This window comes from Aureisphaera sp. (genome assembly GCF_059726885.1).
This window is the reverse complement of the sequence record NZ_AP041051.1, coordinates 2,516,034-2,977,406: the sequence shown is the minus strand read 5'-3', so window position 1 is coordinate 2,977,406 and position 461,373 is coordinate 2,516,034. Positions and strand designations below refer to the sequence as shown.

Below are 461,373 nucleotides of genomic sequence, written 5' to 3'. Positions count from 1 at the left end.
ACACGGCATCGCATGAAGTGGTCTTGAAATACTGATAATTCCGTTCCAACGTTTTGTACCCCAAATACCGAATGGAAACAGATGCCTGGGCATGCTGTACCCGAATCTTAAAATACCCTTGCGCATTGGTAATTACGGAAGCACCACCTGCCTGAATAGTAGCGCCAGGCAAAGGCTCTAATGTGTCTTTGTCAAGTATATAACCACAGAGGGAAAGAGACGTATTCTGTTTTATGGACACAAAGTTATTCTCCAGTACTTCGAAGATGAGTCCCGTTTGCTCTGCCAATGAGTTTACAGCTTGTAGTAGGGTTTGTTCGGCAGCGGGGGTTTCGACATAGATGTCCAATACCGTGCGTTCTGCATAGTTAAAGGTACATGTATAGCGATCCTCTAATTGAGACAATACCTGTACCAATGGCTTGGTCTCTTGGGCCCACCCCAAAAAACATCCTGCCCACAATAAAAAGATGAGTAAAAAGCCTGATTTACTATTCACGTTTTTCCAGCCTCACAGTATTATTCGATTCAATTGTATAGGTTAATTCTAAGGGCTGTGTAATCGATTTTAAAGCATTCTCTAAACTGTCGTGTACAAAACCACCGCTAAATTCAGGATTGAAATTAGAAGGGGAAATGATAATTGTCACGTTGTATTGTCTTTCTAACTCAGCAATTACCTTGGTGAAAGGAACTGTTTTAAAACTACTTACGTTCTTGGTCCATTGTGGCTGTAGATAGGAAGTTTTGGAAAAACTGAGGCTTCCATCCATAAGACGGAACGCATCGCCTGCCCTTAATTCCCTTACGGTCTCCCCTGCACTCACACGAACAATTCCTTCAAAGCACTTCACTTCAAAGAAACCTTGACGTTGTTTTACATTGAACTGTGTTCCCACTACGGTTACCACTCCATCTACTGTTTTTACATCGAACACCTTTCCTTTGGCCACCTTGAAATAGGCCTCACCATCTAAGGAAACTTCTCTTTTATCTTCCCAATTACCTTCGTTAAAACTAAGTGTGGAAAGTGCATTAAGAACGACTTCAGATTGGTCCGGTAAGGTAATGTTCGTTTTCTCGGAAGCCAAGGTGCTTACTGTATTGAGGCTATTGAAAAAGAATAGGAAATAAAGTCCTAATCCAATTACCAGAACAGCAGCAATGCGCATTAGAGGCGACATATACCGCACTGGTTTATTCGATTTTTTTGAAGGCAAGCCCTTTTTGAAGGTATCAAAATCTGGTACTTCAGAGAAATGGGAAGCCTTAAAATGTGCAGCATTTTCAATAATGGCTGTGTTCAGGTCATGATCATCTAGTGCCTCGAACGCCTTGCGTTCTTCGGGTGTAAGATCGTCCTTCAACCATTTTTCTATTAAGTAATCTTTATCCATACAATGCTTTTCTTACCTATATAACAACTGTCCCCTTAAAACTCCTGAATTATTTTAATTTGAATCCTTTCAACTCGCTTTTCAGCTTATTGAACGCACTATAAATTCGATATTCCACCACTTTTTGAGTCACTCCCAAAATTTCGGCTATTTCACTGTGTTTTTTTCCTTCAATCTTATTCAACGTAAAAGCTACGCGCTGTTCTTCTGTTAAATTGGCCAATGCATTTTCATATTGATTTAAAAACTCTTGTTGCCTAAGGACAAACTCAGGATCTTCATTCGTATGCTCCTTAGGTTTCAATTGCCTATGCCTTAGAACGACTTTCTGATGCTTCACTTCATTTAACATCATATTATTGGCAACAGTGAACAAAAAGGATTTGGCCGACTCCCAAGTTACTTTGGCGCAGTTCTCCCATAATTTAATGAACGCTTCCTGTGCTTTGTCGCCAGGGTTTAATTGCTCCCCATATTTATAATAGAGGAAATCATGCACGTCTTTCGAATATTTCTCGTACACTTTCGAAAAGACGCTTTCACGACAAATATCTTCGTTCAGGTTCTTGGCCAAGCTAGTTGTTTTTATAAAGTGTGAAAGTTAGTAAATAAAAAAATCAAAAAAACTTTCAGGAGTTTTTATATGCAAGTTGTTTTAGTAGTAAACCTAGCAAAAAATGTTAATCAATACTAAAGCTATGAAATCAATACTAAAAAAATCTTTACTAGCACTCTTCGTTGCAGCTGCTCTTTTTTCATGTAGAACCGAAGAAACCCAATTCGTGCAAGAAGACCCCAACCAAATACTTGGTGCCAATGCCAATGTAAAAACATTAATTCAAAACACAGTGACCAACGATGGTTCGTACGATAATATTATAGATGGTGCGAGCTGTTTCGACATTCAATTACCAGTAACGGTAGTTGCTAATGGCATTGAAGTAGTTATTACAACTGAGGACGATGTGGATCAGGTGGAAGCCATTTTTGATGAGTTTCCCGACGACACGGATACCTTAGAGATCAATTTTCCCATCACGATCATAGATGAGGGATACAATCCAACCGTAATTAATAGCCAAGGCGAACTAAACGCTGCTGCCTTACAATGTGGGCCTGACAATTCGCCCGATGACGATATAGAATGTATCGATTTCCAATACCCTATTACTGCCAATATATTTAATCAGAACAATGAACAAATTGATACCGTTGTATTTAACAGCGATGAAGAGTTGTTCGATTTTGTAGACGATATTGACGAAGACCTTATCATTGTATTCCAATTTCCTATTACAGTGATCCTTTCTGATGGAACCACACAACAAATAAATGACTTTGATGAACTGGAAGATGTTATCGAAGATGCGGCAGACGATTGCGACGAGGACGATGATAACGATCCTGACGACGATGATTGTGAAGACTGCACCATAGAAGACCTTGAAAGCCTTATCACAGATTGTTCGGAGTGGATGGTAGACAAATTGGAAAGAGATGACCAAGACCTTGAAGACCAATATGCAGGGTATGTGTTCAACTTTAACGAAGACGGAACCATATCTGTTGAAAGTGCCAGCGATAACTTCTCCGGAACCTGGGAGATCTCGGAAACTTCCGAAGGAATTGAATTAGAACTGAACATTCCAAACCTACCCGACTTCAACGACCCATGGATCTTGCATGAAATCGAAGAAGAAACGGATGGAGACGGATTTAGCTTTGACCTACGATTAGGCGATGATCGATTGGAGTTTGAAAGTGATTGTGACGATGTTGGCGACGGACCGGATGATGGCGAACTTGTAGCCGCCCTTACCACTGGCGACTGGTACATTACTTACTTCTTCGACGATGAAGATGAAACCTCAGACTTTGCCAACTATGTTTTCAATTTCAATATGGATGGTACAGGAACAGCCGATAATGGCTCCATGGTAACCGATGGTATATGGGATACTTCAGATGGCGATCAAACGGATCTCGAACTTAGCTTAAACTTTGGAGATGGAGTTCCATTAGATGAATTGGCCGATGACTGGGATGTACTCGAAGTGACCCAGGACATTATACGCTTAAAAGATGTTAGCGGAGACGGATCGGAAGACTTCCTCACTTTCGAAAGGGAACCTTCTGGAGGAGGAGGTTCCGATCTGTCGGACATCCTAGCCGACGGAACCTGGTTTGTGAGCCTGTACTCCGATGATGGGGACGATCAAACAAATGACTACGCAGGATATACGGTAGAATTCAATACAGATGGAACCGTTGTTGCCCAAAGCAGCTCGAATACGAATAATGGAACCTGGCAAGCCCAGAATTCGGATAACAACTTATTCCTGGACTTTGGAACTGCCATTCCCTTTGAAGAATTTAATGATGACTGGGATGTCGTATCCGTAAGTGATACCATGGTCGAGCTTATGGATGTAAGCGGCGGTGGCGGTGGAACCGATATCCTAATTTTTGAAAAACAATAAACCAAAATAACATGAAACTAAAATGGAGCGCCATACTAGTACTGGGAATCTTTATGGGATTGGCAACCTCATGCTCAAAAGAAGATTCTGCAGATAATAACAGTCAGAACAATAATAGTTCAAGTAGCGTAGAACAAGTTAAGAGTATTGCCCAAAGCGGTAATTGGCAAGTCACCTATTTCTGGGATACCGACTCTGATGAGACCAATGACTTCGCAGGTTATACTTTCAGATTCAACAATGATGGTAGCCTTGTGGCAACCAATGGGAGCACCACAATGAACGGAACCTGGTCTGTTGAGGACGATGACAGCAATTCTTCTGGCGACAGCGATAGCAATGATAGTACGGACGATGATGATTTCAATATCTTCTTTCCCGTACCAGACACCAACGATTTTGAAGACTTGAACGACGATTGGGACATTGTGTCCATAAGCGACAATAGAATTGAGCTAACTGATGTTAGTGGTGGGAATGGAGGTACGGACTTCCTGACCTTCGAAAAAATTTAACCTCGACTTTTCTGCCCTAATACAAGAGGTTAAGTCTGACCCGCCTTGGTTTGGTGAATACCAAGGCGGTTTTTTTATGAATGTTAAAGAAAACTAAAGCCTGATTCGCAGGTTTCAAATTTCAATATCTTTGAGACACACTAAATAGTATAACCAGTGGCTCATACAAAACTACGATCCCTTGTTTTCCTTTCCGTATTGGTATCCTTTCAACTCCTTGCACAACAGCCGGAGAAATGGAATGCCTCAGAGATTTACCATCATCTTAAAAAATTGAATTTCGTGGGTTCTGCCCTTTATGTAGCAGCACACCCCGATGACGAAAACACACGCCTTATCTCCTATTTGGCAAACGATGTAAAAGCGAGAACTGCCTATCTTTCCCTTACCAGAGGCGATGGTGGCCAGAATTTGGTAGGTCCCGAAATCCGTGAACTATTGGGTGTCATTAGAACCCAAGAGCTGCTACAGGCAAGGGCAACCGATGGGGGAAGTCAAATGTTTACAAGAGCCAACGACTTTGGCTACTCAAAACATCCAGATGAAACCTTAGAGATTTGGAACCGTGATGCCGTAACCAGTGATGTAGTGAGAGCCATCCGAAAATGGAAACCAGATATTATCATAAATAGATTTAATCATAGAAACCCGGGAACCACTCATGGTCACCATACCTCATCGGCCATGCTTAGTTTCGAAACCTTCGACATGATAGGTGATGCTACCAAATATCCCGAAACGGCCAAGGAATTTGGCGTATGGCAGCCTAAACGTTTGTTTTTTAATACCTCTTGGTGGTTCTATGGAAGCCGTGAAAAATTTGCAGAAGCCGACAAAACCAATATCCTTGAAGTAGAAACTGGAAGCTATTATCCCGAACTAGGGCTCTCCAATGGCGAGATCGCTTCCTTAAGTCGAAGCATGCATAAATCCCAAGGATTTGGTAGCACTGGAACCCGAGGTGGACAAATAGAATACCTCGAGTTTTTAAAAGGGGATTTCCCCGAAGACAAAACCAACCTATTCGATGGCATCAATACTACTTGGTCGCGTTTGGAAGGTGGAAAAGCCATTGGCGATATCCTATATGGTGTTGAAAAAGATTTCGACTTCAAAAACCCTGCTGCCAGTGTTCCTAAATTAATGGATGCTTATGAACTGATTAAGAATCTGAAAGACGCGCATTGGCGGGAAATAAAAACTGAAGAAATAAAGTCGCTTATAGAGCAATGCCTTGGACTGTACCTAGAAGCTGTTGCAGATCAGCAAAGTATCGCACCCAAAGGGAATGTAAAAGTGACCATAGAAGCCATAAATCGATCTGACGTATCTGTTAGCCTCAACAGCGTAAGTTCCCCAGTTATTTCTTTTCCCTCCCAATTGGTGGCTACGCCCCTTCAAAACAATACCAAGCAAACCATGGAAAGTGTAGAAGGAACATTTAATGTGATTGAAACCAGCGCACCTTATTGGTTGAAACAACAAGGAACTTTGGGCATGTATAGGGTAGACAATAAAGACTTAATTGGTTCTCCTGAAAGGAACGATCATTTCCCAGTTCACTTTAATCTGACTATTCAGGGAAGACAGGTTCAGATCACAAAAGACATTGTCTATAAATTCAACGATCCGGTAAAAGGTGAAGTATATAGGCCTTTTGAAGTACTCCCGCCAGTAACCTCTTCCATTCCCGAAAAGGTACTCATCTTTTCTTCCGAAGAGGCCCGTGACATTCCTGTCGAGATAAAGGCCGGTAGGGAACAAATAAATGGAACTGTTACATTACAGCATCCTCAAGGATGGAAGGTAGAACCAGCTTCCCAATCATATACTTTGGAAACCAAAGGATCTACTCAAACCCTTACCTTCAAAGTAACCCCTCCCAAAGATCGTAGTGAAGGCTATATAAAACCTTTGGTCCAAATTGGGGATACATTCCACACCAAGGAACTCATTACTATAGACTACGACCATATTCCATATCAAAGTGTATTGATACCCTCGCAGGCCAAAGTTGCTAGGATCCCAATTGAAAAGAAGGGTGAAAACATTGGGTATATTAAAGGTGCGGGAGACGCCATTCCGGAGAGTTTGGCCCAAATAGGTTATTCGGTTACTACCATTGAACCTTCAAGCATATCTGAAGAGTCCCTAAAGGGCTACGACGCAATTGTAGTGGGAATTCGTGCCTACAATACGGTTCCACAATTGCAGTTTAAGCAAGATATCCTTCACGACTATGTGGAAAATGGCGGTACATTATTATTACAGTACAATACCAGTAGACGGCTTGTTACGGACAAAATCGCGCCCTTTCATCTAAAACTGTCACGTGATCGTGTGACCGATGAATACTCTAGTGTTTCTATATTGGAGCCTAATCACCCTGCATTAAATTCCCCTAACAAGATCACCAAATTGGATTTTGAAGGTTGGGTTCAGGAACGGGGACTTTATTTTCCCAACGAATGGGGTGAGGAATTCACACCGCTTTTGGGAATGAACGACGAAGATTATCCAGAAACCAAGGGAGCCCTGCTCATTGCCAAACATGGAAAAGGCCATTATATCTATACCGGACTTAGCTTCTTCCGGGAGCTTCCCGCTGGTGTTTCCGGAGCGTATCGCTTGTTCGCAAACCTTTTATCCCTCGGTCAATAATGGAACAAGAACCTAAAGCACCTTTGAAATGGAAAAAAAGTTATACGTTGGTATTACTTTTCAACGTACTTTATTTTATCATTTTTTACCTCATTACCCAAAGCTATAATTAATATATGAGTTTCATAGATTGGATCATCTTACTGGGCACCTTACTATTCATTGTTGGGTTTGGAATCTATAAAACCCGTGGAAACAAAAGTGTTTCAGATTACCTAAAAGGAGGAAATCAAGCTAATTGGTGGACTATAGGGCTCAGTGTCATGGCCACACAAGCAAGCGCCATTACCTTCCTCTCAACCCCTGGACAGGCGTTTCATAGTGGAATGGGTTTTGTGCAGTTTTACTTTGGGCTTCCCATAGCCATGGTAGTCATCTGTTTGGTCTTTATTCCCCTGTATCATAAACTGAAGGTGTATACCGCCTATGAATATTTGGAAAGTAGATTCGATCTTAAAACCCGAACCTTAACAGCCATTTTCTTTTTAATACAAAGGGGGCTGGCAGCTGGAATTACCATTTTTGCCCCATCCATTATACTTTCTGCAGTATTGGGTTGGAATTTAATCTACCTAAACATTATAATAGGAATTTTAGTGGTCATTTATACCGTAAGTGGCGGGACCAAGGCTGTAAACATCACCCAAAAGCAACAGATGGCAGTCATTTTTGGTGGAATGCTCATTGCCTTTTTAATAATCCTAAACTTACTTCCGTTGGATGTTGGATTTGGAGATGCGGTCGAAATCGCAGGGATAAATGATAAAATGAAGGTATTGGATTTCTCATTCGACCTTGAAAACCGTTATACCGTCTGGACTGGGCTTATAGGAGGAACTTTCCTGATGCTATCATATTTCGGAACAGATCAGAGTCAGGTGCAACGTTATTTGTCCGGGAAATCGGTGCGGGAAAGCCAGATGGGTATGATCATGAATGGTTTCCTTAAGGTTCCCATGCAATTCTTCATTCTATTTATTGGGGTCATGGTATTTGTGTTTTATCAATTTAGTAGTTCTCCATTAAATTTTAATCCAGCCGCGGAAGCCGATGTACTCAATAGTGAATATGCAGCGGAGTATTTCGATCTGCAAGCAGAAAAGGAAGCCTTGGAAAAGGACAAAGAGACGCTTCATATAGCCTATATCGAAGCTTCAGATGCATCAAAGGAAGATTTAGCAGCACAAATAAAAGAACTCAATTCCCAAGAGATAGCGCTCCGTGACCAAGCCAAAGAGCTTATTGTTAGAGCGAATCCACAAGCCGAAACCAATGATAAGGATTATGTATTTATTCACTTTATTTTGAATAACCTTCCCATAGGCCTCATCGGTTTACTATTAGCCGCAATTTTAAGTGCCGCCATGTCTTCTACCGCGAGTGAATTAAATGCCTTGGGCTCCACCACAGCCATTGACCTATACAAGAGAAATGTACAAGGCAGGGATGACAAACACTACCTCAAAATGAGTAAGTGGTTTACCTTTCTTTGGGGAATCATTGCCATTTTGGTAGCCTGTGTAGCAAATCTATTTGAAAACCTTATCGAACTTGTAAATATCATTGGGTCTATCTTTTATGGAAATATCCTCGGAGTATTCATGCTCGCATTTTTTATCAAGTTCGTAAAGAGCCGTGCTACCTTTATTGCTGCCATAATAACACAAATAATCATTGTAGGTATTTGGTGGTTAGATAACATAGGAAAGATAGATCTCCCCTATTTATGGCTCAATGCCCTTGGATGTTGTTTGGTTATGGGTATTGCCATAATCCTACAAGTTGCTGCACCCAGTAAAAAAGAATAATTCCGATCGGAAGTATAGATTCATGTAGCACTACTGCCCAATTCCCTTAACTATCAGTGTTTTACGGAATGTAATATTGACCTGCCAGTCTTTTACAAACCACGACTTCAGGTAATTTTCAAGGCTTTCCCCTATTTATAAAGGGAAGGTTCCCTTCCTTTTTTATTGGGATCATCGAACATAACTTAGACCTAGAAAATGGATAACCAACCAGTTAACATTAAACTCTAAGTCATGAAAAAAATACTATTTTATTCCCTCTGTATGGCTTTTATTTCTGGTTATACACTACATGCCCAAACTTGGACCAATTATACAACCGATGATGGTCTGATAGAAGGATTTATTTCCTCCATCATTCAGGATTCGGAAGGGGATTTTTGGTTTGGCGACTGGGGTAACGACACTTCTGCTGGAATCGGCTCCTTCGATGGAACGAATTGGACTTCCTATGGTGTAGGTGATGGCGCAGTAAGCAATGCCATCTTTTCCATTTTTCAGGATTCGCTAGGTGATTATTGGTTTGGATCCAGTGATGATTCTGGAGTATCCCAATTTGATGGTTCCACATGGACCAATTATACCATGATCGATGGACTTTTCGACAATAACGTTTATCACATTCTTGAAGATAAGGATAATTATCTGTGGTTCTGTGGATCGGGTGGTGTTACCAAATATGATGGCACTCATTGGGTTTCCTTAGACCCTACCCAAGGGATGCCCGCTGGTATATACCTAACTCAGATTCAAGATGCCGACGGCAATTTCTGGTTCGGTGGTTTAGGTGAACCAGGAGCGGTTTTTTATGATACTTCTATCTTCACACAGATCACGACGGCCGATGGTCTCTCCTCTAACAATATTTATGTCATTTTTCAGGACAGTAATGATAACATTTGGTTCGGCAATTATGACAATGTAGGTCTGGACAGGTATGATGGTACCGATTTTACCACTTTTACCATTGCCGATGGACTCTCGGGCAACAATGTACGGGCCATTGCGGAAGATAGTAATGGCAATCTCTATTTTGGAACCAATTTCGGTGTGTCCGTATATGATGGCACCGAATGGTCGATCCTTTCATCGGCAGATGGCCTTATCGAAGATCATGTGAGAGCAATTATAGAAGACGAGGAGGGCAATATGTGGTTCGGTACCTGGGGAGGCGTGAGCAAATACAATCCTACTTTAGGTCTGTTTGAAACCCTAAAGAAGGGGCTCACGGTATTCCCGAACCCTACCTCCTCTATCATGTATGTACAATCTGAAGAACACATATCCCAAATTCAGCTCTATTCCCTCGAGGGGAAGGAACTCATTTCGATAAAGGGAGATCAGTTGGATAGTATAGACCTTTCGGCATTTCCTTCGGGAAGTTACTTGCTAAAAGTAACCAGTGTCGATACAACGGTTGGCTTTCAACGGGTTTTGTTGCGTTAAATTTTTACTGAGCATTTACCAACATGGACCGGCATCCTTTGGAGGTCGGTCTACCTGTTTTTGCTCATATACATTATGGGATTTCATAGTAATTATATTCTTCCTCATCCCAAGTGGTTTGGTCGTCTATAATTCGTGTTTTGGTCAATGGCAAATTTTCATCATTATATGTAAACTGGTAATCCCATTGGTAGGTATTCCCGCTAATTTGATTGGTCCTTAAAATAGAAACCACGTTATTGGGCATATTGCTTCGTAAAAAAGGTTCTAGAGGATATAAGGAATTACGGTCTTGTCTTAATTGAAAGAAACCATAAATAAGAGGATTGTAATCCTTGAAAGCGTTGTAGTAAGGATTTATTTTATCATCATAGGATATCTCAAAAACATTATGCAAAGTAGCATCACCCACATCATTGGTCCTATATTCTTTACATTGCAGCAGAAGGAACTCATCGCTGTACTCAAATTCAAAATAATGGTAGGGTTCCGTACTTTGGCCTAAATCGATATATTCGAATCTTTCTAGTAGCCCTAAACTTTTATCAATAAAAGTATAGCGAATTATTTGGGTATTATCAAAAACCCTGCGTTCGACAATTCGTCCGTTAAAAACCATTTCTCCATACACCCAACCAATACCATCGCTACTTAAAATAGAAGTGTTATCCAGATTACTTAGAAGTCCATTTTGATAGCCATACCTCCATGTTTGCGAAAAATCCCAACCCCCTTCCAAAATAACGATCTTTTTCTCGGTCATTCTGTTTTGGGCATCATAGCTAAATTCATAATTGGGTCCGGATATTGGCTTGCCATCTTCCTCAAATTCAAGTATCCATTCTACAGGATCTTCAAAGAACTGTAAAACATGCGCGCTCTCAAGTGCACTAGGCTCTAGCTCTATTGTCTCTTCTACTGAATTCTTGTCCTCACTAGAACAGCCAACGCTAAAAATAACCATGAAAAGCAGTACATATGTAACCCTTAAATTCCCCATTGCTTTATGTTTAAGCTATTAAAATAGATAAAAGAATGAGGACTTTAGTCAATTACTACTCTAGGTTTATAAAAAAAAAACGGCATAAGCCGTCCTTAATCAACAATAGCAACGTTTGAATTAGAACTTAGAACCCGTTCTAACATTGTACAAGTGTGTATTTCCATTACTGGATACAAACTTGAATTTGTAATTACCTTGCGCGGCATCCTCAAAATCGAATACCTTTCCTAAGCTAATGTCATTCCCTAATGTTTCTTCGAAAACCAAATCGCCCGTATCACTATAAATAGATAAGGTAAAGGACGTGTTTTGAGTATTTAGGATCGAGATTTGAACTGTCTTGTTTTCTTCAACAATAGTGATAGTCGCATCCTCTCCATAAATAACCTTGGTGTCGTTGGCATAGGTAGCCATAGTGCTCATGAATGCAATAGCAACAAAAATTCTTTTTAAAGTTTTCATAACGTAAGTGTTTTAATGTTACAGTGCAAAGATGCGACCAAGACTGCGTCCCTACATCCACTTCATAGGCTACTATATGTTCTATTTTAACACGTATTGGTATTAGAATACCCCTAATTGTTAAAATACCACATATTTTGGTTAATTTTGAATCAGTTAGCTATCCTATTGGGTGGTAATTTTGCATATATGAAAGCCCTAAAAAGTCCCATATTCGAATCGATCTCGGCGGAATACGGAAGTTCCATCAAGATTCATGATTATAAAGAGGAGTGCAATGATTTTGCACCAAAATGGCATTTTCACCCTGAAATGGAAATCGTATACGTGAAAGGGGGAAATGGGAAACGCCATATTGGCAACCATATCTCATATTACAATGATGGAGACCTCATTTTTATAGGATCCAACCTACCGCACTTCGGATTTACCAATAGACTTACGGGGAATGAAAGCGAGGTTGTGATTCACCTTAGGGAAGATTTTCTGGGCAAAGCCTTTATGGAAGTACCCGAAATGAGCGATATCCAACAACTATTTCAAAGAAGTCAACAAGGGATCGTATTTCATTCGCAAGTGAAGGACGTTTTAGGTGAAAAAATGGAAGCATTACTTGCATTGAATCCTTTCGACAGAATGATTGCGTTCATTCAATTGTTGAAGGAAATGGCCTTGACAGAGCATTATACGTTACTGAACATAGAAAACATAGCGATAGAATCGAAGCCCCAGGACACACAGCGACTCGATCTTATATATAATGTAGTTCGTAATGAGTTTACCAGACCTATTCCATTGGGAGAGGTCGCAGATCTTGTTAATATGAGCGAACAGGCATTTAGCCGCTACTTTAAGAACAAAACAGGAAAGACCTTTACGCAATTCGTTAACGAATACCGCTTGGTACATGCTTGTAAATTACTTTCTGAAGGGCAGTTAAGTATCACATTGATCTGTTATGAATGTGGCTTCAATAATTTTTCCCACTTTAATAAGAAATTCAAGGAATACACGGGTAAAAGCCCTTCACAATACCGAAACGAATTGAAATCCTTTCTAAAATAAAAAACGCCCTTCACAGGAAGGGCGTTTTTTGATTAAGGTAACTATACCTTATTTATCTGAAACCTTTCTTCCTTCCCAAACATCTAATGATTTGGAATTAAGGGCTACATAATCTTCGTTCCCAGCTTCTTTAGCCAATGCCAAGGATTTCTTTGCTGCTTTGATAGCGGCATTTTTATCTCCTGCCTTAGCATAAATTAACGATTGCTGTCTGTGGTACCAAAATGCTGGCTTTTCACGCATTTCGATCGCTTTCTCGATCCAGGTTTTAGCCTTGTTGATGTCTTTCCCAGCTTCAAGGTAGTAAACTGCTGCTTGGTAGTAATCCCTATCTGAAGGACCATTCATTACGCTCTCAATACTCGCAGTAACTGCCTTGTCTGTATGAAAACTAATTGGAACACCTACATAGGAGTTCTCCCACATGATACCTAAATTGGCAGTATCATTTTTTATATCATCGAAACTCATAGTAAATGTCTCGATACTCACAGGCAATTGGTATACCTGCGCTTCAACCTTTGCAGCTACCTTGGTATCGTCCCATTTTTGTGGGGTTCCCCAATTACTGGCATCACTGTAGAAAATAACTTCCCAGCTCTTTGCATTGGGTTTTGTAAATATCGCATACGTACCTGCTTTTACATCCTTACCACCAATCATTACATCATCACTAAATGTAATGGCTGTGTTCTTATTAGCTCCGGTTCTCCAAAGTTTTCCGTGAGGTACCAATCCACCAAAAATGGTTCTTCCTTTCATGGAAGGTCTAGAGTATTCCAAAGTAACATCTGTCAAACCAACTTGCTGCTCAATTTTTTGGCTAGTACTTGGTGCTGGGGTCTTAACTTGTGCCGTGGCTCCAAAGGCCAATAAGCCAGCACATACGAAAAGGACTAATTTTTTCATTGTAGTGTTATTAATGGTTATTTTGATTTTTCACGAAGGTACAATATGACATGATCTTAATAGTTAACAAAAGCATAAAATAGATTTCATAGAGAATCTTACTTTTGCAATGTGAAATCGAAAAAATATATAGCTGAAGCCATCGGCACATTTGCCCTGGTTTTCTGTGGTACCGGTGCCATTGTAATCAATGAATTTACCGGCGGAACAGTCGGCCATTTGGGTATTGCCATAACCTTTGGGCTTATCGTAATGGGTATGATCTATGCCTTTGGGGATATTAGTGGTGCCCATATAAATCCAGCAGTAACCATTGCTTTTGCGTATGCTAAAAAATTCCCTTGGAAAGAAGTTCCCGCATACTGTATTTCACAGATCCTAGGAGCCCTAGCAGCCAGTGGTTTATTGCTCTTCTTTTTCCCCGATAATGAACTTTTGGGAAGTACGGTCCCTCAAATAGATGTTCTTCGTGTTTTTCTCTTTGAAGTGCTGCTAACCTTCTTCCTAATGCTGGTCATAATTAATGTATCTACAGGCTCTAAAGAGATAGGGGTCATTGCAGGAATTGCTATTGGAGGCATCGTGCTTTTAGAAGCTCTTTTTGCCGGTCCAATAACGGGAGCTTCCATGAATCCAGCCCGATCTTTAGCCCCAGCTTTGGTAAGTGGTCACTTACAGCATGTTTGGATTTATCTTACTTCTCCGATAATCGGTGCGATTTTGGCGGTGATCAGTTGCAAATTGGTCAAAGATGATAACTGTTGTGACGATAATTGTTAAATATCTGTAAATCCAGTGTTTACAGCTTGATTTGAAGAAATTTCCTTCGTATATTTACAAAAAAAGGCAATGTTACGTTACTTAAAACATATCTTCAAATTTAGAAAGAGAAAGAAAACTGGAATCAGTGAAGAACTATACCGATTGTTCCAAATGAACAAACGCGTAACCACACTTAAAAAGTAGTTTGTTAATTTTTGTTTAACTTTCTGTATTAAATATTAAACAAATCGTATTTTTACTTCCAAATTATACGATTTGAAAATATATACGCTTCATTCTAAACAAAATCTACCCATTTCCACTAAGGAAGCATGGGATTTTCTTTCAGATCCTAAAAACCTGAAAACCATAACCCCAGATTATATGGGGTTCGAAATTCTTTCAGGTTCGGATCGTCCTATGTATGCCGGACAGATCATTCAGTACATTGTTACACCGGTTCTTGGTATTAAAACCAAATGGGTTACCGAAATTACACATGTTAATGATGGAAATTATTTTGTAGATGAGCAGCGTTTTGGCCCTTACTCCTTATGGCACCACAAGCATTTTATAAAGGAAATAGACGGAGGTGTCGAAATGGAAGATATTGTTGATTATAAAATCCCTTTCGGCTTTTTGGGAAGACTCATGCATCCGCTTTTGGTAAAACCCAAATTAAATGAAATCTTTGAGTACCGTAAAAACAAACTCGTCGAACTCTTTGGAGAGATGACCTAACCATGCAGGCAGTTAACATTTTTTGGTTCCGAAGGGATTTAAGACTAGATGATAATGTAGGCTTTCATAAGGCATTACGGGGTAAAAACCCTGTACTACCGATATTCATTTTCGATTCAGAAATTTTGGATTCCCTTCCGGAGGACGACGCAAGGGTTAGCTTCATTCACGATTCTTTGTCTCGAATGAATGAAGAATTGAAGGAACACGGGAGTAGTGTGGCCGTATATTTCGGAAAGCCCTTGGAGGTGTATCAGCAACTAGTGGAAGAATACAAGATAGCGCACGTGATTACAAATCGTGATTACGAACCCTATTCAGAAAAGAGAGATAAGGAAATTCAAGCGTTCCTGGCCGAAAAAGACATCGGATTTCATACCTATCAGGATCAGGTAATTTTTGAAAAAGACCAAATCGTCAAGGATGACGGTAATCCCTATGTGGTCTATACGCCATACATGAAAAAGTGGAAACTTAAATTTCGGAATGACTATACCCTACAGCATTACGATTGCCATTCTCATTTTAAAAACCTGCTTCAAAACCAGAACGTACCATTCTTGTCCCTCGAAGATATAGGCTTTAGGCAATCTGCCATTGCAGTCCCCAAGTATGATGCTTCCCCTTCCATCATTCAACAATATGAGGCAACGCGGAATTTCCCAGCAGTGGATGGAACGTCCCGTTTAGGTCCCCATTTGCGTTTTGGAACCGTAAGCATTCGGCATATCGTTGCCAAAGCCATTAAAGAGGAAAATGAAATCTTTTGGCAGGAATTAATCTGGCGCGAATTCTTTATGCAAATCCTATGGCATTTTCCACACACGGTACACAAGGCATTTAAACCTGCCTATGACCGTATAGACTGGAGCAATAACGAATCGGATTTTGAGAAATGGAAGCAAGGCAAAACCGGTTACCTACTTGTAGATGCAGGCATGCGGGAACTCAACACCACGGGGTATATGCATAATAGGGTGCGAATGTTAGTGGCCAGTTTCTTATGCAAACATTTACTTATAGATTGGCGCTGGGGTGAAGCCTACTTCGCTTTAAAACTTCTGGATTATGAAATGGCCAGTAATGTTGGAAATTGGCAATGGGCAGCCGGTAGTGGTGTAGACGCTGCTCCGTATTTTAGGATATTCAATCCTATAACACAGGTTGAAAAATTTGATAAAGGACACGTATACATTAAGACATGGATTGAAGAATACAACACAGCTTCTTACCCATCCCGCATAGTGGATCATAAATTGGCCCGGGAACGCTGTCTTTCAACCTATAAGGCAGCACTTAATTAATTTGTAAGATTATTCCTTAAATATGCATTTTATCGATTATTTATATATATTTATCGATGTTTTCACGATAAATATTTAATAGCCCCTAATCTTTTATCACCATGAGCAGCGAAGAAAACACCTTTAGCAACCGTGAAATAAAGGTAACCTACGAACCGAAAAAATGCATCCATGCTGGCACTTGTTGTGCAGGTCTTGCCGAAGTTTTTAGAACCTCTGTGATACCATGGATTGACCTGGAAGGTGCGCCTTCTGAAAAAATTATTCAACAGATTCACAAATGTCCTTCGGGAGCACTGAGTTATCAGCGTATTGGTGAATTGGAAACCGTTAAGTAACATTTAACAGAAGTTACTTTAATGGCGCACAATTTTTCTCCCTTTTTGTGGTTACTTTTGTCATAACAAACCACCCTTACACTATGAAAATCTATACCCTAATTTTTAGTATTGCATTGTGCTGCTGTTTGATTCCGGCCGTTGCGCAAGAAGCCCAAAACACCCTCGAGGACCAATTTACTGATGTAATCGACAAATCCAATCGTTACGAAGATTATAAGGTCGTTAAAATATTCAAGCTAAATAACCTTAGAAAAAGTGTTCAGGACAGTATAGCCCTTGTCGAGAAAAATCTTGAAGAGGCAAAGACTACCATTACGCAACAAGAAGGTGAAATTAATACCCTTACCCAAAACCTAGCCAACTTACAGAGCGAGTTGACCACTTCTAAAAGCAAGGAAGATGGTATTCAACTATTTGGTTCCCTTATTAAAAAATCTACCTATAAAACCACCATGTGGTCCATTATCGGTGTTTTGGTGCTAATAGCCCTACTCCTTTTCTACCGATTCAGAAATAGTAATGCCATTACCAAGGAGGCAAATGTTAGACTTTCGGAAATTGAGTCTGAGTTTGAAGGCCACCGCCAAAGGGCATTGGAACGCGAACAACAATTGCGGAGAAAGCTGCAGGACGAAATCAATAAAAACAAAAAGGCGCAATAAGCGCCTTTTTTATTTCCTATTTTCTTTACTAGTTAGTCTATTCTCGTAATCTTGGCTCCAATTGCGCGCAAACGTTCATCGATATTTTCATAACCACGATCAATCTGCTCAATATTATGAATAGTACTGGTTCCCTTGGCAGAAAGTGCAGCAATAAGAAGTGAAATACCAGCACGTATATCTGGTGATACCATGGTGGTTGCCTTTAGTTGGGATTCGAAATTGTGTCCCATTACAGTTGCCCTGTGCGGATCGCATAAAATAATACGGGCGCCCATATCTATCAATTTGTCCACGAAGAACAAACGGCTTTCGAACATCTTTTGATGAATGAGTACATTCCCTTTGGCTTGGGTGCAGACTACCAAAACAATGCTTAAAAGGTCGGGGGTAAATCCAGGCCAAGGCGCATCTGCCACTGTTAATGTAGATCCATCTATATAACCTTGTATTTCATAGCTTTTCTGGGCAGGAATATAGATATCATCCCCTTTCTTTTCTAGCTTAATCCCTAGCTTTCTAAAGGTATCTGGAATGAGCCCAAGATTTTCCCAGCTAACATTTTTTATGGTGATTTCACTTTGGGTCATGGCAGCCAATCCTATCCAACTTCCAATTTCTATCATATCAGGCAATACACGATGGTGACAACCACCAAGGCCATCAACCCCTTCAATGATAAGCATATTAGAACCAACACCGGAAATCTTGGCTCCCATAGAATTCAACATCTTACATAATTGCTGAAGGTAAGGTTCACAAGCCGCATTATATATGGTAGTAGTACCTTTCGCCAAAACGGCCGCCATTACTATGTTTGCAGTTCCCGTAACCGAGGCCTGATCCAACAGCATATAGGTTCCCGTTAATCCGTTAGGTGCATCCACACCATAGAAACGTTCTTCTTTATTATATCTAAATGTAGCTCCTAAATTTATGAATCCCTCGAAGTGTGTATCCAGCCTTCTACGGCCAATCTTATCGCCTCCAGGCCTTGGGATGTATCCTTTACCGAAACGAGCCAAAAGTGGCCCAACAATCATGATAGAGCCCCGTAAGGAACTCCCTTCTTGTTTAAACAGTTCAGATTCGAGGTACTTTAAGTTGATATCATCACTCTTAAAGGCGTATTTCCCTTTTCCTAATTTTTGGATTTTCACACCTAGGTTCCCTAGGATCGTAATTAGTTTGTTTACATCCCGAATATCGGGTATGTTTTCAATAACAACCTCTTCGGGTGTTAATAGGACAGCACAGAGAATTTGAAGGGCTTCGTTCTTTGCCCCCTGTGGATGGATTTCACCTTTAAGCGAATGCCCACCTTCGATTTGAAAAGTTCCCATATATTATGTAGCGCAGATTAGGATTAGTAGCGTTTACGGCCTCTATTCTTGTTTTTCCCTTTGTTGTTATTGTTGCTTTGTTTGTTGAAGCGTTTTTTATTCTTTAACAGTTGCAACGAATCGGAAAGATCCTCATTGCTATTTCGCAGATCAATTTTGCCATCGGACAGTTCCAACAAATGCTGAAAAATAACCCCATCATCAACCGTGTCCTTATTCCAGTTTAGAAAGCATTTTTTCATATGATTGGCAATGGTTAATACCAATGCATCCTTTAACTCTCCAGCTTCCCAGCTATTGGCCACATCTATCATCCTCTTAATATTATTACCGTAAAAACGGTATTTCGGATGGTTCTGAGGGTAGTCCAAAGGTTCCGGGCGTTCTGCCAACTCCTCACGGGAAGGCTTTGGGTATGGTGAATCCACATCCAATTTAAAATCGGATATAATGAATAATTGATCCCAAAGTTTATGCTGAAAATCGGGCACATCGCGTAAGTGAGGATTCAGGTTACCCATTACGGAAATAATGCTTTTTACACATTTGTTTCGGGCTTCTTTATCCTCTAGGGCAATGGCATGGTCTACCATTTTCTGAATGTGACGACCGTATTCTGGAATAATTAAATGCGGACGTTCCGTATTGTATTCTATATTATCAATCAAAATGAAATATGTTTATGGAAGTAACTCTCGTTGAAGTATAACGATTGCAAAATACTAAAATTATAAGGAAATGACACCTTCTACCCTAGAAACTTCCAAATATTTTTCTATCACCGCATCTGGCGATTCCATGGTCACTTTTATGGATACACTGGTATAGGTTCCCTTTGAGGAATCCCTAGTGGTAATGTCTGCATCCGTTCCGTCGAAAACGGCTTCGATCTCAGCAATCTTCTCATTGAGCGCCTGAACAATGAACTTAAACATATATGGAGAAGGCCATTCGGTATCCCCCTGAAGCTGTTCGCGCAAACGATCGTAAAACTCTGCTGATTTTTCGTTACTTTTCATAGTCAATAGGCGTAAAAAACGAATGCAAAGATACGCTTTTAAGTATCAATAAATTGTTACGATATTTGCAGCTTATAGACATATGTTACGATTGAAAACAAAAAGAATTGTAATTACCGGCGGGCCAGCAACTGGTAAAACAGCACTGATTGAAAGTTTGGAGGCATTGGGTTACGAATGTTATCCCGAAATAATTCGCGAATTCACGAAAGAGGAAGTGGAAAATAAATCGGGACAGGATCTGCAATCCAACCCCATTGTGTTTGCAGACGATGCGCTCGCTTTCAACAAAAGATTGTTACGTGGCAGACAGCAACAATACGAATCTTCCCTTAGCTCAGAGAACGAACTTGTCTTTTTTGATCGAGGTGTTGGAGATGTACTGGCCTATATGGATTTCTTTGATCAAGAATACGATGATCATTTTACCAGCACTTGCGAGAACATTCCGTATGACACCATATTCATATTACCACCTTGGAAAGAAATTTTCGGCGTAGATGAAGGCCGTTTCGAAGACTTTGAAGAGGCCATTAAGCTCTACGATCACCTTAAGGAATGTTACACATCTTTTGGCCATACTCCTATAATTGTACCAAAGGATACGGTAGAAAATAGGATTGCTTTCATCCTTTCTGAACTTTCAGACTAACTTTGAACGAACCCATAGACATATTACGCAAGTATTGGCGATACGAATCCTTTCGCCCGCTGCAAGCACCCATTATCGAAAGTATTTTGAACGGGCAGGATACCGTGGCTTTGTTGCCTACCAGTGGAGGCAAATCGCTCTGTTTCCAGGTTCCTTCCCTTATGATGGAAGGGATATGCATTGTGATTTCACCTTTGGTTGCCCTAATGGCCGATCAAGTACGTAGCTTAAATGAAAAAGGAATAAAAGCACTTCAAATCCCTGGAGGCATTCCTTTTTCCGAACTCAACACCTTATTGGACAATGCCTGCTACGGGAATTATAAATTTCTTTATCTCTCCCCGGAGCGTTTGCAACAAGAGGTTGTTCAAAATGCCATTCAGAGAATGCCGGTTAATTCGGTTGCAGTAGATGAAGCACATTGTATTTCGCAATGGGGAAACGATTTCAGACCATCTTATCATAATGTAAAAGTTATTCGGGGCCTTCACCCAAATGTACCCTATGTAGCACTAACGGCCACCGCTACCAAAAACGTACTAGAGGACACCATTCAACAATTAGAACTAAAGACCCCTAGGATTTTTAGAAGTTCCTTTGTACGCAAAAACTTAACCTATAACGTATCTCTTGAGCCGGATAAAGAATACCGTTTACAGCAACTATTGCAAGGGTTGGATACGTCTGCCATAGTCTACGTAAGAAGTAGGTCTTTGTGCGAAAAGATGGCAATTAGATTGCAGCATTTGGGAATTTCCAGCACCTTTTTCCATGGCGGTCTTTCTACGGAGGATAAATCCAAACGCCTCGATTCTTGGAAAAAAGGCAATGTCTCCACCATGGTAGCCACAAATGCCTTTGGCATGGGCATAGATCACGGTAGCGTTCGCTATGTAATTCATGTGCAATTGCCCGAAAGCTTAGAAAGTTACTTCCAGGAAGCCGGAAGGGCCGGAAGGGATGGCAACCCTGCTGAAGCTATTTTATTATATACCAATGATGACAAAGAATTGGCAAAACGACAGTTCGTTGATTCCCAACCCACCTTCAATGACATTAAGTCCTTATACCGTAAGTTGAATAATTATTTCCAGATTCCTTACGGTGAAGGTAGTTTTACTACCCATGAATTTAATTTTGGATCATTCTGTCAAACGTACCAGCTACATGCAACCACTGTATACAATGGCATGAATCTACTGGATAGATTGGGCGTTTTGAGGTTGCAAAAAGAATTTGGTCGAAAGTCCATTCTTAAGTTCTTGGTATCATCGGAACAATTGCTCAAGGAATTCGAAAGCAATGTATCCTTCTCTATTGTGGGGAAAACCATATTGCGAATGTATGGAGGGGTGTTCAACACCCCTACTCCATTGCGTATAAATCAAGTAGCCGCAAAGCTTTCCATGCCCAAGCAAAAGGTGATTTCTGTTTTAAAGGAAATGGCCAATAAGGAGCTGTTAGAACTCGAGTTATTTGAAACCGATGCCTCCATTACCTTTTTGGCACCCAGGGAAGACGATAAAACCTTGAATCCCCTAAAAAGGGAAATAGAAGCACAGAAAGGCCGAAAGGCAGCTCAATTGGCTTCGGTATTACAGTATATAGAAAACGATTCGAAGTGCCGTCAATTGCAAATGACAGCGTATTTTGGGGAAAGTTTAAATGAACCTTGTGGTACCTGTTCGGTCTGTAAAAGTACCCATGCATCATCGGGAGGCGGATTGGAAAGTATATCCAAGAGTATTTTGGAATTGCTAAAAGAAAACCCCCACGATTCCCGGAGCCTTATTAAAAACCTTAATTTTGCAGAAAATGACATATTGGAGGCTCTTCATGCCCTATTGGATGCTAAAAAGGTGCATTTGAATGCCGTAAACCAATATTTCACAAAGTAAGAAGAATTTAAACCCGTCGTATTTGAAAACACTCCGAATAGTATTCATGGGCACCCCAGATTTTGCCGTGGGTGTTTTACAAAGGATTATTGAAAGCGATTATAAGGTAGTCGGTGTTATTACTGCGCCAGACAGGCCCGCCGGAAGGGGACGTAAATTAAGGCAATCTGCTGTTAAGGAATATGCAATTGCCCAAAACCTAACTGTCTTACAGCCGACCAACTTAAAAGCACCGGAGTTTTTGGAGGAACTAAAAAGCCTAAATGCCAATCTTCAAGTCGTTGTTGCCTTCAGAATGCTCCCAAAATTGGTGTGGGCCATGCCCGAGCTCGGTACTTTCAATCTACATGCCTCCCTCCTACCTGAATACAGGGGTGCTGCACCTATAAACTGGGCTGTCATAAATGGAGAAAGTAAAACCGGTGTTACCACTTTCTTTATTGATGAGAAAATAGATACGGGTGCGATCATTGCTTCAGACGAAGTTCCCATTGCTTCCAGGGAAACCGCGGGAAGTTTACACGATAAGTTAATGGTGGCTGGAAGCTCTTTGGTGGTTAGTACATTAGAAATGATTACCAAAGACCAAGTTACCCCCCTGCCACAAAACAAGAATTTGGAATACAAGGAGGCTCCAAAGCTTACCACCGAAAACACACAGATAGACTGGCGACTTCCAATAGAGAAAATAGATTCCTTTATTAGGGGCCTTTCCCCTTATCCTTCTGCGTGGACCGTACTTATAAATGGAGACGCAGAATTGAAGGTTAAGATTTACTCCTGTGATATGGAAATTGCATCCCATTCCCATAAATTGGGGGAAATCATTTCGGAAAAAAGAAATATGAAAGTGGCGACTCAAGGTGGTTACCTTCATATCTTGGAAATGCAAATTCCGGGAAAACGCAAAATGGCCATTGGTGACCTATTAAATGGATTTCAAATAGAAGAGGATGCATATTTCTCGTGAAGCCCTGTTATTACTGATTTCATGAAAATATAACCAAAAACACCCATCTTTATTAACAAAGCTTTCAAGTTATCAACAAAAACGGCGATTTAGCCCGTCATTACTTGCGTGGATGGATAATCCGATTAAATTTGTAAGGCAATTATTAAAAAGTTTAACCAACAATTAATTTTTAAAAAGTAAACTATGAACAAATCAGATTTAATCGACGGAATGGCAGAAGAAGCCGGAATCACTAAAGCAGCTGCAAAAAAAGCGTTGGAGTCTTTCTTAGGAAATGTTGAAGGATCGCTTAAAAAAGGAAACAGAGTATCTTTAGTTGGATTCGGATCTTGGTCAGTGTCTAAAAGAGCTGCTAGAGAAGGAAGAAACCCACAAACTGGAAAAACTATTAAAATCGCTGCTAAGAACGTTGTAAAATTTAAAGCAGGTGCAGATTTATCGAGTAGTGTAAACTAATCAAATTATAGTTTATATAATTCCAAGCCCCACCAATACGGTGGGGTTTTTTAATACCCAAAAATGAAGAAAGAACAAAACAATTGGATATTACTAAATTATTACTTAGCTTTAATTGACCAAACCTTATAAAATGATTGGCCTTAAACCAACCAAGGGAGTTTTACTCGTGGCCGAACCCTCCATCATCGGTGATGTGTCTTTTAATAGATCCGTGGTTCTGCTTGCTGAGCACAATGAGAATGGTTCCGTCGGATTCATCCTCAACAAACCCTTGGAGTATTGTTTAAGGGACTTCTTACCCGAAATAGACTCAGGATTAAAGGTTTACAATGGCGGCCCTGTAGAACAGGACAATCTATATTTCATTCATCGTGTTCCCGAATTGATCCCAAATAGTATTGAAATTGCCAATGGTATTTATTGGGGAGGTGATTTTAACACCATCCTTGGTATGCTTCAAAATGATGAATTAAAAGAAGATCAGATTCAGTTTTTCTTGGGATATTCTGGTTGGTCCAGCGAGCAATTAGAAGAGGAATTAGAGGTTAATAGCTGGGTTGTCACCCCAAACAAGGCCAAAAATGACATTATTGGTGGTTGTTGTGAGAACTTCTGGAAAGAAAAAATGATCGAATTTGGGGGTGATTATTTAATATGGTCCAATGCCCCGGAAAATCCCAACCTCAACTAACCCAAACGGGCTTTCGTATTTAATTTTCCTAACAAATCCTTTGCAACCGAATTACCATATTCCTTTTTCCTGTATTTGGTGATGGATTGTATTCCAACAATGGTATTGGTAATAAACATTTCATCGGCTTTTTGAAGTTCGAAAGGCGAAATGGAGGTTTCTTCCAATATATAATCAGGTAACTGACCAAGGATGGTTATGAGTTGTTTTCGCAATATGCCATTTAAACAACCATCCGAAAGGGGTGGTGTCTTTATTTTGTAGCCTTTCACCAAAAACAAATTACCGTTCATTGCTTCAACCACTTGTTTTTTATCATTTAACAACAAACAGTTTTCATATCCGTTTTCCTGAGCAAATATACTACCCAAGGTATTTACCGCACGATTGTTCGTCTTAAGTGTGGATAACAATCCTGCATTTACATAATGATCCTTGAACAATTCTACTTCATAAGCGGTATCCGAAAGCATATAGAAAGGATGTTCCAAGGGCTCCATCCCAATAAGGTAATCTACTTCTTTAGAGGAAGGCGTATATTTTCCTCCCCAACCACGCCACACAATAAGCTTCACACGATAGGCATTATGTGTTTCGGGAACTTTGGCTATTGTATTCAGAATTTCCCCTTCCAAAAACTCTAAGGTAAAATTCATGGGGATTTCCATTCGCATGATCCTCATGGAGGCCATGAGGCGGAAATAATGATCTTCCCAAAACAAAACTTTCCCTGCAGACACTTTTATGGTTTCAAAAACCGCATCCCCATAATGGAGCCCTCTGTTGGCATAGGGCATGATCAACGAATCTTCTGAAGTAATGGTACCGTTAAAATTGAGCATAAAAAAACCGTCTTTAAGGTAAGACGGCGCAAAGATAATTCATTCTGAGGTTCCATTAGGTAGAACCCAGTATATGTTTTAGGTTAGAAACCATATTGTCCCAAAGCATTTTGCCTTCTTCAATCTCATCTTCCTCTGCAAAATCCGTAACCATTAAAGAGACATCCTTTGTAATATCATCAACCTGAATCCTTAATTCGAAATAATAATCGGTATCATTGTCATCTTCCCAACGAAATTTAATCCGTTCTCCACTTTTCTTTCCCAAAAGCTTGGCGCGCTCTTCGCTACCTTCCCAAATGAAGGTAAAGAATTCACCGCGTGAGTTCACATTATCCGCATACCATTCGCTCATTCCTGAAGGGGTTGAAATATATTGATATAGAAGGGATGGAGAGACTTGAATTGGAAACTCCATTTCGTACTTTACTTTTTCGTCCATGTGGTATTAATCAGTTAGCTTTAGCCCAATATAGATATTAATTTGAAACTTAAAAAGAAAGGTGTTGAAATTTTTTCGATTGTCCGTTAAAGAACAAAAATCACCTCCCTATTGCAATTATTCATTTATACATTAGACTCCCTACCATTGTAGAATGTTACTTCCAAAAGGAAACTTTTTCAATTCAATCTTTATATCCTTCAAATACTCGTTTTCGTACTAAATCATAGATGCTATGGCCGATCATCACCAACCGACATATGCAAAATGATAACCCGAAAAACCGTATATTGTTGTAAACCTGACACTCGTCATTGTTGATCTATTGTTTGAGATTTAGATTTGACCAAAACCAATATACCATGAAAAGAGTTTTGCTTCCCACGGACTTTTCCGACAATTCTAAAAATGCTATCGAATATACCCTGCAATTCTTTGAAGGACAACCGTGCCATTTCATTTTCCTAAATGTTCAAAAGCCTTCAGAATTCATCATGGACGACTTCTACTCTGCTCCGGCAACGGCAAGTGTAAATGAAACCATTTTAAGCGATAACAAAAAAGCCCTTCAACTATTAGTGGATGAATGCGAGCAGAAGTATAAAAAAAGTGATTATACCTATAGTTTGATCGTAGACTATGACAATTTGATCGACTCCATAAACCAAGTATTGAAGTCTGAAGACATCGATCTTATTGTAATGGGATCTAATGGGGCCACAAGTGCCAATGAGGTTTTATTCGGGAGCAACACCCTAAAGGTAATCCGAAAAATAAACTGCCCAGTCCTTGTCATACCAGAAGGTTATTCCTATTCCCCCCTGAACACTCTTTTGTTCTCCACACATAACCAAGAATATTTCACCAAGGGAATGCAAACCCTAAAGGATATTATCAACTTAAAGAAACCCACTATTTCAATTTTAGATTTAGAAGATGTGCCCAACGCTTATATTGCTGAAGCCAATAGAATAGATTTGGAAACTTTTTTTGAACAGAAAATTAAAGAATATTATACCTTAGAAGGGATTCCCATAGCCATTGGGATAGATACTTTCACACAGCTTCACCCTTGTGAACTTCATGCCTTGTTTGTAGAGCGTAAGTCTTTTTTAAGTCGTTTTATGTTCGGTTCTGAAAACGCTGAAATAAACTATAGAACAAGGGTTCCATTGCTCGTGCTACACGCATAATAACTTACCGTCTTCGCCTGGACCACACAAAAAGAAATACGACGGCGATAACTACCATGGCCACTAAAGCAGCACCGAGAAAGTAATCCTCTCGAAGCGATTCGTCTTGAAACAAACTGATGGATAATTGTAAAAAAGTGTTCATTTTTGAGATAGATTTATGTGTTAACCAATTCGCAGGCGGCAACTTTGCCCTCATCCCACGAAGTGAAACTATTAATGGTCCTTTCGGCAATGTTTTTTAATGCTTCCCTAGTGGCAAATGCTTGGTGAGGTGTAAGCAATATATTAGGGTGATTTATGAGCTTTAACAAGGTGGCATCTTCTATAAATGGACCATCACTATGGTCGTAAAAGAACACTCCACTTTCTTTTTCGTATACATCTGTCGCATAGCCAGAAATCCAGCCTTCGTCCAGCGCCTGTAGCAGGTCCTTTGTTTTAACAATTGCACCCCTAGCGATATTTACAATAATGGGGCGTTGCGCTAAATTCTGCAGGAAGGATTCATTCAGTAAGTGATAGGTTTGTGAAGTCAAAGGAAGACAGACAAAAAGAATATCTACCCTTTTGCACAAAGCCTCTTTCGAAACATATTTCACTGCATAATCTTCTTGCAAAGACTCATTGACAATCGTATCATTTGCATAAAGGGTACATCCAAACCCATGCATAATTCTTGCCAGTACGCTGCCAATCCTCCCAGTACCCATAATGCCCACTTTCTTGTTGTGAATATCCATTCCCACTAAGTGATCTAAGGAAAAGTTGTTCTTTCTTATTTGCATCTGGGAAGCAACAATCCTTCTATTAAACGCTTGAAGTAACGCGACAGCATGTTCTGCAATAGCATTAGGGGAATAATCTGGTGCATTGGCCACCTTAAACCCAAGCTTTCGGGCCATGGGAATATTTATATTATCATGGCCTGCGGACCGCAATGCAATATATTTCACCCCGAAATCCTTCAACTTCTCCAGTACAATGGGCGAGGCATCATCGGCCGAGAAAATAGAGATCGCCTTGTGCCCTAAAGCTTTCATCGCAGTATCCGAAGTAAGGCGCTCGGGCACAAAGGTTAGCTGATGCACTCCATTATTGGCCCGTTCCAAAAAAGGTCGCTCAAATTGCTTGGTACTGAAAACAAGCACTTTCATAAGTTCACTATTAAGAGTTGACGATCTTCCAACGACCTTACCAAGGTTCTCACATAGTCCTTAATGCTCCTACCCCTGTTGTTACCTTCAACGATATCTATATCGCCGCTCCATAACAATTCGCGTTCCTTCTCCGGACAAATGCAGTATAGGCTCGTTTGTGCGTGAAATAGCGTGTACGCTTCAAATTCGTTGTGAAAGTTACTTGCGTCCTGAGCCTGGTAATAATCTTCTCGAAATGAATTGAAGGAGTTGTCGAAATTCCTTAGGGCCTGCATCATGGTGACCTTATCTTCTGATCCCACAATTTTTGAAAAGAGAATCGCATCAAATCCTGCTTCCAGAAGTTGTTGTTCTATCAAATTCAATTCTTCTTCCGTTTTCCGATCATCTGCAAATGAGGTTTCAAAAAAATCGATGCTCCTCACGGCAATGACGTTTTCCTTTTCCAACTGGATTGCCAATTGTTTTTCAAACTCCATACGTAGATCTTTGTCCTTGGCTAAACCAATGACCAATACTTTATTTGCTTCGAAATTGACTGCTTCTGGACTTTTCCATTCGTTGACCAGTTTACTAGATGAACAACCAAAAAATAAGAGGGATATTAAAATGGTGAATGTTAGATGTTTCATGTTATAGGATTTTAGGTTATTTGATTGATGATGTATTTTATTGAGTGATTTGTTTGCGCTTTTTCTTTTTCATGAGGCCCTGAATCAACTGAAAAATCTTGCGTTTGGTTTCTTTATAGTTCGTGAAATAGGTTATTACTTCCATTTTTAAGAAGTAATGCGCTTCCTTGAATCGTTTTTCTTCTTGAATCTGATTGACACCATCTACAAGAATTTCTAACTGATTGCTATGGGTATTTACTTTTTTCGTTAACTCATTAACTTCTCTCTCTTCACGCAGTAGTTCGCCTATTAGACCCTGTGCTTCTTTCAATATATCTTCAGATGTTAGTTCTAGGATATGATTGCCAATAAGCTGATTAAGGAATAACTGCTCCACTTTTATGAACTGCAATTCAGATTTCCAGTCCATAGTGGCTTCATGGAGTTCGGCAGGGCTGCTCCATTCTACAAATCGATAAGTTTGTTTTATTTTTTTCATAACAGAAGGGCTTAAAAAAGGCGGTAAGTTCTCCTCATGTCTTGACCGCCTTTTCTTTGAGATTAGTTTATCTCTATTACTTTTTTAGGGGGTGTTTCCTCTCCTTCGTTCTTAAGTAGATGCAACTTTAGGATTCCGTCTTTATAGGTAGCATCAACCTGTTTGTCTTGGTTTACCGAACTAGGAAGTCTCAATTTTCGGTCGAATTCTTTGTAACTGAATTCCTTACGTGTATATCCTTCTTCCCCCTCCTCGGTTTCCTCTTTCTTCGTTTCTGCACATACATGCAGTAGGTTGTCTTCCATGGTAATTTGAATGTCCTCTTTGGAAAACCCGGGCACAGCAAGCTCTACGTCGAAACTATCACTGTTTTCCTTAACATTCATTGCCGGTACGTTTTTCCCTTTGATAAAAAAATCGTCAGCAAAAAAATCATCGGTATCAAACCAAGGGGAAAGTCCTTCCGCTAACCACGGAAATCTTCTTTTGTTTAATTTAATTAATGACATGATTATAAGCGATTTAAGGTTAATAAATTACAGTGATAAATGTACGCCAGAAGGAAGGTGATCGAAATGATAATTGTCAGTTTTACAAGGATTTAAGAAAGAAAAAACCCAATCCTACTACACCATTAGTTCAACTATATCGTACATTTTTGGCATGGAAGTTCTCCAATGATGTGTGTCTTGAATTTTAACCCTGAGTGCGTCGCGAGCCGTAGATTCGCCATGAATTAAGAAAACTTCTTCAGGTATGTTCTTAATAGTGCTTATCCAATCCATAATTCCTTGTTGATCGGCATGAGATGACAAACCTTCTATATGGTGCACATCTGCATGTACAGGAATATACTTACCAAAGAGTCTAATTTCATGCGCTCCTTCCAAAAGCTGCCTTCCTCGGGTTCCTTCAGATTGGTAACCTACCAATAAGACCGTCGTGGTTACTTCATCTAAAAGCTGCTTTAAATAAGTTAGGACACGACCACCGGTTATCATACCACTCCCAGCAATAACTACTTTGGCCCTAGGATCGTCTATGGTTTGCCATGTTTCCTTGTATGAGGAAACAATCGTCATTCTTTGTTCCATATTCCGAAGATCTGATGGCGAAAGTTTGTGCCAATCGGGAAATTGCTCAAATACGTTGAATACACTGTTACCCATTGGACTATCTATAAAAACAGGAATGTTGGGTATGTTGTTTTTGCGATAAAGGGACCAAAAAAGGAACATCAATGTTTGTAAGCGCTCCACCGCAAAAGAAGGAATGATGAGTGTTCCCTTAGAATTCAGTGTACGAAGTGCCAACTCCATTAATGTTTTCGAAACATCTTCTTTTGGGTGCAGCTTGTTTCCATATGTACTTTCCAGAAATAAATAATCTGCCCATTCTGGTTTCCTTGGCGGCTCCAATAAAAAATCATCATTACGTCCAATGTCGCCAGAAAAGACAAATCGTTTACTGTAGATATCGATTTCAATAAAGGTAGAGCCTATTATATGGCCATTGCATTGAAAACGCACCTTTATTTCATTAAGAAGGGAAATCCATTCACCTGTTTGGATCGCCTTAAAAAAACGTATGGTCTTCTGGGCCTCTTCTTTGGTGTAAAATGGCAACGCCGGATTGTGCTTAGAATATCCCTCACGATTTGCCCTTTCTGCCTCTTCTTCATGAATTTTGGCACTGTCTTCTAAAATAATTTTCGCAATGGCCAATGTAGGTGCCGTTCCCAAAATTTCACCCCTAAACCCCTGTTTAATCAATCTGGGTAAATACCCCGTATGGTCTAAATGACCATGGGTTAATAACACAAAATCTATAGAAGGAACAGGAAACGGGAATGCATTCCAATTATGCTCCCGTAGCTCTTTTAATCCTTGAAATAGCCCACAATCCACAAGTATATTCCCACTTGGTGTTTCCAACAAAAATTTAGATCCGGTAACCGTACCAGAAGCACCCAAGAAATGTACCTTAGTTGTTCTCATGTTATTTTTAGTTGGCACATAACATTTTCACCTCCTGCAGGATTCGTTCTTTTCTATTGTCGGATACACCGAGGTGATCTAGATAGAAATGATCGTCTATAACTTGACGACACAACACCACATCACGACTCAATAAAAACTGCTTTTCCCTATTAGATAGTAAGGTCGATACGGTTATAGGATATAATCCCAATCTGTCTATTCGATCCTTTAACCCATTATCTTCTGGGTAATCCCAACTTAATAGCTTGAGTTCCGCGCATGTCCCGTAGGTACGCGCATCCTTTGTAAAGCGGGTGTTGGTGACTACCCAACATTCGTCTGGGGTTTTGGCAGTATCGTGCCCGTCAAAACTTTGCAGTATATCCCTGAATCGGGAATTAATGTACAATGGAACTTTTACATCGCACGTATGTCCACGATCGCCATGAAATTTACATTCTACCAATATGGTAGCTCCATTTTTCTTAGCGACCACATCAATTTCATGGGTAACACACTTACCAGGTATGTAAAGGTTTACGGATGTCTCAAATCCGGAATAATGCAAAATGGCTCCAACAAAACGCTCAAATGGAAATCCAGTTGGGCCCAATTCGTATATGGCCTTTTTCAATTTGTACTTGGAGGCATAAGTAGATTTTTTCTTTTTCAGAAGGGCAAAAGCGCGATTGTAGACCTCTTTGGTGGTTATACCTTGATAAAGTTCATCACGAACCACACCAATGATTTGATCTATAGTATGAGTATCTGCTCCACTTCTCTTAAGGGAACCTCTTAGCTTTTCCAAAGAAAATCGAACCTTCTCTCCCGATGATTTAATAATCTCTATTTGTTCCGGTTCCATGTGACTCTTTTTTTGGATGACTTATGTGTTTCTGAAATAATCACGAACCCATGCTTTCATCTGATTTTCGGTCATGCTGTCCGCCTTACTTTCATCTTTTACCTTCGCGGCCAATTCTTTATACGAGAGATTCAGTTCCTTTACAAATTTCTGTCCCGTTTGTGCTGGACCAAATACCATAATTTCGCTTGCATCGGCTATTTCTTGGCAAATGCTATCAAAATAACTTTTCATCTGATGGCGTTCCCGTTCTAAATACTTGCTATCCTGAACCACATCTTGCGGTCCTCCTTTTAATCGGGTTCCTGATCCTCCATGTGGACGAAAGCTTTCAATTTGGGATTGTATTTTCTTTACCTCCTGCTCCTGCCCTTCTCCTTTATCCCAAATCACGTACGCTTCTTTTTTATCAATCCATATTCCTACCTTTTTCATAATCCTATATTTAGTTTCTTAAATCGTGCAGGGCTAACAAGGGCACATCCGTATCCACACCTATTTTCTTTACCAATGGTTGATTAAACACCGTATTAAAAAAGGTATGTTTCTTATTGACAAAGGCAATCATTTGACTTTCCCTGCTCTGTACAAAAAGCCTTAGGGCAACGTCTATACTGGCATTTTCCAATGTATGAAAGGTGTATTCCAATCCTTCAAAACATTCTTCCAATAAGGTTTTATAGTTCTTTTGAACTTCGTCCAATTCCAATTCTTTACGTACGTGTAAAATTCGGATAGGCGCATTGGTTATACGTGCAATATCTATCAAGTATCGCAGTTCCCTTCTCTTAAAATGTGTTTTAAAACTAGTTGGAAATACAATCTCATTGGGTTCGGAAAACAAAGTGTCCGGAGGAATGACCAATACGGGGCAGTTCCTTATTTTTTCCATCGCCAAGACAGCATTGCTTCCAAAAGCTATATTGAAGCTATCCGTTTTCCCCTTGGTTCCCATGACCACTAAATCGATATCCTTTCTCTCTATAATCTCTTTCATGGCAGGAATCAATTCGCCATCATTGGAGAGATAAAAGTACCGGTGTTCTAGAGACTCATCCCTAAATGAAATTCGTTGTGAAATCTTCTTCAATTCGTTCTCTGATTTTTCCAGCAACATCTGTCGGTGATTCTGCTTAGAAAATGGTGAAGATGCCAATTCGGAAGCACTAAATTCGTCTACATCATAACAGTTAAGGACATATATATCGCACTCTTCGTTCTTAAAGAGCTCTAAAGCATAGCACATAGCTCCCCATGCATTTTTAGAAAAATCTGTAGGTATCAATATCTTTTTTTTCATAGCAAATCATTTATAGTTAGTGTCTCATTTGTTTTTCTTTCAAATCGCTTCTTATCTGTGATTACTTGGAAGCCGGTATCATTAAAAAAGGAATCCCAGGATGTCGAGCTACCTTCTTCACAATCGATTCCCTAAACAAGCTTTTTAAAAAGCCGTATTTATAATAGATCATTGCCAAAAGGTCTACGGGATTACTATACACATAATCAGATATTACATCCGTCTTGCTCTTTCCTTTTGTCAACCAATGTATTTCATATGAAATAGTCTCAAGAATTGTTTTCAATTTGGACACATGCTCCTTTCTATCCAGTTCCAATTGTTCATCTTCCCTCATATGGAGGATATGTACCGTTGCTGAATCTATAGCTGCTAATTGCAGTAATGGTTGTACTTCAGTATCGGTGTAGGGATATTCGAATCCAGTAGCAAAAGCAATGTGCTTTAATGGCGTATATTCCATATCTTCTGGAATGACCAATAATGGAGACTTTTCTATCTTTTTAATGAGCTGCACGGTAGTACTTCCCAGTAGTACCTCTTTGGCTCCTGTTTGCCCTTTGGTCCCCATAACTACCATATCGATTCCCTTTTCTTTTACTAGGTAGTTAACCATACCGGAAAGCCTTTTGGAGGATGCTATGGTTTCCAATATATGATCAGACCCCAGGTTATTTTGTGAGATGGTTTTTTTTAATTCTTCCAATTTTCGCTCCGTGCTGTCATAGAGTTCATCAATAACCTCCTCAGATTTACCAATATCTACCCTACTGGTTAAACGGGACACCTCATTTTCAAAAGAATGAAGCACATAAAACGTACTGGGTTCATTCTGGAATAGTTTTGTTGCATACACTATTGCGTTATATGCATTGTTCGAAAAATCGGTGGGTATTAATATCTTTCTCATTGTATTGTGTCTTAAGAATGTAGTCGCTTCTCTGAAGGGATTACCATAAAGGGAACTTCGGTATGATATACCAGTTGATTAATTACTGGTTTGAACAATATGTTTTCAAAAAACGAGTGTTTGTTATGTATCATGACCAAAAAGTTAATCTTGTGCTTCACCTGAAACTTTTCTACTGCTTCTATCACATCTACTCCTTCTGCTGTATGAAAAAGGTGTGCCGTGTTCTTGAAATAAGTATCTAAAAAACCTTTGTTTTCCGCTTGTTGGTCATTCAATGGATTGCCATAATAGGCGTTAAGTATATTAGTTCTTGCAATATTCTTTTCTGAAATATCCTTTAGTAAGGGTAAAAATCGATTTCCTCGGTCAAATTGAAAGTCGGTAGCAAAGAGAATCTCCTTGGGAACTTCGTAATGAAAGCCCGAAGGCACCACGATCACAGGACATTCCACCCGCTTTATGATATGCATGGTTTGGGTTCCTAGAAATACTTCCTTTGCCCCAGTGGCTCCTTTGGTTCCCATCACTACCAAATCGATATCATGGTCGTTTATCAATTCATTGATTTCGGCCGCTAACATATTGAAAGCAGAAAGCTTTATGTAAATGTGATCTGGATCTACGAATTCACTTTTTATTCGCTCCTCTACCTCATCTAGGCCTTTCCGGGAGTTCGCAGAAGCCATTTTTTCCAACTCCAGCGCCGAATAACTATTCACCATATTCACTCCCACATAATAGGAGGCTGGCGTAAATGTATTAAGAAGGTAAAATGTGCATGGTTCTCCCTTAAAAAGCGCTATGGCATATTGAATCGCATTATAGGCGTTTTCAGAAAAATCGGTAGGTAAAATGACTCTTTTCATCGTTCTGGTATTTTAAAGGTTATCGAGATAGATTCTGCATAATTAGAAACGGAATTTTTACATGAAGCCCCATGGCATCTATCGTAGAATTCTCCAACAGGCTTTCCATATAAGAATGTCGTGAATTCACCATGACCAATAGATTAATCCCATCGTTTGCTATGGCATGATTTATAGCCTCCGTAAGGTTATCACCCATTAAATGAATATGCGATGTACGTTCCTGTAAACAGCTATCCAGAAAGCGCTTATTGTCTTCCTGTCTGTGTGATAGCCCCTGCGACTTAGATAAGTGCAGGAACTGTGTATGGGCATTAAAATTATTGGAAAGCGTATGCAATAATTTTAACTCCCTTCGCTTATAGGGAACTTGATAATCTGTTGGGAACAATACATTCTCTGGTGGGTTTTTATGATAAGCCACTGGCACCATTAACACAGGACATTTCACATATTTTGCTACTTGTAAGGCCTGACTACCAAACGTAACCTCGCTGTGGTCCGTTTTTCCCTTGGTCCCCATAATAATAAGATCTAAATCCTCTTTATTAGCCATATCGTTACACATATCTACCAATGACTGAAAAGAAGCGCGGTAATCATAATTATGCCTAGGATTGGGGGAAATTTCGAGCATTTCGGCAATGACGCCCTGCAAGGACCTTTCAATTGCCTCCTTCGCCTTATCCTTATACAGATCGAAGAACTCGCGGGACATTTCCAGCGTATTCGCGTATACATCATCGGCAAAACAATTCACCACCAAAAATTCACTCTTTTGGTATTTGAGCAGTTCCATAGCATATCGAATGGCGTTAAAGGCGTTTTCCGAAAAATCTGTTGGTATAAGTACCCGTATCATCGTTTTACTTTTTATAGGTGCTACTCCAAAGGTAGGTTGCCGATCACCTATAAAAAATGATATCCATCATCTCAAGTCATGTAAAACGAATCATTTACTCGTGCAATACCAAAAAAGGAATTTTGGTATGGTAGCTAATTTTTTCTGCTGAAGTTTTAAATAGCAATCGTTGAAAGAAGTTGATGTTTTTGGCCACCATAGCTATTAACTGAATATCATTTTCTTCTACAAATTCTGCCAAACCTTCTTCAATGGGTGCATGCGGAAGAAAATGGAATGTATGGGATCGATCCGCCAAGAAGTCCATCAAGAAATTCATGTGCTCCAATTGCTCATCGCTTAACGCTTTTTCTTTGTCTGTTAAATGGACTATGTGAAGCTCTGGCTGATGTTGTTCTAAGATTTCTGCCAAGGTTAACAGGATTTTATTTTTGTAGTACGTATGGAAATCTGTCGGAAAGGCAATTTCCTTAAGCTTCGCAAATTGGGCGTTCTCTGGTACAATTAGAATGGGACACTTTACACGGGCTATTACTTCTCCTGTTCGACTTCCTACAGTTACTTCCTTGAGCCCGGAGGCCCCTTTCGTGCCCATGAGAATAAAGTCGATATTATTGGCCACTACTTCTTGTTTTATCCCCTCGATGAAAAAGGAATGCTTCAATATCGTATGAAAATGATGCTTTGTTTCAGGAAAGGTATCCCGAATCCTTTCTATGGTATCCTTCAACTTTTCTCCGCTTGAAACGGAATCTACAGGAGCCACAAAAATTCCATTGGCAACCGTATCCCTATGTTCCCTTGAGAACAAATCAATATGCACCAAATAAAAGTTTGCGGTTTCTTCTGCAAAAAACTGAATGCCATAGGCAATGGCATTCCATGAGTTCTCCGAAAAATCCGTAGGAACTAAAACATTAATCATTTCTAACAATTATAGAAACAAATGTATTTTTCCGAGCAAAAATAAAATATGACAAATATCAGTTAACCGATTCGGCGTAGTTCATCCAGTTTTAAAATTCGAATGTTTCGACCTTCAATTTCTATGAGACCTTCTTTTTTAAAACTGGAAAGGGTCCGGATAAGGCTTTCTGTGGCAATGCCGGCCACACTGGCCAAATCATTACGGGAGATCTTAATGTTTTCTGCGGGTTTTTTATGCAGCACTTCTGCAAATTGCAAGATCGTTTGGGCTGTCTTCCTTCTTACAGAGCTAAATGCCATTTGGAGTAATTGTTCCTTAACCTCGGAAATATTATGGGTTAACAAATTAATAAGTTCTAAGGATACCGCATTACTCTGAGACAGTACTTCTTTAATTTCCATTTTGGACATCTTGGCCAATTCTACTTCCTCCAGGGCGGTTGCCGACTCATGATAGGGAATATTATCCACAAAGGAAGTAAAGCCCAGGAAATCGTCTTCCTGATGCAGGGCCGTGATAAGTTCCTTTCCGTTTTTATCCATCCTATGGCTTTTTACCACTCCTTTCAAAATTAGATAGACATAATTGGAATGCGACCCTTCCTCATAAATATTCTCTCCCCTTTTATAGTTGGCAATGGTACCATTGTCATCGAAGAAGTTTTTGAGTTCGTTTAAATTCCTTAACACATCTTCCCTACGGGTAACCTGGGGAGCAGGTGTTTCTTGGTCCCTGCGTTTGGACAAAATCTCGGCCTTGGCCAATCGGCTTTCCAGGGCGCTCAACAATTCTTCCTCCTCAAATGGCTTGGTAAGGTAATCGTCTGCACCTAAATCCATTCCCTTTCTAACTTCTTTATGTTCTGTTTTTGCAGACAGAAATATAAAGGGGATATGCATGGTATCGGTATTACTGGACAACGAATTTAGTACCTCGTACCCATCTACTTCGGGCATCATAATATCGCATATCACAATATCAGGGGATTCGTTTTTGGCTTTATCAATACCTAATCTACCATTGGCCGCGGTAACAACTGAGTAACCCGAAATTTCCAATAACTCTGCTGTATTTTCACGAAGGGCAACGTCGTCTTCAATAATAAGAACCTTTTTCATTTAGGTTTGCATTAGGGGGTTGGAATGGTAACGGTAAATGTACTTCCTTTACCTTCTAGACTGCTAAAGGTAATACTCCCACCAAGATTCTGCAAATGGCTTTTTACAATATTGAGCCCAATACCCGTGCCCTGATCTGTAAGTGCATTGGCAGCACGAAAGTACCTGTCGAAAATAAACTTTTGCTCCTTTTCTGGGATACCTATTCCCTGATCGAGTATGGAAATGACCAATTCTTTTCCTTTAGCATTTGTTTTAATTTCAATTTCAGTGTTTTCAGGTGAGTACTTTATGGCATTGTTCACCAAATTGGTAAGTACCAAAACCAAAATCTTCTCATCGAACTCCAATTCTATCCCATCAATATTGTCGGGGTACATGATTCGCTGCCCTTCCTTAAGGTTCGAATTGGCGTCATAGACCACTTCATTAATCACCTTACTAAGGGGAAATCTAGATAGCTTATAATTTACCTTGCCGCTTTCCAATCGTTCTATGGAGAGAAAGTCATTTATGATGTTGTTCAGGTATTTCACCTTGTTCTGAATGGTCATAAGATGCTTCTCGCGCTTATCCTGCTGTTCTTCTTGGGTATATTTTCCTATTAAGGTTGCGGATGTAAGAATACCACTTAGTGGCGTCTTGAATTCGTGGGACACCAGCGAAAGGAATTTGGTCTTCAATTCGTTCAATTCCTTTTCCTTTTCCAGGGCTTCTGTAAGTTGACTCGTACGCTCCCGAACTATTCGCTCGAGATTTTCTGTATAGTTCTTTCGATCGGTAATATCGGTTACAATAGCCATAACATACCTCCGATCTTCAATCGTAAACGGATTGAGCCCTGCCTCTACGGGAAATTGGGTTCCATCCTTGTGCAGGCCATAAAGGTCCCTCCCTTTGCCCATACTCCGCTTATCCCTCTGTCCCATGAACTTGTCCACATGGGCATGATGGTGCTCTCTATAGTTTTTGGGAATTAAAGTATCCAGATGTTTTCCCACCAATTCGTTGTGACTATATCCGAACATTTCATTGGCCGATCCATTCACAACAGCGATGATCTGTTGGGGGTTTACCACAATAATTCCTTCGGATACCGAATCGAATATGGTCTCAAAAACTTCGGAAAATTTGTCCTGGAAGAATTTCATGGATCAAATGTAAACATTCCTTATAGATTTTCGAACCTGATAAATATCATAGAATTCAAATGGGACCCTAATTAACTTGCCCAAATAAATTTAGCAATCATGACAACCGAAGAACTTCAACTAGCATTTTATCAAGAAGTGGGACAGCTATTTTATGCGGTCGCCGCTGCGGACAAAGTAGTTCGTGAGTCGGAAACCAAGACCCTTAAGAAGCTAGTTAGGGAGGAATGGATGTCTATGGATGACTATAAAGATAACTTCGGCGCAGATGCCGCCTATCAGATAGAAATTGTATTCGATTGGTTCGATTATGAACAGATGACAGCCGATGATTGTTACCGCAGTTTTGAAGATTTCTATAACGATCATAGAAAACTCTTTACTCCAGATCGTAAGAAACTAATCCATAAAACGGCACATGCAATTGCCGGTGCATTTGCTGGAAAGAATAAATCTGAACTCATCATCCTTTCCAGACTAACCCTCTTGTTTAAAGATGATGCCATAAACGTATAAAGAAGTGACTTTTGTTTAGAAGAGGCTTTTCGAGCTTCAGAAAAGGTGTGTTTGTTGATGGACACACCTTTTTCATCTTCATGATAGATATCATTTTTTCAGGAATCAACCTTGGGTACATTTAACCCATAAATATGTATGTTATGAAACCCATTTCTATAGTATTCCTACTTCTTATCACCTTTGTAGGTTGTAAATCGGATAGTGATAAGTCAGTACCTGAAACTACGGACCTTCCTACTGAGGTTGTTGAGGAACAAATCATCGATAGTGTATCAGTTGTACGTGAAGATTTAGACTTACAGCGGCAAGAATCGATTGAGTTGAAACAACAATCCTTAATAGAACAGGAAGATGAAAAGGATGAACTACAGGAACTCATTATTGAGAAAAATTACATTAATGAACAGGACCTGTTCACCATAGATTTTCGATATCCAATTTTGAATGAAAACCTACAACCATCGTATGTCAACTTCAATGAATATATCAATGAATACTATGTCGATATCATAGGAACGGAGGCTGGTATTTTGGAAGACAAAGAGCTCCTCTGCGATACCATTCGCACCAACCGTTTTAGGGAAAAGCGTTTTATAGATTATAAGATCTACAATGTAAATGACAAGCTAGTAAGCATTCTTTTTTACAAGGAAAACTTCTATTCGGGCACACTCCACCCTACTTATTCGTTCGATTGTATGAATTTTGATTTGGGTCGTTCCGTATTTATGAATTACGATGATTTCTTTATTGAAGGATCTGAAGAAGAGTTCAGAAAAATCCTGAATGAGGTAATACAGAGCAAGATAAATGAAGGCGAAATGTACTACGACTGCTGGACCATTTCTGAAGATGACTTCTTCGAATACAAGGATAACTTCGTACTCGATGATTACTGCGTAGAATATTATTTCGACGATTGTGTAGTTTGTCCCTCCTATACGGGAAGCTATTCGGTTAGGGTTCCACTTGAAGACCTGCTTCCTGTCTTGAAACGATACGACATTAATCCATTGGTTTTTTAGTTTAAGCGATATGAGATTCATTGGTTTTTTTTACGCCCTAGCCTACCTGCTTCTCTTAGCAGTAATGTTCATCCTGCCAAAATTTTCCTTTTCAGGCTATTCCTTGATACAGAATTCAATGAGCGAATTGGGTGCTCAGAATACTCCTGGGAATTGGATCATGAACACCGTATTCTTTCTGCTTGCCTTAGCCGTAGTATTTTTGGCAACCAAGAAACTTAGGCGCTTTTGGCTTCCTCTTTATTTGTTGTATTTCTTTGCCCTTTCGTTGGCGTTAACAGGAATATTTAAACATGCCCCTTATACCGATATAGGCTTCTCCATGCCCGAACACATAGCACATTCCGTATTTTCTACGATCACGGGAACCGTATTTTGCATGTACTGCATCGCTATATTGTTTTACGTTAAAAAAAGAATGGAGAAAGCCACCTCGATTTTAATGTGCGCGCTCGCTATTGGATTGTCCTTGCTTATGTTTCAGTTTTCAGAATATAAGGGACTCTTTCAAAGAACCCTTTTCATTTTAGCATTTGGATGGTTATTGTATTCTTTGGTAACTTTTACATTCCAAAAACCGAAAAAGGCAAACTAATGAAAAGTAATTTCCAATCCTTAATAGAGTCTGACGTTCCTGTTCTTATTGACTTCCATGCTACATGGTGTGGTCCATGCAAAGTATTGGCGCCAATTCTTAAAGAAGTGAAGGATGAAATGGGTGAAAGTCTAAGGGTGTTGAAAATCGATGTAGACAAAAATGCGAATCTATCCGAGAAGTATCAAGTTCGTGGGGTGCCTACGCTGATACTGTTTCAACATGGAAAACAACTCTGGCGACAAAGTGGAGTATTACAAAGGGATGAGCTTATTTCAATCATTAATTCCAAGGTAGCATGAGAGAGCTGAACCGTTATATTGATCACACCTTATTGAAACCCTTGGCTACCACAGAGGATATTGTAGCACTTTGCGACGAAGCAAAAAAATACAACTTCCATGCAGTCTGTGTGAATAGTTGCTACGTATACCTTGCTGCCAATACCTTAAAAAAAACCGATGTTAAAGTGGCTGCTACCATTGGATTTCCCCTGGGCGCCGCATCTACCAAAGCCAAGATCGCCGAAGCCAAAAGAGCGATAAAAGATGGTGCGGATGAAATAGACATGGTCATCAATTTGGGCTGGCTGCGCTCCGGGTTGGTAAAATCGGTGAGGGAGGAAATTTCGGCGGTGAAGAAAGCCATAGGGCGAAGACCATTAAAAGTAATTATTGAAACATGCTATTTAAGTAATCTTGAAAAAAAATTGGCGTGTGAGATCATAAAGAAAGCTGGGGGCGATTTTGTTAAGACCTCTACGGGATTCGGTGAAGGCGGTGCTGAAATAAATGATATTCTACTTATTAAGGCCTGTGTTGATAATGGCACCCAGATAAAAGCATCCGGAGGCATAAAAACGGTAGAGGATGCGGAGGCATTCATTAAAGCTGGGGCCGATCGCCTGGGAACCTCATCCGGTGTGCAACTAATGCTCTCTTCAAAAGAAAAAAAACCATGAGTATTCATATAGAAGCAAAGCCTGGTGAAATTGCCGAATCGGTATTACTTCCGGGAGACCCCATGAGGGCCAAATGGATCGCAGAGACCTTTCTTGAAAATCCAGTGTGCTATAACGACGTAAGAGCCATGTTAGGATATACGGGGACCTATAAGGGAAAACGTATTTCAGTTCAGGGAACTGGGATGGGAATCCCTTCGGCACTGATTTATTGTCATGAGCTTATAAATGATTACGGAGTAAAAAACTTGATTCGTGTAGGGAGTGCTGGATCCTATCAGCCCGATATTGGCCTAAGGGACATTGTTATTGCCATGGCTGCTTCCTCTACCTCGGGGATCAATAATTCGCGGTTTATTAATGCCGATTATTCCCCAACTGCCAATTTTGAGCTGTTTATGAAAGCAACCCAATATGCCCAGCAACACCAAATACCAATAAAAGCAGGTAACGTCCTGTCTAGCGATGAATTTTACGAAGACGATCCCAATGCGTATAAAAAGTGGGCGGAATTCGGAGTGCTTTGTGTAGAAATGGAGGCGGCAGGATTGTACACCGTTGCAGCCAAATACAATGCAAGGGCATTAGCTATTCTTACCATATCCGATTCATTGGTAACCAAAGCCCAAACTTCTGCTGAAGAACGGGAGACTACCTTCTCCAAAATGATAGAGATTGCCCTTCACGCATTGTCATAAAAAAGAGGGAACCATCATAAATAATGTCCCCTCTTCACGAAATTAATCGCTCGCCATAACTATATCTTAAATGTCACCACAGGTATTTTAGCATGGTTCACCAATTCTTCCCCAAGACTACCGGCAAAGAAGTGCATTAAACCTCTTCTACCATGAGTAGGTACCGCAATAACATCAGCTCCGAAAGCATTGCTATACGTAAATATGCCATCCTCTACTGTATTATCACAATAGTATACGATGTTATTGTATAATTCCTTATCCTCATCTCCAGCAGCAAGAAGGAAATTATATGCTTTCTCTTCCAATTCACTTGTTCTGCTAAAACGTTCTGGGGTATTCACATACAGTATTTGAAACTTAGCCCCAAAAGCTTTTGCAAAGCTTCGTGCTTTCTTAAATGCCGGAACGTAGTCCTTTGAGAAATCGCACACGAAGACCATACTTTCCAAGTTCATGTTCAGGATTCTATTCTTGATCACTAATACGGGTACCGTTGCCGTGCGCACCACCTTTTCGGTATTGGAACCCACAAATATTTCCCGCATTCCACTGCTACCGTGGGATCCCATCACAATAAGGTCGGCATCATGTTCTTGGGCAACTTGATCCAATTCCTTGAATTCCTTATAGTTCTGCACTACGGTCTGCACATTGATATCCTTCAAGTAATCCTTTTCCAAAAATTCCTCAAATCGTTTTTCGGTAAGTTTCATGTAGTACATAGCCTCAAACACCTCTTGCGACTCATCTTTTGTGAGAAAAGAGGGCGCCAAGCCCATCATATGCACCATCAACAGCTGACTGTCATATTTTTGAGCTAATTGAGCAGCCACTTCTAGGGCATATTCAGAATGTTCTGAGAAATCTACGGGTACAATTATTTTTTTCATGGTTTGTTTTTTTAGATTAGGAATGAGTCGAATAAATAGATTTGCGTTTTTTAAGCTGTTTTTCTAGATCCGAAATGGTCTCTTTTACAGCCATTTCAAAGTTTTTCTCTTTAGAAGTGGCAAAAATCCTTGGACCTGGAGCGCTTAATTCAATTTCGCAAACCTTATTAACCCCGGATGTATCTTGCGCCAATTTGAAATGAACCGTGGCACTGATTAACCATTGGTATTTTTTCGCAAGTTTTTGAAGCTTTTCAATAGTGAATTCCGTCATGGTTTCACTGTTGGGCATTTTTACATATTGAATAGAAATTGTCATAGCATCTAATTTTATGATGACCCAAAACTAAGGGCCTTAAATCATAAAAAATATGACATTGATCATAGTCATGTTTTTACAAGAATACCCGAGGTATATTTGTGTAACAAAATCCGATTTATGACAACAGAGTTATACATACAAAACCTAAAATGTGGTGGTTGTGCGCAAACCATTATGAATGCGTTGCAACGTCTTTCTGGAGTAACAAAGGTGTCTGTAAGTCTTGAAAATTCCTGTGTTGGCGTACACCATGCTTCCGAAGATCAATTGCAGGAGATAGAATCGACGCTATCTAAGTTAGGGTATCCTATAGATGGTGCTAAAAACCCTTTGTCCAAAAAAGCCAAATCGTTCGTGAGCTGTGCCATAGGAAGAATGAGCAAGCCAAACAACGGGTAACGGGACATTGATAAATGTGGATTAAGTTCAATTAATTACCTTCAGAATTATTAGACAAATAATCGATTGTACACTGGGGATATTCATAATAATTTCACTCATTTTTTTATTGCTATTTACCTGATAAACAAATACCTTTAACTTAACAAAACCTAATAGTACTTTCTAGAAATCCCCGTAAGTATGCACAGCAAAAATGCCACTCTAATTTTAGCAGACGATCATCCCATGCTGCTCAAAGGGCTTTATGAAGAATTAGATGCCAACGGTTACACTATTTTGGGGCAGGCCACCAATGGAGTGCAAGCGCTGGAACTTATTCTAAAAGAGCAGCCCAACCTAGCACTTCTCGATATAGACATGCCTTTGCTCAACGGATTCGATGTCATTAAAATGGCAAAGGAAAAAGGAAGTGCAACCAAATTTATCGTACTATCATTTCACAAAGAATCAGAATATATTGTCCAGGCCAAAGCACTTGGTATTAATGGCTATTTACTAAAAGAGGATTCTTTTTTCGATATAGAGCGATGCATTGAAGCCGTGTTAATTGATGAACAATATTACAGCCGTTCCTTTAAAGCCAATGCACTAAATGCCGTCAAATCAGAACTTAAAAAACTTCAATTACTGACCCCTTCAGAGCTAATCATACTTAAAATGGTGGCGCAACAAGTGTCAACCGTGGATATTGCACAATCTCTTTATATTTCGAAGCGAACCGTCGAAAAGCATCGAAGTAACATAATCATTAAATTGGAGTTAGAAGGAGGTACAAATGCCCTTACCAACTGGGCCATTTCCAATAAAAATACCATCGCCGAGCTATAAGTAGTATCACGTATAAATTACGTGTTGATCCGTATTGTATAAAATTCAAGGATTAGTGTTATTTGACCCAGCAAATAGAGATTATGTCGCATGCAAAGAGTCAACTAATTTTGCTAGCTCACAGAAATTGGGACTACGCAAAAGAAATTGAAGCTGGACTGAAAAAGGAAGGCACAGAAATATCGGAAGTCGTTTACAACGCTTTTGAAGCATTAGGCTATATATTATTGCATCATCCCCTCATTGCGCTATTGGAGCATGACTTTTCATACCTTTCTGCTACAGATATAGCCAATACAATTAAACAAAAGCATATTCGTACCCAAATTGTACATATACTTCCGAAGCACTTTAAGGGTATTATACCGGATGGACATTATTTTTATGAAAATGATTCCATCGAAGATATTGAAGAATATATTAACCTTGTCGCTAGTAAAGTTTATAAAAATGCGATAGGAATTGAGAACCCTCCGAAATAATACTTTAACTGTTAGATTAATAGTACAATTTAGCGGCCTACCTAGATTACTACTTAGTACCGTTGCTTTTTGGGTGGTGAAACGACTGCCTCCTTTCCCTTTTAGGTATTCTAACGACCCAGTATTTCCCTAATAATCAAATATTTAACTCATCTACGTAGCAGTACGTATTATTTACGTACTGCTTCGTATTTCACCCCTATTAATTCGTGCGTAATTTGCAGTCAATGAAAAATTGGCCCATGAATGAAAGCCCATCAATAAAATGTATTGCCCTTTCTATAGTAGGTGGGATTCAAAAGAACCACACAAATTGTAATGGTAGCACTAATGTAAATGTGACCACCTCCCTGCTTCAAACAAAGGGTTTCATGGGAATGGGGAGTCCTATGAACTCATTGTCCTGCACAGATGTGTTTAATTCTACATTCTTTGTATTGGACCATATCCCAGAATATTTTATTCCGCATCCCGATGTAACACAAGGAGCAACAAATTTTGCCGATGATTACGGCGACTTCTGGGTACAGATGGCGGGAGGGGCCATCGAACCCGGAAGGGGTTATATCGTCCGTCCGCAGGATTCCTATACGGATCCTGCAAATGGACCTTACAATTTTGCATATGCCATTGAAACCTTATATAATGGTACTGTTACTAAACCTACGGTCTATGGCGCTGTTAACCCTCACAGTACTCCCAATGTGTATACCATTCCATACGCCTCAACCATATCAGATATTGTTGGGAGTCGCATAAGCGAGGCCACAGTGCATCTAACAGATAATTCTTTGAACTTAGCCACTAAGCTTTCAGAAGGGGACTGTTATTTTAGAAGTGCAGCAGGTGATTCAAAGGGTCGTTTCACCTTATCGTTTGAAGTTTCGGACATTCTCTCGAATCATGAAACTTCCTTAAACGGCATTTCCATATTCCCTAATCCAACCCATGGAATTCTAAATATAGTATCCCCAACAGCTGGAATCCAGCATGTGCACTTGTATGATTTACAAGGCCGTACGGTCTATTGTCTAGTAGGAAATGGGTTGGATAATCTGGAAGTGAACCTTGATGAGTTAGCCTCTGCGGTATATCTCATAAAGGTTACAACGGAGATTGGGTCGATTACCAAGCGAATTATTAAAGAATAAATTAATGAGAACAAAACTGACCCTATTGTTTGTGGCCCTTTGTTACTTAGTAATCGGTCTGTTGCTTTCAGGATCGAAAACTAAAAAAACAAATCGATACCAAGGGACCGCCAATGAATATTAAAAATTTATCAATGAACAAAATACAAATATGGGGGGAGGACGATTATGACTTAGAGTATGGATCTCCTATACATATTGAACGAATAGCGCATTTTGAAAGCTTTTTCAATAAAAAACATGGATTGTCACTATTAGTTAATTGAGTTTTCATGATTGGATAGAGGTTAATATGTCCAAGCCCCTTTGTCGTTTATGGCTAGGGGGCATTTTTTATCCCCACTTAAAAATTGTTTTCATGAATCTAAATATAAAAGCCCGACACTTTCGTATCGGGCTTTTGCCTGTAGCGAGAGCGAGAATTGCTCATCGCATAAAAGTGCGATTCGCTAGTCTTGATTAAGAAGCTTTACATTCCAAAACCCGAACGCTTTGCGTTTAAAGTCTTTTATATTTTCTAACTCTTCGAAGTAAACTTCTGAGTTGAAAATATAAAAGCCCGATACTATCGTATCGGGCTTTTGCCTGTAGCGAGAGCGAGACTTGAACTCGCGACCTCCGGGTTATGAATCCGACGCTCTAACCAGCTGAGCTACCTCGCCAAATTGCGGTTGCAAAGATAGCAACTATACCCTCTTTTACAACAATAATATTCAATATTTTTTATCCGTTTCGGCCCCAACTATTTGTAGCCTATCCCACAGAACGCTTACCATTACTTCCACCTACCACCAAAGCCGCCGAGATTATCATTACATTTTTAAGGATGTACTGCCCTTCCATGGTAGGAAGATACACCGCCCAGGGTTTCTGATACACCACTTCCGGTAAAAACACCAAAGGCATAAAAGTCCCTGCCATTTGAAGGAATAATAACGGGATGGCAATCCAAGTCGTTTTACGGAATACAAAACAAATTCCAATAACCACTTCCCACCAACCAATTACATGAAGCCAGACTTCCGGAGTCCCGAAGGGTAGCCAAGCTACTGTTGCTTTCAACAGAGGTTCTGCTGCGGATAATCCGAAGGGTTTCAGAATTCCAAACCAAATAAATATAATGGCAAACGAAATACGAAGCGCGGGAATGCCCACCTTTCGCATTCTACCCGATATACTTTTATCGATGTCCACTAGATCGCTCATGAACAGTTACTGTAGTTTCTCTAGAAGTTCGTTCAACCCAAAAGACTCTTGCGCTCCGCTCTCCATATTCTTCAAGGTATAGGTCCCTGCTTCTATTTCGGTCTCCCCAGCCAACACTACAAAAGGAATAGCCCTGCGATCGGCATAGGTCATCTGTTTTTTGAATTTAGCGGCATCGGGGTATAGTTCAGAAGAGACACCTTGTGTCCTGAGTGCACTAACGGCCTTCATAGCATAAGACGCTTCTTGCTCACCAAAATTCAGGAACAGGACACGTGTGGTAGCCGAAACTGCTTCTGGAAACAGATTCAATTCGTCCAACACCAAATAAATACGATCCAGCCCGAAAGAAATCCCTACACCGCTTATATCCTTCAACCCAAAAATACCCGTAAGGTCATCGTAACGGCCTCCGCCTCCAATACTGCCCATCTGCACACCTTCAGGAGCCGCTACCTCGAAGATAGCCCCTGTGTAATAGTTGAGGCCACGAGCCAAGGTTACGTCGATCTCTAAGCTTGCAGCGTCCAATCCCAGCGCATCGATGTTGCTGACAATAAATTCCATTTCGGTAATTCCCTGGGTTCCGGTTTCTGAGGAAGCCAATAAATCCTTCAATAAATTCAGCTTATCAGAGGCACTTCCGGATGCTTCAAACAAGGGTTGTACTTTTTCAATGGCAGTGTCGCTTATCCCCTTGCCTCGCATTTCCTCCTTGACCTTCTCCTCTCCTATCTTATCCAGTTTATCCAAAGCCACGGTGAAGTCGATAAGTTTATCTGAAGCACCTATCACCTCAGCAATGCCGCTCAGGATTTTACGATTGTTCATTTTTATGACCGCTCCCCTTAATCCCAATTTGCTAAAAACCGCATCATACAACTGTACCAGCTCCACCTCCTGCCATAGGGACTTACTCCCTACCACATCGGCATCGCACTGATAAAATTCACGAAAACGTCCTTTTTGGGGACGATCGGCCCGCCAAACGGGTTGCATTTGGTATCTTTTGAAGGGAAATACAATATCGTTCTGATGTTGTACCACATAACGCGCAAAAGGAACCGTTAAGTCGTAACGAAGGGCTTTTTCGGAAATCAAAGGTGTTGCAGTCTTCGAATTGAAAAATTCTTTTCGCAAATAATCCCCAAAAAAAAGTGTAAAAGCATCTAGCCTTTCTATTTCTTTTCCTGTTTCGTTTAATCCCTTGTAATTATAAAGTCTCTCTCGCAATTTTTGAAAGGTTTCTTTTACAAAATTTGTTAATTCTTGTTCTTCATTGATAAAATAACTTTCAATAATCTCATTAACAGCAGCATCAAATTCATATCCATTTTCTATTTTCATTGTCAACTTATCATAAGCTTGAATATAGTTAACTGCCAAAATAGCTGTGTTAGCTTTGCTACTTTGTAAACTTTTAAAATAATCCCCACTATTCAGGATTTTAAAAATCAACCGATCCCCTTCTTCCCCATACTTTCCCATCAAGGTTTCACTGTTCTCAAAACTCGGTGTTTCAATGGGCTGAAAACCATAGGTCGTAAAACACTCCTTTATGGTGTTCATGATGTACTGGCGTTTCACCACCTCTGCAGGTGAAAAATCGCGTGTTCCTTTGGGTATGGATGGTTTTTTTGACAAAATATCTATCGTATTCGGTGATCGAATTATTCGAGAAACGAATAGTATCGGGATCGCCTGTGTTTTTAACTCATTTTTAGACCTTGCAAATATCTTAAAATAATAGCTAAGTTGTAACTTTATCAAAATACAATAGTCTAACAAAATAAATTGTCCTCTCCATGTTCGGATTGTTTCGCGAAAACGTACGTATTGCCTTGGGATCCATAAGGAGCCAATTGCTGAAGACCATCCTGACGATTTTCATCATCAGTTTTGGGATTTTGGCCTTGGTGGGCACCCTAAGTGGTGTGGATGCTATGGAGGCAGTTTTTGGAAAGGATTTCGACACTATGGGTTCCAATACCTTTAATATACAACGGTACGAATTCAGCATACAAAGGGGTGGCGGTGAACGTGAGAAAATTAACCCTGTGATTTCCTATAACGACGTTCGCGGGTTTTTGGATAAATACGACTATCCATTTTCGCAAACATCGGTTTCTTTTCGGGGCACATCGACCGCCGAGGTGAAATACGAAAACAAAAAAACGGACCCGGAAGTTCAGGTATATGGTGTAAATGAGCATTATGTGACGAACACCGGTAGTCTGGTCGAAATGGGTCGTGGATTGAATTATTTTGATATTGAGAACAACTCTAAAGTAGCCGTCATAGGTTCCGACTTCCTAAAGAATTTGTTTGAATTTGAAAACCCCATTGGGAAAACCATTAGTATTCGTGGCGCCAAATTTAAAGTTATCGGGGTTTTGGAATCCAAGGGATCTTCCTTCGGAAACAATCAGGATTTAAAGGTCATTATCCCTATACAAGTGGCAAGGGGTATTTACACGGCACCCAATATAAACTACACCATTAGTGTACGGGTGGATGAAAACTCGATGTTGCCATTTGCACAGGAGGAGGCCGTAAAAGTATTTCGGAACGTGCGAAAGTTACAGCCGATAGAAAAGGATAATTTTGGGATTCAGCGGAGCGAGGACCTAATAAACATCATTGCAGAGGTTTCGGATGTTTTACGGGTATCTGCATGGATCATCAGCATCATTACCATCTTGGGATCTTCTATCGCACTTATGAATATCATGCTGGTTACCGTATCCCAAAGGACCCGGGAAATTGGTGTCCGTAAGGCTATTGGCGCCAAACGCTCCACCATTTCTACCCAGTTTTTTATCGAGTCTATCGTTATAGGGCAGTTTGGTTGTCTTTTGGGGGTGATTTTCGGGGTGGCCGCTGGTTATGGTATTGCTTCCCTCTTCGATGTAGCCTTCGTTATACCATGGACCGCTATGATCTGGGCGGTCATTATGAGTTTTTTGGTGGCACTTATCTCTGGTCTGTATCCAGCACAAAAAGCCGCCAGATTAGATCCGATTGCAAGCTTACGCTACGAATAAAATGTCTGTTTATAATATAAATTCTTATCATATGATTATTTCAACCACGGATAACGTGCCCAATAGGGAAATTGTAGAAACACTTGGAATAGCCCGCGGAAGTACCGTGCGTGCCAGAAATATAGGACGCGATATTTTTGCCGGCCTAAAGAATATTGTTGGGGGTGAAATTGAGGAATACACCAAACTGCAGGCACAAGCAAGGGAACAGGCCATACAGCGCCTAATGGCAGATGCCAACCGTTTGGGTGCAGATGCAGTTGTTAATGTGAGACTCACCACAAGCATGATTATGCAGGGAGCGTCTGAAATCCTAGCCTACGGAACGGCTGTAAAATTGAAGTAATGGATAAGGGAATGCTATTCTTTCAAGGCCTCATCATGGTGGCGATTTTCTTTATTTTGGTCTACCTTGTTATAAGGAGGATACGAATAAAGGAAAAAGAGGATTTTGAAGATCGGGATAATTAATTCCCAAGAAATTCTGACAAGGCATTGTAAAGGGTTCCGTTGGTAATGGTAGCCCCTTGCTGAATGAGTTTGAAAATATCCATATTACGATCTTCCCCATATGCCTTGGAGGCCGTGAATAATTCGACCCCATCCTTTTGAATGTTTGCCTGCAACCATTGCAAACCTTCCTTTGTAGTAAGATCTATATGTAAAACGGTTGTTTTAACCACAATAAGCTGCATCTCCTTAATGCCTGTATGAAAAAGGAATAATTGATTTGGCGATGCATTTTGAAGGTAGCTTGCCTTGCTAAGAACACCTTCCCATATAAGATCGCTAAAAACATCTAGCTCATCTTCAGCCACTTGGGGTTGTTCTTTTTTGATTTTTGACCATTCCTCCCCTGTGATGGATTGTGAGGCCAAAAAGTTAATGAACTCCGGATGGAGTTCCTCTAATTGTTCCTTGGTGAGTCTTGTATACTTCATAACCAAAAAAAACCGCCCAAAATTTGAGCGGTTTTCAAAAATTATAATTTCGCTATTACTTAGCTTCTGCAATTACATCGAAAGAGAAATCTGCGATCACATCCCTGTGAAAACGGATTTTAGAGTCGTAATTTCCAGTTCGCTTAATAGTTCCACCAGCGATGGTGATAAATTTCTTCTCGATAGAAACGCCTTCTTTTTCCAAAGCATCCGCTAAATCGGCATTAGTAACAGAACCAAATAATTTATCTGCTTCTCCTGCTTTTGCAGTGATCTTAATTTCAAGACCGTTCAATTTATCCGCTTGCTTCTGAGCGTCTTCTACGATTTTCTTTTCTTTGAATGCACGTTGTTTTAACGTCTCTGCCAATACTTTCTTAGCAGATGGAGTTGCCAAAACTGCATATCCTTGAGGGATCAAGAAGTTTCTTCCATATCCATTCTTTACAGTTACTAAATCGTCTGTAAAGCCAAGGTTGTCTACATCTTTCTTTAAAATGAGTTCCATAATCTCTATCTGCTTTTTATTTCATCAAATCGGTTACGTATGGCATAAGGGCCAAGTGACGTGCTCTTTTAACAGCAACGGCTACCTTACGCTGATACTTTAAAGAAGTTCCGGTAAGTCTACGAGGTAAAATCTTTCCTTGTTCGTTTACGAACTTCAATAAGAAATCTGGGTCTTTGTAGTCTATGTACTTAATACCAGACTTTTTGAAACGACAATACTTCTTAGCTTTTGTGGTTTCTATATTTAAAGGAGTAAGATATCTAATCTCTCCGTCCTTCTTTCCTTTTGCTTGTTGTTCTATAGATGCCATACCTTATGCTTTTTGTTTGTTACGGTTTCTTCTTTTTTCGGCCCAAGCAACAGCGTACTTGTCCAAAGCTACAGTAAGGTAACGCATTATGCGCTCGTCCCTTCTGAACTCAACCTCTAATTCGTTGATTCCTTCACCGGGTACGGTGTACTCAAACAAATGGTAAAAACCACTCTTTTTGTGTTGGATTGGATAGGCTAATTTTTTAAGCCCCCAATCTTCTTTAGATACCATCTTAGCACCTTTAGAAACGAGAAGATCTTCGTACTTCTTTACTGTTTCCTTTATCTGTTCTTCAGATAAAACGGGATTCAAGATGAAAACAGTTTCGTAATGTTTCATGTAAATGAATTTAATTAATTACCCTCAGCACCATGCCAAGAGCGTGCAAAAGTACTACAATAAATCCAATAATCAAACACGCTACGCAACATTTCAGCTTTTCTTACAAGCTGCGATAAAAGGCTCATTTTATTCGTTAAAAGTTAAAAAATGTTGCATTTCGTCGATTTTTTTTATTAATATTGTCCTGAGCTAAACCTTACTACCGTGGATAAACCTATACTAAAATGTGCTATAGTAGATGACTCTACCCTGCAACGGCTTTCCATTGTAAAGCTTATTGAGAACCATCCATCCTTGGATCTAGTTGCAGAATACAATAATGCTATCGAGGCCAAAATGGGGTTGGCCACTACAGAGATAGATTTAATTTTCCTGGACATTGAAATGCCTATTCTTTCAGGTTTCGACCTATTAGATGATCTTACCCACAAGCCACAGATCATTTTCGTTACCGGAAAAACGAAATATGCTTTCAAGGCGTTCGATTATGACGCTGTAGATTACCTGCGTAAACCTATTTCCAAAGAACGTTTTTTAAATGCAGTGCACAAGGCCATTGTAAACTACAAAATGCGTAATGAAGATGGTTTCGATGATGAAGATTTCATCTTCGTGAAGAGTAACCTTAAGAAAAGAAAGGTATTCTTGAACGAACTGCGCTATATTGAGGCTTTGGGAGATTATGTGAAATTGGTTACCGAGCATGATGCCTTGGTCGTTCTTTCCACCATGAAGGCTTTCGAAGCACTCCTTCCCAAAGAACGATTCCTGCGAATTCACAAATCGTATATTGTGAACTTGGATAAAGTAGAGCGCTATAACAGCAAGGTGATCGAATTGGAAAATGAGCAACTGCCATTAAGTCGTAACAGAAAGGCCGATTTGGTAGAAGCCCTTGCCGCTTCCATGCGTAACTAATAATTGTCTACATCTACAATTAATTTCACCCGGGAGAATTCCTTTTGGGAATGAAACCGTTGTTGCACCTTCTGAATAAATGTTTTTGTCTTCTGAAGGGACTGTTGCTTTGGTATTTTAACAAGGATATTGGATATAAACTCGTTTCTAATCCTTGACACAGCAGGACTTTCTGGTCCTAGCACCTGTTCATTTAACTGCAGTCGAAGTACTTCGGCAAACCAGACGGAAGCCTTTTGCATGGTTCCAAAATTCCTGTGTTTAAATGTAATACGAATGGTTCTGTAATGGGGCGGATATTTATACTGATACCGTTCTTCGGTCTGCTCGACATACATCCCATCATAATCATTGGTACTTACTTGCTGTAATATCTGATGGAGTGGATTGTAACTCTGTATAATGACTTTTCCCCTTTTTTCCGTACGACCGGCCCTACCTGACACTTGTTGCAATAATTGATAGCTTCGTTCATGGGCACGGAAATCCGGGAAATTCAGCAAATTGTCCGCATTCATTACCCCCACCAAACTTACCTTTCTAAAATCCAAGCCTTTGGCAAGCATTTGGGTGCCCACAAGGATATCGATCTCCCCATTTTCCATGCGTTCAATCAATTTTTCATAGGCATGCTTGCCTTTAGTGGTATCCTGATCCATTCTGGCAATGGTATGATCCGGAAACAACCCCATCAGTTCCTCTTCAATCTGCTCTGTTCCAAATCCCTTGGGATCTAAGGTATCGCTACCACACGCCATACAGGATACTAACATGGCCATTTGATAACCACAATAATGACAACGCAATTCATTACGATGCTGATGATAGGTTAAACTCACATCGCAATTGGGACATTGGGGTGCTACCCCGCAAGTGGTACATTCCACGACGGGGGAAAACCCCCTACGGTTCTGAAAAAGAATAATTTGTTCTTTTTCACCCAACGCCTCCTCCATGGCTTCCAGCAAGCGATCGCTGAATCGGCCACTCATACGTTTGCGTTTCAGTTTATCGCGTATATCTACCAATTCAATATCAGGCATCATTACATTCCCATAGCGTTCCTTGAGCCCTACAAGGCCGTATTTGCCTTCTTGGGCATTGTAATAGGTTTCCAAAGAAGGCGTCGCAGAACCCAATAGTACTTTTGCCTTGTGTAAACCAGCAAGCACGATAGCTGCATCCCTAGCATGGTATCTTGGAGCGGGATTGTATTGTTTGAAGGATGGTTCGTGTTCCTCATCGATAATCACAAATCCTAAATTCCGAAAAGGCAAAAACAGCGACGATCTTGCACCAATCACGATTTGGGCTTTGGATTTTTGTTCCAAGACATTCTTCCATACCTCCACCCGTTCGTTCAATGAATACTTTGAATGATACACGGCCACCTTTTCGCCAAAATAGTGTTGCAATCGACCAATGAGTTGAGCCGTAAGGGCAATCTCGGGAAGCATATACAGGATTTGTTTTCCTGTGGACAGCATAGTATCAATGAGCTTTACATAGACCTCCGTTTTGCCACTAGAGGTTACACCATGCAGTAAGGTAATACCCTTTCCTTCAAAAGCCGTTTCAATTTCAGCCAAAGCTGTTTCCTGCGCCGGACTCAATTTTTTAACATCATTGGGTGCCTCGCCCTTGTATTCCACACGGTCCTTTTGCTGGTAATACTCTTCAAGAATACCTTTATCAATAAGGGTACGCAGTACAGATGCATTGCTTTCCGATTTTTTTTGAAGTTCGGTCGATTCCACATGATCCTGTGTGGCTGAGAGCATGAACAGTGTCATTAAAACCTGTCGCTGTTTTGGTGCCCTTGTAAGGGTATCCAATAACTCGCGAAGGGATGCCTCATCAGAAAAAGGAGAGGTTATGCGGAGGTATCGCTTTAGTCGTGGTTTGTATTGTTCGTATATTTCTTCCTGTACTGTAATGAGCCCCTTTTCTAAAAGCTGTTGTATTACCCTTACTACATTGCTGCGATCCAGAAGACTTCTTATATCGTTTATATGAAGGGAAGATTGATGGGTTAAGGCTTCGTGTACGATAAACTCCTCATCGGTAAGGTCACCGTCGGTAAGAGGTTCCTTTTGGGTCCTGGTAATAATGGTTTCACTTTCCAATAAAAAGGCACTTGGCAATGCGGCCCTAATCACCTCGCCTAAGGTGCACATATAATAATTGGCAATCCATTCCCAATGTGCTAATTGCGTCTCCGTTACCAATGGGGTTTCATCCAGAATCTGATCTATGCTCTTGGTTTCATAGGTGGGCGGCTCGTTCTGGTGTACCCCATACACCAAGGCAGTGTATATTTTCGATTTTCCGAAAGGCACCGAAACGCGCATTCCTGGCTTCAGGAAATACGCTTCATCCTTATTCACGCTGTACGTGAAATGCTGCTTTAGCGGAATGGGTAAAATGACATCGATGAAATACAATAGAGGAATGTTACAATTCGCGATTAAAAATAGAAAAGGCTGCCCACAATAAGAACAGCCTTTTTACTATTTTATGAACAATACCTACTTAACGCGGTACCAATATTGTGTTCTACCCAAAAGGGAAAACCCTATATAGCCGCGAACCTTTAAGGTATCGGTATCCTCAAGGGTAATGTAACATTTGTATAACTTCCCATTTTCCGGATCAAGGATTCTACCACCATTGTACTCATCTCCATCCTTTTCCAAACCACGGATAATGGTCATTCCCATAATGGGTTGATCCTTATCCTCCCCTTTGCATTGGTCGCAAACAGCATCCTGGCGGTCTTTCTTTATTATTTCTACCACCTTACCATATACTTTACCATCTTCTTCATAAATCTCCAAAACAGATTTGGCTTCTCCGGATACATCGTCTACAGTTTTCCATTTACCAATAACACTTTGTCCGATCATGGTTACGGACAAAAGTAGCGCAGATACTAGGGCTAGTCTCTTTTTCATAGGTAGCGTTTTATTTTCCTAACATACCGTCCTTAAGGTCGTCATCGGCAGGATCTTCCCCTAGCCAGATTCCGAAAAGGGCCTTTTTAAATGCCATTCCTTGGATGATCCCTAATTCGGTACCATTTTTATAAATAACGGCTCCCCTACCTTTTTGGTACGTAATATCGAATATATTTCCCTTTACGATTTCATCATTAAAAAATCCTATGAACTTTTCAATTTCTGATGACAATGAAGATGTGTCCCCATTCATAGCGGCATCAAAACCATCATTCACAGCACTTTTCATTCGATCGCTGGAAACCAATTTTGAAGTAATCTCCATCTTAATGGCCATGGTTTCGTCTGCATTGATAATGGCATTGGCATCCCCTGTCTTGGAGTTCAAGTACAGACCTGCAGAATACAATTTGAAGAAAGCCTTCTTTCGTATTCCACCTCCATTAAGTACCAATTCTTCACCTCCAAAATTTGTAGAATTTGGTAAGGTAACACTTCCAATTTTCGTTTGTGCATTTGCCATATTCATGGTAAGTAATGCTACAAATAATAGTAATCCTTTTTTCATAATAAGTTGTTTCATCTTCATTCTTGATTTGTATTGTGTATTGATTTTTCCCTAAGCCGTCGCAATGAAATATTTAATTCAAAGCCCAGCAGTAACAGGTTCGCATTGATCCAAATATAAAACATCATGATCAATAGTGCCCCAATGGAGCCGTATAATTCGTTGTAGTTGCTAAAGTTATTTATGTAAACTCCAAAGAAATAAGTAGTTACCAAAAACAATAAAGTGGTTACCAATGCTCCTATCGAAAAGAAGCGTGTTTGCCTTCCTTCCTTAACCCCAAAATGATATAGGGTGGAAATAGCTACATACAACATAATGACAAAGACCGTATACTGCAGGAAATTAATCCATGCGAAGTCATTCTCTATAAGCGAACTAGCCTTTAGTTGATTGATGATATATTCACCATAAAGGATTGACCCCACAGTGATTAACAACAACAATGCCAAAAAGATGGAAACCATAAGGGCCATGAGGTATTGCCGGAAGAAGTTCCTATTAATGGTTACATGAACCGAATATTCGAACGCACTGAATATGGAATTTACCCCATTGGCCACCAAGAATAGGGTTAAGAAAAACGTGAACGAAATCAAACTATTTCTAGGGTTCAATGCAATATCACTTATCACCGGCATGAAGAAATCCTGTGTTTGTGGGGGCAGCACCCTCTGAATAAGGTCCAAAAACTCATTCTGAAAGTTCTGAATGCGAACCACTGGAATAAGGTTAAGCATAAAGAGAATGAAAGGAAAAATAGCAATGAAAAAGCTATACGCCACGGAACTAGCTCTCGAGGAAAAGGTTCCCTTTACAATCCCAACCGTATAAATTTCCAGAAGATCATAGAGTGACAATCCTTTGAAACCGGGCAATACGATAAGCTTCAAAAGCTTTACCAGGGTCCGAACCACAGGAATTTTCTCTAGTTTTTCTTCAATTTCGGTGCTCATTAAACCGCTTTTAGGCTCAAATCCATGTTGTAAACAGAATGGGTCAAAGCTCCACTGGATATGTAATCTACACCACATTCAGCATATTTACGAACCGTTTCCAAGGTAATTCCCCCGCTCGATTCCGTAAGACAGGTATCCCCAATCATTTCAACTGCTTTACGGGTATCTTCATAATTAAAGTTATCTATTAGGATACGATAGACACCTTCTGTCTGTAGGATCTCCTCTATTTCGGTTAGGTTCCTGGCTTCCACTATTATTTTAAGATCTATGCTTCGGCTTCGAAGGTATGCTTTGGTTTGTTCTATTGCTTGGGTAATACCCCCACAAAAATCGATATGATTGTCTTTTAACATAATCATATCGTACAGGGCAAACCGGTGGTTTTCTCCCCCACCGATCTTGACCGCCCATTTTTCCAATGCGCGAATACCCGGGGTAGTTTTTCGGGTATCCAGTATCTTGGTACCCGTACCCTTGAGTAGTTTTACGTACTCATTCGTTTTGGTGGCGATAGCACTCATTCGTTGCATGGCATTCAACACCAAACGTTCAGCCTTTAGGATAGACTGGGAATTTCCAGTGACATAAAAACAGATATCCCCATATTTCACATAGGTTCCGTCTTCAATCTGCACATCCATAGAGAGACCAGGATCTACAAACTCGAATACCCGACGGGCGAATTCCACCCCTGCAATAATCCCTTCATCCTTCACCAATAATTTAGCTTTGCCAGTGGCCTCTTCGGGAATACTTGCCAAGGAACTGTGGTCACCATCGCCAACATCTTCACGAATGGCATTGGCTATAATAATATCTATCTCTTTGTTGAATTTCTTCTGGGAAATCATGGACTGGCTATTTTTAGCTAATTTAAAAAAACCCGAGAAGCCTAGGGACATACTCGGGTTGTTTTTTAAAAGATTCCCATTTATTCAATTAGAAGTCTTTTGGTTAAAGTTCCCTCATCCGTTAGCACATTTAAAAAATATACACCACTGGGAAGGCCGTCGATAGCTATGGCTTCATCTTTGGCAACTATTTTTTCTAGTAGTAATTGTCCTGATGCTGAGTAGATTTTTATGGACGTAGGTTTGTCCAACCCTTTTATTTTGAAGGAATTCCACGCAGGGTTGGGATAAATTGCCCAATTGGGTTCGATTGAATTTGATGCTGTAGCAAGAACCAAGCTTGCATCGGTACGCGCAGCCAGTAACCTGAGATAAGCAGCTTGGTAGTAAACGGCAGGCTCGGTTATCTCCCATGAGTTATTGGGAAAACCATCGTTAAAATCTAAATAGCTTTTTTGTTGGGGTTGTCCAAACGGAGGCACCAAAGAGGATACCGAGAATTGCGCATTGGGTCCGCCGGTTACAAACCCTGGTGCTGGTCCAATGGGAGATGTTATAGCGTTGTCATATACGGTACCATCGGCAAACCATGTATGGTATATCTCGTTGGCACTTCTATCTGCACCAACTTCGTACATATTGGATAAATACACCATTCCTTGGGGATTCACCCCATGAAAATAATGTAATATCTCATCTATCTGCTGATCGAAATCCTCATTAGAGGAAGGAAAGAAATTCGACTTTTTAGCCAACAAATTAATAAGACCATAACCAGACTTCGCCTGATTTGAGCCCCAATGATATGACCAGTCGGGTATCTGAGAACGATATAGGTCGTTTTCCGAAAAGCCGAAGAAATCATTCCAATCATTATTTACTGTGGCCAACCACGATGTAATAATGGTATTAATGGTAGCGGGGTCTGCACCTGGCAGCAGTGTATAATAGATCAAGGCATCGTTAACCTCCATGAAATAGGGTCCCCAAAAATCGGTGTCAATTTGCTCCAAATTGGCAACATTAGCCATGATGTAATCATTGTAAGTGGAATCTGAAGTTAGGTCGAAAAGATGTACAGCCGCTGTAAAAAAGAAGGCCAGCTGCGTTTCAGTGGATTGGTCCGCATCTCCGGCAACGATACTTCCGTCATCGCAGTCGGTCTCCAAGGTTCCGGAGTCTACAAAAGTCTTTGCGTAGTTGTATGTTGAAGTGGCAGTTTGCTCCAATATATCCGCATAGGTTTCTAAACTTGGGAACTGACCAAAAACCCTTGCTGCATGAGCCATGACACTGGCTACTGTTATGGATGCCGAAGTACACGTGGGCCCATAAAATCGCTGATCTGTATTGGCACTAGGTGGTGAAGCACTATTTTCAGCAAAGTTTTGACTCCCCATTTTAATATGGACGCTTCCGTCGGTATTTACCATTTTAAGCAACCAATCCAACTCCCATTTTATTTCATCTATGATATCCGGAATCCCATTTCCCGATTCAGGAATATTCCAGTTATCATCAAAGGCCTGCGGATGCTCCTCATAAGCCCAAAGAAGGTTGTGTAAGGTAGAATGTGTAAAGGTTACGTACTTGTTGTAGTCGCCCGCATCGAACCATCCGCCAGACAAATCCTTTTCAAGGCTTGCGTTGGAAGGGTCATAAATATAACGGCAATTGAAATCCTGCAATGCATTATTAAAATTATCCTCATCATCCCAACCTTGTGCATACGGCTCTTCTTTTGGGGCATTGCAACGATTATAATAGAACATGCGGCCAGCGGTCTTTAGAACCTCCGTATACCGTGCTGGCGCAATATAAAAAGAACCAGAGCGCTGGTCATTGGCTGGGTCGTATATATAATAATTCCCTTCTTCGGTAATTGAAGAAAAATCGAACCACCAACCACTGTCACCAGATTGTGCATGCAAAGCTCCTCCATTCCAAGGAACTGGTGATGAACTGTAGATCACGGCATCATTAATGGCATTTCGGAGTTGTATTTCACTACCGGGTGAATAGGTATCTGAACTATTATAACCGATCTCAGGGTTAGACAAAACGGCCACTTTTATGGCTTCTAAATCATACCCAAATTGATCTATATGAATAAACGGACTTACTTCTTGGGAAAAAATAGGCAAAGCCAGAGCCAAAAAGGCCATGTTGATGATTAGCTTTTTCATGATTTGGGCGTTTTAGTACTGAAAATAAGCATTTTAGCCTGCACAACCAATTATCGCATTTTATTTAACAATTTTGTTTAATCCTTACCTAATCATAATTAATCTTCCATGATTTGATCAAAATGATTACACCCACGAATAACATTTATCATTCTGACTGCATATTTCCTACTTTTGCACCATGAAGATTACTTTGCTCGCCATTGGAAAAACCGATGATAAAAACCTTCAAGTACTCATTGAGGCTTACTGGTCTAGATTAACCCATTATGTACCTTTTAACATGGAGATCATACCAGATATAAAGAACTCTAAACATCTGTCCGAATCCCAGCAAAAAGAATTAGAAGGACAAGAAATTTTGAAGCGGGTATCATCATCGGATGCCTTGGTATTATTGGATGAAAATGGGAAGACATTTTCTTCGGTTGAGTTTTCAGTTTACCTCCAAAAAAAAATGAACAGCGGGTTGAAAAATCTTGTCTTCGTTATTGGCGGCCCTTACGGGTTTAGTGAAGCGGTGTACCAGAAAGCACAAGGTAAAGTCTCCTTATCGTCTATGACGTTTTCACATCAGATGGTTCGATTGTTCTTTGTAGAGCAACTATACAGAGGGTATACAATTCTTAGGAACGAACCTTATCATCATAAGTAGAAGTGAGAAGTGAAAGGTGAGAAGTGAAAGGTGATATGGTGAGAAAATAACATTTGGCATCTTGAGGTCTTACCCGCTAAATGCTCATCTCTAATTACGGAATACCAATAAATTACTTGTTCCTAATCTTCTTATAACTGGAGTTCTTGGCAAAAAGGTACCTGTAGCCGTTCATCCCTTTAAAATTTGGAGGAATGGTCACTTCAATAATCTGAGAACCCTTTTTGTACACCTTTATAATACTACCATTATCGATGGTAGAAGAGGTAAGTTTATACTTGAGGTTTCCCATCTGCTCGTTAAAATTCTTGTACATCTCCTTATTCTTGAAAAGTACTTCAATCCCCTTCGCTTTTACACGTTCGGAATAATGAAAGAACAACAAGTAATCGGCAGAATCCCCTAGTTTAAATCCGGGACGGTCGAACACAAATTTCGCATTACCCAATCGGTTTTGCGTTTCGCCCTTGGCTTCATAAAAGAACCAGTTATTGGCGGTAAGATATTCTTCTACTTCCCCAGGGCTCTTATCACAGATTTCTGTAAACTGAACTGGTGACAAATCCTGTGCAATACCCTGGAAGGTGCTAACACAAAAAAATAGAATGAAAAATACTCGTTTCATCATACGGGGGAAATGGAATATTGGCTTTCGCTTATTTGTTTCTATTGACAATAATACTAAAAATAAACTTAGGCTAAATGAGGATTATCCCCTATTCTACAACCAACTTATAACTATATACGCCTTCAGAATCTGTTAATGTTAGGATATATAGCCCAGAAGAAAGGCCATGAACGACTTCTATCTGTTCTGAAATCCCATCCATAGTGGTTTCATATACCCTCTGACCATTCATACTATATACACTCAATTGCAATTGGCCTGAAACCTTATTCGGCGCAATTGAAAGTCGTAACAACTCACCTACCGGATTATTTGCCAGGATATAGTTCGAACTACCCGACACTTCATTAGTACCTAGAACAGTCCCGGTAATTTCAAAGATGGCAAAGGCTGCACCTTGCTGTGTCACGGTCACGTGATCTTCGTTCTCGTCAGGGATATGTGTATTCACAAAGGGCGAAGCCGAAAGATCTGGATTAACATACCAATCATCTTCGTTTATAGCCAATGCACTCAACGTTGGAATGAAACAGTACTCATCCTGATCTAATGCATCAATAAATTGTTGAATTATGGGATTACTGCCTGCATCCCCAAGGGCCGCAGAAATATTTGCAGTTCCGCCAGGGGCACTATCTACGCCCGCACTTGTAGCGAGGGATTCTCCATCAGCACTAAAGGTTCCAATTGAAATAGGTCCTAAAAATGTTTCCCAATCGGTTATGTTGATTACTTGACTTGCCTCGGGCATAAAATGTAGGCTAACTTCCGCAGTAGTGCCCGCAATGATATCCAATGTAGTATTGATTACTTGCATCCCAGGACTCCCTGTGGTAGTGCCTATACCGCTACCGTTAATCATCGCCACATTACGTACGTTTTGCGGAAAACCTAATGCATCCAATTCTGCTTGAAAGGCATCCCTAAAGTCTGGCGCGCCTTCAGGTACTAATTTAGTTGGGTCCTGATCTGTGTCGGATCCATTGGCTAAATGGGCAGCCAAATGATCCACTAGCATTTCTTTTGCTGCAGGTGAATTAAGTACGACCGACACAATATCCTGTGCTTGTTGGTTATCGAATTCAAAGGCGAGGTAGTTTATCAAGTATTGTAAACTAATGGACACATTGGCTCCTCGATGTGGGGAATCGAAAGAAATATACAAACGTGTATCGTGAGGCAGGCTATTTTGTTCCATATAGGCCAATGCATACCTCCCAATCAAGCCACCCATACTTGGACCTAAGATCACCAACTCTTCATCCCCAACTTTTTGGGTATTGATGATGCTAATCAATTCTGCAAGCACGAAGGCATTTCGCTGAATATAATCGGCTCCACCATCAATATCCTTACCTCCTGTGTTATACTGGGGTGCATTTAAAATGACAATGTCGTATCCTTGGTCGCGCAGTATATCTGCCATGTTTTGTCCATTGAACTCCAAACTGTTGTAGAGTCCTGTAATATCCCTTGCATCTCCTGGATCGAAACCATCGAGCACTATGATTGGATTGTCCAATACAGCATCTACATTATCGATAAAAATTTCATATTCCCCTTCCCCAAAATAGGACTGTGTCTCGTCATAACCTTGGTAAGGAATCGTGGCAACCACGGTTTCTACCACACTTCGATTGGCAATGTTTTGGTTAGATGTTTTCGGCAAAAAACGGCTTTGGCCTATTGCAGATAAAGAAAATAAGGCACAAAGGGCAATGTATGCGTATTTCATAGCGATGAGGGTTTATTAAATCAATCTTTGGAGCAAGATACGGAAAAAATAAGGTCATCAAAGCCGTGAAGTATCATAACTAGCCCTCACTTAAGGAAGAATTAATGCAAATCTAATATACAGGTTAGAACAATATTCTACCCATCATTATTCTTCCACCTCCTCCAGTACCACACTTTTCACTATATGGTCATGGATGGCCTGCTTTTTTTCGGTGCCTGTAACAGTCAATAAGGAGATCCAACCCAAAAAGAATTTCACTACAAATCGAAGTACCGCCATCACAAAACCAATCTTTTTTTCGGAATCTGCCTCCCTTCTTACCGTAATCTTGCTGTAACTATGTCCCATAGTACCTCCGTAAATGGAAACCAACAAAGGTTCATACAATATGAATATAGATACCCAAGCCAGGATTCGAAGCCAAGTCGGGATTTCACCAAATAGGTTAAATAATTCGGTAATTGCATACATGGCCCCTATAAGAACCACCGCATCTATAAAGGCCGCTTTCACCCGGCTAGGTAGGTTGGCGTATGTCATTATTTAAATGCTTGTTATGTAAGTATATGTTTGCGATCCACTACATCTGCACATCATAAACCACAGGGAATTGATCTGGAATTTCCTCATCTGTTTCCCCTAGGTTCTGGCGTAAATCGATCTCGATGCCCCTGGCGATGGTCGAAATTGGGACATCATTCGCCGATCCTTCGAAGGGGTTTTCCCCGGTTCGCCCAATACGCTCCATAGTGTGGAATACCCATGCCACAATGATATAGAAGGGAATGGATAACCAAACGAAATATCTTCCTATGAATGGTGTATTATTGGATATTTCAGCTCCTATTTCTGCAAATTGTGGAACAATCGCCAATGGTAGGAGTAATATAAATACCCACATGAAATAATGATTCAGTGAGGCAAAATGACGGGGATAAGGAAAGTTCTTAATGCGTTCCGATTTGCCCTGTAATGTGAAAAGCTCTTCCAACACACCTTCCAACTCCAAAAATGAAAACTCCCAAATGATGCCTTTTTCCTTTAGACTCCTTAAATGATGGGATTGTAAATACAAAATAGCGGTTTGTTTGTTTCCCTTGCTTAAAACGTAATCCATATCCTCATCAGACAAATAGGGCTCCAAATCGCTCTCCAAACTCGAAGTTCGCTCTGGGGGTTGCATCATACTAGTCCACTCCCTATTGCTCCTTTCATTAAGTATTGTCTCCCAGTTCCTGGGTGCACGCATAGCATGTCGCAAAGCTGTCATCCAGGCAATGTGCCGATAGGTAAGTACTTTCACCTCATTTTGCAACTTGCCTTCCGACTGTTTTTCTTGGGCATGTTCATTGGTCACCATGTCCTGTACAAACATCCCGAAGGTTCTGGATGTATTTACAATCCCTCCCCATATTTTACGGGCTTCCCAAATCCTTCCATAGGCCGAATTATTCTGAAAACCGATCACAAATGCCACCGCCGTACCAATTAATGCCAATGGAGTCCATGGAATTTTGAGCCAGTTCAGTTCGAAGATTTGGTATAAGCCAACTGTTAAGGCAATAATGATGAAAAACAAAAAAGTGGAAAAACGTGTCCACCTTGCCATATCCTTCAATTTGTAAACTCTTCTTGTATACATATGTTACGATCGTATTGGATTAGAAAGGACAAATCCTTGTTGAGGTTTGCTTTCTGAAATTTAGGATAAAATGTGCAAACATGAAAATGCTTGAGCGACGGCCTTTTACAATTACTGAGAATCTTCCGGAAGCCCTTGAAACTCCTTTCGCTTTTCTTCAAACCATGCTTCCATGGCCCCTGGTTCCTGAGCCAATGCACGCATAGCCTTCATGGCGTCCAAATGAGCTTTATCCTGTTTTTGGAACATCTCCATGCCATGATTTTTGCTCATTTCTGCGATTTCCTCGAAGGTTTCGGCTTGGAACTCTAAATCGCAAGCACCGCCCAACTGATTACAAGTCATTTTTTTCATAAAGTGTGTTGTTGGATATTAATATTCAAAATAGAATTCTTTCTTTCCGTAGTATTTTTTGATCAGTTGCTCGGCTTCTGTCCTAGGAACTATTAAATGGTTAATAACCGTCGTCCCAGTTTCTTTTTTTCCTTTGCTATCCCTACCTATATTTTCGTACAATAGATATGCTTCTCCTGCATTCTGGAGCATAAACAAAGAGATTCGTCCATAACGCATTGCCTTACCTTTGCCTAAGTTTCCAATTTTTTCCGAAAGGGTATTTCCTTCCATATCAAAGAACATTTGGGCATCGGCCAAGCTCTGGTACTCGTCATGTAATTTATATTTTATGAACCACTTGTTGAAGCGCTGACTAAATGGCGAAATCTCATACCCCTTTAAAACCCTAAAAGCGGTAAATACAATAATTGCAGCCTCTACTATCCATATAACTGCCAGGGGCAACCCACTAACGGTGGTATCACCGGTCACACCCCATGAACCATAGGTATACAATTCCTGGATTCTTCTGACAACCCATCCTGGGGTAAACAATAGCCCCACATTGGGAAAATACTCCATGAGTTCCCCATATAAGTGCAATAAGTATGCGGACCAAGAAAAATACATTCCCAGCGCCAACACTCCTAAACTGGAATAAATAATGAAATTGGAATCCCTAACCTTTGCGACCTTAGAAATCACCCTGTAGAGTATCCCAAAGATGAGTCCAAAACCTATGGTAACTACAAAACCAAGATATATGACGGGATTTATGGCGCACACTATACCATGTATGAAAGCTAAAAAGAATACAATGACAGCTCCTAAAAAGAGGCAAAGGAGTTTGTTGGATAAAGGTGTTTCTGAAGAATGCGAATAATAACGAGGTTCCAAATTGAACGGATAATTTAGTTAGTTATGCACAAATTAGAACTTTTTGAGAAATTTTATGACTAGATTCATGAAAATTGCCCTATGCCTTGCGCCTATTTCTTCTTTCGCTTTTTACTGGCTTTTGCCAATGGATTAAAATCCAAGCATTTCTTAAGAAAGTAATTCATATCCTCTTCACCGTCATAACCATCGGGTGTTACAAAAACATAGCCGCGCATGGGGAGGCCTGTGAAATCCATAGGATGGCATCCTTCACGCAGAAGAGTTTCGGAAGCGGCATCCTCGCCTATTCTAGCCATGAGCAAATCGGTAGCTTTTTTCTTGTCAAAATGAATTCCGCAGAACATTTTTTCGTCCACCATAAACAACAACCCACCCATCATAGGTTTGGCGTAATAGTCTACTTTGTTCTGTTCCAGAAAATTCTTGATTCGGTCCGCTGTATATTGATCGTATGCCATTTCCGTTACTGTTATTTCGTATTATGTGAACTTAATAAGCTTATCAATTCTTGCTTCTTATTTTCTAAATAGGCTCGCTCTGCGTCATTTTGCACGGCCAATAACGCCAACTCCATGCAAGATACTGCTTTGCCTACTTCACCCTTTAATTTGTAATACTCTGCATAGGTCCCGTAATACAAATAGGCACGCTGTTCTAAATCCGCGGGTTCTATTTGTTGCAAACCATCATGAGCCTCCTCAAAATTCCCTCTTTGTATTTGTACCATGACCATATTTAGGGCAATACTGGGATAGGGTTGAAGTTTGTACAACGCCTCGTACCAATTGTAAATTGCTTCCCAATTGGTGTCCTTAAAAGATGCCGCTTTGAGATGCTCCACAGCTATTGCTGCTTCATAGTGATAATGTGAAAAAACTTCGGTCATAACAGCCTTTTCCATGGCGTGATTTCCCAGTTTTACAAGGGGGAAATGCCATTTTGATCGATCCTGATGCTTCAGGTCAATAATTTCATTGGTATCGGTCACTTTACTGTCCAATCGCGCAGCGTGAAAGCACATGAGTGCCAATAAAGCGTATCCGTTCGGTGATCTAGTGGCTTCCCTTTTCAGCATCAATTGGCACAAACGAAGTGCTTCTCCGCACAGGTCCTTTCTAACCAGCACATCCTTTCTATTGGAATGGAACCCTTCATTAAAAATAAGATATAGAACTTCTAATACGCTATGATTCCGTTTGGGTAGTTCCTTCCCTTGCGGAATAGCAAAATGAATGTCTTTTTTCTTGATAGCTTTCCGTGCCCTTTGAATCCGTTTTTTGATACTATCTTCCTTGGTTAATAGCGCAGAAGCAATTTCTTTGATGCTAAAACCTGAAACTGTTTTTAAAGCGAATGCAATGCGATCCCGGGGATCCAATTTAGGGTGACATGCCGTGAATATCATTCGTAATTGACTATCCTCAATTTCGGTGTCCAAGAACAATTCGTTAAGTGCAATGACACTTGGGCCAGACGACAATTGTGGTACATGTTTCTTTTGAGTCTTGAGCTTCCTGAAAATATCGAGCACCCTATTCTTGGCTGCTTGGGTTAGCCAAGCTTCGGGATTATCGGGCATGGTATGTGTCCAGGAAACTGTGGCCTTTTCGAAAACATCTTGTACAGCATCTTCTATGGTTTCGATATGGGCAAGACCAAAAATTCGAGTTAACACAGAGACCATCTTTCCGTAATGATGACGGAAAAGATGGTCTATGAGTTTAGATTCCATTACTGATCGAACACCATGATTTCACGAATCTCTACCGTTCCTCCCAAATCATAATCTGGGTAATCCTGGGCAATTTCCTGTACCGCATCGAAATCCTTGGCATCTACTACATAGTATCCTCCTACCAATTCCTTGATTTCGGCGGAAGGCAGGTCGGTTACTGTGCGCTCTTTCCCAGAGACCCTACGTACTTGTGCGGTCAATGCATTTCCGCTCTTCACAATGCCTTGCTGGGTCATTTTGTCGTTCCAAGCAAACCATTTGCCCATTCTTCCTTGCATTTCTTCTGGGGACAGTCCTAGGTCGCCATAATCGGGACCAATGAAAATCATCATAAATTCTTTCATAATTATTAGTTTTAAATTGTTTCTATTACTAAGACGTAATAGGTCCTTGGTCAGGGGACACTTTTTTTATTTTTTTTAAAATTTAAAAAATTGTTTGATCCACCAGAGTTTTCGATTGGTTTGAGGGTAATATTTAAGTGGTAATTCCAACCAATTGGGCTTTTCCAAAATACTTTTATAATGTGAAAACGCCCTAAATCCTGCTTCACCGTGATAACTTCCCATTCCGCTGCTTCCTACTCCTCCAAACGGCAAATGATGATTGGCGATATGCAATACATTTTCATTCACCCCACCGCCGCCAAAGGACAATTCCGTAAGGATTTTTCTTTTGGCCCTTCTACTTCTGGTAAACACATAACAGGATAAGGGCTTCGGTAATGTATTCACTAGACTAACCGCCTGGTCTAAGGATTCGTATGTTATTACCGGTAAAATAGGTCCAAAAATCTCTTCCTGCATTACAGGATCGGTGAATTTTACATTATGTAATATGGTAGGCCCAACAACTCGTTCATCCCTTCGAACTTCTCCACCATAATACACTTTATCAGGTTGAATTAGTTTACTGAGTCTTTCTAGATTCCGCTCATTAATGATTTGAACATAATTGCCATTTTCTATTTGATATTGCTCCTTTTCAATTTCGGTCTTTGCCAATTCCAAGAATCGCTGCTCGATTGATTGATGCACCATAACATAATCTGGTGACACACAGGTTTGGCCAGCATTAAGAAATTTGCCCCAAATAAGACGCTTAACCGCCATTTTCAAATTGCAATCCTTCGTAATGAATGCTGGGCTTTTGCCTCCCAGCTCTAAAGTGACTGGCGTTAAGTGTTCCGCAGCGGCTTTGTACACGATTTTTCCAACATGAGTGCTACCGGTAAAGAAGATTTTGTCGAACTTTTGTTTTAGCAGATCTGTCGTTTCCGCTATACCTCCTTCGACCACGGCGATGTATTCTTCCGAAAAGCTTTCAGAAAACACCTTTTTCAACGCTTTTGAAGTCCCTATGGGGATTTCACTAGGTTTCATGACCACAGTACAACCTGCTGCCATTGCAGCGACCATGGGTGCCAGCGTTAATAAATATGGGTAATTCCAAGCTCCGATAATAAGTGCCACACCCAATGGTTCTGGGATCACATAACTTTTGGCGGGAAAGTTTACCAAATTCGTTTTTACCTTCTGCTTTCGGGACCATCTATACAAATGCCTCAATGCATCATCTATGTCATTATATACCAAGGCCAGTTCTGTGGTATAAGTATCGAACGCAGATTTTTTGAAGTCATCGTAAATCGCATCGCATAACAATTGCTCGTTCACCTTTAGAGCACGTTTCAATTGCTTTAATTGTTGCACACGGAAAGGTATTCCCTTGGTAATATGGGTATTAAAATACAGTCTTTGGTTATGGATAAGTTCTTTCAAAACACAGGACACGTTTACTAGAGAAAGATATGAAATTTAAAGGATAAGGCGCTAGCTACCCATCCAAAAACAATCAATACTATCGGCAATAATATGAAGCACAAACCCCAACCCCAAAATTCGGGTTTTCCTGAAGAACAATAGCACGATATAAACCATTAGAGCCCAATAGGTATGCAATGGGTGAAAATTGATACTACATCGATTGGGGTCGAAAATGGGCGATGCCCATAAATGGTCCAGATCGATTAACATGGTGAGTACCATGATCAACCAAGCCTTTTTCCATTGGTTTCTAAAGAACACATAGGCCAACACACCCGGCACCCATAGATGCAGGGAATAATGCACTAGTAATTGAAACATGTGTTACCCTTTGCTTTTGTCCCGAGCCAATACCCTGTATTGCTCGTAGCAATCGCTTATAGCGTCAAGGATTTGAAGGTCGTTTGCAGTTTGTATAAAACCCTTGGAGTAATTACAATTATTCAGGATTTCATCTATATCATTCTCTTCCAATTGAAGCACCGCCATAAGTGTTTCCCTATCGAATTTGGATTGCAGTAAATTCCGAATCTGATCGTCTTCCTTCATTTTTCGGAGTTTTCGCATTTGTTTGGGTCGTTTCCCAAAGACATTATAGAGGAAATCGGCAGGATTAAAAATTGAACTCAACACTTTCGAAACGGCCCCAGGTTGCGATTGGCCTCCTTCATATCCTCCTCCCAAACCGGCAATGCGATAGCGGTAATCATCGTAAATAGGAATCAATTTGGCATCGACTTCCACATAACCCGTAAGTTCTACTGGCCTTACCACTACTTGCTCCAGAGCAATTCCCAATTCTGTCATTTTCACTTTAACCTCCCCAAACTTCATCCAGTCATTGGTCACACGAACCCGAATGGACTTAAATCCTAGGTATGAAAAATATAGCGTATCATTTACCGCTGCCCGCAAGGCGAACTTTCCGTCCTTGTCTGACGTCGTACCGATCACCTGATTAAGGTTTACAATATTTACATTTTCAAGGGGGGAATCATTAGCATCATTAAGCACCACCCCATTTATGGTTTCCCCTTCCTGTGCCAGAAGGGTTATAGGTAGCATCGTTAAAAGAAGTAGGTAAAAGGCTTTTTTCATAGCAATTAATTGGATATAAAAGTAATGATTTAGACTCTAAATCCTTGCCAAAGTTTCGTTAACCCAAAAAAAACAGCCTAAACTGGCGCAAGACTAACGTCTTCTGCGCCTACCGCCAGTTCCACTTTCGTTGGGTCTATTGCTTTTTCTTCTGCTCTTTCCCTTGAACTTTCCGCCACGGTCGTCACCACCCTTTCCTCGGAATTTTCCACCTCGATCATCTCCTCTTTTTCCTTTACCCTTAAAGCCTCCTTTTCCACGACCGTCTTTTCTTCTTCCTCGGCCACCACTGCGTCCCTTGGTTGAAATTTCAATATCTACGTTTCGATCGTTATACTGAACCCCTTTAAAGGCCTCCATCACTTTATCAATATTCGCGACATCAGTATTGAAGAATGAGAAACTGTCCATAGTGTCTACGTGGAACACATCATCCTTACCTAACTGGGTGATCTCGCGAACCAAATCCTTCAGGTCCATCCATTCCAATCCGTCCTTACGACCTAAATTAATGAAGTATCGTGCACTATCTTTAGGATCGGTTCTAGACGAAGAACCACTTCCTTCGGCTACGTTCAAATCTTTAGCTTTGCGATAGTAATTGTAGAAACGTGAAAACTCAACAGAAAAGACCTTCCGTATAAGTTCTTCTTTGGTAAATTCCTCCAATACCTCGCTAATCTTGGGAAGGTATACATCGATTTCATGATTCACATCGGTGTTCTTCACCTTGTTTGCCAAATGAAATAACTGAATTTCACAGATTTCCATACCGCTAGGAACGTCCTTCTTTACGAATTCCTTTTTGATGATCTTTTCAATCTGCTTGATCTTACGTTGTTCGCTCTTAGAAACGATCACCATAGAAATCCCCGTCTTTCCAGCACGTCCAGTACGACCACTACGATGCGTATAGGTTTCTATTTCGTCAGGTAACTGATAATTGATTACGTGTGTAATATCCTCTACATCAATTCCCCTAGCCGCTACGTCGGTAGCAACCAACATTTGGATTTGACGTGTACGGAATGACTTCATCACCAGATCACGTTGATTCTGACTTAAATCCCCATGAATTGCCGCCGCACTATACCCATCTTCAATAAGCATTTCGGCCACCTTTTGGGTATCGCGCTTGGTTCTACAGAAAACCACAGAAAAAATCTCCGGATTGATATCTGCCAAGCGTTTCAATGCCTGATAGCGATCCCGTGCATTGACCATATAGTACTCATGCGATACATTGGCAGATCCTGTATTCTTTGTTCCTACTGTAATTTCAATAGGATTATTCATAAACTTCTTGGCAATTACCGATACCTCCTTAGGCATGGTGGCACTAAAAAGCCATGTACTCTTGTCTTCTGGTGAATGCGAAAGGATCTCTGTAATATCTTCGTAAAAGCCCATATTAAGCATCTCATCGGCTTCATCGAGTACACAATACTCAATTTTTGAAATATCGATCATGCGACGGCCGATCATATCTTTCATACGGCCGGGAGTAGCTACGATAATCTGTGCTCCTTTTTTAATTTTTGAAGCCTGTTCGCTAATGCTTGCGCCACCATATACGGCGACTACATTAAGACCTTTCACATACTTTCCGTAATTCTTTAATTCGGAAGTAATCTGAAGACAAAGTTCACGGGTTGGGGACAGTATGAGACCTTGTGTGGTCCTACTCTCCGCATTGATTTTTTGAAGCATCGGAAATCCGAAAGCGGCAGTTTTACCCGTTCCGGTTTGTGCTAAGGAAACAATATCGGTTTCCTCTTGTAATAAAATAGGGATTGTTTTTTCTTGAACTTCGGATGGCGTTTCAAAACCCATATCCGAAATGGCTTGCAGAAGATTTTCTTCCAAGCCCAATTGCTGAAATGCAGACATTTATTATGTTTAATTGTTACGGTGTTGATTGGAGGTAAACGACAATTAAACCCAAATGCCTCGACTTCAACACTTCCTCACCCTGAGGAATTTGCGGCAAAGATAGGTTTTTAAAATTTAGTAATGCGTTTGGGGTGAATCGTTCGTGAACTAAGGCATGGAATTCAAAAAATCAATCAGTCGGGAAATGGCAAGTCCCCTATGGCTGATCTTTCCTTTTTCTTCCTGATCCATTTCAGCAAAGGTCTGGGCATAGCCCTCTGGCAGAAAGATGGGATCATATCCAAATCCTTGTTGGCCCTTTGCATGATGAGTAATTATTCCTTTGCAAATGCCTGGGAACAGTTCTTCGTTTCCATTCATAGCAAGGGCTATCACGGTCTTAAACTGTGCGGATCTATCATCTTTACCTTCAAGGTTTTTCAGCAACTTTGTCATATTGGCTTCTGCATTTTTCTCAGGACCGGCATACCGGGCACTGTATACCCCAGGAGCTCCATTTAAAGCCGTTACCTCTAATCCCGTATCATCGGCAAAACAAGGCAAATTGTAGTGATCACGTACATAATCGGCCTTTAATTTGGCATTTCCCTCAATGGTTTCGGCTGTCTCAGGAATATCATCGAAACATCCAATGTCGGTTAGGTTCACCAATTCAATATGCTCCGGAACCAAAGCCTTCACTTCACGGAACTTGTGTTCATTATGGGTTGCAAATACGAGTTTCACGATACTGTTTGTTGTGTTACTTACTATGGTCTATTTCCCCCATTAACCTGCCTTCTTCGTCATACACCTTCCATATTTCAGCCTTGGTTCCATTGATGGTTTTTCCTTCAGACCGAATGTACATACCTTCTATATCGTAGCCATATTTCATTTCTTTATTCCATTTGGTAAGGATTACAGGGCGATCACTCAAAAAATATTTTTTCGGATCGCTAATTGCCAAATCAATTTCGAGGGTTTTCGATTTCCACCAAGTCGTTCCATTGTTATTATAGAAAACTGCAGATAATGGGTTTCCAAGGCGGTCGTACTCTACTGAGCTTTTTAATGCCCCGTCCTTGTAATACGTTTTATACTCCCCATATTTTTTATGGTAAGTATACTCAGGCATTTTATAGGTCAAAGTCGTTCCTGCTTCCTTTACAATACCATTTTTATAGTACCTCTCTACGCTAGAAGTATCGGAAGGTGTTATACCTTTTGTACGGTCCAAAAAATATTCAGAATGTTGCGCATATGAAAAGGAACAAAGTGCTAGGAAAAAAAAGGAGAGTACATTTCTCATGGCTACAATTCGTTGATTTCTATAGGTAACGATGGTTTCCGTTTTAAATTACGATGCAAGAATGAAATAATTTAAGAATGGTGGGGGTCAATTACACCATTCCGTTGGTATGGGCCATTGTTGCCGGTACTTTTTGAATAGCATCCCAATGTTCCACAATTTTTCCATTGGCATCAAAACGTAGAAAATCCATGGTCACATACTCTTCGTTTCCTGGCCATTTTTGATGGGTATGCAAAGCCACTAAGTCGGCTTGTGCAATGCATCTTACAAACGATATTGATTTGTCCGGATACTCAGCCTGCATTCGGTCGAAATATTCAATAAATCTCTTCGGACCGTCTGCCACGTCTGGATTGTGTTGAATGTATTGATCTCCTACATACTTCGCCACGGCTTCTGCTGGCTTTCCTTCGTACGCCATTTTGTAAAAGGCTATGGCGTTGGCCTTGTTTTCTTCTAGATTCATTTAGGTATCACTTGTATTTTGTAACTGAATGAGGGTAACTTGAGCGGCAGCACATAACTTTTCCTGTCCTTCGGAAATAGCAAATACATCCGATCTACAAACCGTGAGTGTTTTTCCACTTTTAAGAACTTGGGCCTTCGCTACCAATGCTTCACCTTTTCCGGGAGCCAATAAATTAAGTTTAAATTCTACCGTGAGTACAGATGCATCGACTTCCATGAGGGAATAGCCCGCGTATCCAGCTGCATTATCTGCCATAGCCCCAATAATCCCAGCATGAAAAAAACCATGCTGTTGTGTCAATGTTTCCCGATATGGCAAACGGATTTCACAATAACCCGCATCCACTTTTATGAATTCAGCGCCAATAAAGTCCATAAACTGTTGGCGCTGAAAACTATCTTTTACTTTCTGTCGGAAATTGGGATCCCTTGGCACAAAATCCATTCCTCTTACTTTTGGGAGTGAAGCGCTACCCTATTGCCTTCGCTATCTTCAAAAACGCCCATATATCCATGTTCTTCAGATATTTGGGTTTTGGGTTGAAGTATCTTTCCACCAGCGGCTTCTATCCTATCCAATTCCTGCTGAAGATCTTCGGAATTAAAATACACCAAAGGGCCTTCATGACTTGGTATATAGCTTTCCTGTTGTATCAATGTTCCGGTGGCTCCATATACCTGACCGGCATTGGGAAACCATCCCATTTTCAAACCACCAAAATTCACCTGTTCAATTTTTATATCAAAGACCTTCTCATAAAAAGCACTGGCGCGTTCCATATCCGTTACTGGAATTTCTATCCAGCCAAATGTATTCTGCTTCATGGTTACTATTTTTCGAGCACTTGTTTTAAGTCGGCCAATCCTTCATCAAAATCCTTTCCAACCGCTTTGTCCATATTAAAGAACATCATCATAATATTCATCGGCACTTTATGTTTTCCATGAAAACCCCAGGTTACTTTTGTTCCATCTCCCTCTGCATCAGTTTTTATATAGGCATCGCTTTGCGATTTAAAAGGTTTTAGGAAACGTAATTCTGTTTCAATTTTTTCATTATTCACTATATTCTTAATTTCTTGTTCACCCCAACCCACATTCTTATGATCACTCTCCCAACGCGACAGAAAGCCAACAGTTCCATCTTCGCCTGTAAATATCTGTTTCATCCCAGGGTCCCGTTTTTTCCAAGGTGACCACTCATCCTGGTTCTTGACAATTTTTATATATGAAAATACGTCACCTACGGGACGATTTATACTCACGCTACGGTACACATGGTATTTCTTTGGTGCCAAAAGCGCTAGTAAAATGATCAGGCCAACAATACCGGCTAGGATGTATAGAAAAATCATGACTAAAATTTTTTGGTTATTAAGGTAAAAAGATAGGTATAAAAATCAATTCTTGTCGTAAAACCTGGCTACAATTTTATCTGCACTTTTGATGCATCTTAGGGTCCATTGCATTTTTAAATCAAGAATCTCTTCTTCAGTGAGTTGCCAATTCACTTGTTCCTTCCTTAGTCGGGTAACCACGTCTTGCAAAATAATCGCCGCTGAGACCGAAATATTCAAACTTTCGGTAAATCCAAACATTGGGATTTTGAGGTGCACATCTGCCTGCTCCATAACCACATCGCTCACCCCATCTTTTTCGGTTCCAAAAAAGAAAGCGCTTGGTACGGTAACATCAAACTCCTGTAGCATACAAGAATCATTATGTGGAGTGGTCGCCACTATTTGATACCCTTGTTTTTTAACCATATCGATACAATCTTCCACCCTTTCATGGCGATGCACATCCACCCATTTCTGGGCTCCCATGGCAATTTCGCGATCCATCCTCTTGCCTAAGCGTTCTTCAATTACATGTAAATCCTGAATTCCAAATACATCACAACTCCGCATTACGGCACTTGCATTATGCATTTGATAGACATCTTCCGTAACTACCGTAAAGTGCCGTGTGCGTTCCTGCAAGACCGTTTCGAATAGATTGCGTCGTCTTTCGGTAAGATAGGATTGTAGGTATGCCAACAGTTGTATATCCAAAGGAAAAGAGTAATTTTAAACGAAGATAAAAAATACGATCTACATGAAAATAGCCGTACTTACGGGAGCTGGAATTAGTGCCGAAAGTGGCCTGAAAACCTTTAGGGACAGCAATGGGCTATGGGAGGGCCATGATGTAATGGAAGTAGCCTCTCCAGAAGGTTTTGCCCGTAACCCCGAATTGGTACTAGAGTTTTACAATCAACGCCGTCGTCAATTGAAAGAAGTGCAGCCCAATGCGGCACATGAGGCATTGGCAAGACTGGAAGAAGACCATGAAGTGGTCGTTATTACCCAAAATGTGGATGATTTGCATGAAAGGGCCGGAAGCTCCCGCATTGTGCATTTACATGGGGAACTCTTGAAGGTTCGAAGTACCTTTGACGAAAATCTTATCATGGATTGGCAACATGATCTTAACGTTGGTGATTTTTGTGAGCACAACCATCAACTACGTCCGCATATCGTTTGGTTCGGAGAAGCCGTTCCCATGATAGAAGTCGCAGCCGAATTGGTTTCGGTGGCAGATTGTGTACTGATAGTTGGCACTTCTATGCAAGTATATCCGGCAGCTGGACTCATTCAATATGCTGGACCCAACGTACCGGTTCATTTTGTAGATCCAAATCCATCCATTTCCTCCTCAGACCGTATCACTGTTTACGCCGAAAAAGCCACCTCTGGCGTTCCAAAAGTGATTAAAACGATAAACGCGACCGCCTAATGGATTCCGGGTTGCTGCCACATATAAGTTACGACAAAGCGTATCGCGAAAATCGCATGAACGGGGCTTTATGGGTATTAGATCACCCTGAAACCTTTAAGGAACTCTTGGAATATGTATTTCATGAGAAGCAGGATGAGCTGTCCCATAAAGCGGCTTGGGTCATGGAGTTCGTATTCTTAAAACGGCAATCCATCCTTTATCCGCATCTGGATTACTTTTTTGAAAACATGCCAAAGGTAAAAAAGGACCAATCGGTACGACCTTTGGCCAATCTTTGCGAAAAGATGTGCCTGGATTATTATAAAAAGATGAAAACAGACATAAGGGAGACCCTAACCGAGGCGCACAAACTACAAATGACCGAGTGCTGCTTCGATTGGATGATCACTGACCAAAAGGTGGCATGCCAAGCACGTGCCATGACCTGCCTGTATTATTTGGGTACGGAGTATGATTGGATTCATCCTGAATTGGAACAAATTTTAGAACGAAACATCCCCACAGGAACCGCTGGATACAAGAATCGGGGCGGAAAGGTTTTGACCCAGATTCGACAGAACCAAAAATAAGAAGATTGGGATGGTTCCAATGATCAATCGGTGAATTATATTACTCTCCGGGCAGTACCAAAAACTCATTACTCTTCCGTATCTTTGCCCTTTCAAAATTTGCGCCTATGTCCAACCATGCATTACAAGCCATTTCTCCTATCGATGGGCGATACGCCTCCAAAACTTCAGGATTAATTCCCTTCTTTTCGGAAGAGGCCCTTATAAAGTTTAGGGTTCAGGTTGAAATTGAATACTTCATCGCATTGGTAGAAATACCTTTGCCACAATTGGCAGATTTCGATACTTCATTATTTGTGGAGTTAAGAAATTTGTATGAGGAATTTTCTACCCAGGATGCCCAACAAATCAAGGAAACCGAAAAGGTGACCAATCATGATGTAAAGGCGGTAGAATATTTCATTAAAGAGAAATTTGATGGGTTGGGACTGCAGAAATACAAGGAGTTTATCCATTTTGGATTGACCTCACAAGATATTAACAATACTGCGATTCCCCTTTCTTTGAAGGCAGCTATGAACGAGGTATATGTGCCGCAACTTTTGGAAGTAAAGGACAAGCTAAAGGCATTGGTTGAAGAATGGAAGGATGTGCCTATGTTAGCCCGTACCCATGGGCAACCAGCCTCCCCAACACGATTGGGCAAGGAAATTCAGGTCTTTGTAACACGAATTGAAGAACAATTCGATTTATTGAATGATATTAAAAGTGCCGCCAAGTTTGGAGGAGCTACAGGTAACTTTAATGCCCACAAAGTAGCCTACCCCACCATTGATTGGAAGGCTTTCGGAACACAATTCGTTCAGGAAAAGCTGTTTTTGCACCATTCATTCCCAACTACCCAGATTGAACATTACGATCATATGGCAGCCCTTTTCGACTGTTTGAAGCGTATAAATACCATTTTGATTGATTTGGACCGGGATATCTGGACCTATGTCTCCATGGATTATTTCAAACAAAAAATAAAAAAAGGGGAAATAGGAAGTAGTGCCATGCCGCATAAGGTAAATCCTATTGATTTTGAAAACAGTGAAGGAAACCTGGGGATTGCCAATGCAGTTTTCGAACATTTGTCGGCTAAATTACCCATAAGCCGATTGCAACGAGATCTTACCGATAGTACAGTATTGCGAAATATAGGTGTGCCCATTGGTCATACAATTATCGGTTTACAGTCTACCTTAAAAGGATTGAATAAGTTATTGTTGAACGAATCCAAATTCGCAGAAGACTTAGAGAATAATTGGGCCGTTGTAGCCGAAGCTATTCAAACCATTTTGCGACGTGAAGGTTATCCCAATCCGTATGAGGCCTTGAAAGGGCTTACACGTACGAATGAAGCCGTAACGCAGCAGTCCATTGCCGATTTCATTGAAACCCTTGATGTTTCTGATGGGATAAAGGCAGAGATGCGGGTAATAACGCCAGGAAATTATACAGGAATTTAAAAGAAAGGCTCCCTATTCGGGAGCCTGTTTTTTTTATTTCACCACCTATCCCTTTCTATATAGGGGTCTCTGGACCGGAAATAAAGGTTGCTCAATTTGGGGGCTAAGACAACCATATTAGGTTAAGTTCAAAATGTATACCAGCTTGCCAAACCAAATAATCTAAAAATGTAGTTTTCGGTATACAGTTTTATATATTCGTCAATCATCAATTTTTCAAAAAAAAGGCTTCGAATCCCCACCCGAAGCCTTCAACACTTCTTCAACTCGCCCTTTCAACCGAAGGGGTCTCTGAATCGGAAATGTTTTTGTCCTCTAAAACATCATCTCTCTACATTAAGCTAACAATACGAATGTAGGGATCATTTCCTACAACATAATCCTGCAAAAAATGGTTTTCGGTCAAAGACACCATCATTTCTGTGAATGACATTAAAACTCTAAAATAAAACATAAAAAAAGCCTCTAAAATAGAGGCTTTCAATTACTTACATGTTTATTTTTCTTTTACATAGCATTGAATACATCACCGAAACCGGCTAGTTTAGATACATCTATATCTCCGCTATCTATTGAATTCATAAGCTGCAATACCTGTCCGGGTTTCATGTCATCACACAACAATCGGAACACTCCGAACCCTTTTTCCTCATTACTGGCAAAGACGATTACTTCGTCTATGGCATCTTCTTCCCCTAAATACTTCAAGGTAATGTGCGTGTCCTTAGACTTCATCTTGGACAGGGTCTTATACTTCTCTTGGTCTATGATTTCACGTACCTTGCTTTTTTCAGCATTGTATTCATCTGCATTGCCATTCTTAAGCGGATACGCCACCATATTAACTTTCTTAATGGTATTCAGTATCTCCTTCTGCTCTTCAGTAAAACTAGCTTCGTCGCTTTGTAACAAGCTCGTTGCCAAATCTACTTTCAGGTATCGATCATCTTCTTGCTTGTCTACCAAATAACGTTGCAAGGATTTGTCATTGTTGCAGCTTACCAATGCTATGGCTGCTACAGTTAAGGCGGTTAGAATTTTTACGAGTTGCATGGCTTATCCTTTCTTTTTTACATTTTCCAATTCACTGCTACCAGGAACATTTAGGTCTTTGGTCAATTTGGAAATCTGCTTTAAATCTATATCTCCTGTGATACTCATAATGACAGTTCCTTCTTTTCCATCCATTTCCCCATCTAAGAACATTAATAATTCACTTACATGGTTTTCGTCCTTCCCTTGCTTGGAGTAGAACTTCACATTCTTACCATCGTCCTTAACACGCATTAACTCTTCCAATCCGTTTGAGGCTGATACATACTTGGTAACGTCGGCCTTCATCCTTGCTCCAATACCATCATTCTCAGTCATAAAAACCTTGATATTGTCTAAACTATTTACCATAGACATATATTCCTGAACTTCTGGGTCTTCGGAGTCTACTTCGATCTTCGCCAACAATTTGAACATATTCTTGGTAACCACTACAGAGGTTACTTCGCTTTCGTCCTCATAGGAATCGAAAATTCCCTGTGCGGTCGCTAACATCGGTGCCATGAATAAGGCTATTACAATTGCTATCTTTTTCATTGTATTCTATTTTAAATTTTGCGTTTTTACTTTAAGATTAAATTTTTAGATTCATTGAATTCGTTGATTACCGACATACTGGCAATCCCTTTATTAAATTCGTTTAGGTGAAGCATGGCTTCTGTTCCTGAGTTGAAGTTTTCCGAAAGCAGCATCATGGTTTCCTTGGTTTTGTTATAGGCGGCCAATGCTTCCTCTTCCTCCGGGCTAAGCCCTCCATTGTTGAAGAACATAAAACCCGTAATTCCCAACAAAACCACAAATGAAGCCGCAATGCCCAATTTCCAGTAACTCGAGGCCTTACTTATTGGAAGTACAATCTCTTTCTTGATGGTTTCTTCCTTGGCACTACTAAAGGCCAAGAACATAGGACGGTACATTTCCAAATGGTTCGGTACTTGCTGAGAAGCAAAGAACTCCTGAAGCAATTCCTCTTCTCCCAAGGTGGTTTCCCCCTTGAAATAGACTTCCAATAATTTTTCAATTTCAGCTAACTCCATAGTTGTACTGTTTTATTAGTTGTTCCCTTACGGCCTTTCTTGCTCGGGATAAGGTTACCCTTACTGCAGTTTCATTACTTTCCATCATTTCGGCGATTTCATGAAATTCAAACTGCTCTACATCCCTTAACTGAAGGACCATTCGTTGTTTATCTGGTAGGGTTTGCATTATCTTGAAAACAAGTTCCACCCCATCGTTTACCTCTACTTTTCTCTGCAGGTTCTCATCGTTCTGATAGTTGCTGTGCACAATCTTCAGATTCGAAGCCTGTTTCGATTTCAATCGGTCCAAACAATAATTCTTTGTCATGGTTACGGCAAACGCTTCCGGGTTTTTATAATTTCCAATATTCTCCCTTCCTTTCCACAATTTCAAATACACTTCTTGAACGGCATCCTCTGCTTCTTCCGCTGAAACCAACAATCGCTTTGCCAAACGGTACAGTTTGTCCTTGTAGGGTAGCACTTTGGCTAAAAACTCTCTTTGGTTCATGATGGTTAGTTTACAGACATTAATAATGCCATTCTATCTCTACGACGACCCATTATATTTTTTGTTACATTTTATTTTTAAATCACAATAATGTAAGTACTTTAGGGGTTTTATAGACCTATTATACAGCATCCCGAAAATAAAAAAATGCCATGAAAAAGCGCTTTTTGCCCCTACTACTTATTGTATTCCTCGTATGTTTTTCCTGTTTTGAAGATAATGATGATAATTTGACCCCCGCCTCTACCTCTTCCATCAATGAATTTATATGGAGAGGCCTCAATTTCTTTTACCTGTACAAAGCGGATACACCAGAGCTGGCTAACGACGCTTTTGCAACGGACGACGAATTCAATTCCTTCCTAAATAGCTTTGAAACACCAGAAACCTTTTTTGCCTACCTGAAATCGGGCCAAGATCGCTTTAGTATTCTGGTCGATGATTATATTGCCCTGGAGAATGCCCTTGGCGGAACCACAGATACCAATGGTATGGAATATGGCCTGGTATTTTATCCAGACGGAAGCGGCAATGTGTTTGGCTATGTTAGGTATGTGTTGCCCAACACCAGTGCCTCTCAAATGGGATTGCAACGCGGAATGATTTTTAATACCATAGATGGGCAACAGCTCACTGAAAATAATTTTAATGATTTATTGGCATCAGATGCCTATACCATAGGATTGGCAGATTTTGATGGTGAAGTGGTTACCCCTACGGGAGAAAGTGTGGCGCTCGTGAAAGAGCAATATACCGAAAACCCTGTACACCTAGTTCGCACTTTGGATATAAATGGACAGCGAATAGGTTACCTCATGTACAATGCATTTACCAATGACTTCGATGCACAACTTAATGCCGCATTTGCACAATTTCAGGCAGATGGGGTTACCGATTTGGTGATCGACCTTAGGTACAATGGAGGTGGATCTGTTGAAACTGCAGTGGATCTTGGTGCCATGGTAACAGGACAATTTAATGGAGATGTGTTTTATACCGAACAATGGAATGACGACAGACAAGGGGATTATGCCAGTGCTGGTCTGTTCAACACGTCTATTTCGAATGGAGACGCCATAAACAGTTTAAATTTAAACCAAGTATATTTTTTGACTACAGGTCGATCCGCATCGGCTAGTGAATTGGTGATTAATGGCCTGGATGCCCATGTTAACGTAGTACAGGTTGGAGATAATACCACTGGTAAATTTCAAGCTTCGTTTTTACTGTATGATGCTCCCGCACCCAATTTTAGCCGTAGTCAAGCAAATCCGAACCACACCTATGCCATGCTGCCATTGGTATTTAAAACCGTCAATAAAAATGGGGTGACCGATTTCATCAATGGCTTGGCACCCGATGTGTTGGTCGAAGAGGATTATAGTAACCTAGGTGTCCTTGGAGACCCCAATGAGCCACTTTTGGCAGCAGCCATTGCCGAAATTACTGGGATACCCGCTCCGAGACCGAGAGCTTCATTTAGACCACTCCAAACATTAGCCGATAGCAAATCATCATCCCCGATAAATGGGATCATGTACTTGGAAAACAACTAACATTGCGCATTAAAACGGTATATATCGCCAATATTTTGGTCGCCACTTGGATAGGCATTATATCGTTATTTTTCCCCGAAAGTGCAGCCGATTCCATATTTGGTGGTTTCTATGAATCCAACGGTGTGATCCGCATGGTGGGAGCCATATGGTTGGCCATTGGTATCGTCTCCGTTATTGGGCTATGGAAACCCTTAAAAATGTCGATCGTATTACTCATGCAATTCATGTATATGAGTGCGTGGTTACTTCTCGTAGCTGTTCCAGCTATCTTTCAGAAACAACCGTACCCTAAGGAAATAGCTTTGTTCTTTTTAATTTGGGTTGCGATTTTACCTTTTGTGATTCCATGGAAGGCTTTGGTGCGAAAAGATTAGTTTTTAATGCCACCATAGTTATGCCCGAATGCCATATGGGAATGATCTAAACTATCCATAACGGGAAGAAGTACTATCTTAGGTTTTGAGATCTTAAAACACAAATCATGAAAAGAGCCTTACTCCTATTACTCGTATTCGTTACATTCTCTGCGTACAGCCAGGAACATAATTTTCTAGAAAAACCCTACCTACAGACCACAGCTACCTATACTACGGAAGTAGTTCCAGATCAAATCTATCTCTCAATCATAATTTCCGAAAAGGATACAAAAGGGAAAATTCCCGTGGAAGAATTGGAGAACAGGATGATGATCAAACTAAAAGCATTGGGAATTAACACCCAAGAGCAATTATCCCTATCGGATTTGAGTAGCGATTTCAGGAAATATTTACTCAAGAAGAAAGATGTTCTGAAAGATAAGTCGTACCTCCTTTTGGTGAACGATGCGAATACGGCTGGTAAAGTGCTGAAAGAATTGGAAATGATCAGCATCTCGAATGTAAATCTCCAAAAGGTCGATTATTCCAAAATGGAGGAATTGAAGATTGAATTAAGGGGAAAAGCTGTAGCGAAAGCTAAAAGACAGGCAGAATCTTTGTTGAATCCATTGGGGCAGGTTGTAGGAAAGGCTGTTTTTATTTCTGATAACAACCCAGAAATAAATTCCCGTAGGGTACGATTAAGTGCCTCAAATAGTTTTTATGCTGTACCACCTATGGATTTTACTGATCCGAGTACGGATTTTGAAAGAATAAAGATTCAATCCGAGGTGACTGTTTTCTTTGAAATCCTATAGGTCATACAAACAAAAAGGTTAGCGCTGGCAAAAGATGAGATACACCAAATTGAAGCTTGTACTATTTATAGGATTTTCTTGAAGTTCATTACAAAATCTTCTTTAGGGACATAGGAATCATATTCTGGAGTACAATTCCAGATTCCATAGACACTCCAAATAGCCAAGTTGGGCTGCAAGGCTTCTGTCCTAATCGCTAATTGGGTTTCTGTCAATTTCAGTATCTCGCTTTGCCAAGAGGATTCTAATTCGAAAAATGTCAGTGCTTTATCCTTTACCCAAAAGAACTGATCTCCATTACAAGGATACAGCTCATCTTCGTCATCCCGGAATACCTTTATTTCCCCTGAAAGGGTAAATTCAAAAATTGTCCCTTCACCAATCCGGGCACAGGATGGAGGATGATAGGCATAGGATTTACTTGACGAAATCATCTCCCACTTCCCGACTAAAAGCTTACCCATCTCAGTATCCCCGGATAATTTTATTTCTTTTGAATCGCAGCTTAATAAGGCAAAAATGAAAGTGATACCAATCCATCTCATATTTCAAAAATAGACAGTAGACTTACAATTACATCACAAGAATAAGTTAATACTAAAAATAAAACCCCAACCAATATGGCCGGGGTTACTTGCAAACAATTATGAACTAAACAGCTTAGAAACTTAAATTCAATCCAAACTGGAAATTCCTACCACGGGTCTGGAATCTGTACAATTCTTCGTACTCTTCATCCAGGATATTGCTCACTCCAGCAAATACACGAACAGTTTTGGTAAACTGCCTGCTGGCTGTAAAATTGAGCAGCCCGAAACTTTCCAATACAACGGTCTCACTTAGAAAAGTATCAGGATTAAAGAAATTATCATCTCGATCACTTGTATATAGATAACTTACTCCAAGCACGGTTTTGTTATCGGGGTTATAATTAACACGGGCATTCGCCTTGTGCTCAGGGATTCGTAATGCAAAACGGTCGTCCGCCTGTGTGTTGGTATAATTGGCAGCCACTGTAAATTGTTCCCCAAATTGCTTAGACACCTCAACCTCGATTCCGCTGGTATCGAATTCATCGGAAATATTCTGGTACTGAAAAATGAACAATTCAGGATCTACGGTAACGAAATCCACAAAATTGGTTTCATTTCGTGTAAAGTAAACGGCACTTACCCTAAATTTCTTGCCGGAGGTAAACTCCAAACCACCTTCTATGGTCGTATTCTCTTCTGGTTGCAGTTCTTCATTTCCATACAACGGATCGTACAATTGAAATAAGGAAGGAGTGATATAAGCGGTACTATAAGAACCCAACACCTTAAGATTACCCTTTCCAATATCGAATCCATAAGATGGATTTACATTGTATACAATATGAGTACCATAATTACTATGGTTATTTAATCGGGCTCCCGCACTTACCTGCAGTCCAAAATCGGAAATATAGGTCGCATTCAGATACGGATCTATGATATCGAACTTTGCGGTATCCTCGCTTACATTTTGGGTAAATTCGCTAGCCCCAAAAGGAATTGTAAAGGAATTAAACCTGCTAAAATTTCCATTTACCCCTGCCAAAACTGTCAACTTACTGGTCACTTGATAGCTTGCATAGGCATCGAATGTACTGCTTTGCGCATCAAATTTACTTGGAAACGAGGACTCGAATTCACGATCTAACCAACTATGGCTGTCATTAATGACCAAACTTCCCTTATTGTATTTCCAACGGAAAGTTCCTCCTGTTCGAATTTGTTCGGAATTCCCTACATTATTGGCATCCACATAGCTGAAATCATCGAACTCCGCTTCCAATTGATCTGTCGCAAAAAAGCGTTTTAATGTGATGTTATTAGTTATTTTATAACCCAGGTCCACCTTTGTATTAAAGCTATTAAATACATCGGCTTCGAAATCAGCCTCCCCTTCGGGTGCAGCGACGGCCGAAATGCCATCTGTAAATCTATGGGCAATACTTACATTATAAAGAAACTTTCCTGCCGTTCCATTTAGGATAGCATAATTCTCAATTTTACCCCCTCTTTCTCCTTCAAAATTGGCTGGATAATCTGTAGAAACGGTAGTAGTAATATCGGCTGCGAATGCTTTTTCAGATGTTTTTTTGGTGTTAATACTAATTACCGCTGTTCCTGCACCGCTTCCATAAAGCACACTCGAAGCACCCTTAATAATCTCGATGGATTCTACTGCCGTGGCAGGCACCAATCGAAGATCATAATCGTTGGCAATCTGGGAAGGGTCATTTAACTGTACCCCGTCTACCATAATTACTACCTGTCGGTTACGGCCACCGCGAACGAAGTAACCAAGGTTTTGCCCGTCATTGCTTCGGCTACCATTCATTTCAAACCCTGAAACCTCGTTCAGGATCTGTGCAACACTTTTACCCGCGTGCTGTTTTAATTCTTCGGCCGTGATGGAAACCACCACTTTACCACTGTTTTTTCGAGCTAATGGAACTTTGGTGTCTATAACTACCGAATCCAATTGCTCTACTTTTTGTGTTTCTTGTGCCATCAAAAATGAAGGTGCACAAAGGACCAATGCCCAAAAAAAGTTTTTTTTCATTACTCAATGATTAAAAACGGAAAAAGAAAGAAGTAAATAAAGCGAAACAAGCGCTTTATTTACATTCCCAAACCTTTATCCCGAAAGTTTGACAAATGTTGAAAACTGGCAGGTCTCCTGGCTCGCCTATTGTGCATACCTTCCCATTCCTTAGAACAGTGGTTTTCGAAGTTGTACACTATCACACCTTAGCATGACGGCTCACAGTTGCGGGAACAGCTTTGGTTTTTCACCAAATTCCCTTTTAAGAAAGTTATCCAGTAATGGAAAACCTTCACCAAAATTCGATGCGAAAATAGTACTACTATACTGTAGCACCAAATAAAAACCCCTATTTTTGAGCATGCAAAAACTATCCCTATTCCTTTTACTGATCCTTTTTTCCACAAGTTGTAAGGAAAACAAGACACAGGAGAACGCACCTAGTATTGCCCAAACGGAAGTAAAATATGCAGAAGGGTTTACCATAGCATCTTTCGACACCCACAAAGTAATCACGCTTACAAATCCATGGCCAGGTGCAGATGTTAGTTATCGTTATATTTTAAAGAATGACGATTCTAAAATTGAAGGGGAATCCAATGCAGATGCTGTTCTACAGTTGCCAATAGACAATATTGTAGTTACCTCTACTACACATATACCATCTTTGGAAATGTTAGGAGAAGCACAATCACTAATCGGCTTTCCAAACTTAGATTATATCTCTTCCGAAAATACAAGGGCATTAATTGCGGCAGGTAAAGTGAAGGAATTGGGTAAAAATGAAGACCTCAATACCGAACTACTCATTGACATGAATCCGGATGTAGTGGTCACTTTTGCCGTAGAGGGGGCCAATAAGACCATTGCAAATATAAAAAAGACAGGGATCCCCGTCTTATACAATAGCGATTGGACAGAAACCCATCCGTTAGGTAAAGCCGAGTGGATTAAGTTCTTTGGGGCGCTCTTCAATAAAGAGAAAGAGGCCGATAGTATTTTTGATAACATTGAAAGGAATTACAACCAAGCCAAGGCATTGGCCGCTACAACTACCAGCCGTCCTACGGTATTAAGTGGCGCTATGTACAAAGATATATGGTACCTTCCCCAGGGCGATAGTTGGGCAGCACGATTCATTGACGATGCCCACGGTGAGTACCTCTGGAAGGATAGCAAAGGAACAGGCAGCATTTCCCTGAATTTAGAGTCAGTCCTGGAAAAAGGCCAACAGGCCAATTTTTGGATTGGACCCGGACAATTCAGTAGTTACTCTCAAATGGAAGAGGTACATACAGTATATTCCCAATTCGATGCCTTTAAAAGCAATCAGGTATATAGTTTTACCAACAAAAAGGGAGAAACAGGAGGCGTGCTGTATTACGAACTGGCACCCAACAGACCTGATATCGTATTAAAAGACATCATTAAAATACTTCATCCAGAAATTATTCCCGATCACGAACTGTATTTTTTCTCCTCGCTTGTAGAATGAAATCACCACGATCCTATAGTCGTATCTTCTTACTGCTAACAATCCTGTTGGTGATCGTATTTTTTTTGAATATAAGCTTAGGATCTGTTTCTATCCCATTTTCTGAAGTATTGAGCTCCCTAACGGGTGGTGAGGTATCTAAGTCCTCTTGGCAATACATTATACAAGAGTATCGTCTTCCAAAAGCATTGACGGCCGTACTAGTGGGAAGCGGATTGGCCATTTCTGGCTTGCTTATGCAGACCCTATTTAGAAATCCCCTTGCAGGACCTTTTGTTTTGGGACTGAGCAGCGGTGCCAGTTTAGGTGTTGCCATTCTAATTTTGGGTGCAGGCATTTTTGGTAGTACTTTGGGAGGTCTTTTAACCAATTCATGGAGCTTGGTAATCGCATCTGCGCTAGGAAGTTTTTTGGTGCTTCTAGCCGTTTTGGCGGTTACATTGCGAGTAAAGGACACCATGGCAATACTCATTATTGGACTTATGTTTGGCAGTGTAACCGCTGCCGTGGTGGCGGTCTTATCCTATTTCAGTAATGCTGAAAAATTACAGCAATACGTATTTTGGTCTTTTGGGAGTCTAGGTAATCAGTCTTGGAGCGGTATAGGTATCCTTACTTTTTGCACCTTTTTGGGCATTGTTATCGCATTCGTTTCCAGCAAGTCTCTAAATGCATTGCTGTTGGGTGAAAATTATGCTCGTAGTCTCGGCGTTCAACTTAAGCGAACTACCTTAGTCATTATCATTGTCACTAGTATTTTGGCAGGTGCCATCACTGCCTTTGCAGGGCCTATCGCATTTATTGGTTTGGCCGTTCCACATATTACCCGGCAATGGATTACTTCATCAGATCATCGGGTGTTAATTCCTGCTGTTTTGCTTTTTGGTAGTATCATTATGCTTGTCTGTGATGTTGTGGCGCAATTGCCTTTTTCTGAATATACCTTACCCATCAACGCTATTACGTCCCTTATTGGTGCTCCTGTAGTTATTTGGTTATTGGTTAGAAAACGTAAATTACTATTCTAATGGCTTCGGAAAAAGGACATATGGTACTACAAGCTGAAGGTCTCGCCATTGGCTATTCCTCAAAAAAGAATAAGAATGTCATTGCGAAGGATGTTCATTTTCAATTTCAAGAAGGCGAACTGATTGGTTTAGTAGGAGCAAATGGTGTTGGGAAATCAACCCTGCTTAGAACCTTATGCGGTATGCAACCCGCCTTGGAGGGCACTATTTATGTAGTAGGGGAATCACTCCATTCTCTCTCACCTGGAATTTTGGCTACCCAATTAAGTGTGGTGTTGACAGAGCCCCCAAGTTCAAAAAACCTTTCGGTTTTGGAATTTATTACCCTAGGGAGACAACCACACACCAATTGGCTAGGTAGATTGAGCGAAAAGGATAAGGAAATGATTCTTTGGTCTTTGGAACAAACTGACACTTTGGATCTAAAGGATAGAAAGTGTTTTGAACTGAGTGACGGACAATTACAGCGTGTCGCCATAGCTCGTGCATTAGCACAGGACACCCCAATTATTATTTTAGATGAACCCACCACTCATCTAGATTTATACCATCGGGCCTATGTGCTAAAACTTCTAAAACGATTGGCTCATGAAACAGGAAAAACTATCTTATTCTCAACGCATGAAATTGATTTGGCCATTCAATTAACGGACAAAATGATGATCATGACCCCGCAGTCCATAAAAGTTGACGAACCCTGCCATTTGATTTCCCAAGGTCATTTTACAGCATTGTTTCCGAAAGATTCCATCTTTTTCGATGAGAGTACAGGACGGTTTAGGATTAAGTAATCATGTCAACTGGCTAAAGGCAATAGCGCACGCTGTTCAATAATTTAAGCCTTCTTTTGATCTCAATGTACTTTTTTCTTTTTAACTTTAAGCTTCCAGAATAAACTCCCCACTTAGTGTTTTTTTATTAAGCGATTCTTTAATCCAAATTAATGCATAGCTATGTCTTATTTACACACTCCTAGTATTCATTTTTCTGGGGATTTCCTAGCAGATGTTTCCACGGTTAATAATGATCCAGCCCATTATAACAACAAGACCTTTAAGAGTTCTTTTCAGAAAGTTCGTGATGGGTCTTCGCCCAACGGCTGGTGGAACCCTGAAGGTGGTGCTGTTTTCAATTTTGAAAATTGCCAAGTAACTCAATTCGTAGGTCCCGACGGGCATGTTTCGAAAGATCTGGGAATGGAGGCACTTCAAGGTTGTACGATCGCAGGTGCTGAAGGAAGAACGACTGGTAAAATGGTCGATTTAGACCCTCAAGAACAAGGATCCTCAGAGCTTTGGGCCGTTCAACTTAGACTTTTGGCAAGTGATGGTAGTGTTATTTTAGAAGGCAACATTGCCCCTACTGCATTTAGGGATTTACAACTACGACAGCATGATGGCTCTAAAATTAATGGGCAACCACTTGGAGCCACTTGGACCTCTGTACTCGAAAATATAACATGGGGAGAAATCGCAATGCAGTCTCCGTTTTTTATGGAACTTAAAAATGCAACCCATGGGAACAAGCTTAGTGTAAACCTGAATAGCTTTGGGTATTACTATGCGCACAACGATGGACGATTTTCATTGGGCAGGGTTCTTGGAAGCATTGGTCCATGGTTTGATCATGAGCCCAAGACATTCGCCTCCTGCAGACGCCTTCATGGCACCTACCAAATGGGAAGTGCCAATGGACCTATGTTTTTTACCTATTCCAATTTTTTAGTGAATGAATCCGAACAATCACTGGCGCTGGATTTAGGTGGCAGTTTCCCAATTTCGGATCCTTACGGCACGATAAGTTTCGATCAGAAATTGATATTGGGAATTACAAAAAAACCCTTAAAGAATACACCGTCAAATACATCCATTTTATTTAATACTAATGACTTCATGCCCATAGGCCCCATTCAATACGAAAAAGGAATGGATTGGTTACTGGAAACCTGTGGTGTTCTTTATTTCAATGAGCTGGATCAAGAGGTTTTGGACATGCTCTCCAATCATCAAGTAGTCCTGCTTGCCGAAGTGAAGGAAGGGGAGCAATATCTATTATTGGCGAGGGAATCTGAAGAGGGGTATTATTTGAGGGCAGATAACTTTGTGCAGCGATTGGATGCCGATCAGACCAATACGGTAGAATTTTACGCACTGCAATGGGGCAAAGCATTAGAGAAAGCCAATATTTCCTTGGCACTTCAACCCCCAACACCCGTGACCCCGATAGGTCCTAAGAACCCTATATCGGAAATACCCGGGAACAATTATCCGCCAGAAGGATTAGGGTTCGATTCAACCATCCAAACCAAAGACTTTGGCAAGGCATCCCTACAGTTGGCTGGAAACAGAATTCACAATCCACGAGGCTATATCGATGGACAGATCTACTTCATGAATTATGGATTTGAAGACTTGCCCAACGACCCTACAAACAGTTCGTTGGATTCTGTATTTATTCATTTAAGGGATTATTACGAAGCCATTGCCCATCCTTCTTGGAGTGATATTGCTGCAATCATGACGCAATACGGGAATTTATACCCTATCATGAGCAAATACCTTGTTGATCTTTCTGATCCCGAATCGGTAAAAAAGAAATTAAAAATTCTGTTGTTTGCCTTTAATCAAAGTATTGAAGACTCTATGCACATGCCCGTTACCCGGGATCTTTCTGATGGAAAAAGGAAAACTATATGCAACTGGCTGCGTGCCCAATTGGAGAAAGAGGAAGCAGAAGTGTCGCCTTTTGATACCGAGTTTGAATTGGACGCTAAGGTGCTTGCCGAAAGTCCTGCTGCATTTGGAACCGAATTAACAGACAAACAAAAACAGCTCAAACTCGCTGTACAAGCCAAGAGTGGTGAATTCATTCAACATACTTCAATTAAAGAATTAAAATTCTAAGGCCATGTTAAAGTTAGATACCGAATTCGTAGGAAACATAAGAAAGGCAGATTCGTTAGATGTATTGTTCCCCTTGGTACAAAATGCCATAGAGTTGGAACATGCTACCATTCCACCTTACCTAACGGCTATGTTCTCATTAAAGCCCAGAACAGAACGCGAAATATGGGATATCATCCATTCCATCGTTATTGAAGAAATGCTGCATATGACTATTGCTAGTAATATTCTTAATGCTTTAGGAGGATCTCCCAATATTAATAAACCGGATTTTGTTCCGGAATACCCTACAGGATTGCCTATGGGTATTGGAGATGGCCTTGTGGTCAATTTGGCCAAATACTCTAAGCAACAGGTAAAAGATGTATTCATGGAAATTGAAGAGCCGGAAGACCCTTTAAATTTGGATAAAATTAAGTTCGCTCAGCAACAGGATTACAATACCATTGGCGAATTTTATATGGCATTACGGGATAAGATTGATGAACTGGCACCGGAGCATCTTCCTGGTGATCCGGCATTACAGGTAACCTCAGGTTTTTTCCCAGATGATGTACTTTTTCCCATTCTTACCAAAAGTGATGTGAACAGGGCAATTGAGATCATTGTGGAACAGGGTGAAGGAACCACCACCTCCCCTATCGATTTTGAAGGGGAAATTGCCCATTATTATAGGTTCGAAGAACTTTATAGGGGCGTACGCCTGGTAAAAGATGATAAAGCCAAATACGGCTATTCCTTTTCGGGACCTCCTATTCCATTCGATCCAAATAACGTGCAGCCTATTTTTCCGAATACCAAGGCCAATATGTTACCTGCGGGTAGCGAAGAACGCCGAAGGGTCGATGAATTTAACGCAGCGTATTATTCGCTACTTCAGGGATTACATGAAGTGTTTAATGGAAAACCAGAGCAATTGAGGGAAACCATAGGTATAATGTTCGATATAAAGCTGTTTGGGGAAAAACTATGTGGGACCAAATTCCCAGGAAAGCCAGGTTTTACTATTGGACCTACCTTTGAATTCATTTCCGAATATAATACTGCCGATGGCACCACATAGATTTCACTAATTCTGTAGTTTGAAAAAAATAATCATTCCATTCCTGTTTTTTGCCACTGCCATTATTGTAGTGTTTTTGGTCTTTGGAAATTTAGAGCAGTATTTTCAAACACTTTTGGAAGAGGCTCAAAGCAGCACGTCTTATTACAGCTTATTGAGTTTTGCCATTTTGTGTTCAGATATTATACTACCAGTGCCTTCTAGCATTGTCATGCACTTCAATGGAATGGTGCTAGGAGCACTTTACGGTGGACTTTTATCATTGGTTTCGGTAATGATATCCTCCGTACTGGGGTATTATTTGGGAAAATTTACGAGATGGGGTAAACGAAGCCAAAAAGATGCCTCGGGAGTCTCATTTCTACATAAATATGGTGTTTTTGCCATCATAATTTCAAGGGGCATTCCTATCTTATCTGAAAGCATCGTATTGTTATGCGGTTACCACAGAATTAATTTTAAGACCTTTATTATTTATAGCCTTATAGGATATATACCCGTTTGCTGGATCTATGCCTACTTTGGAAGTTTGTCGAATGATCTGTTTTTAATTGCAGTATCTGTTTCCCTTCTTATTTCGGTTATAACATGGTACATTGGAAAGCGAATGTCCCTGCACCCTAGCTCTAAAGTTTAGCAAAGAAGGTTACTCAATTCGATTTAAGCGTATTGAATTTTCACTGTCGAACCCTGTAGGTCTTGGCCCATTAAACCCAATGGCCAATGTCATACTGTCTTCATCGGTAAATTTTAGAATTCCAAGGAGGCTCCTTTGTTCTTTTGTTTCGTGTTTGGTTACTACAAAATCTACCTCTACTGGATCCACATTAGAGTTGATTTTATATTTCATGGATCCTTTTTTGCCATCCAATTCAAATTCTTCTCCACCATACCGCTGTCCAGCAACTTCAAAGTAAGCAAATCCATTTTTTTGAAAGACAATTAGACCAATCTCTCCTTGGTCTTCTCCCTCCCATTCACCAATTAGATCGTATTGTATATTGGCGGTAAATGATACTAAGGGAAGTAACAATAGGGTTAAAAACAAGTTTTTCATGTACATCGTGAGTGTTGATTCTATTTATAAATTATTCTTTGATGAGGGCAATGATTCGAAGGGGAGCTCCGCTACCCCCTTTTATTTTCATGGGCAAGGCGATTACCTCGAACCCTTTTGCGGGTAATTCTTCCAAATTCGTCAAATTCTCGAAAGCAGGTATATTTTCGGAAAGGAGAATAACATGACTTTCAAAATCTTGGGATTGTCCAAAATCGATACTTGGAGTATCCAAACCAATCGCATGTACATTTCTATTCTTCACCAACCAATCTGCTGCTTCAGGGGAAAGTCCAGGAAAATGCAACAGTTTCACGGCTTCTTCCCCTCGCTGATCCGTCCCCAAATACTTCAGTTTATCCGGATAAAACTTGGAGTACCCTGTATATAATAGGATAATACTTCCATCGGGAATGGTCATTTGTTCCTTCGTTTCCCAATCGGTAAAGTCTTCTATACCTACCTCATAATCGGGGTTGTTGGCAGCTTTGGCAGACACATCGATTTTAATGGCGCTCCCCACTAATTTTTCTAATGGGATTTCATCCACCGATTGCTTTCCTTCGGCAAAATGAATGGGTGCATCGATATGAGTTCCTCCATGCTCTGCAGTGGTAAAGTTATTGGCAGAATAATAATATCCTTTTTCGGTATGCCCTTCAAAAACCGTGTCCAATTCAAATTCCTTGGCCGTTACCCAGTATATGGTTTCCCTAGAATATTCGTGGGAGAGATCTACGATTCTGGTTTGCATTACCTCTTTAGTGGGTACTTCTTTTTGTTCAGCCTTATCTCCACATCCAAATACAAAGAACAAAATCATTAGTAGGGAACCGAAATAAGGGATTCTTAGTCTATTCATAATATAAGATCGTTTAAGTAGCAAAGTATTGCCTCGCTTTTGTGAAGTTACTAATTCCTAGGAAACCAAAGGTTCGTCAATTCCATTAAATCTTTAAGGCAAGGGGATTAGTAAACTTTTCGCTGCTCATTCATCCTGAATCTTGGTTGTATGTTCTTTAATAAGTTTGTTCAATCTGGGTTGTATGATCCAAATACCTATGAAATAAAACCACAATAAGAAAAATTCCCCGATGTAATCGCCTGAATGTGCTTTTCGTTGCAGTTCTGCCGTTTTAATGGTTCTAGCCACAAAATACAACTGATAAAACATGCAAAACATGGCAAATAGATGCAATGGAAATATAATGGCCATACCAATAGCAGGACTGAATCCGCTATCGGCCAAATTGAAGAAAGAACCGAATACAAAAAATATGAGCAGCAGTATATAGACAAAAGGAAATAGCAAAAATAATTTGAATTTTTTAGTACTAAACCTCAACTCTACTGGGATCATTTTCTGGAGTCCCACACCCATGGACCACATCCATCCAAAATAAACACTGGAAAAAATAAACATCGTAAGAGGAAAGAACAGCAGATCGGTTATTTCATAAAATGATCCTACTGGCCCTTCTGAAGAGGAAAACACCATAGACCCCATAAAAAATAACTGTAGTGTCAAGGGAATTCCTAGCATTGCTAAAAACAATTGCCAATGTTTGGCTTTTAAGAAGGTATGTATCATAGGTTTTTGGTGGATGTTTAAAGGTTATACATTATACGAGTATGCAAATACCACGTTTTTGTTACAAGCACTATCCAACAAAAGTTATTAAGCCAACAGGGCATTGATTTTATCTGCAACGCTACCGCGTTCCCCAAACCTGATGATCCTAAATATAAATCGTTCTACCCTTCCGGGACGTACAATAGAATGCCCCAATTTCGCAATTTTAATATCCCTTCGGGCAATGAGTTCATCGAGAGAGGTATCCCCGCTTCTAAAAACCAATTTATTGGCAAACAACCAAGCTCCTTCCCTAGCGATATTCATGCTAAAGTTGACTAGGAAATCGTCTACTTTCTTAGAAACCTTGAGTATCCAAAGTAGAAAGGGCCAAATTTCTGCCAGGTCATTTTGTACTTCAGCGACCAATGCTCCCAAAATATCATTGATTTTATTAAAATCCCCTTGCAAATCATGTAGGGTATTGGTGTTGGTTATTTGAGCTGCTGCTATACCCAAATCTAAATTGATATGGGCATTCATCCCAACCAAAAGATGCTGTAGTACGATGAGTTTATTGTTTGTGGAGGACTGCATGGCAACTTCCCAGGATTTTGTTGTTTCCCTACCTGCTTTGTACTCTGTGTAGGCAGCAAGGTACCTATTGGCGAATATAACGTCCAACTCCTCCATACGGGCGTCATCATCGAAATAATGCTGTCCCAGTTTCGATTTTACCTGCTTGGTTACTTTTCTATACAGTGCCGCGAAGTACCCCAAAGTACTTTCTTCCTCCTTGGATTCTTGAATGATCTGATCTAAAAAGGCAATGACTTCGTCTATGGTGGTTGCGATCATGGTGATAATTTATTTCTTGATTTTGAAAGGACCCGTTTGCAATTCAATTTACTGTTCCTTCAACATTCTTCTGATCACCATTAGGTTTATTTTCCCAATTTCACGAAAAGCACCAATATCATCCGTAGAATTAATGGTTTCCTCATACAATGGAATTGCTTTTTCGTACTCACTATTCAAGTCGTATGACCAACCCAAGAAGAACTTGGCTACAAGATTATCGGGATTAATTTCCAAGCATTGTTTAAAATCGGATTTAGCGGCTTCTATATTATCTAAAGCCAAATTATGCGCTCCCCTTTCCCATAAAAGGTTATCATCTTTTGGTGCGTTTGAAACCAACTGGCTTAATGAATCCAGTTTTTGTTCGGTAATGTCCCGACGCATGTTTTTGTGCATCAATGCACGCAATCCTTGCATGACATTGTAGTAGGAATCACAGTTATACACCAGTCCTTCCTGCATGTCATTGAATAACTTTCTGCCATATTCCATCCCCAATTCGTAGGCATTACTAGCAGTGGTATCTATCTCCTTGGCAATGGCGGCTTCTATTTCGCTCTCCAATTTTACAAATGGCTTATCGAAACATATATCCAACACATCCAGATTATTGGTTTCATTGAATCTAGGCTCTTGCTCCACAAAACACTTGCAGACTTCCGTTTCAATTTTCTCCTGTATCGTTTGTCCGATTATTATATGTGACAGGACAAGGGCCATTATGGTAAGTGCATTTCGCATAAGTGTTTTGTTTAGTTCGTATGTCATGGGCAACTAAGGTATGAATTATTCAATCGTCTCCCAATCCATTTGAATCCTTCCCCTTTTTTAGATTAGGCTTGGGTGCCAACTTCTGCAATCCCTTTTTCGACAAAAACTTGGTGTATATCCCTCCCCTAATGTTATTCACATCGAATTCAATAATAAAGGCTTTCTCGTCAATAGAATCGATCAGGTTATAGGTTCTTCTAATATCTATTCTATTGATTACCGTATGGATAATGTCCTTATCGGATTGGGTTCCTCTTTTACCAAATCCTCCGGATCCCTTATATAAGGTGGTCCCCGTTCCTACAATAGCTATCAATTCTTTATTTATAACCTCCACTTTTTCGGAAACGATCATAAGCCCTACATAATCCTCGAACCCTTCTATCATGAGATCGATCACCTTGGCCGTAACAATAAAAGTAAGTATAGAATACATGGCCACTTCTAATGATAATAACAATGCTGTTAAACTGAATAATATGGCATTGAATAGAAGGATCACTTTCCCGATGCTTATTCCCAAACGTTCGTTTACAAAAATCCCCAGGATTTCCGAACCGTCCAATACGGCACCATTTCTTATACTCAATCCAATTCCGGCACCCAAAAAAAGCCCTCCGAAAATGGCAATGAGGAGTTTGTCATCGGTAATGGCCTCAAAATTTTCAAAATGGATCATGATCGCAAGGGAGATGATGGCTATAATCGATTTTACGAAAATCCGCCTAGACAAGGTAAACCAGGCCAAAATGAAAAACGGAATACTAACCAGCAAGAGAAAATACGATATATCGAAGTTATATAACTCGCTCAATAATATGGCAATTCCAGTAGCTCCACCATCTAAAAAACCATTGGGAAGTAAAAACATTTTTAGTCCTACACTGGCCAGTAGAATACCCAAGGCTATTTGAAAAATCTCTGAAAGGGTTCGTTTCATATCCTGTTAGTTTTATTTTCCCAGCGGACTTATCAAGTTGAGAATCCAAGGTTTTAAGACTGCCAAAAGCATGGTTGTTCGTATATCCGCACGCCTTTCAAAATTATTGTTTAGGAATGCAATTTATGTTAATGTTTTTACAATTCATTCAATATTGTTTAATCTTTTATTAGATTCGTTAAACAATATAATTTTAACGCAACTGTCATGAAATCAATTTACTCTAAGCTTTTAGTGCTCACATTTGTCTTTCTTGTGTCCTTTTCCCCAAGCACACAGGAGTTTCAGGGCAAGGCTTACTACTTCTCAAAATCCAAAATGGAATTGGGAAACTGGGGAGCGCGAATGAGCGAAGCACAAAAGAAACAGGTCTACGCCAGGCTTAAGAACAGATTGGAAAAAACCTACGTATTGGATTTTAACAAGGTGGAATCTGTATTTAATGAAGAAGATCAAGTAGATGCTATTTCAGGAGCTACAGACACATGGGGAAGTAATTTCTCAAGGGGTGAGCAATACAAAAACGTAAAGGAAAATCTATTGGTTCAGAGTCAGGAATTCTACGGAAAAAAGTTCTTGGTCAAGGATAAGTTGCAAAAGATTGAATGGAAAATGGGTTCAGAGTCCAAGCAAATTGGTAATTACACCTGCTTTAAGGCCATGGCTTCTGTTCCCACCACAGAACTTACTTGGTATGACTTCTCCTGGGGAGACCTAAGGGCTAAGGAGACTTCAAACGAATCTGGAGAGCCAGAAATAGCCATGACCGAAATAGAAGCTTGGTATACGCTTCAAATACCAGTAAGTCATGGTCCAGGTGAATATTGGGGTCTTCCCGGTCTTATTTTGGAGGTAAGCGCAGGTACTACTACCATGCTCTGCTCCCGAATTGTTATGAATCCCGATGAAACCATTAAAATAAAGGCGCCGGATAAAGGAAAGGAAATTACAAAAAGTGATTATCAGACCACCATTCGTACAAAAATGAAGGAAATGAGAGACAATCGAGGCAGAAGAAGAAATTAACCTGTTCTTGATAAATATTCTACCATTCCTTGACACCATTCCATGATGAAAAAACTAGGTTGTATTGTTCTATTACTAGTTGCCTGCAGCTCATACGCTCAAATTAAATTGCAGGGCGTTGTAAAAGATAGCATCAATGCGCCACTGGAATTGGCCAATGTCGTTGCTATAAACGCTGCCACCAATGCATTGGAATCCTATGGTATTACCAATGAACAAGGAAAGTTTTCATTGGAACTAGAAGTAAATAGCACCTATAAAATGCAGGTGAGTTATGTGGGTATGAAAACGTATGAAGAAACACTCACCACCCAGGAAAACGATATTACCAAAGACTATACCCTTCTATCGGCCAATACCTTGGATGCCGTAGAACTTGTTTACGAGATGCCTGTAGTTGTAAAAGGAGATACCTTGGTATACAATGCGGATTCTTTCAATACCGGTACCGAGCGTAAACTCGGTGATGTGCTAGAAAACCTACCAGGTGTGGAAATTAATGAAGATGGGCAAGTAGAAGTTGAAGGTAAAGTCGTTAATAAACTCATGGTTAATGGAAAGGATTTTTTCGATGGTGACACCAAATTGGCGACCGAGAATATCCCCTCAAGTGCTGTTTCCAAAGTACAAATTCTTCGTAATTATTCTGAAGTAAGTCAAATGGGCAGCGTTAGGAATAATCAAGACAACGTTGCCTTGAACATTAAACTGAAAGAAGGAAAGGAAAACTTTTGGTTTGGAACAATTGCCGGTGGCGGTGGTGCTTCGCCAGATAGCGAGCTCTATCTCCTTCAGCCAAAGCTTTTTTACTACAGCCCAAAATACAGCATTAATTTTATTGGTGACCTCAACAATACAGGTGAAGTGGCATTAACTCGACGGGACATAAGGGGATTTGGGGGTGGCTTTCGCACACCCAGCCGAAGTAGTGGGACGGATATAAACCTTGGTGATAACAGTTTAAGTTTCTTGACCAATCAAGGTAATGCGTTGGAGATAGAAAATAAATTGGCAAGTGGTAATTTCAGTTACTCCCCTAATCCTGGTTTGGACTTGAGCGGTTTTCTTATTTTCAATAGCAGTAGGATACTATCCAAAGAAACCAGTTTTATACAATACACCGACCCAGAATTGGGCATTCCAGATGAAGCTACGGAACAAAGAAGCCGAGAGCGTTCCGATCAGGGCTTAGTAAAACTAAGTGCGTCCTACCAACCCAATGTGAACAATCAATTGGATTACGATGTGTTAGGGCGTATTTCGAACGATTCACAAACGCAACGTTTTTTCTCCTCTGTCATTGGAAATACTGACCAATTGGATGAGGTTACGCCTTACAGCATAAATCAGAACCTCAATTATTATTACACCCTAAACGAGGACAACATTTTTGCTTTCGAAGCACAGCATCTAATTAAAAACGAAGACCCATTTTACAATGCGGTTTTGGTCAATGATCCCGATGCAGAGGATACCTTCGATACCACAGCGGAAGCTTTGGGGCTGGACACCACATTACCCAATTATGATCTTGGGCAGAACCGACGGATTCAATCCAATCAACTAGATGCCAAACTGGATTATTACCATATCCTAAACCAACGAAGTAACCTCAATATTACGTTGGGAACCATACTGAGTCGTCAGGAATTTAACTCCAATATCTTTCAGTTTTTGGAAGATGGATCACAATTGAACCCCGTACCTTCCATTAACAACGGGAGGGCTACCAACGACACCCAGTATAATTTTAGTGATGTTTATTTAGGGGTGCATTACCGCTTTAAATCGGGTAAGTTTACCGTTACCCCAGGGTTTTCGGTACATGCTTATGGCAATAAGAATAGTCAGTTTGGAGAAACATTTAAGGACAATTTCTTTCGTGTTTTACCGGATTTCGAAACAAGAATTCAGTTTAAGAAAAGTGAGGCCCTTACCATGCGTTATGAAATGCGCAATCAGTTTACCGATGTAACACGATTGGCGCAAGGACTGGTACTGAATAATTTCAACAACATACAATTTGGTGAGCCCGATCTTCAGAATGCGTTATCCCATAATATAAGTTTGTTTTATAGAAGCTTTAATCTATTCAATTATACCAATGTTTTTGCCCGGGCTTCGTATTCCAATAACATAGACCAAATACGTAATCTAACCGATTTTGAGAGTGTTATTCGAACCAGCACTTTTTTCAACTCAAATTTTGCCGATGAGAATGTAAATGTCTTTGGCCGCGTGCAGCGTACGTTTGGTAAAATACGGGCGAGCCTAAATGCCAGCTTCAATTACAGCAAAATCAATCAGTTTATACAAGGGCAGCGTTCCCTTAATGAAGGCTATACACAGACCTACACGCCCGGAATTCGCACGAATTTCAAGATTGCCCCCAATGTAAGTTTCAGGTACCGTTATAGCGTAACCAACAACAATCAAGGAAGTCGTGAGACGAAATTTGTTACCAATGCACCATCGGTAGAGTTCGATGCCTATATCTGGAAACGGGTGACACTACGTTCCAATTACAGTTATACCAATCAGGATTTGGGCAATGGTGAATCGCAATCCTTTCAGAATTGGGATGCAACGCTATCCTACAGGAAAAACAGGGATGCCAAATGGGAGTATGAAATAAGGGCTACTAATATTCTAAACATCGATTCTCAGGTCAGGAACAGTGCGAACAATATTTCCGTATTAACATCGGAAACCTTTATTCAGCCAAGGTTTCTCACCGTTAAGCTTATTTATACTTTATAAAGCAGGAATTACTTAGTTTTCAAATTCTTCAAAACATCCTCCACGTTGGGCATGTTTTCCAAATGGCCTTTAATCTTCATATAAATATCCTCGAAAGTGGCTTCGTAGTTTAGCACTTTTAAGGAATATTCGTAGGGATATAAGGACAGTACGGCTCCATTTTTATCGTATTTCAGTGTCATGGATCGTAAGGGGAATTCAGGAGTGTGATCTTTATACATCTTGAATCCAAAATTTTGAATCATAAATTCGCTAAATGCGGTAGACAGTGTTGCCACTACCATACTGTCTTCCATCTGAAATGCCTTGCAGTACATCTGGAACCCCATACCATCTTCTACCGCCTGGTCTAAATTGGTTGGATGATTGATGGGCTCCTGAACCTTTCTTTCCATTTTATTATCTACGAAATAGCTTTCAATCATTTTTGAACTTCCATCCAACAAAGTTTTGTCCATCTGTTCTTCTGTATAGCGCTGGTCGAAATATTCCTTGGTAGCGATTTCGTTCACTTGGGCCCTTTGGCCCCCTTTATTCTTGGTGTCTTCTTTTTTGGAGGAAAACAATTTTTTGAAAAAATTCATGTACAATCTTTTTAACAACGAGTCATGGCCTTGTGCGAGAATCACACAAATTCCTTGTCAAATTAAAAAGAAATATTGGTTTGGTCTATGGAGCGATGAACTAATTCAATTTTTTAGACCGATGCTGCCTCATATTTTACGGAAGAATACGTTTTTGATTCGTCCATTTTCAACCAATAATCCATCAACACGACCTTTTTTATTTCTTCTGAATTTGATCTCGTAAGAATCCATCCTCAACACATCTTTTAAAAGCAACTCAGCAGCCAATTCCTTTCCATCCTTAGTTATCGAATAGAAAGTATCTTCCACATGTTTTATGGAAACCCGGGTGTCTGTTTCGTCGTTATAATAGGATCCATCGAAATTGCTGTCATGGGTGGTATCCCCAGTGAAATCAGGAAGTTTTGTTCCGGTGTTGGGTGGTTGGGACGAAAGATAAATGGTAAAGCTAGCATTCCCATTTTCATCTTTGGTAAAATTCATTTTCAAGTCTTCGAAAGTTTCATAATAGAATAAGCCTTCGTCCTCTTGAATAAGCCTTACCGGATCACGTTGATAGATTTCCCTATAAAGTGCTCCTTCCTTTTCTACTATTTTTATAAGGGTGTTGTCCTGGGTTAGGTAATTTCCTGTGATGCTTTCCAAACTTGCCAATTTTTGAATCTCTTCGGGTCCAGCTGGATATTCCCTCATTTCTTCGTTCAGGTTCAAGGTTATATCTGCCAATTGCTTGGCCAAACTATTCGAGGATACCTTACCGCTATTGGAAACTACCACAATGGATGTTTTCTCTTTGGGAAACCGAAGGAAAGTAGCACTATAGGCTCCTGTACTACCATCGTGATAGGAATATTCCAGCCCCTTATAAACGGCAAACATGAGGCCGTGCCCATATTCGGTTGTAGATACCCCAGGAATTCTAGCTTGGCTTGCAGAGAGGATAGTAGTCGATATGTTATCACCATCGTTGTCCTGAACGATTTTTTCCCATTGCAATTGATCACGAAGGGTTGTAAACAACCCGCCGTCCCCATGTATTTCTGTAATGTAAGGATATTCAATCCAGCCGTTCCAATTTCCATACGGTCTTGCCCTATTGGGAACTACAGCCATATTATTCGTTAGGAAAGCCGTTTCCTTCATTTGTTGGGCTTCAAAAAACCCAAGGGCATATTCACCGAAGTTTTTGCCAGATACCCTTTCAACGATCTCTGCTAACAAAATATAATTCGAATTGCTGTACAAATATTCCGTGCCCGGTTTAAAATTTAAATCGGTCTGGTTGGTTATTAGCTCAATCGCATCGTCATTACCCACAAATAGTTTCCACCATGTCTGGCCTTTTAGCGACCATAAATAGTGTACATCCCTAATGCCGCTTGTATGCGATATTAATTGAGAAATCGTAATGGTTTCGTCAATATCGTTGTACAATTCGGGAAGATATTTACGGATATCATCGCTTAATGTAAGCGAGTCATTTTCTGCCAATTGCAATATGCATAGGGCGGTATACTGTTTGGCATTGGAAGCAATATTGAAACGGGTGCTTTTATTTATTTCGGTACGGTTTTCCAGATTTGAGTACCCTCTGTATTCTTCATAAACTATATCCCCGTTCACTACGATCCCAACGGCCAATCCTGGTGATATTCCATTTACATTTTGTTCTACGGCTTGAGTGAGGCGTATTCTTTTGCCTTCATCCAACTCCTGTGAATTCACAGAAAGGGTTGTAATTAATGCGATTGCCAATACTATGCTTCTTTGTATCATGTAGATTTATTTTTGACACAAAAAAAAGATAAGGGATCCATAAAATCGTTCCAAATGACCATTTGGCACCAATTTTAGAGCACCTTTTTTGCAATGTATTGTTTAGGTGTTAACGAAGTATGTTTCTTGAATGCCCTATTGAAGGTAGTCTTGGAATTGAACCCGCAATCTAGGGCAATACCCAACAGAGTGCTTGTTTCGTGCTCTCCTTTTTCAATCTTTTGAATGACCACTTCCACGCGCTTTTGGTTGATAAAATCGTTGAAGTTCATCTGAAAGCCTGTATTTATAACATTCGAAATCACATTTCGATTCGTATTCAAATAAGAGGCCACATGTGTTAGGGTAAGATTAGGGTCCGTGTACATCTGTTCTTCTTCAATCAACGAAAGTATCTTTGTTTTCCATTCCTCCATATGCTTCTTATCATTTTCCGAACTTTCAATTGTTGACGATCCTTGGTCATGTTTAATAGGCTGGTTATTCTCATAGGATATGGCTGCCCTCATGGTGTTGGAATACCCAGCAATGGCAATAAAGAAAAAGAGTATGGAAAACCAGAGATAGTACCAATATTTGCTTCCAAATTCTCCCCACTCCGGGTTTAGAACGAAAAAGAGCACCCTAAGGACGAGGATAAAACTGAAAGCTATCATATAATGACTTATCCAATTAAACAGTATCGCATCGGCATAACTCACCTCTTCTACCACTTGCTTTCTGTAGTTTTTATAAGAATTAAGGCTTAAGACCAAATAAAACAGCATGGATATCAATCCTGCCATTTGATACCAAAAATCCAAATCTTTATCCCTTCCATCTGCATAAAAATAGAATTCATCCAAAATCCATTTGTCGGTTACAAACACAATTAGACTATATATTAAATAGATGGCCGCTGGCAGAAAGTGAACTAGGTGCTTTCTTGTAATTGAAAAGTCCTTATACAAAAGGCTCTGGGTATAAAAGAAAATAACGGGGCCAATTAAGAAGAGTTGCTGAAAAGGGACGAAGAACAAAAATTCCCGATAACTTTTTATGGAATACCACCCCGCATAACCAAGCATGAACGGACAAATATATAGGCCGCACAACAGAATAAAAAGACCCAACCATTTACTTTCGGTTCGGTTCTCACCAAATCCTTTTTTAAGCAATAAAAATGAGAATATGACCGCATTGAAGAAGAATATCAGTAAAACAGAACTTTTCTGGTTAAAGTCGAAAAATAAAATATCGTCCAATGGAGTACCGGTCTTTTTTTGGGTTTTAATTTGCGCTCATTACAAAGTTATGAATAATCGTCATCTAATGGTGCGATAATTCCCCATGGTTGACACCTATTCCTAAAAGAATAAAATGATCGTTGCGAACCATTGAGTTGAAAAAAATAGAATTCCAAAAAAGCATTCATTACATGACTTGCCCTTATTTTTGAAAAGCTAGGCAAAACTTGAATATTATCAAATTAAGATCGGAAGCACCTCTGTAATATTTATTACTTTTAACAAAAGAAATTTCATGAGTGAACCTTTTATCGTCTTTCTTATTGGAGCCCTTTCCCTTCTTTCGGGAATCTATCTAGGAAACCTCATTGCACGCCTTAAGTTGAAGTCGGAATCAGGAAAAATGGAGGAACGCCTTAGTCAGATGAAAGACCAAGAAGAGCGTTTGAACGAGCGCTTTGAAACTGCTCTTAATGAAAAGGAGGCCATCCGTAAGGAAAAGGAATTCCTAAATACCGAGTTGGTGCGTCGAAACTCGGAGAACGATCACTTAGAGCAAAAACTAAGGGAACAAAAGGAGGAACTGGAACAATTACAGGAAAAATTCACCAAGGAATTCGAAAACCTAGCCAATAAAATACTCGACAACAAATCCGAAAAATTTACCAAACAGAATAAAGAACAGATAGATACCATCTTAAAACCCCTTCAGGAAAAGATAGAGAAGTTCGAAAAGAAAGTAGACACAACTCAAAAGGAAAGCATTACCATGCATGCTGCCCTTAAGGAGCAATTGTTAGGGCTTAAAGACCTTAACCTGCAAATGACCAAGGATGCCACGAACCTTACACGTGCGCTGAAGGGTGATAGCAAAATGCAAGGTAATTGGGGTGAATTGGTGTTGGAACGTGTGCTCGAAAAATCGGGATTGGAAAAAGACCGAGAGTATTTTGTACAGCAAAGCTTTACCCAAGAAGATGGCTCTAGGGTCATGCCCGATGTGGTCATTCATTTGCCTGACAACAAAAAAATGGTAATCGACTCGAAAGTTTCCATCACCGATTACAACCGTTATGTAAATGCCGAAGAAGATGATAAGGAAACCTATCTAAAGGCTCATGTAAATTCCATTACTAAACATGTAGAACAACTTTCTGCCAAGAATTACCAAGACCTCTACGATATAGAATCTCCTGATTTTGTATTGATGTTCGTCCCAATTGAGCCCGCATTTGCCGTGGCAATCAATAACGACAACACTTTATACAACAAAGCTTTTGAAAAAAACATTGTCATTGTAACACCTTCCACTTTGCTCGCAACACTTCGTACCATAGACACCATGTGGAATAACGAAAAACAACAGCGTAATGCCATAGAAATAGCTAGACAAGCTGGTGCCTTGTACGACAAGTTTGAAGGTTTGGTTAAAGACCTAACGGGTGTGGGTAAAAAGATTGATGATGCCAAAAAGGACTATTCTGCCGCAATGAATAAATTAGTTGAAGGTCGAGGAAACCTCATTACGAGTGTAGAAAAGCTCAAGAAGATGGGGGCTAAGGCGAAAAAATCCTTACCCGAAAATATCATAAAAAGGGCTCAAGAAGACGAATAAAAAAGCCAGCCTTTTTCCTTAGACTGACTCTCAATTTAGATGGTTAGTACCTCTTTAGTTACAAAAAGCCTGTATATCCTGAATCTGAATTTCACTTTCCCCTGAATTGATTGGTGGAATGCTAATCACATTATCCGAAAAGTCCGTTACACTAGTGATCAACTTCAAGGAATTACCTGCATTATTTACATCGAAAGCCAGCGTATAAGAAGACCTAGGATCATCGAACGTTACTGCTATTTCCTTATGATTGGTTACAGGAACATTAGTCACTATGGGTGTAATACTTGGAAATCCTATCACCCTAACATTACTAATCTGATTGTGAAAAACCCGTGCTCCAATTCGCTTTACACCGCCCCTATCTGTTCCAACAATCCGAAATTCAACACTATCACCAACTATATTTGTAACGTAGCAGCAGTTGGTTTGACCCGCTTGGTTGGTTCCCGCTGGACAGGTAAATGCTTCAATGGGCACGTTGGCGCTGGAAGAAGCTATGATATGCCCTCCATCATCTTCCATTACTGAAACCGTGACTGTGGGCGCAGCAGTATCATTGTCTGGAACGGTCACCCTACAGGCATAAGCCGTTAGTAAAATCACAAAAATGGCAGTAGTAATTTTAAGAATTTTCATATGGTATATTATTTAAAATGAATAAGTTAAATCTACCCTTTCATGATTTGAACCACGAATTATTTTTCCTGTTTTTACACAGGATTTTCCCTGAACAAGAGTGTCAGTATCCGTAGACTACTTATAATTCAAACCATATAATACCATATAATACCATATAAAGTGGATAAAAAAATCCCTCACTTTTCAATGAGGGATTCTAACTTTTGAAAGTTTTATGACACTACTTCTTTAAAAACTTTTGAGTAGTAGTTTGATCACCTGCGGTTATTTCAATTAAATAGGTTCCTGTTTGCAAAGCAGACACATCAATTTCCTGTTGAGTAGATTCTATGGTACCTTGAGCGACACGTGCACCCAATAGGTTATAAATCCTATAACTATCCATGCTAATTTGTGCAGATAACTTCAGGGTATTTACGGCCGGACTCGGATACAACTGAAAGGTATTCGCCAATTGGTCCTCTACACCGCTAATGGACGCAGTAACGCTTATGTTATCTACATGCAATGTAGCATCAATGGACTGACCTATAAAACTGGGCGTATCACTATGAAGTATGCGAATTTCGGTAACCTCCTGTAGCACTTCTTCTATGGTGTTTGAACCACTTACCAAAGTAAAACTGGAAGCGTCCATGTTTAAGGTGTAGGAAGTCCAATCGCTTTGTGCAGAAACCGTCACCGAAGCGGTAGTGCATATTGCGCTATCATCACTTCCACCTTCCATAGCTACACGTACAAATAGGTCATCGTTTGTTGGTGATTTGGCATCGAAGGATAAATCCAGAATACTGGAATAATCCCCCAGCCATTCTGCATTGGTATTGAAAACAATCATTCTGCTTCCCGGGCCTGCACCGCCGCTACTAATCTCTTCCAAAAAACCATCTCCGGCACCTGTAGGGCCTCCATCGGGCACATTTGAAGGTGGATTGGGTGAACTCCCACCATTAGACCATCCTTGTGTGGTACCGTCTTCAAAATCATTGAATGTGTCTGGACTTATTTGACCAAACGTAACGCAGTAGGTAAAAACTGCCAATAAAAGGGGTATTGCTTTTTTCATATCATTTTTTATTTTGTTTAAAGTTACAAAAAAACCAACCCTTACCTAGCACGGTTTCGGGTTGGCCTCCAAACTAACTAACTTAAAAAATAAACTATTGTTTTACTACCCTTAGAGTAGTCTCAAGATCTCCAGAAGTTAATCCCACAAAGTAAATACCACTGGTTAGGCTAGACATATCCAACTGCAATACATTGCCTGCATCTTTTCCCTGCATGATTTGTTTCCCAGCCATATTATATACTGCATATCCATCTAACTTGAAAAGGGAAGTGATATTAAGTCTTTCCTGAACTGGGTTCGGGAACCAATTAATATTAATGGCGAATTTATCTTCTATGGCCAATACTGGCTCCACGGTGATCGTACCGAACATAGTTCCTGGGTGGATTTCGCAACGGTAATCGTTCACTCCAACCGTGTTGAACGTAAACTCGAAAGTTTGTCCAATACCAGTAAGGGTTCCACTATCAAAACTTTCCACACTCTGCCCAGCAATACTGGTTACGGTATGTGGTGCGCCATCGTCCCAAGTCCAACGTACTGTGTCCCCAGGTTCAATAGTTAAACTAGCGGCAGATCCATTAATACCAATCGCCCAGTCTAGATCGAATGTCGTTTGAGCTTGTACTGCAACTGATGCCAATACAGCGGCTACGATAATTGTAAATTTTTTCATAATGTTATAGTTTATAGTTGTTACTGATTAAAATACTCTGCTTAAATTAAATCCAAAGAAGAAATCCCCGTCTCCCCAATCACCTTGCCCTTGAATGATAAATCCTTCTTCGAACATAGCTTGTGCATTGGTGAAATGCATTTGGAAAACATGCCCTCCGGTTTCCAGATCGAAACCAATAGACAGCGGATTTCTAAAATTTGAATTGCTATTTCTGTTTAAATGAATTCCATAATCCATATTGACGCTCCATCGTTTGGTAAGCTTATACCTACCTCCTATTCCTAAGGCGAATTGATTATTGTCTTCATCGAAGACCAATGTTTCCCCGTTCTCTTGCAGGTCAAAACTTCTTGTGGCTAAATTCTCATGCACAAAAGTAGGTGCCAGTAATACCGAAAAGTCTTCTGAAAACTTATGCGATGCCAATAACTGAGTGGTATAGGTTAAACGATCGCTAAAATCTAAATTGGGGAAAAGATCTTCATCCAATGCTGTATTCACCGTAACCAGATTATATCCCACAAGAGTGAATGGAAACCCTTCACTTTTTTGATTCACCAATCTATATTTGGCATGAACGCCATATTTTTTTTGAAGTGAACTCCTTGCCGCTCCAAGGTTTAGCCAATCGTTCACACCATAAATGAATTTTATCTGGGTTACGGCATTGTCTAACCCAAAGAAATCGTCAATACCATTCTTAACCGTACCAAATCTATGTGAAACCACTAGATACAGCTCTTTAGCTCCTCCCAGTTTGGTCGATTCAAAATTAACTACTTTCAATCCTTTGAAGGCAGCCTTCACATCGGTATTGATATCGGTACCTTCTTCCAATTCATCCAATAGGTCATCTTGAGAAAATGCCACGAATGGTAACAGTAGAAGTACACAAATAATTAGTCTTTTCATAAGGTTAGTCTATACGTTGTGATTGGTCTATTTTTACAAGTTCGAAAAGGTCGTCATACCCGATGCATCGCCCCTTTACGGTAATTTCATCCCCATCTTCTATACCTAAAGTTCCTGGAGCGAGGTCGCACTGTACCTTACCATCCAATATAATTGCAGCCGTTTCCAATTCGGTCACGGTACCCGTAATAACAACCGTTTTATTAAGGTAAGGGTCACCATCACCCTCGGAGAACAATTGCTGAATCTCGTTGGCATTGGTTGTGAGTGCGGCGGTTTCTTCTGCTATATTACGATGGTCCTTGTAGAGATACTTATATCCAGAATAAGCACCTACTACAAGTACCAAAGCCACTATCAAAAAAACGATTTTCTTTTTCATATTCACCTTTGAGATAGTGTATACATTGCCGAAACAGTAACCTCACCGGCAATTTTGTTACTCACAATACTTGGGATCTCAATCTCGAAATCTTCGGGTTTTAGAACGAATGATGTGGTCATTTCGATAGCATCCCCATTGCTTGCAAGATTTACTTGTGTTTGCAAGGGTTGTTCTACACCGTGTATTGTGATGGTTCCATTAAAATTATATGTTGTTATATCTTCAGATAGTTCGTCCCTATTAAGACCCTCAATTTTTCCTTTCACAATGGCTTTAGGGTATTGGGACGACTCCATGTAGTTTTCATTGAAGTGTTCCTCCATCAGGGCCACTTTAAACCTGAATCCTTGAATTAGGGCCAAAGACGCAAGCTCTCCAGTTTCCGAATTTAAAATAGCACTCACTGCATTGTTCTTGGCTTTTACCTCCTCGAAAGAGGGTACTGATGCTTCAAAATCGATGGTCCCATTCTTGGTCATATACTTTTGGGCAAACCCATTAGTACATATGAGAAGCAGTAAAACGATAAGGTATTTTGTGTTTTTCATAGCCATTAATTTTCTAACATTCCATCTTCATTCCATTGCATCAAAAGATCAATAGTCTCTTGCGGCAATCGAGGACCTCCCAAAGGCATAAGCCCTGAGGCTCCTTCTTCCCTACTAATACGATCTAACAGTCCACGATCCAACACGGCATCGCGTACATCTTCATAACTAACCAAGGGCATGGGGGCACCATTTTGTGGAGGGTTTGAATGGCAGGCTTGACATACATTTTCGAATACAAATCGAACGTCTTGAAAGGTCACATCCTCATCTGCAGGAAGTGTTTCCATTGGTTCGGAAATATCATCGAATGTACTACTGGTGCAGGATGTAAGGAATATAGCTATTCCTAAAACAAAAAGGATTCTGCGATTCATAAAGGTATGCTTTGGTTAGGTAAAGCGGTAAAAAAAGTCGCTTCTATCTATATAACAACCTTAAACAAAAAATCCCCCCATATGGTCCAAAAAAAAACCCTACCAAATTGGCAGGGTATTCAACAAAAGCCGCGTAAATAAAGGGCTATCTATATTTTTTTGAACATGACTTTTTCTTGACTAAAATCATATGCGTCCTGAATCCAAGGTACCATACTGCTCCACTCGGATACTTCATATTTACGTTTTGCATATATTTTGGTCGTGGTGTACTTCAATGTTCCATCTTCGACAACAGCTTCGGCAGTAAAAGCTCCCGTTGCATTAGTGGAATTGCGCTGTAATTTATCTAGCCCTACCACTTCATAACCTTCAGGAATCGCTATGCTAACCTCATACTTATAAGTCTTTGCGTGATCTAGATACACTCCTTTGGTTCTCTCTATTTCATCAGCTTCCAATTGTACTTGGCCTCCAATGAACTTCCCAACTTCTACCAGGTAATTAGGTCCCGCTTTCTTTACGAATTCATTTTCAATTACAAATTGATCCTTAATGATTAATGCATCGTTAGAGTATCTTCCTGTTTTATCTATTTCATAATCATACTCCTTTATCTCTACGTCGAATTCACTGGAAACAATCTTCTCAATACGTTCTATTTTTCGGTCCCGATAGGTTTTCATTACCGATTTCATTTTGGACTGGGCTTCTTGGTCCGATTTATTCTGACGTTTCTTACAATTGTAAAAATGCTTGGTTTCGTAACGTTTGAATTCTTCATTCAGAAAATCCTCGAAAACCAACCTTCTTCTCAACTCGTATGGCTTAAATTGCCCTTTATAGTGCTGTTCCCTATCAATAGTAATTTTTTTGAAATTGTCCTCGAAATTCACATTCACCACTTGCTTGGCCATGTTCTCGTCTGCTGTCGTAACGGGAAGCACATCGAAAGCCACATCTTCGAACTTACGGTTCTTCTTTACACTAAGTGTGTAAACTTTGGTCCCTTCAAGGTTCTCAGGAAAATAATCGGATTGCACATGTGGGGACACCTCGAACAAATACATGGGTTTCGGAAAGTTGAACCGTAGTCCGTAAGCCACATTAGAACGTAATAACAAATTATCAATGGTTCCATTATAATCTGGCGTGGCCACAATGATATCATAGTCGATCTCCAGTTGCTTGGCAAGGCCAGCAAAATAGTTCACAAAGGTATTCTCGTCCAGAATCACATAATCGGTATCACACGGAAGTGCACTATAGCGTATGTTATTTTCCCGTGCAATGTATAGTTCCAAAAATCGGTTATAACTTTTATGACGCAGATAGTACAAGGCAGACTCCAATTGTTTGCGCTTTCCACTAATTCCCTTATCCTCCAAATAACGAAGTACATCCTTAACGCTCCCTCGTTTCTGGGCTTCAAAGTTTTTCCCATAGTATTCAATAATCTCTTCCTTGGTCACATCTGCCTTTCTTTCGGCATCTTTGTCGGCAAGAAACACAGAAGCATAGTATTGATTCTTAGATCGCAATGCAAAAGTTACCTGAAACTTGAGCGAGGGTAGTTCTGCCAAGGGATAGAACCATCTTGGAAATTCACTTTTCTCCACATCGGAAGATTCGATCACATAGCGACGGGTTGACTTTTTATCGGTTTGTTCTTCTTTAACGGCCGGGGCACCATTAAAGGATTCCATATTTAGGAAGTAGTCGTTTTCCACTTCTACTGCCACCCTAGTGAATAGTACTGGGTATTTACGACTAATCACTCTTTCTACGGGGTCATAGATGTGGGTTCCTGAAAATGTCCTCTGAAAGTCATCTTCGAAAATAAACAAGTCGACCACATCCCCAATCTCCAAGTTTGGAATAGCAATCTTCTTTTCCTTATCCTGCTCCACACTCTCAGCATCTACATCGATAATGATCTCTTCTCCGCTCGGCTTAATTACCTTGATACCCACCGTGGATTTTTCCCTGTAAAAATTCACAAATCCAAAGCTGGATCCACTATTCTTCTCGAAGCTGAATTCGGAAAAATCCTCTACAGCCGCTTTATCCAATAATTTAACGCGTTGATGGAAATGAGAAGGATTATACATCTTCTTTCCATTGTTGGTATACTTGTAATATTCGTCTATATAAAGAATAACAGCACTTTCATCCTGCCATTTTTCCGGAACGTCTACCACGGAGGCGTTTTTGTTTTTTGGATTCCAAAACTGCTCTTGCAATTCTTCTAAATCCTTGGACTGGGATAGTACCAAGGAAGAATATAGCAGGCATAGAACTAAAGTAAGCACATAGTTCTTTTTCATAAATAATATGTTATTTGGTGAGTGTTATTTGCTGATTTAGTTGCTCTTTCAATGCCTCATAGGCCTGATTCCAAAGCTCAAACTGAGACGGCTCGATAACCCGTTCCTTTAATGAAACACGATGGGCATACGTCACCATATTCCCATTTTGATCATAGGAAATAGTAACATCCAACAAATCATTAGAAATAGTTAGTCCTTCTGGAAGTTCCGCTTTTGAGTAACCTTCGGGCATAGTAAGATTTACCTCGGTAATATAGTCTTCTTTTAGGTAGTGCCGAAAAGGAGTTGCCCTATTTTCATCAATTTCGGGTATCATTTGTTTCGTTGGATCAATTTCCACGTATAAGGTTCCATCAAATTCGGTTACGCTGTTTTCTACCTGTACCGTGAAATCGATGGTCAAATCTTTTTCACGATCCTCCTCATCTGAAACATTGATATCATCTACAAAGAAATTCTGGTTTCTACCTCCCAAATAATTCGAGAGACGTTCTTCTTTTTCATCACCACCGCCATAAGAATGGTATGCATTCTGAAAAGAGACCCGGGTTTCACCACTAAATGTGCGTCGGGCTGTTCCCAATAATGATTCTCCCTGAACTTGAAAACGATATACGGCTTTATCCAAATTTGAGGTTCCAGATGATGTTGGAACTTTCAAAATCTGAAAAGAATCCCCATCCTGTACCATCGCTTCCTTGTTCTGAATACGTGAAGCGTATTCCCCAAACCTATTGTACTTTTCGGTTCCGTCTAAGAATATGGTTTCACCATCCATAACCACAGCTGCGATCATATGATTATCTACAGATAACGAAGGAATGGTATAGTCGTACGCTAATCTATCGGTCCCTATCCATACCAATCGGGCATCGAAGCCAGCTTCTTGCAGCATACTTTTGGTAAGTATGGCCATCCCCTTACAATCCCCATATCTTTTGGTAAATACATTTTGTGGACTGTCGGGTTTAAACCCTGCGATACCATCCTCGAAGGCTATATAGCGAATGTTATCCTGTACCCAATAATAAATATTCTTGATCTTTTCTTCATCAGAGCCGGCATCGCTTATAAGCTCTTTGACCTTATCGGAATACACAGATGGATCAATTTCTACGCTTTCTACCAAACCATTGTACCATTTAAAGAGGTCGTCGGTGCTGGAAAAAAGCTGTACATCTCCATCTTTCGATTTAAATCCCTTGGCAATGAACAAAACGTGAGGATACAAGTAGGATGGCCCCAAAGAGTTTTCCTTTTTGGCCTTGGCACCCAAATCGCTATAAGAATATGTTACCACCTTATTTCCATCGGTAGATTTCTCTGTTTTCTCAATGGTGTATCCCTCAAAATTAAATTCCTTAATATCCAGTTCTAACCAACTTGGAATGGATACGATCAATTTCCCTTTTACTACGGGATAATGATCGCTGAAATACAAACTTGTGAAATATTTGCTATCAGAATATTTCTTTTCAATTTCCAGTTTTCTGTTGTATCCCTGCAATGGAAAGGACAACTCCGTAAACTTAACGCGATAATCTGTATGAAATAAATCGGCGCTCTGCATGGCTTCATCCTTCACATAACCCGTAACATCACGTCCCTTATTATTTCGTTGCATGAAACGTTCTATCTTCGATTCTGAATCATAGAACACTGGATACTGAATCCTAGCACTGGAACTTATTCCGATCAAATCAAGTTTTTCGGAAACCATCGCCTCCAACTTTCCCGTTTGCCTATTCCTTTCAAAAGTAACCTGCGTGGTTTTGCTCTTAACAGCTAAATCTTCCTCTTCATATTTGGTTTTAAGCTCCTTGGCCAAACTGATATTTTCGGGTAAGGGATTCTTTTTCTTTTGGGCAAAAGAAAAAGACATGAAAAGACATAGTAAACAGCTAAGGAAAAGTTTCATATTCAAAAAATTCAAAGGAATGTTACTTACTCAAGTACATTTTTCTACGCGAATATAACTCATAGAATTCATCATCCTTTAAACTCTCGATAAATAGGATACTTTCCCCAGTACTCTTCATTTCAGGTCCCAGTTGCTTATTTACATTAGGGAATTTATTGAAACTGAAAACCGGTTGCTTAATGGCATACCCTTCCAATTCTGGATTGAAGTTGAAATCGGTTACCTTATTTTTGCCTAACATAACCTTGGTTGCGTAGTTTACGTAAGGTTCTCCGTAGGCTTTAGCAATAAACGGTACGGTACGCGATGCCCGTGGGTTTGCTTCTATAATAAACACCTTGTCATCTTTTATGGCAAATTGAATATTAATGAGTCCCACAGTATTTAAAGCCAATGCTATTTTCTTTGTATGATCCTTAATTTGCTGCATTACAAACTCCCCAAGGTTAAAAGGGGGTAGTGTTGCATTAGAGTCTCCTGAGTGTACCCCACATGGTTCTATGTGTTCCATAATACCAATGATGTACACATTTTCACCATCGCAAATAGCATCTGCTTCTGCCTCAATGGCACCATCTAAGTAGTGGTCCAGTAGCAATTTGTTATTGGGTATCTTTCTTAGAAGGTCTACCACATGCGCTTCTAGATCTTTCTTATTAATTACGATCTTCATTCCCTGTCCTCCCAATACATAGGAAGGTCTAATTAATAGTGGGAAGTCCAATTGGTCTGCCAAAGCCAAGGCTTCTTCTGGCGTCTCCGCTGTTCCAAATTTTGGGTAGGGAATGTTGTTTTCCTTAAGCAAGGTCGAAAAGCTTCCTCTATCCTCGGCTAAATCCAAAGACTGGTAGCTTGTTCCCATAATCTTAATACCATAACGCTCCAGCTTCTCTGCCAATTTTAGGGCTGTCTGTCCGCCTAACTGTACAATTACACCTTCTGGCTTTTCATGGCGAATAATATCGTAGATGTGTTCCCAGAAAACAGGTTCGAAATACAGTTTATCGGCCACATCAAAATCTGTGGAAACCGTTTCCGGATTACAGTTGATCATGATCGTTTCGTAGTCACATTCTGCAGCTGCCAGTACTCCATGTACACAACAGTAGTCGAATTCTATTCCTTGCCCGATTCGGTTTGGACCCGATCCCAGTACTATAATTTTCTTTCTGTCCGTAACGTCGCTGTCATTAGCTGCGAATTTGTTACCATCTGCTGTTTCCATTTCATTTTCGAAAGTGGAATAGTAGTAAGGGGTCTCTGCTTTAAACTCGGCCGCACAGGTATCTACCAATTTATAGACCCTTTGTATATTGAGTTCTTCCCTTTTCTTGTATACCTGGCTTTCCAGACAACCCAACATATGTGCAATCTGTCGATCTCCATATCCTTTTTGCTTGGCTTCCAATAGCAATTCGCGGGGTAAAGTATCCAACGCATAAGAAGAAATTTCTTTCTCCAGCATATACAATTCCTCGTATTGCTTAAGGAACCACATATCTATTTTAGTTATTTCATTGATCCTACTCAACGGAATACCCATTTGTATGGCATCATAAATAACAAAGACACGATCCCAACTGGCATGTTCCAGTTTCTCTAGTATTTGCTCATAATTGGTATAGCTTTTTCCATCTGCTCCGAGCCCATTTCTCTTAATTTCCAGGGATTGGGTTGCCTTGTGAAGTGCTTCCTGAAAAGACCGTCCTATCCCCATCACTTCCCCTACGGCCTTCATTTGAAGTCCTAGTGTTCTGTCGGATCCTTCGAACTTATCGAAATTCCAACGGGGTATTTTTACAATAACATAGTCTAGGGTAGGCTCGAATAAGGCTGAAGTGGATTTGGTAATTTGATTATCCAATTCATCCAAATTGTAACCAATTGCCAATTTTGAAGCAATCTTAGCAATTGGGTAACCCGTAGCTTTAGAGGCCAATGCAGAGGATCGGGATACCCGTGGGTTGATCTCAATGGCAATAATATCCTCTTTTTCGTCTGGGCTTACGGCAAACTGTACGTTACATCCCCCAGCAAAGTCGCCAATACTTCGCATCATCTTAATGGCCATATCCCTCATTCTTTGGAAGGTCTGGTCACTTAGGGTCATTGCCGGTGCCACGGTGATGGAATCCCCTGTATGGATACCCATAGGGTCCATATTCTCTATGGTACAAATGATTACCACATTGTCATTGTTATCACGTAGTAGCTCTAACTCATATTCTTTCCAGCCCATCATGGCCTTATCGATCATCACTTCATGTATTGGAGATATCTCCAACCCACGGGTGAGTAGTTCGTCAAAATCCTTTGGATCATATACAATGGATGCCCCTGCCCCTCCCAGGGTATAAGAAGCACGAATTACCAAGGGAAAGCCAAATTCCTGGGCAATTTCCTTTCCTTTTAAATAAGAATTGGCCGTTAACTGAGGTGCCATGGGTATTCCTATTTTATCCATTAAGGCTCGGAATTGCTCGCGATCCTCGGTTATATTAATGGCATCAATGTCAACACCTATTAATTCTACATCAAAATCTTTCCAAATACCTTTTTCATCTGCTTCAATACAAAGGTTTAGAGCCGTCTGTCCACCCATAGTTGGGAGTACAGCATCAATTTGTGGATGTTCTTTAAGAATCTTTACAATGGACTTGGTATTCAAGGGCAACAAATACACATGATCGGCCATGGATGGGTCTGTCATGATTGTTGCAGGGTTGGAATTAATAAGAATAGTTTCAATCCCATCCTCTCGAAGGGATCTTAAACTTTGTGATCCAGAGTAATCGAATTCACACGCTTGTCCAATAATGATAGGACCAGAACCAATAATTAAAACGGATTTTAGCTTGTCATTTTTCGGCATACAAAAAGAACTTTTTTTTGGGCATTAAAAATACGATGTATAGAGGCATAAAAAAAAGGTGTTGCTTCTAAAAACAACACCTTTTATTTATGAGTTATCAACATTATTTTTTGTGACGTGGCTCAGAGGATACAGATAGCTTCTTTCTGCCTTTCGCTCTACGGGCAGCTAACACCTTACGTCCATTTACAGATGCCATGCGCTCTCTAAATCCGTGCTTATTCCTTCTTTTTCTTTTTGATGGCTGAAATGTTCTTTTCATCGCTAACTTATATTATATCTTCTGATAATTTTTTAATCTAAAGAGACCTGTCCTAAAAGTCGGGTGCAAATATACAATCATTTTTTACTTCCACAAACCGAATTGAGAAAATATTTCGGTTTGTTTTTAGTACCTTTGTCGCCCTTATAAAACTCCTATGAAACATCTCTTATACCTATCTACTTTTCTATTGTTTTTTGCCGGGAATAGCCTGTATGCACAGAAATCCCTTCAATATGACTTCGAAGTAGGGGACGAATTTAAAATAGAACAAACAGCCCGCCAAGAAATGACCCAAGAAATTCAGGGTATGACGAATATAACGATCAACAACATTTCTGGGGCATTCCACTTTAAGGTTATTGAAGCCTCTGAAGACAAGTTCGTTCTTGAAACCACCTACCTCTCCTTAGTATTGAAGTCGGAATCCGATATGATAGGTGTGCTTATGGACATTAACACAGAAAGGGACAAAGACAAAGAGGACCTTGAAGCACAGATCTTTCAGGGCCTTTTGAATGTACCCTTCGAAATACATATGCAAAAAACCGGAAAGATCATTTCCTTGAAAAATACGGAGGCCTTGATTGATGGGATGATCTCTAAATCCAGTATGGAAGATGGCATTGCCAAGGATACTATGAAAAAAAGCTTGGACAGTGAATTTGGAGGTGACAGTTTAGCCGAAAGCATGGAGCAATTACTGTACCTATACCCCAATGAGCCTGTTAAAGTTGGTGATACTTGGACCAACAATTACACAGGAGCACTAAGTGCTGATAACACATGGAAACTGGACTCATTTGCTTCCGATGCGTTTACCATCTCGGCAAATTCCACAATTACAATGAACGAAAGTGAAGAAGGTAGTTTTGAGCTCACCTTAGCAGGTGCACAGGAGACATCGGCTACTGTTGAGACCAAAACAGGTTTTCCAAAGGAGATTGCCGTAAGTCATGTAGCCGAAGGAGTCACATCTGTTCAGGGTACCGAAATACCTACAAAGTTAACAACAACCATTACCTATAAAAGATTATAATATGTTCAACAAAAACATAAAACTTGTATTGGCAGTCTTAAGCATCGCTGCTGTAGTTTGGCAATTTTATGAAGGAAACATTGGGAACGGGATTATGTTTATCCTATTGGCCGGTGTTTTTGTATTCCTATATTTCAAAAATGAAATGATTTTGTTGGCTTTCTTACAACTGCGAAAACAGAATTTTCCGGGAGCCAAAAAATGGTTGGATCGCATTCCCAATCCTGAAGGTGCCTTGGTTACCAAGCAGCAAGGGTATTACAACTATTTGAATGGCTTAATGGTTTCACAAACCAATATGAACGAAGCGGAGAAGTACTTCAAAAAAGCAGAGAAACTAGGGCTTTCAATGAGTGCAGATATGGCTATGGTTAAACTAAACCTTGCTGGAATAGCCATGAGTAAAAACAGAAAGCGTGAGGCAGAAAGCTTACTTTCCGAAGCCAAGAAACTTGACAAACACAATATGTTGGATGATCAAATTAAGATGATGAAGCAGCAGATGAAACGTGCAGGGGCGCCACGACAGCAATACGGTGGTGGCCAAAGGGGAAGAGGCCGAAGAATGCGCTAACATTCATGAATATCGTGCTAATTTGCAGTGGTTTAGAAAACAAAAAAGAACTGTAAAAAGGCTAAATAATTCGTTTTCGGGCTCGAATTTTAACAAATCTTTTTACATTTACGCCAACCAATCGCTATTTGCCTATGGGTAAATTACTACTTGCCCTATTTATACTAATTAGCCTCCCCGCGCTCTCGCAAGAACCTGAGCCCAAGGATCTTTTTTCCCAAGCCATAGGCAAAAACATCCGTAAATATAGGAGACAAGCTAAGCTTGCTTATATTCGAAAGGATGAGCAACGTGCTCAATTCTTGTTCGATTCCTTGGTCAAAAAGGTGGTGAATGGATCCTATATCGACAACTTTAAAGTACGTAAGTTTTCAGGGAAACGAATTAATCTCTACAAATTCGAGAAGCCCATTTATCTAATTACCTACGCTTCTTGGTGTGTACCCGGTAAAGGAGAGGTACCTGCATTCAATGATATCGCAGAACGCTACCACAAGGACATCGATTTTGTCCTACTCTATTGGGGTTCCAAGAAAAAGATTCGTAAATCGAAACGAAAAATCAGTAAACACATTCATGTACTGTATGTGGATGAGAAAGAAAACCGTAGCGATTTCGCCATCAGGACCATGAAACACAGCCTTGGATTCCCTACCTCTTTCTTTATTTCGGCAGACAAACAGATATTGGATGTACGCCGAAACTTTATGCACCACTATTTAGAAGAGTATACCGATTCTTACAACTCCAACTATCAAAGTTTTACCAGTGGCGTCTCCCTTTTAGAACGAGGGGAGGTACAGAAAGAACTACAACAGGAACCAGATCCTTAACTAAATAGTTATTTCGAAAAGAACAGTTTAATTGCAGCTATGATGAGGATACAGGCAAATATCTTCTTTAGGATAACTTGATCAATTTTTACTGCAAACTTAGATCCAAGATACCCTCCAACTATAAAGAACAAGGCGATTACAAGTGCATAGCGCCAATTAATAGGGTGCCCAGAGGAATGATAGGTGTAAGCCGCAACAAAGGTAACAGGCACCGCCAAAACGGCCAAACTGGTCCCTTGGGCAGCATGTTGGTCATATCCAAGAAAAACCATCATTAGGGGAATCATAACTACTCCGCCACCTACTCCCATGAATCCACTTAATACGCCAGCCGCTAAGCCAATAATTACTAAAGATAGTATAACTGTAAAATTCATAGGTCGGTCAGTTGGTAATTAAATTTGGTGTTTAAAAATTATTGCCCTGTATTGTAATATCCTTTTTCTGGAATTTGAATGAGGTACTCCTTTCCTGAGGCATTCTTCAAATAATTATCCCTCAGCCAAGGGTTGTGCAACTTAAGAATTTTATAGTTAATATCGAACTGTTTTGCAAAAAGGGCAAAATCCGTTACCGCTGTATCTACTTTTACATTATAGGTAGGTATAGGAGTGTATAGGTCTTTCTCCCTAAAATTGAATCCATATTTCTCGGGGTTAGAAAGGATTTCCTTAAACGCCAATATCCTAAAAACATACCTGCTGGTTTCATCATTCAATAGAACATCATAATAATCGTCTACTAATTGTTTCTTCAATTGCCTATTTATTCCTGCGTTACCAGCGTTATACGCCGCTGCAGCCAGGGTCCAACTTCCAAATCTGTTCTTGGAGGCCTTTAGGTACTCTGCAGCGACCTTTGTGGCCATCTCTAAATTATAGCGCTCATCTACGTAGTCATTAATTTCCAAACCGTATTCCTTACCAGTGCTCTTTAAAAAGTGCCAGAAACCCGCGGCTCCTGCAGGAGACCTATTGTTTTGTAAAGCACTTTCGGCAATTGCCAAGTATTTGAAATCTTCAGGAATACCGTATTGTTCCAATAAAGGTTCTATAATAGGAAAATATTTATTGGCACGCTTAAAGATTAAAAGCCCATTGGATTGCCAATAGGTATTTACCAATAATTCCCTATCCATGCGTTCCCTGATGTCGGGATCTTCCAAAGGAACCCTTTCCCCTGCAAAATCCATTTCCTGAGGGAGTTCTATAGCATATACATTATAGTCGTTCAATAACTTTTCCTCCAACTTTTCATTGGCGGTTATCATTTCCTCTTTTAATTCTTTTTGGGGTTCTTGTACGGCATTTGTGCACAGCATACCTACCCCAATAAGTACAGTTGCTAAGCCGATTTTCGACAAAATACTCATAACCACAAAATTTTTATTAAATATACGTAATTAGGCCATTGCCTTAAGCCGATTCGATAATATTTTCCAACAGTTTACTAACCTTGCTGCCCTTGTTCAAAATCATAACGTGATTTCCTCCTTCTAAAAGAATGTAATTGGTGATATTCTTTATTGGAAAAACAATATCCAAATCCCCGTGAATGTGCTCAATCCCTTCTATTGGCTGGGTGCGTTCCCAACAGACCATTTGCTTAATGGCCCAATCCAAATAATTCCTGTCCCTTACCGAAAGATACTCCTGATACAACGTAAGCCTTTTTTTGCTCCTTGGACCAATCGCCAATTTGGTAAGATCTTTCACGCTAAGGGCCCATCCTGTAGGAAGAAGTTTATAAGCCCCTGTTTTACGAACCCACTTTAAACGCAATGGCAGTTCGTGTTTTGTTTTTACACTGGAAATAATTACCAGTTTTCGTAAGTCTAGGAATTCATTCATTTCCTGTACCATCACCCCACCGAAAGAGACCCCAGCCAAAACCACGTTACTATGCGTAACCTGATCTGCCATTCGCCTCGCATACTGCTGAATAGACTCCTTTTCCTGCGGAATTAACCATTCAAGAATATGGATTTCATAACGTTCGGGAGGCAGGTTTATATTGCGAAAAATCTCTTTTCCAGCTGCCAATCCCGGCACAAAATAAACATGGATTTTCTCAGTATTCATAGGCCTTTAACACGGGTATAACGAAATAGCCTTTCATTTTTTTGTAACTTTGCAACAAATATAGAATTCTCAAAAAGGTTTTTGAGTATTTATGAACAAGATTTTACACCCCGCAGCTACTCGTGGCAACGCCAATTATGGATGGTTGCAGGCTAAATATTCTTTCAGCTTTGCCAACTATTTTGATCCTAACCGTTTGCAATTTGGATCCCTGCGAGTTTTAAATGACGACGTTATAGCCCCGGGAATGGGCTTTGGAACACATCCTCATAAGAATATGGAAATTGTTACCATACCGCAAGAAGGTGCCGTGAAGCACGAAGACTCTATGGGAAACCATGGTATCGTCTCTGCTGGCGACATACAGGTAATGAGTGCCGGCAGTGGTGTAGAACACAGCGAATTCAATGCAAGCAAAACGGAATCTTTGAAATTGTTCCAGATATGGCTATTCCCTGAAAAAGATGAAGTTTCCCCTCGCTATGACCAAAAGGAAATAGCACCACTCCTCACACCCAATACCTTTAGCCCAGTAGTAAAGCCGAGATCCGAAGCTTCCGAAGATGAGCTTTGGATACACCAACAGGCCTATTTCCATATTGGGGATTTTACAGAAAAAAGAACAACCAACTATTCAATAAAGCAACCAAACAATGGTATTTATTTGATGGTCATTGAAGGCTCCGTGGTCGTAGACGACGAAACCCTTAATAGCCGTGATGCCATAGGTGTTTGGGATACGAAAGAAGTATCTTTATCTGTTACCCAAGGTAGCAGGCTATTGCTTATTGAAGTACCAATGAATTAATAGCAAAATTTACTCCCTATGATTGAAGATGTTGAAATTACCGACAATGAATTTTTACGGCAATTCGAACTTGAGATTGGAGACAATATGGCGCGCATAGAGTACGCCCTTCAGGACCGTAAGATTTTTTTGACCAAGTATGACATGCCAGAGGATCTGGAAGACCAAGGATTTCGGGATATTTTTATTAGAGCCGTTTTCGAAGAGGTAAAAGACCGAGGAATCAGTTTGGTGCCTACCAGCCCGGAAATTGCTGGTTTTATGCGACGTAATCGTCGTATTTACAAGGATTTACTACCTGTAGGAATCAGTATTTAGGAAAAGGATCTTTGATTAATGTACTTACCCACAATTATGGCAGTTAGGACAACTAGATAAAACTGTCCAACCAAGCCTATAAAAATGGCTGCTTTGCGGGCCAATGCAGTCGAAGGAATAATATCCCCATACCCAATTGTCATCAACGTAATATAGCTGTAATACAACAACCCACTACCATCCGGTCTTCCCGTCTCTGGCTCCAATCCACTAAATGACCCTGGATAATACGTTTCGATACTATAACACACAAAAAACACCACTAATCCAAGGGAAATATACCCGGAGATTAGTCCAAATATCACGTTTTTGCCCACTTTTTTAGCTTGCCAAACCTGCCGAATAAGCTCAAGTAAAAGGAAAACATAAAACAAATAGAGACTGAACAAGCGTATGGCCTTTACCACGTGCGAATTATGATTTTCGAATTGCTCCCACACCAATGCAAACAAAGCTAGGATCAATAATGCCATAATGATAATGACCTTTCTTTTACGCTGCCAAAACATAAGGATACCTGCCAGAAAATTGACCAAGAATAATGGCTGCAATAAAAACTTTTCAAACCAGTCACCAAAAAAGAAGAGTTCTCCAAATAAAATGGCCAGTTGGCTTACTAGTAATATCTCAAAACGATAGGAATGAAGCTTATCTATCATGAGTTCAAGATACCTGTTTTTTCAATCTATACTTCAGAAAATTGCTCTAAAAATTCGAAACGGACCAATCCATCTTCATCTATCTTGGAAAGTGCAACCTTGTGCAAAGTATTTACCAACCCAGGATTCCAAGGGGTTTTTACTTTTACGTAGTTTTCTGTGAACCCATGAATATACCCTTCTTTGTTCTCTCCTTCAAAAAGTACAGTTCTGGTACTCCCTAGTTGACTTTCATAAAAAGCCCTTCGTTTCTTAACCGAAAGTCCACGAAGCATTTTACTCCGTTTGTGGCGTGTCGCCTTAGGAATTACGCCATCCATTTCTATTGCTGCAGTATTATCCCTTTCGGAATAGGTGAAGACATGTAGATACGAAATGTCCAACTCATTCAAAAAATGATAGGTTTCTAAGAAACGCTCCTCGGTCTCCCCCGGAAACCCTACGATGACATCAACACCGATACAGGCATGCGGCATCACTTCCCTTATTCTGGTTACCCGGTCAGCATACAATTCGCGCATATAACGTCGGCGCATCAATTTTAAAAGATCATTGCTACCGCTTTGCAAAGGAATGTGGAAATGCGGAACGAATGTGCGTGATTTTGCAACAAAATCGATCGTTTCGTTTTTCAACAGGTTTGGTTCTATTGAAGAAATGCGCAAGCGCTCAATACCGGGAACCTTATCTAAAGCCTCACAAAGTTCAAAAAATGTATGCTCATGCTTTTTATTTCCGAATTCCCCTTTTCCATAGTCACCAATGTTCACACCCGTAAGAACAATTTCCTTTATCCCTTTAGCTGAAATTTCGGCAGCATTGGTCAACACGTTTTCCAGGGTATCACTCCTGGAAATTCCACGTGCCAATGGAATGGTGCAATACGTACATTTATAGTCACAGCCATCCTGAACCTTTAAGAAGGCACGTGTGCGGTCTCCAATAGAATAGGAGCCTACATAAAAATCGGCCTCAGAGATTTCGCAGGAATGCACCTCTCCAAAATCGTTTTTACTAAGGTCGTTTATATAATCTGTTATTTTGAACTTTTCGGTGGCTCCCAGAACCAAATCCACTCCATGCACATCGGCCAATTCCTTGGGCTTTAATTGTGCATAACAACCGATCGCCGCTACGAATGCCTCTGGATTTGCCTTTTGAGCCTGCTTCACAATGGTTTTAAATCGCTTATCGGCATTTTCGGTAACACTGCATGTATTGATAACATAGATATCGGCTTTTTCGGAAAAATCTACCCTATCGAAGCCTTCAGAAGAAAAGTTTCGGGCAATGGTAGATGTCTCACTGAAATTGAGCTTACATCCTAAGGTGTAAAATGCGACTTTTTTAGCTGCGTTCATTCTTGTACTTTAGCAAACGGCAGGCAAAAATACAAAGTATAATTGGTTCCTAAAAGTACATGATAACACTAAAAACAAACTTAATTCACTTTCTATCAATCGTTTGCATATTTATGTTGTTCATTTCTTGTGGTAATAGTGAAACCAATGAGAGAGATCATCTTGTTTTCCGATACAACGAACACAGCAATATTAGTTCGTTAGACCCTGCCTTTGCAAGGAATCCACAAAATATTTGGCCTACGAACCAACTATTCAATGGTCTAGTACAATTGGATGATTCTTTGAACATACAGCCGGATATTGCGAAAAGATGGGAAATTAACGATTCTACTTTTACCTATAGGTTTTATCTGCGTGACGATGTATTCTTTCACAAGCATGCAATTTTTGGCCAAGATAGTACGCGAATTGCCACAGCCTATGATTTTGAATATAGTTTTCGGCGCTTATTAGATCCTCTGGTAGCTTCCCCCGGGAGCTGGGTACTGAGCAACGTAGCTCATTTTGAAGCTGAAAACGATACTACCTTCACCATTCAACTAAAACAACCATTTCCAGCCTTTTTAGGGCTCCTTTCCATGCGGTATTGTTCTGTGGTACCTAAAGAGGCCGTGGAACATTTCGGAAATGAATTTCGTAGTAATCCGATAGGTACGGGGCCATTTCAATTCAAACTCTGGGAAGAAAACGTAAAGTTGGTTTTCAGAAAAAACCCCCTGTATTTTGAAAGTGACGAAAGCGGAACCCAGCTTCCATATCTCGAGGCCGTGGCCATTACCTTCTTACCCGATAAACAAAGTGAATTCTTGCAATTCGCACAGGGTAAAATTGATTTTATTTCTGGGCTGGATAATTCCTATAAAGATGAAATACTAACTACCACGGGGCAGCTTCAGGAAAAGTACATGGATCGGGTAAAACTCATCACTACACCCTATCTAAACACTGAGTACCTCGGATTCTTTCTAGGAGCGGACACACAGGAAATTCAATCCCGTTATTTGCGTCAAGCCGTGAATTATGGCTTCGATAGGCAGAAAATGATCACTTACCTTAGGAATGGAATGGGAATTCCTGCAGAACATGGTTTTATCCCAATGGGACTGCCAGGTTTCGATTATATAGATGGCTACTCATATGCGCCTGAAAAAGCACGTCAATTGGTAAAACAATATATGGCGGAAACAGGGGATATGGCACCCGAAATCATTATTGGAACCAACAGTCAATACCTTGACATTTGCGAATATGTACAGCGCGAGCTGGAGAAAATTGGAATCAAGGTTACTGTAGATGTCATGCCTCCCTCTACCCTTCGGCAAATGAAAAGCAGTGGTGAATTGGATATCTTTCGAGCGAGTTGGGTGGCCGATTATCCAGATGCAGAAAACTATCTTTCGCTATTCTACAGTCCAAACTTTACACCCAATGGGCCCAACTATACCCATTACAAGAATGAGACTATGGACAGTCTCTACAAACAAGCCCTCTACATTACCGACATTGAGCAACGAAAACTCCTATACACACAGATGGATTCCCTTTTGGTGGCAGAAGCTCCTATTGTACCGCTCTACTATGATTTGGCCATACGTTTTGTAAACAAAAAAGTTACTGGCCTTGGAATTAACCCACAAAACTTTCTATTCCTTAAAAGGGTTAAAAAAGTAAAATAGGATACTTGCACGACATCCTTGATGCCCCGAAAACAGTGTGAAGTTATAGTTTCTGTAACATTTCTTTAACATTTAGCGACTCATATATAAAACCCTTCTACTATGGGAATTCAGCAAATGAACACTGTGTTAAAATTTAATCGCCAGCAGAGAAGTGAGCGAAAGCGACTTCATGAGTTGGATCTATCGACCACCAATGGAGGGTACGGTGAGTTCGAGGATCACACACAAATGGACCTGCTGGCGTATGCTGAATTTCAGAAGGAACAGTTTGCCAAATTGAAGGTACAGCGCAAGAGAAACGTTTGGATGTGGATCGTTATTTCGGTCCTTACCTTTCTTATTCTTTGGGCATTTCTTACTTTTTGGAAAAATGCGGGCTTTGATTATTTATTCACCTCCTCTTTTTGGTAATTTAATATTGATACAAACGTATTATGGGTTTTGGTGCAGGGCATATATTAGACATGATCAATTCGCTTAAAAACAATAAGCGCAGTAGGCAAAGTATGTTCGAGAAGGATGCCTCGGGAATGGGTAAAACCTATGGAGAATTTGTTGATCACAAGAAAATGTCGGAAGAGGAATTAGAGGCCTTTCGTTCTAAATTCATACAGCAACAACAAAAGGAAAAAAGAAAGAAGTTGTTGGTTTTTGGTATTCTAATGATCTTGGTAATCGCTTTCTTTGGCTACGTGCTTTTCTATATCTAATAACGTCTCCATTGCGAAGACTCCTCAAACACATGCTCTAGAATTTTAGCGTCTATCTCTGTGAATTCAACTCCCCTACGCTCCATAACCAATTTTGCCGTTTCAAAAGCTTTATTGGTTTTGTAGGTAGTCATTCCAGCAGCGCCTCCCCAGCTAAAACTGGGTATAAAATTGCGAGGAAAACCACCTCCGTAGATATTAGCGCTAACTCCAATGAGGGTTCCGGTGTTAAACATGGTGTTAATACCACATTTACTGTGATCCCCCATAATAAGGCCGCAAAACTGTAAGCCAGTCTTAGCAAAACCTTCCGTTTCATAGTCCCAGACACGAACCTCGGTATAATTATTCTTTAAATTACTATTATTCGTGTCGGCGCCCCAATTACACCATTCGCCCAAAACACTGTTGCCCATAAATCCGTCGTGCCCTTTATTGGAATAGCCAAACAATACCGAATTGTTAATTTCGCCCCCAGCCTTGGAAAAAGGGCCAATGGTCGTTCCCGTATACATCTTAGCACCCATCTTGACCGTTGCTCCTTCACACAGTGCAAATGGGCCCCTAATGAGGCTTCCCTCCATGATCTCAGCATCCTTACCAATATAAATAGGTCCTTGTGATGCGTTTAATGAGCAATAATGCAATTGTGCCCCTTCTTCAACAAAAATCCTTTCAGGGTTCACCGTATGCACACTGTCTGGAATGGGTTGGGACACCCTGTCTTTGGTCAACCATTCATAATCCCTTTCGATTGCTGCATGGTTTTTACTGAAAATATCCCAAGTATGCTCTATTCTAATAACATCATCATAGGTATATTGAACAATATCATAGGTATCAAAAAGTACTTCTTGTCCTTCAGAAGCAAAAAAAGCGATGGGTTCGTCTTCATAAAATACCGCTTGGTTTTCGGTAAGGCCTTCCACAATTTTTGCTAAGTTTTTAGACGGAAGAAAAGAAGCATTAATAAGTATATTCTCCTCCATTTCGACCATAGGAAACTTCTCAGTCAAATAGTCTTCGGTCACTGTGGTAGTTGCATATCCCAGTACATGCTCCCATTTTTCACGTATGGTTAATATACCAACACGGATGTCGGCCACAGGACGGGTAAACGTAAAAGGCAGCAATTGGTTGCGAACGCTACCATCGAAAAGAATATAATTCATGTACGTAAATTATGTGTCAAAGCTACATAAAAAAAGCCCTCGAAAAATCGAAGGCCTTTAGATATTGCGAAAAATAAGTCTCTTTTTCGTAGCTTATTTTTTGAATTTTGAATATTTGTTCTTGAACTTGTCGATACGTCCTGCAGTATCGATCAACTTCGACTTTCCAGTATAGAAAGGGTGAGAAGTTCTTGAGATTTCCAATTTAACCAAAGGATACTCAACACCATCTACCTCTAAAGTTTCTTTTGTGTTGGCTGTAGATTTAGTAATAAATACATCATCATTAGACATATCCTTAAATGCTACCAATCTGTAATTTTCTGGGTGTATACCTTTTCTCATCGTCTTTTAAGTTTTAACTCCTCGAATTTTGAGTGTGCAAATTTAAGCAATATTTACAAACGAACAATACTTTCTTTAATTTTTTGAAGGAAAAGTGAAGCCTCGTAACAATTTCTTACTTTTGCTTACTAACCTAGCAAACCAAAAATAATCAAACTATGGACAATTCAACTGTATCTTTTAAAAAGAGTGCAACCAATTATGGCCTTATTCTGGGGGGTATTTTCGCCGTGATTGTGGCACTTTTGTATGCTCTAAGCCTTGAAACACTAACAAAATGGTGGTTGGGCATCGTCATGTTTTTTATAGCATTGGCTGTCGGAACCGTTTCTGTAGCCAAATCTAAATCCATGTTGGGTGGGTTTATTTCGTTCAAGGATGCCTTCACCTCATACTTTATAACGGTTGCCATTGGACTTTTTATAAGTGTGTTGGTAAGTATCATCATTTTTAACTTTGTAGATCCCGGAGCTGCAGAATACCTCAACGAACAAATTGTTGAGATTACTCGAAACATGATGCAGAGCTTTGGTGCTCCAGAATCGGAAATTGATAAAGCCATTGCCGAATTAGAAGGCAAAAATAATTATGCCATCGGAAATCAATTGCAAGGTTTTGTTTTCCAATTGTTATTCTATTCTGTTTTCGGCTTGCTCATTGCATTAATCATGAAAAAGAAGAATCCGAACGAGATTGCATAATCTATGGACCTATCCATCGTTATTCCCCTTCTTAACGAAGAAGAATCCTTACAAGAATTACACCATTGGATTGCAGAAGTAATGCAGTCCAATGGTTTTTTATATGAAATTCTATTTATAGACGATGGAAGCACGGATGCGTCGTGGGAGGTAATTCAACAACTTTCCAAAAAAGACACCAATGTTAGGGGTATCCGTTTTCTTAAGAACTTTGGAAAATCGCAGGCTTTACACGCAGGGTTTGCAAGAGCAAAAGGCAACGTGGTTATTACCATGGATGCCGACTTACAGGATAATCCGGAAGAAATTCCAGAATTATACAAAATGATAACCGAAGACGGTTATGAATTGGTCTCTGGTTGGAAAAAGAAACGGTACGATCCAGTATTGGGTAAAAACTTACCGTCCAAACTATTCAATTTTGCTGCCCGAAAAACCTCTAAGGTAAAACTTCACGATTTCAACTGTGGGCTAAAAGCCTATAAGAATGAGGTGGTAAAGACTATAGAGGTAACTGGGGAAATGCACCGATATATCCCTGTATTGGCCAAAAGTGCCGGTTTCGATCATATTGGTGAGAAGATCGTTCAGCATCAAGCTCGTAAATACGGAAAGACCAAATTTGGTATGGAACGTTTTGTTCGTGGCTTTTTAGATCTCATTACTATTTCCTTTCTATCCCGCTTTGGCAAAAGGCCTATGCACTTTTTTGGGGCTTGGGGAGCGATTATGCTATTTGTGGGGTTTTGCTTCGCCTTATACCTAGGTATCGATAAACTTTTCATAAACCCTACAGGGAGACTTATCACGCAGCGCCCGCAATTTTACATTTCGCTTACAGCAATGATCTTGGGTAGCCAATTCTTTGTAGCTGGATTCTTGGGCGAACTAATACTTCGAACTAAAAGAAGCGGAAGTAACTATATTATTAAAGAAGTGCTAAACGCAGAAGAATAATACCAATTATCCGTAATTTTGCCTCATCAACCCACAGGACCTAAAAACACCTATGAGATATATTGATCCTGAACTTCTGGAAAAAGCCAATAAATGGCTTACTCCAACTTTCGATTCAGATACCCAGCATACTATTAAAGAACTCATTGCTTACGATACCGAAACCCTTGAGGACAGCTTTTATAAAAGCCTCGAATTTGGTACCGGAGGAATGCGAGGCATTATGGGTGTTGGAGACAATAGAATAAATAAATACACCCTGGGAAAGAACACCCAAGGGATTTCGCAATACTTAAAAAAACAATTCCCAGGGGAAGACTTAAAAGTGGTCATTGCTTATGACTGTCGACACAATAGTGATACGTTGGCCAAAGTAGTAGCCGATGTTTTTTCGGCCAATGGAATACAGGTATACCTATTTTCCGAACTTCGTCCAACACCAGAACTTTCATTTGCCGTTCGATACCTAAATTGTCATTGTGGAATCGTGCTTACGGCATCTCATAATCCCCCGGAGTATAATGGGTACAAGGTGTACTGGCAAGATGGTGGCCAATTGGTTCCACCCCAGGATGCTGAGATTATTCAGGAAATAAATAACTTGGAGTATTCCGATATTGCATTTGAAGCTGATAATGATTTGATTCAGTTTATCGATGTGGAGGTAGATGATGTATTTGCTGCAGCTTCGATTGAAAATGGGAGTTTCGATACACCTCAAGTGGCTAAAGATGATTTAAAAATTGTATTTACGCCGTTGCATGGAACCTCTGTAACCATGATTCCAAGGGTATTGAAGGAAGCCGGATATCACAATGTGACCGTGGTAGCCGCCCAAGCTACTCCTGATGGTGATTTTCCAACGGTAGATTCTCCTAACCCAGAAGAACCTGAAGCCCTGAAAATGGCTATGGAAATTGCTGAGGAACAAAAAGCCGATATTGTTATCGGAACTGATCCAGATAGTGATCGATTGGGAATTGCGGTTCGAAATGACAAAGGAAAAATGACCATCCTAAATGGAAACCAAGCCATGGTCGTTAAATCACATTTCCTGCTTAATCAATGGAAAAAAAGTGGGAAATTGAATGGAAACACCTTTATGGCTTCCACTATTGTGTCTACCCCTATGTTACGAAAGATAGTTGAAGACTTTGATGTAAAGTACCGGGAAGGACTTACCGGGTTTAAGTGGATCGCCAAAATGGTAAAGGATTTCCCTGAAGAGCATTTTATTGGTGGTGGTGAAGAGAGCTTTGGCTTTATGGTTGGTGATTTTGTGCGTGATAAGGACGCTGTTACCTCTACCCTATTGGCCTGTGAACTTGCTGCCCAGCGTAAATCTACCGGCAGTACTATTTATGAGTACCTTCAGGAATTATATTCCACCTATGGATACTATAAAGAACATCTTGTATCGCTAGTGAAAAAAGGTAAGAAAGGAGCTGAAGAAATTGCAAATACACTGAAAAACCTTCGTGAAAATCCGCCCTCTGAAATTGGTGGGGAAAAAGTAATCTGTTTCGAGGATTATCAACGTAGCATCCGTAGGGATTTGGCTCATGGTACCCAAGAAAACATAGACATTCCCAAATCCAATGTACTTATATATTATACCGAAGGTGGAAGCAAAATTGCAGCGCGCCCCAGCGGGACCGAGCCCAAAATAAAGTTTTACATCAGTGTACAAGGGGACCATTCGGAGCAACTTCCTGGGAAAATTGAATCTATCCTAGCAGATCTAAACCTTAATTAGTGAACTATTTCAAAAAAATAATTCGGTTCGCCCTTCCCTATAAGAAGTTTGGGGTACTGAATATTATCTGTAATATATTCTATGCACTATTTAGTGCTCTTTCGTTCGTGGCATTGATTCCCATGTTGGATGTTCTTTTCCCGAAAGAAAAACAACCTATCATAGATGAACCTGTTTACAATGGCTTGTCATCCCTAAAGGATTATTTTAAGGATTATCTGGCGTGGCAAATACAACAATATGCATTGGATGACCCTTCTATTGCGCTTATTATTGTAATCTCTTTGGTAATTACCCTGTTTTTATTGAAAAACGTATTCAGGTATTTGGCCAATTTCTTTATTACCTTTTTAAAGAATGGCGTGTTAAAGGACTTGAGAAATGAACTCTACCAAAAAATTACGGATCTTCCCGTGTCCTTCTTTTCGGAGAAGCGTAAAGGGGACGTTATGGCGCGTATAGGGACCGATGTACTGGAAATTCAACATTCTTTTTTATCCATATTGGAATTAATTGTTCGGGAACCCCTGACCATTATTTTCACCATCGCCATGATGTTGTTTATTAGTGCGAAACTAACGGTGTTTGTGTTCATTTTCATCCCTATTTCAGGATTCATTATATCAAGAATCGGGAAATCACTCAAAAGAAAATCAGATAGGGTTCAGAAGGAACAAGGAACCTTTCTATCAATTCTGGAAGAAACCCTTAGCGGTTTAAAGATTATAAAAGGGTTTAATGCAGAAAATATTTTTGGCCGTAAGTTTAAAAAATCCACCTATTCCTTTTACAAATACTCCAACTCACTTTACAACCGACAGAACCTTGCCTCCCCTACCAGTGAGTTTTTGGGGATCGTAGTCATTGCCATATTGTTATGGTATGGTGGAAAAATGGTCTTGGTTGATGGTACGCTGGATGGAAGTGACTTTATTGCCTATATGGGGCTCGCCTATAACATCCTTACCCCTGCAAAGGCCATGAGCAAGGCAAGTTATGGGGTTAAGAAAGGAAATGCTGCTGCAGAAAGGGTATTGGAAATATTGGAAACCGAATCGACCATACAGGATCTACCCAATGCTGAAGTAAAAGGTGGTTTTGAAGAGAACATCGACATTCAAAATATCTCCTTTAAATATGAGGATGAATGGGTCCTAAAGGATTTTAATTTGCAGGTTCCCAAAGGTCATACTGTTGCCTTGGTCGGGCAAAGTGGAAGTGGAAAGAGTACCATTGCCAATCTCCTGACCCGATTTTATGATGTGAATGAGGGAAGCATTGCCATAGACGGAACAGATATTAAACATATGACGCAGGCCTCGTTAAGGGGACTGCTCGGCTTGGTGACCCAAGACTCTATTCTTTTTAATGATACCATAAGGGGCAATCTATTGGTTGCCAACGAAAATGCTACCGATGAGGATATCATATCATCCCTTAAAGTCGCCAATGCTTGGGAATTTGTAGAGGATTTACCTCAGGGAATAGACACTAATATAGGCGACAGTGGTAATAAATTAAGTGGCGGACAGAAACAGCGATTAAGTATCGCTCGGGCTGTATTAAAGAACCCTCCCATTATGATTTTAGACGAGGCCACCTCTGCCTTGGATACGGAAAGTGAGCGATTGGTTCAGGATGCACTTGAAAAAATGATGCAAAACAGAACCTCCGTGGTTATTGCGCACCGCTTATCTACCATACAGAATGCCGACACTATTGTAGTGCTCTCCAAGGGTAAAATTGTTGAACAGGGAAAACATCAGGAATTGTTAGCGCTTAAAGGGGTATACCATAGCCTTGTAGAAATGCAGTCATTGGCATAAACAAAAAAGAAGCGGTTGGGGCTCCGCTCCTTTTTGCCAAGCTATTACAATTGGGGCATGTAACAGCCTGATAGCTACATAAGTAGATTCCAAATATAGCCTAATTTTACTTAAATACAAATTTCAAAATGTATTTCAACTTAATAAAATGCATTTCATCGATATTTCAGATTGAATTAGAGTATTTTTCCTACATTTTACTGAAGAAACAGGGAAAAAATAGCGCATAAAAAAAAACGGGCCAGCCCCCGCTTAGGCCCGTTTAATGCTGTTCTCATTACAGTTGGGGCTATAATTAAGAACCTATACATAAGAAGTATGAGATAAAATTAGTAAATATTTTCCTACAAACAAACATTTTTTGCTTTTAATCGAAAAATTTAACCTTTCATCGATGTGTTGAATGCCAAATCAAGAATTCTTAAAAAATTCCTGTTCCAATTAAACCTTTTATATTTAAACCTGTCTTAGTATCAAAACCACCTAATGTTGATAGAAGAGCAGTCCTTGGTATCGGCCCTGCAATCCCCTTCAGAAAAAGAAGAGGCATTTCGTGTATTGGTTTCCCAATACAAGGAAAGGTTGTATTGGCACATCCGTAAAATAGTACTGAATCACGACGATACAGACGATGTCCTGCAAAATACCTTCATCAAGATATTTCGCAGTATCGATAACTTTAAGGCGGAAAGTAAGCTGTATACTTGGATGTACCGCATTGCCACCAATGAATCCATTACCTTTATAAACAAAAGGGCGAAAAGGGCGCAGGTCTCTTCAGAAGAAATAAAAATGGAAATGATTTCCAAATTGGAAAGCGATGTGTATTTTGAAGGGGACGAAGCACAGCTCACCTTGCAAAAGGCTATAGCTACATTACCACAAAAGCAACAGCTTATTTTTAATATGAAGTATTTTGAAGATCATACGTATGAAGAGCTGTCGGAGATATTGGAAACCTCGGTGGGAGGACTCAAAAGCAGTTACCATATTGCCGTGAAAAAAATCACCGCATATGTTAAGGATAACAATGGCTAACATTTAAAATGAAACCTTTATATAAAAATACGGTCTAACGAGTATAATGGAAGACAAAAAGGATACATACAAACACGGTTTTAAAGTACCGGAAGACTACTTCGAAAAGATGGAGGACCGTGTTTTCGATGCCCTAGATATAAAAGAGCTCCCCGAACAGAGTGGGTTTGGAGTTCCGGAGGGCTACTTCGATACACTGGAGGATGAAATCCTTCAAAAGGTAAAAGTCGCACCTAAGGAGACAAAGGTCATTCCGATAGGTCGCAAGCGGAGTTTTTGGTATGCTGCTTCCATAGCCGCGTGCATCGCCTTCGTTTTTGCTTTTTTCAACCCTTGGATTGGTGAAGGTAGCACCACAAATCCGGAAGAGCCTTCATTGGCAGAAATAGAAGCCTATATTGAAGAAGGTATAGGTTCCATTGACAGTTACGATTTGGCACAGGTTTTGACCGATGCTGATTTGGATGCACTGGAGTTGGAAACAGAGTACTTATCGGATGAAAGTTTAGAAGAATACTTATTGGATAACATAGACGATCCTACAATTTTTATTGAATAACACTTAAAAAATGAAAAAAATACTATTTGCTATTGCATTGTTCTGCTCTTTTGGCCTCATGGCCCAAGGTGGTGAAAGAATAAAAGCCCTTAAGACGGCTCACATTACCTCATCTTTGGACCTAACACCAGAGGAGGCTCAACAATTTTGGCCCATTTATAATGCTCACGAAGACAAAATGGAAAGTATTCGCAAGGAGGAAAGAAAGGCCTTTCGGGATTTGCGGGCCAATGGAATAGAAAACCTTACCGATGAACAAGCCAATAAGATCATTGAAAATGGATTGCGTAAGAAAACCTTGGAATTACAGTATACCAAGGAACTCATTGAGAAATTGAGAAATGTATTGCCCCCTACAAAAATCGTACGATTGCATCGAGCCGAAGAACAATTTAAAAGAATGCTGTTAGAAAAAATGAAAGAGCGAAAAAACAGAAAAGGAAACAGATAGTAATTCTTTTCCCTAGAAAAAGCACCCTTTGAGGTGCTTTTTTATTGGAACAACAATTTGGACACCTTTTTCCTTCCACTGGCAAAAGCCACACTATCGTTTACGAATTCCAATGCATAAAAACCCTCATCCGACAATTCTACCCAGGTATTCCCTTGGTCATTACTATAAGATATTCCGGGTGAGCCAACGGCAATAAGTCCCTGACCATTAGTGCCAGGTATAAAGGTCACCCTAGAACGATACCCTGGGCCTTGTCCATTGCTCATCAATTTCCAAGTTTTACCGCCGTCCTGCGTAATGGCTTTGTTTCCTTCATTAAAATCTTTTTCTTCCCAATTACCACCGAAAACCACACCTGTATTTTCGTCAAAAAAATCAATGCTGTAGATTCCTGTCATGGTCCCACCCTGCAGCATAGGTGTATCGAAAACTTCCCAAGTCTTCCCTTTATTGTACGAGTGCAAGACGCGCGCTTTTTTACCTCCGGTAGCGATCCAAACATGGTTTCCAACCAATGCGATATTACTATTGCTGGCTGCAAAAGCTGCTTCCCCATTTTCGGCCTCTGGAAGACGATCGCACGGGATCTTTTCCCAAGTATTACCACTATCGATGGTGGTAATTATGGAAATACAATCTTCGGTAGGATCTCCCATGGCGATCCCTTCCTTATCATTCCAAAAAGCCATAGCATCATAGAATACCTTTTCCCCTTTCTCCACATATACCTCTTCAATATTGGTAGCCTCTTCCCCATCAAATCCAATTTTGTACAATACCCCTGGATTGGCAATACTTAATACAAATACGGCTTCCTTAGTCTTTGCAATAGCCCTAAAACTCAATAAGGAATCTTCGTAACGTATTACAGCCAACTTAGGAGTGACACTGTCTATAAGTCCAACAATACCCTTATTGGCAGCAAACCATACTCGGTTTTCATCCAAAGGTGCAATTGCCCTAATGCTCAAACTGTCTTCGAACACACGATCGATCTGGACTTCGGTAAAAGATTTAGTGTCACTGGCACAGGAGATTAACACGGCAACTAGGAGTAAGCTTAAGAGGTATCGCATGAAAATAATTTTGACAAATGTAACAAAAGCGGTCTGGAGAATCGTACCTTTGCACCCAATTTTTAAGGTATGCGTTTACACCGTAATTTGGTATTTGCCACCATCGATTCCCTCCACCTAATTTTCAATCAAGGAAAGCAGGCGGATAAGGTATTGAAAAATACCCTGAAAAGGGACAAGCGATGGGGTTCTAGGGATCGGGCTTTTATAGCTGAAACCACTTATGACATTGTTAGGTGGAAACGTCTTTATGCTGAAATTGCAGAAGTAAAGGAGCCTTTCGATCGGACAAACTTATTTCGCCTTTTTACCGTTTGGGCCACCTTAAAAGGGATTCGCCTACCCGATTGGCCTCAGTTCGAAGGCACTCCCACACGTAAAATTAAGGGACGTTTCGATGAGCTTTCCAGTAATCGACGGTTCAGGGAATCCATTCCAGACTGGTTGGATCAACTTGGGCAAGATGAGTTGGGAAAAAGATGGGATAAGGAAATTGCTGCACTTAATGAATTGGCCAAGGTAATCCTGCGTGTAAACCCATTGAAAACAGACCTTAAAGAAGTTCAAAGTACCCTTAAGGAATCTGATATTGCCAGTCACCCCATAAAAGGCATTCCACATGCATTGCAATTGTTTGAGCGTGCCAATGTATTTACTACGGAAGCTTTCAAAAAGGGATGGTTCGAAGTTCAGGACGCCTCTTCCCAGAAAGTGGCTGCCCTACTCGATCCCCAACCGGGAATGCGTATTGCCGATGCCTGTGCCGGGGCAGGTGGAAAGGCATTGCATATTGCTTCCCTAATGGAGAACAAAGGACAGGTGATTGCTTTGGATATTTACGAGAATAAACTGGCGGAGCTCAAGAAACGGGCAAAGCGGAATGGTATCCACAACATAGAAACCCGTGTCATTGAATCTACCAAGAGTTACAAGAAATTATTGAATAAAATGGACAAGGTTCTTATTGATGCTCCTTGTTCAGGATTGGGTGTGCTTCGTCGTAATCCAGATACCAAGTGGAAGCTAAGGCCCGAATTTTTGGAGGAGATTCGGCAAAAGCAAAGTGATATCATAGATAGTTACTCCCGAATGGTTAAACCAGGAGGGCAATTGGTATATGCAACCTGCTCCATACTACCCTCCGAAAATGATCAACAAATTAAAAATTTCTTAACCCGTGAAAACGGAAAAGAGTTTATATTAGAGAAAGAAGAAACGCTATGGCCGAGCGAAACCGGATATGACGGTTTTTATATGGCACTTCTAGCGAAAAAGAGTTAATTATGAAATCTTACCCCCTCCTCCTCTGCCTATTGGGATGTACTTTCCTTTTTGCACAACAACCGTATTATGATGATGTGGATCTCTCGTTAACGGGACAAGATCTATACTTGGAATTGCAACAAAAAATCACAGTGGCAAGTAGTACATATAACTACGGTGACGTTAGGGATGATGTGAAAATTACCGATGAGGACCCTTCCAATAGCAATAATGTGTTGCTCGTCTACGGCTATAATGATAGTGATGGCAATTGCTTAACCGACAGAACACGGGATAAAGACGATTTTGGAGGTCTATCCTGTGAATATAATAGGGAGCATGTTTTTGCTCGTTCCAATGCAGATCCACCTATGGGTGATGCAGATAATGGAACCACAGGTATAGCAGCCGATCCCCATAATATTAGACCATCGGATCAGGCAATGAATGGATTAAAGGGCAATAAAAAATTTGCTTCCGGCTCTGGAAATGCAGGAGATGTAGGAAGTGGTAATTGGTATCCCGGTGATGAATGGAAAGGAGATGTAGCCCGTATGATGATGTATATGTACACCAGGTATGGTGACCGATGCCTTCCCTCTTTACAAGGCGTGGGTTCCAGCCAGGGAAGTACGGATATGTTAGTTCTGTATTTACAATGGAATGCAGATGATCCCGTAAATGAGTTTGAAGACCAACGCAATCCTCATTTGGAGAGCGTCTATGGCAATCGCAACCCGTTCATCGATAATCCGTACCTAGCTACATTGATCTGGGGCGGTCCTTTAGCAGAAGATCGCTGGGGATTGGCAGCCACGGAGGACTTCGATGCTTGGGAACTTAGCATTTATCCTAATCCTACTTCCCATGTGGTTCATATAAGTTCTGAATGGGCGCTGGATAGTTATACCATTTACAATGCGGCCGGCCAGGAACTATCATTCCATCATATGAAGGATGCAATGAGTTCCATTGATGTGAGTGTGCTTGCCAATGGCATGTACTTTATTCAATTTGAAGCACAAGGCCTGAAACAAATAGAGCGACTGGTAATAGAATAGTAGTGTCATCTGTCATGGTGGCTAAAGAACAAAAAGTCCCTATCTCATGCAAAACAGCATGGTAGGGACTTTATTAGTTATACCAGGTAAGAATTAGCATCGGTATCCCCTCTATTCGGGTTTTCGGCTACCCTCTTTAGATTATCAAGTACTACATTGTAACCACTCAATCGAAACCTATGTGCTCGAAAGCGGTACAAATATCCCATATAGCCTAGCGCGGCATAAGCCCTTATGGACCCGATTTCAAAAACACGTATATCAGCACTACATATATGATAAACGTCCTAGGGAGTGGGTAAATCTACTGGAATGACTAGGTAATTATACCTGTTTTGGACTGTAATTCACGAAATGGAAGCATGTATTGAGTACCTTCAAGAATGAAATAAAAACTTTTAAATCAACAGTCATGAAATCTAAATCAATTTATCTAATCGTTTGCATCATTCTATTGAGCTGTTTTGCTGGATGCGTTAAGGAACAACCCGAATCACCGCCACGCGGATTGACCGTAGTATGCGATACTATTCAGAGACCCAAAGGATCCTATGAAATTTGTGAATCACTTGCTATGCGCAGTATCCATAAATACAAAAACTATATCACGAAACTATCAGATACCATCCAAAAAAGAGGTATTGCGTCTACTAACAACACTAATAAAAAACTTACAAGGGGTGTCAAGATTGACATAGATGAATTATATCAAATATTGCACAGCGTCAAAGGACAAAATAATGAATTATACGGGATGTTTTCTGTGATGCCCTCTGACAGTACCGAGGTGATTTTTGCGTTAAAATCGGTGAGCAACAAATCTTTGAATGAAGATTGGGAATGGAGTTTTTTCGATTTCACGCACCCGTGCCCTACTTCCTGTCCAAATTTTCAATAGTTGATAAATTCAATGTAACTTAGTTCTAAATAGATTGAACGAATGGATATAGGGGCCACAATCAATACAATAAACAGTTATGCAGCACATTTGGCAACGGTACTAGTTGCCCTAAATAGCCTGTTATGTATTATTGCCTATCGAAGGATGAACGTTCCCCTTAAAAGATTGAGCTACTTTTTATTTTGGAATCTATTCATCGAAATACTGGCGATTACCTTTATGAAACTAGGACACAATAATCTCCCCCTATTGCATCTCTATACTTTGGGGGAGTTTCTATTATTTTCGTACTTCTATAAAAGCCTTCTTAACAAGCCCAAACCATTTCAGCTATTTTTTCCCTTGTTTGTTGCAGGCATATCGGTTCTTATTATACTCAACTCAATTTTCGTTCAGAGTATCTATGGTTTCAATACCATTGCAAAGACCTTGGTTCAGGTTCTCATTATAAGCTATTCGGTGCTGTATTTCTATAATCTGGTGGAAAATCAAAAAGCTTCCAACCATATCGCCAAGAGCCTACGTCTTATCAATTCTGCCATCATGATATACTATTCCGGAAGTTTGTTTATCTTTATGTGTAGTAAGATTTCTTTCGAAAATACGGAAACCTACATTGTTTTTTGGGCGTTTAACGCCATTCTGAATGTCATTTTTCAATTGCTTATTCTATGGGGAGTTTGGATAGCTTTTTTCAGGAAAAATCGTTCGTTACATTGATTGCGATCGGCATCCTTATCATGCTTGCATTTGCGATGGCATTTATTTTATATGCCAATCATTCGCAGAAAAAAATCATGAAGAAACAGATGCATATTCAAGAACTTGCCTATCAACATCAGGAAGATTTACTGCACAGTACCATTCTCACCCAAGAAGGCGAAAGAAAGCGTATTGCCCGTGACCTCCACGACGCAATTGGGTCTAAACTCAATGTTATCTTTCTGAATATTTGCCGCCTCAAGGAACAGGATATGAACAAACAGGAAGTAGAGGCACTTACGGCTGAGGTAGAATCGGTTATAAATACCACAATTGATTCTATAAGACTTATCTCTCATGAATTACTGCCACCAACCTTAGAAGAGTTTGGTTTAACAGAAGCCATTCATGAACTGCAATACGGATTCAATAAAATGGAAGGCGTTCATATCTATTTTGATCCAACGGCAAACAACGAAACAATTGACGACAAAATCGTTGAACTTAATCTTTTTAGGGTGCTTCAGGAGCTTGTAAACAATTCTATTCGACACGGAAAAGCCACTGAAATCAACATTCAATTGACAATTACGGATTCCTTGATTGATTTGAAATATGAAGATAATGGGAAAGGTTTTGAAATGGCACATATTGAACACCGAAAAGGCCTTGGGATGAAGAATATTGAAAGCAGGCTCCATATGATAAAAGCAGAATTCGCCCTTCACTCTTCACCGGGTCAGGGTATTTCTATGAAAATTGAAGCGAATAACAAATCAATTAGTATCGATAAAATAAAACAAGATGGATCCCATTAAAATTGCCATAGCAGATGATGAAGCCCTTTTTAGAAAAGGCATGAAGCTACTTTTGAATGGCTATGAGGGCATTAGCGTGGAGTTAGAGGCCGAAAACGGTGTGGACTTGCTACAAAAGCTGAAGTCCACAGGGCAATTGCCAGATATACTGCTGCTCGATTTAAAAATGCCAGAGATGAACGGTATTGAAGTAGCCAAGGTTATACGAACGGAGTATCCAAACATCAAGATTATCGTACTCTCCACTCATTTTAGCCGGGCCTTCATTATTAACATGATAGAGCTATCTGCTGTGGCCTACCTCCCAAAAAATTCCCAACCGCAGGAAGTAGCCGAAACCATTCAAGCCGTTTTTTCGAAAGGGTTTCATTACAACAATGAGGTCATGGCGATTATCCGGGAAAATATCATCTCGAAAAAAAAGCCTAAAGCTCACTTTTCTTTTGATTTGACACCTAGGGAAATTGAAATTCTGCAGCTTATTTGCGAGCAGTACACCGGACCCGAAATTGCTGAAAAGTTGTTCATAAGCCCAAGGACCGTAGATGGTCACCGAAATAATCTACTGTCTAAACTGAATTGTAAAAATGTAGCCGGGCTTGTTGTTTTTGCACTTCAAAATGAAATCGTTCAGATTTCGAAGATTTTCTAAGCACCCCAATAATTGAGCAGATGAACCCTTGACAAAAAGGACCCGTGCGTACCTTAAAATATCCTTTTCAAGGTCGCATTGGCATTTGGGTTTTCAACAAGAACTTGTCAACAAAAATGTGCCGCTACCCCAGTCAACATCTAGGCAATTTTCTGTACCTTTGCGTTTTCAAAATCACAACCAATGATTCACTTTTTTGGAGACGCTCAGAACAAAGTGTTCGCAGTCCAAACTTCTGGAGAAATCACTAGCGAAAACAAACAAAAACTTTCATGGTTGTTCGGCAACCAACCAAAAATAGACCAATCCGCAATTGCGGATTTTTTTATTGGTCCAAGGGCTGCCATGATCACTCCATGGAGTACCAATGCTGTTGAAATTACCCAAAACATGGGTGTAGAAGGCGTTATCCGAATCGAGGAGTTTTACAGGGCCTCTAAAGATGCCACGGACTACGATCCCATGCTGTCCCAGAAGTACAGTGAATTGAATCAGGATATTTACACCATACAAATAGAACCCGAAGCCATTCTTGATATAGATGATATCGCAGCGTACAATGCTCAGGAAGGGTTAGCACTAAGTGCTGATGAAATAGTTTATCTGGAGCAGCTTTCAGAAAAATTGGGTCGTAAATTAACCGATAGTGAAGTGTTTGGGTTTAGCCAGGTAAACAGTGAACACTGCCGTCATAAGATTTTCAACGGGACTTTTGTAATCGATGGCGAAGAAATGCCTTCTTCCTTGTTCAAACTCATCAAAAAAACTTCAAAAGAACACCCCAATACCATTGTTTCGGCCTACAAGGATAATGTAGCCTTTGTAAAAGGTCCTACGGCCACCCAATTTGCACCCAAAAGTGCCGACAAACCCGATTTCTACGAGAAGAAGGATTACGAAAGCGTGCTATCACTAAAAGCCGAGACCCATAACTTCCCTACTACAGTAGAACCTTTTAATGGTGCTGCTACGGGTAGCGGTGGTGAGATTCGGGATCGATTGGCAGGAGGAAAAGGGTCTCTTCCACTGGCAGGAACTGCAGTTTACATGACTTCCTATTCGAGATTGGAAGAAAACAGACCTTGGGAAAAAGCCATGGAGGAAAGGGAATGGTTATACCAAACCCCAATCGACATTTTGATTAAAGCTAGTAATGGGGCTTCAGATTTTGGAAACAAATTCGGGCAACCCCTTATTGCGGGATCTGTACTTACGTTTGAGCATCAGGAAGATGCCAGAAAGCTAGGCTTCGACAAAGTGATTATGTTGGCCGGTGGTGTTGGTTATGGAAAAGAAGACCAAGCATTAAAAGATACTCCCGAAACTGGTGATAAAGTAGTCATCCTAGGTGGTGAGAACTATAGGATCGGTATGGGTGGTGCTGCCGTTTCAAGTGCTGACACTGGTGAATTTTCCAGTGGAATTGAACTGAACGCCGTGCAACGTTCCAATCCAGAAATGCAGAAAAGAGCTGCCAATACAGTCCGGGCTTTAGTGGAAAGTGAAGAAAATCCAATTGTTTCCATTCACGACCACGGAGCCGGAGGTCACCTCAACTGTCTTAGCGAATTGGTAGAGGAAACAGGCGGGCATATAAATTTAGATGCTTTACCGGTTGGGGATCCAACCCTTTCCGCCAAGGAATTGATCGGAAACGAGTCACAGGAAAGAATGGGATTGGTCATCGGGCAAAAAGATATCGACTTTTTGCAGCGTGTTGCCGATAGAGAACGATCACCCATGTATCAAGTAGGTGACGTAACCGGCGACAACAGGTTTTGTTTCGAAAGTGAAACCACAGGAGCAAAACCCATGGATTTTGCTTTGGAGGACATGTTCGGAAGTTCCCCTAAAACGATTATGAACGATCGTTCTATTGAAAGGAATTACCATAATGCCAATTATAATACAGAAAGCGTTAAAACCTATCTAGATCAAGTATTGCAATTGGAGGCGGTGGCTTGCAAAGACTGGCTCACCAACAAAGTAGACCGCTGTGTAGGCGGTCTAGTAGCCAAGCAGCAATGTACCGGCCCCCTACAATTACCCTTAAATAATTGTGGCGTAATGGCTCTGGACTATGACAACCATCAAGGAATCGTCACTGCGATTGGTCATTCTCCAGTTTCTGGACTTATAGACCCTGTTGCAGGATCTCGCAACTCCATTACCGAAGCCTTAACAAATATGGTTTGGGCCCCATTGCAAGATGGAATTAAAAGTGTGTCCCTCTCCGCCAACTGGATGTGGCCTTGTAATAACCCTGGGGAAGACGCCAGACTTTATAAGGCTGTCGAAGCGATAAGTGATTTTGCCATCGGTTTGGGAATTAATGTTCCCACGGGCAAGGATTCGCTTTCCATGAAGCAGAAATATAAAAATGAAGAGGTTATCGCCCCTGGAACTGTCATTATTTCGGGAGCCGGTCACTGTAGTGATATTACAAAAGTAGTGGAGCCCGTGCTTCAAAAGAATGGGGGGAATATTTATTACATCAATATATCACAGGATTCATACAAGTTAGGTGGATCGTCCTTTGCCCAAATACATAATACTATTGGAAATGAAGCCCCTTCCGTTCACAATGCAGCATACGTGGTTAATGTATTCAACACCCTCCAGCAACTCATAGTAAATGAAAAAATTGCAGCAGGTCACGATGTTGCTTCTGGAGGCCTAATTACGACACTTCTTGAAATGTGCTATGCCGATGTGAATATTGGTGCTCAAATAGATCTCTCTTCTTTAGGGGAGTCCGATAGTGTGAAAGTGTTGTTTGCCGAAAACTGTGGAATTGTTTTTCAGGCAACCCAGGAGGTGGAGCATATCCTTTCTGATAAAAATATTGAGTTCCATAAAATTGGTTCAGTGGTTGAAGGAGATTCCGTTGTCATAATTAATCACGAAGACACTTTCCAATTTTCTGTTTCCGAAACAAGGGACACTTGGTATAAAACTTCCTATTTGTTAGACAAAAAGCAAACTGCGGGCAATCTCCCTGAGCAACGGTACCAGAATTATAAAAATCAGCCCTTGCAATATAAATTTCCTTCACATTTTGATGGAAAACTGCCTGAATCTGCCAAATGGTCTTCATCTAATAGAAAAATTAAAGCTGCCATTATTCGTGAAAAGGGAAGCAATAGTGAACGCGAAATGGCTCATGCTATGTACCTCGCCGGATTTGATGTGAAAGACGTTCACATGACCGATCTTATCTCTGGCCGTGAAACCTTGGAGGATATACAATTTATTGGTGCCGTAGGTGGTTTTTCGAATAGTGATGTTTTAGGATCTGCCAAGGGATGGGCTGGAGCCTTTCTGTACAACGAAAAAGCAAACACTGCCCTGAAGAATTTCTTCAAAAGGGAAGACACCCTTTCAGTAGGTATTTGCAACGGATGTCAGCTTTTTCTAGAATTAGACCTTATCAATCCAGATCATGCTTCCTTGGCCAAGATGCACCACAATGATTCCAAAAAACACGAGAGTGCTTTTACTAGTGTTACCATTCAGGAAAACAATAGTGTAATGTTGGGCTCTATGGTAGGAAGTACGTTAGGAATTTGGATCAGTCATGGCGAAGGTAAGTTTAGCCTTCCTATGCCAGAAAACGCCTACCAAATTGTAGCGAAGTACGGCTATGAGGGATACCCGGCAAACCCAAATGGAAGTGATTACAATACAGCCATGATCTGCGATGTTACTGGCCGTCATTTGGCAACAATGCCGCACTTTGAGCGCTCTATGTTTCAATGGAACTGGGCCAACTATCCAGAGGGAAGAAAAGATGAAGTATCTCCTTGGTTGGAAGCATTTACCAACGCTAGAAAATGGTTGGAAAACAAGTAGGTCTCTATTAGATTGGGGTCATAAAAATCTCATATCATCTTATATATTATAATATGTAAGTTATATTTACGTTGTGAGACCAAATGAAACCTAAATAATTATAGACCCCATAATGAAAAAACTTTTACTTACTACCCTACTATTTGCAACCTGTTTAGGCTTCTCCCAAGAAGCCCAAGAAACCTACCAGCGCGCAAAAATCTCTTATCAGGGAAAATCCTTGGGCCAATTGGAAGCTCTGGATATACCTGTGGATCATGGAATAAAAAAGAAAGGACATTTTATTATTTCTGAATTCTCGGTATCCGAATTGGATAGAGCTCGAGCTAATGGATTTCAGGTTGATGTCATTATTGAAGATGCCAAAGCGCATTTCCTAGCCGAAAATGCCAAGGGGATGCAAGCAAGACAGCTTAATCCTAGTTGTGATCAATCGAGTAATGACTACGAAACCCCAGCGAACTTTCATCAAGGATCTATGGGAGGGTACTATACCTATCAGGAAGTATTGAATGAACTGGACGAAATGAAAGCAGCCTATCCTAACCTGATTACCGCCAAACAAGATATTCACAATTTCGTGACCGAAGGACAACCCGATGCCTCTACTACTCCACCTATCGGAGGTAACGGTATTAAGTGGGTTAAAATTAGTGACAATCCGGATTCTAATACTGAAGGGGAATCGCAAATTCTTTACACATCCATCCACCATGCCCGCGAACCTGCGTCATTGACACAACTTATATTCTATATGTGGTACATGCTGGAAAACTACGATTCGGATCCAGAAGTACAGAATATATTGGACAATACCGAATTGTACTTCGTCCCTGTAGTGAATCCTGATGGCTACCTTTATAACGAAAAAACGGACCCCAATGGAGGTGGCTTTTGGAGGAAAAACCGCAAAAATGGAAATGGAACAGATAATAATAGAAATTACAATTTTTACATAAACGGGGACCCAAGCATGGGTGTTTGGAGCGGACCAGGTTCTTCGTCAGATCCCAATTCGGGAGTATATCATGGTACAGCTCCATTTTCGGAAGCCGAAAACCAAGCGATAAAATGGTTTGTGGAAAACCACAACTTTGTAATGGCATTTAATAATCACACCTCTGGCCAATTACTGTATTTTCCTCATGCCTATGCAGATGTTCCGACTCCAGATGAAGACTTATTTATAGCCGTTTCTGGTGAATTGGTTTCCCGAAATGGGTATAATGCCTTAAGGGATTCCCCTTTTTCCGGAGATAGTGACGACTTTATGTATGGAGGTGTGGGTACACACGATAAAATTCTAGCCTTCACACCGGAAATAGGAACCTCATTTTGGCCGCCAGCCAATCAGATAGAACCTATCGCTAAGAATATGATGTACCTTAACATCACTGCCGCGAAAATGGTAAATGATTTTGGTTCGGTGCAGGATACTTCGCCAACTTTTGTGGGAGACAATACCACAGTAGATGCCAGTTTTTCTATCAGGATGCTTGGTGTTTCCGGAAGTGGTGATTTTACAGTGAGTCTAAATCCTGTTTCGACCAATATTAGTTCCTCAGGAAGCCCTGTGAACTTTGTCGGTATGGAAACTTTGGATACGGATAGTGGAACAATTACCTACACCCTCGATGCTGGTGTGCAGATAGGTGATGACATTGTTTATGAATTGGTAGTGAATAACGGATCCTATGATAATGTAATAACTGTGAACAAGAAATTTGGTGCTTTGACTCCTATATTCCAAGATCCAGGAGATAGTACCACGGACAATTTCGACAATAATGGATGGAGTACCACCACTGCTACTTTTGTTTCGCCTTCGAGTTCTATTACAGAGTCACCTAGTGGAAACTATCAGAACGACGCTAATGAAACCATTGCATTAAGTGATCCTATTGACCTAACCAATGCTATTGGCGCTAATGTCACGTTTTATGCCAAATGGGGCATTGAAAACAATTGGGATTACGCTCAGTTTGAAGTATCTATTAATGGAGGTGCCTCATGGGAACCCCAATGTGGAAAATTTACCAATCCTGGAAGTTCTAATGGATTCCAACCGGAAGGTGAACCATTATATGATGGTTCCCAAAACGATTGGGTGTTAGAGGAAATTGATTTAAGCGATTATCTTGGTGAGACGATCTTGGTAAGGTTCGAGTTTAGATCGGATGGTGGTGTAAGGGATGACGGCTTTTATTTCGATGATCTTCAAATCAGTATTGCGGAAGACACCCTTGCTATTGAGGACAACACCTCTAATGCTTTCAGTATTTTCCCAAATCCGGTAGAAGATGTGTTAAGTATTACCACTCCCTTGCAAAACTATACCGTTGAAATATTCAACCTTCAAGGACAATTGGTAAGTAGTGAGAAGAATAACAACGGTTCAAAGGTGATCGATTATAGCAACTTCGCAAGTGGCGTGTATCTATTGAAACTTTCATCTGAAGATACCATTCAGACATTTAAAATTGTACGCCTTTAAAAGGTGCCTAAATAATTATGCTGAGAAAGGGTTCCCACTGGGAGCCCTTTTTTAATGGAATAGAATTATGATCTCAGTGGCCGCAAAACACGAAATGACCGAATAGGACTATCGCCTTAGGTCATGATCCCGAAAGTTTCCCCGACAATCCGAGCTTATCCTTTGTCATTATTCATACAATGAGTACACTTGGATTCAAATCTGGCTTTAAGGATGTTGGCATTTATAAAAGAAGAGTTTCCAAATTAGTATCCCATAGTTCCTTCCTTAGAAATACCGTAACTTAGCATAACCCATTTATTTGAAAAAGAAATGAAAAAGTTAATCCTTCTACTGGCAATTTTTGCTGGTTTCAACTGTTTCCCGCAAGAAGTTCAAGAAATCCATCAACGAGCCAAAATCCATTTTGAAAATCATGGAGATCTTCAAGAGTTGTTCCGTTTGGGCATTCCCATAGACCATGGAATCCAATTTCAAGAAAAATATGTGCTTTCAGATTTCTCACTTTCCGAGGTTCAAAGAGCCAAGGACGCTGGGTTCCGGGTAGATATTCTAATAGAAGACTCCAAAGCATACTTTCTTCAAAATAATAAAAAGGTAACCATTAATAGGGATGCAGCCGTTTGTGATGTGTTTTATGAGGTCCCGGACAACTGGAACTTTGGAAGCATGGGCGGGTACTATACGTATCAAGAATTTTTGGATGAATTGGACGATATGTTTGCTTTATATCCCAATCTAATGACTGCACCAGAAAATATTGGTACTTTTCTTACCGATGGACAACCAGATAACTCTACTACTCCACCAATAGGAGGCAATGGAATTAAATGGGTGAAGATTAGCGATAATCCCAATTCGGATGCAGAAGGGGAACCGAAAATACTGTACAATTCCATTACCCATGCTAGGGAGCCTACCTCTTTATCGCAGACCCTTTTCTATATGTGGTATTTGCTGGAAAATTATGAAACCAATCGAGAAGTAAAAGAGATTCTAGACAATACGGAGCTATACTTTGTTCCTGTGGTGAATCCCGACGGGTATCTGTACAACGAACTCACCGATCCAAATGGCGGTGGATTTTGGCGTAAAAACCGAAAAGATGGCCATGGCGTAGATAACAATCGTAACTATGACTATTATATAGACGGTGACCCATCCAATAATATTTGGGGAGGCGAAGGAACTTCTAGCGATCCCAATAGTCAGATATACCATGGAGTAGCGCCTTTTTCCGAAGTAGAGAATCTAGCCATGAAATGGTTTTGCGAACAACATGATTTCGTACTAGGCCTTAATAGCCATAGCTCTGGAAATGGAATCTTTTTCCCATATGGTTATACCGGTTCAGCATTTACACCCGAGCATGAATTGTATTTGGACTTTCTCGAGGAGATGACGTCCAGAAACGATTATTTCTTTGTAAAAACCAATGGTATAGCTGGTACCGCGAACGATTTTATGTATGGTACTGTAGGTACCCACAATAAGATATATGCATTGACTCCAGAAATTGGGAGTCAATTTTGGTTACCTATGAACCAGATTATTCCTTCATGCCTGGATATGATGTACGTTAATATCTCGGCAGCGAAAATGGCAAACAATGGGGTTAACATTTTTGATAGAAGTGGTCCCTTCACAGGAAATCAGCCCGTCGCAGATCAACAGTTCGAACTCAAAAGGTTGGGACTTACCGAAAGTCATGATTATGTTGTGAGTATTAACCCGATTTCATCCAATATTGAATCTACCGGAGTTCCGCAGACATTTTCAGGTCTGGTGCCCATGGAATCTGTAGAAGGCGTTTTACAATACACGCTTGACCCTGGTACCGCCGCTGGGGATCTTATAGCATTCGAAATTGTAGTAGACAATGGAAGTTTTGAAAGTACCCTATTAATAGAAAAGAAATTTGGATTGGAAGTACCTGTATTAACAGATACCGGTGATGATACGGATAACTTTGACACTACAGATTGGGGTACGAACAATGTATTCTTTGTGTCGGCACCTAGTTCTATAGCAGACTCACCTTTTACACAATATCCATCGAACGAAGACTCTTCCATCACCCTATCCGATCCTATCGATTTAAGCGATGCCGTAGGAGCTAGTGTTTCATTTTATGCCCGTTGGGAAGTAGAACAGAACGAAGATTATGTTCAGTTCGAGGTGTCAACCGATAATGGAGCAAATTGGATTCCTCAATGTGGTTTATTTACCGATAGCGGAGTGCCTGGTGGAGTTCAACCGCAAGGAGAGCCTATTTATGATGGATTGCAGGATGATTGGGTTTTAGAACAAATTGATTTAAGCGAATATATTGGTGAAAGTATATTGGTGAGGTTTCAATTGGTGTCAGGACCTTCAGATAACAGGGATGGGTTCTATTTCGATGACCTAACAATCAATATTGTGAATGACGACATATTGGACACATCAGATATTGCACAAACGGCATTCGGTATTTATCCAAACCCAGTTGAAGATATCTTGAGCATTACTACTTCGCTTCAAAACTATAAGGTAGAAATATTTAACCTACAAGGACAACTCATTTCGAAAGATTTAGGCAACAGTGGTTCGCAAGAAATAGATTATAGTGACCTAGCCAGCGGTGTATACTTACTAAAACTTTCTTCTGAAGGTACCGTTCAAACATTTAAGATTGTTCGTCTCTAAGTTTTTCATTATAAAACACATAGTGAAAATGGGGTTCCGTAAAGGAATCCCATTTTTTGGTCATACCTCATAACTGAATATTTTTCCCTATTTTGCATTCTTAGAAAAAAGAGATTATGACCGACGTAAAACGACTGTTTGACTTCCCCTATTACCAACTGGAAAACTACCCGCAAGAAGGAGCTCTCGTTAGCAAAGTAGATGGAGAATGGATAAAAACCTCTACCCAAGAGTACATTGATAAGGCAAATGCCATTAGCCGAGGTTTAATTAAGCTCGGAGTACAGCCCAATGATAAAGTGGCTATCATTTCCATGACCAATCGCACCGAATGGAACATATGCGATATTGGGATTTTACAAACAGGAGCTCAGGACGTACCCATATATCCTACCATTTCTAAAGAGGAATACGAATACGTTCTCAACCATAGCGAATCGAAATATTGTTTTGTTTCGTGTACAGAGGTACTTGAAAAAATTAGTAAAATAAAGGATAATGTTCCCTCCCTTAAAGGTATTTACTCCTTTGATGCTATTGGAAGCTGCGACAATTGGTCGGAAGTGCTGAAATTGGGGAATGACAATATGGACTTACAGGATGAGGTTGATAATAGAAAAGCTGCAGTCCAAGAAGATGATTTAGCTACCTTGATTTACACATCGGGAACCACAGGCAAACCAAAAGGTGTAATGTTGTCCCATAAAAATATAGCCAGCAATGCCAAACACAGTAAAGGAAGATTACCTATTGAGATGGGTGCTTCTAAAGCATTGAGTTTCCTACCTGTTTGTCATATCTATGAGCGCATGTTGTTATATATGTACCAATATTGTGGCGTAAGTATTCATTTTGCTGAAAGTTTGGAAACCATAAGTGATAACTTAAAGGAAATACACCCAGAAGTGATGACTGCAGTGCCTAGATTATTGGAAAAGGTATACGATAAGATCATCGCAAAAGGAACCGATCTAACGGGTATAAAAAAGAAGCTTTTCTTCTGGGCTGTTGGATTAGGTTTGAAATGGGAGCCTTACGGACAAAATGGAGGATGGTATGAATTTAAACTGAAAATCGCACGAAAACTCATATTCAGTAAATGGCAAGAGGCGCTGGGCGGAAACCTCAAGGCCATTGCCTCAGGGAGTGCTGCACTCCAACCAAGATTGGCAAGAGTATTTAATGCGGCTGGTTGCCCAGTAATGGAAGGGTACGGCCTCACAGAAACTTCTCCAGTAGTGTCAGTGAACGATATGCGCAATGGAGGTTTCAGGATTGGAACCGTGGGTAAGGCACTGCCAGATACTGAAGTAAAGATAGCAGATGATGGGGAAATCCTCATAAAGGGACCTCAAGTGATGCAGGGCTATTATAAAGATCCCGAAAAGAGTGCCGAGGTATTAAAAAATGGCTACTTTCATACTGGGGATATTGGTGTAATAGACAAAGATGGATTCCTTAAGATTACAGATCGTAAGAAATCCATGTTCAAAACCAGTGGAGGAAAGTATGTAGCCCCTCAGCTTATAGAAAATGCAATGAAACAATCCCGTTTTATCGAACAGATCCTTGTAGTGGGTGAAGGTGAAAAAATGCCTGCAGCCCTTATTCAACCTAATTGGGAGTTTGTGGCGGACTGGTCCGAACGAAAGGAAAAGAACATCCCGAGCGATCCCAAGGTCGCATTTCAAAATGAAGTACTTATTAAACGTATCCAAAAAGAAGTGGATAAGTTCAATGAGCGTTTCGGAAAGTGGGAAAAGATAAAAAGGTTTGAGCTTACTCCAGACATTTGGAGTATTGAAGACGGACACCTCACCCCTACCATGAAAATGAAACGTAAGGTGATCAAGGAAAAATATATAGATCTCTATAATAAGATTTACGAGAAAGAATCATAGACACACCATAAAGAGGGACAGTTTTCATACTGTCCTTTTTTTTTGATTGCTTGAACAATATTTGGTGTGATTTGTTCTTATTTTAGTAGGGCTAAGACGTTTTTAGCACTTTTTTAGTTCTTTTTTCAGTCTCTTTTCATTTGGCAATTGTCCTAGCTGAAAATAGATTTGTGTTATCAGAATTCATAAAATTGAAACTCATGAAAACATCAATCAAAATTATCGCAACAGTATTTTTATTTATTGGAAGTGTTTCCTCCCTTTATTCGCAGACCACAACCACAACCATTACCCATGGTACCAATCACAACACCAACCACAACTCCAACCACAGTTGTTCTAGTTATCAAACAAGCAAGTCCATTGACCTGGAGGACAGTTCCAAAAACGAATCAGTCAAGATTTCGGTATCCGAAGATCTAATGTGTTTAAACATTGGGGTATCTAGTAATATAAGCTCAGGTACACTCACTATGGAAATTTACAACCCAAACGGTGACAAGCAAGGCAACTATACCGTGGCCAGCGAATTCAATTCAAGCTCCTCTAATGGTGGTAAAAGTACCGAAACCGTTTGCGGTCAGATCAACAAGACCTTCAAAGAGCCAATGAAAGGAGATTGGGTGGTAAAATTAAAACCGAAAAAAGTAACGGGTAAGATTCAAATTCATTCACATCAAGCAAGCAACAACTAAACGTTTGCTTCCTTATGAAGTACGAAACTAACCGACCATACAAAGCCCTCCTCCCTATTGGGATACTCCTATTACTGTTTCAATCAGTTATAGGACAAAGCCAAGAGGACTATACACCAGGTATTCGGGGTAAACTACAACTGGATTCCATTTGGGATCCAGTGGTTTACCTTTCCCATATTCCTACATTGAACGACATGTACCATATGTCTAACGATATGATTATTTCTGAAGCTAGATTGGATAGTCTCGGGAATTTTTCCTTTGCTACCGACTATCTATCCGAAGAAGACCAGCTCTACCGAATTCATGTTTCAAAAAAGGATTCGCCTATGGCTTCACTTATCATAGGCGGAAAAGAGGAAAACCACATTTTCATTGTGGGAAATAAAAACGCCCTAATCCAAATTCAAAACATCCCAGGCAACCCGCCTTTCACCCCAATTGAAATTTTGGGCTATCCTCCTTCCCAAGAGCTGAGCGAAGTAGACAAAATCTATACGTATGTAGATAGTACCCATTTTGAAGGTTCCTCGGTTAAGGGTGAATTTGTAACCAAGGCAATTTATGAAAAATTGCGTTATGTGGCCGATACCAGCTCCCATGCGCTGGTATCCCTCTACGCATTGCAGCGAAGTAAGTTCGAATCCAACTACCCAATAAACAAAGCATTTTACGATGACTATCGGAAGAAATGGCGTGGCGAGAAGTCTGCGTATTTCAATGAATTTCGATCCCAACTCCCACAGGAGACAAAAAGCGACTATTTTATGTATATCCTTATTGGAGTCGCCTTTTTTGTTCTAGGCTTTGTACTAAATCACTTTATAAAACGCAAAAAGAAGAATAAACCAAGTTCCATCCATAAATTAAGTGTGCAAGAACGAAAGATATTGGAGGAAATAAAACAAGGACGATCGAACAAAGAGATTTCGGAAACTTTCAATATTGGACTGAGTACTGTAAAATCCCACGTGAGCAATATCTACACTAAACTCAATATTAAATCCAGAAAGGAAGCAATGGATTTTTAATGAATATCGCACGTTTTTGTAAGCCTATTCATTGAAATGAGACTTATAGTAGGTAATTGCAAAACTCTATCTATGCGTCTTTCCCTATTTGTTTTTATAGTACTTGCACTCACAGGTTTCCAGAATACCATTTCCCAAGAACGGACCCATCCTTATAATCAAGACGAGGAATTGGGAAAAGTAAGTTGGCTTCGCGATTATGATGCTTCCTTGGCATTGGCAAAGAAAAAAGGGAAGCCTGTACTCATTCTATTTCAGGAAGTGCCTGGATGTGCCACATGCCGCAATTATGGCCACAATGTACTGTCGCACCCTTTAATGACCGAAGCCATCGAAAATGAATTTATTGCCCTGGCCATATTCAATAATAAAGGTGGAAAGGATCGAGAAGTACTTACTAAATACAAAGAACCCAGCTGGAACAATCCCGTGGTTCGTATTGTTGACGAAAAAGGCGAAGACCTAATCCCAAGAGTAGCTAGCGACTATTCTGCCAAAGGATTGTACAGCGCCATGATAAAGGCCTTGAAAATTTATGGCAATCCTATACCTGAATATGTTAAGATATTAGGCAAGGAACTGACGACTACAACAGATCATAACCTACAGGAAAAGCATTTTAAAATGTTTTGCTTCTGGACGGGTGAAAAACAACTAGGCTCTCAGGAAGGGGTGCTGGCCACGCAGGCAGGCTTTATGGATAGATCGGAAGTAGTTCGGGTGATCTATGATGCCAATGAAATATCCGAGGAGGAACTCTCCTCCTATGCACAAGCCAATGAAATGGTTCCCGTGGTGAAAACAAAATTTCAATGGTCCCCAAGAGATGAGGACTACTTCATACAACACAGTCGTTTTAAGCATGTACCCTTGACCGAAGTTCAAAAAACCAAGATCAACAGTGCGCTAGGGTTAAAACAAAACCCTCAAAAATTCCTAAGTCCAAAACAATTGCAATGGTTTAAAAGGCCGAAAACCAAGGAATCCATATTCGATAAGGACTTTTTCGATTCGTGGGATAAATTGGCCCAAATGGAGTAATCCTTTCCCTCATTAAAAATTACATTTCGTAAACTTTATATAAAATCGATCTATTTGCTATGCATGCATAATATTTTTTTATATCTTTGGTAACCTAATTTCAAAGAACGTTCCCCTTGAAAGAAAAAACGATCGATTATATGCTTCGTGCCACATGGATGGCCGTACAAAAAATGTACAATGAAGAAGCTGGAAAAAAAGAAAGTACCATGGCCACTGGATTCGCCTTAATAAGTATAGATCCCGAAGAAGGAACCCCATCTACAGCCCTTGGACCCAAAATGGGAATGGAAGCCACCAGTCTTTCACGCACCCTTAAAAACATGGAAGAAAAAGGTCTTATAGAACGTAAACCGAATCCTGCAGATGGTCGAGGTGTACTAATCCATCTTACTCCGTTTGGGGTCGAAATGAGGGAGTTTTCGAAGCAAGTGGTTCTTCGGTTCGATGAAGCTGTGCGTGAGCAAGTTTCAGATCAGGACCTTAACACTTTTAAGAATGTAGCTAATACTATTTTGGATTTAATTCAATCTAAAAAAATATACACGACAAAAAAACAAACCGTATAATGTCAAAAAGAAGAATAGAAAAAGTAGCCGTGATCGGTTCTGGTATTATGGGAAGTGGCATTGCTTGTCATTTTGCCAATATTGGGGTTGAAGTACTGCTGTTAGACATTGTTCCAAGGGAACTGAATGATAAGGAGAAGAGCAAAGGCCTTTCCTTAGAAGACAAAGTAGTTCGAAATCGATTGGTAAACGATGCGCTCACTACTGCGATTAAATCGAAACCTGCACCACTCTATCACAAAGATTTCGCCGGTAGAATCACTACGGGAAATTTAGAGGACGATATTGCCAAGGTGGCCCACGTAGATTGGATAATTGAAGTGGTCGTGGAACGCTTGGACATAAAGCAACAGGTATTCGAAAATCTTGAAAAGCATAGAACCCCCGGAACACTAATTACCTCGAACACATCGGGAATCCCCATACAATTTATGAACGAAGGGAGAAGTGAGGATTTCAGGCAGCATTTCTGCGGAACCCACTTCTTTAACCCACCCCGATACTTAAAATTATTCGAAATCATTCCCGGACCAGATACCAAACAAGAGATCTTGGATTTCCTGAATGGATATGGAGAGCAATTCTTGGGAAAAACATCAGTAATTGCCAAGGATACACCCGCATTTATTGGAAACCGTATTGGAATCTTTGGAATCCAGAGCCTTTTCCACCAAGTAAAGGAAATGGGATTGACCATTGAGGAGGTAGACAAGTTAACCGGGCCTGTAATAGGTCGCCCAAAATCGGCTACATTCCGTACCGTAGATGTGGTAGGATTGGACACCTTGGTCCATGTAGCCAATGGTATTCATCAGAATTGTCCTGATGACGAAGAGCACGATCTGTTCCAATTACCTGATTTCATCGACAAAATGATGGAAAACAAATGGTTGGGAAGCAAAACAGGGCAAGGATTCTACAAAAAAATTAAAGGGGATGATGGGAAGTCAGAAATACTTTCCTTGGATTTAGAAACCTTAGAATACCGCTCCAAGAAAAGAGCTAGTTTCGCTACCCTAGAAATGACCAAGAGCATTGACAAGGTGATCGATCGTTTTAAGGTCCTAGCTTCTGGAAAAGACAAGGCAGGCGAATTCTACCGAAAGAATTTTGGAGCGATGTTCGCATACGTTTCCAAGAGAATTCCGGAAATCTCAGACGAATTGTATAAGATCGATGATGCCATGAAAGCCGGTTTCGGTTGGGAACATGGTCCTTTCGAGATATGGGATGCCATCGGAATTGAAAAAGGGATTGACCTTATAAACTCATTGGGCAAAGAGCCCGCTGCTTGGGTAACAGAAATGGTGGCAGCCGGAAATAAGAGTTTCTATACTATAAAAGATGGGGCTTCTTATTACTATGATATTCCGAAGAAAGCTCAAGAAAAAATTCCAGGTCAAGATGCCTTTATCATATTGGATAACATCCGAAAATCGAATGAAGTATTCAAAAACAGCGGTGTTGTTGTAGAAGATTTAGGCGATGGAATCCTAAACTGTGAATTCCAAAGCAAAATGAACAGTATTGGTGGTGATGTCCTTGCAGGATTGAATAAAGCCATCGATTTAGCCGAGGCTAACTATGACGGTTTGGTCATAGGAAATCAAGGTGCCAATTTCTCCGTAGGAGCCAATATTGGCATGATCTTCATGATGGCCGTAGAACAAGAATATGATGAATTGAATATGGCGGTGAAGTACTTTCAGGATACCGTGATGCGATTGCGTTATTCTTCCATTCCCACTGTAGTAGCGCCTCATGGAATGACCTTAGGCGGTGGATGTGAAATGACACTACATGCAGATCGCGTAGTCGCTGCGGCCGAAAGTTATATTGGATTGGTGGAGTTTGGTGTTGGGGTGATCCCTGGTGGTGGCGGATCTAAGGAGATGGCCATGCGAGCGAGCGATTCCTTTCAGAAGAATGACGTAGAGCTGAACAGGTTACAAGAATATTTCTTGACCATTGGTATGGCCAAAGTTTCCACTTCGGCATACGAAGCCTATGATTTGGATATCCTTAAAAAAGGAAAGGACATCGTAGTTGTGAATAAGGATCGCCAGATTGCAACAGCCAAAGCTGTAGCACGTCAGATGGCCGATATGGGCTATACCAAACCCGTTAAGAGAAAAGACGTTAAAGTACTTGGAAAACAAGCATTGGGGATGTTTTTGGTAGGAACCGACAGTATGGAAGCTAGCAATTACATTAGTGAACACGATAAGAAAATTGCCAACAAACTAGCTTATGTAATGGCAGGTGGGGATCTTTCAGAACCTACCATGGTCACCGAACAATACCTATTGGACCTGGAACGTGAAGCTTTCTTAAGTCTATGTGGAGAACGCAAGACTTTGGAACGATTACAACATATGATCCAAAAAGGAAAACCACTAAGAAACTAGAGTTGGCAGTAGTTAGTTATGAGATTTGAGTAGTGAGATTAATTGAGGGAGAATCATAACATGCATAAGATTAAAGAGTTAAAAATTTGGAATAAATCAATAGAGCTTGTAAAGCTCGTTTATGGTTTGGTTTCAGGTTTAAAAGCAGATGAAAAGTTTGGTTTAGCTGCTCAAATAAAAAGAAGTGCTGTTTCCATTCCTTCAAATATTGCTGAAGGCGCAGGAAGAAATTCCAATAAAGAATTTGAGCATTTCTTGAGTATCGCAAATGGCTCTGCCTATGAATTACAGACACAACTGATATTATTAATAGAATTAAAATTAATAGATAAAACCAAGGTACAACCCATAATCGAATTGTGTATTGAAATACAAAAGATGAACTATTCCTTTCAGAAAAAGCTCTAGCTCAATACTAAAATCTCAATACTCAACACCTATAAAAAAATGAAAACAGCATATATAGTAAAAGCATATAGAACAGCAGTAGGAAAAGCCCCAAGGGGAGTGTTCCGTTTCAAACGCGCCGACGAATTGGCAGCAGAGACCATTGAGCATATGATGAAGGAACTGCCTAACTTCGATAAAAAGCGAATTGACGATGTTATCGTGGGTAATGCCATGCCCGAAGGATCTCAAGGGTTAAACATGGCAAGGCTTATTTCCCTCATGGGATTGGACATTGTAGATGTACCAGGTGTTACGGTAAACCGTTTCTGTTCCTCTGGAGTGGAGACTATAGGTATAGCCACCGCGAAAATTCAGGCCGGAATGGCAGATTGCATCATTGCCGGAGGAGCAGAAAGTATGAGTTCTGTGCCCATGACTGGATTCAAACCAGAATTGAATTACGATCTTATTAAATCTGGCCATGAAGATTACTATTGGGGAATGGGAAATACCGCCGAAGCCGTCGCCAATCAATTTAACGTTTCTCGGGAAGATCAGGATGAATTTGCATTTAACAGTCATATGAAAGCCCTGAAAGCTCAGGCCGAGGATCGCTTTCAGGATCAGATTGTTCCTATAGAAGTAGAACAAACCTTTATTGATGATAACGGAAAAAAGGCTACCAAAAATTATACGGTAACCAAGGACGAGGGACCCAGAAAAGGAACAAATTTAGAGGCATTGGCAAAGTTGCGCCCTGTATTTGCACAAGGAGGAAGTGTTACGGCAGGTAACTCTTCGCAAATGAGCGATGGAGCAGCATTTGTGATGGTGATGAGTGAAGAAATGGTTAAAGAACTAAACCTTGAACCTATAGCGCGCATGGTAAATTATGCGGCAGCTGGAGTAGAACCACGAATTATGGGAATTGGCCCTGTGAAAGCTATTCCGAAAGCTTTAAAACAAGCAGGTTTACAACAAAATGACATTAATTTAATTGAATTAAATGAAGCCTTTGCTTCCCAAAGTTTGGCGGTGATCCGTGAATTGAACTTGAATCCGGACATAGTAAACGTAAATGGAGGAGCTATAGCACTTGGTCACCCATTGGGCTGTACGGGCGCTAAGCTATCTGTTCAATTATTTGACGAAATGCGTAAGCGAAACATGCAGGGACAATACGGAATGGTAACCATGTGTGTGGGAACCGGACAGGGAGCTGCGGGAATATTCGAATTTTTAAACTAAAACAAACCCAGGAGCCCCTGCTTTAAAGCAGATGCTCTGCCAATATATATAATCATGGAAACGATAGACAATATTAAAGAGAACATATTGAGAGGCGGCCAATTTTTGGTAAAGGAAACCCCTTGCGAAGATGTATTTACCCCAGAAGATTTTTCTGAGGAACAGAAAATGATGAAAGAATCGGTTAAGGAATTCGTAGATCGCGAAATCTGGCCTTTAAAGGAACGATTCGAAAAAAAGGACTATGCCCTTACCGAGGAAATCATGAAGAAGGCTGGGGAAATGGGATTGCTGGGAATTGCAGTACCAGAAGCCTATGGAGGTTTGGGAATGGGCTTTGTTACGACTATGTTGGTCTGTGATTATATTTCCGGGGCAACAGGATCCATTGCCACAGCATTTGGTGCACATACAGGTATTGGGACTATGCCCATCACGCTTTACGGAACCGAAGAGCAGCGTCAAAAATATGTTCCCAAATTGGCAACGGGCGAATGGTTTGGAGCCTATTGCTTAACCGAACCCGGTGCAGGTAGCGATGCCAATAGCGGTAAAACAAAAGCGGTTCTGTCCGATGATGGAACTTACTACAGTATTAGTGGACAAAAAATGTGGATTTCCAACGCAGGATTCTGTGATATATTCATCGTTTTTGCCCGCATTGAAGACGACAAAAATATTACCGGATTTATCGTAGAAAACAATCCCGAGAATGGAATTTCATTGGGTGAAGAAGAACATAAATTAGGGATTCACTCCTCCTCTACCCGCCAGGTTTTCTTTAGTGAGACCAAGGTTCCTGTAGACAATATGCTTTCAGAAAGGGGCAATGGATTTAAAATTGCCATGAACGCGCTGAACGTAGGACGAATTAAGTTGGCTGCAGCCTGTCTAGATGCACAGCGCCGTGTAATAGACGGTTCGGTAAAATATGCCAACGAACGTATTCAGTTTAAAACCCCCATCGCCAAGTTTGGAGCTATAAAAGCAAAAATCGCTGAAATGGCCACTAGTGCTTATGTTGGGGAAAGCGCCTGCTATAGAGCTGCAAAAAACATTGAAGACCGCATCCAAATTAGAACCAGCGAAGGCAACACCCATCAGGAAGCAGAGCTTAAAGGTGTCGAAGAGTATGCCATAGAATGTTCCATCTTGAAAGTAGCCGTTTCCGAGGATATACAAAATTGCTCCGATGAAGGAATACAGATTTTTGGCGGAATGGGCTTTAGTGCAGATACTCCAATGGAATCGGCATGGAGAGATGCGAGAATTTCAAGAATCTACGAAGGAACCAACGAAATTAATAGAATGCTCGCCGTTGGTATGTTGGTTAAAAAGGCTATGAAAGGCCATGTAAATTTATTGGAACCTGCCATGGCGGTAGCAAATGAACTGATGGCCATCCCCTCTTTCGATACACCAGACTATTCTGAAGTACTATCGGAAGAAAAAGCGATGTTGGCCAAATTGAAGAAAGTATTCCTTATGGTTGCTGGTAGCGCGGTTCAGAAATACGGCCCAAAATTGGAAGAACACCAACAGTTACTTATGGCGGCCAGTGATATCCTAATAGAGATATATATGGCAGAAAGTGCTATCTTGCGTACAGAGAAGAATATCAAGCGTTTTGGTAAGGAAGCTCAAGAAGCGCAATTGGCCATGACGCAATTGTATTTGTATAATGCTATAGATATTGCAACGAAAAAAGCAAAAGAAGGTATCATTTCATTTGCAGAAGGCGATGAACAGCGAATGATGCTTATGGGATTGAAACGATTTACGAAGTACCAAAACATGCCGAATGTAGTGGCTTTAAGAAATCTAATTGCAGAGAATGTAACAGCGGAAAACACCTATCCGTTTTAAGATAAAGATTCAAATATCTTCAATTTTGAATCTTGGTTAGTTAGTTGAATACCGCCTTCAGAAATGAGGGCGGTTTTTTTTATTTTCCTTCACAAATCTTTAAGGAATTGTAAGGGAATTGTCATTACCAAGACCAAACACTAGTAATTCGATAGGCTTTTAGGAATTAAAACCCTAGTATTTACTGGGGTTTACCGCTTGTTTTAAAATGCTTTTGGAACCACTTTTTTTCGTAACTTGCTAAAAAATATCCCTATGAAATTTTTTACTAGCACCCTAACAATCTGTCTATTAGCCTCTTTAGGCTTTGCACAATCACCACTTGTGCAAAATAGAACTCCAGATAGACAGACCATGGCCGCGGAACCCGGCTCCCCAATTACGGTTTCTTTTGATCAAGCCATTAACCCAGCGACAGTAACTTCAGAATCATTTATGGTATTTGGACGTTGGTCTGGTCCTATGGATGGCACCATTAGTCTTAATGGGAGCAATACTGAAATCACTTTTACCCCACAACGTAATTTCTTCTATGGAGAGTGGGTAACGGTTCGCCTTTCAAGTGGTATTGAAAGTGCCGGTGGTGATGCTTTAGATAATGGATATGCATATAACTTTTGGATAAAAACCTTACCAGGCACATTAGATCAAACCTTGGTAGATCAGTTTTCTGTTAGGGAGGCAGGCGAAACCTTTATACAATGTTATGGAGCTTATGCCGGAGATGTGAATAACGATGAATCTTCAGACTTAGTAGTTATCAATGAAAACTCCGATGACATCCGCGTTTTCCTAAACGATGGTAATGGAGGTTACGACAGCTTTACGGCTTTCGATATGCCTAATGGCGACAAACCAAGTACGAATGAAGGATCTGATTTTGACCGCGATGGAATGATCGATGTGGCCATAGGAAATATTCAGAATAATAATGTTAGTGTTTTTATGGGCAATGAAACCAATATTTTTAATTCGGAAGTTGCCTATAATGCAGATACTGGAATTAGAGGTTTAACTGTCATAGACGTTAATGGTGATGGATGGGATGATTTGGCGACAGCCAATAGAAGCTCCAGCACATACTCCATTCTTATAAATGATGGTACGGGTAACTTTAATACCCCTATAACCACAGATTCCAGCATAAATGGTGAGACATCTATCGTGGCTGTAGACTTGAATAACGATGGAATTCAGGACTTAGCCATTGGAGGGTTTAATAGCAATAATGTATTGACGCTACTCAATGATGGTCAGGGTAATTTTACAGAGACAGATATTGTTTCCATTTCAGGATCACCTTGGATGCTCGCTGCTGGAGATATGGACAACGATGGGAACGTGGATATCGTTTCAGTTAATTCCTCTTCAGGAGAAGTAAGTATTATTTTGGGAGATGGAGCTGGTAATCTTTCGTTATCTAATGAGTATGCGGTAGGTAATTTTTCTTTGGCAATTGATGTTGGTGATATAGATGGGGATCAGGATTTGGATTTTATTGCCAGTAATTTCGGTACTGCCGACTTCACATTGTATGAAAATGTAGGTAACGGAATTTTTGCAAATCCAATAAATTATGATGCCGTGCAAGCAGGATCGTGTGCGATCTTACACGACCGTAATAATGACGGTGCAATGGATATTACCTTGGTAGACGAATTGGAAGATGTTGTCATCTTATATGAAAATACACCTACCTTAGGAGTTACCGATACACAAAAAGATGATCTAATTTTCTATCCCAATCCATTTACGGATCGAATCTCCATTAAAGGATTGAGCGAGGGAACAAGTGCCAAGATTACTATATACGACATGCAAGGCCGCGTGTTATACACAACTAATTTCTTAGCTTCAGGTATAAGTACGATCGATCTTGATAACATTCCATTGGCAGATGGAAACTATATTATCGAAATTGAAGAAATCGGGCTTCGTAAGAAAAAGCGTAGGAAAATTATCCGTAAAAAGAGAAAATAAATCCCGCATACAGATCCGTTGAAATATCTTTTTTCCATTTTCTGCTGTCTTAGTGCCTTTGTTGCCATGAGTCAGGCGAATACGGAGGTGTACTTATTGGACCTTTCCTTTTCAGAAGAACATTTCGAGATTTCCAATTTTAGGAACATTTCCAACAATGAAGGATATGACAACCAACCCTCCTTTAGTCATAATGGGATACTCTTCTTTGCCAAAACAAGAAACGGACAGACGGACATTGCTTTATTCGATCCAAAATTGATTATTTCGCAATGGATGCATCCTCCAAGTCCGGGAGGGGAATATTCTCCCCAACAAATAGGAATTTCGATGGACGCGACAGCCGTTCGTTTGGATACCGATGGCAAACAACGCCTGTACCGTTATGGTTTTGAAGTAGAACCTACAGAGTACATTAAAGACCTTCGAGTGGCTTATTATGCGCACTACGATGAAAATACCTTATTAAGTTCCGTCCTTTCGGGAGACAACCTTGATTTGGTCATTAGCGATATTCCCTCTCAAAAAAGTGATACGTTGTTAGAAGGATCTGGACGTTCCATCCACAAGTTTCCAAATTCGGAAGCCATGAGTTATACATCCGTAAATGAGGAAGGCAATTGGGATGTATACCAATTGGACATAAAATCACGGGAAAGCTTTTTTGTGACCCAGCTTCCTATCGGTATACAGGATCACATTTGGTTGGATGACTCGAAATTACTGATCGGTAGTGGTAGCAAGCTCTTTTTATATGATCTCTTTGGTGATGGCCAATGGAAAGAAGTAGCGGACCTTTCAGAATACAAAATTGACAATATTACTAGAATGGCCGTTAATTCCAGTGGACAAAGATTGGCATTGGTGGCAGAAGCACCTTCATCATCCAATATTGTTGCCGAGCATATTACACTGTACAATGAAGGAAACCCAGATAGTTACATCAATACCCTTGCCCAAGATATAGTAGTTAGGAACTTTCCTGATGATACTTTATACACAGATCGGAGCTCCGTTCGCTCAAACTATGAACTATTTAGGAAGAATGATCCCAGCTTGCGCAAGGAGGCACCAAAACAAATCGTCTACAAAAATGCAGTGGTGAATGAGGAATTGGTTATAGCGAACAATAAGACCATTAGGCAAGCTACTGTGTACGAAATTGAAAATGGAACTATTGCATTCATCACCTACATAGCTCCAGAAAATGAAGGTTCAGAAAGTCCAGAAATCATTGTAGACAAGCAATTAGAAGCTTATAACAACAGGGATATTGATGCATTTATGGCAACCTATACGGATTCCGTAAAGCTCTACTCCTTCCCTAATGAATTCCTATCGGAAGGACAGGAAGCCATGAAAGGTAATTATGCTTCTTTTTTCGAAAGAACACCAGATTTAAACTGTACCGTTAAAAACAGAATCGTTATCGGCAACAAAGTAATAGATGAAGAGTTTTTGACCATTAATGGAAACAACTATGCTGCCATTGCCATTTATGAAGTAGAAAACGGGCTTATCTCCAAAGTTACATTTATACAATAATATGAAATCCTTATCTTGGTTCTTACTAGTATTATTAGGTTTTACCTTATTTGCAAGTTGCGAAGGGGATGAGGATACGGGTCCAAATTGTGCTGCTGTTTTGTGCCCTTCGAATTCCGCTTTTCTGGACTATCGGGATAGCGATGGCAATCCACTTATAAACACCGTTTTTGTGAAGGATTCCTTCAAGTTCTTTACTCCAAGCACCACACAATATATTAAACCCCTTCCCGACGGAGATAACAGATTAGCTGTATTCTTTGGAACTATCGAAACGGGAACGACCTATTTTCTTGAATTGGATACAGAGGAAATAGACACACTTAATTTCAACTTTACTACTACTTCGACATCGTGTTGCACGATCACTACACTAGATTCTCTTTTTTATAATGGAATTAGGGTTCCGGTCCCGTCTGGGGAGCAAATTGTTCTTACTAGGGATTAATAGATGCTATAATTTTCACTATTTTTAGTTCATAGGAAACACCATGAAAAAAAGTCTTTTACTCCTGCTTTTAATGCCCGTTTTTTTGGTACAAGCCCAGACCGACCCAAAAATGTACGAGATTATATCATCTATATCTGCAGATCGTATTGAAAATGACATTACCCAATTGGCAAATTTTGGTACGCGACATACCTTAAGCGATACGGTTTCCGCGACAAGGGGAATTGGAGCGGCCCGAAGATGGATCAAATCTGAGTTTGATAAAATTTCAATTGACTGCAATGGATGTTTGGATGTTTTCTATCAAAAAGACTTGGTAAAAGAAGGTACCAATGGAAGAATTACAAAAGATGTATGGGTTGTAAATGTAGCAGCTGTTCAGAGGGGTACCAAATATCCCAATCGATATATTATTATGAGTGGTGACATAGACTCACGTATAAGTGATCCTAACAACTTTACAGACGATTCACCAGGTGCTAATGACAATGCCAGTGGTATGGCGGGTGCTATTGAAGCAGCTAGGGTATTGAGTAAATATTCTTTCGAGAGTAGTATCGTATACCTCGGCCTTAGTGGAGAAGAGCAAGGTCTTTTCGGTGGAAAAGGATTTGCAAATTATGCCAAAGAAGAAGGATGGGAGATCATAGGGGTACTTAATAATGATATGATCGGTAATATTACTGGCGTAGATAGTGTAATAAGCAATAGGGATTTTAGAATATTCAGTGAGCCGGTTCCTCCCACAGAATCTGAAAACAATAGAAAGCGTAGAAGGTATACTGGTGGAGAAGTAGACGGAATTTCCCGTCAATTGGCACGATATGTCCATAAAACCACCCAAACGTACATGCCAGAAATGAACCCTATGCTTATCTATAGATTGGATCGATTTGGCCGAGGTGGACATCACCGTCCCTTCTGCGATGTGGGTTTCCCGGGAATCCGTATTATGGAAGCCCACGAAAACTATACCCAACAGCATCAAGACATTCGCAATGAAAACGGCATAGAATATGGCGACAAATTGAAATTTGTAAATTTCGATTATGCTGCCAAGCTTACAGCAGTCAATGCTATAAACATGGCAAATTTAGCCGCTGCCCCTCCTGCTCCCACTAAGGTAGAGATTGGAGGTATTGTAGAACCTTCTACCAAGCTAAAATGGGAGAAAGTAGATGGAGCCGTTAGCTATAAAATTTATTGGAGGGACACTACTTCCCCCACATGGGATTATAGTAGAAATGTAGGTAATGTGTCCTCACATACATTGGAAGGCATTGTTATTGATAATTACTTTTTTGGTGTGGCATCTATAGGAAAAGACGGCCATGAAAGTATCGTAGCCTTTCCCAAGGGCACCTTTAGGAATTAATTTGAAAAGTTATTTATGAAATTTATTACGTGCGTGTTAGCCTTTATGACCTTTACAGCAGGGGCGCAAACATTTAGTGAACAGGACCAATTAATGGGTTCCATAACTCCTGAAAGGGCTTGGTGGGATTTACAACACTATGACCTGGCGGTCGAAGTATTCCCGGATTCCAAATCCATTAAAGGCACAAATACAATTACCTATAAGGTCCTGAAAAGTAAAAAGGTGATGCAGATTGAAATGCAGGATCCCATGAAACTGGACAAGGCCATTCAAAATGGAAAAGAACTCACTATACAAAAGAAGGGTGCCGTACATTACATTAAACTAAAAAAGCAAAAAGAAGGAAAAGAAAACCAGATTACCCTGCATTTTTCAGGTACTCCGCGTGAGGCTATTCGTCCACCATGGGACGGTGGTTTTACATGGGAAAAGGACTCATCTGGTAATCATTTTATCGCTACCTCCAATCAAGGTATCGGAGCCAGTATTTGGTGGCCCAATAAAGACCATCCAGAGGATGAACCTGATAAAGGAGTGAATCTGGCCATTACCGCACCGTCTAAATTGGTGGCCGTGGGCAATGGAAGGCTTGAAAAAACTGTAGATAACGGAAGTACCAAGACTTGGCACTGGAAAGTGGTAAATCCCATTAATAATTATGGGGTAAATGTGAATATAGGTGACTATGTACATTTTTCGGATAAACACGAAGGCCTTAATGGAACACTGGATATGGATTATTGGGTGCTCAAAGAGAATCTGGAAAAGGCAAAGGTTCAATTCGAACAAGCCCCTCTAATGATGAATGCTTTCGAATATTGGTTTGGCCCCTACCCTTTTTACGAAGACAGCTTTAAACTAGTCGAAGTTCCCTATCTGGGTATGGAACACCAGAGCAGTGTAACGTATGGGAATAAGTACATGAATGGCTATTTAGGTAGTGATTTAAGTAGTAGCGGATGGGGGTTGCGTTTCGACTTCATTATCATTCACGAAGCGGGACATGAGTGGTTCGCCAATAATATCACCAACAAAGATGTAGCCGATATGTGGTTACATGAAGGGTTTACGGCTTACAGCGAGAATCTGTACTTAGATTACCATTACGGGACAGTAGCTTCCAGTGAATATGTAACTGGAACAAGAAGGCATATCCAAAATGACAGACCCATCATTGGAACCTATGGAGTTCGAAATGAAGGCAGTAGCGATATGTATTATAAGGGAGCCAACATTCTGCACACCCTGCGACAATTATTGGAGGATGATACAAAATGGCGTAACATCCTTAGGAAAATGAACCGGACCTTCTATCATAAAACCGTGTCATCAGCTGACATTGAAACTTTCTTGAGCCAGGAATCAGGAATCGACCTAACTGAATTCTGGGAGCAGTATTTACGCACTACAAAAGTTCCCAAGGTAGAATACAAAACGCAAGGCAAGACATTAATGTTCAGGTACACAAACATTATTGATAATTTCGATATGCCCGTCATTATGAACATAAATGGTAAGGAGGAATGGATATTCCCGAAGGCCGAGTGGCAGTCAAAGGAATTTGATCAAACGATACAAAAAGCAGCACTCAAGGTTGATTTCTTCGTTGATGCTGAACAAGTGAATCCATAATGGAAGAAAGACCCGAATTATATTTTCCTAGGGATGTAGAATGGCGGGATTGGCTTCAGCAAAACCATAATCAATACCCAAAAGGAGTATATCTCATCTTTTATAAGTTGGAAACAGGCATTCCTACCATGCGCTGGGAGGAAGCTGTTAAAGTCGCTCTTTGTTTTGGGTGGATAGATAGTACTGTAAGAGGTTTAGGGGGCGGGAAACGCAAGCAATACTTTTGTCCCAGAAACCCAAAAGGAACTTGGAGTAAATTGAACAAATCCTATATTGAGATTTTAGAAAAGCAAGGGCTAGTTCATGAAAGTGGTTGGAAATTGATCAATTTAGCCAAGGAAACAGGTACATGGAATGCTATGGACGATGTTGAAAATGGAGTTATTCCGCAGGATCTACAAACCGCTTTTAATTCAAACCCAATAGCCCATGAAAACTATCAGAATTTTTCCTTTGGCTACAGAAAAAGCTACCTAAGTTGGCTTCACAGTGCCAAAAGGGAAGAAACAAGAAAAAAAAGGATATTGGAGATCATTAGATTGTGTGAAGCGAACATAAAGTCATGGGTATAGTGGCATTAGGAAGGAAAGGTTAAATAATTCTATTGAATTTTTAGTTTCGAATCCTTTAAGCTATATTTGGAGTGATCAATAAACAGATTAGTTAATTAGCTATAAAGTATTGGCACCGAGATTATGGTAATGGTCATCTCCCCAGACGGAAATGTAAGGTTTGCGTCAACCAGGACCGCTTTAATTGAGGTGCCTTTTTTATTTCCCATTTCTGTAACTTTCCACAAAAATAAAACTCAATGCCGTTAGCACAGCTCAATATTGCGGAAGCCATTGCCTCTATGGATAGTCCTATCATGGCGGATTTTGTGAACAACACACAACGCTTAAATGAGCTTGCCGATGCCCACCCCGGTTTTGTTTGGCGTTTAAAAATGGAAGTTACCGATCATGCATATGATATACAGGCGTTCGAAAACGAAGCCATTGTGGTGAATATGAGTGTATGGAAAGACAAGCAAAGCCTTTTCGACTATGTGTACAAATCCGGTCACGTGGAAATCTTCAAAAGAAAAAAAGAATGGTTTTCCAAAATGCCCAAAATGCATATGGTCCTTTGGTATGTAGATGAAGGGCATATTCCCACTATCGAAGAAGGAAAGGAACGTCTTCAGCATCTTTGGGAACATGGCGAAAGCAAGCACGCCTTTACATTTAAAAGTGACTTCTAATCATGGGTTTTTACGATCTGTCCAAGGAGGAGCGAATACAAAAGGTAGCCGATATTCAATATGAAATGCAAGAGGCATTGTTATCGGGAAGTGATGACCCTATGCTAGAATACTTTAGCGATGAAGACACATACATTCGTAAGGCCGGCTATCAAGGTATCGGTCGGATTTACAATCAGCAGGCTACCATAAGACCGAAAGTACTGGAAATGCTTTCAAAATTGAAAAACCACCAAGATGAACTTATTCGTCAGACCGTAATAAATGCGGCTGGTGAAATTGGAATGTTTCAATTCGAAGAAGTGGTACATTTTTTTGATGAAGCACTTTTTGATGCACATCACCGTGTACGGAATGCAGTGATTGGCTCCTTGAAGAAAATGGGGCAGAAAAATCCAAGACCCACATTGCAATGGGCACAGCATTATTTGAAGCATCCAGACAAAGAAGTACGTCGTGAGATTTGCCATGGTATTGAATTGAGAGGGAGAACACATCCAGAAGATATCCTTCCCCTATTAGAGACCCTGCAACATGATGATACACGTAGGGTTCGTGATACACTAGTTCATGTAATTGGACAAATAAGCTACAAAAAAGGATGTCTTCCCAAAGTGGTAAATGCCCTCAAAAATTGGGAGAACAAAGATTTGGTAAAAGATGCTGTAGATGAAATTATAGATGTGCATAGTGAAAAGCGCTACGCCAAATTTTCTGCGCTATCTCAAGAGGAAGTCGTAACTTACCTATCCGAAAACTTCAAAAATCAATAGATTATGAGACAACTTGTTTCCCTTATGATCATGATGATCATATGTGCGTCCTGTAATTCCCCCCAACCTACTTCAGATACCGATACGGAAACCAAAGAACTGGATTATTGGTCCTTCGAAGGAAGGGATGATCAAGCCACCGGAGGAATTAAAATGATCCCTATAGAAACCCCCAAAGGTACTTTCAACGTATGGACCAAACGAATAGGCAACAACCCTACTATGAAAGTATTATTACTCCATGGCGGGCCTGGAATGACCCATGAGATTTATGAAAGCTTCGATGGTTTTTTCCCTCAGGAAGGTATAGAGTATTACTATTACGATCAATTGGGAAGTTACTATAGTGATCAGCCAAAGGACTTAAGCCTATGGGATACTGCACGTTTTGTGGAGGAAGTTGAACAAGTACGTAAGGCACTTGATCTGGATTCGGAAAACTTCTATCTGTTTGGCCAATCCTGGGGAGGTATTCTAGCAATGGAATATGCCCTAAAATATCAACAACATCTAAAAGGGCTTATTATTTCGAATATGGTTCCTTCTATTCCCGATTATATGAAATACAATGAAGAAGTCCTGGCGCCTCAATTACCCGAAGAAGTATTGGAGACCATAATGAAATATGAAGAAGCAGAAGACTATGGAAATGAGGAATACTTAGGTCTTATTGTGGAACATTACTACCCAAAGCACGTAATCCGGATTCCTATGGAAGACTGGCCTAATTCTATAAACCGGGGGTTTAATCATTTAAATCCAGAGGTGTATGTAACCATGCAAGGGCCTAGCGAATTTGGCATTAAAGGAGACGCAACCCTTAAAGATTGGGACGTGAAGGATCGTTTAAAGGAAATCAATGTCCCAACCCTATCCATTGGTGCGCAATATGACACCATGGATCCTAAACAAATGGAATGGGTAGCCAATGAGGTACAGAATGGGCGTTACTTGCATTGCCCAAACGGGAGTCACTTATCGCAATACGACGATCAGGAACACTTTTTCCCTGGCTTAGTTTCCTTCATTAAGGATGTAGACGAAGGAACGTTTTCTAGTGCCGATTAAACGTAAAAAGTATTCAGCATATCGAAAACTACTCTTTACAATTATTTAAAGGGGTAAAGAGGAACGCATTTTGATTGAAATTTGTAAATTTAACATACTAAATATTTAAAAATCGACAACATGGTAAAAGCAAAATATCAAAACGTTTTGGATTTAGGGGAGCAACTAAGCATCCAGGACGGCGACGTAAAGGAAGAAAATGGTGTACTTCACCTTAGCGGTACAGCAGCAAACCAATATGAAAAGAACATCCTTTGGGATGCCATTAAAGAAGCCGGTGGGGAAAACCCTGGCGATATTGTAGCGGATATAAAAGTAGCGGATACTTCTCACTATGCTCGTCATACAGTGGCAAGTGGAGAATCTTTAAGTAAAATTGCGAAGCACTACTACAAAGACCCAATGAAGTATACGGCTATCTTTGAGGCAAACAGGCACATCTTGGATAATCCAGACCTAATTCATCCAGGGCAGGAATTGACGATACCCAATCTATAATTCCAAATAAAATAGTACATTATAACTGCCTTTAGGGGCAGTTTTTTTATGGAAACTATTTTTTCAGAAATATCTCCACTTCTATTCATTGGCTTGTTCTTTCTAGGGGCCACCACTTTCACTTTGTCTACCATAAGCGGAGGTGGCGGGGCCATGATGCAAATTCCGGTGCTCAATTTTCTCATTGGCGCTTCCCAAACAGCTCCTGTAATTAATCTAGGGGCTTTTATAAGCCGTCCTACACGTATCATTATATTCTGGAAATACATTATCTGGAAGGTGTTTTGGTATTTTGTTCCGGCAGCTATGATCGGTGCCGTATTAGCTGCGTGGTTGTTTTCCGAAGTGAAAATTTATTGGATTCAATTGCTTGTTGGCCTATTTTTGGTCAGTACTATATTCCAATTCCGTTTTGGAAAAAAAGACCGTTCGTTCAAGGTTAAATATTGGTATTTTATCCCCTTAGGGCTTTTTATCTCCATAGTCGGAACATTTACGGGTGGTATGGGGCCCATACTGAACCCGTTTTTAATAAATGCAGGGATCGATAAAGAATATCTTGTTGGTACCAAAGCAGCCCAATCCTTCTTTTTGGGATTGGCACAAGTAAGTGGTTATGTGTTTTTCGGCTTAATGACCAATACGCTATGGGCCTATGGTATCGCCCTTGGACTGGGCGCTATTCTTGGAAATCTTATTGGTAAATGGTTATTGTTTAGAATGAGCAAATTGGCTTTTAGACGATGGCTCATTGCTATCATGGTCATTGCGGGCCTCTTACTTATCATTAAAGCTATTCCAGAATTATAAGCTTTCACTAGCTCCGATTTCGGTTTATCTTTTAAGGGTTCATTTCATCTATCTCGACTGGCATTATTGGTAAATCACAACTTATTCATTGAATTTAGCTTCAAAGAATCGAGTTATGAAAAAGTCATTATTAATTTTAATCGGTCTCTTCCACATCGGGATGATGGGGCAAAACCAACACATTGACCAACTATTGGAGCGTTTGCAAAATGCACCACCAAGTCTATTACCCATGAACATGTACATAGAAAATCATTTCTCGCAAGAGGAACAGGAATTGCTTTTTCAATATTTCTCGAACAATTCGGCTCAGCACACTAATGAGTTGCCATTCAGTGAATCTTTTGGTAGCACCGCATTTTATGCCCAAGAGATCTATAACTTCAACACCCAATTTGGAACGATACCCTTAACTCCTCCTTTCGATTTCAATCCAGTTGGAACACCCACAAATGGTATTTTATTTGCAGACGACTACGATGGTTCAGGCACCTTATACGGTTTGGAATTCTCCTTATCGCAGCTTGTCATCGTGGACCCTGTTACGGGTACGAAAACGAACGTGGGCGCACTTACAGGACTACTGCCTAATCATATTCCCAGTGGATTGTCTTGGGATCCCGTATCGGAAACCATGTATGCACTATCTGGTGATTGGGACAACCCCGTGTTTGCAGAAGCCCAATTATATTCTGTAAACTTGGAAACAGGGGTATTGACTCCCATTGGTAGCCCAACCACAGAACCTATTGGCTTTTGGTTGGCTATTAGCAATGAAGGTGTGGCCTATGTTGCCAGTAGTCAGAACCTTTATTCAATGGATTTAAGCACCGGCGAGCCAACGCTGATAGGTGCGATGGGCGTAAGTCTTAATTTCACTCAAGATGCGTCATTTGATCCTGATACAAATATCCTTTATGCAGCTACCTTTCAATCTGGGCAAAATGGCTCCATTAGCGAAATTAACTTAGCTACCGGGGAAGCCACCATCTTGGGAACCACAAATGGAGATGAATACGGGTCATTCTCCATATATGAAGACAAAGATTTGGGAACAGGGGACAATGCTTTGCAGGCCATCTCCTTATTCCCAAACCCAACAAAAGGAAAGGTTACTGTGCATGCGCCATTCGACATTCCGATTGATACCGTTGAACTATTTAACACCTTGGGAAGCAGACAATCCATCGAACTTAAGGATAATAGCATCGATCTATCCCATCTAAATTCGGGAGTATATTTTCTGGCCATTACTAGTAACGAGAAAAGTGTTGTAAAAAGAATTGTGAAACAATAACACCAAATAGTATAATTTAAGAAAAATGGTATTGCACAGAACTTAGGTCAACACGACTTTGATAGCTTTTATAATGCGTAACTTGCATATAAAAGCTATCATATGTCCAAAATATGTATACAGGGTATTCAATTCGATGAAAAGTCATCGTATCAACGAGGGCCTAGATTGGCTCCGCCGTTAATTAGAAAGGCACTGCATAGCGGATCTTATAATTATGTGGCCGAAAATGGCATCTCTGTAGATTCGCCGGCCATAGTAGATAAAGGTGATTTCGAAATATCCGATTACTTCGAAATTGAAACCATCACAAAAAATCATGTAGCCGCAGGGCACAAAATCCTGACACTTGGAGGTGATCATTCCATCACCTTTCCAATTATAAAGGCATATCAGTCACAGTATCCCAAGTTGGATATTCTGCAGATCGATGCGCATTCCGATTTATACCACGAATACGAAGGCGATCCTTATTCACATGCTTGTCCCTTTGCCCGAATCATGGAAAACAAATTGGCCATCCGTTTGGTACAGGTTGGGATAAGGGCATTGACCCCACACCAGCAGGAACAGGCTCACAAATACCATGTAGAAATTCATGAAATGAAGGGCTTGGATCTTTCACAAGGGTTTAGATTTGAAAACCCATTGTATGTTTCCATTGATCTTGACGGTATTGACCCAGCCTTTGCCCCGGGTGTTTCCCATCATGAACCAGGCGGCCTTAGTTCCCGACAAGTCATTAATCTACTCCATGATCTGGATGCAGAAATCGTAGGTGCAGATATTGTGGAATACAATCCGAATAAGGATTTTCAAGATATGACCGCTTTTTTAGCAGCTAAATTGATGAAGGAGTTATTGGGGTTGATGCTGAAATAACAATTCCTTACAACCCACTAATATAGCCTCCATATACATCCTTAAAACGCAACCCATTGCTCATGTAGTACTTACTGAGTTTTTTGTTTTCCGCCAATGCCCACAACACAAATTCTTTAAAAAAGGCGCGATCTTGTGGAGCCACATCTGGAACATACTTTGCCAATAGTCGCTCCAAAGGAGCAATGCTATTCAGTTTTTCCTCGTACTCAGTATCGGACAGGGAATCCAATAATTCGAACCCGCTTTGCTCAAAAAACCAAGAAACCAGTTCATCATACGGGTCTACATCACTTTCTTTCTGCAGCTTCTCAATTTTAGGGAAGTATCCAAGGAATTCGGTATTTACAGCATCTGCTATAAGACCCTGAGCCACCTCGGCTGCTCCCTCCTGCTCTCCTTCATATACCAATTCCACTTTACCGGTTATGGCAGGAACAATTCCCATGAAATCACCCAAACGCACGGTTGTTTTTTCATCGCCATTTTGAAGTGCCCTTCTCTCGGCAGTACTCAGAAGATTTTCAAAAGCTGTAATACTCAATCTGGCACTTACACCACTTTTTCCATCTATAAATTCACTCTCCCGCGCTTCAAAGCTTATCTGCTCAAGAATGTCCTTAGCCAATTCTGGTACATAAATATGTTCCTTTTCGGCGATAGCCGCTGCAGTTTCCTGTTCCGTAATGGTACGGGCTATTTCCAAACTTTCCGGATAATGCGTAAGAATCTGCGAACCAATCCTATCTTTTAACGGTGTCACGATACTTCCCCGATTGGTATAGTCTTCCGGGTTAGCCGTAAATACGAATTGAATATCCAATGGCAAACGCAATTTAAATCCACGAATCTGGATATCCCCTTCTTGCAAAATATTGAATAGCGCCACTTGAATCCTTGCTTGCAAATCGGGCAATTCGTTAATAACAAAAATGCAACGATTGGCCCTAGGGATCATTCCAAAATGGATTACCCGATCATCTGCATACGTCAATTTCAAGTTAGCAGCCTTAATAGGGTCTACATCACCAATTAAATCGGCCACGGTCACGTCTGGTGTTGCTAATTTTTCGGCAAATCGATCCTCTCGGTGCAGCCATGATATAGGTGTGTCATCCCCTTTTTCAGCCAATAGCAGAGTTGCATACCTCGAAATAGGTTGGAAAGGATCATCGTTAATCTCACTTCCAGCAACAACGGGTATGTACTCATCCAGTAACGAAACCATCTGACGTGCCAAACGTGTTTTTGCCTGGCCGCGGAGTCCCAATAAGTTGATATTGTGTTTGGAAAGAATGGCCCGCTCCAGTTCTGGGATTACAGTGTATTCATAGCCATGAATTCCTTCAAAAGTGTTCTCCTTACGCATCAATTTCTGAAGTAAATTTTGGCGTAATTCCTCTTTTACTGTTTTGGGTTCATATCCCACAGCCTTTAATTGGCCTAATGTTTTAATTTCCTCTATTTTCATATACTCTTTATAAATGACCTCTTTCATTTGTCTGAGGCACCATTTTAACGCAATTTTTTTCTTCTATTCGTTTCGTAATCTGTGAAAATCATCTCCCCTAACCCCTTCAATCCAGTGTAAAAGGCCTTTCCTTGATTGGCTTCTGTAAAGTGATCCACAAATTGTTGTAAATAGGGGTCACTAGCAATCATAAAGGTCGTAATGGGAATGTGAAGCTTTCTTGCTTGCCGTGCCATGGTGTAGCATTTGCTCACAATATGAGGATCTAACCCAGCACTGTTCTTATAATACCTCCCATCGGGCAATTGCATACAACTAGGCTTCCCATCGGTAATCATAAAAATCTGTTTGTTAGTATTCCGTTTTCTACGTAGCATATCCATAGCCAATTGTAAACCTGCCACAGTATTGGTATGATAGGGACCTACATTGAGATAGGGCAAGTCTTTAATTTTTATGGGCCAGGCATCATTACCAAACACTAAAATATCTAGCGTGTCTTTCGGGTATCGCGTGGTTATCAATTCTGAAAGGGCCATAGCCACTTTCTTTGCGGGAGTAATTCGATCTTCACCATATAATATCATAGAGTGGCTAATATCGATCATGAGCACTGTGCTCATTTGGGCCTTAAACATGGTCTCCTCTACGACCAGATCATTTTCTGTTAGGTGAAAATCGCCAATACCATGATTAATCTGTGCGTTCTTTAGGCTTTCCGTCATAGAAATTCGTTCCAAAGCATCCCCGAATTGATAATTCCGGTATTCGCCCGACTGTTCATCTCCCTGCCCTTTATACTTCGTTTTGTGGTTTCCAGATGTATTTCGCTTGAGCTTTCCGAATATTTGATCCAACGCACGCTTTCGCAAGGAGCGCTCTAACTTTTCGGACATCTTCAAACTGCCTTTTCCTTCACCATCACCATCGCCCTGTCCGTCGGGTCTAATCTCTTCCCGGATATACCCCTTTGCCTTTAGGTCTTCGATAAAATCGTCGATGGTATAGTCCTCGGTAGTCAGTTCATATTCTGTATCCAATTGTCTTAACCACTCAATAGCTTCATCGAAATCACCAGACGTATGCGTAATGAGTTCCTGAAAAATTTCGAATAGTCTTTCAAAAGGGGTTTGTTCTTTGGGGGTGTGTTTTGTAAAGACAAAGCCCGTAGGTCTCTTGGAAAAGTTTCTTTCGGGGGTTTTCTTTTTCATATATATAAAAATACTACAAAACTTAGACTCCCTGAAGGCCTTAACACCTATTTAAGAAAAGGGAGATTTCATTTTACTAAATTTATAAGTTCAAATAAAAACGCAACCAAAAACTCCGCTTGGCGGGCATATTATGAAAAAACTTATCCTGAGCATGCTCTTATGCATCGCACTTCCCCTTTCCGCTCAACAAATTTCAATGGACATCTTAAAAGACATGAAGCCCCGAAATATAGGACCGGGCGGTATGTCTGGTCGTGTTACGGCTATCGATGTGGTTCTTACCAATCCAGATGTGATGTACGTAGGTACTGCCTCTGGTGGTCTTTGGAAATCTACCAGTGGAGGCATAAAATGGTATCCTATTTTCGATGATCAACCCACTGCATCAATAGGTGCAGTAGCGGTTCAACAAAGTAATCCATCGGTGGTTTGGGTAGGAACCGGGGAAGGAAACCCAAGAAATAGCCTGAATGGTGGGTTTGGAATTTATAAATCCCTAGATGGAGGAAAGACTTGGAAATCTATGGGATTGGAAAAAACACGTCATATACATAGGGTCATTGTAGATCCTACAAATCCAGATGTGGTATATGTTGGCGCCATTGGTTCGCCTTGGGGTGTGCACGCAGAACGTGGTGTGTACAAGACTACTGATGGAGGAAAAACCTGGAAACAAATACTCTTCAACAACAACAAAACAGGAGTTGGCGATATGGTGATGGATCCTTCCAATCCTAACAAATTAATTGTGGCTATGTGGGAGCATAAACGTGATCCATGGTTCTTTAAAAGTGGTGGAGAGGGCTCAGGGCTTTATATTACACACGATGGAGGTGAAACTTGGGAGGAACGCACAGATGCCGATGGACTTCCAAAAGGGGAATTGGGACGTATTGGAATAGCTATAGCCCGTAATAAACCAAATATAGTCTACGCCTTGGTCGAAGCGAAAAAGAACGCACTTTATAAGAGTACAGATGGCGGGGCAAATTGGAAAAAAATAAATGACAAAGAGGATATAGGAAATCGTCCGTTCTACTATTCTGAAATTTATGTGGATCCGGAAAACGAAAATAGGGTCTACTCTATCTTTACCTATGTAAATGTTTCGGAAGATGGCGGAAAGAAATTCACCCAATTAATGCCAGCGTATGGAGTTGATAATGGAGTACATCCGGATCACCATGCTTGGTGGATTCATCCCGAAAATGGCGACTTTATGATTGATGGTAACGACGGTGGAATGAACATTACCAAAGATGGTGGTAAGACATGGCGCTTTATTGGTAACCTTCCGGTGGCTCAGTTTTATCATATTAATGTGGATAATGAATTTCCCTATAATGTCTACGGAGGAATGCAAGACAACGGAAGCTGGCGTGGTCCAGCCTATGTCTGGAGATCGCAAGGAATTCGTAATGCCTATTGGCAGGAAATTAGTTTTGGTGATGGATTCGATGTGGTACCAGACCCAGATAATAGTCAATATGGTTGGAGTATGAGTCAGCAGGGGTATGTAAGCCGCTATGATTGGAAAACAGGTAACAATTACACCGTCCGACCTACACATCCAGATCCAGAAGTTAAATTACGCTTCAATTGGAACAGTGCCATAAATATTGATCCTTTTGATAGTAGCACCATTTATTTTGGAAGTCAGTTTGTTCATAAAAGTACCGATAAAGGGTTAACGTGGGATATCATTTCGGACGATCTCACTACAAACGATCCAGAAAAACAGAAACAAAGTGAAAGTGGCGGCCTTACCATGGATGCCACCGGAGCCGAAAATCATACCACGATTTTGGTGATCGAACCTTCACCCCTGGAACGTAACATGCTTTGGGCTGGGACAGATGATGGTAAAGTTCATTTTACTCAAAACGGAGGCGAAAGTTGGACAGAAGTTACCAACAACATAAAGGGATTGCCCTCTGGTAGTTGGATTGTACAGATTAAGGCCAGTAATAAAAAGAAAGGCGAAGCTCTATTGGTAGCCAATGATTATCGCCGTTTCAATTACACGCCATACGCCTATAGGACTACGGACTATGGAAAAACCTGGACTCGAATTGTAGATTCCAACGACGTTATTAGTTATACCCTAAGTATCGTAGAAGATCCTGTAGAAAGGAATCTACTGTTTTTAGGTACCGATGATGGATTGTACTTTTCAACAAACGCTGGAAACAATTGGCAGAAATGGACACATGGTTTTCCAACAACTTCAGTAAAAGACTTGGTTATTCAGGAACGTGAACACGATCTAGTAATAGGTACTTTTGGAAGAGCAGCATGGGTATTGGATGATATTCGCCCGCTTCGGGCCATAGCAAAAAACAATGCCGTATTAAATTCAAATATTACGTTATTCGATCCACCAACGGCATATCAAGCTGCCTACCAACAGCCAACAGGTAGTAGATTTGGAGGAGATGCCCTATACAATGGAGAGAACAGGGAATACGGAGCGCATTTGAGTTATTATTTCAAAAAGAATGAGGAAAAGGTAGTAGATAAGAATGAAGATGCAGAAGACACAGAAGAAGATACGGATGAGGAACAACCAAAAGGACCTTCTAAAGATTCTTTGTACCTAAAGATTTATGACGGAGAACGTCTCATTAGAAGTTTGAAGAATAAAATTCCTGATAGCACCGGGATTTACAAGTGGACCTGGTATATGAATGAGGCAGGTGTTGATAGACCTTCCCGCAAGATCAGAAAGCGTAAAAATGAACCAGGTGGTGTAGAGGTGAAACCAGGCACTTACCGGGTTGAACTGAGTTATATGGAGGATACATCTACAACTACTATCAAGGTTGAAAGTGATCCGAGATTGACTGTAAGCCAAAAAGCAATCGATGATCGTTACGCATACCAAAAGAAGGTGGAAAAAATGACCCAAACAACGGCCGATGCCGTAAAGCAATTGGTGGAAAGCAAGAATGTAGCCCAGGAGTTTAAAAAGCGAATGAAGGATGAGGATGACAAGAAATACAAGGAAGAAATAAAATTAACCGGCGAAGTAGTGAAGAAAATCGATTCCTTAATAGATATTTATATAGGTAAAGAAGACAAACGACAAGGGATTACCCGAAACCCAGAGGTAAACGTAAGACAGCGAATAAGTTCTGCCAACTGGTATACAGGAAGTAGACCCAACGGAATGACCGCTACCGAAGAGCAATTAATGAAACAAGCCAAGGACGCCTTACAAGATGCCCTGTCCCAGACCAATGCTTTCTTTAACAAAGATTGGCCTGAGTATAAAGACAAAATAGAGAAAGTAAAACTATCACCATTTAAAGAAACCAAAATATTTACCATCAATGAATAAACCAATCTATCGCCTTTTTGCATTAGCCATCGTAATTCTAATTTTTAACTTTAAAAGCTTTAGCCAAGAAACTGGAGAAGATGATTTGGGTGCCTGGTACATGCTTTTTACTACGAATAAAATAAGTGAAGAATTTAGTATTCACGCAGAAGCCCAGTTTAGGTACTACGAAACATTCGGCAATTTTAATCAGTTACTACTGCGAACTGGCCTGAATTATCATATTTCTGAAAAAGCCATGGTTACTTTAGGGTATGGAAATATTACCACGGATACAAATTTTGGGGAGATTGATGGGGAAGAGAATGTTACTGAAAATAGGATCTATCAACAATTTGTGTTACGCAATTCAGTAGGCAAATTCAAATTCAGTCATCGCTATCGATTGGAACAGCGTTTTATAGACCATCCCATAACCGGAAATGACACACAGCACAGGGCAAGGTACTTCCTAAGGGTTACCTACCCTATAAACGATGACTGGTTCTTAACGGCATACGATGAAGTATTCATTAACCTACAGGAACCGATATTTGGACAAAACCGTTTATATGCTGCTCTCGGATACAATGTTTCCAGTAATTTGGCGATTCAGGCGGGTTACCTAAAAAACCATTTTACAGGCCGAAATTTCGATAGGCTTCAGTTAGGTGTTTTCTTAAAAACCGACTTAAGGAAAAAAGAAGACACAACCGATTAAAAAGTATCCTATGAAGTCCAGTAAAATCAATTTTACAAATAAGCACGGTGTAACCCTCTCCGGTCGATTGGATTTGCCCGCGGATCAACACCCACATAACTTCGCCATATTCGCCCATTGTTTTACCTGTAGCAAGGATTTCTCTGCTGTACGAAACATTAGCAAGGCGCTGGCATCTGAAGGTTTTGGTGTGCTTAGGTTCGATTTTACGGGACTGGGAGATAGTCACGGCGATTTTGCCGACACGAATTTCTCTAGTAACATATCGGATTTGCTTTGCGCTGCCGATTTTTTAGCAAAGGAATACAAAGCCCCTTCCCTATTGGTTGGGCATTCTTTGGGAGGCGCCGCAGCCATTTTTGCAGCTGCCGAAATAGATACCATTCAAGCTGTTGCCGCCATAGGCGCCCCCAGTAACCCGGTACATGTACAGAAACAATTGGGCGAAAAAATTGCGGTAATTGAGGAACAAGGGGAAGCTGTTGTGACCTTAGCCGGAAGGGATTTTACTTTCAAAAAACAATTTATAGATGATCTTGAGTCCTGCTCTTGTGTCGAGGCGGCTCGTAAACTGAGAAAGGCTCTTCTTATTATGCATTCCCCTCAAGATGCCACTGTATCTATAAAGAATGCTGAAGAGATTTATCACGCGGCGCATCATCCCAAGAGCTTTGTAACCTTGGATGGCTCCGAACATCTTTTAATGGATCGAAAAAATGCAGCCTACGTTGGAAAAGTGGTTGCAGGTTGGGCCACGCGATATATTGGCGTTCCAGAGGAAGAAGCCATTAAAACCACTCACGACGTAGTCGCTAGTTTAGACGACGAAGACGATTTTACCACCCAGTTAAAGCTGGGGAACCATTACTTTAAAGCAGATGAACCCCTTAGGGTAGGCGGACATGATTTTGGGCCTACGCCATACGAATTATTGGCAGGCAGTCTTTCGGCTTGTACGGCTATGACACTACAGATGTACGCCAGACGAAAGGGATGGCTCATTGAAAATGTAGAAGTACATGTAAGCTACTCTAAAGATCATGCGGTAGATTGTGACTCTTGCGAAGATGATCCGAATGCCAAAATAGACACCTTCCACAAAGAGATTAAATTTACAGGCGATCTCGATGAAAAACAGATAACGCGACTTCTACAGATTGCGGATAAATGCCCAGTTCATAAAACCTTGCACAATGAGGTTCAGGTAATTACGAAGATGAAGCCATAATGTTATCCTCTGAGAAATTTGAAGTACGATTAGAAGGATATCACAGCGTATATATTCCCGACAGTATTGCAGAAGTATTTCATAGTGCAGGACATAAGCGGGTATTGGTTCAGGCATCCCTTGGAGAAAATATGCACTCTTTCCATGCCGCTCTCAGAAAAATAAAAGGGCAATATCAAATTATGTTTGGAAAGAACAATCAGAAAGCTATTTATTTGAATCCCAATGAATCTTTCGAATTGCAACTATTTGAAGACACCACCAAATACGGTGTAGAAATGCCCGAAGAGTTTGGAGCAGTTCTGGAGAGTGATCCAGAAGCATTAGATGCCTTTGAAGCACTTACTGAAGGCAGGAAAAGAGGGTTGATCTATACTATATTAAGCTTCAAGAACTCGCAAACACGAATTGACAAGGCCTTAATTATAGCTGAAAATTTGAAATTGGGCATTACGGATAGACGTGAAATACTGAAGGACCGCCGCTAAAACTTGGCTCTTTTAAAGAAAGCTAGTACCTTTAATACCCATTAAACTAACCCTAATATAGATCGTCATGAAAAAAATACAATTATCCATATTAAGTTTGGTACTCATTGCATTCGTGGGATGTAAGAACGAAACCAAAAAAGCGGAAGAGGAAGAAGAGGAAAAAGTGGAAGAGGTTGTTGAGGAAGTGAAGAAAGAAGTAAAAACCCTCACCGTAACTTTGGAATCTAAAAGTGAATCTAACGTTACTGGCACTGTTCATTTTAAGGAATCTGATGGAGTGGTAAGCATGGCCGCTAAAATGACTGGCCTCACACCTGGCACTCATGCCATTCACCTTCATGAAAAGTCGGATTGTAGTTCTCCCGACGGTAAATCAACGGGAGGTCATTGGAACCCCACATTTAAAGATCATGGTGCTTGGGGAGCAGAAGCCGGTTATCATAAAGGGGATATTGGAAACTTCGAAGTTGGTGAAGATGGTGTAGGCAAGGTAGAGTTTAATACCAATGAATGGTGCATTGGCTGTGGCGATGACAAAAAGGATATTCTAGGAAAGGCCGTTATAGTACATCAAGGAACAGATGATTTCACTTCTCAACCTAGTGGTGCTGCCGGAGCACGCGTAAGCTGTGGTGGAATTATAGAATAGTCAAGAACTAAGTAACTCTTATATAAGGCGTTTGTTCCATTTTGAACAAACGCTTTTTTTGTACCCATTTAAATAATACCTCCCATGAAAACAAAACTATTGGGCATTGTACCTGTACTTCCAACCGAGGATATGAAACGTGACCTGGAATTCTACCAAAGCAAGGCAGGATTCACCATAATACACGCGGATTCATTTTATGCGGTGTTAAAACGGGATAACCTCTATATTCACCTTCAATGGCATGCCAACACCGAAGATGACCCTTTATTGGGAGGATCGGTGGTTCGGTTATTTGTAGATACCATTCAACCCATTTTCAATGAATTTGTTGAACGCGGGACGATCAAAGAGGATAGCCTTCGTTTGCAAACTTCATGGAACACCAATGAATTTGGCTTTTACGATCCGAACAACAATGCCATTTTCATTGTAGAATCCTTATCCTAAAAGAAAAAAACCTTTCCAGAAAACTGGAAAGGCCTTTTACCTCATAACAAATGTTTCTTTTTAGGGACGCATTGCGTTTACTTTATGTTTCATCTGCACAGTAGGTTGTGCTTTATAAAATGCAAAAAAAGTGCCAAAAAACATTTCAAGAAAAAGGCCTCACATTTCGTGAGGCCTCATTCATTTTAGAAATGCTTCTTATTGCTTAACAATTCTCTTTACAGTGCTAGAGTCTTCTGTGTTAATTTGTACAAAGTACAATCCAGAAGCTAACCTGTCTAGTGAAATGTTTGTGCTTGTTCCAGCATCTGAAAGATCAATCTGCTGAATAGTTCTTCCATTCACATCGGTAATGATAGCAGTCTCAAGATTTAAGTTGCTATTGTTTACCAAAGTAACCTGCCCAGAAGTTGGGTTCGGGAATAATCCTACTAGTTGATCTAAGATATTATCATTTACACCAGCAACACAAACTCCTAATGGGTCTGTTACGGTTACAACTGCATCACAAGTAGCAGTATTTCCGTCGCCATCTGTAATTGTTACTGTTACAGTAACATCACCTAAGTCTGCACAAGTAAAGTCTGACTGACTCAAAGTAATGTTCGTAGCTGACTCACAGTTTGCAGGTGCAGTTGGATCTGCATAGTACCATGCCACATAATCATTGGTAGTAGACCAAGACTGAGAGTTTCTTCCAGGTGTTGGGATACCAAACGAACCTGTAGCATCTTCCACTCCTTGAGTTGCGTTTCCATCTGCAGGAATGTTTGTACTGTGAATTTCGATACGGTTTGTTCCTTCATGTAACTGTACTTGAGTAGTTACACGACTCGCTGGAGCATTCCAGTAAGGTACGTCATCATACTCCATTACCAAGATACGGTCTGGAGCAGTTCCTACGGTTTCGTATCTAATAGTTCCATCTGCTCCTCCGTCTGGATCTAAATCTTCCCAAACTAGGGCAATATAGTTATCTACGTTTCCAGCTGTCGGGATAGGATCCCCAGAACAACATCCATCATCACTTCCAGCATCGAACGTAATAAATCCGTTAGAAGAAATATAGAAGTTGGTATAGTTTGCATCGATGAAGTAGAAATCGAATCCAATTGGCAATGCACCAGATACGGCATCATCTCCAAGAGCTACAGTTGTTCCAGTTCCAGAAATATCGATTGGTGCAAATGTACCAGATTGGTCAATTGCAAGACCACCGGGAATAAGATTGGCCACTACGTCTTGGATTTCCAAGGTAGCTTCACCGTTAGCATCTAATTCAAGGGTATGGTCTTGACAAATAATTTCTGGAATATCATCTGTTACTTCAATAGTATCGGTAGCACCACCACTGGCACAAGCCGTAGTTACATCGTACGTAATTGTGTGTACTCCGATTCCAGCTGCTGCAGGATCGAAGTCATATGTCAATCCATCACCGTTATCGGTAACACCAGGACCACTATATACACCACCAGATGGTGTTCCACCACCATAGGTTTGAACGCCTTGTCCTACACATACTTCTTCAGCAGTACTAAGTGCCGGTACTGGAGAATCGAAAGATTCGGTACCATCTGTAGTACTTCCTGAAGAACCTTGATCTGCACCAAATCCTAATCCACGCTTAGCGAAAGCATCCCAAAGTAAGCATTCATTTGCTCCACCGTAAAGTGCAACATCTGCTGCGAAAATTGCATCCCTTCCATCAACGAATCCAGGGCTACATGGTTGTAACTTCATTGCTTCAGTAACCAAAGCCAATGCTTGAATGTTACCAGCATCCTGAGTTACATCACCAGTGAAGTTATAGAAATCTGGGTCATACCCGTGCTCATCAATTAGAGCCCAAGTTACTTCCCATAACGTTGTACACCAAACAGAACCTACACCATGAGGAATGGCTAAACTACCAATATCTCCATAGGTTTGTGGGTTTACACCAAGATCTGTACTGTATGGGAACGGACGAATTCCAGGTCCACCAGCACCTTGATCAAATAAGTAAGTACCTACTCCTCTTGAGTCTGTACCAGCATCTCCTGGCTCAATAGTAAGAACCACACCATAGTAATCACTCCATCCTTCTCCCATTTGCTCACTGTTATTTAAACAGCTTACATTAGAAGGTCCACCTGTTAAACGGTTAGAAGTACCATGAGAATACTCATGAACAATTACTAAGTTATCGAAACTTCCATCTTTATCTCCACAAGTAAACATGGACATATTTGGGCTACCACCGTCAGGAGGTGTACCCATAGTTGCATTACATGTACCAGCACCATCTTGACATTCAGCGTCAACACTATCTCCACCAACTCCACCGTTGCCGTAGTTGTTCACCTGGAAGTTACCGGAAGCTTCATCAAATCCATAAATGTACTTCACATCGTGACATACATTAGTCCAATAGAACAAGTTAGTTAAAGAAGCATCTTCGTACTGGTTAGCAGCAGAAAAGTCCATATCGAACGGGAAGCCAACGAAATCTAAAGTAGCTCCACCGTCTGCTTGGTACCCGGTATTATCACCGTTCTCATAGGTATCGGTGTTATTACCTTCTGTTACTGTAAATTCTGCACCAGCAGAACCATCCGTATCATGCCATCCAAAAGGAGAGGCAGTTGGATGTGCTGGATCTGTTACTATGGTTCTAGTTCCTTGTGGTGTTGTATAGTAAGGGCTTTCAACTGGCATAGGGAATACTTCATACGTATTCGCTGCTACAGAAATAGCAGGAGCACTTTCTTCCTCTGCGCCATAGTTTGGCATATCGTATAGGTTGGTGTTGTAGTTTAGTGGGTGTTCACCATGCTCATGCTCAAGGTTACATGTTGACATCCAACTTGCCTGACTAAGGATTGCTCCAGTCTCGGCATCTACAAAAACATTCCACCACTCATGACCTGACGTCGCTTGAATAGCAATATCCCATGAAAGACGAAGTTCTTTGTTTTCGTTTAAGTGATACACCAATCTTGCCGGAATATCCCTTAAAGAAATACCTCCATCCGAAAGCACGGTCTCACGAGCCGCATTGTTCATACTTGAAACTTCAGTAAGCGCTTCCGTAACCACATAGTTAAAATGTGTAGCCGCAGATTGAACAGCCTGAGCAGGAGTAAGTGTTGGAGTAGCAGCACTAATTCCTTTTAATCGTTGAGAGTTCATAAATTTTGTATTGGCCTTAAGTACATCGCCATTAGCCATTAAATGAACACTAGATTCACTTCCAAACACTTCGATTCCGCTAATAATCTGACGGTAATACACGTGTTGAACGCCACTCGTTCTACTGGTGTGTTGGTCTTTGATTACCCACTCGGCATCCGCGGAGGAAATCTGATTCTTTTGTAAGAGTTCGTTTACTTGCTGCTGCACAGCTTGCTGCACATTCTGAGCAAATACCGTTGCAGTCATACATAGCATAAGTGCAAAGAAAACTCTACTGGTAAATTTCTTCATAGTTAGAATTTTAGATTAATATTTAATATTTAGGGATTTCAGCTTCACGCAAATCTAACATTTTAGAATTCATACAGCAAACAAATTCCGCATTTTCAACTCCTTTTTTTCTCATTATTCGCAACATTTAACCCCTTTACTGTTAGATTTTTAGAATAAAAAGGAGATTTTACTACACATATTTCAAAGTACCCTATTTAGGCTATAGGATAATTACCGTTATATAATTTGATTCAGTCCGTAAACCCTTTAGGTTTGTAATCAGGGATTTGACAGACAGAAGAATTCGAAAGAACAAGTAGTTAACTTATCTAAATAGAAATATGATTCTACCATAAATCATAAAGTACAATTTTTAACTATCTTGTACTTTCCAAAGTAACCGAATCCATGACCCAACCTGATTCTTTAATTGAAGAGATGCAACGCGGAAGTGAAAAAGCGTTCTCCTCCATCTATGAGATGTATTCGGGTGCGATTCATGGAGTGATTTATGTGATCCTTAAGGATAAAGAACTTACCGAAGAAACATTGCAGGATGTGTTTATAAAAGTTTGGAACAACTCCAAGTCCTATACTATTGGCAAAGGTCGTTTTTATACTTGGCTTTTAAACATTGCACGAAATGCTGCAATTGATAGGACAAGATCCAAGGATTTTAAGAATAGTAACAAAAACCTAAACACGGAAAATTTCGTAGATATAGTTGCAGGACATGATAACTTATCTAAAAAAATGGATGCCCTAGGATTGAGGACCTTTGTGGAATCCCTTAAACCAATTTGTATACAAATAATAGACTTGTTATACTTTAGGGGATTTACACAAGCGGAAGCTGCGAAAGAATTGGATAGTCCCCTGGGAACTGTTAAAACAAGGGCACGAAACTGTATTAATGAATTGCGCAATACCATGCTGGAATAACAATAATGAATAGAGAGGAAATCATAGCATCTGGATTATTGGAACTTTATGTAACCGGTTCCCTTCCCCAAGAGGATATCATCTTGGTCGAGAAGGCTATTGCCCGCTACCCAGATCTTATTTCTGAAATTGAATCCATTGAAAAGTCACTGATGAAGTTGTCTGAAGCGGCTGGTGGTGAACTTACCGGAAACACATGGACAAATGTCCAAGACAGGATTAGCAATGTTAGAAGCTTATCTGCACATAAACCCAAGCGAAATTGGACTCTCCTAACTGGATGGGCCGCAGCAATTCTCTGCTTCTTGGGTCTATTCTGGATGATGGTTAACAACAACGAACTCAAAGAACAATTACGCAATAGCAATACCCAAAATATTGTCCTAAAAGAAGAAATAGAGCTTAAAGGTATAGAGCTGGCAGAAACGTCTAAACTATTGGAAGTGGTCCGATCACGGGATTTTAATGCGATCGAACTTCCAGGTAACACCGCGGTTTCGCCAGAGGCTTTTGCCACTGTCTATTATAATGAAGTGGAGAATGTGGCTTACATTGATGCTCAAGGATTGCCTACACCCCCAAAAGGTAAGGTCTATCAGGTCTGGTCATTAAAAATGGAACCGTTGACTCCGAGCAGTATTGGTTTACTTTCCGATTTCGAAGGTTCGGACAGCAAATTCTTTAAGGTAGAAAATATCCCAACACCGGAAGCTTTTGGAATTACCCTAGAACCAGCAGGTGGAAGTGAAAGCCCAACTCTAGATCAGTTGTACACCCTTGGTACTGTAACACCTACTCCTTAACAATCCTAAAAGTAACGGTAGCATCTAATTGATATCCTACTTTCAGAAAGTAGATACCGGACGCAATATTATCTATGGGAATGTTAATATATTGCTCTCTGTTATCTGGTGCTCCGAAAATAATCCTCCTACCGGCAAAATCCCATAATTCGTATTGCCGTATGCGATACTTAAAGGGATTTCCCAAAGAAATGGAGTTTATAGCGGGCACTGGTGATACGGCTAAATCCCTTCCATTGAGGTTGGGGCCCTCTTCCAGCGTAAGTAAGAAGTTGCAGTAGGAAGTATTTCCTGCCAAATCTTCTACTGCCAAAGTTACCTGCACTTCACCCTCTGTTACCATTGTCCCCGCAACGGGTGATTGGCTAACATTTGCGAATTGTGTCCCTGAACATTCATCCAGCATATACACATTGAACAAGTAATTTGGTATTTCATACGCCTCTCCAGAAGGATAGGTAATGGTCTCATCCTCATGTATGCAGCTGACAATTGGAGGTTCGGTATCTTCAGAAACCTGAACTTCTATAGAAATTTGAGCAGCCTCAAAACAAGGGGTTTCTTGCATATAATAAGTAATTTCGTGATTCCCTGGCCCTGCTATAGTTGGATCGAACGAAAAATTCGTCCCATTACCAACGTCTACAACCCCTGGACCAAAGTATTCCCCTCCGCGTGGGTGTCCACCAGAGAGCATTATTAGTTTTTCGGAAGTGTTGCATAGGCCTTCAAGGGCAAGATCGAAACGAGGTTCCAATTGCGAGAAGTCATACGAAGGGGATTCGTCCCCAAGTTCAAAAGGATTGCCAGATTCTGCGAATACTCCTAGTCCCCTAGCCGTAAAAGCCTCCCATACCAAACACTGCATCTCCAGTCCATATATGGTCTCTGCTGCAATTAAAATACCATCTCTGGCTTCAACAAAACCTGTTATTGCCGTTGTATAACGCAAACCTTCAATCACGATAGCCAACGCCATTATATTACCCGCATCTTGATTTACATCTCCAGTAAAATTGGAAACTTCATTATCGAATCCATAGGTATCAATCAATTTCCAAGTTAGTTCCCATAATATGGTAGCCCAAATGTTCCCTACCATATGCGATGTCATCCCTTCTTCAAGGTATTCAAAAGTTAATGGGTTTTCATCTAAATCCATTGTATAAGGATATTCCCGAACTCCAGGCCCTGTTGGCGATTGATCCCTTAGGTAATTTGCAATGGTTCTTCGAGTGAGGGCTGTATCGCCTTCCTGCATAGTGAGCATCATGCCAAACCAATCACTCCAACCTTCAGAAGGGCTTTCCTCGTGATTCAGATTGCCGTTTCCAAAAGTCATTCTATTAGTCAACCCATGGGCATATTCATGTACAAGTACCAAATTATCGTAACTACCATCACGACTGTTGCACGTACTTATCACCAAAGTTGGACTCGATCCTTCCAAAGGTGTCACCATGAATGCATTACAAGGTCTTATATTACTCTGCACATGAGTAATAACTGGATCCTCCCCTACACCCCCATTTCCATAATTGTCGAACTGGAAATTGCCGGAGGGCTCATCGAAGCCATACCTATATAGTATGTCGTGAGTCATGTTACATGTATAAAATACATTCGTAACGGCAGCATCTTCAAATTGGTCTTCTTCAGAAAATGTCGTACTAAAAGGGAATCCACTAAAATCGAGATTGCTACCACCAGACGGCTGGTAACCATAATTATCATCTGCTTCTATTGAAAATACATTGTTTCCCCATGTAACCTGTGTCTCATCTCCCGGAATTCCATCAAGATCATGCCATCCAAATGGAGAGGCAATTGGATCATGTGGGTTTTCGGCCGCAGTTCTACTTCCATAAAAAGGGTTTTCCACCGGCAACTCGAACACTTCATAGCAATTCTCACACGAACCCACACTTTCATTGTTCTCTGTATGAATATCCGGTAATTCAAATGGATTGCTGTTTAAATTGGAGGTACCAGCGCAATGAGAAATATCACAGAAACTAATCTGATCTTCCTTTTTCAGCAGTTTCCCTTCGGTGGCATGGTACCATATTTCCCAAAAATGGGCATAATCCTTTTCAAATACATAGGCCTGCCAAATAGGAACAATATTTTCTTTCCAAGGCACGAATCGCATAAACATTTGTATATCCCTTTCAAAAATGCCTCCATGCGAGAAATGAACTTCGTTGCGATCTTCGGAGGTTTGATCCATTCTTTTGTGAGCACCCAAATTACTGAACCCTATACCCTTCAAGATTCCATTTAGGGCATCTTCAGGCTCCAAAAGACCATTCGACAATCCGGATATACGATTCTTGGCCTCCACAATAAATCGATTTTGGCTTTTCAGTACATCGCCGTTTTTCGCAACATGCAGGCTGGATTCGGTTTGTAAAACTGGAATATCAAGAATGACCTGTTGGTAATAAATATGCCTCACACCACTAACTTTACTAACCACATCCCTTGTGACCACAACTTCATTTGGGTTCACATTCAAGCCTACTTGTTGCACTTGCTGAATGACAAGGCCTTTCGCATCTTGAGCTAACGAGAATGAGGTAAATCCAATCAGGGGTAGTAGCAGTAAAGCCAGTTTTTTTGATGGTGCCATGTTGTTGTTTTACCCTAAATGTATTGGATAAATTGGCACTATACTAATAACCAAGGTCTTAATTCATAAAATAATGGTATATCATTTGGCCTAAAGTGCTCTTATTTCCTGGATAAGCGCAGGGCCCAATTCAAATTCTGCCCCCAACAATTCCTTCTTCAATTCTTTCAGCTGCTCATTCTTCCCATTAGCTTGGTATATCAAGGCGCAATGATAGGCTGCCATAGGCTCATATGTTTTACCCACCACATATTCCTCTATGGTTTGTAGGGCCTTTTCTGGTTTTCCATTCTTCAATTCAGCAAGCGCAAGAAGATGATATGCCTCTGGTGTAGGTCTATTGCCCACTTCTTCCATAGCTAGTTTTAAAGCTCTTTCGGGTTGGGAATCCACTAGCAGTTCTATGGAATATGCATTATACATACTACCATAATTACCGTTCGCAATTGAAGTCAAAAAGTTATTCTTATAAAGCTCTGAGGCGATACCATCATTATCGACGCCGTATAACTCGGATTTAAACAATTGATAATCTGGAATATTATGACCAGGTATAATTGAATCTAAAATCCTATGAGCCTCTTTAGTGTTTCCGTCATGAGCATAGGTAATCCAAGCTAGCCCTTTTTTAACATAGTCGTTATCGGGTTGAAGCTCCAATGTTTTTAAATAGTGGCTATACGCATCCTTAATCCTACCCGCATGGCCGTAGTAATCTCCCAAATTGCTATAGGTCCAAATCTTTAAGGGTTTACTGTTCCTTGATTCTGCTACATTTTTTGCTTCTTCCATAAAGGCGATGGCGTTGTCTAGATCTCCTCTATAATCATTCCATTTAGATAGTCGAATAAGATAGTTATAGTCACTTAGGTTCTTGACCGAATTAAGATATTCGTAGGCCTTCTCATAATCACCGACCTCCATGGCGGCATCAAACAACATGAGCCTTGTTTGGTGCTTGTTCGAAAGTCCTTGCAACGTTTCCTGCAAGAGTTCGTATGCCTCTTTAAAACGATGTTGGGAAATTAAATTGTGTGCCAATCCCCTTGCAAAAGCATCTTTGTCGTTTGCTGAAACATCCATACCCTTACGATACAGTTTTTCGGCAGCGTATAGATAATTCGTCTTGCCGGTAGTTTCAAATAACAGTTCATATGCCCCTGCTAGCGGAGCTAATTCTCCCACCCCACTGCTGTCCGGCCGCATTCTTTTGGACCAAAAATCCCTTTGAGCCAAGGCCTCATAATAGGTTTCATTATGAGTGGTTGATAAATATTTGTTGTAATCTTCTGGATTCGTGGAGAATGTCTCCTTATTATCGTTTTCGCATGAGAACAAGACGACAAGCCCCAATAAAAGGATAGTGTACTTTTTCATCTAACTATGTTTTGCCAGAAAGAACAATCCTGTCCTTTCTTGAAATAAGTGAAAAGAAAAGGGCAAACGTTCGCTGCCCTTTTCCCATGTTGTTTTTTTAGTCTGTAGCCAATACTGCAGTTTCCATGTAAGGGAATGCAAGGGTAAGATCCCTGTCCCCAACACCTACACCATCGCTAGTTAGTTGTGGGGTTCCATTATTACCATCAAAACGTGCTCCTGAAGTTCCCCCGAACATAAGGGTTAAGGAAATATCGATTACATCATCACCCAAATTTCTGCCCGTAAGCACATTGGTGCCATCAAAATAAGTTGTAGGTGCATTTGGTGCCACTTGCAGGGCATCAAATTGTGCCAATACTGTGGTAAAGGTAGGCGCATCCAATCCTAGAATATTTGTTTCATAATCTAAGTCTTCTACTGGAATTCCCAGTGAAATGGCATAGACGTCGTGGTATAATTCTAAAGTAGTTTCGAATGTAGCTTGAAAGCTCTCCCTTTCGGTAACCAATGAGGTATTAAAATTATTCTTCACCTCACTACTACCACTGAATACCGTATTTACTCCAGGGCGGCCCATGATGTCCACTTGTGCATAAGTTCCACTGAAGTCCACATTTCCTATACAGGGTGCACAGGCAGTTCCTCCGCAGTCTACTCCTTCTTCATCCCCATTCTGTAATCCATCATCGCAGGTTATTTGTTCTATCACATTTCCGTTATCGTCGTCGTCCGCACATTGTACAAAAAGGAAGGAGGTACAAAGTGCAAGTATTGCAAATTTTATATTGAATCGTTTCATTACTTTCATTTTATTAGGTTATTGTTTTCTTTTCGCCGACACCCATACGTTATATGCGTTGGGCAATCCATTAATTCCAACTGCGCCACCTACGTGGGCTGGAGCCGTTCCTAGCATACTATTGGGAACCTCCACCACAATGGAAAGCACGTTGAGTTCCTCGAAGAAATCCTCTGCCTGTCCTGGCGGCAAGAAACCTTCTGGAGCAACGTTTCCGGCGATCACGTCATTAAACCTATTGAAATCGAAATAAAAATAATCCCGCCTGGGGCCAGCAAAGAAATTCATGCCGTTATTTGAGGCCGTAATAGTTTCCTCTACCCCTGAGATTTGTACCTGCCCGGCCAACTGATCCGAATAGATATCGCTAGTGGCGCCAGCATCTGCCATGTCTACGGCTGCAGGGCCAAAGAAATACATAGTGTCTGCCCTTTTAATAGCCTGAATCACCAAGTCTTCGATAAAGTCTCCCGTATTGTCAATATTGAATTCAATCAATACATCCTCATCGAAAGTAGCATTCTCGGTAACGCCTCCTGGATTCAGCGGCCCTTGTAAAGTAGCCACGAAAACTGTATTGTCAGGATTGTTTCCTTCAAACGCATAAAGATCGGCTATATCCACAGTAGTGTTCGCTACCGACGGAGAGTCGATGTGATCCGCAGCAATTAAGAAGATAGAAACCCCGGCAAGGGCCAAACCACCTAGGGCTGCAAAAATTTTTGTTTTTTTCATCATTAGAATGTTATAATGGTTAATTTTACTTTCCACTATGTACGTACGAAAGTATGGCTATGGTTTTGGGAATAATGTTAATTTTTTGTTAACGAAAATTTTCTTCCTTATTCAGCAAAAGTAAAAAATGAACCCCTCATCTACAGGTTGGATCCATAAATTTATTAACGAGTTTCCCAAAACCCGTTTAATGGATAACTTTACTTCTCCTTCGGTATTTTATGGGGGCCTAAAAAATGTTGGGTTTATTTATGGGGTATCTGTAACGGCGTTGCTCGAAGAACCTGTGAGTCACCTTAAATTGACCAAGGAAGAGTATTCCAAAATCAATTTGTTTCATGCCCTATTGTTTTCTTACTTTTCGAAACATCCTGAAGACGATTACGAAACGGCGATACACTCCATAATCTCTTTTTACAGAAATATTGAAAGAGGCAAGCAAAAATGGTTGCAGCGCCTAACCTTCTCTCAGAGTCCTTCGGAAAACTTAGAGAAGATACTTTCTGCTCGGCTCCAGGAAAGCAATACCTTGCTAAAAACAGATGCCGCGACCCTTCTAACGTATGCATTGTTGTATGTTGATGTCCTAGGATATTCCCATTACCTTGAGGAACCCAAAGGGCTAAAAGTTTATCTGGAAGCCATAGAGTATACCATTTTGGAATATAGCCTATTAGCATTACAGGCCAAAGACAAAAAAAACAAATACGATCTTTTGGTTATAGAGATGGTTACTTCTTCTTCACAGTTTTTGGATGGATTGCCATCTGAGGCACCCACGACATCCAAATCGCTTCAGGAGTTGGAGAAATTGTTTCTATTGGATATATGCTGCCTAGCCGTTTGGGACGACCGAAAAATGGACTCCAGTGAATTGGCCTTTCTAAGGAAGTTGAATACAAATTTGGGGCATACTGGGAACCAATTAGATGATTGTTTAAAATCGCTATGGAGCTTCTCCGAACAAAATGCCGAGAAAATTAAGTTGTTTGAGTACACTCATCCTGTAAAACAGCTTTATAAACAGTCTACCGAAACCGTTAAACGCCTAATTTTAAGAAACAAAAACCGGTTGTTAAGGGAGCTGAACGAAAGTGGCGAGCTATTGGTTTTGCTTACCCAGTCTACACAAAGGGATCTTACCAAAGAAGAGAAAAAGAAAATGAAGGAACAATTATTGGATATATTTAAGAGCATCCCTTCCTTGGCAATATTCATGCTTCCTGGTGGCGCGATTTTACTTCCCTTGTTTGTTAAACTCATTCCTAAGCTACTACCTTCGGCATTTCACGAAAACCGGGTTAAAAAGGAATAATCGCATTAACATTTCTTAACTTAAAAATTAGGTACCTTACCCTAAGAAATTATACCATGCGAATCTTTATTACCCTACTCCTATTGCACATGGCATTTGTTAGTAATGCCCAAGAGAACCTCCCTTCTCCCGAAGCCTCGTTTTCTGCTATAATTGTCACCGACATGGAAGTTGCAGCTACATGGTACCAAGAGGTTTTGGGGTTTCAGATCCTAAATGAAACTCGAAATATGGAAAGGGGTTTTCAACAAAAAAACTTAGTACACGGTAGTGTCCATATAGAACTTATTGAAATTAAAGGAACCATAACACCCGAAGCTTTGCTGACAGATCACCCAAAAGGAAGCCGAGTTAGTGGTTTTTTTAAATTTGGGGTGAAGGTTTCTGGCTTCGATGCCTGGTTGGTTCGCTTAGAGACTAAAAAGGCCGACATTCACGGTCGGGTGGTGACCGATCCTGTTTCTGAAAAACGCATGGTGATCGTTAAGGATCCCGATGGAAATAGAATTCAATTATTCGAAAAATAAAAAGGTTTCTTCTTATAAAGATTTACTGAAAGTTGGTACCTTGCAGGTACGCTCCCCTAGATTGTTTGTACCTTAAAAACCTACGAAATTGAATAACATTCCTGCTTATAAAACGGAGCCTCTCAATACCCGGAACAAAAAAGTACAGTACTTGTTCGAGAGCAATGGCGATCGTTCCATAATTAAAGTAATAGAATACACTCCTGTGGCCCGCCGTGATGGTAGGACCATTTATAATTTGGGCTTTGGTGATTATGATGAGGATGCCGGTACATTTCTTGATGATGTTAATAGCAATAATGGAGATATGTGGAAGGTATTTAGCACGGTACTGAATACGGTACCCAAGTTCTTTCAGGAAAACAAGAATGCAGCAATTTGGATACAGGGAAGTGACAGTGCCGAAGACTTTAAAGCCTTATGCGAACCCAATTGCACCAAGAATTGTGATGTGAGCTGCCGTAACTTTAACCGAAGAATTAGGACATATAGATACTATGTAAACAAGCATTTCGTTGAATTGAGTAAGGAATACGTGTTCTTTGGGCTAAGCAACGGTGATTTTCCGGATTTTGTACAATATGTACCTGGAAATGAATATATTGGTATTTTGATATTTCAGAAAAAATAACCTAATTTTGTAGTATGAAACGTAAAAAACAGTTATTGAAGGCCAAAAAGGTGATCTCCATGTCGAATGCGACAAAGGAGCGCATCTCCGCTGTGGCCAAAGACATCAAGGGAAAAGAGCTGTTTCCAGAAAAGGTAGACCTAGCAAAAAAGTCTTTGCGTCACCTTAAGTCCCTTCCTATTTAGAACTATTTATTATAACACTATAAAAAAAACGCAGGTCTTATGGCTTGCGTTTTTTATTTAAAATAATATTATTTTTTACAGTGCATTCCAGTTTATCCAAATTCCTAAATATACTTACGATACCAATATGTGGAGTCATTTCTTTGGTAGGATTATCCGAATTTTATATTGTGGCAATAAAGCAAAAAAAATCGTCATATCCCTTTGGAGGAGAAGGCCCAGCTCCCTATTACTACAAATCTCCAGAATTGTACAGTTCTATTATGCTAACCTACGGAATATTGTTTGTGCTGCTCATGCTACTTGGAATATGGAATATTCGGAAGAAGAAAATTAACGGGTTATTAATGCTAACCCTTGCCTGTACATTAATTATTATTCAACTCATTCATGGCCTCCAATGGCCATAATCAAATTCATTACTCCAACCACAACTTAAAATCCTTTACCCGCTCCCTAGCCACAATGACTTCCTGTTCTTTATACGAATTCAGCTTTAGTTGCAACCTGCTATTGGTATAACTAATAATATCCCTTATAGCATTGATGTTTACATAAAACTTGCGGTTTATTCGGAAGAAAACCTCCGGTGATATCTCCCCTTCCAGGTTTTCCAAGGTGGTATCCAAAAGATAGTCCCTACCCTCTATGGTATGGGCATAGGTTCCTTTGTTTTCGGAATAAAAACACTCAATTTCATCTACGGGGATCATCTTAATATGCTGTCCGATCTTGGTGGTAAATCGTTTTTTGTAATCACGTTCCACAGGATTGGTGAGCAGCTTCTTAATATCATCAAAATTTAGCTGTACGTTCTGCTGTTGCGGTGCTCGGGCCTTGTACTTCTTCACGGCTGCCTCTAATTCTTCCTCATCTATAGGCTTCAACAAATAGTCTATACTATTCAATTTAAACGCCTGAAGGGCATATTCATCGAAAGCAGTAGTAAAAATAATGGCGCTACTCACTTCCACCTCATCAAAAATTTCAAAAGACAAGCCGTCACTTAATTGAATATCCAAAAAGATAAGATCTGGATGTGGGTTGTTCGCAAACCATTCTACCGACTCCCCGACACTGTGCAACATAGTATCTACATTTACATTTTGGCGATCTAACATTCGCTGCAATCTACGTGCAGAGGGCTTTTCGTCTTCTATAATAATTACATTCATGGGTATACTGTTAATTGCTCAATACGTGTGTTAGTCCCAACGGGAGGTTTTTTTATACTCTTCTTCCTCTTGTTCCATGTATTCCTTCATTTTCCGTTCTTCCCATTGTTTGAAAAAAGTAAATTTATGCTGGAACACATAGAGACCATGTGCAACTAAACCAATTCCCCAGAAAAAAGGTGTCGAGAATATGGCAAAACCAGGAAACTCAATGCCCATCCAACCTTTGGTAAATAATCCAATATTCACCAAAATTAGACCTATATTAATAACTACATACACAACTAAGTGTGTATAGAATCCCTTAATCTCTTCCATGCGCTTCTTGGCGCGTTCGTATTTATCTTTGTCGAAATATTCCATATCCTTAGGTATTATTTCCAATTTTGTGTTTCTTCTTCCTCTTCTTCAATATATTCCTTGATCTTTCGTTCTTCCCAATTTTTTAGGAATTTGAATTTATGCCGGTATGCCCAAATGCCATGAATTGCCAATCCAATTCCCCATAACAAAGGCATAAGGATCGTATTCCAATTCAACCAGTCATTAAATCCTGGGTCATCATGCACAAATCCTATTCGGGGAAAGACAAAGAACCGAACTACGTTAATGGCAATATTGATGAGGACAAAAATCCAAATATGGTTGTAAAAGCCTTTTATCTCCTTTACCCGTTTTCTGGCGCGATCGTATTTCTGGTAAGAATTAGGTTCCATGGTTTCCTGTATTAACTCCATCGGTTTGTATTTTCCTGTTCCTCTTCTTTTTCCATGAATTCCTTGATCTTCCTGTCTTCCCAATCTTTATTCATAAAAGGGGTCCATCTAAATGCCTTCGCAGCCTGAAACACCAAACCTATTCCCCAGCCCAAGGCGGCCCAGAGAAACCACATATATCTCCAATTATTGGTATAATAGTTTAGATAGGCCAAAAAGCCAATAAAGACCACGTAGAACATTAGACTGGTGTAGAACTTCTTGATCTCTGCCACCTGTTCTTTTGCACGAATGTATTTGTTCTCCCTATTATCAGATTCCATGACGAATTTGTTTTTAATTAAATCTACCATTTCAAAGAAGATTCTTCTTTGTCCATAATTTCCTTGATCTTTCTCTGCTCCCAGTTTTTACCTAGAAACGGATTAATACTGTACGTATCGATCGCATGCCCTAAAATTCCAAGTCCCCAACCTACTATGGGAAACAATGCCCAAGGAAATGAAGTAGTCCTAAAGTTTATCCAAATAAAGATAAACACAAAAATGAGGTAAATGGCAAGATGCATATAAAAGCCTTTTATTTTTTCCACCTGCTTCTTGGCCCGGAGGTATCGCTCTTGTTGACTGTTCTCTAAAAGTTTCATAATAAATAGTGTTTTAATAATACACTATAAAAGTAGTCTAGAATGGCATTTCGTAACAATGAAAAGGACTCAACTGTAGCTTATTTAGGATGAATTGTAAGCTGTGCTTACCGATCCTTATTCATGAGTTCCTTTATCTTCCGTTCTTCCCAATTCTTACCAAGAAGCGGATTGTATCCAAAGACCTCCATGGCATGTCCTCCCACTCCCGCACCCCAACCAATTATAGGGAACAAGGCCCAGGGAAAGGAAGTGCTAATGAAGTTCAAATAAATAAAAACGGGCACCATGATTAGATAAATAGCAAAGTGGATATAGAAGCCTTTAAGCTCCTCTACTTTCTTCTTGGCCCTATCATATCTTTTTGCGGAAATGAAGGTTTCCTGTGATTCTTTAACCCTTGAAACGCTGCGGGTCAATAAAGGTATTGAAACCGAAAATTCCTTGGTGTTCTGTGTAATCTCTACGGGACGATCTGTAATAAGAAAATAACGTTGACGAATATTCTGAAGGCCTACACCACTACTCTCCTTTACTACTTTCTTTGGCTGAATGTTATTGCGTACCACCAAATTTCCATTTTCTTCCACAATCGAAATATGAAGCTTTTTGGAAGAGGTAACTTGATTGTGCTTAACTGCATTTTCCAGTAACAACTGAAGCGAAAGTGGTACCACCTTCGCTTCTGGGTTACTTATTTTTTCAGGCAAGGTAAAGACAATACTGTCTTCAAAACGCATCTTGATGAGCGACATATAGATCTTGGCGAACTTCAACTCCTCGTCTACCGTAACCAATTCTTTGTTCTTTTGCTCGAGAACATATCGATACACCTTAGATAGTGAGGTCGTAAATCTAGTGGCTGCTTCGGGGTTTTCTTCAATAAGACTGGTCAATACATTAAGGCTATTGAACAAAAAATGGGGGTCCAATTGGTTCTTTAACGCATCGAATTGGGCAGAGGCCGTCTTAGCAATGATTTTCTGTTCCTTTACCTTATGTTCCTGTTTGTAGCGGTAATAGGAGACCGAATAAAAAATAATCGTAATGATCATGGAAATAACAAAGGACGAGTAATAATCGTTGAACCCTTGTTGTGCAATGAAGTCTGGAAAGGACTGCCCCTCTATTACGATTTCTATTAGAACCCTAAGAAATACGAGGGCAAGGATAGTTACCAATGCAACTCCAATGAACCCTTTCCAGAATATTTTCAGCGTAAATATTCTAGTTCCAAAGCGTTTCCACATAAACCGAAAGAAATAGACATTGGCCAGATAGAGTACTATAGAATACATCTGACTGTAGACAAAGTAAGTCAACAACCTTTCCTTATCTGTCACCACATTGCCATTCAAATATTGGATAAGTCCTATCACCAAAAAGACGAGGACACCTACCGAAAAAGCTCTGCCTAATTCTTTCAGGAATCTCATTTACTCTTTTTTACAATTTTGTTCTAACGATTGCTTGGCATAATCACCACCACCCCTTGGATGGAAATCACCCTTGGGCTCATAAGTTTCGAAGAGGGCTACGGCAGCTGTTAAATCATCACAAAACTCGCTCGTATCCTGGCCAAAGAATCGAGCCGTACCCAGGTCCCATTCTACTTTTCCAAAGGCAACCCTTGGATTTCCCGGTTCTATCTTATACGCTTCTTCGTACAATTGAGCTATTTTCGGGCTATAGGTCATACCATAACGCTGCCCATCGAATACTACCCAGGCAGTATACAATTGTGCCTGTGCCACTAAGATTTCGGCATTATCCTTAGAAATAGCTTTGGCGTCATTCAGGAAGTCCTGGGCCTTTTTCAATTGTGCCGTAAGTTTTTCCTCATCCTTTTCGTTGAAACTATACAGGATATTTATTTGAGCTACATAAAATGGAGGTAGCCAATTGTCGGCTTCAGCCTGTGCGATTCGTTCGAACATATTGGCTGCTTCCCATTGGTTGCCGTTCTTCCATAGGTCGAAGGCCTTCATCATCCCTTTTTCATATTTTCCCTGCCCAAAGGCATTTATTGATAAAAGGGCAATTGCGATTAGAAGTATTTTTTTCATCATGACAATTTAAGTTATTTAGTGTTTATATAGTAATTAAGATAAAAATAGTTGTGCCGCTACTCCAAGAAGAATTAATGCAATACTTCCGACGAACAATGGCTTAATGGATTTGTGTCTTCCCAATAATCGTAAAATAATTCCCAGCATGGTTTCAGGTATTGATTGGTTTATAGTCTAATATCAAGCTTACGCGTCTCTGCGTCACTAACCTCAAAATGAGCGTCTTGCCACTTTGGCGGGCCAAAGAACCCCCTCGCACCATTAGAGCAACCATAGGGCTCTGAAGGAATCATACCCATAAGCATGTTCAATTCACCGTTATCATCTTTATCATGATAGCATGAAATCGCATATTCCCCATCTGGAACATCTGTAAAAACCACAATGGCTTCTTTGTTTTCGATTTTGGAGGACACTGATTTATAGGTGGCATCCAACCACTTTCCCTGGTCGTTATAAAGTCCGACCCGAACCGTTCCCTTATCATTTTTGAATTCGGTTATGGTAACTTCTATGGTGTTTTGCGCCTGTGCCACCAACCCGGCGATCAATAAGGCTAGAAAAGTTAGAACTGTTTGCATTTTGATAGATGTTTGCGTTAATGATTCAAAAGTCAGCTTAAAGGGGCAGTATCTGAAAACAATCCTACCCAACTGTAGAAAATTGATACCGAACTGTCATTTTAGAGATTATCTAACTGATTATCGGTTCCATCTTCGCTAATGGTCATAAAGAATCCAACGAAGAAGAACTGATCTGCCGCAGGTAATAAAGCCCTGCGGTTAAAGTTCCCACTGGCATCTGGTGCATTGGCATACTGATATCCATTAACGTTATTGAATCCAAATACGTTATTTACCGAGACATACAGTATCTGTTGTTGTGAAATAAGGTAGGCCCAATTTAAACTGGTACTATTAAAATTTCGGGTTTGTTCTTGTAGAAATCCAGGTACATTAGGGTTTGTGTAATTACGGCCACTACCGAATTGATGACTGAACCCAACCTGACTTTTCCAATCGGTAATAAACCATTTGGCTACTACCGAAAGGTTGTGTGCATTGGCAAACGGAGGCCTGGCGCGTTCCGGATAGTTGGCAAATTTTCGCTCACTGTCCAGGTAGGAATAACTAATCCAATAATCTACATTCTTAATAGAGTTGTTGTCCCTCCAAAATATATCTATCCCTTGTGCGAAACCATCTCCTTCATTCCCAAAATTACTATCGAACATAGGATCCTGTGTATCATAGGTAATTAAACTCTTGTACTCTTTCCTGTAGGCCTCGGCCCTAAATATACGGTTGTTGGCAGAGTACTGATAGTTAAGGATATAATGCTGCGTCTTTTGCGCCTCTAAATCCTGATTAAATTTCAATATATCATTTAATGGCTGTTGATAAAAATCACCATACGCCAAGGACACCTGACTCGACTTTCCTGTTTTGTAAGCGATGGAAGCCCTTGGAGATACCGTAAAATCTTCAAATAGATGACTGTACTCTCCCCTTACGCCTAACTTCATTGCAAATTTCCTAGAAAAAATGATATCCCCCTCGGTAAATACTCCTGTAATATTGTTGTTAAATCCGTACCGTGCCTGAGCGAATGGATTATCGAAGTCTTCAGTAAAATCGGTGAAGAACTGTTCGGCTCCCATATTTAATTTAAATCGGTTGCTGAAGCGTTTCCGCAACTTCAATTTAAAGTGAGCAGAGTTTTCAGTGTTCTCAATGGTATTATCTATAATGCCTACATCGTTTCTACTATGTGTAAAACTACCTCCTCCTTGGATTTTCCAGTCGGCTCCCAATTCGCCATTATAGCTGGCATTGGTATAAAAATTCTTGTTGTTAAGGGTGAAATCCACACCTTCGGGCACATTGATATCTTCTTGGTTCAATTCGAAATTCGAACTATCAAAAGCAGCATACAGCTTAAACAATCCCTTATCGAACTTCCTCCGGAACACCGTTTCGCCAGAAAATGCCTCGAATGGTTTCTCCCAATTATTTCTATCTGGAAAGGCCGCTATATATGGAGCTAGGTTAATATAGGCACCGTTAAAGCTCAAGGAACTTTTTTCCCATTTCTGGGTATTCCCCAATCCTGCCCCTACACTCATGGCCGCTATATCGGTTTTCTCTTGATCTGGCTCGTCAATGGTATTCAATAGCAAGACAGAGGACAAGGCCTGTCCATATTCTGCCGAATAACCTCCAGTTGAAAATGTGATGCCATCGAATAAAAATGGACTATATCTACCACGTGTAGGTATATTATTTGTTGTGGGAGTATAGGGCGTAAACACTCGGATCCCATCAATAAATATTTGGGTTTCCCCTGCATCACCTCCACGAACAAACAACCGACCATCTTCCGCAACCGTAGTGGTTCCAGGCAATGTTTGCAATGCACCCACAAAGTCACCCAAAGCACTTGCGGTGGTGACTACATCTAAAGGCTTTAACACCGAGACTTTGCTATTATCGCCTGCTTCAAAAGTTCCTGCAGAAATGACCACAGTATCCAAAGAATTTACGTCTTCTTTCAATGTTACCGATACATTTTGTAGCTGACTTACATCGGCAGCCATCATGAAGGTTTCGTAAGTAACATAGGAGACGACTAGGGTTTGCACCCCTGTTTCTTCAGTAGAAAATAAAAAGTTTCCGCTAGCATCTGTAGAGGCTCCATCGTACGTACCATCAAGGTATACGTTTGCCCCAAGAACTGGGGTTCCATCTTTTTGAAGGACTGTTCCCGATATCTCAGATTGACCGGTTACTGTGAGGGTAATCATGCCAACCAATAGCATTAAAATTAAATGGAACGTTTCCTTTTTTAGGGGTTTCATTTTTGGTGGTATTTGTTTCATGGGTCAAAAATGCAATAGAAACGTTACATGAGTCCAATGAATCCTACTGAATTGTAAATTTCTATGACCGAACTGTAAAAAAACAAATTATAGTATCTTCCCTACAGAAAATAACAGCACCATGGAATACGCTAAAAGTATCGACGAATACATTTCGAAACACCCAAATTGGACCGAAGAAATTAATGAGCTTAGAGAGCTGATGGCCCAAACTGAAATGAAAGAGGAACTCAAATGGGGGGCGCCTATTTATACCGTAAATGGAAAAAACATCGTAGGTATTGGCGCTTTTAAGAACCATTTGGGTATCTGGTTTCACCAAGGGGTATTTTTAAAAGACCTTAAAAAGAAACTGGTAAACGCTCAGGAAGGTAAAACCAAGGCATTGCGACAGTGGAGACTTGATAAAGGGGATAGGATTGAAACCGATATCCTATTGGAGTATGTACAAGAAGCCATCGAGAATTGTTTGGCCGGTAAAGAGGTGAAACCCGAACGTAAAAAAGAGGTGTCGATACCACCGGAATTAAAGGATGCTTTAGAGAAAAACAAAGACTTAAAAACAGCCTTCGAAAAGTTTACCCCAGGAAAACAAAGGGAATATGCAGAATATATAGGAGCCGCTAAACGGGAGGCTACTAAATTAAGCCGACTGGAAAAAATAACCCCTATGATATTGGAGGGAATTGGATTAAATGACAAATACCGTAATTGCTAAACCCCTATGGGAATAATAAGCAACAGAAGAGTTCTTTTCTACGCCAAACGTGCATTCTGGATACTGATTGCATGGGTTATAATCGCCAACCTCATCTTTTTTTACGATGTGATCACATTATCAGTTGCAGGAGCATTGGATAGTAATTTCGATTTTAAATCTGCTTTTTCTGCCAATATGGTAGTGGCTGTCAGTGCAGGGTTTATAGGAGGTCTTCTTACCGTAAACCTAATGGAGTACTGGTTGCGAAAATACGCCTTTTGGAAAGCATTGTTGCTAATCGTCATCATATACACCATAACTTCCATACTAATTAGTCTCATAGGTGCTGCGTATATGGCCAGCATCAATTTCGATCTGCCTATTTGGGATGGCGAAGTACTGGAGGAAGCTGGTTTTATCTTCGATACCTGGCGTTTCCAAAAGTACTACATCATTTGGCTGGTTATCGTGTTGTTCACATTAATTGTACTCATGATTAATGATAAATATGGGCCAGGAGTCTTTCCAGATTACTTGAAAGGAAAGTATTTTCATCCCAAAAGGGAACGACGCATTTTTATGTTCGCCGATATAAAAAATGCCACGGGAATTGCAGAATCCTTGGGAGAAGAGAAGTATTTTCATCTGCTAAAGGATTTCTTTAAGGACATTGGTCCTGCCGTAGTCCAAACAAGAGGTGAAATCTATCAATATGTGGGTGACGAAGTCGTCATTACATGGAAAATGAAGCAAGGATTACAAAATGCAAACGCCTTGAACTGTTTTTACATGATGCAATCGCAAATTGCAAAAAAGGCCAGTAAGTATAGGGAGAGATACCAAGTGGTTCCAGAATTTAAAGTGGGATACCATTTTGGGTCGGTTATGGTGGGTGAATTAGGGCAGATTAAACGGGATATTGCTTTTTCCGGGGATGTCCTAAATACCGCTGCCCGCATACAGGCAAAATGCAACGAGTTGGGAGTTGCTATTCTATCCTCTGAAGATTTTTCAAATGTGCTACCCAAGCTCCCCGAAGGGATCGTTCGCGAACCCCTAGGTAATCAAATCCTAAAGGGCAAAGCCTCGGAAGTCGCACTAGTTACCTTTCGGAACGAAAATTGATGTCCTATTTTTATCATAACTAAACACTTCAACATGAAAACAGATCTTTACACCAAGACCTTATTGACTATTATTGCCGCTTGCCTAACTTTTAATGTGGCAAAAGACTTAGAAATTATTCCCAAGGCCTATGCTTCAGAAAATAATACAAAAGCAAATGATTTGGCTCCTGTAACTGAAACCATCGATGTAAGGATTGTAGACATTAACACTTACGACGAACTAAACGTCAACTTGAAAAGCGTAGATACTTACGACGAGGTAAAAGTGAATCTAAAGAGCATTGACACCAGTGACGAATTGGATGTAAACATCGACGAGATTGGAGGAAGTTGGGTTTCTAATGGAAGTCCCATCCCGGTTACGATTAGGCAATAAAAAAGTCCATTACTTTTTACTTTTGAACGGTCTTATGATAAGACGGGCTGCCCTATCGTAATTAATGTAATTATACGTCCAATTGAAAAAGGTTACCACGCGATTTCGGAATCCCACCAAGAACCAAAGGTGTACGAACATCCATAAAAACCAAGCGAAAGCACCGCCGAAAGACTGTTTACCTATATCGCATACGGCCTTGTTGCGCCCTATAGTGGCCATAGTTCCTTTATCGAAATAGACAAAGGGTTTCATTTTTTTCTCCTTCCACTGGGCCTTAAGGTTTTTGGCAAGCTGTTTCCCCTGTTGTATGGCAGGCTGCGCTACTTGAGGATGACCATGAGGATAGGCTTCTGTTTCCATATATGCAATATCGCCCAATGCAAATAAGTAGTCATAACCATCCACTTGATTAAAACGATTTACTTTATACCTATTGGCGCGTTGCAACAGCGAATCACCATCGACTCCATCTACAGGAGACCCCGTTACTCCAGCTGCCCATATAAACGTTTTGGTATCAAAGGATTTTCCGTCTTGTGTAAGTACGGTCTTGCCATCATAGTCCTTTACAAATGTATTTAGGTGTACTTGAACGCCTAGCTTCTCCAATGATCGCTGAGCGTTTCTAGATGCTTTAGAACTCATGGGAGATAGTACCCTGTCCGATCCTTCTACTAAGTGCACTTCCATATCTTCCTTATTCAACCATGGATAGTCGTTCTGAAGAATTCCCTTTCTAAATTCGGCGATGGCTCCGGCCAATTCAACCCCTGTGGGACCTGCTCCCGCAATAACGAAGTTCAACAGACTTTTCTTCTCTGAGTCCTTTTCGGAAATATCCGCTTTTTCAATATTCTGAAGGATCAAACTGCGTATGTCCAATGCCTGTGGAACACTCTTCATGGGCATACTATGGGCTTCAATACTTTTATTTCCGAAAAAATTGGTACGTGTCCCAGTGGCCATAACCAAATAATCAAAGGACAAGTTCCCAATGGAGGTCTGCACTTCTTTCTTTTTTAGGTCAACATACTCAACTTCTGTCATCCTAAAGTGGAAATTGGTATGTTTCCTAAAAATCTTCCTTAGTGGGTATGCAATAGAATCGGGCTCCAAACCTGCCGTAGACACTTGATATAAAAGCGGTTGAAACGTATGATAGTTATGCCTATCGAATAAAACTATCTGGGTTTTGGTATTTCGTAGATTCTTAATTAACGAAATACCAGCAAATCCTCCCCCAATTACGACAATTCGGGGTAAGGAGATATCGGGAATATTCATACAGGACTGTTGTGTTACAAAATTACAACCCAATGGTTAAAAAAGATATTTTTAATGCTATTTTTATTTTAATTTGTAACAATTAACAGCTTCCATCCACTAATTAGACAGCTAACAAAAAAACATTGACCAAAGAACTAGAACATAGTTTTGTGAGCCAGTTAGAGCAAAACCAAAACATTGTGCACAAGATATGTCGTTTGTATACACACGATAGTGAATCGCACAATGATTTGTTTCAGGAAATAACCATTCAGCTCTGGCGTGCTTTTCCAAAATTCAGGGGGGACTCTAAGTTTAGTACTTGGATGTACCGGGTGGCCCTAAACACTGCCATCACCCTCTATAGGAAGAATAAGAGAAAAGTACAGACCCAGGATTTTGAAGGTATCAGTTTTAAAATAACTTCAGAAGAGTACGACAGTACGGTCGAGGATCAGTTGAAGTTAATGTATGATGCAGTTAAAACGCTGAATGATATTGATAAAGCCCTAGTGTTCCTCTATCTGGAAAACAAAAATTACAGGGAAATAGCGTCTACTTTAGGGATTACCGAAGTAAATGCACGAGTGAAAATGAACAGAATTAAAGAAAAGTTAAGAACCATATTGAACCCTTAATACCATGGATCAATTAGAAACACTAAAAAAAGAATGGCAATCTAGGGAGCAGGTGTTTCCCAAGTTTACAGCCGAGCAGATATATCCTATGCTGTTGAAGAAGTCTTCTTCTATCGTAAAATGGATTGTGATTATAAGTCTCTGCGAAATTGCCTTTTGGACCATACTCGCTTTTTTTATTCCCGATTCCATTAATGAATTTAATAACGAAATGGGATTGAAAACTATTTATACGGCGCTCAATATTTTGAACTACACCGTAGTAGCCGTCTTTATTTATCTATTTTATAAAAATTATCAAAAAATACACGTAACAGGAACTGTCAAGGAATTAATGGGCAATATTCTTCGAACACGTAAAACGGTACGCTATTTCGTGTATTATAATATTGGGATGGCTACTTTGCTTATGATAGGGATAAATGTATTCTACTATTTCAATAAAGAGAGGCTCTACGATATTTTAAAGCAAGACGATCTCTATGCCGCCATACCCCCAGAAACGTTCTTTTCTTCCTTCTTTATCGGTCAGTTTGTGGCTGGCGTCCTAATTATTGGACTGCTAATTTTATTCTACTGGTTGCTTTATGGGCTGTTACTTCGAAGACTGAAAAGGAATTATAAGGAACTAAAAAAGATCGAAGTTTAGTAGCGCCACTGGCGGGTTTTGTTGAGCTCTTCCTCTTTCTTTAATTCATCTTGGGAAATCACCTTAAGGAACGAAGGGTGTTGCTCTATGGCAAATTCCAATTGCTCCACGATTTTTTCGACCGAATCATTTTCGTAATCGATTTCCAAAGGTTGTTTTATCTCCATGGATTGAAGAATACCGCGTTTTTTTATCCGAATTCCCTTCTTATCGAATGATCGCCTAAAACCATCAATAACAATAGGAACCACCAAAGGTTTGTTCTTTTTAATAATATGGGCAGTACCTCGACGAATGGGTTTCCAAGGTTTAGTTGTTCCCTGTGGAAAAGTGATAACCCAACCATCCTGAAGTGCTTTCGCTATGTTACTAACATCACTCAACTTTACCTGACGGTTTACTTCCTTACCTTCTGCTCTCCAAGTTCTCTCAATACTAACTGATCCTGCATACGCCAATATTTTTGGCAATAGTCCAGATTTCATGGTTTCTTTGGCAGCTACAAAATATACATTGAGTTTGGGTTTCCAGAGATACCCAATATTCTTAATGTTATCTACCCGGCCACTTAAACTCGCATTAAATACATGGAACATGGCAACCACATCGGCAAAATAGGTCTGATGGTTAGAAACGAACAACACATTATTCTCGGGTAAGTTCTTTAGAATCTCGCTACCTTCTATTTGTAATTGGTTGAAGCCCTTAAACCGTCTATGGGTCATCGCACCAAGAATTCGGATGAGCCAAAGCTTGAGGAAAAGTATATGTCCAAAAGGGTTTTTTTTGAATAGCCCCATACGATCTTTTAGTTTTTAATTCTGTCGTCTTTCTTGGATAAAAGATTACAAAATCGGTCGGTAAAGATACTAAAAAAGCTTACTTAGGTCAGTCTTTTCAGTATTTCCCGTACTTCATTGAGCATCATGGCAGTAGCTCCCCAAACGATATGTCCCTGTAAATCAAAAGCAGGCACCTCAATCTTGTGGGCGTAACTTGTGGAAAGCTCTTTGTTCACCTTAATGGCATCATCCATAAATTCTTGCAGCGGCACTTCGATCAGTGCCTCCACCTCCTCTTCCTGTGCCACAAAATTGGGTGTGGAATGGGTTATCCCCAAAAAGGGTTGCACAAAGTAATTACTTGGGGGTATATAAATTTCGGTAAGCTGTTTCAGGATGGTCACATCCTTAACGGGTACCCCAACCTCTTCTTCGGTTTCCCTTAATGCTGTTTCCTCCATAGATGAGTCTTCCTTTTCTACCTTACCCCCTGGAAAACCAACCTGGGCAGAGTGCACCCCTTTGTAGGTTTTTCGCAAAATCAGAATAAGATACGTTTCCCCTTCCTGGTTTGGATAAAATAAACACAATACAGCTGCCTTCTTTGCTGTTTTCATTTCCCTGGCTTTGCGCTTCAATTCCAACAAACGTTGTATAGGAGCCATTCTAAGGTGGCATTCCTCTCCTGGAAGCTCCATTTTTTTTACTTTTACAACCTGTGTTAGAAATTCTGAAAATTGCATTTATGAAACCTTGGTTTACCTTATTCTGCTTATTGTGTCTGCTTTTTGCAAGTTGTGAAGATAGCAAAAAGCAGTCCCAAGAAAAAACACCTGTTGTAAAAGAAATAGGGGAAGAAAAGGCAAAAGATTCAGTATCAAAGAAGAAGGAAAGTTTGATAACAGATCCATCCTATCCAAAAATCACCAATGAAAATGTAGTGGCCTTTTTTGAAGTATATGGCAAGGAGAATCCCGAAACTAAAGTACGTATATCCACCACCTATGGTGATATAGATATTGAGTTGTACAAGGATACTCCCTTACACAGGGCCAATTTTATTTATTTGATAAAACAGAATTACTTCAAGGATACGTTCTTTCACAGAATTGTTCCCAACTTCATTATACAAGGAGGAAACAGTGATCTGGTATCCACTCCTAGAAAGCGTCATGCTTTGGGCAATAAATATTTACTTCCTGCCGAGTTGGAGAACGGAAGAAAACACCGTCGCGGAACGGTTTCGGGCTCCAAGGAATATCGTGAAAACCCTGATAAGCAAACCGCTCCTTTTGAATTCTTCATCTTTTTGGGGCCTCAATCTTCTACGGGTCACCTCAACGGCAACTATACCATATTTGGACAGGTTACAAAGGGAATGAAGGTGGTAGACACCATTGCCAATTTACCTCACGATGAGGGTGATTGGCCCTTACAAAATGTGTACATCGATGTTAAGATAATCGAATGATCATTTGTCTTCCCGCTTATAAATACTTGGAAGCGAAAGATTAAAAAGTACTACTACGATCCGTATCGCAATCACAATAGATCCTGAGATAAGGACAATTACATCTTGCGGCAAAGACGTTTCCAATAATAGAAAATATACCGACCCCCCAACAATACAGGCAGTTGCATATACTTCCTTCCTAAAAATTATAGGAATTTCATTACAAAGTATATCGCGTATCACCCCTCCAAAACAGGCAGACATGGTTCCCAAGGCTATACAGATCAACGGTGGGAAATTAGCCTCAATACCCTTCTCTACTCCAATGACCGTGTACAAGGCAATACCAATAGTATCGAAAAGAAAAAGGGACCTTCTCACATAATTCAATTTTCTTCGAAAGATAATTGCAACTATGGTAGCCCCCACAATAACATACACGAACGTAAGGTCTCTCATCCACGTAATGGGCATATCGATGAGTATATCCCTTAAGGTACCCCCTCCAAGGGCGGTTACAAAAGCTATAATAAAAATACCGAATAGATCTAGCCGCTTTTTCATGGCGGTTAGTGCACCTGATACTGAAAAGGCGATAGTTCCCAATATATCTATAAGAAGGATAAGGCTCACATTGCTTGGGTATAGTAGTTATAATCTTTCAGGATCACGTCGATGAATTCGATATCACTGCTGTGCTTTCTTTCCTTAATTTCGGTCACCTCCATTATCTTATCTCTCAATTTGATCAAAGTAGGGTAATCTTTGGATGCCCTTGCGTTTATAAATGTCTCTTTGATAATTCTGGCATCGTTATCCGAAAGTTTAATTACCGTAGGATAGGTTGGCTTAAAGCCCGCTTTTAGGTTTTCCAGAATCGTATGGCTAATGTTCACCTTATCCCGTAAGGAAATTACAGAAGTGCCCGTAGCCATATCACCAATTCGCTGGGATTGTTTACTAAATGCTATGAAGAAGAATCCAAGTCCGAAGATGTAAATGTCCACAATTCGAAAAAACCAGCGAACTACGTAATCGGTGAGTGTGGCTTGGTATCCATCAATTTTCACCACCCGTATTTTCATGGCCCTTTTCCCAATGGTTTGTCCTCCAAGCATTAGTTCGAGCGTAAGGGTGTAGAACACAACAGGCAGACTTAAGATGGTGTTGATAGCAATTTGCGACCATTCATCCATATTATCGAAAGCACCAAAGACCATCCCAACCACTATTAAGTAACCCCATTTAATGGCACCATCTATAATAAAAGCCAATAGTCTTTCGCCCGCTCCCGCAGCAGTGTAATTTATTTTCACATTTTGCGTGGTGTTAATTTGTATCTCTGCCATTTTCTTTCTTAATTTAACTCGCTTATGAGGGAGGTTGCATTTATCAAGCAAAATAAAGAAAAATGGCTCAGCTTTGAAAAGGCGATTTTCAATAATGATTTCGAGGATTCGGATCAATTAGCCTCGCAGTATGTGCAGATTGTCAACGACTTATCCTATGCACAGACCTATTACCCTAAGAGTAAGGTCGTCGTCTACCTAAATCAATTAGCGGCAAAAGCCTTCCAAAACATCTATAAAACCAAACGGGAAGACACCAATCGATTTGTTAGTTTTTGGAAAACCGAAGTACCCTTATTGACTTATCAGTACCGAAAATTTATCTATATAGCTTTTATCATCTTCTCACTTTTTACTGCAATTGGAGTGATTTCGGCGGCAAATGATGGCGAATTTGTTCGTTCCATTCTAGGGGATTCCTATGTGGATATGACTTTAGAAAATATTGAGGCCGGTGATCCCGTGGCAGTCTATAAAAGTGGAAGCAACTGGGGAAGTTTTATTGGCATTACCATTAACAACCTCCGGGTTGGGCTCATTGCCTTTATCTTAGGTGTTTTTGGTGGTATTGGAACACTTTGGGTGCTGTTTAAAAACTGCATCATGTTAGGCTCCTTTCAATACTTCTTTTATGATAAAGGAGTGCTTTGGGAGAGCGTACGGGGTATTTGGATTCATGGAGCCATGGAAATATTTGCCATTGTAATTGAAGCCGCTGCAGGTCTCATCTTAGGCGCTAGTATTTTATTTCCCGGCACATTCTCCAGAATGCAATCCTTTAAAAATGGGGTGAAAGTGGGGGTGAAAATCCTTATCAGTACTTTTCCGTTTACATTTTCGGCGGGGTTTCTGGAAGGTTTCATTACTCGATACTCTAACGTTATGCCCAATTGGCTTTCGGTTGGAATTATTCTTGCAACCCTATTTCTTATTAGTTACTACTATCTCATTTATCCTTTCAAAGTGAAGCGTAAAATGGAAGGGGAACTCCTTAATTTGAATACCTTATGAAGCAAGTAAGGTCATTCTATTTATTGATTTTCATAGCTTCTTTAATTGTAGCCTCTCCCTGTATGGGACAAGACTCCGGGGATACTATTATCGAATCCGAAAGGGAATTCGATGAAGACTTTAGGGAACGGTATTCTGACGACCGATTTAATTATGAAGGCAAGGAAGTGGTTACCTATAGACGTGGCGGCAGCGGTCAATATGAGGATTACAAAAATGAGGACAATCCAAAGATTGAGGAACAAAACAACGAAGAGGAACTCGAAGTAGATAACCCCATTCAGTTTCCTATTTTAAAATGGTTGCTCATTGGAGCCTTGGTTATTGCCGTTTTATATCTAATTTTTATTCTTTTGAATGAAGGCGGCCATGGACTCTTTTCAACCAATAGGGATCGAAATATTTCCGGTGAAGAGGAACTTACTGCAGAAAATATCGGTCAAATAGATATTCAGTCCCTCATTCAGAAAGCAGAACAATCCGGTGATTACCGCCTTGCTATTAGATACTATTATATTTTAGTATTGAAAACCTTAAGCACGCGCAATTTTATTAAACTCGAAGACGACAAAACCAATGAAGAGTACTATAGGGAAATAAAGACACAACCCTTTAATAAGGGGTTTTCGTATACATCGTATTTATACAATTACATTTGGTACGGGGAGTTTCCAATTAACAAAACACAATACAATAAGGCCAAAGGCAATTTCGACAACCTAATAAAAAACGTGGCCTGATGAAAAAAACATACATCATAGTAGGTGTTATTGTGGCATTAATCATTGTGCTGGGTTCGACCATGGATATTGGGTTTACGAGAACCGTGGATTGGGAAGAGTCCTTCGACGAACGCAGTAACAAGCCTTATGGTGTGCGGATTTTGTATAAAGAACTGGATCGTTTGTTTGAAGATCGGAAAATAAGAACGCTCTACCATCAGCCCTCAAGTTATTTTTATGCCAATTCGGAATATGGGTATGGCGATCATGTGGCCAAGGGTACATACATGATTATTGGTAACAGTACCTATTTGAGTTTCGAATCGGTAGATGAGCTCCTTGATTTTGCATCTGTGGGGAACACCATATTTATTTCTGATTATTACGTTCCTACAAGCTTGGCGGACACCTTGGGATTGGATGTGGATTATATAATTAATGAGAAAGATAGTATTTCGAACCTTAGTTTTAAGAACCGCTCCCTACAATCGAAGAACACGATTATTGATAGAAATCCTGGGGATTTCTACTTTGCGACCCTAGACAGTGTGAGCCATACCATATTAGGATATACCGACAACGCAAAAAAGCAACCTAATTTTATAAAAGCACCGTTCGAAGAGGGTAACATTTTCATCCATTTACAGCCCAAGATATTCACCAATTACAACCTGCTTAAGGAAGATCGATATACATATACCGAAGGAGTACTTTCTTATCTTCCCGATGAAGATATCTATTTCGACTCTTTTATAAAATACCAAACCCCTTATGGTGGCGAAGTAGAACAGGAATCGGAATTAAGTTGGTTTCTGCAGCAGCGAGCCTTTCGTTGGGCTTGGTATTTTGCCCTATTGTTAACCCTGTTGTTCATGGTATTTAATGCCAAGCGGAGGCAAAGAATCGTGCAGGTTGTAAAACCGTTGCAAAACACAACAGTGGCGTTCGTAAAGACCATTTCTAATCTCTATTTCGAAACCAAGGATCATAAGAACCTCATTGAGAAAAAAATAGCTTATTTTCTCGAACGAATCCGAATCGATTATAACTTGGACACCGAAGCGCTGGATGATGAATTCATTGAAAAACTATCCCTTAAATCTGGGGTGAAAAAAGAACAAGTAAGTCAGGTAATTAATTACATAAGTTGGTTACGTAGAAAGCGTCAGTATTTTGAAAGCAATCTGGTAACACTTAACAAATACATAGAAGAATTTTATTCGATATAATTATGGAAGAAAACGAAGCACACAAAGAACCTACGGGACATAACGAGGCACCAAACCCATCGCAAGTACCCTCCGAAGAGTCTAAGGGTATACCTGCTGCCGAAGGAATATCGGCAGTACCAGAAGTTCCTGCCGTTCCCAATATTACGGCTCCAGAATCAGTTGGTAGCGATAATCTTGAGTTTAAAAGTCGATTGGATTTAACCGAGTTGCAGCGTAATGTTCAGAATATTCGCGATGAAATAGGTAAGGTCATTGTCGGACAGGCCGATATGATAGACATGCTTATTGCTTCCCTATTGGCCAAGGGACACTCTTTAATTGAAGGAGTTCCGGGTATTGCCAAAACGGTTTCCGCAAAGCTCTTGGCCAAAACAGCAGCCGTTGGGTTTAGCCGAATTCAGTTTACACCTGATCTCATGCCGAGTGATATTTTGGGAACTTCCGTTTTCAACCTTAAAAATTCAGAATTCGAATTCAAAAAAGGGCCTATTTTCTCAAATATGATCCTCATTGATGAAATTAACCGCGCACCCGCCAAAACACAGGCAGCATTGTTTGAGGTTATGGAAGAACGGCAAATTACGATGGATGGTGAGCGATACGAATTGGCACCACCTTTTATGGTTTTGGCCACACAAAACCCTGTAGAGCAAGAGGGTACGTATCGACTTCCAGAAGCTCAGTTGGATCGTTTTCTTTTCAAGATCAACGTATCTTACCCTAATCTCGATGAAGAAATTGAAATCCTTAACAGGGAGCACAACCTAGGTGGCGGCGCCAAGACCGAAACCATCAACTCATTTTTAACGGCATCCCAAATAGCCAACTATCAGGATTTGGTGTCTAAGGTGTATATCGAAAAACATTTGCTTTCGTATATCGCACAAATTATTGTTGCTACCCGAAACAACCAATTCCTCTACCTTGGAGCATCACCTAGGGCATCTATTGCCATATTGAAAGCAAGTAAGGCGTTTGCTGCTATGAGCGGAAGGGATTTTGTAACTCCGGAAGACATAAAGAAGGCTGCTATTCCTGTTTTGCACCATAGGGTTATTGTTACCCCAGAACGCGAAATGGAAGGGCTTACCAGCGACAATATTATTAAACAGATTATTGAAGTAACGGAGATTCCAAGATAAATGAGATGGGCATACCATTATAAGACGAATACACATTGCATTGAAGTTATTTAAACCCTTTTACATACAACCGCTTTTCTTTTATGCCAACGTAGGTGTAATAGTGCTATTTGTACTTAGCTATTTCGTGCCAATGCTGTTTGGCATTGCGCAAATGGCAATTGTTGCCATAGTCATTATTTTCCTGGCCGATATTCTTTTTCTTTTCGTTGGAAAAAAGCGCATTGAAGGAGAACGTGTCCTACCGGAGAAATTCTCAAATGGAGACTCAAATACCATTGCCATAAACTTACAGAACAACTATCCTTCAAGGATTTTCTGTGAGATTATTGATGAGGTCCCGGTTCAATTTCAGAAAAGGGATTTTAAGATAAAGACCAGTATTTCCCCGAGGGATAAAATGACCCTTCAATACAGCCTCACGCCAAATGATCGTGGTGAATATCATTTTGGTAATTTGAACGTATACGCCATATCCCGGTTGGGCTTTGTGGCAAAAAGGTTCCGTTTCAGTAGTAATGAAATGGTCAAGAACTACCCTAGTTTTAAACAATTAAAACGTTTTGAACTCATTAATGTAAACCGTAACTCCCATGAAATTGGTTTGAAAAAGGTACGTCGTGTGGGGCACAGTATGGAATTCGAGCAAATCAAGGATTATGTTATTGGGGATGACCTTAGAACCATAAACTGGAAAGCCACGGCCAAGAAAAACAGTCTAATGGTAAATATGTTCCAGGATGAGAAATCACAGCCTATTTACTGTTTAATAGATAAAGGGCGGTCCATGAAAATGCCATTTAACGGATTGAGCCTTTTAGACTATGCTATAAATTCTTCCCTGGTCATTAGTAATATTGTGTTGCGAAAACACGATAAAGCAGGAATGCTTTCCTTTTCCAAAAAGGTAGAGAATGTAGTGGTAGCAGATAGAAGGAGCCATCAGATGCAACTAATATTGGAGTCCTTGTATAATGTGAAAACCGATTTTTTCGAAACGGATTTTAGTAGGCTATATACCCACATTAAGCAGCATATTACGCATAGGAGCCTATTGCTTTTATATACCAACTTCGAGACCATGGATGGATTGGAAAGGCAACTACCCTATCTTAAAGCCTTAGCAAAAAACCACCTTTTGGTCGTAATCTTTTTCAAAAACACCGAGCTTACCAAGCTTATAGATAATCCGGCAGAAACTTTGAGGGAGGTGTATGACAAGGTAATTGCAGAGAAGTTTGCTTTTGAAAAAAGACTTATCGTAAACCAGTTAAAAAAATACGGGATTTATTCCATCTTGACCTCACCGGAGGATCTCACTGTAAACACCCTGAATAAATATTTGGAGATCAAAGCACGAGGATTGCTTTAAGCGTTACATTTTTGTTCTTGAATCGTCTTTTTTCTGATGGCTGTCCTGCATATTATAGACCGACTAAAAACCAAGAAGACCTTCGTTCTACTCTATTGGTTAACAAAAGTATCCCTAGGATTAGGGTTTATTCTCTCAGGATTACGGAAAATGCCCGGTGTCAAGTTTACTGCCATAGGAATTGATAATCCAATTGGACTCTTTTTTGAAGGCATGTACCAAACGGGATTTTATTGGAATTTTATCGGCTATTTTCAAATAGCTGTCGGAATACTTCTTGTCTCACCATGGTTAAGGAGGCTATCCCCTATTTTGGCCTTCCCCGTTACTTTCAATATATTCTTGGTATCTGCCTCACTACATATGAGAGGCACACCCATCATTACAAGTGCCATGGTATTGGGTAATATCTTCCTATTGATTTGGCATAGTAGAAGTTACCTACCCATATTTCAGAAAAACAACGCAAAATAACAGTTGGGTATTGGAATTTGACAATTGGGACATTCTTTGTTTCCAAAAATTTCAATTCTTTTCACTTTTGAAGTGTAAAAATCAAAACATACACTTTAAAACACCATATTATGAAAACTATTTTAACTACTGTCGCCCTTTTTATTTCAAGCTTACTACTAAATGCACAATCTGATGCTATAGCCACTGAACATGCTGATAGCGAAGGAACCACTATAACTGTTACCGTTCCGGTACCTGGGACTGGAGGAAAAGTGATTGCGGGTCTTTACAACGAAAGCACCTTCATGAAAGCAGCACCTTTACAAGGACTGGAAAGTGAAATCGTTGATGGAAAGGCTACCGTTACCTTTGTAAATGTAACTCCGGGCACCTACGGTATTACGCTATTCCACGATAAAAACGACAACAAACAAATGGATTTTGAACCTAATGGAATGCCCAAAGAAATGTATGGTGTTTCTAACAATGCTATGAGCTACGGCCCGCCGCAATGGAGCGATGCCAAATTTGAAGTAGCCCATGAACCTATTACACTGGAAATAAGATTATAACCACCAATTACCTCCTCGCGAAACCAACAACCTTAGCAACCCTAAGGTTGTTTTTCATTATAGAGGTATTCTAAAATTATATGATTCATTATAGATTTCATCGATACAGTTTCCTAACTTTGTAGTAAACCTATCCACCATGACCATAACACAACTCAAATATGTGCTAGCAGTTGCCGAACACAAAAATTTTACCAAAGCGGCACAAAAGACCTTCGTAACGCAGCCCACGCTGAGTATGCAAATTCAAAAGTTGGAAGAGGAATTGGACATTCTCATTTTCGATCGCAGTAAGAAGCCGATTGAATTAACGGCTGTGGGGCATAAAATTGTGACCCAGGCCAAAAGTATCGTAAACGAGGCCGAACGTATGCAGGATGTGGTAGATCAGGAAAAAGGGTTTATAGGTGGAGAGTTTAAATTAGGTATTATCCCAACCATTATGCCTACACTACTCCCAATGTTCTTGAAAACTTTCACCGTACGTTATCCCAAAGTACAATTAAAGATAGAAGAGCTAACCACAGATGAAATAATTACCAAGTTATTGGACGGACATATCGATGCTGCCATTGCAGCTACCCCACTCTATCAAGAAAAAATAAAAGAAAGACCGCTCTATTATGAGCCTTTTGTAGGATACATTCCCGAAAGTCACCGTTTGTATAGCAAAGAACAGATTGAAACCTCTGACCTGGAAATTGATGATATATTGTTATTGGAAGATGGGCACTGTTTTCGGGATGGGGTCATTAATATCTGCAAGGCATCTAAGCTGGCCAACGGTGATACATTTCAATTGGAAAGCGGAAGTTTCGAAACCCTGATTAAATTAACCCATGAAGGATTGGGCATGACCTTATTGCCCTTTTTGCATACGTTAGATGTCCCTGAAGGGCAAAGGAAGCACCTAAAGTTTTTTAAGGAGCCATCTCCAGCACGGGAAGTAAGCCTTATTTACAATAAGAGCGAGTTAAAAATGCAGATCGTAAACGCATTGTACGATGTAGTGGCCGGAATTGTAAGGGGAGCGATTCGATTTCAGGACGTAAAGATCATAAGTCCCATAAAATAAGAAAAGCCTCCGTTGGGAGGCCTTCTTTTATTCTTTTAAATAAATTAAACATTGATTTAATTGGGGGTTCTGCTGGATGAGGGAGTTAACCCAAATTTTCAACTCCTCAATTTCATGAGGAAGTAATCTTTTCATCGCTTTCTTCAACTCCTTGCAGAACAGGTTTACATCAAAGCTAACTTTCTTGAGGACGGCCTTGGTGTAATCAAACATTGCTCTAGCCATAGTTATTAATTAGAGTTAGGTTACGTAGTTATTTCTAATAAGCGTGAGATTTAAAATTTGATGTTTAAATATAGCTAAAAATTATCAAACAAATTTTACCCTTTGGAAAATTCCTACGTTAAAGTGTGTTAAAAATTATCCCCATCGAGTAGATCGCCCAATCCTCCTAAGATACTCCCTTCTCCTTTGTCTTTTCCTCCACCCCTTGGTGCCGATGCCCAAACCCGTTTTGCCAGACGGCTAAAGGGCAAAGATTGTACGTAAACGGTCCCCGGTCCCGTAAGGGTTGCGAAGAATAAGCCTTCACCACCAAACAGGGTGTTTTTAATCCCGCCCACAAACTCTATATCGTAGTCTACGGTCTGATCGAAACCAATAATGCAGCCCGTATCCACTTTCATGGTTTCACCAGCAGCCAATTCCTTAACCGCAGTAGTTCCCCCAGCGTGAACAAAGGCCATACCGTCCCCTTCTAATTTCTGCATGATAAATCCCTCTCCTCCAAAAAGCCCGCGACCCAGTTTCTTTGAAAATTCAATCCCCACGGATACACCTTTGGCAGCACATAAGAATGCATCTTTTTGACAGATGAACTTATTGCCAAACTTTGAAAGATCAATAGCAATGATCTTCCCGGGGTACGGAGAGGCAAAACTCACCTGCTTCTTTCCCATACCCGTATTGTAAAAGGCTGTCATAAACAAGCTTTCCCCGGTCAAAAGGCGCTTACCCGCGCCAAATATTTTGCCCATCACGCCTGAGGTTTTTTTAGAACCATCACCAAAGATGGTTTCCATTTGTATGCCATTGTCCATCATCATAAAACTTCCTGCTTCGGCAACTACGCCTTCGTTGGGATCGAGTTCAATTTCTACATATTGCATTTCTTCACCATAAATGGTGTAGTCTATTTCGTGTGCTGTCATGTCGTTGTGATTTTTTAGGTTTGAAAACAACTATTGGTAGCAAAGCAAAAGGTTCTGTTACAGGTGAACAGACAGATATACAATCTTTTTCTAATTACTGCAATACCCTACTAATTTGAACAATGGGTCGGATATTGGTATAGTTAGGGATGTCGCCCGTGATCTCTTCAGCATGTGGTCCAAACGAATTTTGATACTCCAAAAGCGTATCGAAATAAAGATAACCGATGGCGAGGAAGGGAATAGACTCATCTGGTGTTCGGCCTCCCAATCCTTCGTCGATAGCTATCTTTTTTAGGGAGTCACCAAATAATTCTTCGAGCATGGGCATATGTTTTTGGGAATAGTAGTCCATGTCGAAAGTTTTTCCGTCTGCATTGGGATAGAGAATCGTCACTTTTATCATGCCTTTTTCGGAAGTGGCGGTATTGTTTTGGCAGCTCGTTACAAGGGTGAAAGCCAAAAGGAAAAAGAGTGCAGTTTTTATGTTCATGGCGTTTTGAATTTTACGGTGGTTAAAGAGATTTCTAACATATTCTTCACTGAAATCATAAGCTCCAAGAAGAAACAATCATATCGGGAACGTTATGACAAGTCCATTTTCATTTTATCTAAAGTGGGTCGAATCAGTATAAGATAAAGGAGTATAGGTATTCCAAAAATAATTAAATCCTTTTGGGCCGTCAGCAAATAAAAAGCAGTGCCTTCAAGAATAGCCCATCTCACTATGGATGCAGTTTGATACGCTGTGAAATTTTCCTCTATATCCAATGAACGATCCAATTTTTTCAATTGATGCCTAAACAAAAAGTTGCTTAGTATGTAGGCCGCAAAAGGAACTAACACATACAAAATTGACGGTGAATCAATAGTTGGCAGCTTAAAATTGGTCAATGCATCCATTCCACCTAACATAATATAGGCTAAGATTGCGCCAGCACATAATGCCAGATGAATGAGCTGGATTACTCTAAGTTTTTCTTTCATTTTTTCAAAGTATTGAATTTCAATTTAATAGTATTTCATTCTGAATAAAAGAAGGTATTGCCCCATATTATCTTCCCCCAGGAGGGCAATGTTTCCTAAGGTAATTGGTGTACAAGGTCGACAAGTGTTCGAAAGTCCCCTCACCTTCACTAATCCCATGGGTACGATTGGGATACGGCATAAACTGAAATTGTTTGTTGTGCTTAATTAGCTCATTCACCAATAATTCGGCGTTCTGGTAATGCACATTGTCATCGCCTGTTCCATGAATATACAGTAGATTTCCCTCAAGGTGCTTGGCATAGGTTATTGGAGAACCGTTAATGAAATCTTCCTTGTTTTCCTGAGGAAGCCCCATATAACGCTCTTGATAAATATTATCGTAGGTTAATTGGTTGGCTACTGCAGCTACCGAGATTCCCGTTTTGTATATATCAGGATGTTTAAACAGCAAATTAAGGGTAGCAGAGCCTCCTCCACTCCAGCCCCAAACCGCTATGCGCTCCGGATCTACAAAGTCCCATTTTAATATCTCTTTGGCTGCCATTGCCTGATCTTCAATATTAATGACCCCAATGTTGCGGTATATGGACTTCCGCCATTCACGCCCCTTCGGAGCAGGCGTCCCTCTATTGTCCAATGAAATGTAGATATACCCGTCATCTGCCATATTCCCTCGATACAGGAAGTTTCTACCGGCATTGTAGGTGTCATTTACCGTGGTGGCAGCTGGTTCGGAATATACATAAAACACAACAGGATACTTTTTGGTCGGATCAAAATCAGTTGGCTTTACCATCCATCCATCCATTTCAACATTGCTAGCTGTCGTAATAGTAAAAAACTCTGTACTAGGTGCTTCTTCCTTATCTTTTAGTTGACTTGCAATACTCTCTTCCGTGTTAAGAGGGGTATGATCGGCAACGCTTATAAATTCACTCAATCTAGGGGTATGGTGATTGGTAAAGCCATGATACGCATGGGAACCATCTGGCGAAAAATGATAATCATGGGTTCCTTGCAAACTTTTGGGCGTGACCAATTCATTTTTCCCTTTTCCGTTCAGTTTGGTCCTATAAAGGTACTTTTGCGTGGGATTATCCGGGGAGGCCAAATAATATACATAACCTTTATTTAGGTTGATATGTTTTAGGTCGATCACATCAAACTCCCCTTTCGTAATAGGCGTTTCTGGTTTGCCTTCTAAGGAAATCTGGTAAAGATGTTTCCAGCCGTCTTTTTCAGAAGTCCAAAGAATGCTCTTACCGTCCTTCATGAAATTGAACCCATTGGTATAATCTATGGCATATGGATTTCCCATTCTAAAAAGGTCTACCCAAGCTTTGTCCGATTCTTCAAAAACAACCTCGGGGCTCTTTCCATTAGAAGCAGCCCGATACAACTTACTATGGTTTTGTTTGCGGTTTAACTGTTGAATAAGAAGGTCATTGGTATTCGGAACAAATTCCATTCTTACCAGGTAATGTTGGGATGGATCCCCAGGCACATCGATCCATTTGGTTTTAGCGTCGGCTACTGTTACCACTCCTACCCTACATGCAGAAGGCGTTTCACCCACTTTGGGATACTCTAAGGGAACCAATTCAGAATAAATGGCATTGGTATTATTTATCATGTGAAACTTCTTGATGTCACTGGCGTCTATCTGCCAATAGGCTATCGACTTGCTATCTGGACTCCAACGAAAACCATCACGGCAGAAGAACTCTTCCTCATAAGCCCAATCGAACGTGCCATTAATTAAAGAAACACTTCCATTGGTAGTTAATGCCGTAACTACACTGCTTGCATAATCTTCGACGTATAAATTATTCATAGACACATAAGCTATTGAATTTCCATCCGGTGAAAATTTTGCAAACATTAAAGTAGAAGGCTCCAAAGAGGTACCCAATTGTTTTAGTTGATTGGTTTTAAAGTCGTATACCCAATAGTCCCCCTTGGTATTGAGTCTCCAAACCCGTTTGGTATTGGTGAACAAAAGTACCTTTTGCCGATCTGAAGAGAATGAATAATGTGCAACTCGTAGTGGTTCCGATTGCCCTTGCGGTGTAAGTTGTTCTTTATTAATTACGGTACTCACTGCCAAATTACTGAGCTTAATACTTTGTAACTCATTATTCTTTAGGGTGTAATAGGAATCTCCCTCGTTAGTCCAGGTTATTTGGGATTGAGCAATCGTACTGATTATTAAAATACAGATCAGTAATGCTCTTTTTAAGAGTTTAAAATAGGAAACAATTACATTTTTAGAGGGTTTCATAAATAGTCGGTTTTGGTTGTACAAAGTATTATTATGTCCTGATTGCGAGGACTGCATTTAATGTCTATTCATCACATAAAGTTAGCACCCTGATTATTTGAACAGCTTTTCCTTGTTCAAATAATTACCTTTAATTGCCCTTGCGCTTTACTGTCCATTCAAACTCGAACTCCGATACTACATCCCCTGCGGCATCTTTACCCACTGCTTTCATCCAACAGGTTATACCTTCACCAGTCTCAACTGTTCTTTGAATGGCTTCCTTAATCTTGAGCCCGTCTTCGCATAAAAATGTAATTCTCCCTTTCGCCTTTTTGGTAAATGTCGCCTTATTATTGGCTACAAGCATGGACACCCTTGTATTGCTTTCCTTAATACACGACATGACCAAGGCCCCTGTACTCAATTCTGCTGCCATACCCTGTACTGCCCAAAACATGGATTTAAAAGGATTCTGATTAATCCATTTGTGCTTAACCGAAGTTACACAATGCGTTTCTGAAATCTCCTTGGCCCGCACCCCTGTAAAGTAAGCAGCGGGCAATTTAACTAGGGTGAACTTATTGATTTGAGACGGTTTTAGTGGCATAGATAAAGGCTTTGCACGAAGATATTCCATTATTCGGTAGTAATGAAACCCAAAATAGATTTGTGCAATCTTTTACTGATAAACAGATAGTTAGCATATTTAATTTGTTAACTTTTTGTTAAAATTTAGTACTATGCGTAACATAATACCTGACTTTAGACATATATTTGCATAAGAAAATAATAGACAATGGAAACTACTCCGACCGAAAATCATAAAAATGTAGCTGCTGCCATGCATCTTTCCACCTTTGCCAAGTACATATTTCCACTCGGTAATTTTTTGGCTCCATTATTATTATGGACCACCAATAAGGACAAACCATTTGTAAGGGAGCACGGAAGACAGGCGATCAACTTTCAGTTAAGTATCTTATTATATACATTGGGTATTGGGATTGTTTGCCTACCCTTCTTCGTGATTTTCGCATCGGACTTTACTGGTCTTGTAGAGGTATTAGACGACCACATTCATGAAGTTACTGTACACAATGTGCGGAACTTGTCCGGTTACCTTACCCTATTCCTGGTTATAGCCGTATTGCTTTTTGGAATTTTCGTTTTCGAACTGTACTGCGTTATCCAAGGAACATTGCATGCCAACCAAGGTAAATTATATAAGTATCCATTAAGCATTCAATTCATCAAGTTGGATGAAGAGGAACAAGAAAAAGAATCACAATCATCTATAAATCAATCAGAAAATGAGCACGTTAGTTAAATTAATCATGGCCCTAGTCCTCAATATTGTCTCGCATGGCAATATCGATACAAATATCGATACCGCGGTGCACAGCCAAACGATCGAGGGCAAGTATACTGTACAGCAACTCAACCCTCATTACATTATTACGAGAGACGAAATGTTGTCTCAGTTAAACTAATCTACAGTACGTATGAAAATCGAAAACACAAAAGCACAAATGCGAAAAGGGGTACTGGAGTACTGTATCCTTTCCATCCTAAAAGATGGGGAGGCCTACACCAGTGATATCCTGGAGACCCTTAAGGACGCAAAAATGCTAGTGGTAGAGGGAACCATATACCCTTTGCTAACCCGCTTAAAGAATGCAGGGTTGCTAAACTACCGCTGGGAAGAGTCCTCCAGTGGGCCACCGCGCAAGTATTACGAACTTACCGAAACGGGGAAATTATTTTTGAAAGAATTAAACACTACTTGGAGTGAATTACAACAAGCAGTAAATCGTGTAACCAGCTCAACCACTACAAAATGAACAAAACAGTTAATATAAACCTTGCAGGTACTTTTTTCCACATCGATGAAGATGCATTTGGAAAACTACAACGCTATCTGGAGGCCATTCGTAAATCACTGAGTGATCCACAAGGGAGCGATGAAATCATTAAAGACATCGAAGCCCGTATTGCAGAACTTTTTTCTGAGAAACTAGAAAAAAGCACGCAAGTGGTTACCCTTAAAGAACTGGACGAGGTTATTACCGTTATGGGACAACCCGAAGATTATATGGTGGATGAGGAAATTTTTGAAGATGCCCCACCTAGGGCACAAAAACGTAGATCCCACTCTTCCCACAAACAATTGTTTAGGGATGAAGACCGTAAATTTATTGGTGGTGTTTCAGCTGGATTAAGTCATTATTTAGGGCTTGATGCGGTATGGGTACGTCTTATCTGGATACTTCTTACGTTATTTTCAAGTGGTTTCTTTATTGTAGTATATATCCTTTTCTGGATCCTTGTACCCGTAGCACAAACCACGTCCGAAAAACTAAAAATGACTGGAGAGCCCATAAATATCTCCAACATCGAAAAAAAGTTTAAGGAAGGATATGAAAATGTCTCCGAAAAAGTAAAAAACGTAGACTATGACAAATACGGGAATAAAGTAAAAAGCGGTACGACTGGTTTTTTCGATACGCTCGGTAGTGTCCTTCTTACCCTATTTAACATATTTGTCAAGTTCTTTGCAGCGATTTTAGTCTTCGTGGCGATCGTTACCCTAATCAGTTTGGTTATTTCCCTATTCTTTGCCGGTTCGGTAGATATTTGGGGACATGGCGACCTTATAGAATTCTATGACCTAGGTAGTACATCTAATGCTCCATTATGGTTGGTGTCTTTACTTACACTGTTTGCAGTGGGAATTCCTTTCTTTGGATTATTGATCCTTGGATTGAAATTACTGATCAAGAACCTGAAGTCTATAGGCACACCTGCCAAGGTCATCCTCTTTGTTCTTTGGTTAGCTTCCCTTATCGGATTGGGTATATTCGGAATTCGTCAAGCTACCGAAAGAGCTTTCGATGGAGAATTTACCAGCGAATATGCGTTACCCGTAAAAGCTGGGGATACGCTGAACCTAAAAATGGTTTCCAACGAAAACTATGAATACGATGCACGCAGAAGAGGAAGGCTTACCATAGAATATGATGAGAACGACCAAAAAATACTGTATTCAACAGATGTTCGACTCATTGTAAGATCGACCTCAGATTCCGTAGGGCGTCTGGTAATCGAAAAAAGAGCCGAAGGTAGTGATTACCTTTCTGCAAAAGAGCGCGCTCAGGCCATTGATTATAATTATGACTTCGATGGCGAAACGCTTGCACTTAATGCCTACCTCACTACCGATGTAGCCAACAAACTGCGCGATCAGGAAATTGAAGTTATTGTGTACTTGCCTATAGGAACTATTCTTTATGCCGATGACAATACGTACACATTCCACAGAAATGATTCTTACTACAGGGATATCTTGGATAATGGAGATGAAGAAAAGTACTTAATCATTGAGGATGGGCAAACACGTTGCTTGGATTGTCCGGAAGAGGATGAGTTCGATTCCACAAATGGTAAGGAAAGAGAATCATGGGAAAATGACTGGGAAGAGGAAGATGGATTCTATGTTAAGGATGAAAACGGCGACTTTATTAAGGTGAACAGAAATGGAGTCAAAATATTGGATAGCGACGGTGATAAAATTATCATAGATAAAAATGGAATCGATATTGAAACCACAGACGATAACGATACATTAAAAGTTAAAATTGGAAATTAAAAATATAGAAAGCATGAAATCAATCAAAATCATAGCCCTTGCGAGTTTAGCAATAGTAGCATCTGCCTGCAATTTCGACTTCAACTTTGGTCAAACCAACGGAAATGGCAATGTACAAGTAGAGGAACGTCGCGTCGAAGGTGACTTCACAGAAGTAAGGGGAAGTGCAGGTCTCGATGTATACCTGACCGAAGGAGACGAGGAAAAAATTGTTGTTGAAGCAGATGAAAACCTACATGACCTTATTGAAACCGAAATAGTTAATGGCGAATTGAGGGTAGGCGTAGCTTCTGGACAGAATATTGGTAGAGCTAAAGCTAAGAAAGTACATGTAACCTATACTACCCTAACATCCATAAGTGCCTCAAGTGGTTCCGATGTGATAGGGAATTCAGTTATAAAGAATGAAACCCTAGAGCTAAGCAGTAGCAGTGGTGCAGATTTGGAAGTAGAAATTTTTGCCAAGGAAGTAGTAGCTGATGTAAGTAGTGGGGCCGACCTTAAAGTTTCGGGAAGGGCTACCAACTTAATTGCCGAAGCATCCAGTGGTAGTGATTTAAAAGCCAAGGATCTGGAAGTAAAGACCTGCAGGGCAAAAGCATCTAGTGGTGCCGACATTGTAGTGAACGTACGTGATGAGATTAACGGACGTGCTTCCAGTGGTGGTGATATACGCTACTACGGTAATCCAACTGCAGTTTCAGTAAAAGATGGCGCATCTGGCAGTGTGCGCAAAATGTAAAACAACCAATCAATAAAAGGAGCTAACCACCTTTTATAAAACCCCTTAGTGAAGTCCATAGCACTTTGGGGTTTTCCCTTTTTAAAAACAAAAATATGAAACCACTTACCTTACTAAGCCTAGTCCTAATAATAAGCACTGTAACCCTTCACGCTCAGCATGAAGTATCTGAAGAATTACAGCTCACATTTATGAAGAAAGATAGCATCCTTTTCGATGAAGGTTTCAACAAGTGCAATCTTACCTTACTGGAAACCCAGCTCACCACCGATCTTGAATTCTACCATGATATTGGAGGGCTGTCGGACAAACAAGGTTTTTTGGACGCCATGGCCAAGAACATTTGCGGCAATCCAACTAGAACGTACCAGCGGAAACTGGTTCCGGAAAGTGTGGAGTTATATCCACTATACAATAACGGAGAATTGTATGCCATGATACAACGTGGTAAACATGAGTTCTTTGCTAAGGAAAAAGGTACCACAGAGTTTGTTAAAACGGGTTCTGCCCTATTTTCGTCCATGTGGATTTTGGAACATGGGAAATGGCTCTTAAAGAGGGCCTATAGCTATCACCACGGTCCAGAATAAAAAAAGCCGAAGCATACGCTTCGGCCTTTATTTTATATTTAAAGCTTCTTAGGCTTCAACTGTCTCTTTACTTTCAACAGTAGCCAAATAACGCTCAGCATCTAAGGCTGCCATACAGCCTGTTCCGGCTGCGGTTACGGCTTGACGGTATTCCTTATCCTGAACATCTCCACTCGCGAATACCCCAGGCTTATTGGTTTTGGTCGATTTGCCTTCGGTAATAATATAACCCGTATCATCCATGTCTATTTGACCCTTGAATATATCTGTATTGGGTTTGTGCCCAATGGCAACAAACAATCCTGTTATGGCAATCTCCTCTTTCTCTCCAGTTACATTATTCTTCATTCTTAGGCCTTCCACTACCATATCACCCAATACCTCATCTACTTCGGTATTATATCTTAGGTCTATGTTTTTAGTAGCTGTCACCCTATGTTGCATTGCCTTGGAAGCTCGCATTTCGTCACGACGTACCAACATGGTCACTTTATTACAAATATTGGCTAGGTAGGTTGCCTCCTCGGCGGCGGTATCTCCCCCTCCAACGATAGCTACATCCTGTCCTTTGTAGAAGAACCCATCGCAAACCGCACAGGCAGATACTCCCCCTCCACGTAATCTCTGTTCACTTTCTATTCCCAAATACTTGGCGGTCGCGCCTGTTGAGATGATCACGGTTTCAGCTTCCAATTCCGTTTTACCATCTACGGTAACCTTATGAATTCCTCCTACTTCATCACTCAACTCCACAGCAGTAACCATACCAATTCGAACCTCCGTTCCAAAACGTTCGGCCTGCTGTTGTAATTGTACCATCATAGTAGGTCCATCGATCCCTTCGGGATATCCAGGGAAATTATCAACTTCGGTGGTCGTAGTTAACTGTCCACCGGGCTCCATTCCCGTATACATAATGGGTTTAAGATCTGCTCGTGCTGCATAAATAGCCGCAGTATATCCAGCGGGTCCAGACCCGATAATCAAACATTTTATTCTTTCAATTGTTTCTGACATAACACAAAATATCTTCAGTAAAGTATTAGACTGTAAAAGTAGTAACTTTAGGTAAAACCTTACATTAAAGTTATTAAGAAAAACAATGGTGTTATTAATAACCGTTATGATCTTCTCCTCGGGAAAAAACGTCCTGTCCTTTCCATATAACCTTTATATGCTACAAAACGCTCCTTGAGCAAACGTTCCTCATAATTGCTTTTGTAAAAGAGGACGATCCAAAGCACAAAAGTGACCAACAACTTAAAAATGGATAACTGATAGAGTGCATAGGATAACATAGAAAGGATGATGCCTGCATAAATCGGGTGCCTAATATATTTATAAATCCCGGTCGAAATAAGTGAGGAATTCGATTTTGGAGAGGGAAAGGGGGTTAAATTCTCGTTTAAATTTAGGATACCGAAAAAGACGATCACAATACCCATTGCAATGCATCCAATAAGAACGTAACAGGCCCATAGGGGTAAATGAGTAGTGATTAAATCCCATTCCATCCCAAAATAGGCAGCAAAAAGCAAGAATTGTGCAATAACAAAAAGGACGTCCTTTTTCAACAGTTCCAAAATTTGAAGGATCAAAAATAACCAAAATTTGTTTAACTATGAATGTAGTATTCCCTCATAAATATTGGGTGATACACCCTAGTAATCCCCTAGAATAGCATCCTAGTATTTGCCCTATAAAACATCCACTCATCGAAAACACATTTTTGTGTATAGATGATTATTCATAATCTATAGATATTCAATTTTGGAAATAGCATTACCCAAAATGTATTTTCAAAAAATGACCCAAGTCTGAACAAATATTGATCGTTTTACCTACGGAAATCACTAGTATGGTGCTAACCATTATTCTAATATGCTTACAATTTGTAACAGTAATTGCACTGATATACTGGCTTGTGGGTATTGGAAAGCAAAATGTGGCGTTTAAAAAGGACTTGAATGAAGGAGCCGACAAAAGAAAGAAAGACTTCTTTGAAGAAGAATAAATCGAAGGCGTTCCATTTCTAAGTATATTCAAATTCTAGGGATCCAAAAGGTTTCATCCATGCGAAATCCAACTTTATTGAGATTTCATTTTATTTATGACAGCTTACCTTGTTGAACTCCGTAAAATGATTATTTTTGCTGACGATTTTTTCGATGTTATTATCGAATAATTAAGGATCGGGATGTGGCGCAGTCCGGTTAGCGCATCCCGCTAAAGCGGGAGAATCGCGGATGAAAGAATGAATTATGTAGTCTATATATTGTTCAGTGACATCTTGGAAAAATACTATGTCGGTTATACCAGGGATCTGGAGGAACGAATGCAACGGCATAATGCAGGGAGAAGTAAATTTACCTCAAAAGGAGTGCCTTGGAGGCTAATAAAAACATACCCTTGCAATGATCGAGTGGAAGCAGTTCGACTTGAGAAAAAAATAAAGAAACGAGGAGCAAAAAGATTCCTCGATGAGAATTAGAGTACGGGATGTGGCGCAGTCCGGTTAGCGCACACGCCTGGGGGGCGTGGGGTCGCAGGTTCAAATCCTGTCATCCCGACAAACCACTTTCAAGTGGTATCAAAGCACTGTTAACTGAATGGTTGACAGTGCTTTTTGTTTTTTATGTTCAGCTTTATTTCCTGTCCGTCTTTCAAATCATTTCCAATTGCACGCTTTATTTATTTCAATAATCATTTTCTCCAAAAGTCAATAGGTTTGTGTCTGGATCAAGTATTGAGAATTCCTTTTGCCCCCAGGGTTTGGATTCCAATTTTCCATTTGGGTGAATACCTATATTGTTGTCCAATAATATTTGGTAGAAATTGTCTATACCAATGGTTCTAATATAAACTTGTCCGTAATTTTTTTTAGGATCAAGTTTCTTGAATTCAAAGAAATGTATTTCTATAGTATCTTTTCTGACCATTAAGTATCCTTCATAATCCCCTATTTCTTGAAACCCTAGCCTATTTATATAAAACTCCCTTGTGGCATTTTTGTCGCGCATCGGTAATTTCGGAATAATATCTGTGAGCATGAAATTTCAATTTTGAGTGAGGGAGTATGGAATAAAAGTAGGAAGATTAATTCAATTAAGCTTCTTGGCGGAGCTATGAATTATCTGCGTTATGTGTTTTCTAAAGGAACCCAAAATACCGCATGGGTTATTCGTAACTGGTCAAACGAACCATCCCCTTCAAGTTTTGTTCTATGGATTCATTCTCCATAGCGTTCAGGATGTTGGTCACATAGAACTTTCTTCGGGCAATCATATTCAAAAACCGTGCGTCTTTAAACAATTCAATGTTCTTCGGGTTGCCCTGATTCAGGAAATCACCATGTTCAATAAGATATGGTTCTATTTGACCCTTCCATAACGATCTTGAGTTATGCTCCTCTTCCTGAAAGTCTTTCAACACATCTTTCCAGGTAATGATATAATTCCGCAAGGAATCATTTTGTATAAGCTGTATCTCTCCAGTACTAATCAAGGATTCTACTACCCCATTTGAAGGGTCGAACGTAATCCCTCGGAACATTCCCGGACCAAAGGCCATAATCGAATCCAAGGAAGCCCTCTCATCTATGTTCCCGACATTCGCTAAAACCACCGAGCAGGATTTCAGGGATTCTAGGTAAGCTGTTTTGTTTCTTTCAAATTGCTTCAGGTTCTCAAGGGACTCTTTGTGAAGCTCAATCAACAAGGCTTTTTCTTTCGATCTATTTTTGCGATCCTCATTACACCCATTTATTTGTACAGCAATCAAAATCCCAATAACCACAAGGACTATTTCGCCAAAGGCATACAAAAGGTATTTACTGATTTTATGTTCTGAGAGCAGTCCTCTCCTTATTTTCCTAAAAAATGACAGCATAATTGTTATTCGTAAAGGTAATTGCAACTGCTAAAATAGGGAAAGTAAGCTTTAAGTGTTTATACTGGATTTTCTGGGTTCTCAAAGAAAATAATCGATAGCTGTAATTAATCCTTAGAGTACAAACCTTAACATCACTTTACAAAAGCTACAAGGCTTAATTTGTTATTTTAGTTCCTTAAATCTGCCAATTTATGAAACATCTAGTGTTCCTGTTTTTTATCGCGATGGTTTTCAATAGTTGTGCGCAGCAACAAAGCAATAGGAGTTTGGCGATTTCATCAGAAAACACCGAAGACTATCGTATTGAAACCGTAGTGAGCGGACTAAGTAATCCTTGGGGTATGGCATGGCTACCGGATGGAAGCATGCTTATTACCGAAAAAAGTGGATCTCTTATCCATTTCTCTAATGGCAAGAAAAGCGAGATCGAAAACATTCCGGACATCTATGTCCGAGGACAGGGCGGTTTCATGGATGTGGAATTACATCCAAATTACGGTGAAAATGGTTGGATTTATTTTACCCATGCCTCATCTGAAGGTTCTGGACAGGGTGGAAATACCAAGTTAATCCGTGCGAAATTAGAGGGTAATTCCCTCAGTACTATTGAAAGCCTGTACAAAGCCGGGCCCAATACCAGAAGAGGACAGCATTTTGGTTCCAGGATAGCATTCGACAACGACAACTATATTTATTTTTCTGTGGGTGATCGGGGCGATAGGGATGTAAACCCGCAAGATATTACCCGTGACAATGGCAAAGTCTATAGGCTACACGACGATGGTAGTATTCCGGCAGATAATCCTTTTGTGAATGAACCCAATGCAAAAAAAGCCATTTTTTCCTATGGGCACCGTAACCCCCAGGGAATGGCAGGACATCCAAAAACCGGAAAAATCTGGACCCATGAACATGGCCCTAAAGGCGGAGATGAAATTAATGTTATAACTAAAGGGGCCAATTATGGATGGCCCATTATTTCATATGGCATAAACTATAGCGGCTCCAAATTTACCGAAGAAACCGCACGCCCTGGAATGGAGCAACCCGTGTATTATTGGGTGCCTTCGATTGCCCCCTGTGGGATGGATTTTGTTACGGGAGGTAAATACCCCAGTTGGGACGGGCACCTTTTGGTAGGCTCTTTAAAATTCAACTATGTCGAATTGGTCAAACTGGATGGTGAAAAGGCCGTTGGACGTGAAAAGATTGCGGAAGGTGTTGGGCGTGTCCGTAATGTAAAAATGGGGCCGGATAAGCTTATTTATATTGCTGTAGAAGGCCAAGGTATCGTTAGGTTAGTTCCAAATTAATATTCATGAAATTTATTATTGCCACACTTTCGCTCGTCATTCTATATGCATGTAAGTTTAATACCGAAGGAGAAGTTACACCTACTTTGGTGTCGGTGACCCAACCTACCCAAAACACCAATCTAAAAGTCAGTATGGAACGGGGCGGACTGGTATATCTCGATTTTTGCATGCAATGTCATCTCGGCAATGGCGCAGGAGTTCCAGGAACGTTTCCTCCCCTGGCACAATCGGACTGGCTTATCGACAAAAGGACAGAAAGCATTCATGCGGTAAAGTACGGTCAAAAAGGGGAAATTACCGTAAATGGCAAGTCATACAATGGCCTTATGGCTCCCATGGGATTAACCAATGAAGAGGTAGCAGACGTCATGAATTACATTATGAATTCGTGGGGTAATACCCAAGCTAAAATGGTGACTCCAGAGGAAGTAGAAGCTGTTGAAAAATAAGAAAATGTGGTTTAGTCAATAGTCGCAAATCTCATTACCTTTGCACAAACAAATTGTCCATGCTCATTATTGGTATAGCCGGTGGAACGGGAAGTGGAAAAACAACCGTCGTTAAACAGATAGTTGAAGAGTTTCCAAAGAATGAAGTCTGTGTCATTTCACAGGATTCCTACTACCGTGACACTTCCCATCTATCGTATGACGAACGGGTTCGTATAAATTTTGATCACCCAAAATCCATTGATTTCGAACTTCTGGTTAAGCACTTGGAAGATTTAAAGGAAGGAAAGTCAGTAGAGCAACCTATATATTCATTTGTTGAACATAATAGAACAGGGGAAACCGTCACATTCCATCCCAAAAAGGTGATCATTGTCGAAGGTATATTAATTCTTACCCATAAAAATTTAAGGGACCTTTGCGATGTAAAGCTTTTTGTACATGCGGATAGCGACGAAAGACTCATTAGAAGGCTCAGAAGGGATATGGCAGAAAGGGGAAGGGATTTAAACGAAGTATTAAATCGTTATCAGAGCACACTAAAACCCATGCATGAACAGTTTATAGAACCAACCAAGGAGTTTGCCGATATTATTATCCCGACAAATCGCTACAACACGGTTGCAGTGCAGTTATTGCGAAACATAATTCATCAAAAACTGAACTAACAGAAGTGAAACGACCAGGAATCACAAAGAAAAAATGGTTTGTAGTGCTTAGTAGCACCTATATTCTCATTCTCATTCTTTTTATAGTGTGGATGATTTTCTTTGACACCAATTCCTATTTCATTCACAAAGAGCTAAATGATGAAATCAATGCTTTGGAAGACACCAAAGAGTTTTACCGGGAGGAAATTGATAAAGACAAGGAATTTATTGTGAAAATGCAGGACAGTAATGAAGTTGAAAAATATGCACGTGAAAAGTATTATCTAAAACGTGAAAATGAGGATATCTATATTATTGAACACGAAGACAGTTTAAAATTGCAATCGAAAAATGAGTAATCCCTTATTCCAGGAATTCGAAGGAGTTTCCTCGAAAGCGTGGAAACAAAAGATACAAGTAGACCTAAAAGGCGCCGATTACAATGAAACCTTGATCTGGCAAAGTTTGGAAGGAATACATGTAAAACCTTTCTACCATGCCGATGAGACCAAGGGAGGCTTTGACCCAATCCCAGGTCATCCCAATGATTGGGCCATTGGTCAATCCATATTTATAGATAATGAAACTGTTGCCAATAAAATCGCATTAGATGTTATTGCTCGGGGAGCGGAATCTATTTATTTTAAAGCAGATAAGGCCTTCAACATAGAAAACACCCTTAATGGCCTGGAATTATCTGAAATTACCTTACACTTTCAACTGAATTTTTTAGATAAAGAATTCTTGAGTTCGCTTATAGGCAGTGTTTCCAAAAAAGGGATAAATAGTTACTTCCATGTAGACATTCTTGGCAACTTGTGTGAAAGTGGCAATTGGTTTCACAATCTTGAAAAGGACCATGAACTATTGCAAGCTTTGTTGCAAGAATTTCCAACTCAAAATATCCTTGGGATCAATACCACCCTCTATCAAAATGCTGGGGCTAATAGCGTACAGCAATTGGGATATGGGCTGGCACATCTAAATGAATACCTAAATCATTATTTCAGTTCCCATGATTCTTCGGGCAAAGAGGTAAGAATACTATTCAAGGTAGCAGTTGGAGCCAATTATTTTTTCGAAATCGCCAAGATCAGGGCATTCCGGAAGTTAGTAGCGCTACTAGCCAGCGAATATAAGCTTACCATAAACTGCCATATTCTTGCAGAACCTTCCAAGCGTAATAAAACATTGTATGATTACAACGTAAATATGCTGCGTAGTACGACAGAATGTATGAGTGCCGTGCTTGGCGGGGCAAATACCATTTGCAATATGCCTTATGATTCGATCTACCATAAGAGCAATGAATTTGGTGAACGGATTTCTAGAAATCAGCTACTTATTTTAAAGTCCGAAAGTTATTTCGATATGGTAAGCAATGTAGCCGATGGAAGCTACTACATAGAAAGCCTTACCGATCAGCTTGGCGAAAAAGCATTGCAATTGTTCAAGGATATAGAGAAGAACGGAGGGTTTGTTAAGCAACTACAAGCCGGGGTAATTCAGAAAAAAATAAAGGAAAGCGCTGCAAAAGAAGTGCAGTTGTTCGAAGAAGGACGTCTTGTCTTGGTGGGAACCAACAAGTATGAAAATCAAAATGACAAAATGAGTCATGACCTAGAATTATACCCATTTATAAAGACGAACCCCAGAAAAACCCTTATTGAACCGATCATAGAAAGAAGAATTCCTGAAAACATTGAAAAACAACGACTGGATAATGAATAGACTATACCTTTTCTTTATAGGTGCCTTGGGTATCCTTTTTATTGGATGCGAAGAACCACTTGATTATAAATATGCCGATAAGCCGCTCACATTAAACTGCGCTACCATAGACAAAGGTTTGCTGAAGGAAGCCATATATAGCTTTCAGGATGATATCGCTACTTTTTACAAGGATCCCGATATTCTCGCTGGGTCAAAAACTGCTTATATAGAAGCCTACAAGCAATTTATTTTTACAGGATTGCACGGAGATGCTCCTTATGCCGAAATTGCTTCTCCCCATTCACTGGCAGTGTTAGAAAAATTAAAGAAAATAGATGACCTCTGGGATAGAAATCGCAAAGGAACCAATCTAAACTATACTGGGGAATTTATGTCCTGTATCTTCGGTAACATAAGGGACGAAGACCTCAAGAATCAATTTGCAACCATTCTGGAAGTAGATTACCTGACCCCACAAATAATGGCAGAGCCCATGCGACAGCAAGTAGCCAAGATATTTAACGATGAACACTTGGCCATGTACATTGCAATGGATGCCTTTTACCAACAACTTTTGAACTCAGCTACGGAAAATGAATAAAAGACAACTAATACTAATTGTATCTGGACTGATCCTACTATTGGTCTCGAGCTCTTGTCAAAACATTGATAAGGAAATAAAAGATATTTGGGAAACGGATGAAAAAGGATCCGTAATAGGCACCTATCATTATCTAGATGATAGAGGAATCAAGTTATTCTTACCTGATGCCTTCGAAAAGACCTCTGTCTCGGAATACCAGAAAATCCTAGATTCCCTTTTAGATAAAGAATCGTATAGGTACGAAACAAATCGAATCAACAAATTACAAAGCATGGACGGGGGCTTTCACCTTTTCTTTGACCAATACAGCCGTTCCACATGTACCGTAAACAGTGTCAATTTTATGCCTATGACCAAAAATGAAGCCCAAGAATTTCTTGGAATCATGCGTAGGTCTATCGAACAAAGCTTCGACCATAAAAATTATACTATCGAAAAAGTAAGTGCCAAATACAATGGAGATAGCGATGAGCATGTGTTTAAAGGTGTTTTTATGGTTTCCAATGAAAAACTGGATAGCGAATACTACAGTAGCACCTATATCATTACCTCCAATGAAAAAACCGTAATCATGCAGATTACTTCACCCTTTAAAGGAAATTTCGATCCATTTGTTACCAAAATAAATATGTAATGAGTAGAAGAGATCTGCAGCATATGGAATGGAAATTGGAAGGGGATCACTCTTCAGGTTTACCTGTAGAAACCCTTAACACCGCTGAAGATATTCCTGTAAAATCCAGCTATTCTACAAAGGATATCGAATCTTTGGAGCATCTCGACTTTGTTGCGGGAATAGCGCCAAATTTACGTGGCCCCTACTCTACCATGTATGTGCGCAGACCTTGGACCATTAGACAATATGCTGGGTTCTCTACAGCAGAAGATAGTAATGCCTTTTACAGAAGAAACTTAGCTGCAGGACAAAAAGGGTTGTCCGTGGCTTTCGATTTAGCTACGCACCGCGGGTATGACAGTGATCACCAACGAGTGGTAGGCGATGTTGGAAAAGCTGGGGTAGCCATAGATAGCGTGGAAGACATGAAGATTTTGTTCGATCAAATTCCATTGGACAAGATGAGTGTATCCATGACTATGAACGGAGCGGTACTACCTATCATGGCATTTTATATTGTAGCGGCCGAAGAGCAAGGAGTCCCTCCGGAAGCGCTGGCAGGAACCATTCAGAATGATATTTTGAAGGAATTCATGGTGCGAAATACCTACATTTACCCTCCTGCCCCTTCCATGAAAATCATTAGTGATATTTTTGAGTTTACCTCTCAAAATATGCCCAAGTTCAATTCTATTTCAATTTCTGGATACCATATGCAGGAAGCAGGTGCTACCTGTGACATTGAATTAGCCTATACCTTGGCAGATGGGTTAGAATATATTCGTACGGGAATAGCAGCAGGAATGGATATTGACAGCTTCGCCCCGCGTTTATCGTTCTTCTGGGCCATCGGAATGAATCACTTCATGGAAATTGCCAAAATGCGTGCAGGACGTATGCTATGGGCCAAGCTTGTAAAACAATTCAATCCAAAAAATACAAAGTCACTATCACTAAGAACGCATTGTCAGACCAGTGGATGGAGTCTTACCGAACAGGATCCGTTCAACAATGTAGCAAGAACCTGTATCGAGGCATCGGCAGCCGCATTTGGGGGCACACAATCACTGCATACCAATGCCCTGGATGAGGCCATCGCATTACCTACGGATTTCTCTGCCCGAATTGCGAGAAATACCCAGTTGTACCTTCAAGAAGAGACCTACATTACAAAAACGGTCGATCCATGGGCAGGAAGCTATTACGTAGAACGCTTAACTCATGAAATCGCCGAAAAAGCTTGGAACTTAATTCAGGAGGTCGAAGAATTGGGCGGAATGACCAAAGCCATAGAGGCAGGAATTCCAAAACTACGCATAGAGGAAGCTGCGGCCAGAAAGCAAGCCCGAATCGATAGTGGACAAGACATCATTGTTGGGGTAAATAAGTATCGTTTGGAAAAAGAAGATCCCCTTCAAATATTGGATGTGGACAACCAAAAGGTTCGGAATGGGCAAATGGATCGTTTGGATCGCATCAAATCTGAGCGAAACTCGGACAATGTAGCCCAATGTTTGGAACAATTGACACATTGCGCAAAAACAGGTGAAGGAAATTTATTAGCTTTAGCAGTAAATGCAGCGCGTGAACGTGCTACATTGGGCGAAATAAGCGATGCTTTGGAAACTGTTTTCGGCAGGTACAAAGCACAGATAAAATCATTTAGTGGCGTGTACAGTAAAGAAATAAAGAAAGACCCTTCCTTTGAAAAAGCCCGTGAATTGGCGAACAAATTTGCCGAGCTGGAAGGCCGTCGCCCTAGAATAATGATTGCAAAAATGGGACAGGACGGCCATGATCGCGGGGCAAAAGTAGTGGCTACAGGTTATGCCGACGTTGGATTCGATGTAGATATTGGTCCATTATTCCAAACCCCTGCTGAGGCTGCACAACAAGCAATTGAAAACGACGTACATATCCTAGGGGTTTCTTCATTGGCAGCAGGGCACAAAACCTTGGTTCCCCAAGTTATTGAAGAAATGAAAAAATTAGGAAGGAATGATATCATGGTCATTGTAGGCGGGGTTATTCCCGCACAGGATTATGAGTTTCTTTTCGAAGCAGGTGCCGTTGCCGTTTATGGCCCTGGAACCAAGATTAGCGATGCGGCAATCGAGATGCTGGAAATTCTCATAGACTCGGTAGTCTAAAAAAGAGCAACCTTTTCTTAAATCTGAATCTCCTACGAAGTAAAGGGAGCAAACCGCAATTACATGAGCAATCCGAAAATACACATTACCAAAACCGAAATATTATCCGACAATTGGTATACACTTAGAAAGTTCACCTATGACTATGAAAAGGAAAACGGATCTTTAGAAACCCATGCAAGGGAAGCCTACGACAGGGGAAATGGAGCCGTCATATTGCTTTACAACAAAGAAAAGGGCACAGTGGTGCTAACCAGGCAATTCAGATTGCCCACCTATGTCAATGGGAATAAAACGGGAATGATGATCGAAGCCTGTGCAGGATTGCTGGATGCAGACAATCCTGAAGATTGCATTAAAAAAGAAACCCAAGAAGAAACAGGTTATCAAATTACGGAAGTACGCAAAGTTTTTGAAGCCTATATGTCCCCAGGATCAGTTACTGAAATCCTGTATTTTTTTATTGCTGAATATACCGACGAAATGAAAACCAGCGAAGGTGGTGGTTTGGTAGAGGAAGAAGAAAATATAGAAGTACTGGAACTTAACTTCGACAAAGCGATCTCTATGGTGGAAACGGGTGAAATAAAAGATGCGAAGACGATTATGTTATTGCAGTATGCACAGTTGCATCGATTATTATAAGAATTAAGAATTGTTATGCTTGCATAATAATTAATAGGACAGTACCTTTACGAAAATCAAAACTATACTATGGATTTGAAGGCCAAAATGCTTCGTGACGACGCCCTAAAAGGCAAAACAATTGTAGTTACCGGTGGAGGTAGCGGATTGGGTAAATCTATGACCACCTACTTCCTTGAATTGGGAGCCCAAGTAGTCATTACTTCCCGGAATCTAGAGAAACTTCAAGCTACTGCTAAGGAATTGGAGGAACAGACTGGTGGGACAGTATTACCGGTACAATGCGATGTAAGGCACTACGATCAGGTCGAAGCCATGTTGAAAGCCTCCGTAGATGCTTTCGGAACAGTTGATGTGCTATTGAATAATGCCGCGGGAAACTTCATCTCCCCTACCGAACGCCTTTCCGCTAATGCTTTCGATACTATTATAGATATTGTTTTAAAGGGGACAAAAAACTGTACCCTTGCTTTCGGAAAACACTGGATCAATGCTAAGGAAACCAACAAAACGGTCCTGAATATTGTCACAACCTATGCTTGGACGGGTTCTGCTTATGTGGTTCCAAGTGCTACTGCCAAGGCGGGAGTATTGGCTATGACACGTTCCTTGGCAGTTGAGTGGGCAAAATATGGTATGCGTTTCAATGCCATAGCACCTGGTCCCTTTCCTACCAAGGGTGCATGGGATAGATTGTTACCTGGAGATTTGAAAGAGAAGTTCGATCTGGCTAAGAAAGTTCCCCTCAAAAGAGTGGGAGATCATCAGGAATTGGCTAATCTGGCCGCCTATTTGGTTTCCGATTTTTCGGCTTATTTAAACGGAGAGGTTATCACCATAGATGGCGGCGAATGGTTAAAAGGTGCAGGGCAGATGAACCTATTAGAAGAAGTTCCAGAGCAAATGTGGGATATGCTGGAAATGATGATCCGTTCCAAAAAGGCTAAATAATGTGTTCGCGGTTAGGTACGATAGCACCCGACACTACAAGACGAAAATGTTTTTGAGAATATTTGCAAACACATTTCATCTCCAGGAATGTTCACTTTCTGTTAACAAAATTCATTTTCTATCCACATAATTAATCGTATTTTTAGTCCACAAAATTGTAGGAAAATTAATGGGTAAAATAATTGCTATTGCCAACCAAAAAGGAGGTGTTGGTAAAACCACCACTTCTGTTAATCTTGCAGCATCCTTGGGAGTACTTGAAAAGAAAGTCCTTCTCATTGATGCCGATCCCCAAGCAAATGCAACTTCTGGTCTAGGTATAGACGTAGAAAGTGTTGAGCAGGGCACTTACCAACTGTTGGAGCATACCATAGGTGCCAAAGAATCTATTATTGAAACCAATTCGCCCAATGTTAGCATCATTCCCGCGCACATAGATCTAGTGGCTATAGAAATAGAGCTGGTTGACAAGGAACGGCGCGAATACATGCTCAAAAATGCCATCTTGGATTTAAAGGAGGATTATGACTTCATCTTAATAGATTGTGCGCCCTCTTTGGGATTACTCACCTTGAATGCCCTTACGGCGGCAGACAGTGTGATGATCCCTATACAATGTGAGTATTTCGCACTAGAAGGCCTTGGCAAGCTTTTAAATACAATTAAAAGCGTTCAAAAAATACACAATGAACATCTGGATATTGAAGGATTATTGCTTACCATGTACGATTCCCGTTTGCGACTTTCCAACCAAGTGGTTGAAGAAGTAAAAAAACACTTTGACGAGATGGTTTTTGCCACCATAATCCAACGAAATGTGCGTTTAAGTGAGGCACCAAGTTATGGTGAAAGTATTATTAGTTATGACGCGGGTAGTAAAGGAGCCAATAATTACTTAAGTTTGGCAAACGAATTAATTGAGAAAAACGCGTAGGATTTATGGCGAAAGCGACAAAAAAACAGGCCTTGGGACGAGGACTTTCAGCCTTGCTGAAAGATCCAGATAATGATATTAAATCGGTTGACGACAAAAATGCTGATAAAGTAGTCGGTAATATTGTTGAGTTGGAACTCGACACTATCGAGATGAACCCTTTCCAACCAAGAACTAGTTTCAATGAAGAAACATTACGGGAACTTGCTTCTTCCATTCGTGAACTTGGGGTTATTCAACCTATTACTGTTCGAAAGCTAGGTTTCAACTCCTACCAATTGGTAAGTGGAGAAAGACGGTATCGTGCCTCTAAATTGGTCGGGTTAAAAACAATCCCAGCCTATATTCGTATAGCCAATGATCAGGAATCATTGGAAATGGCATTGGTCGAAAATATTCAGCGCCAAGATCTGGATCCTATCGAAATCGCTTTGTCCTATCAACGACTTATTGAGGAAATTAAGGTAACTCAGGAAGAATTAAGTGACCGTGTAGGTAAGAACCGTAGTACGGTTACGAATTACCTACGCCTTTTAAAATTGGATCCCATTGTGCAAACAGGTATGAGGGACGGTTTTATTTCCATGGGACACGGTCGTGCCTTGATCAATGTAGATAGTACCAATGATCAGTTGGACATCTATGAAAAAATCGTGTCAAACTCCCTTTCAGTGCGCGATACGGAGGCCTTGGTTCGTAAATACAAAAATCCGGATGCTCCCAAGGAAACTTCAAAAAAATCGACACCTCATTTTGCCAATAAAGGAAGTAGGGAACTTTCAGACCTTCTCGACACCAAAGTATCGGTAAAAGCAAATTCCAAAGGCAAGGGACAGCTGTTGGTACCTTTTAAAGATGAAGCCGACTTTCAACGCATTTTGAACCTCATTAAAAGTGAAAAGTAAGCTTTTTCATATTTTTTTTCTTTTTAGCAGTATACTCTTTGCTCAAAAGACAGATACGCTTTCCGTTGAAAAAGAGCGTCAATTAGTGGTACAGGATACCGTTAAAGTTCCCTATGACCCTTTGGCCCCATCTAAAGCTGCATTTTACTCGGCTGTATTACCCGGTTTGGGACAGGCCTATAACAAACGGTACTGGAAAATACCTATTGTTTATGCCGGAATTGGTACAGGAGTATACTTCTATTTACAAAATACAGATGATTACAATCGTTTTCGGGATGCTTACAAGAGAAGATTGGCTGGTTTTACCGATGATGAATTTCAGGGCATATCCGATGATAGACTTATCGATGCACAACGAACAGCTAGCCGAAACAGGGATGTGAGTATCATAGTTTCTATCGTATTCTACATATTGAATATTATTGACGCTAATGTAGATGCACATTTAAGGCAATATAATGTAAGCGAGGACCTTTCCATTCAACCAAGTATTTTGAGGAACCAGAATACAGGAGTCATAAATACCCAGGGGAATTATGGCCTCTCCCTAAAATTCAACCTGAAATGAAAATAGCATTATTGGGATACGGGAAAATGGGAAAAACCATAGAGCGCTTAGCACTTGAGAAAGGACATTCCGTTGTATATACGCTCTCTAGCAAAGGAGAAACCGGAAAACTTGAGGATGCCGATTGCGCCATTGAATTTTCTGTCCCGAATACTGCTGTTGCAAATATTTCCAAGTGTTTACGGTATAATATTCCCGTGGTTAGTGGTACTACTGGATGGCTGGATTCTTATGAAGAAGTGCTAAAGTTATGTGAAACCAGTAACGGAAGTTTTATCTATGCGTCCAATTTCAGCATTGGGGTAAACCTGTTTTTTGGGGTCAATGAATACCTGGCCAAACTTATGCGGCCATGGAAGGACTATCAACCCTCCATTGAGGAAATTCATCATACGCAAAAGCTAGATGCTCCCAGTGGAACTGCCATATCTATTGCCGAAGGTATTTTGAAAAATTCGGATTTGGAACATTGGAAATTGGATGGCAATCCTGAAAAGGAACTTGCAATTGCAGCAAAAAGAATAGACGATGTAAAAGGAACCCATAGTGTACAGTATCAATCGAGTATTGATACTATTACCATTACGCATGAAGCCCATACGAGGGATGGATTTGCCATGGGGGCAATTCTAGCAGCAGAATGGCTTCTTGATAAAAAAGGGGTCTTTACAATGAAAGACGTTTTAAATTTGAAATAAACTAACACCAAAAGGCCAGACAAAGAACAGGCCTGTAAAATATAGCATCATGACTTGGACCGATTTAATACTTCTGATACTTGTTGTGCAAGTAATTCACTTTGCAGGAACCTGGAAACTATATGTTGCCGCTGGGCGTAAAGCTTGGGAAGCAGCTGTTCCTGTATATAACGCGGTGGTATTAATGAAGATCATCAATAGACCGTGGTGGTGGGTAATCCTATTATTCATCCCTATTGTCCATTTAATTATGTTTCCCGTAGTTTGGGTAGAGACCTTGAGGAGCTTTGGCAGGAATAATACCAAAGAGACTTTTCTCGTGTTATTCACTCTTGGGTTTTATCTATATTATATTAACTATACACAAACCGTAACCCATATACCAGACAGGGAATTAAAGCCACGAACTTCTGCAGGGGAATGGACGAGTTCCATTTTATTTGCCGTGGTAGCTGCAACCATTGTGCACAATTATTTCATGCAACCGTATACGATTCCTACTTCCTCCTTGGAAAAAACACTCTTGGTGGGTGATTATTTATTCGTGAGTAAATTCCATTACGGTGCTAAGGCGCCCATGACTGCCGTTTCATTACCTATGGTACATGATACACTGCCAGGTCCTAGAACCAAGTCCTATTACAAAGGAATTCAATATCCTTATTTCCGTTTGCCCGGTGTACAAAACATTAAACGTAATGATATTGTGGTCTTTGGATGGCCAGTAGATACCTTAACCAACATCCTTAACCCCAACAGTGCCGTAGACATTAAGCCTATGGATAAAAAGACGAACTATGTAAAACGATGTGTGGGTGTCCCAGGCGATTCTTTGGAAGTTAGAAATGGTTATGTTTATATAAACGGGCAGCAAAATGACCTACCTGATCGTGCCAAAATACAGTTTGGTTATACCTTTAGAACGAGTATCGGCCTTAACCCTCAGTATATGGCAGAGAAGTATGGCATCACAGATCTTTATCCTATAGGCAATAGCGGACGGGTGTACAGTGCACATATGACCAATGCCGAATACGAAAGCTTCAAGACCTTTTCATCTTTGGACACCATTGTTCCTATGATAGAAGAAAAAGGAGCATGGGATCAGAGGATTTTTCCTCAGGATTCACGGTATCCATGGAATACCGACTTCTTTGGCCCTATTTATATTCCAGAGGCAGGTGCTACGGTAGATATTACCCCGGAGAGTATTCCATTCTACAAGCGAATTATTGAAGTATACGAAGGAAGTGAGTTAGGCATTAACAACAAGATTTCACAATCTGGCACTCAGGTACTCTTAAATGGCCAACCCATTACCCAATATACTTTTAAACAGGATTATTACTGGATGATGGGAGATAATAGGGACAACTCCCAGGATGCACGTGCGTGGGGGTACGTTCCTTTTAATCATGTAGTGGGAAAACCCGTTTTTATTTGGATGAGCTTCGACAAATTCAAAAGTTTCCCATCTAATATTCGATGGGATCGAGTGTTTACCACGGTGGGTGGATCTGGAGAACCTGTATCCTATTTTAGGTACTTCCTCATTGTTTTGGTAGGTTGGATTGGCTTTAACTTTTTTAGAAAGAAACGAAAAGAGAAGAAGAAAAGCGCTTAACTTGATCGATAGGCTCGTTAGGTTCAACCAAAAAGGTCCATTGACTTAAAACAAAAATGGCTATTCTCGTACATCCCAGTTATTTTCCTTCTATAGTGCAGATGATTGCCATTATAAAGGCCGAAAGCGTGATTTTCGAGGTTTCAGACAACTATCAAAAACAGACCTACAGAAATAGGGCGCACATTGCGCACTCCAATGGAAGGCTCCTACTAAATGTTCCCATTAAACATTCTAAAAGCAAAGAGCGTCAGAAAACTGCCGAGGTTTTGGTAGAAGATAGTTTTCCGTGGCAATTGCAACATTGGAAGTCCTTACAAAGTGCTTACAGAACATCTCCATTTTTTGAATATTACGAAGACGAGATTTTACACCTTTTTGAAACTCCGGTCCGTGGTCTTATGGATCACAACATGGCCATTTTTGAGGTGATCTGCGAGCTTCTGGGAATTGAAATTTCAGTTGGAAAGACAGCCACATTTGAAAAGGAAACTTCACTTACGGACCTTCGTCATTTAATTGATTCTAAAAAGGAAAAGCCATACCCCCTTGAGCCTTACATACAAGTGCATGAAAAAAATCACGGATTCCTATCCAATCTTTCGGTACTGGATTTACTTTTTAATGAAGGCCCAAACGCCTTGAATTATCTGGAATCCCACGATTTAGAATTTTAAGGCTTACTACCCCAACCCACTTGGGCACTTACCGGCTCATGATCCGAAAAGGTATCCCCAATGGTATTAAACCGAATAAATTCCATCTCTTTGGAAGCCATGATGTAATCTATTCGCATTGGGTAGCCTTCAAATTTATAGGTACTCCCTAGGCCATTTCCCCGTTCTAAAAATCCATCCTGCATTCCCTTTTTTAGTTTACGATAGATAAACGAAAATGAGGTGTTATTAAAATCACCCATCAGTAATACAGGGTAGGGAGCATTTTTTTTATGGGCAAGGATTTCATTTACTTGGGATTCCTGTTGTACAAAGCGTTCTGAAAACCGTTCCTTTAATTGCTCTGTACCCCTGTCCTGAAGGAAACCGACCGTGGGTAATATTCCGATGGACTGTAAATGCAGGTTATATATGCGAAGGGTATCATTGCCTACAACAACATCGGCATAGATACTATTGTTATACGATTTTTCGAAATCGAATCCGCCCTTATTCATTAAAGGGTATTTAGAAAAAATGGCATGGCCCAATTTATGGTTGTCATCCTTAAAGTGAATAAACCTATACGGGTAGGCCGAAAAGTCTATATCATGTTCGGCATAATATTCTTGAATACAAAGTACATCCGGATTTTCCTTAGCCAACAACTCCTTCATCTTTCTAGACACATCGGTAGGATTATTGTTTTTTTCATAAGCATTAAAGAGACGTACATTATACGATAGCACGGACAAGGATGAGTTAAACTGGGAATTATCCCCTTCAGAAGATATTTCAAAGAAAGGATTGAAATGCACATACGCAATGATAAGCACTATAAGGGAAACCCATACCTGCTTTCTAAAACGCAGCAGCCAATAGACCGCGAACAATACGTTAATAAACAACAACGGGGAAACGGCTAGGCTTAAAATAGATAGCGTAGGGAAGGTAGAAGGAGGCAAATATGGTAATATGAAGGAAACCACCAGCAACAATGCCACAATCACATTGAGCCAATAGATAAGTTTCCCCAAAAACCTGAGCTTCTTCAAGGTAGTATGCTAAAAATTGGTTAGTTGTCTTTTCCTGCCTTAAAAAGGAAATCCTTTTCGGCTTTCGTCAAGCTTTCATAACCACTTTTACTTATCTTGTCCAAAATGGCATCGACTTGTTTCTGGTGGTCATCTTTACTTTCAGTAGGTTTAGAACGTTTAGATTGGGATTGTGTTGCCTTGTTCCTATGTACTTTTTTAAAGGGCTTTTGTTTCCTCGTTTTGAACAAATTGGCGACACTATCCATGAGCCGTTCGAACCAAACCCCTATATCTTTTCCATTCAATAATTGACGTGCATATACGTACCCAAAAATCGCGCCTCCCAAATGCACCAATAAACCTCCGGTATTTGCGTACTCTGCGGTTCCTAAACGTAACAAATCCAGTACAACAAAGAACGCAACAATATGCCATAATCGTAAGTTGAACATAAAAATGCGCACTTCTGTTGAGGGCGCATAAGTTGCCATAAAGACCATAATGGCCATGACTGCTCCGGAAGCCCCAACTACGGGCAATGCAAGAGCAGATAATGGGAATAAGTTATATGAAAGCAAGAAAAAGACGCCACCAGCTATCCCTCCCAAGAGGTAAATTGTGAGAAAGCGTTTAGGTGAAAATAGGTTGAGCACAAATCTGCCGAACCAAAAGAGCATGTACATATTTACGAGGATATGCCAAATACCTGAGTGAAAAAAACTGTAGGTAAGGATGGACCATGGCTGACTTAAAAAATCGGAAAAATCATGTGGTAAAACAAAAGGGTATTCCAATACAATCTTGTCTACTCCCGAAAAAAGCGCCACTAAGCCAAAGCCAATAAAAACTATGGCGTTGATGACAATGACCTTTACGGCCATACCGGCCATTTTAAATTGATATGCTAGATTCCCTCCTGCCATATTAATCCCATCGATGACTGTTAAAACTATTTTTCTTCCAATAATAGGCCATGATAAACCCGAATAAGGCTCCGCCTATATGTGCCCAATGCGCAATTCCTTGTCCAAATAAAGAATACCCAGTAATTCCTGAAAAGAGGTCTAGACCTATAAGAACCGGAATAAAGTATTTTGCTTTGATAGGTACAGGGAAGAATATAAGCATTAATGACACATTAGGATATAACAAACCAAAGGCCACCAGCACCCCATATACTGCTCCAGAAGCTCCTAGGGCACGAATGTCATACCCAGAAATCATTTTGTTTAAAGAATCTAAAGAGGTTCCCTCGGGTATCGACATCTTGATAAATCCATCCACACTGCTCGAAGCTTTTCTTCGAAACTCATCCATTAATTCAAAGATTTGTGATTCATTCAATCCTGCTGAAGCGAACTCACTAAATCCACTATGAAAATGATAATAATTTACCATGGTATGAATAAAGGCAGCTCCGAGTCCCGCTGAAAAATAGAAAAACAAAAATTTCTTTCTTCCCCAATACACCTCCAACGGCGAACCAAACATATATAACCCAAACATATTGAACAGGATATGTCCAAAATCCCCATGCATGAACATATGGGTTAGTGGCTGCCAAAATTGAAATTTAGGGTTCTCGAAATAATACAAAGAGAAAAGTCTATCAGCTACCTCTGGCATGGTTAGTTTACCAACGAAAAATATCACGTTGATAATAATTAAAACCTTTACTGTCTCAGTTAGTCTTCCCATTTACATAAACTTTTTATCCAAATCATTGGCATTCAACATTACAAGTACGGGTCTGTTATCTGGCGAAACACTGGGTTCCTTGCAGGCAAACAGTTGATGTATTAAATGCTCTTGTTCTTCTTTTTCCATAGCTGTACCTGTTCTAATGGCCATGCTTTTGGCCATAGATTTGGCCAGCACGTCGTTCTGACTAAATCCAGCTTCCGGAACCCGATTTTCCAGGTCGCTTAAAAGCTGTTCCAAAATACCCGCCACACTACTTTCCTTAACCCCAGCAGGTATTCCATTAATTCCTATTTCCTCCAGCTCCCAAGAGGCGAAAACGAAGCCTGTATACTCCAATTGTTCCTTAATAGACTCCAATAGTTCCAATTTCGGTTTCGAAAAAGACAATTGTACGGGGAACAAAAGCTGTTGACTTACCGCTTCCTGAACGGTCATGTTTTTCAACAGTTCTTCATAAATTATTCGTTGGTGTGCCAAGTGTTGATGCACGATCATCATTCCACTTTTTACAGCACTTACAATATATTTATTCTGAATTTGAAACGTAATTTGTCCCGCATGCACTTTTTCACCCGTAAATAGACTGCCTGTCACCTCATCACTTTCTACTTCCACTCCACTGAAGGTTTCAACTTCTTGTGGACTGCTTTCATCCTTTAATCCCACGTATAAAGATTCCCAAGCCTTTGATGATTCTTTTCGATATGCCATTTTGCTAGGCTTAGAAATGCTTCCGTCCTTGAATGGGTTGAAACTGCTATCCACTTCTATAGTGGGAGCAACAGGAGACTTCTTACTGTATTCGTAGGGTGTGTCAAAACTTGCATCCTTATTGAAATCTAAAACAGGTGCAATACTAAACTGACCAAGACTGTGCTTAACAGTGGCCCGAAGCATAGCATAAATGGCATGCTCATCGTCGAATTTAATCTCCGTCTTGGTAGGATGTATGTTTATATCGATCGATTGCGGTGGCACTTCCAAATACAGGAAATAACCCGGATGGGCCCCATCCTTAATAAGGCCTTCAAATGCAGATGATACGGCATGATTGAGGTAAGCGCTTTTTATAAACCGATCATTCACAAAGAAGAACTGTTCTCCCCTACTCTTTTTGGCGAAAGAAGGTTTAAGCACAAACCCGTTTACCTTTACTATTTCTGTTTCCTCAGATACAGGCACCAATTTTTCGTTGGACTTACTCCCAAAAATGTTCACGATTCGCTGTCTAATATTACTTTCGGGAAGGTCGAAAACATCGTTACCATTATGGATCATTTTGAAAGTAACCTGTGGATGTGCTAATGCCACCCTATGGAATTCATCAATGATATGACGTGTTTCTACTGGGTTACTTTTTAAAAAATTACGACGTGCGGGAATATTAAAGAATAGGTTTTTAACCGAAAGTGTTGTCCCTTTGGGCACGACAGCCACTTCCTGCGAAATTACCTTACTACCTTCAATGGTAATATGGGTACCTATATCGGAATCTGAAGTTTTGGTTTTAAGCTCAACATGTGCAATGGCTGCTATAGAAGCGAGCGCTTCACCCCTAAACCCTTTGGTGTGCAAATTGAATAGGTCATCGGCACTTTGTATTTTGGAAGTCGCGTGACGATCAAAGCAAAGACGTGCGTCTATATCGGACATGCCCTTTCCATTATCGATCACTTGGATTAAGGTTTTCCCTGCATCCTTTACTATTAGTTTAATAGAAGTCGCTTCTGCATCGATGGCATTTTCCAGCAATTCCTTTACTACAGAAGCCGGTCGTTGTACCACCTCTCCTGCTGCAATTTGGTTGGCAACGTGATCGGGTAATAACTTAATAATATTAGACATTCAATAAGTCTAGGTAAAAATGGTTAGGTCAAAATCTATTAACCAAAGGAAGAGCAATGCAAGTATAGCTGCAATGATGAGTACGGTATTGTTTAACTCAAAATTCCCACGGTTGCGCTTGGTCTTTCGCGCCTCGTGCCAATGCGATCCGAAATCATTCTTGTTGTAACTTTCGTTGTACGCATCCAATTTTGTGGCAAACTTACCTTCCTCTATATCTTCTTTTCCTTTATAATACCGAGGGGTATAGTTAAACCTATTATTGGTTTTAAGTTTCTTTATTATTGTGAATTTAATCGGTCCCATAAGCTTACTTTTCAAAGTTAGGTAAAATCAAAAACAATGCCGAGTGTGTCCCGTTAATTTTTTCAAAAAGGGATTTTCTTAAAAATTATTGTTTTCTAGTGATTTAGAACCGTGCCTCTTTCCTAAGTTGTGCCATTTTTATGGCCGCTATGGCAGCTTCGGTTCCTTTGTTACCGTGCTTGCCGCCACTTCGCTCCTTGGCTTGTTGCCAATTGTTATCCGTGAGCACACAAAAAATTACAGGAATGTCCCCTTGAACATTGAGATCTTTAATCCCTTGGGAAACGGCTTCGCAAACATAATCGAAGTGTTTGGTCTCACCCTGTATTACGCTTCCAATGGCAATAACGGCATCGAGCATATCGTATGCCTCGGTTATTTTTTTTGCCCCATAAATCAATTCAAAGCTTCCTGGGACGTTCCATCGTACGATATTCTCCTTTATTCCGCCACAATCTAAAATGGCGTCGAAGGCACCCTGGAACATCCCTTGGGTAATCTCTTCATTCCATTCAGAAACAACAATCCCAAATCGAAAGTCCTTCGCATTTGGGATTGTTGTTTTATCGTAAGCCGATAAGTTTGTATTTGCTGTTGCCATATCTACTGCATTGCCTCAGCCTGTCCTTTATACAGTTTTGCCTTTGTAGCTTCTTCGGAGTCTTTGTAATCCTCTACAATGATATTGAAGTACTCCAATGCTTTGGCTGCTTGACCCAATTGCATTGCAGTTATCCCTGCTTTAAGGTAAAAACGAGGAGTTGTTACATCGTTCTTCTTCATGGTAGCAGCTTCTAGGTAATACTTCAAGGCTTCTTCTGACTGACCTAATTGAACGAATGCGTCGCCAATAGCGCCTTTTGCCAATGACCCAGTCGCTTCATCACCACCTTTGTAGGAGTCTAAATAGTTAATCGCCTCCTGATACTGATTAAGGTTCAAATAAGCCATTCCAGCATAGTACTTGGCAATGTTGCCTGCGGGTGTCCCGCTGTATTTATCTGCAATATCTACCAAACCGTACTTTCCAGCAGAGCCGTTCAATGCTACGTTATACAAAGAATCCTTATCCGTTGTAGAGTTCAATGCATCCACATAATGTGATTGTGCCTGGAACATCTCGCTAGTCGCTTCTGCTTGTTTTGGTTCTTGAATAAAGTTCTGATATGCTAAGTATCCAAGGACACAGATAGCAACAAGCCCAACAAATCCTAGGATAAATTTTTGGTTCTTTTCAACCCAAGCCTCGGTTTTAGATGCCCCTTCGTCTAGGGTTTTAAATACCTCAGCCGTTGCACTTCCATCTTCTAGTTCAATTTCCTTTTCGACTTTCGTCTTAGGTTTATAACCTCTTTTCTTGTAGGTTGCCATATTGTATGGTTTTATGAAGCGCAAAAATAAAATTTTTATTACAATTTAAAAGGGAAAAATCAATATTTTGCACAGCGGAAAACACCCGCAAAAACCTTATTGTTTTTTATTTTCTGAAATTCACAAGACCCTAATTTTAATGCAGTTACAGTCTTTATCCTTACTCAATTACAAAAACTTCGAAACCCTAACGTTCGATTTTGATGCAAGGATCAACTGCTTTGTGGGTCTTAATGGCGTTGGTAAAACGAATGTGCTCGATGCAATTTATCATCTTTCGTACGGAAAAAGCTATTTTAATCCGATTACCACCCAGAACATTAAACATGGGGAAGAATTCTTTGTGATAGAAGGCACATACGAAAAGAAAGATAAGCCCGAAAAGGTAATTGTAAGTGCCAAACGCGGGCAGAAAAAAATTATAAAGCGAAATGGCAAAGCCTATGAAAAATTTAGTGAGCACATAGGGTTTTTACCACTTGTTATTATTTCGCCGAGTGATAGGGATCTTATTGTAGAAGGAAGTGATACCCGGCGTAAGTTCATGGATGGTGTTATTTCGCAAGGTGATTCGGAATACCTTAGGGCCCTTATTGCCTACAAGAAGGTATTGGAGCAACGCAATTCGCTGTTAAAGTATTTTGCCGTGAATACTACTTTTAACAAGGACACGCTAGATATATACAACCTGCAATTGGAGGAATATGGTGCTCTAATCCATGAAAGAAGGGTTTCATTTATTGAAGAATTTGCCCCTATTTTCCTGAAGCGTTATGAAGTAATTAGCAATAGCAAAGAACTGGTTGAATTGAGCTACAGGAGCCAGTTACACGATTCGAAGCTGATCGATTTGCTAGAACAGAATCTCCAGAAAGACAAAATAACCCAATACACAAATTTCGGAATTCATAAGGATGACCTTTTATTTCAGCTCGAAGGACATCCTATCAAGAAATTCGGTTCGCAGGGTCAGCAGAAATCATTTCTTATAGCATTAAAATTGGCGCAATTCGATTTTCTGAAAAAACAGAGCAAGGAATTACCCATTCTACTTTTAGATGATATTTTTGACAAGTTGGATGAAGACAGGGTCGCACAAATTATTACGTTGGTAGACAACGAAGATTTTGGTCAATTATTCATTAGCGACACCCACGCTTCAAGAACGGAAAGTGTTGTAAAGGAAGTGAGTAAGTCCTATAAAATGTTTGCATTATGAGAAGTGGAATATTAATTTCAATGCTATTCATCGTTTGCCTTTCCTGCAAACGCCAAGCACCAGAAGACCACATACCCAACTTGCAAGGGTATTGGGAGATAGAACAAGTAATCCTTAGCGATGGATCTGTAAGAAATTTTGAGATCAACACTTTAATTGACTATATTGAAGTACAAGGGGATAGCGGAGCAAGAAAAAAATTAGCCCCAAAATTGGATGGGTCATTTCGCACTACAAAAGTGTCTGAAAAGTTCTACCTAAAAACAGACGCAGATAGCTTGCGATTGCATTATAAAACGCCATTCTCCGAATGGACAGAAACCGTTTTAAAAAGTGGCGATAGCCTATTGCAGGTGCGTAACGAAGATGGAAAAATATATACGTACAAACGATTTAAACCTATAAACCTCAACTAGTATGGCAAAGCGCAGTACTGAACATAGCTCTATAGGAGATGTCTTGAAAGAGATCATTGGTTCTAGCCGGAAACTGCAAAAAGGGTTGGACAAAGTCTCTGCGCAACAGGCTTGGCATAATGTGATGGGAGAGGCCATATCAAAATACACAGACAACGTGCTATTAGATCGAGATACCTTGTTCGTGCAACTTACCTCATCTGTCTTACGTGAGGAATTGAGCTATGGAAAAGAAAAAATCCTAACGCTATTAAATGAGGAATTAGATAGCGATCTTATTAAGAAATTAGTACTCCGCTAACAAAAAAAGCCACTCCTTTTTAAGAGTGGCCTTCTTTTTATTATTTGTTTCGAATTAGAAAATCTCCCTTCCAGCAAAGTGGAATTGACTTTCAATTTCAGCGTTTTCGTCACTATCACTTCCGTGAACTGCATTTTCACCAATGGAAGCAGCATACAGCTTACGAATAGTTCCTTCGGCAGCCTCTGCTGGATTCGTGGCACCAATTAGGGTACGGAAATCCTCTACAGCATTATCCTTTTCAAGAACAGCAGCCACAATTGGACCTCGTGTCATATACTCTACCAACTCTCCGAAGAATGGACGCTCTTTGTGAATAGCGTAGAAAGCTTGGGCATCTGCTGTGGTCATTTGTGTTAATTTCATCGCAGCGATTCGAAAACCTGCTGCTGTGATTTTTTCAAGAATAGGCCCAACGTTTCCTTTTTCAACGCTATCAGGCTTTAACATGGTAAAAGTTCTATCTGTTCTCATAGATGTTTTTAATTTGGGGGCAAAAGTAAGCTTTTGAAAAGCAAAAAACAATGTTTAACCATTCCTTAATATTCAATTTCGTGACGCTCGTATAGAAAGTCATCCTCCCCGCGAATTTCAAAAACCACCTTTCGGGCATCGAAATCAAAGTGAATGACCCCAAAGTTGAGACGTTTTATCACATTACTTACCCTATGCTCGTTCCTTTCCGTTTCGCCGTCAATCCAAGTATGGGTCATTCCACTTGTGGTGAAATCGACCAAAGGATAAGAGAGCCCTTCCATTTCAGCCACTGAAATTTCGGCCATATGCCGGTCTCCACTTAAGAGAATAATATTTTTTGATTTTGCATTTGCAATAAGGGCATCCATTTTCTCCATTTCCGAAGGAAAACAGCCCCAACGTTCCCATCCGTGTCCGTTATTCAAATATTGAATACTGGTTACGATCACATTGAAATCTGCGCTTTCATCTTTCAATTCTGTTTCCAACCAATCCCATTGCTGGGCTCCCAATAGAGTTCTATGCGTATCTTCTTGAGGCCATGGCTCATAGCGCCTTCCTTTTACTTCGCTCTTTAAGAGGGAATCACGGAATGTTCGGGTATCAAGAAGAATAAATTTTAACGTATGGTCCCCTACTTTGGCCCTGTATGATGAATACACCCCTTCCATTTGATGTCGTTCATCGCCAGAGGGTATGTTCAGGAACTCTAGAAAGAGTTTCTTGGCTTCTTCCTTTTTCTCCCATTCCCTCCCGGCATCATTTTTACCGTAATCGTGATCATCCCATGTGCCAATGATTTCGGTAGACTTCATTAATTTCTGATAGGATGTATTGGCCAGCACCTTATCGTAATCCGATTTCATTTTAGCCATATCATCTGTATCTGCATAGATATTATCTCCGCCCCAAATAAATAGATCTGGATTATTTGCCAATATGGGTTCCCAAAGGGGCTGGGGCCGATCCTGATCATTACAGCTGGCAAATACAAGCGTATAATCATAATCCGTGGTGGCTTCAGAAATCTCGACTTTGGTAGTGTCCCCTTGCTTACAGGATGCAAGAAGCACACTGGTAAATACTAGGAATAGGTATTTCATGTTGTTCGTGTTAGAATCTTCAAATTTAGTTAAAGCCGCATTATCGAACTATTAAGAAATTGTATCTTCGCAGCGCTTATGAATAAAGATACGGTAGATACAGTAAAATCCTTATTGGATACTCCAAAAAACATTGTAATTATTGGGCATAAGAATCCCGATGGGGATGCTATTGGTTCTTGTTTGGCATTGTCCTTTTTCTTGAAACAGCGTGGGCATTATACCCAAGTGGTTATGCCTAACGATTATCCTCAATTCCTAAAATGGATCCCAGGTTGTTCGGATATCATTCAGTTCGATAGACAGGAAAAGAAGGTAAGAGAGGTTTTGGCCAATGCCGATGTCGTATGTACGCTTGATTTCAATGCGTTGAACCGAACGGGCGACCTAGGTGAGGTTTTGGAAGGTGTAACGGCCCCATTTGTTATGATAGATCACCATCAGCAACCGGATACTTATGCCGTTGCCACCTACAGTGATGTTACCATGAGTTCTACTGCCGAAATGGTATTTCACTTTATCCAGGCACTTCATGGTATTGATGAAATTACCCCAGAAATTGCTACACAACTGTACACTGGTATTATGACCGATACTGGGTCCTTTCGATTTCCTGCAACAACAGCAACCACCCATAGGGTTATAGCTTCCTTAATTGAAAAAGGAGCAAAGAACAGTACGATTCATCAAAATATTTACGATACCAACAGTCAGGATCGAATGAAACTTTTGGGAGTGGCCTTAAATAACCTTCAGGTACTTCCCGAATATAGGACCGCATATATTTCACTTTCCCAAAAAGAGTTGGATTCCCACGACTTTAAAAAAGGGGACACCGAAGGGTTTGTAAATTATGCGCTTTCCCTTAAAGGAGTCATTTTTGCCGTGATCTTTATTGAAAACAAACAGGAAAGTATCACCAAGATTTCTTTCAGAAGTAAAGGTTCCTTTTCGGTGAATGAATTTGCCCGCGCCCATTTTGAAGGTGGTGGCCATACCAATGCTGCTGGAGGTAGGGCCGAAAAACCTATTGAAGAAACCATACAACATTTTATTAGTATATTGCCAGCCTATAAAAATGCCCTAAACCATGATGCGTAATCTGCTACTTTTATGTGCAGTAGTGCTGTTGCTGCCTTCCTGTAAAGGACCTGAAGCAAGAAGACCCATTAAGAGTACTTCTGGGACTTTTATAAAGGAATCCGCAGAAAGAAACAAACTCCTATACGAACAAGAGGAGAAAATGATTACCAATATCATTAAAGCAGATACCGTGCGGGACTATTTGTCTTCAGATAGTGGCTTTTGGTATTATTACAATGTAAAGGATACCCTAAAAACCACATTCCCTCAATTAGGGGATGCCGTAACATTTACTTACGATGTTAAATCATTGACCGGAAAAGTGGTTCTTTCTGAAGCCGATAACGGCCTTCAGAATTATAAAATAGATCAGTCCAATCAGGAATTGATTTCTGGTATACGCGATGGCCTAAAATTGATGAAGGAAGGAGAAACCGTTACCTTTCTATTTCCTTCCTACAAAGCATATGGATACTACGGCATCGAAAATAAGTTAGGCACCAATGTCCCAATACAAAGCACTATTACATTAAAAACGATACAAACACTAGAAAATGAATAACATTATGAAAAAACTAATGCTTTTAGCGGTGTTTTTTACCGCTGTTTCTTTTACCTCTTGTAAAAGTAAATATCCCGACTTGGACAAGGGCTTATACGCCGAGTTTGTAACCAACAAAGGAATTTTCGTTGCTAAATTCTATGAAAAGGCAACCCCATTAACAGTTGCCAATTTTGTTGAATTGGCCGAAGGAACACATGAAATGGTTGACTCAGTATATAAAGGAAAGCCTTATTTCAACAACCTTACTTTTCATAGGGTCATAAAAGACTTTATGATTCAGGGTGGAGATCCAAAAGGAGATGGTAGTGGAAATCCAGGATATCGTTTTCCAGATGAGTTTGTGGACAGCTTAAAGCATGACAAAAAAGGAATTCTTTCCATGGCAAATTCGGGAGCCGCTACCAATGGTAGTCAGTTTTTCGTTACCCTAAAAGAAACGCCTTGGCTAGACGGTAAGCATACCGTTTTTGGAGAGGTTGTGCTTGGGCAGCAAGTAGTAGATTCAATTGGAAATATTGAAACCAGCAAACCTGGAGACAAACCAGTAGACCCAGTAATTATTCAGGAAGTGAATATTATAAACAAAGGAGCTAAAATTCCTTCGTTCGCTGGAGAAATGGAGAATATTGAAAATGTGAAGAAGGAAAAAGAAGAGCGCTTGGCCAAGGTAGCAGAGACCACAATTAATGAATTAAATGCACTGAAAGCAGATGCAGAAACAACAGAATCCGGGCTTCAAATTTACTGGAACAATAAAGGGGATGGAGTTAAGCCTAATGAAGGTGATAAGGTCACAATGAACTATGCAGTATACTTTGCCGACGGAAAACTTATTGATACCAGCCTTCTTGAAGTTGCCGAAAAGTATGAAGCGGTGGATCAGAGAAGATTGGCAGCAGGACAATATATTCCGATACCAAGTGTGTATAGTACCGAAGCACGATTAATTCCTGGGTTCAAAGAGGCTATGTTACGTATGTCCGTAGGTGATAAGGTAACCTTATTTGTTCCTTCTCATTTAGCGTATGGAGAACAAGGAAACAGGGGTATCCCTCCAAACACAGACCTGATTTTCCAATTGGAATTGGTAGAAGTATCCAATGTTGATTAGATAACAGCATATATTTTGCATAAAAAACCTCCGTCTATACGGAGGTTTTTTATTGCAGTGATTCGAAGTAATTAACTTTCTTCTTGCCGTTTACAATCTCATACGACCTTCCTTTCTCAAACTGATCTCCTATATACGATAATGTATCTACAGTACTTTCTAAAGGCACGTAATAGACTAGATTAAAGGAATAGTCGGGTAAAAAGCCATCTCGATAATATGAAAAGGAAATGCTATCTGCTTCCTTGGAAATCTTAGGGAACCAATTTAGGTTCGTAATAAGTTCATATTCATCTATAGTAAGATTATTGCCTTCGGTACCGTAGGGATAATCCTCACTATCGTCAATCTTGCTCTCTAGGCTTTTTCGCAAGGCAGCATTCAAGAATTCGTTCTCATATATCTTGGTGCAGTAATGATAATATAATCCCCCATGCAATGCCAATGTTATCAATACAGCAAATATGATTTTTTTAGGAATTGAATATAATTTGATCCAACGGAAAAACGATACCAAAATGCGCAAGGCGATCAAATTGGCCAGTCCCAATCCGATTACTTTGAGAGTTTCAATAAAAACAATCCATTCGCTAAAGGTCAACTCAATGAAGCCAACCCAGTACATCAGCAATAAAAAAAGAAGGCAAGTGTTCAGGAAAGCAATTGCCAAATACTTCAATGATTTCTTAAAAAGACGAATCATTATAAGGCCTTCTATTAACTCCGTGGAATATTCTTTAAGGTTTCTACTACGAAATTCCAATACTTCAATGTGGAAGAAATACTAGCTCTTTCATCGGGTGAATGTGCTCCCTTTATAGTAGGGCCAAAGGAGATCATATCCATTTCAGGATAATTCTGTCCTAATATACCACACTCCAATCCTGCATGGCAAGCGGCCACATGTGGTTTTTCACCATTCAAATCCACATATAACTGCTCCATTACTTTTAGAATCGGGCTATCCATGTTGGGTGCCCAACCGGGATACTCTCCCGAAAAGCTTACATCATAACCCGCCATTTCAAAAACTGCCTTTAGGCTATTGGCCACATCATCCTTGGAAGATTCTACCGATGAACGGGTGAGGCACTCAATTTTTACAGCACCATTAGCGACGGTGACTTTGGCTATATTATTCGAGGCTTCCACCAGGCCTTCAATGGCCGGACTCATTCGGTATACCCCATTATGTGCACCGTATACTGCATTTATCAATTGGTTTTGATCCTCTTTGGACATTACCGAAGAAGGCATTTCCACTTTTTGGGTTTCTATGGCCAATTCCGGTTCCAACAATTTGAATTCATCTATAATATGAAACTGAGCAGTTTCAACCCTCTTTACAAAATCTGATACATTTTCCATAGGAACCACAACTGTAGCCACACTTTCCCTAGGAATCGCATTACGAAGACTCCCGCCATTAATTTGAGCCACGAAAGAAATGTCACTTACGGATGCCAAGATGCGGTTCATAAGTTTGTTAGCATTCCCCAACTCTTTAATGATGTCCATGCCACTGTGGCCTCCTTGAAGTCCTGTGAGCGATATAGTATAGGCCTGGGAATTGTTGGGCGCGTCCATTTTACTATAGCTTCCTGTAGCGGTAACATCTACGCCGCCTGCACAACCTACTCCTATTTCATCGTCTTCCTCAGTGTCGAGGTTTAAAAGGATTCCTCCCTTAAGCAATCCGCCTTTCAATCCCATAGCCCCAGTCATACCCGTTTCTTCGTCTATAGTAAACAAAGCCTCCAAAGCAGGATGCTCAATGCTGTCGCTAGCAAGTACAGCCATGATTGTTGCCACTCCCAGCCCATTATCTGCTCCAAGTGTAGTGCCGTTGGCCCTTACCCAATCTCCATCTATGAACATATCTATACCCTGGGTTTCGAAATCGAAAACCGTATCATTATTTTTTTGATGCACCATATCTAAATGCGACTGCATAACGATAGGGGTTCGATCTTCCATTCCAGAAGTCGCTGGTTTACGGATAATTACATTACCCACTTCATCTACGATGGTTTCCAATCCCAAGCCATTCCCGAAGTCCTTCATGAATTGAATAACTCTTTCTTCTTTCTTGGAGGCACGCGGAACGGCATTTAAATCTGCAAAATGGTTCCAAAGTGCGTTAGGCTCAAGTGCTCTGACTGCTTCGCTCATAATTTTTAAATAATTTGTTCAAAAATACAGCTTCTACTGCTTTCGGAAAACGAATGATCGAAGAATTCTTTGTATGTTTGATTCATGCGAAAAAGAACCAAAGTAATTTTAGCCCTCTTACTCCCCGTTCAATATTTTTCGCTCCTTATTCTAAGGAACTTTCCAGAATTTATAGAAAAGTACTATAGCCAAGGAATTTATCCAGTTCTATCAAAAATTTCACGCACTATCTTCGGATGGATTCCCTTTTCCTTTGGAGACTTGCTCTATCTGCTCCTCATACTCTTTTTTCTCCGATGGATTTACAAGAACATTCGCAGGGTACGCAGGGAACCTGTCTTATTTGTAGTGGATATTATGTCATCACTTTCCGTAATTTATTTGGTGTTCAATTTAATGTGGGGGCTAAACTATCTTCGTACACCGTTGCACAAAACATTGGAATTGGATCGGGGCTATACTACCGAAGAATTAGTAGAAACCACCAAACGGATTATTGCAAAATCGAATGAATTACATCGCCAACTGGGCTTCGCCGATAGCACTAAGATCGATCTCCCCTATTCGCAAAAAGAGATTTTCGACAAATCCATAAACGGGTATAAAAATCTGGAAAAAGAATATCCCAATCTCCATTATTCGCCAAAAAGCATCAAAAAAAGCGGGTGGAGCTTAGGACTAACCTATATGGGCTATAGCGGGTATTATAATCCCTTGACTGGAGAAGCGCAAGTGAATAACCTGATAAAAACATATAAGTTTCCTGTGGTGAGTTGTCACGAACAAGCGCACCAAATTGGGTATGCAGCAGAGAACGAAGCCAATTTCATTGCCACTTTGGCAACACTACATAATGACGATCCATACATACAGTATACTGGCTATATCTTTGCCTTACGCTATTGCGTAAATGAAATCGCACGTCGGGATATGGATACCTACAAAGCAATTCTACCTACCATTAATTATGGTATTTTGGAAAGTTATCGCGAAATGCGTGAATTCTGGGAGAGTTATGAAAACCCATTCGAGGATATCTCTAAGCTATTTTGGGATCAGTTTCTAAAAGCAAACAATCAATCTAAGGGTATAATGAGCTATAGTTATATGGTTGCCCTTGTGGTGAATTACTTCGAGGATCGTCCGCTTTAAGGTTTTCTTAACAGGGTGTTAAACTCCCTTTGAGGTTCTTCGTAAACCATCTTACCTTATTATCTTTAAAACAGAAATAACCAATTACTCACGAATGAAAAAAACCTTCTTTTTTCTGCTGTGCCTCTGCATGGCAGGATTCGCTTTTGGCCAAGATTATTTTCCCAAGAACGACGGTGTCAAGGAAAAAAACAATAATTATACGGCCTTTACAAATGCAACCCTGCATATCAGTCCGGGGAATGTAATTAAAAAAGGAACTTTACTTATCCAAAATGGAAAAGTCGTCGAAGCTGGCAAAAAGGTTACCATACCTGCCAATTCGGTAACTATAGACTTGGATGGGAAACACATCTACCCTTCATTTATTGAAAGTTATTCAGGCTTTGGCCTGAAAAAACCCGAACGTGCCCAAAGCAATGGGCGTGGGCCTCAATACGATGCTTCGAGGGAAGGGTTTTATTGGAACGATCATATTATGCCCGAAACCAATGGTATCGAAAAATTTAAATATGATAAGAAAAAGGCAAAAGAGTTTCGCGAAGCAGGTTTTGGGACAGTAAATACACATCTCATGGATGGTATCGCTCGTGGGACAGGTGTTTTGGTAGCACTTAATGATAAAGGCGGGGACCAAGATCGAATCCTAGAGGATGCTTCAGGGCAATTCTTTAGCTTTTCCAAAAGTGTAGCAAGCAGACAGTCCTATCCTACATCCCTAATGGGCTCGATGGCCCTATTGCGGCAAATGTATAGTGACATGAACTGGTACTCCAAGGGTAACTCCGATACCAAGGATCGTTCACTAGAAGCCATGATAGAGAATAAGAACCTTGTTCCTTTCTTCTATGCTGGAGACAAGGCAAATAATGTAAGAGCCGATAAAATTGGCGATCAGTTTGGAGTAAACTATGTAATTGTAGGAGGTGGCGATGAATACGAATCTATTGAAAGTATAAAAGCAACCCAAGCAAAATATATCATTCCCATCGACTTTCCAGCAGCATTCGATGTTAGCGATCCATATCATGCAAAATATGTAGCCCTAGAGGATATGCGAGCATGGAACCAATCCCCTACTAATCCAAAAGTATTGGCTGATAATGGGATAACTTTTTCACTGACAACACATGACTTGGATAAAATGTCTGAGTTCAAAAAGAATCTCATGAAAGCCATTAAACATGGCCTTTCGGAAACCAAAGCCTTGGAATCCCTAACCACCGTTCCTGCGCAATTATTGGGAAAGAGCAACATCTTGGGGACTTTGGAAAAAGGAAAATATGCTAATTTCCTGATTACTTCAGGGAATGTATTCGAAAAGGAAACCACCTTATTCGAAAATTGGGTTCAAGGTCATAAACACGTTATTAACGACATGACTCAGAAGGACATTCGCGGTAAGTACAACCTTTCTGCTAATGGAACCACGTATGAAATGACCTTGAAGGGTGAGGCCACCAAACCCAAAATGGAATTGAAACAAGGCGAAAAGAAATTCAAGGCCAAGGCTGCTTATAAAAACGACTGGATTACCTTCTCTTTTACTGATGAAGACAAAACAGAAACCCACACAGCAGCGGCATTAATTCCTACCTCTGGAAGTTCTTTCTCCGGCAAACTAGTTTTACCTAACGGAACCGAAAGTTCGTTTACGGCAACTCGAACTGGAAATGCCGATAAGGAGGATGATAAGGATAAAGACAAGGATAAAAAACCGGAAATTGTACCTACTACCTATCCTAATGTAGGATATGGTTTCAGCAGCAAACCCAAGTCACAAAACATGTTGTTCCAAAACGCAACCGTTTGGACAAGTGAAGATGCAGGTGTTTTAGAAAATACGGATGTATTGGTAAAAGACGGTAAGATTGTTGCCATTGGAAAGAACCTTAGTGCTAGCGGTGCTAAAAAAATAGATGCAACGGGTAAGCATCTCACAGCTGGGGTTATTGATGAGCATTCCCATATAGCCGCCTTATCCATTAACGAAGCTGGACACAATTCTTCGGCCGAAGTAACAATAGAAGACGTCATTAACCCTGAAGACATGGATATTTATAGAAACCTAGCAGGGGGTGTGACCAGTATTCAGATTTTACATGGTTCTGCTAATCCAATCGGGGGACGTTCAGCTATTTTAAAGTTAAAATGGGGAGAAGATGCCGAAGGGTTGGTGTACGATAACAGTCCTAAATTCATAAAGTTTGCACTGGGTGAAAATGTAAAGCAATCCAATTGGAGGAGTTTTGCACGATTCCCTCAAACAAGAATGGGTGTGGAGCAGGTATATGTGAATTATTTTAATCGTGCCAAAGAATACGATGCCAAGAAGAAAAGTGGACAATCGTATCGTTACGATGAAGAAATGGAAGTACTGGCCGAAATCCTGAATGGAGAACGTTTCATTAGTTGCCATAGCTACGTACAAAGCGAAATCAACATGCTTATGAAAGTAGCCGAAAAGTTCAACTTTAAGGTGAATACTTTTACACACATTTTAGAAGGGTATAAAGTAGCCGATAAAATGGCAGCCCATGGCGCTGGTGGATCTACCTTCAGTGATTGGTGGGCCTATAAGTATGAAGTGAATGATGCCATTCCTTACAACGCAGCCATTATGGCAAAGCAAGGCGTGGTCACAGCCATAAACAGTGACGACAATGAAATGTCCCGCAGATTGAACCAAGAGGCAGCTAAAAGTGTGAAGTATGGTGGAATGAGTGAGGAAGAGGCTTGGAAAATGGTGACCATTAACCCTGCCAAGTTATTACACCTAGATGATAGAACTGGAAGTATAAAAGAAGGGAAGGATGCCGATTTGGTATTATGGTCCGATCATCCACTTTCGGTTTATGCCAAGGCGGAAAAAACCATCATTGATGGTGCGGTCTACTTCGATATTGAAGCTGATAAACAAAAACGCGAAGCCATTAAGGAAGAGCGCAATAAGCTCATGTCGATGATGCGTGCCGAAAAAGACGGTGGTGGTAAAACCAAACCACCTAGCAAGAAAGAAAAAATTCATATGCATTGTGAAACTATAAACTAATCCAACCATGAAGATTATAAAGAACATTTTATTAGCTACAGTTATTTGTGTTGGATTACATGCTTGGGCTCAGCAGACCCCTGCACCTTCACAATCAGAGACCATTAGTATTACAGGGGCCACAGCCCATTTGGGTAATGGCTCTGTTATTGAAAATAGCGTCATTGTATTCAGTGATGGAAAAATTACTGCCATAGGTGATGCGACTACTGGCACGCAAGGTAGAGTGGTAAACGCCAGTGGTAAGCACATTTACCCAGGAATTATTGCTCCTGTGAGCACCCTAGGATTGGGTGAAGTAGATGCCCTAAGACAAACCCGGGATTTTGATGAGATCGGTGATTTCATTCCCAATATCAGAAGTATTATTGCCTATAACGCAGAAAGTAAAGTAGTAGAATCCCTAAGACCAAATGGCGTATTGGTAGCACAGGTTGCGCCACAAGGAGGTCGCATTTCAGGAACTTCCTCGGTAGTGCAGTTAGATGCATGGAATTGGGAAGATGCTGCCGTAAAAACAGATGATGGTATACATTTAATATGGCCCAATAGCTTTAAACGTGGGCGATGGTGGCTTGGTGAAGACCCAGCTTGGAAACCAGACGACAAATACAATGAACGAATTGATGAAGTCCGTTCCTATTTGGCAGGTGCAAAGGCTTACGGAAAGGCCAGTGCCGCATCAAAAAATGAAGGATTTGCCGCCATGCAAGGACTGTTCAATGGAAGTCAGAAATTGTACGTCTATGCCCAAGGAGAGCGCGAGATTATTGATGGGATAACCATGGCTAAAGAATCGGGAATCTCACAGGTGGTCCTGGTTGGTGGGTATGAAGCATATAAGATCATTCCTTTCTTGAAAGAGCATAATGTACCAGTTTTGGTAAATCGCGTGCATACAACGCCAAGAGCAGATGACGATGATTATGATCTGCCCTATAAACTACCTAAATTGCTTGCCGATGGCGGGCTTTTAGTGGGGCTAAATGCCAAAGGACAGATGGAGCGTATGAACACGCGAAACCTACCTTTTTATGCCGGTCAATTAGTAGGGCAAGGTGTTGACAAGGAAACTGCCTTACAAATGATCACTTTGAATACTGCTAAGATTTTAGGAATAGATGCTACGTATGGTAGCTTAGAAGTAGGCAAAAGTGCCACGTTCTTTGTGAGCGAGGGTGATGCCTTAGATATGAGAACCAATAACCTAACACATGCCTTTATAGATGGTCGTGAGATTTCACTTGAAACGCACCAGACCAAACTATGGAAGCGGTATATGGATAAATATTCTGGAAATTAAAACATCTAAAAAGGGTCGTTCTCTGAATGACCCTTTTTTATATACTTGGAACTTTGAATACCGCGCATTCCATATATCATGATTTAGTAATTTTGGGAACACCAGAGCAGGTGTTCAATGCGATAAGTCTGCCCATGCACCTCAATAATTGGTGGACCTTGCAGTCTGCAGGAAAACCCATACAAGGATCTGAATATACCCTTTACTTTGCCCCAGAGTATGATTGGCGTGCCAAAGTAGCCTCCACGGAACCTAACAGGTCCTTCCATCTTAAAATGACCCATGCTAGTGAAGATTGGAGCACCACTACTTTTGGTTTCGACCTTGAAGAATTGGATAATGGAGTATTACTCAAGTTCTCACACCTGGGTTGGAAACACTGTAACAACGAGTTTAGGAATTCTTCCTTTTGTTGGGCCATGTTATTGAATGACCTAAAAAATTATGTTGAAAAAGGAACCATTGTTCCATTTGAGGAAAGATCCTAGCAAATTGGTTTATGTGGTGGCATTACCTTTCCACTACCTCAGCACCATCAGGTATTATAAATAAGTTTTCATTTGGCACTTCGGGCGAAACCTGAACATGCTCGAATACACGGCTACTTCGCTCCGATACAGGCACATTATTTTCTGTAGTATACCATGTAAGTTTTTTGGGAAGTACCAAATCATTTATCGTTTCCCATTCAGAATAATGGATAAAGCTCCATGTTTCGCTTTTCTCATTGCTCTTATAAGTTACCGTATACCCCAACCACTCCATACGATTCGTTTCGGCGTCATAATACAGAATGTATTCGTCCTTTGGAGAATCTCCTACTCCATCACCGTAAGAAATTTTAATCCCCTCATATTCCTTGTCCATTAGTTGGGTGGTCTCCATTTTTTCATAGGTAATTCCATCATCGCCCAATACAAACGGCATGGCATAAAAATAAAAGTAAAGGTTGTGGTAAAAACGCGCATTCCCATTATAGTCCTCTTTTTCATTTTCCAAGAGCCATACCTCTTTGCCATCAAAACCAATGGACCACTTGGGATGATCCAGTCGCACACGACGGTCCTTTAGGGAAATCAGATGCTTCTCAACCGTTTCTCCTTTGGTAATTTCGTAGGACAGGGAATTCATTCCCCACCACTTTTTTATACCACCATGGGCATCAAGCACTTCACTAAGTTCGGTCGGATATACAAAAATGGGAATCTCTTCTTCTACATAGTCATCCTCAAGAATTTCGAGTACTTCTGGATGTTCTTCAGATGTGCTGTTCTTACAAGCAACTAGCACTAAAAGGGACAGCATTCCTATAGTATATATTTTTTTCATGATGGTTTGTTTTGAAGTCTATTGGACGAATAAATCTATCTTCCTTACAACTTGTTTTTAACAGATTGGTGCTTTCGAACAAAAAAGCTATTTTTAAGCTGCTAACGTAAACTAATATCGTGAAAAAATTCTTTCTCCTACCCTGTTTATTATCCCTTTTATGTTGTCAGAATTCTGAAGAAACACCGGTAAGCTTTAATGAGCTTGCGGAAGGAAGCCCTTCCATCAACGGTAAGGAATCTTATCTCCCATCCCCATATGTTACGGCTGGGGATCGGGTGTATGTGGTTGGGCATCAAGATGGTTCCTTCCCGGATTTGGGATGGCACGTCAAAGGTGAAATGGGAGGTATTTGGAACCATCCCATTAAATTATTGGATGGCTTCGAAATATCCCTACTCCATGCCGGTGTTACCTTGTCACTAGATAAAGCAAATTCGTTTACCAATTACCCCTATGCCAACAAAATGAATTATGCATTTTCGGAGGAGGGCCTTAAAGTAACACGTTGGCAGTTTGTACCTGATGGAAAAGAAGGAGTGGTTATTCAGTTGCATATCACAAATGAAGGCGCCAAAAAGAATTTTGGATTGCATTTTACAGCACATTCCGATCTACGCCCCACATGGTTGGGAGAGCGAACCGAAATGATCGACAGCAAGGATATTGCCTCTTTCGATGAAACAAAAGGCATTCTCTCTTTTAAAGACAGTCTAAATCCATGGTATGCCCTTATTGCATCAGATGCTAAAGTCGAAAGTTATTTGGATAGTCCAAAGCAGCTCAGCGCAAGTAATTCAAAAACCCTTGAATATAAAATTGAGGTTCCAGAAAATGAATCGGTCGTTGTGAATTTCGTCATTGCGGGCTCTTATAAATCAGAAGCCACGGCCTTAGAGAACCACAAATCCATCCGGCAATATATTTTCCAAGACTTTAATTCGAAAAAAGAACGGTACAGCGCATTGGCCCAAAGAACCAAGCTTACCGTTCCCGACAAGGATATTGAAGCCGCTTTTGAATGGGTTAAGTACAATTGCGATTGGCTTGTTCGCACCGTTCCGGAAATTGGCACTGGTATTGGAGCGGGAATCCCCGATTACCCATGGTGGTTTGGGGTAGATAGCGAATATGCTTTACAAGGTTATATGGCTATTGGTCAAAAAGATCCGGTTTACAGTACCATTTCATTATTGGATAGCGTATCTGAAGCATTGAATGGAAATGGCCGAATCATTCATGAAATGTCTACCAATGGCGCCGTTTTCAATCCCGGGAACATTAATGAAACCCCACAATTTGCTACCCTTATTTGGAAGATATACCAATGGAACGGAGACAAAGCGTTCTTGGAAAAATATTTCCCCACCATTGAGAAAGGCCTTAACTGGCTCATGAATGAAAATGATGCCGATAAAAATCAATTTCCTGATGGGTATGGCATGATGGAAGTGCATGGTATGGACAGCGAAATGATCGATGTGGCAGCGTATACCCAAAAGGCCTTCGTAGATGCGTCAAAAATTGCAGCCGAAATCGGTAAAGACGGTCTCAGCAAAGGGTACGCTTACATAGCGGATCAAATCAAAGATAAGATCAATGATAAATTCTGGAGTGAAGAGTTCAATTCCTATGCGGATTTCATCGGATCGGACGAACAGGCCCTTCATCTAATAGAAGATGCCATTGTGCGGGCAGATACCCTTGGTAAGCCATGGGCGGTGGAGGAACTGAAACAAACACGACAATCCATTCTAGACAATCCATCCAATGAGGCCAGACCTTTTGTAATGCATCACAATTGGGTGGTCAACACTCCTATGGAAGTAGGTATTGCCCCGAAGGATAAGGCGATCAAGGCCTTGAATACAGCCGAAAAATTTGTGAATCCATTTGGGGTATTCGTAACTGGTATCGATAGGGACGAGTCGGCTGGAAGTGACGATGGTTCTTTCCAAGGAAGCAAAATATTTTCGTATACAGGCGCCGTAATGACGTTACCTACAGGTGTTCAAATAGTTTCTGAAAACAACTACGGAAGACCGGATAAAGCGTTGAACTATATGAAGCGAATGACACGAACATTTAGTTACGCATTACCGGGAAGTATTTATGAGGTTTCCCCGGACTACGGTATGGTGACCCAAGCCTGGAATGTATACAGTTATGCAGTTCCTATTGTAGAGCAGTTTTTTGGAATTACACCCGATGCAGCTAATAAAAGAGTGATTATTAAACCCCAAATGCCTACTTCCTGGAATGAAGCTTCTTTAGAAAACGTAATGGTGGGCGATAATGAAGTATCCATACACTTTAGCAAAAAAGAGGGAACCATTCGAGTTGAAGTAATCCAAACAATGGATGATTGGGAGGTAGTTGTGCAACTTCCCAAAGTAGATAATTCAAGTTTTTTTGTAGAAGGTGCACAGATCAGTTCTGAAGAAACACCAAGTTATTATAGAATTTCTTCCAAACAAAAGCGCGCAGCCCTAAATGTAAAACAACAATAAGCTATTGCTTCACCAAAGGTTTTACCAGTTCGCTTCCTTGGACATTAATTCGAATGAAATACATACCAGAAGGCAATCCAGATACATCTATACTTTGCTTATTTTGGGTCGTAATGAGTATACTGCCTTTTATATCGAAAACATGAATTTCTAGATTCGATAATTCTTGGGTTGTATTAATTTGAATAAGATCCGTCGCTGGGTTTGGGTATACTACGAACGCAAATTTATCAACATCGGTTAGGCCCAGTACCCCATCTGTTTCAATCTCGAAGTCCGTTAGCACAAAACTTCCATTATCATTATTGGTCATTCGAACATATATGGTCTGTGGATTTGCTATGTTTTGATACGCCATTGGAGTCGGGATGGGATTTATACCTGCATCAGAATCTCCGAAACTTTCATAATAGGTAAAGGCGAAAAGCGTTGGGTCCTGACTTCCCAGCATTAAAGCTTCATTTGCTGTAAGGTCGAATATCGCCAGGCCGTCTCCATCACCCTCATTCACAAAAATAGGCTCTGGGTCGACATCTATAAAAGGACAATCCGCCCATACCACAAGTTCGAGTTCCACAATGGCAAAACAGCCGGTAATACTGCTCTCAACCCTCACGTACAAAATTTCTAAAAAAGGAACCGAATTAGTGTAGGGACTTGCTAACGGCAATTGGTTTAGCTCGGCATCTATTAAAGTTAGATGATAGGAAATGATGAGATTAGGCTCTCCCCCAGCAATTTCAACGTCCTTGGAATTTAGATCAAAATCGGCAAAGCCATCTCCATCATCATCGCATTCAATCAAAGGTGTTGGAGTAATAGGCGAAGGTTGGGGTTGCACAATTAAGTTGAAGCTTGTGGTATCAAAATTTCCATTCAACAAACTTTCCAATCGTGCATAAATAGCTTGGGGATTCGAAAGATTAATGTAAGAAGTTGGAATGAAAATGGCATTTATGCCCATATCCGCATCCGCTTGGGTCTCATAAAAGCTTATAATGAAATCTGAAGGTGACTGCGAACCTAAAATCTGGGCTTCGGTAAACGTTAGATCAAATTCGGCAAAGCCATCGAAATTATCATCACAAACAACAAGATCATCTGGTTGATTAGCTACTTGTGCAGAAAGTCCGACTCCTAAGAATAAAAAAGTGTAAAAAAGTAAAGCTCTAGTCATCTCATCAATTTTTTGTCAAGTTAGTGAAAATAGTGCTATACCGTGATTTGAATCCGACCAAGCAGTCCAAATTCTTGAAACCCAAAAAGATTATCTTTGCCCCGTGAACAAATTTATTTCAAGTCTACAGAATCCTTTGATAAAACTGGTACTACAGTTGTCCGAAAAATCCCGAGAACGGAGAAAAAAAGGACTGTTCGTGATCGAAGGCCAACGGGAGGTGCAACTTGCTCTCGCCGGCGGGTATGAATTTGAAACCCTGCTGTATTGTTCAGAAATAATTGATCAAAATGCATTGGAAGAGCTGATTTCAACCTTGAATGTAGGTACCAACTGTATTGAAATATCGAAAGAGGTTTATCAAAAAATAGCCTATCGCGAATCCACAGAAGGTCTAATCGCTATTGCTAAGGCCAAACCTTTGGATATAGAACACCTTAAATTATCCAATGATAATCCTTTAATTCTGGTCGCCGAAGCTCCAGAGAAACCAGGTAATATCGGTGCACTCTTACGAACGGCCGATGCCGCTAACTTAGACGCTGTCATTATCGCCAATCCCAGAACCGACCTTTACAATCCAAATATCTTAAGGAGTAGTGTTGGCTGCGTTTTCACGAACAGTATTGCATCAGGAACTTCGGAGCAAATCATTCAATTTCTAAGCGAAAGAAACATTGCCATCTACAGTGCGATTCTTCAAGAAGCAGTACCCTATCATACATTAGATTATACCCAAGGAGCTGCTATTGTCGTGGGAACAGAAGCAGATGGACTTTCTGATATTTGGAGAAACCACAGTACTCAAAATATCATCATCCCAATGGAAGGGGAAATCGACTCCATGAATGTATCGGTAGCGGCGGGAATTCTTATCTTTGAGGCCAAAAGGCAACGTTCACAACAATAATCTACAATCTACATGACTCCCGAATCTTTGTTCTTTGTACTTATCATCATTTTGATCGTAAATTTTGGTATCGATAAAATATTGGATGCCTTAAATGCAAAGCGATTTTCCGATGCCTTGCCAGATGAATTAAATGATGTATACGATGCCGAAGCGTATGAAAAGTCACAGCTGTATAAGAAAGAAAAATATCGTTTTGGTTTGCTCACTTCTTCGGTGTCCTTGGTAGCGACCTTACTGTTCTTCTTTTTTGATGGGTTTGCCTACGTAGATGCCATGGTAAGGCAGTTTTTTGAAAATGATATCGTAATTGCATTGTTTTTCTTTGGTATTATCATGTTGGCGAGCAGCATTATTAGTTTGCCTTTTTCCTATTACAACACCTTTGTTATTGAAGAGAAATATGGTTTCAACAAAACGACTCGATCGACTTTTGTTCTGGATAAATTGAAAGGGTGGCTTATGGGAGCTGTCTTAGGGGGTGGTATTTTAGCGTTGATCATTTGGTTTTATGAAACCACAGGGGATTACTTTTGGCTATACGCATGGGGAATTGTCACCCTCTTTTCAATCATTATGAATATGTTCTATGCTCGACTCATCGTACCATTGTTCAACAAACAAACCCCACTACAGCCAGGTGACCTTAGGTCTAAAATAGAATCTTATGCCTCTAAAGTGGGCTTTAACCTTAAAAATATCTTTGTCATTGACGGATCTAAAAGAAGTACCAAGGCTAATGCTTATTTCTCGGGTTTTGGCAGGGAGAAAAGAATTACACTATACGACACCCTAATTAATGACCTTGAAGAAGATGAAATCGTTGCGGTGTTGGCACATGAAGTAGGGCATTACAAAAGAAATCATATTATTTACAATCTTATCGCTACCATCCTAATTACAGGATTCACTTTTTGGTTATTATCACTTTTTATAGGAAGTGATTCACTAAGTCAAGCATTAGGTGTTTCCGAGGCCACTTTCCATATTGGTCTTATCGCTTTCGGAATTTTATACACGCCCATTTCTGAAATTACGGGCCTGTTTATGAACTTCTTATCCAGAAAATTTGAATATCAGGCCGATGATTATGCCAAAATGACGTATGCAGCCCCGCCGTTAATAGCTGCTCTTAAAAAATTGTCCAAAAATAGCTTAAGTAACCTTACGCCCCATCCAGCGTATGTTTTCGTGCATTATTCTCATCCAACTTTGTTGCAGCGGTTCAGGAATATGAATCGACCCTAACATATTAAGGCTCCATTAGCGTTATAGTAGACCCTTACTTATTTCTAGCACATTTTTTGTTGTTGGTTAAGGTGCAATTCATTAATTTTAATTTATGACTGAGGCACTTATAGAAGCAGAGAATAAAGAAATTGCAAAGCAATACAAGCAGCTATTAAAGATTAGCTATCGTACGCTTACCCCTGCCGATAAGAAATTGATTCGGTCCGCTTTCGATGTGGCAGTCGATGCCCATAAGGATCAGCGCAGAAAAAGTGGGGAAGCCTATATCTTTCATCCTATTGCTGTTGCAAAAATAGTAGCATCCGAAATTGGTTTGGACGCCACCTCTATTGCCGCTGCCCTACTTCATGATGTGGTGGAGGATACGGAATACACCTTGGTCGATTTAGAACAGATGTTTGGTGAAACTGTCGCTCGAATTGTAGATGGGCTTACCAAGATTTCTGCTTTGGAATACGAAGGTGATGTATCGCTTCAGGCCGAGAACTTCAGGAAAATGTTGCTCACCCTTAACGAAGACATTAGGGTGATCATTATTAAGATTGCCGATCGACTGCACAATATGCAGACCATGGATTCTATGCCTTCGCACAAGCAAGTGAAGATTGCATCAGAAACCCTATACATATACGCTCCCTTAGCACATCGAATTGGCTTGTATAATATTAAAACTGAATTGGAAGATTTAGGATTAAAATATACTGAGCCAGAGGTGTTTCAGGATATACAGAGCAAAATGAAGGAGAGTAAGGAAGACCAAGATGCGTATATCGATGATTTTTCGCAAGTACTTCAGGACTCTTTGGATGCCGAAAAGTTGAGTTATGAAATAAAAGGCCGACCTAAATCCATATTTTCCATTCGTCGGAAGATGATTGCTCAAAATGTGAGCTTCGACGAGGTATATGACAAATTTGCGGTTCGGATCATCTATAAAAGTGATCCTGAAAACGAGAAGTTTATCGCCTGGAAGATTTATTCCATAGTAACAGATCACTTTAGACCCAACCCAATGCGTTTACGGGATTGGATATCCTCTCCAAAATCGACTGGATATGAAGCCTTGCATATTACCGTCATGGGACCCAAGGGAAGGTGGGTGGAAGTACAGATAAGAAGTGAGCGTATGAACGAAATAGCCGAAAAAGGATACGCTGCACACTACAAATACAAGAATACCGAAAAAGAAGATCAAGGACTGGACGATTGGTTGAACAAACTCCAAGTTACCCTTGAAAACGCTGAGATCAATGCCGTTGATTTTGTTGAAGAGTTCAAGCTCAACCTATACGCAAAGGAAATCTTTGTGTTCTCACCTAAGGGAGACCTCTACTCGCTCCCCAAGGGCTCAACAGCATTGGATTTTGGTTTCCATGTACATACTGAAGTAGGCCTTCATACCAGAGGGGCTCGGGTAAATAGTAAATTGGTTCCATTAAGTCATGAGCTCAAGAGTGGAGATCAGGTGGAGATCATTACCTCAGACAAAAGTAAACCTTCGGCTAACTGGTTGGATTATGTTACCACCGGAAAAGCGCGATCTAAGATTAAATCATCACTTAAGGAAGAACAAAAACAGATTGCAGCCGAAGGAAAAGTGATTCTTGCCCGTAAATTGAAGTCTCTCAAGATTACATTAGATGAGAAGACAGTGAATCAATTGGTGGTTTATTTTAAACTAAAAACAAGTTTGGATCTTTTCTACCGTGTAGGTGCCGGTATTATAGATAATCAAAAGCTCAAGGATTTTGCTGCTTCCAGAAACAATGCTTTGATCAGTTTCTTCAAAAATAGGATACGCAGACCTGCCACACCCGAAGATGTTAACAAAGATGAAATCACGGTTAAATATGATCAATTGGTGTTTGGAAAGGATGAGCAACATCTGGATTACAAAATGGCCAATTGTTGTAACCCCATCCCGGGAGATGATGTCTTTGGTTTCACCACGGTAAACGAAGGGATTAAGGTTCACAAAAAGAACTGTCCCAATTCCTTGCAATTACAAAGCAACTATGGGTATCGCATCATGCAGGCCAAATGGATAGATTCCACCCAACAAGAATTTCAGGCGGAGCTTCAAATTTCTGGAATTGATACTATTGGCTTGGTTAATGAGGTAACCCGAGTGATATCGAACAACCTGCACATCGATATGAAAAGTGTTCATTTCGATACAGACGATGGTACTTTTATTGGGAAGATTATTGTGGTCGTAAAGAACAAATCAATTCTTGATAATTTGGTTAAAAACATTAAAAAAATAAACGGAATTGATAAAGTATCAAGACTTTAATTTCAGTAACTTTGCACCTTTGTGATGAGTGCAACGGAGCAAAATAATCAGGCCATCGTAAAGAATGTGTTCACTGGGTTCCTAGAGGAAAACGGCCATAGGAAAACCCCTGAACGCTACGCCATTCTTCAGGAAATCTATGATCACGACGATCATTTCGATATAGAATCCCTCTATATCAATATGAAAAACAAAAACTATCGTGTGAGTCGTGCAACACTTTATAATACCATTGAGTTATTATTGGAGTGCGGCCTTGTTCGCAAACACCAATTTGGACAGAATCAAGCACACTACGAGAAATCTTATTTCGATCGCCAGCACGACCATGTAATATTGGAAAATGGAGAGGTAATTGAGTTTTGTGACCCTCGCATTCAGAGCATTAAAAAAACTATTGAAGAAGTTTTTGATATAGAAATAACCAACCATTCCCTGTATTTCTACGGAAACAGGAAGAATTCCAACAACTAAATATATGGCAGTAGACTTACTACTAGGACTACAATGGGGAGATGAAGGAAAAGGAAAAATAGTCGACGTTCTTACCCAAAATTATAACATTATTGCTCGTTTTCAAGGAGGCCCCAATGCAGGTCACACTTTAGAATTCGATGGTATCAAACATGTACTTCATACCATTCCTAGTGGGATTTTCCATGAGAATGCCATCAATTTGGTAGGTAATGGAGTCGTTATAGACCCTGTTATCTTCAAGAAGGAGCTGGATAATTTGGCACAGTTCAATCTTGACATCAATAAAAAATTGCTCATTTCGAGAAAGGCACACTTAATCTTGCCTACACATCGATTGTTGGACGCCGCTAGTGAGGCCTCTAAAGGAAAAGCAAAGATTGGATCTACACTAAAGGGAATTGGCCCAACCTATATGGACAAAACCGGAAGGAATGGGATCCGTGTGGGCGATATTGAAATGGACAACTGGAAAGAAAAATACCGTGCCTTGGCCAATAAGCACGAAGCAATGATAGATTTCTATAAAGCTGAAATCCAATACGATTTACAAGAATTGGAAAACGAATTCTTTAAAGCCGTTGAAGTGTTGAAGCAATTAACCTTTATCGATAGCGAGGAGTATATCCATCAAGCACAAAAAGATGGAAAGACAATCCTTGCGGAAGGTGCCCAAGGATCTCTTCTCGATATAGACTTTGGAACCTATCCATACGTAACTTCATCTAATACCACTGCAGCCGGAGCTTGTACTGGTTTGGGTGTCGCCCCTAATAGGATTAAGGACGTTTTTGGAATATTTAAGGCGTATACCACTAGGGTAGGAAGTGGCCCCTTCCCTACCGAACTATTTGATAGCTATGGGGAAACCATGGGGCGTGTAGGAAATGAATTTGGTGCCACCACTGGACGCGCAAGAAGATGTGGCTGGTTAGATTTGGTAGCCCTGAAATATGCGGTGCATGTAAATGGCGTTACCCAGCTTATGATGATGAAAGGAGATGTTTTAAGTGGTTTCGATACCCTCAAAGTTTGTACAGCATACAAATACAAAGGTGAGACCATACATCATTTACCCTATAATATTGAAGCGGAAAATGTGACTCCTTTATATACTGAAATGAAAGGCTGGAAAGAAGACCTTACCAAAATGTCGGATGCTTCCCAGTTTCCAAAGGAACTTAATGAATACATTGCGTTCCTGGAAAAGGAATTGGAAGTGCCTATCACAATTGTTTCAGTTGGCCCGGATAGAACACAAACTATTCATAGATAAACGTATCGATAAGCTGCTTTCATTTGGGTGTGATCATTTTTTAATATACAATTAGCACCCTATTTTTGCGGTAATCTTTATTATTGCTTTTTTGAAACGTACGCTACACATATTGTTTTTGATACTCTTCTCCATTTCATGGAGCTACGGTCAGGTAAACATAATTGAGCGTGACTCTTCCCAAACCACCCAAGTATCCGTTAAATCGGGGTATTTTGAAAAAAAGCCAGAATTTCCAGATGCTGTTATCTATACCATGGATAGCGAAGGACAGGTATATATCGTTCATGAAGGGGTCGAAATGTGGTGCAATCAAGCCTATGTATATTTCAAAGACAATTTTGTAAAGGCCTACGGGGATGTTAGAATACTTCAGGGAGACACCGTTTCCATGAAAAGTAAATATGCCGAGTACAATGGCAATACGTCCTTTGCATTTGCAAGTGGCGATGTCATCCTAAAAGAACCCAAAACAACCCTAAGTACCGATACGCTATACTTTGATAGGGTAAAACAACAAGCCTATTATCGCAGTGGCGGAACGGTTCAGGATACCGCCAGTACATTGACCAGTTGGATTGGAAGGTACTATGCAGATACCAAAAAATACCAGTTCCTTTCAGAAGTAACCATCAAAAATCCGGAATACACGGTAAAGTCCCCACAATTGGACTTTTACTCTGAAACAGGGGGTGCCTATCTCTATGGACCTAGTACTATAGAAAGTGAGACCAGCACAGTATACTGTGAACGAGGATACTATAACACACGGGCCAATACGGGGCATTTTGTGAAGAACTCCCGTATCGACTATGAGAATAGGACCTTATATGGGGACAGCATTTATTTTGATAGAAACGAGAGTTTTGCTTCAGCAACCAATAATATAAAAGTGCTTGACACCATTAATAAAAGTATTATTCGAGGACATTATGCTGAAGTTTTCCGAGCTAAGGATTCCGTGTTCATTACCAAACGGGCGGTTGCCGTGACTCTTCAGGAACAAGATTCGGTCTATGTGCATGCCGATACACTTCAGGTGACTGGTAAGCCGGAAAACCGTATTATTAAAGGATTTTATCGGGCCCGTATGTTTAAGGAAGGATTGGAAGGTGAAGAACCTACGAGCGGTAAATGCGACTCAATATATATTGATGAGCAACTAGGAATCACAAAATTATTAAGGGAACCCATCCTTTGGAGCGGGGAAAATCAAATGACCGGTGACACCATTCATTTAATAAATAATAAAGTAACTGACGAATTGGATACTTTGAAGGTGTTCAACAATTCATTTTTAATTCAGAAGGACACATTAGAGGTCAATGCGTATAATCAGGTAAAGGGGGAACGCCTCATCGGGTTGTTTACAAATAACCAACTCGATACCGTGAATATTATAAAGAACTCGGAGGTTATCTACTATTTTAGAAATGACAAAAACGAATTGGTTGGAATAGATAATACCCTATCCAGTTCGATACAGTTGTATCTTGAAGAACAGAAGATAACGGGGATGCGATTCATAAACAAAGTACCCGGAAAGGTGTATCCAGAAAGCCAATTTCCCGAAAATGCACGATTGTTACCTGGTTTTAAATGGCGTGGTGATGAACGCCTGATTAACAAAAATGATCTTTTTGCCGGAAAACCCAAACCCGTATTACCTAAAATTAAAGGAATCCCATTACCAGAGGATGAAGGAGAATTTTTTGATGAAATTGATGAAGAAGAACTGGAGATTCCAGAGTATTCCAAGCTAAAAGTTAAGGATTTAAAGGATCGCGAGGAAGACCCCAAATTCAGAACTCAAAAATTGGACTCCTTACAAAAGGAGGAAAGAGACAAGAAGGAATTAATAAAAGAGCAATAACATGCTTTCTGATTTCCTTAAATATCAAGCACAAACCACACCACATCCCTTGGCAATGGAAATTTCCCATGCTAAGGGAAGCTACATTTATGATATGCAAGGCAATGCCCATCTCGATTTCGTTGCTGGGGTCTCGGCCTGTGCGTTAGGACATGGACATCCAAAGGTTAATGCCGCCATCAAAGCTCAATTGGACAGATATGCTCATGTTATGGTATATGGTGAATATGCCCAAGGTCCCGCTATTGAGCTATGTAAACTCCTTGCAAGCCATCTACCAGCTCCGTTAGATACCACCTATTTGGTAAATAGTGGTACCGAAGCTATAGAAGGTGCCTTAAAACTGGCACGTCGTGTTACGGGAAGAAGCGAAATCCTATATGCACATCATGCCTATCACGGCAATACCATGGGTGCTCTCAGCATTATGGGATTTGAAGAAAGGAAGGTTCCTTTTAAACCTTTGCTCCCCCATTGCTATCCCATTACCTTTAATGAAATAGAAAGTTTAGGGCGAATTACTCCATCCACAGCGGCAGTAATCTTGGAAACTATTCAAGGCGGTGCAGGTTTTATCCTTCCCAAAAATGAGTATCTAAAAAAGGTCAAGCAGCGCTGTGACGAAGTAGGTGCGTTGTTAATCCTAGATGAAATCCAGCCAGGTTTTGGACGTACCGGAAAACTCTTTGGTTTCCAACAGTACGACATGGTACCAGATATTTTGGTCATGGGCAAAGGTATGGGCGGTGGACTTCCTATTGGTGCGTTTACGGCCTCCCAAGAACATATGGCCTTGTTAAAGGACAACCCCAAGTTAGGTCACATTACCACGTTTGGGGGAAATCCAGTCATTGCTTCCGCAGCCTTGGCTACCCTTAAGGAAATTACGGAAAGTAATCTCATGCAGGAAATAGATCGCAAGGAAACTCTTTTCCGAAAACACCTATCCCATCCCTTAATTAAAGAAGTACGTGGCAAAGGACTCATGTTGGCAGCGATTGTTGACAATGGTGAATTGGCCACACAAGTAATTCTGGAATGCAAAGCCAAGCATCTTATCCTATTTTGGCTACTTTTCGAACCGCGTGCCATACGTATTACCCCCCCACTCACGATCAGTGATGACGAAATTGCAAAAGGATGTGCAATTTTGACAGGTGTGCTTGATAAAATCCAATCCGAAAATCACGAGTGAAAGACACTGAATAACAACCTCTTAACCCTCTAAAAAAGCTGTTAATAAGCTTGTTAACAAGAAAAAGGGCATGACTCTTGAAGGCTTTAATACATTAGTATCTTTAATTTGAGAAATAGTTAAAACGCTTGTATGCATTTGAGTTCTAACGAACATAACAACTTTTCACTTTCCCGTTTCGAATCCATGTTAAAGACTAATGATGTTTATTTCTTCGACTCCGAAGAGTTCGAGGAAATTATTCAACATTACTTGGAAAACGGTAAAGTAGCCCTTGCCAAAAAAGCAACGAAGATGGGACTAGAGCAACATCCTAGCTCTACCAATCTTAGATTGTTTCAGGTAGAGATGCATATTTTTGAAAATGAATTGGACAAGGCTGAGGAAATTTTGGACGAACTATATATTCTCGAAAAATCCAATGAAGAAATCTATATCCAAAAAGCCAATGTGTATTCCCGAAGGGATGAGCATAAAAAGGCAATAGCCCTTTTGGAAAAAGCCCTAGAGGTCACTGCGGATGAAGCAGACGTGCTCTCTTTAATGGGAATGGAGTACCTTTTCATGGAAGACTTCGAAAATGCGAAATACTATTTCATGAAATGCTTAGAGCAGGACGAACAGGATTATTCTGCCCTCTACAATATCATTTATTGTTTCGATTATTTAGAAGAACACGAAGCCGCAATAGATTACCTAAATGATTTTCTAAACAAAAACCCATATTGTGAGGTAGCTTGGCATCAAGTAGGAAAGCAATATTATGTGCTAAAAGAATACGAAAAGGCGCTTGCAGCATTCGATTTTGCCGTTATTAGTGACGATCGCTTTATTGGAGCCTACTTGGAAAAGGGTAAAGTTCTGGAAAGACTGAAGCAATATGAAAGGGCGATTGAGAGCTATTCCATTACCTTGGGATTGGACGAACCCACTTCCTTCGCCTTATTGCGTATCGGGAAGTGTTATGAAAAACTGGAGAATTATGAATTGGCACTTCAATTCTATAATAAATGTGTGGAGGAGGACGCTCTTTTGGATAAAGGTTGGATAGCCATAACCGATTTCTACTTTAGGAAGAAGAATTACCAAAAGGCCCTATACTATATCGAAAAAGCAATCAATATAGATACCGAAAACGTATTGTATTGGAAACGATATGCGAAAATCAACAAGCGCCTCAATCTTTTTGAGGAAGCCGAACATGGTTTTAGACGAAGCATCGAATTGGGTAACTATGAAATGGAAACCTGGTTGTCCCGTTGCGATATTCTAATCGAATTAGGGGAATACGATGCCGCTATCAATAATCTTTTACAAGCTGCAGAATTCTATCCTGAAAATGCCGAGATAGAATACCGTCTTGCGGGTCTTTATTACAAGCAATTAGAGGATAACAAGGCCGAATTTCATCTTAGAAATGCATTGAACTTAGATGATGAGTTTGCTATGATAATCGAAGAGCTTTTCCCTAAGGTATATCGCAAAAAAAGAGTGCAGGAATTAATCAAGGATCACAAGAAACCTTCGCTATAAAATGCGTATTTTTGGATTTGTCAAAACGAAATCCAATCTATGCCCTCCCGAAATTTTTTACAATACCTAGTCATTTCTTTAAAGGGAATTGCCATGGGTGCTGCCGATGTGGTTCCTGGGGTTTCCGGTGGAACCATTGCGTTTATTTCCGGTATTTATGAAGAACTCATTGAAACCATACACAAGTTGGATTTGGGCTTTTTCAAGATCTGGAAAACAGAGGGAATAAAAAAGGCATGGAACCACTATAACCTTTCATTCCTTACAGCACTATTTGGCGGGGTTCTAGTGAGTATTCTTTCGCTGGCCAAACTTATAAGTTGGTTGCTGGAGAATCATCCCATTGCAGTTTGGTCATTCTTTTTCGGACTTATAATCGCAAGCATTGTATATGTGGGCAAACAAATAACCAAATGGAATGTAGCGGCAATTGTTGCACTTGTCATTGCCGCCATGGTCTCCTATTTTATAACCATTATGGAACCTGTAGGATCTCCAGACAGCACATGGTTTTTGTTCTTTGCTGGCTGTATTGCTATTATTGCTATGATCCTTCCGGGAATATCTGGATCTTTCATTTTGCTTCTACTAGGAGCTTATGAAGCCGTTATTGGAACTATTTCGCAGTTCATTGATAGTATTCGAAGTATGGATGGTTCCATGTTCATGGATGCCTTTGTAAAAATGCTCGTCTTTGCTTTAGGTGCTGTCATCGGACTCAAGGCCTTTTCTAAAGTACTGAATTGGATGTTCTCAAATCATAAGAACTTAACCCTGGCTATACTTACAGGATTCATGATTGGCGCACTTAATAAGATATGGCCATGGAAAGAAGTACTCTCCTTTAGGACAAATCATGACGGCGAACAAGTGCCATTTCTGGAAAAAAGCGTACTTCCTACGCACTTTGATGGCGATGCAAAATTATGGCTTGCATTGCTTTTTACGGTCATAGGATTTTTGGCCATTTTCACTTTGGAAAGAATCGCCGTATCCAAAAAGACAGATTAAATGACGGAAACGAGAACCTTTAGCGATAAGATATGGCTTGTCCTTAAGGGGTTGGCCATGGGTGCTGCTAATAAGGTGCCAGGCGTTTCTGGTGGTATGGTCGCTTTTGTTGCCGGTTTCTACGAAGAATTTATCTATTCACTTCAGAAGGTAAATGGAAAGGCTTTCAAACTTCTTATAAATGGAAGGTTTAGTAGTTTTTGGCAGTACATAAACGGTCGGTTTCTTGGGCTGCTCATTTTAGGGATGATCATTAGTTATTTTAGTGTTTCAAAAATATTGGATTACCTACTGGTACATTTCGAATTATATGTTTGGAGTGCTTTTTTCGGGATGATTATAGGCTCCATTTACTATGTAGCAAAGGATTTCGGAAAATGGAACCGGAAATATCTGGGTTACTTAATTCTTGGTGTTTTAGTCGGGATAAGCATAAGTTTTCTGGAACCCGCAAAACAGAATGATCAATTATGGTTTGTTTTCTTTTGTGGAATTATTGGAGTGAGTGGTATGACCTTACCTGGCCTTTCGGGATCCTTCATTTTAATCCTTTTAGGAAATTACGTACTTCTTTTAGTCGATTCCGTAAACGCATTATACGATACTATCGCCAACATAATTAATTGGGATTTTTCCTTTGTTGAAGATCCAATACGCTTGAATTTACTTCTTGTATTGGCTGTATTCGCATTGGGTTCATTAACAGGATTGGTTTCACTTTCCCATTTCCTTGGATATCTTCTAAAACGCTATAAGCAAGCCACTTTTGCTGTAATAATAGGATTTATTACTGGCTCTTTAGGTGTGGTTTGGCCTTGGAAAAAAACACTTTACGAAAAGGACGTATTGGGTAATTTCATTCTAGATGCAAATGGCCAAGAAGTAGTGACAGGATACAGTCGCTATTGGCCATCAGAATTTTCTTTCGATACATTTCTTGCGATTTTCTTTATCATTGTGGGAGTATTGATTGTACTTAGTTTAGATTGGTACCAAAAGAAGACGACCCCATAACCAATGGCACGATATGGACTTATAGGTAAAAACATCGATTACTCCTTTTCGAAAACTTATTTCACCACAAAGTTTGAAAAGGAAAAACGAAAGGACACCTATCAAAATTTCGATTTGGAGTGTATAGAACTACTCCCAGATGTAATTGCTCAATACCCAGACGCAAAGGGTTTTAATGTAACCATTCCCTATAAAGAAGAGGTGATGCCCCTTTTAGACCGCATAGATAAAGAGGCTTTGGCAATTGGCGCCGTAAACACTATCAAGAAGCTAAAGGATGGTCGTTTGGCCGGATATAATACAGATCATTACGGGTTTGCCAAATCCTTGGCCGATTTCCTTCCATTGGAGGCCAAAACAGCATTGGTTCTCGGAACCGGAGGAGCAGCCAAGGCGATACGGTATGTTCTAAGTGCGATGGGGTTCGAGTTCCTATCGGTTTCACGGAATAAAACAGAAGAGACGATCACCTACCAAGATCTTACCCCTGAGATCATGGACACCCATTTTTTAATCGTAAACTGCACTCCACTTGGCACCTACCCAGAAGTAGATGCGTGCCCGAGTATTCCCTACCAACAAATTACGGACAATCATTTCCTCTTCGATCTCATATACAATCCGCGTGAAACTGAATTCCTGAAAAGAGGTTTCGCAAAAGGAGCAAAAGTCTGTAATGGCTTGAAAATGTTGGAGTACCAGGCTGAAAAAGCATGGAGCATTTGGAAATCCTAAACCCCTAAACCTTTAACACCAAAAGTATTGCTAGAACTTTGCCATGTGCAAGGTTGTTAGTATCTTTCACGTTCCTATAGTACGAACCTTAACATTGAAATAGATGTCTGACAAAGAATTGCCTAGCGAAAAAGAAAACGAAACCGGAGAGAATCAACCGATTGAGCAACCTGCTCAAGATATCCCCGCACAAAATTCTGAGGAAATAGAAACTGGATCCGAAGAACCCACAGAAGTAGCTGCTGAAGAAGTAAAAAAACAGGAAACGGATGAGGTTTTAACTCCTGAAGATTCTTCTGAAATCCCTACAGAGGAGACCAATGAAGAAACAGAAGAAGAAGTAACAGCCAGTGACGAAGCAACTGAAAAAGCAGAAGTAGAGGCTGCCAAGGAAAAAGAAGAGGACGTAGTAGATAACGAAGAAGCTGTCGCTTCCAAGGACACTACTGATGAAGAGGAAGTTGCTTCATCTGATGAAGAACATGAGGAATCTCAAGAGGAGGAGGAAGAGGTGGATTACCATGCCCTAAATAAGGAAGAACTAATCTCAGAATTTCAGAAACTTCTTAAGAATAATAATGTTCAGAACATTAAGAACAGTGTCGAAGAGATCAAGACCGAATTCAATGCCAAGTTTGCCGAAGAATTACAGCAGAAAAAGGAAGAATTCCTTGCAGAAGGTGGAAACATTATCGATTTCCATTATACGACTCCACTTAAAAAGCAGTTCAATTCCCTGTATTTCGATTACAAAGAGAAGAGAAACAGTTATTACCAGAACCTGAAACGGGATCTACAGGCAAATTATAACAAGCGGGAAGAGCTAATTGAGGAATTGAAAGGCCTATTGAACGCTGAAGAAAATATCAATTCAACCTATAAGCATTTTAAGGACATACAGGAGCGTTGGCATACCGCAGGTCCAATTCCACGGGACAAGTACAATACCGTATGGAATACCTACCGTCACCATGTTGAAAACTTCTATGATTTCCTTCATTTAAACCGTGAGTTCCGCGATTTAGATTTTAAGCATAACCTAGAACAAAAGCTAAAACTGATTGGAAGGGCCGAAGAACTAGCCCAAGAAGCGGATCTTAGCAAGTCATTCAGGGAACTGCAAATGCTCCATAAAATGTGGAAGGAGGACATCGGACCCGTCGCCAAGGAGTTCAGGGAAGATGTCTGGGAAAAATTTAGTGCTGCCACCAAGGTGATCCATGAAAAAAGGCAGGACTATCTAAAGGAGCAAGAGTCTAAATTTGAAGAAAATTTTGACTTGAAGAATGAAATTGTGGCCAAAATCAATGCACTAACAGAAGCTACAAATGGTAGTCATAAAGCATGGCAACAGGGCATAAAGGAGGTTCAGAAGTTGCGGGATTCCTATTTCGAAATAGGCAAGGTTCCAAGATCTAAGGCAAAAGAGATTTGGAACGTTTTCAAAGAAGCCACCCGTAATTTTAACCGCGAAAAAAACAGCTTCTATAAAAACCAGAAAAAGGATCAGTACACCAACCTGGAAAAGAAATTGGAGCTTATAAAAATAGCTGAAGAAAATAAGGAGAGTGATGATTTTGATGTAGTGACACCACTCATGAAGAAAATACAAAGTGATTGGAAATCCATAGGTCATGTTCCGAGAAAGGAAAGCGACAAAATATGGAAGCAGTTCAAAGATGCCTGCAATCACTATTTCGACAGGGTACATGCCGAACGCAATGAGGCCAATAAAGAAGAAATGGCACATTATGAAGCCAAAGAAGCCCTATTGAATAGCATGGATTCTATGGAGTTAAGTGGTGATCATACTGCCGATCTGGAGACGATCAAAGGGAAAATAACCGAATGGAAAGCCATAGGCCGTGTCCCTTTCAATAAAAGAAACATTGAACGTAAGTTCAATAAAACTTTGGATGGTCTATTCGGGAAATTGAATCTTGGAAAACAAGAAACCGAAATGATTCGTTTCGAAAACAAATTGAATACCATGGTTTCCCAAGAAGACAAAAGGAAACTGCAGAACGAAGAATTCTTTATTTCGAAGAAGATCACCGAAGTACAACAGGAAATCCGTCAGTTAGAGAATAATCTTGGCTTCTTTCAAAATGCAAAGGAGGACAATCCCCTTGTGAAAGATGTGCATAAAAACATAAACCGACACAAGGAACAATTGGACATCTGGAAAAGTAAACTCCAAAAAATACGTTCACTGCGCAAAAGGGAAGAATAGATGGTATGTCCGCTGTGTAAGAGTACAAATGTAAAGCAGCGGGTAGATGCGTTTCAATTTTTAACTTGCTCAAATTGTGGTAGTGTTTTTCGCAACCCTGAAGATTTTCCGAATCCACAAAAGGAAAGGGAACGCTACCTACAACACAATAATAATATTGAGGACCCTAGATACCAACGGTTTGTAAATCCAATTGTTGAAGCAGTAGTAAAGACATTTCCAACGACCAGTATGGGGTTGGATTTTGGTGCCGGCACCGGACCTGTCATATCCAAAATATTGGGGGATCGAGGATATGCAATGCATCTTTGGGATCCCTTTTTTCATTCGGACAGATCGGTACTTGATAAAACCTATGACTTTATAGTATGCTGCGAGGTCATTGAGCATTTCCATAAGCCCTATGAAGAGTTTCAGCTAATGCAATCACTCTTAAAACCCAATGGCACCCTTTTTTGTATGAGCGAATTATTGCCAGGGGCCTCCCAATTTTCTACTTGGTATTATAAAGATGATCCTACTCATGTGATATTTTACTCTGAGCAAAATCTATTGTGGATTCAAGAGCATTTGGAGTATGCCCAACTAGAAATCTCGGATCGACTTATTGTACTTTCGAAAGCCTAAAGAAGCTTCGCCTCATTCCAATACACATCCATCTCTGCCAGGGTCATCTCTTTCAGGGACTTGTTGTTTTCCTTTGCTTTGCTCTCTAAATACTGAAATCGCTTGATAAACTTTTTATTGGTCCGCTCCAATGCACTCTCGGGGTCTACTTTCAAAAAACGGGCGTAATTGATCATGGAAAAGAGCACATCGCCAAACTCCTGTTCAATTTTTTCTTGATTATTGTGTGCCACTTCATGTTGTAATTCTTCCAACTCCTCTTTTAACTTTTCAAAAACCTGCTGGGGTTCTTCCCAATCGAAACCGACCCCAGCCACCTTATCCTGAATTCTGTTGGCTTTTACCATGGCTGGTAGTGAAGTAGGCACCCCCTCAAGCACACTCTTTTTACCTTCCTTCAATTTCAGGTTTTCCCAATTCTGTTTTACTTCCTCTTCATCTGCCACTTCAACATCTCCATAAATATGTGGATGACGGGAAATCAATTTTTCACAAATATCATTAGCCACATCGGCCATATCGAAGTGTTTTTTTTCACTCCCAATCTTTGCGTAGAAAACGATATGCAACAGTAGATCGCCAAGTTCCTTCTTTACTTCCTCCAAGTCATTCTCCAAAATGGCATCGCCTAATTCGTACGTCTCTTCTATAGTTAGATGACGTAGGGTCTGCATGGTCTGTTTTCTGTCCCAAGGACATTGCTCCCTAAGCTCATCCATAATGGTGAGCAGACGGTCGTAAGCGGCTAACTGTTGTTCCCTAGAATTTTGCATATCTAAAACTAAAAAAATCCTTACGAGGGTAAGGATTTTTTGCAGTTAATTTATTGAAAAGTTATCAAGGTTATTCCTCCTCGGAAGCATCGGATTCGGCTTCAGAAAAATCACTGAAACCATGCTTATTCAACAAGTTGTACCATTGTACCACTTTTTTGATATCGCTCGCATATACCCTATCCTCATCATAATCCGGCAATACATTGAAGAAGTATTCTTCCAACTCATCCTTGGAAGATTTATGGCTAATGGCCTCTCCTCCATTCTCTTTATCATTTATCTTCTGAAAAACCTCACTTAAGGGAACTTCTTCAGTAAGTGTATAGATGGCAATTTCTGAAAGCAAACTCACATTGTGACGTGCGCTCACGGTTATTTTCTTACCATCCACTAAGGATTCCGCCAATAAACCCGTACGGGTTTGGGTTTTCAACATGTACAAACCTGGTTTTCCGGAAATAGATAAAACTTTTTCTAAGCTCATTCGTTTTTTACGTTTGAAGGGCGCAAATATGCATCCTTATCACGATTATTCCAAACGGATTAACGTTTCTTTTTGGCTTGCGGAAAACGCATCCGGTAATCCACTTTTACCTTGCCTTTTGATATATTGGCAAGCCTACCTTTAATTAAACGCTTCTTTAAAGCAGATAGTTTGTCTGTGAATAAGATTCCCTCTATATGATCATATTCATGCTGAATGATCCTCGCAGCGATCCCATCTATGGTTTCCCTTTGTTTTTTGAAGTTTTCATCCAAATACTCTATCGTAATGGTACTTTGCCTAAACACATCTTCCCTCACATCCGGAATACTTAAACAACCTTCATTAAACGCCCATTCATCGCCTGTTTCCTCGACAATTTGTGCATTTATAAAAACCCGTTTAAAGGTTGAAACAAATTCACGCTCTTCTTCAGATAGGTCCTCGTCATCCTCAAATGGTGTGGCATCCACAATAAATAAACGAATCGGCATCCCAATTTGCGGTGCGGCCAAGCCAATACCATGCGCTGCATACATCGTTTCGAACATATTGTCCAGGAGTTCCTCCAATTTTGGGTACTCCTTCGTAATTTCTTTTGTTGCTTTTCGTAACACGGGGTCTCCGTATGCCACTATGGGATAAATCATCTTCTGTCCTTAGTTTTTCATTTAATCAGTTGCGATTTTGTTCCGTACGTTGCCATACGGATAGACATCGCTTACTGCCTACTCAAATAATCCTGTAATATTATAGTCGCGCTTATCTCATCGACCAGCGCCTTATTTTGCCGTTGCTTTTTCTTCAAACCACTGTCAATCATCGTCTGGAATGCCATTTTACTGGTAAAGCGTTCGTCCCGGCGTTCAAAAGGAATACTTGGAAACTCCTTACTATAGGTTTCCAAGAATTTCTGAATCGCTCCTTCTACATCAGAATGGGTCCCATCCTTTTGCTTGGGCTCCCCGACCAATACCAGTTCCACCTTTTCGGTACTGAAATATTCCTTCAGAAAGTCCATTAATTCAGCAGTGGGAACTGTTGTTAATCCCGACGCAATAATTTGTAATTCGTCCGTAACAGCAATCCCAGTTCGCTTCGTTCCATAATCCAATGCCAGTATCCTCGCCATAATTGGATGCAAAAATAGCAGTTTACAAAATAGTATGCTAAAAATGCGGCGTGATTTCAATGAGCCGTTTATCTTTGTATATCCTTTGAAAATCCAGTTTTTAGCATGACAGCATTACAGCAAATCATAGAAAGTGCGTGGGAAGATCGTTCCCAACTTCAAAATCAAGAAACCCAAGACGCTATTCGCGAAGTGGTTCGTCTTTGTGACGAAGGAACACTTAGATGCGCCGAACCCACCAGTAATGGATGGCAAGTGAACGAATGGGTTAAAAAAGCCGTGGTGCTCTATTTCCCTATTCAGAAAATGGAGACTATGGAAGCTGGTATTTTTGAGTATCACGACAAGATTCCTTTGAAAAAAGGTTATGAAGCCAAAGGCATTCGGGTAGTACCGCACGCAGTTGCAAGACACGGAGCCTATATCTCTAAAGGTGTCATTATGATGCCTAGTTATGTGAATATTGGTGCCTACGTAGATGAAGGAACCATGGTCGATACTTGGGCCACCGTAGGAAGTTGTGCTCAGATTGGGAAGAACGTACACCTCAGTGGTGGTGTGGGGATTGGTGGTGTATTAGAACCTTTGCAGGCCGCTCCGGTTATTATTGAAGACAATGCTTTTATCGGTTCCCGTTGCATCGTGGTAGAAGGGGTTCGCGTTGAAAAGGAAGCTGTTTTGGGAGCCAATGTGGTTTTGACCGCTTCTACAAAGATCATTGATGTTACTGGAGATACCCCTATTGAAATGAAAGGGAGGGTCCCTGCCCGTTCGGTAGTGATCCCGGGAAGTTATACTAAACAATTCCCAGCCGGGGAATATCAAGTGTCCTGTGCCTTGATTATTGGGCAACGTAAAGAAAGTACCAATAAAAAAACTTCATTGAACGATGCCTTAAGGGAACATGATGTGGCAGTTTAGGAATAGATCCATTATATGGAGATTACATTTTCTCCTTTTTCTATTTGCAATAACTGGGTGTCAATCCAGTGGATCAAAAATCCCTGAAGGATTTGAGGCCAAGCCAATACCCTTTTTGCAGAGAAGTGCCTACATTCCAGTAAATTACGAAAAGGTCAACCTAAACGAGTTGGGAGAAATGATTCGGCAAAATCCGGAAATTGATCCCACAGTGGAAGTTTATTATAATATGGCACTGCAAATATATTCGGTGAATAACGTGGCGCCAGTCCTTTATGCTAAAGAAGGCCAAATAAACGAATGTATTTGGTTTATTCCCATCCAATATACTCCTCTAACAGAGGAAGTTGTTGAGATGTACACAGAATCGGTGAATCAAGCAATTACGCAATCAAAAGATCTAAACGGTATCGAGTATCGGGAATTGGAATCCCATTTTCAAGGGTCTTATACGGGAGGAATGCTAAAGTTGAAATATCTACAATCCTTTGGAGAAAACCAGAGGTATCTAACACAATATGTAACTTCCAAGAATCTGGAAACCTACATAATCGTAGTTTTTAACCCGGAAAACAAGGATTTTGAGATTACGTACAAGAGTCTGTAATCATCCTCTTCTACGTCTTCGCATCTTCTTGGAATTCACCTTTCTTTGGAAATTACGCGAATAGTACGTCATCCAATGATGTACCTCAGCTGCCGATTTACCACATAGTTTCGCATAAACCGGTGACATGATGTTAATCATCGTTTTAGACAACCACAACCTCCTGAAGTTATGCATTCGTTTTTTGAAATCCAGCTTTTCAAAACGCATTCGGTTCAAATCGATAAGGTAAAAATCGAACTGACCTTCACTTGTCTCTTTGATCAATGTATTTCCGGGGGAGTGATCCAGGAAATTGATGCCCTGTTCATGCATTCTAAACATAAAAGCGGCAAACTGTTCCAATATTTCCTTGCGGTTTGGCCATTTCGGATTATGATTTAACACCCTGAAATCGAAGTCGTAATCCAAATGCTTGGAGATATAAAAGCTTTCCTTGAGTCCTAGCACAAATCGTTCGTAATAAGCAACTGGGGCAGGCGTGTTGACACCAAAAGTTTCCAGTTTCAGGGCGTATTCAAAAGAGCGCCTTGCCTTGGTAGGCCTCAGAAACCGATACACCAGGCTTTGAAATATATTAGGGTTTTTGAATTTTTTTACATTGAAAACGATATGGTCCAATTCAAACTTCTTGATCGCATTGCGCTCTCCCTTCACCACATCCACACCAGAGGTTTCAAAATCCTTCAAAAGGGAGTGTAACCTATCGGTTTGGTTCTTGTAGTCATCATGTACAACGAAGTTCGTCGGCATTTTAATTTTTAAAAATTCAAAAAAAAGATACCTTGCGAAGGTAATGCAACCAAAGAAAATTCTTGTTATACAGAACAAAAGAATTGGCGATGTCCTTATCGCTTCAGTTTTGGCAAACAATCTAAAATCGAAGTATCCAGATTCTCATATCTCGTATTTTGTTTACGATTATACTGCGGGTGTCATTGAACAGAACCCTAATATAGATCGCATTATATTGGCCCAAGACGCCGAGCTTAAAAAAATAACGGTATTGCTCAGGACCATTCGAACCATTCGAAAGGAGAAATACGATATCATCATAGATCCGTACGCCAAATTTCAGAGCCGAATGATGTGCTTGTTCTCAAAAGCACCAAAAAGAGTTGGTTTTAAGCGGAAAAACAAAAATTTAAAACTACCGTACTACACAGAGACTATTACCTTTTTGGATACTGCCAGTATGGCTTGTGGTAAGGCATTGGAGGATCGGATGCACCTATTGCAAAAAGCTTTTGCTATAGAGAATCCAGATCCAATGTATCGTATTTTCCTAAGCCAGGAAGAACAGAAATACGATAGGATTACATCTTTGGAGCGTCCGGTTATTATGTTAGGCGTTTTGGGAAGTACACCCAACAAATCCCTGCCGTACGAGTACACTGCCCAACTCATTGACTATCTGGCAAAGAATCATAAAGCCACACTACTTTTTAATTATGCGCCACATCAGAAGGTGGAAGCCTTGAAAATTTATGAATTGTGCGAATTCAAGGAGCAAATCAACTTGGACATTTACGAGGATTCCATACGTGGGTTTGTAAAGTTAATGAACCAATGCGACCTCTTACTATCCAATGAAGGTGGAAGTGTCCATATTGCAAAGGCATTGAACAAACCCACTTTTACAATTTATTCTCCGTACATCAACAAATCGCATTGGAATAGTTTTGAAGATGGAATAACACACGACTCCGTTCATTTGTTTGAAGATAATCCCGATTATTTTGAAAGTCTATCGAGGGAGGAGAAAAAGGAAATCGAAAGTAATCCTGAACAATTATACCGTAAATTAACCCCGGATCGAATCTTGAACAAATTGAAACCGTATTTGTCGCATCACTTAAAAACATCCAACCCATGAATTTTAAAGACCGCTATAGACATTGGAGACGGAAAATGAAATTCAACAGCCAGTACTTTCGAGGTAAATGGGATAAGTTGGGTGGCGAAAAGGAACGGGTGCGTTACGAGCAAATCGATGCCTTTTTACATCGATTTCAGCCCAACTCCATTTTGGACCTAGGCTGTGGGGATGGCGTTTTAAATAGACGGATGACTTACGACGGATTCAAATCTTTTCTCGGTGTTGATTATGCCGAAGTCTCGGTTAAAAAAGCCAAAAAACAAGGATTCCCTAAAGCAAACTTCGAAACCCACGATTTACTCCATTTTAAACCCAAAGAATTATATGAAGCCATCATCCTTAATGAGGCCTTCTACTATATTCACGATTCGGAACGCAGTCGCGTCCTAGAAAACATTCTTTCAGGATTGGACCCAAAAGGTATTCTTATCGTATCTATCTTTCGGGAAGGCGCAACCTGTTGGGAATACTTTAAAGACAATCCCGGTCTTAAAGAAGAGGATTTTCAAGTGGTGCATAGTACCATAGATGATACGTATTGGAAAGTAGGAGCCTATTCTAGAAATTAGAAGATTACCAGATAAGCTATTCTGGCTTGGGGCCTTTAATTATTCCGTGTTCCGTCCATTTCTTTTTCTCGTCCTTCACCGCTTTCCGAATGGCAAGGTTTCGTTCCAAAGACTCCTTGGTCTTGTAGCCCCTTGCATGGTCTAGATGAAGCACAATGGCCTTATGACGGATTTGTTTCGGTTTTAGCCCAAAGTTTTCAAGGCGCTCTCCTAATTCACGGTCGGGACCTCCGTACTGCATACGCTCGTCATATCCATTGATCGCAATAAGATCTTCTTTCCATGCACTGGAGTTGCAATTATTAAAACTTGCATTCGTCGGGGTTATTAAATCTAAAATGGATGCCATGACGGGGCCACTATTCAATTTTAAGGATTGCGTTCCTTTTAGCTTGTCCTGTTGCTTCAACCAAGATACATCGAAACAGCGTTCAGTACGGATATCGTCGGCATCAATCACTTCACTGGTCTTCATGGGAAGTTTGCAATAACCACCTGAAAGGAAATAACCTTCTTCCGCATATTTAGCATGTACCTCTATAAAGTCCTTTCGTGGAATACAATCTCCATCTGTGAAAAGGACATAGGGCATATCGGCTTCAGTTATGGCGACATTAAGTATGCGCTGTCTACGATACCCATCATCCTCATGCCATATATGGCGCAAAGGCACCGGATAGTCCTTTTTAAAGGAATCTATCAATTCCTTGGTCGATTCACGGGATCCGTCATCAGCTACAATAACTTCATAATGATTGTAGGTCTGGTATTTATACCCTTCCAATACCTTACGAAGCCATTCTTCTTTGTTATATGTACTAACGATAACCGAAATGCCTAAACTATCCAAAATACCTTGTTTTTATGGATTGCAAAGGTAACGAACTTTGGCCTTACATCCACAAAATGATTACCTTTGAACCGTGCCAACAATTAGTGTCATTATACCTACTTTTAATGAGGAAGCCTACATAGAATCGGCTATTCGATCTATTTTGTTTGCCGATGAAATTATTGTGATCGATAGTTACAGTACAGATCGCACCCCTGAAATTGCCCAAAAATATGCATCCGCTTTCCTACAACGGGAATTCGACAATTTTTCGAACCAAAAGAACCACGCCCTAAAGCATGCCACCGGTGATTGGGTTCTTTTTTTGGATGCCGATGAACGTATTACCTATCCCTTGCAATTGGAAATTAAAAAAGCGGTAGCGGATGGGAAGCACCAAGGATATAAATTGAATTTCCCTCATTTTTATATGAATCGTTTCCTGTACCACCATAGCAGCAATGTCCTGCGGTTGGTAAAGCGGGAAGGTACTCAGTATTCGGGCTTGGTGCATGAAAAACTGCATGTAAATGGAACGATCGGCACATTAAAGAATCCTGTTTTGCATTTTACGTACAAAGGTTTAGAACATTACATTCAGAAAAGGGAGAGCTACGCTTGGTTTCAGGCGGAACAACTTCAAAAAAAGGGTGCATCAGCACATATATTTCTGTTGTTCTTTAAACCATCTTGGCGATTCTTTAGCTCCTATATCCTGAAGGGTGGATTTAAGGATGGGATTCCGGGACTTAGTATTTCGGCCATTAATGCCTATGGTGTATTTCAACGTTATGCCAAATTGATATTACTTAAAAGGGGCATGCGCTAAAACCACTTACCAAACTTCAACCTTCTTTTAAATTTTGAAAGGTCCCACTCCCCTTTCACATCTATTCTATTGACCTCGTAAGGATCCGAAAAAGGAAATGAGTTAACACGATTTCCAATTCTAAGGCCATAACGAAATCCATGATCAGACAAGTGCTTGAAGAAACGCATCTTGCCTTCTGCATCCCTAGGAAACTTGCCGTAAGGATATGCCAGCGATGGGTGTAGCGAGAGTTGTAGTTCCTTAACACTTTCGAATGCTTGTTTTGTATCCTTATCTATTTCGGCCATGGAAAGCTCGCTGTACATTTTATGGGCATAACTATGGTAGGCCAATTCAACTAGGTCTGTTGGTATATTTCTTAGGGAATCCACATCCATTATAGGTTCCGGGGTATCATTCCATTGATCCTGATCCCCCACATATTTTAATGGAATAAAAAAAGTAGCCTTTAGGTTATACTTCTTCAACAATGGCAATGCATAGTCTAACTGATTCACATACCCATCGTCGAAGGTAATGACCACGTTTTTCTTTTCGGTAAGTTGAGTCAAGGATTCCAGTTCTGAAAGATGGTAACTCCTATATCCTTGCTCGGTCAAATATTGAAATTGATCTTCCAATTTTGAGACTGCAATGGTTAACCCATGGCTGAGCACGGGGTCTACCTTGTGATACATTAAAACAGGGAGTTTTGCCAAAATGCTTGAATTCGTAATCCTTGTAAAATTATTACTTTTACGCAAACTAAACGCCACTATTGGAGCAGGAAACAAAAATTAGTGCAGTTGCCATCACCTTTAATGAGGCGACTGTAATTTCGGATTTTATTAAAAGCCTCCATTTTGTGGATGAAATCATCATTGTAGATTCCTATAGTACAGATGATACCGTAGCCGTGGCATCCGGGTTCGAAAATGTCAAAGTGGTGCAACGTCCTTTCGATAATTTTAGTGATCAGAAGAATTTTGCGATTTCCCAAGCTACCCATGACTGGATCCTATTTTTCGATCCTGATGAGGAAATTACCGAAGCACTCGCCAAGGAAATTCAAAATGTCCTTAAAAACCCCAAAGCGGTTGCCTACAGTGTAAAGCGTCAGCTTCATTTTATGGGGAAACGTATAAAATACAGTGGATTCCAAACCGATTGGGTAGTTCGAATATTCAAAAAGCAGCACGGTCGGTACAATGGAAACCTGGTGCACGAAACCTTGGACGTAGATGGCACCATAAGTAAACTAAAATCAAAACTTCCGCACCATACGTATAAGAACATGGATGATTATACGGGAAAACTGCACCGCTACAGTGCGCTACAGGCCCGGATGCTCTACAAAAAAGGAAAGAAACCCAACCTTTACCATTTCTTATTTCGTCCCTGGTATCGGTTTTGGCATCAATACATCCTGCGACTTGGAATTTTGGATGGCAAGGAAGGGTTTATTTTGGCCTACATCAATGCCTTTTCTGTATTTAAACGGTACGTCAACCTATGGTTGCTGTATCGGAAAATCAACTAACCACATACACATATGACCAAAGAGGAGTCCAAACAGGTATATTTATATTGTAGTGCTAAATTATTGGAACGTACCGCCTATTATGGATTAAGGGCAGTACTGGTGCTGTATTTAGTAAGTGAAACAATTGGAATGTCCACTTCCGAGGCCATTGCCATTTATGGATGGTTCACTGCTGGATTGTTCATATTCCAGATCATCGGCGCCCTACTAGGCGATTTGCTCCTAGGTAATAAAAACGCAGCAGTTATCGGGGGAATATTACATGCTATGGGTGCGCTGTTTCTGTGTTTCGAATCTACATGGTCGTTATATCTTGGTATGGGATTTATAGGATTGGGAGGAGGTTTCTTTACCCCAAATCTATTTTCGGAGTTTGGAAAATCTATTGTACATAAGGAAAAATTACTGGACGGCCGTCATACCCTTTTCTATATGTCTATTAATGCTGGCTCCTTCATTGGGGTACTTTTATTGGGTTATTTGGGTGAGCTCCTAAGCTATAAAATCGCTTTTATAATGAGTGGTCTTTTAGCCATAGCAGCCATTGCCATATTGTACTTTATTCCTTCCAAATCCAATGACCTTCACCCAATGAAGACCAAGGGGTTATTTCAAAACAAGCTAAAAAACCTGCTGGCAATTTCCCTTATTAGTGGGATTTTCTGGGCACTTTACGAATTGGGAAGTGGCGATCTTCATTTTGTTTCATTTCAAATTGGCGAACAGTATGATTTCTTGCCAAAATCAATACTCTCATCAATGGGATCCCTTACCTCTATCCTATTTGGGGTTATAGCGATGTTTTTATGGTTCGTATACTATATAAACAGGTTTATAAAACTCTTTCTTGGGTTTCTGAGTTGTGCAATTTCCTTTGGAATGTTGTTTTTTGTTCCCCCGGACTCTGTTCTGGGTGTAGTTGTTTTTTTCGTGGCCTTACTGTTCTATGGGGCTTCCGAAATCCTTATATCCCCTACCATCCAGGCACTCATCAACAAAATGGCCAACCCAAAATATCTAGCCACAGTATTTACGGTGATATTTATACCTGGAAGGCTATTCTTCTTTTTGGCAGGTAAATTCGCTGAGTATTCAGCCGATGATGAGCCAGGTGGCTTATTTATAGTATCTGGAACGCTATTGGTAATTTTTGGCGTACTCATCTATTCGTTGCGAAACCACTTTAAGGACGAACCCCTTATTTCTAAAGAAATTGAGGAGATCGGAACAAAGGCCCCATAAGTAGTATCCGAAATTATTCGATCTTTGCCAAGGCATGCCAAAAACAATTTACGTACTGCACAAAAACGGCGCACCAAGTCACTATTACGGCTTGGAACATTTGGCTCATGCCCATGGTTATCGTATCGCCTACCGTGAGTTTTCAATATTCAGTAAATTGTACAAAGGCCTTTTAAGGGGAAAATGGAAGCTATTTATCAAGCAGTTTACCAATTTAGGCTTTATGGTATCCCTTCTATTTTCAAGAAACAAAAAAGTGGTTTTGGGTATTGCCCCCTTCGATCCTAAATTACTATCCTTACTTCGTCTCCTAAAAAAGCACCAGCTGTACTATCATACCTCATGGACGTATTGGGACGGAACCTTTCATCCGAAGCGAAAAAAGAATACCCAAAGAGTAATGCAAACTTGGCGGGCTTTCTTGGAAGATTATTGTCTCCATATTTTCGCTGTAAACAAACAGGGTAAGTCACAGTTAACCTCAAATTACAACATTCAAGTCAACGCGGTGAGCGTCGTATATCATTCCCTACATCCCGCATTCACTAAAAGGAATGTTCAAAAAAGAAAAGGTGACAGTTTCATCTATGTAGGAAGACTTACGCCTGAGAAAGGCATTCAGGAACTTTTGGATTTTTTTGCTGAAAACCCCACAGCTTCATTAACACTTATCGGAGATGGCAAAATGTCCTTGGAAGCACAATCGTATGCCCAACAATATGCCAACATTCACTTTAAGGGATACGTTTCGGGAAAAGAAGCCTTAAAACAGGAGTTGGCTTCGCATGAATTTTTGGTATTGAATTCGAAAAAGACCCAAAAATGGGAAGAACTTTTCGGAATCATTCTCATTGAAGCAATGTCCCAGGGTACATTGCCCATTGCCTCGAGCCATAGTGGTCCGAAAGAAATTGTCAATGAAAGATATGGAGAGCTGTTTGAGGAAGGTGAAATTAAAAGTACCTTAGCTTCATTGTTAAAGCATCATTCCTTCTCCGAGGATCGATCCGAACAAGCCATTGATGCCTCCCAAATGTATACCGTAGAAAATATATCGAACCTTTGGACCGCGATTTTAAAACCATGATAGACGTAAGTTGCATCCTTGTTAACTATAATTCCAGTGAATACACCATAAAGTGTGTAGAATCTATTATAGCCAATACCAAAGAAGATACATCTTTCGAAATTGTGGTAGTGGACAATGCTTCCACATTGGAGAATTACCGAATACTTGAGGCTGGAATCACAGAAATAAATTCACCCAAGGTAATTCTTACTAGAAGTCTATTGAATACTGGTTTTGGGGGTGGAAATATGTTGGGGGTAGAAAAAGCAAGTCCTTGTCGTTATTTCGCTTTTATTAACAATGATACCTTGCTAGTGAGTCCTGACACACTAAGGGAGTTGGTCCTTTTCATGGAAAACCATTCCAATGCGGGTATGTGCTCGCCCCAAATGCTAGATCATGATGGGAACTTTAGGAGAACCATAGATCATTTTGCATCGCCAGCAAGGGAACTATTGAAACGGGGATTTTTGGAACTGGTAAATCCAAAACGTTTTCCCAATAGGAAGAAGACCTATTCCCAGCCACTCAAGGTAGATTATGTGCAAGGTGCTTTTATGTTTACAGATGCGAAGGCCTTTTTGGACATTGGCGGATTCGATACTAACCTATTCCTCTATTACGAAGAAAGTGATGTGTGCCGTCGATTGCTAAAACAAAAACAAAAAGTAGCTTATTTGGTGCCGCAATTGGAATACATTCATTACGAAAGTGCAAGCTCCAGCAGTAATATGGTCATGAAAATAGAACAAAAAATTTCATTATTCTATTACCTGCGTAAGCATTTTGGCTCACTAGGGTTTAAGACCGTTCAAATCTATTTCGGTATTCGCTATTTCTTTCGGTCCCTCGTCAAACCCAAATACTGGAAATTATTCAAATTGGTATGGGCTGGAATGCCATTAAAACATTCCTTGAAACACAAACAAACCATTCTCGATGCGTAAGGTTGCCCTCATAGAAGCAGGTGCCTTTCATGATGAATGCCTGTACAGTCAGATTCAATATCTTAAGGGAACCGCACAGGTCAGCCTGTTTTGCCATCATAAATTGGAACCACGTGTTAAAAACCTTACCGATCTTCATGAAATTGTCTATTTAGATCTTAGTTCCAAAACCAAAAAGTACATGAGCTGGTTTCGTACCTGGCGGAAGATAAAGAAAGAAGGTTTCGATACCGTTATCTTTAATAGCGCAGAAAGCAATATCCTGAAACTTATTTCATTGCCATTCCCGAAACGGATTGAACTTGTGGGAACACTTCACAATGCCCATAATCTATTCGAAAAACCCAAACAAAAGAAGATTACCAACCGAATTGACACTTACCTTACGTTAAATGATTTTATCACGGATACTATTGGCAAGGAGCGACTGACAACCAAAAAGGTGGGCTCCTACTACCCGATTTTCTTTCCCGAATACCCAAGGGAATTGAACAAACCAGAGGGTGAGGTCTGGATTACAGTGCCTGGCGTAATTTCCTTGAATAAAAGGGATTACAGCATTTTCGAAAATTGGAAACTTCCGGAACATGTGAAGGTCATTTTCTTAGGTCGTCCCGAAGATGAACATGCAAGGGCTTTTGTTTCTGGTGCCAAAAACTACCCATCGGCAAAGAATTTTGTCTTTTTCGATGCCTTCATATCGAATGAACTTTTTCATGATTACATCTTTAATAGTGATTATATCATGCCTTTGATTCATCCAAATAATACATTTTTTCAACGTTTCCGGAAATACAAGATCTCTGGCAGTTACAATTTGGCATTCGGATATCGCATTCCCTTGCTCATGGAACAAGCGTTCAATGATATTGAAGATTTCAAGGAAAACGCCATGTTCTACGACCATAGGAATATGGAAGGCCTATTTGACATCATGGCCCGATCCCAAAATAAATATTACGAAAACCCAAAATGGGGGTTTCAATTTCAGAAACAAAACTATTTACGGCTTATCTTTGATGACTCAAATTAGGGATTACTATGTATGACGAAATTGAAAAATCGATTTCCGTATTAAAAAGAGGCGGTGTTATTCTTTATCCCACGGATACCGTATGGGGTATTGGTTGTGACGCCACCAATGAAGCTGCAATTGAAGCCGTCTACCAACTGAAAAAAAGGGCAGAAAGCAAAGCTTTGATATGCCTTGTGAGCGATTTTAAAATGTTGAACCAATTTGTGGAGGATGTCCCGGAAGTGGCTTATGATATCTTGAAATTTGCGGCCAAACCCACTACCATAATTTATGACGATCCCATTCGTGTAGCCGAAAATTTAATCGCCGACGACAATTCACTTGCCATTCGAGTGACCAAGGATGATTTCTGCAAAAAACTGATTCGTAAATTTAGAAGGCCGATCGTTTCCACCTCGGCAAATATTAGTGGTGAAAAAACACCAGCTACATTCAAAGAAATAAGCAAAGAGATTTTGGAAGGCGTGGACTATGTCGTAAATTTGCATACGAATACAAAACCCGCAAAACCATCGGCTATCATTAAACTGAAAAACGATGGTACGGTCAAGGTTATCAGAGATTAATGTCTACAGCTCCGAACTATAAAAACGCATTACAACACCCAATTTTCAATACGATATCGAAAGCTGCTTCCTTGCAAAAAGTAGACTGTTATGTAATTGGGGGATTTGTTCGTGATTACATCCTGAAACGGGGAACGGCAAAAGATATTGATATTGTGGCCATTGGCAACGGTATGGATTTGGCAAAGCAAGTTTCTTCGCTTTTACCCAATAAGCCCAAGGTATCCATTTTTAAGAATTATGGCACTGCCATGCTTAAAAGTCAGGATATCGAGCTTGAATTTGTGGGTGCCCGTAAAGAGAGCTACCAAGAAGATAGTCGAAATCCAGCTGTAGAGGGTGGTACACTTCAAGACGATCAGAATAGAAGGGACTTTACCATTAACGCTTTGGCCATAAGTTTGAACCATGAAAACTATGGGGAACTGCTCGATCCTTTTGGAGGTATAAAGGATCTGGAAAATAAGTGCATCCGCACTCCATTGGACCCAGATATTACCTATAGCGATGACCCCTTGCGAATGCTAAGGGCCATTCGATTTGCCGCCCAACTCGATTTCACCATCGAGCACGAGTCGTTGGAGGCCATAACACGTAATGCCCATCGCATCAAGATTATTTCGAAGGAACGTATTATTGATGAGATTCATAAAATATTGGCGTCCCCAATTCCTTCCATTGGTTTTACACTATTGCACAATACAGGTCTATTACCCTTCATCTTTCCCGAATTAATGGCACTAAAAGGCATAGAGGAGAAGGAAGGGCAACGACATAAGGACAATTTTTGGCACACGCTGGAAGTTGTGGATAATATAGCCCACACAACCGACAATCTTTGGCTGCGCTGGGCAGCATTATTGCACGATATTGGGAAAGCACCTACCAAACGTTTCGATAAAAAAAATGGTTGGACCTTTCATGCCCATGAATTTGTAGGGTCGAAAATGGTGTACAAACTCTTCAAGCGAATGCGAATGCCCTTGAATGAAAAAATGAAGTTTGTCCAGAAAATGGTCCTAATGAGTTCAAGACCTATTGTATTGGCTACAGATGTTACAGATAGTGCGGTAAGACGCTTGGTTTTCGATGCTGGCGACTATGTAGATGATCTCATGACTTTGTGTGAGGCAGATATCACAACTAAGAACCCAAAGCGCTTTAAAAAGTATCATGGTAATTTTAAGTTGGTGCGTCAAAAAATAAAGGAAGTAGAAGAGCGCGATCATATCAGGAATTTTCAACCTCCGGTTTCGGGAGAGGAAATAATGACGACCTTCGGTTTAAAACCTTCCCGTGAAATAGGAATTATAAAGGAAGCCATAAAGGAAGCTATTTTGGAAGGAGAGATTCCAAATGAATATGAAGCTGCCAAGGAATTCATGTTGAAAAAAGGACACGAAATAGGACTAAAAGAAGTCTAATGTTATGAAGGACAATAAAAAGGTAATCTACTGGCTATTAACAGGGTGTGTATTAATTTTCATTATGGTCATTGTAGGGGGAATTACCCGACTTACGCATTCCGGCCTTTCTATTTCCAACTATAAATTAATTTCGGGCACCTTGCCTCCAATGAATGAAGCAGCTTGGCAAGAGGCTTTTGAACTGTACAAGCAGTATCCGGAATACCAGAAAATAAACTACAATTTTACCCTTGAGGATTTCAAGGACATCTATTTCTGGGAATGGATACACCGTGTGATTGGAAGAGCTATCGGTCTGGTCTTTTTTATACCCTTCCTATATTTTCTGCTAAGAAAACAACTCACCAAACCTACCATAAAAAAGTGTATTATTTTATTGGGATTGGGAGCTTTCCAAGGCTTTTTAGGCTGGTATATGGTAAAAAGTGGTTTGGTAGATCGACCCGATGTGAGTCACTATCGCCTTGCAATGCACCTTACTACTGCATTCATCACCTTTGCATATACATTTTGGGTCGCCCTAGATCTCATGTTCCCCGATAAGAAGGAGATCATGAGAGGCTTTCGCAATCTTATTCGCTGGGGTATGGCCGTGTTATTGCTTCAAATTATATATGGTGCTTTCGTTGCGGGATTGGATGCCGGTTGGATTCACAACCACTGGCCTTTAATGAGTGATGGAAAGCTGATCCATGAAACGGTAACCATTGAACAAGAACCCGTTTGGAGGAATTTCGTGGAAGGAAAAAGCGGAGTCCAGTTTGTACATCGCTACCTGGCCTACATTGTCGTTATTATAATTGGGGTTATTGCCTTTCGTAGCAGAAAATTAACCCTTACCCATTTTCAGAATAGAGGTATTAAGCTTTTGGTAGCATTGGTAATTGTTCAATTCGTTTTGGGTGTACTAACCTTGTTATTGCAAGTTCCGGTTTGGTTAGGGGTATTGCACCAAGTCATGGCATTTTTCTTACTGGCAGTTATGACCTTTACATTGCATCGCTTTAGTAAGTAAGGCAACCTAAAAAACAAACAGTCTCCACCCATTTCAAAAGGAATATATTGTACCTTTGCCGTCCTAATTTTTGAGAGATGATTTATCGATTTAGAGCCATATTAGATACGCACGAAGATGTTTTTCGTGATATCGAGATCGAGGCTTCCAACACCTTGGAAGACCTGCACAACACCATTACCCAGTCTTTTGGGTTTGGCGGACAGGAAATGGCTTCGTTTTATGTAAGTAATGACCTCTGGGAACAAGGAGAAGAAATTGCCTTGTTCGATATGAGTGATGAGCCTGGAAGTGTTCGCATTATGAGCGAAGCAATTTTGGAAGATGTGGTCAATGAAGATCAGACCAAACTTATTTATGTCTACGATTTCTTCAATATGTGGACTTTCTTGGTAGAATTGGCGGAAATTGCCGAACACGAAGAGGGCCGTACCTACCCTAACCTTATGTTTGCGCATGGACAAATTCCAGAAGAAGCACCCGAAAAAGAATTTGTTGCAGATGAAAATGAAGGAGATGAATTTGAAGATGACATGGATCTGGACCCTGAAGACTACACAAATTTGGATTTCGACGAAAACTGGAACTAATTCGCCTACTTAATTCTTAAACTCAATACCACATGATCAATCTATACGGAACCCATATTACATCACTTTCCATTCACAGGGTTGGAAACAAAAGCAGAAACGAAGGTATTTTACTCTCTGCCTCTCCCTATGAAATGGACGATGAATTGGCACCATTAATGAAGGAATTCTTCCTGAAACCATTCCGGGATAAAGAAGAAAATTACTTTCAGTTTTTCCATGATGCCGATTTGGAGTTCCATGATCTGTTCAATCATGTTTCCCAGGTATTCGATAATCCTGAAGGGATTCATGAGGTAAGCAAAAAGATCGCCAAGCATTTATTCGACCAGTCCATGCACCCTCACATTAAAAGTGGGGAGATATACGTGGCCTATTTGGAAAACCTTCAAATTGATAACGAACGGGTAGATGGAATTGGAATCTTTAAATCGGAACTGAAGCAGGATTTTCTTCAATTTTCTGAAGGTGAAAATCAGTTGGAAGCCCTATTGCAGCAAGGTGTCAATTTAAACAAGTTAGACAAGGGAGCCTTGATTTTCAATGTAAAGAAGGAAGAGGGGTACAAAGTACTGTCCATTGATAGTAACCGTTATGATGCGCGCTATTGGTTAGAAAGCTTTTTAGGGGTGGAAGCGTTTGAAGATGAAAACTTCTTCACCAAGAAGTACTTGAAATTCTGTCAGGACTTTGCCAAGGATGTGGTACTTCCTGCAGAGGATAAAAAGGAAGAAGTGCTTTTTATGAACAGAGCGGTAAACCATTTCGCTAAAAATGATTTATTTGAAGAGTCTGCTTTCGTTAATGAGGTTATAGACAATCCAGATCTTGTTCCAGAATTTAAACATTACAAAACCGAACAAGCTCCAAAATATAAAATTGAAGACCTCACCTCCTTCCCTATTGCCAATACAGCGGTTACCGCAGCAAGGAAAAAGATCAAGAATGTTATCGAATTAGATACGAACATTCAGATAAAGATGGATTTCATTAATCCCGAGAGCGCAGAGAAGTTCGTAGAAAAGGGTTGGGACGAAGAAAAGCAAATGTACTATTACCTAGTATACTTCAATAAGGAACAGAAGTCGTAATTACCTATTCATTGCGAACAAATTCTATGAGGGGTCCATCCACCTCAGGATGATCTGCCAAAAACAGTTTTCCATCTTCGAAATAATAATCATAGGTGACCGATTGTATCATTATAGTACTGTCGTTCAGTGAAAACCCATAGTTACCATTCTCTAAAATCTGGAGATCTTCATCAATCGTGTTGACCACGTTAATCCTATTATTTGAGGTATTAATAGCCCAAACATGGGTTCCTATTTCAAAATTGGCGGGGGCACACTCACACACTACGCTAATTAAATTCCAAGTACCATCCAGTAGATGAGTATCCTTACCCTCATCATCGTCGGAGCACGAATAGAGAGCGGCTAATAATACCAATGGAAGAAGTATCTTTTTCATATCCTTTTTACAAAGATATAGAACTTAGCACTCGGTTGCGTCTACCACTTAGAGTTATAGGCTACTGGTCTCCTCGATTCTTCAATTTAAGTTCTAAGACATTATTCAGTATATTTATAGTTGATAATTACCTATTTTAGGAATGATTATTGTTGCGATAAAAAGAAAAAACACTATGAAAACTATTACGAAATTCATTCTTATTTGTGCGGTTGCACTTGTGGGCCTAAGTTGTTCAAACGACGACGATGGCAAATCGACTACCTTAATATTCACACCTTTAGCCGAAGTATCCAACAATAACACCCTTATTTATGATATTGGGGTATTTGGCGATCCTGAGCTTACAACGATTATTTATCAAGCTGAAAATGCACGTATCAGTGAATTGCGTGAAAACCCCGAAACAGGTAATATTGAATATGTATACCTAGCCAATGATGGTTTTATTGGTACCGATCGTGTACATATTCAAACAGAGACAGGACCATTAGGTAGCCCTGAAAGCTCACCTGTAATGATCGCTAGGATTACCATACAGGTTTCCGAATAGCAAACGTTATATTTTTCTGAAAATAGAGTTCCGGTTGTAACATAACTTGGGATGGTTCGTCATATGGACAACTAATCAACAAAAACCATTTTTGTGCAGCCAATACTTACCATAAATAACCTTACCAAACGGTTCGGTGCCCTCACGGCAGTAAAAGACCTGTCGTTTACAATAGAAAAAGGAAATGTCTACGGAATCTTGGGTCCCAATGGAAGTGGGAAATCTACCACTTTGGGAATCGTGCTCAATGTAGTGAATAGAACTTCTGGGGATTTTGAGTGGTTCGATGGAACGGAGACTACCCATGACGCCTTAAAAAGGGTTGGGGCCATCATTGAGCGCCCAAACTTTTATCCTTATATGACCGCTGTCCAGAATTTGGAGTTGGTATGTAAAATCAAGGGGGTAGATACTACCAATGTTCTTGATAAGTTAGAAACCGTTGGGCTTTTGGATAGGAAAGACAGTAAGTTCCGTACCTTCTCACTAGGTATGAAACAACGGTTGGCTATCGCTTCCGCCCTACTCAACGATCCTGAAATCCTAATTCTCGATGAACCTACCAATGGTTTGGACCCACAGGGAATTCATCAGATTCGTGAAATCATCAAAAAAATAGCATCAAAAGGAACGACCATTTTATTAGCCTCTCATTTATTGGATGAAGTTGAAAAGGTGTGCAGTCATGTAGTAATCCTTAGAAAAGGGGAAAGTCTATATACGGGGAGTGTAGATGGGATGAACGCCAGTCACGGATTCCTTACGGTGCAAAGTCAGGATAATGAAGCATTATTAAGGGAATTGGAAGCCATGAATGCTTTTACCTCGATAAAAAAGGAAGGGGATCAGCTCATCGCTTACCTCAGTAAACCCATGGATGCAGGTTCCATTAATAAGCATTTGTTTTCTAAGGGTATTGCCTTATCCCACTTGGAGAAGCGTAAAGAAAGCCTTGAAGAATTATTCCTTGAAATCACCAAAAACAACTAACCGCCATGCTTCGATTACTCAATATAGAACTACATAAATTAAAATATAATAAGTCTGCAAAGGCTATATCTATTGTTTATTTTTCGCTCATCCTTTTTATTTCGCTCATAGTTTCTATTGAGTTTAACTTTGGAGGAGTGAAATTTCGGGTAGCCGATCAAGGAATATTTAATTTTCCCTTTATCTGGCATTTCAATTCTTGGGTAGCGGCCTGGTTAAAAATCTTTTTTGCGGTCGTAATTGTTTCGATCGTAGCCAACGAATACAGTTATCGCACGCTGAAACAGAATTTGATCGACGGATTAAGCAAAAAGGAATTTTTAACGTCAAAATTTCTCACGGTACTACTGTTTTCAGTAGTTTCTACAGTTTTCCTATTTGTTGTATCCCTCCTTTTAGGGCTCTTTTTTTCAGATTATAAGGAAATCGGGATTATTTTCAGTGATATGCAGTACATGCTCGCCTATTTCCTTAAGCTAGTATGCTTTTTCAGTTTCTGTATGTTTTTAGGAATTTGGGTAAAGCGTTCAGCATTTGCACTTGGATTCCTAGGGCTCTGGCAAGTGGTTGAAGGTATCATTGCTATGATATTTCAATACATACGCGTAAAGACAGATGTGGATTTGTTTAAATCCGTTTACAATTTCCTTCCATTGAATGCAATGTCCGATCTAATTGTAGAACCTTTCACTAGGTTTGGTGCCGTGCAATCGGCAGCAAATCAATTGGGCGAAAGTTTTGATAAAGATTATGATTTATCCGTACTAAATGTTGTGATTGTATTGGGTTGGACCTGTCTGTTCATCTACTGGTCCTACGCCATACTGAAAAAGCGTGATCTTTAGTTCATAAGTTCCAAGCTAAATAATGGCTTTGGCGATAGTAAATATTTGTATATTTAACTATCAATCCAATTGCTATGAACCTAATCAAGAAATGGATCCTTTTTGTTTGGTTACTCGTTCCTTATTTGGGGCATTCCCAGCAAGAAGTAGAACTCTTTCAACAATTCGAAGGACGCTATTCCTATCTTTCTTTTGGTAATACGTTAAACACTGGGGAAAATACAGGAGGATCTACCCCTTGTGAAATTTTGGAGGAGAGCAGCGCGGATTTTGTTTTAGAATTAGATCAGACGCTTATTGCTGCCTATCTGTATTGGGCAGGATCTGGAACAGGTGACACAGATGTTAGCCTTAATGGAAATGCAATTACGGCAGAGCGCACCTTTTTATATGATTTTGACGACACCCATTCCTATGCCGGTGGATATGCCGACATTACCGCTTTGCTATTGGCCTCGGGTAATGGAACCTATACCCTTTCGGAGTTCACTCCAGATATTGAACCCGACATTTACTGTGGATTTCCTGGGAATACTACAAATTTTGGAGGCTGGGCAGTCACTGTGATCTATGAAGACCCAGACCTTCCACTAAATCAAGTAAGTGTTTTTGATGGATTTGAATCGGTTTCTGCACAAAACACCAGTCTTTCCATTCAGTTAACCGATTTGGAAGTGGTTGACAATGCCGAGGCAAAAATTGGATTCTTGGCTTGGGAAGGAGACGATATCCTAGCTAACAATGAAACCTTGCGGCTTAATGGTACGCTTTTAAGCAATCCATTAAACCCTGCTGATAATGCCTTTAACGGGACCAATACCTTTACAGGAAGTACGGATCTATATAACATGGATATAGATCAATATGAGGTGGAGAATCTCATTCAACCTGGAGATACTGAAGCCCTTATCGAGCTAACCTCCAACCAAGACCTCGTGATCATTAACAATGTGGTCACTGTTCTCAATGTTGCCTTACCCGAGGCTACCATCACCATGGACAAAATAGTAGGCGGTACCGATTGTGGGGACAGGGAGATCACCATAGATTATACTGTATTCAACACGGATGGCACAGATCGTTTACCTCCTGTGGAAATTGGTTTCTTTGGAGGTTCTGTTTCTATGGCCACAACTTCTACCACCTCTATTATTCAAGTGGGTGAATCCGAAAGCGGGACCATCACTTTTACTGTTCCCGATGGAGTACCGGCAGATTTCCTACTGCGTGCCATCGTAGATCCGTTTGATGATGTAAATGAATTAAATGATGATAATAACGAGGACAATGCAGATTTTCACCTTTTGGTGTTCCCGGAGATTGGAAACCTACAGGATTTAGAACTTTGTGATGTAGTGGGTACCGAATTGTTCGATTTAACCGAAGCTACCGCCTCTGTAGATCCAGACGACACCCTAAGTTACCATACCACCGAAGCCGATGCCCAAAGTAATAGCAACCCGTTGGAAGGGGATCTAACCGCCTATGAGAATACGACAAGCCCTGAAACCCTGTGGATACGTGTTTCTAATCCTGATTGTTTTGTAGTAGAAAGTTTTGAAATTGAAGTAATCACCTGCCCACTGCCCGATGCTACCGTGAGTATAGACAATGAAATCTTTGCCTGTCGCCAAAGGGATTTATTGATAGAGTATACCGTCTACAATACAAAAGGCACTGATGACCTTCCTGCGGGAACGCAAGTAGCCTTTTATGCGGATTTGCAACTCATTGCCCAAAGTACAACTCAAAATATTATTCCCATTGGAGGTAGTGAATTTGGATTTTTTGAGGTGACTCTTCCCGAAAGCCTGCCCAACAATTTTGTATTGGTTGCCATAGTAGATGATAATGGAGCAGGAATTGGAAGTGTAGAGGAGCTCAATGAATTCAACAACGAATTTGACTTAGCAATCGAATTCGGAACCATTCCACCCATTACGGAATTGCCAGTACTTACGGAATGCGACAGAGGTTTTGAAATGACCTTTTTTGATCTATCGGTTCAAGATGATCTTATCACCCAAAATTCAGATGGTGAATTCAATTACTTTTTGAGTCAGGAGGATGCCCTTGCCAATGTAAACCCGATATCCGATCCAGGTCAATTTCAAAATACCAGCAACCCTCAAACGATACATGTTCGATTGGAAAATCAAATATGTTTTACTACCTCTTCTTTCGAATTGGTTGTGGAGCAATGCCCACCTATCATTTACGAAGGTGTTTCTCCCAATGGCGATACCCGGAATGATTTCTTACATATGGATTATGTGGTAAATGTTTTCCCGGATTTCAACCTTAAAATTTATAGTCGGGAAGGCAACCTTATTTATGAGGGAGGAAATGACGATGGCGAATGGGATGCCGTTCCCAATACAGGGATTTTCTATCAGGATAAGTTTGTGCCCGTAGGCACCTATTTCTATGTGCTCGTATTGAACCATCCAAATTTCCCGGAACCGTTTATTGGAGACGTCTATGTAAACTATTAGTGCGTTTTCTACATAAAATTTTCCTATTTTTATAGGTACACAAAACCTTCCAAAATGAAAGAAGAAAATGCCTATATCCTTGGGACCGATGCCCAGGAGCTACACCGATTAGGGGTACAACACCAAATCTGGGCGGAGGAAGCCCAAAGAGGGTGGCAACTAGCAAATTTCCGTGCCGGACAAACCCTTCTGGACCTTGGTTCAGGCCCAGGATTTTGCACGAAGGAAATGGCTTATTTGGCCGGTCAGGAAGGACGTGTAATTGGAGTAGACAAATCTGAGGCCTATATAGCACATTTAACACATATTTCGGAGTTATATCATTTGAACATCACTCCCATGTTGGCGGATTTCAATGAAATGAATTTAGAACCCAATAGTTTGGACGGTATGTATTGTCGCTGGGCCATGGCCTGGTTACCCAATCCTAAGGAAATACTTCAGAAAGTTTATGATGCCTTAAAACCAGGTGGGCGAATGGTTATTCATGAATACTACGATTGGTCCACCCATCAAACGGAGCCAGCAATGCCAGGCTTGAAAAAAGCCATTGCCGCTGCACTAAAAAGTTTCAAGAATTCCCCAGCTGAAATTGACATAGGCCGAGAACTGCCCACTACCCTATCCAATATGGGTATGAAGATTAATAATTTACGATTAATGTCTAAGCTAGCCACTCCGGACAATGTAACTTGGCAATGGCCCAAAACCTTCTATCACAGTTATTTCCCTCGGGTACAGGAAATGGGGCTTCTTAGCGCTGAAGATGTGCAACTTGCATTGAGTGAAGTGACCCAATTGGAGAATACGCCAGGTGCCACGCTTTGCTGTCCGATTATGATCGAGGTGATTGCGGAAAAGTAATGGGTTTTAGAGTCACTATTTTATCTTCACAACCTTAGTTGTCAAGGGCTATTTGAATGGACAAGATTCCGTAAATTTGCACCTCACAAAGGAAGTATGAAATTCAAAATCGTTTCCGATTTTAAACCTACAGGTGATCAGCCAGAGGCTATTGCCAATTTGGTGGATGGACTCCAGACAGGAGAGCCCTATCAGACCCTTTTGGGTGTTACGGGAAGTGGTAAAACCTTTACCGTGGCCAATGTAGTGGAAAAAGTGCAGCGCCCCACTCTGGTATTGGCACATAACAAAACGCTAGCAGCCCAGTTATATAGTGAGTTCAAGCAGTTTTTTCCTGAAAATGCCGTGGAGTATTTTGTGTCCTATTACGATTACTATCAACCGGAAGCCTATATCCCAACCAGTGGCACCTATATAGAAAAGGATCTTTCCATTAACGAAGAAATTGAGAAAATGCGATTGAGTACCACCTCTTCCCTACTTTCCGGAAGAAGGGACGTTATAGTGGTAGCCTCGGTTTCCTGTTTGTATGGTATTGGAAATCCAGTAGAGTTCCAGAAAAATGTGATCTCCCTGAAACAGGGACAGGTAATATCGAGAACAAAACTATTGCACCAATTGGTACAGAGCCTGTACTCACGTACTGAAGCAGAATTCAGTAATGGACGTTTCCGAATAAAGGGAGATACAGTTGATGTATATCCCGGGTACGCCGATGATGCCTTCCGAATTCATTTTTTTGGTGATGAAATTGAAGAAATTGAAGCCTTCCGTCCCGCAACCAATGAGGTAATAGAAAAATACGATCGCCTAAATATTTATCCTGCCAACATGTTTGTCACCTCTCCTGATATATTGCAGGGTGCCATACGGAACATTCAAGATGATTTAATGAAGCAGGTGGACTATTTCAAGGAGATTGGTAAGCATTTAGAAGCCAAGCGCTTGGAGGAACGCACCAATTTCGATTTGGAAATGATCCGGGAATTGGGCTATTGCAGTGGGATAGAAAACTACTCTCGATATCTCGATCAACGTTTGCCGGGAACCAGACCTTTCTGCTTACTGGATTACTTCCCCGATGATTATTTGATGATCGTAGATGAAAGCCATGTGTCCATTCCACAAGTAGGAGCTATGTACGGTGGGGATAGGAGTAGAAAAGAAAACCTAGTGGAATATGGTTTCCGACTTCCAGCTGCCATGGATAATCGACCTCTCAAATTTGAAGAATTCGAGGCGCTTCAGAATCAAGTAATTTATGTGAGTGCTACGCCTGCCGATTATGAATTGGAAAAAACAGGTGGCGTGTATATTGAACAAATCATTCGACCCACAGGACTCTTGGACCCACCAATAGAAGTACGCCCAAGTCTGAATCAGATTGATGATTTATTGGAAGAAATTCAGCTACGCGTAGAAAAAGACGAGCGCGTTTTAGTCACCACCTTGACCAAACGCATGGCGGAAGAGTTGACCAAGTACATGGCACGCATTCAAATAAGATGTCGCTATATTCATAGTGATGTGGACACGCTGGAACGAGTGGAAATAATGCAAGATCTTCGATTAGGATTGTTCGACGTACTCGTGGGTGTAAACCTATTACGTGAGGGATTGGATTTACCGGAGGTATCCTTAGTGGCCATATTGGATGCCGATAAGGAAGGTTTCCTTAGGAGCGCAAGATCTTTAACACAGACTGTGGGACGGGCGGCAAGAAATATCAATGGAACTGCTATTATGTATGCGGATAAAATTACCAAGAGCATGCAGGCTACCATCGATGGCACCGAGTACAGGAGAAGTAAGCAAATGGCCTACAATGAAGTCAACGGTATTACTCCCCAAGCCATAAAGAAAAGCTTTGAAAATGCCTTGACCAAATCCAAAACGAATTCTTATTCCCTAGAAACAGCGGAAAGCCTCTTGGCTGCAGAGCCAGAAAACGAGTATCTTACCAAACCTCAATTGGAAAAGAAGATCCGGGATACGCGAAAGGAAATGGAAAAATCGGCAAAAGAACTGGATTTTATCATGGCGGCCAAACTGAGGGATAAAATCAAGGTATTTCAAAAACAACTACAGGAAGTTCAGTAAGGTTTCAAGCTGAATATAAAGAACCCAGTATCATTTATGAGTGATTACCATCCAGATTCCGTCCGACTAAACAAGGCCATTAGTGATAGTGGATTTTGTTCCCGTAGACAAGCTGACGGTTTTATTGAAAAGGGAAAGGTGACCATCAATGGAACAGTTGCTACTTTGGGTGACCGTGTCATGCCCAATGATGAAATTAAAGTAGATGGTAAACTCATTACCGATAATGAGAACCTAGTTTACATCATGCTGAATAAGCCCGTTGGAATTACCTGTACTACGGATGTAAGGGTGAAAGGAAACGTTGTGGATTTCATTGGTCATGAAGAGCGCATTTTTCATATTGGTAGATTGGATAAACCCAGTGAAGGTCTTTTGTTGATGACGAATGATGGTGATATCGTTAATAAAATCCTGAGAGCAGGAAATCGTCATGAGAAGGAATATATTGTAAAAGTAGATCGTCCGGTTTCAGATCAATTTGTGAGAAGAATGTCCAATGGTGTGCCCATCCTGGATACCGTTACCAAGAAATGCAAAGTAGAGCGCTTGAGTCGTTATGTCTTTAAAATCGTATTGGTACAAGGGTTAAATAGACAAATCCGTCGTATGTGTGAGCACTTAGGTTATGAGGTTGTAACCTTGAAACGCATTCGCATTATGAACATTGAATTGGGCGATTTGCCCATTGGAAAGTGGAGAGATCTTACCGATAGAGAATTGCAAGATTTAAGGGATTCCCTGAAAGACTCGGATAACAGTTCGTTTGTGGATCAGATGGAGCGGGGAACTGGAGGAAAAAGGAGAAGAAGGGGATAAAAAATAACCGCGCATCGATTGAGTAATGCGCGGCCTTTTTCAACTAACTAACCAAATTAAATTTCAATTATGAAATCTCAACCATTCTTTTAATATCTTCTTTCACTTCTTTCTTAGGAAGTGTGATGGATAAAATTCCATCTATATAATCCGCTTTTATATCTTCTACATCCACCGTTTCGGGCAAAGTAAAAGACCTATTGAATTTGCCGTAGCTAAATTCTTTTCTAGTAAACTGGTTGTTGTCGTTTTCAGTGTCGGTAGAGTCTCGCTTTGGGGCAAAATTCGAGGACACCTTCAATACATCTTTTTCAATTTCGATAGCAAAATGTTCCTTCTTAAAACCTGGAACCGCTAAATCGATGACAAAGTTCGAAAAATTTTCCGAAATATTTACGGCTGGTATGCTAAACTTTTCATAATTAGGCACATCCAGTCTATTTTCAGTAAAAAACTCATCAAATATTGATGGGAACCAAAAGTCATTTCTCTTAACTACTTTCATGATATTTTATTGTTTAAAATTCCTATTATTTTCTAAACCTTAATGCAAAAGGAATTCCAAACGTGAAAACAAGCCATTTTGTCCTGTTTCCCATGAAAAAGAGAGACATTTTGTCTGTTAAAACAAAAATCTAATTGTAATAGGCCTGAAAAATCTGAATAAGTTCCTTGGGAGGGATAACTTTGTCTTCGTATTGTTCCATTGTAAATAGAATCTGATCAATTGCTGCCGGACGAATTCCCATTTTTAATCCAAAGTTCTTTAATACGATCACTTCATTATCGTGTGTTTCCCTATCTACGTTCATAACCAACACCAGCTTGTGGAAGTGGGTAATGCGCTGTAACTCGGAAAGAATAGGCTGTGATGGCAGGGGATCTTCCAGTAGCATTTTAAAATCCGCTTCAGAAATCTCCATGCGCTTCGAGAGTCGGTAGATGAAGTCAAATTCGGATTGGGTAAACTTGTCGTCGGCCTTGGCCAAGACTATTAAATCACTTAAAAGGGCTTTACTGTGTTCGTTTTGCATATTCAAAAATAAAAAATCCCGATGATTTAAGAACCATCGGGATTTCATTCGTTTTGAAAAAACTAGTTACCAGATACCAATTTAATAGGTACCACATATTGTTTTCCTTCTTCCAATTTATTAAGAAGCTTATGGTAGTTAAGTCGGCTTTTTACAAAACGCTCTACCATTTGGTTTTCTGTGTCTACCGAAAGTACTACGATTTCCCCATCATCATTGAACATGATAACTGCGGTCGTACTGATTTCTTTTTTGATTTCGAAGGAAGGGTTTTCCAGAAGGTTTTCAATTTCTTCAGTTACGTTCGTCGGTTTTTTCTTAACTACTAAGCCATTACTTGCAGATAATGTGGTTGCTACTAAAAGCACCATTGCTAACATAATTGATTTGATCGTTTTCATAATTGTTCGTTTTAAAGTGAATAAATAAGTGATTGATGAACACTTATATAGACGACACCTTATGAACAATTGTTACCTAAACAGCTGCTTTTTAACTATTTATTAACCGTCATTAACCTTGCTTAACATTACTTCGCAAGAAGCTTTGCTCTGAAAATTAGGATTCAAGGTACATTCGAACTCGTAGATTACTCTTTTACAACCCTATGCGTTTCCCTGCCTTTGGTGGATGTGATTTCAATAAAGTATATCCCGCTCGCCAATGAGGATAGGTCCATGCCACTATCGACATGGGACGTTTGCATCATTTTGGCACCTGTCATGGAATACACGCTAACACTTTGAACCTCTTCGGTCCCCGAGGACACATATACCATATGGTTTGACGGATTCGGAAAGATTGTAAAATACTGTTTCTCCAAATCGTTAGAAGAGAGTAAGAAAACAGGATTTAGGAAATCGATATCCAGAACTCCATTCACCAGTTCCCCATCATACGAAATCTCTTCATTATGGAAAATTCTAAATTCGGTCACGGCACCAAACATATCCACCATATTATCCCAAACCTCTAGAAATGGCATTCCTGAGGTATCCGTAATTATTTCGATGTTTATAAAACTAGGAAAGCTCATATCATAGTAGGGCTCGTAAGTGTCCCAATCGCTTAACGCGGGGACAATTATTGGATCATGAGTAACAGCCTGAAAACCATTGGCTCCCGTAAAACCGAACCTGATGTGCAAATCGAAATCATTGGGGTTTCTCATGGATAATTCGGTAATAGCCGCTAGTGTGGTGACATCTCCACCAGCGACATACCAATGATTTCCAGTCCAATCTTCACTAGTATTGATCACAGTCATTTCCCCCACAGGGGTTTCAGTGCCGTCGCACTCCTTATGAAGATAACCTGGTGCTTCTATTCCAACGGACAGTAAGGTCTCTGATGTATCAATATTGGTCCATTCGTCCAATGTTTCATCATCAAAATAACTACTCAGTCGCTCAATTTGTGAAAAACAGAGCGTGGTAACTAAACTTAGGCAGGCAAATAGTAATGTTTTCATCATCTTTTTTCTTTTAAAGATAAGATTTTAAGCCATTTACAATACAAAAGAACCCTAGTTTGTTGTCGTTTATCAAGAAGTTGGACACAATAATTCTGATTTCTTGACACAAAAAAAACCCCGCTTGTATAGCGGGGCCTTTTAAAACAGTCATTATATCTTATGCCAATACTGCCTGCACTTTGTCTGCAGCTTCTTGGAATTCGATAGCAGATTGTACATCCAATCCACTATTGTCTATTAATTCTTTTGCTATATCTGCATTGGTTCCCTGTAAACGAACAATGATAGGTACATTAATGGTACCCATGTTTTTGTACGCATCTACAATTCCCTGGGCCACGCGATCACAACGCACAATCCCACCAAAGATATTTACCAAAATGGCTTTTACATTTGGATCCTTAAGAATAAGGTTGAAAGCGATTTCAACTCTTTCTGCATCGGCAGTACCCCCAACATCCAAGAAGTTGGCAGGTTCCCCTCCTGCTTGTTTGATAAGGTCCATTGTAGCCATTGCCAGTCCAGCTCCATTTACCATGCAACCCACATTTCCATCTAGATCTACATAATTCAAACCAACTTCACCAGCTTCCACCTCAATTGGATTTTCCTCACGCTTATCGCGCATTGCCAAATAATCCTTATGGCGGTAAAGTGCATTGCCATCTAAAGTTACTTTAGCATCAACGGCAATTACCTTATCGTCACTGGTTTTTAATACGGGGTTTATTTCGAATAAAGAAGAATCTGACTTCACATATGCTGTGTATAAAGCATTCACAAACTTCACCATTCCTTTAAAAGCCATTCCGCTTAAGCCAAGGTTAAAGGCAATACGTCTGGCTTGGAAAGGTAATAACCCAGCAGCAGGATCAATTTCTTCAGTAAAAATTAGATGTGGAGTTTCCTCTGCGACCGTTTCAATATCCATTCCACCTTCTGTAGAATACATAATCATGTTTCTTCCCGTAGCTCGGTTTAACAACACGCTCATATAGTATTCCTCTGGTTCGCTATCCCCTGGGTAATACACGTCTTCTGCAACCAACACTTGATGTACCTTTTTACCTTCCGCACTTGTTTGTGGGGTAATTAGGTTCATCCCAATAATTTGATTGGCAATGTCCTTAACCTCGTCTAAATTCTTGGCTAATTTTACTCCACCGCCTTTTCCACGCCCACCGGCATGTACTTGGGCTTTGATCACATGCCATCCAGTGCCAGTATCTTCGGTTAATTTTTTGGCCGCTGCTACTGCTTCCTCGGCAGTTTGAGCAACAATACCACGTTGGATATCTACCCCAAAACTATTTAAAATTTGTTTTCCTTGATATTCGTGTAAGTTCATTGTACGTCTATTTTTTTAGGAGCCACAAAAGTAATAAATGTTCGTGAGAGATTTTAGGCGAAAAGAAGAAAAGAATACAGAGTTGCCATTGATTATATTCTTGATTTTGTTTCCAAATTGAATAAATCGCAACCCCAACATCGTTTTTAGAAAAAAATAGGATATGTACGCTCTCTAATTGTAAGGAACCTACTATTTTTACCTCTTATTTTTTTTAACATTAAAAACCTGAGTCATAATGACAAATCAAGACCTTTTAGCGATTGCTCGGGAATACGAAAGTCCCGTGTATGTGTATGATGCCCAAAAAATGGAAGGGCAGTATAAACGTTTGCAAGATGCTTTTAAAAAGGTCAAACAGGTTAAAATCAATTATGCCGTAAAAGCCCTTTCGAATATCTCCGTACTAAAGTTCCTAAAATCACTAGGCGCAGGGATGGATACGGTTTCCATTCAGGAAGTACAACTGGCACTTGAGGCTGGGGTTGAAGGAAAGAATATCATCTTTACGCCAAATGGGGTTTCTTTAGAAGAAATAGAGCAGGCGGTGAAGCTTGGAGTTCAAATCAATATTGACAACCTCTCCATATTAGAGCAATTCGGAACGAAATACCCTAATGTTCCCGTCTGTATCCGCATAAACCCACATGTAATGGCAGGTGGCAACACCAACATTTCTGTCGGGCATATCGATAGTAAGTTTGGGATTTCTATTCATCAGTTGCCGCATATCAATAGAATTGTGGAGAATACTGGAATGCACATAAATGGCATCCATATGCACACTGGAAGTGATATTCTGGATATCGATGTATTTCTTTATGCCTCTGAAATTCTGTTTGAAACGGCCAAGCATTTTGATGCCTTGGAATTTATTGATTTTGGCAGTGGATTCAAGGTTCCTTATAAAGAAGGGGATATTGAAACCAACATTGAGGAAATGGGCAAGAAGTTGAGCCAACGCTTCAATGAATTTTGCAAAGAATATGGCAAGGAACTAACGTTGGCCTTTGAACCCGGCAAGTTCCTAGTAAGCGAAGCTGGTAAATTTTTAGTAGCAGTAAACGTGGTAAAGCAAACAACATCCACGGTTTTTGCCCAGGTGGATAGCGGTTTTAATCACCTTATCCGCCCCATGCTTTATGGCAGCCAGCACAAAATAGAAAACATAAGTAACCCACAAGGCAAGGAACGCTTCTATAGTGTGGTTGGTTATATCTGTGAAACAGACACATTTGCAAACAATAGACGTATTACGGAAATAAGCGAAGGGGACGTTCTTGCTTTCAGCAATGCCGGCGCTTATTGTTTTAGTATGGCAAGCAATTACAATAGTAGGTATCGTCCTGCAGAAACTCTTTGGTATGAAAACAAAGCCCATCTCATACGGAAGCGTGAAACTTTCGATGATCTGATTAAGAATCAAGTGGTCATTGCTCTTTGATAAAATAAAGCCCTCCTAAAAGAGGGCTTTTTTACTGTTTTCAATATTTGAAGTACTTTTATGGAAACTCCTTATTAATGAGACCAAAAAAACACTTTGTTTTCCTATCCATTAGTATTCTCATTATCTGCTCTGGAATGGCACAAACAAAAGGGACATACCAAAAAGAAGTTTACGTTTCGAAGGGAGACACCTTACCTTATCGGCTACTTGTTCCGAAGCAATTTGATGTCAACAAAAGCTATCCACTTCTCATATTCCTCCATGGATCTGGGGAACGCGGATCTGACAATGAAGCCCAGCTCATTCACGGTTCCGATTTGTTTCTAAAGGAAGAGGTAAGAGAGCAATATCCGGCTATCGTCGTGTTCCCGCAATGCCCCTCAGGTAAGTCCTGGAACAATTCAAGTTACGAATATTCCACCTCGGAACGGAGCTATTACTTCCCTCCAACCATCGAAAAAAACAAAACGCTAGATCTTTTAGAGGGCTTATTGTCCGCACTCCAGACTAATTATCGAATCGATCCCCATAAGATCTATTTGGGAGGGTTGTCCATGGGTGGAATGGGCACTTTTGAAATGCTTCGTCGAAATCCAAACCTTTTTGCAGCCGCCTTTGCCATCTGTGGAGGAGCCAACCCCGCTATTTCGGAAACCATAAAATCCGTCCCCATATGGATATTCCATGGGGAGCAGGATGATGTGGTGCCGGTCATTTATTCGAAGGAAATGCATGATGCTATACAGGAAGAAGGGGGCAATAGTCGAATCACCCTTTACCCCGAAATAAAGCATGACAGTTGGGTTAACGCATTTAGTGAACCTGAGCTACTGAAGTGGCTTTTTTCAAAATCCCTATAATCACACAAAAAAACGTAATCATGAAATTTAATTGCAGTGTAGAAATAAACCAACCCCAACAAAAAGTGGCCGAATTGTTTGCAAACCCAGCATATTTGGGTGAATATCAGGACAGTTTTATAAGCAAGGAATTGTTACAAGGAGAAGAGGGTCAAAACGGGGCGATATCGAAAATGCTATATAAGCAAGGGAAAGGACAAATGGAATTGACGGAGACCATTTTGGAAAACGATTTGCCTCATTCCTTTGTTGGTCACTATCATCACAAACACATGGATAATACCATGCGCTGTGAATTTACGCCTTTGAGTGAATCGAGTACGCGTTATGTTTCTGAAATTGAGTATACTGCCTTCCGTGGCTTTATGCCTAAACTTATTGCAAAATTATTTCCCGGCATGTTCAAAAAGCAGGTACAGAAATGGCTGGATAATTTCAAGGTATTCGCCGAAAACCAATCTTGATACCCTAATGAAATACTTCCTGCTTCTTCTATTGCCATTTTGTATTTCTTGTTCTCACATGGAACAGGATCCATTGAAAAGTGTATTGAGCAGTGAAAATCCTGCTATTTCTAAGGTAATGGGTAATCTTGCAGCCCATGAAGTACAGATTCTGTATACAGAAATTGTGCGTGAAAAGAATGGTGGAGTCAAGTTCAAGGATCATTCTTTTCAGGTAAACGACCAGCATTACTTCTATCCCGCAAGCACAGTTAAGCTTCCGGCTGCTGTACTAGCATTAGAATTGGTTGATCTTGATTCTTTACTGACTAAAGATTCGAAATACACTATAGAGCGGGATTCCTTATCGCATACCATTGCTGATGATGTTCGACAAATTTTTGCTGTAAGCGATAATGAAGCTTATAATAGGATGTACGAATTCATAGGTAGGTCTTACATTGATAGAAAAATGCACTATAAGGATATGGCACCTGTGAGAATAGCCCACAGGCTTAGTACGGAAAATGCGGCGGAAACTGCCCGCCTACCCTTACATTTTGAAGGATTGCCCATAAGAGGATTTGGCTATTCCGATGAATACTTATACGCACTTGACCTAGAAAAGCAATTTAAAGGAAAAGGCTACATGAGGAATGATTCCCTTATTGGACAACCAATGGATTTTAGTTTAAAGAACTACTTCCCATTACGATCCCAACATAGTACAATGAAACGGATATTCTTTCCAGAAAAATTTACTAAAAAATTCCAGTTCAACCTTACGGGAGAAAGCATGGCATTTTTAAAAGAACAAATGTATACCGTACCCAGAAAGAATGGATACGATGAAAGTGAATACTATGATGGCTATGTAAAATTCTTTCTTTTTGGTGATACCAAAGAACGCATTCCTGAACACATAAAGATTTACAACAAAGTAGGGTATGCCTATGGCACGTTAACGGATACTGCCTATATAGTTGATGAAAAAGAAGGTGTCGAGTTTATTCTCTCTGCTACTATTTTGGTAAACAGCAATGGTATTTTCAATGATGATTCATATGAATATGACGAAATCGGAATTCCGTTTCTAGCGGCATTGGGTAGGGAAATTCACGCTTATGAACTACAAAAATGAATCAGTCTGGCAGATTTCTCCCAAAAAGCCTAATAAGCAATGCATAATACGCATTCTTTCGATACAGCTTTCTACCACTTTCCCTAGCGCGCTTGATCCTGCCATACGTGTGCACCGCATGAATAACCACTAAAGACACGGTGATGGCAAGAATAAAATAAATGGCCTCTGATTCCACGTAATAAACTGAGTGGCTAAAAATCTAAAAAAAATAACAAATCCGAAATATTTTTTCAAATTTTTCGACAAAATCACATTATACACCTTAAAAAGCCCTTATTTTTTAGGAATCAGTGAATTTAACGCCTTAATCAGCACTCATTACGTCTTGACACAATGACCAAAAAAGCAATTAAAAATCTCGGGAATAGATTAGGAGTTGAATGAATCGGCAATTGTAGTTTAAAGGTTTGCCGCTTGATTTTTGGCCTTCAGAAATTCATCCCACATTTCCGCAACAATTTCGGCGGCAGGTTTAATGTCGTGAATTAACCCCGAGACCTGACCTATTTCAAGTTCACCTTCTACCAAGTCCCCTTCAAACATTCCACGTTTGGCACGTGCACGGCCCAAAAGCTCTTTCAACTGTTCAACCGATGGAGCTGTATCGTACAAAGCTTTAACGTCTTGATAAAATTTATTCTTAATGAGACGAACGGGAGCCAGTTCCTTTAGGGTTAATACAGTATCTCCTTCTTTGGCATCCACCACTACTTTTTTGAAGGCATCGTGGGCACTACTCTCGTCACTTGCCACGAACCTACTTCCAACCTGTACTCCATCGGCACCCAACACCATGGCAGCTAACATAGCGCGACCCGTTGCAATTCCCCCCGCAGCAATTAAAGGAATGGAAATCTTTTCCCTCACCATTGGAATCAGGGTTAGGGTGGTTGTCTCGTCCCTACCATTATGTCCTCCCGCTTCAAACCCTTCTGCAACAATGGCATCTACGCCAGCCTCTTGGGCCTTGAGCGCAAATTTTACGCTACTCACCACATGAACCACGGTAATGCCATGTTCTTTTAAATGCTGTGTATACGTTTTAGGGTTTCCCGCGGAGGTAAAAACGATCTTAACTCCTTCTTCAATAATGATTTGAACGATTTCTTCGAGATTTGGGTATAGCATAGGCACATTAACCCCGAATGGTCTATCCGTGGCCTTTTGGCATTTCTGAATATGCTCCCGTAATACTTCGGGATACATGGAACCTGCGCCCAATAGGCCTAAACCTCCTGCATTACTTACCGCACTGGCCAATCTCCAGCCACTGTTCCAGATCATTCCAGCTTGAATGATTGGATATTGAATTCCGAATAATTGAGTGATTTTGTTTTCCAAAGATGTTACGAAATTACACCACTACCCAGCAGCTCATCATCATTGTACCACGCAACAAATTGTCCTTCGGTAATAGCAGATTGTGATTTTTCAAAGATAACATAAAGGCCAGAGATGGTTTGGTATAAAGTTGCCTTTTCCAAGGGCTGCCTATACCTAATTCTTGCCATAACCTCCATTTTCTCCCCATCTGTAAGGGTGAGATCTTCCCTAATCCAATGGATCTCCTCATTCTTCACAAACAATCCCTTACGGTATAAGCCAGGATGGTTTTTACCCTGCCCTGTGTAGATAATGTTTTCTTGCACATCGGTATCAATGATAAACAAGGGTTCCTTTGTTCCTCCCACGGCAAGTCCTTTTCTTTGCCCCTTTGTGAAAAAATGTGCGCCTTGATGCTTTCCAACAATTTTACCGTCGGACAATTGATATGTATACTTTTCGGACAGGAACGCCAGTTCCTCATGTTCGGAATGAAAATGAGGGGTTCCTTTAGAGTATGCTTCCAATCCTGATGGAACCTCAACAATCACTCCTTCTTTTGGCGCCAATTGTTGCTGCAAAAAGTCTGGCAAGCGTACTTTACCAATAAAACAAAGCCCTTGTGAATCCCTTTTCTCTGCGGTAACCAGATCTTGTTTTGAAGCAATCTCCCTCACTTCAGGTTTAAGAAGCTCTCCCACAGGAAACAAGGTCTTGGACAACTGCTCTTGGGATAACTGACAAAGAAAATACGATTGATCCTTATTAGGGTCCTTACCTGCCAATAGCTGATAGGTCTGCTTTCCATCCTTTTCTATCATCCCCTTTCTACAATAATGTCCTGTAGCTACATAATCCGCTCCTAGATCCAAGGCGATTTTCATAAACACATCGAACTTAATCTCCCTATTGCATAGTACATCAGGGTTGGGAGTGCGTCCCATTTCATATTCGCGGAACATATAATCTACGATACGCTCCTTATATTGTTCACTAAGATCTACTGTCTGGAAAGGAATATCCAATTTTTGGGCAACCAACATTGCATCGTTACTATCGTCCAACCATGGGCATTCGTTAGAAATGGTCACAGAGTCATCGTGCCAATTCTTCATGAAAAGGCCAATAACCTCATAACCTTGTTCTTTTAAAAGATAGGCCGCTACACTGGAGTCAACGCCTCCACTAAGGCCGACCACTACACGCTTTTTCATAGTAAATTGTGAATGTGCAAAGTTACAACAATTTGATCGTTACAACTTGGGTTTAAAAAGGAAGGATTAGTTGGTTCTCTTTAAAGGTTTAGGGTAGGTTTCTTCCAGCTCCAGCTTTCCGTTTTTGAAATATTGCCAAAGACCATGTTTCTTTCCACTTCGGTAATTGCCCTTAATGGTTACATTTCCATTGGCATCGTAGTATTCTGCCGGACCCTGTAGCTTGTCGTTGCCGTATTTGAGCTTTTTCAGAAGAACTCCATCTGGCGAATAATAGAGGTTTTCACCTTCCTTGGACCCATTAACGAAATTCAGTTCCTCAGTCACTTGTCCATTGGGATAATACGTACTTTTCTTGCCGTGCAGGAGTCCATCCACATAAAACTCACGGGTCATGATATTATTTCCCTTTTTATGGTAATATACCCATTCCCCTTTACGCTTCTTACCTATCATATCCCCTTCACTTACTAATTTTCCGCTAGCAGTAAAGTACTGTACCTTGGCCACACCTTTCTTTCCATAGGTCCTTATTGAAGTAGGCTGACCTTTACATTCTTGACAATAGAACTTGAATACCCCAACTTCCTTACCATGCTCGAACTGTCCTGTATATCTCAGCTGATCTGTACCCGGAAATTTCTTTTGCCAGGTACCATGCCGCTCTCCATCACTATCGAATTGATTGATTTCCTGAGCCGAAATTAGGCCTACTCCAAAGCATAGAGTGAAAAAAATGGAAAGGGGACGTTTCATCATTTTGTTCAATTTTTTATGCATTCATAACGAACGGCACTGCGAAATTATTTCCTTTTCTGCTGTGCTTTCTTTTGCGCTTCCGCCTGTTCCATCATTTCAGACATCTTTCGCTGAAAACGATTCTGTTTCTTTGGCTTCTTTTTGTTTGCCTGAATCTTGGCATGAATCTTATCCTCATCTATGATGAACTTCTTGATCACCAACATAATACCAATAGTAATTAAGTTCGAGGTTAGATAATACACCGAAAGTCCACTCGCATAGTTGTTGAAGAACACCAACATAAAGAGGGGTGACAGGTACATGATGAATTTCATATTTGGCATACCGGGTTGCTGCTGTTGCTGCATTTGTTGCCCAGTACTCATCATCATATAAATAAAAATAGCGATCGAGGCCAAAATTGGAAATAGACTCACATGGTTTCCATAAAATGTAGATATAATAGGTATTTGAGTATCCCATTCATAAATAGTATCATAACTAGATAAATCCTCAGCCCATAAGAAACCTTTTTGGCGCAAATCGAAGGCCGTAGGGAAAAAGGTGAATAAGGCATAGAATACAGGAATCTGCATTAATGCGGGTAAACAACCCTTTAATGGACTAGCCCCTGCAATATTCTGAAGCTTTAAGGTTTCCTGCTGAATCTTCATTTGGTTACCTTCATATTTCTTTCGAATGGCATCTAACTCAGGCTTCAATACTTTCATTTTTGCCTGGGAAACATACTGCTTGTATTGAACTGGCGAAAGCAATAATTTGAAAAGGATGGTAAGAACAATGATGGCGATTCCCGCTGGTAACCAACTACTTAAAAACCCAAAAACAGGTATGATTAAGTATTTGTTTATGATACCGAAAATCCCCCAGCCCAATGGCATGGCTTCATCCAGATTGCGATCGTATTCCTTAAAGATCTGGTAATCGGTTGGACCATAGTACATATTCATATCATACGATAATCCCCCTGCTTTTGGTTCCAATAGCATTCTAGCACCATATTTTTTTGTGAAAATGGTATCTATCGTAGCATCTTTCACTAAATCCTTTGAAGTTAACTTCACTTCTTTGAAAGGTGTATCGGTAAGCAACATAGAACTGAAGAAATGGGTTCTGTAGTTCATCCATGTTACATCTTTTTCGGTTTCATCATCCTCTCCCGCTGGTGATAGTTTACTATGGTCCTCACCATTCTCGTGCTCGTATGTAAGACGGGTATAGCGGTTTTCATAGGTAATACTTTTTGCTTGGCGATACCCTTTAAAATCCCAGTTGAGATACATAGGCTGATTGGTATCCATAATACCGTCCAACCCTTGTGTTCGAATACTAAAATCCAACATATGGTCACCTGGTTTCAGCTCGTAGCGATATTCCAAGTATGAATTGGGTGCTGTTTTCAGCTTCATGGATAACACATTATTGTCACCACTTTTGCTCAATGAAGGTTCGAAGTAAAGGTCCTTGGTATTCAGTGCCCTATTCTCCGAGTTAAATTGTAGGTTAAAATCACTGTTCCCATCTTTTATAAGGAATACCGTTTGCCCTAAGTACTGGGTTTCGTTTATCAGTTTGGCTTCAACAATCTGGCCCCCTTTGTTACTTACCGTAAGTTGCAGTACATCATTTTCCAGTACTGTCGTTGTCTCACTGGCGGATGGAAGCGTCCCGGAATAAGCAAAGGAACCCAGTCGATTTCTTAGCCCTTCTACAGCTACTGAATCGGTCGCACTAACGCTGTTTATCTCAGCTGGTGTTACTTCCTTAATTACGGGTTCTTGTTCTTGGCCGGCAGTTTCTTGGTTACTCTTATTTACCTGTTCCTGCTTATGCTTTTCTGCCTCAATTTCCTCTGGAGTAGGTCTATTGAAGTACATCCAAGCGATGATACCCCCAATCAATAGTATTCCAATTAATGAATTGATGTCAAATTTTCTTTTCTCCATATATATTTCCGAAATCCTTTCGGGATGTGGTGTTTAGTTATGTCAAATTGTTGTAATGAGACGTCCTTTCATAAAAAACGTAACACTACGGTTTTTAGCAACAACCTAGCCTAACTTATATGTGCGCCAAATTGTCTTGTTTTGTTGAATGTTCGTACGCCGCTTTTACAAAGCCCACAAATAATGGATGTGGATTGGCTACGGTACTTTTATATTCTGGGTGGTACTGTACCCCAACGAACCAAGGATGCACAGGGACTTCAATAATCTCCACCAATCCTGTTTCCGGGTTTATTCCGGTAGTTCTAAGGCCTGCACCTTCTAATTGCTCCTTATAGTTATTATTGTACTCATAACGATGTCTGTGGCGCTCCTCGATAGATGCTACCCCATAGACATCACTTACAATACTATCGCTAATCAAATCACATTTCCAAGCTCCCAAACGCATGGTTCCGCCCATATTGGTAATGTGCTTTTGTTCTTCCATCAGGTCGATTACCGGATGTGGTGTATCTTCATTCATCTCGATGCTATTGGCACCTTCCAACCCCAATACATTCCTACTATATTCAATAACTGCCATTTGCATACCGAGACAAATTCCTAGAAATGGAAGGTTATTTTCCCGTGCATAGCGAACAGCTTCTATTTTCCCTTCAATTCCCCTTTCTCCAAAACCAGGAGCTACTAACACCCCGTCTAATCCTTTTAGGTTTTCGGCAACATTATTTTCATCGATGTGTTCTGAATGAATAGAGCGAACCTTCACCTTTACTTCATTCTCGGCTCCTGCATGAATGAAGGATTCTAAAATAGATTTATAACTGTCCTGAAGTTCTACATACTTCCCTATAAGACCTATTTCGATTGTGGCTTTTGGGTTTTTGTGTCTTGATAAAAACTCATTCCATCGTTCCAATTTAGGAGTCCCATCGTCCGTGAGCCCCAATTTTTTCAAAGCGACAGTATCCAAACCTTCATCCAACATCATATTGGGCACATCATAAATGGTTGATGCATCTATAGACTGAATAACAGCTTCTTTTCCCACATTACAGAACAGGGCTAGCTTCCTTTTTAAATCGTCACTTAATTCATGCTCCGTTCTACAAACTAAAATATCCGCTTGTATTCCACTTTCCATTAAGGTCTTTACAGAGTGCTGGGTGGGTTTCGTTTTTAGTTCACCGGCTGCTGATAAATAAGGAACTAGGGTAAGATGCACCACAAGGCTATTATGCTCTCCCAACTCCCATTTTAACTGACGCACCGATTCTATGTAGGGTAAGGATTCGATATCCCCAACAGTCCCTCCAATTTCGGTAATTACAATATCATAATCGCCGCTATTCCCCAAAATCTGTATGCGTTCCTTGATTTCATTTGTAATATGCGGAACCACTTGGACAGTTTTGCCCAAAAACTCACCCCGGCGTTCTTTTTCAATCACGCTCTGATAAATTCTACCTGTGGTCACATTATTGGCTTGTGAAGTAGGTACATTTAGAAAACGCTCATAATGCCCCAGGTCTAGATCGGTTTCAGCGCCATCATCGGTTACATAGCATTCTCCATGTTCGTACGGATTTAAGGTACCTGGATCTACATTGATATAAGGATCCAACTTCTGAATCGTAACTCGATAGCCCCTAGCCTGCAAGAGTTTAGCTAAAGATGCCGCAATAATTCCCTTTCCTAAAGAAGATGATACCCCGCCCGTAACGAAGATGTACTTTGTAGTGCTCATACAATGGTGCTTGTTGTTACCTATACGGGATGCAAAGATAGGATTTTTTAGGGATGGTGGGGAAATAATATCCTAAATTTAAAATGTATTTTCGTGGTGCCATTTAAAAGTAAGCATATGGAAGAGAAGTCTACGACCGAACCTTTTTCAGAATTTGAAAATACACCCAAAACAAGAAGAAGGAAGTTACTTCCTTGGTGGATCAAAGTATTCATTTGGATATTCTTCCTGTTCGGTGCGATAATGCCTGTAGCTCTCGTTATGGGGGCCCTAGGGTTTAATTTCGACTTAGCGATTTACGGATTGGGAACCAATGTCCCATTTTCCCTGATTGGGCTCTTAATCATGGGGTTATTTTGTTTGAAGGCGGCAACAGCATTCGGGCTATGGTTTGAAAAGGACTGGGCCATTACCTTTGGATTGGCAGATGCCATTGTAGGGCTCATCATTTGTTTTGGAATGATGATCGCTCCTTTTGTTTCAGATTATGCAGGCGTTACTCTTCGATTGGAAATACTATTCCTATTGCCCTATCTGAATAGATTATTGAAAATTAGAAAGGATTGGGAAATTAACGGATAATCAAAGGTCTTACCAATTCCTCTAAACCGTTTATTTTAATTTCGTGCATTTCCTCCATAAGCCTCCCCAGTTTCCCTTGGGGAAATCCTTTTTGACGCAACCAAGCATAGTAGTATTCAGGAATGTTAACAAGGAATTCGTCCTTGTACTTGCCGAAAGGCATTTTGTAATTTGCTAGCTCTATTAGATGTTCTTTATTCACTGTTTCCAGTTGTCGTAGCTATCCAATTGCTCTTTTACGTATACCCTCCAACGAAACTCTTCTGCTTCTATATTGGAATGATCACTGTCTGAGTCATATTGGTTTTGCATGGCACGTCTTTCGGCTTCCATCTGTTCATAAATCTCCTTCGACTTATCTCCAAATTCGCGATTATGGCTAAGCTCACTTAGTCCTTTGCGAAGTTTTCGTGCATGTAATTCAGATATATCGAAATGCAATTGCTCATGGCCCAATATATAATCGGAAACTTTTGCAGGTCGATACCAAGATAGATCTGGATAGAAGTTGCTTTTAATTTCATATTCCACTTTTGGGACCCCATTTCTTTCACTGTAGGAAAAAGAGAATGACACCCCAGAATTTGTACTCGCCACAAACTCTTCGGCACCACTTGGGGTTCCACGAAAATCGTCCCAGGTTAGTTTACGCTCTTCACTCCAAGGAATTTTTTCCTCTTCGACAGGATGGAAAGAAACCAGAAGGCATAGTAAGGCTGCGGTAAATAGTTTCATCAAATGACTAACGGCAAAACTTCAAAATTATTGAATCGGATTATGCAATTATGCCCCCCAAACAAAGGAAACTTTCTTTTCTATATCTGGATGTAGGCTATGATGCACTGGGCAGGTATTGGCTGTATTTTCCAATATTTTCCTGTGCTTGTCGGAAACATTGTCTGGCAAATAAAGCGTCACTTCTATTTTGGAGATTCGTCTTGGATTCGCGGCCATGGTTTTGGTCACCTCAGCGGTGCTTCCGTCAAGTACAACTTCCATATCCCTAGCCTTTATACCCATTACAGTCAACATGCAATTGGCAAGTCCTGTTGCTACCGTATCTGTGGGAGAAAAGGCTTCGCCTTTTCCATTATTATCGGTTGGCGCATCTGTAATGTAGGTAGCACCAGATTTTAGGTGTTCGCATTCCGTACGAAGGTTGCCAAGGTAGGTGACTTTGGAGGTACTCATTATTTTACTTCTTCAAATTGAAGGTTCTCCGTATACTTTAAGATGTAGAATCCTTGATTCTTATATCCCGAAAACATTTTTTTAGAGTAACGGAATCTATTTTCCACATACTCGGTTACATAGTCATCGTTACTGGCATCGTACACATTTCCTTCTGATGCCAAGCGCAGTATGATATCATATGTAAGGTCGAATCCCCTAACCGCATAGCGATTGGGTAGCACACCATGCTTATTCTTATAACTGACTACAAAGGCATTCTTCTCTTTGTAATCATAACTTTTGCTCACCGATGGAAACGTAAACTCCAGTTTGGCCAAGTGCATATTGGAGATATCGTGATAGTCATAGCTGTCATTCTTATCGGTAGTGAAGAGACGGATTTTATGTGTTTCTTGTGGCATCCCATTCAATAATCCGACCACATTACTTAAAATTACTGGATCTTCCGATTCCAGTACAACCCAATTTTCACGGGTTCGATCAATCACCTTATCAATATCCACTACATATAAAAACCCTTCCTCCCGGGGCGACAGTGTGACGGCATTAGGAAATGCTGCCAGAAGCGCTTGCTTTTGCTTAGCCCTGCTCTTATCGCTTATAATAATAACGTTCCTATTCCCTAGATTATCCTGAAGGTATTGAATCATACTTTTCTCCAATAACTCATCATTGGGCAATGTCTGGAACAAATTGGAAGTAAGCTTAATATTTCTATTGCTTAACGGTGAAAAAACCGGGATGTTCTCGCTTTTCAAAAGTGAAGCAGCTTTCTCCACATTCTTACTTAAAAAAGGTCCAATCACGGCATCTATGTCTTCCCAATTCCTATCTTCAATTTTCGAAGCCACCATCTGGGCACTCCCTTCAGTATCGATTACATCTAAATAAGTAGAAATTCCTTTGTCTTTTGCAAATTCTGCTGCCATTAGCACCCCACTATAGAAGTCGAGCGATACGCGAAGCAATCGATTGGTTTTCATCACTTCTTCCTGAAGCTTGATAGAATCCGTATCCGTTTTCCGCAACTGAAATGGAAGCATTATGGTAATGCGCTTTTTGTCCGTATTGGTAATGTTGTTTTCAAGATTGACATTGTTTGCATCCTCTGCCAAGGATTCTGAAACCTCTTTAGGTATTTTAAGGATCATTCCCTCCTTTAGGCCATCCTTAGCATATGGGTTTAATGTAATTATTTCTTCTTGGGATAGTCCCAATTTTACTTTCAAACGAAAAAAGCCTTCTTTCGGCTGTACTTCATAAAAATCGAAGGTTTCTTCTTCGATCGTGGCGGTGTCCAAAACGGTAGCATTCGGCACCTTCAGCTCTGTGCCTATAGGTAGATTACCCGGCATATTGGGATTTAGGGTTTCCAATTCTTCTATGGTAATACCATATTTTCGAGCAATCCCGTATTTGGTTTCTTTTGGGGCCACCAAATGTGTTGCATAATTCGAATCCCCCGAATTGGAACTAGAGTTTTCGTTGGTTACAACGGTTGTGGTTTCTTCAGGAAAAATGGGAATTTGCAACCTTTCCCCTTTCTTCAGGGATGATGCATACAAGTGCTTATTATATTTTTTTATGTCATCTACCGTAACATCGTACTTCATAGCTATGCTGAACAGTGTCTCCTTTCTCCGAACCTTGTGTTTTTTGAATGAAGTAGGTTCTGGAGAACCCAAAACAACATCTGAAGAAGGTATAATTAGAATAGTATGCGTCCCGATTCCGTTTTTCGCATCTGGGTTTAACTGGTAAATAGCACTTTCAGAAACATTGTATTTCTTAGCAATACTATATACCGTCTCCCCTTGTTCTACCCTATGGCTGCGGTACTTTTCCTGAGTAGGAATTTCTGCATACCCTACACAGGATGCCAAGAGGAATGAAATGATTATAACAACATATTTCACTTTCAAATAGTTAGGTTCATATTGTACGATCGTACCCTGCCTAGATAACGATCCTTTATTTTTGGGTTTATTCCCACTCAATGGTGGCCGGTGGTTTAGAACTAATGTCATACACCACTCTATTAACGCCTTTAACCCTATTTATTATATGATTGGACGTTTCTTGTAAAAACTCATACGGTAGATTTACCCAATCTGCCGTCATACCATCTGTACTTTCTACCGCCCTTAATGCCACAACACGCTCATACGTACGTTCATCGCCCATAACTCCTACACTTTGAATTGGTAAAAGGATTGCTCCTGCCTGCCAAACTTTATTGTATAAGTCCCATTTCTTGAGTCCATCAATAAATATGGCATCTACCTCTTGTAATATACGAACTTTTTCTTCGGTGATATCCCCTAGGATACGTATCGCCAGCCCTGGCCCAGGGAAAGGATGCCTCCCTAAAAGTTCTTTGTCTATTCCTAATTGGGCGCCAACTCTTCTTACTTCGTCCTTGAACAACATGCGCAAGGGCTCTACAACCTTCAGCTTCATAAAATCGGGTAGCCCTCCTACATTATGATGTGATTTTATGGTAACTGAGGGTCCATTGACCGAAACGCTCTCTATTACATCGGGATAAATAGTTCCCTGTCCCAACCACTCAACACCTTCCAATAAATGGGCTTCATCATCAAACACCTCAATGAACACGCGACCAATGGCTTTTCTTTTGGTTTCGGGATCACTTTCACCTTCCAATGCTTTCAAGAAACGTGCCGAAGCATCGACTCCCTTTACATTTAGCCCCATCCCTTTGTATTGTTCCAATACACTGTTGAATTCGTTTTTCCGTAACAATCCATTATTTACAAAAATGCAGTACAGGTTCTCACCAATTGCTTTGTTGAGAAGGACAGCTGCTACGGTAGAATCTACCCCGCCACTCAACCCTAGCACTACTTTACCGTCTCCAATTTTTTCCTTGAGTTCCTGCACAGTGCTGTCTGCAAATGCAGCAGGCGTCCATGAAGGTTCCACCCCTGCAATCTCCACTAAGAAGTTTTCGAGTAATTGTTTGCCATGAGTCGTATGGTATACTTCTGGATGGAACTGAATCGCATATGTTTCTTCACCTTCCACTCTGTAGGCCGCATTGGCCACATCGTTCGTACTGGCCAGTCGGATTGCACCCGTGGGTAACGCCGCAATGGTATCGCTATGGCTCATCCAAACTTGAGTATCTTCTGGGATTCCAGCAAACAGTCCTTCGCTAATCAATATAGTAGAAAGGTTTGCCCGTCCGTATTCCCTAATATCCGAAGGCTTTACTTCGCCACCATGAAAATGAGCAAGGTATTGCGCGCCGTAACAAACCCCAAGGAGGGGTTTGTGTCCTTTTATTCGTGAAAGGTCGGGATGCGGCGCATCCTCGGCGCGCACCGAGAAAGGACTACCCGACAGAATCACGGCTTTAAAACTGTCTAAATTTTCAGGAACTTTGTGATAAGGATGGATTTCACAGTAGATGTTTAACTCTCTTACACGCCTAGCAATTAATTGGGTGTACTGTGATCCAAAATCGAGAATAAGGACGTTGTTTTGCATTCGCAAAAATAATTCAAATTTTAAATTTGGAGCAGTAAAATTTCGAAATGTTTACAAATACAAAATCGTAAACTCATGGGACAAAGGATCCAACTCTTTCTTGAGCTCCTGAACAAGCTTTTCGCCATAGTCCAGATAGAATTCGGAGAAGTTCATAAATCGCTCTTGAAGACTTTGGTTAGGGAACAATTCGTCTTGAATTGCTGTTAGCCGTTCCAATCTATCCTTTAATTTCCTTTTTTGGGCCTTCAGCAAGCGTTTTTCTAAATGGTCCAAACCATTCAATTGCTTTTTCTCTTGAGCGCCCACCGCTCCTAAAAATGAAGCATCGGTCTCCTTGGCCAAGGTATAAAGGTCTTCAAATTGTTTCTTCAAATGATTGCGCTGTACACTGAAATCGATCTCTATATTAGATATTTGGTGCGTATAGCTCGTTTTAAGTTCATCTTGCTTTTGGAATAAGCGCGTAATATCCACTTCCAATTTTGAAAGCTTCCCCAAACGATTTTCAGGCACCAAGAGTACCGAATTACGAAGTAATAATATGGGAAAAGGAACTTTTACCGTCTCGAAATAGTCCTTTAACTGAAACCAATAAGCCAGTTCCCCGCCTCCTCCAATATAGCCGAGATTGGGTAGGATTGCTTCCTGATACAGTGGACGCAACAAGGCATTGGGTGAAAAGCGCTCTGGATGGTTTCTAAGCTCTTCAAGAATAGCCTCCCTATCGAATGATAGGTCCGAATCGTTCACATAAAACGTACCATCTTCGGCTATGATTCTTTCCCGAAGCCCTTCTTTTATGTAGAACAAATTAATTTCACGGGGATGTACCTGTTCCCCGTAACCATTTTTCAACAAGCGCTCGGTTGTTTCGGTCACTCTTTCAAAAGATAGGTTCTCGAGTAATTCCCTTTCGGCATATGGAACAAATGCTTTTTTCAATTCCGCATCATTACCATCTATAATTACTAGACCGTACTCCTTAAACAGTTCATTGGCTATATATCGGGTTGCATCCGCAAGGTTATCGTGCTTTACGTATCCTTCTTTAAATAATTTTAGTAATTGCTGCGCATTGGAGCTGCCTCCCAAAGTGGTTTTTAAAACTTCTAAAACCTCTTCAAGCCCTTCCGTAGAAAGTTCCCCGACAGCGCCTCCGCTCTCTCGTTCCCAAGCTACTTTCTTACCATTGAAATTGAAGTAATTGATCTCTTCAAAGTCATGGTCTTCGGTCGCCATCCAATACACAGGGACAAAATGGGATTCGGGATAAGTTCTATTCAGTGCCTCGGTAAGATTAATCGCCGAAATGATCTTGTATAAAAAATACAGGGGGCCTGTGAACAAATTCAACTGATGGCCCGTGGTAATGGTGAAAGTTGTATCCTTTAAGAGGGATTGGATATTTTCCTCAGTGCTTTCTGAAACAGAATCATTTCTATATTGATGTTCTAGCTGGCTCACCAATATTTTTCTGGACTGTTCCGAAAAGGAAACGCTTTTTTCGTCTAACTGCTTTTTGAAATTTTCTAAAGAAGGGAATCTGTGATAAAACGGAATAGTAGTATCCATTTTATCAAGGTAATCGCACATTAATTCAGAAAAATAACCTGTTTTTTGGTACGGTAGCAGTTGTTTTGGCATAGTGCTTTGTCGGAAATAATCTCAAAAATAACTCATAATTCAGAATTATGATTTCAGAATTTCGGAATTTGGCAAAACTTTAAAGTTTGCTTTTTTGTATTTTCTGTTACCTTTAGCCTCCTTATTAATATGATTATGAAAAGATCAATACTCGCTCTATTACTCCTTATAAGTACTTCAATTTTTGCACAACTCCGCACCCCTGCTGATTTTCTGGGATATGAAATTGGGACTCAATTTTCCAGACATGCGGATGTAATTCGGTATTTCGAACATGTGGCAACAAACAGCGATATGGTCGTATTCGACACCTATGGTAAAACCAATGAACGTAGACCATTAACCTATGCTATAGTATCTACCCCACAAAATATTGCGAATTTGGAAAGCATCCGAATCGATAACCTAAAAAACATCGGGTTGTCCGCAGGTAGTGCCAATCCGCAAAAAGCGATTGTTTGGTTAAGTTACAACGTGCACGGTAATGAAGCTTCCTCTACAGAAGCTGCCATGACAACATTATACAAACTTATTACGGAAAAGTCGGCGTGGTTGGAGAATACCATTGTAATAATCGATCCATGTGTAAATCCAGATGGAAGGGATCGCTATGCAAACTGGTACAACCAAGTAAAGGCAACACCCTATGATGCGACGCAGATAGCCACCGAACATAATGAACCTTGGCCAGGTGGTCGTCCCAATCATTACCTATTCGATTTAAATCGTGATTGGGCTTGGGCGACACAGGTAGAAAGTCAACAACGATTAAAAGTGTACAATAAGTGGATGCCTCATGTTCATGTCGATTTTCACGAACAAGGGATAAACGAACCCTATTATTTTGCGCCAGCCGCAGAACCGTACCACGAAATAATTACCCCTTGGCAGCGTGATTTTCAAACGGCTATAGGAAAAAACCATGCGCGCTATTTCGACCAGGAAGGTTGGCTGTTTTTCACTAGAGAACGTTTCGACTTGCTGTACCCAAGCTATGGGGACACCTACCCCACTTTTATGGGAGCCATTGGTATGACTTATGAACAGGCGGGACATGGACGTGCCGGATTAGGGATCCACACGGATGAGGGCTATGAGCTCACCCTTGTAGATCGGGTTGCTCATCATACCACTACTGGTTTATCCACAGTAGAAATATCTTCGCAAAATGCAGACAAATTGAATGCGGAATTCAAGAAGTTCTTTGAAAACGACAATCTAAAGTTCAAAAACTATGTACTTAAAGGACATCCAGATAAGATAAACTCTTTGACACGGCTGTTGGATAAACACGATATAGCGTATGGCTTTTCAAATGGTGGAAAGGTCACTGGATTCAATTTCAATTCAAATTCCAACAGTACTATTGACAGCAATGGTGCTCTGGTGGTAAGCACCCAGCAGCCCAAGGGAAAAATGGTCAAGGTTCTTTTTGAAAAAGATGCCAAACTTAGCGATCCCCTTACTTATGATATTACGGCGTGGAGCGTACCCTATGCGTATGGTTTAGAATGTATAGCAACGACGGGGAATGTTCCTTACGCCAAAATAAACAATATGGTAGCGACTAACAGTCCCAAATCTGGAGTTGCTGGTTATATTGCTACCTGGAATAGTATGGCAGACGCCACTTTTCTTTCGAGTCTTCTAAAAAAGGGAATAAAAGTGCGTTTTTCCGAAAAAGACCTTAGCTTTAATGGGAACACTTTTGCCAAGGGAAGTTTAATAATATCCAAAAGCGACAATCGAAAAAACCCTAATTGGGAAAAAGAGTTAAATGATCTTGCCAATAAGTATGGGCGTTCGCTGTATGCTTCCAATACGAGTTTTAGTGATAACGGTACCGATTTTGGATCGCCAGATATTAAACTTGTCCCAAAAAACCGTGTAGCCGTTTTGAAAGGGCGGGGAACATCATCCTTGAATTACGGAGCTATTTGGCATTATTTTGAAACTCAATTACAATATCCGGTAACTTCAATAGACACAGATGATTTTAGTGCCAGTGCCCTTCAGAATTTTGATGTTTTGGTGATGCCTATCGGCTGGTATGGTAGGGTTTTGAATGATAACTCCATGGATGACTTGAAATCTTGGATTAGAAGTGGAGGGAAGGTAATCGCTATTGGACGTGCCCTGAGCACCTTTAATGACAAAGAAGGCTTCGACCTTAAACGAAACGAATCTGAAGATGAGGACGAAGAAAGCATTGGAAATCTAATTCCATATGACCAAAGGGAGCGGGAGAGTGTAAAAAACTTTATCACAGGAAGTATTTATAAAGTAAAAGTGGATAACTCACATCCATTGGCTTTTGGATACGGTAGTGAATACTACAGCCTAAAACTAGGTAGTACTTCATACCAATTCTTAGAAAATGGGTACAACGTTGGCTATATAGATAATGATGCAGTTAGCGTATCCGGTTTTTCTGGGGATGAGGCTAAAGCCAATTTGAAAAACTCCTTGGTTTTTGGAGAAGCTAGACTGGGAAGGGGAAGCGTGGTATATATGGTGGACGATGTCCTATTCCGAAGTTTCTGGGAAAACGGAAAATTGTTCTTCGCCAATAGTATTTTCTTCGTAAACAGCAATGTGGTGCGTTTATAAAGAGATTTATTCTAATTCTTAAGTGCTTCCAATCTGGAATAATAGTAAGTAATGGAAACCAATTGCCTTGAGATTGATTCGTCGATGGCGGATTGATATTCGTCTACTTTAGACTTACTTTCTACTGCAATGGCTTTTTTATTGTCTTGGGTCATAGTTAGGCATTCAATAAGCTGAATTTATATCGGGGAGATATAGTACAAACATATATGAAATATGCGTATACAAAAATACGTACATATACGTAATTTCCTACAAAAACATTACTTTATTATGGTTAAACCGTAAAACGGTATAGGAAAAACACCCTTTTTACTAATCATCCCAATTAAATGGTTTATTTCCTAAGGACAGTTGCCAACTTCGCATTGATTGGAATATTATCTGAATTAAGCCCTGGGGTTTGTCCGTGAAGGTGGAAATCCAAAGTCACATGGGGTTGAAAAATAAGGCAGTGGGTCGATCCTCCAAAATGGAACATACCAATTTCTTCCCCTTTCCTTACATGCTGCCCTTCGTATACTGTAATGTCGCAGGTAGAGACTTCTGCCATCCCCACGGGCATAAAGCACATAAGTCCAATATCGGGATTGTCTGCTTCAATAAAAATGAGCGCACGTGTAGCTACTTCTGTAATGTACCCTTGAGACTCATTAGGCCCAGAAGGATCGAATCCTTCGGCTAGGGTTTCGGAATAATAGGTGCCATCTAACACATATGCTTTCTTAATGGTACCGCTTACAGGACTGTGCCATCTATGATAGCTCAGCGCACTCAGGAACGCTTGGTACACGGTTCCTCCATCGAACAGGTGCGTAAGGGGATCGTCATTCAACATATGAGATAGTGAATAAGGCTGTCCCTTTATCCAAAAGTCATTCATTAATCGAACATCCCGACTCAATCGATATGGGGCAGATTCGCATGCATTTACTATCACCGCATCATTTTCAGGATCTGCTATGGGTCTTACGCCATCCCTAAACTCGCGCGTAAAAAAGTCATCCCAGGAAGTGAATCCGTGATGTGGTGCCGAAGGATCACACTTAAACTCTTCATCGAAGTGCGGCATTGCCTTTTTGGCGTCCGCCCCAAACCATCCATTTCTCGGGTGATCATTCAACACATAAACGGAGTCCTTCGATTTCAGATAGGTGCCCCATGCGTTCAGTACTTTTTTCAACTGCATGTTAAGGCGAACATTTAAAAAAGCTGCAAACCCAGCCGGGGTTGCCATGGACCAGTCGAAAATCGCATTAATCGGAAACCCAACCAATCCAGTTCGGTTAAACTCGGGTGCCTTGGTAAGAATCCCATTTATTAACTGAAGGGCATGAAGGTAACTCCTTACCTGTGGATTTCCTGCGGGGTTGGTCTTATATTTCTCCGGCACTTGATCAAACATAGCCTTAAAGTTCATATAAATGATGGGATCGCTCTCAATAAGATCCTTCAAATCCTGAACCACAGGATGAAAAGGTTTGGGGGTATTATCGACCTCTACAATAAGATCTTTGAGCCAATTATTTAAATGCCGCTGATCACTGGGTAACCACCTACCTACACGATAGGGTGTACTTTCCTTTCCCTCCATAGCCTTCTCATTTTTAATGGTTAGAACATCAAAACTATAAGTAAACTAATGGAAAAACAGTACGTATTAATACGTAAAATAGGAGGATCAAAAATTCTGACCCTCAACTCTTTACTCCTCAATGTCCTTTAAAACCGTTTCTGCAGATCTTGCGATTTTTTTGTACCATCCGTATCCCCAACGCGACACAAAGTAAATGAACACAGCCGCGACCAATGTAGTAATCCAAACCGAAGGTTCCGGTATATTTTCGAATACATTATTATCATTGAACATTTTATCGGCTACCGGAATTGCCATTAGCATAAGCACAATACTTGCCCCAATTCCTAATCTTTGATAATAAAGCATACGCGCCTTTGCCTTTTCAAACTTCACGATGGTCTGTTTATAGTTCTCTTCAGAAATATTAATATTCCTAACTTTTTTTAATGCTCCCAATGAAACAATAGGTGCGAGATAGTAAAATGCAACAATCAATATTCCGAACAACATGAGATACCATGTATCCAACCTATAAAGATTGAGCAAGGTAAGTGTCCCAAATAGATAGCAGACAACTGCACCAACGAGCTCATATGACCTCAACTTATTGAATTTATTCCTGTATTTTAATTCTGTCATTTCCATAATGTTTTGTTTGTTTAATAATTCAAGTTTTTCAACCCGATCACTCATGGTTTCCCAGAGCGTCTTCATTTCTTCCAGTTCCATGGTGTTTACTTTTTAATGTTCGTTTTTAATTTTTGTTTGATCCTTCCCAAACGCGTACCTACATTGGTCACCGAAAATCCAGTTATGAATGCCATTTCCTCGTAGTTCTTCCCCTCTAAATACAGTAAAATGAGCCCTTTTTCTACTACATTAAGTCGGTAAATATGATCATAAAGCACTTGCATTCTATCCCTAAACTCGGAATCTTCTGGATCCTCTATATTTCCTAGCTCAAAATCATCCAACAAGGTATACTTGGTCCTTTTTGCCCTGTTTAAATGGGCTATAGATGTATTTAACGCTACACGATATAACCACGAACTTATTTTCGACTTTCCTTGAAATGAGGGATACGACTTCCACAACTGATACACAATTTCTTGGTACAGATCCTTTCTTTCTTCTTCATTCCTTGCATAAATGTGGGTAATCTTATAAATGATCCCCTCATTGGCCTTTATGGTCCGGATAAAGTCTTCTTTGTTTTGCTGCATGCAGTAATCGATTTCAACATATTAGTATAGAAGGTACCCAAAAAATCACACCTTACTTCTATTTTTTTTGAATGCAATCCCTAACCCATTCTGTGTACGGCCATTACATCGCACTTATCGGCACATCAAAATTATCTTAGTACCAAATTATATGTACCTTTAGTTACGCAACTAACCCTGTAATTTTTTTATGAAGCAGATCCTCCTGATCGTATCCTTCGTCTTTGTGACCTGCCATTCGTGGGCACAAGACTGTGCTATTGAGGATGGACTGGAAGAAATTGCAACTTTGGAGGCTCAAGGGGATTTTAATGCAGCCTTAGGCAAAGCAGCATTACTATTGGCCTGTAATGGAATCGATGATCAGGAAAAAATAGACCTTCACATATGGCAATTCAAATTATACAGAAATAATTATCGGGAAAAATCTGCCAACGAGGCCATTTTAAAAGCCAAAGTGCTTTGGGAGGAAACTGGCAAACCTTTTAGTTTCAATTTTAAGTTGCTCCTTATCGAAAGTTCTGCCCTTAGAAAGGATACCACTGTATACAATCCCATGCGAAGGGTATTTCGAAACGAATTATTCGCTAAGAATGAAAGCGACCATCATGAATATTTAGGACGGTACTATTTCCTTATCAATTATGAGGGCAATGATGCCTTGCCTAATTTCCTGAAGGCATTGGATCATTTTGAAAAAATGGAAAACCCTCCCTTATTCCATTTGGGGCACACGTTAAGAGCCTTAGGAAACTTAAATAGAAATCGGGGCGATTTTGAAAAATCCCTAGATTACTACGGCCAGGAACGGGATCTGTACGCAGGTCATTATCCTGAAGACCACTTCAATATAGCCGTCTGTAATTTTAATTTAGGGAACGTTTATTACGAGACATTGGAATATAAAAAGGCCCTTGACCATTACCTGCTTGTGGTTCCAATTTGGGAAAAACGCTATGAACCCGATCATTACCGCATGAAAACGCTTAACGAGGCTATTGGTGATATGTATTGGGAATTAGGGGATCAGAAAAATGCACTTGGCTATTTCGAAAAAGCTACGGAAAACGAGCAATTAGTCAACAATGATTCCAGTGAGCTCACCATATCCAATGCAGATAGCCTTTTACAAAAAGGTAATTATGCCGATGCTATCTCCTATTATCAGGAAGCTGTGCAATGGCGTGAAAAAACCTATGGTAAACAGCATGCCATGACAGGCGCCTGTAAGAACTTTGTGGCCCGTGCCATACGATCTTCGGGTGACCTTGAAGGTTCATTAGAGATGTACCAGGAAGCCCTTACCATTTTCGTGCCCGAACTTCAAACCATGGATTGGAGGAACAACCCCTTGCCCAATATGAAGATCGGTTCCCTGATCTATTCATTGGAGGCCTTGATCGCCAAAGGCGAACTGCTTCAGGAACTCTACACAAAAAATAAGGAAATTGAATATTTGGAAGGCGCCCTTCAGACACAGGAGGTAGCTATTGGAATATTGGAACGAATTAAAAACACACATATCTCGGAATCTTCCAAATTGTTTTGGGGCACTAAGACCCGATCATTAATGGAAAGTAGTATTGAAACTGCTATGTCCCTGGCCGATTTGAAACAAGACAACTCCTACCTAGAAGTTGCTTTCAATTTTTCTGAAAGAAGTAAGGCATTGTTGCTTTTGTCTTCCCTTTTCGAACAGGAATCCATTTCATTTTCCAAGGTACCTAATGAAATAACCGAAAAGGAAAAATATTTCAAAGATCGAATCAATGATTATCGAGGCAAGATTAACAATGAAGAAAAGCGTTGTGGGGAAGTACGTGCCTCTTTGTTGACCCTTTTCAAAAATGAATTACGGGACACACAAAATGATTACGACTTGTTTTTGAATACCCTTAAAAAAGACTATCCTGAATATTACGAACTAAAATACGATCCAGCAATAGTGACCGTTGCCCAAATTCAAGAAGAACTCTTGGATGAGCAGACTCAATTAATCTCGTATTTTTCCGGTAACAATTCGATGATCGTATTCTCGATCCAGAAAAATTCCGTAGCAATAAGGAAAATTCCAAATTCCAATAAGGTACTGGGTCAGGTTCAAGAATTATTCGAAAATATCAGCACCCAAGAAAAGGTTACTCAAAACCCCCAAGACACCTATGAAGCATTTAGCAATTTGTCCCATGGTCTTTATAATGAGTTAGTCGGTCCAGAATTAACCTTGGGAACCTCCTCACGATTGATAATTGTACCAGATGGATACTTGGCTTACCTTCCTTTCGAAATGCTTCTATCTCAACCCGCACCTTCAACAAGGGATTATCAATCCTTATCCTATCTTATTAATGATCATGCGGTGTCCTATAGTCAATCGGCATCTGTCCGCTTCCTTGCCCAGAACCTTAGCGGAACCCATAGTGAGTATATTGGTTTTGCTCCCTCCTACGGCAACGCAGCATACGATAGCACGCGGCAAGGGCTTTCCCAATTAAAGCACAATTCTACCGAAGTCAATTATGCCAAGAATCTTTTTGGTGGCAATAGTTGGGTTGGAAGTGATGTTTACGAAGAGTTATTGAAGGAGGAGTCCCGTAAAGCCGGTATTCTTCATTTGGCTATGCATGGAGAGGTAGAAGATGAGCATCCTTTACTTTCCAAACTATACTTCAACCCATCGGATAAAGAAGATGGATTGCTTCATACCTACGAGATTTATAGCCTACAAATCCCATCGCAGTTGGTTATTCTCAGTGCCTGCAATACAGCAACTGGTAAACTTGAAAGTGGAGAAGGCATTCTAAGTCTAGAGCGAGCATTTCAATACGCTGGCAGTAAGTCATTATTGTCTACCCTTTGGACTGTCGATGACGCTGCTTCCGCTGAAATCACCCAATACTTTCTTGACAATTTAGAAGCTGGAAAAACCAAAGATGTTGCCCTACAGCAAGCAAAACTCACATTTATAAAAAATGCTTCCCCAGAGAAACTCTCCCCTTTTTATTGGAGCAGTTTTAAACTAACAGGAAATACCATGGTTTTTTCTGAAGAAAGGAGTTTTACTATGGCATGGGTTATTGGTGCCATTCTATTTGCGCTCTTCTTTCTTATTTTTACAACCGAAAGCAACGTGTTGGTTAGTCTTCTATGGTAAGCCCTATGATTTTTCGTGCCTCCTTATGTCTATACCCCTTGGTCTCGGAAATATCATGAAAAATTGCAAGTGCCTTATCCTTCTCACCTTGCTTTAGCAAGGCTAACCCGCGATACCATTTTGCTTGTTGACGGTAATCATTATCCCTCTTTTCAACATCTAAAAAATGATTCACTGCGGCTTTATAATCTGGTTCAGACTTACTCATAGCACAAACACCCGAATAGAAATCGATAAGGTATTCAGGAATTTCAGATTCCGATTTCGAAAAGTTCCTTAGGGCTTCTTCAAATCTGCCTTCACTATAATAGCGCACACCCGTGTTCCAGTGCAGCGGTGTGTCGGCTCCCGAATCCCTTAAGGCTGACGGGGCTTCATACACTTCATAATACTTAGTATACACGTCGTTACTGGTAACTCCTTCCCCTAATAAAAACCAATAAGCTCCTACGAAAACTACAATCATAGCAGCTATGGGGATCACCCGTTTTATCCAAAGCGGTACTACCTTTACCTCTTGTGATTTCTCTAAGGTTGTCGAATCCACATCCGATTCGAAACTTTCCAAAGTTTCCTTGAGCTCCAAACGTCCAGCAGCCAGTATAGCATTCCTCGCTGCCTGAGCCTCTTCCAAAGCCTCCTTTAAGCCATCATCTTCCGACAATTGCGCCATGAACGCTTTTGCTTCTTCAGGATTTAGCTCCCCATCTAAATACCTCTCAATATAATCCTGATCTTTATCCATATCCTTTTAATATAGGAATGAGTGAAGGTTTCATTCGTATTATTTCTTTCAGGCGTTGCAAACATTTATATTTTTTATTCCGCACTACCTGTTCACTACTAAAATCACCACCTGCAGCTATTTCCTTCATGGATGCATTGTGGTATAAGTTCTCGATAAGAAGCTGTTTACAAACAGCTCCCAATTCGTCCAAGATCTGCAATACATTTTGTTTCTTCTCCCCTTCCATTAAACTCATAAGCGGACTGTCCTGTATATTCCTATCGACCGCTTTTTCATGATGACCTTCCCGGATCTGGTCTTTTTTTATCTGGTTAAGCCATTTAAATTTTGCGATTGAATAGAGGTAAGTACCTATGGCACTTTCTCCCTTAAACTTTCCATCACGAACATTTTCATAAAAGGAAATTACCGCTTCCTGATATATGTCCTTTGCCTCCTCTTCACTACCGTTATTACGCAATACGAAAGAGGAAACTTTCTCCCTATTGTTTACATAAAGAACCTTCAAAGCCGAATTTCGCTCTGCTTTGGAACCCTTCAATTTTCGAAGAATCTCGCTATCTGTAGTGGTTCTTTTAATTATTAGTGTGATTAGAATGTGTAAGTGTAATAAAAATAATGAAAAAAAAATCAGAAAAGCGATTACAAACCCACATTGGGAAATGACATAGAAGTGTAAATCCCCAAAAAAATTGAATAAGAATCACTTTAAAATTGAAATTATGAAACACAAAACAATGGTGTATTGGTTCACCGGCTTCCTACTTCTTTCCACCCAATTGGTATGCGCACAAAGAAATACTGTGGCCACAGGTGGAGAAGCAATTGGAAGCGGGGGAACCATAAGTTATTCTGTAGGTCAAATTGACTACAGCCAAACGGAAGGTTCTGGAGGTACGATAAGTCAAGGGCTTCAACAACCATTCGAAATCTTCGTATTGGGAACAGATGAACACCCAAACATCCAAATTGAGATGGCGGTATACCCAAACCCCACGCGCTCCAATCTGACCCTTAGATTGAATTCGATTCCCTTGGATGGAATCCGAATTACATTATTCGATCTATTGGGGCGGTCTCTTTATGAACATACAGTAATCTCTGAAGAAACAATTATACCAATGGAGACATTGACCTCATCGACCTACCTGCTAATGGTGCGCGATGATAAATCACTCTTGAAAACTTTTAAAATCATAAAAAATTAAATACGATGAAAACAATTTACACCTATATCATATTATTAGTGGCAACGGGCACTTTATTCGCCCAAGCACCACAAAAAATGAGCTATCAAGCGGTCGCCAGGGATTCTGGGGGCGCTCTAATAACAGATACCTCCATTGGAGTACAAATTAGTGTCTTGGAAAGTTCTGGAACGGGAACTGCAGTATATGTTGAAACCCATACCCCAACTACAAACACTAACGGACTATTTACAATTGAAGTTGGAGCCGGTTCAATCGTCTCGGGCGACTTCACTACTATTGCCTGGGGAAGCGACAGTTTCTATCTTAAATCTGAAATAGATCCGTCCGGAGGAACAAGCTATTCAATAGAAGGTACCCATCAATTGCTGAGTGTACCGTATGCCTTGTTTTCGAACAACACCGAAAATGGCAACACCTTAGAACAAGCCTATGATCAGGAAATGACCACCTCCCCTTCTCCTAGGACGATTAATGCGGATGACGGAAGTATCGAAATTATCGCAACAGGCAATCGGGCTGTAGAAATTATAGCGGACCCTGCTGCTGCCTTTGATGGATTGCACATAACATCGGCCGGAGCTGGTACAGGGATTACCCTTCAACAGGATGGGACGGCCAATGCTATGAACATTTTTACTACCGACTCTGGAAAAGGTCTAGACATCAATAATTCTGGAATTAACAGAGGACTGGACATAGAAAACACCAATGTTGCCAATATCGCTGAAGTTGTAAGAATTGATAATGATGGAATGGGTGATGCCGTGAGATTGGACAATGTGGAAAGCGGTGGCGGAAATGGTCTAAATCTAATAAACGATGGCGGTGGTGATGCTATCACAATTGATAATGCAGGAGCAGGAGACGCCGTATTTGTAGATAACACCGATAGTGCAGGTAGTTTTGCCATCTCGGTTAACAACGATGGTGGCTTCGCAGCAGTAGACATTTTGAACGATGGCGGTGGAGCAGGTCTTGATATTGAGAATGATGGCGGCGGTCATGGGATTGGTGTTGTTCAAGCAGGAGCAGGAAACGCGGTAAATGTGTTGAATGATGGTGCTGGTATTGGGGTGAATATTGTAAATGGTATCACTTCACCTTTACAGGGGGATACGAATAGAAGAGGTGGTGGTGAAGCCTTGAAAGTTTTTCAAGGTGGACCAGGGAAAGCATTATTTGTAGATAATGCAGGCCTTTCCAATGGGATACATGTTTTTAACGGAGATCCGGGAAATGCAGCTTCAGCAGTTAAGATTGAGCAAGGCGGAATGGGAACTGGTTTAGAAATAGACAATGGAGGGCCTGGAAAAGCAGCACATTTCTTCAATGCTGTTCCCGTAAATATTGCAGAAGTATTAATGGCCTCGACAGCTGGTTTGGGAACCGTTGGTCTATTTACTACCGAAGATAATGATATGAATGCCTCCTCGACCATTGTGGCCAACAATATGGGGAATGGTAGTGCCGGGGAATTCTTGATTATGGATGATGGACCGGACAAAGAGAATGACAAGCCTGTAATCATGGCCCTTTCAAATGGTAAAGGTCCTGGAATTTTCGTCGACCTTTCCAACGACCTTGAAGGTATAGATATTAATACCGAACCAGCTATTTCAGCCTCTCATAAGGGATTTGGTAATGCGGCATTTCTGGAAACTACCAAATCGGACAATACAGCTTCGACATTGGAAGTAAAGAACAATGGTGCAGGTTATGCAGCTCATTTCGACAGCTATGACAATCCTTTAGAAGATGTGGAAACTACTTTGTATGTAGAGCAAGGAAACGCCTCTACGGTAACCACTAAAGGACAAGCTGCTGTATTCGATCTTCATCCTGCAAGTTCTCTGGCCGATTCTGCTGTTCTCATCCGTTCGGGTTCTACATCGGCTGGATCAAGCGCGCTGCGTGTCATACCTGCAGATCCCACAAAATTAGCTGGGGTTTTTGAAGGGGATGTAATGGTAGCATCCGATATAACAATTGGAGGTACCATGAGTGCCGCGGCAAAGGCATTTAAAATTGACCATCCCTTAGACCCAGACAACAAATACTTGGTGCATAATTCGATAGAAAGTAACGAACGCATCAATATTTACAGCGGAAATATTAGTACAGATGAAGAGGGTTACGCCATTGTACAACTTCCAGAATACATGACCGCCTTGAACAAAGATTTCAAATACCAACTAACAATCGTTGATAAGTCCTTTGCTCAAGCCATTATCTGGGAACCTTTGCAAAGTGAAACGAATTCATTTGTGATTAAAACCAATACACCGAACATTTCGGTAAGTTGGCAAGTAACCGGGACTCGTCAGGATACATGGGCTTTAGAAAATCCCATGCAGGTAGAAGTGGAAAAAAATAACGGATTTTAATTTTAGTTTTCATAATTTGGAAAGAGCCGCCCCTACAACTTAGCTAACATACATCGGGGCGGCTCTATCCTATTAAACTCCTCATACTCCTTGTCATTATTTACTTTCCTTGTATAGGATAATCTCCCTTCTAATTTTGCAAATGACACCTACCATTAAAAAACAGAAATATCATTATCTTAGGGCTAACAATGCACCCATACCCATATGATAAAACATTCTATCCTTTTGGCATTTGTTTGTTTAATAGCCTGTAAGTCTCCCCAAAAAGAAAACGAAGTCGAATCGCATACCACCGTTTGGACCCATGAGTATCAAGCAATTTCGCAACTCGGGGACACCCTATATTCCAAACCCCCTTCAGAGAAGATAACGAACCAACTTCAGGACAAGAAACTGGCCTACGACGCAAATTCGGAAAACCTTGAAAATATTATTTGGTATGGACGTTTCACTGCTTATTCAGGAAATTATAGAAAGGCCATTGAAATTTACAGTCAGGGATTGGAAAAATTTCCCAATGAATCCCGCCTCTTACGTCATCGTGGACATCGCTATATTACCGTTCGTGAATTCGACAAAGCCATTAGCGATCTAGAAAAAGCTGCTGAACTCATACAAGGGGTAGAAAATAAAATTGAAGAGGACGGTCTTCCCAATTCATACAATATCCCGGTGAGCACACAACACGGCAACATCTATTACCACCTAGGGCTTGCACATTACTTGAACCGTAACCTAGCAAAGTCCGCCGAAGCTTTTAAGAAATGTCTAGCAACCTCCCACAATCCAGACAATGTAGTTTCTGCAACACATTGGGTCTATATGATACACAGAAGGTTGGCTAAAAATCAAGAGGCTCAGGGTTATCTAAAAATAATCCATCCCGAAATGAAGGTTTTGGAAAACACTTCTTACTATCAGGCGTGTTTGTTGTATAAAGGAGACCTGGAATTGGATGATATCTATCCCACAACAAGTGAAAATTCCCCAAGCAATAGTGCATTGCAATACGCCGTTGGCAACTGGTATTGGTACAATGGGAATATAGATCAAGCCAAAGGAATCTATCGAACCTTAATAGCCAATGAGGATTGGGCCGGGTTTGGTTTTATTGCAGCGGAAACGGATTTGGCCAAACCGTACAATATGCAATAATTGGTACTTCACATAGAAAATTAGTGTACCTTTAATTCACAAACCAAAACTAAACAACCTATGAGAAGTAAATTTTTAGGGTTGATGGCACTCCTCTTTTGTGGAATGGCCACAGCCCAGATTTCAGTATCAGGAACTATCACTGATAGCAATAATGTAACCCTTAATGGGGTGAACATTGTAGAAAAAGGAACCAACAATGGAGCAACATCCGATTTTGATGGTAATTATACCATAGATGTTGCAAGTGATGCCACGCTAGTTTTTAGCTACGTAGGATTCGAAACACAAGAGATTGCTGTAGATGGACAAACCTCTATCGATGTCAGCATGGTCGAAGGATTTGCTCTGGATGCAGTTCAATTAGTTGGGTCTAGAAGCCCAAAGCGTACTGCCACCGACACTCCTGTTGCAGTTGATGTTATCGATGTAAACGACGTGGTAACCCAGGCGGGGCGTATTGAAATTAATGAGCTATTGCAGTATGCAGCTCCTTCATTCAACGCAAACAAACAATCTGGGTCAGATGGTGCGGACCATATAGATCCGGCATCCTTACGGGGTCTAGGACCCGACCAAACCCTTGTACTTATTAACGGAAAAAGAAGACATTCCTCTTCCTTGGTTAATATTTTTGGTACACGTGGACGGGGAAATACAGGTACCGACCTTAATGCAATCCCAACTTCATCTATTAAAAGAATCGAAATACTGAGGGATGGTGCTGCAGCGCAATACGGTTCGGACGCGATTGCCGGAGTTATCAATATAGTACTCAAGGACAACACAGACGAAGTTTCCGGATTCCTTAGCTATGGTGCTTATAGTACCGATGCAGATGTGGATACAAGTGCTTTCGCCGATGGCAACTATGGGGTATGGAATACAGATGGTTTCCGTTTGGACACTGAAAGGGATGGCAATGCCATTGGAGACGATCAGAGTTTTGATGGAGGTTCAGTAAAAGCGGGACTTAATTATGGCGTGGCCCTTGGAAAAGATGGAGGGTATGCCAATTTCACGGCAGAATACCTTAGTAAGAATAAAACACTTCGCCCAAGTTTCGAGTTCCGTAAAGGATTTGGGGAAGCCGCTATCGATGGATTCAATTTCTTCGGAAACATGGCATTGCCAGTTGCTGAAAACACAGAAATCTATGCCTTTGGTGGCAGAAACTATAGGGATACCGACGCCTTTGCTTTTACGCGTAACGGAGGTGCCCGAGTAATTCCTTCTATATACCCAGATGGATTTACACCTCGAATTACTTCAAATATAATTGACAACTCGGTCTCTGTAGGTGTTCGCACCCAATTAGGGGACGAATGGAAAGCGGATATTAGCAATACATGGGGTAAGAATAGTTTCCATTATTTCATTAAAGGAACATTAAATGCTTCATTGGAAGACGCCTCCCCTACCGATTTCGATGCTGGAGGTCATACGCTTAGTCAGAATACGGTGAATTTAGACTTCTCTAAGTACTTCGATAGTGTGGCCGAAGGGTTAAACTTCGCTTTTGGAGCCGAATACAGAACTGAAAACTTTACCATCTTTGCTGGTGAAGAGGGATCTTATGGTACCTATGACGAAAATGGAATATTAATTACAGATCCATCCAGTCAAACCCAACCCATAGATCCAGATTCTGGCGACCCAAGACCAGGAGGGTCACAGGGATTCCCAGGATATAGTCCAGCAAACGAAGTAGACAGAAGCAGATCTAACGTTTCGCTATATGCGGATGCAGAAATCGATATTTCAGAAGCCTTTCTTTTAAGCGGTGCTGCACGTTTCGAAAATTATAGTGACTTTGGAAGTACTATTAACGGTAAGCTAGCTGCCCGTGTTAAGGCCTCGGACAATATTAATGTAAGAGCCTCCTTAAGTACTGGGTTTAGGGCACCTTCGCTGGTTCAGATTTACTACAACCTTCGCTTTACCAATTTTGTAGGTGGCGTGGCATTAGAATCTGTGCTTTCTCCTAACAATAGTCCTGTTACTGCTGCCTTTGGAATTGGTCCTTTAGAAGAGGAAACGGCATTCAATGCCGGATTAGGAGTTACCGCTAAATTTGGAGATTTCACGGCTACGGTAGACGGTTATTTGATAAATATTAAAGATCGAATTGTACTAACAGGTAATTTCGACGCTTCCAATATTCCTGGTGTAGAAGCCGCACAATTTTTCGCAAATGGTGCAGATACGGAAACACTTGGACTGGATGTGGTTCTTTCATACAAAACACAATTAGGTGATGGTACATTTGGCGCCACTTTGGTTGGGAATATGAACGATATGGAAATTTCCAGTGTAAATAATGGAAGTTTGGATGAGCAAACTTTCTTCGGAGAAAGGGACAAGGCTTTCTTATTGGCATCGGCACCAGATAGCAAATTTGGTTTAAATCTTACCTATACCCTAGAGGATTGGAATTTTGCCCTATCAGGAACACATTTCAGTGAAATAGAATTGTTGGATTTCCAGATGTTTGAAGATCCAGCGGATTACGGTGGGTTCGATAATCTGGTAGAAGCGGCTACAGACACATATGGCGCTAAGTTCGTTACCGATGTAGCTCTAGGATACAAACTATCCGATGGCCTTAAAATAAATATTGGAGCCAACAACTTATTAAATGTCTATCCCGACCAACAGGATGATTGGACCGAAGCAGGTGGATATTGGGATTCCGTTCAAATGGGCTTTGGTGGTGCTTACTACTTTACCCGATTGGATTTCAGTTTCTAACCGATTACAACACAAGTTTAAAAGACCTCGCTAAATGCGGGGTTTTTTATGTATACGGCAATTATTCAGGTCATTAACTCAACATAAAATCATTAGTTTTCATCTATGAACTATTTCACTATATTTGGATAACTAGCTGACTCTTTGTATTATGAAAAGATTGTTATACCATTCCTCCCTACTGCTTTTTTGCTTTGCTTTTCAGGCAAATCATGCCCAAATTCAATTTAATGAACAAGCCACAGCACTAGGGTGTTCAGGATCATCCTATGGCACAGGAACCCTTGGAGGGGGAATTTCTTTTTTCGATTTCGATAATGACGGATGGGATGACATAACAGTATCATCCGAATTAGGGGAAGGCGTAAGGTTTTATAAAAACATGGGCGGGAATTTCACCGAGGTAGACTTCGGTATTTCAGACCATCTTGGGGAAACAAAAAGTGTGGTTTGGGTAGATTTCGATAATGATGGGGACTATGACTTGTATTTTTCGAGCAATTCTGATGGCAGGGCACTTCATGAAAATGATGGAGACATGAACTTTACTGATATTACGGAAGCTGCTGGATTATCTTCTACACAACTTCATGATTGGGGTGCTTCCTGGGGAGATTACAATAAAGACGGATTACTAGACCTATTTCAAAGTTCTAAATGGGATGATGGTCCTAATTTTCACAACAAAATCTACAAGAATAACGGAGATGGTACCTTTACCAATGTCACGGCAGAAATTGGGCTCATTCAGGAAGAATACATGAGTTTTTGCGCTTCTTTTTTCGATTACAATAATGACGGCTGGCAGGATATTTATATCGCCAATGATAGACACCTATTTACAAATCTAATGTACGTGAACAACGGGGACGGCACGTATACTGAAGTAGGCAATGCCACTGGAACAGATGTAGCCATAAATGCCATGTCTACCGCCATAGGCGATTATAACAATGACGGTTGGTTCGATATTTACGTGACCAACACCCCTGAAGGAAATGTTTTTTTTAGGAATAATGGAGATGGTACATTTACCGATGTAGCCCCTACCAATGGCACTTTAATGGAGACAGTAGCTTGGGGTGCAGTATACCTCGATGCGGATAATGACGGCGACCTAGATCTGTATGTTAGCAGTTCATGGACGGATCCCGATGTGGCACTTACAGCAGCTTTCTATGAGAATGATGGGACTGGGAATTATACCATTCCCGACAATGCAGGCTTCGAAAATGATGAAGCGAAAAGTTACGCTAACGCCATTGGTGATATAAATAATGATGGCTATCCGGACATGGTCGTACTTAATTATGAACCCGATGATATTTACGTTTGGAAAAACGAATGCCCCGAAGATTACAATTGGATGAAGGTAAAGCTACAAGGGACCCAGAGCAATAGACAGGGAATAGGTTCTGTTATTGAAATTTCGGCCAATGGTAATCTCCAGTACAATTATACCCTATGTGGCGAGGGTTATTTAAGTCAGAGTTCGGCAAATGAGTTTTTCGGTATTGGTGATGCCACTTCCGTAGATTATATAAAAGTGACATGGCTAAGCGGTATTGTGGATATCATTGAAAATCCTGATATCAATTCCCACATTACTATAGTGGAAGGAAGTACTTTGAGCATTGACACCAACAGTATCCAACAATTTAGCCTATCTCCCAATCCTAATAGAGGCTCCCTTCAAATACAACACCCAGAAATGTCTTTCCACATAAATGTATCTGTGTATGACAGTAACGGCAGGGAACTTCTTGTAAAAACCCTTAATAGTGGTAAAGAACATTTAGATTTAACTAGCCTTGCTACAGGTTTGTATTTTGTGGCTATTGAAAGCGAAACCTTAAGGGAAGTCCACAAGGTGATTTTGGAGTAATCCGAAAAGAACTTGTTTAGTTAACGATTCTTGTTTTTTTCTTCAATCCAACGGCCCATAAATTTTGTAGCCTGAATTGTTTGGTGCTGCAGTATCTGTCCCATAAAGTGTTCTTGGCGATGTTCCTTCAAATTGTTTTGCAGGATTCGAATTGAAGCCATAAATGCTTCTGAAAAATGTTCTTTTTGAAAACGTTTTGCAATGATCTGCCAACCATTCTCTTGACTCCTCAACCATTCGTCTTTATCCGAATAGAGCCGAACAGCGTCGGCTACAAAATCCTTGCTGGAATCGGCGATCATTCCTGCAAATTCAAATTTCCCTGTAATCCCTTCTGCCCCAATCCCTGTAGTAATGGATGGAGTTCCACATTGCATGGCATCGACCAATTTGCCCTTAAGTCCTGCCCCAAAACGTAGAGGAGCAAGGCATACTCTAGCTTTAGCAAAGGCCTCAAAAGCATTTTCGGCCCACCCTTTTATTAAAAACCCTTCCTTGGGATTATGCATTTCGCTGATATACTGCGGCGCATAATTCCCATAGATAGACAAATCCGAATGGGGTAATTTTTCCCTTATGGCTGGCCAAATCTCCCTTTTTAAGTACTTGACCGAATCCACATTGGGTTCGTGCATTAAATTACCAATGGTCATAAAACCCTTCCGATCTTCGAAGGAAGGCAACCCATTTTGTTGTTCTTCTGAAATAGGTGACAACAGAAAAGGAAGGTAATACAGAATCCCTTCAGGAATGCCGAAGGTTTCCCTTAGCAATTGCATCTCGAACTCCGAAATAATGAGTGATACATCGCAACGAAGAATACTGGCCAATTCCCGCTTGGCATACTCCGAATAAAGGTTCAGGGGTTGGTCTTTTTTAATGGCTTCTTCGCGGGCCTTCCTAAGAAAATGCAAGTCTTCCGTATCTAACAACCTTAGGGCTTTTGGGCATTGTTCTGCCACTCTCCATCCAAATTTTTCCTCCGTAAAGTAACGATCAAAAATTACAATTGAAGGGTTTAATTGGAATACGAAATCGTCGAAACTCTGGTTGTTAAGTCGAATGGAAACCTCTTCAATCCCAAAGGAGTGTAGTTCAGTCGATTTATTGGAATGCCCTGCTGTACTTGCAAATGTTATCTCATATCCATTCTCTTTGAACAACGCAATCAATTGCATCATCCTACTCCCTGCAGCTGTAGATACAGGTTCAGGAAAGGTATGGCCTATGATGAGGAGTTTTGATTTCAGTCTTCTTAGTATTTCAAATTATATAGGTAAGTCTACCGAAGCCATTTTAATTTGGGAAGTCCCTTCTCCGGCCACAGTCCATGCCACATATAACGTATTCCCTACTTTTTCCAATTGTGGAAATCCGCTGGCACGTTCTGCACTGGTTATGGCAATGGTTTGAGGATTGCTTTTGGTTCCATCCAGATTTACGCGAATTAACTGGATCACCTCATCATCCCCTTTTGGCTCCATCCAAAGTACGGCCGCCTCGGTTTCGGAAAGCATCAGGATATCTACCCTGCCCGTAGCATTTCCAGCATCGATTCGGATCGCTTCCGAAAAGGACTTTGTGCCATCATTAGAGAAAGCAACATTTACTTCTCCTTCCTCATGGGCTGCCGTAAACCAAGCTACCGCTGTTGCATGATTAAAGGTGTCGATTGCCGGACCATTTACTGGGCAACCGGCAATTTTCCAGTTATCATTGCCAATGGTTCGAGGCTGACTCCAATTAGATTCCATGCTCCAATCGACTATGGAAATATCCCTGATCTCATCTTCACTTCGATCGCGATAAGCAACTATGATCTGGTCATTGGGTCCAATAGCCAGTGCGGTGTTGCAACAATCGCAAACCCGTTCGTCTAATAAAGTATCATAATCTATCGTGCCATCTTCGAAAACAATGGCTGCCCTTAAGGTCATTTGACCACCACCATGTTCCTTACCTACGGTGTCCCTACCATCTAACCAAGTAACCACAAATGAATTGTGTGCATAGGGTTGTATGGACACAAAACCATGTTCGCTTTTGGTACCGTCCTTGTGTAGTATAAAATCCTTTATCCATCCATTTGATACAGGTTTATACAAGTTTAGTTTTATATCATAAGTATAGGTTCCCGAATCCGATTTTTGAAGATAACTGGTTAGGATTCTACCGTTGTTTTCGGCTATATTGGGAAAATCTGCCCAATTGGTGAACCAATCATTTCCTTGAGTGATTTCGGTCTCGTTGTACCATTCATTGTTAACATAAATGGCGTAATTTAAAACGTCCATAGAATCCTTACGGGTAACCCAAGAAAAATACAGTTCTTTCCCATTACTGAACAATCTGGGTAATTGGCTGTTTTCTTCGGATGGATTTTGCAGTTCGACGACCTCTACGGTTAGTTTGGGTTCATTTCCCTTGCTTTCTTTGTTATTTACACAAGACACCAATAGCAGTCCGAGGCAAAAATGTAGAAATAGTTTCATAGGTGAGTTTAGGATAGGGAGTTTTGTATAAAGGAACAAATATTTTCCGGATCTCCTTTTTCAATGGGATGGGGAACACCCTGTAAAATTTTCAATTCGGCATTCGACAACCACTTCAATACCTGTTCTGTTTCTTCAAGGCCAACCATGGTATCTTCCGATCCTAATCCCAGATAAACCTTAGTTTTTATTTCCTTAAAATCATTTGCAGTTAGTGCTGCACCATTTCCCAAATCCAACATCATCTTAGCCGTTTGCAGCATGACTTCTTTCCAATCCAAAGGTTCGTGATCTTCCTTCATCTTTTGTGCAAAACGCGGTACCTTCTCAGCTATCACATCTGGATTTAGCATTTTCACTTCTTTGGCTGCAGATTCTGGCGTCCAATTAAATTTGGTTCCCAAGGTTACAATCTTATGGAAGGCGCTTGGTCTATTCAGTGCAAGTTGTAATGCCACATACCCTCCCATACTGTAGCCAAAGACATTTATGCCTTCTATATTGTGTTTCTGAAGAAAATCCTCAGTATTCTTCACAAAATGTCGCATCGAATAAGAATCGTGGTTTGGCACGCCTCCATGACCCTCAAAGTTGAAGTCCAGAAGATCAAAATGCCCTTTAAGCAAGGGTTTTAGAAGATTGAATTGATTACGGGTACCCAAAGCACCATGCAATAGGAGCAGTTTTGGTTTCATAACGTATATTTTGGGCCGATTGGCTTATTGCTCTATGACCTTACCATACAGGTCGAAATCTTCTGCCGCAGTAATTTCGATGGAAAAGAAATCACCGGTACGAAGATATCCTTTCTCCGCAGGGATAAGGACTTCATTATCCACATCTGGGCTATCAAATTCTGTTCGACCTACGTAATAATTGCCTTCTTTGCGATCGATAAGCACTCGGAATTTCTTCCCTATTTTCTGCTGATTCAATTCCCAGGAAATTTGCGACTGAATCTCCATGATCTCATTGGCACGTTGCATTTTTACATCGGCCGGCACATCATCTTCCAAATTGTATGCATGCGTATTCTCCTCGTGGGAATAGGTAAAGCAACCCATCCGTTCAAATCTCTGATCGATAACCCACTGTTTTAGGGTCTGGTAATCCTCTTCGGTTTCGCCAGGATAGCCAACAATTAATGTGGTTCTTATGGCCATTTCAGGGACTGCGCTTCGGAACTCGTCCAGTAGCTTATTGGTCTTCGCCATGGTAGTACCCCTGCGCATGGATTTTAGAATAGGATCGGATATATGTTGAAGGGGAATATCTATATAATTGCACACTTTTGGTTCTTCCCGCATTACCTTTAAAACTTCCATGGGGAACCCTGTCGGGAAAGCGTAGTGCAATCGGATCCATTCAATCCCTTCTACTTTGGCCAATTCCCTAAGTAATTTTGCCAATGCGCGTTCCTTATATAAATCCAAACCGTAATAGGTTAGGTCCTGAGCGATAAGTATTAATTCCTTTACACCATCTGCCGCTAATTTTTGGGCTTCGACTACCAGGTCTTCAATGGGGGTAGATCTATGCTTTCCTCTCATTAATGGGATGGCACAAAAGGAACACGGGCGGTCACATCCTTCCGCAATTTTTAAATAGGCATAATTCTTAGGAGTGGTCGTAAGTCGTTCCCCGATCAATTCATGTTTATAATCGGCTCCCAAAGCCTTCAATAGTCCGGGTAATTCTGTAGTACCGAAATATTGATCTACATTGGGAATCTCTTTCTGTAAATCGGGTTTGTAACGCTCACTAAGACATCCGGTTACAAAGACCTTATCTACAATACCTTCCTCTTTCTTCTGAACAAACTCCAATATGGTATTTACACTTTCCTCCTTGGCATTATCTATAAACCCGCAAGTATTAATAACAACGACATTACCTTCTTCTTCATGCACTACCTCTTTGTTATTAGCCTTTAGTTGCCCCATCAACACCTCACTATCATAGATGTTCTTGGAGCACCCTAGGGTAACTACATTTATTTTATTCTTCTTTAAGGTCTTCGTGCGCATGCATCTGCTTTTGAGGTGACAAAGATAATTCTTTGCTCGCTATTTGTTTATCCAAATGGATTAATTCGTTGCAATAATTGATAAAGCAACGCTTGCCCCAAGAATAAGTAGAACAACGAACCTATTAAAACGATATAGAACCATTCTTTCAGGTGTTTTTCATTTCTAAGAAGGCGCCAACTGCCAATTGAAATAAGTACCCAAATAGCAATGAGAAAATATAAGGGAAAGGCTGTATAATCTGCTAAATACGCAGGTATAAGGGGATTCCTTGTGGTATAGTAAGCTTGGAAAATGGAAACAATATAACTTCCGATTTTGAAAAGACTGAATAGAAACACCAACTTAATTAGCAAGTCCTTCCACCAAGTACTAATTCGAAAGGACATCTTACTTAAAGAAAGAATCTACAAATTCAAATTTATTAAAGACTTGTAAATCCTCAATCCCTTCACCTACGCCGATATATTTTACGGGGATCTGAAACTGATCGCTAATTCCTATAACAACGCCTCCCTTGGCAGTACCATCCAATTTCGTAACGGCCAGGCTGGTTACTTCGGTGGCCGCAGTAAACTGTTTGGCTTGCTCAAAGGCGTTCTGGCCAGTGGACCCATCTAATACCAACATTACATCATGAGGAGCATTCGGAATTACTTTTTGCATCACCCGCTTCACTTTGGTCAACTCGTTCATTAAATTTACCTTATTGTGCAAACGTCCCGCTGTATCAATGATAACCACATCGGCATTCTGGTTTACGGCACTCTGCAGGGTATCGAAAGCCACGCTGGCGGGATCACTACCCATTTCCTGCTTTACAATAGGAACATTGGTGCGATCTGCCCAAACTTGTAACTGATCTATAGCCGCCGCCCTGAAGGTGTCTGCTGCTCCCAAAACCACGTTCTTTCCGGCATTCTTAAACTGATTTGCCAACTTACCAATGGTAGTCGTTTTTCCGACTCCATTAACCCCAACTACCATGATAACATAAGGGCCATCGGTTTCTGGGATTTCTATTTCGGTGGCATTACCCGTATTGGTTTCGCTTAACAATCCGGCGATTTCTTCGCGAAGGATTTGATTCAGTTCGTCTGTTCCCATGTATTTGTCCTTGGCCACACGAGCTTCGATACGGTCAATAATTTTAAGGGTGGTATCTACCCCTACATCACTTGACACCAATACTTCCTCCAGATTATCGAGTACGTCATCGTCTACCTTGCTTTTTCCTGCTACGGCTTTAGACAACTTATCGAAAAAGGAGCTTTTGGACTTTTCGAGTCCTTTATCTAGGGTTTCTTTTTTCTCTTTTGAGAATATTTTTTTGAAAAAGCTCATAATGAGTTTTACGTTTTAAAATTGCGTTAGGGATTGAACCAAACTACCATGTAGTAGTGAAAGCCCGGCCCTCCGGAGCTCTGGGCAAGGAGGGAACGCCCACATTAGTGGCGATGTCAAAAATACAAAAAGCCACCTTCGTAAAAAAGTGGCTTAGTGTAATATTGTACGGGTTGATTATTGTTTCTTCAACCAATCGTTTACTTGGTCTGGAGCCATAATAGACTCTACAAAAACATATGCGCCAGTCTTTTCAGACTTAACCATTTTTATCGCTTTGGTTAAACGCTTCGATCCTGTTTGTAACGATGCTACTGATTTCTTTGCCATGACGCTTAATTATTTAATTTCTTTATGTACTGTCATTCTCTTCAAGATTGGGTTGAATTTCTTCAACTCCATTCTGTCCGGAGTGTTCTTTTTATTCTTTGTAGTGATGTAACGAGAAGTTCCTGGCATTCCAGACTCTTTGTGCTCTGTACACTCTAATATAACTTGAACTCTGTTTCCTTTCTTAGCCATCTTAGTAGACTTTATAAATTAATGCGATTACTGCTTCAAAAAGCCTTTTTCACGGGCTTCTTTTATTACGGCAGAAATACCTTTCTTGTTAATGTTCTTTAATGCAGCAGTAGAAACACGTAGGGTTAACCACTTGTCTTCCTCTGGAATATAGAAACGCTTCTTAACCAAATTTACGTTGAACTTGCGCTTTGTCTTGTTCATCGCGTGAGAAACATTGTTCCCTACCATTGCTTTTTTTCCCGTAAGCTCACAAACTCTTGACATTGTACTCGCTTTTATAGTTATTTTTAAACAGGGTGCAAATTTAAGCAAATAATTTTGTTTGACCAACAAAAGAAATTTAGTTTTTAGAAATTTCTTTCAGCAGCATTTCGAAGGCTTTGTTGACCGATTTTTTGATCACCCTTTCCCGTGCCTTTCCAAATTGGAATTTTTCGGAAATCATCTTCTTTGGAGTAGCTATAGCAATGCATACCGTACCCACTTCGTCTGCGCCATCACCTTTCGACGGGCCTGCGATACCGGTGGTTGCAATCGCATAATCACTTCCAAAGACCTTGGTCGCTTGTTCTGCCATCGCCTCGGCCACAGGGATACTTACCACATTGTGCTTTTTTATAAGTTCTGCATCGACCCCTAAAATGGACGTCTTCAATTCGGTCGCATAGGGAATTACGCTGCCCCTGTAAAAAACAGAGGCCCCAGGATGCTGGGTAATTTCCTGCGCAAGGGCTCCCCCGGTACAACTTTCGGCTAGGCTCAATGTGAGTCCTTTTTGCTGCAATAATGCTCCAATGGCTTCGGTTACGGAAGTCTCATTTTCATAGCCAACTGCAATATCTGCCACCATTTTATGAAGCTCAAGCATTTTGGCATCAACCTCATCTATTAATTCTTTCTCATTATCACCTTTGGAAGAAAGTCGCAAACGGACCCTTCCCAATGAAGGAAGGTAGGCCAGCTTAATACGCTTTGGCAAAGCATCTTCCCAATCGGATATACGTTCGGCAATAGTACTCTCGCCCAGTCCGTAGGTGAGCAGTGTTTTATGATAAATATAAGGACGATTGTATTTTTTTATGATGGCCGGAACAACTTCATTCTGAATCAACGCTTTCATTTCATAGGGAACACCGGGCATGGATACAAATACCGTCCCTTCCTTTTCCATCCACATTCCGGGTGCCGTGCCGTGCCGATTCTTCAATACCTTGGCCCTTGAAGGCACCAAAGCCTGTTTAAGGTTTGCTTCGACGGGTAATTTGTTAAAGTACTTTTTGAAAAGAAATTCAATATGTGCCTTTACTTCTGGGTTTTCCACCAATGTGTCATCCAGAAACTCACAGAACGTCTGTTTGGTGATGTCATCTTTTGTTGGGCCCAATCCACCAGTTACCAAAACCACATCTACACGGTTCTCAGCTTCTTCTAATGCATCCAATATATGCTGACGGTCATCCTGAATGGATGTTATTTGATATACCTGTATACCAACTTTGTTCAGTTCTTTACTAATGTAGGCTGAATTGGTATCTACGATCTGACCAATGAGGATCTCATCTCCAATGGTAATTATTTCGGCTAACATCTATTGTAGTTCGAAATCTTCTTTTAGTTCATCAAAAACCCTATGAAGTGTAGTAGAAACAAGTTCAATGTGCGGAAGTACGCTATCGGTACTTTTGGAAGTTTTTGTCCAAGATTCGATCCCTGTAATTTGTTTTAGCAAATCAATCCCGAACATTTCGATATTCGGTTTCATTTTGTGTGCAAACTGGTATGCCAACTCCTTATTGTCATTGGCGATCGCTTCTTCTAACGATGACAGATCTGGTGGAATTTCATCAAGAAAGGTCTGCGCCACAACAGCCATAAATTCCTTATCCCCTCCCGAAATCTCATTGAGACTGTCTACAGAATATAATGTACTCATACGATTACTTAACTTTTATTGAAAACAACTCCGTTTCTTCGATATAGCCCGTTAGAACGTCGTTAACATCTACCCTACCTACACCAGATGGAGTGCCCGTAAATATAACATCTCCGATCTTTAATGTGAAATATTTCGATATATATTCGATTAACGCATCAATTTTCCACAACATTAAGTTCGTATTGCCCTTTTGCACTACATTTCCGTTCTTTTCAAGGCTAAAATTGATATCATCTACACTGCTAAACGTAGTTTTGGGTAAAAAATTACCAACAACCGCTGCGCCATCGAATCCTTTTGCCTTCTCCCAAGGGTGCCCTTTTTCCTTTAATTGCTGTTGGAGATCACGTGCGGTAAAGTCGATCCCCAATCCAATTTCATCGTAATATTTGTGTGCGAACTTTTGCTGGATATGCTTCCCAATCTTCTTTATCTTCACTAATACCTCTACTTCATAATGCACATCGTTGGAGAATTCAGGTATGAAAAAGGGGTTCTTTTTCAGTAAAATTGAAGTATCTGGCTTCATAAAAAGGATGGGGTCCTTGGGCCTCTCATTGTTCAATTCCTCTATATGCGCCGCATAGTTCCTTCCTACACAGATTAGTTTCATAAACGGTTTAGAATTTATTATTGAGCTTACTAAGCTTAACCCTTGTCAATATCTTTTTTGTATACAATGGAAAATCGGCATTCAATAGCCACCCGAAATAGCCTGGTTCTTTCTCCAGAACATCCTCTACCAATTGCCCTTTGTGTTTTCCAAACATAAAGACTTCTTTGCCTTCTTTGGTATAACCAATATATCCGGCAAAATCGGCAAAGTTCTTATGCGCACTAAATTTGGACAGCCATGAGATGTCGTTTTCAAGATCGTCATACCTATCGAGCTGAGCTTCTAACACCTCAAAAGTGGCAATGGTATCTGCTTCTGCACTGTGCGCATTATCCAGGTTTTTATTACAATAAAATTTATAGGCAGCCTCTAGGGTTCGCTTCTCTTTTTTATGAAAAATAGTCTGTACGTCTACGGCAAGGCCTTTCTTGAGATCGAAATCCACATCGGCTCGAAGCAATTCCTCCGCCAGCAACGGGATGTCGAATCGATTCGAATTATACCCAGCTAAATCACTATCCTTCATCATGGTGTGTACTTTTGGCGCCAGCTCCTTAAAAGTGGGTTCACTGGCAACCATTTCGTCCGTAATTCCATGTATATCGCTTGCTCCTTTGGGAATTGGAATCGTTGGATTTACCCGCCAAGTTCGTCCTTCTTTATTGCCATTGGGAAATACTTTTAAAATAGAAATCTCAACAATCCTGTCTGATGCTACACTCACTCCGGTAGTCTCAAGGTCGAAAAAACAAATGGGTCTGGATAACTTTAGCTGCATGGTACGATTTATGCTACAAAAATAACAATTGTTACTTTTGCGCTATGGGGATTATTTCAAAAGTTATCATCATTTTAAGCCTGTTATCAAGTGTCATTGCCTTGGCTCAAGACGAAAAGGTATCTATTCATGAGAAAAAGACGGGAAAACGTCTTGTTTTGATGGCGGAAAACAAAACAGGAGACACCTTGAATGTGTTTTTGATGGTTCATGCCGAAGGGTATCGCAGAAGTGCAGATAAACCCGTAATTAAAGACTTACCTCCTTTTTCGAAAACCCCTATGATTACGCTTATTGAATTGAGGGAGGTCCCCTCTTCATATACGTATGACCTTATCGTGAATAAAGCGCTGGAAAATACCGAAAACAGAACTGCAGAAACAGAAGTGGTCGATATTGAAAATGTAGTTAAAGGTAAAATGGTCATCTTCAGATTGACGAATTGCCAAAAATGTGACCAACTAGCCTCCGTTTTGAAGGAAAGGAAAATACAGCACAGGGTATTCAGTATTGAAAATGACGGAGCACTTTACGCACAGTTTATGTCATTTATTGATAAAGAACTGACTTCAGAAACCCGCATTCGGTTTCCCATAATCTGGAATAAGACCTATACGATTTTTGGGTTTGAAGATTTGGAAACTATGCTCCAACAATTGAAAATCTAAACCTCACGGTTCAAATCCCAAGCTTCAAGATAATCGGCAACAGCCTTTACAAACTGTCCGCCCAGTGCCCCATTTACCACTCGGTGGTCATAACTATGGGAAAGGAACATTTTGTAGCGAATTCCAATAAAATCACCTTCTGGGGTTTCAATCACGGCAGGAACCTTTCGAATGGCTCCTAGCGCCAATATACCAACTTGTGGCTGATTAATAATTGGGGTGCCCATGACACTTCCAAACGTTCCTACGTTCGTCACTGTATAGGTCCCACCTTGGATTTCATCAGGTTTTAGTTGATTATTTCGTGCTCTTCCTGCCAAATCATTTACTGCCTTACTCATGCCAACCAAATTCAACTGATCAGCATTCTTGATAACAGGAACAATCAAGTTTCCATCAGGTAAGGCGGCTGCCATACCCAAATTGATATTTTTTCGTTTTATGATTTTATCACCATCCAACGATATATTCATGAGTGGAAAATCCTTGAGTGCTTTGGCAACGGCTTCCATGAAGATTGGTGTGAAAGTAAGTTTTTCCCCTTCCCTCTTCTCATAAGCGGTTTTCACCTTTTTCCGCCAATTCCAGATATTGGTTACATCGCATTCCACGAAACTTTGCACATGTGCCGAAGTGGACACACTCTCTACCATATGATGGGCTATTAATTTACCCATACGTGTCATTTCAATAATTTCGTCTTCCCCATTTACGGAAACGGGTGCTGCTGGTTTGCTCGGTGTTTGCTTAGAAACTACTGGAGCTTCTGCTTTGGCTGGTGGTGTTACCGGTGCTTTTGCCCTGTTCTCCACATAGCCAAGTATATCATTTTTGGTAACCCTACCATCTTTTCCTGTTCCGGGTATGCCATCCAATTCAGTTTGGGAAATCCCTTCTTGGGAAGCAATGTTCTTAACTAATGGAGAATAGAATCGCTCTCCCGAACTTTCGATCACACTTTCCGTGGCTTCTTTGGCCGCTACCACAGTATTCTCAACTTCGGCAACAGCGGCAGGAGCGGCTTGCTCCACTTCGCTTACAGCAGGTGCATTTACGCTCACATCTGCATCTGTTTCTATCACGGCAAGGGTTTGCCCTACTTGAACTATATCGTCTGCTTGAAAAAGAATTTCCACTAAGGTTCCGTCTACCTCACTGGGAACCTCACTGTCCACCTTATCGGTAGCAATTTCCAGCACGGCTTCATCTGCTTCAATCGTATCACCTACATCTTTAAGCCAGTTGGTAACGGTTGCTTCTGCAACACTTTCCCCCATTTTCGGTAATTTCAGTTCAAATCTCGCCATAACGCTAGAAACTCGGTTTTAATTTGAGTGCAAAATTAATAAATTTTACGTCTTTTTGTTTTAAATAATTCAAAAAATATGGTCGTAAACCCTATCAAATTACGAATATGATAATTAGAGTGCTAAAACCCCACCTTTCTCATCACTTTGATCACTTCCGATGATAAAATTACAACCTGGCGGCTTAATACGGAAACTGTTTTCCTTGTTTTTTAGCAATTGCATTACACTGAAAATCTGACCATATGAAATGTACTCTACGTCGAATACACAAAGGGTCTCATGAAATGTCGCTCGTTCCAAAATCATTTTGGAGGCTGATTTTACCGGTAGATCAAATTGGGTCGAAACTTTTTTCAGTAAACCAATATTCTCGGTAAAAACAAGCACTTCTTTGTGCTGAACAGGCCTAATGCTCTTCTTATTCTCTTTAAATTTTCTAAGTAACCTGGCCAATTTTACCCCAGCACTCACGGAAAAATTCAGCAATGGATTGCCACTAAAATGCTTTCCATAAAATATCTTCATGGCTCCGTAAAAGCGATTGAGATAGGCAGTGTCTTTCTGCGTACTCTCACCTTTATAATGGAGCATAGAAAGACTTCCCAAATAATAGTTTTTGTAACCGGCCTTCAATAATTTATAGGATAAATCAATATCTTCCCCGTACATAAAATAGTCCTCATCGAATCCCTTTACCTCTTCGTATACCTTTTTCCGTAGTAACATAAAGGCGCCCACCAATACTTCGATCTCCCCTTGATCTTTTTCACCCAAATAATTAGCGTAATATCCATTCTTACTGTTAGTCCTTCCTATCATCTTTAGCAATGACCGCTTGGGTGTAGGTACATTGCGTTTACTTTCCGGTAAAAAATTACCTGTGCCGTCCATTAAATTAATCCCCAAAGCACCTAGGTCCTCATGTTCTTCTGCATACTTCAACGCACTACTGAAGGTATGCTCGGCAACAGCAGTATCTGGATTAAGAATACACACATACTCCCCTTTTGCCAATGCAACCCCCTGATTATTGGCTTTACTGAATCCTACATTGTCATTATTCTGAAGTAAGGTCACATGGGGAAACTTTTGCTTAACCATGTTGCAGCTTTCATCCTTTGAGTCATTGTCCACCACGATTATTTCGGCATCAATTCCTTTCAAAGACCGTTCTACACTAATAAGACACTGCTCTAAAAAATAGTGGACGTTATAATTAAGAATGACAACTGATAATTTCAAGGTATCATGAATTTTTCAGGGAGGATTCAAACGGAATTCTATGAAGTATGCTTCTCCCCAAAGTCACCTCATCTGCATATTCCAATTCGTCACCTACAGAAATTCCCCTTGCAATAGTAGACGTTGTAATATCGCTACCTTTTATCTGCTTGTAGATGTAAAAGTTCGTAGTATCACCCTCCATGGTAGAACTGAGTGCAAAGATAAGTTCATTTACAGAGCCACTAACTACTTTTTCGACCAGGGGAACGATTGTGAGATCGCTTGGGCCGATGCCATCCATAGGGGATATTTTTCCGCCTAGTACATGATAATGCCCTCTATACTGGCTTGTATTTTCAATGGCCATTACATCCCTAATATCTTCTACTACACATATAATAGATGCATCCCGGTTTGGGTTGGCACATATTTCACACAGCTCTGTATCTGATATATTATGGCAATTCCTACAAAAATTTATGGACTCCCTTAGACGTAGAAGGCTATCTGCCAGCTGTTGCGTTTGCTCGGAAGGCTGTTTCAACAAATGCAAAACCAACCTAAGTGCCGTACGTTTACCTATGCCAGGTAATTGGGACACTTCTTGTACAGCATTTTCCAATAGTTTCGAAGAAAACTCCATAGGTGAAAGTTGACGGCAAGATAAAAAAAATGCTCCAGAAACCCGAAGGTTCACTGAAGCATTCATTAATTTATATAAGGTTGACTACTGCTTGATAAGTCGCTTAGTCACCGTTCCAAAATCGGAATTCATTCTTACAAAATAGATTCCCGTGTTCAATTGGGAAATATCCAGTGTATGTCTTCCATTAATTTCTACATTGGCTTCATAAATCATCAACTTACCTGCCATATCGAACACACGAATATCGGTTTCCATAGCTTCCGTTAGTTGAATAGTAATTTCGTTGGCCGCAGGGTTCGGCAATAAAGCAATTTTCTCATCGGTAAGAACAGTATCTTCCGCACCTAAAATGATGGTACCATATTGTGTCGGCGAAACCCAAAGACCCCTTCCATAGGATCCAGCATAAATTTTACCCTCGGCAAAATTGATTTCCATCTCATTGATGATCACATTGGGTAGATTGTTGAAATACGGCTGCCACTCTGTAAATGTATTGTCTATATAGTATATTCCGTAATCCATTCCTACATAAAGACCATCTTCACCATTGTTATCCCAAACCACAGATAGTGATTGGAAATCCGGTAAGTTCATTAGATAAGAATTCCACGTCTGCCCTCCATCGTTAGACACATATACTTTTCCGGAACCATTGGTCGCCACAGCTACTGTGTCCGGATCTTCAGGGTGAATTGCTATATTATTTATAACTCCACCAGGGATAGGCAATTGTTCCCAGTCGGTAGCTCCTCCATCTGACGTACGGAATATAAATCCACCTCTGGAGGCATAAATTACTTGATTGTTGGTTGGAGCGATTTTCATTTCGTCCAAACTCACAGAGAAATCTTGAGAAATAGGACCCGCCCAACTATTTCCGTAGTTGGTTGATTTATATACCCTATCGAATCCTACATAAATAACTCCATCGTCTACAGGATCCTGTTCGAAAGGGGTTACCCAGTTTCCACCTCCTGGAGGAGGCTCAGGCAAATTGGTAAGCGATGCTCCTGCCGTGGTTGTTCTGTACATTCCACCAAATTGAATCATAGCAAACATGATATCGGTGTTGTTCTTGTCAACAAATCCTTCCATGCCATCGGCACCAACCCAATCGATCCATTCTCCGGTAGTCTCCGAATAGAAAGTTGATCCATTATCTTGGGATCCACTAGTTACCACAACATCTTCTGTTTGGGAAATCCCAATTTTATAGAGCTGTCGAATTCCAATTCCATCGGTTAAATCTTCATACATGGTTTCACTTGTAACGGCTGGTGTAGCAGCTTTAAAAATCCCTCCATCGGTCCCAACATATAAGGTTCCTCCTGAGAACTCTAAAATATCTACATCGGCATGGCAATATCCTTTATTAGCGGACGCGGCATCGAAAGGAATCCAATCACTTGTATTTGAAAAGTTCTGACCTCCATCTAGGGAACGCCATGTTAACACACCAGCAATATGTACCTCATCTACATCATTGGGATTTACAGCAATATCCATATCCCTTGGTGCTTGCCCTCCAGAATCGAATCCATTGGTGTCATAACCAAAATAGTTTCTTCCTGCATGTGGAAGCTCGGTAAACGTAGCTCCGCTATCATCGGATCTATAAATGCCCCCAAATTGATTACTATCGGCATCTACAACATATAGGACATTTGGATCATCTGCTGAAACTCCCATCATTTTAGCACCACCATCAAAACTTCCAATTGGGCTAAAGGTTGCTCCTCCATCGGTAGATTTCTGAACTCCAAGTCCAGATGCATATACCGTGTTGGTATCGCCAGGCTTGAACTCAATATCATATCCACCCGAAGTAGCTACCTGACTCCAATTCGTTCCACCATCAGTTGTTCGGTAAATACCCGTATTGCTAGAGGAAACAAAAATCATATCCGAATCGTTAGGATTGATCAATATTTTATTCACCACAGAACTACTCACGTCCCCAATTTCATTCCAAGTAGCACCTGCGTCGGTTGATTTATAAATAAGACCAGATTGCGATCCGAAGTAGTAGGTATCCGAATCATTAGGATCTATAGCCACGGAATATACATATAGGTTTGAGAAATAATCTCCCATGGGTGTCCAAGTAGCACCTCCATCTACCGTTCTCCAAACTCCTCCTGTATTGGCACCTACAATAATGTGGTCTCCATCCGTTGCATCTACAGCCACTCCAGTAATTCTACCCACACCAGGACTCCAAGCAGTAGAAGCATTCCACGTATCTGGACCTAGTTCTTCCCAATTATCATTTAGGGAGGCCCTGCTGTCTGCAGTATTATTAAGGTAGGCATTGTAGCGCTCCAACTCAGCAAGTTTATCCGTAATTGGAATTAAATAACCTTGCTCGTTCATTAAACGCTTGGCCATATATTCCCAGCGCTTAAATTGTTTGTAACCAGATCCTCGACCTTTGTCTTTATCTGCAAAGTAGGTTTCAGCGTTTTCCACAATTTCGGCTACCGAATAGGTTCCTTCTTCGATCATCGTAAGATACTCCTGAGCAGAAACCGAAGAGCAAAATAACGCAGCAAATGCGCATAGTAAAATTTTAATTTTCATAGCATTACATTTTATTTGAAAAAATTGGATTTTTCAAAAATAGGAAAAAAACGCTCGCAATGAGTCAATCTTTGTATTTTTACCCTGCTACCATAACAATACCTATATGCAACCCATTCACATCCTATTATTGATTGCTGGTTATTTCGCCGTCCTTATGCTTATCTCTTATTTTACCGGTAAGGACGATAGCAATGAGGTGTTTTTCAAAGCTTCGAAGCAATCTCCATGGTATTTAGTAGCATTTGGGATGATAGGTGCATCCTTAAGCGGGGTTACCTTTATTTCGGTCCCAGGCTGGGTAGAAGGATCTCAGTTTAGTTATATGCAAGTAGTGTTTGGCTATCTGGTGGGGTACTTTGTTGTGGCTTACGTATTGCTGCCTATTTACTACAGGCAGAATGTTACTTCGATCTATCAGTATTTGGAAGATCGGTTTGGAAAGGTAAGTTATAAGACGGGGGCATTTTTCTTTTTCATATCAAGGGTATTGGGGGCCTCTTTTCGTTTGTTTTTAGTAGCTATTGTCTTACAACAATTCGTTTTCGATGCCTTCGGAATCCATTATGTGATAACGGTGATCATCTCCATTTTACTGATCTGGATCTATACCAATCGTGGCGGAATAAAGACAATTGTCTGGACAGATACCCTACAAACATTGTTCATGATTGTAGCCGTTTGCCTCTCCATTTATTTTATCACCAGCGAATTGAATTGGAGTTTTGGTGACTTTCTCGCATCGGATGAATTGAAGAATTACAACAAAACGTTTTTTACCGATAGCCTTTTGGCAAAAAACCACTTCTTGAAATCGTTTATTGGCGGGATGTTCATTACGATTTGTATGACGGGTCTTGATCAGGATATGATGCAAAAGAATCTAACCTGCAAAACCCTCAAGGACGCTCAAAAAAACATGGTTTCATTCAGTATTGTGCTAGTAGTTGTGACCTTCTTATTCATGCTATTGGGAGCCCTTCTTTATATCTATTCTGATAGATTCGGAATTGCAATCCCTTTAATGGACGGGAAGCCTAAAACCGATCTTCTATTTCCTGAAATTGCATTAAATGGCGGACTTGGTATTACTCTGGCCGTAACTTTTTTCCTAGGACTCATCGCCGCTGCCTATTCGAGTGCAGACAGTGCTTTAACTTCGTTGACCACCAGTTTCTGTGTTGACTTTCTTGATTTGGAAAAACTTCCAGAGGCCAAGCAAAAGAAGTTACGAAAAAGAACCCATATTTGGATGAGCGTTCTTTTGGTCATTGTGGTAATTGCCTTCAAATATATATTAACGAGCAATGTCATTAATAGTCTATTGGTGGTGGCCGGATATACCTATGGGCCTTTATTGGGTCTCTTTGCCTTCGGAATATTTACCAAGTTTCAAGTAAAGGATAAATACGTTTGGATAGTGACAGGCATTTCGGTATTCATCACATTTATTTTGGGAAATATACCGGCGGAATCCCTTGGTGGATATCAAGTGGGTTATGAACTATTGCCAATTAATGGCCTCATTACCTTTTTGGGCTTAATATTGATTCGTTCCCAAAAGAACTAAGGTACAAGCTACATCGACCTCAATATCATTTTCCCTAAGCAACTCGTAAAATTCTGGATTTTCGGTTCCGGGATTGAAAATAACACGCTTTGGTTTTAGCGAAATGATATAATCATAATATTCCGGTTGGTGCTTAGGCCCTACATATAGTGTCACAGTGTCTACATTTTCGAATGGCTCCTTTTCCGTATGGATGGACACACCACTTACCTCACCTTCCCTTAGCCCAAAAGCAAGCACAGGGTTCCCTTTTTCAATCAATCGATGAATTGCAATGTTGGAATATCTGCTAGGGTTTGTGCTGGCACCCAGCACCAATGTGTTTTTCATTCCAATTAATTTTTCTGAAAAGTACAACTTAACATGTGAAGCCAAATCCTAAAACTACGTTAAAATGAATCTTAGATGTAACATAAGTTTTATATGCACGTCTATAGTATAGAAATATTTCTAATTCTTTACTGTGAATTTTTTACGTTGATGGTTAGTGTTAATAATAGCAGTGAAGAAAGCCCGGAGTTCTAGACTTCGGGTTTTTTTGTTAATAAACGTTAAAGTAAAGTGCAAAATGTAACACCATTGATCCTGAAACGTCATATGTGCATTACTTTCAAATTTGCGGAACTAACCAATCGTCTTTTGAAAGAGTAAATACCATCATCAAACAAAAAACAAACTAAACAATCAAAACAATGAGACACTTCTTGCTTTTTATGGCCCTATTTGTGGGTCTAACTGCTTTTTCGGCCGAAGATCCAACTGCTGAAAAATTAGGAAGGATCACAGGAACTGTGATAGACAAAACGCTTAACGAACCCATTCCTTACGTAACCATAGCTATACAAACCCTTAGTGGGGAAGTAATTACTGGTGGCGTTACCGATGATAATGGACGCTTTAACATTGAAGACATTCGAGAGGGAAAAAGCGTCGTTGCAATTCAATATATAGGGTATAAGACGTACACTACGGAAATTGAAATTACGCGCAAGAACCGTAATATTGATTTAGGTAATATCCTTTTGGAAGAAGATGTAGAAGCCTTGGACGAGGTTACGGTAACGGCAGAACGGACTACCATTCAACAAAAACTTGATAGAAAAGTAATCACTGTAGGAAAGGACTTAACCACAAGTGGGCCTACTGCTAGTGACATTATGAACAACTTACCCTCGGTAAGTGTAGACCAACAAACGGGTGCCCTTTCATTACGTGGAAACCAAAATGTGCGGGTCATGGTAGATGGGAAACTAACGAATGTCCCAGTTGCTCAATTATTGAAGCAAATACCTTCTACTTCCATCAAGCAAATTGAATTGATCACCAACCCTTCGGCCAAATACAATCCTGAAGGAATGAGTGGTATTGTAAACATCATCCTACACAAGAATGTTGCCTTAGGATTCAATGGTAGCGCCAATATAGGACTTGCCTATGAAGAACAACCTAAGTTCAATTCATCCTTAGACCTGAACTACCGTAACGGAAAATTAAATTTCTTTGGAAACTGGGGATTCAATGATTCCAAAAATGAAAACTTTGGAAACCTCTTTAGAAGGGACGACAATTCGGAACAGTTCTTCGAATTCTTGGACGACCAAAGATCGAACCTTATTAAATTTGGGGTAGATTTTTACCTAAATGATAAAAACACGATTTCTGTATTTACCAATCAGAACTTCTTTAAGGGAGGCACCAATGGTCTAACAGATATCCTTTATTATGATGCTCCGGAATTAGACCAGATGCAGGATTTCTTTAATGGTGTGGAAAACAATTCCGAACAATACAACTTCAATTACAAATTGGATTTTGATAAAGAAGGACACAATATTGAATTGGAAGCAGATTACAACCTTTTTGAAAATGACGAAGATGCAGATTTCCAATTCGAAGGAGCAGCCTTCAGCCCTAATTATATGGATTTTATCGACACCGAAAGGGATCGTCTTACGGTAAACCTGGATTATGTAAATCCCTTAACCGAAAAGAGCAAGTTAGAACTAGGACTTCAGGCTCGCTTATTCAATAGTGATATTCAAAGATCCTCTACTCAAATTGTAGTAAACCCATTCGATTTAGAAGGAGATTTAATTAGCTCACCAAGTACGGACTTCGATTATAGCCGTGATATTTATTCTGCCTATGCCACCTATAGCCATGGATGGGATAAATTCAGTGTACAGGTTGGGGCACGTGTTGAAAGTGTAAAGGTTTTGGCAGACACACGTGAAACGTATGACGAAGGTGTCGTAGGTGAAGACCTTAGTAATATTGATACCGATCCTAATGTAGCTGTTACGGTTGACGGAGACAATATTTTGAGAAATTTCGAAAATGATTATATCGAGGTATACCCTTCGGCTTTCTTGACCTATAATCCTTCAGAAAAAAACCAGTTTCAATTAAGTTATAGCCGTAGGATAGACCGCCCTGGTTTGGAGCAGGTAAATCCAATTAGGGAATGGGCAACACCGCTTATCTCCTCTTTTGGTAAAACGAGCTTAGTGCCTCAGTTCACGAACTCACTCGAGACCAACTATACAAGAAACCTTGGTAAAGGAAGTATTACTGGAGGTATTTTTTACCGTACAATTAGCGATGAAATTAGTCGTGCCGTATTTGTAGATCGTACCGATCTTAACCGTGTGATCCTTACCTATGATAATTTCGAAGACACTTACTCTTACGGTGTGGAGCTTTCTGGAAATTACCGCCCTACCAAATGGTGGAGCTTTAATACCAGTTTCGATTTGTATACCCAGATACAAAAGGGTATTACTGAAAGATTGGACAACCCAGGCCAGAACCCAACGACTGCAGATATTATTACGGAGCGGGTAGAAGTAGAAAATACGGCATGGAACCTTAGGATGTTTAACAACTTTAAGGTAACCAAGACACTATCATTATCTGCATTCGGATTTTATAGAGGAAAAAACAGGAACCTTCAATTCGATGTGGACCCTATGTACTTTGTAAACCTAGGTGCCCGTGTGAGCCTTTGGGAAGGCAAAGGAACCTTTAGTTTAAATTACAACGATATTTTCGATACCATGCAATTTGCATTCGACGGAACCCGACCTTTCTCCCAAGTGGGGGCCTTTAATTGGGAAAGTCAAACCGTATTTGTTGGACTTAATTACAGGTTCGGAGGAGGCAAATACCGAGCTAAATCAAGAAAACGTCGTGATAACGACGAAAAATCAGGTAGCGGTGGAATTTTCTAGTAGACTGATTCACAAAATGTTATATTTAAGTTAAAACAGAATTTAAAGTGAAACATTTAGTTAAATAAGTAGTCTATATAAGTAGGAATCACCTAATAAAGATTTTATAGTTTATTTGAATTAGCCATTCTACCACATTAAAAAGTTATTAGGTTATAAGCCCTCCCTTATCGGAGGGCTTTCTTTTTCTAAAAATCCCTAGTAATGGGAATATTTTTATGCGAATTCCCTGCGTACTTTTATTCCTAATTAAACGAAAGCTGGGGAGTTTTCGGAGAAATGCGAAAAGGGCCATCCGTGAGTTGTGGATGGCCCTTTTTATTGTTTTGTGCTTTTAGTATCTACCAACGAATCATGGCGCTTCCCCAGGTAAATCCACTACCAAAAGCCGCTAGGACCACCAAATCGCCTTCTTTTATTTTTCCAGCCTCCCACGCTTCAGTAAGCGCAATGGGAATAGAAGCAGCAGTTGTGTTTCCATACTTCTGGATATTATTGTACACCTTGTCATCTGGCAATTGGAACTTTCGCTGTATAAATTGCGAAATCCTAAGATTGGCCTGATGCGGAATAAGCATATCTATGTCAGCCACAGAAAGTCCATTAGCCTCTAGACCTTCCTTGATCACTTCAGAAAAACGCACTACGGCATTCTTAAATACAAACTGACCGTTCATATAGGGATAATAGGGAATATCTTCCTGTGGGTTCTCCGCGATGATCTCTGGGACCCATTTACCTGTACTGGGACCTTGCAACGCCAATTCATCCTTGTGCTTACCTTCACTGTGCAAATGCGTTGATAAAATACCTCCGCTTCCCGATTCATTCCTCGAAACGACAGCAGCACCGGCTCCATCTCCAAAAATAACGGAAACGCCCCTTCCGCGAGTGGTCATGTCCAGACCGCCGCTATGGTTTTCGCTTCCAATAACCAATACGTTCTTATACATTCCCGTCTTCACAAATTGATCGGCCACCGAAAGGGCATACACAAATCCGCTGCATTGATTCCTAACATCTAATGCGGGAACAGTTCCCATACCCATTATATCCTGAACCTGGACGCCCCCACCTGGGAAGTACATATCCGGACTCAAAGTTGCAAATATGATGAAATCTATATCCTGAGGGGCTAAGCCTGCCCTTTCCAAAGCAATGGTAGCAGCCTTTACGCCCATGATCGAAGTGTTATTACCATCGCCCTTTTTAATGTGCCTTCTTTCCTTTATCCCGGTTCTTTCCTGTATCCAAGCATCGTTGGTATCCATCAATTGCGAGAGATCGTCATTTGTAACTACATTTTCCGGTACATAATGTCCCAAGCCCGTAATCTTCGAAGTAAACATAAGCTGCCTTTTTGATTTCGATGGAAAGATACATATTCACCTTAGAGGAGGGAAATTTTTGAGAGCCATATGCTATGCATGCATAAAACCCAAAAGAAAAAGGGTGCCACCACAGCACCCTTACTAAACAACCTAACCAATAAATAATAGAAAAAAATTACTTCTTCACAGCAATTCCCTATTGATTTACATGGTAAAGATACAATATTTTGTTTAAACTTTACTTATAATATTTAAACAAAATATGTTAAATTATTCTAAACTATTCATTTACCCCTCCACAATAAAGCACCAAATCTAGAATAATGACATCCTGTCACATTGCCAAAATTGGTATTCTATTTGCCAGACTCTTTCCAAACATTCAAAAAAGAGTATACCATGAGTAAAGGAACTATTAATGTATCGGTAGAAAACATTTTCCCGTTAATTAAAAAGTTTTTATACAGTGACCACGAGATATTTCTTCGTGAACTAATTTCGAACGCTACAGATGCTACCCTTAAATTGAAGCATCTTGCCAATATTGGAGAGGCCAAGGTAGAATATGGCAATCCACAAATTGAGGTTAAGATTGATTCGGAAAACAAAACCTTGCATATCCTGGATCAAGGATTGGGGATGACGGCGGACGAAGTTGAAAAATACATCAACCAAATTGCCTTTTCCGGAGCTGAGGAATTTCTTGAAAAATACAAGGACAAGCAAGGCGAGGATGCAGGAATCATAGGGCATTTTGGTTTGGGTTTCTATTCTGCTTTTATGGTAGCCAACAAAGTAGAAATTATAACCAAAAGCTTTAAAGATGAACCGGCAGCACATTGGTCATGCGACGGATCTCCAAATTATACCTTAGAAGAGGCCGACAAAACAGAACGCGGAACAGAAATTATCCTTCACATTGCAGACGATGAGACAGAATTTTTGGAAGAAGGACGCATCCGCGAATTATTGGTGAAATACAACAAATTCATGCCCATTCCCATTAAATTCGGAATGCGTACAGAAACGTTACCCAAGCCAGAAGATGCCAAAGAAGAGGACCCAGCTCCTACTCAAGAGGTGGACAACATCATCAATAATCCAAATCCCGCTTGGACCAAGCAACCCTCAGATTTGGAAGACAAGGATTACGCTGGCTTTTACAGGGAGCTGTATCCCATGCAGTTCGAAGAACCTTTATTCAATATTCACCTAAACGTAGATTACCCTTTCAATCTTACAGGAATCCTCTATTTCCCGAAGATGACAAATGATATGAGCATTCAGAAAGATAAAATTCAGCTCTATCAAAACCAAGTCTTCGTTACTGATAATGTAGAAGGTATCGTGCCCGAATTTTTAACCATGCTTCGCGGTGTGATCGACAGCCCGGACATTCCATTGAACGTTTCAAGGAGTTACCTCCAAGCCGATGGAGCCGTAAAGAAAATTTCGAGTTACATTACAAGAAAGGTAGCCGATAAACTGAAAAGTCTTTTCAATGATAACCGCGAAGATTTTGAAGGAAAATGGAACGACATCAAGATTGTCATTGAATATGGCATGTTGACCGAAGATAAATTCTTCGAAAAAGCACAGGCTTTTGCTCTCTACCCTACCGTTGATGGTACTTATTTCACCTTCGACGAACTGAAAGATAAAATTAAGGACAGCCAGACCGATAAAGATGACAAGTTAGTGGTACTCTATGCCTCTAATGCCGAAGAGCAACACAGCTATATTGAAGCTGCTAAAGAAAAGGGATATGAAGTGCTTTTGTTGGACTCTCCCATCATTTCCCATTTGCTTCAGAAGTTAGAGTCTGAAAATGAAAAAACCACTTTCGTACGTGTCGATTCCGATCATGTAGACCATCTTATTAAGAAGGAAGAGGAGAATATTTCCAAACTTACAGACGAAGAACAGGAAACTTTGAAAACCTTCCTTACCGAAGCTATTCCTGCAGAAAAATTCACGGTTCAGTTAGAGGCCATGGACAGCAACGCAAGCCCCTTTATAATTACCGAGCCGGAATTCATGCGAAGAATGAAAGAAATGCAGCAAACCGGCGGAGGCGGCGGTATGTTTGGTATGGGCAATTTGCCAGAAATGTACAATTTGGTGGTGAATACCAATCACGAGCTGGTTGGTCAGATACTTACTACCAAAACCCAGAAGAAAAAGGAGCGTTTGGTAAATCAGGCATTGGATCTTGCCCGATTAAGTAAAAACCTGCTTAAGGGCGAAGAACTCACTGCCTTTATCAAGAGAAGTTACGACATGATAAAATAATCTCATTATCAATTACTTACATTTAAAGCCGCTCTTCGAGCGGTTTTTTTTATTTCTCTCAAAACGTAAAAAGTTGATAAAGTCCGATTTTGTGAGAATAAAAGGGGTTTTTCCTGCCTTAAATTCTTGTCAGATAATTCTTTCCGTATTATTTTTGAGCGACTAATTTTAATTAAACATTTAATTATGAAGAAACTTACTCAAATCTTCTTGTGCTTGATGTTGGTATCCACGTCATTTGCGCAAGATTTTTCTAGCACTACTGCGCTAGACAATCCGGTTATGAACCAAACCTTGCAATCGGATGCAAACAATTCGGAGTTTGCACCGGTGACCATTACGCAGAGTAACACTCAGAACTTTACTCAGGGTGGAGCCTGTAATGATGGAACTATTTTACTTGACACCAAAATCGCTAGGGCATTTGATCTCGAAAATGATCATGCGGTAAATGGAAACTTCACCATTTCCAGTGTAGAGTTTGGCGTATTCTTTTTTGGAGGTACTACGGGACCATTCGATGTTGTGATCAACCTTTACTCTACACCGGACCCATTTCCAGGTGGAGCAATGACGTTACAAGCAACCTCTACCAGAACTGTTTCAAATGCAGACAATCTTACCCTGTTATCAGAACCTATGAGTGCTGTTATTCCTGCAGGGGAATTACTTGTATATGAAATTGATCTAGTAAGCGATGGAGTAAATTTCCCAGCGATCCTAGGTAATTCAGATGGAGGTATTGCTCCAACTTATATTGAATCTACAGCTTGTGGTTTTCCAACTTACGCTCCATGGCCAAGTGCTTTTGGTACCGTGATGAACGTTGTTGGTGAGGTTATTGGAGACCCTCCAATGATCACCTGTCCAATGGACGTAACCACTACAGCAAGTCCAGGAATTTGTGGAGCTGTAGTAGGATTCGCGCCTCCATTAGTAGTCGATCCTGACGGTGACCTAGATACGGTTGAACAAACAATGGGGCTACCAAGCGGATCGGAATTCCCAGTAGGAGCAACTATAATTGAATTTACAGCTACCGATATGGAAGGTGCAAGTTCTACCTGTACTTTTACGATTACTGTAACAGATGATGAAGCTCCTATGGCAGTTTGTGCAGATATTACTGTGGCCTTAGACGGCAATGGTGAATATGTATTGAATGCTGCGGAAATAGATGGAGGAAGTACGGATAACTGTGGTATCGCCAGTCTAGACATTGGTGGAAACGCTTCCATTACCCTTACTTGTGCCGAATTAGGTGATAATACCATCACCCTAACAGTTACTGATGATAGTGGTAACACGGCTACTTGTGATGCTACTGTAACCGTTATAGACGATGAAGCACCTGTGATCATGTGTGAAGGAGATTTCCAATCTCAAGACATTATGGTAAATGGGAGTTTTGAAACTGGAGATCTTAGCGATTGGACTGCTATAGATAATCCTAACCCTTTCTTAGCTTGGGGAGCCTACGCCAGCAATGATGGTAATGGATTCTTTGATCCAGCATTACCAACAGATGGAGCTTGGTTGGCAGGTAACGGTTTCGACGGAGAATCTGGAGAAGCAGTTATTTATCAAGATGTTTCTATAGATCCAGCCGCTGTAGGCGCAACCCTTACATGGGATGAAAATATTGATTATGACCTTGCAAGTTTCTGTGCAGGTTGTCAAGACAGAATTTACGAAGTTCAAGTACGTGATTTAAGTGATAACGTATTAGAAGTTTTAGTTCAAATAACAGCTACTGCTGGAATTATAGACAATGACAATGCTTGGGTTAGCCAAACAGCAGATCTTTCTGCCTATGCTGGTCAAGATATTCGTATTGCTTACTGGCAAAGTATTCCAGATGATTTCTCTGGTCCTGCTAAATTCGCATTAGATAATGTACAATTGAATGTAGAAACGTTAGCCTCTGCTCCGTTTGTTGTTGAATTGGATGCTAATGGAAATGCTACTATTAATGTTTCCGATTTAGTAACGGTAACCGATAACTGTGGTGCAACTGCAACCGTACCAGGAGATCTTACTTGTGAAGAAATTTCTAATGGAAGTAATGCCTTTGAAAATGGGTATTTCAGCGACCCGGGAAGTGGATTCCTAGTAGCCAATGATATTGTAGTTCCTGCAGATGAAGATTTCAATCTAGAGCAGGTAACGATGAACCTGTTCCACGATGTGGGTGCAACTATTGCAACTGCCGACTTTACTTATTATGAGGATAACGCTGGTCAACCTGGTGCCGAAATAGGTAGTGAAGCTGGTGTAGCTCCTTCTGCACAAACAGTTGTTGGAAACAACTTCGGTTTCGACGTTAGCGAGACAGTGTTCGATATTACCCCGTTCCTATTTGCAGGACAAGCAGGTGTTCAGACAAATTACTGGGTATCTGTATCGGTAACTTCCACATCAGGTGGTATTACTGCATGGGAGGTATCTGGAGCTTCTGGAGCTGGAGATTACGATTGTCTTAACACTGCCGACGGCGGAGCTACATGGGGTAACCCAGTTCCCGGAAATGATGGAGTATACATTTTCTCTGGTAACTGTACTCCTGGAGCAGATACTACTATAGATTTCGATTGTTCGAATCTAGGATTAAATATTATTGAAGTTACCGTTACAGATGATAGTGGAAACACTGCCACTTGTAATGCAACGGTAGAGGTACTTGACGTAACGGACCCTGTCCTTATCTGTCAGGACGTAACGATCGAGATCGGCCCCGACGGTACGACCGAGATCGACCCAGAGGACCTGTTGGCGACTGCGCCGAGCACCTTCGACGCGATGGTGATCGGTAGCGACAACCAATCGGGCACCGAGGGCTTCACGGACTTCACCGTGGACGTTACCGCTGACGTTACCGTTAACTTCGACTGGGACTACACCCTTAACGACGTGCCCGGCTTCGACAGCTTCGGTTACATAGTCAACGGTGCCTACACCCAGCTTACGGACCCAGCCCAGGGCAACCAGTCGGGCAGTGCCTCCGTTAGCCTTGTGGCCGGCGACGTGTTCGGTTTCCGTTCCCAGACGGACGACAACGGTTTCGGCAACAACGAGACGATGGTGACCAACTTCGACCCAGGCTTCGAGGGCCAGTTCGCCCCGGACAACTGGGAGCTTACCCTGACCAACAGTGACGGGGACGCGTTCTTCATCGAGATACCGGGCGGCCCACTGTCGTTCGATGCCTGTGGCATCACGGTACTGGCGGTGGACGTGACCGAGGTTACCTGTGCGGACGTTGGTACGGTGATCACCGCTACGGTGTTCGCATCCGACGCCAGCGGTAACATCGCATCCTGTACCTCTCAGATCACCGTGGTGGACGCGCTCGCCCCCGAGCTCACCTGCCCGGCGGACCAGAGCGTGGACCCAGGACCGGGTAACCTGTTCTACGAGATCCCCGACTACTTCGCCACCGGCGAGGCCACGGCGGTGGACAACTGTACGGACCCCGTTACCATCACCACGCAGGACCCTGCGGCGGGGACACTGGTACCGGACGGCGTGTACACGATCACCCTTACGGCGGAGGACGAGTACGGCAACGTATCGACCTGTAGCTTCGAGCTGACCGTGGAGAGCGTACTGGGCCTTGAGGACACGGTGCTGGACAACGCGATCAGCCTGTACCCGAACCCTGCAAGCTCTGTGGTGACACTGGCCAACACGGCCAACATCCTACTGGAGCAGGCAGCGATCTACGACACCAACGGACGACTCATCAGGACCATCGACCTTGCAGACATGCAGCAGGAGATGGCCATAGACGTGTCCGACCTGGCAACAGGGGTGTACATGGTCATGATCACCAGCGAGAACGCATCGACGGTGAAAAGACTGGTCAAGAGATAAAACACTCGAACATACCATAATGGAAAACCCTCCAAGCCAAAAGCTTCGGAGGGTTTTTTAATACCGCAAACTCAAAATACGTATTTATACATATAGCACATCTGGTTTACCCATAATACTTTAGCTTCCAGATTAACCCTAGAAAGTTAATTATGAAAAAAAAGGAATCCCCGCTTCCTCAAGTTAAAAATCAATTAGTAATCTAAAATCAATTATTATGGAACCATTTATCGGACAAATCATGCCAGTCGGTTTTAATTTTGCACCAAGAGGTTGGGCATTATGCGACGGGCAACTTTTACCCATTTCTTCTAACACTGCATTGTTTTCTTTATTGGGAACTACTTTTGGTGGTGATGGTAGAACTACCTTTGCCCTTCCAGATTTAAGAGGAAGAAGTATGGTACATGTTGGGAATGGCCCAGGTCTTTCAAACATCGCTTGGGGACAAAAGGCCGGTGCCGAAAACCACACCTTAACGGTAGCGCAAATGCCAGCTCACACGCACAATATAGGCGTTAATGCTGCTGCTGGTGAAGAGGCGGACCCAACGGGTAAGCACATTGCTAATCATGCCGATGCATTCGCAGAAGACGCCACTGGAAATCTAGCCGCACCACAAACTGTAGGTGGTGGACAATCTTATAGTATCAGAAACCCTTATCTAGGTATCTATACTTGTATTGCCCTTCAGGGAATTTTCCCATCTAGAAGCTAGTCATTATAACATAGCAATATGAATAAAAGGCCAAATTTTGGCCTTTTATTCGTTTGTGAAGGTTACTTCCAATTCTGGATCCTTACCCAAACGGTAACACGTGATCACCTCAAGGGGAACTTCGGAACCGTTCAACCGTTTTACTGTCTTCGGAATGGTTAAACCACTTTCTTTATAGGTTAGGAATTCTTGGGCATACGTATGTATTTCGGTAGTAATGGCGATAGTATTCATTTTTCCCACAACCTCCTTTGCGAAACTCGCCCTTTCCCGGGGAAATCGAAAATTAGCATGCAACGGTGCGCCAAGAGCACGCATCTTCTCCATATTCAAGGTGAAAACTGATCTACTATCTTGTCGATACTCGGAAATGTGAATCGAATTGTTTTGTGTTAAGGCCTCAATTTCCTTGGTTGTATTAATAAGAGATATGTGCAATGATATGGTTTCGGGCACCAAAATAACATCTTCCTTACATTGCGAAATGAGGTTATGGGTAATCGCTACCTGTGGTTCCCTAGCCAATGCATGTTGCAGGCATTCTACTACTACAATATCAATCTCCTCCGGGTTGGGCAATGTGCAGGTACTCGCATCATCATTTATATAATCAGACACATAATCCTCTGCATTAAATGCCTTGAACACCCGTTGTACACTGTCAAAACTAATGGGGTTTATTTCCAGCAACACGAATTGTACTTCCTGAGGGGTAAATACTGAAATTAACGGGAGCACCAAAGTTGCGAAAGGTCCTGTCCCAGAATAAAGAATTTTCACAGGTTCAGATTCCTTTTCGGTCTTCACATCATCTATGGCCCTTTTCAACCCACGAACAAATCGTTTGGTGCGAACAATGTCATCAATACACGCTCCTGCCCACATGGGACCTATCGCTTTTCCGGAATTCAGAAAAATGGGATTTTTTGATGCCTCTGCCTCAAAATCTATATCACTAATTTCCATGCATAGGGATTTAAAATCCTTCAAGGCGTTTTGTAGTTCCAAAAAATCCAATGAATCATCGAGAATTACAGGAACAATTTGACGGAGTCTGTCAAGAAAATTTGACGAAATCATAGTCTGTTTTTGAGGGAATCGAAGTTAGTTTTTTTTTTCAAATTACGTGAAAACCGTAATTGTCTGATTCACAGACCATAAAAAGGTTCGTGAAAGAAAAATCGTGTCATTCATCGATTTTATTAGTCCATTAAGGGCTAATCCCCTAATTTTAAACAATTAACTGACCCAATTATGAATAAGACCCCTGACCGGCGGACGTTCCTTCGAACCTCTGCCATTGCCGCTTCTGGCATTGCATTATTTTCTACACAAGCGGTTCAAGCGCTTACAAACGACCACTCACCTTTTGAAGGTTATAATCCTTTTGCCGAGGAGAAAACAGATTTGAGAACCTTTGGTTTTGGCAAATCCATTAAAGTATCCGGGACGATTTTTGAACACTCGGGAAACACCCCTCTTAAAGAGGCTCAACTGGAAGTATGGCATATGTCTCCCAATTCCACCAAATTTCGTCATCGTGCAAAGTTAAAGACAGACGCATCGGGACAGTATAGTTTTATTACAGATGTACCTAATAATGAAAAGGGGAAAATGGGAAGGATTTACTTTCGGATCTCCAAAGATGATAAGGCTTACTTTACTGAACTGGCAGTTTCAGATATTTCTGCTCAACTCACATCAAAGCATTGGGAAGAGAACAAACAACTGGAGGACAGAGTGTACCTAGCTCGTGAAAAGCGTTCAAACCAACTGAACGTTACTTTCAATATTGCCTTCAACAACTAATTAACTAATCAAAATTTTCTAGTATTATGGAGCCATTTATCGGACAAATTCAAGCATTCGGGTTTAACTTCCCACCCAGGGATTGGGCCCACTGCGATGGTCAACTATTACCTATTGCATCTTTTTCAGCATTATTTTCACTTCTTGGAACCACTTATGGTGGGGATGGAAGAACTACCTTCGCATTACCGGACCTTAGAGGAAGAAGTATAGTACATGTTGGTAATGGCCCAGGGCTTAGTCCTATTTCTTGGGGTCAAAGAGGAGGTGCAGAAACACATACCATGACTGTAGCTCAAATGCCCGCCCATACACATAATATAGGTGTGCAATCTGCCGATGGCGAAGAGAGCAACCCTGCAGGTAAGCATATCTCCATGCAAACGGACGCCTTTTCTGAAGATTCTAATGCAAACTTAGCACCTCCAGCTAGTATGGGAGGTGGGCAAGCCTATAGCATCAGAAATCCTTTTGTAGGTATTTACTACAGCATTGCTTTATCTGGACTATTCCCTTCTAGAAGCTAAAAGTCACCATGGAGACAAAAATCGGCTTGTTACTTCCTAGATCGGATATGTTCCCAACCTTAGCGTTGGATTTCATGAATGGCCTGAAACACAGTTTCAACATATGGAATACCAGAGAACACTCGCTTAAGTTCTTAGTTGAAGGAGTGGGAACTGCCGCAGATGATGGAATTGTTCGAATAGGAGAAAAAATGATCCTGCAAGAAGATGCTGCCTTGGTCGTATCTTTTTGCAGTTTGTTTAAACTTACCGATTTAGTTAGTGTGTTCAATGCGTACCAAAAACCCCTCATTCATGTGAATTTGGGAGGCAATGCCATTAAAAAGGAACACGTTAGTCCTAATATACTATATCATTCCCTTAACCTATGGCAATCATGTTATGGAGCGGGAATGTATGCCGCCAAAAAATATGGTAAAAAGGCTGCTGTAACGGCTTCTTATTATGACGGAGGCTATCAACATTCCCAAGCATTTGTTCAAGGATTTACAGATCATGGTGGTGAAATAGTGAATTACTATGTAGCTCCTATAGATTATAAATCTGAAAACTACGAGGGTATGATTCAGGGAATCCAAGAAAGTAATCCCGATGTCGTATTTACCTTATTTAGTTTTAAAGAAGGAATGAAAGTTCTTGATACTTTGGCGAATTCGGATCTTAATGGCAAGATTCCTTTTGTGGCCATTCCCACATTAACCGATGAATCCATTGTTTCAGAAAATCACGGCATTGAGAATTTGATCTCAGTAGCTTCTTGGACCTTCCAAGACGAAGATGAAAACATGCAGACTTTTACTGCGAAAATTAAAGAAACCTTTCAAAAGCCCCCCACTATTATGACCTTACTTGGCTATGAAGTAGGACAGGTAATTGCCATGACCTTAAACGAACATGGACACATTCCACCTGCCTTGGCCAATGTATTGCAAAATAGTAGCATACCATCCCCAAGAGGATTGTTGACCTACAATTCTTATCACGAAACACAAATAGCCAAATTAAAGATTAGGGATTTTTCCTATTCGGATGACGGCTACACCAATAGTGTAATAGATACCATGGAAACCTCTTTTATGGAGGATTTGTATGCCAAGTTTGAGGAATTACCTTATGCTGGCTGGCAAAATCCATATATCTGCACTTAATTTTAACAATGAAATTACGTAATAGTACTTATTCCTATTATGAAACACCTCGGCTACTTTTGTTGAGAAACCATTAATATGTTTAAAAGGGAGATAAATTATAACCAAATGACCTCATAATGAAAAAAATTACTTACTTATTCGTACTTCTAGTCACATTGCTGACTGTAAGCCAAGGCTTCAGTCAAAAAGCAGTAGTGATTGGAACCACCCACTCAGGAACCGACTCGTTTTCCTTTCTGGTGACACAACCCATTGCTAATGGGGAATTCGTTTATTTCTCAGAGGACGAATACAACAACGGAACCAATGTATTTTCCGGCGGAGAATCGGTAGTTCGATTTACAGCTGGTTCAGCGCTAACTGTTGGGACGGTTGTACGCGTACAGGAGGGAGCAAGTAATGTTTTAAGTGTAACTTGTACAGGAGGAGGTTCCTGTGGAACGGCCACTGTACTTACTAGCTTTTTCTCATTACGAACCGATGGAGAAGCCTATTACTCTTATAGTGATTCCGATGGGGATCCCACAAATGGGGTGACCGAGATTTATTCGGTTTTCTATACTGGGGAATCCGGACAAGCCACAGGAGGTACTATTCCAGCAGCTTTAGATCCAACCCCTGATTATCCAAACTCTATTGTTGTGGATGGTTTCCCGGCTGCAAGTCCCAATCGTGCAGAATATCAATTTGCTGCTGCAGGTGTTCGGGATGGATTATGTCGCGATAACCTTGAAAATGTGAGTAATTATTTACATGCACAGGCATTTCAAGCTCTTTCAACTACAGCTTTCAATAGTTTCACCTTGGCATGTACCAGTCCTACTGTTACACTTACCGCAGCTCCGGCATCGGTAAACGAGAATAGTGGTAGTGGCATTACCTATACATTTAGTATCAGTCCAACTGCTGCTAGCAATACCACTGTTAACTTCAATGTTAGTGGTTCAGCTACATTTGGAAGCGATTATGGGCAAAGTGGAGCAGCGACCTTTGGCGCTACTGCCGGGACTGTTGTAATAAGCTCGGGAGCCAGTTCTGCAACGGTAACCTTAACCCCTACTGGTGACACCGCACTCGAACCAGATGAAACCATGATTTTAACTTTGGCTTCTGGTGCTGGATATACGGCAGGTAGTCCTAGTGCTGCCACCGGAACAATAATTAATGACGATACTCAAGCAATTACCCCTGTAGTTGCAGTGACAGGTTTAAACAATGCTGTGGCACCGGGAATAGAAGGATTCTCTTTTGTAGCCTTAGATGATATTGCAGCAGGTACAGAAGTCTTCTTTACTGAAGAAGAGTTTAACAGAAATACACTTGCCTTCTCTACAACAAGTGGTGAAGGAGTAGTACGATGGACCGCTCCAGCAGGAGGTGTTTTGCGTGGGGAGGTTATTGTTGCCACGGAAAACTCGCCCGATGTGTTTACAGCAACCTGTAATAGTGGTACGTGTGGTTCTTTTACCACTATCGTAACCGGGTTCACTTTCGCCAGTAATGGAGAAGGTTTCTTTGCATACAGTGATTCGGATACCGATCCTACCAATGGAGTTACCCAAGTACATTCGGTATTATATACAGGAAATAATTCAACCCCGGGAGGAAATATCCCAGCTCTTGAAGATCCTTCTTCAGTTTACGTAGGATCTGTTGTAGTAGATGGTTTCCCAGCAGTACAACCGCAACGAACCGAATACAACCCAGCCTTACGAGGGGTGACGGTAGATCAAGCCAATTTCCAGAACACAGCTAATTGGTTACACGCACAAGCACCGGCAACCCTGTCTACAGTGCCTTTTGCCAATATTATTATTGTTACTGGCTCTGCCAATCCAACACTTACATTGGCCGTAGCTCCAACTACAACGGTTGAAGATAGTGGTGTAGGAATGGTCTATACCTTTACATTAAGCGCCGCCGCAACATCTAACATTACAGTTAATTTTACTGTAGCGGGATCGGCAACCTTAACAACAGATTATACCGTTTCTGGTGCAGATACCTTTACTGCAACCACAGGAACGGCTACAATACTTAACGGAAGTTCTTCAGTATCAGTAACCGTTACACCGGTTATTGATGCCATGGTAGAACCTGTCGAAACAGTAGAATTAATGATTGCTTCAGGAACTGGATATGATGGAGGCAGCCCAAATAGTGCTACCGGAAGTATCACCAATGATGATACCTCAGCTTCAGATCCATTGGTTGCCGTAATGGGTATGGCACATGACGGAGCGACCGCAGACGGATTCTCTTTTGTGGCGGCCCAAGACGTTCCTGCTGGTACAGTCGTATATTTTACAGAGGACGAATTTGACAATACAACTTTATTATTCTCATCTGGAGAATCAGTATTACAATGGACGTCTCCAGGAGGACAAATTGACCAAGGAGATGTTATTACAGTAACGGAGACTGCTCCAGATACCTTTGCAGTTGCCTGTAGTGATACTTCTGGAAATGGATGCGGATCTATTGCCGTCATCGTAGGAGGATTCGCTATGGCGACCAACGGTGAAACCTTGTACGCCTATGCTGATAGTGATACCGATCCAACCAACGGGGTAACCGATATTTATTCGGTAATGTACACTGGTAATTCTGCAACACCCGGAGGTAATTTACCTGCAGTAGAAAATCCAACAGGTATTTATCTCAATGCCCTAGTAGTAGATGGCTTCCCTGCAACTGCTCCAGATAAAACTGAATATACCCCTGCAAGTCGTGCCATTCCTGTAGGTAGTGCCGATTTTGAAAATCCAGCCAATTACGATCATGCCTTTGCGTTTGGAGGAGGACTATCTACAGTTCCTTTTGCAAGTCTTAGTATTGTAGTCACCTTTACGGCACCTGCCGATCTTTGTGTGGATGCAGGAGTACAAGCTGGACTAGGTGGTGGAACTCCAACAGGAGGTGTCTATAGTGGTCCAGGTGTTACCGATGATGGTAACGGAATGACCTATAGTTTCGACCCAGCCGCCGCAGGTGTGGGAACTCATACAATAACATATACTTCTGGAGGCGGTTCTGCTTCAGATGACATTGAAGTTTTTGCATTGCCTACAGTAACCTTTACCGCTCTTGCCGATCTATGTTTAGATGCAGGAGTACAAACTGGTCTAGGTGGTGGAACGCCAACAGGAGGAGTTTATAGTGGAACTGGCGTGACTGACGATGGAAACGGAATGACTTATAGTTTCGACCCTGCAGCTGCTGGTGTGGGAACTCATACATTAACATATACATTTACCGATACCAATGGATGTACCAATAGTGCCTCCGATGACGTAGAGGTATTTGCACTACCAACGGTTACATTTACTGCACTAGCTGACCTTTGCTTAAATGCTGGGGTACAGTCAGGAAATGGTGGCGGAACGCCAACTGGAGGTGTTTACAGTGGTACAGGTGTTACCGATGATGGAAATGGAATGACGTATAGTTTCGATCCTGCTGCTGCAGGTGTGGGAACACATACATTGACATACACATTTACAGATGCCAACGGATGTACCGCTAGTGCCTCGGATGATGTAGAGGTATTCGCTTTACCAATAGTAGCCTTTACTGCTCCCGCAGATCTTTGTGTAGATGCAGGAGTACAAGCTGGACTTGGTGGCGGAACCCCAACAGGAGGTGTCTATAGCGGCCCAGGTGTTACAGATGATGGAAATGGAATGACCTATAGTTTCGATCCTGCTGCTGCAGGTGTGGGAACACATACATTGACATATACATTTACTGATGCCAACGGATGTACCGCTAGTGCCTCCGATAGTATTAATGTAAATGCATTACCCACAGTAGCCTTTACCGCTCTTGCCGATCTATGTTTGGATGCAGGGGTACAGGCAGGTCTAGGTGGAGGTACTCCTACAGGTGGTTTCTATACGGGACCTGGAGTTACAGACGATGGTAATGGAATGACCTATAGTTTCGATCCTGCCGCTGCAGGTGTGGGAACACATACCTTAACGTATACATTTACTGATGCTAACGGATGTACCAATAGTGCCTCCGATGATGTAGAGGTATTTGCTTTGCCTTCGGTTACCTTTACAGCTCTTGCAGACCTATGTGTCGATGCAGGAGTGCAAACAGGTCTTGGTGGAGGAGTACCAACTGGAGGTGTTTACAGTGGCGCAGGTGTTACCGATGATGGAAATGGAATGACGTATAGTTTCGACCCAGCTGCTGCTGGTGTAGGTACACATACGATTACATATACCTTTACCGATGCCAATGGATGTACAGGAAGTGGTTCGGACGATGTAGAAGTATTCGCTTTACCTACAGTAACATTTACAGCACCAGCAAGTCCGGTTTGTCCTAATGCGACCTTAACTGGACAAGGTGGAGGAACTCCAACAGGAGGCGTGTATAGCGGTCCAGGTGTTACAGATGATGGTAACGGAATGACCTATACCTTCGATGCAGCTACCGCTGGAACAGGCACACATACAATTACATATACGTTTACCGATGCTAATGGATGTACTAACAGTGCTTCCGATACGGTAACGGTAGAAGATACCACACCACCTGCTATAACATGTCCTGCGGACATTTCTGTAAACAATGCCCCTGGAACTTGTGAGGCAGTGGTTACATATATTGCTCCTGTAGGAACCGATAATTGCGGTGTTGCTACTACGGTTCAAATCACAGGATTACCTAGTGGAAGTGCATTCCCTGTAGGAACCACAGTAAATACTTTTGAAGTAACAGATGGTTCTGGAAATACGGCACAATGTTCTTTCAACGTAATTGTGAACGATGTAGATCCACCTACCATTACATGCCCAGGTGATTTCAACCTAAATAATGATGCAGGCATATGTGGCGCGGTAGTTAACTATACTGTTACAGGAATGGACAACTGTGCGGGAGGAGGATCTCCCATTACACTCACATTTACGGGACCAGATAATTTTGGAACCCCTTATGCTGAAGCAGGAATGTTAGTTTCAGCAGACCCAGGACAGCACATCGATGCCCCTTGGACAGTTTCTTGTGGTGATGGAGATGGAATGCTAATGCATGGTAATACTTCCAATACCTGGGTGTACAATGGAGGTGTTGTCTTTACTCCACAGAGTGTAGAGATTTGTGCGAATCCTGCAGATTTTGTTTTCACATCCTCTACAGGTGCAACCTTTACACCGGCTGCGACTGGGGTGGTTAATTTCCCGACCACATCCGATTGGACTGAGATTTCATCCATGCGATGGGATAATATTTCTGGCGGGGACAGATCATTAGATAATTTTGTCTTCCTACCACAAACCTTTAGTATAACACAAACAGTTGGTTTGCCTTCAGGAAGCGAATTCCCGGTTGGTACTACCACAAACACCTTTGTAATTACAGACATTGGAGGAAATACAGCAACCTGTAGCTTCGATGTAACGGTAAGTGATACTGAAGCACCAATGCTTACTTGTCCTGCCGATATAACAGTAAACAACGATCCAGGTAATTGTAATGCCGTAGTTACGGTACCGGCGCCTTCGATATTCGAAAATTGTCCAGGTACTACCACTACTGTTACGGGCCCTGTAACAGCCATGCTGTTTAGTGGAGGTGATCTAATAGACACGCCTTCGACTATTACAGGATTGGGAACAACTGTACTAGATGTTATATTGGATATGGAATATAATGGAGACTTCACTTCGGGCTCTTCTTCAGAGTGCTTTGCACTGGCAGGTCCTGATGGAGTTCAAATCTTCCAAGAATGCGGTGGTGGACCTACTTGTTCTGTCATTAGTAGCTCAGTGACGATTGCTGCGGCTACCTGGAACAACTGGATTGCTACCTTTGGGTCCGATCTCACTTTTACGCTCTTGGCAGATGCCGACGTAGATTCAAGCCAATGTTCTGGAGCGGGATCCCACGAATTCCAGCTTACTGCGAATACAGGTTTCATTACGCTTACCAATGACTTTAATGGAACTTCCGACGCTTCTGGGACCTACCCAGTTGGAACCACTACGGTAAACTGGACTGCAACGGATGCGGCTGGTAATGTAGGAACTTGTTCCATGACAGTAACAGTTAACGATACTGAGGTTCCTGTAGTAACTTGTCCTGCGGATATCGTTGTAAATAACGACCCAGGAGTATGTGGAGCTACCGTAAACTTTACGCCTACTGTAGCGGATAACTGCCCAGGGGCAACAGTGATGAGTTCACCTGCTTCAGGAAGCGTGTTCCCAGTGGGAACAACAACGGTGACTGTAACAGCTACCGATGCCGCTGGAAATACAGCAACCTGTACCTTTGATGTAACGGTTAACGATGTTGAAGATCCTGTGATCACATGTCCAGCAGATATCACTGTAAATAATGATACTGGAGTTTGTGGTGCGGCAGTAACCTTTATTGCGCCAACTGGCACAGATAACTGCCCGGCCTCCACAACAATTCAAACAACTGGATTACCTAGCGGAAGTGTATTCCCAGTAGGTATTACCACCAACACGTTTGAAGTAACTGATGCTTCAGGAAATACTGCGTCATGTAGTTTCACTGTAACAGTTATAGACAATGAAAACCCAACAATCGTTTGTCCTGTAGACATTGATGTAAGCAACGATCCTGGGGTTTGTGAGGCGACGATTACGGTCCCTCAACCTACCTTCGATGATAATTGCTTCTCGAGTGGATGCTTGCGAAATGAGGATCTAGAGTCCTTTACATTAGGCTCTATTGATGGTCAAGACCCGAATTGGGTGGGATGGACTGGTGCTGCTGGTGAAGCAGGAGAAGTGTCTACAGAACAAGCACAAAGCGGAACGCAAAGTTTGAAGATTGAAGGAGTACCAGGAGGTGGACCTGTAGATCAAATATATAATCTTGGAAACTTGACGGCAGGAGCTTGGGAAGTTACCTATAGTCTATACATTCCAGTCGGCAATACTGCATTTACAAATATTCAGAAGTTTGAACGCCCTGCAGGTGGTCCAGAATGGGGTCATCAAATTCAGTGGAATTCTAATGGAACGGCTGAGTACAACGTAAATTCAACGTATAATACATTTACGTACCCACAAGGAGCTTGGTTCGAAGTTCGACACCTAATCGATCTGGATAATGACTTCACTGAATTCTTCGTAAACGGAACTTCAGTAATAAGTCATCCATATAGCTATCAGGCTTTCAGTAGTACTGGAGCTATTTCATTAGGAGGTATCAACTTCTTCCCTATTACCAATTTCTTCGGTGGAAATGGTAGTGAAGTAAACCCAGCTGCCATACCTCTTTTCTATATAGATGACGTAAGTATGTGTGCATTACCGGTGAACGATTACAACAATACCACCGACGCAAGCGACACCTACCCTGTGGGAACCACCAATGTGGTTTGGACGATAACAGATGGTGCCGGAAATACAGCGAGTTGTACACAGGTAATTACAGTTAATGATACCGAGGCTCCTGTGATTACATGCCCGGGAGATATTTCAGTAAACAACGATCCAGGATTATGTAGTGCCGTAGTAACTTATAGTGTAACAGGTTCGGATAACTGCCCGGGTGAATCCATTTCACAAACGGCAGGAATACCTAGTGGTGGTACATTCCCAGTAGGGACAACTACCAATACCTTTGTAATAACAGATGCTGCCGGAAATACTGCGACATGTAGTTTCGACGTTACCGTTACCGATAACGAGCCTCCAGTAGCAGTTTGTATGGATATTACAGTGCAATTGGATGTTAACGGAAACGCCTCGATTACAGCATCAGATGTAGATGGAGGTTCGACCGATAATTGTGGTATCGCTAGTTTAGCAGTATCTCCAAGTACCTTCGACTGTACTGATGTAGGAGCCAATACAGTTACCTTGACCGTAACCGATGTAAATGGCAATAGCAGTACCTGTACGGCTACTGTAACTGTTGAGGACAATGTGGCACCAGATGCCGTGTGTATGGACATCGATGTGTTCCTTGATGCTGCTGGTAATGCTTCCATTACTCCTACCGATGTGGATGGTGGTTCTACCGATGCCTGTGGTATCGCGAGTCTCGCCATTGATATTACTGACTTCACTTGTGCCGATGTCGGACCTAATGACGTTACCTTGACAGTGACCGATGTAAATGGAAACAGTTCTTCATGTGTTGCTGTAGTGACCGTGATAGACGATATACCACCTGTAATTTCATGTCCTAGTGATGTGGTGACTGGAACCGACCCTGGCTTATGTTCTGCCATGGTAACCTTCAGTGATGCCATTGCAAGTGACGCCTGTGGTGTAACAGTTGCACAAACGGATGGACTTCCTTCCGGAAGTGACTTCCCTGTAGGTGTTAGCACAATCGAATTTACTGCTACCGACTCTAATGGAAATACAACAGTATGTACCTTTACAATTACGGTGAACGACGACGAGCCAGCGGTAGCTGTTTGTCAGGACATCACGATTCAACTAGATGATACAGGAAACGCGACCATTACGGCTGCTGATGTAGATGGAGGTTCAACAGACAACTGTGGTATTGCAAGTTTGGATATCGATATGGATACGTTCGACTGTAGCCATGTAGGAGACAATCCTGTAACCTTGACCGTAACCGACGACAATGGAAATGTATCCACTTGTGTGGCTATTGTTACCGTAGAAGATGTTACCGCACCAGATGTGGTTTGTATGGATATTGTCATCGATCTTGATGATACAGGTACCGTAACCATTTCGGCAACGGACATCGATGGAGGTTCTACCGATGCCTGTGGCATTGCATCCTATGATATCGATATCGATACCTTCGATTGTTCTAACGTAGGCGACAACGTGGTTACCCTTACTGTAACCGACGTGAACGGCAATAGTTCAAGCTGTACAGCTATCGTGACGGTTCAGGACGTTACCGATCCGGTACTTACCTGTATGGACATTACCGTGGAACTAGACGAAAACGGAATGGCGGTAATCGAGCCAGAGGACGTAATCGATACCTTAGATGATGCCTGTGGCATCCTTACTACGGCCATCGATATCTTCGAGTTCAGTTGTGACGACATAGGAACCCCAGTAACGGTTCAGGTATTCGCACAGGATGAGAATGGAAACATTTCAACATGTACTGCAACGGTAACCGTAATAGATGCATTACCTCCTGTATTGACGTGTCCTGAAGACCAGACCGTAGATCCAGGACCGGGTAACCTGTTCTATGAGATCCCGGATTACTTCGCAACCGGTGAAGCTACAGCAGTAGATAACTGTACCGATCCAGTTACGGATGTGACCCAAGACCCAGCTCCAGGAACATTAGTACCTGATGGAGTGTACACTATTACCTTAACAGCAACGGACGAAAGTGGCAACACTGCAACTTGCGAGTTCGAGCTTACTGTAGAGAGTACATTAGGGGTAGATGATCTACCAGTAGACCTTTCTACGATCGTAGTATTCCCGAACCCAGCAACGAACGTGGTGTTCATTAGTAACCCACAAAACATTGTACTGGAGAAAGTGACACTATTCGACCTTGTAGGTAGAAAAGTGGCAACGTACGATCTAAGGAATACGGGAATTGAAGCATCAATAGACATCTCTACCCTAGCCACGGCAAGTTATACCATGGTGATTGAAGGAAGTGGTGGACAAATAAACAAACGACTGATTAAGGAATAAAGATCAGTTATAGTTAATAAGTAACCCTCCAAGGCCTTTGGTTTTGGAGGGTTTTTCTTTTCAAAAGTTTCAGATAACCTGACAAATCAATTATTTTTGAAGTAAATAATAGTTATGTTCCCTTGGCACCAATATGTACTTGCAGTATTATTCATCGCGGCAGGAGTGACCCATTTTACAAAATCTAAATGGTATGAACGCATCCTACCGCCCTATATACCCAGTCATAAGGAAGTTGTGCTTATGAGCGGGATTCTGGAAATGATTGCCGGGTTTATGCTGCTTAAAACAGAGACACAAAGCCTTGCCGCCTATGGCATCATTGGCATGCTCATTTTGTTTTTACCTGTGCATATCTTCATGCTTCAGGACAAAAAAGCCTCTTTGAACCTTCCCAAATGGCTTCTGCTATTCCGAATTCCACTTCAATTTGGTCTCATGTACTGGGCTTACCAATATATTTAATATGGATTTATTTTCTAAAGAATCCAGTGAGTTTGACATTTCGCTACCGGATGCTTCTGTTACATACTACCCGGCTTTTTATTCCCTAAAGGAAGCCAACCAATTATTCGATGAGTTGTACAATGAAACACCTTGGCGACAAGACGATATTAGAGTATTCGGAAAAACCTATCCGCAGCCACGATTAACAGCCTTATACGGTAGTGATATGAAAACCTATAGTTATTCTGGAATTACCATGCACCCAAGAACATTTACCCCTACCCTTTTATCTATCAAGAATCGAATTGAGGCCGCCACGGGGTTTCAATTCAATACGGTACTATTGAATTTATATCGCAACGGTCAAGATAGCAATGGTTGGCATAGCGATGATGAAAAAGAGCTAGGAATAAACCCTGTAATAGCTTCCGTGAGTTTCGGGGCGAAAAGGTGCTTTCAGTTAAAGCACAAGAGGGATAAAAAATTGAAATACAAACTCTTTCTAAATCACGGAAGCTTATTACTCATGTCGGGCGAAACTCAGCATCATTGGAAACACCAATTACCAAAAACCAAAAAGATACAGGCGCCTCGAATCAACCTAACATTTAGGGCAATCAAATAAAATGTTTTCTCTTGGCAACACGATTGGAATCACTAAAAAAGAGAAATGCCAATCCCACCACAACAATGGTATGATAGATGAGCCTTTCATACATATTGCCTAGCAAAATAAATGTGCCCATGATGACGGAAATTATAAATCCAACAATAAGGGCATTTTTCAATCGGATATTGAAGCAAATGAGCAATCCCGTAAAGAATTCCAAAAAAGGGAAAAGTGCTCCACCAATAACCAACAAGTTCTCAAAAGGAAGTACTCCTTTGTAATTGGATAAAACGAAATCAATATAACTTCCAATACCCACAATTCTTATAAGACCATGCAAGGCGATAATCGCCCCAACGATCAATCTAACTGTAAAATAAAATCTTCTGTATTCTAACATATTCAACTCGCAAATAGAGGGCAAAAGTACTCTATAATAGATAGTTAGAAAAATGAGAAGGATTTCGAAAACGTTATCGGGCGGAAAATTTACTCAGTTTTCGATGTTATGCATGCATAATAAGATAAACGACATACCTTACTTAACTAAGTTTTAAGAAAATTATCCGAAAATGGTGTTCAAAACATGCGCTAAACGTATTCCTCCCTTTTGAAGTTGGGTACGCATTACATTGACGTAGCGGTACATATATTGATATCCTAGCTTCTCTCCTACTTCCGTATTCTCGTATATATCCAAACACAATTCACGGGTATCATACATCCAATCGGTAAGGGAGCCATTCTGTATTGCCTCAATCTGACCCTTAGAGAGCACATCGGCATTGGCTGCCAACTCGGAATAGGACATATTATAACTCTCTATCATTTTGGTGTCCCAAACCGTATGTAGGTTGGTACCTTCGTCGAACCATCTTACCTGAAATTTATTGGCCCCTCTATCCTCGGCCTTTCCCACATGTAGGGGCTGATGCAAATCGCCCATAAAATGAACCAATAATTTTAAGTGGAACACCTTATCCTCCTGGCTCGAGGATTCATTTTTTAGCACTTCTACACAGGAGCGTATGGCTTTTACAATATCACCCCGTTCACTTTTTGGGTGTTCTTCGTAGTTGGTATCGAAAGGAAAGTTTACATAATGCCATGGACCATAAGGCCTATACTTTTCATCACTCTTAATTTCGTCGGCATACGTAGACACGAAAGCCAAGGATGCCCCATTTAGCAACTCATTGAGGGCCTTCTTTGCCTTTTTGGTCAAATACTGCTCGGCAATTTCACCTGTGGCCCTATGTCCCGTCCTGCCCCAATCTTCGGCTGCGGACAGAAAACCTATATTCAACAATACAATGATACTCCAAAGATATAGTGCTCTCATAGTTACTTCCTTTAATTACAAATATACCCACATAGGAATTACCAAATTGTTATTTTCCTTAATTTGTGGGTGCTTTAACACGAATTTACTGAAAGATTCGTTTTAATGTATGCGATCCCAAAAACAAACCTTTATGAAAACCTTCCTATCCGCACTCCTGTTCTTTTCGTTCTTCCAGTTAATGTCACAAGATTCAAATATTGTGTCCCGTGATCTCAGTGTATCTCCATATGTTGACGGTACACTTCTCTTGCCCAAAAACATAGAAAACCCACCTTTGGCCATTATCGTGGGCGGATCGGGCCCTACAGATCGTGATGGGAACCAGCAAATGCAACGCACCAATTGCCTTAAGTATCTTGCGCAAGATCTAAGCAAGAATGGGATTGCTACCTTTCGATATGACAAGCGCATTATAAAGCAAATGAAGGATCGCACCCTAAATGAAGAAAGCATCCGTTTCGATCATTTCATAGAAGATGCCAAAGAAGTGATTGGGTATTTTAAGAAGGCCCAGTCGTTTTCTTCCATTTATATCATTGGGCATAGCCAAGGCTCATTGGTGGGTATGGTAGCCGCCCAAGGACAAGCTGATGGGTTTATTTCCATTGCCGGTGCTGGCCAGGAAATAGATGACGTAGTGGTAGACCAGATTGCCAAGCAGGCACCTGGATTAGAGGAGAATGCCCGCAAATCTTTTGATGACATGCGCGCCAATGGTGTGGCCCAGAATTATAGCCCTGGCCTCTCTTCTATTTTCCGACCGCAGATTCAGCCGTTTATGCTTACTTGGATGAAATATAATCCCAATGTAGAGATCAAAAAACTGGAAATGCCCGTCTTAATTGTTAATGGTGATAAAGACCTGCAGGTTCAGGAATCTGAGGCTCAATTATTAAGGGATGCACAACCCAAAGCAGCATATCATATTGTAAAGAATATGAATCATATCTTGAAGGAAATTGAAGGCAACGATATAGACAACAGCAAGTCCTATAATCTGCCTGAGCTTCCAGTAATGCCCGAATTGATTACCCTTATTTCGGGTTTTATACAAGGCTAGTGTGTTTTGTGAATTAATTGTATTTTGCGTTTCAAACTAATTGACCATGCAAGATCCACTTGAGGCTGCATTAGCCATTGAGGACACTACCCCTCTTATTACCAGTGATACTATTGTTTTCGGACTGCTCATGATTGCTCTTGGGCTTATTTTTTACACATCAAGTAAAAAAAGCGGCTTTTGGCATCAATTTTACAAGATAGTACCCGCCCTTTTCATGGCGTACTTTCTTCCGGCAATCCTTACGTCATTCGGGGTTATTGCCCCAGAATGGAATACCGTAGTGTCTGAAACAGAGGTAATCAAAGGCGAAAGTAGTTTATACTTTATGTCCAGCAGGTATTTGTTACCAGCAGCGCTGGTATTGATGACTTTGAGTATGGATTTAAAAGCTGTTTTCAACTTGGGTCCTAAGGCACTCATAATGTTCTTTGCGGGTACATTTGGAATTATTTTAGGGGGTCCCATTGCCGTACTTATTATTGGTAGTATTTCTCCAGAAACCGTGGGTGGCGAAGGGGCCGATGCCGTTTGGAAAGGATTGTCCACCCTCGCAGGAAGCTGGATTGGCGGTGGTGCCAACCAGGCTGCCATGTTAGAAATCTATGGATACAATCAGAAATTGTATGGTGGAATGGTCTTTGTCGATATTGTAGTAGCCAATGTTTGGATGGCTTTAATTCTTATTGGAATTGGCAAATCTGCGCGTATTGACCGATGGTTGAAAGCGGACACCTCGGCCATTGAGAGCTTAAAGGACAAAGTGTCCACTTATGCCAAAAAGGTAGAACGGAATCCTACCTTAACCGATTATATGATCATGGTTGGAATTGCATTTGGAACTGTAAGTTTCGCCCACTTTGGCGCAGGATATATGAGTCAACTATTCGACAGTTATGTAACTGCCATGCCCGACGGACTTAAAAAGAACTCATTAACCTTCTTAAATTCCAGTTTCTTCTGGATGGTAACAATAACTACCATCATTGGTGTTATCCTATCCTACACAAAGGCAAAACGCCTAGAAGGTGCAGGTGCAAGTAAAATTGGAAGTATTTTCATTTACGTTCTGGTTGCATCCATTGGGATGAAAATGGATTTAACCATGATCTTTGACAATATTGGCCTTATTGCCATTGGGTTTGTTTGGATTTTGATTCATGCAGGTTTGCTCATCTTAACAGCCAAATTAATACGTGCTCCCTATTTCTTCTTAGCAGTAGGTAGTCAGGCCAATGTGGGTGGTGCCGCTTCGGCGCCTATTGTTGCCTCAGCCTTTCATCCATCACTTGCGACCGTAGGAGTATTATTGGCGGTATTTGGATATGCCGTCGGAACCATTGGGGCAGTGCTATGTACCGTGATGATGCAGGCAGCGTCTATGGGCTAATTTTCCTTGTTGCGCAGGAATTAATTTTGCATATTTGCGACCTTTAATTGACTTTTGATGAAGTACTTTCTTTCTATTTGTACACTATGCCTATTATTAAGTAGTTGTGGTGGTTCTATTGAAAACCAAATGATCCTAACCGGAGAGGTAAAAGGGTTGAAAAAAGGAACACTATACCTTCAAAAGCTAGAAGACACTATTTTCATTTCGTTAGATTCTATGATGGTTGATGGTAACTCCGCGTTTGAATTTACTGCTCCCGTAGAGAGTCCGGAAATTCACTATCTCACCTTAACATTTGCCGACAGCTCAAATACAGTAAAGCGAATTCCTTTTTTCGCAGAAGCTAAAGAGATGACGGTGACTACCAACTTAAACCAATACGAAATCGAAGCTACCATAAGTGGTTCTACCAATCACGATAAATTGATGGAGTACAATAAATTATTGGATCGCTACCAAAATAAGAGATTGGACTTAATTGAGCAGGGGCTTAATGCGCTAAAAGCAGGAAACGATTCTATAGTGAATGCTGTTCAAACGCAACAGGAAAAACTATTGATGAGCCGCTATCTGGCAACTGTAAACTATGCGCTCAATCAGTCGGATTATGAGATAGCCCCTTATCTAATGCTTACGGAGACTTACGATGCCAATATTAAATATTTGGACACCTTGTACGTTTCCCTATCCCCTAAAATAAAAGACTCCAAATACGGTAAAGCATTGGAGTCTTTTATTAAAGATCGAAAAGAATAACGGTTTTACAAGGCGTTTATCTCATCGATTAATTTTCTTCCCTTTTCTTCCAATTCAACTCGAATGGATTTGAAATGTTGTTTCTTGTTCTCCACTGTTCGATCGTTCATTTTCACAATCAGGTCATCGAATGTTTCAATAGCACCGTCAATGATCTTTTCGGATTTCTTGGTATCCTTATCAGGATTGGTTAATTCCCAAATATATACGGCTTCAATTATATCACCCAATACGTAGTTAATGTCTTTCTTTAAATCGCGCTTATTTGCCATGTCAAAATTATTTTCAGCAAAAATACCACTTTAAATAATTTCTAAGGTACGGTAATCTCTAAAAGTGTAGCCCCTGAGGTTCTTATCTTTATATGAGATGCTCGAGCGGGAATAAGAAGGGTTTCCCCTTTGGTAATGGATTCTGTGGCTCCTAGGGCTTCTATGGCAGCCTCACCAGATGTACACATGTACACCACAAATGAATCCATATGGCTCATATCCCTTTCCATATCCTGGGTTAAGGGAAGTACTTTGGTATTAAAATAAGGAGAAGCGCAAACTTCGTTTTCCCGATCCGAATCTTTTGAAAATTGAAGCCTGGCCTTTGTATCTTCAAAGTTGATCACATCTAATGCCAAATCGGTATGCAACTCCCTCATATTTCCATCTATATCGGGCCGGTCCCAATCGTAAATCCGGTATGTTATATTGGATGTTTGTTGTATTTCGGCTAGTACGACACCTGCACCGATAGCATGCACAGTTCCCGGAGCTATAAAAAAGGCATCTCCAGGCGTTACTTTTTCTTCGCAAAGGATTTTAGTTATTTCTCCTTTATCGAGGTAGGACTTATAAGCGCTTTTATCAATCTCACCATTGAATCCAACAATTAATCTTGCATCTTCCTCTGCTCCCATGATGTACCACATTTCAGTTTTTCCAAAACTATTGTGTCGTTCTTTAGCTACGATATCGTCTGGATGCAACTGCACTGATAGATCCTGACTGGCATCAATAAACTTAAAAAGCAGTGGAAATTCTCCATGGTAGTCGCGCATTACCTTTTCTCCTAATAACCCTGCTCCGAATTCTTTAATCAACTCAACCAAGGAAGTTCCTTTCAAAGGGCCATTACTTACTTCAGAAATGTCTCCCTCAACACCAGAAATCTCCCAGCTTTCTCCGATAAGGCCATTCCCCTCCTTGCCAAATTGAGTAGCCAGCTTATGGCCGCCCCACACTTTTTCTTTTAGCAAAGGCCTAAATTTTATAGGATATAGTTCTTTCATACGTGTTTCTTTCGCAAGTACTCCAATGATTTTTCAATATGAGGACTTGCTCCTAAAGCTGCAAATTTATAAACCAAAATTCCATCTTGATCAAAAATAAATGTTTCACGTCCTGGAAGTACGCCCAGAAGCCCTTTTCTTACGTTGAACAGTCTTCTTACCTTATTTTTAGTGTCGGCCAATAGCACAAATGGAAGACGATAATGCTTGGCAAAACGGCTGTGTGAGGACTCGCTATCCGAACTAATACCTATGACCTTGGCTCCCAAATCGGAAAAGTCTTCGAAACTATCCCGAAAACTGCAGGCCTCCCTAACGCAACCGGGTGTGAAATTTTTCGGATAAAAAAAGATAACCAGCGCTGAAGTTCCGATATAGTCTGAAATTACAACCGGCTTGCCATTTTGGTCATTTAGGGTAAACTGGGGTAATTTGTCTCCTACTTCCATACTGCTTTAACCGGAATAAACGACAAAATTCCTAGGGGTTTCATAAAGTTTGACCTTGATCTCATACGTAGTATCCAATCTTGCGCTGATTTTACCCCAAATGATCTTAGCTATATTCTCTACCGTAGGATTCAGGTTTTTGAATTCTGGAACTTCAAGATTCAGGTTTTTATGGTCGAAAGGGAGTTCTACTTCTTCATATATGATCTTCTTCAGTTTTCCCAAATCAATAACAAAACCAGTTTCTTCATCTATGGGTCCTGTTATTCCTACTTCCAACTCATAATTATGTCCATGATAATTGGGGTTACTGCATTTTCCGAAAATCTCAAAGTTCTTTTCATCGCTCCATCCCTCTTTGTAAAGTCTATGTGCTGCGTTAAAATGTGCTTTTCTGTATACGGTAACACTCATATAGTAAGGTGTTGATAAAACTTCTCAAATATAATCTTAAACCACGCAGTATACTTCGAAGGGTATTCAGCTATATCTGCTTTCACATCTTCTAGTGGCATCCATTTCCATGAAGCAACTTCTTCCTTGTTAATATTGGGCACATCATTATATTGACCTACTAGGATATGATCCAACTCGTGTTCGGTGAGTCCATTATCGAATGGCGCCTTGTAGATAAATGATGTGGTTTCCTTTAGGTCGGTGGTAAAGCCCATTTCTTCCATCAATCTTCTAACACCAGCATCCAATGAAGATTCTCCATCTCTCTGATGGCTACAACAGGTATTGGTCCAAAGTCCAGGGGAATGGTATTTGGTCCATGCTCTTTGTTGAAGCATGAGCTCGTTTTTAGTATTGAATATAAATACCGAAAATGCACGATGCAGAACGCCTTTTTCATGAGCCTCCTGTTTGGGCATTAAACCTATTTTTTCATCTTTCTCATTTACAAGGATCACTTGTTCTTCCATGTGTATGCAGCAATTTTGACCAAAAATACGAAATGCGATGTTAAGTAAATCAAAAAGCGCCCAACTTTCGTTGAGCGCTTAGGGGTCATAATTATGGTAAGTTTACATCAATTCTGGATTAAGAACATTGAACGTCTGTTAAGCTGATGTGCCTCCTCAGTACACTCCACCCCATTTGAACATTCATTCTGTAATTGGTACTCGCCATACCCCTTTGCCGATAAACGATTTCTATCGATTCCGTTGTCTACCAACCAGTTCAATGTAGATTGAGCTCGTTTTTCAGACAAGGCCTCGTTATAGGCGTCGTTTCCTCTAGAGTCTGTATGTGATTCTATATGGATAATTAGTTCTGGATATTCGCGCATTGCTGCTAAAATCTTAGCCAATTCTATGGCCGCATCTGGACGAATATTATATCTGTCAAAGTCAAAATAAATTGGTTGTAAGCTTAAACGACATCCTAAATCGTCTGGTGGACAAGGATCGCACTCCAGCATAACAGGCACCTTAATAGTTCCTGTTTCATTCGGTGTTTCCACAATTTCCTCATTAAACTCGCAGCCATCGCTGTTAGCCCTGATTAAATATGTGGTGTCACATTCTACCATAGTGTCAAATGAATAACTTCCATCTTCTCCAGCGGTCACTGTTTCCAGTGCACTGTTATTGGAATCTAACAAAGTCACAATAGCTCCGGGAATAGCAGCACCAGTTACTTTATTTGTTATTGTCCCAGCAATGGTAATCTCACACTTTTCCTGTACGCGATAAATATCGTCGGAAAGGCTCCCTTGATCTCCATCACGGTTGGAAGAAAGATATCCCAATCGGGCTTCTTCGTTGATAATAAACCCAAAATCGTCTTGGTTACTATTTGCAGGTTCCCCTAAATTGGTTACGGTTCCAGAAGTTCCCCCATTATCCAATGGAGTAACATAAATGTCTAAACCTCCTAAACCTGAACGTCCATCACTTGAAAAGTATAGATTATTCCCTTCGCTAATAAACGGAAAGCTCTCCCTAGCTTCTGTATTAACTGTTGGTCCCAAATTAATAGGGTTACCGTACGTTCCATCTTCATTGATCTCTACATACCAAAGGTCCGACATACCCAATGTTCCTGGTCTATCCGATGCAAAATACAGTCTTTTTTCATCTACACTCAATGCGGGGTGGGCTACGGAGTAATCATCACTATTAAAAGGAAGTTCCTCTATGTTCGTCCAGTAGTTTTCACCACTCTTAATTCCTTTGTAGAGTTTCAACCTTATGGTTTTCTCTTTATCGCGTCCCTTTTTACCATCGGTAAAATTATTACGTGTAAAATATACCGTACTTCCATCTTTGGTAAAGGTAGAGGACGATTCATGGAAACGAGTATTGATCTCGCCGTCTAAGGGAGTAGGATTCGATAGGTTCCCCTCGGCATCCATATCGGCTACATAAAGATCTAAGAATGGCAATTGATTCCATTCATATACCTTGTCGCCTTCGTTTGCTCTTGCAGATTTCGCATACACCAACTTATCTAGATAAAATGATGGGCCAAAATCAGAGCTATCAGAATTTATGCTCACTTTCTCCACTACATATCCCTTAGCCTGAAAGGCAATGCTTTTCAAGTAGTTTGGATCTTCATTAAAGTTCCTGATGATAATGTTGTCTCCTCCTACTTTTTCATAGGCTGCCATCAACTTATCGGATTCTTCATAATTACCCAATGACTTCAGTGCCTGTGCAGCCCTATAGTAGTAAATGGCATCCGTATCTGAGGTGAACTCATTTATAGATCTTTGGTACCATTCTGCCGCCTGACCGTATTCACTATTGAAATAATAAGTATCTCCCAATTTTTGGAATACTTGGGCCGATGAATAACCATCTTCGACTACTTTCAGGTAGATCTCCCGGGCATCGATATAGGAGTACTTATCGAACTCTTTGTTGGCTTTTTCGATTCTGTTTTTTTGGGCAAAGGAAATGCTAGTGACAAGAATCACTAGCAAGGACATAAGTATTTTTTTACATAAGAAACTTTTGTACATACTTTATTTTTTAGAAGAATCTAGGTGATAATACACGCTCGGGTTTGTTAAAGATATCGAACTTCAGGAACACTTCATACGAACCATCACTATAAGTTTCAATATCCGTGGTTTGATAGTCATATCCTACTCCAATAAATATCTCATCGCTCACCTGAAAACCGGCAATCGCACTCAATGCAGCACTCCAGCGGTAGGAAGCTCCAAGGGTAAACTTATCATTGATCAAGAAATTTGCAGAAGCATCCCATTGTAAGGGAGAACCACTAACCACCTTAACAAGAGTTGCTGGCTTGAATTTAAGGTTTTCACTAATATCGAAAACATACCCAGCGATCAAGAAATAATGAAGCCTCTCTGCTGCCGTTGTTTGCCCCGCAAAACTTGTGGGATCATCTACAATAGCATCTATTTGAGACTCATCGAAGTGCTTCGTTGTTAAAAAGTTAGGCACAGAGAGTCCGGCATAAAATTTATCGGTATAATAGTAGGCACCTGCACCAATTTGCGGCTGAAGCCTTCTATCTACATTATTTTCGAAAACATCCCCTCCATCTGCAATGTTCAATTTTGTAAAATCTACATCCAATAAATCCAGTCCTGCCTTAACACCAAAAGAGATTTTTGCATTCTCGGTGGCATTAATAACATAGGCATAGTCTATATTAATATTAGATTCTATTGCAGGCCCCAACTCATCGTGCACGATGGACAGTCCCAATCCCATATTTTGAAGGGCACCAATAGGCGTTCCAACTGTGAAGGTTCCCGTTTTCGGGGCTCCTTCAAAGTTTACCCATTGGGTGCGTCCCAATAAACCGAAATTAAGAGCTTCCTTCGAACCCACATAGGCTGGGTTTACCACCTGAGTATTGTACATGTACTGCGTATACTGAGGATCCTGCTGTGCATTACTCGAGAAGGTACCGAGTAAAATCAGAACTAAGATTGCTAGGTAATTATTTTTCATGTTTATCAATTTTGTATCCATAAAGGGTCTAGCCATTTAGGGTTTTTCTGTCTATCTGTTTATGTATAAATATCCGTTATAGGCACTTTGTCCCTCTGGGGTTTCTCCTGTGAACGTAAGTACATAGAAGTAAGTTCCAGTTGGAAGTTCCTCATCTTCGCTTATGGTCGCCCTAGCGTTAGATCTTCCTCTAAATACATTGTTTGTTTCGTTGTATCCGTCAGTTTCCCAAACTAGTACTCCCCATCTGTTGAATATCTTCACATTGTTGTTCGGGAAATCAGCAATTCCTCGTATTTCGAAGAAGTCGTTCAATCCATCTCCATTTGGTGTAATACCATTGAATATCTCGAACTGAGCCCCTCCTACATTTGGAATATCTGTTATGGTTGGGTCATCTGGATCACCGTCACCATTGTTATCAGTATTCGTAGGATCATTTGGATCATCACTATCGTCCTCTACCTCATTACCATCTTCATCTTCAGCTGTCACAAGGGCTTGGTTAATTACCTCTCCAGCATCGATATCTTCCTGAGTGATCTGATACGTACCCGTAAAGGTCGTACTATCCGTTTCATCGATTTCCAATACATCTATTGGTCCTCCTTCGATTACCACTCCTGGAAGCGGATCACTGATCATGATGTTATACAAGGTTACATCTCCTGTGTTAGTTACACTGAAAGTATATGTTATGGTTTCACCAACTTGCGGAATCTCATCTCCGTTGTCATCATTGAACACCCCTGTTTTCTCTAAAGAAATCATTGGATTCTGACATAGACTACTAATAGTTGGATCATTTTCTAATACACTATTATCATCACTCAAGTCAGTAACTATCGTTCCATCTGGCGATGTACCTTCAACAGTAGCTTGATTACTAATGAATCCGGCATCAATGTCAGCTTGCGTTACTGTATACACAGCAGAGAATGTCTCAGTATCAGATTCTCCTGCTGCAATAGTAACCGGACCTCCTACTACAGGAACTAATGGATCGGTAACGATAACGTTGGTCAATTCCACATTTCCTAGGTTACTAACTACGAAGTCATATACAATCGTTTCACCTAAGTTGATACATCCATCGTCATTCTCATCTGTTGGAGTACCTACCTTAATCAATGCTATTACAGCATCTTGACATAAAGGTGTGATTGTTGGATCATCTTCTACAGGACTATCGTCATCACTAAAGTCTGTTACTGTATCACCGGTTACGGTTACACCAGTAGCTGTTGCTTGGTTAATTACCTCTCCTGCATCAATATCCCCTTGTAGAATAATATATGTCGCTGTGAAAGTAGTTGAATCAGATTGACCTGGTTCTAGTGAAATTGGCCCTCCAACTACATTTACCAATGGATCGTCTACATCAATATTATTGACAGTCACATTACCTGTATTGATCACTTCAAAACTATACTCGATAGTTTCTTTTGTATCAGCACACTTATCACCATCACTATCAGTCACTACACCTGTTTTAATAAGTGCTATACTAGCATCTTGACATAGATCTGTGTCTGTAGTATCGTCGGTATCGATGGTCGCACCGGATTCGTCGCTCACCACGGTTCCGTCAGGAGCGGTACCCTCGGCAGTCGCCTGGTTCAGTACCTCACCGTTGTCGATGTCACCCTGTGTGATCGTATAGCTTCCAGTGTACACCCATACCTCGTCAACATCAAGCTCACCGTCACCGTCAGTGTCGCCACTGTCAGGACCGGCCACTGGACCGCCCAACAATGGGTCGTCCACAATGATGTTAGACAGGCTAACGTTTCCTTGGTTGCTCACCTCGAAGGTGTAGTCGATAACCTCTCCAGGCTGGCTACAGTCGCCTCCGTCGTCATAAACCGCAGTCTTAACGATCGCGATGTCCGGTGACTGGCAAAGGTCCGTATCCGTTGTTTCGTCGGTATCGATGGTCGCACCGGATTCGTCGCTCACCACGGTTCCGTCAGGAGCGGTACCCTCGGCAGTCGCCTGGTTCAGTACCTCACCGTTGTCGATGTCACCCTGTGTGATCGTATAGCTTCCAGTGTACACCCATACCTCGTCAACATCAAGCTCACCGTCACCGTCAGTGTCGCCACTGTCAGGACCGGCCACTGGACCGCCCAACAATGGGTCGTCCACAATGATGTTAGACAGGCTAACGTTCCCTTGGTTGCTCACCTCGAAGGTGTAGTCGATAACCTCTCCAGGCTGGCTACAGTCGCCTCCGTCGTCATAAACCGCAGTCTTAACGATCGCGATGTCCGGTGACTGGCAAAGGTCCGTATCCGTTGTTTCGTCGGTATCGATGGTCGCACCGGATTCGTCGCTCACCACGGTTCCGTCAGGAGCGGTACCCTCGGCAGTCGCCTGGTTCAGTACCTCACCGTTGTCGATGTCACCCTGTGTGATCGTATAGCTTCCCGTGTACACCCATACCTCGTCAACATCAAGCTCACCGTCACCGTCAGTGTCGCCACTGTCAGGACCGGCCACTGGACCGCCCAACAATGGGTCGTCCACAATGATGTTAGACAGGCTAACGTTCCCTTGGTTGCTCACCTCGAAGGTGTAGTCGATAACCTCTCCAGGCTGGCTACAGTCGCCTCCGTCGTCATAAACCGCAGTCTTAACGATCGCGATGTCCGGTGACTGGCAAAGGTCCGTATCCGTTGTTTCGTCGGTATCGATGGTCGCACCGGATTCGTCGCTCACCACGGTTCCGTCAGGAGCGGTACCCTCGGCAGTCGCCTGGTTGAGTACCTCACCGTTGTCGATGTCACCCTGTGTGATCGTATAGCTTCCAGTGTACACCCATACCTCGTCAACATCAAGCTCACCGTCACCGTCAGTGTCGCCACTGTCAGGACCGGCCACTGGACCGCCCAACAATGGGTCGTCCACAATGATGTTAGACAGGCTAACGTTCCCTTGGTTGCTCACCTCGAAGGTGTAGTCGATAACCTCTCCAGGCTGGCTACAGTCGCCTCCGTCGTCATAAACCGCAGTCTTAACGATCGCGATGTCCGGTGACTGGCAAAGGTCCGTATCCGTTGTTTCGTCGGTATCGATGGTCGCACCGGATTCGTCGCTCACCACGGTTCCGTCAGGAGCGGTACCCTCGGCAGTCGCCTGGTTGAGTACCTCACCGTTGTCGATGTCACCCTGTGTGATCGTATAGCTTCCAGTGTACACCCATACCTCGTCAACATCAAGCTCACCGTCACCGTCAGTGTCGCCACTGTCAGGACCGGCCACTGGACCGCCCAACAATGGGTCGTCCACAATGATGTTAGACAGGCTAACGTTCCCTTGGTTGCTCACCTCGAAGGTGTAGTCGATAACCTCTCCAGGCTGGCTACAGTCGCCTCCGTCGTCATAAACCGCAGTCTTAACGATCGCGATATCTGGGCTCTGACACAATGTTGTTGTTGTCGTCTCATCGGTATCCACAGTGGCACCGGATAGGTCGCTCACCACGGTTCCATCTGGAGCGGTACCATCGGCAGTCGCCTGGTTCAGCACCTCACCGTTGTCGATGTCACCCTGTGTGATCGTATAGCTTCCAGTGTACACCCATACCTCGTCAACATCAAGCTCACCGTCACCGTCAGTGTCGCCACTGTCAGGACCGGCCACTGGACCGCCCAACAATGGGTCGTCCACAATGATGTTAGACAGGCTAACGTTCCCTTGGTTGCTCACCTCGAAGGTGTAGTCGATAACCTCTCCAGGCTGGCTACAGTCGCCTCCGTCGTCATAAACCGCAGTCTTAACGATCGCGATATCTGGTGACTGGCATAAGGTAACCACTGTTGGATCATCTTCAGTAACCACTTCATCATCTGAAAGGTCGGTTACCCCTACGTTAGCAGGTGAAGTACCTAGCACACTTGCTTGGTTCGTTACCTGACCTGCATCAATATCATCCTGAGTAATAGCATAACTTGCTGTATATACCCATGTTTCCGTTACATCCAATTCGCCATCTCCATCAGTATCACCAGATACGAATACGATTGGTACGATTGGATTCGGTGCTTCCAATAATGGATCTGTCACAGTAATGAATCCTAGACTTACATTTCCTTCGTTGGTAACAGTAAAGGTATAGTCGATAGCCTCTCCTGGATCTGCACAGTTATCCTGATCTCCGTCTACGAATACTCCTGTCTTCACAATGGCAATTACAGGATTCTGGCATAGTGCCGTGATCGTAGGATCGTTTTCAGTTACCAATTCATCATCGGAAAGATCACTTACTGTACTTTGGTCTGGTGCAATACCTGTAGCCGTAGCTTGGTTTTCTACCTGACCTGCATCAATATCAATCTGTGTGATGGCATAGCTTGCCGTATACGTCCATGTTTCCGTTACATCCAGTTCTCCGTCACCATCGGTATCACCTGAAGCGAATACGATAGGTACTACTGGGTTCGGCGCTTCCAATAATGGATCTGTTACCGTGATGTTCGTAAGACTTACATTTCCTTCGTTGGTAACAGTGAAGGTATAGTCGATAGCCTCTCCTGGATCTGAACAGTTATCCTGATCTCCGTCTACGAATACTCCTGTTTTCACAATAGCAATTACAGGCTCTTGACAAAGTTCTGTCACTGTTGGATCGTCTTCAGTTACCAATTCATCATCTGAAAGGTCACTTACAGTTGTGTTACTTGGAGTAGTTCCAGTAGCAGTTGCTTGATTGGTTACCTGTCCTGCATCAATATCATCCTGTGTTACCGCATAACTTGCAGTATATATCCATGTTTCCGTTACATCCAATTCCCCGTCACCATCGGTATCACCTGAAGCGAATACGATAGGTACTACTGGGTTCGGTGCTTCCAATAATGGATCCGTAACTGTAATGTTTGAAAGACTTGTATTTCCTTCGTTGGTAACAGTAAACGTGTAATCTATTGTTTCACCTGGATCGGTACAATTATCTACGTTTTCGTCATTTAAAATTGAATCCTTAACGATAGCAATTACTGAATTCTGACACAGCGTTAGAATTGTTGGGTCATCTTCTGTCACTACTTCGTCATCGGATAGATCACTTACAGTCGTTCCATCGGCATCGGTACCTTGAGCAGTTGCCTGATTGGTTACCTGTCCTGCATCAATATCATCTTGAGTTACTGTATACGTTGCAACATAGAACCATGTTTCATCCACATCTAACATTCCATCGTTATTAGTATCTCCAGTTTCATATTGAATAGTCACAACTGGGTTTGGAGCTTCCAACAATGGATCTGTTACTATAATATTTCCTAAAGGAACATTTCCTTGATTGCTCACTGCGAAAATGTAATCTATGGTTTCCCCTGCATCGGCACACTGGTCTTGATCGGTATCTACATAGGTACCTGTCTTCACAATTGCAATGGCTGGAGCTGGAGTTCTTCTAATTACGAAGTATACCGTTGCTTGATCCGAAGCTAATGGCGTTCCATCATCATTGGCGCTGTATATCATTTGATCAGTTCCTATAAAACCAGCATTTGGTGTATAGGTAAAGCTACCGTCTGCACTGAATACCACTGTACCATTACTTGGTCCACTTACTGGACTTAACACAGTATCTACTGTTTGGTTGTCCCCTTCTGGATCGGAATCATTATCCAATACATTTCCTGTAATTGGAGTATCTACTTCCCCTGAATATGCATCATCGTTAGCAACTGTAATGTTTCCGTTATTTGGGATTACAAGTATTGTTACTGTAGCTGTGTCACATAGTGCAGGTGTTCCGTTGTCACAGATCGTGTACTCGAAGGTGTCCTCGCCCTCGAATCCTGGGTCCGGTGTGTAAGTATAGCTTCCGTCTGGATTCAATACCACTGTTCCATTGGAAGGATCTGTATTTCCGGTAATGGTAATTGGGTCGCCATCCATATCGTAGTCGTTCACCAATACATTGCCATCTACAGGAGTATCTACTTCTGTTACCGCCGTATCATTATTGGCAATTGGTGGATCGTTATCGATAATTGGATCATCGATTACTTCTATGGTTACGATAGCCGTATCACATGCCACTGGGTTACCCCCGTCGCAAATTTGATACGTGAAGGTATCCTCACCCACAAAGTCAAGAGCCGGCGTGTAAGTGTACGTACCGTCCGCATTGAACACAAGGGCACCATTGGTCACATCGGTAATTAATGTGAATATTTCTGTATTGGCAGGACCATCACTATTGTCATCGTTTGTACTTACATCTCCATCTACTGGAAGATTTACAAACGTGTCATTAATATCATCTTTAGCAAGAATCGTATTTCCTGGATCACCAATAGTAAGGTATACCGTAGCTTGATCTGTGGCCACTGGCGTACCGTTGTCCTCTATGGAATATACGAACTGATCCGTTCCTGTATAACCTGGATTAGGCTCATAAGAGAAACTACCATCTGCGGCGATGTTCACCGTCACGCCCTGCTGGGTCGTAACCGTTGTAGAGGTCACGGACTGGCTGTCACCCTCTGGGTCACTGTCGTTGTCCAGTACGTTACCGTCAACCGGTGTGTCGATAAAGGTATTGTACGCATCGTCGTTGGCCACGGTGATGTTGCCGTTGTTAGGGATCACCTGGATCGTAACGGTCGCCGTGTCGCAAAGCGCAGGGGTCCCGTTGTCACAGATCGTGTACTCGAAGGTGTCCTCGCCCTCGAAACCTGGGTCCGGGGTGTAAGTATAGCTTCCGTCTGGGTTCACAACCACGGTACCGTTGGATGGGTCCGTGTTGCCCGTTACGGTGATCGGGTCACCGTCAGGGTCGAAGTCGTTCACAAGTACGTTGCCGTCAACCGGGGTATCAACCTCGGTCGTGTTGGTATCCGCATTGGCCACAGGCGGCTCGTTGTCAGGGCTGCCCACTGGCAGTACCTCGATGTAGACCACAGCGGTGTCGCACGCAACTGGGTTACCACCGTCACAAACCTGGTAGGTGAAGGTGTCCTCACCAACATAGTCCAGGGCCGGGGTGTAAGTGTACGTACCGTCACCGTTGAACACAAGGGTACCGTTGGTCACGTCGCTCACCAAGGTGAACACCTCCGTACCGGCCGGGCCGTCTGCGTTCTCGTCGTTGGTGCTAACGTCACCGCTCACTGGAAGGTTGACATATGTATCGTTGATGTCGTCCACCGCAAGGATATAGTTCCCTGGGTCTCCGATGGTAAGGTATACAGTAGCCCGGTCGCTTGCGATAGGGCTACCATCGTCATTGATGGCGTACACAAACTGGTCCGTACCAGTAAAGCCTGCGTTAGGCGTGTATTCGAAGGATCCGTCCGCATTAACCGATACGGTTCCATTGGTTGGACCGCTAACCGGCGTTGCCGCAGTGTCCACCGTTTGGTTGTCACCCTCTGGGTCACTGTCGTTGTCAAGTACGTTGCCAGTGATAGGCGCGTCCACAAAACCATTGTACGCATCGTCGTTGGCCACGGTGATGTTGCCGTTGTTTGGGATCACCTGGATCGTAACGGTCGCCGTGTCGCAAAGCGCAGGGGTCCCGTTGTCACAGATCGTGTACTCGAAGGTGTCCTCGCCCTCGAATCCTGGGTCCGGGGTGTAAGTATAGCTTCCGTCTGGGTTCACAACCACGGTACCGTTGGATGGGTCCGTGTTGCCCGTTACGGTGATCGGGTCACCGTCAGGGTCGAAGTCGTTCACAAGTACGTTGCCGTCAACCGGGGTATCAACCTCGGTCGTGTTGGTATCCGCATTGGCCACAGGCGGCTCGTTGTCAGGGCTGCCCACCGGTAGTACCTCGATGTAGACCACAGCGGTGTCGCACGCAACTGGGTTACCACCGTCACAAACCTGGTAGGTGAAGGTGTCCTCACCAACATAGTCCAGGGCCGGGGTGTAAGTGTACGTACCGTCACCGTTGAACACAAGGGTACCGTTGGTCACGTCGCTCACCAAGGTGAACACCTCCGTACCGGCCGGGCCGTCTGCGTTCTCGTCGTTGGTGCTAACGTCACCGCCCACTGGAAGGTTGACATATGTATCGTTGATGTCGTCCACCGCTAAAATATCGTTGCTAACCCCACCAATAGTAAGGTATACCGTAGCCTGATCTGTGGCCACTGGTGTACCGTTGTCCTCTATGGAATATACGAACTGATCAGTACCAACATAACCTGTAGCTGGTGTATAGGTAAAGCTACCATCTGCAGCGATGTTCACCGTCACGCCCTGCTGGGTCGTAACCGTTGTAGAGGTCACGGACTGGCTGTCACCCTCTGGGTCACTGTCGTTGTCCAGTACGTTACCGTCAACCGGTGTGTCGATAAAGGTATTGTACGCATCGTCGTTGGCCACGGTGATGTTGCCGTTGTTAGGGATCACCTGGATCGTAACGGTCGCCGTGTCGCAAAGCGCAGGGGTCCCGTTGTCACAGATCGTGTACTCGAAGGTGTCCTCGCCCTCGAATCCTGGGTCCGGGGTGTAAGTATAGCTTCCGTCTGGGTTCACAACCACGGTACCGTTGGATGGGTCCGTGTTGCCCGTTACGGTGATCGGGTCACCGTCAGGGTCGAAGTCGTTCACAAGTACGTTGCCGTCAACCGGGGTATCAACCTCGGTCGTGTTGGTATCCGCATTGGCCACGGGCGGCTCGTTGTCAGGGCTGCCCACCGGCAGTACCTCGATGTAGACCACAGCGGTGTCGCACGCAACTGGGTTACCACCGTCACAAACCTGGTAGGTGAAGGTGTCCTCACCAACATAGTCCAGGGCCGGGGTGTAAGTGTACGTACCGTCACCGTTGAACACAAGGGTACCGTTGGTCACGTCGCTCACCAAGGTGAACACCTCCGTACCGGCCGGGCCGTCAGCGTTCTCGTCGTTGGTGCTAACGTCACCGCCCACTGGAAGGTTGACATATGTATCGTTGATGTCGTCCACCGCTAGAATATCGTTGCTAACCCCACCAATAGTAAGGTATACCGTAGCCTGATCTGTGGCCACTGGTGTACCGTTGTCCTCTATGGAATATACGAACTGATCAGTACCAACATAACCTGTAGCTGGTGCATAGGTAAAGCTACCATCTGCGGCGATGTTCACCGTCACGCCCTGCTGGGTCGTAACCGTTGTAGAGGTCACGGACTGGCTGTCACCCTCTGGGTCACTGTCGTTGTCCAGTACGTTACCGTCAACCGGTGTGTCGATAAAGGTATTGTACGCATCGTCGTTGGCCACGGTGATGTTGCCGTTGTTAGGGATCACCTGGATCGTAACGGTCGCCGTGTCGCAAAGCGCAGGGGTCCCGTTGTCACAGATCGTGTACTCGAAGGTGTCCTCGCCCTCGAATCCTGGGTCCGGGGTGTAAGTATAGCTTCCGTCTGGGTTCACAACCACGGTACCGTTGGATGGGTCCGTGTTGCCCGTTACGGTGATCGGGTCACCGTCAGGGTCGAAGTCGTTCACAAGTACGTTGCCGTCAACCGGGGTATCAACCTCGGTCGTGTTGGTATCCGCATTGGCCACGGGCGGCTCGTTGTCAGGGCTGCCCACCGGCAGTACCTCGATGTAGACCACAGCGGTGTCGCACGCAACTGGGTTACCACCGTCACAAACCTGGTAGGTGAAGGTGTCCTCACCAACATAGTCCAGGGCCGGGGTGTAAGTGTACGTACCGTCACCGTTGAACACAAGGGTACCGTTGGTCACGTCGCTCACCAAGGTGAACACCTCCGTACCGGCCGGGCCGTCAGCGTTCTCGTCGTTGGTGCTAACGTCACCGCCCACTGGAAGGTTGACATATGTATCGTTGATGTCGTCCACCGCTAGAATATCGTTGCTAACCCCACCAATAGTAAGGTATACCGTAGCCTGATCTGTGGCCACTGGTGTACCGTTGTCCTCTATGGAATATACGAACTGATCTGTACCAACATAACCTGTAGCTGGTGCATAGGTAAAGCTACCATCTGCGGCGATGTTCACCGTCACGCCCTGCTGGGTCGTAACCGTTGTAGAGGTCACGGACTGGCTGTCACCCTCTGGGTCACTGTCGTTGTCCAGTACGTTACCGTCAACCGGTGTGTCGATAAAGGTATTGTACGCATCGTCGTTGGCCACGGTGATGTTGCCGTTGTTAGGGATCACCTGGATCGTAACGGTCGCCGTGTCGCAAAGCGCAGGGGTCCCGTTGTCACAGATCGTGTACTCGAAGGTGTCCTCGCCCTCGAATCCTGGGTCCGGGGTGTAAGTATAGCTTCCGTCTGGGTTCACAACCACGGTACCGTTGGATGGGTCCGTGTTGCCCGTTACGGTGATCGGGTCACCGTCAGGGTCGAAGTCGTTCACAAGTACGTTGCCGTCAACCGGGGTATCAACCTCGGTCGTGTTGGTATCCGCATTGGCCACGGGCGGCTCGTTGTCAGGGCTGCCCACCGGCAGTACCTCGATGTAGACCACAGCGGTGTCGCACGCAACTGGGTTACCACCGTCACAAACCTGGTAGGTGAAGGTGTCCTCACCAACATAGTCCAGGGCCGGGGTGTAAGTGTACGTACCGTCACCGTTGAACACAAGGGTACCGTTGGTCACGTCGCTCACCAAGGTGAACACCTCCGTACCGGCTGGGCCGTCTGCGTTCTCGTCGTTGGTGCTAACGTCACCGCCCACTGGAAGGTTGACATATGTATCGTTGATGTCGTCTACAGCTAGAATTTCATTACCAGGATTAGCAATTGTTAAATAAACTGTTGCTTGTGCTCTGGCTTCTGGAGTTCCATCGTCGAATATTTCATAGACAAATTCATCATTTCCGAAGAACCCAGTATTCGGTGTATACGTAAATGTTCCATCTGCATTAATGGATACTGTTCCATTGGACGGTCCACTAACAGGTGTTGCTGTCGTATCAACAGATTGATTATCGCCCTCTGGATCTGAATCATTATCCAATACATTACCAGCGATTGCCTGATCTACAAATCCGAAATAAGAATCGTCATTGGCCACGGTAATGTTTCCATTGTCATCCAATACTGTTATAGTTACAGTAGCTGTATCACAAAGTACAGGTGTTCCATTGTCACAGATCGTGTATTCAAAAGTATCTACTCCTGTGAAATTCGTTGGAGGAGTATACGTATACGCCCCTGTTGTTGGGTCTATCGTTACCGTTACTCCTTCTGCAGTTGTTACCGTAGTTGTAGTAACCACAATCATATCTCCATCTGGATCGAAATCGTTCACAAGTACGTTGCCATCAACTGGAGTATTGATTTCGGTCGTATTAGTATCTGCATTGGCAACCGGCGGCTCATTGTCTGGTGTGCCAATTGGCAATATTTCAATGTATACTGTTGCTGTATCTGTAGCTTGTGGGTTACCATCATCCACAATAGTATATTGGAATGAATCTTCCCCAACATAATCGGTTGGTGGTGTATAAGAATACACTCCTGTATTCGCATCGATAGTTACAGTAACTCCCTGATCCGTAACTACTGTAGTGGTAGTCACCGTTTGCACATCTCCTTGCTCATCGACATCGTTGGTCAGCACATTTCCGCTTACTGCAAGATTCACAAACGTATCATTAATATCGTCTATGGCTTCTGTGGTATTTCCTTCCAATCCAACCAGTAAATATACTGTAGCTACATCTGTAGCAACCGGGCTTCCATCGTCAAAAATAGAATAAACGAAAGCATCTGGCCCTACGTAGTCCGTATTTGGTGTATAAGTAAAAGTACCATCTGCATTGATCGTTAAAGTACCATTGGTTGGACCACTAACAGGAGACAAGGCTGTATCTACTGTTTGATTGTCACCTTCAGGATCTGAATCATTATCCAATACGTTTCCGTTAATCGGCTCATTAATGAAACTGAAATACGCATCATCGTTCGCAACAGTGATGTTCTGATGATCTGCAATTACCGTAATAGTTACAGTAGCCGTATCGCAAAGCGCCGGAGTTCCATCATCACAGATTGTATAGGTAAAGATATCCAACCCAATATAACCTGGGTCCGGAGTATAGGTATAGCTTCCATCAGGATTCACCACTACCGTTCCGTTAGAAGGATCTGTATTACCTGTTACCGTAATTGGGTCTCCGTCTGGATCATAGTCATTCACCAAAACATTACCTGATACTGGAGTATCCACTTCAGTAGTATTGGTATCTGCATTGGCTACTGGAGGATCATTATCTGGATCTCCCAATCGGGAAACTTCAATATATACTGTTGCTGTATCGGTTGCTTGTGGGTTTCCATCATCTACAATAGTGTATTCGAAAGAATCTTCCCCAACATAATCGGTCGGTGGTGTATAAACATAAGCACCTGTTGCTGCATCAATTGTAACGGTTACTCCTTGTACCGTAGTAACCGTAGTAGTTGTAACTATTTGAGTATCTCCTTCAAAGTCTACATCATTGGTCAATACATTTCCAGCTACAGGAACGTTTACGAACGTATCGTTAATATCGTCAATGGCATCTGTAGTATTCAAGATTCCACCTACTGTTACATATACCGTAGCTCTATCTCTTGCCACAGGGCTTCCATCATCAAAGATTTCATATACAAACTGATCGGTACCACCGAATCCAGCGTTTGGCGTATATGTGAATGTACCATCTGCATTAATGGCTAAGATACCATTGGATGGTCCTGAAATTGGAGTAATACCAGTATCAACTGTTTGGTTATTCCCTTCTGGGTCTGAATCGTTATCCAATACATTTCCTGAAACAGCCATTCCTGGTGTCGTAGTGTAAGCATCATCGTTAGCTACTGTAATGTTTCCATTGTTTGGAACTACAGTAATAATAACTGATGCAGTATCACATAATGCCGGAGTTCCGTCATCACAGATCGTGTATTCGAATGTATCAATACCAACATATCCCGCTGGTGGTGTGTACGTATATGCACCTGTTGTTGGATCAATAGTCACAGTAACTCCTTGAGCTGTGGTTACTGTAGTTGTTGTTACTACAATTGGATCTCCATCTGGATCGTAATCGTTCACCAACACATTACCAGAAACTGGTGTATCCACCAAGGTGGTATTGGTATCTTCATTGGCAATAGGAGCCTCATTATCCGGACCACTTATTGGTAAAATCTCAATATAAACAGTAGCAGAATCTGTAGCTTGTGGATTACCATCATCTTGTATAGTATATGTGAAGAAATCTTCTCCTACATAATCCGTTGGCGGTGTGTACACATAAGCCCCTGTTGCAGCATCAATTGTCACGGTTACACCCTGATCGGAAGTAACTGTAGTGGTAGTCACGGTTTGTGTATCACCTTCAATATCGATATCGTTGGTTAATACATTACCGCTTACCGCTATATTGACGAAGGTATCGTTAATGTCGTCGATTGCATCGGTACAGTTTTCCAATATGGTTACTGCCACGGAAGAAGAACATCCGTTCGCATCCAATACACTTATGGTGTAATCACCAGCGGCTAGATCGGTGAACGTACCAGAAGCTTGAGCTGTACCACCATCTAAACTATAAGAGTACGGAGCAGTACCTCCCGTTGCCGTAGCTGTTACGGAACTTGGCGCACCACATAAAATATCGGTTTGTGCCGTAATACTAATTGAAAGACCAGATGCTGGTTGTTGTACAGTAGCACTGTCTGATAATGTACATCCGTTAGCATCGGTAATGGTCACTGAATACGTTCCAGCTGTGAGGTTATCGATATCTTCTGTGGTTGCACCTGTATTCCATAAGAAAGTATAAGGCGAAGTACCTCCGGTTACGGTAAGATCTAACGATCCTGTATCTTCACCAAAACATAATACGTTATTCACTGCAATACCTGAACTAAGTGCAGCAGGTTCGTTTACAGTGGTATTGGCGGTAGCAGTACACTGGGTTACTGTATCTGTAACCGTTACAGTGTATACACCTCCGGAAAGTCCTGAAATACTAGCTGTTGTTGCCCCTGTATTCCACAAGTATGTGAAACTACCTGAACCACCAGTTACTGTAGATGAGGCTGTTCCATCACTATCTCCATTACATGTTACTGGAGTGGCAGAAGCAAATACGGTAAGGTTGCGACAAGTTCCTGGATTCACAGTAGTCGTAGCCATAGCAGTACAGCCGTTGGCATCTGTTACTGTCACTGTATAGGTCCCTTGGCTCAAACCAGTTATCGTCTGAGTAGTTTCCCCTCCTGGACTCCAAGAATAGGTATAGGGTGGCGTTCCTCCTGAAGGACTAGCAGTTGCCGTTCCATCTCCAGTTGTTGGCCCACTTTCATCTGTAGCAGATGCTGAAACAGAAAGTGGATTTTGAGGTTCCGTAATGATTATTGTTTCTTCAACCGGTAGACAAACTGTTCCGTCTATGGTTACACTAACAGTATAAGTTCCAGCTGTAAGGTTATTGATCGTACTTGAAGTTACCCCAGCATCTACTTGTACCGGAATTGTATTCCAAGTAAAAGTAAACGTGGCTCCTGGATTGGCTACAGAACTTGCACTAACAGTACCACTACCCGTGGCATCTCCAGTACAAAGTACATCAACAACATTGTCTATTGTAATTATAGCATCACATGTATTGGTACAATCTATTACCACACTCTGCTCAATAGTACAGTTGTTAGCATCTGTTACCACAACAGAATGTGTTCCCTGTGGTAGGTTAGTGGCAGTGGCCGTTGTTTGACTTCCTGCACTTGCGCTCCACTGGTAGGTGTAAGGTGGCGTTCCTCCACTAGCGTTCGCCGTAGCTTCACCATCATTACAACCCTGAGCTGTAGTAGCATTCTCTTTTGTAATAACCACGCTTACAGCAGTTGAAGGCTCCGAAATGTTGATAGGTCCTTCTGTAAGCGTACAGTTATTAGCATCGGTTATTGTTAAAGTATATGTTCCTGCTGGAATATCGGCAAGATCTTGAGTTGTTGCCCCAGTATTCCATACATATGTATACGGTGCGGTTCCACCAGTAACAGTTACATCTATAGAACCAGTGCTGTCGCCATTACAAAGCACATCTACAAAAGTAGAGGAAGCAGATAAAGGTGCATCTGGTTGTTGAACGGTAGCACTATTGGTCGTTATACATCCGTTGGCATCCGTAATCGTAACTGAATAGGTTCCAGCTGTAAGGTTGCTAATGTCTTCGGTAGTTTCCCCGTTACTCCATAGGAATGTATAAGGGAATGTTCCACCTGTAACCGTAAGGTCTAACGATCCTGTAGCATCTCCAAAACAAGGTACATTGTTCACTGCAATTCCTGAACTTAGGACGGAAGGTTCGTTAACCGTTACCGTGAAATCTGAAGTACACTGGGTAGTTGCATCTGTAACCGTAACTGTGTAAGATCCAGCCGTAAGTCCGGAAATACTCTGGGTGGTTTGTCCACCTGGACTCCATAAATAACCGAATGCTCCTACTCCACCACTAATGGATGCTGTAGCAGTACCATCACTACCGCCATTACAACTTACCGGTGTAGATGTAGCAGTTACAGATAATCCTTGACACGTTCCAGGGTTTACTGTTACTGTTGCTATATCACTACAACCATTGGCATCTGTAACAGTTACCGTGTAATCTCCTGCACTTAATCCAGTAATTGTCTGGGTGGTTTCCCCACCTGGACTCCAAGAATAGGTATATGGAGGTGTTCCTCCCGATGGATTTGCGGTCGCAGTTCCATCACCCGTAGTTGGTCCACTTTCATCTGTAGCAGATGCTGAAACAGAAAGTGGTGTAGCTGGTTCGGTAATGGTTACGCTTTGCTCAACTGGCAAACATAGTGTTCCGTCAATCGTAACACTTACGGTATATACTCCTGCTGCTAAGCCTGAAACAGTACTAGATGTTGCTCCACTATCTACTTGAGGTGGAGTTGTATTCCATGTAAAAGTAAAAAGTGCTGTTGGATTGGCAACTGAACTTGCACTTACTGTTGCACTACCAGTAGTTTCTCCCGCACAAAGTACGTTTACAACATCATCCACAGAGATTACTGCATCACAATCATTGAAACAGTCAATTGCTACACCTTGTTCTATAGTACAACCATTAGCATCCGTTATTTCAACGGTGTGTGTTCCCACGGGAAGATCAGTGGCAGTCTGGGTAGTTTGATTTCCAGCACTGGCACTCCATTGGTATGTATAAGGTCCTGTTCCCCCACCTGGAGTAGCAGTTGCAGTACCGTTAATACACACCCCAGAGGCGGTTGCATTTGTTTTCGTAATAATTACACTTAATGGCTCTGGTTCTGAAATAGTAACACTAATGGAATCTGTATTACCAATAGAATCCTCTACTTCTATCGTATACGTTCCTGCTGGTAACCCAGTAAAACTTCCACTACTTTGTGGCGTTCCTCCATTTAATGTATAAGTATAAGGTGCGATTCCTCCAGTGGCAACAGCTTCTATTGATCCTGAACTGTCACCGGCACAAAGGGCATCGGTTGGTGTGGCAGTAACATCTAATTCTTCGAAACAATCAACATCTGCATTAATGGCACTTGTTAGTACCCATGACTGACCGTTAACTGATTGTCCATTTTGTCCATTTCTAGTATCAATAGTAATATCTACCTGAGTTACTGAACCTGGTACATTATCCAAGGTCAACATAGGAATTGCCAAACAGCAAGTTCCGCCAGGAAGTGATGTATCTGGTCCATAAAGTATAACTTCATCCGAAATAGATCCAGCCTCAGCACGTAATAATAGGTAACGTCCATCTGGGGTTAATTCAGAAATAGGAACCTCAATACGAACATCCCTTGCAACAGGGAATGTTGGAATATTTATCGTTAAGGTTTCAATATTATTTACACCACTAGTATTGGTAAAGGTTCCAGTACTTGATGTATGGCTATCTAAATTTCTAAATGCATACACTACAATAGACTGTAGATCACATTCTAAAGCATTATCTGTATAGGTAATGGAATTGGTGCTTCCTGCAACAAGTCCCCTGTAGAACCATTCATTGCTACTTCCACCTACTAAGGTTCTTTGTAACGTATGTACTACTCCTGAAGCATCTGCAAAATCTATAGTACTTCCCGGATTGGCATCGTCATACACGATTTCAACCACATACTGGAACACGTTTCCAGAATCTGGGATACTAATGGTAGTTGCTGCATTACAATTGGCATTATTTCCATACTCATCAACCGTCTTCTGATCTGCACAGCTAAAGTCCCAATCTGTAATCGTACAAGTTAAAGGCACATTAGATGTTTCAGTAACTGCAGGAAGGACACAACCACTTCCGTATGAACCGGTATAACTCACCTCAGCCAAAAATTGACCAGTGAAAGATCCTCCTCCAGTATACTGGAATGTACCGCTTGCACCGGTGGCAGTTCCTACGGAATTTCCGTTTAGGAAAAACTCCCAGCTATATGAATCTGATAAAGAATTACATCCTACCTGATCTACAGATACGGCATAGTCTATAAAATTGGTGCAATCCTGTCTCGATACCGTTGGTGTCAACTCAGGACATGGCACACATATATCTGGATTATCAAACACTTCTGAAGCAGTTTGACAACTTGAGTTTTCATAATTTATTACCGTGATACCAGGCACTTGAACACCGCACACATCTGTACCGTCAGCTTGGATAGTATATTGTAACGTAATAGTCTCGGCGAATATCTCATCAACAAACCAAGAGATGGTCTGCCCAGAAACAGTTGTCGTTCCTTTACTTGGGTTAAGCGTTCCTCCCACTACAGAGAATCCTGTTTCAACAGTATCCGTAACCAGTGCCTGTCCAGGCAATTGCCTAGCGGCAAATACCAATTGACCCAAAATCTGGGAATATATACCACTTAGATCTGCATTGTCCTCTGTAAAGAAGAATCCTGCATTTTGAATTTGATCTATCGTATCTAATGCAATAGTCTGCTGAGTACCGTCTATGGCACCCACCAAACCAATTGAGAACACATTTTGCTCATATACTTCACCACCTACAGTAGTAGTTTGAGCATTAACTCCAGCCTGAATCGCATCAAGTTGACATTGCGTTCCTGCTGTAGAACTACTACAGCTTTCCGTTCCTCCACCTGAATTTCTTTCGTTTGCAACACCATCGGTTAGTAAAATAATATTTCTGGTAGTCGCACAATCAAAGGTTGCATTGTTTATCAACTCATTATCTGCCTTGATCATGGCATCCTGAATGTTCGTTCTTCCACCAGTTACGATGTCATTGATCGCATCTATAATGTCATCCTTGCCCGAACTTCCGGTTAAACCTATATCCAATGTCGCTGTCCCTGCGTAACTAACAATAGACACTTTATTAAGCCCTGTAGGGTTGTTTGCCGGATCGAAAATGTTATTTACGAAATCGATAGCCGCATCCTTGGCATAATCAATCGGTTCTGGAAATGGACCATCATCCATACTCCCAGATCGATCTATAATTAGCACGACCTCCTGAGGTTTTGCAGGGGGATTTCCAATTATTTCGAGGGTAATATCAAACTGATTACACTCGGTTGCGTTTTCTACAGCTACCTTATTGATAGTTACGTCCTGTGCTAAAACAGAACTAAATGAAAACAGCAAAAAACAAATTGAAACCCAAAGGAATTTCGAAATGTTAGTATCTGTAAATCGTAATAATCTTTTCATAAAAATAATTTTAGGTGGTTACCTATAAATTGATTTAAGCCCTCTCGGGAAATTTTATTCTTCAGAAGAATCTGGAACATATATTTTAAGTACCGTACTTGCTGTACAGTCATTGCTTACTGCTTTTACCTCGTAACAACCCCATTGACTATGTGGGGTGCCCACCGGAGCTTTTACATCTACCATAAACTTGCGGGTCTGCTTGGCCCCTAAGGATATCTTGGAAGCACTCTTCCCTTTATACTGCATATCTACAATGGATAAATCCAATACCGCACTGGACTGCAACGCCCTCTTTCCGTTAGAACATCCATCCTGTATCAAGGAAGTTGAAATATTGAAAGTTTCAGAAGATGATGATGTGTTTGTCAATACTAGCACGAACTGAGTTCCATCTTCATCCACAGATCTACTATTCCTTCCTTTATCAACTTCAAGGGTTACCCCGCAATCTTGCGCAAAAGAAATTGTAGAAAACAAAATTAAGAGGGTGAGGGTAGTAAGGCTGTTTTTAGAGCATAGCCCTTTAGCATATGTAAAATACATAGGTTCTAAAATTTATTTAGTTAGATGTCGATATTAAAGCCCCAACTGCTTTTTGACATTCAAATATACGTAGGAAAAAATGTTAAATAATTTACAATAATCAACTATTAGTCAAACTGTTCTAAATATTCGTTGAAATGCATAATTTTTACGGTTTTTCCATAAATAATTGTAGGAAAAAGACATACGTATAAACACGTATACGCCTTATTTTATAGTATTTAAGGGTGTTTTTTTTTGTCAGAATATATCATAGGGATATTATGGAATGTCATGCTTTTATAACACTAAAAGTACATGTATCTTTGCCCAAATATTAATTGTAGGAAATGTCTTTGGAAAAAGAAATAGGGCGTAGAAAAACTTTTGGAATTGTATCGCATCCAGATGCCGGTAAAACCACTTTAACCGAAAAACTTCTCCTTTTTGGAGGTGCTATTCAAGAAGCTGGAGCCGTAAAAAGTAATAAAATAAAGAAAGGAGCCACCAGTGATTTCATGGAAATTGAGCGGCAAAGAGGTATCTCTGTGGCCACTTCTGTGTTGGCTTTTGAGTATGAAGGAATAAAGATTAATATTCTGGATACCCCCGGACACAAGGACTTCGCAGAGGATACCTTTAGAACGCTAACCGCTGTAGATAGTGTTATTGTAGTGATCGATGTTGCGAAAGGTGTCGAGGAACAAACGGAAAAATTAGTTGAAGTGTGCCGCATGCGCAACATTCCCATGATCGTATTCATTAATAAAATGGATCGCGAGGGAAAGGACGCTTTTGAGCTTTTGGATGAAATTGAACAAAAACTTCACTTGAGGGTTACCCCACTTTCCTTCCCCATTGGTATGGGATATAGTTTTAAAGGAATCTATAATGTATGGGAAAAGAATGTGAACCTCTTTAGCGGTGATAGCAGAAAAAACATAGAGGAAACCATTGAGATTGAGGATATTGCATCTCAAGAGTTGGACGAACTGGTAGGTACTGACGCTGCCGATACGTTGAGGGAAGAGTTAGAATTGGTCTACGAAGTTTATCCGGATTTCGATCGAGATGAATACCTAAATGGGACGTTGCAACCTGTATTTTTTGGTTCGGCCCTGAATAATTTTGGAGTTCGCGAATTGCTGGATTGTTTTATAGAAATTGCACCAAAACCTAGGCCCAAGGAAAGTGACACACGCCTGGTACGACCGGAAGAAAAGGAATTCTCCGGATTCGTATTTAAGATACATGCCAATATGGATCCAAAACATAGGGATCGCTTGGCTTTTGTGAAAATCGTCTCAGGTACTTTCGAAAGAAATACGCCATATCTACATGTAAGAAACGGTAAGAAAATGAAGTTTTCTTCTCCCAACGCATTCTTTGCTGAAAAGAAACAAGTGGTAGATGTCTCCTATCCCGGGGATATTGTGGGATTACATGATACAGGGAACTTTAAGATAGGTGACACCCTTACCCAAGGTGAGGAAATGCGCTATAAGGGTATTCCAAGTTTTTCACCGGAGCATTTTAAGTACATCAATAATGCCGATCCCATGAAAAGCAAGCAATTGGAGAAAGGTATAGACCAGTTAATGGATGAGGGTGTGGCACAGCTCTTTGTTTTGGAACTGAATGGCCGAAAGGTAATTGGAACTGTGGGTGCCCTTCAGTTTGAAGTGATACAATACAGGCTGGAACATGAATACGGCGCCAAGTGCAGGTATGAGAATCTAAATGTGCACAAAGCATGCTGGGTAGACCCAGCAGACTGGAAGAGTGAGGAGTTCGCTGATTTCAAAAGGGTTAAATCCAAATTCTTGGCAAAGGATAAGCGAGGTCAATTGGTATTCTTTGCGGATTCGGCGTTTACCTTACAGATGACCCAAAGCAAATATCCCAATGTAAAGCTTCACTTTATAAGCGAATTCGAACAAACCACTGGCTAAAACTAATTGCAACAAAAAACCCCACTTTTCAGTGGGGCTTTTATTCTTATGCTTCTCCTGTCGGTCCAAAATTAATGGGAATGGGAGGCTGCTGATAATCTTTAATCTCGCCATGGGCGTTCTCGAAGCGATGAATATTATCATTCAATGCCTTTAAGAATCGTTTGGCATGCTGCGGAGTCAATACAATCCTGGATTTCACCTTACTCTTAGGCACACCAGGCATAATCGTTACGAAGTCTAGTACAAACTCCGATTGTGAATGATTAATAATAGCCAAGTTACTATAAATACCTTGGGCTACCTCTCCGTCTAATTCTATATTGATCTGCCCTTGTTTGGGCTTCTTTTCATCTGCCATATCTCTCTATTTAAAAAAACAAGCGCCCCTATACGGAGCGCTTGATCTATTGTTTATTAGTTATAATTAACTTCTTGCTTCTCGCGTGTCATGTCCTCCAGCTCTTCCTTGGATCCTACGATAATGGTATCGTAGTTTCTCATTCCAGTTCCTGCTGGTATTCTATGTCCAACGATTACGTTCTCCTTAAGACCTTCTAGGGTATCTATTTTACCACTTACAGCGGCTTCATTCAATACTTTAGTAGTTTCCTGGAAGGATGCCGCAGATATGAACGACTTGGTCTGTAAGGAGGCTCTTGTGATCCCCTGCAAAATTGGTGTTGCAGTAGCTGGAATCGCATCACGCCCCTCAACCAAGGTCTTGTCCTCTCGTCGTAGGATAGAGTTCTCATCACGTAGTTCACGAGCCGTAACAATCTGACCTTCTTTGAGGCTTTCTGATTCTCCAGCATTCTCAACTACTTTCATTCCAAAGATTTTGTCGTTCTCTTCAATGAAATCGTACTTGTGTACCAATTGGTTCTCCAAGAACGTAGTATCTCCCGGATCTACAATTTGTACTTTACGCATCATTTGACGTACTACAACCTCGAAGTGCTTATCATTAATCTTCACCCCTTGTAAACGATATACCTCTTGTACTTCATTTACTAAGTATTGTTGTACGGCAGAAGGCCCTTTAATCTTCAAGATATCTACTGGAGTAATTGCCCCGTCAGATAGTGGCATTCCCGCTCTTACGTAGTCATTTTCCTGTACCAGAATCTGGTTGGAAAGCTTCACCAAGTATTTCTTGATTTCGCCCAATTTAGACTCAACGATAATCTCACGGTTACCCCTTTTTATCTTACCAAAAGAAACCACACCATCGATCTCACTTACTACAGCTGGATTGGATGGATTACGTGCTTCGAACAATTCGGTAACCCTTGGAAGACCTCCTGTAATATCACCTGCTTTCGCAGACTTACGAGGTATCTTCACCAAGATCTTACCTACTTTGATCTTCTCATCATCATCTACCATAAGGTGAGCCCCTACTGGTAAGTTGTATGAACGAATCAATTCTCCTTTAGTTCCTAAAATCTGAAGTGTAGGAATCTTTTTCTTATCCCTTGATTCAGAAATTACTTTCTCTTGGAATCCTGTTTGTTCATCAATCTCAACTTGATAGGTAATCCCTTGCTCGATGTTTTCGTATTTGATTTTTCCTGCAAATTCGGAAATGATCACACCATTATAAGGATCCCACTGACATACCACATCCCCTGCTTTCAGTTTTTGTCCATCTTTAATAAAAATGGTCGAACCATAAGGAATGTTATTGGTACTTAGTGTAATACCTGTCTTCTCATCGATTAATTTTATTTCTGAAGTACGAGAAATAACGATATCTATTTTCTTTCCATCGGCATCTTCACCTTTCACTATCTTAAGATCTTCGATCTCTGCCCTACCGTCAAACTTAACGGCAAGTTTGTTTTCTTCAGAAATGTTACCTGCAATACCTCCCACGTGGAATGTACGAAGTGTTAACTGTGTTCCTGGCTCCCCAATGGATTGCGCAGCAACTACACCAACAGCTTCACCTCGTTGTACCATTTTATTGGTTGCAAGGTTTCTTCCGTAACAAGCAGCACAAATACCTTTCTTGGCTTCACAAGTAAGAGCTGAGCGCACTTCAATGGTTTCTACTGGAGATGCATCGATTACTTTTGCGATGGCATCGGTAATATGTCCTCCTGCTTCTACCATTACTTCCTTGGTTAAAGGATTCACCACATCGTTCAACGAGGTACGTCCTTTAATCCTATCGGCCAATGGCTCAACAACTTCTTCATTTTTCTTAAGTGCAGAAACCTCAATTCCTCGGAGGGTTCCACAATCTTCTATATTGATGATCACATCTTGAGATACATCTACCAAACGACGGGTTAAGTACCCTGCATCTGCCGTTTTCAAAGCGGTATCTGCAAGACCCTTACGGGCACCGTGTGTAGAGATAAAGTACTCCAAGATGGAAAGTCCCTCCTTAAAGTTGGAAAGGATCGGGTTTTCAATAATTTCCCCTCCACCAGAGTTAGACTTCTTCGGCTTTGCCATAAGACCACGCATTCCAGTAAGCTGACGAATCTGCTCCTTAGAACCACGTGCCCCAGAATCAAGCATCATGTATACCGAGTTAAATCCTTGCTGATCCTCACGGATACGCTTCATAGACAGCTCGGTAAGCTGAGCGTTGGTCGCTGTCCAAATATCGATCACCTGATTGTAACGTTCGTTATTTGTGATCAATCCCATGTTATAGTTAGCAATAATACCATCTACCTGTGAATTGGCAGAATCGATCATTGTTTGCTTCTCGGCTGGAATAATGATATCCCCTAAACTGAATGACAATCCACCTTCGAAAGCGAATTTATATCCTAGGTGTTTAATCTCATCCAAGAACTCTGCCGTTTCCGGTACAGAAGTCACCTGAAGGATTCCACCAATAATATCCCTTAGGGATTTCTTGGTCAATACTTCGTTGATATAACCTGCTCTCTCCGGTACTTTATCATTAAAGATTACCCTACCAACTGTAGTCGTGATTAACTGCGTAGCTAATTCACCTTCTTCGTTGAAGTCTTTGGTTCGTACCTTTATTTCTGCATTTAGATCTACCCTTCCTTCATTGTAAGCAATTGTCACTTCCTCTGGAGAGTAAAAAGTTAATCCTTCACCAATTACCGTATAATCCTTATCGCTTTTTCGCAACTTGGTCATATAGTAAAGACCCAATACCATATCCTGAGAAGGTACTGCTACCGGTGAACCATTTGCAGGGTTCAAAATATTATGAGAGGCAAGCATCAATAACTGTGCTTCCAAGATAGCTTCAGGTCCTAGTGGTAAGTGAACCGCCATTTGGTCACCATCGAAATCCGCATTAAATGCAGTACATACCAATGGGTGTAACTGAATCGCTTTACCTTCTATTAATTTTGGTTGAAAGGCTTGAATTCCCAAACGGTGTAAGGTAGGGGCCCGGTTCAATAATACTGGGTGCCCTTTCAATACGTTTTCAAGAATGTCCCAAACAACAGGCTCTTTTTTATCTATAATCTTCTTTGCAGACTTTACCGTTTTTACAATTCCTCTTTCGATCAACTTACGGATTACGAAAGGCTTGTATAGCTCGGCAGCCATATCTTTTGGAAGTCCACATTCGAATAATTTCAATTCAGGTCCTACAACAATTACAGAACGTGCTGAATAATCTACACGTTTACCCAATAGGTTCTGACGGAAACGCCCTTGCTTTCCTTTTAGGGAATCTGAAAGGGATTTTAGCGGTCTATTACTATCGGTCTTAACAGCTGAAGACTTTCTTGTGTTGTCAAACAATGAATCTACGGACTCTTGAAGCATACGCTTCTCATTACGCAAGATTACCTCTGGCGCTTTGATCTCCATAAGACGTTTCAAACGGTTGTTACGGATAATTACACGACGATATAAGTCGTTCAAATCCGAGGTAGCGAAACGACCACCATCCAATGGCACCAAAGGACGCAATTCTGGTGGAATTACAGGCACCACCTTCATGATCATCCATTCTGGCTTATTCTCACGATTGTTGTTCGCTTCACGTAATGCTTCCACTACCTGTAGACGCTTTAACGCTTCTGTTTTACGTTGCTTAGATGTTTCATTGTTGGCTTTGTGTCTCAACTCGAAAGACAAGGCATCTAGGTCGATACGTTGCAACAATTCGATAAGACACTCTGCTCCCATCTTAGCAATGAACTTGTTAGGATCATTATCCTCAAGGTATAGATTCTCCTGTGGAAGACTATCTAAGATATTTAGGTATTCTTCTTCTGTAAGGAAATCCATTTTTTGTAATGGTTCACCTTCTTCATTCTTTGCAATACCTGGTTGAATTACTACATATCTTTCATAGTAAATGATCATGTCTAACTTCTTGGAAGGTAACCCAAGTAAGTATCCAATTTTATTAGGCAATGAACGGAAGTACCAAATGTGTGCTACAGGAACTACCAAATTAATGTGTCCTACACGATCACGACGTACCTTCTTTTCGGTTACCTCTACACCACAACGATCACAAACGATTCCTTTGTAGCGAATTCTTTTATATTTGCCACAGGCACACTCGTAATCCTTAACAGGACCGAAGATACGCTCACAGAAAAGACCGTCACGTTCTGGCTTGTGTGTACGGTAATTGATTGTTTCCGGCTTTAGTACTTCTCCGCGTGACTCTGCCAAAATAGACTCAGGTGAAGCTAAACCGATAGAAATCTTATTGAATTTCTGTACTGTGTTTTCTTTATTTCTTGCCATAATGCTGAAAAAAATACTTTAAAATTTTGTTTGGTAGAAGCCTTGGTTTAGGTGGCTTCAGAAAAACCCATTTCATCCCCTCCGAAGAGGGGAATCGGGTTATTCTTCTAATCTGATATCAAGTCCTAGACCTTTCAGTTCATGCATTAATACATTGAAAGATTCTGGAAGACCCGGTTCCGGCATGGATTCACCTTTAACTATACTTTCGTATGTTTTGGCTCGACCAATTACATCATCAGACTTTACCGTCAATATTTCTCGAAGTGTACTGGAAGCTCCATAGGCCTCAAGTGCCCATACTTCCATCTCTCCAAATCGCTGTCCACCAAACTGTGCCTTACCTCCTAACGGCTGTTGCGTAATCAAGGAGTAAGGACCTATGGAACGAGCGTGCATCTTATCGTCTACCATGTGACCTAGTTTCAACATGTAGATTACACCTACCGTTGCTGCTTGGTCGAAACGCTGTCCTGTACCACCATCATATAGATAGGTATGTCCAAATCTTGGAATTCCAGCTTCGTCAGTCAATTCGTTGATCTGATCCAATGAAGCCCCATCGAAAATTGGAGTGGCGAACTTGCGTCCTAATTTCTGACCTGCCCAACCTAATACGGTTTCATAGATCTGTCCAATGTTCATACGGGAAGGTACCCCAAGCGGATTCAATACGATATCTACTGGTGTTCCGTCATCAAGGAATGGCATGTCTTCTTCGCGAACGATACGGGCAACAATACCTTTGTTACCGTGACGTCCTGCCATTTTGTCCCCTACTTTCAGTTTACGTTTCTTAGCAATATAAACCTTAGCCAACTTTAAGATTCCTGAAGGAAGCTCATCCCCTACGGAGATGGTAAACTTCTCACGACGCAAGTTCCCTTGCAAATCGTTTTCTTTAATCTTGTAGTTATGCATTAGGTCACGAACCATAAGGTTAGTGTCGTCGTCGGTAGTCCAAGTTCCACCCACTAAGTGTGTGTAGTCTTCAACCCCATTCAACATTTTCAAGGTGTACTTCTTACCCTTAGGGAATACTACTTCTCCTAAATCGTTCGTAACCCCTTGTGCTGTCTTACCTCCAACAATAGCGAATAGCTTTTCGACCAATACATCCTTAAGGGCATAGAACTTGCTTTCGTACTTCAATTCAAGTTCTGCAATATCCTCTTTGTCTTTGGCTCTCTTTCGCTTATCCTTTATAGCTCTAGCAAATAGTTTCTTATCTATTACTACACCTCGAAGTGATGGAGATGCCTTTAAGGAAGCATCCTTTACATCACCTGCTTTATCACCAAAGATGGCACGAAGCAGTTTCTCTTCTGGTGTCGGATCGCTTTCTCCTTTTGGAGTAATCTTACCGATAAGGATATCCCCAGGTTTTACCTCGGCCCCAACACGGATCATTCCGTTTTCGTCAAGGTCTTTGGTCGCCTCCTCGGAAACGTTTGGAATATCGTTGGTCAATTCTTCATTACCCAATTTGGTATCACGAACCTCCAATGAATATTCATCTATATGAATGGACGTAAAGATATCTTCACGAACCACTTTTTCTGAAATTACAATCGCATCCTCAAAGTTGTATCCTTTCCATGGCATGAAAGCAACTTTCATGTTACGTCCCAGTGCCAATTCACCTTTCTCGGTAGCATATCCTTGACAAAGCACTTGCCCCTTGGCCACTCGATCGCCTTTACTTACAATAGGCTTCAGGTTAATAGAAGTACTCTGGTTTGTTTTTCTAAACTTGATAAGGTTATACGTTTTAGAATCCCCATCGAAACTCACCATCCGCTCATCTTCACTTCGATCATATTTAATTACGATCTCGTTAGCATCAACGTACTCAACAACTCCATCACCTTCCGCATTAATCAATACACGGCTATCGGAAGCTACCTGACGTTCCAACCCAGTTCCCACAATAGGAGAATCTGCAATTAATAATGGAACAGCCTGACGCATCATGTTAGATCCCATCAAGGCACGGTTCGCATCATCATGTTCAAGGAACGGAATCAAAGAAGCCGATATAGAAGAAATCTGGTTAGGCGCAACGTCCGTATAGTGAACCTGTTTTGGGTCTACTACAGGGAAATCACCTTCCATACGTGCAATTACACGATCGCTATCAATAGTTCCATTTTCGGTAAGTGGAATATTTGCCTGGGCGATCAATTTTTCTTCTTCCTCTTCAGCAGAAAGATAAATCGGTTCGTTTTTCAAATCGATCTGTCCGTTATCTACTTTTCGATAAGGTGTTTCTATAAATCCTAGGTTATTTACCTTGGCATATACAGATAGTGAAGAAATAAGACCAATGTTTGGTCCTTCAGGTGTTTCAATAGGACATAACCTTCCGTAGTGGGTATAGTGTACATCACGAACCTCAAATCCTGCTCTTTCCCTAGAAAGACCTCCAGGCCCCAAAGCAGAAAGACGACGCTTGTGCGTAATCTCGGCTAGTGGGTTTGTTTGGTCCATGAATTGAGATAACTGGTTGGTTCCGAAAAACGAATTGATCACGGAAGACAAAGTCTTTGCGTTAATCAAATCGATCGGAGTAAACACCTCGTTATCACGAACGTTCATACGCTCACGAATGGTTCTTGCCATACGAGCCAAACCAACTCCAAACTGAGAGGATAACTGCTCACCCACAGTACGTACACGACGGTTGGATAAGTGATCGATATCATCGATTTCAGCCTTAGAGTTAATTAACTCAATAAGATATTTAACAATGGTAATGATATCTTCTTTGGTAAGCACTTGCTTATCCATTTCGATATCCAAACCAAGTTTCTTGTTCATTCTGTAACGTCCTACCTCTCCAAGATTATATCGCTGATCTGAGAAGAACAGTTTGTTGATGATACCACGTGCGGTTTCCTCATCGGGTGGTTCGGCGTTACGTAATTGTCTATAGATATGCTCTACCGCTTCCTTTTCGGAGTTGGTAGGGTCTTTTTGCAATGTGTTGTGAATAATTGCATAATCGGCCAATTGATTGTCCTCTTTGTGCAATAGGATGGTTTTGGAACCAGAGTCTAAAATCTCCTCGATGTGTTCCTTTTCAAGCACGGTATCACGGTCCAAGATAATCTCGTTACGCTCAATCGATACAACTTCACCCGTATCTTCATCCACAAAATCTTCGTGCCAAGTCTTAAGTACACGTGCAGCCAACTTACGGCCTAAGTATTTTTTAAGTCCGGTTTTTGAAGCCTTCACTTCTTCGGCCAAATCGAAAATCTCAAGGATATCTTTATCCCTTTCGAATCCGATGGCACGGAAAAGTGTCGTTACCGGTAATTTTTTCTTTCTATCGATATAAGCGTACATCACGCTATTGATATCGGTAGCGAATTCTATCCAAGATCCTTTGAAAGGAATCACACGGGCAGAATATAATTTGGTTCCATTTGCATGGAATGATTGTCCAAAGAACACACCAGGTGAACGGTGTAGCTGAGATACTACTACACGCTCCGCACCGTTAATGCAGAAGGTACCTGAAGGTGTCATGTAGGGAATTGTACCCAAGTACACATCCTGAACGATGGTCTCGAAATCCTCATGCTCTTCGTCTGTACAATAAAGTTTAAGACGAGCCTTAAGGGGCACACTATAAGTTAACCCACGCTCGATACATTCCTGGATGGAATATCGCGGTGGATCTACGAAATAATCTAAAAACTCCAGTACGAACTGGTTACGTGTGTCGGTAATAGGGAAGTTTTCTAAAAAAGTCTTGTACAGACCCTCTTGCCCTCTTTCTTCTGACTTGGTTTCCAACTGGAAAAAATCCTGGAAGGATTTTATTTGAATGTCCAAAAAGTCCGGGTAATCGGGCTTGTTTTGTACAGAGGAAAAATTCAATCTTGCAGTTTGCGTTGCTGACATCGATGGACGGAATTTTAATTAAAAATATGTGTGATGCGTATACTCGAAAAACGGTAACCTTTATATACGCAAAATGGTTTAGGTCATTCTGCGGTTTTGCAGAAGACCTAAACCTTAAGGTTTGGATTAGAGGAGCTTATTTAAGCTCAACCTCTGCTCCAGCTTCTTCTAACTGAGCTTTAAGTGCTTCAGCTTCGTCTTTAGCAACACCTTCCTTAATTGGAGAAGGAGCGTTGTCTACTAATTCCTTAGCGTCTTTAAGACCAGCACCTGTAAGTTCTTTAACCAACTTTACTACAGCAAGCTTAGAACCACCAGCGGCTTTAAGGATTACGTCGAATTCTGACTTCTCCTCAGCAGCGTCTCCACCACCAGCTCCTGGACCAGCAGCTACAGCTACAGCAGCAGCAGCAGGCTCGATACCGTACTCGTCTTTTAATATAGTAGCTAACTCATTAACCTCTTTTACAGTTAAGTTAACCAATTGTTCTGCGAAATCTTTTAAATCTGCCATTTTCTATCGTTTTAATGTAATTTTTATTATAGTTTAAATAGTGCAATAATTTGGGTTATCCCTCTTTTTCTGAAAGAGTTTTAACAATACCTGAAAGTGTGCTTCCACCACTCTTAAGAGCAGAGATAACATTCTTAGCAGGCGACTGGAGCAATCCAACGATTTCTCCGATAAGCTCTTCTCTGGATTTGATGTCCACTAATGCATCTAGTTGATCATCTCCTACATAGATTGCTTCTTCTATAAAGGCTCCTTTAAGTAAAGGCTTATCAGATTTCTTTCTGAATTCCTTGATTACTTTTGCCGGAGCGTTTCCTGTTTCAGCTACCATTAAGGAAGTGTTTCCTTTAAGAACCTCGGTCAATTCACCAAAATCCTTATCCGAACTTTCCATAGCCTTAGCCAACAAGGTGTTCTTTACCACGTTCAACTTAACCCCTGCTTTAAAACAAGCGCGACGTAAGTTAGAAGTGGTTCCTGCATCTAGACCTGAAATATCTGCCAAATAAATATTGGAATTCTCAGATAGCTGTGCAGTCAACTGTTCAATTACTTGTGATTTTTCTTCTCTTGTCATAATCTATAGTATTTCTGCTTAGCTTAGGTCTTTAGAATCGATCTCGATACCAGGACTCATTGTACTGGACATGAAGATGCTTTTAATATAAACCCCTTTTGCAGCCTGAGGCTTCATTTTAACCAAGGTAGTTAGTAGTTCTTTTGCGTTTCCAGCAATTTTCTCGGCATCAAAGGATGCTTTTCCAATTGAAGCGTGCACAATACCGGTCTTATCAACCTTAAAGTCGATCTTACCAGCTTTTACATCAGAAACGGCTTTAGCAACGTCCATAGTTACTGTACCGGTTTTTGGGTTTGGCATAAGCCCACGAGGACCTAAGACACGTCCTAAAGGACCCAATTTACCCATTACACTCGGCATAGTTACTATTACGTCAACATCTGTCCAACCTCCCTTAATTTTAGTGAGGTACTCGTCTAAACCAACATAATCTGCTCCCGCTTCCTTGGCTTCGGCTTCCTTATCTGGAGTTACCAATGCCAATACCTTTACATCTTTACCAGTTCCGTGAGGAAGTGTTACCACTCCACGTACCATTTGGTTCGCTTTTCGTGGATCTACGTTAAGACGTACAGCAAGGTCTACGGACGCATCGAAGTTTACGTTAGATATTTCTTTTACCAAAGCAGAGGCCTCAGCAACAGAGTATGCCTTATTAGGGTCTACTTTTGCTTTGGCGTCTTTTTGCTTTTTTGTTAATCTTGCCATTTTATAGATTCTTTTCTAGATTAAAAAGGTGCAGCACCTTTTACTTTCACACCCATTGATCTTGCCGTACCGGCTACCATTTTCATGGCAGATTCTACGGTAAATGCATTCAAATCGGGCATTTTGTCTTCTGCAATCGCCTTTACTTGGTCCCAAGTAATAGTCGCTACCTTCTTGGCATGAGGTTCACCAGAACCTTTCTTTACCTTAGCAGCTTCAAGGATTTGTACCGCAGCGGGCGGGGTTTTAATAACAAAGTCGAAAGACTTGTCCTTATAAACCGTAATCGCTACTGGCAATACTTTCCCTTGCTTGTCCTGGGTACGCCCATTGAACTGCTTACAGAACTCCATGATGTTAACACCTGCAGCACCTAAAGCGGGTCCAACTGGTGGTGATGGGTTAGCAGCACCTCCGCGAACTTGCAATTTGACTACTTTATCTACTTCTTTTGCCATTTTTTAAAATTTAAATGAGATCTTTTCTCTTGTGGAAGCTTAAGAAAAAATCTATTATATAGCGTAACAATTATATTTTCTCAACTTGCATATAGCTTAGCTCCAATGGTGTTTTTCTTCCGAAAATCTTTACCATTACCTCTAGCTTACGCTTTTCTTCATTGATCTTTTCAACAGTTCCATTGAATCCATTGAAAGGTCCATCGATAACCTTAACGGTTTCCCCTATGATGTAAGGGATATTAATATTATCGTCCTGAACAGCAAGCTCATCTACCTTTCCTAACATTCTATTCACTTCTGCTTGACGCAAAGGCACAGGGTCACCCCCTTTTGTTTCCCCAAGGAAACCAATTACCCCATTAATGGATTTAATGATATGAGGCACTTCTCCAGCCAAACTGGCTTGGATCATAATATATCCTGGAAAGTAAACACGTTCTTTATTGATTTTCTTCCCATTACGGATCTGAATCACTTTCTCAGTAGGCACTAATACCTGCTCAATGTAATCCTGAAGTTCCAATCGTACGATTTCACTTTCGATATAAGACTTGATCTTATTCTCCTGTCCGCTAACCGAACGAACTACATACCACTTTTTTGTATTTTTAGTTTCCGTCATCTTCAATTCCTCCCTTAGGATTTGATCCATTCAAAATACTTTCCAATAACTCCACTGAACACAGTATCAACTCCCCATACGGCCAATGCCAATACAACTGAGAATACTGCTACAACAACGGTGAGGCGTTGTGCTTCGGACCATGAAGTCCAAGTCACGTGATTCTTAAGCTCATTATAAGATTCTTTGATGTAGTTTATCATTTTATTGTGTTTAAAATTTAAACCCGAGCTTTTAAACTCATTGCCTTGTTTCGCACGGGTTGAGAGACTCGAACTCCCGACACCTGGTTTTGGAGACCAGTGCTCTACCAACTGAGCTAAACCCGTAAACAAAAGTCAAGGCGTCCCACTTCTGTAAGACACCTTAAGACTTTTATATATATACTGTAATTAGTCTAAAATTTCAGTAACCTGTCCAGCACCTACGGTTCTACCTCCTTCACGGATAGCGAAACGAAGACCTACGTTCATAGCGATTGGCTGGATAAGATCTACAGTAATAGTAAGGTTATCACCTGGCATTACCATTTCAACACCATCAGGAAGGTTGATGTTCCCTGTTACGTCAGTTGTACGTACGTAGAACTGAGGACGGTAGTTGTTATGGAATGGAGTGTGACGTCCACCTTCTTCTTTCTTAAGGACATACACCTCTGCTTTAAACTTAGCGTGAGGAGTTACAGATCCTTGCTTACAGATAACCATCCCACGACGGATATCAGTTTTTTCAATACCTCTTAGAAGGATACCTACGTTATCACCAGCTTCTCCTCTGTCAAGGATTTTACGGAACATCTCAACCCCTGTAATAGTAGAAGTTAATTTCTCAGCTCCCATTCCAATGATATCTACAGGATCTCCAGTGTTTGCAACACCAGTTTCGATACGTCCAGTTGCAACAGTACCACGACCAGTAATAGAGAATACATCTTCGATTGGCATTAAGAAGTCTTTATCTACTTCACGAAGTGGCTCTTCGATCCAAGTATCTACAGCTTCCATCAATTCGATTACTGTATCCACCCATTTTTGCTCACCGTTCAATGCACCTAATGCAGAACCAGCAATAACAGGTCCATTATCACCATCATACTCGTAGAAAGAAAGAAGATCTCTAATTTCCATCTCTACTAGTTCAAGTAGCTCATCATCATCTACCATATCCACTTTGTTCATGAATACAACGATACGAGGAATACCTACCTGACGTCCTAATAGGATGTGCTCACGAGTTTGTGGCATTGGTCCGTCTGTAGCAGCAACCACAAGAATAGCACCGTCCATCTGAGCAGCACCAGTTACCATGTTCTTTACGTAATCGGCGTGACCTGGACAGTCAACGTGTGCGTAGTGACGATTTGCAGTAGCATACTCAACGTGTGAAGAGTTAATGGTAATACCACGTTCCTTTTCTTCAGGAGCGTTGTCAATTTGATCAAAAGCCGAAGCTTCTGAGAAACCAGCATCTGCCAATACTTTAGTAATCGCAGCAGTTAAGGTTGTTTTACCGTGATCAACGTGTCCGATAGTACCTACGTTTAAGTGAGGTTTCGACCGATCATATGTTTCTTTTGCCATCTTGTATTAATTTAAATCTTAGTTATATATTAGTGTTCAATTAAAAACTACTTTGAGCCAATGACGGGATTTGAACCCGTGACCTCTTCCTTACCAAGGAAACGCTCTACCCCTGAGCTACACCGGCTTTTTGGTTGCGGGTTTAAGCGTATTTAAAGTCGCTTTCTGCAACGACAAAAACTCCAATTCCACATAACTAGGGCATTGAAGTTTTTTGAGAGCGGGAGACCGGGTTCGAACCGGCGACATTCAGCTTGGAAGGCTGACGCTCTACCAACTGAGCTACTCCCGCATTTTATCCCCAAAAAATCCATTAGGGAAAGGCATTCATTATGTCAAATTTCGAGCAATATACCTCGAAAATGCGTGCAAAGATAGCTAATATTTTTTTGCTTTCAAAAAGTTCGAAGAACTTTAAAAAAAGTGGGGAGAGCAGGATTCGAACCTGCGAAGGTAAAAACCAACAGATTTACAGTCTGTCCTCGTTGGCCGCTTGAGTATCTCCCCTAGCATTTTGCAAACTATTTTAAGAACGTTTTAGAGCCGATGGAGGGACTCGAACCCACGACCTGCTGATTACAAATCAGCTGCTCTAGCCAGCTGAGCTACATCGGCCTTTTCAGCACCTTCTTACACCAAATTTCCAGCATAAAAAAGTCCGCTATTTCTAACGGACTGCAAATGTATAGAATTTATTTTTTCTACAAAACTTTTTTCAAAAAAATTCATCAAGCATGTGCTCTCTGTTTTTCCTTTCTTTTTTTCAGTTGTCGTTCTAGGGATTGCACACATTCATCGGTGCCTGCCTCAAAGGTTCTGGCTTCTTTTTTCACCATGAGATCCCCGCCAGGAATACTCAATAGAATCTCCACACTTTTGTTTTCCTTTTCACTGGTTTTAATCACCTTCAAAAAAACATCAGCATAAATAATTCGATCGTAAAAAATTTCTAATTTGGAAAGTTTCTTATTTATGAAGTCAATAAGTTTAACGTCCGCTACAAAGTTTGGGGTTTGCACGTTTACCTTCATACACAAAAATTTTTAAGTTAGTAGTTATTTTGAGTTCCGCGGGTGGGCCTCTCTATACACTTGCTTTAATTGAGCCATATTATTATGTGTGTATACTTGAGTTGAAGCCAAACTCGCATGTCCAAGCAGCTCTTTTACTGCATTTAAATCCGCTCCTTCATTAAGAAGGTGTGTTGCAAAAGAATGTCGTAAGATGTGAGGACTTTTCTTCACCTTTTCTGATGCTTTACTAAAATAGGAATTTATAACTCGGTACACAAGCGTTTCATATAATTTAACTCCTTTTTTGGACAGCAGCAAGAAATCGCCATCTACGATGTTTTCGAGCTTATTCCTTTCTTCCAAATATCGCTCTAGCGTTTCCTTAATAGAGGGCAATAATGGAATTCGCCGTTCCTTGTTCCTTTTCCCCAATACCTTTACTATATTCTCGGACCACGAAAAACTTGCCAACCTTAGCTGTACCAATTCTGCCCGGCGCATCCCCGTAGCATAAAACAATTCAACTATAAGGCGGTTCCTAAGCCCTTCGAAGCCCTCTTCCTTTTTCAAAAGATCAATAACATGATCGATCTCAGATTTTGAGAAAGGCACCTGTATTTTTTTAGGTGTTTTAAGCGCTTTGTGTTGCGCCAAGGGATTTACCTCGATTTGCTTGGTCTTAAGAAGGAAACGGTAGTACGATTTTAGGGAGGATATTTTCCTATTAATGCTTCTATTGGATATGCCGTCTTCTACCAAAGAAACTATCCAACTCCTAATCACGGAATAATTCACTTCATCAATACCCTTATAATTGTAGTGGTCCTGAGCAAACACCCAAAAGTCGCGCAGATCCTTTTCATACGCCTTTAAGGTATGAACGGAGTATTTCCGTTCTAGGGAAAGGTAATCCAGGAAAGGTTGAAATGGTTTTGCACTCATTGAAAGGAAAGGTACGACAACTATTCCCCAATTGAAAAATGACTTCATAAAAAAATCCGCCAATTACTAAGTAACCTGGCGGATTTCAATATTTATGCAAGAGGAAATTTATTAAATTTCTTCTGCGTCTCGTAATGTTTGAATGTATTGTGCTTTCTGAATTTCGGCCCTACGTTTTACTGAAGGCTTAGTAAACTGCTGACGTGCACGCAACTGGCGCATTGTTCCTGTACGATCAAACTTACGCTTGAAGCGCTTCAATGCTCTATCGATATTTTCTCCGTCTTTAACTGGTATAATTAACATAGTGTCATCACCTCCTCTCTTTTTCGGACGGCAAATATAAAAAGGATTTTACAAAAGAAGAATATAAATTGAAGAAATTATTGTTTGAAAAGTGAAGCCCGCTTGCTCAAATCACGAATCAACTTCTCTTCTTCCTCACTCTCTAGGAGTACATTGTATTTTTTCCAAAAGTTTTTGTTGTACGGCCTTGAGGAAAAAATGTCGTCGGACCATTCATTTTGGAGCGCATTGCTTACTGAAGTCGAATCCTGAATAATTTCGGTAAACAGGATTTCCTGTACCGTATAATAGAACTGCTCATCCTTGGCATCTTCATCCTCTTCTTTTTTCTTATCCGACGAACGATCACCAATATTCACCAACTTTGGCGTTTCATAGTACACATACTTAGGGTACATCTTATCCTGATATTCCATAAAACTCATGACCAACTTATGATTCACCAAGGTATCATAGAGCGACCTGCTTCTGCGTTTCTGAACATCTGATGCAGCAACCAATTCATATTCCACTTTTTTGATCGCGTAGCTATCCCAATCTATATATAACCAGCCATTGGCCTCGAATCCTTCATTATAAACCCCAACGGTCCCCAAGCCAACAAAATCGGAACTTTTAGAAATCCTAATCTTGTAAAGCTTCTTTTCATTCTCTACCAAGACAGTATCCAACTCAAATTGATGTTTTTCTAGGATGTCTTTTCCGAAGAGTGCTTTCCTCATATTCGAGTTGCGAACCAAATTAAGTTTTCCCTTAAAAAGATTGCTCAAACCATTAATACGTCTATCATTCCATTTTATGGCATTCACCAAGGATGACTTGGCAATGGTATCGCGCCGTAGGTTTCTTGCCCTCAATCTTTTATTGTTGGTCTTATATTTTAAATAGGCAGCGTAGGCAAATAAACTATCCACATCCCTAAGATCATAGCTCTTTCGGGTTTCGTCTACATTTATCTTCAGGTTGTCTTCCGCTCCCGAAGCATAACTGGAATCATAGAGCGTAATAGCGCTTTCAATAAGCCATTTGTATTCCCTTTTATTTCGTTCTTTATGCCGTAAAAAGCCTTTTTGCAAATAAGGTTGCTCAGGAAGGTTTTCTTCCAACTCTTCAAGCGCCCTTTGTACAATCTCATTTCCTGTTTTGGGTCGGGTGGTCGCTACCAAAAGTACTTCGTCCAGGGAAGCTATGTCCTCTTCCAAAAATATATCCTCGTCGTTCACAAATTCACCGACCGGGGCTTTAAAGCTCTTGAAGCCAATGGAAGAAATTACAAGTGTGTCATTGGTAAATTCACGGGGAACCAGTAAGACAAACTTTCCATCTGAATTACTTACCGTACCTATAGTGGTATTCTTAACAAAAATACTGGCGCTTTCAATGGGCATAAACGTATTGAAATCGACAATTTTACTTCTTAACTCGGTTTGGGCAAAGGCAGAGGTACTTGCCACAGCAAGCACTACACTGAATAAATACTTAAAATAAGAATAAGAGTGTTTCATCTTTTGACTTTTAATTTAGTTGACACCTTTACACCTTACAATCATTGGACCACATTTATCCCAGACCCAAAAGTTTAGGTCGCAGGCTTATAGCTTTTCCCATCGATAACCATTTTGGCTATGATTTCCTTAAGGATTTCACTAGTCCCACCTCCTATAGGTCCCAATCTACTATCCCGAAGGTTTCTCGCTAATGGGTATTCTTCAATATATCCATATCCTCCTAACATCTGAAGGCATTCGTAGGCCACCTCATCTGCTACTTTGGTCGAGATCAATTTTGCCATGCTAGCCTCCTTAACCACGTAATCCTTACCTCCCAATCGTTGTGCTGTTACATAGTTAAATGTCTTGCACATTTCCACTTCGCTTGCCATTTGCGCCACACGATGACGCAATGCCTGAAACTTATCTAACGATTTTCCAAAAGCAATACGATCTTTCATGTATTGAATGGTATATTCTATGGCCCATTCACTGCGGGCATGTGCATTAATAGCCATGACCAAACGCTCTAATGCCAAATGTTGCATCAGATAACTGAACCCCTTCTTTTCTTCCCCAAGCAAATTGGTGACGGGTATTTTCACATTATCAAAAGCAATTTCGGCAGTGTCACTGGCACGCCATCCAAGTTTATCCAATTTGGTTGCTGAAATACCGGGAGTATCGCGATCCATAATGAACATACTAATTCCTTTTCCACCTTCTTCGGGATGCGTTTTGGCAGAAACGACCAAATAGTCGCTATAAATTCCGTTGGTTATAAAAGTCTTTGACCCATTAATAATGTAATGATCACCTTCCTTTACAGCCGTAGTTCGCATTCCGGACACATCACTTCCTCCAAATGGTTCCGAGATACACAGACAACCCATTTTTTCCCCGCGAATACTGGCAGGAAGGTATTTTTCCTTAATCTCATCGCTTCCCTCCGCATTTACATGCGTCATGGCCAAATAGGGATGTACCCACATAGCAGCTGCAAAACCACCACTGTTTACACGCTGTAACTCTTCTAAATAAATCACGAGATAGAATATATCTAGATCGAGGCCACCATACTTTTCGGGATAGGAAATACCAAAGTATCCCATTTCTCCCATCTTCTCCCAGATAAATCGTTCTATGGTACCTGTCTTTTCCCATTTCTCAATATGGGGAACCACTTCCTTTTGTAAAAAGTCCCTAAAACTCTTTCTGAAGAATTCGTGTTCCTCGGTAAAATACATATTATTCATTCGTGATTTGATTTATAGAATTGGGCAAATGGTAAACCTATTAAGCTTGTGCAACAGTAAAGATCCCAAGGGGTACGCCCTTCTTTTTCATATATTACTCAATTAGCAAATATAATTGAATTAACTGTAATTTGCGGGGTGTCAATTCTTCAATTTTTGCCAATTCTTCAAAACTGGAAATCCCTTCCCGTACATAGACGAACTCCCAGATTTTCTTGGCTAAATTGAAGGAAATTCCAGGTATGGTAGCTAGATCCGATGCCGAGGCTTTGTTTATATCCATCTTAATGATGGGCTTAGGTGATTTCACCTTAAATCGTTGCAATGCCCGTTCTATCACCTCGGGCTTCAATCCCCAAACATCATATAATTGTAATTCATGACTAAAGCCATCCAACTCATTTCTTTTGGCCAGGATACGTTCACTCAGAACTTCGCCAATACCACTAACTTCCTGCAATTGTTCTTTGGTTGCCGTGTTTAGGTCGGTCTTTTCACCTTTAAAAACCTGATTCCCTTGTGTTTTCCTAAATCTTTTTTTTGGGTTCTTGACCCAGTCTGGAAACTTAAAGAAGGGACTGATTCTATTCAATACGGAATCTGGAACTTGAGTCACTTTTTTGAAATCTGATACCGAATTAATCCATTTTCCCTGATCCCTATATGATTTCAAACGATCATACTGCCGTGGGGTGATTCCAAGGGCATAGGCCTTGTAATCGGTCATGAAATTGGGATTGAAAGGATAGATCTTGGGGGTTCGCACCTCTAGCGCAATGCATCGTAAGGAATCCAATTCCTTCTGACGTTTCAAAACTTCTGAAGAAGATTGATCAAATTTTCCGCCCTCCCCTACTTCAAAAAAATGAATACTCAATAGCAAAACACCTATGCACAGCAGCAATAGTAGTATTCCAAAACGTTCTCCCCTGTTAAAGTGCCAAACGGTTAACCGATTTCTTTTACGCATAAAAAACTCCCTTGTTTAAAAACAGGGGAGTTTTCAAATTCTTTAAAAATATATTTTCAGAGATTATCTCGCAGCTACCTTAATAGCATCTAGATAACGTCTTAGCTGTTTCTTTACTACCGGGAACAGGAAGTACAATCCTACCATATTCGGGAAAATCATTGCGAAAATCATCGCATCAGAGAATGCCCAAATGGAATTCATACTTGCTGCTGCCCCAATGACAACAAACGTACAGAACAATAATTTATAAACCATATCTGCTGTCTTGCCTCGTCCGAAAAGGAATTTCCAAGATTGCAATCCATAGTACGACCATGAAATCATCGTAGAAACTGCAAAGAGCACCACGGCAATCGTTAAGAATACATCAGAGAATGGGATGTACTGCGCAAAGGCCTTGGAGGTGATTCCTGCACCTTCATAGGGCAACCCATCAATGAAAACTACTCCAGATCCGTCGCCACCATACCCAAAGAAACCACCAAAGTTGAAGATGATAATAACTAGGGCAGTCATGGTACAAATTACAACGGTATCAATAAAAGGCTCCAATAGGGCTACAAGTCCTTCAGAGGCAGAATATTTTGTCTTTACCGCAGAGTGTGCAATAGAGGCAGATCCAGCACCGGCTTCGTTGGAGAAGGCGGCCCGTTGAAATCCTACCAATAAAACACCAATTACCGAACCAACTCCAAATGCTGTTGGGTTAAAGGCTTCCTTTACAATAAGACCGATAGCATCATCTATTAAAGAAAAATTACTGAAGATGATATACAAACAAGCTACTATGTACATAACAGCCATAAAAGGCACTACTTTTTCTGTAACAGAGGCAATACGCTTAATTCCACCTATGATAATGATCCCAACAAGGATCGCTAGTACTAATCCAACTATGGCTCCAGCAGCTGTGCTTTCCCAATTAAACAACTCCTTAATTACAATAGTTGCCTGATTACTTTGAGCAGCGTTTCCACCACCAAATGAACCTCCAATACAGAATACCGCAAATAAAGCAGCAGCAATTTTCCCAAAGGTTTTAAAGCCTCTTTCTTTTAATCCTTTCGAAATATAGTACATAGGACCTCCGTATACTGTGCCATCCTCTCCTACATCACGATATTGAACCCCTAGGGTACATTCCACAAATTTGGTAGACATACCCAATAATCCACAAACGATCATCCAAAAGGTGGCTCCTGGCCCACCCAATGCAATGGCCAAGGCAACCCCTGCAATATTTCCATTTCCTACGGTTCCAGAAACTGCAGTTGCCAAAGCCTGGAAGTGACTCACTTCCCCTTCTTGGCTTTCATCCCGAATAGTGTCGCGAATATCTCCATCTACTGCAGCAGCCTCATCCCCCAATCCATGTCCTTCTATCTCGTCGTACTTACCACGAACTGTATTGATCGCCTTTCCAAAGTAGCGAACATTAGGAAACCCAAAATAAATCGTAAAGAACGCCGCACTCCCTACCAATAAAACCAATACAAAAGGAATGGTAATAGTGTCACTAGAATATATGGGAAAGAAAATAACATTAGTAAAAAAAGTGGCTACTGGCTGAAAGGCTTGATCAATTTTCTGATCTAGGCCAGCTTCTTGGGTCTCTTGTGCGAATGTTAAAAAAGGGGAAAGGATTGCAAGAAGTGAGAGAAGATATTTCTTCATATTTGGATTATTTGGTTATACTTAGATTTCAAACGACAGGCAAGATGCTAAAAAAAATGGCTAATTCAAATTTTTGCTTCTTAATTTCTTAACCATTTCTACACATTGTACAGCTGCTTCAAACTTTCAATTTGATTGGGCCTTCCAATAAGGATCAGTTTTGAACCTTTCTCAAGAATCATCGTAGGTTCGGGATTTACAATGTATTCGCCACTGGGGCCTTTATACCCAATTATGGAACAGCCTGTTTTCTTCCTCAGATCCAAATCGGTTATGGCCAACTCTTGGCCATCGCTACACACTTTTTCGAATGCAATTTGTTCAACATTTATACTGTCTTCCTCTCCAGATACCGTAAGGTTATCCAAAAACTCCACCAAATCGGGCACCACTACGAGGGAAGCCATGTGGTCCCCTCCAATCCTATCTGGCATAATCACATTGTCTGCCCCCGCTAGTTTCAACTTTTTATAACTTGTTTCCTCTGCGGCCCTGCTTATAATCCTTAGGTCATTATTTATCTGTCGAGCAGAAAGTACCACGAACAAGTTATCGGCATCACTGGGCAATGCACATATAAGCGTATTGGCCTTATCTATTCCTGCACGATAAAGGGTTTCATCCTCCTCTGCATTTCCATGAACAAAAAGAACATGGTCCTCAGAAAATCGCTCGATCACCTCTTCATCCTTTTCAACCACTACGAAAGGCTTATTGTACGCCTGTAACTTTTGGGCAGCTTGTTTTCCATTTCTTCCATATCCACATACGATGATATGGTTCTGTAAACTTTTGATCTTTTTTTGCACTTTCTTCTTTCTTAGGTTACCAATGTTGTTTTTACTTAAGAGGTATTCTGAAATTTCCTTAATGGCAAAACCCACAATAAATATACTCGAAACTATGAGAAAAGAGGTGAAAATCTTTTCGGATGGGCTCAAGGGTCTTACCTCTCCAAATCCAACCGTGGTAATGGTAATGATCGTCATGTAGATGGCATCTATCCATGAAAAGTCATACATAAACACAAAACCCAATACTCCTAAAAGGAATACCAATACCAAAAGTAATGTAGCGGCTAATATTCTAGATCGGAAGAAACCATTCATAAATCGAAAACTGAAGTTCGCTTTGTATACACCAAATCTTTGAGCTTCAACCAAAAGGCAAGGGTTAAATAGATGGCAAAGCCTGCACCTAGGGTTGCGAAGGACACGTAAATAAAAAAGAGTCGAACACTTTTAGCACGCATACCCAGGCGATCAGCCAAACGGGAACACACGTAATACCCATGCTTTTCGAAAAAATGCCTAATGTTATAGATAAGCTGAAGCATCATCGCAAATTACTGCTTTTTCAGCAAAGTATTGCCTACTTCACATTGCAAACATTTGCGCAAATCACAATAATGACTTTTCAATTGTAAAAGGGCTTGGCTTTGTAGTGCACTGTCCTCCATATTTCGAAGTCCCTTATACCTTTTAACAAT

At 40.9% G+C, this 461,373-nt stretch carries 436 protein-coding genes, 7 tRNA genes and 1 riboswitch (2 of these 444 running past the window's edge); of the genes, 219 read left to right on the top strand and 224 right to left on the bottom strand.

Annotation, left to right across the window (positions count from 1 at the left end; genetic code table 11):
• The 3 genes in view from AC6JAD_RS13245 to AC6JAD_RS13235 are tightly spaced (at most 49 nt apart) and all read right to left on the bottom strand, a layout consistent with a single transcriptional unit that may run on beyond the window.
• Positions 1-499: the 5' portion of a TonB-dependent receptor gene (locus tag AC6JAD_RS13245; RefSeq protein WP_461303684.1), read on the bottom strand. 2,003 nt of this gene lie to the left of the window's left edge; only the first 499 of its 2,502 coding nucleotides appear in the window; the start codon lies at positions 497-499; the stop codon falls past the left edge of the window.
• Positions 492-1,397, bottom strand: coding sequence for a FecR family protein (locus AC6JAD_RS13240; protein ID WP_461303683.1), 906 nt, complete (start codon positions 1,395-1,397; stop codon positions 492-494). The genes AC6JAD_RS13245 and AC6JAD_RS13240 overlap by 8 nt, the downstream gene beginning before the upstream one ends.
• 49 nt (positions 1,398-1,446) lie before the next feature.
• Positions 1,447-1,971 carry an RNA polymerase sigma factor gene (locus AC6JAD_RS13235; protein ID WP_461303682.1) on the bottom strand — a complete coding sequence of 175 codons (525 nt, stop codon included), beginning with the start codon at positions 1,969-1,971 and terminating at the stop codon, positions 1,447-1,449.
• 124 nt (positions 1,972-2,095) lie between these two features.
• On the opposite strand from AC6JAD_RS13235, the gene AC6JAD_RS13230 reads away from it, so the two are divergent.
• From AC6JAD_RS13230 to AC6JAD_RS13210, 5 genes are all read left to right on the top strand, one after another.
• Entirely contained in the window at positions 2,096-3,877 is a 1,782-nt protein-coding gene (locus tag AC6JAD_RS13230; protein WP_461303681.1) for a hypothetical protein, read from the top strand.
• Positions 3,878-3,888: 11 nt separating this feature from the next.
• A complete protein-coding gene (locus AC6JAD_RS13225) occupies positions 3,889-4,392 on the top strand; it encodes a hypothetical protein (protein ID WP_461303680.1) in 504 nt (167 codons plus the stop codon).
• A 156-nt stretch (positions 4,393-4,548) separates the two neighbouring features.
• Positions 4,549-7,053 carry a PIG-L family deacetylase gene (locus AC6JAD_RS13220; RefSeq protein WP_461303679.1) on the top strand — a complete coding sequence of 835 codons (2,505 nt, stop codon included), beginning with the start codon at positions 4,549-4,551 and terminating at the stop codon, positions 7,051-7,053.
• Between the two features lie 116 nt (positions 7,054-7,169).
• Positions 7,170-8,861, top strand: a complete 1,692-nt coding sequence (locus AC6JAD_RS13215) for a sodium:solute symporter family protein (protein ID WP_461303678.1) — start codon at positions 7,170-7,172, stop codon at positions 8,859-8,861.
• A gap of 234 nt (positions 8,862-9,095) precedes the next feature.
• Entirely contained in the window at positions 9,096-10,307 is a 1,212-nt protein-coding gene (locus tag AC6JAD_RS13210) for a two-component regulator propeller domain-containing protein (protein ID WP_461303677.1), read from the top strand.
• Between the two features lie 73 nt (positions 10,308-10,380).
• Here AC6JAD_RS13210 and AC6JAD_RS13205 read toward each other — a convergent pair whose 3' ends face one another.
• Together AC6JAD_RS13205 and AC6JAD_RS13200 are read right to left on the bottom strand one after the other, a co-directional pair.
• On the bottom strand, positions 10,381-11,307 hold the full coding sequence (locus AC6JAD_RS13205; RefSeq protein ID WP_461303676.1) for a hypothetical protein: 927 nt from the start codon (positions 11,305-11,307) through the stop codon (positions 10,381-10,383).
• A gap of 120 nt (positions 11,308-11,427) precedes the next feature.
• The gene (locus AC6JAD_RS13200) at positions 11,428-11,772 is read right to left on the bottom strand and encodes a hypothetical protein (protein ID WP_461303675.1); all 345 of its coding nucleotides are present in this window, start codon (positions 11,770-11,772) and stop codon (positions 11,428-11,430) included.
• Positions 11,773-11,961: 189 nt separating this feature from the next.
• Here AC6JAD_RS13200 and AC6JAD_RS13195 point away from each other — a divergent pair, with 189 nt between their 5' ends.
• Positions 11,962-12,837, top strand: coding sequence for a helix-turn-helix domain-containing protein (locus AC6JAD_RS13195; protein ID WP_461303674.1), 876 nt, complete (start codon positions 11,962-11,964; stop codon positions 12,835-12,837).
• 48 nt (positions 12,838-12,885) lie between these two features.
• Here AC6JAD_RS13195 and AC6JAD_RS13190 read toward each other — a convergent pair whose 3' ends face one another.
• The gene (locus AC6JAD_RS13190; RefSeq protein WP_461303673.1) at positions 12,886-13,746 is read right to left on the bottom strand and encodes a DUF2911 domain-containing protein; all 861 of its coding nucleotides are present in this window, start codon (positions 13,744-13,746) and stop codon (positions 12,886-12,888) included.
• A gap of 111 nt (positions 13,747-13,857) precedes the next feature.
• Here AC6JAD_RS13190 and AC6JAD_RS13185 point away from each other — a divergent pair, with 111 nt between their 5' ends.
• The 5 genes from AC6JAD_RS13185 to AC6JAD_RS13165 all read left to right on the top strand — a co-directional run bounded on the left by AC6JAD_RS13185 (position 13,858) and on the right by AC6JAD_RS13165 (position 17,556).
• Positions 13,858-14,526, top strand: coding sequence for an MIP/aquaporin family protein (locus AC6JAD_RS13185; RefSeq protein ID WP_461303672.1), 669 nt, complete (start codon positions 13,858-13,860; stop codon positions 14,524-14,526).
• A 258-nt stretch (positions 14,527-14,784) separates the two neighbouring features.
• Positions 14,785-15,249 (top strand): SRPBCC family protein, encoded by a 465-nt coding sequence (locus AC6JAD_RS13180; RefSeq protein WP_461303671.1) that lies wholly within the window; start codon positions 14,785-14,787, stop codon positions 15,247-15,249.
• A gap of 2 nt (positions 15,250-15,251) precedes the next feature.
• Complete coding sequence (locus AC6JAD_RS13175) at positions 15,252-16,553, top strand: cryptochrome/photolyase family protein (RefSeq protein ID WP_461303670.1); 1,302 nt, start codon at positions 15,252-15,254, stop codon at positions 16,551-16,553.
• 101 nt (positions 16,554-16,654) lie between these two features.
• The gene (locus AC6JAD_RS13170; RefSeq protein WP_461303669.1) at positions 16,655-16,891 is read left to right on the top strand and encodes a (4Fe-4S)-binding protein; all 237 of its coding nucleotides are present in this window, start codon (positions 16,655-16,657) and stop codon (positions 16,889-16,891) included.
• A gap of 83 nt (positions 16,892-16,974) precedes the next feature.
• Positions 16,975-17,556 (top strand): tRNA (guanine-N1)-methyltransferase, encoded by a 582-nt coding sequence (locus AC6JAD_RS13165; RefSeq protein WP_461303668.1) that lies wholly within the window; start codon positions 16,975-16,977, stop codon positions 17,554-17,556.
• Between the two features lie 32 nt (positions 17,557-17,588).
• Here AC6JAD_RS13165 and murA read toward each other — a convergent pair whose 3' ends face one another.
• From murA to AC6JAD_RS13150, 3 genes are read right to left on the bottom strand one after another with little or no spacing between them, the layout of a single operon-like run.
• Positions 17,589-18,899, bottom strand: coding sequence for a UDP-N-acetylglucosamine 1-carboxyvinyltransferase (gene murA / locus AC6JAD_RS13160; RefSeq protein ID WP_461303667.1), 1,311 nt, complete (start codon positions 18,897-18,899; stop codon positions 17,589-17,591).
• Between the two features lie 23 nt (positions 18,900-18,922).
• A complete protein-coding gene (locus AC6JAD_RS13155) occupies positions 18,923-19,567 on the bottom strand; it encodes a DUF4290 domain-containing protein (RefSeq protein WP_461303666.1) in 645 nt (214 codons plus the stop codon).
• A gap of 60 nt (positions 19,568-19,627) precedes the next feature.
• The gene (locus tag AC6JAD_RS13150; protein ID WP_461303665.1) at positions 19,628-19,918 is read right to left on the bottom strand and encodes a DUF493 family protein; all 291 of its coding nucleotides are present in this window, start codon (positions 19,916-19,918) and stop codon (positions 19,628-19,630) included.
• Positions 19,919-20,009: 91 nt separating this feature from the next.
• Between AC6JAD_RS13150 and AC6JAD_RS13145 the strand changes: the two genes are divergently transcribed.
• The 5 genes from AC6JAD_RS13145 (at position 20,010) to AC6JAD_RS13125 (ending at position 24,591) form a co-directional block, all read left to right on the top strand.
• Entirely contained in the window at positions 20,010-20,570 is a 561-nt protein-coding gene (locus AC6JAD_RS13145) for an AAA family ATPase (protein ID WP_461303664.1), read from the top strand.
• 2 nt (positions 20,571-20,572) lie between these two features.
• On the top strand, positions 20,573-22,468 hold the full coding sequence (locus AC6JAD_RS13140) for a RecQ family ATP-dependent DNA helicase (protein ID WP_461303663.1): 1,896 nt from the start codon (positions 20,573-20,575) through the stop codon (positions 22,466-22,468).
• A gap of 22 nt (positions 22,469-22,490) precedes the next feature.
• Positions 22,491-23,438, top strand: coding sequence for a methionyl-tRNA formyltransferase (gene fmt / locus AC6JAD_RS13135; protein ID WP_461303662.1), 948 nt, complete (start codon positions 22,491-22,493; stop codon positions 23,436-23,438).
• Positions 23,439-23,624: 186 nt separating this feature from the next.
• Positions 23,625-23,897 (top strand): HU family DNA-binding protein, encoded by a 273-nt coding sequence (locus AC6JAD_RS13130; RefSeq protein WP_461303661.1) that lies wholly within the window; start codon positions 23,625-23,627, stop codon positions 23,895-23,897.
• A gap of 133 nt (positions 23,898-24,030) precedes the next feature.
• Complete coding sequence (locus tag AC6JAD_RS13125) at positions 24,031-24,591, top strand: YqgE/AlgH family protein (protein WP_461303660.1); 561 nt, start codon at positions 24,031-24,033, stop codon at positions 24,589-24,591.
• Here the strand turns inward: AC6JAD_RS13125 and AC6JAD_RS13120 are convergent.
• On the bottom strand, positions 24,588-25,433 hold the full coding sequence (locus AC6JAD_RS13120; RefSeq protein ID WP_461303659.1) for an aminotransferase class IV: 846 nt from the start codon (positions 25,431-25,433) through the stop codon (positions 24,588-24,590). The genes AC6JAD_RS13125 and AC6JAD_RS13120 overlap by 4 nt on opposite strands.
• Before the next feature lie 55 nt (positions 25,434-25,488).
• Positions 25,489-25,875 carry an START-like domain-containing protein gene (locus AC6JAD_RS13115; RefSeq protein WP_461303658.1) on the bottom strand — a complete coding sequence of 129 codons (387 nt, stop codon included), beginning with the start codon at positions 25,873-25,875 and terminating at the stop codon, positions 25,489-25,491.
• A 362-nt stretch (positions 25,876-26,237) separates the two neighbouring features.
• Here AC6JAD_RS13115 and AC6JAD_RS13110 point away from each other — a divergent pair, with 362 nt between their 5' ends.
• A complete protein-coding gene (locus tag AC6JAD_RS13110; RefSeq protein ID WP_461303657.1) occupies positions 26,238-27,068 on the top strand; it encodes a universal stress protein in 831 nt (276 codons plus the stop codon).
• A 158-nt stretch (positions 27,069-27,226) separates the two neighbouring features.
• On the opposite strand, the gene AC6JAD_RS13105 is transcribed toward AC6JAD_RS13110, so the two are convergent.
• The 14 genes from AC6JAD_RS13105 to AC6JAD_RS13040 form a co-directional block, all read right to left on the bottom strand.
• Positions 27,227-28,225, bottom strand: a complete 999-nt coding sequence (locus AC6JAD_RS13105) for an NAD(P)-dependent oxidoreductase (protein WP_461303656.1) — start codon at positions 28,223-28,225, stop codon at positions 27,227-27,229.
• Entirely contained in the window at positions 28,222-28,860 is a 639-nt protein-coding gene (locus AC6JAD_RS13100) for a hypothetical protein (protein WP_461303655.1), read from the bottom strand. Before AC6JAD_RS13100 ends, AC6JAD_RS13105 begins: the two co-directional genes overlap by 4 nt.
• Before the next feature lie 37 nt (positions 28,861-28,897).
• On the bottom strand, positions 28,898-29,341 hold the full coding sequence (locus AC6JAD_RS13095) for a hypothetical protein (RefSeq protein ID WP_461303654.1): 444 nt from the start codon (positions 29,339-29,341) through the stop codon (positions 28,898-28,900).
• Positions 29,342-29,403: 62 nt separating this feature from the next.
• Positions 29,404-29,850: an Hsp20/alpha crystallin family protein gene (locus tag AC6JAD_RS13090; RefSeq protein ID WP_461303653.1), complete on the bottom strand. Its 447-nt coding sequence runs from the start codon at positions 29,848-29,850 to the stop codon at positions 29,404-29,406.
• A gap of 117 nt (positions 29,851-29,967) precedes the next feature.
• Positions 29,968-31,338, bottom strand: a complete 1,371-nt coding sequence (locus AC6JAD_RS13085; RefSeq protein ID WP_461303652.1) for an MBL fold metallo-hydrolase RNA specificity domain-containing protein — start codon at positions 31,336-31,338, stop codon at positions 29,968-29,970.
• A gap of 7 nt (positions 31,339-31,345) precedes the next feature.
• Positions 31,346-32,185, bottom strand: a complete 840-nt coding sequence (locus AC6JAD_RS13080; protein ID WP_461303651.1) for a restriction endonuclease — start codon at positions 32,183-32,185, stop codon at positions 31,346-31,348.
• A 21-nt stretch (positions 32,186-32,206) separates the two neighbouring features.
• Entirely contained in the window at positions 32,207-32,620 is a 414-nt protein-coding gene (locus AC6JAD_RS13075; protein WP_461303650.1) for a hypothetical protein, read from the bottom strand.
• Between the two features lie 10 nt (positions 32,621-32,630).
• Positions 32,631-33,485, bottom strand: coding sequence for a universal stress protein (locus AC6JAD_RS13070; protein ID WP_461303649.1), 855 nt, complete (start codon positions 33,483-33,485; stop codon positions 32,631-32,633).
• 61 nt (positions 33,486-33,546) lie between these two features.
• Positions 33,547-34,395 (bottom strand): universal stress protein, encoded by an 849-nt coding sequence (locus AC6JAD_RS13065; RefSeq protein ID WP_461303648.1) that lies wholly within the window; start codon positions 34,393-34,395, stop codon positions 33,547-33,549.
• Between the two features lie 11 nt (positions 34,396-34,406).
• Positions 34,407-35,264 (bottom strand): universal stress protein, encoded by an 858-nt coding sequence (locus AC6JAD_RS13060; RefSeq protein ID WP_461303647.1) that lies wholly within the window; start codon positions 35,262-35,264, stop codon positions 34,407-34,409.
• A gap of 19 nt (positions 35,265-35,283) precedes the next feature.
• Entirely contained in the window at positions 35,284-36,126 is an 843-nt protein-coding gene (locus AC6JAD_RS13055; protein ID WP_461303646.1) for a universal stress protein, read from the bottom strand.
• Positions 36,127-36,220: 94 nt separating this feature from the next.
• The gene (locus tag AC6JAD_RS13050; protein WP_461303645.1) at positions 36,221-37,051 is read right to left on the bottom strand and encodes a universal stress protein; all 831 of its coding nucleotides are present in this window, start codon (positions 37,049-37,051) and stop codon (positions 36,221-36,223) included.
• Between the two features lie 62 nt (positions 37,052-37,113).
• On the bottom strand, positions 37,114-38,172 hold the full coding sequence (locus tag AC6JAD_RS13045; RefSeq protein ID WP_461303644.1) for a response regulator: 1,059 nt from the start codon (positions 38,170-38,172) through the stop codon (positions 37,114-37,116).
• An 11-nt stretch (positions 38,173-38,183) separates the two neighbouring features.
• Entirely contained in the window at positions 38,184-39,323 is a 1,140-nt protein-coding gene (locus AC6JAD_RS13040; RefSeq protein ID WP_461303643.1) for a PAS domain-containing sensor histidine kinase, read from the bottom strand.
• A gap of 99 nt (positions 39,324-39,422) precedes the next feature.
• Between AC6JAD_RS13040 and AC6JAD_RS13035 the strand changes: the two genes are divergently transcribed.
• From AC6JAD_RS13035 to deoD, 6 genes are all read left to right on the top strand, one after another.
• A complete protein-coding gene (locus AC6JAD_RS13035) occupies positions 39,423-39,839 on the top strand; it encodes a hypothetical protein (RefSeq protein ID WP_461303642.1) in 417 nt (138 codons plus the stop codon).
• A 143-nt stretch (positions 39,840-39,982) separates the two neighbouring features.
• Positions 39,983-40,867, top strand: a complete 885-nt coding sequence (locus tag AC6JAD_RS13030; RefSeq protein WP_461303641.1) for a hypothetical protein — start codon at positions 39,983-39,985, stop codon at positions 40,865-40,867.
• 10 nt (positions 40,868-40,877) lie between these two features.
• On the top strand, positions 40,878-41,462 hold the full coding sequence (locus AC6JAD_RS13025) for a DUF998 domain-containing protein (protein WP_461303640.1): 585 nt from the start codon (positions 40,878-40,880) through the stop codon (positions 41,460-41,462).
• The gene (gene trxA, locus AC6JAD_RS13020; protein ID WP_461303639.1) at positions 41,462-41,764 is read left to right on the top strand and encodes a thioredoxin; all 303 of its coding nucleotides are present in this window, start codon (positions 41,462-41,464) and stop codon (positions 41,762-41,764) included. Before AC6JAD_RS13025 ends, trxA begins: the two co-directional genes overlap by 1 nt.
• On the top strand, positions 41,761-42,423 hold the full coding sequence (gene deoC / locus AC6JAD_RS13015) for a deoxyribose-phosphate aldolase (RefSeq protein ID WP_461303638.1): 663 nt from the start codon (positions 41,761-41,763) through the stop codon (positions 42,421-42,423). The genes trxA and deoC overlap by 4 nt, the downstream gene beginning before the upstream one ends.
• Positions 42,420-43,121, top strand: a complete 702-nt coding sequence (gene deoD / locus AC6JAD_RS13010) for a purine-nucleoside phosphorylase (protein WP_461303637.1) — start codon at positions 42,420-42,422, stop codon at positions 43,119-43,121. The genes deoC and deoD overlap by 4 nt, the downstream gene beginning before the upstream one ends.
• A 59-nt stretch (positions 43,122-43,180) precedes the next feature.
• On the opposite strand, the gene AC6JAD_RS13005 is transcribed toward deoD, so the two are convergent.
• On the bottom strand, positions 43,181-44,014 hold the full coding sequence (locus tag AC6JAD_RS13005; protein WP_461303636.1) for a universal stress protein: 834 nt from the start codon (positions 44,012-44,014) through the stop codon (positions 43,181-43,183).
• 16 nt (positions 44,015-44,030) lie between these two features.
• On the bottom strand, positions 44,031-44,333 hold the full coding sequence (gene hpf, locus AC6JAD_RS13000) for a ribosome hibernation-promoting factor, HPF/YfiA family (protein ID WP_461303635.1): 303 nt from the start codon (positions 44,331-44,333) through the stop codon (positions 44,031-44,033).
• Positions 44,334-44,453: 120 nt separating this feature from the next.
• Between hpf (AC6JAD_RS13000) and AC6JAD_RS12995 the strand changes: the two genes are divergently transcribed.
• The 4 genes from AC6JAD_RS12995 (at position 44,454) to AC6JAD_RS12980 (ending at position 47,199) form a co-directional block, all read left to right on the top strand.
• Positions 44,454-44,735 carry a heavy-metal-associated domain-containing protein gene (locus AC6JAD_RS12995; RefSeq protein ID WP_461303634.1) on the top strand — a complete coding sequence of 94 codons (282 nt, stop codon included), beginning with the start codon at positions 44,454-44,456 and terminating at the stop codon, positions 44,733-44,735.
• A 183-nt stretch (positions 44,736-44,918) separates the two neighbouring features.
• The gene (locus tag AC6JAD_RS12990) at positions 44,919-45,566 is read left to right on the top strand and encodes a response regulator (RefSeq protein WP_461303633.1); all 648 of its coding nucleotides are present in this window, start codon (positions 44,919-44,921) and stop codon (positions 45,564-45,566) included.
• Between the two features lie 83 nt (positions 45,567-45,649).
• Positions 45,650-46,048: a hypothetical protein gene (locus tag AC6JAD_RS12985; protein WP_461303632.1), complete on the top strand. Its 399-nt coding sequence runs from the start codon at positions 45,650-45,652 to the stop codon at positions 46,046-46,048.
• Between the two features lie 227 nt (positions 46,049-46,275).
• The gene (locus AC6JAD_RS12980) at positions 46,276-47,199 is read left to right on the top strand and encodes a T9SS type A sorting domain-containing protein (RefSeq protein ID WP_461303631.1); all 924 of its coding nucleotides are present in this window, start codon (positions 46,276-46,278) and stop codon (positions 47,197-47,199) included.
• 588 nt (positions 47,200-47,787) lie between these two features.
• Here AC6JAD_RS12980 and AC6JAD_RS12975 read toward each other — a convergent pair.
• The 3 genes from AC6JAD_RS12975 to hisS form a co-directional block, all read right to left on the bottom strand.
• Positions 47,788-47,861, bottom strand: a tRNA-Met gene (locus AC6JAD_RS12975).
• Positions 47,862-47,952: 91 nt separating this feature from the next.
• Entirely contained in the window at positions 47,953-48,405 is a 453-nt protein-coding gene (locus tag AC6JAD_RS12970; RefSeq protein ID WP_461303630.1) for a DoxX family protein, read from the bottom strand.
• Between the two features lie 6 nt (positions 48,406-48,411).
• Positions 48,412-50,049 carry a histidine--tRNA ligase gene (hisS, locus tag AC6JAD_RS12965; protein ID WP_461303629.1) on the bottom strand — a complete coding sequence of 546 codons (1,638 nt, stop codon included), beginning with the start codon at positions 50,047-50,049 and terminating at the stop codon, positions 48,412-48,414.
• Between the two features lie 161 nt (positions 50,050-50,210).
• Between hisS and AC6JAD_RS12960 the strand changes: the two genes are divergently transcribed.
• The 3 genes from AC6JAD_RS12960 to AC6JAD_RS12950 are packed head-to-tail and all read left to right on the top strand — an operon-like array spanning position 50,211 to position 51,920.
• A complete protein-coding gene (locus tag AC6JAD_RS12960) occupies positions 50,211-51,449 on the top strand; it encodes an ABC transporter permease (protein ID WP_461303628.1) in 1,239 nt (412 codons plus the stop codon).
• 31 nt (positions 51,450-51,480) lie between these two features.
• Positions 51,481-51,795, top strand: coding sequence for a YbjQ family protein (locus AC6JAD_RS12955; RefSeq protein ID WP_461303627.1), 315 nt, complete (start codon positions 51,481-51,483; stop codon positions 51,793-51,795).
• Positions 51,795-51,920 (top strand): hypothetical protein, encoded by a 126-nt coding sequence (locus AC6JAD_RS12950; protein ID WP_461303626.1) that lies wholly within the window; start codon positions 51,795-51,797, stop codon positions 51,918-51,920. Before AC6JAD_RS12955 ends, AC6JAD_RS12950 begins: the two co-directional genes overlap by 1 nt.
• Here the strand turns inward: AC6JAD_RS12950 and AC6JAD_RS12945 are convergent.
• From AC6JAD_RS12945 to rpsF, 4 genes are read right to left on the bottom strand one after another with little or no spacing between them, the layout of a single operon-like run.
• The gene (locus AC6JAD_RS12945; RefSeq protein ID WP_461303625.1) at positions 51,917-52,390 is read right to left on the bottom strand and encodes a DUF6495 family protein; all 474 of its coding nucleotides are present in this window, start codon (positions 52,388-52,390) and stop codon (positions 51,917-51,919) included. The two genes, AC6JAD_RS12950 and AC6JAD_RS12945, sit on opposite strands and share 4 nt — an antisense overlap.
• 55 nt (positions 52,391-52,445) lie before the next feature.
• Positions 52,446-52,898, bottom strand: a complete 453-nt coding sequence (gene rplI / locus AC6JAD_RS12940; protein ID WP_461303624.1) for a 50S ribosomal protein L9 — start codon at positions 52,896-52,898, stop codon at positions 52,446-52,448.
• A gap of 16 nt (positions 52,899-52,914) precedes the next feature.
• Positions 52,915-53,211: a 30S ribosomal protein S18 gene (rpsR, locus tag AC6JAD_RS12935; protein ID WP_461303623.1), complete on the bottom strand. Its 297-nt coding sequence runs from the start codon at positions 53,209-53,211 to the stop codon at positions 52,915-52,917.
• A 3-nt stretch (positions 53,212-53,214) separates the two neighbouring features.
• On the bottom strand, positions 53,215-53,553 hold the full coding sequence (rpsF, locus tag AC6JAD_RS12930) for a 30S ribosomal protein S6 (RefSeq protein ID WP_461303622.1): 339 nt from the start codon (positions 53,551-53,553) through the stop codon (positions 53,215-53,217).
• A gap of 207 nt (positions 53,554-53,760) precedes the next feature.
• Here rpsF and AC6JAD_RS12925 point away from each other — a divergent pair, with 207 nt between their 5' ends.
• Positions 53,761-54,474, top strand: coding sequence for a LytR/AlgR family response regulator transcription factor (locus AC6JAD_RS12925; RefSeq protein WP_272861979.1), 714 nt, complete (start codon positions 53,761-53,763; stop codon positions 54,472-54,474).
• Here the strand turns inward: AC6JAD_RS12925 and priA are convergent.
• The 6 genes from priA to AC6JAD_RS12895 form a co-directional block, all read right to left on the bottom strand.
• Positions 54,471-56,918 (bottom strand): replication restart helicase PriA, encoded by a 2,448-nt coding sequence (gene priA, locus AC6JAD_RS12920; protein WP_461303621.1) that lies wholly within the window; start codon positions 56,916-56,918, stop codon positions 54,471-54,473. The two genes, AC6JAD_RS12925 and priA, sit on opposite strands and share 4 nt — an antisense overlap.
• Before the next feature lie 84 nt (positions 56,919-57,002).
• Positions 57,003-57,428 (bottom strand): DUF2147 domain-containing protein, encoded by a 426-nt coding sequence (locus tag AC6JAD_RS12915; protein WP_461303620.1) that lies wholly within the window; start codon positions 57,426-57,428, stop codon positions 57,003-57,005.
• Between the two features lie 10 nt (positions 57,429-57,438).
• Complete coding sequence (locus tag AC6JAD_RS12910) at positions 57,439-57,999, bottom strand: chalcone isomerase family protein (RefSeq protein ID WP_461303619.1); 561 nt, start codon at positions 57,997-57,999, stop codon at positions 57,439-57,441.
• 17 nt (positions 58,000-58,016) lie between these two features.
• Positions 58,017-58,955 carry a YihY/virulence factor BrkB family protein gene (locus tag AC6JAD_RS12905; protein ID WP_461303618.1) on the bottom strand — a complete coding sequence of 313 codons (939 nt, stop codon included), beginning with the start codon at positions 58,953-58,955 and terminating at the stop codon, positions 58,017-58,019.
• Positions 58,955-59,812, bottom strand: a complete 858-nt coding sequence (gene nadC, locus AC6JAD_RS12900; RefSeq protein ID WP_461303617.1) for a carboxylating nicotinate-nucleotide diphosphorylase — start codon at positions 59,810-59,812, stop codon at positions 58,955-58,957. The genes AC6JAD_RS12905 and nadC overlap by 1 nt, the downstream gene beginning before the upstream one ends.
• Positions 59,813-59,892: 80 nt before the next feature.
• On the bottom strand, positions 59,893-61,998 hold the full coding sequence (locus AC6JAD_RS12895; RefSeq protein WP_461303616.1) for a glycoside hydrolase family 9 protein: 2,106 nt from the start codon (positions 61,996-61,998) through the stop codon (positions 59,893-59,895).
• A 181-nt stretch (positions 61,999-62,179) separates the two neighbouring features.
• On the opposite strand from AC6JAD_RS12895, the gene rlmH reads away from it, so the two are divergent.
• Complete coding sequence (gene rlmH / locus AC6JAD_RS12890) at positions 62,180-62,653, top strand: 23S rRNA (pseudouridine(1915)-N(3))-methyltransferase RlmH (RefSeq protein ID WP_461303615.1); 474 nt, start codon at positions 62,180-62,182, stop codon at positions 62,651-62,653.
• Positions 62,654-62,765: 112 nt separating this feature from the next.
• On the opposite strand, the gene AC6JAD_RS12885 is transcribed toward rlmH, so the two are convergent.
• The 20 genes from AC6JAD_RS12885 to AC6JAD_RS12790 all read right to left on the bottom strand — a co-directional run bounded on the left by AC6JAD_RS12885 (position 62,766) and on the right by AC6JAD_RS12790 (position 78,265).
• Positions 62,766-63,281 (bottom strand): hypothetical protein, encoded by a 516-nt coding sequence (locus tag AC6JAD_RS12885; RefSeq protein ID WP_461303614.1) that lies wholly within the window; start codon positions 63,279-63,281, stop codon positions 62,766-62,768.
• Positions 63,282-63,369: 88 nt separating this feature from the next.
• Positions 63,370-65,016 carry a T9SS type A sorting domain-containing protein gene (locus tag AC6JAD_RS12880; RefSeq protein ID WP_461303613.1) on the bottom strand — a complete coding sequence of 549 codons (1,647 nt, stop codon included), beginning with the start codon at positions 65,014-65,016 and terminating at the stop codon, positions 63,370-63,372.
• A gap of 147 nt (positions 65,017-65,163) precedes the next feature.
• Positions 65,164-65,559, bottom strand: a complete 396-nt coding sequence (locus AC6JAD_RS12875; protein ID WP_461303612.1) for an RDD family protein — start codon at positions 65,557-65,559, stop codon at positions 65,164-65,166.
• A 40-nt stretch (positions 65,560-65,599) separates the two neighbouring features.
• Positions 65,600-66,661: a bestrophin family protein gene (locus AC6JAD_RS12870; RefSeq protein WP_461303611.1), complete on the bottom strand. Its 1,062-nt coding sequence runs from the start codon at positions 66,659-66,661 to the stop codon at positions 65,600-65,602.
• A 111-nt stretch (positions 66,662-66,772) separates the two neighbouring features.
• Positions 66,773-67,015, bottom strand: a complete 243-nt coding sequence (locus AC6JAD_RS12865) for a DUF1059 domain-containing protein (protein WP_461303610.1) — start codon at positions 67,013-67,015, stop codon at positions 66,773-66,775.
• 18 nt (positions 67,016-67,033) lie between these two features.
• A complete protein-coding gene (locus AC6JAD_RS12860) occupies positions 67,034-67,894 on the bottom strand; it encodes a hypothetical protein (RefSeq protein WP_461303609.1) in 861 nt (286 codons plus the stop codon).
• Positions 67,895-67,986: 92 nt separating this feature from the next.
• A complete protein-coding gene (locus tag AC6JAD_RS12855) occupies positions 67,987-68,355 on the bottom strand; it encodes a TfoX/Sxy family protein (protein WP_461303608.1) in 369 nt (122 codons plus the stop codon).
• Positions 68,356-68,366: 11 nt separating this feature from the next.
• A complete protein-coding gene (locus AC6JAD_RS12850; protein ID WP_461303607.1) occupies positions 68,367-69,629 on the bottom strand; it encodes an RNA polymerase sigma factor in 1,263 nt (420 codons plus the stop codon).
• Complete coding sequence (locus AC6JAD_RS12845; protein WP_461303606.1) at positions 69,629-69,976, bottom strand: YciI family protein; 348 nt, start codon at positions 69,974-69,976, stop codon at positions 69,629-69,631. Before AC6JAD_RS12845 ends, AC6JAD_RS12850 begins: the two co-directional genes overlap by 1 nt.
• A 75-nt stretch (positions 69,977-70,051) precedes the next feature.
• Positions 70,052-71,413 carry an aldehyde dehydrogenase family protein gene (locus AC6JAD_RS12840; protein ID WP_461303605.1) on the bottom strand — a complete coding sequence of 454 codons (1,362 nt, stop codon included), beginning with the start codon at positions 71,411-71,413 and terminating at the stop codon, positions 70,052-70,054.
• Positions 71,414-71,464: 51 nt separating this feature from the next.
• Positions 71,465-71,779 (bottom strand): DUF6122 family protein, encoded by a 315-nt coding sequence (locus AC6JAD_RS12835; protein ID WP_461303604.1) that lies wholly within the window; start codon positions 71,777-71,779, stop codon positions 71,465-71,467.
• 3 nt (positions 71,780-71,782) lie between these two features.
• Positions 71,783-72,556: a carboxypeptidase-like regulatory domain-containing protein gene (locus AC6JAD_RS12830; protein WP_461303603.1), complete on the bottom strand. Its 774-nt coding sequence runs from the start codon at positions 72,554-72,556 to the stop codon at positions 71,783-71,785.
• Between the two features lie 93 nt (positions 72,557-72,649).
• The gene (locus tag AC6JAD_RS12825; RefSeq protein WP_461303602.1) at positions 72,650-74,446 is read right to left on the bottom strand and encodes a DEAD/DEAH box helicase; all 1,797 of its coding nucleotides are present in this window, start codon (positions 74,444-74,446) and stop codon (positions 72,650-72,652) included.
• 150 nt (positions 74,447-74,596) lie between these two features.
• A complete protein-coding gene (locus AC6JAD_RS12820; protein ID WP_461303601.1) occupies positions 74,597-75,175 on the bottom strand; it encodes a non-canonical purine NTP diphosphatase in 579 nt (192 codons plus the stop codon).
• Between the two features lie 16 nt (positions 75,176-75,191).
• Positions 75,192-75,740, bottom strand: a complete 549-nt coding sequence (locus AC6JAD_RS12815; RefSeq protein ID WP_461303600.1) for a hypothetical protein — start codon at positions 75,738-75,740, stop codon at positions 75,192-75,194.
• A 91-nt stretch (positions 75,741-75,831) separates the two neighbouring features.
• Positions 75,832-76,209, bottom strand: coding sequence for a nuclear transport factor 2 family protein (locus AC6JAD_RS12810; protein ID WP_461303599.1), 378 nt, complete (start codon positions 76,207-76,209; stop codon positions 75,832-75,834).
• On the bottom strand, positions 76,210-76,656 hold the full coding sequence (locus AC6JAD_RS12805) for a PaaI family thioesterase (protein WP_461303598.1): 447 nt from the start codon (positions 76,654-76,656) through the stop codon (positions 76,210-76,212).
• Between the two features lie 5 nt (positions 76,657-76,661).
• Positions 76,662-77,036, bottom strand: coding sequence for a VOC family protein (locus tag AC6JAD_RS12800; protein WP_461303597.1), 375 nt, complete (start codon positions 77,034-77,036; stop codon positions 76,662-76,664).
• A gap of 5 nt (positions 77,037-77,041) precedes the next feature.
• Entirely contained in the window at positions 77,042-77,566 is a 525-nt protein-coding gene (locus tag AC6JAD_RS12795) for an SRPBCC family protein (protein WP_461303596.1), read from the bottom strand.
• Between the two features lie 45 nt (positions 77,567-77,611).
• Positions 77,612-78,265, bottom strand: coding sequence for a TrmH family RNA methyltransferase (locus AC6JAD_RS12790; RefSeq protein ID WP_461303595.1), 654 nt, complete (start codon positions 78,263-78,265; stop codon positions 77,612-77,614).
• 43 nt (positions 78,266-78,308) lie between these two features.
• Between AC6JAD_RS12790 and AC6JAD_RS12785 the strand changes: the two genes are divergently transcribed.
• From AC6JAD_RS12785 to purB, 3 genes are all read left to right on the top strand, one after another.
• On the top strand, positions 78,309-78,989 hold the full coding sequence (locus AC6JAD_RS12785) for an SIR2 family NAD-dependent protein deacylase (protein WP_461303594.1): 681 nt from the start codon (positions 78,309-78,311) through the stop codon (positions 78,987-78,989).
• On the top strand, positions 78,989-79,561 hold the full coding sequence (locus tag AC6JAD_RS12780) for a HEAT-like fold family protein (protein ID WP_461303593.1): 573 nt from the start codon (positions 78,989-78,991) through the stop codon (positions 79,559-79,561). The genes AC6JAD_RS12785 and AC6JAD_RS12780 overlap by 1 nt, the downstream gene beginning before the upstream one ends.
• Positions 79,562-79,668: 107 nt before the next feature.
• Positions 79,669-81,012 (top strand): adenylosuccinate lyase, encoded by a 1,344-nt coding sequence (gene purB / locus AC6JAD_RS12775; RefSeq protein ID WP_461303592.1) that lies wholly within the window; start codon positions 79,669-79,671, stop codon positions 81,010-81,012.
• 507 nt (positions 81,013-81,519) lie between these two features.
• Here the strand turns inward: purB and AC6JAD_RS12770 are convergent.
• The 4 genes from AC6JAD_RS12770 to AC6JAD_RS12755 are packed head-to-tail and all read right to left on the bottom strand — an operon-like array spanning position 81,520 to position 83,595.
• Positions 81,520-82,065 (bottom strand): GFO_1091 family lipoprotein, encoded by a 546-nt coding sequence (locus AC6JAD_RS12770; RefSeq protein ID WP_461303591.1) that lies wholly within the window; start codon positions 82,063-82,065, stop codon positions 81,520-81,522.
• A 3-nt stretch (positions 82,066-82,068) separates the two neighbouring features.
• A complete protein-coding gene (locus AC6JAD_RS12765; RefSeq protein ID WP_461303590.1) occupies positions 82,069-82,602 on the bottom strand; it encodes a GFO_1090 family protein in 534 nt (177 codons plus the stop codon).
• A gap of 26 nt (positions 82,603-82,628) precedes the next feature.
• Complete coding sequence (locus AC6JAD_RS12760; protein WP_461303589.1) at positions 82,629-83,102, bottom strand: PG0215 family putative anti-sigma factor; 474 nt, start codon at positions 83,100-83,102, stop codon at positions 82,629-82,631.
• On the bottom strand, positions 83,089-83,595 hold the full coding sequence (locus AC6JAD_RS12755; RefSeq protein ID WP_461303588.1) for a GFO_1088 family ECF-type sigma factor: 507 nt from the start codon (positions 83,593-83,595) through the stop codon (positions 83,089-83,091). Before AC6JAD_RS12755 ends, AC6JAD_RS12760 begins: the two co-directional genes overlap by 14 nt.
• A 152-nt stretch (positions 83,596-83,747) precedes the next feature.
• Here AC6JAD_RS12755 and AC6JAD_RS12750 point away from each other — a divergent pair, with 152 nt between their 5' ends.
• From AC6JAD_RS12750 to AC6JAD_RS12740, 3 genes are all read left to right on the top strand, one after another.
• On the top strand, positions 83,748-85,151 hold the full coding sequence (locus AC6JAD_RS12750) for a GFO_1087 family putative carboxy terminal peptidase (RefSeq protein ID WP_461303587.1): 1,404 nt from the start codon (positions 83,748-83,750) through the stop codon (positions 85,149-85,151).
• Between the two features lie 2 nt (positions 85,152-85,153).
• Positions 85,154-85,528: a hypothetical protein gene (locus AC6JAD_RS12745; protein ID WP_461303586.1), complete on the top strand. Its 375-nt coding sequence runs from the start codon at positions 85,154-85,156 to the stop codon at positions 85,526-85,528.
• A 107-nt stretch (positions 85,529-85,635) separates the two neighbouring features.
• Positions 85,636-86,328 carry an SIMPL domain-containing protein gene (locus tag AC6JAD_RS12740; RefSeq protein ID WP_461303585.1) on the top strand — a complete coding sequence of 231 codons (693 nt, stop codon included), beginning with the start codon at positions 85,636-85,638 and terminating at the stop codon, positions 86,326-86,328.
• Between the two features lie 65 nt (positions 86,329-86,393).
• On the opposite strand, the gene AC6JAD_RS12735 is transcribed toward AC6JAD_RS12740, so the two are convergent.
• Both AC6JAD_RS12735 and AC6JAD_RS12730 read right to left on the bottom strand, forming a co-directional pair.
• Positions 86,394-86,873 (bottom strand): hypothetical protein, encoded by a 480-nt coding sequence (locus AC6JAD_RS12735; RefSeq protein WP_461303584.1) that lies wholly within the window; start codon positions 86,871-86,873, stop codon positions 86,394-86,396.
• A gap of 115 nt (positions 86,874-86,988) precedes the next feature.
• Positions 86,989-88,917 (bottom strand): TonB-dependent receptor plug domain-containing protein, encoded by a 1,929-nt coding sequence (locus AC6JAD_RS12730; protein WP_461303583.1) that lies wholly within the window; start codon positions 88,915-88,917, stop codon positions 86,989-86,991.
• Positions 88,918-89,007: 90 nt separating this feature from the next.
• A riboswitch (cobalamin riboswitch) is annotated at positions 89,008-89,214 on the bottom strand.
• 46 nt (positions 89,215-89,260) lie between these two features.
• Here AC6JAD_RS12730 and AC6JAD_RS12725 point away from each other — a divergent pair.
• The 6 genes from AC6JAD_RS12725 (at position 89,261) to AC6JAD_RS12700 (ending at position 96,025) form a co-directional block, all read left to right on the top strand.
• The gene (locus AC6JAD_RS12725) at positions 89,261-90,394 is read left to right on the top strand and encodes an ABC transporter substrate-binding protein (protein ID WP_461303582.1); all 1,134 of its coding nucleotides are present in this window, start codon (positions 89,261-89,263) and stop codon (positions 90,392-90,394) included.
• Entirely contained in the window at positions 90,391-91,422 is a 1,032-nt protein-coding gene (locus AC6JAD_RS12720) for a FecCD family ABC transporter permease (protein ID WP_461303581.1), read from the top strand. The genes AC6JAD_RS12725 and AC6JAD_RS12720 overlap by 4 nt, the downstream gene beginning before the upstream one ends.
• Positions 91,422-92,213 (top strand): ABC transporter ATP-binding protein, encoded by a 792-nt coding sequence (locus AC6JAD_RS12715; RefSeq protein ID WP_461303580.1) that lies wholly within the window; start codon positions 91,422-91,424, stop codon positions 92,211-92,213. The genes AC6JAD_RS12720 and AC6JAD_RS12715 overlap by 1 nt, the downstream gene beginning before the upstream one ends.
• Positions 92,214-92,375: 162 nt before the next feature.
• Positions 92,376-94,325 carry a hypothetical protein gene (locus tag AC6JAD_RS12710; RefSeq protein ID WP_461303579.1) on the top strand — a complete coding sequence of 650 codons (1,950 nt, stop codon included), beginning with the start codon at positions 92,376-92,378 and terminating at the stop codon, positions 94,323-94,325.
• Positions 94,326-94,329: 4 nt separating this feature from the next.
• Positions 94,330-95,388: a ferritin-like domain-containing protein gene (locus tag AC6JAD_RS12705; RefSeq protein WP_461303578.1), complete on the top strand. Its 1,059-nt coding sequence runs from the start codon at positions 94,330-94,332 to the stop codon at positions 95,386-95,388.
• A 19-nt stretch (positions 95,389-95,407) separates the two neighbouring features.
• On the top strand, positions 95,408-96,025 hold the full coding sequence (locus AC6JAD_RS12700; protein WP_461303577.1) for a TVP38/TMEM64 family protein: 618 nt from the start codon (positions 95,408-95,410) through the stop codon (positions 96,023-96,025).
• 9 nt (positions 96,026-96,034) lie between these two features.
• Here AC6JAD_RS12700 and AC6JAD_RS12695 read toward each other — a convergent pair whose 3' ends face one another.
• The 6 genes from AC6JAD_RS12695 to AC6JAD_RS12670 all read right to left on the bottom strand — a co-directional run bounded on the left by AC6JAD_RS12695 (position 96,035) and on the right by AC6JAD_RS12670 (position 100,590).
• Complete coding sequence (locus AC6JAD_RS12695) at positions 96,035-96,445, bottom strand: hypothetical protein (protein WP_461303576.1); 411 nt, start codon at positions 96,443-96,445, stop codon at positions 96,035-96,037.
• A gap of 31 nt (positions 96,446-96,476) precedes the next feature.
• A complete protein-coding gene (locus tag AC6JAD_RS12690; protein WP_461303575.1) occupies positions 96,477-97,307 on the bottom strand; it encodes a cyclase family protein in 831 nt (276 codons plus the stop codon).
• A 126-nt stretch (positions 97,308-97,433) separates the two neighbouring features.
• Positions 97,434-98,036 (bottom strand): hypothetical protein, encoded by a 603-nt coding sequence (locus AC6JAD_RS12685; protein WP_461303574.1) that lies wholly within the window; start codon positions 98,034-98,036, stop codon positions 97,434-97,436.
• A gap of 87 nt (positions 98,037-98,123) precedes the next feature.
• Complete coding sequence (locus tag AC6JAD_RS12680; protein ID WP_461303573.1) at positions 98,124-98,876, bottom strand: DUF5995 family protein; 753 nt, start codon at positions 98,874-98,876, stop codon at positions 98,124-98,126.
• A gap of 48 nt (positions 98,877-98,924) precedes the next feature.
• Positions 98,925-99,647: a tetratricopeptide repeat protein gene (locus tag AC6JAD_RS12675; RefSeq protein WP_461303572.1), complete on the bottom strand. Its 723-nt coding sequence runs from the start codon at positions 99,645-99,647 to the stop codon at positions 98,925-98,927.
• A gap of 22 nt (positions 99,648-99,669) precedes the next feature.
• Complete coding sequence (locus AC6JAD_RS12670) at positions 99,670-100,590, bottom strand: YitT family protein (protein WP_461303571.1); 921 nt, start codon at positions 100,588-100,590, stop codon at positions 99,670-99,672.
• Positions 100,591-100,797: 207 nt separating this feature from the next.
• On the opposite strand from AC6JAD_RS12670, the gene AC6JAD_RS12665 reads away from it, so the two are divergent.
• Positions 100,798-101,616 (top strand): GLPGLI family protein, encoded by an 819-nt coding sequence (locus tag AC6JAD_RS12665; protein ID WP_461303570.1) that lies wholly within the window; start codon positions 100,798-100,800, stop codon positions 101,614-101,616.
• Positions 101,617-101,661: 45 nt separating this feature from the next.
• Positions 101,662-104,376, top strand: a complete 2,715-nt coding sequence (locus AC6JAD_RS12660) for a carboxypeptidase regulatory-like domain-containing protein (protein WP_461303719.1) — start codon at positions 101,662-101,664, stop codon at positions 104,374-104,376.
• Between the two features lie 8 nt (positions 104,377-104,384).
• On the opposite strand, the gene AC6JAD_RS12655 is transcribed toward AC6JAD_RS12660, so the two are convergent.
• The 3 genes from AC6JAD_RS12655 to AC6JAD_RS12645 all read right to left on the bottom strand — a co-directional run bounded on the left by AC6JAD_RS12655 (position 104,385) and on the right by AC6JAD_RS12645 (position 107,983).
• Positions 104,385-104,960: a hypothetical protein gene (locus AC6JAD_RS12655; RefSeq protein ID WP_461303569.1), complete on the bottom strand. Its 576-nt coding sequence runs from the start codon at positions 104,958-104,960 to the stop codon at positions 104,385-104,387.
• A gap of 129 nt (positions 104,961-105,089) precedes the next feature.
• On the bottom strand, positions 105,090-106,739 hold the full coding sequence (locus tag AC6JAD_RS12650; RefSeq protein ID WP_461303568.1) for a serine hydrolase domain-containing protein: 1,650 nt from the start codon (positions 106,737-106,739) through the stop codon (positions 105,090-105,092).
• A gap of 74 nt (positions 106,740-106,813) precedes the next feature.
• On the bottom strand, positions 106,814-107,983 hold the full coding sequence (locus tag AC6JAD_RS12645) for a helix-turn-helix domain-containing protein (protein WP_461303567.1): 1,170 nt from the start codon (positions 107,981-107,983) through the stop codon (positions 106,814-106,816).
• A 277-nt stretch (positions 107,984-108,260) separates the two neighbouring features.
• Between AC6JAD_RS12645 and AC6JAD_RS12640 the strand changes: the two genes are divergently transcribed.
• Positions 108,261-109,580, top strand: coding sequence for a DNA recombination protein RmuC (locus AC6JAD_RS12640; protein ID WP_461303566.1), 1,320 nt, complete (start codon positions 108,261-108,263; stop codon positions 109,578-109,580).
• A gap of 54 nt (positions 109,581-109,634) precedes the next feature.
• Here the strand turns inward: AC6JAD_RS12640 and AC6JAD_RS12635 are convergent, their stop codons facing one another.
• The 11 genes from AC6JAD_RS12635 to rpmH all read right to left on the bottom strand — a co-directional run bounded on the left by AC6JAD_RS12635 (position 109,635) and on the right by rpmH (position 121,577).
• Complete coding sequence (locus AC6JAD_RS12635; RefSeq protein WP_461303565.1) at positions 109,635-110,219, bottom strand: hypothetical protein; 585 nt, start codon at positions 110,217-110,219, stop codon at positions 109,635-109,637.
• A 223-nt stretch (positions 110,220-110,442) separates the two neighbouring features.
• Positions 110,443-111,288 (bottom strand): T9SS type A sorting domain-containing protein, encoded by an 846-nt coding sequence (locus tag AC6JAD_RS12630; protein WP_461303564.1) that lies wholly within the window; start codon positions 111,286-111,288, stop codon positions 110,443-110,445.
• A gap of 94 nt (positions 111,289-111,382) precedes the next feature.
• Entirely contained in the window at positions 111,383-111,967 is a 585-nt protein-coding gene (locus AC6JAD_RS12625) for a T9SS type A sorting domain-containing protein (protein ID WP_461303563.1), read from the bottom strand.
• 27 nt (positions 111,968-111,994) lie between these two features.
• Positions 111,995-112,882, bottom strand: a complete 888-nt coding sequence (locus AC6JAD_RS12620) for a DUF5777 family beta-barrel protein (protein ID WP_461303562.1) — start codon at positions 112,880-112,882, stop codon at positions 111,995-111,997.
• A gap of 4 nt (positions 112,883-112,886) precedes the next feature.
• Positions 112,887-113,264, bottom strand: a complete 378-nt coding sequence (locus tag AC6JAD_RS12615) for an OB-fold protein (protein ID WP_461303561.1) — start codon at positions 113,262-113,264, stop codon at positions 112,887-112,889.
• Between the two features lie 2 nt (positions 113,265-113,266).
• Positions 113,267-113,815 carry a YceI family protein gene (locus AC6JAD_RS12610; RefSeq protein WP_461303560.1) on the bottom strand — a complete coding sequence of 183 codons (549 nt, stop codon included), beginning with the start codon at positions 113,813-113,815 and terminating at the stop codon, positions 113,267-113,269.
• A gap of 5 nt (positions 113,816-113,820) precedes the next feature.
• Entirely contained in the window at positions 113,821-114,192 is a 372-nt protein-coding gene (locus AC6JAD_RS12605; protein ID WP_461303559.1) for a hypothetical protein, read from the bottom strand.
• Between the two features lie 149 nt (positions 114,193-114,341).
• Complete coding sequence (locus AC6JAD_RS12600; protein ID WP_461303558.1) at positions 114,342-116,519, bottom strand: DUF3857 domain-containing protein; 2,178 nt, start codon at positions 116,517-116,519, stop codon at positions 114,342-114,344.
• Positions 116,520-116,529: 10 nt separating this feature from the next.
• The gene (locus AC6JAD_RS12595) at positions 116,530-118,440 is read right to left on the bottom strand and encodes a transglutaminase-like domain-containing protein (protein ID WP_461303557.1); all 1,911 of its coding nucleotides are present in this window, start codon (positions 118,438-118,440) and stop codon (positions 116,530-116,532) included.
• A gap of 22 nt (positions 118,441-118,462) precedes the next feature.
• Positions 118,463-121,315: a carbamoyl-phosphate synthase large subunit gene (gene carB, locus AC6JAD_RS12590; protein ID WP_461303556.1), complete on the bottom strand. Its 2,853-nt coding sequence runs from the start codon at positions 121,313-121,315 to the stop codon at positions 118,463-118,465.
• Positions 121,316-121,418: 103 nt separating this feature from the next.
• Positions 121,419-121,577, bottom strand: a complete 159-nt coding sequence (rpmH, locus tag AC6JAD_RS12585; protein ID WP_115123375.1) for a 50S ribosomal protein L34 — start codon at positions 121,575-121,577, stop codon at positions 121,419-121,421.
• Between the two features lie 157 nt (positions 121,578-121,734).
• Here rpmH and AC6JAD_RS12580 point away from each other — a divergent pair, with 157 nt between their 5' ends.
• From AC6JAD_RS12580 to AC6JAD_RS12570, 3 genes are all read left to right on the top strand, one after another.
• Positions 121,735-122,616: a DUF6263 family protein gene (locus tag AC6JAD_RS12580; RefSeq protein ID WP_461303555.1), complete on the top strand. Its 882-nt coding sequence runs from the start codon at positions 121,735-121,737 to the stop codon at positions 122,614-122,616.
• Position 122,617: 1 nt separating this feature from the next.
• Entirely contained in the window at positions 122,618-123,190 is a 573-nt protein-coding gene (locus tag AC6JAD_RS12575; RefSeq protein ID WP_461303554.1) for a DUF2892 domain-containing protein, read from the top strand.
• A 134-nt stretch (positions 123,191-123,324) separates the two neighbouring features.
• Positions 123,325-124,023, top strand: a complete 699-nt coding sequence (locus AC6JAD_RS12570) for a TlpA family protein disulfide reductase (protein WP_461303553.1) — start codon at positions 123,325-123,327, stop codon at positions 124,021-124,023.
• 8 nt (positions 124,024-124,031) lie between these two features.
• On the opposite strand, the gene AC6JAD_RS12565 is transcribed toward AC6JAD_RS12570, so the two are convergent.
• From AC6JAD_RS12565 to AC6JAD_RS12555, 3 genes are read right to left on the bottom strand one after another with little or no spacing between them, the layout of a single operon-like run.
• Entirely contained in the window at positions 124,032-124,403 is a 372-nt protein-coding gene (locus AC6JAD_RS12565) for a sulfite exporter TauE/SafE family protein (RefSeq protein WP_461303552.1), read from the bottom strand.
• A 38-nt stretch (positions 124,404-124,441) separates the two neighbouring features.
• Positions 124,442-125,398: a lytic transglycosylase domain-containing protein gene (locus AC6JAD_RS12560; protein WP_461303551.1), complete on the bottom strand. Its 957-nt coding sequence runs from the start codon at positions 125,396-125,398 to the stop codon at positions 124,442-124,444.
• 43 nt (positions 125,399-125,441) lie between these two features.
• A complete protein-coding gene (locus AC6JAD_RS12555) occupies positions 125,442-126,107 on the bottom strand; it encodes an alpha/beta hydrolase (RefSeq protein WP_461303550.1) in 666 nt (221 codons plus the stop codon).
• 91 nt (positions 126,108-126,198) lie between these two features.
• Between AC6JAD_RS12555 and AC6JAD_RS12550 the strand changes: the two genes are divergently transcribed.
• Both AC6JAD_RS12550 and AC6JAD_RS12545 read left to right on the top strand, forming a co-directional pair.
• Positions 126,199-126,915 (top strand): pirin family protein, encoded by a 717-nt coding sequence (locus AC6JAD_RS12550; protein WP_461303549.1) that lies wholly within the window; start codon positions 126,199-126,201, stop codon positions 126,913-126,915.
• An 18-nt stretch (positions 126,916-126,933) separates the two neighbouring features.
• Positions 126,934-127,233: a GNAT family N-acetyltransferase gene (locus AC6JAD_RS12545; protein WP_461303548.1), complete on the top strand. Its 300-nt coding sequence runs from the start codon at positions 126,934-126,936 to the stop codon at positions 127,231-127,233.
• Here AC6JAD_RS12545 and AC6JAD_RS12540 read toward each other — a convergent pair.
• The gene (locus AC6JAD_RS12540; RefSeq protein WP_461303547.1) at positions 127,230-127,892 is read right to left on the bottom strand and encodes a potassium channel family protein; all 663 of its coding nucleotides are present in this window, start codon (positions 127,890-127,892) and stop codon (positions 127,230-127,232) included. The two genes, AC6JAD_RS12545 and AC6JAD_RS12540, sit on opposite strands and share 4 nt — an antisense overlap.
• A gap of 26 nt (positions 127,893-127,918) precedes the next feature.
• The gene (gene mtaB / locus AC6JAD_RS12535) at positions 127,919-129,253 is read right to left on the bottom strand and encodes a tRNA (N(6)-L-threonylcarbamoyladenosine(37)-C(2))-methylthiotransferase MtaB (RefSeq protein WP_461303546.1); all 1,335 of its coding nucleotides are present in this window, start codon (positions 129,251-129,253) and stop codon (positions 127,919-127,921) included.
• Between the two features lie 113 nt (positions 129,254-129,366).
• Here mtaB and AC6JAD_RS12530 point away from each other — a divergent pair, with 113 nt between their 5' ends.
• The 3 genes from AC6JAD_RS12530 to AC6JAD_RS12520 all read left to right on the top strand — a co-directional run bounded on the left by AC6JAD_RS12530 (position 129,367) and on the right by AC6JAD_RS12520 (position 131,645).
• On the top strand, positions 129,367-130,932 hold the full coding sequence (locus tag AC6JAD_RS12530; protein WP_461303545.1) for an ABC transporter substrate-binding protein: 1,566 nt from the start codon (positions 129,367-129,369) through the stop codon (positions 130,930-130,932).
• A gap of 102 nt (positions 130,933-131,034) precedes the next feature.
• Positions 131,035-131,346 (top strand): hypothetical protein, encoded by a 312-nt coding sequence (locus AC6JAD_RS12525; protein ID WP_461303544.1) that lies wholly within the window; start codon positions 131,035-131,037, stop codon positions 131,344-131,346.
• Between the two features lie 23 nt (positions 131,347-131,369).
• Positions 131,370-131,645, top strand: a complete 276-nt coding sequence (locus AC6JAD_RS12520; protein ID WP_461303543.1) for a hypothetical protein — start codon at positions 131,370-131,372, stop codon at positions 131,643-131,645.
• Here AC6JAD_RS12520 and AC6JAD_RS12515 read toward each other — a convergent pair.
• Positions 131,642-132,817, bottom strand: a complete 1,176-nt coding sequence (locus tag AC6JAD_RS12515; RefSeq protein WP_461303542.1) for a GlmU family protein — start codon at positions 132,815-132,817, stop codon at positions 131,642-131,644. The two genes, AC6JAD_RS12520 and AC6JAD_RS12515, sit on opposite strands and share 4 nt — an antisense overlap.
• 93 nt (positions 132,818-132,910) lie before the next feature.
• A complete protein-coding gene (locus AC6JAD_RS12510; RefSeq protein WP_461303541.1) occupies positions 132,911-133,162 on the bottom strand; it encodes a type B 50S ribosomal protein L31 in 252 nt (83 codons plus the stop codon).
• A 158-nt stretch (positions 133,163-133,320) separates the two neighbouring features.
• Here AC6JAD_RS12510 and AC6JAD_RS12505 point away from each other — a divergent pair, with 158 nt between their 5' ends.
• The 7 genes from AC6JAD_RS12505 (at position 133,321) to AC6JAD_RS12475 (ending at position 140,450) form a co-directional block, all read left to right on the top strand.
• A complete protein-coding gene (locus tag AC6JAD_RS12505; protein ID WP_461303540.1) occupies positions 133,321-133,863 on the top strand; it encodes a DUF4199 domain-containing protein in 543 nt (180 codons plus the stop codon).
• Between the two features lie 3 nt (positions 133,864-133,866).
• Positions 133,867-134,820 (top strand): glycosyltransferase family 2 protein, encoded by a 954-nt coding sequence (locus tag AC6JAD_RS12500; protein ID WP_461303539.1) that lies wholly within the window; start codon positions 133,867-133,869, stop codon positions 134,818-134,820.
• A 52-nt stretch (positions 134,821-134,872) separates the two neighbouring features.
• A complete protein-coding gene (locus tag AC6JAD_RS12495) occupies positions 134,873-136,576 on the top strand; it encodes a phospho-sugar mutase (RefSeq protein WP_461303538.1) in 1,704 nt (567 codons plus the stop codon).
• The gene (locus AC6JAD_RS12490; RefSeq protein WP_461303537.1) at positions 136,576-138,402 is read left to right on the top strand and encodes an ABC transporter ATP-binding protein; all 1,827 of its coding nucleotides are present in this window, start codon (positions 136,576-136,578) and stop codon (positions 138,400-138,402) included. Before AC6JAD_RS12495 ends, AC6JAD_RS12490 begins: the two co-directional genes overlap by 1 nt.
• 486 nt (positions 138,403-138,888) lie before the next feature.
• A complete protein-coding gene (locus AC6JAD_RS12485) occupies positions 138,889-139,440 on the top strand; it encodes an RNA polymerase sigma factor (RefSeq protein ID WP_461303536.1) in 552 nt (183 codons plus the stop codon).
• A gap of 46 nt (positions 139,441-139,486) precedes the next feature.
• The gene (locus AC6JAD_RS12480; protein ID WP_461303535.1) at positions 139,487-139,999 is read left to right on the top strand and encodes a hypothetical protein; all 513 of its coding nucleotides are present in this window, start codon (positions 139,487-139,489) and stop codon (positions 139,997-139,999) included.
• 10 nt (positions 140,000-140,009) lie between these two features.
• On the top strand, positions 140,010-140,450 hold the full coding sequence (locus AC6JAD_RS12475; RefSeq protein ID WP_461303534.1) for a Spy/CpxP family protein refolding chaperone: 441 nt from the start codon (positions 140,010-140,012) through the stop codon (positions 140,448-140,450).
• Positions 140,451-140,491: 41 nt separating this feature from the next.
• On the opposite strand, the gene AC6JAD_RS12470 is transcribed toward AC6JAD_RS12475, so the two are convergent.
• Entirely contained in the window at positions 140,492-141,529 is a 1,038-nt protein-coding gene (locus AC6JAD_RS12470) for a WD40/YVTN/BNR-like repeat-containing protein (protein ID WP_461303533.1), read from the bottom strand.
• 69 nt (positions 141,530-141,598) lie between these two features.
• Between AC6JAD_RS12470 and AC6JAD_RS12465 the strand changes: the two genes are divergently transcribed.
• From AC6JAD_RS12465 to speB, 31 genes are all read left to right on the top strand, one after another.
• On the top strand, positions 141,599-142,810 hold the full coding sequence (locus AC6JAD_RS12465; protein ID WP_461303532.1) for an RsmB/NOP family class I SAM-dependent RNA methyltransferase: 1,212 nt from the start codon (positions 141,599-141,601) through the stop codon (positions 142,808-142,810).
• A 2-nt stretch (positions 142,811-142,812) separates the two neighbouring features.
• Complete coding sequence (locus tag AC6JAD_RS12460; RefSeq protein ID WP_461303531.1) at positions 142,813-143,853, top strand: endonuclease; 1,041 nt, start codon at positions 142,813-142,815, stop codon at positions 143,851-143,853.
• A 412-nt stretch (positions 143,854-144,265) separates the two neighbouring features.
• Positions 144,266-144,751, top strand: a complete 486-nt coding sequence (locus tag AC6JAD_RS12455) for a hypothetical protein (RefSeq protein WP_461303530.1) — start codon at positions 144,266-144,268, stop codon at positions 144,749-144,751.
• 42 nt (positions 144,752-144,793) lie between these two features.
• A complete protein-coding gene (locus AC6JAD_RS12450) occupies positions 144,794-145,474 on the top strand; it encodes a hypothetical protein (protein ID WP_461303529.1) in 681 nt (226 codons plus the stop codon).
• Between the two features lie 77 nt (positions 145,475-145,551).
• Positions 145,552-146,274 (top strand): sensor histidine kinase, encoded by a 723-nt coding sequence (locus AC6JAD_RS12445; protein ID WP_461303528.1) that lies wholly within the window; start codon positions 145,552-145,554, stop codon positions 146,272-146,274.
• Positions 146,261-146,926, top strand: coding sequence for a response regulator transcription factor (locus tag AC6JAD_RS12440; protein ID WP_461303527.1), 666 nt, complete (start codon positions 146,261-146,263; stop codon positions 146,924-146,926). Before AC6JAD_RS12445 ends, AC6JAD_RS12440 begins: the two co-directional genes overlap by 14 nt.
• Before the next feature lie 183 nt (positions 146,927-147,109).
• Positions 147,110-150,778: a phosphoribosylformylglycinamidine synthase gene (gene purL, locus AC6JAD_RS12435; protein ID WP_461303526.1), complete on the top strand. Its 3,669-nt coding sequence runs from the start codon at positions 147,110-147,112 to the stop codon at positions 150,776-150,778.
• 112 nt (positions 150,779-150,890) lie between these two features.
• Entirely contained in the window at positions 150,891-153,272 is a 2,382-nt protein-coding gene (locus AC6JAD_RS12430; RefSeq protein WP_497865535.1) for a M14 family metallopeptidase, read from the top strand.
• Between the two features lie 312 nt (positions 153,273-153,584).
• Positions 153,585-155,960, top strand: coding sequence for a M14 family metallopeptidase (locus tag AC6JAD_RS12425; RefSeq protein WP_461303524.1), 2,376 nt, complete (start codon positions 153,585-153,587; stop codon positions 155,958-155,960).
• A gap of 116 nt (positions 155,961-156,076) precedes the next feature.
• Positions 156,077-157,861: an AMP-dependent synthetase/ligase gene (locus tag AC6JAD_RS12420; protein ID WP_461303523.1), complete on the top strand. Its 1,785-nt coding sequence runs from the start codon at positions 156,077-156,079 to the stop codon at positions 157,859-157,861.
• A gap of 200 nt (positions 157,862-158,061) precedes the next feature.
• Positions 158,062-158,556: a hypothetical protein gene (locus AC6JAD_RS12415; RefSeq protein WP_461303522.1), complete on the top strand. Its 495-nt coding sequence runs from the start codon at positions 158,062-158,064 to the stop codon at positions 158,554-158,556.
• A gap of 14 nt (positions 158,557-158,570) precedes the next feature.
• Complete coding sequence (locus AC6JAD_RS12410; protein WP_461303521.1) at positions 158,571-159,590, top strand: response regulator transcription factor; 1,020 nt, start codon at positions 158,571-158,573, stop codon at positions 159,588-159,590.
• Positions 159,591-159,662: 72 nt separating this feature from the next.
• On the top strand, positions 159,663-160,631 hold the full coding sequence (locus tag AC6JAD_RS12405) for a VPGUxxT family thioredoxin-like (seleno)protein, type 2 (protein WP_461303520.1): 969 nt from the start codon (positions 159,663-159,665) through the stop codon (positions 160,629-160,631).
• A gap of 116 nt (positions 160,632-160,747) precedes the next feature.
• The gene (locus AC6JAD_RS12400; protein ID WP_461303519.1) at positions 160,748-161,200 is read left to right on the top strand and encodes a MarR family winged helix-turn-helix transcriptional regulator; all 453 of its coding nucleotides are present in this window, start codon (positions 160,748-160,750) and stop codon (positions 161,198-161,200) included.
• Complete coding sequence (locus AC6JAD_RS12395; RefSeq protein WP_461303518.1) at positions 161,200-163,608, top strand: 3-hydroxyacyl-CoA dehydrogenase/enoyl-CoA hydratase family protein; 2,409 nt, start codon at positions 161,200-161,202, stop codon at positions 163,606-163,608. The genes AC6JAD_RS12400 and AC6JAD_RS12395 overlap by 1 nt, the downstream gene beginning before the upstream one ends.
• 60 nt (positions 163,609-163,668) lie before the next feature.
• Positions 163,669-164,016, top strand: coding sequence for a four helix bundle protein (locus tag AC6JAD_RS12390; RefSeq protein WP_461303517.1), 348 nt, complete (start codon positions 163,669-163,671; stop codon positions 164,014-164,016).
• Between the two features lie 39 nt (positions 164,017-164,055).
• Positions 164,056-165,246: an acetyl-CoA C-acyltransferase gene (locus AC6JAD_RS12385; protein WP_461303516.1), complete on the top strand. Its 1,191-nt coding sequence runs from the start codon at positions 164,056-164,058 to the stop codon at positions 165,244-165,246.
• Positions 165,247-165,300: 54 nt separating this feature from the next.
• Positions 165,301-167,112 (top strand): acyl-CoA dehydrogenase FadE, encoded by a 1,812-nt coding sequence (locus tag AC6JAD_RS12380; RefSeq protein ID WP_461303515.1) that lies wholly within the window; start codon positions 165,301-165,303, stop codon positions 167,110-167,112.
• Positions 167,113-167,367: 255 nt separating this feature from the next.
• Positions 167,368-169,092, top strand: coding sequence for an FG-GAP-like repeat-containing protein (locus tag AC6JAD_RS12375; protein WP_461303514.1), 1,725 nt, complete (start codon positions 167,368-167,370; stop codon positions 169,090-169,092).
• Between the two features lie 18 nt (positions 169,093-169,110).
• Positions 169,111-170,637 (top strand): nuclear transport factor 2 family protein, encoded by a 1,527-nt coding sequence (locus AC6JAD_RS12370; RefSeq protein ID WP_461303513.1) that lies wholly within the window; start codon positions 169,111-169,113, stop codon positions 170,635-170,637.
• A 1-nt stretch (position 170,638) separates the two neighbouring features.
• Positions 170,639-171,085, top strand: coding sequence for a hypothetical protein (locus AC6JAD_RS12365; RefSeq protein ID WP_461303512.1), 447 nt, complete (start codon positions 170,639-170,641; stop codon positions 171,083-171,085).
• Between the two features lie 43 nt (positions 171,086-171,128).
• Positions 171,129-172,463, top strand: a complete 1,335-nt coding sequence (locus tag AC6JAD_RS12360) for a M28 family peptidase (protein ID WP_461303511.1) — start codon at positions 171,129-171,131, stop codon at positions 172,461-172,463.
• Positions 172,464-172,478: 15 nt separating this feature from the next.
• Positions 172,479-174,098 (top strand): M1 family metallopeptidase, encoded by a 1,620-nt coding sequence (locus AC6JAD_RS12355; RefSeq protein WP_461303510.1) that lies wholly within the window; start codon positions 172,479-172,481, stop codon positions 174,096-174,098.
• On the top strand, positions 174,098-174,670 hold the full coding sequence (locus tag AC6JAD_RS12350; protein ID WP_461303509.1) for a YdeI/OmpD-associated family protein: 573 nt from the start codon (positions 174,098-174,100) through the stop codon (positions 174,668-174,670). The genes AC6JAD_RS12355 and AC6JAD_RS12350 overlap by 1 nt, the downstream gene beginning before the upstream one ends.
• A 239-nt stretch (positions 174,671-174,909) precedes the next feature.
• Positions 174,910-175,341: a DUF3291 domain-containing protein gene (locus AC6JAD_RS12345; RefSeq protein WP_461303508.1), complete on the top strand. Its 432-nt coding sequence runs from the start codon at positions 174,910-174,912 to the stop codon at positions 175,339-175,341.
• Positions 175,342-175,343: 2 nt separating this feature from the next.
• Positions 175,344-176,114, top strand: a complete 771-nt coding sequence (locus AC6JAD_RS12340) for a HEAT repeat domain-containing protein (protein WP_461303507.1) — start codon at positions 175,344-175,346, stop codon at positions 176,112-176,114.
• 3 nt (positions 176,115-176,117) lie between these two features.
• Entirely contained in the window at positions 176,118-177,182 is a 1,065-nt protein-coding gene (locus tag AC6JAD_RS12335; RefSeq protein ID WP_461303506.1) for a proline iminopeptidase-family hydrolase, read from the top strand.
• Positions 177,183-177,302: 120 nt separating this feature from the next.
• On the top strand, positions 177,303-177,680 hold the full coding sequence (locus AC6JAD_RS12330) for a LysM peptidoglycan-binding domain-containing protein (RefSeq protein WP_461303505.1): 378 nt from the start codon (positions 177,303-177,305) through the stop codon (positions 177,678-177,680).
• Between the two features lie 48 nt (positions 177,681-177,728).
• Positions 177,729-178,490 (top strand): sulfite exporter TauE/SafE family protein, encoded by a 762-nt coding sequence (locus AC6JAD_RS12325; RefSeq protein WP_461303504.1) that lies wholly within the window; start codon positions 177,729-177,731, stop codon positions 178,488-178,490.
• A 115-nt stretch (positions 178,491-178,605) separates the two neighbouring features.
• Entirely contained in the window at positions 178,606-179,787 is a 1,182-nt protein-coding gene (locus AC6JAD_RS12320) for a T9SS type A sorting domain-containing protein (RefSeq protein WP_461303503.1), read from the top strand.
• A 102-nt stretch (positions 179,788-179,889) separates the two neighbouring features.
• Positions 179,890-180,669 carry an agmatinase gene (gene speB, locus AC6JAD_RS12315; RefSeq protein WP_461303502.1) on the top strand — a complete coding sequence of 260 codons (780 nt, stop codon included), beginning with the start codon at positions 179,890-179,892 and terminating at the stop codon, positions 180,667-180,669.
• Between the two features lie 7 nt (positions 180,670-180,676).
• Here speB and AC6JAD_RS12310 read toward each other — a convergent pair whose 3' ends face one another.
• Both AC6JAD_RS12310 and AC6JAD_RS12305 read right to left on the bottom strand, forming a co-directional pair.
• Positions 180,677-182,140, bottom strand: a complete 1,464-nt coding sequence (locus AC6JAD_RS12310; RefSeq protein WP_461303718.1) for a magnesium chelatase — start codon at positions 182,138-182,140, stop codon at positions 180,677-180,679.
• Positions 182,141-182,184: 44 nt separating this feature from the next.
• Entirely contained in the window at positions 182,185-183,351 is a 1,167-nt protein-coding gene (locus AC6JAD_RS12305) for a vWA domain-containing protein (protein ID WP_461303501.1), read from the bottom strand.
• A gap of 133 nt (positions 183,352-183,484) precedes the next feature.
• On the opposite strand from AC6JAD_RS12305, the gene AC6JAD_RS12300 reads away from it, so the two are divergent.
• The 6 genes from AC6JAD_RS12300 (at position 183,485) to AC6JAD_RS12275 (ending at position 190,212) form a co-directional block, all read left to right on the top strand.
• Positions 183,485-186,694: a VPS10 domain-containing protein gene (locus AC6JAD_RS12300; RefSeq protein WP_461303500.1), complete on the top strand. Its 3,210-nt coding sequence runs from the start codon at positions 183,485-183,487 to the stop codon at positions 186,692-186,694.
• Entirely contained in the window at positions 186,687-187,394 is a 708-nt protein-coding gene (locus AC6JAD_RS12295; protein ID WP_461303499.1) for a DUF2490 domain-containing protein, read from the top strand. Before AC6JAD_RS12300 ends, AC6JAD_RS12295 begins: the two co-directional genes overlap by 8 nt.
• Positions 187,395-187,404: 10 nt before the next feature.
• Positions 187,405-188,622 (top strand): bifunctional alpha/beta hydrolase/OsmC family protein, encoded by a 1,218-nt coding sequence (locus AC6JAD_RS12290; protein WP_461303498.1) that lies wholly within the window; start codon positions 187,405-187,407, stop codon positions 188,620-188,622.
• Positions 188,622-189,110 carry a YdeI/OmpD-associated family protein gene (locus AC6JAD_RS12285; protein ID WP_461303497.1) on the top strand — a complete coding sequence of 163 codons (489 nt, stop codon included), beginning with the start codon at positions 188,622-188,624 and terminating at the stop codon, positions 189,108-189,110. Before AC6JAD_RS12290 ends, AC6JAD_RS12285 begins: the two co-directional genes overlap by 1 nt.
• A gap of 67 nt (positions 189,111-189,177) precedes the next feature.
• On the top strand, positions 189,178-189,762 hold the full coding sequence (locus tag AC6JAD_RS12280) for a superoxide dismutase family protein (RefSeq protein ID WP_461303496.1): 585 nt from the start codon (positions 189,178-189,180) through the stop codon (positions 189,760-189,762).
• An 84-nt stretch (positions 189,763-189,846) separates the two neighbouring features.
• Complete coding sequence (locus AC6JAD_RS12275; RefSeq protein WP_461303495.1) at positions 189,847-190,212, top strand: VOC family protein; 366 nt, start codon at positions 189,847-189,849, stop codon at positions 190,210-190,212.
• A gap of 198 nt (positions 190,213-190,410) precedes the next feature.
• Here the strand turns inward: AC6JAD_RS12275 and AC6JAD_RS12270 are convergent, their stop codons facing one another.
• Positions 190,411-193,680 (bottom strand): M36 family metallopeptidase, encoded by a 3,270-nt coding sequence (locus tag AC6JAD_RS12270; protein ID WP_461303494.1) that lies wholly within the window; start codon positions 193,678-193,680, stop codon positions 190,411-190,413.
• A gap of 390 nt (positions 193,681-194,070) precedes the next feature.
• On the opposite strand from AC6JAD_RS12270, the gene AC6JAD_RS12265 reads away from it, so the two are divergent.
• Both AC6JAD_RS12265 and AC6JAD_RS12260 read left to right on the top strand, forming a co-directional pair.
• Positions 194,071-194,604, top strand: coding sequence for an RNA polymerase sigma factor (locus tag AC6JAD_RS12265; RefSeq protein WP_461303493.1), 534 nt, complete (start codon positions 194,071-194,073; stop codon positions 194,602-194,604).
• Between the two features lie 5 nt (positions 194,605-194,609).
• On the top strand, positions 194,610-195,407 hold the full coding sequence (locus AC6JAD_RS12260) for an anti-sigma factor (protein ID WP_461303492.1): 798 nt from the start codon (positions 194,610-194,612) through the stop codon (positions 195,405-195,407).
• On the opposite strand, the gene AC6JAD_RS12255 is transcribed toward AC6JAD_RS12260, so the two are convergent.
• From AC6JAD_RS12255 to AC6JAD_RS12240, 4 genes are all read right to left on the bottom strand, one after another.
• The gene (locus AC6JAD_RS12255; RefSeq protein WP_461303491.1) at positions 195,397-198,039 is read right to left on the bottom strand and encodes a M36 family metallopeptidase; all 2,643 of its coding nucleotides are present in this window, start codon (positions 198,037-198,039) and stop codon (positions 195,397-195,399) included. The genes AC6JAD_RS12260 and AC6JAD_RS12255 overlap by 11 nt on opposite strands.
• Before the next feature lie 90 nt (positions 198,040-198,129).
• Positions 198,130-199,416, bottom strand: coding sequence for a tetratricopeptide repeat protein (locus AC6JAD_RS12250; RefSeq protein ID WP_461303490.1), 1,287 nt, complete (start codon positions 199,414-199,416; stop codon positions 198,130-198,132).
• A gap of 97 nt (positions 199,417-199,513) precedes the next feature.
• A complete protein-coding gene (locus tag AC6JAD_RS12245; protein ID WP_461303489.1) occupies positions 199,514-200,218 on the bottom strand; it encodes a DUF4331 family protein in 705 nt (234 codons plus the stop codon).
• Between the two features lie 18 nt (positions 200,219-200,236).
• The gene (locus tag AC6JAD_RS12240; RefSeq protein ID WP_497865524.1) at positions 200,237-200,956 is read right to left on the bottom strand and encodes a DUF4331 family protein; all 720 of its coding nucleotides are present in this window, start codon (positions 200,954-200,956) and stop codon (positions 200,237-200,239) included.
• A gap of 124 nt (positions 200,957-201,080) precedes the next feature.
• On the opposite strand from AC6JAD_RS12240, the gene AC6JAD_RS12235 reads away from it, so the two are divergent.
• From AC6JAD_RS12235 to AC6JAD_RS12215, 5 genes are all read left to right on the top strand, one after another.
• The gene (locus AC6JAD_RS12235) at positions 201,081-202,268 is read left to right on the top strand and encodes an LETM1-related biofilm-associated protein (RefSeq protein WP_461303487.1); all 1,188 of its coding nucleotides are present in this window, start codon (positions 201,081-201,083) and stop codon (positions 202,266-202,268) included.
• Between the two features lie 56 nt (positions 202,269-202,324).
• Positions 202,325-202,795, top strand: coding sequence for a VOC family protein (locus AC6JAD_RS12230; RefSeq protein WP_461303486.1), 471 nt, complete (start codon positions 202,325-202,327; stop codon positions 202,793-202,795).
• 88 nt (positions 202,796-202,883) lie between these two features.
• Positions 202,884-203,426 (top strand): DUF6934 family protein, encoded by a 543-nt coding sequence (locus AC6JAD_RS12225; protein WP_461303485.1) that lies wholly within the window; start codon positions 202,884-202,886, stop codon positions 203,424-203,426.
• Positions 203,427-203,440: 14 nt separating this feature from the next.
• Complete coding sequence (locus AC6JAD_RS12220; protein ID WP_461303484.1) at positions 203,441-203,611, top strand: hypothetical protein; 171 nt, start codon at positions 203,441-203,443, stop codon at positions 203,609-203,611.
• A 170-nt stretch (positions 203,612-203,781) separates the two neighbouring features.
• The gene (locus tag AC6JAD_RS12215; protein ID WP_461303483.1) at positions 203,782-204,021 is read left to right on the top strand and encodes a hypothetical protein; all 240 of its coding nucleotides are present in this window, start codon (positions 203,782-203,784) and stop codon (positions 204,019-204,021) included.
• Positions 204,022-204,030: 9 nt separating this feature from the next.
• Here the strand turns inward: AC6JAD_RS12215 and AC6JAD_RS12210 are convergent, their stop codons facing one another.
• The 9 genes from AC6JAD_RS12210 to AC6JAD_RS12170 form a co-directional block, all read right to left on the bottom strand.
• Positions 204,031-204,786: a LytR/AlgR family response regulator transcription factor gene (locus AC6JAD_RS12210; protein WP_461303482.1), complete on the bottom strand. Its 756-nt coding sequence runs from the start codon at positions 204,784-204,786 to the stop codon at positions 204,031-204,033.
• A gap of 30 nt (positions 204,787-204,816) precedes the next feature.
• On the bottom strand, positions 204,817-205,149 hold the full coding sequence (locus AC6JAD_RS12205) for a 2TM domain-containing protein (RefSeq protein ID WP_461303481.1): 333 nt from the start codon (positions 205,147-205,149) through the stop codon (positions 204,817-204,819).
• Between the two features lie 11 nt (positions 205,150-205,160).
• Entirely contained in the window at positions 205,161-205,523 is a 363-nt protein-coding gene (locus AC6JAD_RS12200) for a 2TM domain-containing protein (RefSeq protein WP_461303480.1), read from the bottom strand.
• Positions 205,514-205,825: a 2TM domain-containing protein gene (locus AC6JAD_RS12195; protein WP_461303479.1), complete on the bottom strand. Its 312-nt coding sequence runs from the start codon at positions 205,823-205,825 to the stop codon at positions 205,514-205,516. Before AC6JAD_RS12195 ends, AC6JAD_RS12200 begins: the two co-directional genes overlap by 10 nt.
• A gap of 23 nt (positions 205,826-205,848) precedes the next feature.
• Complete coding sequence (locus tag AC6JAD_RS12190) at positions 205,849-206,148, bottom strand: 2TM domain-containing protein (RefSeq protein ID WP_461303478.1); 300 nt, start codon at positions 206,146-206,148, stop codon at positions 205,849-205,851.
• A gap of 107 nt (positions 206,149-206,255) precedes the next feature.
• Complete coding sequence (locus tag AC6JAD_RS12185) at positions 206,256-207,584, bottom strand: 2TM domain-containing protein (RefSeq protein WP_461303477.1); 1,329 nt, start codon at positions 207,582-207,584, stop codon at positions 206,256-206,258.
• Positions 207,585-208,217, bottom strand: coding sequence for a hypothetical protein (locus AC6JAD_RS12180; protein ID WP_461303476.1), 633 nt, complete (start codon positions 208,215-208,217; stop codon positions 207,585-207,587).
• A 167-nt stretch (positions 208,218-208,384) separates the two neighbouring features.
• Positions 208,385-208,798, bottom strand: a complete 414-nt coding sequence (locus AC6JAD_RS12175; RefSeq protein WP_461303475.1) for a DUF2141 domain-containing protein — start codon at positions 208,796-208,798, stop codon at positions 208,385-208,387.
• Between the two features lie 101 nt (positions 208,799-208,899).
• Positions 208,900-211,074, bottom strand: a complete 2,175-nt coding sequence (locus tag AC6JAD_RS12170) for a TonB-dependent receptor (RefSeq protein WP_461303474.1) — start codon at positions 211,072-211,074, stop codon at positions 208,900-208,902.
• Positions 211,075-211,216: 142 nt separating this feature from the next.
• Here AC6JAD_RS12170 and AC6JAD_RS12165 point away from each other — a divergent pair, with 142 nt between their 5' ends.
• Genes AC6JAD_RS12165 through AC6JAD_RS12155 form a run of 3 tightly spaced genes read left to right on the top strand, consistent with a single transcriptional unit; the run spans position 211,217 to position 213,298 of the window.
• Entirely contained in the window at positions 211,217-211,813 is a 597-nt protein-coding gene (locus tag AC6JAD_RS12165) for a YdeI/OmpD-associated family protein (RefSeq protein ID WP_461303473.1), read from the top strand.
• Between the two features lie 6 nt (positions 211,814-211,819).
• Entirely contained in the window at positions 211,820-212,920 is a 1,101-nt protein-coding gene (locus AC6JAD_RS12160) for an adenylate/guanylate cyclase domain-containing protein (protein ID WP_461303472.1), read from the top strand.
• A 33-nt stretch (positions 212,921-212,953) separates the two neighbouring features.
• Complete coding sequence (locus AC6JAD_RS12155; protein ID WP_461303471.1) at positions 212,954-213,298, top strand: hypothetical protein; 345 nt, start codon at positions 212,954-212,956, stop codon at positions 213,296-213,298.
• A 9-nt stretch (positions 213,299-213,307) separates the two neighbouring features.
• Here AC6JAD_RS12155 and AC6JAD_RS12150 read toward each other — a convergent pair whose 3' ends face one another.
• On the bottom strand, positions 213,308-214,585 hold the full coding sequence (locus tag AC6JAD_RS12150) for an NAD(P)/FAD-dependent oxidoreductase (RefSeq protein WP_461303470.1): 1,278 nt from the start codon (positions 214,583-214,585) through the stop codon (positions 213,308-213,310).
• 125 nt (positions 214,586-214,710) lie between these two features.
• Here AC6JAD_RS12150 and AC6JAD_RS12145 point away from each other — a divergent pair, with 125 nt between their 5' ends.
• Complete coding sequence (locus AC6JAD_RS12145) at positions 214,711-215,205, top strand: RNA polymerase sigma factor (RefSeq protein ID WP_461303469.1); 495 nt, start codon at positions 214,711-214,713, stop codon at positions 215,203-215,205.
• A gap of 4 nt (positions 215,206-215,209) precedes the next feature.
• Positions 215,210-215,854, top strand: coding sequence for a DUF8845 family protein (locus AC6JAD_RS12140; protein WP_461303468.1), 645 nt, complete (start codon positions 215,210-215,212; stop codon positions 215,852-215,854).
• Here the strand turns inward: AC6JAD_RS12140 and AC6JAD_RS12135 are convergent.
• Positions 215,851-216,654 (bottom strand): lysophospholipid acyltransferase family protein, encoded by an 804-nt coding sequence (locus tag AC6JAD_RS12135; RefSeq protein ID WP_461303467.1) that lies wholly within the window; start codon positions 216,652-216,654, stop codon positions 215,851-215,853. The two genes, AC6JAD_RS12140 and AC6JAD_RS12135, sit on opposite strands and share 4 nt — an antisense overlap.
• A gap of 83 nt (positions 216,655-216,737) precedes the next feature.
• Entirely contained in the window at positions 216,738-217,334 is a 597-nt protein-coding gene (locus tag AC6JAD_RS12130; RefSeq protein WP_461303466.1) for an NUDIX hydrolase, read from the bottom strand.
• A 47-nt stretch (positions 217,335-217,381) separates the two neighbouring features.
• Between AC6JAD_RS12130 and AC6JAD_RS12125 the strand changes: the two genes are divergently transcribed.
• Complete coding sequence (locus AC6JAD_RS12125) at positions 217,382-218,107, top strand: peptidylprolyl isomerase (RefSeq protein ID WP_461303465.1); 726 nt, start codon at positions 217,382-217,384, stop codon at positions 218,105-218,107.
• Here AC6JAD_RS12125 and AC6JAD_RS12120 read toward each other — a convergent pair whose 3' ends face one another.
• The gene (locus AC6JAD_RS12120; protein WP_461303464.1) at positions 218,108-218,722 is read right to left on the bottom strand and encodes a trimeric intracellular cation channel family protein; all 615 of its coding nucleotides are present in this window, start codon (positions 218,720-218,722) and stop codon (positions 218,108-218,110) included.
• The gene (locus AC6JAD_RS12115; protein ID WP_461303463.1) at positions 218,719-219,438 is read right to left on the bottom strand and encodes an RDD family protein; all 720 of its coding nucleotides are present in this window, start codon (positions 219,436-219,438) and stop codon (positions 218,719-218,721) included. Before AC6JAD_RS12115 ends, AC6JAD_RS12120 begins: the two co-directional genes overlap by 4 nt.
• 24 nt (positions 219,439-219,462) lie before the next feature.
• Here AC6JAD_RS12115 and AC6JAD_RS12110 point away from each other — a divergent pair, with 24 nt between their 5' ends.
• From AC6JAD_RS12110 to AC6JAD_RS12075, 8 genes are all read left to right on the top strand, one after another.
• Positions 219,463-220,449 carry a stage II sporulation protein M gene (locus AC6JAD_RS12110; RefSeq protein ID WP_461303462.1) on the top strand — a complete coding sequence of 329 codons (987 nt, stop codon included), beginning with the start codon at positions 219,463-219,465 and terminating at the stop codon, positions 220,447-220,449.
• Positions 220,446-221,189 (top strand): hypothetical protein, encoded by a 744-nt coding sequence (locus tag AC6JAD_RS12105; RefSeq protein WP_461303461.1) that lies wholly within the window; start codon positions 220,446-220,448, stop codon positions 221,187-221,189. The genes AC6JAD_RS12110 and AC6JAD_RS12105 overlap by 4 nt, the downstream gene beginning before the upstream one ends.
• Positions 221,189-222,400, top strand: a complete 1,212-nt coding sequence (locus AC6JAD_RS12100; protein ID WP_461303460.1) for a DUF4350 domain-containing protein — start codon at positions 221,189-221,191, stop codon at positions 222,398-222,400. The genes AC6JAD_RS12105 and AC6JAD_RS12100 overlap by 1 nt, the downstream gene beginning before the upstream one ends.
• 2 nt (positions 222,401-222,402) lie before the next feature.
• The gene (locus tag AC6JAD_RS12095; RefSeq protein WP_461303459.1) at positions 222,403-223,545 is read left to right on the top strand and encodes an AAA family ATPase; all 1,143 of its coding nucleotides are present in this window, start codon (positions 222,403-222,405) and stop codon (positions 223,543-223,545) included.
• Positions 223,546-223,585: 40 nt separating this feature from the next.
• A complete protein-coding gene (locus tag AC6JAD_RS12090; RefSeq protein ID WP_461303458.1) occupies positions 223,586-224,917 on the top strand; it encodes a DUF58 domain-containing protein in 1,332 nt (443 codons plus the stop codon).
• 36 nt (positions 224,918-224,953) lie between these two features.
• Positions 224,954-225,391, top strand: a complete 438-nt coding sequence (locus AC6JAD_RS12085) for a hypothetical protein (protein WP_461303457.1) — start codon at positions 224,954-224,956, stop codon at positions 225,389-225,391.
• A 110-nt stretch (positions 225,392-225,501) separates the two neighbouring features.
• Entirely contained in the window at positions 225,502-225,945 is a 444-nt protein-coding gene (locus AC6JAD_RS12080) for a DUF2141 domain-containing protein (RefSeq protein WP_461303456.1), read from the top strand.
• 139 nt (positions 225,946-226,084) lie between these two features.
• Positions 226,085-227,020 (top strand): hydrogen peroxide-inducible genes activator, encoded by a 936-nt coding sequence (locus tag AC6JAD_RS12075; RefSeq protein ID WP_461303455.1) that lies wholly within the window; start codon positions 226,085-226,087, stop codon positions 227,018-227,020.
• 27 nt (positions 227,021-227,047) lie between these two features.
• On the opposite strand, the gene AC6JAD_RS12070 is transcribed toward AC6JAD_RS12075, so the two are convergent.
• The 6 genes from AC6JAD_RS12070 to AC6JAD_RS12045 all read right to left on the bottom strand — a co-directional run bounded on the left by AC6JAD_RS12070 (position 227,048) and on the right by AC6JAD_RS12045 (position 232,031).
• Positions 227,048-227,245, bottom strand: coding sequence for a hypothetical protein (locus tag AC6JAD_RS12070; RefSeq protein WP_272861766.1), 198 nt, complete (start codon positions 227,243-227,245; stop codon positions 227,048-227,050).
• 128 nt (positions 227,246-227,373) lie between these two features.
• Positions 227,374-228,171 carry a TIGR00266 family protein gene (locus AC6JAD_RS12065; protein ID WP_461303454.1) on the bottom strand — a complete coding sequence of 266 codons (798 nt, stop codon included), beginning with the start codon at positions 228,169-228,171 and terminating at the stop codon, positions 227,374-227,376.
• Between the two features lie 94 nt (positions 228,172-228,265).
• Positions 228,266-228,664 (bottom strand): EthD family reductase, encoded by a 399-nt coding sequence (locus AC6JAD_RS12060; protein ID WP_461303453.1) that lies wholly within the window; start codon positions 228,662-228,664, stop codon positions 228,266-228,268.
• A gap of 92 nt (positions 228,665-228,756) precedes the next feature.
• Positions 228,757-229,158 carry an MFS transporter gene (locus AC6JAD_RS12055; protein WP_461303452.1) on the bottom strand — a complete coding sequence of 134 codons (402 nt, stop codon included), beginning with the start codon at positions 229,156-229,158 and terminating at the stop codon, positions 228,757-228,759.
• Positions 229,159-229,225: 67 nt separating this feature from the next.
• Positions 229,226-231,442 (bottom strand): S9 family peptidase, encoded by a 2,217-nt coding sequence (locus AC6JAD_RS12050; RefSeq protein ID WP_461303451.1) that lies wholly within the window; start codon positions 231,440-231,442, stop codon positions 229,226-229,228.
• A 130-nt stretch (positions 231,443-231,572) separates the two neighbouring features.
• The gene (locus AC6JAD_RS12045) at positions 231,573-232,031 is read right to left on the bottom strand and encodes a DUF4442 domain-containing protein (protein WP_461303450.1); all 459 of its coding nucleotides are present in this window, start codon (positions 232,029-232,031) and stop codon (positions 231,573-231,575) included.
• 189 nt (positions 232,032-232,220) lie between these two features.
• Here AC6JAD_RS12045 and AC6JAD_RS12040 point away from each other — a divergent pair, with 189 nt between their 5' ends.
• The 6 genes from AC6JAD_RS12040 (at position 232,221) to AC6JAD_RS12015 (ending at position 236,402) form a co-directional block, all read left to right on the top strand.
• The gene (locus AC6JAD_RS12040; RefSeq protein ID WP_461303449.1) at positions 232,221-232,751 is read left to right on the top strand and encodes a DUF4870 domain-containing protein; all 531 of its coding nucleotides are present in this window, start codon (positions 232,221-232,223) and stop codon (positions 232,749-232,751) included.
• Positions 232,735-232,914, top strand: coding sequence for a hypothetical protein (locus AC6JAD_RS12035; protein WP_461303448.1), 180 nt, complete (start codon positions 232,735-232,737; stop codon positions 232,912-232,914). Before AC6JAD_RS12040 ends, AC6JAD_RS12035 begins: the two co-directional genes overlap by 17 nt.
• Before the next feature lie 12 nt (positions 232,915-232,926).
• The gene (locus tag AC6JAD_RS12030; RefSeq protein WP_461303447.1) at positions 232,927-233,265 is read left to right on the top strand and encodes a PadR family transcriptional regulator; all 339 of its coding nucleotides are present in this window, start codon (positions 232,927-232,929) and stop codon (positions 233,263-233,265) included.
• Complete coding sequence (locus AC6JAD_RS12025; protein WP_461303446.1) at positions 233,262-235,070, top strand: PspC domain-containing protein; 1,809 nt, start codon at positions 233,262-233,264, stop codon at positions 235,068-235,070. The genes AC6JAD_RS12030 and AC6JAD_RS12025 overlap by 4 nt, the downstream gene beginning before the upstream one ends.
• Before the next feature lie 13 nt (positions 235,071-235,083).
• Entirely contained in the window at positions 235,084-235,812 is a 729-nt protein-coding gene (locus tag AC6JAD_RS12020; RefSeq protein ID WP_461303445.1) for a head GIN domain-containing protein, read from the top strand.
• Positions 235,813-235,907: 95 nt separating this feature from the next.
• Complete coding sequence (locus AC6JAD_RS12015) at positions 235,908-236,402, top strand: DUF4440 domain-containing protein (protein WP_461303444.1); 495 nt, start codon at positions 235,908-235,910, stop codon at positions 236,400-236,402.
• A 48-nt stretch (positions 236,403-236,450) separates the two neighbouring features.
• Here the strand turns inward: AC6JAD_RS12015 and trxB are convergent, their stop codons facing one another.
• Together trxB and AC6JAD_RS12005 are read right to left on the bottom strand one after the other, a co-directional pair.
• The gene (gene trxB / locus AC6JAD_RS12010) at positions 236,451-237,419 is read right to left on the bottom strand and encodes a thioredoxin-disulfide reductase (protein WP_461303443.1); all 969 of its coding nucleotides are present in this window, start codon (positions 237,417-237,419) and stop codon (positions 236,451-236,453) included.
• 104 nt (positions 237,420-237,523) lie between these two features.
• Positions 237,524-238,000 carry a methyltransferase family protein gene (locus AC6JAD_RS12005; protein WP_461303442.1) on the bottom strand — a complete coding sequence of 159 codons (477 nt, stop codon included), beginning with the start codon at positions 237,998-238,000 and terminating at the stop codon, positions 237,524-237,526.
• Between the two features lie 260 nt (positions 238,001-238,260).
• On the opposite strand from AC6JAD_RS12005, the gene AC6JAD_RS12000 reads away from it, so the two are divergent.
• The 3 genes from AC6JAD_RS12000 (at position 238,261) to AC6JAD_RS11990 (ending at position 238,972) form a co-directional block, all read left to right on the top strand.
• The gene (locus tag AC6JAD_RS12000) at positions 238,261-238,416 is read left to right on the top strand and encodes a hypothetical protein (RefSeq protein WP_461303441.1); all 156 of its coding nucleotides are present in this window, start codon (positions 238,261-238,263) and stop codon (positions 238,414-238,416) included.
• 240 nt (positions 238,417-238,656) lie between these two features.
• A complete protein-coding gene (locus AC6JAD_RS11995) occupies positions 238,657-238,893 on the top strand; it encodes a GIY-YIG nuclease family protein (protein ID WP_461303440.1) in 237 nt (78 codons plus the stop codon).
• 4 nt (positions 238,894-238,897) lie between these two features.
• Positions 238,898-238,972, top strand: a tRNA-Pro gene (locus AC6JAD_RS11990).
• A 126-nt stretch (positions 238,973-239,098) separates the two neighbouring features.
• Here the strand turns inward: AC6JAD_RS11990 and AC6JAD_RS11985 are convergent.
• Together AC6JAD_RS11985 and AC6JAD_RS11980 are read right to left on the bottom strand one after the other, a co-directional pair.
• A complete protein-coding gene (locus AC6JAD_RS11985) occupies positions 239,099-239,452 on the bottom strand; it encodes a bleomycin resistance protein (RefSeq protein ID WP_461303439.1) in 354 nt (117 codons plus the stop codon).
• A 127-nt stretch (positions 239,453-239,579) separates the two neighbouring features.
• The gene (locus AC6JAD_RS11980) at positions 239,580-240,290 is read right to left on the bottom strand and encodes a DUF6090 family protein (RefSeq protein WP_461303438.1); all 711 of its coding nucleotides are present in this window, start codon (positions 240,288-240,290) and stop codon (positions 239,580-239,582) included.
• Between the two features lie 194 nt (positions 240,291-240,484).
• On the opposite strand from AC6JAD_RS11980, the gene AC6JAD_RS11975 reads away from it, so the two are divergent.
• The 16 genes from AC6JAD_RS11975 to AC6JAD_RS11900 all read left to right on the top strand — a co-directional run bounded on the left by AC6JAD_RS11975 (position 240,485) and on the right by AC6JAD_RS11900 (position 254,796).
• Positions 240,485-241,606, top strand: coding sequence for a PQQ-dependent sugar dehydrogenase (locus tag AC6JAD_RS11975; RefSeq protein ID WP_461303437.1), 1,122 nt, complete (start codon positions 240,485-240,487; stop codon positions 241,604-241,606).
• 5 nt (positions 241,607-241,611) lie between these two features.
• Complete coding sequence (locus AC6JAD_RS11970) at positions 241,612-242,058, top strand: c-type cytochrome (RefSeq protein ID WP_461303436.1); 447 nt, start codon at positions 241,612-241,614, stop codon at positions 242,056-242,058.
• Positions 242,059-242,117: 59 nt separating this feature from the next.
• The gene (udk, locus tag AC6JAD_RS11965) at positions 242,118-242,726 is read left to right on the top strand and encodes a uridine kinase (protein ID WP_461303435.1); all 609 of its coding nucleotides are present in this window, start codon (positions 242,118-242,120) and stop codon (positions 242,724-242,726) included.
• 5 nt (positions 242,727-242,731) lie between these two features.
• A complete protein-coding gene (locus AC6JAD_RS11960) occupies positions 242,732-243,067 on the top strand; it encodes an FtsB family cell division protein (protein WP_461303434.1) in 336 nt (111 codons plus the stop codon).
• On the top strand, positions 243,060-244,439 hold the full coding sequence (locus AC6JAD_RS11955; protein WP_461303433.1) for a methylmalonyl-CoA mutase subunit beta: 1,380 nt from the start codon (positions 243,060-243,062) through the stop codon (positions 244,437-244,439). The genes AC6JAD_RS11960 and AC6JAD_RS11955 overlap by 8 nt, the downstream gene beginning before the upstream one ends.
• Complete coding sequence (locus AC6JAD_RS11950; protein ID WP_461303432.1) at positions 244,432-245,022, top strand: hypothetical protein; 591 nt, start codon at positions 244,432-244,434, stop codon at positions 245,020-245,022. The genes AC6JAD_RS11955 and AC6JAD_RS11950 overlap by 8 nt, the downstream gene beginning before the upstream one ends.
• Positions 245,015-245,659, top strand: a complete 645-nt coding sequence (locus tag AC6JAD_RS11945) for a hypothetical protein (protein WP_461303431.1) — start codon at positions 245,015-245,017, stop codon at positions 245,657-245,659. The genes AC6JAD_RS11950 and AC6JAD_RS11945 overlap by 8 nt, the downstream gene beginning before the upstream one ends.
• On the top strand, positions 245,659-247,791 hold the full coding sequence (gene scpA / locus AC6JAD_RS11940; protein ID WP_461303430.1) for a methylmalonyl-CoA mutase: 2,133 nt from the start codon (positions 245,659-245,661) through the stop codon (positions 247,789-247,791). Before AC6JAD_RS11945 ends, scpA begins: the two co-directional genes overlap by 1 nt.
• Before the next feature lie 63 nt (positions 247,792-247,854).
• Positions 247,855-248,436 carry a GDP-mannose pyrophosphatase NudK gene (gene nudK, locus AC6JAD_RS11935; RefSeq protein ID WP_461303429.1) on the top strand — a complete coding sequence of 194 codons (582 nt, stop codon included), beginning with the start codon at positions 247,855-247,857 and terminating at the stop codon, positions 248,434-248,436.
• Between the two features lie 69 nt (positions 248,437-248,505).
• Positions 248,506-249,387, top strand: coding sequence for an SDR family oxidoreductase (locus AC6JAD_RS11930; RefSeq protein WP_461303428.1), 882 nt, complete (start codon positions 248,506-248,508; stop codon positions 249,385-249,387).
• A gap of 169 nt (positions 249,388-249,556) precedes the next feature.
• Positions 249,557-250,321, top strand: coding sequence for a ParA family protein (locus AC6JAD_RS11925; protein WP_461303427.1), 765 nt, complete (start codon positions 249,557-249,559; stop codon positions 250,319-250,321).
• A 5-nt stretch (positions 250,322-250,326) separates the two neighbouring features.
• Positions 250,327-251,226 carry a ParB/RepB/Spo0J family partition protein gene (locus AC6JAD_RS11920; RefSeq protein WP_461303426.1) on the top strand — a complete coding sequence of 300 codons (900 nt, stop codon included), beginning with the start codon at positions 250,327-250,329 and terminating at the stop codon, positions 251,224-251,226.
• Positions 251,216-251,797, top strand: a complete 582-nt coding sequence (locus tag AC6JAD_RS11915) for a DUF5683 domain-containing protein (RefSeq protein WP_461303425.1) — start codon at positions 251,216-251,218, stop codon at positions 251,795-251,797. Before AC6JAD_RS11920 ends, AC6JAD_RS11915 begins: the two co-directional genes overlap by 11 nt.
• Positions 251,794-252,495 carry a 4-hydroxy-tetrahydrodipicolinate reductase gene (dapB, locus tag AC6JAD_RS11910; protein ID WP_461303424.1) on the top strand — a complete coding sequence of 234 codons (702 nt, stop codon included), beginning with the start codon at positions 251,794-251,796 and terminating at the stop codon, positions 252,493-252,495. The genes AC6JAD_RS11915 and dapB overlap by 4 nt, the downstream gene beginning before the upstream one ends.
• Positions 252,496-252,544: 49 nt before the next feature.
• Entirely contained in the window at positions 252,545-254,119 is a 1,575-nt protein-coding gene (gene lepB, locus AC6JAD_RS11905) for a signal peptidase I (protein WP_461303423.1), read from the top strand.
• Between the two features lie 56 nt (positions 254,120-254,175).
• Positions 254,176-254,796 (top strand): WbqC family protein, encoded by a 621-nt coding sequence (locus AC6JAD_RS11900; protein WP_461303422.1) that lies wholly within the window; start codon positions 254,176-254,178, stop codon positions 254,794-254,796.
• On the opposite strand, the gene AC6JAD_RS11895 is transcribed toward AC6JAD_RS11900, so the two are convergent.
• The 7 genes from AC6JAD_RS11895 to AC6JAD_RS11865 all read right to left on the bottom strand — a co-directional run bounded on the left by AC6JAD_RS11895 (position 254,793) and on the right by AC6JAD_RS11865 (position 261,038).
• Positions 254,793-255,812, bottom strand: coding sequence for an endonuclease/exonuclease/phosphatase family protein (locus AC6JAD_RS11895; protein ID WP_461303421.1), 1,020 nt, complete (start codon positions 255,810-255,812; stop codon positions 254,793-254,795). The two genes, AC6JAD_RS11900 and AC6JAD_RS11895, sit on opposite strands and share 4 nt — an antisense overlap.
• Before the next feature lie 38 nt (positions 255,813-255,850).
• Positions 255,851-256,735 carry a rhomboid family intramembrane serine protease gene (locus AC6JAD_RS11890; protein ID WP_461303420.1) on the bottom strand — a complete coding sequence of 295 codons (885 nt, stop codon included), beginning with the start codon at positions 256,733-256,735 and terminating at the stop codon, positions 255,851-255,853.
• A gap of 1 nt (position 256,736) precedes the next feature.
• Positions 256,737-257,510 carry a rhomboid family intramembrane serine protease gene (locus AC6JAD_RS11885; RefSeq protein WP_461303419.1) on the bottom strand — a complete coding sequence of 258 codons (774 nt, stop codon included), beginning with the start codon at positions 257,508-257,510 and terminating at the stop codon, positions 256,737-256,739.
• Positions 257,511-259,361, bottom strand: a complete 1,851-nt coding sequence (gene mutL, locus AC6JAD_RS11880) for a DNA mismatch repair endonuclease MutL (protein ID WP_461303418.1) — start codon at positions 259,359-259,361, stop codon at positions 257,511-257,513.
• 9 nt (positions 259,362-259,370) lie between these two features.
• Entirely contained in the window at positions 259,371-259,667 is a 297-nt protein-coding gene (locus AC6JAD_RS11875) for a hypothetical protein (RefSeq protein WP_461303417.1), read from the bottom strand.
• 103 nt (positions 259,668-259,770) lie between these two features.
• Positions 259,771-260,268, bottom strand: coding sequence for a 6,7-dimethyl-8-ribityllumazine synthase (gene ribH / locus AC6JAD_RS11870; RefSeq protein ID WP_461303416.1), 498 nt, complete (start codon positions 260,266-260,268; stop codon positions 259,771-259,773).
• Between the two features lie 2 nt (positions 260,269-260,270).
• On the bottom strand, positions 260,271-261,038 hold the full coding sequence (locus AC6JAD_RS11865) for a tetratricopeptide repeat protein (protein WP_461303415.1): 768 nt from the start codon (positions 261,036-261,038) through the stop codon (positions 260,271-260,273).
• Between the two features lie 139 nt (positions 261,039-261,177).
• Here AC6JAD_RS11865 and recF point away from each other — a divergent pair, with 139 nt between their 5' ends.
• From recF to AC6JAD_RS11850, 3 genes are read left to right on the top strand one after another with little or no spacing between them, the layout of a single operon-like run.
• Positions 261,178-262,257 carry a DNA replication/repair protein RecF gene (recF, locus tag AC6JAD_RS11860; protein WP_461303414.1) on the top strand — a complete coding sequence of 360 codons (1,080 nt, stop codon included), beginning with the start codon at positions 261,178-261,180 and terminating at the stop codon, positions 262,255-262,257.
• Complete coding sequence (locus AC6JAD_RS11855) at positions 262,254-262,673, top strand: hypothetical protein (RefSeq protein WP_461303413.1); 420 nt, start codon at positions 262,254-262,256, stop codon at positions 262,671-262,673. Before recF ends, AC6JAD_RS11855 begins: the two co-directional genes overlap by 4 nt.
• Position 262,674: 1 nt before the next feature.
• Complete coding sequence (locus tag AC6JAD_RS11850) at positions 262,675-262,974, top strand: DciA family protein (RefSeq protein ID WP_461303412.1); 300 nt, start codon at positions 262,675-262,677, stop codon at positions 262,972-262,974.
• A 54-nt stretch (positions 262,975-263,028) separates the two neighbouring features.
• Here the strand turns inward: AC6JAD_RS11850 and AC6JAD_RS11845 are convergent, their stop codons facing one another.
• Together AC6JAD_RS11845 and AC6JAD_RS11840 are read right to left on the bottom strand one after the other, a co-directional pair.
• Positions 263,029-263,448 carry a nucleoside-diphosphate kinase gene (locus AC6JAD_RS11845; protein ID WP_461303411.1) on the bottom strand — a complete coding sequence of 140 codons (420 nt, stop codon included), beginning with the start codon at positions 263,446-263,448 and terminating at the stop codon, positions 263,029-263,031.
• 65 nt (positions 263,449-263,513) lie between these two features.
• Positions 263,514-264,554 (bottom strand): alkaline phosphatase D family protein, encoded by a 1,041-nt coding sequence (locus AC6JAD_RS11840; protein WP_461303410.1) that lies wholly within the window; start codon positions 264,552-264,554, stop codon positions 263,514-263,516.
• 78 nt (positions 264,555-264,632) lie between these two features.
• Here AC6JAD_RS11840 and AC6JAD_RS11835 point away from each other — a divergent pair, with 78 nt between their 5' ends.
• The 3 genes from AC6JAD_RS11835 to AC6JAD_RS11825 are packed head-to-tail and all read left to right on the top strand — an operon-like array spanning position 264,633 to position 267,313.
• Positions 264,633-265,655, top strand: coding sequence for a DHH family phosphoesterase (locus AC6JAD_RS11835; RefSeq protein ID WP_461303409.1), 1,023 nt, complete (start codon positions 264,633-264,635; stop codon positions 265,653-265,655).
• A complete protein-coding gene (gene gldI / locus AC6JAD_RS11830) occupies positions 265,645-266,199 on the top strand; it encodes a gliding motility-associated peptidyl-prolyl isomerase GldI (RefSeq protein WP_461303408.1) in 555 nt (184 codons plus the stop codon). The genes AC6JAD_RS11835 and gldI overlap by 11 nt, the downstream gene beginning before the upstream one ends.
• 4 nt (positions 266,200-266,203) lie before the next feature.
• The gene (locus tag AC6JAD_RS11825; protein WP_461303407.1) at positions 266,204-267,313 is read left to right on the top strand and encodes a peptidylprolyl isomerase; all 1,110 of its coding nucleotides are present in this window, start codon (positions 266,204-266,206) and stop codon (positions 267,311-267,313) included.
• A 49-nt stretch (positions 267,314-267,362) separates the two neighbouring features.
• On the opposite strand, the gene AC6JAD_RS11820 is transcribed toward AC6JAD_RS11825, so the two are convergent.
• The gene (locus tag AC6JAD_RS11820) at positions 267,363-268,016 is read right to left on the bottom strand and encodes a hypothetical protein (protein ID WP_461303406.1); all 654 of its coding nucleotides are present in this window, start codon (positions 268,014-268,016) and stop codon (positions 267,363-267,365) included.
• Positions 268,017-268,030: 14 nt separating this feature from the next.
• Positions 268,031-269,485 carry an aminoacyl-histidine dipeptidase gene (locus AC6JAD_RS11815; RefSeq protein ID WP_461303405.1) on the bottom strand — a complete coding sequence of 485 codons (1,455 nt, stop codon included), beginning with the start codon at positions 269,483-269,485 and terminating at the stop codon, positions 268,031-268,033.
• A gap of 84 nt (positions 269,486-269,569) precedes the next feature.
• Between AC6JAD_RS11815 and AC6JAD_RS11810 the strand changes: the two genes are divergently transcribed.
• From AC6JAD_RS11810 to AC6JAD_RS11795, 4 genes are all read left to right on the top strand, one after another.
• On the top strand, positions 269,570-270,637 hold the full coding sequence (locus AC6JAD_RS11810) for a DUF3810 domain-containing protein (protein ID WP_461303404.1): 1,068 nt from the start codon (positions 269,570-269,572) through the stop codon (positions 270,635-270,637).
• 94 nt (positions 270,638-270,731) lie between these two features.
• A complete protein-coding gene (locus AC6JAD_RS11805; RefSeq protein ID WP_461303403.1) occupies positions 270,732-273,689 on the top strand; it encodes an amidohydrolase family protein in 2,958 nt (985 codons plus the stop codon).
• A 7-nt stretch (positions 273,690-273,696) separates the two neighbouring features.
• Positions 273,697-274,992 (top strand): amidohydrolase family protein, encoded by a 1,296-nt coding sequence (locus AC6JAD_RS11800; protein ID WP_461303402.1) that lies wholly within the window; start codon positions 273,697-273,699, stop codon positions 274,990-274,992.
• A gap of 26 nt (positions 274,993-275,018) precedes the next feature.
• Complete coding sequence (locus AC6JAD_RS11795; RefSeq protein ID WP_461303401.1) at positions 275,019-275,480, top strand: SRPBCC family protein; 462 nt, start codon at positions 275,019-275,021, stop codon at positions 275,478-275,480.
• Positions 275,481-275,502: 22 nt separating this feature from the next.
• Here the strand turns inward: AC6JAD_RS11795 and AC6JAD_RS11790 are convergent, their stop codons facing one another.
• A complete protein-coding gene (locus AC6JAD_RS11790) occupies positions 275,503-276,321 on the bottom strand; it encodes a DUF6503 family protein (protein ID WP_461303400.1) in 819 nt (272 codons plus the stop codon).
• Between the two features lie 119 nt (positions 276,322-276,440).
• On the opposite strand from AC6JAD_RS11790, the gene AC6JAD_RS11785 reads away from it, so the two are divergent.
• Positions 276,441-278,831 (top strand): alpha-L-rhamnosidase-related protein, encoded by a 2,391-nt coding sequence (locus tag AC6JAD_RS11785; protein WP_461303399.1) that lies wholly within the window; start codon positions 276,441-276,443, stop codon positions 278,829-278,831.
• 1 nt (position 278,832) lies between these two features.
• Here AC6JAD_RS11785 and AC6JAD_RS11780 read toward each other — a convergent pair whose 3' ends face one another.
• Positions 278,833-280,008, bottom strand: coding sequence for a T9SS type A sorting domain-containing protein (locus AC6JAD_RS11780; protein WP_461303398.1), 1,176 nt, complete (start codon positions 280,006-280,008; stop codon positions 278,833-278,835).
• A 103-nt stretch (positions 280,009-280,111) separates the two neighbouring features.
• Between AC6JAD_RS11780 and AC6JAD_RS11775 the strand changes: the two genes are divergently transcribed.
• From AC6JAD_RS11775 to AC6JAD_RS11715, 13 genes are all read left to right on the top strand, one after another.
• Complete coding sequence (locus AC6JAD_RS11775; RefSeq protein WP_461303397.1) at positions 280,112-280,918, top strand: TrmH family RNA methyltransferase; 807 nt, start codon at positions 280,112-280,114, stop codon at positions 280,916-280,918.
• Positions 280,919-280,930: 12 nt separating this feature from the next.
• Positions 280,931-282,166: a M48 family metallopeptidase gene (locus tag AC6JAD_RS11770; RefSeq protein ID WP_461303396.1), complete on the top strand. Its 1,236-nt coding sequence runs from the start codon at positions 280,931-280,933 to the stop codon at positions 282,164-282,166.
• Between the two features lie 94 nt (positions 282,167-282,260).
• A complete protein-coding gene (locus AC6JAD_RS11765; RefSeq protein ID WP_461303395.1) occupies positions 282,261-284,465 on the top strand; it encodes a RelA/SpoT family protein in 2,205 nt (734 codons plus the stop codon).
• A 24-nt stretch (positions 284,466-284,489) separates the two neighbouring features.
• A complete protein-coding gene (locus AC6JAD_RS11760; RefSeq protein WP_461303394.1) occupies positions 284,490-284,939 on the top strand; it encodes a Fur family transcriptional regulator in 450 nt (149 codons plus the stop codon).
• Between the two features lie 4 nt (positions 284,940-284,943).
• A complete protein-coding gene (locus tag AC6JAD_RS11755; protein WP_461303393.1) occupies positions 284,944-286,215 on the top strand; it encodes an adenylosuccinate synthase in 1,272 nt (423 codons plus the stop codon).
• 91 nt (positions 286,216-286,306) lie between these two features.
• Positions 286,307-288,088, top strand: coding sequence for an OstA-like protein (locus tag AC6JAD_RS11750; RefSeq protein WP_461303392.1), 1,782 nt, complete (start codon positions 286,307-286,309; stop codon positions 288,086-288,088).
• A gap of 1 nt (position 288,089) precedes the next feature.
• A complete protein-coding gene (locus AC6JAD_RS11745; protein WP_461303391.1) occupies positions 288,090-289,283 on the top strand; it encodes an aspartate aminotransferase family protein in 1,194 nt (397 codons plus the stop codon).
• Positions 289,284-289,415: 132 nt separating this feature from the next.
• On the top strand, positions 289,416-290,816 hold the full coding sequence (locus AC6JAD_RS11740; RefSeq protein ID WP_461303390.1) for a tetratricopeptide repeat protein: 1,401 nt from the start codon (positions 289,416-289,418) through the stop codon (positions 290,814-290,816).
• Between the two features lie 39 nt (positions 290,817-290,855).
• Positions 290,856-291,827, top strand: a complete 972-nt coding sequence (locus tag AC6JAD_RS11735) for a DUF368 domain-containing protein (protein WP_461303389.1) — start codon at positions 290,856-290,858, stop codon at positions 291,825-291,827.
• Positions 291,828-292,841, top strand: coding sequence for a DUF368 domain-containing protein (locus tag AC6JAD_RS11730; protein WP_461303388.1), 1,014 nt, complete (start codon positions 291,828-291,830; stop codon positions 292,839-292,841).
• Between the two features lie 3 nt (positions 292,842-292,844).
• Positions 292,845-293,576 (top strand): shikimate dehydrogenase family protein, encoded by a 732-nt coding sequence (locus AC6JAD_RS11725; RefSeq protein ID WP_461303387.1) that lies wholly within the window; start codon positions 292,845-292,847, stop codon positions 293,574-293,576.
• Positions 293,577-293,679: 103 nt separating this feature from the next.
• Positions 293,680-295,809: a DUF349 domain-containing protein gene (locus AC6JAD_RS11720; RefSeq protein WP_461303386.1), complete on the top strand. Its 2,130-nt coding sequence runs from the start codon at positions 293,680-293,682 to the stop codon at positions 295,807-295,809.
• Positions 295,810-296,436: a class I SAM-dependent methyltransferase gene (locus tag AC6JAD_RS11715; protein WP_461303385.1), complete on the top strand. Its 627-nt coding sequence runs from the start codon at positions 295,810-295,812 to the stop codon at positions 296,434-296,436. It abuts the gene before it with no gap.
• Here the strand turns inward: AC6JAD_RS11715 and mazG are convergent.
• The 4 genes from mazG to ruvX all read right to left on the bottom strand — a co-directional run bounded on the left by mazG (position 296,433) and on the right by ruvX (position 298,828).
• Positions 296,433-297,209, bottom strand: a complete 777-nt coding sequence (mazG, locus tag AC6JAD_RS11710) for a nucleoside triphosphate pyrophosphohydrolase (protein WP_461303384.1) — start codon at positions 297,207-297,209, stop codon at positions 296,433-296,435. The genes AC6JAD_RS11715 and mazG overlap by 4 nt on opposite strands.
• 70 nt (positions 297,210-297,279) lie before the next feature.
• Positions 297,280-297,696 (bottom strand): DUF5606 family protein, encoded by a 417-nt coding sequence (locus tag AC6JAD_RS11705; RefSeq protein WP_461303383.1) that lies wholly within the window; start codon positions 297,694-297,696, stop codon positions 297,280-297,282.
• Positions 297,697-297,755: 59 nt separating this feature from the next.
• Positions 297,756-298,346, bottom strand: coding sequence for a peptide deformylase (gene def, locus AC6JAD_RS11700; protein ID WP_461303382.1), 591 nt, complete (start codon positions 298,344-298,346; stop codon positions 297,756-297,758).
• 71 nt (positions 298,347-298,417) lie between these two features.
• Entirely contained in the window at positions 298,418-298,828 is a 411-nt protein-coding gene (gene ruvX / locus AC6JAD_RS11695; protein WP_461303381.1) for a Holliday junction resolvase RuvX, read from the bottom strand.
• Positions 298,829-298,933: 105 nt separating this feature from the next.
• On the opposite strand from ruvX, the gene AC6JAD_RS11690 reads away from it, so the two are divergent.
• A complete protein-coding gene (locus tag AC6JAD_RS11690) occupies positions 298,934-299,749 on the top strand; it encodes a 2,3,4,5-tetrahydropyridine-2,6-dicarboxylate N-succinyltransferase (protein WP_461303380.1) in 816 nt (271 codons plus the stop codon).
• Between the two features lie 115 nt (positions 299,750-299,864).
• Positions 299,865-300,356, top strand: coding sequence for a hypothetical protein (locus AC6JAD_RS11685; RefSeq protein WP_461303379.1), 492 nt, complete (start codon positions 299,865-299,867; stop codon positions 300,354-300,356).
• Here the strand turns inward: AC6JAD_RS11685 and AC6JAD_RS11680 are convergent, their stop codons facing one another.
• On the bottom strand, positions 300,357-301,109 hold the full coding sequence (locus AC6JAD_RS11680) for a lipopolysaccharide kinase InaA family protein (RefSeq protein WP_461303378.1): 753 nt from the start codon (positions 301,107-301,109) through the stop codon (positions 300,357-300,359).
• Between the two features lie 43 nt (positions 301,110-301,152).
• On the opposite strand from AC6JAD_RS11680, the gene AC6JAD_RS11675 reads away from it, so the two are divergent.
• Both AC6JAD_RS11675 and AC6JAD_RS11670 read left to right on the top strand, forming a co-directional pair.
• Positions 301,153-302,232, top strand: a complete 1,080-nt coding sequence (locus AC6JAD_RS11675; protein ID WP_461303377.1) for a glycosyltransferase family 9 protein — start codon at positions 301,153-301,155, stop codon at positions 302,230-302,232.
• Positions 302,229-302,804 carry a class I SAM-dependent methyltransferase gene (locus AC6JAD_RS11670; RefSeq protein ID WP_461303376.1) on the top strand — a complete coding sequence of 192 codons (576 nt, stop codon included), beginning with the start codon at positions 302,229-302,231 and terminating at the stop codon, positions 302,802-302,804. The genes AC6JAD_RS11675 and AC6JAD_RS11670 overlap by 4 nt, the downstream gene beginning before the upstream one ends.
• A 16-nt stretch (positions 302,805-302,820) precedes the next feature.
• Here the strand turns inward: AC6JAD_RS11670 and AC6JAD_RS11665 are convergent, their stop codons facing one another.
• Positions 302,821-303,654 (bottom strand): glycosyltransferase family 2 protein, encoded by an 834-nt coding sequence (locus AC6JAD_RS11665; RefSeq protein WP_461303375.1) that lies wholly within the window; start codon positions 303,652-303,654, stop codon positions 302,821-302,823.
• A gap of 73 nt (positions 303,655-303,727) precedes the next feature.
• On the opposite strand from AC6JAD_RS11665, the gene AC6JAD_RS11660 reads away from it, so the two are divergent.
• Entirely contained in the window at positions 303,728-304,465 is a 738-nt protein-coding gene (locus tag AC6JAD_RS11660) for a glycosyltransferase family 2 protein (protein WP_461303374.1), read from the top strand.
• Here the strand turns inward: AC6JAD_RS11660 and AC6JAD_RS11655 are convergent.
• Complete coding sequence (locus tag AC6JAD_RS11655) at positions 304,462-305,145, bottom strand: polysaccharide deacetylase family protein (RefSeq protein ID WP_461303373.1); 684 nt, start codon at positions 305,143-305,145, stop codon at positions 304,462-304,464. The genes AC6JAD_RS11660 and AC6JAD_RS11655 overlap by 4 nt on opposite strands.
• An 80-nt stretch (positions 305,146-305,225) precedes the next feature.
• On the opposite strand from AC6JAD_RS11655, the gene AC6JAD_RS11650 reads away from it, so the two are divergent.
• The 10 genes from AC6JAD_RS11650 (at position 305,226) to AC6JAD_RS11605 (ending at position 314,973) form a co-directional block, all read left to right on the top strand.
• Complete coding sequence (locus AC6JAD_RS11650) at positions 305,226-305,987, top strand: glycosyltransferase family 2 protein (protein ID WP_461303372.1); 762 nt, start codon at positions 305,226-305,228, stop codon at positions 305,985-305,987.
• Positions 305,988-305,999: 12 nt separating this feature from the next.
• Complete coding sequence (locus AC6JAD_RS11645; RefSeq protein WP_461303371.1) at positions 306,000-307,232, top strand: MFS transporter; 1,233 nt, start codon at positions 306,000-306,002, stop codon at positions 307,230-307,232.
• Positions 307,233-307,266: 34 nt separating this feature from the next.
• On the top strand, positions 307,267-308,319 hold the full coding sequence (locus AC6JAD_RS11640; RefSeq protein WP_461303370.1) for a glycosyltransferase family 4 protein: 1,053 nt from the start codon (positions 307,267-307,269) through the stop codon (positions 308,317-308,319).
• The gene (locus tag AC6JAD_RS11635; protein WP_461303369.1) at positions 308,316-309,248 is read left to right on the top strand and encodes a glycosyltransferase family 2 protein; all 933 of its coding nucleotides are present in this window, start codon (positions 308,316-308,318) and stop codon (positions 309,246-309,248) included. Before AC6JAD_RS11640 ends, AC6JAD_RS11635 begins: the two co-directional genes overlap by 4 nt.
• Complete coding sequence (locus AC6JAD_RS11630; protein ID WP_461303368.1) at positions 309,241-310,281, top strand: glycosyltransferase family protein; 1,041 nt, start codon at positions 309,241-309,243, stop codon at positions 310,279-310,281. Before AC6JAD_RS11635 ends, AC6JAD_RS11630 begins: the two co-directional genes overlap by 8 nt.
• Positions 310,282-310,289: 8 nt before the next feature.
• Positions 310,290-310,850, top strand: coding sequence for an L-threonylcarbamoyladenylate synthase (locus AC6JAD_RS11625; RefSeq protein WP_461303367.1), 561 nt, complete (start codon positions 310,290-310,292; stop codon positions 310,848-310,850).
• A complete protein-coding gene (locus AC6JAD_RS11620; protein WP_461303366.1) occupies positions 310,850-312,274 on the top strand; it encodes a CCA tRNA nucleotidyltransferase in 1,425 nt (474 codons plus the stop codon). Before AC6JAD_RS11625 ends, AC6JAD_RS11620 begins: the two co-directional genes overlap by 1 nt.
• 4 nt (positions 312,275-312,278) lie before the next feature.
• Positions 312,279-313,292: a COX15/CtaA family protein gene (locus AC6JAD_RS11615; protein WP_461303365.1), complete on the top strand. Its 1,014-nt coding sequence runs from the start codon at positions 312,279-312,281 to the stop codon at positions 313,290-313,292.
• 77 nt (positions 313,293-313,369) lie between these two features.
• On the top strand, positions 313,370-313,882 hold the full coding sequence (locus AC6JAD_RS11610; RefSeq protein WP_461303364.1) for an IS1096 element passenger TnpR family protein: 513 nt from the start codon (positions 313,370-313,372) through the stop codon (positions 313,880-313,882).
• Positions 313,883-313,914: 32 nt separating this feature from the next.
• Positions 313,915-314,973 (top strand): nucleoid-associated protein, encoded by a 1,059-nt coding sequence (locus AC6JAD_RS11605; protein WP_461303363.1) that lies wholly within the window; start codon positions 313,915-313,917, stop codon positions 314,971-314,973.
• A gap of 4 nt (positions 314,974-314,977) precedes the next feature.
• Here AC6JAD_RS11605 and AC6JAD_RS11600 read toward each other — a convergent pair whose 3' ends face one another.
• Positions 314,978-315,355, bottom strand: a complete 378-nt coding sequence (locus AC6JAD_RS11600) for a hypothetical protein (RefSeq protein ID WP_461303362.1) — start codon at positions 315,353-315,355, stop codon at positions 314,978-314,980.
• A gap of 175 nt (positions 315,356-315,530) precedes the next feature.
• Between AC6JAD_RS11600 and AC6JAD_RS11595 the strand changes: the two genes are divergently transcribed.
• From AC6JAD_RS11595 to rluF, 7 genes are all read left to right on the top strand, one after another.
• A complete protein-coding gene (locus AC6JAD_RS11595) occupies positions 315,531-315,908 on the top strand; it encodes a hypothetical protein (RefSeq protein ID WP_461303361.1) in 378 nt (125 codons plus the stop codon).
• Between the two features lie 93 nt (positions 315,909-316,001).
• Positions 316,002-316,898 (top strand): ABC transporter ATP-binding protein, encoded by an 897-nt coding sequence (locus AC6JAD_RS11590; protein ID WP_461303360.1) that lies wholly within the window; start codon positions 316,002-316,004, stop codon positions 316,896-316,898.
• A 5-nt stretch (positions 316,899-316,903) separates the two neighbouring features.
• Complete coding sequence (locus AC6JAD_RS11585) at positions 316,904-317,743, top strand: ABC transporter permease (protein ID WP_461303359.1); 840 nt, start codon at positions 316,904-316,906, stop codon at positions 317,741-317,743.
• 74 nt (positions 317,744-317,817) lie between these two features.
• Entirely contained in the window at positions 317,818-320,238 is a 2,421-nt protein-coding gene (locus tag AC6JAD_RS11580; protein WP_461303358.1) for an FIDD domain-containing protein, read from the top strand.
• Positions 320,239-320,292: 54 nt separating this feature from the next.
• Positions 320,293-321,102, top strand: a complete 810-nt coding sequence (locus AC6JAD_RS11575; protein ID WP_461303357.1) for a class I SAM-dependent methyltransferase — start codon at positions 320,293-320,295, stop codon at positions 321,100-321,102.
• Positions 321,103-321,198: 96 nt separating this feature from the next.
• Entirely contained in the window at positions 321,199-323,202 is a 2,004-nt protein-coding gene (uvrB, locus tag AC6JAD_RS11570) for an excinuclease ABC subunit UvrB (protein ID WP_461303356.1), read from the top strand.
• A gap of 36 nt (positions 323,203-323,238) precedes the next feature.
• Complete coding sequence (gene rluF / locus AC6JAD_RS11565) at positions 323,239-324,021, top strand: 23S rRNA pseudouridine(2604) synthase RluF (RefSeq protein WP_461303355.1); 783 nt, start codon at positions 323,239-323,241, stop codon at positions 324,019-324,021.
• A 67-nt stretch (positions 324,022-324,088) separates the two neighbouring features.
• Here rluF and AC6JAD_RS11560 read toward each other — a convergent pair whose 3' ends face one another.
• The 5 genes from AC6JAD_RS11560 to sucC form a co-directional block, all read right to left on the bottom strand.
• Positions 324,089-324,526, bottom strand: a complete 438-nt coding sequence (locus tag AC6JAD_RS11560; RefSeq protein ID WP_461303354.1) for an Hsp20/alpha crystallin family protein — start codon at positions 324,524-324,526, stop codon at positions 324,089-324,091.
• A 130-nt stretch (positions 324,527-324,656) separates the two neighbouring features.
• A complete protein-coding gene (locus AC6JAD_RS11555) occupies positions 324,657-325,055 on the bottom strand; it encodes a tellurite resistance TerB family protein (RefSeq protein WP_461303353.1) in 399 nt (132 codons plus the stop codon).
• A 62-nt stretch (positions 325,056-325,117) separates the two neighbouring features.
• Positions 325,118-325,456, bottom strand: a complete 339-nt coding sequence (locus tag AC6JAD_RS11550; RefSeq protein WP_461303352.1) for a hypothetical protein — start codon at positions 325,454-325,456, stop codon at positions 325,118-325,120.
• A 188-nt stretch (positions 325,457-325,644) separates the two neighbouring features.
• Entirely contained in the window at positions 325,645-326,529 is an 885-nt protein-coding gene (locus AC6JAD_RS11545; protein ID WP_461303351.1) for a T9SS type A sorting domain-containing protein, read from the bottom strand.
• Positions 326,530-326,686: 157 nt separating this feature from the next.
• Positions 326,687-327,877: an ADP-forming succinate--CoA ligase subunit beta gene (gene sucC, locus AC6JAD_RS11540; RefSeq protein ID WP_461303350.1), complete on the bottom strand. Its 1,191-nt coding sequence runs from the start codon at positions 327,875-327,877 to the stop codon at positions 326,687-326,689.
• Positions 327,878-328,115: 238 nt separating this feature from the next.
• Between sucC and lysA the strand changes: the two genes are divergently transcribed.
• The 4 genes from lysA to AC6JAD_RS11520 all read left to right on the top strand — a co-directional run bounded on the left by lysA (position 328,116) and on the right by AC6JAD_RS11520 (position 331,768).
• Entirely contained in the window at positions 328,116-329,321 is a 1,206-nt protein-coding gene (lysA, locus tag AC6JAD_RS11535; RefSeq protein WP_461303349.1) for a diaminopimelate decarboxylase, read from the top strand.
• 77 nt (positions 329,322-329,398) lie between these two features.
• Positions 329,399-330,184, top strand: coding sequence for a carboxylesterase family protein (locus tag AC6JAD_RS11530; RefSeq protein WP_461303348.1), 786 nt, complete (start codon positions 329,399-329,401; stop codon positions 330,182-330,184).
• A 20-nt stretch (positions 330,185-330,204) separates the two neighbouring features.
• Positions 330,205-330,648, top strand: a complete 444-nt coding sequence (locus tag AC6JAD_RS11525) for an SRPBCC family protein (RefSeq protein WP_461303347.1) — start codon at positions 330,205-330,207, stop codon at positions 330,646-330,648.
• Between the two features lie 7 nt (positions 330,649-330,655).
• Positions 330,656-331,768, top strand: a complete 1,113-nt coding sequence (locus AC6JAD_RS11520; RefSeq protein ID WP_461303346.1) for a serine hydrolase — start codon at positions 330,656-330,658, stop codon at positions 331,766-331,768.
• A gap of 402 nt (positions 331,769-332,170) precedes the next feature.
• On the opposite strand, the gene AC6JAD_RS11515 is transcribed toward AC6JAD_RS11520, so the two are convergent.
• The 5 genes from AC6JAD_RS11515 to pyrG all read right to left on the bottom strand — a co-directional run bounded on the left by AC6JAD_RS11515 (position 332,171) and on the right by pyrG (position 338,766).
• Positions 332,171-333,112 (bottom strand): NAD(P)H-dependent flavin oxidoreductase, encoded by a 942-nt coding sequence (locus AC6JAD_RS11515; RefSeq protein WP_461303345.1) that lies wholly within the window; start codon positions 333,110-333,112, stop codon positions 332,171-332,173.
• A gap of 5 nt (positions 333,113-333,117) precedes the next feature.
• Complete coding sequence (gene mnmA / locus AC6JAD_RS11510) at positions 333,118-334,308, bottom strand: tRNA 2-thiouridine(34) synthase MnmA (protein WP_461303344.1); 1,191 nt, start codon at positions 334,306-334,308, stop codon at positions 333,118-333,120.
• A gap of 66 nt (positions 334,309-334,374) precedes the next feature.
• Positions 334,375-335,067, bottom strand: a complete 693-nt coding sequence (locus AC6JAD_RS11505) for a toxin-antitoxin system YwqK family antitoxin (protein WP_461303343.1) — start codon at positions 335,065-335,067, stop codon at positions 334,375-334,377.
• Positions 335,068-335,111: 44 nt separating this feature from the next.
• Positions 335,112-337,016 carry a membrane protein insertase YidC gene (gene yidC, locus AC6JAD_RS11500; RefSeq protein WP_461303342.1) on the bottom strand — a complete coding sequence of 635 codons (1,905 nt, stop codon included), beginning with the start codon at positions 337,014-337,016 and terminating at the stop codon, positions 335,112-335,114.
• A gap of 115 nt (positions 337,017-337,131) precedes the next feature.
• Entirely contained in the window at positions 337,132-338,766 is a 1,635-nt protein-coding gene (pyrG, locus tag AC6JAD_RS11495; protein ID WP_461303341.1) for a CTP synthase, read from the bottom strand.
• A gap of 117 nt (positions 338,767-338,883) precedes the next feature.
• Here pyrG and AC6JAD_RS11490 point away from each other — a divergent pair, with 117 nt between their 5' ends.
• Complete coding sequence (locus AC6JAD_RS11490; protein ID WP_461303340.1) at positions 338,884-339,348, top strand: hypothetical protein; 465 nt, start codon at positions 338,884-338,886, stop codon at positions 339,346-339,348.
• Here AC6JAD_RS11490 and AC6JAD_RS11485 read toward each other — a convergent pair.
• Genes AC6JAD_RS11485 through bshC form a run of 6 tightly spaced genes read right to left on the bottom strand, consistent with a single transcriptional unit; the run spans position 339,338 to position 345,702 of the window.
• Complete coding sequence (locus AC6JAD_RS11485) at positions 339,338-339,550, bottom strand: DUF3820 family protein (protein WP_461303339.1); 213 nt, start codon at positions 339,548-339,550, stop codon at positions 339,338-339,340. The genes AC6JAD_RS11490 and AC6JAD_RS11485 overlap by 11 nt on opposite strands.
• Positions 339,547-340,083, bottom strand: coding sequence for a DUF922 domain-containing protein (locus AC6JAD_RS11480; RefSeq protein ID WP_461303717.1), 537 nt, complete (start codon positions 340,081-340,083; stop codon positions 339,547-339,549). The genes AC6JAD_RS11485 and AC6JAD_RS11480 overlap by 4 nt, the downstream gene beginning before the upstream one ends.
• A 48-nt stretch (positions 340,084-340,131) precedes the next feature.
• Positions 340,132-340,539 (bottom strand): OsmC family protein, encoded by a 408-nt coding sequence (locus AC6JAD_RS11475; RefSeq protein WP_461303338.1) that lies wholly within the window; start codon positions 340,537-340,539, stop codon positions 340,132-340,134.
• Positions 340,539-342,569, bottom strand: coding sequence for a PBP1 and LysM peptidoglycan-binding domain-containing protein (locus AC6JAD_RS11470; protein WP_497865487.1), 2,031 nt, complete (start codon positions 342,567-342,569; stop codon positions 340,539-340,541). Before AC6JAD_RS11470 ends, AC6JAD_RS11475 begins: the two co-directional genes overlap by 1 nt.
• The gene (guaA, locus tag AC6JAD_RS11465; RefSeq protein WP_461303336.1) at positions 342,526-344,055 is read right to left on the bottom strand and encodes a glutamine-hydrolyzing GMP synthase; all 1,530 of its coding nucleotides are present in this window, start codon (positions 344,053-344,055) and stop codon (positions 342,526-342,528) included. Before guaA ends, AC6JAD_RS11470 begins: the two co-directional genes overlap by 44 nt.
• Before the next feature lie 51 nt (positions 344,056-344,106).
• The gene (gene bshC / locus AC6JAD_RS11460; protein ID WP_461303335.1) at positions 344,107-345,702 is read right to left on the bottom strand and encodes a bacillithiol biosynthesis cysteine-adding enzyme BshC; all 1,596 of its coding nucleotides are present in this window, start codon (positions 345,700-345,702) and stop codon (positions 344,107-344,109) included.
• A 135-nt stretch (positions 345,703-345,837) separates the two neighbouring features.
• On the opposite strand from bshC, the gene AC6JAD_RS11455 reads away from it, so the two are divergent.
• Positions 345,838-348,312, top strand: a complete 2,475-nt coding sequence (locus AC6JAD_RS11455; protein WP_461303334.1) for a M14 family metallopeptidase — start codon at positions 345,838-345,840, stop codon at positions 348,310-348,312.
• Positions 348,313-348,323: 11 nt separating this feature from the next.
• Here AC6JAD_RS11455 and AC6JAD_RS11450 read toward each other — a convergent pair whose 3' ends face one another.
• The 4 genes from AC6JAD_RS11450 to AC6JAD_RS11435 all read right to left on the bottom strand — a co-directional run bounded on the left by AC6JAD_RS11450 (position 348,324) and on the right by AC6JAD_RS11435 (position 351,114).
• Entirely contained in the window at positions 348,324-348,467 is a 144-nt protein-coding gene (locus tag AC6JAD_RS11450; RefSeq protein WP_461303333.1) for a hypothetical protein, read from the bottom strand.
• A 182-nt stretch (positions 348,468-348,649) separates the two neighbouring features.
• Positions 348,650-349,906, bottom strand: coding sequence for a phosphatidylserine decarboxylase family protein (locus AC6JAD_RS11445; RefSeq protein WP_461303332.1), 1,257 nt, complete (start codon positions 349,904-349,906; stop codon positions 348,650-348,652).
• Between the two features lie 111 nt (positions 349,907-350,017).
• A complete protein-coding gene (locus tag AC6JAD_RS11440; protein ID WP_461303331.1) occupies positions 350,018-350,620 on the bottom strand; it encodes a hypothetical protein in 603 nt (200 codons plus the stop codon).
• Positions 350,621-350,625: 5 nt separating this feature from the next.
• Complete coding sequence (locus AC6JAD_RS11435) at positions 350,626-351,114, bottom strand: RNA polymerase sigma factor (RefSeq protein ID WP_461303330.1); 489 nt, start codon at positions 351,112-351,114, stop codon at positions 350,626-350,628.
• Positions 351,115-351,304: 190 nt separating this feature from the next.
• Between AC6JAD_RS11435 and AC6JAD_RS11430 the strand changes: the two genes are divergently transcribed.
• Complete coding sequence (locus AC6JAD_RS11430; protein ID WP_461303329.1) at positions 351,305-354,268, top strand: CHAT domain-containing protein; 2,964 nt, start codon at positions 351,305-351,307, stop codon at positions 354,266-354,268.
• On the opposite strand, the gene AC6JAD_RS11425 is transcribed toward AC6JAD_RS11430, so the two are convergent.
• A complete protein-coding gene (locus tag AC6JAD_RS11425; protein ID WP_461303328.1) occupies positions 354,252-355,013 on the bottom strand; it encodes a tetratricopeptide repeat protein in 762 nt (253 codons plus the stop codon). The two genes, AC6JAD_RS11430 and AC6JAD_RS11425, sit on opposite strands and share 17 nt — an antisense overlap.
• A complete protein-coding gene (locus AC6JAD_RS11420) occupies positions 355,006-355,557 on the bottom strand; it encodes an RNA polymerase sigma factor (protein ID WP_461303327.1) in 552 nt (183 codons plus the stop codon). Before AC6JAD_RS11420 ends, AC6JAD_RS11425 begins: the two co-directional genes overlap by 8 nt.
• 181 nt (positions 355,558-355,738) lie before the next feature.
• Here AC6JAD_RS11420 and AC6JAD_RS11415 point away from each other — a divergent pair, with 181 nt between their 5' ends.
• The 5 genes from AC6JAD_RS11415 to AC6JAD_RS11395 all read left to right on the top strand — a co-directional run bounded on the left by AC6JAD_RS11415 (position 355,739) and on the right by AC6JAD_RS11395 (position 364,405).
• Positions 355,739-356,224, top strand: a complete 486-nt coding sequence (locus AC6JAD_RS11415; protein WP_461303326.1) for a T9SS type A sorting domain-containing protein — start codon at positions 355,739-355,741, stop codon at positions 356,222-356,224.
• Between the two features lie 5 nt (positions 356,225-356,229).
• The gene (locus tag AC6JAD_RS11410) at positions 356,230-358,611 is read left to right on the top strand and encodes a DUF8740 domain-containing protein (RefSeq protein WP_461303325.1); all 2,382 of its coding nucleotides are present in this window, start codon (positions 356,230-356,232) and stop codon (positions 358,609-358,611) included.
• 207 nt (positions 358,612-358,818) lie between these two features.
• Positions 358,819-359,769: a tetratricopeptide repeat protein gene (locus tag AC6JAD_RS11405; protein ID WP_461303324.1), complete on the top strand. Its 951-nt coding sequence runs from the start codon at positions 358,819-358,821 to the stop codon at positions 359,767-359,769.
• A gap of 60 nt (positions 359,770-359,829) precedes the next feature.
• Positions 359,830-362,520 (top strand): TonB-dependent receptor plug domain-containing protein, encoded by a 2,691-nt coding sequence (locus AC6JAD_RS11400; protein ID WP_461303323.1) that lies wholly within the window; start codon positions 359,830-359,832, stop codon positions 362,518-362,520.
• Between the two features lie 151 nt (positions 362,521-362,671).
• The gene (locus AC6JAD_RS11395) at positions 362,672-364,405 is read left to right on the top strand and encodes an FG-GAP-like repeat-containing protein (protein WP_461303322.1); all 1,734 of its coding nucleotides are present in this window, start codon (positions 362,672-362,674) and stop codon (positions 364,403-364,405) included.
• 20 nt (positions 364,406-364,425) lie between these two features.
• Here the strand turns inward: AC6JAD_RS11395 and AC6JAD_RS11390 are convergent, their stop codons facing one another.
• The 13 genes from AC6JAD_RS11390 to AC6JAD_RS11330 all read right to left on the bottom strand — a co-directional run bounded on the left by AC6JAD_RS11390 (position 364,426) and on the right by AC6JAD_RS11330 (position 374,123).
• Entirely contained in the window at positions 364,426-365,586 is a 1,161-nt protein-coding gene (locus AC6JAD_RS11390; RefSeq protein ID WP_461303321.1) for a glycosyltransferase, read from the bottom strand.
• An 87-nt stretch (positions 365,587-365,673) separates the two neighbouring features.
• The gene (locus AC6JAD_RS11385) at positions 365,674-366,897 is read right to left on the bottom strand and encodes a hypothetical protein (protein ID WP_461303320.1); all 1,224 of its coding nucleotides are present in this window, start codon (positions 366,895-366,897) and stop codon (positions 365,674-365,676) included.
• An 8-nt stretch (positions 366,898-366,905) separates the two neighbouring features.
• Positions 366,906-367,592, bottom strand: a complete 687-nt coding sequence (locus tag AC6JAD_RS11380; protein ID WP_461303319.1) for an alpha/beta fold hydrolase — start codon at positions 367,590-367,592, stop codon at positions 366,906-366,908.
• Positions 367,593-367,616: 24 nt separating this feature from the next.
• A complete protein-coding gene (gene rimO, locus AC6JAD_RS11375) occupies positions 367,617-368,924 on the bottom strand; it encodes a 30S ribosomal protein S12 methylthiotransferase RimO (protein ID WP_461303318.1) in 1,308 nt (435 codons plus the stop codon).
• A 47-nt stretch (positions 368,925-368,971) separates the two neighbouring features.
• Complete coding sequence (locus AC6JAD_RS11370; protein ID WP_461303317.1) at positions 368,972-369,313, bottom strand: hypothetical protein; 342 nt, start codon at positions 369,311-369,313, stop codon at positions 368,972-368,974.
• A 1-nt stretch (position 369,314) separates the two neighbouring features.
• Entirely contained in the window at positions 369,315-370,268 is a 954-nt protein-coding gene (gene ftsY, locus AC6JAD_RS11365; RefSeq protein WP_461303316.1) for a signal recognition particle-docking protein FtsY, read from the bottom strand.
• A gap of 177 nt (positions 370,269-370,445) precedes the next feature.
• On the bottom strand, positions 370,446-370,598 hold the full coding sequence (locus tag AC6JAD_RS11360; protein ID WP_461303315.1) for a DUF4295 domain-containing protein: 153 nt from the start codon (positions 370,596-370,598) through the stop codon (positions 370,446-370,448).
• A 9-nt stretch (positions 370,599-370,607) separates the two neighbouring features.
• Positions 370,608-370,790, bottom strand: a complete 183-nt coding sequence (rpmG, locus tag AC6JAD_RS11355) for a 50S ribosomal protein L33 (RefSeq protein ID WP_088342152.1) — start codon at positions 370,788-370,790, stop codon at positions 370,608-370,610.
• Between the two features lie 27 nt (positions 370,791-370,817).
• Entirely contained in the window at positions 370,818-371,057 is a 240-nt protein-coding gene (gene rpmB, locus AC6JAD_RS11350; protein WP_461303314.1) for a 50S ribosomal protein L28, read from the bottom strand.
• 76 nt (positions 371,058-371,133) lie between these two features.
• Positions 371,134-372,381 carry a competence/damage-inducible protein A gene (locus AC6JAD_RS11345; protein ID WP_461303313.1) on the bottom strand — a complete coding sequence of 416 codons (1,248 nt, stop codon included), beginning with the start codon at positions 372,379-372,381 and terminating at the stop codon, positions 371,134-371,136.
• The gene (locus AC6JAD_RS11340; RefSeq protein WP_461303312.1) at positions 372,382-372,726 is read right to left on the bottom strand and encodes an Hpt domain-containing protein; all 345 of its coding nucleotides are present in this window, start codon (positions 372,724-372,726) and stop codon (positions 372,382-372,384) included.
• 4 nt (positions 372,727-372,730) lie between these two features.
• Positions 372,731-373,342: a fumarylacetoacetate hydrolase family protein gene (locus AC6JAD_RS11335; RefSeq protein WP_461303311.1), complete on the bottom strand. Its 612-nt coding sequence runs from the start codon at positions 373,340-373,342 to the stop codon at positions 372,731-372,733.
• A gap of 7 nt (positions 373,343-373,349) precedes the next feature.
• Positions 373,350-374,123, bottom strand: a complete 774-nt coding sequence (locus AC6JAD_RS11330) for an exonuclease domain-containing protein (protein WP_461303310.1) — start codon at positions 374,121-374,123, stop codon at positions 373,350-373,352.
• A gap of 44 nt (positions 374,124-374,167) precedes the next feature.
• On the opposite strand from AC6JAD_RS11330, the gene AC6JAD_RS11325 reads away from it, so the two are divergent.
• A complete protein-coding gene (locus tag AC6JAD_RS11325) occupies positions 374,168-374,791 on the top strand; it encodes a hypothetical protein (RefSeq protein WP_461303309.1) in 624 nt (207 codons plus the stop codon).
• Here AC6JAD_RS11325 and AC6JAD_RS11320 read toward each other — a convergent pair.
• The 4 genes from AC6JAD_RS11320 to AC6JAD_RS11305 form a co-directional block, all read right to left on the bottom strand.
• Positions 374,788-376,098: a dihydrolipoamide acetyltransferase family protein gene (locus AC6JAD_RS11320; protein ID WP_461303308.1), complete on the bottom strand. Its 1,311-nt coding sequence runs from the start codon at positions 376,096-376,098 to the stop codon at positions 374,788-374,790. The two genes, AC6JAD_RS11325 and AC6JAD_RS11320, sit on opposite strands and share 4 nt — an antisense overlap.
• A 114-nt stretch (positions 376,099-376,212) precedes the next feature.
• On the bottom strand, positions 376,213-377,343 hold the full coding sequence (locus tag AC6JAD_RS11315; RefSeq protein WP_461303307.1) for a glycosyltransferase family 2 protein: 1,131 nt from the start codon (positions 377,341-377,343) through the stop codon (positions 376,213-376,215).
• Between the two features lie 4 nt (positions 377,344-377,347).
• Complete coding sequence (recR, locus tag AC6JAD_RS11310) at positions 377,348-377,968, bottom strand: recombination mediator RecR (RefSeq protein WP_461303306.1); 621 nt, start codon at positions 377,966-377,968, stop codon at positions 377,348-377,350.
• Between the two features lie 84 nt (positions 377,969-378,052).
• Positions 378,053-380,554, bottom strand: coding sequence for a T9SS type A sorting domain-containing protein (locus tag AC6JAD_RS11305; RefSeq protein WP_461303305.1), 2,502 nt, complete (start codon positions 380,552-380,554; stop codon positions 378,053-378,055).
• 106 nt (positions 380,555-380,660) lie between these two features.
• On the opposite strand from AC6JAD_RS11305, the gene AC6JAD_RS11300 reads away from it, so the two are divergent.
• Entirely contained in the window at positions 380,661-382,124 is a 1,464-nt protein-coding gene (locus AC6JAD_RS11300; protein ID WP_461303304.1) for a sodium:solute symporter, read from the top strand.
• Here AC6JAD_RS11300 and AC6JAD_RS11295 read toward each other — a convergent pair.
• Positions 382,095-382,454 carry a CoA-binding protein gene (locus AC6JAD_RS11295; protein ID WP_461303303.1) on the bottom strand — a complete coding sequence of 120 codons (360 nt, stop codon included), beginning with the start codon at positions 382,452-382,454 and terminating at the stop codon, positions 382,095-382,097. The genes AC6JAD_RS11300 and AC6JAD_RS11295 overlap by 30 nt on opposite strands.
• Before the next feature lie 362 nt (positions 382,455-382,816).
• Between AC6JAD_RS11295 and AC6JAD_RS11290 the strand changes: the two genes are divergently transcribed.
• On the top strand, positions 382,817-385,354 hold the full coding sequence (locus AC6JAD_RS11290; protein ID WP_461303302.1) for a TonB-dependent receptor: 2,538 nt from the start codon (positions 382,817-382,819) through the stop codon (positions 385,352-385,354).
• A 341-nt stretch (positions 385,355-385,695) separates the two neighbouring features.
• On the opposite strand, the gene AC6JAD_RS11285 is transcribed toward AC6JAD_RS11290, so the two are convergent.
• Positions 385,696-386,703: a 3-oxoacyl-ACP synthase III family protein gene (locus AC6JAD_RS11285; RefSeq protein WP_461303301.1), complete on the bottom strand. Its 1,008-nt coding sequence runs from the start codon at positions 386,701-386,703 to the stop codon at positions 385,696-385,698.
• A gap of 381 nt (positions 386,704-387,084) precedes the next feature.
• Between AC6JAD_RS11285 and htpG the strand changes: the two genes are divergently transcribed.
• The 3 genes from htpG (at position 387,085) to AC6JAD_RS11270 (ending at position 393,568) form a co-directional block, all read left to right on the top strand.
• Positions 387,085-388,977 (top strand): molecular chaperone HtpG, encoded by a 1,893-nt coding sequence (htpG, locus tag AC6JAD_RS11280; RefSeq protein ID WP_461303300.1) that lies wholly within the window; start codon positions 387,085-387,087, stop codon positions 388,975-388,977.
• 186 nt (positions 388,978-389,163) lie between these two features.
• Complete coding sequence (locus AC6JAD_RS11275) at positions 389,164-392,850, top strand: HYR domain-containing protein (protein ID WP_497865475.1); 3,687 nt, start codon at positions 389,164-389,166, stop codon at positions 392,848-392,850.
• Positions 392,851-393,067: 217 nt separating this feature from the next.
• On the top strand, positions 393,068-393,568 hold the full coding sequence (locus AC6JAD_RS11270) for a phage tail protein (RefSeq protein WP_497865473.1): 501 nt from the start codon (positions 393,068-393,070) through the stop codon (positions 393,566-393,568).
• 45 nt (positions 393,569-393,613) lie between these two features.
• Here AC6JAD_RS11270 and AC6JAD_RS11265 read toward each other — a convergent pair whose 3' ends face one another.
• The gene (locus AC6JAD_RS11265) at positions 393,614-394,648 is read right to left on the bottom strand and encodes an SAM-dependent methyltransferase (protein ID WP_497865472.1); all 1,035 of its coding nucleotides are present in this window, start codon (positions 394,646-394,648) and stop codon (positions 393,614-393,616) included.
• Positions 394,649-394,822: 174 nt separating this feature from the next.
• Between AC6JAD_RS11265 and AC6JAD_RS11260 the strand changes: the two genes are divergently transcribed.
• From AC6JAD_RS11260 to AC6JAD_RS11235, 6 genes are all read left to right on the top strand, one after another.
• Complete coding sequence (locus AC6JAD_RS11260) at positions 394,823-395,377, top strand: hypothetical protein (protein ID WP_497865471.1); 555 nt, start codon at positions 394,823-394,825, stop codon at positions 395,375-395,377.
• A gap of 26 nt (positions 395,378-395,403) precedes the next feature.
• Positions 395,404-395,904: a phage tail protein gene (locus tag AC6JAD_RS11255; protein ID WP_497865469.1), complete on the top strand. Its 501-nt coding sequence runs from the start codon at positions 395,404-395,406 to the stop codon at positions 395,902-395,904.
• A gap of 8 nt (positions 395,905-395,912) precedes the next feature.
• On the top strand, positions 395,913-397,052 hold the full coding sequence (locus AC6JAD_RS11250; RefSeq protein ID WP_497865467.1) for an ABC transporter substrate-binding protein: 1,140 nt from the start codon (positions 395,913-395,915) through the stop codon (positions 397,050-397,052).
• 119 nt (positions 397,053-397,171) lie between these two features.
• Positions 397,172-406,711, top strand: coding sequence for an HYR domain-containing protein (locus AC6JAD_RS11245; RefSeq protein ID WP_497865465.1), 9,540 nt, complete (start codon positions 397,172-397,174; stop codon positions 406,709-406,711).
• A 114-nt stretch (positions 406,712-406,825) separates the two neighbouring features.
• Positions 406,826-407,176, top strand: coding sequence for a DoxX family protein (locus tag AC6JAD_RS11240; RefSeq protein ID WP_497865464.1), 351 nt, complete (start codon positions 406,826-406,828; stop codon positions 407,174-407,176).
• A gap of 1 nt (position 407,177) precedes the next feature.
• Positions 407,178-407,783, top strand: a complete 606-nt coding sequence (locus tag AC6JAD_RS11235) for an alpha-ketoglutarate-dependent dioxygenase AlkB family protein (protein WP_497865462.1) — start codon at positions 407,178-407,180, stop codon at positions 407,781-407,783.
• Here the strand turns inward: AC6JAD_RS11235 and AC6JAD_RS11230 are convergent.
• Both AC6JAD_RS11230 and AC6JAD_RS11225 read right to left on the bottom strand, forming a co-directional pair.
• The gene (locus tag AC6JAD_RS11230; RefSeq protein ID WP_497865461.1) at positions 407,776-408,168 is read right to left on the bottom strand and encodes a hypothetical protein; all 393 of its coding nucleotides are present in this window, start codon (positions 408,166-408,168) and stop codon (positions 407,776-407,778) included. The two genes, AC6JAD_RS11235 and AC6JAD_RS11230, sit on opposite strands and share 8 nt — an antisense overlap.
• A 162-nt stretch (positions 408,169-408,330) precedes the next feature.
• Entirely contained in the window at positions 408,331-409,110 is a 780-nt protein-coding gene (locus AC6JAD_RS11225) for a S1/P1 nuclease (protein ID WP_497865459.1), read from the bottom strand.
• A 133-nt stretch (positions 409,111-409,243) separates the two neighbouring features.
• Between AC6JAD_RS11225 and AC6JAD_RS11220 the strand changes: the two genes are divergently transcribed.
• Genes AC6JAD_RS11220 through AC6JAD_RS11210 form a run of 3 tightly spaced genes read left to right on the top strand, consistent with a single transcriptional unit; the run spans position 409,244 to position 412,322 of the window.
• Complete coding sequence (locus tag AC6JAD_RS11220) at positions 409,244-410,173, top strand: alpha/beta hydrolase (RefSeq protein ID WP_497865457.1); 930 nt, start codon at positions 409,244-409,246, stop codon at positions 410,171-410,173.
• 46 nt (positions 410,174-410,219) lie between these two features.
• Positions 410,220-411,563 (top strand): DUF819 family protein, encoded by a 1,344-nt coding sequence (locus AC6JAD_RS11215; protein WP_497865455.1) that lies wholly within the window; start codon positions 410,220-410,222, stop codon positions 411,561-411,563.
• Positions 411,564-411,620: 57 nt separating this feature from the next.
• Positions 411,621-412,322 (top strand): DUF4369 domain-containing protein, encoded by a 702-nt coding sequence (locus AC6JAD_RS11210; protein WP_497865453.1) that lies wholly within the window; start codon positions 411,621-411,623, stop codon positions 412,320-412,322.
• A gap of 5 nt (positions 412,323-412,327) precedes the next feature.
• Here the strand turns inward: AC6JAD_RS11210 and AC6JAD_RS11205 are convergent, their stop codons facing one another.
• The 9 genes from AC6JAD_RS11205 to AC6JAD_RS11165 form a co-directional block, all read right to left on the bottom strand.
• On the bottom strand, positions 412,328-412,594 hold the full coding sequence (locus AC6JAD_RS11205) for a hypothetical protein (protein WP_497865451.1): 267 nt from the start codon (positions 412,592-412,594) through the stop codon (positions 412,328-412,330).
• 41 nt (positions 412,595-412,635) lie between these two features.
• Positions 412,636-413,604, bottom strand: coding sequence for a type I phosphomannose isomerase catalytic subunit (locus AC6JAD_RS11200; RefSeq protein WP_497865449.1), 969 nt, complete (start codon positions 413,602-413,604; stop codon positions 412,636-412,638).
• The gene (locus AC6JAD_RS11195; protein WP_497865447.1) at positions 413,601-414,053 is read right to left on the bottom strand and encodes a peroxiredoxin; all 453 of its coding nucleotides are present in this window, start codon (positions 414,051-414,053) and stop codon (positions 413,601-413,603) included. The genes AC6JAD_RS11200 and AC6JAD_RS11195 overlap by 4 nt, the downstream gene beginning before the upstream one ends.
• A gap of 6 nt (positions 414,054-414,059) precedes the next feature.
• A complete protein-coding gene (locus AC6JAD_RS11190; protein ID WP_497865445.1) occupies positions 414,060-414,467 on the bottom strand; it encodes a 6-pyruvoyl trahydropterin synthase family protein in 408 nt (135 codons plus the stop codon).
• Positions 414,464-414,979, bottom strand: coding sequence for an isopentenyl-diphosphate Delta-isomerase (idi, locus tag AC6JAD_RS11185; protein WP_497865443.1), 516 nt, complete (start codon positions 414,977-414,979; stop codon positions 414,464-414,466). The genes AC6JAD_RS11190 and idi overlap by 4 nt, the downstream gene beginning before the upstream one ends.
• Positions 414,980-415,086: 107 nt before the next feature.
• Positions 415,087-416,994 (bottom strand): OmpA family protein, encoded by a 1,908-nt coding sequence (locus AC6JAD_RS11180; protein WP_497865441.1) that lies wholly within the window; start codon positions 416,992-416,994, stop codon positions 415,087-415,089.
• A 43-nt stretch (positions 416,995-417,037) separates the two neighbouring features.
• Positions 417,038-417,997 carry a PorP/SprF family type IX secretion system membrane protein gene (locus AC6JAD_RS11175; protein WP_497865439.1) on the bottom strand — a complete coding sequence of 320 codons (960 nt, stop codon included), beginning with the start codon at positions 417,995-417,997 and terminating at the stop codon, positions 417,038-417,040.
• Positions 417,998-418,048: 51 nt separating this feature from the next.
• On the bottom strand, positions 418,049-436,660 hold the full coding sequence (locus tag AC6JAD_RS11170) for an Ig-like domain-containing protein (protein WP_497865437.1): 18,612 nt from the start codon (positions 436,658-436,660) through the stop codon (positions 418,049-418,051).
• A 54-nt stretch (positions 436,661-436,714) separates the two neighbouring features.
• Positions 436,715-437,206 carry a hypothetical protein gene (locus AC6JAD_RS11165; protein WP_461305113.1) on the bottom strand — a complete coding sequence of 164 codons (492 nt, stop codon included), beginning with the start codon at positions 437,204-437,206 and terminating at the stop codon, positions 436,715-436,717.
• A gap of 329 nt (positions 437,207-437,535) precedes the next feature.
• On the opposite strand from AC6JAD_RS11165, the gene AC6JAD_RS11160 reads away from it, so the two are divergent.
• On the top strand, positions 437,536-439,137 hold the full coding sequence (locus tag AC6JAD_RS11160; RefSeq protein ID WP_461305112.1) for a peptide chain release factor 3: 1,602 nt from the start codon (positions 437,536-437,538) through the stop codon (positions 439,135-439,137).
• Positions 439,138-439,183: 46 nt separating this feature from the next.
• On the opposite strand, the gene AC6JAD_RS11155 is transcribed toward AC6JAD_RS11160, so the two are convergent.
• The 25 genes from AC6JAD_RS11155 to AC6JAD_RS11035 all read right to left on the bottom strand — a co-directional run.
• Complete coding sequence (locus tag AC6JAD_RS11155) at positions 439,184-439,498, bottom strand: DUF3467 domain-containing protein (protein WP_461305111.1); 315 nt, start codon at positions 439,496-439,498, stop codon at positions 439,184-439,186.
• A gap of 56 nt (positions 439,499-439,554) precedes the next feature.
• Positions 439,555-443,853, bottom strand: coding sequence for a DNA-directed RNA polymerase subunit beta' (gene rpoC, locus AC6JAD_RS11150; RefSeq protein ID WP_461305110.1), 4,299 nt, complete (start codon positions 443,851-443,853; stop codon positions 439,555-439,557).
• A gap of 99 nt (positions 443,854-443,952) precedes the next feature.
• On the bottom strand, positions 443,953-447,765 hold the full coding sequence (gene rpoB / locus AC6JAD_RS11145; protein WP_461305109.1) for a DNA-directed RNA polymerase subunit beta: 3,813 nt from the start codon (positions 447,763-447,765) through the stop codon (positions 443,953-443,955).
• Between the two features lie 136 nt (positions 447,766-447,901).
• A complete protein-coding gene (gene rplL, locus AC6JAD_RS11140) occupies positions 447,902-448,279 on the bottom strand; it encodes a 50S ribosomal protein L7/L12 (protein WP_461305108.1) in 378 nt (125 codons plus the stop codon).
• A 55-nt stretch (positions 448,280-448,334) separates the two neighbouring features.
• Positions 448,335-448,856 (bottom strand): 50S ribosomal protein L10, encoded by a 522-nt coding sequence (gene rplJ, locus AC6JAD_RS11135; protein ID WP_461305107.1) that lies wholly within the window; start codon positions 448,854-448,856, stop codon positions 448,335-448,337.
• Between the two features lie 18 nt (positions 448,857-448,874).
• Positions 448,875-449,567, bottom strand: coding sequence for a 50S ribosomal protein L1 (rplA, locus tag AC6JAD_RS11130; protein WP_461305106.1), 693 nt, complete (start codon positions 449,565-449,567; stop codon positions 448,875-448,877).
• 20 nt (positions 449,568-449,587) lie between these two features.
• A complete protein-coding gene (gene rplK / locus AC6JAD_RS11125; RefSeq protein ID WP_461305105.1) occupies positions 449,588-450,025 on the bottom strand; it encodes a 50S ribosomal protein L11 in 438 nt (145 codons plus the stop codon).
• Between the two features lie 70 nt (positions 450,026-450,095).
• A complete protein-coding gene (gene nusG / locus AC6JAD_RS11120) occupies positions 450,096-450,650 on the bottom strand; it encodes a transcription termination/antitermination protein NusG (RefSeq protein WP_461305118.1) in 555 nt (184 codons plus the stop codon).
• 14 nt (positions 450,651-450,664) lie between these two features.
• A complete protein-coding gene (gene secE / locus AC6JAD_RS11115; RefSeq protein ID WP_461305104.1) occupies positions 450,665-450,853 on the bottom strand; it encodes a preprotein translocase subunit SecE in 189 nt (62 codons plus the stop codon).
• A 53-nt stretch (positions 450,854-450,906) separates the two neighbouring features.
• Positions 450,907-450,979 (bottom strand) — tRNA-Trp (locus tag AC6JAD_RS11110).
• A gap of 63 nt (positions 450,980-451,042) precedes the next feature.
• On the bottom strand, positions 451,043-452,230 hold the full coding sequence (tuf, locus tag AC6JAD_RS11105) for an elongation factor Tu (RefSeq protein WP_461305103.1): 1,188 nt from the start codon (positions 452,228-452,230) through the stop codon (positions 451,043-451,045).
• A 55-nt stretch (positions 452,231-452,285) separates the two neighbouring features.
• Positions 452,286-452,357 (bottom strand) — tRNA-Thr (locus tag AC6JAD_RS11100).
• A 92-nt stretch (positions 452,358-452,449) separates the two neighbouring features.
• Positions 452,450-452,522 (bottom strand) — tRNA-Gly (locus AC6JAD_RS11095).
• A gap of 132 nt (positions 452,523-452,654) precedes the next feature.
• Positions 452,655-452,737, bottom strand: a tRNA-Tyr gene (locus tag AC6JAD_RS11090).
• Between the two features lie 34 nt (positions 452,738-452,771).
• A tRNA-Thr gene (locus AC6JAD_RS11085) sits at positions 452,772-452,845 on the bottom strand.
• 113 nt (positions 452,846-452,958) lie between these two features.
• Positions 452,959-453,261, bottom strand: a complete 303-nt coding sequence (hpf, locus tag AC6JAD_RS11080; RefSeq protein ID WP_461305102.1) for a ribosome hibernation-promoting factor, HPF/YfiA family — start codon at positions 453,259-453,261, stop codon at positions 452,959-452,961.
• 24 nt (positions 453,262-453,285) lie between these two features.
• Positions 453,286-454,185, bottom strand: coding sequence for a tyrosine-type recombinase/integrase (locus tag AC6JAD_RS11075; RefSeq protein WP_461305101.1), 900 nt, complete (start codon positions 454,183-454,185; stop codon positions 453,286-453,288).
• A 111-nt stretch (positions 454,186-454,296) separates the two neighbouring features.
• Positions 454,297-454,491, bottom strand: coding sequence for a 30S ribosomal protein S21 (rpsU, locus tag AC6JAD_RS11070; RefSeq protein ID WP_272862730.1), 195 nt, complete (start codon positions 454,489-454,491; stop codon positions 454,297-454,299).
• A 77-nt stretch (positions 454,492-454,568) separates the two neighbouring features.
• The gene (locus tag AC6JAD_RS11065) at positions 454,569-455,996 is read right to left on the bottom strand and encodes a carboxypeptidase-like regulatory domain-containing protein (RefSeq protein WP_461305100.1); all 1,428 of its coding nucleotides are present in this window, start codon (positions 455,994-455,996) and stop codon (positions 454,569-454,571) included.
• A 74-nt stretch (positions 455,997-456,070) separates the two neighbouring features.
• A complete protein-coding gene (locus tag AC6JAD_RS11060; protein ID WP_461305099.1) occupies positions 456,071-457,237 on the bottom strand; it encodes an acyl-CoA dehydrogenase family protein in 1,167 nt (388 codons plus the stop codon).
• Positions 457,238-457,331: 94 nt separating this feature from the next.
• Complete coding sequence (locus tag AC6JAD_RS11055) at positions 457,332-458,207, bottom strand: ComEA family DNA-binding protein (protein WP_461305098.1); 876 nt, start codon at positions 458,205-458,207, stop codon at positions 457,332-457,334.
• A gap of 63 nt (positions 458,208-458,270) precedes the next feature.
• Positions 458,271-459,884 carry an alanine/glycine:cation symporter family protein gene (locus AC6JAD_RS11050; protein ID WP_461305097.1) on the bottom strand — a complete coding sequence of 538 codons (1,614 nt, stop codon included), beginning with the start codon at positions 459,882-459,884 and terminating at the stop codon, positions 458,271-458,273.
• A gap of 98 nt (positions 459,885-459,982) precedes the next feature.
• The gene (locus tag AC6JAD_RS11045; RefSeq protein ID WP_461305096.1) at positions 459,983-460,993 is read right to left on the bottom strand and encodes a potassium channel family protein; all 1,011 of its coding nucleotides are present in this window, start codon (positions 460,991-460,993) and stop codon (positions 459,983-459,985) included.
• On the bottom strand, positions 460,990-461,220 hold the full coding sequence (locus tag AC6JAD_RS11040) for a PspC domain-containing protein (RefSeq protein WP_461305117.1): 231 nt from the start codon (positions 461,218-461,220) through the stop codon (positions 460,990-460,992). Before AC6JAD_RS11040 ends, AC6JAD_RS11045 begins: the two co-directional genes overlap by 4 nt.
• A 9-nt stretch (positions 461,221-461,229) precedes the next feature.
• Positions 461,230-461,373: the end of a DUF2851 family protein gene (locus AC6JAD_RS11035; protein WP_461305095.1), read on the bottom strand. 1,131 nt of this gene lie beyond the right edge of the window; the window shows 144 of its 1,275 coding nt (coding positions 1,132-1,275); the start codon falls outside the window, past its right edge; the stop codon is at positions 461,230-461,232.

What these genes read in the sequence shown, in the direction of transcription:
- AC6JAD_RS13035 (WP_461303642.1), top strand. Translation starts at nt 39,423, where the DNA reads ATGACAACCGAAGAACTTCAACTAGCATTTTATCAAGAAGTGGGACAG.
- AC6JAD_RS11790 (WP_461303400.1), bottom strand. Translation starts at nt 276,321, where the DNA reads ATGAAAAAAATATATACTATAGGAATGCTGTCCCTTTTAGTGCTAGTT.
- uvrB (WP_461303356.1), top strand. Translation starts at nt 321,199, where the DNA reads ATGAAATTCAAAATCGTTTCCGATTTTAAACCTACAGGTGATCAGCCA.
- AC6JAD_RS12955 (WP_461303627.1), top strand. Translation starts at nt 51,481, where the DNA reads ATGATTATTTCAACCACGGATAACGTGCCCAATAGGGAAATTGTAGAA.
- AC6JAD_RS11855 (WP_461303413.1), top strand. Translation starts at nt 262,254, where the DNA reads ATGAGAAGTGGAATATTAATTTCAATGCTATTCATCGTTTGCCTTTCC.
- AC6JAD_RS11345 (WP_461303313.1), bottom strand. Translation starts at nt 372,381, where the DNA reads ATGTTAGCCGAAATAATTACCATTGGAGATGAGATCCTCATTGGTCAG.
- AC6JAD_RS12865 (WP_461303610.1), bottom strand. Translation starts at nt 67,015, where the DNA reads ATGAAAAAAATGACTTGTAATCAGTTGGGCGGTGCTTGCGATTTAGAG.
- AC6JAD_RS11575 (WP_461303357.1), top strand. Translation starts at nt 320,293, where the DNA reads ATGAAAGAAGAAAATGCCTATATCCTTGGGACCGATGCCCAGGAGCTA.
- murA (WP_461303667.1), bottom strand. Translation starts at nt 18,899, where the DNA reads ATGGGAACTTTTCAAATCGAAGGTGGGCATTCGCTTAAAGGTGAAATC.
- AC6JAD_RS12150 (WP_461303470.1), bottom strand. Translation starts at nt 214,585, where the DNA reads ATGAATATTCCCGATATCTCCTTACCCCGAATTGTCGTAATTGGGGGA.
- AC6JAD_RS12525 (WP_461303544.1), top strand. Translation starts at nt 131,035, where the DNA reads ATGGGAATTCAGCAAATGAACACTGTGTTAAAATTTAATCGCCAGCAG.
- AC6JAD_RS11690 (WP_461303380.1), top strand. Translation starts at nt 298,934, where the DNA reads ATGACAGCATTACAGCAAATCATAGAAAGTGCGTGGGAAGATCGTTCC.
- AC6JAD_RS11930 (WP_461303428.1), top strand. Translation starts at nt 248,506, where the DNA reads ATGGATTTGAAGGCCAAAATGCTTCGTGACGACGCCCTAAAAGGCAAA.
- AC6JAD_RS11530 (WP_461303348.1), top strand. Translation starts at nt 329,399, where the DNA reads ATGAGACCAAAAAAACACTTTGTTTTCCTATCCATTAGTATTCTCATT.
- AC6JAD_RS12185 (WP_461303477.1), bottom strand. Translation starts at nt 207,584, where the DNA reads ATGAGATTCCTGAAAGAATTAGGCAGAGCTTTTTCGGTAGGTGTCCTC.
- AC6JAD_RS13085 (WP_461303652.1), bottom strand. Translation starts at nt 31,338, where the DNA reads ATGAGAACAACTAAGGTACATTTCTTGGGTGCTTCTGGTACGGTTACC.
- AC6JAD_RS11180 (WP_497865441.1), bottom strand. Translation starts at nt 416,994, where the DNA reads ATGTCCTTGCTAGTGATTCTTGTCACTAGCATTTCCTTTGCCCAAAAA.
- AC6JAD_RS11190 (WP_497865445.1), bottom strand. Translation starts at nt 414,467, where the DNA reads ATGAGTGTTACCGTATACAGAAAAGCACATTTTAACGCAGCACATAGA.
- AC6JAD_RS11475 (WP_461303338.1), bottom strand. Translation starts at nt 340,539, where the DNA reads ATGAGTACCTCCAAAGTCACCTACCTTGGCAACCTTCGTACGGAATGC.
- AC6JAD_RS11210 (WP_497865453.1), top strand. Translation starts at nt 411,621, where the DNA reads ATGAAGTACTTTCTTTCTATTTGTACACTATGCCTATTATTAAGTAGT.
- AC6JAD_RS11675 (WP_461303377.1), top strand. Translation starts at nt 301,153, where the DNA reads ATGCAACCAAAGAAAATTCTTGTTATACAGAACAAAAGAATTGGCGAT.
- AC6JAD_RS13065 (WP_461303648.1), bottom strand. Translation starts at nt 34,395, where the DNA reads ATGAGAAAGATATTAATACCCACCGATTTTTCGAACAATGCATATAAC.
- AC6JAD_RS12595 (WP_461303557.1), bottom strand. Translation starts at nt 118,440, where the DNA reads ATGAAACTTTTCCTTAGCTGTTTACTATGTCTTTTCATGTCTTTTTCT.
- rpsU (WP_272862730.1), bottom strand. Translation starts at nt 454,491, where the DNA reads ATGTTAATTATACCAGTTAAAGACGGAGAAAATATCGATAGAGCATTG.
- AC6JAD_RS13095 (WP_461303654.1), bottom strand. Translation starts at nt 29,341, where the DNA reads ATGAAAAAAATAAAACAAACTTATCGATTTGTAGAATGGAGCAGCCCT.
- AC6JAD_RS11850 (WP_461303412.1), top strand. Translation starts at nt 262,675, where the DNA reads ATGGCAAAGCGCAGTACTGAACATAGCTCTATAGGAGATGTCTTGAAA.
- AC6JAD_RS11780 (WP_461303398.1), bottom strand. Translation starts at nt 280,008, where the DNA reads ATGACTAGAGCTTTACTTTTTTACACTTTTTTATTCTTAGGAGTCGGA.
- AC6JAD_RS12265 (WP_461303493.1), top strand. Translation starts at nt 194,071, where the DNA reads ATGACCCAACCTGATTCTTTAATTGAAGAGATGCAACGCGGAAGTGAA.
- AC6JAD_RS12830 (WP_461303603.1), bottom strand. Translation starts at nt 72,556, where the DNA reads ATGAAAAAAGCCTTTTACCTACTTCTTTTAACGATGCTACCTATAACC.
- AC6JAD_RS11400 (WP_461303323.1), top strand. Translation starts at nt 359,830, where the DNA reads ATGAGAAGTAAATTTTTAGGGTTGATGGCACTCCTCTTTTGTGGAATG.
- AC6JAD_RS12165 (WP_461303473.1), top strand. Translation starts at nt 211,217, where the DNA reads ATGGAATACGCTAAAAGTATCGACGAATACATTTCGAAACACCCAAAT.
- AC6JAD_RS12245 (WP_461303489.1), bottom strand. Translation starts at nt 200,218, where the DNA reads ATGAAACGATTCAATATAAAATTTGCAATACTTGCACTTTGTACCTCC.
- AC6JAD_RS12540 (WP_461303547.1), bottom strand. Translation starts at nt 127,892, where the DNA reads ATGATAGATAAGCTTCATTCCTATCGTTTTGAGATATTACTAGTAAGC.
- AC6JAD_RS12440 (WP_461303527.1), top strand. Translation starts at nt 146,261, where the DNA reads ATGGATCCCATTAAAATTGCCATAGCAGATGATGAAGCCCTTTTTAGA.
- AC6JAD_RS12845 (WP_461303606.1), bottom strand. Translation starts at nt 69,976, where the DNA reads ATGAAAGAATTTATGATGATTTTCATTGGTCCCGATTATGGCGACCTA.
- ribH (WP_461303416.1), bottom strand. Translation starts at nt 260,268, where the DNA reads ATGGCAACAGCAAATACAAACTTATCGGCTTACGATAAAACAACAATC.
- AC6JAD_RS11175 (WP_497865439.1), bottom strand. Translation starts at nt 417,997, where the DNA reads ATGAAAAATAATTACCTAGCAATCTTAGTTCTGATTTTACTCGGTACC.
- AC6JAD_RS12915 (WP_461303620.1), bottom strand. Translation starts at nt 57,428, where the DNA reads ATGAAAAAGAGACTAGCCCTAGTATCTGCGCTACTTTTGTCCGTAACC.
- AC6JAD_RS12795 (WP_461303596.1), bottom strand. Translation starts at nt 77,566, where the DNA reads ATGATTTTTCTATACATCCTAGCCGGTATTGTTGGCCTGATCATTTTA.
- mazG (WP_461303384.1), bottom strand. Translation starts at nt 297,209, where the DNA reads ATGCAAAATTCTAGGGAACAACAGTTAGCCGCTTACGACCGTCTGCTC.
- AC6JAD_RS12755 (WP_461303588.1), bottom strand. Translation starts at nt 83,595, where the DNA reads ATGAACCAAAGAGAGTTTTTAGCCAAAGTGCTACCCTACAAGGACAAA.
- AC6JAD_RS11770 (WP_461303396.1), top strand. Translation starts at nt 280,931, where the DNA reads ATGACTCCCGAATCTTTGTTCTTTGTACTTATCATCATTTTGATCGTA.
- AC6JAD_RS11760 (WP_461303394.1), top strand. Translation starts at nt 284,490, where the DNA reads ATGAGTGCAACGGAGCAAAATAATCAGGCCATCGTAAAGAATGTGTTC.
- gldI (WP_461303408.1), top strand. Translation starts at nt 265,645, where the DNA reads ATGATGCGTAATCTGCTACTTTTATGTGCAGTAGTGCTGTTGCTGCCT.
- AC6JAD_RS12550 (WP_461303549.1), top strand. Translation starts at nt 126,199, where the DNA reads ATGAACAAGATTTTACACCCCGCAGCTACTCGTGGCAACGCCAATTAT.
- AC6JAD_RS13105 (WP_461303656.1), bottom strand. Translation starts at nt 28,225, where the DNA reads ATGAAAGTGCTTGTTTTCAGTACCAAGCAATTTGAGCGACCTTTTTTG.
- trxA (WP_461303639.1), top strand. Translation starts at nt 41,462, where the DNA reads ATGAAAAGTAATTTCCAATCCTTAATAGAGTCTGACGTTCCTGTTCTT.
- AC6JAD_RS12760 (WP_461303589.1), bottom strand. Translation starts at nt 83,102, where the DNA reads ATGGAGTTAGCTGAAATTGAAAAATTATTGGAAGTCTATTTCAAGGGG.
- AC6JAD_RS12715 (WP_461303580.1), top strand. Translation starts at nt 91,422, where the DNA reads ATGGCTTCGGAAAAAGGACATATGGTACTACAAGCTGAAGGTCTCGCC.
- AC6JAD_RS11450 (WP_461303333.1), bottom strand. Translation starts at nt 348,467, where the DNA reads ATGACCCAAGACAATAAAAAAGCCATTGCAGTAGAAAGTAAGTCTAAA.
- rplK (WP_461305105.1), bottom strand. Translation starts at nt 450,025, where the DNA reads ATGGCAAAAGAAGTAGATAAAGTAGTCAAATTGCAAGTTCGCGGAGGT.
- AC6JAD_RS12080 (WP_461303456.1), top strand. Translation starts at nt 225,502, where the DNA reads ATGAAAACTATTTTAACTACTGTCGCCCTTTTTATTTCAAGCTTACTA.
- AC6JAD_RS12160 (WP_461303472.1), top strand. Translation starts at nt 211,820, where the DNA reads ATGGGAATAATAAGCAACAGAAGAGTTCTTTTCTACGCCAAACGTGCA.
- AC6JAD_RS13130 (WP_461303661.1), top strand. Translation starts at nt 23,625, where the DNA reads ATGAACAAATCAGATTTAATCGACGGAATGGCAGAAGAAGCCGGAATC.
- AC6JAD_RS13125 (WP_461303660.1), top strand. Translation starts at nt 24,031, where the DNA reads ATGATTGGCCTTAAACCAACCAAGGGAGTTTTACTCGTGGCCGAACCC.
- AC6JAD_RS12985 (WP_461303632.1), top strand. Translation starts at nt 45,650, where the DNA reads ATGTCGCATGCAAAGAGTCAACTAATTTTGCTAGCTCACAGAAATTGG.
- AC6JAD_RS11635 (WP_461303369.1), top strand. Translation starts at nt 308,316, where the DNA reads ATGATAGACGTAAGTTGCATCCTTGTTAACTATAATTCCAGTGAATAC.
- AC6JAD_RS12655 (WP_461303569.1), bottom strand. Translation starts at nt 104,960, where the DNA reads ATGAATTTTTTCAAAAAATTGTTTTCCTCCAAAAAAGAAGACACCAAG.
- AC6JAD_RS11205 (WP_497865451.1), bottom strand. Translation starts at nt 412,594, where the DNA reads ATGGCAAATAAGCGCGATTTAAAGAAAGACATTAACTACGTATTGGGT.
- AC6JAD_RS12285 (WP_461303497.1), top strand. Translation starts at nt 188,622, where the DNA reads ATGTTATCCTCTGAGAAATTTGAAGTACGATTAGAAGGATATCACAGC.
- AC6JAD_RS11885 (WP_461303419.1), bottom strand. Translation starts at nt 257,510, where the DNA reads ATGGGAAGACTAACTGAGACAGTAAAGGTTTTAATTATTATCAACGTG.
- AC6JAD_RS12850 (WP_461303607.1), bottom strand. Translation starts at nt 69,629, where the DNA reads ATGGAATCTAAACTCATAGACCATCTTTTCCGTCATCATTACGGAAAG.
- AC6JAD_RS11670 (WP_461303376.1), top strand. Translation starts at nt 302,229, where the DNA reads ATGAATTTTAAAGACCGCTATAGACATTGGAGACGGAAAATGAAATTC.
- AC6JAD_RS12430 (WP_497865535.1), top strand. Translation starts at nt 150,891, where the DNA reads ATGAAAAAACTTTTACTTACTACCCTACTATTTGCAACCTGTTTAGGC.
- AC6JAD_RS12300 (WP_461303500.1), top strand. Translation starts at nt 183,485, where the DNA reads ATGAAAAAACTTATCCTGAGCATGCTCTTATGCATCGCACTTCCCCTT.
- AC6JAD_RS11900 (WP_461303422.1), top strand. Translation starts at nt 254,176, where the DNA reads ATGGCTATTCTCGTACATCCCAGTTATTTTCCTTCTATAGTGCAGATG.
- rplL (WP_461305108.1), bottom strand. Translation starts at nt 448,279, where the DNA reads ATGGCAGATTTAAAAGATTTCGCAGAACAATTGGTTAACTTAACTGTA.
- AC6JAD_RS12330 (WP_461303505.1), top strand. Translation starts at nt 177,303, where the DNA reads ATGGTAAAAGCAAAATATCAAAACGTTTTGGATTTAGGGGAGCAACTA.
- AC6JAD_RS12520 (WP_461303543.1), top strand. Translation starts at nt 131,370, where the DNA reads ATGGGTTTTGGTGCAGGGCATATATTAGACATGATCAATTCGCTTAAA.
- rplI (WP_461303624.1), bottom strand. Translation starts at nt 52,898, where the DNA reads ATGGAACTCATTTTAAAGAAAGATGTAGACAACCTTGGCTTTACAGAC.
- AC6JAD_RS11595 (WP_461303361.1), top strand. Translation starts at nt 315,531, where the DNA reads ATGAAAACTATTACGAAATTCATTCTTATTTGTGCGGTTGCACTTGTG.
- nusG (WP_461305118.1), bottom strand. Translation starts at nt 450,650, where the DNA reads ATGACGGAAACTAAAAATACAAAAAAGTGGTATGTAGTTCGTTCGGTT.
- rpmG (WP_088342152.1), bottom strand. Translation starts at nt 370,790, where the DNA reads ATGGCTAAGAAAGGAAACAGAGTTCAAGTTATATTAGAGTGTACAGAG.
- AC6JAD_RS12990 (WP_461303633.1), top strand. Translation starts at nt 44,919, where the DNA reads ATGCACAGCAAAAATGCCACTCTAATTTTAGCAGACGATCATCCCATG.
- AC6JAD_RS12295 (WP_461303499.1), top strand. Translation starts at nt 186,687, where the DNA reads ATGAATAAACCAATCTATCGCCTTTTTGCATTAGCCATCGTAATTCTA.
- idi (WP_497865443.1), bottom strand. Translation starts at nt 414,979, where the DNA reads ATGGAAGAACAAGTGATCCTTGTAAATGAGAAAGATGAAAAAATAGGT.
- AC6JAD_RS11755 (WP_461303393.1), top strand. Translation starts at nt 284,944, where the DNA reads ATGGCAGTAGACTTACTACTAGGACTACAATGGGGAGATGAAGGAAAA.
- AC6JAD_RS12170 (WP_461303474.1), bottom strand. Translation starts at nt 211,074, where the DNA reads ATGAAACCCCTAAAAAAGGAAACGTTCCATTTAATTTTAATGCTATTG.
- secE (WP_461305104.1), bottom strand. Translation starts at nt 450,853, where the DNA reads ATGATAAACTACATCAAAGAATCTTATAATGAGCTTAAGAATCACGTG.
- bshC (WP_461303335.1), bottom strand. Translation starts at nt 345,702, where the DNA reads ATGCCAAAACAACTGCTACCGTACCAAAAAACAGGTTATTTTTCTGAA.
- AC6JAD_RS12055 (WP_461303452.1), bottom strand. Translation starts at nt 229,158, where the DNA reads ATGAAAGAAAAACTTAGAGTAATCCAGCTCATTCATCTGGCATTATGT.
- AC6JAD_RS12085 (WP_461303457.1), top strand. Translation starts at nt 224,954, where the DNA reads ATGGCTGTCCTGCATATTATAGACCGACTAAAAACCAAGAAGACCTTC.
- AC6JAD_RS12640 (WP_461303566.1), top strand. Translation starts at nt 108,261, where the DNA reads ATGAGTGAACCTTTTATCGTCTTTCTTATTGGAGCCCTTTCCCTTCTT.
- AC6JAD_RS13215 (WP_461303678.1), top strand. Translation starts at nt 7,170, where the DNA reads ATGAGTTTCATAGATTGGATCATCTTACTGGGCACCTTACTATTCATT.
- AC6JAD_RS12725 (WP_461303582.1), top strand. Translation starts at nt 89,261, where the DNA reads ATGCAAAAACTATCCCTATTCCTTTTACTGATCCTTTTTTCCACAAGT.
- AC6JAD_RS13070 (WP_461303649.1), bottom strand. Translation starts at nt 33,485, where the DNA reads ATGAAAAAAAAGATATTGATACCTACAGATTTTTCTAAAAATGCATGG.
- nadC (WP_461303617.1), bottom strand. Translation starts at nt 59,812, where the DNA reads ATGATTTCCCAGAAGAAATTCAACAAAGAGATAGATATTATTATAGCC.
- AC6JAD_RS11740 (WP_461303390.1), top strand. Translation starts at nt 289,416, where the DNA reads ATGCATTTGAGTTCTAACGAACATAACAACTTTTCACTTTCCCGTTTC.
- ruvX (WP_461303381.1), bottom strand. Translation starts at nt 298,828, where the DNA reads ATGGCGAGGATACTGGCATTGGATTATGGAACGAAGCGAACTGGGATT.
- AC6JAD_RS11075 (WP_461305101.1), bottom strand. Translation starts at nt 454,185, where the DNA reads ATGAGTGCAAAACCATTTCAACCTTTCCTGGATTACCTTTCCCTAGAA.
- AC6JAD_RS11440 (WP_461303331.1), bottom strand. Translation starts at nt 350,620, where the DNA reads ATGGAACTGGAAGAAATGAAGACGCTCTGGGAAACCATGAGTGATCGG.
- AC6JAD_RS11215 (WP_497865455.1), top strand. Translation starts at nt 410,220, where the DNA reads ATGCAAGATCCACTTGAGGCTGCATTAGCCATTGAGGACACTACCCCT.
- AC6JAD_RS13190 (WP_461303673.1), bottom strand. Translation starts at nt 13,746, where the DNA reads ATGAAAAAATTAGTCCTTTTCGTATGTGCTGGCTTATTGGCCTTTGGA.
- AC6JAD_RS12545 (WP_461303548.1), top strand. Translation starts at nt 126,934, where the DNA reads ATGATTGAAGATGTTGAAATTACCGACAATGAATTTTTACGGCAATTC.
- purB (WP_461303592.1), top strand. Translation starts at nt 79,669, where the DNA reads ATGTCCAACCATGCATTACAAGCCATTTCTCCTATCGATGGGCGATAC.
- AC6JAD_RS11615 (WP_461303365.1), top strand. Translation starts at nt 312,279, where the DNA reads ATGAAGGACAATAAAAAGGTAATCTACTGGCTATTAACAGGGTGTGTA.
- AC6JAD_RS12345 (WP_461303508.1), top strand. Translation starts at nt 174,910, where the DNA reads ATGCCGTTAGCACAGCTCAATATTGCGGAAGCCATTGCCTCTATGGAT.
- guaA (WP_461303336.1), bottom strand. Translation starts at nt 344,055, where the DNA reads ATGCAAAACAACGTCCTTATTCTCGATTTTGGATCACAGTACACCCAA.
- AC6JAD_RS13210 (WP_461303677.1), top strand. Translation starts at nt 9,096, where the DNA reads ATGAAAAAAATACTATTTTATTCCCTCTGTATGGCTTTTATTTCTGGT.
- AC6JAD_RS12905 (WP_461303618.1), bottom strand. Translation starts at nt 58,955, where the DNA reads ATGAGCACCGAAATTGAAGAAAAACTAGAGAAAATTCCTGTGGTTCGG.
- AC6JAD_RS13055 (WP_461303646.1), bottom strand. Translation starts at nt 36,126, where the DNA reads ATGATACGGGTACTTATACCAACAGATTTTTCGGAAAACGCCTTTAAC.
- udk (WP_461303435.1), top strand. Translation starts at nt 242,118, where the DNA reads ATGCTCATTATTGGTATAGCCGGTGGAACGGGAAGTGGAAAAACAACC.
- AC6JAD_RS11550 (WP_461303352.1), bottom strand. Translation starts at nt 325,456, where the DNA reads ATGAAAACGATCAAATCAATTATGTTAGCAATGGTGCTTTTAGTAGCA.
- AC6JAD_RS11225 (WP_497865459.1), bottom strand. Translation starts at nt 409,110, where the DNA reads ATGAGAGCACTATATCTTTGGAGTATCATTGTATTGTTGAATATAGGT.
- AC6JAD_RS12475 (WP_461303534.1), top strand. Translation starts at nt 140,010, where the DNA reads ATGAAAAAAATACTATTTGCTATTGCATTGTTCTGCTCTTTTGGCCTC.
- AC6JAD_RS12040 (WP_461303449.1), top strand. Translation starts at nt 232,221, where the DNA reads ATGGAAACTACTCCGACCGAAAATCATAAAAATGTAGCTGCTGCCATG.
- AC6JAD_RS11545 (WP_461303351.1), bottom strand. Translation starts at nt 326,529, where the DNA reads ATGATGAAAACATTACTATTTGCCTGCCTAAGTTTAGTTACCACGCTC.
- AC6JAD_RS12980 (WP_461303631.1), top strand. Translation starts at nt 46,276, where the DNA reads ATGAAAAATTGGCCCATGAATGAAAGCCCATCAATAAAATGTATTGCC.
- AC6JAD_RS11640 (WP_461303370.1), top strand. Translation starts at nt 307,267, where the DNA reads ATGCCAAAAACAATTTACGTACTGCACAAAAACGGCGCACCAAGTCAC.
- AC6JAD_RS12270 (WP_461303494.1), bottom strand. Translation starts at nt 193,680, where the DNA reads ATGAAGAAATTTACCAGTAGAGTTTTCTTTGCACTTATGCTATGTATG.
- AC6JAD_RS11480 (WP_461303717.1), bottom strand. Translation starts at nt 340,083, where the DNA reads ATGAAACTATTTACCGCAGCCTTACTATGCCTTCTGGTTTCTTTCCAT.
- AC6JAD_RS12480 (WP_461303535.1), top strand. Translation starts at nt 139,487, where the DNA reads ATGGAAGACAAAAAGGATACATACAAACACGGTTTTAAAGTACCGGAA.
- AC6JAD_RS12630 (WP_461303564.1), bottom strand. Translation starts at nt 111,288, where the DNA reads ATGAAAAAAGCAATACCCCTTTTATTGGCAGTTTTTACCTACTGCGTT.
- AC6JAD_RS12885 (WP_461303614.1), bottom strand. Translation starts at nt 63,281, where the DNA reads ATGATGAAACGAGTATTTTTCATTCTATTTTTTTGTGTTAGCACCTTC.
- AC6JAD_RS12450 (WP_461303529.1), top strand. Translation starts at nt 144,794, where the DNA reads ATGGATATAGGGGCCACAATCAATACAATAAACAGTTATGCAGCACAT.
- def (WP_461303382.1), bottom strand. Translation starts at nt 298,346, where the DNA reads ATGATTTATCCCATAGTGGCATACGGAGACCCCGTGTTACGAAAAGCA.
- AC6JAD_RS12420 (WP_461303523.1), top strand. Translation starts at nt 156,077, where the DNA reads ATGACCGACGTAAAACGACTGTTTGACTTCCCCTATTACCAACTGGAA.
- AC6JAD_RS11735 (WP_461303389.1), top strand. Translation starts at nt 290,856, where the DNA reads ATGCCCTCCCGAAATTTTTTACAATACCTAGTCATTTCTTTAAAGGGA.
- AC6JAD_RS11620 (WP_461303366.1), top strand. Translation starts at nt 310,850, where the DNA reads ATGTCTACAGCTCCGAACTATAAAAACGCATTACAACACCCAATTTTC.
- AC6JAD_RS12250 (WP_461303490.1), bottom strand. Translation starts at nt 199,416, where the DNA reads ATGAAAAAGTACACTATCCTTTTATTGGGGCTTGTCGTCTTGTTCTCA.
- AC6JAD_RS12410 (WP_461303521.1), top strand. Translation starts at nt 158,571, where the DNA reads ATGAAGTACGAAACTAACCGACCATACAAAGCCCTCCTCCCTATTGGG.
- AC6JAD_RS12125 (WP_461303465.1), top strand. Translation starts at nt 217,382, where the DNA reads ATGAAACCTTGGTTTACCTTATTCTGCTTATTGTGTCTGCTTTTTGCA.
- AC6JAD_RS13175 (WP_461303670.1), top strand. Translation starts at nt 15,252, where the DNA reads ATGCAGGCAGTTAACATTTTTTGGTTCCGAAGGGATTTAAGACTAGAT.
- AC6JAD_RS11815 (WP_461303405.1), bottom strand. Translation starts at nt 269,485, where the DNA reads ATGAGCGAAGCAGTCAGAGCACTTGAGCCTAACGCACTTTGGAACCAT.
- AC6JAD_RS13170 (WP_461303669.1), top strand. Translation starts at nt 16,655, where the DNA reads ATGAGCAGCGAAGAAAACACCTTTAGCAACCGTGAAATAAAGGTAACC.
- AC6JAD_RS11705 (WP_461303383.1), bottom strand. Translation starts at nt 297,696, where the DNA reads ATGAGCTTAGAAAAAGTTTTATCTATTTCCGGAAAACCAGGTTTGTAC.
- AC6JAD_RS11165 (WP_461305113.1), bottom strand. Translation starts at nt 437,206, where the DNA reads ATGTATTTTACATATGCTAAAGGGCTATGCTCTAAAAACAGCCTTACT.
- AC6JAD_RS12500 (WP_461303539.1), top strand. Translation starts at nt 133,867, where the DNA reads ATGGACCTATCCATCGTTATTCCCCTTCTTAACGAAGAAGAATCCTTA.
- AC6JAD_RS11340 (WP_461303312.1), bottom strand. Translation starts at nt 372,726, where the DNA reads ATGAGTACATTATATTCTGTAGACAGTCTCAATGAGATTTCGGGAGGG.
- yidC (WP_461303342.1), bottom strand. Translation starts at nt 337,016, where the DNA reads ATGGAGAAAAGAAAATTTGACATCAATTCATTAATTGGAATACTATTG.
- AC6JAD_RS12070 (WP_272861766.1), bottom strand. Translation starts at nt 227,245, where the DNA reads ATGGCTAGAGCAATGTTTGATTACACCAAGGCCGTCCTCAAGAAAGTT.
- AC6JAD_RS12075 (WP_461303455.1), top strand. Translation starts at nt 226,085, where the DNA reads ATGACCATAACACAACTCAAATATGTGCTAGCAGTTGCCGAACACAAA.
- AC6JAD_RS12230 (WP_461303486.1), top strand. Translation starts at nt 202,325, where the DNA reads ATGCGAATCTTTATTACCCTACTCCTATTGCACATGGCATTTGTTAGT.
- AC6JAD_RS12945 (WP_461303625.1), bottom strand. Translation starts at nt 52,390, where the DNA reads ATGAAGTATACAAGACTCACCAAGGAACAATTAGAGGAACTCCATCCG.
- recF (WP_461303414.1), top strand. Translation starts at nt 261,178, where the DNA reads ATGCAGTTACAGTCTTTATCCTTACTCAATTACAAAAACTTCGAAACC.
- AC6JAD_RS12240 (WP_497865524.1), bottom strand. Translation starts at nt 200,956, where the DNA reads ATGATGAAAAAAACAAAAATTTTTGCAGCCCTAGGTGGTTTGGCCCTT.
- AC6JAD_RS12365 (WP_461303512.1), top strand. Translation starts at nt 170,639, where the DNA reads ATGAAATCCTTATCTTGGTTCTTACTAGTATTATTAGGTTTTACCTTA.
- AC6JAD_RS12765 (WP_461303590.1), bottom strand. Translation starts at nt 82,602, where the DNA reads ATGAAAAAGATAGCAATTGTAATAGCCTTATTCATGGCACCGATGTTA.
- AC6JAD_RS11455 (WP_461303334.1), top strand. Translation starts at nt 345,838, where the DNA reads ATGAAAAGATCAATACTCGCTCTATTACTCCTTATAAGTACTTCAATT.
- AC6JAD_RS12135 (WP_461303467.1), bottom strand. Translation starts at nt 216,654, where the DNA reads ATGGGGCTATTCAAAAAAAACCCTTTTGGACATATACTTTTCCTCAAG.
- AC6JAD_RS11335 (WP_461303311.1), bottom strand. Translation starts at nt 373,342, where the DNA reads ATGAAACTAATCTGTGTAGGAAGGAACTATGCGGCGCATATAGAGGAA.
- AC6JAD_RS11610 (WP_461303364.1), top strand. Translation starts at nt 313,370, where the DNA reads ATGATTTATCGATTTAGAGCCATATTAGATACGCACGAAGATGTTTTT.
- recR (WP_461303306.1), bottom strand. Translation starts at nt 377,968, where the DNA reads ATGGAGTTTTCTTCGAAACTATTGGAAAATGCTGTACAAGAAGTGTCC.
- AC6JAD_RS12235 (WP_461303487.1), top strand. Translation starts at nt 201,081, where the DNA reads ATGAACCCCTCATCTACAGGTTGGATCCATAAATTTATTAACGAGTTT.
- AC6JAD_RS12555 (WP_461303550.1), bottom strand. Translation starts at nt 126,107, where the DNA reads ATGAATACTGAGAAAATCCATGTTTATTTTGTGCCGGGATTGGCAGCT.
- AC6JAD_RS11920 (WP_461303426.1), top strand. Translation starts at nt 250,327, where the DNA reads ATGGCGAAAGCGACAAAAAAACAGGCCTTGGGACGAGGACTTTCAGCC.
- AC6JAD_RS12325 (WP_461303504.1), top strand. Translation starts at nt 177,729, where the DNA reads ATGGAAACTATTTTTTCAGAAATATCTCCACTTCTATTCATTGGCTTG.
- AC6JAD_RS11470 (WP_497865487.1), bottom strand. Translation starts at nt 342,569, where the DNA reads ATGACATTAGTTCTAAACCACCGGCCACCATTGAGTGGGAATAAACCC.
- AC6JAD_RS11605 (WP_461303363.1), top strand. Translation starts at nt 313,915, where the DNA reads ATGATCAATCTATACGGAACCCATATTACATCACTTTCCATTCACAGG.
- deoD (WP_461303637.1), top strand. Translation starts at nt 42,420, where the DNA reads ATGAGTATTCATATAGAAGCAAAGCCTGGTGAAATTGCCGAATCGGTA.
- AC6JAD_RS12815 (WP_461303600.1), bottom strand. Translation starts at nt 75,740, where the DNA reads ATGAGAAATGTACTCTCCTTTTTTTTCCTAGCACTTTGTTCCTTTTCA.
- AC6JAD_RS12510 (WP_461303541.1), bottom strand. Translation starts at nt 133,162, where the DNA reads ATGAGAAAAGGTATACACCCAGAAAATTACAGATTGGTAGCATTTAAG.
- AC6JAD_RS12685 (WP_461303574.1), bottom strand. Translation starts at nt 98,036, where the DNA reads ATGATACATACCTTCTTAAAAGCCAAACATTGGCAATTGTTTTTAGCA.
- AC6JAD_RS12390 (WP_461303517.1), top strand. Translation starts at nt 163,669, where the DNA reads ATGCATAAGATTAAAGAGTTAAAAATTTGGAATAAATCAATAGAGCTT.
- AC6JAD_RS12350 (WP_461303509.1), top strand. Translation starts at nt 174,098, where the DNA reads ATGGAAGAAAGACCCGAATTATATTTTCCTAGGGATGTAGAATGGCGG.
- rpsR (WP_461303623.1), bottom strand. Translation starts at nt 53,211, where the DNA reads ATGGCATCTATAGAACAACAAGCAAAAGGAAAGAAGGACGGAGAGATT.
- AC6JAD_RS11890 (WP_461303420.1), bottom strand. Translation starts at nt 256,735, where the DNA reads ATGGCAGGAGGGAATCTAGCATATCAATTTAAAATGGCCGGTATGGCC.
- AC6JAD_RS11360 (WP_461303315.1), bottom strand. Translation starts at nt 370,598, where the DNA reads ATGGCAAAGAAATCAGTAGCATCGTTACAAACAGGATCGAAGCGTTTA.
- AC6JAD_RS11160 (WP_461305112.1), top strand. Translation starts at nt 437,536, where the DNA reads ATGTCTTTGGAAAAAGAAATAGGGCGTAGAAAAACTTTTGGAATTGTA.
- AC6JAD_RS12375 (WP_461303514.1), top strand. Translation starts at nt 167,368, where the DNA reads ATGAAATTTTTTACTAGCACCCTAACAATCTGTCTATTAGCCTCTTTA.
- AC6JAD_RS12690 (WP_461303575.1), bottom strand. Translation starts at nt 97,307, where the DNA reads ATGAATAGACTAAGAATCCCTTATTTCGGTTCCCTACTAATGATTTTG.
- AC6JAD_RS11195 (WP_497865447.1), bottom strand. Translation starts at nt 414,053, where the DNA reads ATGGAAGTAGGAGACAAATTACCCCAGTTTACCCTAAATGACCAAAAT.
- AC6JAD_RS12030 (WP_461303447.1), top strand. Translation starts at nt 232,927, where the DNA reads ATGAAAATCGAAAACACAAAAGCACAAATGCGAAAAGGGGTACTGGAG.
- AC6JAD_RS11235 (WP_497865462.1), top strand. Translation starts at nt 407,178, where the DNA reads ATGGATTTATTTTCTAAAGAATCCAGTGAGTTTGACATTTCGCTACCG.
- AC6JAD_RS12995 (WP_461303634.1), top strand. Translation starts at nt 44,454, where the DNA reads ATGACAACAGAGTTATACATACAAAACCTAAAATGTGGTGGTTGTGCG.
- dapB (WP_461303424.1), top strand. Translation starts at nt 251,794, where the DNA reads ATGAAAATAGCATTATTGGGATACGGGAAAATGGGAAAAACCATAGAG.
- AC6JAD_RS13110 (WP_461303657.1), top strand. Translation starts at nt 26,238, where the DNA reads ATGAAAAGAGTTTTGCTTCCCACGGACTTTTCCGACAATTCTAAAAAT.
- AC6JAD_RS12530 (WP_461303545.1), top strand. Translation starts at nt 129,367, where the DNA reads ATGTTGTTCATTTCTTGTGGTAATAGTGAAACCAATGAGAGAGATCAT.
- rluF (WP_461303355.1), top strand. Translation starts at nt 323,239, where the DNA reads ATGAGTGATTACCATCCAGATTCCGTCCGACTAAACAAGGCCATTAGT.
- AC6JAD_RS11285 (WP_461303301.1), bottom strand. Translation starts at nt 386,703, where the DNA reads ATGTTTACTTCGAAGATTACGGGCTTGGGACATTATGTACCGGAAAAT.
- AC6JAD_RS11275 (WP_497865475.1), top strand. Translation starts at nt 389,164, where the DNA reads ATGAAGAAACTTACTCAAATCTTCTTGTGCTTGATGTTGGTATCCACG.
- AC6JAD_RS11435 (WP_461303330.1), bottom strand. Translation starts at nt 351,114, where the DNA reads ATGCAGCAAAACAAAGAAGACTTTATCCGGACCATAAAGGCCAATGAG.
- AC6JAD_RS12570 (WP_461303553.1), top strand. Translation starts at nt 123,325, where the DNA reads ATGGGTAAATTACTACTTGCCCTATTTATACTAATTAGCCTCCCCGCG.
- AC6JAD_RS11865 (WP_461303415.1), bottom strand. Translation starts at nt 261,038, where the DNA reads ATGGCAACCTACAAGAAAAGAGGTTATAAACCTAAGACGAAAGTCGAA.
- AC6JAD_RS12710 (WP_461303579.1), top strand. Translation starts at nt 92,376, where the DNA reads ATGTCTTATTTACACACTCCTAGTATTCATTTTTCTGGGGATTTCCTA.
- AC6JAD_RS12835 (WP_461303604.1), bottom strand. Translation starts at nt 71,779, where the DNA reads ATGTTTCAATTACTAGTGCATTATTCCCTGCATCTATGGGTGCCGGGT.
- AC6JAD_RS11290 (WP_461303302.1), top strand. Translation starts at nt 382,817, where the DNA reads ATGAGACACTTCTTGCTTTTTATGGCCCTATTTGTGGGTCTAACTGCT.
- AC6JAD_RS11820 (WP_461303406.1), bottom strand. Translation starts at nt 268,016, where the DNA reads ATGATTCGTCTTTTTAAGAAATCATTGAAGTATTTGGCAATTGCTTTC.
- AC6JAD_RS11300 (WP_461303304.1), top strand. Translation starts at nt 380,661, where the DNA reads ATGCAACCCATTCACATCCTATTATTGATTGCTGGTTATTTCGCCGTC.
- AC6JAD_RS11945 (WP_461303431.1), top strand. Translation starts at nt 245,015, where the DNA reads ATGAATAAAAGACAACTAATACTAATTGTATCTGGACTGATCCTACTA.
- AC6JAD_RS11970 (WP_461303436.1), top strand. Translation starts at nt 241,612, where the DNA reads ATGAAATTTATTATTGCCACACTTTCGCTCGTCATTCTATATGCATGT.
- AC6JAD_RS11795 (WP_461303401.1), top strand. Translation starts at nt 275,019, where the DNA reads ATGACCCTTTTTTATATACTTGGAACTTTGAATACCGCGCATTCCATA.
- AC6JAD_RS12505 (WP_461303540.1), top strand. Translation starts at nt 133,321, where the DNA reads ATGGACAATTCAACTGTATCTTTTAAAAAGAGTGCAACCAATTATGGC.
- AC6JAD_RS13225 (WP_461303680.1), top strand. Translation starts at nt 3,889, where the DNA reads ATGAAACTAAAATGGAGCGCCATACTAGTACTGGGAATCTTTATGGGA.
- AC6JAD_RS11810 (WP_461303404.1), top strand. Translation starts at nt 269,570, where the DNA reads ATGCGAAAAAGAACCAAAGTAATTTTAGCCCTCTTACTCCCCGTTCAA.
- AC6JAD_RS12705 (WP_461303578.1), top strand. Translation starts at nt 94,330, where the DNA reads ATGTTAAAGTTAGATACCGAATTCGTAGGAAACATAAGAAAGGCAGAT.
- AC6JAD_RS12000 (WP_461303441.1), top strand. Translation starts at nt 238,261, where the DNA reads ATGGTGCTAACCATTATTCTAATATGCTTACAATTTGTAACAGTAATT.
- AC6JAD_RS11600 (WP_461303362.1), bottom strand. Translation starts at nt 315,355, where the DNA reads ATGAAAAAGATACTTCTTCCATTGGTATTATTAGCCGCTCTCTATTCG.
- AC6JAD_RS12680 (WP_461303573.1), bottom strand. Translation starts at nt 98,876, where the DNA reads ATGATCGCAACCACCATAGACGAAGTCATTGCCTTTTTAGATCAGATC.
- AC6JAD_RS12470 (WP_461303533.1), bottom strand. Translation starts at nt 141,529, where the DNA reads ATGCGATACCTCTTAAGCTTACTCCTAGTTGCCGTGTTAATCTCCTGT.
- AC6JAD_RS12405 (WP_461303520.1), top strand. Translation starts at nt 159,663, where the DNA reads ATGCGTCTTTCCCTATTTGTTTTTATAGTACTTGCACTCACAGGTTTC.
- AC6JAD_RS11715 (WP_461303385.1), top strand. Translation starts at nt 295,810, where the DNA reads ATGGTATGTCCGCTGTGTAAGAGTACAAATGTAAAGCAGCGGGTAGAT.
- AC6JAD_RS12875 (WP_461303612.1), bottom strand. Translation starts at nt 65,559, where the DNA reads ATGACATACGCCAACCTACCTAGCCGGGTGAAAGCGGCCTTTATAGAT.
- AC6JAD_RS11445 (WP_461303332.1), bottom strand. Translation starts at nt 349,906, where the DNA reads ATGGAGGGAAAGGAAAGTACACCCTATCGTGTAGGTAGGTGGTTACCC.
- AC6JAD_RS12355 (WP_461303510.1), top strand. Translation starts at nt 172,479, where the DNA reads ATGAAATTTATTACGTGCGTGTTAGCCTTTATGACCTTTACAGCAGGG.
- AC6JAD_RS11955 (WP_461303433.1), top strand. Translation starts at nt 243,060, where the DNA reads ATGAGTAATCCCTTATTCCAGGAATTCGAAGGAGTTTCCTCGAAAGCG.
- AC6JAD_RS12620 (WP_461303562.1), bottom strand. Translation starts at nt 112,882, where the DNA reads ATGAAAAGACTAATTATTTGTGTACTTCTACTGTTACCATTCGTGGCA.
- AC6JAD_RS13195 (WP_461303674.1), top strand. Translation starts at nt 11,962, where the DNA reads ATGAAAGCCCTAAAAAGTCCCATATTCGAATCGATCTCGGCGGAATAC.
- AC6JAD_RS11380 (WP_461303319.1), bottom strand. Translation starts at nt 367,592, where the DNA reads ATGAAACCAAAACTGCTCCTATTGCATGGTGCTTTGGGTACCCGTAAT.
- AC6JAD_RS12950 (WP_461303626.1), top strand. Translation starts at nt 51,795, where the DNA reads ATGGATAAGGGAATGCTATTCTTTCAAGGCCTCATCATGGTGGCGATT.
- AC6JAD_RS11170 (WP_497865437.1), bottom strand. Translation starts at nt 436,660, where the DNA reads ATGAAAAGATTATTACGATTTACAGATACTAACATTTCGAAATTCCTT.
- AC6JAD_RS12770 (WP_461303591.1), bottom strand. Translation starts at nt 82,065, where the DNA reads ATGCAACTCGTAAAAATTCTAACCGCCTTAACTGTAGCAGCCATAGCA.
- AC6JAD_RS12050 (WP_461303451.1), bottom strand. Translation starts at nt 231,442, where the DNA reads ATGAAACCCTCTAAAAATGTAATTGTTTCCTATTTTAAACTCTTAAAA.
- AC6JAD_RS11835 (WP_461303409.1), top strand. Translation starts at nt 264,633, where the DNA reads ATGAATAAAGATACGGTAGATACAGTAAAATCCTTATTGGATACTCCA.
- AC6JAD_RS13060 (WP_461303647.1), bottom strand. Translation starts at nt 35,264, where the DNA reads ATGAAAAGAGTCATTTTACCTACCGATTTTTCTGAAAACGCCTATAAT.
- AC6JAD_RS11040 (WP_461305117.1), bottom strand. Translation starts at nt 461,220, where the DNA reads ATGCTTCAGCTTATCTATAACATTAGGCATTTTTTCGAAAAGCATGGG.
- AC6JAD_RS11305 (WP_461303305.1), bottom strand. Translation starts at nt 380,554, where the DNA reads ATGAAAATTAAAATTTTACTATGCGCATTTGCTGCGTTATTTTGCTCT.
- AC6JAD_RS12140 (WP_461303468.1), top strand. Translation starts at nt 215,210, where the DNA reads ATGGATCAATTAGAAACACTAAAAAAAGAATGGCAATCTAGGGAGCAG.
- AC6JAD_RS13200 (WP_461303675.1), bottom strand. Translation starts at nt 11,772, where the DNA reads ATGAAAACTTTAAAAAGAATTTTTGTTGCTATTGCATTCATGAGCACT.
- AC6JAD_RS12880 (WP_461303613.1), bottom strand. Translation starts at nt 65,016, where the DNA reads ATGAAATACGCATACATTGCCCTTTGTGCCTTATTTTCTTTATCTGCA.
- rpmB (WP_461303314.1), bottom strand. Translation starts at nt 371,057, where the DNA reads ATGTCAAGAGTTTGTGAGCTTACGGGAAAAAAAGCAATGGTAGGGAAC.
- AC6JAD_RS12735 (WP_461303584.1), bottom strand. Translation starts at nt 86,873, where the DNA reads ATGAGATGGATTGGTATCACTTTCATTTTTGCCTTATTAAGCTGCGAT.
- AC6JAD_RS11950 (WP_461303432.1), top strand. Translation starts at nt 244,432, where the DNA reads ATGAATAGACTATACCTTTTCTTTATAGGTGCCTTGGGTATCCTTTTT.
- AC6JAD_RS13205 (WP_461303676.1), bottom strand. Translation starts at nt 11,307, where the DNA reads ATGGGGAATTTAAGGGTTACATATGTACTGCTTTTCATGGTTATTTTT.
- AC6JAD_RS11390 (WP_461303321.1), bottom strand. Translation starts at nt 365,586, where the DNA reads ATGATGCAATTGATTGCGTTGTTCAAAGAGAATGGATATGAGATAACA.
- AC6JAD_RS11680 (WP_461303378.1), bottom strand. Translation starts at nt 301,109, where the DNA reads ATGCCGACGAACTTCGTTGTACATGATGACTACAAGAACCAAACCGAT.
- AC6JAD_RS12255 (WP_461303491.1), bottom strand. Translation starts at nt 198,039, where the DNA reads ATGGCACCATCAAAAAAACTGGCTTTACTGCTACTACCCCTGATTGGA.
- AC6JAD_RS12335 (WP_461303506.1), top strand. Translation starts at nt 176,118, where the DNA reads ATGAGACAACTTGTTTCCCTTATGATCATGATGATCATATGTGCGTCC.
- AC6JAD_RS12310 (WP_461303718.1), bottom strand. Translation starts at nt 182,140, where the DNA reads ATGAAAATAGAGGAAATTAAAACATTAGGCCAATTAAAGGCTGTGGGA.
- speB (WP_461303502.1), top strand. Translation starts at nt 179,890, where the DNA reads ATGTCCAAAATATGTATACAGGGTATTCAATTCGATGAAAAGTCATCG.
- AC6JAD_RS12805 (WP_461303598.1), bottom strand. Translation starts at nt 76,656, where the DNA reads ATGGATTTTGTGCCAAGGGATCCCAATTTCCGACAGAAAGTAAAAGAT.
- AC6JAD_RS11410 (WP_461303325.1), top strand. Translation starts at nt 356,230, where the DNA reads ATGAAAACAATTTACACCTATATCATATTATTAGTGGCAACGGGCACT.
- AC6JAD_RS12395 (WP_461303518.1), top strand. Translation starts at nt 161,200, where the DNA reads ATGTCAAAAAGAAGAATAGAAAAAGTAGCCGTGATCGGTTCTGGTATT.
- AC6JAD_RS12660 (WP_461303719.1), top strand. Translation starts at nt 101,662, where the DNA reads ATGAAAAAACTAGGTTGTATTGTTCTATTACTAGTTGCCTGCAGCTCA.
- AC6JAD_RS12305 (WP_461303501.1), bottom strand. Translation starts at nt 183,351, where the DNA reads ATGAAAAAGAAAACCCCCGAAAGAAACTTTTCCAAGAGACCTACGGGC.
- AC6JAD_RS12800 (WP_461303597.1), bottom strand. Translation starts at nt 77,036, where the DNA reads ATGAAGCAGAATACATTTGGCTGGATAGAAATTCCAGTAACGGATATG.
- AC6JAD_RS12320 (WP_461303503.1), top strand. Translation starts at nt 178,606, where the DNA reads ATGAAAAAGTCATTATTAATTTTAATCGGTCTCTTCCACATCGGGATG.
- mnmA (WP_461303344.1), bottom strand. Translation starts at nt 334,308, where the DNA reads ATGAAAAAGCGTGTAGTGGTCGGCCTTAGTGGAGGCGTTGACTCCAGT.
- AC6JAD_RS11520 (WP_461303346.1), top strand. Translation starts at nt 330,656, where the DNA reads ATGAAATACTTCCTGCTTCTTCTATTGCCATTTTGTATTTCTTGTTCT.
- AC6JAD_RS12485 (WP_461303536.1), top strand. Translation starts at nt 138,889, where the DNA reads ATGTTGATAGAAGAGCAGTCCTTGGTATCGGCCCTGCAATCCCCTTCA.
- AC6JAD_RS12465 (WP_461303532.1), top strand. Translation starts at nt 141,599, where the DNA reads ATGCGTTTACACCGTAATTTGGTATTTGCCACCATCGATTCCCTCCAC.
- AC6JAD_RS11585 (WP_461303359.1), top strand. Translation starts at nt 316,904, where the DNA reads ATGCTTCGATTACTCAATATAGAACTACATAAATTAAAATATAATAAG.
- AC6JAD_RS12100 (WP_461303460.1), top strand. Translation starts at nt 221,189, where the DNA reads ATGAAAAAAACATACATCATAGTAGGTGTTATTGTGGCATTAATCATT.
- AC6JAD_RS11845 (WP_461303411.1), bottom strand. Translation starts at nt 263,448, where the DNA reads ATGAGAACAGATAGAACTTTTACCATGTTAAAGCCTGATAGCGTTGAA.
- AC6JAD_RS13080 (WP_461303651.1), bottom strand. Translation starts at nt 32,185, where the DNA reads ATGGAACCGGAACAAATAGAGATTATTAAATCATCGGGAGAGAAGGTT.
- AC6JAD_RS12015 (WP_461303444.1), top strand. Translation starts at nt 235,908, where the DNA reads ATGAAACCACTTACCTTACTAAGCCTAGTCCTAATAATAAGCACTGTA.
- AC6JAD_RS13045 (WP_461303644.1), bottom strand. Translation starts at nt 38,172, where the DNA reads ATGAAAAAGGTTCTTATTATTGAAGACGACGTTGCCCTTCGTGAAAAT.
- AC6JAD_RS12460 (WP_461303531.1), top strand. Translation starts at nt 142,813, where the DNA reads ATGAAATCTTACCCCCTCCTCCTCTGCCTATTGGGATGTACTTTCCTT.
- tuf (WP_461305103.1), bottom strand. Translation starts at nt 452,230, where the DNA reads ATGGCAAAAGAAACATATGATCGGTCGAAACCTCACTTAAACGTAGGT.
- rplJ (WP_461305107.1), bottom strand. Translation starts at nt 448,856, where the DNA reads ATGACAAGAGAAGAAAAATCACAAGTAATTGAACAGTTGACTGCACAG.
- AC6JAD_RS12455 (WP_461303530.1), top strand. Translation starts at nt 144,266, where the DNA reads ATGAAATCTAAATCAATTTATCTAATCGTTTGCATCATTCTATTGAGC.
- AC6JAD_RS13030 (WP_461303641.1), top strand. Translation starts at nt 39,983, where the DNA reads ATGAAACCCATTTCTATAGTATTCCTACTTCTTATCACCTTTGTAGGT.
- AC6JAD_RS13120 (WP_461303659.1), bottom strand. Translation starts at nt 25,433, where the DNA reads ATGCTCAATTTTAACGGTACCATTACTTCAGAAGATTCGTTGATCATG.
- AC6JAD_RS12785 (WP_461303594.1), top strand. Translation starts at nt 78,309, where the DNA reads ATGAAAATAGCCGTACTTACGGGAGCTGGAATTAGTGCCGAAAGTGGC.
- AC6JAD_RS11630 (WP_461303368.1), top strand. Translation starts at nt 309,241, where the DNA reads ATGCGTAAGGTTGCCCTCATAGAAGCAGGTGCCTTTCATGATGAATGC.
- rpoB (WP_461305109.1), bottom strand. Translation starts at nt 447,765, where the DNA reads ATGTCAGCAACGCAAACTGCAAGATTGAATTTTTCCTCTGTACAAAAC.
- AC6JAD_RS13090 (WP_461303653.1), bottom strand. Translation starts at nt 29,850, where the DNA reads ATGTCATTAATTAAATTAAACAAAAGAAGATTTCCGTGGTTAGCGGAA.
- AC6JAD_RS12670 (WP_461303571.1), bottom strand. Translation starts at nt 100,590, where the DNA reads ATGAAACGAACCCTTTCAGAGATTTTTCAAATAGCCTTGGGTATTCTA.
- AC6JAD_RS11295 (WP_461303303.1), bottom strand. Translation starts at nt 382,454, where the DNA reads ATGAAAAACACATTGGTGCTGGGTGCCAGCACAAACCCTAGCAGATAT.
- AC6JAD_RS11050 (WP_461305097.1), bottom strand. Translation starts at nt 459,884, where the DNA reads ATGAAGAAATATCTTCTCTCACTTCTTGCAATCCTTTCCCCTTTTTTA.
- AC6JAD_RS12025 (WP_461303446.1), top strand. Translation starts at nt 233,262, where the DNA reads ATGAACAAAACAGTTAATATAAACCTTGCAGGTACTTTTTTCCACATC.
- AC6JAD_RS11800 (WP_461303402.1), top strand. Translation starts at nt 273,697, where the DNA reads ATGAAGATTATAAAGAACATTTTATTAGCTACAGTTATTTGTGTTGGA.
- AC6JAD_RS12895 (WP_461303616.1), bottom strand. Translation starts at nt 61,998, where the DNA reads ATGAAAAAGCTAATCATCAACATGGCCTTTTTGGCTCTGGCTTTGCCT.
- AC6JAD_RS12380 (WP_461303515.1), top strand. Translation starts at nt 165,301, where the DNA reads ATGGAAACGATAGACAATATTAAAGAGAACATATTGAGAGGCGGCCAA.
- AC6JAD_RS11490 (WP_461303340.1), top strand. Translation starts at nt 338,884, where the DNA reads ATGGAAGAGAAGTCTACGACCGAACCTTTTTCAGAATTTGAAAATACA.
- AC6JAD_RS11155 (WP_461305111.1), bottom strand. Translation starts at nt 439,498, where the DNA reads ATGGCAGATGAAAAGAAGCCCAAACAAGGGCAGATCAATATAGAATTA.
- AC6JAD_RS12565 (WP_461303552.1), bottom strand. Translation starts at nt 124,403, where the DNA reads ATGAATTTTACAGTTATACTATCTTTAGTAATTATTGGCTTAGCGGCT.
- AC6JAD_RS11745 (WP_461303391.1), top strand. Translation starts at nt 288,090, where the DNA reads ATGCTTTCTGATTTCCTTAAATATCAAGCACAAACCACACCACATCCC.
- trxB (WP_461303443.1), bottom strand. Translation starts at nt 237,419, where the DNA reads ATGTCAGAAACAATTGAAAGAATAAAATGTTTGATTATCGGGTCTGGA.
- AC6JAD_RS11230 (WP_497865461.1), bottom strand. Translation starts at nt 408,168, where the DNA reads ATGTTAGAATACAGAAGATTTTATTTTACAGTTAGATTGATCGTTGGG.
- AC6JAD_RS12205 (WP_461303481.1), bottom strand. Translation starts at nt 205,149, where the DNA reads ATGGAATATTTCGACAAAGATAAATACGAACGCGCCAAGAAGCGCATG.
- AC6JAD_RS11505 (WP_461303343.1), bottom strand. Translation starts at nt 335,067, where the DNA reads ATGATGAAACGTCCCCTTTCCATTTTTTTCACTCTATGCTTTGGAGTA.
- AC6JAD_RS11655 (WP_461303373.1), bottom strand. Translation starts at nt 305,145, where the DNA reads ATGTATCACAAGGTAGACCCCGTGCTCAGCCATGGGTTAACCATTGCA.
- AC6JAD_RS12175 (WP_461303475.1), bottom strand. Translation starts at nt 208,798, where the DNA reads ATGCAAACAGTTCTAACTTTTCTAGCCTTATTGATCGCCGGGTTGGTG.
- AC6JAD_RS13025 (WP_461303640.1), top strand. Translation starts at nt 40,878, where the DNA reads ATGAGATTCATTGGTTTTTTTTACGCCCTAGCCTACCTGCTTCTCTTA.
- AC6JAD_RS11765 (WP_461303395.1), top strand. Translation starts at nt 282,261, where the DNA reads ATGACTGAGGCACTTATAGAAGCAGAGAATAAAGAAATTGCAAAGCAA.
- AC6JAD_RS11525 (WP_461303347.1), top strand. Translation starts at nt 330,205, where the DNA reads ATGAAATTTAATTGCAGTGTAGAAATAAACCAACCCCAACAAAAAGTG.
- AC6JAD_RS11725 (WP_461303387.1), top strand. Translation starts at nt 292,845, where the DNA reads ATGGCACGATATGGACTTATAGGTAAAAACATCGATTACTCCTTTTCG.
- AC6JAD_RS11875 (WP_461303417.1), bottom strand. Translation starts at nt 259,667, where the DNA reads ATGGGACCGATTAAATTCACAATAATAAAGAAACTTAAAACCAATAAT.
- AC6JAD_RS12615 (WP_461303561.1), bottom strand. Translation starts at nt 113,264, where the DNA reads ATGAAAAAGAAAATCGTTTTTTTGATAGTGGCTTTGGTACTTGTAGTA.
- AC6JAD_RS13100 (WP_461303655.1), bottom strand. Translation starts at nt 28,860, where the DNA reads ATGAAACATCTAACATTCACCATTTTAATATCCCTCTTATTTTTTGGT.
- AC6JAD_RS12695 (WP_461303576.1), bottom strand. Translation starts at nt 96,445, where the DNA reads ATGAAAAACTTGTTTTTAACCCTATTGTTACTTCCCTTAGTATCATTT.
- AC6JAD_RS11265 (WP_497865472.1), bottom strand. Translation starts at nt 394,648, where the DNA reads ATGATTTCGTCAAATTTTCTTGACAGACTCCGTCAAATTGTTCCTGTA.
- AC6JAD_RS11975 (WP_461303437.1), top strand. Translation starts at nt 240,485, where the DNA reads ATGAAACATCTAGTGTTCCTGTTTTTTATCGCGATGGTTTTCAATAGT.
- AC6JAD_RS11045 (WP_461305096.1), bottom strand. Translation starts at nt 460,993, where the DNA reads ATGAATGGTTTCTTCCGATCTAGAATATTAGCCGCTACATTACTTTTG.
- AC6JAD_RS13040 (WP_461303643.1), bottom strand. Translation starts at nt 39,323, where the DNA reads ATGAAATTCTTCCAGGACAAATTTTCCGAAGTTTTTGAGACCATATTC.
- AC6JAD_RS11250 (WP_497865467.1), top strand. Translation starts at nt 395,913, where the DNA reads ATGGAGACAAAAATCGGCTTGTTACTTCCTAGATCGGATATGTTCCCA.
- AC6JAD_RS11995 (WP_461303440.1), top strand. Translation starts at nt 238,657, where the DNA reads ATGAATTATGTAGTCTATATATTGTTCAGTGACATCTTGGAAAAATAC.
- AC6JAD_RS11385 (WP_461303320.1), bottom strand. Translation starts at nt 366,897, where the DNA reads ATGAAACTATTTCTACATTTTTGCCTCGGACTGCTATTGGTGTCTTGT.
- AC6JAD_RS11415 (WP_461303326.1), top strand. Translation starts at nt 355,739, where the DNA reads ATGAAACACAAAACAATGGTGTATTGGTTCACCGGCTTCCTACTTCTT.
- AC6JAD_RS11555 (WP_461303353.1), bottom strand. Translation starts at nt 325,055, where the DNA reads ATGCAAAACGAACACAGTAAAGCCCTTTTAAGTGATTTAATAGTCTTG.
- AC6JAD_RS12035 (WP_461303448.1), top strand. Translation starts at nt 232,735, where the DNA reads ATGAGCACGTTAGTTAAATTAATCATGGCCCTAGTCCTCAATATTGTC.
- AC6JAD_RS12290 (WP_461303498.1), top strand. Translation starts at nt 187,405, where the DNA reads ATGAAGTCCAGTAAAATCAATTTTACAAATAAGCACGGTGTAACCCTC.
- rpmH (WP_115123375.1), bottom strand. Translation starts at nt 121,577, where the DNA reads ATGAAAAGAACATTTCAGCCATCAAAAAGAAAAAGAAGGAATAAGCAC.
- rlmH (WP_461303615.1), top strand. Translation starts at nt 62,180, where the DNA reads ATGAAGATTACTTTGCTCGCCATTGGAAAAACCGATGATAAAAACCTT.
- AC6JAD_RS12650 (WP_461303568.1), bottom strand. Translation starts at nt 106,739, where the DNA reads ATGATACAAAGAAGCATAGTATTGGCAATCGCATTAATTACAACCCTT.
- htpG (WP_461303300.1), top strand. Translation starts at nt 387,085, where the DNA reads ATGAGTAAAGGAACTATTAATGTATCGGTAGAAAACATTTTCCCGTTA.
- AC6JAD_RS12020 (WP_461303445.1), top strand. Translation starts at nt 235,084, where the DNA reads ATGAAATCAATCAAAATCATAGCCCTTGCGAGTTTAGCAATAGTAGCA.
- AC6JAD_RS11255 (WP_497865469.1), top strand. Translation starts at nt 395,404, where the DNA reads ATGGAGCCATTTATCGGACAAATTCAAGCATTCGGGTTTAACTTCCCA.
- AC6JAD_RS12720 (WP_461303581.1), top strand. Translation starts at nt 90,391, where the DNA reads ATGAAATCACCACGATCCTATAGTCGTATCTTCTTACTGCTAACAATC.
- AC6JAD_RS11840 (WP_461303410.1), bottom strand. Translation starts at nt 264,554, where the DNA reads ATGAAATACCTATTCCTAGTATTTACCAGTGTGCTTCTTGCATCCTGT.
- scpA (WP_461303430.1), top strand. Translation starts at nt 245,659, where the DNA reads ATGAGTAGAAGAGATCTGCAGCATATGGAATGGAAATTGGAAGGGGAT.
- AC6JAD_RS12625 (WP_461303563.1), bottom strand. Translation starts at nt 111,967, where the DNA reads ATGAAAAAATTTACAATTATCGTAGCCGCTGTATTGGCATCAGTTGCA.
- AC6JAD_RS12045 (WP_461303450.1), bottom strand. Translation starts at nt 232,031, where the DNA reads ATGCCACTAAAACCGTCTCAAATCAATAAGTTCACCCTAGTTAAATTG.
- sucC (WP_461303350.1), bottom strand. Translation starts at nt 327,877, where the DNA reads ATGAACTTACACGAATATCAAGGAAAACAAATTTTAAATAGTTTTGGG.
- AC6JAD_RS11625 (WP_461303367.1), top strand. Translation starts at nt 310,290, where the DNA reads ATGTATGACGAAATTGAAAAATCGATTTCCGTATTAAAAAGAGGCGGT.
- AC6JAD_RS11985 (WP_461303439.1), bottom strand. Translation starts at nt 239,452, where the DNA reads ATGCTCACAGATATTATTCCGAAATTACCGATGCGCGACAAAAATGCC.
- AC6JAD_RS11805 (WP_461303403.1), top strand. Translation starts at nt 270,732, where the DNA reads ATGAAAAAAACCTTCTTTTTTCTGCTGTGCCTCTGCATGGCAGGATTC.
- AC6JAD_RS12780 (WP_461303593.1), top strand. Translation starts at nt 78,989, where the DNA reads ATGGATTCCGGGTTGCTGCCACATATAAGTTACGACAAAGCGTATCGC.
- rimO (WP_461303318.1), bottom strand. Translation starts at nt 368,924, where the DNA reads ATGCGCACGAAGACCTTAAAGAAGAATAAAATAAATGTAGTTACCCTA.
- AC6JAD_RS11325 (WP_461303309.1), top strand. Translation starts at nt 374,168, where the DNA reads ATGGGGATTATTTCAAAAGTTATCATCATTTTAAGCCTGTTATCAAGT.
- AC6JAD_RS12110 (WP_461303462.1), top strand. Translation starts at nt 219,463, where the DNA reads ATGAGGGAGGTTGCATTTATCAAGCAAAATAAAGAAAAATGGCTCAGC.
- AC6JAD_RS11220 (WP_497865457.1), top strand. Translation starts at nt 409,244, where the DNA reads ATGAAAACCTTCCTATCCGCACTCCTGTTCTTTTCGTTCTTCCAGTTA.
- lysA (WP_461303349.1), top strand. Translation starts at nt 328,116, where the DNA reads ATGACAAATCAAGACCTTTTAGCGATTGCTCGGGAATACGAAAGTCCC.
- AC6JAD_RS11055 (WP_461305098.1), bottom strand. Translation starts at nt 458,207, where the DNA reads ATGCGTAAAAGAAATCGGTTAACCGTTTGGCACTTTAACAGGGGAGAA.
- AC6JAD_RS12155 (WP_461303471.1), top strand. Translation starts at nt 212,954, where the DNA reads ATGAAAACAGATCTTTACACCAAGACCTTATTGACTATTATTGCCGCT.
- AC6JAD_RS13005 (WP_461303636.1), bottom strand. Translation starts at nt 44,014, where the DNA reads ATGAAAAAAATAATTGTACCCGTAGATTTCTCAGAACATTCTGAATAT.
- AC6JAD_RS12280 (WP_461303496.1), top strand. Translation starts at nt 189,178, where the DNA reads ATGAAAAAAATACAATTATCCATATTAAGTTTGGTACTCATTGCATTC.
- AC6JAD_RS12600 (WP_461303558.1), bottom strand. Translation starts at nt 116,519, where the DNA reads ATGAAAAAGAACTATGTGCTTACTTTAGTTCTATGCCTGCTATATTCT.
- AC6JAD_RS11330 (WP_461303310.1), bottom strand. Translation starts at nt 374,123, where the DNA reads ATGCAGCTAAAGTTATCCAGACCCATTTGTTTTTTCGACCTTGAGACT.
- AC6JAD_RS12960 (WP_461303628.1), top strand. Translation starts at nt 50,211, where the DNA reads ATGTTCGGATTGTTTCGCGAAAACGTACGTATTGCCTTGGGATCCATA.
- deoC (WP_461303638.1), top strand. Translation starts at nt 41,761, where the DNA reads ATGAGAGAGCTGAACCGTTATATTGATCACACCTTATTGAAACCCTTG.
- AC6JAD_RS12750 (WP_461303587.1), top strand. Translation starts at nt 83,748, where the DNA reads ATGAAAAAGCGCTTTTTGCCCCTACTACTTATTGTATTCCTCGTATGT.
- AC6JAD_RS12445 (WP_461303528.1), top strand. Translation starts at nt 145,552, where the DNA reads ATGAAGAAACAGATGCATATTCAAGAACTTGCCTATCAACATCAGGAA.
- AC6JAD_RS12425 (WP_461303524.1), top strand. Translation starts at nt 153,585, where the DNA reads ATGAAAAAGTTAATCCTTCTACTGGCAATTTTTGCTGGTTTCAACTGT.
- AC6JAD_RS11980 (WP_461303438.1), bottom strand. Translation starts at nt 240,290, where the DNA reads ATGCTGTCATTTTTTAGGAAAATAAGGAGAGGACTGCTCTCAGAACAT.
- AC6JAD_RS11720 (WP_461303386.1), top strand. Translation starts at nt 293,680, where the DNA reads ATGTCTGACAAAGAATTGCCTAGCGAAAAAGAAAACGAAACCGGAGAG.
- AC6JAD_RS11320 (WP_461303308.1), bottom strand. Translation starts at nt 376,098, where the DNA reads ATGGCGAGATTTGAACTGAAATTACCGAAAATGGGGGAAAGTGTTGCA.
- AC6JAD_RS12200 (WP_461303480.1), bottom strand. Translation starts at nt 205,523, where the DNA reads ATGGAGTTAATACAGGAAACCATGGAACCTAATTCTTACCAGAAATAC.
- AC6JAD_RS12180 (WP_461303476.1), bottom strand. Translation starts at nt 208,217, where the DNA reads ATGATGAAAAAAATACTTCTAATCGCAATTGCCCTTTTATCAATAAAT.
- AC6JAD_RS12495 (WP_461303538.1), top strand. Translation starts at nt 134,873, where the DNA reads ATGAGATATATTGATCCTGAACTTCTGGAAAAAGCCAATAAATGGCTT.
- AC6JAD_RS12665 (WP_461303570.1), top strand. Translation starts at nt 100,798, where the DNA reads ATGAAATCAATTTACTCTAAGCTTTTAGTGCTCACATTTGTCTTTCTT.
- AC6JAD_RS12910 (WP_461303619.1), bottom strand. Translation starts at nt 57,999, where the DNA reads ATGAAAAAAGGATTACTATTATTTGTAGCATTACTTACCATGAATATG.
- AC6JAD_RS13075 (WP_461303650.1), bottom strand. Translation starts at nt 32,620, where the DNA reads ATGAAAAAGGTAGGAATATGGATTGATAAAAAAGAAGCGTACGTGATT.
- AC6JAD_RS11395 (WP_461303322.1), top strand. Translation starts at nt 362,672, where the DNA reads ATGAAAAGATTGTTATACCATTCCTCCCTACTGCTTTTTTGCTTTGCT.
- rpoC (WP_461305110.1), bottom strand. Translation starts at nt 443,853, where the DNA reads ATGGCAAGAAATAAAGAAAACACAGTACAGAAATTCAATAAGATTTCT.
- rpsF (WP_461303622.1), bottom strand. Translation starts at nt 53,553, where the DNA reads ATGAAACATTACGAAACTGTTTTCATCTTGAATCCCGTTTTATCTGAA.
- AC6JAD_RS11825 (WP_461303407.1), top strand. Translation starts at nt 266,204, where the DNA reads ATGAAAAAACTAATGCTTTTAGCGGTGTTTTTTACCGCTGTTTCTTTT.
- AC6JAD_RS13115 (WP_461303658.1), bottom strand. Translation starts at nt 25,875, where the DNA reads ATGGACGAAAAAGTAAAGTACGAAATGGAGTTTCCAATTCAAGTCTCT.
- AC6JAD_RS12060 (WP_461303453.1), bottom strand. Translation starts at nt 228,664, where the DNA reads ATGAACATAAAAACTGCACTCTTTTTCCTTTTGGCTTTCACCCTTGTA.
- AC6JAD_RS11430 (WP_461303329.1), top strand. Translation starts at nt 351,305, where the DNA reads ATGAAGCAGATCCTCCTGATCGTATCCTTCGTCTTTGTGACCTGCCAT.
- AC6JAD_RS12385 (WP_461303516.1), top strand. Translation starts at nt 164,056, where the DNA reads ATGAAAACAGCATATATAGTAAAAGCATATAGAACAGCAGTAGGAAAA.
- AC6JAD_RS11370 (WP_461303317.1), bottom strand. Translation starts at nt 369,313, where the DNA reads ATGTCCTTTCGAATTAGTACTTGGTGGAAGGACTTGCTAATTAAGTTG.
- AC6JAD_RS11245 (WP_497865465.1), top strand. Translation starts at nt 397,172, where the DNA reads ATGAAAAAAATTACTTACTTATTCGTACTTCTAGTCACATTGCTGACT.
- AC6JAD_RS12810 (WP_461303599.1), bottom strand. Translation starts at nt 76,209, where the DNA reads ATGAATCTAGAAGAAAACAAGGCCAACGCCATAGCCTTTTACAAAATG.
- AC6JAD_RS11405 (WP_461303324.1), top strand. Translation starts at nt 358,819, where the DNA reads ATGATAAAACATTCTATCCTTTTGGCATTTGTTTGTTTAATAGCCTGT.
- rplA (WP_461305106.1), bottom strand. Translation starts at nt 449,567, where the DNA reads ATGGCAAGATTAACAAAAAAGCAAAAAGACGCCAAAGCAAAAGTAGAC.
- AC6JAD_RS11240 (WP_497865464.1), top strand. Translation starts at nt 406,826, where the DNA reads ATGTTCCCTTGGCACCAATATGTACTTGCAGTATTATTCATCGCGGCA.
- AC6JAD_RS12210 (WP_461303482.1), bottom strand. Translation starts at nt 204,786, where the DNA reads ATGAATGTAATTATTATAGAAGACGAAAAGCCCTCTGCACGTAGATTG.
- AC6JAD_RS12575 (WP_461303554.1), top strand. Translation starts at nt 122,618, where the DNA reads ATGTTCAACAAAAACATAAAACTTGTATTGGCAGTCTTAAGCATCGCT.
- AC6JAD_RS12515 (WP_461303542.1), bottom strand. Translation starts at nt 132,817, where the DNA reads ATGAATTATATTCTTTTCGATGGTAGCGTTCGCAACCAATTGCTGCCT.
- carB (WP_461303556.1), bottom strand. Translation starts at nt 121,315, where the DNA reads ATGCCGAAAAATGACAAGCTAAAATCCGTTTTAATTATTGGTTCTGGT.
- AC6JAD_RS12675 (WP_461303572.1), bottom strand. Translation starts at nt 99,647, where the DNA reads ATGACATACGAACTAAACAAAACACTTATGCGAAATGCACTTACCATA.
- AC6JAD_RS12560 (WP_461303551.1), bottom strand. Translation starts at nt 125,398, where the DNA reads ATGAGTATTTTGTCGAAAATCGGCTTAGCAACTGTACTTATTGGGGTA.
- mtaB (WP_461303546.1), bottom strand. Translation starts at nt 129,253, where the DNA reads ATGAACGCAGCTAAAAAAGTCGCATTTTACACCTTAGGATGTAAGCTC.
- AC6JAD_RS12260 (WP_461303492.1), top strand. Translation starts at nt 194,610, where the DNA reads ATGAATAGAGAGGAAATCATAGCATCTGGATTATTGGAACTTTATGTA.
- AC6JAD_RS12740 (WP_461303585.1), top strand. Translation starts at nt 85,636, where the DNA reads ATGAAAAGAGCCTTACTCCTATTACTCGTATTCGTTACATTCTCTGCG.
- AC6JAD_RS12190 (WP_461303478.1), bottom strand. Translation starts at nt 206,148, where the DNA reads ATGAAACTTTTAGAGAACAGTCAACAAGAGCGATACCTCCGGGCCAAG.
- nudK (WP_461303429.1), top strand. Translation starts at nt 247,855, where the DNA reads ATGAGCAATCCGAAAATACACATTACCAAAACCGAAATATTATCCGAC.
- AC6JAD_RS13050 (WP_461303645.1), bottom strand. Translation starts at nt 37,051, where the DNA reads ATGATTAATGTTTTAGTTCCTACGGATTTTTCGGAGAACTCATGGAAT.
- AC6JAD_RS12275 (WP_461303495.1), top strand. Translation starts at nt 189,847, where the DNA reads ATGAAAACAAAACTATTGGGCATTGTACCTGTACTTCCAACCGAGGAT.
- pyrG (WP_461303341.1), bottom strand. Translation starts at nt 338,766, where the DNA reads ATGAGCACTACAAAGTACATCTTCGTTACGGGCGGGGTATCATCTTCT.
- AC6JAD_RS13165 (WP_461303668.1), top strand. Translation starts at nt 16,975, where the DNA reads ATGAAAATCTATACCCTAATTTTTAGTATTGCATTGTGCTGCTGTTTG.
- AC6JAD_RS12635 (WP_461303565.1), bottom strand. Translation starts at nt 110,219, where the DNA reads ATGAAAATTCTTAAAATTACTACTGCCATTTTTGTGATTTTACTAACG.
- AC6JAD_RS12065 (WP_461303454.1), bottom strand. Translation starts at nt 228,171, where the DNA reads ATGACAGCACACGAAATAGACTACACCATTTATGGTGAAGAAATGCAA.
- AC6JAD_RS11060 (WP_461305099.1), bottom strand. Translation starts at nt 457,237, where the DNA reads ATGAATAATATGTATTTTACCGAGGAACACGAATTCTTCAGAAAGAGT.
- ftsY (WP_461303316.1), bottom strand. Translation starts at nt 370,268, where the DNA reads ATGAGCTTTTTCAAAAAAATATTCTCAAAAGAGAAAAAAGAAACCCTA.
- AC6JAD_RS12730 (WP_461303583.1), bottom strand. Translation starts at nt 88,917, where the DNA reads ATGAAAAAAAACTTTTTTTGGGCATTGGTCCTTTGTGCACCTTCATTT.
- AC6JAD_RS12870 (WP_461303611.1), bottom strand. Translation starts at nt 66,661, where the DNA reads ATGTATACAAGAAGAGTTTACAAATTGAAGGATATGGCAAGGTGGACA.
- AC6JAD_RS11065 (WP_461305100.1), bottom strand. Translation starts at nt 455,996, where the DNA reads ATGAAACACTCTTATTCTTATTTTAAGTATTTATTCAGTGTAGTGCTT.
- AC6JAD_RS12970 (WP_461303630.1), bottom strand. Translation starts at nt 48,405, where the DNA reads ATGAGCGATCTAGTGGACATCGATAAAAGTATATCGGGTAGAATGCGA.
- AC6JAD_RS12360 (WP_461303511.1), top strand. Translation starts at nt 171,129, where the DNA reads ATGAAAAAAAGTCTTTTACTCCTGCTTTTAATGCCCGTTTTTTTGGTA.
- AC6JAD_RS13240 (WP_461303683.1), bottom strand. Translation starts at nt 1,397, where the DNA reads ATGGATAAAGATTACTTAATAGAAAAATGGTTGAAGGACGATCTTACA.
- AC6JAD_RS12605 (WP_461303559.1), bottom strand. Translation starts at nt 114,192, where the DNA reads ATGAATCGCAGAATCCTTTTTGTTTTAGGAATAGCTATATTCCTTACA.
- hpf (WP_461305102.1), bottom strand. Translation starts at nt 453,261, where the DNA reads ATGAAGGTAAACGTGCAAACCCCAAACTTTGTAGCGGACGTTAAACTT.
- AC6JAD_RS11425 (WP_461303328.1), bottom strand. Translation starts at nt 355,013, where the DNA reads ATGGATAAAGATCAGGATTATATTGAGAGGTATTTAGATGGGGAGCTA.
- AC6JAD_RS11925 (WP_461303427.1), top strand. Translation starts at nt 249,557, where the DNA reads ATGGGTAAAATAATTGCTATTGCCAACCAAAAAGGAGGTGTTGGTAAA.
- AC6JAD_RS12825 (WP_461303602.1), bottom strand. Translation starts at nt 74,446, where the DNA reads ATGTCTGCATTTCAGCAATTGGGCTTGGAAGAAAATCTTCTGCAAGCC.
- AC6JAD_RS11730 (WP_461303388.1), top strand. Translation starts at nt 291,828, where the DNA reads ATGACGGAAACGAGAACCTTTAGCGATAAGATATGGCTTGTCCTTAAG.
- hpf (WP_461303635.1), bottom strand. Translation starts at nt 44,333, where the DNA reads ATGACAATTTCTATTCAATATGTAAAAATGCCCAACAGTGAAACCATG.
- AC6JAD_RS12855 (WP_461303608.1), bottom strand. Translation starts at nt 68,355, where the DNA reads ATGGCATACGATCAATATACAGCGGACCGAATCAAGAATTTTCTGGAA.
- AC6JAD_RS11560 (WP_461303354.1), bottom strand. Translation starts at nt 324,526, where the DNA reads ATGAAAGTAGTTAAGAGAAATGACTTTTGGTTCCCATCAATATTTGAT.
- AC6JAD_RS12130 (WP_461303466.1), bottom strand. Translation starts at nt 217,334, where the DNA reads ATGGAGCTTCCAGGAGAGGAATGCCACCTTAGAATGGCTCCTATACAA.
- AC6JAD_RS11270 (WP_497865473.1), top strand. Translation starts at nt 393,068, where the DNA reads ATGGAACCATTTATCGGACAAATCATGCCAGTCGGTTTTAATTTTGCA.
- purL (WP_461303526.1), top strand. Translation starts at nt 147,110, where the DNA reads ATGATTCACTTTTTTGGAGACGCTCAGAACAAAGTGTTCGCAGTCCAA.
- AC6JAD_RS13230 (WP_461303681.1), top strand. Translation starts at nt 2,096, where the DNA reads ATGAAATCAATACTAAAAAAATCTTTACTAGCACTCTTCGTTGCAGCT.
- AC6JAD_RS11580 (WP_461303358.1), top strand. Translation starts at nt 317,818, where the DNA reads ATGAACCTAATCAAGAAATGGATCCTTTTTGTTTGGTTACTCGTTCCT.
- lepB (WP_461303423.1), top strand. Translation starts at nt 252,545, where the DNA reads ATGACTTGGACCGATTTAATACTTCTGATACTTGTTGTGCAAGTAATT.
- AC6JAD_RS12610 (WP_461303560.1), bottom strand. Translation starts at nt 113,815, where the DNA reads ATGAAAAACACAAAATACCTTATCGTTTTACTGCTTCTCATATGTACT.
- mutL (WP_461303418.1), bottom strand. Translation starts at nt 259,361, where the DNA reads ATGTCTAATATTATTAAGTTATTACCCGATCACGTTGCCAACCAAATT.
- AC6JAD_RS12195 (WP_461303479.1), bottom strand. Translation starts at nt 205,825, where the DNA reads ATGGAATCTGATAATAGGGAGAACAAATACATTCGTGCAAAAGAACAG.
- AC6JAD_RS12115 (WP_461303463.1), bottom strand. Translation starts at nt 219,438, where the DNA reads ATGGCAGAGATACAAATTAACACCACGCAAAATGTGAAAATAAATTAC.
- AC6JAD_RS12105 (WP_461303461.1), top strand. Translation starts at nt 220,446, where the DNA reads ATGAAGCAAGTAAGGTCATTCTATTTATTGATTTTCATAGCTTCTTTA.
- AC6JAD_RS12415 (WP_461303522.1), top strand. Translation starts at nt 158,062, where the DNA reads ATGAAAACATCAATCAAAATTATCGCAACAGTATTTTTATTTATTGGA.
- AC6JAD_RS11645 (WP_461303371.1), top strand. Translation starts at nt 306,000, where the DNA reads ATGACCAAAGAGGAGTCCAAACAGGTATATTTATATTGTAGTGCTAAA.
- AC6JAD_RS12580 (WP_461303555.1), top strand. Translation starts at nt 121,735, where the DNA reads ATGAAACATCTCTTATACCTATCTACTTTTCTATTGTTTTTTGCCGGG.
- AC6JAD_RS12340 (WP_461303507.1), top strand. Translation starts at nt 175,344, where the DNA reads ATGGGTTTTTACGATCTGTCCAAGGAGGAGCGAATACAAAAGGTAGCC.
- AC6JAD_RS12095 (WP_461303459.1), top strand. Translation starts at nt 222,403, where the DNA reads ATGGAAGAAAACGAAGCACACAAAGAACCTACGGGACATAACGAGGCA.
- AC6JAD_RS11260 (WP_497865471.1), top strand. Translation starts at nt 394,823, where the DNA reads ATGAATAAGACCCCTGACCGGCGGACGTTCCTTCGAACCTCTGCCATT.
- AC6JAD_RS11200 (WP_497865449.1), bottom strand. Translation starts at nt 413,604, where the DNA reads ATGAAAGAACTATATCCTATAAAATTTAGGCCTTTGCTAAAAGAAAAA.
- AC6JAD_RS12220 (WP_461303484.1), top strand. Translation starts at nt 203,441, where the DNA reads ATGAAACGTAAAAAACAGTTATTGAAGGCCAAAAAGGTGATCTCCATG.
- AC6JAD_RS13150 (WP_461303665.1), bottom strand. Translation starts at nt 19,918, where the DNA reads ATGAAAAGTAACGAAAAATCAGCAGAGTTTTACGATCGTTTGCGCGAA.